Raw genomic sequence first — 458,312 nt, forward strand, 5'->3', positions numbered from 1 at the left:
GATGCAGGGCGCCGCGCTCGGCGGAATATTGGCAGCGATTGTTTACGCCAACGTGCCTGCGGGCGAGGGGCCGCAGCGATTCTGGACGGGCGCGATGATCCTCGGTTTCGCAGCCCAGCCCTTTTTGCTCCTCACTTTCCTTGGCGTGAGAGAGCGGATTGTGCCGTCGCGCGACATTGCCGATATCCGTCCCTTTGGCCAGATCCGTGCCTATGGGATGCTGTTGTCGCAATCGGCGGCGCTGCGCCGCCTGATGGTCGTTATCGTGACTGCGGGGCTCAGCGTGACGATGCTCAGTAAAACCCTGCTTTTCCTGTTCGCCGAACTCGGCCATGCCGAGCTGGGTTATCGCGCCGCCATTGCCCCCTCGCTCGCCTTGCTCGTCAGCATTCCCGCGTGGGTCTGGATCGAGAAGAAATGGGGAAGGGTGCCGACCTTGTGGGTTGCGCTGGCGATGAACGCCTTGGCCCTTGTCATGGCGTGGCTGCTCTATCCCGGGCTTGTCCCCGTCGCGATTTTGTTTGTCGTTGCGATTGTCGCCAGTTGCGGAATGTCGGTCATGTTCTGGTCGCTCGTCCCTGCGGTGATCCAGGACGTCGAGGCAGCGCGCGATGGGGGGTGCGCAGTGCGGATTTACGCGCTGGCGACGACGGCGCGCAAATTGGGTCAGGCGCTCGCGCCGCAGATCATCACCCTTAGCCTGGCGTTCAGTGCCAACCGCTCGGTCATGCCCGCACTCGTCGGATCCGCCGTGTGTGCGCTTGCGGTCGGCCTGTTATACCGCCCCGTGGAACGCACCCCCTCGCTCGGGCAAGCTTCCCTCTAGCGTCCGGCCCATCCTGCGCCGACCCCGAAGTTGGGGCGGCGGTTTTCGCTGGGATCGAGCAGGCGGTCCAGAATGGCGTCGTGCGAGGGCGCGGCGGTCCGAAATTGTTGCAGGGCCTGTCGCATTTGACCGATAACGCCGCGCACATCGTCGAACGGTGCGACATCGACGAGCGGATCGATGGCGGCGGGGCGCAGGCCCATGCCGCAGGCGACATAGAACCAGCTGATGTCGGCAAATAATTCCCGGCGCTTTGACGTGATGCGTCCTGTCGCCTCAAACAACGCCATTTTTTCGCGCAGGCTTTCGGGAAGGGCAAGCGTGCGAACATGGTCCCAAAAGGGTTCGCCATGGCGCCGGTTGGGATAATAATGGAGCAGCAGGAAATCGCGGATATGCGCATATTCTATCTCGACTTCGCGATTATAGGCATCGATCAGGGTCGGATCGAACGAGATGTCGGGAAAATAGTCGAGCAGACGGTTGAGGCCGGTGTGGATCAGATGAATACTAGTTGATTCAAGCGGCTCGAGAAAGCCCGCCGATAGCCCGATCGCCAGACAATTGCCGATCCATGCGCGCTTTCGGTGACCCGCCGTGAAACGCAGAAAGCGCGGCGCGTCGTCCGCGGGTCTGTCGAGTCCTGCCAAAAATTCGTCCGCAGCGGCCTGATCGTCGATGAAATCGCTGCAATAGACCAGCCCGTTCCCGACGCGGCTCTGCAGCGGGATACGCCATTGCCAGCCCGCGGATTTGGCCGTCGATACCGTATAGGGGGCGCGTCCCGGCTGCACCGCGGTGGGTGCGGCAACTGCGCGGTCGCAGGGCAGCCAATGGCGCCAATCGATATAGCCCGACCCCAGGGTTTCTTCGATCAACAGGGCACGAAAGCCCGAGCAATCGATATAGAAATCGGCCGATAGGCTATCGCCATCATCGAAATATATCGCGTCGATGCGGTCATTCGCGCCGCGTTGCGCACGGGTGATTTTACGGTCGAGACGAGCGACGCCTGCCGCTTCGGCATGGTCGCGTAAAAAGGCCGCGACAAGGCCGGCGTCGAAATGGAGCGCATAAGCGACCCCCGCGCCAGGCCATTTGCCATTGGGCGACGGAAAGGCGAACTTATGGTCTTCGGCCAGCGCGGCCGACGGGCATAGATCGGCCAGCCTTTCATCATGGCCCTCCGCAAGATTTTTCCAATAATAATGATGGAAAGGACGTTGGTTGATCGTCATCCCCAAATTGCCGAACGGATGCCAATATTCATGGCCGGGCTCCAACCAGTCGCGAAACCGGATGCCCAGTTTGAAGGTCGCCTGACAGCGGCGGATGAAGTCGACCTCGTCGGCGCCAATGTTACGCAGAAATTCAAAAATTGGCGGAATTGTCGCCTCGCCAACGCCGACAGTCGGAATGCTCGACGATTCGACCAGCGTGATCGCACAGCCGCTGCCGCGCAATATGCTGGCCAGCAACGCTGCCGCAGACCACCCGGCAGTCCCACCGCCAATAATACAGATCGATCGCAACGGCGCGCGCGACGGCGCGGCGCCGTGCGATGGTTTGCGGCCTTCCCCCTCTGCCATCGGCGGACCTCCTTCATGCTTTTCAGGGAGCAGAAAAACGTAGCGGCCCTTCGCGAAAAGGACCGCTACGCGAGGGGGAGAACTGACGTCAGAAGTTGAATTTCACCCCGCCATAGATCCGCCGTGAACCGGATTCGAAGCGGAAGGGCAACTCGGGGAATTGCAAATAGACGCTCGTATCGGCTTTGGTGATGTTGATCGCTTCGGCAAATACTTCGAAATTGTCGGTGAGCTTGTAGCTGATCTGTCCATCGAGCTGGCCGAAGGATTTTTGATAGATGCCGAGCGTGCGCGTTACCGGTCCGTCGGCAAAGCCAAAGTTCCCGACATATTGTTTCGAACGCCAGCTGTACGACGCGCGCGCCGCAAATCCGGAATGTTCGAAATAAACCTGTCCATTGGCCGAATGTTTCGACACGCCCGGCAAGGGCAGATTTTTGCTGAAGTCGGTGGCGAAATCGGTGCTCGTGTCGGAGAACGTATAATTGGCGGTAAAGCCGAGCCCGAAGTCAAAGGCATATTGGCCCGCAAGCTCGAAACCCTTTACGCGGCCGCCCGATCCGTTCGCCGGCTGCGTGACTGGCCCGAGCCGGCCACCAGCCTGGTCGTTGACAAAGACGACGACCGTTTCATTGACAATGAAGCTGTCGATTTCCTTCCAGAACAGCCCCGCCGACACCAGACCCTGGCGGCCGAAATAATGTTCGAACCCAAGGTCGAATTGGTAGGCGCGAAACGGGTCGAGCTCGGCATTGCCGCGGCTGCCATTGGTAAATTTGAACAGATCGTCGGCCGGATCGCGCGTGAACTGGGTGGAAAAGCCCTGGCCGAGCGAAACCAGCGGTTGCCGCGCAACGACCCGCGCCGCCGAGAAGCGGATCTTGTTGCCTTCGCTGATATCGAACACAGCATTCAGGCTCGGAAGAAAGTCCGTATAGGTCCGCGCGACGGTATTGGTGGTAAAATCGCGCAGCACGCCGTTCCAGCTGTCGGTACCCCAATAGCTGGGATCGGCGTTGGCGGGCTGGTTCTGATCGACGGTCAGGCTGGTGTTGACGATGCGAAGCCCGACATTGACGTGGTAAGGATCGTCCAGTCCGCCCAGGTCAGCCATGATATAGCCCGATTTGGTTTCTTCCTTGACCCGATAGGTTTGCAAGGGATCGGCAAAGAAGGTGAATGGCGTGTCGGGATAGAGCGACTGGATCCAATCCAGGGCATTGGTCATCTTTGATCGGTCTGCGACCAATATGGCGTCGCCCGCTATACGGCCGCCGCCCGCAAAATTGGTGATCGTTTCGACCCGCTCAGGGTTGGTGGTGAAGGTTTGATAGGGCGTAATCAACGCTGGCGAATTGCCGAAGCGGCTGCACCCAGCGAACGCCGCGGGCTTGTTCGCTTCTGGCAGATCGCAAATTTTATATCCAATCGCGCCGTCCTGGAAATAGCCATAAGGCGTCCAATTATAAGAAAAGCCTGGAACGCGCTCGCTGGCCGGGATGGCGGTGGCATCCAGTTCACCTTTGCCGCTATAGTCCGCAAGATAGCGCCCCGAGCTGAAATCGACGGTCCGCTGGCCATAACGAAAGCCCGCGCTCAGCGTGATTGTATTCGTGTCACCATTGTCGACATCATAACCAAAGTCGGCGCGGATCGAATGACCCTTTGTGTCCGAACGATCGCCGAACGCCCAATGCGATTTGAAGAATCCATAGGCGGGGTTGGTGAACAGGTCCTGCGGGCTCCCGGGCGCGATCCCAAAGCTCGGGAACTCGCCGTTCTTGTAAGTGAAGTCGAAGGTCGGGGGCGCTGCCGGATTGGCCGTGAACCCCGGCTGCGGACCTGTCGTGCCCGGTCCTCGGACCCCATAGGCGGTGTAGCGGACATCGTTGTTGGCGACTTCGCGGCCCAGTTTCGACGAAGAATAATCGGCCATGACCGATGCCCGGAAATTAACGTCATTGTCCCAATCGAGACCGAATTGAACATTGTCGGATTTTATTTTCGAAACATCGACAAAGGAGATGGCTTCGGCCGACTGCGCGCGGACCGTTCCTTCAATCAGGACGCCGTTTTCATTGATATTGTAATTGCCGACCAAGCCTTGCGATTCACCCTGTCCGAACGGAAATTTCACCGATGCTTCGCGCGTGTCGATCTTTAGATCGGAGTGAAAATATTGGGCGCTGACCTCCAGTTGATCGGTTGCCTGAAAATTGATCCCGAGCGAAGCCCCCCAGCGCCGCCGATATTGATCGCGGTCGGTGATGTAGCGATATTCGGGAGCATAGTAATTGGTCGGAACGGTTGCGGTGTCGCGCCGCCCTGCGGCAAAGGCCCAGTTGCCGCGATTGTCGCCGCCCAAGACATTGACGTGATTGTTGGTCTGTTCATAGCTGAACGATGCGATGATGCCGAGGCGATCGTTGAAATTATAGCCGAGCACCGCGGCACCGGCCGGTTTCCACCCGCCAATCTCGCTTCCCTTGCTCATCTTGAAGTTGCCGCCGATGGTGAGGCCGTCCTGAAGATCAAGGCCGCTGCGGGTCTTCAGATTGACGATGCCGCCGAGACCGCCTTCGAGTAGCGAGGCATTGGGCGATTTAAAGACTTCGATCCCGCCGATCAGCTCGGAAGGAACGCCTTCAAGGCTGTCGTTACGGTTATAGTTGCCCTCGCCGACCTTATAAACCTCCAGGCCGCTGACGAATAATTCGCCGTTCAACAGGGTGACATTCTGGTCGAGGCCGCGGATGCGGACCTTTGACCCCTGACCATTTTCGCGATCGATCTGGATCCCGGGAAGGCGTTGGAGCGATTCCGCGACATTCTGATCGGGGAATTTCCCGATATCTTCGGCCGTCACCGATTCGATAATGAGGTTTGATTCGCGCTTGGCGTTCAGGGCATTTTGCAGGGATGCGCGAAAGCCGGTCACGACGATCTCGTCGCTTGCCGTCTCTTCCGACCCGGATTGTGCAAATGCCGGCGCGCCAGCGGTCCCCAAAGCAAAAATCGACGCTGCGGCAAGCAATGCCGTACGGCCGCGCAAAGTGACGCTGATCATTTCCAAACCCTCCCAAGCCGCATCTTGATGTGCGGGCCACAGATTTCTTTTCTCATGCACGGGCATGCCAATCGGCGAATCGCGTCCTGCGGAATCGTCGACCGAAACCCCGCACGACTTTTCGTTGCATATTTCTGTCAACGTTGTCAAACGATGTTTCTCATCTTACGGTTCGGCGGCGCTTGAGGGGAAACTTCTGTCAAGGTTGTCAGATGCCGCTGAGCAGATATAAGAACCTTTGGGACGGGACATTTATGCCATTTAAAACAATCAAATACGCTATCGGAACAGCAGTGTTTTGCGCCCTTACGCTGCCATTGTCGGCCGGTGCCGACGTGCAATCGCCGGGCGATTCGGTCGCGGTGACTCATCCCGCGCAATGGCCCGAAATTGCTTACCCGCGCGTCGTGACGTCCGACGGCGAAGCGCATGTTCAATCGCTGCTTGCCAAAATGTCGGTCGAACAAAAGGTCGGACAGATTATCCAGGCCGACATCGGCAGCGTGACCCCCGACGACGTGCGAAATTATCATCTGGGATCGGTGCTCAATGGCGGCAATTCGGGACCGGGCGCGAATGATCTTGCGCCCGCCAGCGAATGGCTGGCCCTGGCCGACGCTTTCTACGCCGCGTCGATGCAAGTGCCGCGCGGTCGGCCGGCGATCCCGGTCATGTGGGGCACCGATGCCGTCCATGGTCACAGCAATATCGTCGGAGCGACGCTGTTCCCTCATAATGTCGGTCTCGGCGCCGCGCGCGACCCCGACCTTATCGAGCGCATCGGCCGCGCGACCGCGGCCGAGATTCGCGTCACGGGCCAGGAATGGACCTTCGCCCCGACCGTCACCGTGCCCCAGGATTATCGCTGGGGTCGCGCCTATGAGGGCTATTCGTCCGATCCGGCGCTTGTCGCCTCCTATGTTGGCGCGATGGTGCGCGGGCTGCAGGGTCCGCCCTCGACCAAACCGATTCTTGCGGGCCCCTTTGTCGCCGCCAGCACCAAACATTTCCTTGCCGACGGCGCCACGCTGGATGGGCGCGACCAGGGCGATGCCGACATATCGGAACTAGAACTGCGGTTGATTCACGGCGCGCCCTATATCCCCGCGATGGAAAATGGGGTGGCGACGGTCATGACCAGCTTCTCAAGTTGGAAGGGCGTGAAAATCTCCGGCCACAAGGGGCTGGTTACCGACATATTGAAAGGCCGGATGAATTTCGGGGGTCTCGTCGTCACCGACTGGAACGCCCATGGTCAGGTTGCGGGCTGCTCGAACGCGAGTTGCCCGACGGCGGTCAATGCCGGAATCGACATGCTGATGGCGCCCGACAGCTGGCGCGCGCTCTACGCCAGCACGCTGGCACAGGTGAAGGACGGCACCATCCCGATGTCGCGGCTCGACGATGCTGTTGCTAGGGTTCTGCGCGTCAAGCAGCGACTTGGACTGTTCGAAGCCGGCAAACCGTCGTCGCGCGCGCTTTCGGGGCGATACGAACTTCTCGGTGCGCCCGAGCATCGGGCTGTCGCGCGCGAGGCGGTGCGCAAGTCGCTCGTCATGCTCAAAAACACGGGCGTTCTGCCGCTCCGCCCCACCGCCCATATCCTCGTTGCTGGCGATGGCGCCGACGACATCGCGCGCCAGTCGGGCGGCTGGACGCTGAGCTGGCAGGGCACCGGACTGACCAACGCCCAGTTCCCTGGGGCGACATCGCTTTGGCGCGGTATCGAGCAAGGCGTCGCCCAAGCGGGCGGCAGTGCCGAGCTCGCACCTGACGGAGACTATAAAAAACGTCCTGATGCTGCGATCGTCATTTTCGGCGAAACCCCCTATGCCGAATTTCAGGGCGATATCCCGTCGCTCCAGCTTCGCCCCGAACTGCGGCGTCCCTTTGCGACAATGCGCAAGCTGAAGGCGGCGGGCATACCGGTCGTTGCGGTCATGATTACTGGCCGGCCGCTTTATGTGAACGAGGCACTGAACCAGTCCGACGCCTTCGTCACCGCTTGGCTGCCCGGATCGGAGGGCGCCGGCGTCGCCGATCTGCTTTTCGCCGGAGCCGACAACAAGCCAGCGCACGATTTTCGCGGGCGGCTGCCAACCGCCTGGCCGGCCACCGCGCAGCACGGCGGTGCGACGCTTTTCCCCTTTGGATATGGCCTGACCTATGCCGATGGTCCGCAGCGCTGGACCGACCTGCCCGAGGACAGCCGTGTCGCCGATGAGGGCAATGGTCCCGGGGTCTATTTTGACAAAGGGGTACCAGCCGCATCCTGGTCGCTGACCGTGTCGCAGATCGATCGCGGCGACAATCTGCGCGTCACGACGGTTCCTGCTGTCGGCTTGGGCGGGCGCGCGCAGATAACTGCTGCCGATTATGGCGTGCAGGAAGGCGCGCGGCAATTTGCCATCGCTGCGGGTTCGGAGGGAGCGACGGTCGAAATCGGCACGCTCGGTGCGCTCGATTTATCGCGCGAAACCAACGGCGACGTCGTCCTTCTCGCCACCCTGCGGCTCGACGCGCGGCCTTCTGCTCCGGTTTCGATGTCGATGGGCTGTGACAATGCCGAGTGCGGGCGCCCCATACCGGTTGCCGAATTTTCAACGCTGGCGCCGGGCCAGTGGCAGGTGATGGCCGTGCCGCTGAAATGCTTTGCCGCGGCCGGTGCCGACATGACGCGCATTACGGCGCCATTCCGGCTGGAAACAGCCGGATCGCTGGGATTCAGCCTTGCGCGCGTCGCCTTGGGCAGCGCCGCCGAAGCCGATACCGTCATTCAATGCCCGGTGCGCTGAGCACCGGCTCCCCCCATCACAACAGTTCGCCCACCTGTCCGATGCAGGGCCTGCCGCGTTCGATCTGTCGCCGATACTTTTAATCGTGATCGCGACGCTTTGGTCGCGCGAGCGCGGCCGCTCGACCAGTGCGCGAGCGCTCTCCCCACCCATTGGCAACCATGACGCGTCGCTCCGCGGCACTACGCCGCCGAGACCGGGGTTGGCGCGCATTGGGTGCGTCAACGTGGCATCCAGCTCCGTCGGACGCATACCATCCCGGGCATCCCAGGCCGCCGATTTTAAAATGAACCTAATTCATCTTGACTTTAAATGAATGCAATTCATTATCGGGTCCACGACGGATTCGGAATGAGGTAGGGTGATGCCGAAGATCAGTGCGGTGCAGCGCGTCGAAAGGCGCGACTCCCTTGTCGACGCCGCGAGGCTGGTGTTCATCGAGAAGGGCTTCGAAGCCGCTTCGATAAGCGATATCGCACGCATGGCGGGTGTGTCGGATGGCCTCCTTTACCGCTACTTCGGTTCAAAGCGCGACCTGCTCCTCGCAGTCCTGACCGAGTTCTACGAGCGGGTGATCGTCGACCTGGAGGGGCAAGTCGCCACTTCCGATGGATTCGAGGCGCGGCTGTCGGCACTGGTTCACCGTCACGTCGAGGTTTTTGTCGGCGACGTCGATCTCTGCCGCTTGTTCATTGCCGAGGTTCGGAACTTCGACGAATATGTGGGATCGCAGGCGCACGAGCTTAATCGCCGCTACACTGCGATCCTTATGCGCATTCTCGCAGAGGGTGTCGCCGAAGAGAAGGTTTCTCCCGCCATCGACGGCCGGATCGTTCGTGACATGTTGTATGGCGGGATCGAGCATCTCGCCTGGCGGCACATCGCGGCGGGCCATCCGCTCGACGTTGATCATATTTCGACGCAGATTTCGGGCCTGCTTCTCGGCGGGCTTCAGGCGATGGCACGCGCGTGAGTATCGCCGCGCTCGGCCCGGTGCTCGTTGCCAATCGTGGAGAGATTGCGCTGCGCATCCTGCGCACCGTTCGCGACCTCGGCCTGAAGGGCGCGGCCGTCTATCACGCGGTCGATCGCGAAACACCGGCGGTGCGCGCCGCCGACATCGCGATCGAGATCGAAGGCGAAACGCCCGTCGCTGCCTATCTGGACGGCGCGCAGATTGTCGAGAAGGCGAGGGCGGCGGGGATCGGCGCGATCCATCCCGGCTATGGCTTTCTGTCCGAGAATGCAGGTTTTGCGCGGGCGGTCGCCGAAGCAGATATGGTCTTCGTGGGCCCGACTCCCGACGCAATTGAGCTGATGGGCGACAAGGTGCGCGCGCGGCGCTTCGTTGCTCAACGCGGTTTTCCGGTTGCGCCGTCGGCGATCGAGGACGACGAGCCCGCAAGTTTTGCCGAGCGCGCCCGCGCCGTCGATGTGCCACTCCTGATCAAGCCCGCTGCCGGCGGCGGCGGCAAGGGGATGCGGATCGTGCGCGATCTGGCGGTGCTCGACGAGGAGTTGGCGCGCGCGCGGAGCGAGGGTGAGCGCTATTTCGGCGATGGCCGACTCTATGTCGAACGTTATGTCGAGCGCCCGCACCATATCGAAGTGCAGATCCTCGGCGATGCGCATGGCAATGTGGTGCATCTTTTCGAGCGCGAATGCTCGCTTCAGCGGCGCTTCCAGAAGATCGTCGAGGAAAGTCCGTCGCCCAGCCTTTCGCCGGCCCAACGCGCGGAGATTTGCGAGGTAGCGGTGGGAATCGCGCGCGCGGCGGGCTATCAGAACGCGGGTACGGTCGAATTCATCTATGGCGACGGCCGCTTTTACTTCCTTGAGATGAACACGCGTCTGCAGGTTGAACATCCGGTGACAGAAGCGGTCACCGGTCTCGATCTGGTCGCCGAGCAGTTGCGTATCGCCGCCGGTCTCCCGCTGGCCTTTGCCCAAGACGAGGTTGCGCAGCGCGGCCATGCCATCGAGCTGCGGATCTATGCCGAGGATCCATCGCGCGATTTTTCTCCGACGACGGGCACGATCCTCGCCTATCGGCCGCCGGCCGGAGCGCGAACCGACAGCGGCGTCGCGCTCGGCAGCCGCGTCACGACGGCATTCGATCCGATGCTGGCCAAGCTTATCGTCCATGGCCAAGATCGCGCCGAGGCCATCACCAAGGCTCGTTCGGCGCTCGGCGATTTTACGCTCCTTGGTTGTGACACAAACATTGCTTTCCTCGACAGGCTGCTCGGCGATCCCGATGTCGCTACCGGACGGTTGCACACCGGCCTGATCGGCGAAAAGCCGGACTTGGTGTCCGAACCACCTGTCGATGCCGAAAAGCGGATTCGCTTGCTCGGCGTCGCAGCCCGCGCGCTAAAACCCATTCGTGACGCGGCCGAAGCGGTGCCGGCGATGCACGCCGCCATGGGCGGATGGCGGAATTGAGATGGCGCACCGGCTTTTTCTTGAAGGCGAGGCGCATCACGTCTGGCTTACGCGCTGTGCGGGCACCGAGCATTTGCTGCTGGGCGGGGCGGAACATCCGCTCGGCTCCGAGCCTGGCGCTACGATCGCTATCGACGGTGACGAGGTGCACATCCATCTCGACGGTCGCGCCTATCGCATCCGCTACGAACACCCGCTCGACCGTTTCGCCGCCGAAGCGCGCGGCGATGCCGACGACGTGGCCTGTGCGCCGATGCCTGGCGTCGTCGTTGCACTGTACGTCGCGGCGGGCGACGCGGTCGGCGAGGGTGATGCGCTGATGGTGATCGAGAGCATGAAGCTCGAAACCGTCATCCGCGCGGTGCGCGACGGCGTGGTCGAGCGCGTCCACTATGACGTTGGTCGCAGCTTTGATCGCGACGCACCGTTGGTGACGCTCGCTGTGCGGGAGGATTGATCGGTGCAACGGATTGCAAGCCGGATCGACAGCGGCGCGCCCGACCATCGCGCCAACGCCGCCTATCACCGCGGGCTGGCCCGGGAGCTTCGCGAACGCCAGCGGGCGGCGCGCTACGACCGCCCGGCGCGCGACCTGGGCCGGATTGCGGCGCAGGGGAAGCTGTTCGTGCGCGACCGGCTCGAAGCGCTGCTCGATCCCGGAACGCCCTTTCTTGAACTTTCGACGCTGGCGGCGAACCAGGCCTATGGCGGCGACGTTCCGGCGGCGGGGCAGGTTTCGGGAATCGGCATCGTCGCGGGGCGCGAGGTGATCATTCATGCCGACGATGGTTCGGTGAAAGGTGGGGCGTGGTACCCGCTGTCGGTCAAGAAAATCGTCCGCACGCTCGACATCGCGATCGAGAACCGCCTGCCCGTCATTCACCTGTGCGACAGCGCGGGTGCCTTCCTGCCGCTTCAGGCGCAGCTTTTCGCCGATCGGCATCATGCTGGCCGCATCTTCCGCAACCAGTCGATCCTGTCGAAAATGGGCATCCCCCAGGTAGCCGTCGTCCTGGGTCATTGCACCGCGGGAGGCGCCTATGTCCCGGCGTTGTCGGATTATAACGTCATCGTTCGCGGCACGGGGGCGATCTTCCTCGGCGGCCCGCCGCTGGTTAAGGCGGCGACCGGCGAGGAAGTAACCGCCGACGAGCTCGGCGGATGCGACATGCACACCGGCGTGTCGGGGACCGCCGACTATCCGGCGAACAGCGAGCCTCATGCGATCGCGATCGCGCGCGACATCGTCGCGCGCTGGCAGCGTGCGCCGAAGGCCGCCGTGGATCACATCGATCCCGAACCCCCGCATCTTGACCCCGAAGAAATCTACGGCATCCTCCCCAGAGACACGCGCACCCGCTTCGATATTCGCGAAATCATCGCGCGGATCGTCGACGGCAGCCGCTTCCACGAATATCAGCCAGCCTATGGCAATACGCTCGTTTGCGGTTTTGCGCGCATCTGGGGCTATCAGGTCGGCATCATCGCGAACAACGGCGTGCTGTTCAACGACAGCTCGCTGAAGGGCGCGCATTTCATCCATCTGTGCGACCAGAATCGGACGCCGCTGGTCTTCCTCCAGAACATCACAGGATTCATGGTCGGCCGCGAATATGAGCGGCGCGGCATAACCAAGGATGGGGCCAAGCTGATCATGGCAGTTTCGAACGCCAGCGTTCCGAAATTCACGATCAACTGCAACGGTGCCTTTGGAGCGGGCGTCTATGGCATGGCGGGCCGCGCCTTTGATTCGCGATTCAGCTTTTCCTGGCCGCAGAGCCAGATGTCGGTGATGGGTGCCGAGCAGGCGGCCAATGTGCTTACCGACCTAAAACTAAAGCAGATCGCGCGCGACGGCCGCACCCCGGACGCCAAGGAAATCGAAGCAATCCGCGCACCGATCCTCGAAAATTACGAGCGCGAACAGAGTGCCTATTACGCGACCTCGGAGCTGTGGGACGACGGGATCATTGATCCGCTCGATACGCGCAATGCGCTCGGCATCGCAATCTCCGCCGCGCTCGGTGCGCCGATCGACGCGCCGCGCCACGGCGTGCCGAGACTGTGATGGCCGGGGGAGACCGGCCGATGCTCCGCCTCGAACGCGCCGGCAGCGTCGCGACGATATGGCTGGACAATCCGGCGCGCCACAATGCGCTCGATCTGCGCGGCGCCGCCGAACTCGACCGGCTGACGGCGCTTTGCGACGATCCGGCGATCGACATCATTGTCCTGCGCGCGCGCGGTACCTTTTGCGTCGGCGGTGACATCAATGAATTCCATGCCGAGCGCGAGCGGATCGAAGCGCATATCCTGGGCATCACCGAGCATTTTCATCGCGCGATTCTCCGCCTCGCGACCGGCCGCGCAACGTCGGTCGCGGTGGTCGAGGGGATGGCGGCAGGCGGCGGTTTCGCGCTCGCGCTCGCGTGCGACATCATGATCGCCTCGACCGCGGCGCGCTTCGTCACCGCCTGGTCCGACCTCGGCTTTTCGCCCGATGGCGGCGCAAGCCATTTCCTGACGCGGCGGCTCGGCGCGGCGCGCGCCTTCGACCTGCTGGTGCTCGACCGTCCGATCGACGCGCAGCAAGCGTTCGACCTCGGGATCGCGACGCGCCTCGCGGCGCCCGACGCTATCGACGATGCCGTGAGACAATTGGTTGGCGAAGTCGGCCGCAAGGCCGCCGACAGCCGCGCTGCAATCAAGGCGCTGGTCGCGGCCGCCGCCACGGCGCCGCTGGCCGACCAGCTGGAGGCGGAGCGCCGCTCGATCGCCGGCCTCGCCGCGACGCTGGCGGCGCGGAAGCGCGTCGAGGATTTTCTGAACCGGCGCCGCGCGCCGCTCGGCAGCTAGAGGGAGATCGATCATGGGCCTTGCCGCCCTGCTTCGTCGCAACGCGCAGACGCGCGCAGATCATCCGGCGTTCGTGTTCGGCGCGCGCCGGACCAGCTGGGGAACACTGCTCGACCGGGCAAGGCGTCTCGCCGCCGTATTCAGCGATCAGGGCGTGCGTCCCGGCGACCGGATCGCGCTGCTGATGGCGACCTCCGATCGCTATTTCGAGGCGATTCATGCCGTCGTCTGGGCGGGCGCGATCGCGGTACCGATGAACATCCGCCTGACGCCCGCTGAACTCGTCGACAATCTGGCGGATAGCGCGCCGGCGCTGCTCGTCTGAGAGCCTGCGCTCCGGGGGCTCGCCGATGCCATGCTTGCCGGTTCGCAGCGGTCGGTCCCGCTCGTCGAAATCGGGCAGACGCGCTTTCATGTTTAAGATACCAGTGTCGGCGACTCTCCTATCTGAGTCCTTTTTCGCGACCAGAGCTAAACTTAAAAAGCCGCCGTGGGTTGATCTTGCATTTCTTCGCCGAGATCGAGGTCGATCAGGTATCGGGCCCCGAAAGAGCAGGCCGCTAGCCAATTTGCTCCGCGTAGCACGTTCGACGAAATGTTAGACAAGACATTTGACGGAGGCCAGGCTTGGTCGCCAAGGAAGTCATGATGAGACCGTTTCGCGGCACCATGCACATATTTCTTTCGCGGCGTCGATGGATGCGAGCGATCCGAGAACCGCGCCAGTTAATAAGCTTGGGACGGTTTGTCACGGTTGCCTGCGCCGCATTGGCCGTTTGGCTCGATCCCACTCGTCCGGCGCAAGGCCAAAATGTCGTAGCTCTCATTCTTACCGCCTATTTGGGGATATCATTCTTGGCGGTTTTATCGGCGTTGAGCGAGCGGCTGGACGGGCGCATGCTTACGCTTCTTCATGGTCTTGATCTGACCGTACTGGGATTGCTTGCCTATTTCAGCGAAGAGCTCGACAGCCCTTTTTTCGTCTTCTTTACTTTCACGATCATGACGTCCGCGCTTCTTTGGAAGATGCGGGGCGTCTTGATAACCGCGATAGCCCTGCAAGCGATTTTGTTGCTGGTAGGCTGGCCAGATCTCAAAGACGGTGAGTCCGAACTGAACATCCTGATTATCCGGTCCTGCTACGCATGGGTGGCGGCCGCGCTGCTGGGCTATTTCGCGACCTACCGTGAAACAATGCGAAGCAAGATGACGAAGCTTGCCAGTTGGCAGCCAGCAGCGCTTCCAGCGGGCGAGAATTCAACTCTGTCCGCATCGCTTTCCTGTGCGCTGGAGGTGCTAGAATCCAGCGCCGTGCTGATCGTCTGGCGGTTGCCTGCGGCGCGCACCGCGAAGGCGATCCTCTGCGACGCGAGCAATTGCCGCACGCTCGATCATATTCCCGGGGAATATGCTTTGGTATCCGTGCCGCAAGGGGCGCCGGCGATCATTGATCGAAATGCCGCGGAAGGCGCGCTAATCCAGAACCTCGTCCTTCGCTTCTTTCCCAAGCCAGACGTTGCGCCGCTACTCGACTGGAATTTTGCTGCGGTAGAGCGCTTCCACGGCCGAAACCGCGAAGGCGCGGTTATCATTCTTGACCCCGATGCGACGGACGAGATCGGCCCCCTGATGGGTTTGGTAACCGCGCGCGTCGAAGAACAGCTCGATCAGATTGCGTGGGCGCAGGAACAGGCTGATGCCGCGATGCTGAAGGAACGGGCCGCCTTTGCCCGCGATCTGCATGACAGCGTTCTGCAAGATCTTACGGCGGCCGCGCTGCACCTGAAAGTGGCGTCGACCTCCGGCGAGTCAGATCTGCGACAATCGATCCAGACCGCTTCCACAATCTTGTTCCGTCAGCAGCGTGCGATACGCCGCTTTGTTGAGATGTCGCGGGTATCGGACCTCGCGGCAGCTCAGCCATTCCACCATCGCCTGCTCCCCACCGCAATGATCCTGGAGCGGCAATGGGGGTGCCGGGTTGAGCTGGACGTGTCACCGCCAACAATGGCCGTCGCCGATGAACTGATGACCGAAATTTGTCACATGCTATCCGAGGCCGTTTCGAATGCCGTCCGTCACGGCAATGCGGAGCGAATCGTGGTTGCGATCTCCGAAGACGCGCAGGGCCTGCGAGTGTCGATCAGCGACGACGGAAATGCCTGCATCGATGGGCCGGTGACGCAGGTTAAGCCCCCGCGCTCGCTTGACGACCGGGTGCGTGAATTGGGCGGCACGGTGAGCTGTTTAAACTCGCCTGACGGTTTTACGATCTCCTCCGTTTTGCCGATCGTGAGTTGAACGATGCCCACGATAACCCTGGCTGACGATCACCGTATCTTGCTCGAACCCATGCGGGTTCTCATCGAGCGCGATACCGATCTTCGCGTCGTCAGCATGGTCGCGAACGGCACGGACGCGATGGCGGCGATAGAGCGTCTGCGGCCCGATATTGCACTGCTCGATCTTGCGATGCCCGCGCCCGGCGGGCTTCAGATCTTGCGGTCTTTGCACCGCAGTTCGAACGACCAAGTTAAAACCAAGATCGTTTTTTTGACGGCTTCGATAAGCCAGGCCGAGGTGGCGCAGGCGGTGACCCTGGGTGTCGCCGGAATCATGCTCAAGGAATCGGTGCCCGAGGAACTGATCCAATGTTTGTCGGCGGTGCTACGCGGCGAACGCTGGCTACCAAGTCAGCTCGTGGGGAGCGAGTTATCGGCGACGATGGACCGCTACGCGCGGGCCAGGCTGGATCTGACAGCGCGCGAACGCGAGATCGCGCAAGGGGTTGCCGGTGGTTTGTCGAATCGCCGCATCGCCGATCAACTGGGTATCTCGGAAGGAACCGTGAAGATTCATCTCCATAATATTTTCGGAAAGCTGCAGATTCAAAGCCGGTCGCAACTCGCCTTTTGTGTCAGCGCCGACGTCGAGGCGGCAGCTCGGATCAGTTGATCTCAACTTCTCTAAAAGAGCATAGGCCCGACCCAAGGTCGGTCCGGCGGCGTCAGGCGCCAATCAACCGTTTTGCGTGTTTCGGAACAATGCGGCGAACCCCTTCGACGATTAATATCGACAATAACAATCCGGCGATCATGGTCGCGAGAATCGCTGCGGCGAGGACCCACCATCGCTGGTCCGCGGAAACCCACGAACCGATCAGCCGCGCAATTGGCCGCAGGAGTGGGCCATGGACAAAATAAATACCAAATGAAGCGACCGCCAGATATTCAGAAATCGAACGGATCCGCGGCGATATGCCACGGCGCACCCATTGCCGAAACCAGATCAACACAAGCGCCGATGCCGCAAGTCGCTGTATATAAAAAACACTCTCGCGCAGCGAAACCACCCCCCACATATCGATCTGACGCGCGAACATCCAGCCGAGCAACAGGCTCGCGCCGAGCAGGGTCAAAAGCAATGCCGACACATGTTTCGACAGAAGATCAATTTTCTTCTCAGTATCCGTGCCGATCCACATTCCCGCCGTATAACTTCCTAAAAAATAAAGAAAAATCTGTGGCGTTAGCATCGTACCGGTTCGCGTGGCAATGATCGGAAGAATGATTATGACCGCCAGAATCCAGCGCATTTCCGGTCGGTTCTGAAGCGCCCACAATATGGGGCTAATCAAATAAAGAACGAGGATCACAGGGATATACCACATGGTGTTCCAGGCATCGCCGAACGCGATATTGCGGCAAAACTCGACGACCAAGCCGGGCAGGTCAGCATCGCTGCCGGTCTTGAGTCGCTCTACTGTCCAAAACAATGTGGTGAGCACAAGGGTGATGACCGTATAGGGCAAGCCTATTTTGGCGAGACGACCCTGCATGAAAACGCGATGATCACGCCGCCAAAACAAATGTCCGTAAAGAACTCCGGAGATCACTGCGAAATATATTGTCGAGTCGTGGGCGATGATATGGAGCAGTGCGTACGCCGCCGACCCTTCCGCGTCCAAGCTTGGCAAGCCGCGCAAAAGCAGGGCGTTACCCCCATGGATCAACACGACCTGAAGGATGGCAAATGCTCTAAACGGGTCGAGATAATCGATATGTTCAAGCGGCTTGGAAACATATGCCGCTTTTGCGCGGCTCATCGTTCGATAACCTTGCCTTGCCGCTTGAGGTAGTCCGGCATTTCGTTCGGACGCATCGTCGATGGGGGAACCTGGCAGCAGTAGGTTGGATCGTGGCTCCGCGGATCGCGCAAGGGGCCGACATTCACTGCGAGCAGCAAGCTGGTGGCAACGGCCGCTGCGGCGACATGGGCCCGCGAATCGGCAATTCCGGGAGCAGCCGCCAGCACTAAAGCAAGAATCCACTGAGGACTGTAAAGGAGCGCCTCGTCGGGATTGAAATAGAGGTAGAACAGCGCCAGCACGCTGGCAACGCAAAGCGTTGCAATCGAAACACCGCGCATCGCACTGCTGAATGCGCGGTACAGCCCCCCGACCAAGACCGTAATGGTCGCCAACAAGGCGATGAATCGAAGCGGATGGGCCATCAGCGTGACCAGATCGCTCAGCAAATATCGGCACTGCAGCCAGTCCAGCGGCCCAACCCAGCTGAATATCAAAACGCTGACTGCGTAATCCGCAAGGATTTTCGGATCAGTGAAGTTCGTCCAATTGGCGTATCGGTTCAGATAGTTAACTTGCCAGTGCGATCCCTGCGCTCCTTCCGCAACCAGTGCCGGAAGGATACTGAGCGATATTGCAAGAGCTGCCGGAACGAACAATTGTATAAATTTTTCGCTATGCGGGCGGTTTCGCAAATAGCGCATGACAAAGGCATAGTAGACGACCACGAATATCGCGGCTGGAGCATTTGCGAGAGCGGGCATGGCCGCGGTCGCTCCGGCAGCAATAGCCGCTCGAAGCGGCCACCGACGAGCCAAGGGCGCTATTTCACCAAAGAGCAGACATGCCAAAGCGATGCAGGCCATGGTGACGCCATAGGTTTCGGCGATGCCCGACAGCGTTGCGGTGCCGAACGAAGCGAAGACAAACATCGTCAGTATGGTCGCAGCAGGCGTGTCGCCGAAATGCCGCCGGAGCAGCGCAAAGATCAGGAGGGCTGCCGAGCCCTGGATCACCGCCAATGCAAACAGCCCGGCGACCAGCGGTTCGACACCCATGGTGGTCAACGGTTTCGCAATAGCGGCGATCGCAACGACCGCCGCGGCATGTTTATGCACCCGAAAAGCCAGATAGCTGCCTTTGCCCAAGGCATTGAAATAGGTGACCGTATCGGCACCAAAAATGCAGTTGTTCACCTCGACATGAGCGTAAGTGAAATGCATCTGGCCGAAAGAAGCGACGGCGATAGCCACAAATAAAGCCAACGCGATAGCTCGATCACGCGTCGCGGGAAATCGGGCAAGCCGAATGATCCGGCGTGTCAGGGCGCCGAAGAAAAGTGTCTCGTTCCAGTTGGATATATGCCTGCCTAGCATATGGAGAACGGGATTATCGGAGGCGCGGGACAATATATCTGCGTTGAAAAATACGGAGCCGGCCCATCGTTAGGCACCAAATCCGTCGCGCCAGGCCGCTTGAAAGGCTCGAGAATTCTAAAGCGAGGCAGCATCATTGGTCCGGACGATGCCGTCATCGTGTCCACGGATAATAAGCGGCGTCGCGAGCGGCGCCAGCTGCCAAGTCGTAGCTGTCTTCGAATACGTCAAAATGCTCGACCAACGTCGCCCCCCTGCTCATGCAGGAGGGTTTATCTTAGGGCCCGGCGCGCGAACATTTATCGCCGATATACTTCAAATGGAGGAGGGGCGCGCTACCCCGTTTGCGCGGCTCCCTCAGGTGAAACTACACATAAAAAGGAGGCTCCTCTCGATCAATTCAGAGGTAGCGTCCTATCTATGCTGCGCGGAATTCGCGGAGGCTTTCGATATCTCCGCTACAAAGAATGGGCATGGCCTTGCGCAACTGTTCTTCGGGCCAATCCCACCAACGTAGCTCAAGGAGAAACGCGATTACGTCGTCCTCAAAGCGTTGCCTGATCACACTGGCGGGGTTGCCGCCCACGATGGCGTAGGGGGCGACGTCGCGTGTTACGACCGCCCGGGTTCCGATAACTGCACCGTCGCCTATCGTGATGCCGGGCATGACGATCGCTTCCGAACCGATCCAGACGTCGTTACCGATGACCGTGTCGCCCGCTGCACGATAGCCATTGAGGGCGCCTTCGAATGCCGCCACCTCCGGCATCCAGAAGAAGGGAAAGGTACTGATCCAGTCGTTGCGATGTCCCTGATTGCACGCCATGATGAAGGCGGCGCCTGAACCGATAGAGCAGAAGCTGCCGACGATCAGCTTGTCCGCACCCTCGTCCGGCAGGATGAAGCGGGCGCAGTCATCAAAGCTGTGGCCGTGGTAATAGCCCGAGTAATAGCTGAAGCGCCCCACCCGGATATTCGGATGGCTAACTTGCTTGTCGAGCGTGATGCCCTTGAAAGGGCTTTCAAAATAATTGGTCATGAAATCAGTCCATAAGAGGCCAATGCTGCGCACCGGCAGCCTGGAGGCCATACGTCATCTGCCGGTGCTGCCAGATTGGCACACCGTCGATTTTCCTCGCGCATCAAGCGCGGGAATCGGTCAGATGGTACAGTGCGCGGACTTCATGCCGCGTTGGTAACGGGTTTCACACGTCGCCGCAACGGCGCGAGGGTGCGCGGGCCCGAAACTCAAGGAACCGTGAAGGTGACCAGCAGGGTGTCGCGGTAATAGCCGGCGGCTCGGGCCTCTGTGCTGCGCGGGACCTCGACACGAATTGGCACGTTATGCTCCTGACCATCTTCGCGAAATGGCATGGCGATGACTCCGCCCGCCGCCGGGTCCACCGGTACCCCGGCGACATCCAATTGATAGGGTATGCCCGGCGCGCCGTGGGCATGGGCCAGCCGGCCCCCATTTTCGGACCGAAAGCTTACATTGACGTCGGCATTACTGCGTACCGCGAAATCGACTTCGCGTTCGACGCCATCGCTCAGTTCGCCAAGATCGATACTGGTGTCGCGAACACCCGGCCCAAAATCCGGCGACCGTATCTCAAGCCCCGAGGGAACGCGCGTCGCGATCATGATCGGGGCTTCCGCCTGAAGAACATCACTGCCTTCCTCGGCCGCGAAAAGGCGCAGTAGTGCCTGCCCCTGGTAAGAACCGCTGCGAACGAACTGGCCGGCCGGGATCGCGACAAGAAGGGGAACGACCTGCACGCCGGTGCCGGCCTGAAACTGACCCTCAATGCGCGATGTCTGGGTGCCGAAATAATCCGGGCTCAAAAGCGACGGCCCGTTTGTGCTCGCTACGATGTCATAATCGAGGCGGCTCGAGCCGCTCGTCAGCTGGGGAGTGACACTTCCCGAAGCCGGGCTGCCGGTCAGCGCGAAACGGCAGGCCGCGCCGACGTGCCGGATTTCGATATTTGCGGTTTCATAGCTCTCTCCGCCGGCAAAAACCTCATAGCCGCGGCCAAGTGGGCCAAGCCAGTCGACGGAGGGTCCGACGACAAGTTCGAGCCGGCACGGGCCGCCTGCGGGATCGACATCTTCCTGCGCGGCCGCCGGCATCGCCGGGCAAACGAGCAACAGCGAGCATCCCAACGCCTGGATCTTGCTAATCATCGCCATTCTCCTTGGCTGGTGAAGGTACATCGATTTCGAGTTTCAGCGGCGCGCTCAGCCGGAAAAGACCGTCGGCGTCGTCGGGCACGTCAATGCGCGCGGCGACGCGGGTTCCGCCGACGTCGAGATCGAGCTTGTAGCCGCGGCCCGCTTCGACGCCCTCGACGAAAAAGCGTCCCGTCTCATTCGTGAAGAGCTTCACGCCTGCGCCAGCAGCAGAGCCGTCCGCACCGAGCGGAACGGCTTCGCCCGCCGCGTAGGAAATCGGGTCGCCGTCGCGATCGGCAAGATTGCCGACGATCGAGACATTATTCTCGCTGCCGATCTTGATGTAATAACCTGCGCGGTGGCCGGGCGAGAGAAGGAAGACCTGACCGCCGAGCGAATTGCCCGCGGGTGCGTCGGGCGCATCGACCTGGATGCCACGGTTAAAGTAAGGTGCAAGAGTGCTCACGACCGCTGGGCCGAGCGTGCCGCTTCGCGCGGTATATTCGACGTCGGAGGAGCCAAAGCCCGCGCGGGGCTCCACCATGATCTGGTGTCCCCCCGCGGCCTTGTCGGGATCGAATATGGCGAAGCCGTTGCTGACCGGGCGGCTGAGCGCGAAATGTCCGTCGGCCATCACCAAAGCGGTGCCGAACGTGAACTCGCTTCGCAGGTCGCGGCTGTCCTTGTCGGTGAAATAATTGCGCGCGATCTGTTCGAACGACGTCTCGAAACGGTTATCGAGATAGGCGATGCGACCGGACAGCCGGTCGGCCCCATCGCGCCGCTCGATCCCGGCGCTCGTGCTGACCGACCCGATGCCGCTGGTCCCCGTTCGCGAATAATAAAGCCGCGCGTTGCTGTCGTTGCTGTCGAAACTTGCGGTCACCGACGATCGGCCGAATGGGATTGTCAGGCCGATATTGAAGCCGGGACCCCGGCCTTCGGTGCTACGTCGATATTCCACGCTTGCCGAAGCATTGCCGAAGCGAAATTGATGCGTGTAGTTCAGGCCGGCGGCATAGCCGTCGCCGACGCCGCGATATCTCTCAAAGGAACCATAAGCCTGGACACGGCCGCGAGTGCTGACGCGCATACCCGCGCGCAGGCGCACCTGGGCCGAGATGAGATCGCCGCCCAGCACGGCATTGAGCGATCGATATTCCGCTCCGGTGAGGAGCAGCATGCCGTCGACCGTGAGGTCACGACCGGGGTCGGTGTCGCGCCAGCGATATTGAACGCTCGCCCGTCCGCTCGCGGGCTTGGGGTTGTGGACATCGGCAGCGGCATTGATGGCAAAGGTTCCGATGCCCGTTGCCCAGAGGATCTCGCCGCCAAGGTTCGAAAAGCTCTTGTCGCCCTCCCAGTTGATCCCGAGCGTGAGTGACTTGCTCACACCGTAGCGCAGATAGCCCGTGCCATTGTAATTGCCGGTGTCGTAGCGGCGAACGCCATTTTCGTCGCGGAACGGTACGCCGACATTGATGGCGAAATCGAGCAGCCCGGGATTCAGAAGATCGATGTCGTAGAATGCGGGAAAAGAGAGGCGTTCCGTCTCTCCGCTGTCATAGGTGATGATAAGTTCAATGTCGTTTGCGGCGGACGACACGAGGGGGAAGTCACGCAGTTTGTAGCGGCCGCTCGAGAGGGTGAAGGTGCGCGACGGAACGCCGTTGATCAACACCTCGACGCGGGCAGGGCGTTCGAGCTGAAACTCCTGCTCGGACGTCGGCCGGATATTGAGATAGGGGTTGATCGAATATTTTCGGTACATCGACGCGCCGGCGATGCGCGGTGCGAGCTGGAACGGACGGCGCCCGATCGTCAGGTCCCCAAGTTCATAGCGGATGAGCGACGCCCGGTCGTCGTAGATGAGGCGGACATCGCCGCGGCGAAGCGCGCGCGCGTTGCGGTCATCATAACGCAGTTCCGCCTCGGCAATTAGCCCGTGGACATTGACGGCCATGTTGATGTCGGCGGCGGTCCGATAAAGGCCTTCGCGCGAACCGGGCGCATCCTCGATATAGGTCATGCCCATGCGGGCGGACACATAGGCAGAGAAGGCGGCTTGCGGGACCCGCTCGAGTTCCGCACGCTTGCGCATCGAGCGAATGAAGAGATCGGACACATCGCGCATTCGCGCAGGGATGCGTATCATGAGGACCAGGCGAGCCTCATCGAACACGACGTCCATGCCGAAAGCGCGAAGTTCGGCAAAGGTCACATCATCGCGGCCCTTGCCGCTCGCTGCCACCTGTTCTTCCAGACCGGGGATCAGGGCGGGAGCGAGCGTATCGGTCACGAAGCGTGCGCTGACACTTCCTTCGCCGTTGCCAGCCGGCTTGATCGTGAAATCGCCGACATAGATATTCTCGATCTGGACCGCATAGTCACCCGCGCTGATTGCGGGCCGCGAGCTGCCAAATACCTGTTTGAAAATATCATCGGCCGATGCGCCGTCAGCCAGCTCCCCGGACTCCGGCATCGGCCCGGTGACGGTGCCGGGCTCGCCCGCGTCGGCAGGGGCGAGCGGAGCGCTCGGGGCCTGCGCCGACGCCACCCCGTCGGCGAGCCAGAGGAACGCCGCGAGCGACGTGCACAGGAGCAGACGGGATTTCGATGCGCGAAGCATGGCGGAGCGCCCGGCTCGTCAATCAATTATCGAAGGATAGTATATTCGGTCTTCATCGTGCCCGAAACGGGACCCTTGGCAAGACTTTCGGGCCAGGCAACGCGCAGCTTCCGCTCGCCGCCGGCAAGAATGTTGAGATTCTGAAGCTCGGCGGCCGCGACGTTGGTGATCACCGTCTCGGCGCCGCCAGCCGCGGGGCGGAGCGTAATGACGGGCTTGTTGAGGAGCGCGCGTGCATTGCCGTCATTCCTGAAAGTGAGTTCGAGCCAGGTCACGCCCTTCTCGTCGGTCACGGGCGCGGCGCTCGCGAGCACCGCCGACGGGGCGCTGCCCGGGGGCACGACATAAAGCGCCGCTTCATATTTATAGGTGAGGTTGAGCTTCGCGTTGACGTCGCCATTCTTCTGCGACTTGAAGTTGATTGGCAGCTGGGTCGTGACGATACGGAAAGCCAATTCGCGCTGCGGGTTGGCATCGCCGATCCAGCGAACCTTGAACGCTTGGCTCGATCCGGGCTGGATCACCATCTGCGGCGGCGAAATGATGAGATCGTCATTCTCGGCGGTCAGTTTGTCGCTGCCGTCGGGCAATTGTTCGCGCCGGAAGGCTTTGACCTCGATCGCGATGGGCACCTTGTGCGAATTGGTGATGGTCATCTGCTGGGCGGCCCCTGCACCGCTTGGTGCAAGCTGCACGACGATCGGCTTCAGATCATAGGCCTGAAGCAATTGCGGCACGGCCGCAGCAACGAGCGCGGTCCCGACGAGACCTCCGAGCAGATATTTGTTCACGGTAAAATCCTCCCCGCGTCCGCCATAAGGTAGCGGGCGGAATATGGAAAGGGCCGGAGGATGCAGCGCATCTTCCGGCCCCCCCTTCAAAGCAGAAGCTTAGAGTTGCGCTGCCAGCGTGATGGTCAGCGTGTCTTCATAGTCGCCGGCGACAGCGAATTCGCCCGCGTTGTCGAAGCTCAGGTCGAGGTTGCCGTGACGGACGCCGCCGTTGGTCAGGATGTTCTGCCAATCGGTGTTGGTCACGATCGTCTTCGGCGTGTTGTGCATCGTTGCCGAGTTGGTCGTGGTCGCACCGAAGCCCAGGAAGCTGGCTTCGACGTCATAGTCGATGTTGACGGCGCCGTTGCTGGTGACGTTCTTCATGCCGCCGTTGGCCGAGGTCAGCGAAACCTTGTAGGGCGAGTTGCACGAATAGGCGATCACGAGCGCGCCCTGGTTGCCCTGGTTGAGCATGTCGACGTTATACGAGCCCGAACCTTCGGGGATCAGTTCGCAGTTGCTGGCAACCGAACCGCTCAGCGCGATCGCATAGGTTTCCGTATCGGGAGTGACCTGCGCGGCTGCCGGAACGGCGGCGAGAGCGAAGGGCAGTGCTGCGAGAATAAGTGCCTTTTTCATTGGGTAATCCTTTCCAGACTTAAACTAGGTTAGGCGAAGGAGAGGCCCGGCCGATCGACCAGACGACACCAACGGGGCATGTTCTTGTTCTTGAAAAGGACGCCCCCCGCGTTGCCTCTCGGATAAGGAAATTACGAGAGCCGACGGGGAGAGCCCATCACGCTCAAGGCGCAATTTGAATTCTTGCGGGATGCTGGGCGACGCAGCGGGATCGGGCTCGCACGCCTATGAAGATTTTTATCTTCATAAGTTGTTAAGGGTGACTCTTAAGAGTCGCTTGCTCATTTCAGGGCGGAAGAGACGTCGTTCAAGTCGCGGGGGCGGGGATGCTATGGCGCAGAATTTCCGAAGATTCTCTTTCCAAGCCATGTTTGTTGATGGCTAGGAGCGCAGGGCGCGCTGTCCCGATTCGAGGCAGTTTGGTTAATTTCGTGCGGCTAAGTTTGTAATTTTCCTAAGCTTATGTAATTAAACGTTCAGAGAATCACCGCTACCGGGGAGGTTGGCGGGCTACTCGCCTCAGGGTCGCAATGGGGAAGATTGCCGCATACTGCGGTGGTGGGGGAGGTATTTTGCGGGCTCTAAACCTTTGTTGCCGCGTCCTTCCTAGGTTGGACTAAGGCAAGATGACACATTTTGCATTCTCGGTTCTTGTATTGTGCAGGGAGACGCTCCTTCGCGAGGCTATTACGGATGCCTTATCCGCTGCAGCCGGAGCGACGGTTGCTGGGAGTATGTATCTTTCGGCGAACCTTCCGGACGAACTCAACATCAATCCCGATATCGTCGTATATGTCGACACGAGCGGCGATCAGCGGAATCTCGAGCGCGATGTCGCGAACGCACATCTTCTGAAATCCGCGCGCTGGATTGTTCTTAGCGATCAAAGCAGCGGAGCGCTCGTCGCGCGTCTGCGCGAACTGCGCGCCGGAATTTCTTTCGCGCCGCTTAGCGTGACGCGCCAGGCGCTCGCGCATCTGGTCGCGCTCACGGCGTGCGGACATGACGTCAGACTGGACGATTTCCGCGAGGCCGCCCCGTCGCAGGAACGGCTCCAGATCATGAGCGCGGGTCTCACGCCCTCCCAGTGGCGACTTCTTCACCATCTGGCGCTCGGCCTCTCCAACAAGGAGATTGCGCGCAAGGAGACGGCGACGGTCAATGCGATAAAGGTCCGCGTCCGGACGCTTCTTGCGCGCCTCAATGTCGCAAATCGTACGCAGGCCGCCGTAATGGTTGCGAAAGCTGGATTGTTCGAACAAGAGCACCCGCGCCGCACCAATGTCGTGGAACTTCGCAGACCGGCAGCCGAGCCCAGGATAGCGGTCAGCCTCTAGGGGCGTGCCGCACAGCCAACGAAGGGCCGAATGAACGAATGCACGGTGCGCAGCGCGGGCTAACATCTGCTGCGCCGAAGAATCATCGACTTTAGCGAGACCGGCGATCCGTTCGGGCGAGACGTTGCGCGCGGCCACGAGTTTCCCTCGAACGCCGCATAGGCGGCCGCGTCGGCTGGCTCGCGATACCATGCTTCGAAGGCGCCGCGATATGTTTATACCGAAGGGCGATCAGTCACCTTTCGGTTCGGGTGCGCCAATTCGGCTTCGGCGGGCCAATGGCCTTGCGGATTTTCGCGGACGATTTCGGTCAGCAGCGCCTTTGCGCCCGCCTCGTCGCCGGCGAAGCGGCGCTCCATGGCGATTGCGAATTTTATCGTGCTGTCGCGTACGTCCTCAATGTCTGCGGGATCGAGGCGGCCCTGCATGATCTGGACCGCCTGATAATAGACGTCATTCTCGATGAGCTTCAGCCCGGGTTCGATCGCGTCGATCGCCGCGCGCGCCTTGGCGTGCTCGCCCATCTTGCGATAGGCGAGATAAGTCCAGTAGGCGGTGGGCACGCGCATGTCGTCGCGCGCGAAATCGGCCGCCAGTTCGAGCGCCCTGGCCATGCCCGCGACGACGGTCGGATAGTCGCCGGTCGCGAAGCTGGTCTGCGCATGATAATAGACGATGTTGCCGCGATAGGTGCTGATCGTCAGCCCGATCGGGTTGGGCATGCCGTCGGGCTCGAAGCTGTCGGGGATATCGCCCATCAGCGCGAGCGCCTTCTCATAATCGGCGAGGGCTTCGGCGAATCGCCGCGCGCGGGTCAGGTCGCGCGCGCGAAAGCGATAGAGTTTGTAGCTGTTCGGGAATTTCTCGATCCCCGCGCTGAAGGCATCGACCGCGTCGCAAATGCGCCCTGCATAATCGAGGCGGCGGCCATACCAGATATGACTGTCCTCGCGGTCGGGTGCGATGCGCAGTGCGGCGGCGGCGATTTCGATGTCCTCGTCGAGCTTCTTTTGCGTTGCTGCGGGATATTCGGGGATCGTCAGCGGTGTGCCGATCAGGCTGGTCGCGCAATTCCCCGCGTCGGCGCCAGGGACATTTTCATTCGCCGACGCGGGGAGCGCCGCCAGTAACGAGGCGAGGATGAGGCCCGCAGCGCAAGCCGTGCGGCGAGTGCTCATCCGATCACCTCCTGATAGATGCGGCGGAGGTTGGTTCCCATGATCTTTTCGACCGTGGCTTCGGGATAGCCGAGCTTGCGCACGCCATCCCACACGACTTCCATGCGGCGCGGGCCGTTGAGTTCGTTGATGAACAAGGGCCAGTCGGCCTCGTTGAAATTGGCGCCCTCTTCGGCTTTCAACTCGGCGATATAGGCGTCGGTCATTTCGACGACGCGGTGGTCGCGGTCGCTGCCGATCGCGACATGGTCGGCGCCCATCACATTGACCGCATGGGCGATGTGGCGGAAATATTCGGGCAGGGCATCGTCGCGCTTGGTCGTTAGGAACGGCCGCATCTGGCATATGCCCGCAACACCGCCGCGGTCGGCGAGCAGGCGCAAGTTCGCGTCGGTGGTGTTTCGGACATTGCTGTGCACCGCCATGCACGCCGTGTGCGAGACGATCACGGGCACCTTCGACGCGGCGATCGTATCGGCCATCGTCTGCATATTCGCGTGCGACAGGTCGATCAGCATCCGCTGTTCGTTCATCCGGCCGACGAGGTCGCGCCCGAAGTGCGTCAGCCCGTTCGAACCCAGTTCCTTGCACCCGGCACCGGCCCAATTCTGGTCATTATAGGTGATCTGTGCCGAGGTGACCCCGAGCTTGCGGAACAGGTCGACATTGTCGAGATCGCGGCCGAACTGGGTGCTGTTCTGGAAAAGATAGAAAAGCGCAAGCTGGCCGTTCTTGCGTGCGACATCGATGTCGCTGGTCTTCGTCGCCTTCAGGAACAGTTCGGGATGTTTTGCGATATGGGCGTCGTGGTCGAGTACCGCTTGCACCGCTTCTTCATACGCTTGCCCCTCGTAAACCTTGGGGTCGCACAGCGTGATCGTGATGGCGTCGAGCCCGCTGGCCCGCATCTGGCCGATCAGCGCGGCGTCATATTCGAAGCGCACCTCGCCCATCGCGTCGAAGGTGAGCGGTCGTGCCGCCCTGCGCGCCGCAGCGGCGGGCGCAACCGTCATCGCGGCGGTCAAGGCTGCCCCCGACAGGATGAATTTCCGTCTGTCCATAGCTCCATCCTCTCCCCATTCTTATTGGAAAGAATTTAGCTGATAGGAAAATTATTGCAAGAAAATAGATGACGCCGAAAAAGCGAGGGTTAGCCGGTGTTGACCCACAGAACGACGGCGTCTTCCTCGCTCGTCGAATAAGCGGCGTGCTGCATACTGCTGTTGATATAGATGCTGTCGCCGACGCCCAGGATGGCCGGTTCATAATGTTCAGTCTGAAAGCAGATCTCGCCTTCGAGGACGTAGAGAAACTCCTCTCCGCTGTGCTGCGACCAGCTCTTGAAATCCTCCAGGCTGCGCGCCTTGATCGTGGTGACGAAGGGCAGGATTTTCTTGTTCTTGAGTTCGGCGGCGATCAGGCGGTGCCGATAGACTTCGGTTTCCATCAGGCGCCCCGCGCCCGCCATCGTCACGCTGCGCCGTCCGGCCGCGTCGTGCGAGGCGTTGCCTGCGAACAATTCGGTGATATCGATGTCAAAGCCGGCCGCAAGTTTCTGCACGACGTCGAATGTCGGCGACATCTGGTCATTTTCGATCTTCGACAGGGTCGAGGCGGCAAGGCCGGTCAGCCGCCCCGCATCCTCAAGCGTCATGCCGCGTTCGCGGCGGAGCAAGCGCAGTCGCTCGCCAAGATGGAACCCTTCGGACCGCGGACGCTTGGCTGTGCGCATGGCACCCAGGATTTCCGGCGCGTCTCCATGGCTGGGCGGCATATATGTCCATTCCTTGTCTGTTGCGAGCGTTTCAGTCACTGTCGATCAGGAACCGTGAAAGACTAGCCGTCGCGGCCGATCGGATGCCGCCACCATAAAACAGAAATTTCCGATAGGCTACGGAATTGGCATATAAGCTATGCCAATTCCGTACATGCCCACCGGAAATTGTAATGCCGTCCTGATTGGTATTGATCAGAACTTATACTTAGCATTCAAATAATAGAAGCCGCCGGCGACCCCGAATACGCTGTGATTGTCGTAGATGAGGCCGCTGCGCGCCAGCCCGGGGCCGCGGCCCGGGGGGAAGATGTTGAACAGGTTGCGCGCGCCGATGCTGAGATCGACGTCCTGAATGCCCGAATAGGTCACCTCGGCGTCGAACAAGGTCACCGCCTTGCGCGGCAGGAAGGACGCGCCGTCGCGGCGGCGCCATGCGCCATAATGAACGGCGCGGGCCATGAAGCCGAAGTCGCCGACCTTGGTCGTGGCCGAGAAATTTCCGCGCCAGCGCGGCGTGCCGCGTTCGAATTCGACGACGATCGACGGACCAAATCCCGGCGGCGGGGCGCCGCGCAGATGCTGTTCATTATAGTTCACCGCGAGGCTGAAATCGGTCGAGGCATTGTCCGACCAGCTGTGGCGATAGGTGCTGACGAGATCGAAACCGCGAACGCGCGTGTCCATTTCATTCTGGAAATAGCGCACCTGTTCGATGTCGGCGCCGTTGGGGAAGCCGATCGCTGCCAGCGCGGCCCGCTCGGCCGCGGTGGTGTTGCGCGACGGCGTGAGCAACAAGCGGTCGTCGACGTCGATCTGGTAAAAATCAAGCGTCGCGAGGAAGCCGTCGAGGCCGGTGAAGACGACGCCCGCCGACATGTTGAACGAGGTTTCGGGTTTCAGCGACTGCGATCCGAACACCTGCGCCGCGGGCGAGCCCGGGACGAGCACGGCATCGAGAATGAAGCCGCCCATGCCGTCGAGCTGCGACGTGAGGCTGGTTCCGAAAACCTGGCCGGCAGCGGGTGCGCGGAAGCCCGTGCTGACCGAACCGCGCAGCGCGAAGGCGTCGCTCAGCTCGAAGCGCGTTGCCGCCTTGTAGCTGAAATTGTTGCCGAACTGGTCATAGTCTTCGTAACGCGCGGCGGCCGACAGGTTCCACCACGGCGTGATGTCGGCATCGACTTCGGCGAAGACTGCATAGCTGTTCGAATCGAAGGCGCCGGCAAATTCGGGCGAAAAGCCCTGAAAGCCGTTCGACCCGGCGGGCAGATCCTGAAGCGGCCCGGTGAGGTAGCTAGCGACATCGCCTTCGCCGATGACATAGGTTTCCTTGCGATGGCTGGCGCCAGCAAAGACGAGAATGTCGTCGTTCAGTTCATAAGCGACTTCGGCGTCGAACTGGATCTCGCGCTGGGTCAGCGATCCAGGCTTGAACGAAGTCGGCGAATCGACGCCCATCGAGGCGTTGATCGTGCCGGTGATCGTATAGTCGACGGTGTTGGTGCCGTAGCGCGCCGACAGGTCCCAAGTCAGCGGCCCCGCCTGGTCGCGCAGGCCGACGAGGGCACTGAAATCTTCCAGATGACCGCGGAACTCGGGGGTGAAACCGCCGGGATAGATCTCGGTCAGGTCGAACTCCTCGGGATGGGCCGGGGACAGGTCGAACGCCGAATTGGCATAGGTGCTGTGGCCGTTGAGTCCGCCCGCGGCAAAGGGCTGGCGCAGACCGAAGGTGACCGCGCTCTTGCCCGTCATATAATTGCCGAAGCTGTAGAGTTCGAGCTCTTCGCCGATTTCGATGCCGGCGTTCCACACCGATTTGAACGCCATATAGCGCGGGTCGAGATTGCCCTCGGGATGTTCGGGAACCCCCTGAACCCCCATTTCGCGTAGCGCGGCGGCGCCGGCGTGCGAGGCCTTTTTCGCGTACGCCTTCGCCTGATCGGTATATTGCGCGGCGAGGTTAAAATAGGCGTTGTCGCCGACCGGAACCGCGATGTGCCCCTGAATGTCATAGGTGCGGCCGCCGGTGCTGTAATATTCGCCGACCTGGCCGGTGATCGAGCCGCCGCTGCGCGCCTTTTTCAGTTCCATGTTGATCACGCCGGCGATCGCGTCCGAACCATATTGCGCCGACGCGCCGTCGCGCAGCACTTCGACGCTCGACAGCGCGATCGGCGGGATCACGTTGAAATCCTGGCCCTGCGAACCCGATGTTGTCGCATGGCCGGTGCCGATCTGCACGATCGCGGCGCGGTGGCGGCGCTTGCCGTTCATCAGCAGCAGGACGTGGTCGGCGGGCGAGCCGCGCAGCGTCACCGGGCGCACGAACGACGAACCGTCGTTGCCCTGAAGGCGCTGGGCATTGAAAGCGGGGACCAGCGTGCGCAGCGCGTCGTTGACGTCGGCATAGCCGGTGGTGCTGATCTGTTCGGGCGAGATCACGTCGATCGCGACCGAGCTGTCGGTGATCGAGCGGTCCTTGCGCCGCGAGCCGATGACGACGATGTCGTTGCCGCCCGCGTCCGATTCCGCACCGTCCGCTTCCGGCGGTGCCGACTGGGCGTGCGCCATCGGCGTGATCGTCAGCGCAAGCGCCGACGACAACAAGAGATGTGATACGAACTTCGACATTATTCCCTCCTTTTGGACCCGTTTCCCCACCGGAAATTCGTTGATTTCCGATCCATGCCTGCATTTCTAAAAATTTTCCTATCATAAAAATTATTGCTCTTCTAGCAAAAACTTCCTATGCGAAGGGAAGGCCCCGCACCGGCGGCCTTGGGCTACGCGCCGACGGGGAGAATTTGCTTGGGCGGCATCGCGACATGGACAGGGCTGGCGGTTGCAGCATCGCTATCGGGTGCGGCTGCCGCGCTTCCTGCCGGAGCTCAAGGCGAAGAGGGCCTGCTGATCTATGCCGGTTCGGTGATCGCCGTGCCCGGCGAGGCACCGCTGGGTCCAAGCACGATCGTCGTCAGGGACGGGCAGATCGCCGAAATCGCGGCGGGATATGTCGATCGCGCCGGAATGCGCGCCGTCGATCTGAAGCATCGTACGCTGCTGCCCGGCCTGATCGACACGCATGTCCATTTCAGCTTCACGCCCGACACAAAGCTGTGGTCGGCGGCGATCGACACGCCGGAAGATGTGGCGCTCCTCGCCTTTTCCAATGCGAAAAAGACGCTGGAGGCCGGCTTCACGACGGTGCGCGACGTCGGGTCGGACGGTTATTCGATCCACGCGCTGCGCGATGCGGTCAATGAAGGCGTTGTCGTCGGCCCGCGCATCTTTTTGTCGGGGACGTCGCTGTCGATCGTCGGTGGCCATGGCGACATGTCGGGCCTCAACCGCAAGGCGACCGAGGCGCTTTATCCTTATGACTATACGGGCGCCTGCACGGGCGGCGCCGAGTGCGCGCTGCGCGTCCGCGAGGCGGCGAAATATGGCGCCGACCTGATCAAGATTACCTCGACCGGCGGCATCATGTCGCAGCAGGCGAGGGGCCTTGGCCAGCACCTGACCGACGAGGAGCTGACCGCGATCGTCACCACGGCGCACAGCCTGGGGCTGAAGGTTGCGGCGCATGCGCATGGCGGAGCGGGCGTGACCGCGTCGGTGCGCGCGGGCGTCGATTCGATCGAGCATGGCACCTGGCTCGACGAAGCGACGGCGCGGCAGATGGCGGAGCGGGGCACCTGGCTGGTGCCGACGCTCGGCCTGCTCGATGGCCGGAAGGAGGCCGACGCCAGCCCCGAAGTACGGGCCAAGATGGCGGAGGCGCGGGCCGTCGCGGGCCGGAACATCCGGCTTGCGGTGCGGCACAAGGTCAGGATCGCTTTCGGCACCGACGCGGGGGTTTCGCCCCACGGCCAGAACGCCCGGCAATTTCGCCTGATGGTCGAGCAGGGGCCGATGACGCCCGCGGCGGCGCTCCGTTCGGCGACGGTCGATGCCGCCGCGCTGCTGGGCCAGTCCGACCGCATCGGCACGATTGCGGCCGGGAAACGCGCCGACCTGATCGCGGTCGACGGCGACCCCTATCGCGACGTGACGCTATTGGAGCGCGTCGCCACCGTCATCAAAGACGGGCGGGTCATCGTCCATGACGACAGCCGGCGCCCGTGACTATCCATCGCCATTCGATTCTCTCCCTTTCAACGGACAATGAAATGAACGCTCTCGAAAAAATGACATCCGTGCAGCCACGTGATTCCGCATCGGCGGGTCTGGCCAGCACCGTGGCCGATATTTTCGCCGGGCTCGGCCTGTCGCTCGACGGGCGCCGGGGATCGGACCTCGCCATATTCTCGCCGATCGACGGGTCGCAGCTGGCGACGCTGCGCACCGACAAGGCGGCGGACATGGATGCGATGGTGGCGAACGCCCGCACCGCCTTTGCCGCGTGGAAGGCCGTACCGGCGCCGCATCGCGGCGAACTCGTCCGGCGCTTTGGCCAGCTCGTGCGCGACCATAAGGAGTCGCTGTCGCAGCTGCTGTCGATCGAGAATGGCAAGATCCTGACCGAAGCGCGCGGCGAGGTGCAGGAGGTCATCGACATCTGCGAATATGCGGTCGGCCTTTCGCGCCAGCTTTTCGGCCTGACCATCGCGTCGGAACGCGCCGAACACCGGCTGACCGAATATTGGCACCCGCTGGGCGTGCTGGGGCTGATTTCGGCGTTCAATTTCCCGGCCGCGGTCTGGGCCTGGGGCACGACCGTCGCGCTTGTCTGCGGCGACAGCGCGATCTGGAAGCCGTCGGAAAAGACGCCGCTGACCGCGCTCGCCTTTGCCGGGCTGCTGCAGCAGGTCGCCGCCGACTATGAGCTGGCGCCGGGCCACCTCGTCCAGGTCGCGGTCGGCGACGCGGCTTGCGGCGGTATGCTGGCCGATCATCCCGACGTCGCGATCCTCAGCGCAACTGGCAGCGTCCGCATGGGGCAGGACGTCGGCGTGCGCGTGCAGCGCCGCTTCGGCCGCGCGGTGCTGGAGCTGGGCGGCAATAACGCCGCGATCGTTACGCCCAGCGCCGACATCGGGCTCGCGTTGCGCGGCACCGTCTTTGCCGCGACCGGCACCTGCGGCCAGCGTTGCACGACGCTGCGCCGTCTGATCGCGCATGACGATATTCGCGGCGATTTCGTCAAGCGGCTGGTCGCGGTGGTCGGCGGCCTTCGCATCGGCAGCCCGCTCGACGAGGCGACGCATGTCGGCCCGCTGATCGACAAGGCCGCGTTCGACGCGATGCAGCGCGCGCTGGAACAGGCGCGACGCGACGGCGGCACCGTCCATGGCGGCGAACGGATCGAGATGCCGGGCGCGCCCGACGCCTATTATGTCCGCCCCGCGATCGTCGAAATGCCGGCACAGACCGCCATCGTCCGCGAGGAAACCTTTGCCCCGATTCTTTATGTCCTGCCGTACAGCGACTTCGACGAGGCGATCGCGCTGCAGAACGGCGTGCCGCAAGGGCTGTCGTCGTGCGTCTTTACGAGCGACGTGCGCGAGGCGGAGAAATTCCAGTCGGCGCAGGGCAGCGACTGCGGGATCGTCAACGTCAATATCGGCACCAGCGGCGCTGAAATCGGCGGCGCGTTCGGCGGTGAAAAGGTCACCGGCGGCGGGCGGGTGTCGGGGTCCGACAGCTGGAAGAATTACATGCGCCGCGTTACCGCGACGGTGAATTATTCGACATCGCTTCCGCTCGCGCAGGGCGTGAAGTTCGACATCGACGTGGATTGAGACAACAGATTTGTTCGGAGAGATGAAATGAACGCCAAATATCTGAAATATATCGCCTCGGCCGCCTTGCTCGCGGTCGCGACGCCGATGCCGGCGGCGCTCGCACAGGAAGGCAGCTTCCAGGGCACCTCGCTGCTCGGCCAGCCGATGTATACGGCGCCCTCGCGCACCGCGAATGTCGCGGCGACCGAAACGCTCGAGCGTGCGGCGCGCGATGCCAAGGCGGCGTTCGAGGCGAATATGACCGTCGACAGCGCGACCTGGTACGGCCGCATCCTTTTCTATCAGGGTTATACGAAGGAATCGGCGGCGGTTTACGATCAGGCGCTCAAACGATTTCCCAATTCAGGCAAGCTGCTCCGCCACCGCGCGCACCGCCATTTCTCGCTGCGCGAGTTCGACAAGTCGATCGAGCTGGGACTGAAGGCCGCGAAGCTATACGAAAACCAGCCGCTCGAGCGCGAAAAGCCGGGCCCGGACTATTTCCCGGGCGATCCCGATGTCGTGCAATATTATCTCTATTACCATCTCGGCCAGGCCTATTTCGCCAAGCATGATTTCGACAATGCCGCCAAATGGTTCGGCAAGTCGGCCGAAGCCGCTGCCTTCACCCACGACGTCGAGGCGCGGACGGCGAACACCTATTGGGAATATCTTTCGCTCGCGCGCGCCGGCAATCTTCGCGAGGCGCAGGCGTTGCTCAACGATTATGACCTGTCGCTGTTCGAAGTGCATCCGAAAGGCGGATCGGACACTTATTTCGACGGCATCCAGCTGTTCAAGGGCAACCGCGCGGCCGACAGCTTCTTCAGCGACAAGGACTCGGGTCGCGCCTTTGCCACGGCCGACGGGGTAGCGGCGTCGACGGCATACAGCCTCGCAAACTATTATATCCTGCGCGGCGAGCCCGAGAAGGCGAAACCCTGGCTCCAACGCTCGATCAACGTCGACAGCTGGAGCTTCTTTGCCCGGATCCAGGCCGAAGCCGACTGGCTGCTGCTGTTTCCGAACGAAAAGCCGTGATGAAACACGTCGGGGCCATCGCCAGGTTCGAAGATCGGGATACAGAAGGAGGAAGATAAACCCCGAATCCTTTTACCTTTCCAATCAGCTTCTTCGAAACTCCGGGAAAGCTCGTGATTACAACGGCGAACCGAGCATTTTCATGAGTTCGTCGCTGTGCTCTCCCAAGGTGGGGGCCGGGCGCGATATGGGCAGGCGTGGGCCATCGATCCGGAAGACGGGCGCGGGGGTGCAGTGGCTTCCGACATAGCGGCGTTCGATCCGCGTCCAGGCTCCGGTTTGCTCCAGATGACGCTCGACCGGCAGATTTTCGGCCCGGTTGATCGGGGCGGCCGGAATTCCCGAAGCCTGGAGGGCATCGGCCGCCTCCGCAGCCGTCATCGATGCGATGGCCACGCAGAGGGCGGACTCGATCTCATCGCCGTGCACGTTCCGGTCCGCAATGCTGGACCACTCGGCGATCCACTGCGGTTTGCGCAGCCACCGGGCGAGCGCGGCCCATTGAACGCTATCCCGGGCGACGATTGCCACATGACCATCACTCGCTGCGACCACGCAGCGCGGCGCATGGTGTATCGAACGGCTGCCGAGGCGCTGCGGGGGGCCTTCCGTCTGGGCGCGAACGATGGCGTCAGCGCCGAGCTGAAACAGACACTCAACCTGTCCAAGGTCGAACCAGGCGCCGCCAAGCCTGCTCCTGCCATGGAGGCCGGCAAGCGCGGCGATCGCGCCGTAAATGCCCGCGACCGGGTCTCCCAGTGCGGTGTGTTGCAGGACCGGTGGCCAGTCGGCCTGGCCGTTGACGTGGGGCATGCCGGAGGCGTGCTCCACCGTGGAGCCGTAAGCGCGGAAGAAGCTCCATGGTCCGGACGCACCGAACGCACCCATCGACACCATGACAAGACCGGAACGGAGGCCGAGCAGACGATCGGGGTCGAGGCCGAGCTTGTTCATCACTCCGGGTGCGTAATTTTCGATCACGATGTCCGACCGGCTGACAAGGGTTTCGGCAACCTCACGTCCGCGTCGGTCGGTCAGGTCGAGGCAAATATCCTTCTTGTTCCGGTTCATGATCAGAAATGCCGGCATGAGCTCATATTTGGGTGGATCGGATTCGCCCGGCGGTTCCCAGCCGCGCCACCAGTCGTAATGGGTGTCCGACTCCACCTTGATGACGTCGGCTCCGAGATCTGCGAGCAGCCGGGTGCACATCGGTCCCGCCCATCCCATCGAGAAGTCGGCAACGCGCACGCCTTCGAGCGGGCTGGCTGGCGGGCTTTCGGGCGGCTGCTCGTCGCGGGGCTTCCCGTCCACGAAAATGCGGAATGGTAATCGGGGGGCAACTATGCCCGGGGCGCCCGGCAGGGGAATGAAACTTTCCCGCTCGCGCCAGTGTGGCGTCTCCAGAAGTTCACGATGATCGGGGACGGGCGCCAGCGGAACCCGGCGGCGCTGGCCCTCGATCAACCAATATTCGGAAGTTTCGCGGATCAGGATTGCGGCGAGCGCGGTGTCGAGGGCTTCGGCGTTTGCGACGCGCGCGAGCGATGTCGCGAAGCGGGGATCCTCCGCCCATTCCGGGTGTCCAACCATCTCGGCAAGCGCGGACCATTGGGCGGGCGTGAGCGCGGTTACGCCGATCCATCCGTCGCTCGTTGGATAGACGGTGGTCGGGTGGTTGGTCGCGAAGCGGTTTATCCCGGTTCGGCCGGGCGCAGCCGCACCCGCTTCCGCGAGGGGCGGCGAGGGTTCGGTGAAGCACATGGCAGCTTCGAAAATATTGACGTCGACGCGTCTGGTTTGGCCGCCTCGCTTGCGCCCCCAAAGCGCGGCGAGCGCTCCCACGACGAGGGTGGCGCCCGCAGTGATCTGCGGTCCGAAGCCCTGGGGCAGCATCGGCGGGCCGTCGGACGCCCCGAAGGACGCCGCGATGCCGATCAAACCCTGGATCAGGGCATCGTCGCCCTGCCAGTCCCGATAGGGTCCTTCATGACCGAACCATGTGATGCCGAGGCGAAGCGCGTCAACGCCCCGCTCCGCCAAGGACCTGTCTACCGATCCGACTGTTTCTGGCGACTGTCCGACGAGAACCGCACGATGCGAGGGGGGATAGTCCGCCAGACGGGTCAGCCCTTCGTCGAACGTCCCGATGAACGATTTGCCTTCGTCGAGCCAGAGATCCACGGCGTCGGCCTGGAGCGGTACTGCACTGCGCACCCGCAATATCTGTGCGCCGAGGACGGACAAAATCCGGCCGCAGTAACGCGCCGCGGCGTCATCCGACTTTTCGAGCACCGCAATCCCGGCAAGAGGTCCGCCTTCGGCGCTGATGTGCAATTTCATCGACTTGCCTCTCCATCGATCATGTCCCGTTCGTGCCCGAGACAAGAGTGCATTCGTTTTGCTTTATGATAACGTGTTACCAGATGGAGGCAAGATCGCCATGGATTCGCAGGGGTGACGGACCGGATTTCGACTGGAAAATCCCGCGGAGATCACGATTGTCGATAATAATATAGCTTAAAAACAATAGTTTAATTCGGGGTTCTTTGACTGGAAGCCTGTCCGTCGGAAAGCCTGTTGACACTCGGTCCGGATCAACGATAACCAGTGGTATCGCGTTACCAAGGCGATTTGACGGACATGCCAAGCCGACAGGTTTCTTGGACGCGTAAAAAGATAATCAGCAGCGACCAGCCATAGGGAGGCGCTGTGACATAAAGAGGAGAGGGCATGTTCAAGAGGCTCCTGTTGTCGTCCGCGGTGTTGCCGCTGACACTGTTTCACGTCGCCCATGCAGCGGCTCAGGAAACCGCCCCGCCTGAAAGCGCCGATGAGGAGGCAAGCCGTCAAGGCTTCACCGACATCATCGTTACCGCGCGGCGAGTGGAGGAGAATCTGCAACGCGTGCCGACCTCTGTCACCGCAGTAAGCGGAGATATGCTGCGCACGGAAAGCGTGATCGCAGTCAAGGATCTGCCGAAGCTCGCGCCATCGCTTAGCGTCGTGTCCTATTTCAACGACATGAATGCCCGCTTCTCGGTGCGCGGCCTGTCCGCTGGCGTCACCACCTATTTCGCCGAGGCTCCATGCTGCGGCGGTATCGCAAGCGCGCCGTTCCTGGACATTGCATCGGTCCAGGTGCTGAATGGACCGCAGGGTACATTGTTCGGACGGTCGAGCGCGGCTGGCGCCGTGCTGATCACTCCGCAAAAGCCCGAATTCAACGACTGGGGCGGCCTGGTCGACATGACGGTCGGCACTTATGGTCGGGCTCAGTTCACCGGGGTCGTCAACATTCCCGTGGTCGACGATCGTCTCGCCGTCCGCCTTGCCGTAAACGCCAATCGCGTCGGCGGTTACACCAAGCAGTTCGGCACGAGCAAGCGTGTCGATGATGTTAACAACCAGCAGTATCGCCTCGGCATCGCGTTCAAGTCCGGGGGGCTCGAGAACACGCTTTTCGCGTCCTATGAAAATATCGATCAGTCTGCGACGGGTTCGGTCCTTGCCGGTTACAAGCCGACCCATCCCAACCTGAGCCCCGCGTTTCTTGCGGTGCTCGAAGCCGAAACGGCTCGTCTGGAACAGGGCGGAAAGAAGGCCGCGCGCATTACGGCTCCGCCCTATGACGGGCAGGCGCAGTTGACGCAGATGAAGCATGCCAGCGTCGTCAACAACACGCAGATCGAGGTGATCGATTCTGGTGCGACACGCGTTCGCCTCAAGAACATCTTTTCGTTCGACTCCTTCACCTCGAACAGCGCCGGATCCTATGACGGGGTCGGCGGCATCTTGCAGGAAGGGGCATTCGCTTCGGCGAACTACAGCAATTTCGGTTCGAACAACCAGGTCGGGACGAGGCTGACCGCCAAGCTCGGTCCCGCGCTCCACACCTATACCAACGAGCTTCAGCTACAGGCTGAACTGTGGGACGGCTTGCTCAAGGCCAATATAGGCGGCTTCTATCAGCACCAGCGGGCGCCCCAGAACCTGGAAGGCACCACCAACGTCTACAAGCTGTATAGCAATCCCAATGGCTATTTGAACGCGGTAGGCTTCATCAAGCGTTCGGTAGCAAAGGAAAAGGCGGTTTTCGGCCAGGCCACGCTCGATCTTTCCTATGCCGGTATCGAGGGGCTCAGCATCACCGGCGGTTATCGCTACAGCTGGTCCGATTCCGAACTGACGACGATCGCGCCGGTCCGCAATCCGGTTACCGGTCGCTTCGAACCGGGGACGAACGAGACGAACTCGGCCACGAAGAGCAAGGGCTATAACTACACGCTTTCGATCCAGCAGCAGTTCACGCCCGACATCATGGCCTATGCTTCGGCGACGCGCGCCTATGTACCCGGCGGCGTGAATGCGATCAGCCCGCCTCCCGGCGCCAATCTCCCGGGTTACAAGCCCGTTTATGATGCCGCGACAGTGAACACCCAGGAAATCGGCCTCAAGACCCAATTTTATCTGGGCGACGTGGCGGTCCGGCTCAACACCGCAGCCTATAACACCGACTACAAGAATATCGCCCAGACGTTGCTCGGCCTCGTCAATGGCGTATCGTATCGCTACCTCGCCAATATCGCGGCAATCCAGCTGCGCGGTGTCGAAGCCGCGGGTACAGTGGTATTCAATCCGAGCTTCAGCGTAAACTTCGGCTATTCCTACAATCATGCGAAGTACAAGACATGGACGGGCGTTGATCCGTACAATATTGCGCGTCCGGGCGATGCCATTTGCGTACCTGAATCCCCGGCGGGCGTCTGCTTCCTCGATCTCAGCAATAACCCTTTGCCTTACATGCCGAAGCATTCGGGGAATGTGACGCTCCAGTACACGGCGCCGCTCGGTGACGACGTCGGCGAACTCGGGCTGTCGGCATCGTTCTTTACGCAAAGCCGGGTCTATTATGTCGCGGCTGCAGCGCGCGATCTCCAGCTTTATCCGGGCGGTCTCGATGCCATTTCGCAAGCTCCCTACAGCACCATCAATTTGCGGGCGGAACTGCGCGACGTGGCGGGATCGGGCTGGAATGGCGCGGTCTTCGTGAACAACCTGACCGACAAGCTTTATGCGACGGGCAAGGTCGCGCAGCTTCATACGCTCGGTTTCGCGGCGGCAAACTATGCGCCGCCGCGGATGTTCGGGCTTCAGGTCTGGAAGAAATTCTAGGACGCAAACGCCAGGGAGGCGCAAATATGGCAACGCAACCAATCCGCCAGGAAGTGGACGGTATCTCGCCGGAATTGAGCGCGCGGCTCGACGAACTGAAATTGTGGGACAATGTGCGCGACCTGGTCGAGGATGGCTATACGATCATCCAGGACCCCGCTGCGCACGCAATCACCGACGAATTGCGCGAGGCGATCCTGCGGCTTTCGCAGACATCGGAAGGGGAAAACAGAGGGCGGCGCGCGGGTTTGTTGCTCGGCCGCGATCCGGTCTTCGCAAAAGCGGTCACCGTCCCGCGGCTGCTGGCGCTCGCGGAATTCCTGCTCGGCCGCGGTATGCTGCTGAGCCAGCTCCTCGGAACGATACGGGGACCGGGCGGAGGCAGTCTTGGGCTGCACGCCGACAATAGCTGGTTTCCCGAGCCGTTTCCCGCATGGGAAATCATGTGCACCGCCTGCTGGGTCACCGACGAGTTTACCGAAGAGCATGGCGCAACGATGATCATACCGGGGACGCACAAGCAAAAGCGTCACCCCCCGAAAGACGTCCGCAAGTCGCTGGAGGGTGCGCAGGCGATCGTTGCACCGAAGGGATCGATCTGCCTGTGGGACGGATCGGTGTGGCACGGCAATTACGCCCGCAAGACGCCCGGTGAGCGGGTCGTGCTTCATACCACCTACACGCGGCTCGGCATGCAACCGATCGATGATTATAGCCACTTCGGCGATGAATGGTTGGAACAGAACTCCTCCGAACTGCGCGGCCTTCTCGGCCGCGACCTTTTCTTCCATTCGACCACCGAAACCAGCGGGCAGACGGACCAGGAAAAATTGCGCCATACCTACCGTATGGTCCACGGTCCGCAGGGATATTGACCGGCAACGCCGCACAGGAGACGACATGAGCGATATCTGGACGGGCAGCGCTATTCCGGTCGCGGAGGCTTGCGTGACGGGACCGCTGCTCGAACGCTATGCGCGCGAAACCCCCGACAAGGTCTTCGCTCTCTTTGAGGATGGGAGCAACTGGACTTACGCGGAAACGCTCGCGATCGTTCAGAAAATGGCCGGCGGTCTCCGTTCGCTCGGCGTCGCTCAGGGCGACTATGTCAATGTGTGGTTGCCGAATGGCCGGGAAACGATCGCGGTCTGGCTGGCGATCAACTGGCTCGGCGCGATCTATGTTCCGATCAATCTGGCCTACCGCGGGAATATTCTCGAACATGTCGTCGCGAACGGACGGGCGCGACTGATGATCGCGCAGTCGGACCTTGCCGAACGGCTGCGCACGATCGACCACGCATGTCTGACCGACATCGTCACGCTGGGCGATACGCCCGAAGCGATGGGCAATATCCGCTTCCATACGTGGGAGAGTCTCGACGGGGCGCAAGTCGCGGAGCCGGCCAGGGTCATGCCCTGGGACGTGCAGATGGTGATCTACACATCGGGGACGACCGGCCCGTCGAAGGGCGTCCTCGTCACCTATTGCCACAGCTATACGTCGGTCAGCGCCGCGTTCGGATATGTCGGTCCCGACGATCGCTATCTCGTCGCCTTGCCGCTGTTCCATATTTCGGGAACCGGGGGCGTGCTCCTCGCACTCTACAACGGCGCATCCTTTGCGCTGATCTCGCAATTTTCGACCTCCAATTTCTGGCGCGTCGTGCGCGAGACGGGGACCACTTGCCTTGTCCTTCTCGGGGTGATGGCCGCCTTCCTCGCCAAGGAGCCGCCGCGGGACGACGATCGCGATCATCCGCTGCGATCCGTCATGATGGTTCCCTACACCGAGGATGCCGCCATTTTCGAAAGCCGGTTCGGCTGCGAGGTGCGAACCTGCTTCAACATGACCGAGATATCGACCCCGCTGGTGGCCGAGCCCGGCGGCAATTTCCCGGTATCGAGCTGCGGCACGGTCCGCGCCGGGGTGGAAGCGCGGCTCGTCGATGCCCATGACGTCGACGTCGCCGACGGCGAGATCGGCGAGCTCATTTTGCGTTGCGATCGTCCCTGGTCGATGACGACCGGCTATCTCAACAATCCCGAAGCCACCGCGGCCGCGTGGCGTAACGGGTGGTTCCATACCGGCGATGCGTTCCGACGGGACGAGGCGGGGAATTATTTCTTCGTCGACCGGATCAAGGATGCGATCCGTCGCCGCGGCGAAAATATCTCGTCCTTCGAGGTCGAGAGTGACGTCTGCTCGCATGTGTCGATCCGTGAGGCCGCGGCGATCGGCGTGCCAAGCCCCTTCGGCGAGGAGGAGGTGATGGTCGTCGTTGCGCCCGCGCCGGGTGAGAAGGTCGATCCGAAAAAGCTCATCGAATTTCTGGAGCCGCGCATGGCCGGCTTCATGCTGCCGCGTTATATTCGCACGATGGACAATCTGCCCAAGACACCAACGCAGAAGGTGCAGAAGCATCTTCTGCGCGCAGAGGGGATCACGGCCGACACGTTCGACCGGCTCGCCTGATCGTAGCGCAGGTGATGGGGCGCCCCGACGGCGCTCCAGCCGGCATCACCAGCTATCGATGAACGGGCGCTTCTTCTTGCCCGCCCGGATGGGGGCAGGAATGCTTTCAAGACCTGCGACGATGTGCGCCCGCGTTTCGGCGGGATCGATCACTTCGTCAAAGTCGAATCCCATCGCAGTGTTGATAGCCTTGCCATTCTCATAGGATTCCGCGACGCGCTGTTCATACCAGCGCTGTCGCTCGTCGAGATCGGCGATGGCTTCCATCTCTTTGCGGTAACCCAGCTTGACGGCGCCCTCCAGCCCCATGCCGCCGAATTCGCCTGTCGGCCAGGAGAGCGTAAAGAAGGGGGCCTGGCTGTGGCCGCCCACCATCGCCATCACACCGAGGCCATAGCCTTTGCGCAGGACAATCGAGAAGAGCGGCACCGTCAGGTTCGGACCGGTGATGAACATTCGGCAGCAATGTCGGATCAGCCCCGTCTTTTCGGCTTCCGGGCCCACCATGTTGCCCGGCGTGTCGGCAAGGACGACAATCGGGATGTCGAACGCGTCGCAAAGCTGCATGAAGCGCGAACATTTGTCCGCGGCATCGGCATCGACCGCTCCCCCCAGATAGGCCGAATTGTTCGCGATGACGCCGACCGCGCGGCCCTCGATCCGGGCCAGCGCGGTGATCGCGGCTCGGCCGAATGCTTCGCGAAGCTCCAGCACCGATCCCGTATCGCACAATGTCTCGATGATCCGGCGGACATCGTAGGCGCGCAGGCGGTTTTCGGGGACCATGCCGCGCAAAAGCCGTTGGTCGGCCACATCCCATGCGGGCAGGCGCCCCTGAAAGTAGGAAAGATATTTCTGCGCAATGCGCACGGCGTCGGCTTCATCCTCTGCCAGGATGTCGATGACCCCGCCCGCCGCCTGCACCTCGGCGGGCCCGACTTCCTCCGGCGTGTAGACGCCGAGGCCGCCGCCTTCGATCAGCGCCGGGCCGCCGACGCCCATCGTCGTGTCTCTCGTCGCGATCACGACGTCGCAGCATCCCAGCAACACGGCGGCGCCGGCGAAACAGCGACCATTTGCAATCGCAATCTGGGGAACGAGCGCACTCAGACGGCCTTGCAGAGCAAAGGCGCGCGTATTGAATATGCCGCCGCCGGCAGGCCGGTCGGTGTCGCCCGGACGCCCCCCGCCGCTTTCGGCAAACAGGATGACGGGCAGGCGCCAGCGCTCGGCCAATTCCAGCATCCGGTCCGTTTTTTCGTGATTTTTCAAGCCCTGCGTTCCAGCCTGAACGGTATAGTCATAGGACATCACGACGCAGCGCGACGCATCGGCGCCGAATATGTCGCCGTTCACGCGCCCGATCCCGGTGACCATGCCATCGGCCGGCGTCGTGCGAATGAGATGATCGACCGGATGGCGCAGTCGCTGGCCCGCGATGACCAGCGAGCCATATTCGATGAAGCTGCCGTCGTCGACGATATCGTCGACATTTTCCCGGGCCGTGCGATATCCGCGGGCACGCCGCTTGGCGACGGCATCCGGACGTGCGGCATCGAGCGTCAACGCGCGGCGTGCCTGCAATTCGGCAAGATCGGCGCGAATATGGTCGGGGTCGAAGTCGGCGCTGGTCTCGATCGCCGACAGGCCCACATCGGCTTCCTCGAAGAACAGGATCGGATCGCCCTCCGAGATCACGGCGCCTACATCGCTCGGTGACAGCCGGACATAACCTGCGGTCGGTGCGGTGATGACATGTTCGAGCTTCATCGCTTCCATGATCGCGACGGGCTGTCCTGCTGCGACCGCTTGATCCGTCTCCGCCAACAATGCGATCAGCGAGCCGGTCATCGGTGCCGCGATCGCAATCGTTCCGGCCGGCGCCGCCATCGCGCGATCGGGTGATTGCGCGTCGTCGGCGGTGCTGGGCGACGGCTCGGACCTCAACTGGGCAGCACGTTCGAGAAGGACGCTGAGATTGCGCTCGATGAAAAGCGTGTCGAATGCGCCGCGCGCGATCTCGGGATGCTGCAGCAATGCACGCAGAAAGGGGAGGTTGGTGTCGATGCCTTCGATGGCAAACTCACCGAGCGCGCGATCGGCCAGACGGGCCGCGTTCGCGAAACCGCCGGTCGGCGCGGTCGCGATGACCTTGGCGAGCAGGCTGTCGAAGCGGGGGTTGGGCTGATATCCCTGGCTTGCGCAGTCGTCGACGCGCACCCCGGGGCCGGCCGGCACTTCGTAACGGCGGATGCGACCACCGGACGGCCGCGGCATTCCGTCCGCAGCGATCGTTTCTGCATTCACGCGCGCCTGAATGGCGATGCCGCGCGGGGCAGGGATGCAATCCTGCCGAAGATCGAGATCTTTCAGCGATGCTCCGCTTGCCAGCGCCAACTGGATGTCGACAAGGTCGAGCCCCGTCACGGCTTCGGTCACCGTATGCTCGACCTGCAGCCGCGCATTCGCCTCGATGAAGTAAAAGCTGCCGGTATCGAGATCGACGAGAAACTCCACCGTCCCGACGCCGCGATAATCCACCGCCTTGCCGATCGCGACAGCGGCATCGAACAGTCGGTGCCGCAGCGCGGTATCCAGACCATGTGCGGGAGCAATTTCGACGATTTTCTGCCGCTGGCGTTGCAAGCTGCATTCGCGGTCCCACAGATGGACGATCTCGCCCGTGCCGTCGCCGATGATCTGAACCTCGACGTGACGCGCCCGGCCGACGAGCTTTTCGCAATAGACGGCGTCCGACTTAAATCCGGCGAGCGCTTCCGAACTGCAGCGCTGATGCGCGTCGGCAACAGCCTCGCGATCGGTGACCGGCCGCATTCCGCGACCGCCCCCGCCGGCCACTGCCTTGATCATCATCGCGCCGTGGCGATCGAAAAAAGCGAGGGCCTGTTCGACGTTGACCGGGCCTTCGCTTCCGGGCGGAACGGGGACACTGGCCGCCAGCGCAATCGCGCGTGCCCTGGCCTTGTCGCCCAGCGCCGCCAGCGTCGCTGCGGCAGGGCCGACGAAAACCAGACCGGCCTCTTCGCAGTGCCGGGCAAATTCGGCGGTTTCGCTCAGAAAGCCGTACCCTGGATGGATGGCATCACAGCCCGCCTCGCATGCTGCGCCGACGATGGCCCCGACATTGAGATAGGCGGCGGGGCCACTGCCCGGCAGGGCGATCGCCTCGTCGGTCCTCCGAATGTGCAAGGCGTCGCCGTCGTCGGCGGAATAGATGCCGACAGACCGGATTTCGCGAACGGCGGCGGCGCGAGCGACGCGAATGGCGATCTCGCCGCGATTGGCGATCAACAATTTCTGCATGATCTATGCCGCCGTTTCGTGTGCGATACGATCGTGCAGCTGGCGCAAGACCGCCATCACCGGCTTCGACGCCTTATGGTTTCCGACGTGGATCGTCATGCGGCCCTCGGCAATCATGGCGCGCCGGTGATCATCGATGGCGTCCAGCATCTCTTTCGTCGCCCCGTCATAGATCAGCATCGCCCCGGGCAGCGCCGCCGCTTGCTCGGCAACCAGCGCAAAATCGGCGTCGGGGTTCGGTGCATCGCCGAACCGGACGTCTCCCCCTTCGATCTCAGCAGCCCAGAATCCGGTTCCGCCATCGGGCGGAACGGACGTGAAAGTCTCCGACAGCGAGAAATGATGACCTGCCAGGCGATCGGCGTTCTCGGTCACCAGTTGCACGAGCAGTTCCTTGATACGTTCGATCCACTGCGGGCTGGCAAAAATCATCGTCATTCTTTCGATTCCAGTTCGTGCAGGATGCGGGCATGCTTGTCGCGGTCGAGGTCGTAGAACCACATGATCGACATCGCGATTGTGGTGAAAACGAGCATCATCGGGCCATATAGAAGTGCCAGATGGACGGTGGCTTCGCGCGGAACGGCTTCGACCGCGACACCTTGCGGGAAGCGGATCAGGTCGAGCGCTATCCCGGCCAGCGCGCCGCCAATTCCCAGCGACGCCTTGCGCGTGAACGCGCTGACGCCGAACAGAAAGCCCTCGCTCCGGCTCTTGAACCGCAGCTCATAGGCATCGGCGATATCCGCGAGCATGGCGCCGGCGATCACCATTGCCGGGCCGCCGGCAAGCGACGCGAAGAAAGCTGCCGCGGCCAGCAGGGCGGTCAGGGCTTCTGCGCTATCGGGAGGCGTGAGTATGCCCGCTTCTCGCAGACCTATCGGCGCCACGTTGAGCGCGACGGACAACACCACCGACGCGACATAGGCCGTGCGTTTGTCGAACCGGTCGGCAAGCGCGCGCGCGAAAAGCGACCCCAGCATGAAACCCAATGCCGCGCCCAGAAATACCCATTGGATGCCCCATGTGGGCAGCTTCCAGTAGAAGGTGTTGACGTGCACCGCGAGCGCTGCCTGGACGCCCCCTAGAACATAGGAAATCAGGATCGCGACGAAAAAGATCGCGAAGGTCCGGAGCCGGAACGCGTTGACGAGGTTGCTCAGCATGGGTTCGTGGACCTGCCCCCGGCCTTGCGACTGCATCCGGGAATAATATTGCAGCGCACGGCTCTGCGTCGTAGCGGCGGACGCCAGGATCGCAATCAGCGCAATCGCGCCGCAGGTCAGCGCGAGCGGGGGATAGGCGGCGGCGTTCAACTGTCCCTGCGGATATTCTGGGGTCGCGTGAAAAAATATGCTGAAAGCAATTCCGAGGACGAGCAACCGCCCCGCGAAGGCGAAGATATTTCTGTAGCCCGAGACCGAAATCCGTTCTTTGAAGTCCGTCGAAAGCTCGGCGCCGAGGGCCATATGGGGGATGAAGTAAAAGGACTGCATCAGCCGGCAGAAGGCGGTGAAACCGAGCAACCAGAAAAACGTCCCCCATTGCCCGAGGCCGGCAGGCGGATCGAAGAGCATGTAGAGCGCGAAAGCGAGCGGTATGGGAGCGAGATAGAGATAGGGATGCCTGCGACCCAGCCGCGTGTTCGTTCGGTCGGACAACTGCCCGATCAGCGGGTCGGAAATACCGTCGAAAAGCAACGCGATCAGAAGCGCGAGGCCGACGAGCGAGCCTTGTAGCCCGATGACCTGGACATAATAGAAAAAGAGGAAGGTCTCGAGCGTCGCCGTCTTTACGCCCTCGGCCATTTCGCCGAGGCCATATCCCAATTTGGTGCCGATCGAGAGACGCGCCTTGCTCCTGGTCTCGGCAAGGGCGTCTTCGAGGACGGGCGAAGGCGCATAGGTGACCGCCGGGGGATGTCCCGGAACTGCTTCCCTCATCCTTCTCTCCGTTCTCACGGCGTATAGCGACGCTCGCGAATCTCATTGGTAATGTGTTACCAATGAGATGCCACTGCGGAACCTGCTAGTCAATGTCGTGGGTTGCAGGCTGTGAGACACGCGATATAGCGGCGTTGCTATGACGAATGTCGAAGACGCGACGGGGCGGGGCGGCCATATGTCCGGGAAGGCTGCGACCTTGCTGCAGGCGGCGCAGGCAATTGTTCGCGAGACGGGCAATTTCGATCTTCCGATGCGGATGCTCGCGGCGCGGGCGCAGGTCAGTTTGCGCACGCCCTATGAGCTGTTCGGGTCAAAGAACGGGATCATCCGCGCGTTGCTTGTTTCGGAACAGGATGAGTTTCGGGAGATCGTCAGAAATTATCGCTCGATCGACCGGCTCGAGATGTTTTTCGACCGGACGCTGCTCGGCATGGATTTTTACGCGCGCGAGCAGCCCTTCTACAGGGCTTTGTTTCGGGCGACGCAGGCCTTCTCGGGCGGGGATGAAACCGAACCCGCCCGCGAGATGCTGCTTGTCTACGCGAACATGGTCCGCCGGGCGATCGATGAGGGCTTCTTGCGCGACGATCTCAACATAATGAACATCGCCGAGACGCTCACCGATCTGTTCGCGGCGAACCTGCGCAACTGGGCATCGAGCGATTTCGACATCTGGCTCGCCGGACAGAAAATCTGCTTCGGATTCTCGCTCGCGCTCGCCGGCGTGGCCGCGCCGCAGTGGGTGGAGCGGCTGCACCGGAGCGCCCGGAATTACGACAAGGCTATCCAGGACTATCTCGAAGGTGGCGAAATCGCTGTCAGGTAATTCCGCGCTTTTGCCAGAATTCCGATCCGTGAACCTGGTCATAGGTTTTTCGGAGCAACTCCCGGTCATTCTGTTTGAACGTCGGACTGCGACCCAGAAAGACTTCGCGGCCCAATAGCCGGGGCAGTTCGGGGTCCTTGCCGTCGAACCACGCCTCGCCCAAATGGTCGTAATTCTCGATCGGCTGCATGCCGATGCGCGTGTAGGTCATGTGAAGCACGACGCGTTCTCCGGGGATCTGGCGGGGATAATTGCCGTGCCAGACCGACCCGTCCCACAGGCATATCGCACCCTTGGACGCGACTATCGGCCGCGCGCCTTCCGGTTTCGCGCGCTCGTCGGGCGAGGGATGGCGCTTCAGCTTGTGCGAACCGGGCACGACCAGGGTCGCACCGGTTTCCTCGGTAAACTCGTCCGTGACCAAACAGGCCGTGCACATGATCTCCCATTCCGGGAAGGGAGCGGGAAACCAGCTATTGTCGGCATGCAGACCGAGAGAACCCTTCCCCTGCCGACGCCGAGAGCCGGATAATTGCGAAAAGAGCGCGCCTCGCCCGAGAAGATATTCGACCATCGTCAAAAGCTTGGGTGCTGATATCGCATCGGCGAAAATCGGATCTTCGCCCAATATGGTGAACCGCGTTGGCGCTTTTTCTTCGTCGCCTGCTGGCACGACACGAATGATGGCTTCTCGAACTTCGTCGACAATGCGGTCGGTCCGCTCATCATGGAAAACCGTGTAACCCCAGCGATCGAGCTCGGCGACATTTTCCTCAAGCCCTTGTTCGCGAATGCGATCTTGCAGTTGCTGCATATCCCTTTATCTCCTCTAATCGATAAGGTAACACGTTACCGATGGGATGCAATCTAAACCTTACGGCGAAGTCCGAAGCAGGCGAAAAACCTGATCGCAAAGCAGCAACTCGGAATAGGCATCGGCCAATCGCCAATCGGCGCCGGTCTCGTCGTTTCTCACGCCATATATCCAGAATATAATCCAAGCTCGCATCGGCTCCAGCTATTTCGCCGACTTCACGAGCGCGCTTGCAGGCGCGGAGGTGACGACCCGATCCGCGAGAAAACTGCGCTATTATGCCGATACGAATTTCACGGCGCGCCGCCTCGACCCGCCAGGCAGCAAGCCCCGAAATTCATAAAAGTGAGAAGTGGCTCCCCGGGTAGGATTCGAACCTACGACCGATCGATTAACAGTCGATTGCTCTACCGCTGAGCTACCGAGGAACACGCCGCCGATGCGGGCAAGGCGGCCCCTTTGCCGCCAACCGGGACAATTATCAAGGGGGTTTTGCCGTATTTCGTGTCACTCAGACGATAAATTGTTCCATCGCGATGCGTTCGTCCAACCCCTGGTCGGGGTCGAACAGCAAGGTCAGCGGCCGACTGCGATCGGTGGTGACTAGGACAGTCTTCACGTCGCGGATTTCGCGCTGGTCCGCGACCGCGCTGACAGGGCGTTTGGCCGCCTCGCGGACGTTGAAGCGGATGCTCGTCGATTCGGGGACGAGCGCGCCGCGCCAGCGCCGCGGGCGAAACGGGCTGATCGGGGTGAGCGCCAGCATCGCCGAATCGAGCGGCAGGATCGGGCCGTTCGCGCTGAGGTTGTACGCGGTCGATCCGGCGGGCGTCGATACGAGCACGCCGTCGCAGGCCAGTTCCTCCAGCATCGTCCGCTCGTTGATCATCACCTCCAGCTTCGCGGCTTGACGCGTCTCGCGCAGCAGCGAAATCTCGTTGATCGCGGGCAGGATATGGCGCTCGCCGCTGACCGTGGTGATGTCGCCCGCCAGCGGGTGAATCAGATAGGGGCGCGCCGCGGCGATGCGGTCGAGCAGACCCTCGACGCGAAATTCGTTCATCAGAAAGCCGATCGTGCCGCGGTTCATCCCGAACACGGGCAGGCTGCGGCGCTGGTCGAGCAGCTGGTGGAGCATGTGCAGCAGAAATCCGTCGCCGCCGAGCGCGATCAGCAGATCGGCCTCGCCAATGTCGACAAAGTCGTAGAGCGGGCGCAGTTCGGCTTCGGCCTCCATGGCCGCGGGCGCGTTCGATGCGACGAGCGCGATCTTGCGAAACATGTGGTCCGGTTCCCCCTCGCGGTTCGGCGTATCAGCCGCCCGTTGCACTCATATGGCGTGCGACCGCCGGCCTGGATTCGCGTTCAATCTGAAAGTCGTGCGCGCGGGGTTTGCCAGCGAGCGCACGGTCGATCAACCCGTCGACGTTGCCGCCCTCGCGCAGCGCAGTGCGCAGATCGACATGATCGTCCTGGCCGAGGCACATATAGACGCGTCCCTCGACGGTCAGGCGGATGCGGTTGCACGTCGCGCAGAAATTGTCGCTGAGCGGGGTGATGAGGCCCAGCGTGACGGGGCTGTCCTCGACCGCGAAATAGCGGGCCGGACCGCCGGTGCGCTTGTCGATGGGGTAGATGGCGTGCGCGGCGCGCAGCGGGGCGATGAACTGGTGCAACGGGATATAATGATCGCTGCGATCCTCCTCGACCTCGCCGAGCGGCATCGTTTCGATGAGCGTGAGGTCGCAGCCATTGTTGGCGCACCAGCCGAGCATCGGCAGCAGCTGATCCTCGTTCAGCCCGGCGAGCGCGACCATGTTGATCTTGACCGCGAGCCCGGCTTGCTGGGCGGCGGCGATGCCGGCGAGCGCCACGGCAAGGTCGCCAACGCGTGTGATGTGGCGAAAAGCGTCGGGATCGAGCGTATCGAGGCTGACATTGATGCGCCGCACCCCTGCCGCCGCGAGCATCGGCGCATGGTCGGCGAGGCGCATCGCGTTGGTGGTGAGCGTCAGCTCGTCGAGGCCATTGCCGATTAGCGCGCCGAGCCGCATCGCCAGCGTGTCGATTCCGCGCCGCACCAGCGGCTCGCCGCCGGTCAGGCGGATGCGGTGGACGCCGCGCGCGACGAATCGCTCGGCGAGCTCGGCCATTTCCTCGATGCTGAGCACCGCCGATTTGGGCAGGAACTGCATATCCTCGGCCATGCAATAGCGGCAGCGCAGATCACAGCGATCGGTCACCGACAGCCGTAAATAGCTGATCCGGCGGCCATGACCGTCGATCAGCGGCGCCGCCGCAGCGGCAGGTTGGGGCGATGTAGCAGCCACGCGCGCCTTGTGATGCAAAAGGCAAGCGTTTGGCAAGCAAAGCCTGTTAAAGGGGCCAACATGAATCGCCTGTCCGAAACCCTTGCCGCCTGCGCCCGGAAAATCGAAGCCCAGCACCTCCAGCATGACTGCGACGCAGGGGTCCTGCTGGTCCAGATCGACCAGATGGCGCGCATCAACAACAGCGCGGGGACCGCGGCAGGCGATGCTGTGCTCGACGAAATCGGAAGGCGGCTCGAAAATTTTGCCAGCGACGAGTTCGGGCCGGGGTCGGGCGTCGAGCGGCTCGACGGGCCGCGCTTCCTGATCGTCCCCGCGACGCCGCTTGCGCTGGGCGCGCTTCGTGCGCAGGAACGCGCGCTGCACGTCGCGCTTGCCGAGCCGATCGTCGGTGATCCGAACGGCCGCCTGTCGATCCGCATTGCCGCCGCGCTGATCGTGCGCGACGAGCCGGTTGCCGACCAGCTGTTGCAGGCGTGCGACCAGCTCGCACGGCCGGCGTCGGCGCGCGACGGAGTGATGGTCCATGCGGCGCTGTCGCGCAACGAGGTCGTGATCCATTACCAGCCGCAATATGACGTCGCGACCGGCGCGATGACGGGGGTCGAGGCGCTGCTGCGCTGGCAGCATCCCGAACTCGGCCTGCTCGGTGCGGGCCCGTTGGTCACCGCGGCGCGGGCGGCGCGGCTCGAGTGCGAACTGACCGAACATGCGCACCGCGTCGCACTTGCCGAAATGGCGCGCTGGCCGCGGCAGCTCGATCGGCTGCGCGTATCGCTCAATATCACCGCCGCCGATCTGGGGGACCCCGAATTCGCTGCGCGGTTCGCGGCGATGGCCAAGGATGCGAAGGTCGATCCCGATCGCTTGACGCTGGAACTCACCGAACAGGCGATGCTGAGCGACCCCGCGAGCGCCGCCGAACAGCTGGCGCAGCTTCGCGCGCTCGGCGCGGCGATCGCGATCGACGATTTCGGCACCGGCTATTCCAGCCTGTCGCTGCTCGCGCGGCTGCCGATCGATTATCTCAAGATTGACAGCGGCTTTACCCGCACGATCGACGGCAGCGACCGCGACCGCATCGTCGTGCGCGCGATCGTCGATCTGGCGCGCGCGCTGGGGCTGCTCGTCGTCGCCGAGGGGATCGAGAATGAGCGCCAGTTGGCGCGGCTGTCCGAAATCGGCGTGGCGACGTGGCAGGGGTTCCTGAAATCGGGGCCGGTGCCGGGGGATCAGTTGGTCGGGCTGATGGAATAGGCTTCGTCATTGCGAGGAGCGTAGCGACAAAGCAATCTCCAGCTATCGGCTTGGCGCGAACCCATAGCTGGAGATTACTTCGCTCCGCTCGCAATGACGATCCCGCTATGCCGCCTGCCGCGCCAATTTCCCCAATCCTTTTGACAGCTGCAAAGCGCCATTCAACCGCGCCCCCGTGCTGCCCCAGTCGCCGCTGACCGATAGCTTGTTGTCGGGCCGCAGCCGCGCGCGGCCTTTCAACCGTTCGACATAGGCGATCAGGCCGGGGACGTTGGCGAACTCGTCGCCGTGGAAGCTGACGAGCGCGCCTTTGGTCCCGACGTCGAGCTTGGCGATGCCCGCGAGTTTCGCGTTCGCCTTGATCTCCATCAGCTGCACGAGGTTCGCGGTTTCGGGCGGCAGCGGGCCGAAACGGTCGATCATCTCGGCGGCAAAGGCGTCGAGCGCGGCGCGGTCCTCGGCATCATTCAGGCGGCGGTAAAGCGCCATGCGGAGCGGCAGGTCGGGGACATAGTCTTCAGGGATAAGGATCGGCGCGTCGACGGTGATCGTCGGCGACAGGGCTTCACGCGGCGGCAGCTTGCCCGCACCTTCGGCCTTGGCCATCAGGATCGCCTCTTCCAGCATCGATTGATAGAGTTCGAACCCGACCTCGCGAATATGTCCCGACTGCTCGTCGCCGACGAGATTGCCCGCGCCGCGAATGTCGAGGTCATGGCTCGCGAGCTGGAAGCCCGCACCCAGGGTGTCGAGGTCGCCGAGCAGCTTGAGCCGCTTTTCGGCGGTGTCGGTGATCGCGCCCTGTTCGGGCGTAGTGAGATACGCATAAGCGCGGGTCTTCGACCGCCCGACGCGGCCGCGCAGCTGATAGAGCTGGGCGAGGCCGAAGCGGTCGGCGCGGTGGATGATCAGCGTGTTGGCGCTGGGGATGTCGAGGCCCGATTCGACGATCGTCGTGGAGACGAGCACGTCATATTTGCGGTCGTAAAAGGCGCCCATCCGCTCCTCGACTTCGGTCGGCGTCATCTGGCCGTGCGCGACGACATATTTCACTTCGGGAACGCGGGTGCGTAGATATTCCTCGATGTCGGGTAGGTCCTTGATTCGCGGGGTAACGAAGAAGCTCTGCCCGCCGCGATCATGCTCGCGCAGCAATGCCTCGCGGATCACGACGGGATCCCAGGGCGCGACATAGGTGCGCACGGCGAGGCGATCGACCGGGGGGGTCTGGATCACGCTGAGCTCGCGCAGCCCCGACATCGCCATTTGCAAGGTGCGCGGGATCGGTGTCGCGGTGAGGGTGAGGACGTGGACGTCGGCCTTTAATTGCTTCAGCCGTTCCTTGTGGACGACCCCGAAACGTTGTTCTTCATCGACGATGACGAGGCCGAGATTCTTGAACTCGACCGATTTGGCGATCACTGCGTGCGTGCCAACGACGATGTCGATCTGTCCGCTCGCCAGCCCGTCGCGCGTTCGCTGCGCCTCGGCGGCGGGGACGAGGCGTGAGAGGCGGCCGATCTGGATCGGGAAGCCCTTGAAGCGTTCGGTAAAGTTGGTGAAATGCTGGCGCGCGAGCAAGGTGGTCGGCACGACGACCGCGACCTGCACCCCCGCCATCGCCGCGACAAAGGCGGCGCGCAGCGCGACCTCGGTCTTGCCGAAACCGACGTCGCCGCACACCAGCCGGTCCATCGGGCGGCCCGACGCCATGTCGGCGAGCACGTCGCCGATCGCGCGGTCCTGATCGTCGGTTTCCTGATAGGGGAAGCGGTCGGCGAAGGCCGGATAAGCTGCGTCGGCGGCGAGCAATTCGCCCGAGCGAAGCGCGCGCTGTGCCGCGGTCGCGAGAAGCTCGCCCGCGATCTCGCGGATGCGTTCCTTCATCCGCGCCTTGCGCCGCTGCCACGCCTCGCCGCCCAATTTGTCGAGCGCGACGCCGTCGCTCTCGCCGCCATAGCGCGAGAGGACATCGAGATTCTCGACGGGAACGTAGAGCTTGTCGCCGCCCGCGTAGGTCAGCGCGACGCAGTCGTGCGGGCTGTTCCCTACGGGGATCGAGGTCAGGCCTTCGTAACGCCCGATGCCATGGTCGAGATGGACCACCAAATCGCCGACGCTGAGCGTCGCAAGCTCGGCGAGGAAGGCGTCGGCGCTCTTGCGGCGCTTCTGCCGCCGGACGAGGCGTTCGCCCAATATGTCCTGTTCGGTGAGCAAGCTGATCGCGTCGGAGGCGAAGCCGTGGTCGAGGGGGAGGACGACCATTGCCACCGTGCCCGGTCCCGCCACACCCTTATTCCCGTTCGTGTCGAGCGAAGTCGAGACACCCGTCGGGGTAGCGCTTTCCTGCGGGGTGTCTCGACTTCGCTCGACACGAACGGAACTTGAACCCAGCGCCTCTTGCCACGTATCAACCTGCACCAGCGAGGTCACGCCATGATCGCGGAGCAGCCCGGACAGGCGTTCGCGCGCGCCGCCCGAATAGCTGGCGATGATCGTCTTGCGTCCCTTGCGGCGCTCGTCCGACAGATGGTCGGCGACCTTGTGATAGACGTTGAGGTCGACGGCACGTTCGGGGGTGAAATCGCGCGCGGCAAAGGTTTCGAGATCGACGACCGTTGCCGATGGCGGGACGTCGAACGGCGTGACGACATGGATCGGGCGGTCCGACGTGGCGGAGCCCCACTCGGCCTCGGTCAGGTACAGTGCGTCGGGCGCGAGCGGGCGGTAGCTGCCCGGCGATTCGCGTTCGGCGGCGACGCGGTTCGCATGATAGTCGGCGATCGCAGCGAAGCGCGTCTCGGCGGTCGCGTCGGTGCGGTGGCCGCGCAGCACCGGCGTTGCGGGGTCGACATGGTCGAACAAAGTCGCCAGTCGTTCCTCGAACAGCGGCAACCAATGGTCCATGCCCGCCTGGCGCCGCCCGTCGCTGACCGCCTGATACAGCGGATCGCCGGTTGCCTGCGCCCCGAACAATTCGCGATAGGCCGAGCGAAACCGCTTGATCGTCGCCTCGTCGAGCAGCGTTTCGGACGCGGGGAGCAGCTGCAAGGCCTTGGCGGGGCCAAGACTGCGCTGGTCGGCGGGGTCAAAGCGGCGGATGCTTTCGATTTCGTCGCCGAAAAAATCGACGCGCAGCCCGGTCTCCTCGCCCGCGGGAAACAGGTCGAGCAGGCCGCCGCGCACCGCAAATTCGCCCTGATCGGCAACGGTATCGACCCGGCTGAAGCCGTTGGCGACGAGCAATTCGGCGAGCGCGTCGCGGTCGATCCGCTGGCCGGGCGCCAGCGTTGTCGCGAGCTGGCGGATGCGGAAAGGGGTCAGCGTGCGCTGGGTGATCGCGGCGACGGTGGTCAGGATCAGCTCGCCGCGCTTGGGCGCCGCTTGCAAGGCCGAGAGCGTCGCGAGCCGGTCGGCACTAACGCGCATCGACGGGCCCGCGCGATCATAAGGAAGGCAGTCCCACGCCGGAAAGCGATGGATGGTGAGGTCGGGGGCAAAGAAAGGCGCGGCGTCGGCAATCGCCTGCATCGCGGCGTCGTCGGTCGCGACATAGACCAGCCTCTTGTCGCTCGCGCGCGCGAGATCGGCGAGCAGCAGCGGCAGGAAGCCGTCGGCGGCGCGCGCCAGCGTCAGCGGCGTCGCTGCCGATCCGATGGCGGCGAAGATGTCGGCGGCGGGGATGGTCATGGCAGCGGAATATAGTCCAGCCGGCGCATCGCCGCGATCAGCTCGGGCTTGTCGAGATGCGCGGGCGGTGCGGCGGTGCCGAGCGCCCATGCCATGATGTCGACGTCATCCTCCTCGACCACCAGCTCGAACCATGCGAGTTCGGTTTCGCCCCATGCAGGCGAATAGCGGTCGAAAAAGCCGCCGATCATATAATCGGCCTCGCGCGTGCCGCGGTGCCAGGCGCGGAATTTCAGGCGTTTGAGGCGGTCGGTCATCTATTTCTCTTTCCCTTCTCCCTTGACGGGAGAAGGACACGAAGCCTTGGCGCGAAGCGCCTAGGCGAAGTTGGATGAGGGTGAGCGCTCGCATGGCGAGCGCGCGCTTGCTTTGCAAGCGCATACCCCTCACCGCTGCGACTAACGAGCAAGCTCGTAAGTCTCGCTGCCCTCTCCCGCAAGGGGAGAGGGGAGGTGCAAGTTGGCAAAGCTCGCGCTAAACACCGATCACCGATGCGACCCGAAATCCTCAATCCACTCTTTGCTGCGCTCACCGACCTGAAAGGCGTGGGACCGCAGCTGGCGAAGCCGCTGACGCGGCTGGGGCTGGAGCGCGTCGTCGATGTGCTGTTCCATCTGCCGACGGGGCTCATCTCGCGAATCCCCGTCGATCGGCTCGATCAGGCGCAGGCCGGGCAGACGATCATCGTCGATCTGACCGCGCAGGATTATCGCCCCGGCCGTTCGCCGCGCGCGCCGTTCGGCGTCGAGGCGTTCGACAGCGCGGGCGACCATGTGCGGCTTGTCTATTTCGGGCGGACATCGGGGCTGGCGCGCAAGCTGTTCCCGCTGGGCGAGACGCGCCGCGTGTCGGGACGGCTCGACCTGTATGGCGAGATGCGCCAGATCGTCCATCCCGACCATGTGGCCGAACCCGGCGACGAAGGCGGGATTGCCGAGCATGAGCCCGTCTATCCGCTGACCGAAGGGCTGACCAACGCGCGGCTGTCGCAGCTTGCCGCGATCGCGCTCGAGCGGCGGCCCGAGCTGGCCGAGTGGATCGATGCGCCGCTGCTCGCCAGCCGCAACTGGCCCGCCTGGCGCGAGGCGATCGCGCGCGCGCACGCCAGTCCACGCGACGAGGCGGCGCGCGACCGGCTCGCCTATGACGAGATATTTGCAAACCAGGTGGCGTTGATGCTGATCCGGCAGGGGCTGCGCAACCGAAAGGGGCGGGCGATCGTGGGCGACGGCCGCCTGACCGATGCACTGCGGCTGCCGTTCGGGCTGACGGGGGCGCAGGAGCGCGTGGGGCGCGAGATTGCGGGCGACATGGCGCAGGACACGCCGATGCTGCGGATGCTGCAGGGCGACGTCGGATCGGGCAAGACGCTGGTGGCGCTGCGCGCGATGCTGACCGCGGTCGAGGCGGGGACGCAGGCGGCGCTCCTCGCGCCGACCGAAATCCTTGCGCGCCAGCATTTTGCGACCTTGCAGGCGATGCTCGCCGGCCTGCCGGTGAACCTCGCCATATTGACCGGGCGCGACAAGGGGCGGGTGCGCGAATCGACGCTGATGGGCCTCGCCGACGGCAGCATCGACATATTGATCGGCACCCACGCGATCTTTCAGCAGGCGGTGACCTATAAGGATCTCGCGCTCGTCGTCGTCGACGAACAGCATCGCTTCGGCGTCGCACAGCGGCTGATGCTCACCCAGAAAGCAGCGCGACCGCCACACCTCCTCGTGATGACCGCAACACCGATTCCGCGCACGCTGCTGCTCGCCAACCATGGCGAGATGGACGTGTCGCGGATCGACGAGATGCCGCCTGGGCGCACGCCGGTCGACACCCGCGTCGTCTCGGTCGAACGGCTGGACGAGGTGGTCGCCTCGCTCGAACGCCATCTTGCGACGGGTGCGCAGGCCTATTGGGTATGCCCGCTTGTTGCCGAGAGCGAGGCGAGCGAGCTGGCCGCGGCAGAGGCGCGCGCGGCGCTCCTCGCCGAGCGGCTGGGTGCGACGCGCGTCGGGCTCGTCCACGGGCGGATGAAAGGACCCGACAAGGATGACGTCATGGCGCGCTTCCAGGCGGGGGAAATCGGCGTGCTCGTCGCGACGACGGTGATCGAGGTCGGCGTCGATGTTCCCGCCGCCAGCCTGATGGTCGTCGAACATGCCGAGCATTTCGGGCTTGCCCAGCTGCATCAGCTGCGCGGCCGCGTCGGGCGCGGGTCGGCGAAATCGGTCTGCCTGCTGCTACGCTCGCAAAATCTTTCCGAGACCGCGCGCGAGCGACTGGCGCTGATGCGCGAGACGAACGATGGGTTCGTGATTGCGGAAAAGGATCTGGAACTGCGCGGCGGCGGCGAGCTGTTGGGTCTCAAGCAGTCGGGCGAGGCCGATTATCGGCTTGCGACCCCCGAGCAATTGGTCCGCCTTCTCCCCGTCGCGCATGACGATGCGCGGTTGTTCGTCGAACGCGACGGCGGGATGGAAGGCGCGCGCGGCGAGGCGGTACGGCACTGCCTCTATCTGTTCGAGCGCGATGCGGCGGTGCCGCTGCTCAGGAGCGGTTAGTTTACGTCGCCGCGCGCGCCCATCGCGCGGATCATCGGCAGATAATCTTCGACCGTGATCGATTTTTCGAACTGCACGCCGGTCTTGCCGCCGAGCGACCAGACCACTTTTGCCGCGGCGCGACCAATGATCGGCATCCGGAACACGACGAGATCGCCGGGTTCCAAACCGCGTTCGAAGCGCATCAGCAGACCGTCGGCGCTGATGTTGACGCAGGTGCACATTTCCTGCCGTCCGTCGGGCATGACGAAGGGCAGACGGCAATAGACGTCGCTACGCGGTGCAATCCGCTGGTCGAGACCGACATAATGGGCCTTGCTCGTGTCAATCTTGCGCATTTTCGTGGACCTTGTTGATTTGGGCATGACGATCCACCGGAATGCTGAAAAAGTGGTAAACGCTGTTTTGCGCTTTACCGGGTTACGAGGCCATGTTTTTTGGCGCCGAGGCTGATCGGAACGTCGCCGTCGGTCGGCGTGATGCGATAGGCGGGGTCGCGAACAACGCTGCCGCCGACCTTGACCGCGCCCTCGTCGAGCTTGCGGCGCGCTTCCTTGTTCGAGGCCGCAAAGCCGAGTTCGCGCAAGGCGTCGACGATGCCAATCCCTTCGGCGGACGCCGTCACATGAGGAAGGTCGCCGCCAATCTGGCCTTTTTCAAAGGTTTGCGCGGCGGTCTCGGAAGCGGTCTTCGCCGCATCGACGCCGCGGCACATCGCGGTCGCCTCGTTCGCGAGGATCTTCTTCGCCTCATTGATCTCGGCGCCTTCGAGCGCTTCGAGCCGTGCGATCTCGGCGAGCGGCAGGTCGGTGAAGAGCTTCAGGAACCGCCCGACGTCGCGGTCGTCGCAGTTGCGCCAATATTGCCAATAGTCAAAATGGGACAGTTGTTCGGGATTAAGCCAGACCGCGCCGGCGGCCGTTTTGCCCATTTTGGCGCCCGCGGCGGTGGTGAGCAGCGGAGTCGTGAGGCCATAAAGCTCGGCGCCGTCCATGCGGCGGCCCAGCTCCATGCCGTTGACGATATTGCCCCACTGGTCCGACCCGCCCATCTGGAGGCGCACGCCCATTTCGCGCGACAGATGGCGGAAATCATAGCCCTGGAGGATCATGTAATTGAACTCGAGGAAGGTCATCGGCTGTTCGCGTTCGAGCCGCAGCTTGACCGAATCGAAGGTCATCATGCGGTTGATCGTGAAATGCGTGCCGACTTCCTGGAGCAGCTCGATATAGCCGAGCTTGCCGAGCCAGTCCTGATTGTCGACCATCAACGCGTCGGTCGGCCCGTCGCCGAACGTCAGGAACTGCTGAAAGATGCTGAAGATCGACGCGATGTTGCTCGCGATCGTCTCGTCCGACAGCATCTTGCGGCTCTCGTCGCGTCCCGTGGGATCGCCGATCCGCGTCGTCCCGCCGCCCATCAGCACGATCGGCTTGTGCCCCGTCTGTTGCAGGCGGCGCAGCATCATGATCTGGACGAGGCTGCCGACGTGCAGGCTGGGCGCGGTTGCGTCGAAACCGATATATCCGGGGACGACCTGCCCGGCGGCGAGCGCATCAAGCCCTTCCGCGTCGGTCATCTGATGGATATAGCCTCGCTCGTCGAGAAGGCGCAGCAGGTCGGATTTATAGTTGGTCATAGCGCGCGGGCGCTTAGCATGGGGCCTGCAACAAAGAAACAACCCTGACCCGTTTGCCCTGAGCTTGTCGAAGGGCCGTTCTTCCTTCAACACACGCGCATGAGTTTCTGGGCCTATATGCTGCATTGCCGAGGCGGGGCTTTCTACACCGGCCATACGGATAATCTGGCTTATCGGGTGGCGCAGCACGAGGCGGGCGCTATTCGGGGCTTTACCTCGGATAAGCTCCCCGTAACCCTGGTGTGGAGTCAGGAGTTCGGAACGCGTATCGAAGCTCTCGAAGCCGAACGACGAATTAAGGGGTGGAGCCGCGCCAAAAAAATGGCATTGATCCGCGGCGATTGGGACAGCATTTCCAGCTTGGCAAAAGGAAAGAACGGTCCTTCGACAGGCTCAGGACGAACGGAGAGGGACTGAATGTCGGCTCATTCCAGCGAACGACGTCAACTCGTCTGTCACCCCGGCACGCCCGCGCGGGCCGTGCGGTCGGTTGCGGTCGAGGTCAGCCTGTCGTTCGACGATGGCTTTGCGCTGCGTTTCCTGATCGACGGGGCGATCGCCGATCTGGTGCTGCCCGACGGCGAGGGCGAGCTGGTCATCGCCGACAGCGCGACCGATGGCCTGTGGGAAAGCACCTGTTTCGAGGCCTTCCTGACCGAAGAGGCGCAGACCGACTATACCGAATTCAACTATGCGCCCGATGGGCGCTGGGCCTGTTACCAGTTCGACGATTATCGCTCGCTCCTGCGGTCCGACGATCTGGCGCCGTGGGAAATCGTGGCCGAGCGCGGCGAGCAAAACTATGCGCTGCGCGTCGAACCCGGCATCTTTCCCGATGTCGGCGCCAAGCTCGGCCTGTCCGCGGTGATCGAGGAACTCGACGGCACCAAAAGCTATTGGGCGCTTGCGCATCCGCCGGGGCAGCCCGATTTCCATCATCCCGATTGCTTTGCCCTGACGCTTGAGGCACGCGGTCGGGCATGACCATTTCCTTCGGTATCGACCGCCTGCTCGCCGACCCGGCGCTCCTGAAAACGCTCGAAGGCAGGCGCGTCGCGCTGCTCGCGCATCCTGCATCGGTCACCGCCGCTCTCACGCACAGCCTCGACGCGCTCGTTGCCGCCGGCGTGAATGTCAGCGCGGTGTTCGGACCGCAGCACGGGGTGCGCGGCGACCTTCAGGATAATATGATGGAATCGCCCGATTTCACCGATCCGGTGTATGGGGTTCCGTGTTTCAGTCTTTATGGCGACGTGCGCCGTCCGACCGGCCAGTCGATGCACACCTTCGACGTGATGCTGGTCGATTTGCAGGACCTCGGCTGCCGCATCTACACCTATGTCACGACGCTGCTCTACGTGCTCGAGGCTGCGGCGGAGCATGGCAAGGCGGTGTGGGTGCTCGACCGGCCCAATCCCGCGGGCCGCCCCGTCGAAGGCACGCGCCTGCGCCCAGGTTGGGAAAGCTTCGTCGGCGCGGGGCCGATGGTGATGCGCCACGGGCTGACGATGGGCGAGATGGGGCATTGGTTTATCCGCCACTTCGGTCTCGACGTCGATTACCGCGTGATCGAGATGGAAGGCTGGGAGCCGGGCGGCCCCGGCTTCGGCTGGCCAACGACCCGCGTGTGGATCAACCCCAGCCCCAATGCCGCGAACGTCAACATGGCGCGCGCCTATGCCGGGACGGTGATGGTCGAGGGTGCGACCCTCAGCGAGGGCAGGGGGACGACGCGCCCGCTCGAACTCTTCGGCGCGTCCGACATCGACGCCAAGGCGGTGATCGCTGAAATGTACCGCCTCGCGCCCGAATGGCTTGGCGGATGCAAGCTGCGCGACATCTGGTTCCAGCCGACCTTTCACAAACATGTCGGCCAGCTCAATAACGGCGTCCATATCCATGCCGAGGGTGCGTGGTACGATCATAGCGCGTTCCGCCCCTGGCGCGTGCAGGCGCTGGGCTTCAAGGCGATCCGCTCGCTTTACCCCGACTATCCAATCTGGCGCGGGCTCGATTTCAAATATGAATATACCGACGATGTGCTGGCGATCGATGTCATCAACGGCGGGCCGGGCTTGCGCGAGTGGGTCGACGATGCGGGCACCGTTGCGGGCGACCTGGATGCCTTGGCGCTGCCTGACGAGGCGGGATGGCGCGAGGAAGTGGAAGAGCTTTTGCTTTATCGCTAGACGATTTTCACGAATATCAAATCCGTTCGTGCTGAGCTTGTCGAAGCACCGTTCTTCTTTGACGCTGAAGGAAAGAACGGCCCTTCGACAAGCTCAGGGCGAACGGGAACAGGAGAGAGCGTTGTGATGCACCGGCGGCAATTCATGGGGACTGTGGCGCTGACCGGACTCGCAGTAACAGGATCGGTATCGGTGCTGGCCGCCGACACCGCGGAGCTCCCCAACCTCGCCGCCGCCGCGATTCCGATCAGCGCCGCCGAGCGTATGGCGCGCATTGCCAAGGCCACAGAATTGATGGCCGCGAACGACATCGGCGCGCTGCTGATCGAGCCGGGCTCGAGCCTCATTTATTTCACCGGGGTGCACTGGTCGCGGAGCGAGCGGCTGACGGCCGCGGTGCTGACACGCGAGGGCGAGGTCGCGGTCGTCACGCCCTTCTTTGAGGAACCCTCGGTGCGCGAAAGCCTGGGTATCGAGGCCGAGGTGCTGACGTGGAACGAGGATGAGGACCCGCTCGCTGCGGTTGCCGCATGGCTTGGCAAGCGCGGTCTGGCGAAGGGCAAGATCGGCGTCGAGGAAACGGTGCGGTACTTCGCGGTCGACTGGCTGGAGAAAGCCATGCCCGCCGCCACTGTCGTCAATGGTGCCCCCATCGTGCGCGGCTGCCGGATGCACAAGTCTCCGGCCGAAATCGCGCTGATGCAGGTCGCGAACGACATCACGATCGCCGCCTATCGCCACACCGCGCCGCGGATCGAGGCCGGTATGACGCCCGCCGAGATCGGCGCGATCATGCGCGCCGCGACCGTGGCGCTTGGCGGCAACAGCGAGTTTGAGCTGATCCTGCTCGGCGAGGCGAGCGCCTATCCGCACGGGTCGGGCAAGCCGCAGGCGGTGAAGGCGGGCGAAGTGGTGCTGATGGACTGCGGCGCCTCGGTCCACGGCTATCAGTCCGATATTTCGCGCAGCTTCGTTTACGGCAAGGCCAGCCCGCGCCAGCGGCAAGTATGGGACCAGATGCGCAAGGGGCAGGACGTCGCCTTTGCCGCGGCAAAGCTTGGCACGCCCGCGGGCAAGGTCGACGATGCCGTGCGCGCCTATTATGAAAGCCTCGGCTGGGGGCCGGGATACAAGCTGCCCGGTACCTCGCATCGCACCGGCCACGGCATCGGTCTCGACGGGCACGAGCCGGTCAATCTGGTGCGCGGCGAGACGGCGAAGCTGGCGCCCGGCATGTGCTTCTCGAACGAGCCGGGCATCTATATCCCGGGCGAATTCGGCATCCGGCTCGAAGATTGTTTTTATATGACCGACAGCGGCCCAAAGTGGTTCAGCGAGCCACCGCCGTCGATTGCCGACCCGTTCGGCTAATCCGGCGCCTTCGGTCGCTGTATGCCCGGCCGGGCTCAGACGTGCACGGCGACCCACGCGATCAGCAGCGCCGCGGGCAGTAGCAGCGCTTGCGCGAGGATCGTGCCCGCGAGCCGGCTGAGCGAGATGAAAGTAATCGCGCGGCGGAAATCACCCTCGTCGACCTTCCCCTCGACCGCGTCGTCGGTCATCACCGAAAGTTGCGGGTCGATGAAGGCGAAAAGCAGGATCGTCGCAAAACCGTTGATGAGCGCCGAAAGCTGCGACGCGGTGACGCGGAATTCGGGGGCGAGATAACCGGCATAGAGCGACGCGACGACGCCGACGGCGAGCAGCGACTGCGCAAGGCAGTTGGCGATCAACACGCCCCAGCCGATCCCCTTGGGCATGTGCCAGCCCTTGAGATGCGCGAGGCTGGGGAATTTAAGCGACTGGCGCAGCGTACGCAGCCCGGCGGGGCTAACCGCCTTGAGCGCCAGCCGGGTCGTCGAGCGATTGTCCTGATACCAGCCGATTGCCGCGGCGAACATGCGCTGCCCCGTCGGTACCAGCAATATGCCGACGAGCGTCGCGACGCTCGCCGCGGCCAGCACGAGCTGCATGTCGATGAACAGCGACGCGCCGCTGCCGTCGTGGATGCGCGTCTCGATCCGCTTGGCAAGGAAAGGCCCCAGAAAGCTGTTCGACGTGCGCGAGAAGAGCACGAGAATGTTGAATAGCGCGAACGACATCGCGATGCGCCGGGTGCGAACGCCGGCGATGCGGGCGGCATAGGCGAGCGCGCCGATCAGGTTGATGAAACCAGTGAGCAACAGGATGGTGACGAGGGGGAGGTCGATCATTCGGGGCCTAGCGGAGCTTCTGAAATCCGTTCGTGTCGAGCGAAGTCGAGACACCTCGATGCCGCGCGCTACCGATGGGTGTCTCGACTACGCTCGACACGAACGGGATTAGGGCATCGGTTCAAGATTGCTATCAAAGAAATCGTCATCCCGGCCTTCGCCGGGATGACGGATGGCGGACATCAATGCTTTCGCGTCAGCTCGCGCATCGCGTCGTCGAGGCCAGCGAGGGTAAGCGGATACATGCGATCGTTCATCAGCTGTTTGATGAGCTTCACCGACTGGGTGTAGCCCCAATGCGCCTCGGGCACCGGGTTCAGCCACACCGCGGCGGGATAGACATGGGTGATCCGCTGGAGCCAGACCGCGCCCGATTCTTCGTTGAAATGTTCAACACTGCCGCCCGGATGGGTGATTTCATAGGCGCTCATCGATGCGTCGCCGACGAAGATCACTTTGTAATCATGGCCATATTTGTGGAGGATATCCCACATCTGATGGCGCTCTGACCAGCGGCGCTTGTTGTCCTTCCACACGCCTTCGTACGGGCAATTGTGGAAATAGAAGAACTCGAGATTCTTGAATTCGCTCGTCGCGGCGCTGAACAATTCCTCGCATAGCTTGATGAACGGGTCCATCGACCCGCCGACGTCGAGGAAGAGCAGCAGCTTGACCGCGTTGCGCCGCTCGGGGCGCATCTTGATGTCGAGCCAGCCCTGGCGCGCAGTGCCGTCGATCGTGCCCGGAATGTCGAGTTCGTCGGCCGCGCCCTCGCGCGCGAATTTGCGCAGGCGGCGGAGCGCGATCTTGATGTTGCGGGTGCCGAGTTCCTTGGTGTTGTCGAGATTCTGGAACTCGCGCTTTTCCCAGACTTTCAGCGCGCGCTTGTGCTTGCTTTCGCCGCCGATCCGCACACCCTCGGGATTATAGCCCGAATTGCCGAAGGGCGAGGTGCCGCCGGTGCCGATCCACTTGCTGCCGCCCTCATGGCGCTTTTGCTGTTCCTCGAGCCGCTCTTTCAGCGTCTCCATGATCTTGTCCCAGTCGCCGAGCGATTCGATCGCCGCCATTTCCTCGGGCGTCAGGAATTTCTCGGCGACGGCTTTCAGCCAGTCGGCGGGGACGTCGACCGGGTTCTGGCCGTAATCGGAGATGATGCCCTTGAAGACCTTGTTGAACACCTGGTCAAAGCGGTCGAGCAGGCCTTCGTCCTTCACGTAAATCGCGCGGGAGAGGTAATAGAATTGCTCGGGGCTGCGGTCGATCACCTCGCGGTCGAGTGCCTCCAGCAGCATCAGATGCTCTTTCAGGCTGGCGGGAATACCCGCGGCGCGAAGCTCGTCGAGAAAACCGAAAAACATGGGGAAGGGGTAACCCGTCGAGGCGGCGGGCGCAATCACTTTACGTTTACGGAAAGGGAGGGGTGAGGCGATGGAATTGTTGCCATTGATCCTCCCTGTGGCGAAGCCATGGGGAGGGGGACCGCCGCGAAGCGGTGGTGGAGGGGCGGCGACGTTAGCGCCATTGCCCCTCCGTCAGCGCTCGGCGCTGCCACCTCCCCATCGCTGCGCGAGAGGGAGGTTCAATGGCAACTCTCCACTTCACGCGGCCCCCCCGCTTTGAAATTGCCACCTACAGCAGGAAATCGCCGACCAGCGTCGTAACGCACGTCCCCGTCAGTTCGACCATGTTGCCGTCGATGCGGCAGCCGACGTGGCCGCCGCGCGCGCTCGCCTGATAGGCGGCAAAGGCATCGCGGCCCAGTCGCGCGGTCCAATAGGGGGTGAGGACGCTGTGCGCCGATCCGGTGACGGGATCTTCGTCGATCCCGGCGCCGGGCGCAAAGGCGCGGCTGACGACATCGGCGCCCGACGGGTCGCCCGCGCCCGGCGCGGTGGCGATATACAGGGTGTCGCCGCCTTTGCTCAACGCGCGCAGGTCGGGCGTCAGCGCGCGGACGCTCGCCGCGTCGGGATAGACAATCAGCGCATAACCGCCCTCGTGCCTTAGCGTTTCGACCGGATCGCCCCCCAGCGTGCGGACGACGTCTGGCATCGCGTGGGGCACAGGGGGATAGGCGGGCAGCGCCATCCGGTAGCCTTCGTCCTCGCCGTTGCGGGCGACGCGCAAGATTCCCGCCTTGCGCGTGCGAAAGCGCATGTCGCCGCGCCACTGCGCCGCCGACAGCAGCACATGCCCGCTCGCCAGCGTCGCATGGCCGCAGAGCGCAACCTCGACCGTCGGGGTGAACCAGCGCAGTTCATAATCGGCCTCGCCGCTCTCGTCGGGGACCAGAAAGGCCGTTTCGGCGAGGTTGTTTTCCGCCGCAATGGCTTGCAGCGTCGCATCGTCGAGCCATTCGTCGAGCGGCATCACCGCCGCGGGATTGCCCGTGAAGGGCCGGTCGGCAAAGGCATCGACCTGGCTGATCGGAAGACGGCGTGCAGCGCTCACGGGAACAGATATCCTTTCGTCCAGCCGTCGCCTGCGCGCTCGAACAAAGTGCGTTCGTGCAGCCTATGGGCGCGGTCCTGCCAGAATTCGATGCGTTCGGGTGTCACGCGCCAGCCCGACCAGCGCGGCGGCCGCGGCACGTCCTGCCCCTCAAAACGCGCCTGCATCTCCGCAAAGCGTGCCTCGAAGGTCGCGCGGCTGTCGAGCGGGCGCGACTGGTCGCTCGCCCAGGCGCCGAGCTGGCTGTCGCGGCTGCGCGTCGCGAAATAGGCGTCGGCGGTGGCGTCGTCGACCGGTGCGACACCGCCCTCGATCCGGATCTGGCGGCGCAGCGATTTCCAGTGGAACAGCAGCGCGACATGCGGGTTCGCCGCGAGCTCGCCGCCCTTGCGGCTGTCGAGGTTGGTGTAAAAGACGAAACCGTCCGGCCCATGGCCTTTCAGCAGCACCATGCGCAGCGAAGGGTGCCCGTCGGGTGTGGCCGTTGCGAGCGCCATGGCGTTGGAATCATTTGGCTCGCTGATACGCGCTTCGGTGAACCAGCTGTCGAACAGGGCCAGGGGATCGTCGCTCATGCGCGCGGTCATAATGCGCTTGATGCGCGTGGTCGAGCGACATGTGTGGAACTTGATCGTGCCCACCCCCATTCCCACATCGCCGCGCAATGGGCCTTCACGGCCAGTCATTAATCAGGCTACAGGAGCAAAATGGCCGATCCCTATTCCACCCTGGGTGTTGCGAAGAGCGCGAGCGAAGCGGAGATCAAGTCCGCCTACCGTAAACTCGCCAAGGAACTTCACCCCGACAAGAACAAGGACAATCCGAAGGCGTCGGAACGCTTTTCCGACGTCACAAAGGCTTATGACCTGCTTTCGGACAAGACCAAGCGTGCGCAATTCGACCGCGGCGAGATCGACGCCGAGGGCAATCCGGCCATGCCGTTCGGCTATGGCGGCGGGGGCGGCTTTCGCGGCGATCAGCGCACCGGCCCCGGCGGTTTCAGCGGTTTCGGCAACGAAAGCGCCGATTTCGGCGATATTTTCGAAGGCCTGTTCGGCGGTCGCGGCGCTGGCGGCGGGCCGTTCGGTGGCTTCGGCGGGCGCAGCGCCCCGCCGCCGAAGGGGGCCAATGTCTCCTATCGATTGCTCGTATCTTTCGCGGATGCAGCGACGCAGGCGCCGCAGCGGATCACGCTGTCCGACGGCAGCACGATCGATCTCAAACTGCCTGCCGGGGTCGAAACCGGAACGCAGATGCGCCTTGCCGGAAAGGGGCAGCCGGGACCGGGCGGCAATGGCGACGGCATTGTGACGATCGCGATCAAGGATCACCCCTTTTTTGTCCGCGACGGCGCGAATATCCGGCTCGACTTGCCGGTGACGCTCGCCGAGGCAGTGAAGGGTGCAAAAGTTAAAGTGCCGACCGTCGACGGCCCGGTGATGCTGTCGATCCCCGCCGGCTCCTCGTCGGGCAAGGTCATGCGCCTCAAGGGCAAGGGCTTCAGCCAGAAAAGCGGTGGCCGCGGGGATCAGCTCGTCCGGCTGATGGTCGATCTGCCGACCGACGATGCGGCGCTGGTGAAATTGCTGAGCGAGTGGAACGATCCGCGCGAAGTGCGGGCGGATCTCGGCGTGTGATGCGTGGTTGAATCGCGCTCTGAAGAAAATGGACGCGTTGCCGCGCTGGAGCGCGAGGTGGCCGACGAGGTCGGCAAGGAATTTCTGGCCGAGGGGCATTCGCCCGAATCGCCCGAGGCGCGCGCCGAACAGGCCAAGCGGGTGCATCTGCGCGCGCGGGCACAGGGCGTCATCGAGCGCGGACGCGAACAGCTCGGCCCCGGCACGCGCGCTTATCAGGTCGTGCGCCGCGTTGTCGTCGGCACCTATACCGACGGCTTTATCCACGCGGGCAATCTTGCCTATCTCGCGCTGATCGCGCTCTTTCCCTTTTTCATCCTGCTCGCCGCGGCGCTGTCGCTGCTCGGCGGCAGCGTCGGCGGCGAACGCGCGGTCGAAGCCGTATTCTCGACGATGCCGCCGACCGTTGCCAAGGCGCTTTCGGGGCCGATCCGCGAGGTGATGAGCGCACGGACGGGCATCTTCCTCTGGCTCGGCGCGCTCGTCGCGCTGTGGACCGTGGGCAGCCTTATCGAAACGGTGCGCGACATCTTGCGGCGCGCCTATGGCACGCATTTCAGCAAGGGGTTTTTCCATTATCGCCTGCTGTCGATCGGCATCATCACCGGTGCCGTCGTGCTGATGCTCCTGTCCTTCTCGATGCAGGTGCTGATCGTCGGGGTCGAACAATTCGTCACCCGCTTTCTGCCCGAACGATATCAGGATTGGGGCGTCGTGCTGATTTCACGCGCCGTGTCGGGCCTCGGGCTGTTCGTTGCGATCTATCTGTTGTTCTACAGCCTGACGCCGTCGAAATACCGGCGGCTCAAGCAGTGCCCGAAATGGCCCGGCGCGCTGTTCACGACCCTGTGGTGGATTGGCGTCACGCTTGCGTTGCCGCCCTTGCTCGCCGGCCTGCTCAGCTATGACGCGACCTATGGCAGCCTCGCCGGGGTGATGGTCGCGCTGTTCTTTTTCTACCTCGTCGGATTGGGTATGGTAATGGGTGCCGAACTCAACGCCGCGCTCGTCGAGGTTGAGCATTTGGGCCACGACGCTATTGGGCGCGTGGACGACGTGACAGTCGAAGATAAATAAGGCCGGAGAAAACGGAAATGACGGGTCTGATGAAGGGCAAACGCGGGCTGATCATGGGGCTTGCGAACGACAAGTCGCTCGCCTGGGGCATTGCGAAGGCCCTGCACGCGCATGGGGCCGAACTCGCGATCTCCTATCAGGGCGACGTGATGTTGAAGCGCGTCAAGCCGCTCGCCGACGAACTGGGCTGCGATTTCCTGATCGATTGCGACGTATCCGACATGGGCAATCTCGACGCCGCATTCGCCGCGCTCGCGGCGCGCTGGCCGACGATCGACTTTGTTGTCCACGCGATCGGCTATACCAACAAGGAAGCGCTGCGCGGCCATTATGCCGACGTGACGCTCGACGATTTCCTGATGACGATGAACATCAGCGTCTACAGCTTCACCGCGGTCGCGAAGCGCGCGGCGGCGATGATGACGCCGTTCGACCCCGAAACGGGCAAGGGCGGCGGCTCGCTGCTCACGCTCAGCTATTATGGCGCCGAAAAGGTCATCCCGCACTACAACGTCATGGGCGTCGCCAAGTCGGCGCTCGAAACCAGCGTCAAATATCTCGCCAACGATTATGGCCCGCAGGGGGTGCGTGTGAACGCGATCTCGGCGGGGCCGATCAAGACGCTTGCGGCCTCCGGCATCGGCGACTTCCGCCTCATCCTCAAATGGAACGAATTTAACGCCCCGCTGCGCCGCAACGTCACGATCGACGACGTAGGCGGGTCGGCGCTTTATCTGCTCAGCGATCTGGCGAGCGGGGTGACGGGCGAGACGCACCATGTCGACGCGGGGTACCACACCATCGGCATGAAACAGGAAGACGCGCCGGACATCGCGCTTGCATGACGATATAGTCTGCCCCGCCCGCGCGGAGCACGCTGACGCGATCGATGCCATAATTCGTGCCGCCTTTGTCGGTACCGAATTCGGCTACCAAGGCGAGGCAGAACTAGTCCGCGCTCTCGAGGCAGATGGCGACGCTCTTGTATCGATCGTCACCTATCGGGAAGGACAGATTTTAGGGCATCTTTTATTCAGCCGGATGGATGTCGAGGCAGACGGACGGCTGCTTTCGGCAGCAGCGCTCGGCCCCGTTTCGGTCCTGCCTGAATTTCAGGGGCAGGGCATAGGAACGGGATTGATCCGCATCGGCATCATGATCCTGCAGGAAATGGACGTCGCGATGAGCTTCGTCCTCGGCCACGAAACCTATTACCCGCGCTTCGGCTATTCACCCGAACTTGCTGCACGCTTCGTTTCGCCCTTTTCAGGCCCGCATTTCATGGCGATGATGCTGGACAGCGCCGCCGAATGGCCGCAAGGCGGCCGGGCGGACTATGCACCAGCATTCAACGGGTTGGGGTAAGCAATGAGTTTCAACAGCTTCGGGCGCGTTCTTCGCTTCACGACGTGGGGGGAAAGCCACGGCCCCGCGCTTGGCGCGGTCGTCGATGGCTGCCCGCCGCGGCTGTCGCTGTCCGAAGCCGACATCCAGCCCTTCCTCGACAAGCGCCGCCCTGGCCAGTCGCGCCACACGACGCAGCGGCAGGAACCCGATCAGGTGCGCATCCTGTCGGGGGTTTTCGAGGGCAAGACGACGGGCACGCCGATCAGCCTGATGATCGAGAATGTCGACCAGCGATCGAAGGATTATGGCGAAATCGCGCAGGCCTATCGTCCCGGTCACGCCGATTATGCCTATGACGCCAAATATGGCATCCGCGATTATCGCGGCGGCGGCCGGTCGAGCGCGCGCGAGACCGCGGCGCGCGTTGCCGCGGGCGGCGTCGCGCGGCTGGTGATCCCCGAGGTTCAAATCCACGCCTGGGTCGCCGAAATTGGCGGTGACGCGATCGATCCCGCAAATTTCGATCTCGAGGAAATCGGCCGGAATGCCTTTTTCTGCCCCGATCCTGCCGCGGCGCGGCGCTGGGAAGGCCTGATGGACGCCGCGCGCAAGGCGGGCAGTTCGCTCGGCGCGGTGATCGAATGCGCCGCGAGCGGCGTTCCCGCGGGTTGGGGTGCCCCCATCTATGCCAAGCTCGACAGCGATCTCGCCGCCGCGATGATGGGCATCAACGCGGTGAAGGGGGTTGAGATCGGTGCCGGCTTCAATGCGGCTCGGCTTCGCGGCGAGGAGAATGCCGACCCGATGCGGCCCGCCACCGACGGCAGCAACCGCCCCGATTTCCTGTCGAACAATGCCGGCGGCATCGCGGGCGGTATTTCGACCGGCCAACCCGTCGTCGTACGCGTCGCGTTCAAGCCGACCAGTTCGATCCTGACCCCCGTCCCGACGGTGAACAAGGCGGGCGACGCGACCGACATCGTCACCAAGGGCCGCCACGACCCCTGCGTCGGTATCCGCGGCGCGCCGGTGGTCGAGGCAATGATGGCGCTCGTGCTCGCCGATCATAAATTGCTCCATCGCGCGCAGAACGGCTGATATGATCGACGCGATACGGACGTTTATCGAAACCCATCAGGCCGTTCTGTCGCTGATCATCCTCGCCGCGATGTTCGTCGGCTTCCTGATGGAGCGGTTGCCTGCGACGGTCATCGCGATCCTTGGCGCCTGTACCTATCTTGCGCTCGGCATCCTCGATGCAAAGGGCATGTATTCAGTCTTTTCCAATTCGGCGCCGATCGTCATCGGTGCAATGTTCGTTCTGTCGGGCGCGCTGATCCGTACCGGCGTCATCCAGCGCGTCGCCGATGCGATCATGAAACGCGCGGAAAAGCATCCGCGCCTTGCGATCGTCGAGGTGCTCGTCGGCGCGCTCTTCGCCTCGGCCTTCCTCAACAACACGCCAGTCGTCGTTGTGCTGTTGCCGATCATGATGAAGCTGGCCGAGGTGACGGGGGTCAGCGCTAAAAAACTGCTGATGCCCCTGTCGATCGCCGCTGTGCTCGGCGGGACCCTGACTTTGATCGGTACGTCGACCAATCTCGTGGTCGACGGTATTGTCCGGCAAGCGGGCATGGAGCGTTTCGGCATTTTCGAAATCACGCCCATCGGCCTCGTCACCGCTGCGTCGGGCATGATCGGCCTCGCGCTGATGTGGTGGCTGCTGCCGTCGGACAAGCCGGTCAGGGGACCGGCGGGCACGCACGACGCGCATAAATATCTGACCGAGCTGGTGCTCGGCGACAATGACGATCTGGTCGGAATGACGACAGAGGCGTTTCGCGACCTGCCGCGTTCGGGCCGCATCGTCGGCGTACGACGCGGTTCCGCGGTGGTTCACGGCGGCGATCTCGAACATTGGACGCTTGCCGCGGGCGACCGTGTGATCCTGCGGGTCGACGGCGCGACGCTGATGACCTGGCGCGAGCAGGGGCGCTTTGGCCTTGGCATTGGCAGTGGCGAGCCCGCCGAGGGCGATATGGTCGTCGAAACGATGATTGCGTCGAACCACCCGGCGATCGGCCAGCGGCTGATCGATATTCCGTTCCTGCAAAAGATCCGCGCGCGCATCATCGGGCTCGACCGCCCGGCGCACGAACCCGGCCCCGACCTCGCCAGCGTCCGTATCCGTCCTGCCGACCGCCTACTGGTCGCAGGCGGCCCGCGCGAGGTCGAGGCGCTTCGCGACAATCCGCACCTGATCGGCGCCGACCTTGCCAAGGTACGCGCCTTTCGCCGGGGCAAGGCGTGGATCGCAATCCTCTGCATGGTCGCGGTCGTCACGCTCGCGGCGTTCGATATCATGTCGATCGGCGTCGCGGCGATCATCGCGATCGGGGTGATCCTCGTGACACGCTGCATCGACAGCGAGGAGGCGTGGGGAACGATCGACGGCGACGTTCTGATCCTCATTTTCGCAATGCTCGCAGTCGGCCTCGCGCTCGAACAGAGCGGCGCCGTCGCAATGATGGTCGGCTGGGTTGAACCGTCGCTCGTGGGTCAGCCGGCATGGGTGCTGATTTTCGGTATCTATTTCTTCGCGCTCATTCTCTCCGAACTGCTCAGCAATAATGCGGTCGCGGCGCTGATGACGCCGGTGACGCTGGCCATCGCGTCCGAGCTTGGCGTCGATCCGCGTCCGCTTGTGATCGCGCTGATGATCGGCGCGTCGGCGTGCTTCGCGACGCCGATCGGTTATCAGACGAACACGATCGTTTATGCAGCGGGCGATTACCGCTTTATCGATTTCGTTAAGATCGGCGTTCCGCTCAATATCATCACCGGCGTATCGACCTGCTTTGCGATCGTCTTCTTTATGACCTGATGCCGCGGCGATTGCCCGCGGCGCATCACCCTGTTACCTCCGCCCGCATAACGATCCGCCCCGCGCGGAACAGGGAGTGATTTATGGGCCATCGCCTGACTTTATATATTCTGATCGGGATGATCCTCGGCGTCATCACCGGCTATCTCGTGCGGGTCTATGTCCCCGCCGACAGCGAAGCCTTCACCTATTGGCTGCGCAGCTTCAGCACGCTTTCGACGATCTTCCTCAACCTGATCAAACTCGTCGTCGCGCCGCTGATCCTCGGGACGCTTGTCGCGGGCATTGCGCATATGGGCGACAGCTCGGCGCTCGGCCGCATCGGCACGCGTGCGATCGCCTGGTTCATTATTGCCAGCCTCATTTCGATCAGCCTCGGGCTGATCATGGTCAATTTCTTTGAACCTGGCGCCGGGCTCAACCTCACCGTCGGCGCGCATTCGATCGCCGAGGTCGGCGAGGTCAAGAAACTCGACCTGTTCGAGTTCATCGAGCACGTCTTCCCGAAGAATATCTTTCAGGCGATGGCGGACAACAACGTCCTCCAGATCCTCGTTTTCGCGCTGTTCGCGGGCGTCGGCCTGACGGCGATCGGCGAAAAGGGCAAGCCGCTGGTTCGCGGGGCCGAGGCACTTGCCGAACTGATGCTCCAGATCACCGGCTATGTGATGCGCCTCGCGCCGATCGCGGTGTTCGGCGCGCTCGCTGGGGTCGTGGCGAAATATGGTCTTGGCATCCTCGGCACTTATGCGGAGCTCGTCACCGAATTCTATCTCTCGCTCGTCGTGCTGTGGGTCATCCTGCTCGGTGCGGGCGCGATCTTCCTCGGTCGCCGGATTTTCTCGCTGGTCCGCTATATCCGCCAGCCGCTGCTGATCGCATTCTCGACCGCCTCGTCGGAGGCCGCGATGCCCAAGCTGTTCGAACAGCTCGACCGCTTCGGCGTGCCGCGCCGCATCTCGGGCTTCGTGCTCCCCTTGGGCTACAGCTTCAACCTCGATGGTTCGATGATGTACGCAAGCTTCGCGACGCTCTTCATCGCTCAGGCTTACGGGATCGAGCTTTCGCTCACGCAGCAGATACTGATCCTGCTGACCCTGATGGTGTCGTCGAAGGGCATCGCCGCGGTGCCCCGCGCCAGCCTGGTGGTGATCACCGCGACGCTCGCGATGTTCGATCTTCCGATCGAGGGTGTCGCGCTGATTTTCGCGATCGACCAGTTCCTCGACATGGGCCGCACCGCAACCAATGTCGTCGGCAATGCGGTCGCGACGTCGGTCATCACGAAGTGGGAAGGCATGCTGGAAGTGCCCGAGCCCGCCGACGCCGAACGACCGCACGCGCCATCGCATACGCCGCATCATGGAACCCGCGGGCTCGATATTCGTGATAGTGATGACTCAGGGGAGAATAAGCCAGCGGCCGACAACGCGTAACACATGCGCTTCGGGCCGCCCACATCGCGGCGAGCAAGGAGCTCAACATGGCCGAAACGGCGGCAATCGATCGGGCGGCGCGCGATGAAGCGCGCGCCCGGCGGCTGCGCTGGCGGATGCTTGCCGGCTTTCTCGCGGGCCTCGTCATCGGACTTGGCGTCCACTATGGCGCGCCGGGCGCGGCGTGGGTCGAAACCGTCACCACCTATGTGACGGGGCCGCTGGGGCAGATATTCCTGCGCCTGCTCTTCATGCTCGTGATCCCGCTGCTCGTATCGGCGCTGATCGTCGGCGTCGCCGAAATGGGCGAGATGCACGCGCTGAAGGCCGTCGGCGGGCGCACGCTCGTCTATACGGTCGCGGTGTCGGCGATCTCGGTTGTCATCAGCCTCGCCGTCGTCAACCTGCTTCGTCCGGGCGGAGGCGTCGATCCTGCGCTCGCGCGTTCGTTGATGGCGGAGGGTGCAGCGGGGGCGCAGGCGATCGCCGACCGCGCGGGCGAGGCGAAGACCGGTATGGAGGCGGTCGTCGCGATCGTCCCCGACAATCTCTTCGCCGCGATGGGCCAGAATGATGTGCTCGCGGTCATGTTCTTCGCGCTCTTCTTCGGCATCGGGCTCATGCTCGTGCGTACGCCGCGCACCGAGACGCTCAAGACCGCGATCGAGGGGGTGTTCGAGGTCATGATGAAGCTCATCGGGCTTGTCATCCAATTCGCACCGATCGCCGTCTTCTGTTTCATGTTCAACCTCGGCGCGCAGTTCGGGCTCGATCTGATCGTGCGCCTGTCGGCCTTTGTCGGGGTCGTGCTGCTCGCGCTCGGGCTTCAGATGTTCGTCGTCTTCCCGATCCTGCTCAAGACATTGGCGGGGAAATCGCCGATCGCCTTTTTCCGCGAGACGCAGGAAGCGGCGGTCATGGCGTTCTCGACCGCTTCGTCGAACGCGACCCTGCCGACCGCGCTGCGCGTTGCGCGCGACCGGTTGCACCTGCCCGACCGGGTGGCGCGTTTTGTGCTCACCATCGGCGCGACCGCGAACCAGAACGGCACCGCGATGTTCGAAGGCGTGACGGTGATATTCCTCGCGCAGTTTTTCGGCATCGACCTGACGTTGCAGCAGCAGATCATGGTGATGGCCGTGTGCATCCTCGGCGGCATCGGGACGGCGGGCGTACCGGCAGGATCGCTGCCGGTGATTGCACTCATCCTCGCGATGGTCGGCGTCCCGCCGGCGGGCATCGGACTGGTGCTCGGCGTCGACCGTTTCCTCGACATGTGCCGTACCACGCTGAACGTTATCGGCGACCTTGTGGCTGCGACGGTCGTGTCGGCGGGCATCGATGACCGGGCGGGGAAGCCGGCCGCGGCCTAAGCGATATCTATCTTTCCCGAACTCCCGCCCGGTCGACCCGGCCCGGCCGTTCGCGCGCGGGCCGCGTTGCCGGAGGGCGGGCTGCGGGCGGCGGCGCCGGGCGCGCAGCGGGACGCGGCGCTGGCGAAGCGGCGGGCGCAGGCCGGCCCACCGGTGCGGCAGCGGGCGGCGCGGCGGGCCGTTGCCACTGCGGACGCTGCCGGGGCGGCGAAGCGGCGTCACCGCCGCGCCGCGGTCGGGAACGGATCTCGCCCGGATTCGCAGAGGGCAGGGGGCGGATTGCGCCAGGGGTGCCGGTTGCGCCTTCGACGGCGCGGCGCGGGCGGGTCCCGCGCGGGCCATCATCATTGCGATCGGTGCGATTCCAGCCCGGACGGCCGTCGCCGTGCCCGCGATCGTCGTCACGATCACGGTGCCAGCCGGGGCGGTCAGGTCTCCCGTCGCCGCGCTTGCCATGATATTTCCACCAAGCCCGGCGGCCGCCCCAATAGTTCAGATATTGGCCGTTCAGCGGGTATCGGTTGCGATAGCTGTCGAACATCCACAGACCGTGGCCGGGATAATAATAATTGTCGTACCAGCCGCCGCCGAAGCCGATCTGGACGAACCCGCTACCATAATCCGACGCATCGTAGCAGTCATAGCCATAGCCATCGGCATAGGCATAGCCGTCATAATTGTACCAGCCGTCGCCATAGCGCGCGGCGCAGTCGCCGCGTGAGGCATAGCTGGCGCCGTAGACACCAGCATCGTAGCAGCCGCTGAGCATCGTCGTCGCGAGGGCGCCGAACGCAATGGCAAGGGGGCGCGTAAAACGCTTTAGCATGTTTTGGTCCTTTGACCGTCGAACAGGTTGCGACCCCTGACAGAAGCTTGCGCGAGTCGAGTTGAATTTGCGGTGAATGGTGATCGTCGCCCTGCGAAGCCTTACTTGCACCATTGTCAGTAGTGCGATACCCATCGGCACAACGACAGTATGGATGAGGATTCGACCCGATGAATGCGCCGACGCAGATCCACCCCGCCAGCAGTGCATGGTCCGCCGAACGCTTTGGCCCCGATACGCGGCACTGGCTGCCGCGCAATCCTGACAGCGCGATCGACCATATTCCGGGCGAGGACGGGATGCCCGTCATCGGCAACACGCTCGAACAGCTGCGCGACTATCCTGCCTTTGCGCGTCGCATGGTCGCCAAATATGGCCGCGTCTATCGCAACAACAGCTTCGGCGGGCGCAGCGTCGCGCTTTATGGGCCCGAGGCGAACGAGCTGGTCATGTTCGACCGCGACAAGATTTTCTCGTCCGAACAGGGTTGGGGTCCGGTGCTCAATCTCCTCTTCCCGCGCGGGTTGATGCTGATGGATTTCGAAAAGCATCGTGCCGACCGCAAACTCTTGTCGGTCGCGTTCAAGCCCGAACCGATGCGCCATTATGCCGAAGCGCTCAACGAGGGGATCAAACATCGGATCGCCAACTGGAGCGGCAAGAGTTTCAAATTTTATCCCGCGATCAAGGAACTGACGCTCGACCTCGCCGCAACCAGCTTCCTCGGCATCCCCTGGGGCCCCGAGGCCGACAAAGTCAACAAGGCGTTCGTGGACATGGTTCAGGCGTCGATCGGCATCGTGCGCCGTCCGCTGCCCTTCACCGCGATGGGGCGCGGCGCCAAGGGTCGCGCCTTCCTCGTCGATTATTTTGGCCGCATGGTCCCCGAACGCCGCGAGGGCACGGGCGAGGACATGTTCAGCCAGATCTGCCGCACCCGCGACGACAATGGCAATTATATGCCGGTCGACGCCATCGTCGATCATATGAATTTCCTGATGATGGCGGCGCACGACACGATCACCAGTTCGATCACCACGCTCGTCTGGGAACTCGCGCGCCATCCCGAATGGCAGGACAAACTCCGCGAGGAAATGCTGCGCGTCGCGCCAGCGGGTGAGGGGGTCGGGCACAACAGCCTCGGCGAGCTCGAACTCACCGAATGGGCGTTCAAGGAAGCGCTGCGGCTGGTGCCCCCGGTGCCGAGCTTCCCGCGCCGCGCGCTCAAGGATTTCGAATTCGGCGGTTATCATATTCCCGCGGGCACTTCGGTCGGGGTCAGCCCTGCCTTCACGCATATGATGGAGGAACATTGGCCCGAACCGGAGAAGTTCGACCCGATGCGTTTCTCGCCCGAAGTCGCGCGCGAACGGCATAAATATGCATGGGTGCCCTTCGGCGGCGGCGCGCACATGTGCCTGGGACTGCACTTTGCATATATGCAGGCGAAGATCTTTTTCCATCATGTCGTCACGACGCACCGGATCACCGTCGCCCCCGGCTATGCGCCCGAATGGCAGATGTTGCCGATCCCACGGCCGAAGGACGGGCTGATGGTAACGTTCGAGCCGCTGTAGCGGTCGGTGCCCGAAAAATCCTCCCTGTCGCGAAGCGATGGGGAGGGGGACCGCGCCCGTAGGGCGTGGTGGAGGGGCCGCGACGCGGCGTTATCGCCCCTCCGTCAGCGGCTTGCGCCGCTGCCACCTCCCCATGGCTTCGCCACAGGGAGGATTCTTGCCTCCGCTTCGGCCGCTAGCCGCAAAGCGCTTTTCACCGGCGGCAATTTGCTGCACGGACAAATGGAAAATGAAGTCTCTTCGCCCCTATCTCCTGTGGTTCGCCGCCGCGCTCCTGATCACTATTGGCGCCATTCTCGGTATGCAATGGGTGCGCGATCATCCCGAACATCTACCCGGCGCGCGCTTCGAACTCGCGCATTTGCAGGGGTGGGCGACGCATCGCAAGCTGGTCGCGCTTGCCGCCGACGATGCCACCTGCTTCGCCGCTTTCGACCGCTCGGGCGCTGGCTATCTCCGGCGGCCGGTGGTGGGCGAGGGGGTGTGCCGCGCCAGCCAGCGGATGATCCTGACCGGCAACAGCCTGGTCCCGACGATGCGCCCCGCTCGCGCCGCGCCCGGATGCGCCGTCACCGCGGCGATGGCGCTGTGGACGCGCGACGTCGTGCAGCCGGCGGCCGAGCGATATTTCGGGCAAGCCGTCGTCGAGCTGGAAAATCTCGGCAGCTACAACTGCCGCAAGATTGCCGATGGCGAAACACAGAGCCAGCATTCGACCGCCAATGCGATCGACATCTCGGCCTTTATCCTTGCCGACGGCACGCGGATCGCGCTCATCAACGACTGGGAACCCGGCGACCGGCGCAGCGAGTTTCTGCACGCGGTGCGCGACGGGTCGTGCGGCCTGTTCTCGACGGTCTTGTCACCCGACTATAATGCTGCGCACGCCGATCATTTCCACTTCGACATGGCGGCGCGAACCGCGGGCTGGACCGTCTGCCGCTGATTAGACGGTAAAGCTCTCGCCGCAGCCGCACGCGCCCTTGGCGTTCGGGTTATTGAACACGAAGCCCGCGGCGAAATCATCCTCGACCCAGTCCATTGTGCTGCCAATCAGATAGAGCACCGATGCGCCGTCGATGTAGAAGGTGCCGCCGGGCGTTTCGATCTTCTCGTCGAATTTTTCTTCCTCGGTCACATAATCGACCGAATAGGCGAGCCCCGAACAGCCACGGCGCGGCGTCGATAGCTTGACGCCGATCGCGCCTTCGGGCGCGGCCGCCATCAGCGCGGCGATGCGCGCTTCGGCATTGGGGGTCAGCGTCACCGCGGCGGGGCGGGTTTTCAACGTCGTCATCTCACACTCCTTTCCCTCTCCCCTTGCGGGAGAGGGATGTGAAGACTTGCGAGCTTGCTCGCTAGTCGAAGCTGGGTGAGGGGTATGCGGTCGGAGACCGCGCGAGCCTGCGGCTCGCAGACCCCTCATCCAACTGCGCCCAGTCACTTCGTGACAAGGCTTCGTATCCTTCTCCCGCAAGGGGAGAAGGAGGCTATTATAGCATCCCCAACTCCAGCCGCGCCTCGTCGCTCATATTCTGCGGCGACCACGGCGGATCCCATACCAGATTGACCTCGGCATCGCCGACCCCCGGCACCGCGCCGACGCGCAGCTCGACCTCGGCGGGCATCGATTCGGCGACGGGGCAGTGCGGCGTCGTCAGCGTCATCGTCACCATCACATGCCCCTCGTCGATCTCGACATTGTAGATCAGGCCAAGGTCATAGATGTTCACCGGAATTTCGGGGTCGTAAATATCCTTGAGCGCGGCGATCACCGCTTCATACAGGTCGCCGCCGACCGCCGCCGGATCGGTCGCCGCGGGCTTGGCGGCGAGGAAGCCTTCCAGATAGTCGCGCTTGCGTTCCAGCTTCTCGGGTGCGCTTTCGGCATCGTCGACGCGCGCCTTGGGCGGCGCCTCGACGCTCGTCACCTCTTCGACCTTGATACTGCCGTTGTCGCTCATCCGAAAATCCTCTCGACTCGGGCGAGGCCGTCGATCAGCGCTGCCACATCGTCGTCATTGCTGTACAAACCGAAACTCGCGCGCGCGGTCGCTGGCACGCCCAGATGCTCCATCAGCGGCTGCGCGCAATGGTGCCCGGCGCGGATCGCGACCCCGCTTTCGTCCAAGATAGTGCCGATGTCGTGCGGATGAACCCCCGCCATCGCAAAGCTGACGATTCCAGCACTGTTTTCAGGACCATAGAGTGTGACGCTGTTGCGCAACGCCAGCGCCTCGCGCAAGCTGCCGACCAGCGCGCATTCGTGCGCATGGATCGCCGCAACCCCGATCGCCTCGACATAATCGACCGCCGCCGCCAGCCCCAGCGCCTCAATGATCGCCGGGGTTCCCGCCTCGAAGCGGGTAGGGGCGGGGGCGTAAGTAGTTTTGGCGAAGGTCACGCGGTCGATCATCGACCCGCCGCCCTGCCACGGCGGCAGCGCATCGAGCTTCTCGCTCCACAGCACGCCGACGCCGGTCGGCCCGTAAAGCTTGTGCCCCGAAAAGACGTAATAGTCGCAGCCAAGCGCGGCGACATCGACGGGCAGCCGCGGCACCGCCTGGCACCCGTCGACCAGCAACTCGGCGCCCACCCTGTGCGCCAGCTCCGCCGCGCGCGTGACATCGAGCGGACTGCCCAGAACGTTCGAGACATGCGCAAAGGCGACCATCGTGTGTTCGCTCGTCAGCAGCTTTTCGGCCGCGTCGAGGTCGATGCAGCCATCCGCCGTGAGCGGGCAGACATCGACCTGCCACCCCGCAAGCTGCCACGGCACGATATTGCTGTGATGTTCGAGCGTGGACAGCAGCACGCGGCCCTTCTTCGGGTGCGAATAAGCGACAAGATTGATCGCCTCGGTCGCGCCGCGCACGAACGCGATCTGATCGTCCTTCGCGCCGATAAACGCCGCGATTCGCCGCCGCGCCGCTTCGTAAGCGAGCGTCATATCGGCGGAGCGTGCATAGACGCCACGGTGAACGGTCGCATAGTCGCGGCCCATCGCGGCCACGGTGGCGTCGATCACGGCCTGCGGCTTCTGCGCGGTGGCGGCGGTGTCGAGATAGTGCCAGCCGGGCGTGAGGCCCGGGAACTGATCCCTGATCCCGTTTGTGTCGAGCGTAGTCGAGACACGTTGGCGCCCGACTTCACGTCCCTCGACTTCGCTCGGGACGAACGGAGAAGTGAGGCCGCTCACACCAATTCCCCCAGCTTAGCGAGCGCCAGTTCCTGCAACCGCGCCTCATCCTCGGCGCCGTCGAACACGCCTGCAACGAATGCCTGCAACATCAGCTTCTTCGCCTCGCCGGGCGGCAGCCCGCGCGACTGGAGGTAATAAAGCCCCATGGGATCGAGCTCGCCGATCGCGCAGCCGTGCGCGCATTTCACATCGTCGGCGAAGATTTCGAGTTCGGGCTTGGCGTTGGCGGTCGCGCTGCGATTGAGCAGCATCGCCTTCACATCCTGCTCACTGTCGGTCTGTTGCGCATCGCGCGCGACGGCGACCTTGCCGAGATAGGTGCCGGTGGCGGTGCCGCCGAGCACCGATCGCACGACCTGCCGCGAGGTCGCGCCGGGTTCGGCGTGGGTGACCGTGGTAACGATCTCCAGATTCTGCTCGCCCCCGCCGATCTGCGCCGCGCCGAGCGTGAAGGCGGCGCCTTCGTGGAGCGTCACTGCGAGTTCGATACGGCCATAGGCGCCGCCGATGTTGAGGATGTGCAGCGATGCGGTCGCGCCTTTGCCGATGCTCATTTCGATCTGATGGATCGCCCCCGCATCCTGGACGATCGCGCGCGCGAACTGGCCGCCCGCGGGCACGATGATGCTCTCGGGCGCGGGCAGGGGCCATGCCGCGGCGACGGCGTCGATGTCGGAATAACGCCAGGCTTCGTCGCGCCGCGAGGGGAGGGGGGTCATGCGATCCTCCCCTTTTCGTCACCCCGGACTTGATCCGGGGTCCCGCTTCCTTCGCCGCCGGAAAAGCGGGATGCCGGAGCAAGTCCGGCATGATGAGGAAAGGGAAGGCGTGCGGGAATGATCACGCCGCGATCTCCGCATAGCCATGCGCTTCCAGCTCACGCGCCAGCTCGGGCCCGCCCGATTTCACGATTCGCCCCCCGGCCAGCACATGGACGAAATCGGGCTGCACATAGTCGAGCAGCCGCTGATAGTGGGTGATCAGCAGCACCGCCTTGTCGGGGCGCCGCATGATCGCATTGATCCCGTCGCCGACGGTGCGCAGCGCATCGATGTCGAGGCCGCTGTCGGTCTCGTCGAGAATCGCGAGCTTGGGACCCAGGATACCCATCTGCACCATCTCGTTGCGCTTCTTCTCGCCGCCCGAAAAGCCGACGTTCACCGGGCGCTTCAGCATATCCATGTCCATCTTGAGCAGCGCAGCCTTCTCGCGCGCCAGCTTCAGGAATTCGCCGCCCGACAGCGGTTCCTGCCCGCGCGCCTTGCGCTGCGCGTTCAATGCCTCGCGAAGGAACTGGACGTTCGACACGCCGGGGATTTCGACCGGATACTGGAAACCGAGGAACAGGCCCGCGGCGGCGCGCTCGTGCGGGTCCATCTCGAGCAGATCCTGTCCTTCAAAAGTCACCGATCCCTCGGTCACCTCATACCCCGGCCGCCCGCCGAGCACATAGGACAAAGTCGACTTGCCCGCGCCATTCGGCCCCATGATCGCATGGATTTCGCCCGCATTGATGCTGAGCGACAGGCCTTTCAGGATCGGCTTGTCCGCGACGGTGGCGTGGAGGTTTTCAATTTTGAGCATTGTTGTTTCCCGTGATCTGTGCCGTCGCTGCTTTGAGCGTTGTTATCAGTTTCGCCCGCTGCTCTGGGCTTGCAGCTGACCTGTACGCGAAAATGACTCCGCCCATTTCTCGGCTTTCTTCCCGCAACCGTTCGCGATTTTTGTCGTCGCCGTAGCGCACCTGTTTCGCCAACAGAGCGTCCATCCCACGATCGGCTGCAAGACGTTGCATCTTACATGCGGTTTGTGACTGTTCCAGCGCGGCAATTGCCGCGCTACCAACCGACGTTCCGAAGTCAGAATGCCTACTGAAATGTTGCCAATGGCACGTCCAGTAATCACGATATATGGTCGCTAATGCCTCCCGATCCTGCGCGAATAGGTTTTGCTCAGGCGGTCCGGAATAGACGCCCGCCTTGCAGTCATATTGTGGCGTATCGACGCATTCGAATACGGACGGCTCAAGCGTTGCGCCCAACAAAAGCACTGAAAATACAAAGCTCACCCCACGCTCCCCTCGAGCGAAATTCCCAGCAGCTTCTGCGCCTCGACCGCAAATTCCATCGGCAGCTGTTGCAGCACTTCCTTCGCGAACCCATTCACGATCAACGCGACCGCCTCTTCCTGCCCCAGCCCGCGCTGCATCGCGTAGAAGAGCTGGTCGTCGCTGATCTTGCTCGTCGTCGCTTCATGCTCGACGGTCGCGGTCGGATTGCGGACCTCGATGTACGGCACCGTGTGCGCGCCGCATGTGCTGCCCAAAAGCAAGGAATCGCACTGGGTGAAGTTGCGCACCCCCTCGGCATTCGGCGCGACGCGGACGATGCCGCGATAGGTGTTGTTCGACTTGCCCGCGCTGATCCCCTTGCTGACGATGGTCGATCGCGTGCGCTTGCCATTGTGGATCATCTTGGTGCCGGTGTCGGCCTGCTGGTAATTGTTGGTGACCGCGACCGAATAAAATTCGCCGACGCTATCGTCGCCGTTGAGCACGCAGCTTGGATATTTCCATGTGATCGCACTGCCGGTCTCGACCTGCGTCCACGACACTTTCGATCGCGCACCCTGGCAGAGCGCGCGCTTGGTCACGAAATTATAGATGCCGCCAAGGCCCTCGGCATTGCCGGGGTACCAGTTTTGGACGGTCGAATATTTGATCTCGGCATCGTCCAATGCGACCAGTTCGACGACCGCGGCGTGCAGCTGGTTTTCGTCGCGCATCGGCGCCGTGCAGCCCTCGAGGTAGCTGATGTAAGCGCCCTTGTCGGCGACGATCAACGTCCGCTCGAACTGCCCCGTATTCTCGGCATTGATGCGGAAATAGGTGCTGAGCTCCATCGGGCAGCGCACGCCCTCGGGCACATAGACGAACGTCCCGTCGCTGAAGACCGCGCAGTTTAGGCACGCGAAATAATTGTCGTGCATCGGCACGACCTTGCCGAGCCACTTTTTCACCAGCTCGGGATATTCGCGGATCGCCTCGCTGATCGACAGGAAGATCACGCCCGCGCGCTTCAGTTCCTCGCGGAAGGTCGTCGCGACGCTGACGCTGTCGAACACCGCATCGACCGCGACCTTGCGCGCGCCCTCGACGCCGGCGAGCACCTTCTGCTCCTCGATCGGGATACCGAGCTTCTTGTAGACCTCGAGAATCTCGGGATCGACCTCGTCGAGGCTCGAAAGCTTCGGCTTCGGCCGCGGCGCCGCGTAATAGTACGCGTCCTGGTAATCGATCGGCGGCACGTTGAGCTTCGCCCAGTCGGGCGTCTCCATCGTCTGCCAATGGCGAAACGCCTTCAGCCGCCAGTCGAGCATCCATTCGGGCTCGTTCTTCTTCGCGCTGATGAAGCGGACCGTATCCTCGGTCAGTCCCTTGGGCGCGAAGTCGGTCTCGATCGCCGAGGACCAGCCATGCTCGTAATCGGCGACCTTCGCGGCGGCGTCGTGCGCCGCCTGATCCTTGATGCGCGTGTCGGTGTTGTCGGTCATATACCTAACTCGTCGCCCCCGCGAAGGCGGGGGCCGTTGAATGATTGGGGCCTGCGCCGTCGTGCAAATCGACCGTGCCCCTTGCGGGGGTAACGGCAAGGCTCGCCAAACTGATCTCGGCCAGCGCCCCGCGGACCGCGCCGTTCACGACGCCCCAGTGCGGCTGCACCTTGCAGCTCCCTTCGAGCGCGCAATCGTGGCGGCCGTCCTCGACGCAGCTGGTCAGCGCGATCGGCCCTTCGACCGCCTCGATGATGTCGGCGACACTGATCGCCGCCGCGGGCCGCGCAAGCCGTACGCCGCCGCCACTGCCGCGCGACGCGACGAGCAAACCGGCGCGCGCCAGGCTGCTCACCAGCTTCTGCGCGGTCGGCCCGGGAATACCCGTCTGTTCGGCCAGCATAGCCGCGTGAATCGGCACCGATCCGCACTGGCGCGCGGCGGCGCTCATCAGCACCACGGCATAATCGGCAAGGTTCGACAGGCGCATCATCTTTTCCGTCGCAATTGCGAGCGATTCTTAACTGGAGTAAATTACTCCACTTATATAGACGAGCGGTTTGCGCGGTGCAAGCAAGCCGTGATTTGGCGGGGTAAAGATGCGGACGGCGTCGGCTGGCGGGATGACGGAACGGCTGAGGGCGGATTTAGACCGGACGTTGCCGTCGCCCCCGCGAAGGCGGGGTCCGCGGTCCGTTTACACAGCGACGCAGGAGAAGGTCGACGGCGGCCCCCCGCCTTCGCGGGGGCGACGGTCAATTGGGACGCTCACCACCCCGGAGCGGATATTCAAAAAAACGCTGTCCTACACGCACCGACTGTGCCAGCCTTCATCCAGCTCTTTCAATATGTCGACAAACGCGATCGCCGCCTCTCGGATGTGCGTGCGCGAGAGGCGTGCGCGCATGGCGGACAGGCAAGGTCAACCGGTGCCTGCGCAAGGCTGACCTTTACTGACTTTTGGACGGATTGCGCCGACGGCGCACCACCAAGCATCGCGCGATACGCAAAAAAAGGCACCCATCCGGCCGGGGCCAAATGAGTGCCAAGATGAAGGTCTCAAGTCCTCGCAAGGAGGGTGAGCTCTTCTGGGTCGCACGGGCCGATTATGCCGGGCGGTCGATTCGCGATTGTATGGAAACGCCAAATCGACCGGACGCGCAATTTTTGTTGGTTAACGGCCGATTATGTCTCGGATACGATCGGGGCGACCTTGCCGGCCAGCTGCTTGCGGCCCTTGGTCGTCGCCTGCGTGTACAGCGTCGGATTGCCGAGCTGTCCCGGCGTCGCGCCGGCAAAGCGCTTGATCTCGCGGATCAGGTGCGACTGATCGTAAAAGGCGTCGCCCAACTGCGCCAATTCCAGTCCCTCGCCGCGCGCAAGCGCCGACGCTGCGCGCACTGCGCGATATTTGCGCGCGAGCATTCGCGGCGACAGGCCGTAATAATATTTGGTCATCCGCTCCACCGACCGGATCGACATGCCCGTTGCCTCGACCAGCGCGGGAACCTGCGGCGATGGCGTCGCAGTGAGCCATTCGTCGACGGTGCGGATGAACCACATCGGCGCCGCCTCGCCGCGCGTCAGCACTTCGCGTGCGAAATTATTGCCGACGACCAGCCGCTCTTCGTCGCTTGCCGCCCGTTCGAGCGCCGCCGCGACATCGTCGATCCACGGGCCGAACAGGTCGGCGGCGTCGATCGCGCGATCGGTCAGCTTGTGGGCATCGTCGCCCATCAGCGCGGCCCAGCCGGCCGGCAACATGCCGAAACCGAACATCGCCGTCGGGCAGTTGGCGATGGCGCGCACGCGGCCGCTGGTCGGGCCGACGATATTGGCGCGGCACGCGGGCGAGCGACTGCCATCGGCAAAGATATATTCGCCGTCGGGAACGCTCATGAAACGAAATTGCGGACGGTCGGCGCGCTCATATTCGTCGAATCGCGGCATGTTGAGCCGCGCGACATAGAAACTCGACACCATGTCCGCCAGATCGGGATCGGGCGGAAAATAATAGAGTTCGAACGGCGTGCTGCCGTCCACGCCCGCTGGCGAGGAAGAAGTTTGCGACATGACAGACCCAGACCCCGACGGCCTTTCCCCCGGCCGTCTCTTTATCTGAGTCAAATCATTTGCTCTTCCGCTCCGTGCGTCAAGCGGCAATTGCCAATTTTGTTAACCTCGCTCTTCCGCGATCCAGGCATCGACGCGCCGTTCGAGGATGTCGAGCGGCACCGGACCCGATTCGAGCACGACATCGTGGAAGCGGCGGAAATCGAAACGTTCGCCGAGCGCCGTTTGCGCTCGCCCGCGCAACTCCATGATCTTGAGCTTGCCGATCAGATAGGCGGTCGCCTGGCCCGGATAGACGATATAGCGTTCGATCGCCTTTTCGATGTCGCCGTCGGGGTTGGGCGTGTTGTCCTTCAGATATTGCATCGCCTGCTCACGGCTCCAGCGCTTGTCGTGGATGCCGGTGTCGACGACAAGGCGGCACGCGCGCCAAAGCTCCATCCCCAGCCGTCCGAAATCGCTGTAGGGGTCGGTATAAAAGCCCATGTCCTTCGCGAGCTCCTCGCTATACAGACCCCAGCCCTCGGTATAGGCGGTGACGCCGCCGAAGCGGCGGAAGGGCGGCAGGCCGGTCAGTTCGGTCTGCACCGCGCGCTGGAGGTGGTGGCCCGGCACGCCCTCATGATAAGCGAGCGCCTCCAGCTCGGTCTTCGACATGTCGCGCAGGTCATAGAGGTTGACATAATAAGTCCCCGGCCGCGACCCGTCGGGCGAGGGCGACTGGTAAAAGGCCTTGCCCGCCGATTTTTCGCGGAATGCCTCGACAGCCTTCACCTGCAACGCCGCCTTCGGCAGCGTGTTGAAAAAGGCGGGAAGGCGCGCTTCCATGGTTTTCACATATTTGTCGACATCGGCCAGATACGCCTCGCGCGAGGTGTGGAAATATTGCGGGCTGGTGCGCAGGTGGGCGAAAAACTCCTGCAAGCTGCCCTTGAAGCCGACCTTCGCCATGATCGTCCGCATCTCGCCGTGAATTCGCGCGACTTCGGCAAGGCCAAGGTCGTGGATCTGGGCCGCGGTCATGTCGGTCGTCGTATAATTGGCGAGCAGCGCTTCATAATAGGCCTTGCCGTCGGGCAGGCGCCACACGCCGTCGGCGGTCGGCGCGCTCGCCTGCTGGCGCTTCATCTCCGCGAGCAGGCGGCCATAGGCCGGGGCCGCGCTTTCGGCCCATGCCGTCTTCGCCGCCGCGATCAGCCGCGCCTTTTCGCTGTCGCTGGCGTCGAGCTTGCCGACCTTGGCGCTGATGTCCTCGATCACTGCATTGTCGGGGCGAAGCAGGTTGTCGATGTCGGAGATCAGATAGGCATAAACCCATTTCGGCGGCTGGATACCGCGCGCCGCGCGTTCGGCCGATTGCGCCGACAGCGCGTCGAGCAGGGGGCCGATCCCGCGGATGCGCGCAACATAGGCGTCGGCTTCGGCGACATTGGCGACGCGGTGGATATTGATGAGGAAAGCCGGCAGCTGGCTCTGCGCGCCATTCATCTGATCGAAGATATAGCCGTGGTTACGGTAAGGGAACAGCCGTTCGGCGCGCGCCGCCGACGCGTTGAACAGCTCGAACGACAGCGCATCGTCGGCGGAGAGCGCCGCGGGATCAAAACTGCTGCGCATCGCCGCCGCAGTCGCCTGCTGCAATTTATGGCTCGCGACCGCGGCCTCGTCGCTGACGTCGTTCCAGCGGCCATAGTCGGCATCGCGGATGCCGCGATACGCTTTGCCCTGCGGGCTGAGCGACAGCTGCGCGGCGTCGTAATTTTCAAAGAATTGGGCGAGGTTGGCGCCGGCCGGGACAGCTTCGGCAGTCACAGGCGGCGCGGCGGTTGCGGGCGCATCCAGCACCGCGACCGGCGCACATCCTGCGACGGCAAGCAGGGCAACGCCGGCGGACAGGCAAGCAAGGGTGCGAAGGTGCGACACGATTTTCTCCCGGTTTATGCGGATATGGCGGGGGGCTTGCCATAGCGCCGCCGCGCGCGCAATGGCGGGCCATGTCGCTTTTTGCTTCGCTGACCGACGCCGCCTACGCGCTCGCCCGCCCGCTCGTTCACGCCACCGATGGCGAGGCGGCGCATAATCTGACGCTCGCCGCGCTCCAGCCGCTGCCGCGCGCGCGTCATGCGCTGACCAGCCCGGCGCTGGCGACCGAGCTTGCCGGACTGCGTTTCCCCAATCCGGTAGGGCTGGCCCCCGGGTTCGACAAGGATGCGCGCGTCGCCCATGCGATACCGCATTTCGGCTTCGGCTTTGTGGAGGTCGGCACGCTCACCCCGCTGCCGCAGGACGGCAACTCGCGGCCGCGGCTGTTCCGGCTGGTCGAGGATCGCGCGATTATCAACCGCATGGGCTTCAATAATGGCGGCCAGGCGGCGGCGGCCGAACGCATCATCTGCCTGCGCGGCCACGGCCTGCCGGTGCCGCTCGGCATCAATATCGGGGCGAACAAGGACAGCGCCGACCGCATCGCCGACTATGCCAAAGGCACCACTGCGATGGCGCCGCTCGCCGATTATCTGACCGTCAATATCAGCTCGCCGAACACGCCGGGGCTGCGCGCGTTGCAGGACCGGGGCGCGCTCGAAGCGCTGCTCGACGGTGTCGCGGCGGCGCAGCCCACGAACGCCGCCAAACCCGTGTTCCTGAAGGTCGCGCCCGACCTCGAACCCGCCGACATCGACGACATTGTGGCGGTCGCGCTCGACAAGGGGCTCGCAGCAGTGATCGTGTCGAACACGACCATCACGCGGCCGACGCTGGCATCGCGCCATGCCGACGAAGCGGGCGGCCTGTCGGGCGCGCCGCTGGCCGAACTCGCGCTCCAGCGCGTCCGCGATTTCCGTAGCGCAAGCGGCGGCAAGCTGCCGCTGATCGCCGCAGGCGGCATCGCTTCGGCAAGCGAGGCGTGGGAACGCATCCGTGCCGGGGCCAGTCTGATCCAGCTCTATTCAGCGATGGTTTACGAAGGGCCGGGCCTTGCGGGCCGCATCGCGCGGGGGCTGGAGACGCTGGTTGCGCGCGATGGATTCGCGCGGGTTAGCGATGCGGTGGGAGTGGACAAGTAAATCCTCCCTGTGGCCGAAGGCCATGGGGAGGGGGACCGCGCCCGCAGGGCGTGGTGGAGGGGCCGCGACGGTAGCGCCAAAGCCCCTCCGTCAGCGCTTCGCGCTGCCACCCCCCAATGGCTTCGCCACAGGGAGGACGGGTTACACTTGCACTCGCCTCAAGCCCGCGCCAATGTCGCGCCTATGCTGAACCGTCTTCTCGCGCTCGTCGCATTCGTCGCCCTCGCTTGTCCCACCCTCGCTGCCGCGCAAGGCGTCACCTCCTCCGCCGATCCGCGCGCGACCGAGGCGGGGCGCGCGATTCTGCATCAGGGCGGCAGCGCCGCCGACGCCGCTGTCGCGATGGTTGCGGTGCTGACGCTGGTCGAACCGCAGTCGAGCGGTATCGGTGGCGGCGGCTTCATGCTCCATCACAGCGCGAGCGACGGCAGCATATCGACGATCGATGGGCGCGAAAAGGCGCCGGCGTCGGCGAAACCCGATCGCTTTCTTGGCGCCGACGGCAAGCCCCGCGACTATTCGGACGCCATTCCTGGCGGGCTGTCGGTTGGCGTGCCCGGAAATATGCGCCTGATGGAAATGGCGCACAAGAAATGGGGCAAACTGGAATGGGCGGCATTGTTTCAGCCCGCGATCAAACTGGCCGAGGATGGTTTTGAGGTTACGCCGGTCCTCCACAACTGGTTGACGCGGTTCGAGTCCGTCTGGAAGGATTTTCCCGATGCGCGCGCGATCTATTATGTCGACGGCAAGCCTGCGCCGGTCGGCACGCGAATCCGGAATCCGGCCTATGCCGCGCTGCTCCGCGAAATCGCCGCGCGCGGGCCCGATGCCTTTTACAGCGGCGCGAATGCGCGCGCGATAAGCGATGCGGTGGCAAGGTCGGCGCGCAATCCCGCGACGCTGACGCCGAGGGATATCGCATCCTATCAGGCAAAGGAACGCCCTGCGGTCTGCACGACCTATCGCATTTACAAGGTTTGCGGCATGGGACCGCCCTCGTCGGGGGCGACCACGGTTTTTGGCATCCTGGGGATGCTCGAAGGCTGGGATATGAAGGCGATGGGCAAGGACAATCCGATGAGCTGGCACTTGCTCGCGGAAGCAATGCAGTTGTCCTACGCCGATCGCGCCGCCTATCTGGGCGATGGTGATTTCGTCGATGTGCCGGTCGCGGGCCTGCTCGACAAAAACTATCTCGCCGAACGCCGTGACCTGATCTCGCCCTATGGCGCCGCGGGACGCTACGAACCCGGCACCCCGCCCGGTGCGAAGCCACGCGCCGCCGCGCCGCCGGTCGCCGAACAGGGGACGACGCATTTCGTCGCGTCCGACGCCGCGGGTAATCTCGTCTCGATGACCTCCACCATTGAAAGCATCTTCGGCAGTCACCTGATCGCCAATGGCTATTTCCTCAATAACGAGCTCACCGATTTCGATCTCGCGCCGACGCAGGACGGCGTGCCCACGGCAAACCGCGTCCAGGCGGGCAAGCGGCCGCTGTCGTCGATGTCGCCAACGATCGTCTATGGCCCCGACGGCAAGGTCGTGCTCGCGGTCGGCTCGGCGGGGGGCAAGCGGATCATCATGCATGTGACGAAGACGCTGATCGGTGTGCTCGACTGGGGGCTCGACGCGAAGGAAGCGATCGCGCTCCCCAACCTCTTTTTCGGCCGCGAGGGTGTGTTGATCGAGAATAACGAAGCGGGGAAAGCGATCGCCGCAAAAATGCAGCCCTTCGGTTACAGCTTCACCCCCACCGACCTCGGCTCGAAACTCAATGCGATCGAACGCACGGCGGAGGGAATGCGCGGCGCCGCCGATCCGCGTGGCCCCGGTAGCTCGGCGGTCGATGGTGCGCCGCCGCAGGGGTGAATGCGCTGATCTTTCTATCTCGTCATTGCTAGGGCCGAAGGCCCGTGGCAATCCAGAGCGGGCAAGGCCGCGCTGAATTTAATTGATAGATCAGAACAGAAAAAGCTTCCCCGGGAGAGAGAGGTAGAATGAAGCTGGAAAACCCCCATCTCGACCATTTTCCCAGCCTGGTCGCGATGTTCTTCGATCGCGCGGCGCGGGGCGGCGACGATCCCTTTCTATGGCGCAAGGCCGACCGCGCCTGGCAGGCGCTCAGCTGGCGCGAGGTCGCCGAGCAGGTTTCCGCGCTCGCGCACAATCTGCGCGAGCTCGGGCTGAAAGAGGGCGACCGGGTGGTGCTGGTGAGCGAAAACCGCCCCGAATGGTGCATCGCCGACCTCGGCATCATGGCGGCAGGGTGCATCACCGTTCCGACTTATACGACCAACACCGAACGCGACCATCAGCACATCCTCGACAACAGCGGGGCCAAGGCGGTGATCGTCTCGACCGCCAAGCTCGCGCGCGCGTTGATGCCCGCGGTGATGCGCTCCGACGCGCATATCGTCGTCAGCATGGAAAGCCTGCGTGTCGGGCAACAGGGCGATGTGTCGGTTCACGACTGGGCGCCGCTCGTGACGGGTGGCGCGGCGTGGGTCGAGGAAACCAAGGCGCGCGGGCTGGGTGTCAAACGCGAGGATACCGCGTGCCTCATCTATACCAGCGGCACCGGCGGCGCGCCGCGTGGGGTGATGCAGCACCATGGCGCGATCTTGCATAACGCCGCGGGCGCCGCCGAAATCCTGGTCACTGATTTCGGGATCGGCGACGAGGAGGTGTTCCTGTCGTTCCTGCCGCTCAGCCACGCTTACGAACATTCGGGCGGACAATTTCTGCCCATCATGGTCGGCGCGCAAATCTATTACAGCGAGGGGCTCGAAAAGCTCGTCTCGAATATCGAGGAGACGCGCCCGACGATCATGGTCGTCGTCCCGCGGCTGTTCGAGGTGATCCGCGCGCGGATGATCAAGGCGGTCGAAAAACAGGGCAAGCTGGCGAACTGGATGCTGAACCAGGCGCTGCGCGTCGGCGAAAAGGATTATGAGCGCCGCATGGGCCTGCTCGACCGGCCGGTCGACCTGATCCTCGACAGATTGTTCCGGCCCAAGATCGGCAAGCGGTTCGGCGGACGCATGAAGGCGCTGGTGTCGGGCGGCGCGCCGCTCAATCCCGAAATCGGCGTCTTTTTCCACTCGATCGGGCTGACGCTTTTGCAGGGCTATGGCCAGACCGAGGCCGGGCCGGTGATCAGCTGCAATCGCCCGCGCGCGGGCATCAAGATGGACACCGTCGGCCCGCCACTGATGAATACCGAGGTGCGCATCGCCGACGATGGCGAAATCCTCGTGCGCGGCGAACTGGTGATGAAGGGGTATTGGCGCAATGCAGCCGAGACTGAGCGCGTGCTCGTCGACGATTGGCTCCATACCGGCGACATCGGCCATATCGACGAGGCGGGCCGCATCGTCATCACCGACCGGAAGAAGGATCTGATCGTCAACGACAAGGGCGACAATGTCTCGCCGCAGCGCGTCGAAGGGATGCTGACGTTGCAACCCGAAATCCTGCAGGCGATGGTCTATGGCGACAAGCGCCCGCATCTTGTCGGCATCCTCGTGCCCGATCCCGAATGGGCGGCCGAATGGGCCGAAGCCGAAGGGCTGCCGAAAGAAATGCCGCTGCTGCGTGAGCATGAAAAATTCCGTGCTGCGATCCGCGCCGCGGTCGACCGCGTCAACGGCCAGCTTTCGGTGATCGAAAAGGTGCGCAAGTTCGACTTCGCCGACGAAGCCTTCACGATCGAGAATGAACAGATGACGCCGTCGATGAAGATCCGCCGTCATGTATTGCGCGAAATTTACGCCGACAAGATTGCGGCGCTTTATAAAGGATAGCTTATTCCCGTTCGTGTCGAGCCCTTCGACTGCCCTGGCAGGCGCTCAAGATAAACTTCGACCTTTGGTCGAAGTCGAGACACCCGTCGGGACAGCGCAGGATCGAGGGGCATCTCGACTTCGCTCGATGCGAACGGATATGATTGGTAACTAAACTCATATGGCAGGCGGGGTGCGACCCGAAGAGATCGGCGCAAACCGGTCCCCGCCTGCGACTGAACCCTTGGGTTCAGCCTTCGTCCCCCGCCGGTTTGCGATAGGGAACGAACTCGCCAAAAACACAGGTCGGGCCGCGAATGCCGCTCGACCGATCGACCAGATGGAAGAAATCGCCGGCGCAGGTCGACGATCCGAACTGGCGTACGACCATGATATCGCTGTCGCGCGCCAGGCCCGGACAGCTGGCTTTCAGGTCGTTGCGGTAGACCAGATTGCCGCTCGCGCGATACAAGAGGATGCTGTCCGACACGCGGATGGTGCTGTTGCTGCGATAATTGGGCAGGCATTGGAGCGGGGCGCCCGGAACCTTGCCAGCAAGCTGTTTGTCGAGCCGCTCGGCCTGTTTCGGGGTGAGCGCGGCGGCGCCAGGCTCGCCCGATCCCGCGGGGGCGCAGCCCGCAGCCAGTGGCATCGCGGCGATCGCCAGCACGACCGCAATCGGGGTCAGCTTGGCCATGAAGATGCTCCTTGTGGCGAGCCAGAACAGGCGCGACCGATGAATCCGTGCTGAAGCCTGTTCACCATCACGCCGCATCCTTCAGCGCGCGGATACGCGCCAGTTCGGCGGCGTCGGGCGCGCGGAAAAAGGGGTTGGTTGCGCGTTCGGCGCCGATGCTCGTCGGCACCGTCGCTTCGCCCGCGGCGCGCGCCGCCTCGACTGCGGTGAGCCGGTTCGTCAACGCCTCGTTGTCCGGATCGACCGTTACCGCGAAGCGCGCGTTCGACAGCGTATATTCGTGCGCGCAATAAACGCGCGTTGCATCGTCGAGCGCCCGGAGCTTTTGCATATTGGCGAACATCTGCTCGGCGGTCCCTTCGAACAGGCGGCCGCATCCCATCGCGAACATCGTGTCGCCAACAAAGATCGCGGCATCGTCCGCAAAATGATAGGCGATATGACCCGCGGTGTGCGCGGGGACGTCCCAAACCTCTGCGACATGATCGCCCAGCCGCACCGTATCGCCGCCCGTCACCCGGACGTCGAGCGTCGGGATGCGTTCATATTCGGCAGCAGGGCCAGTGATCGTGCAGCCGGTGGCTTCCTTGATCGCGGCGTTGCCGCCGGTGTGGTCGGGATGCCAGTGGGTGTTCCAGATGTCGGTAATCGTCCAGCCGCGCGCCTTCGCCGCGTCGAGCACCGGATCGGCAACCGCCGGATCGACGACCATCGTCGCGCCGCTGGCAGGGTCATGGACCAGCCAGACGTAATTATCGCTGAGGACCGGAATACGGACGATGTCGAGCGCAGCCACCTTGTCTCCTTTCCAGCTCTCGCATCCCCATGACGGAGTGGATGCGAGCGGACCTTGGTGCGTCACTCTGCCACAGCTGCCGCGGAAAGTCTCGCTCCCCTCAGCGCCGTATTTTACCAGCTTCCTGTGTTCGGCATCGACGCCCAGGGTTCCTGCGGCGGCAGATGGCCCTCCTGGAGCAGCTCGACCGAAATCCCGTCGGGCGAGCGCACGAACGCCATATGGCCGTCGCGGGGCGGACGGTTGATCGTCACCCCCGCGTCCATCAGCCGCTGGCACGTCGCGTAAATATCGTCGACCCGGTAGGCGAGGTGGCCGAAATTGCGGCCAGCGGTATAGGTTTCGGGGGCGCTGCCATCGGCGGGCGGCCAGTTATAGGTCAGCTCGACCTCGGCGATGCCCGCTTGTCCGGGGGCGGCGAGGAAAATGAGCGTGAAGCGCCCGGCCTCGTTATCGAAACGGCGCACTTCCTCCAGCCCGATCAGCTTGAAGAATGCGACGGTGGCGTCGGGGTCCGACACGCGGATCATGGTGTGAAGATATTTGGTCATGCGCCTATATTAGGCGCGAAGCGGCCGACCTTCAAATGCTTCGAACAAAGATATGAATTCATCGGGCACCGGCGCCGTCGCGCCTTGCGCTTCCTCGACATGGACGTTGACGATCGTGCCTGCGGCGCGAAGCTCGTCTTTGTCCTTGCCGTGCAGCTCGAACAGGAAAGTCATCGAACTCTTGCCCACGCGCGCTGCGCGCACGCAAATGTCGATTTCTTCGTCCAGCAGGATCGGCGCCTTGTAATCAACTTCGGCGCGCGCGACGTGGAATTCGGGGCTGTCGCGCAGCGGCCAGCGGTCATAAACCCCCGCCGCGCGCCAATATTCGGTGATGCCAAGGTCGAAATATTCGAGGTAACGGCTGTTGAACACGACGGCTTGCGCATCGATCTCGGCATAGCGGACGCGCTTGGTGACGTGAAATTTGAAATCGCTGCGGGCCATGTCTGTCCTCTAACTGTTGGTGAGCCGCGCCACCGTATCGATCAGCAGCGCGATGTCGGTGTCGCGCGACAGGCGATGATCGCCGCCCTTGACGAGCGTGATCTGCACATCGTCGCTAGCGAGCGCCGCCGCCAGGCGCAGGCTGATGTCGGGCGGCACGTCGCCATCATCCTGCCCGTGCAGCAGCCGCACCGGGCAGGCGAGGGGGATTTCGGCATCGAGCAGGCGGTTCGCTTCACCCGACTGGAAAAAGCCGCGCGTCGTGACATAGGGCTGATCGCTATAGGGCGTCTCTTCGATCAGCGCGCCCTCGGCAAGGATGATCGCCTTTTCGCTGTCGGTGAAACCCCAGTCGGTGAAGTCGGGCGCTGCCGCAATACCGACCAACCCCGCGATGCGGCCCGGCCCGTCGCGCTGGACGATCGCCAGCGCGGTCAGCAGCATCATCCATCCGCCCATCGACGATCCGACGAGGATGACGGGTCCGTCGACCTTCGCATCGATCAGGTCGAGCACATCGCCGCGCCAGTCGAGCAAGGTCTGGTCGGCGAACAGCCCGTCCGACAGTCCGCACCCCGCATAATCGAGCAGCAGGCACGCGCGCCCTTCGACGGCGGCCCAATCGAACAGCGCGGTCGCCTTGCCCCCCGCCATGTCGGACATATAGCCCGACAGAAAGACGATCGTCGGACCTGTGCCGGGCGTATGGCGATAGGCGAGCCGCGGGCGGCCCGTGCGGTCGAGATAATGAGTGGCGGAGGGTTCGGACAAAAGGGCCTCCTACTCCCGTTCGCGTCGAGCGAAGTCGGGACACACCGAAGGCGTGAATGACCGACGAGCATCCGGACTTCGCTTGATGCGAACGGAATGATGGGTAGCCCTCGGGGCAGTCACGCCGCTCAGATCACCCAATCGACGGTGCTCATCTGCATGGTCGCCTGTCCCTTGGCACGGCGCTGTTCGACCATGATCTTGTTGAGCCGCTGGATCGTGTCGCTGCCGGTCGTGATGCACCATCCCGGCACCACCGCGTGGACCAGCGCACACAACCCGCCCCAGATCATCGTCACCCCGAAGCGCGAGGCGACGAAGAAATGCTCGACATAATTTTCATCGACGCTTTTCGGATGATCGACGAACAGGCGATTGAACATGGTGGCGACCCCTTGCTGCGGCTCGGTGCCGCCCTAGCGGCCATGCGGACCGGTCGCAAGGGCTGGCTAGCTGTGTAGCGTCGCCCGCCGCGATGTCGCGCCAGGCAGTTCGACAGATGCGCCGACGCCAGCGCAATAGCGCCCGCCGAGGGGAGGCACATGGGAGGGGCCTTCCGACAGTAGGCGCCGATTTCGCAATAATACCTTGTATCATTGCAGAGCCTGTCGCCAATCGGCCCCTTGCCGCTCCCGGCGCATACTGGCAAAGGGGCGCGGCAATTTTGCCCTGAAAGGCCGTTTTTTCGATGTCCGAGATGATCCGCGTCACCCTTCCCGATGGCTCTGCCCGTGAAGTCGCGCGCGGGACTACTCCGGCCGAGATCGCCGCCGCCATCGGCCTCGGCCTCGCCAAGGCCGCACTCGCCGCCAAGGTGGACGGCGAGCTGCGCGACATCATGCGCCCGCTGGAGGAAGACACGACCCTGTCGCTGGTGACAAGCCGCGACGAGGCCGACGCGCTCGAACTTGTGCGCCACGACTATGCGCATGTGTTGGCCGAAGCGGTGCAGAACCTGTTTCCGGGGACGCAAATCACCTTCGGCCCGTCGACGAACGACGGTTTCTATTACGATTTCGCGCCGACCGCCGAGCATGGCCCGTTTCGCGACGACGAGCTGCCGCTGATCGAGGAGGAGATGCGCCGGATCATCGCCGCCGACCTTCCCCTGACGAGGGAAGTGTGGGAACGCGACCAGTTGATCGCCAAATGGCAGGCTGATGGCGAGACGTTCAAGGCCGAGTGGGCGCATGAGCTGCCCGAGGGCGAGGAGCTGACCGTTTACCGTTCGGGTGACGGCTGGATGGATATGTGCCGCGGGCCGCACTTGGCCTCGACCGGCAAGCTCGACCCGGCAGCGTTCAAACTCACGCGCGTCTCGGGCGCCTATTGGCGCGGCGACCAGAAAAATGCGCAGCTTTCGCGCATCTATGGCACCGGCTGGCTGAACAAGAAGCAGCTGGCCGACCATCTCGTGCGGCTGGAGGAAGCCGCGAAGCGCGACCACCGCCGGCTGGGGCAGGACATGGACCTGTTCCACCTGCAACAGGAAGCGCATGGGTCGGTCTTCTGGCACCCCAACGGCTTTGTCGTCTGGCGCGAGCTCGAGGCCTATATGCGCCGCGCGATCGACGCCGCGGGCTATCGCGAGGTCAAGACGCCGCAGGTGATGGACGCGCGCCAGTGGGAACAGTCGGGCCATTGGGGCAAATATCGCGAAAATATGTTCGTCATCCCCGACGAGGTGCCGAACACCGAGGATGAAGGCCCGATCGTTTCCGACGCTGCCGAATGGATGGCGCTGAAGCCGATGAATTGCCCGGCGCATGTGCTGATTTTCCGTCAGGGCATGAAAAGCTATCGCGATCTGCCGCTGCGCCTCTACGAAAATGGCTGCTGCCACCGCAACGAACCGCATGGCGCGCTGCACGGCCTGATGCGCGTGCGCCAGTTCACGCAGGACGATGCGCATATCTTTTGCCGCGAGGATCAGATCGTCGAGGAAGTCCGCAATTTCTGCGCGCTCGCCGACCGCATCTACAAGGATTTCGGTTTCACCTATGCGATCAAGCTCGCGCTGCGTCCCGAAAAGCGTTTCGGAACCGAAGAGATGTGGGACAAGTCCGAGGACGAGCTGCGCAACGCGGTGATCGAGGCGGGGCTGGCGACCGAGAAATATGGCTGGGAAGAACTGCCCGGCGAAGGCGCCTTTTACGCCCCCAAGCTCGAATGGCATCTGACCGACGCGATCGGCCGGACGTGGCAGGTCGGCACGATCCAGTCCGACCGCGTGCTCCCCGACCGGCTCGATGCCTCCTACATTGGCGAAGATGGCGATCGGCATCGCCCGGTGATGCTCCACCGTGCGATTTTCGGCAGCTACGAACGCTTCATCGGCATTTTGATCGAGCATTTCGCGGGCCGTTTTCCGACGTGGCTCGCGCCGGTGCAGGCGGTCGTCGCGACGATCGTCAGCGACGCCGACGATTATGCGAAGGATGCGGTCGCCCAGCTCACCGCCGCGGGCATCCGCACCGAGAGCGATCTGCGCAACGAAAAGATCAACTACAAGGTGCGCGAACACAGCCTCGCCAAAGTCCCCCACTTGCTCGTCGTCGGCAAACGCGAGGCCGAGGAAGGCACGGTCGCGATCCGCACGCTCGGCCAGGATGGTCAGCGCATCATGCCGCTCGCCGAAGCGATCGCGATGTTGAAGTCCGAAGCCACCCCACCGGATCTTAGGGATTGATCGTGAAGCCGCGGCGCTGGTTGCGGTGGCTGGCGCTTCTCGCGTTGCTTGGGGTCGCGCTACTTGCGCGGGGCTATTGGAACGCGACGCGCGATCCTCTCGTGCGCACGGCGACGGTCGGTGTGGAGGCGTGGCCTGACGCGCAGCCGCCGCTCCGCATTCTGCTGCTCTCCGACACGCATGTCGCCGGGCCGGACATGCCGCCCGAACGGCTGGCGGGCATTATGGCCGCACTCAACCGGCTGCGGCCTGATCTCGTGCTGGTGGCAGGCGACTTGGTCAGCGAAAAGCTGCTCGCCACGCGGATATACACGCCGCGCGATGTTGTTGCTCCGCTGGCCAAACTGCGCGCGCCGCTCGGCGTCGTCGTGGCGCCGGGCAACCATGATCATTGGTACGCTCCCGACGCCCTTCGCAGCGAACTTGAGCGACTGGGCGTGCGGGTGCTCCAGAATGAGGCCGTCAGGCGCGGTCCGCTGGTCATTGGCGGCATCGACGACGATTATTCGGGCCATGATGATGTACCGAAAACGCTGGCTGCGATGGATGCGCTGGGGCCCGGCGTGCCGCTGGTCCTCTCGCACAGCCCCGATGTCATACCCGCCATCCACCGCCCGGTCGCGGCGGTCCTTTCCGGGCACACCCATTGCGGCCAGATTCGCTTTCCGTTCGTAGGAGCGATTACCTATATTTCGCGCTACGGCGATCGTTTCGCGTGTGGTGACATCCGCGACGGTCGTCATAGGATCTTCGTGGGCGCGGGGCTGGGTACGAGCATTCTTCCGCTGCGCTTCCTCACGCCGCCCGACGTATGGCTTGTCACGCTCGGGCCGAAGTGAGCAGTTCCGAATCCTCTGGCCTTATGGGCATCGGCCGCCACGCGGCGGACGAGCGGCTGCCGCGGCATCGTCATGCCGAGGGGTATATAGCAGTCGTAATTGGCGGCGGATATGAGGAGGCCGGCGACGAGGGGCGCTTCGAAGCACGGCCGGGCATGGTGGTCGTCCACCGCGCCTGGACCGCGCATCTCGACCGCTTCGGCGCGCACGGAGCCGAGGTGCTGAACCTTCCAGCCGTGCAGGGGCTCGCACCGGGCGTCGGCGCGATCGACGATCCTGACACGGCAGCTCGTCTCGCCGAGCGCGACCCGGCGGCGGCGGCGTCCTTTGTCGCCGAGCGGTTCCGCGCGGGCGCGGCGCGGCACGCCGACTGGCCCGACCTGCTCGCTGCCGCTTTGCGTACCGATCCCGATCTGGCGATCACGCCGTGGGCGCGCGACGTCGGCCTCGACCCCGCATCGGTCAGCCGCGGTTTCGCGCGTGCCTATGGCACCAGCCCCAAGCGCTTCCGACTCGAAGCGCGGACGCGCCGCGCCCTTTCCGCTTTGTCCGGCTGGCGCGGCACGCTCGCCGATCTCGCGGCGGACCAAGGTTTTGCCGATCAGGCGCATCTCGCCCGCGCGGTCGCCGCGATGACCGGATTGCCGCCCATCCGGCTGCGGGCAAAGTCCGTCCAAGCCAGCGGGGTGCCGCGCGGCTAGACATGCGGTCATGCACCGCCGACACCTCCTCACCGCCGCGCTCGCGGCCCCCGCCCTTTCGTTTCTGCCCGCGATCCCCGCCATTGCGCAGCAGCGCCCGCCGATGCGCACCCGATGGAAAGTTCGCGCCTCCGAAGGCTTCGACGCGCTGGCCTTTCTCGGCCCGCTGGCGGACGGCGAGCTTTACCTTCCCTATTACAAGGCCGATGCCGACGTCTTCGCCACCCAGCTGCCTGCCGCCGCGCGCGCCGAGATCGCGGCGCTTTGGAAAGAGGCCGAGCGTGCGCAGTTTGGACTGCTCGGCCCGAACCTCTCGGTGCTCTTCTCGAATGGCAATGATGGCGATCTCGCGGCGCTGATCGCAGGGGCCGCCGACCCGGAGGCGCGATTGCTGCCCGCTTACCGCGCCAGCCCCTATTGGGGCGAGGACGACTGGCGCTGGTTCGTGGACGTGGCGCCGCGGCTTCGCGCCGTGTTTGAGGCGATGCAGACGGCGGGCTTTGCCGCGTTTCGCGAACGCCGGATCGGCGATATCGGCGCGCGCATCGCCGAACTGACGCGCGCTCTTGGCGACTATGACGTGATCCGCTGGCACGAAAAGCTCATGGGGCGCGGATTCGACCCGCAGATCGAGGTCGTGCTGCTGCAATTCTGCAAACCGCACGGGATCAAGGTCCAGGGACAGACGTTCCTGCAAGCGACCGACTGGGGCGTGCCGATCACCGTGCGCAACGCGGCGCACGAGATGCTGCACCCGCCGATCCCGATGGATGGGCCCGCGGCAACCGCGGCGCTGGCGCTGCTTGCGAAGGATCCGCTGATCCCCCGCATCGTCGCCGACCATGATCCCAAATGGGGCTATACGACGCTCGAAGGGATGCTGAACGAGGATATGGCGCAGGCGCTCGACCAACTCATTAGCGAGGCTTTGGGTGTCGCGCGAAATCCCGCCGACCGCTGGCGCAAGGCGGACGACGGCATCCATGTGCTCGCGGGCGCGATCTACGGAATGTTGCGGCAGGACCGTTGGGGGGAAACCGGCGGCTCGATCGAGGCGTGGCTTGCCGATGCCGTGCGGGCGGGACGGTTCGATCCGCCGCGGCTCCATGCGATCGCCGCGCAAGTGCTCGAACGGCCAGTGAACGCGCTCTGGCCGCTCAGCTGAGGGGCTAGCCGGGTCCCGTCAGCTGCGGTATCGGCCGCGCGATGACCAGCTTGTCCAACCTTGTCGGCCTTGCGCCGCTGACGCTTGCCGGCGCCGCCCTGATGACCTTTGGCGCGGCCTATGTCCGCGGGCTCACCGGGTTCGGCATGGCGATCATCCTCGTGCCTTTGCTCGGGCTCATCATGCCGCCGGGGGAGGCAGTGGTGATGGGCATCCTGCTCCAGTTGCTGATCGGTCCGGTCGGGTTGCGGGTCATCGTCGCCGACGCCGACCGCGCGACCGCCTGGCCGATCGGATTGCTCGCGATGGCGCTGACCCCGCTCGGCATGGTCGCGCTCGACCATACGCCCGCCGACCTCGCGCGCCTGCTCATCACGCTCGCCGCAGTTGCCGCCTTCGTCGCTGTGCTGCTTCCGAAACAGGCGGAGGGGCATCGGCCCGGAAAGCTCGCAGTCGCGGGCACGGGCATCCTGTCAGGCATCCTCACCGGCTTTGCCGCGATGCCCGGCCCGCCGGTCGTGCCCTTCTACCTGCGCCGCCGCGTCGAGCCAAATGTCGCACGCGCGTCGATGCTGATGATCTTTTTCATGACCGCCATCGCCGGAACGCTCGCGGCGCTCTGGCTGGGCATCGCCAGCTGGCGGCTGCTCGTCGTCGCGCTGGTCCTCTTTGCGCCAATGTGGCTCGGCAACCGTATCGGCGCACGTCATTTCGGCCGCGTACCGCCGCATATCTGGCAGGCGATGGTCGCGGTCGTGCTGGGGGTTGCGGCGGTGTCGGCGGTGGTGCGGCTTTTGAACTGACCCTATTTCCCGTTCGCATCGAGCGAAGTCGAGATGCCCCACGGTGTCTCGAGTTCGCTCGACACGAGCGACAAAATGACCGTCACAGACTCCGCAGCGCCTGGGCGGGTTTCGCCGACAGCAAGGGCCAGCTTCCGGCGATCCCGATCAGGAAGGACAAACCGGCGCCGCCGATCAGCGTCGCACCGACGATCAGCGGGTCGGGGGCGAAAGTGAATTCGAACAGGCTGACGACGACATAGCGCGCCGCGATCAGCCCCAGCCCCAGTGCGAGCAGCGCCAGCACCGCCGCGAGCACCGCATATTCCATCGCCTGCGCGCCCAAAATCTGCCCGCGCGTCGCGCCGAGCAGCTTCAGGATCACGCTGTCATAGACGCGCCGTTCGCGGCTTGCCGCGATCGCACCGATCAGCACCGCGATGCCGGCGAGGATCGCGATGCTTGCCGCGGCGGCGATCGCCTGGCTCATCTGGGTGAGGAGCAAGGTCACCTGGCTCACGACATCGCGCACCGCGATCAGCGATGCCGAGGGGAAGGTGCGCGGAATGCTGCGCGCCAGCTCTTCCTCGGCAGGCCCCCCTACGGCAACCGTCGCGACCATATTGTGCGGCGCGGCGTCGAACGTGCCGGGCGAAAAGACGAGCACATAGTTCAGCCCGAAATTGTCCCAATTGACGGTGCGGAACGACGCGACTTTCGCCTGCACCTCGACCCCCAGCACATTGACCGACAGCGTATCGCCAAGCTTCAGGCCGAGCGTGTCCGCCACCTCCTGCTCGACGCTGACCAGCGGCGGTCCCGCATAGTCGGCCGCCCACCAGCTGCCGCCGACCAGCTCGCTGCCGTTCGGCAAACTGGGGCTGTAGGTCAGCCCGCGATCACCGCGCAGCACCCATGCTCCCTCGGGCAGTTCGGCGAGTTCATCGACGCGCTGCCCTCTGAATTCGGTGATGCTGCCGCGCAGCGCGGGGATCATGTTGATCTCGGCCTGCGCATCGGCGGCAGTCACAAGGGAGCGGAAACGCGCGGCGTCGCTGCGAGGGACATCGAGCACGAAGAAACTCGGCGCGCGTTGCGGCACGGTGCGGGTGATTTCGGCGGTGATGCTCGTCTGGATCGCCGCGAGCGTCACGAACAACGTAAGGCCGAGGCCGAGCGCGACCACCAGCGCGCCGGTCGCGGCGCCGGGGCGGTGCAGGTTCGCGAGCGCGAGGCGGAGAAGCGGGAGGCGCGGGCGCGGCAGGCGGCTTGCAATGCGGCGCACCAGCCAGCCGAGCGCAACGAGGATAAGCAGCAGGCCGACCGCGGCACCGACGAAACCCAGCGCGAACAGCGGCTCGCGCGCGGTGCCGACCGCCAGCGCGACGATCGCGACAAAGGATACGGCAACAGCGATCAGCGCGGACCGGTCGATCCGCGCCGCGCGGTCGACCGTGGCGCGGTACAGCCCCGCCGCGGGTACATGCTTCGTCGCCGCGAGCGGCGGCAGCGCAAAGGCGATGGCGATCAGCAGGCCATAGGCGGCACTAACCGCGAGTGGCAGCGGATAGAGCGCGAACCCCGGCCGCACCGGCAGCACGTCGCCCGCGATCCAGCCGATCGCGGCGGGCGCAAGCGCGCCGACCGCTAGCCCCGCGACGATCGAAATCGCCGCCACGGCCAAAATCTGCAACCCATAGATGCGCAGCACGGTCGCGCTGTCGGCGCCAAGCACCTTCAGCGTCGCCAGCCCGGGCCGCTTGCCCGCCAGATAGCTTGCGACGCCATTGCCGACGCCGATCCCTGCAATCACCAGCGCTGCGAGGCCGACGAGCGACAGGAATTGTCCCATACGCTCGATAAAGCGCCGCGTGCCGGGCGCGCCGTTGCTGCGGTCGGTGATGTCCCATCCCGCATCCGGAAATTCATCGGTCAGCGCCTTGCCGACCGCTTCGGGACTGGCGCCCGCGGGGAGGCGCAGACGATATTTGCTCTCATAAAGGCTGCCCGGCTGGATCAGCTGCGTCGCGGGCAGGTCGGCAAGCCCGATGATCGCAACGGGGCCCAGGGTGAAGCCTTCGCCCAGCCGGTCGGGTTCTTCTGCGATGATGCCGTCGATGCGGAAGGATTTGTCGCCGAATTTAACTAGGCCACCAACCTTGAGGTCGAGGCGCGAGGCCATATCCTTGCCGATCCAGATGGCGCCGGGCGGCGGTGGGCCTTTACGCGCGCCGCTTTCCAGCCGCAGCTGCCCATACAGCGCATAGGCGCCATCGACTGCCTTCAGTTCGGACAGCAGCGCATCGCCGTCGGGGTCGTTCGCCATCGCGCGCATCCGCACGGTGGCGGAAGGCGTGCCGACGCGGCGAAAGGCGGCCATTTCCTCGGGCGTGGCTTCGCGCTGCGGAATGCCAAATTCGATGTCGCCGCCCAGGATCGTCTGCCCGCGCACCTCCAGCTCCGACGTGATCCCGCGCGTCAGACTGCCGATCGCCGCAAGCGTCGCAACGCCGAGGAACAGGCAGACCGCGAGTAGCCGCAGCCCGCGGATACGCGCAGCAAGGTCGCGGCGCGCGATCCGCCAGAGCGAGGCGAGGGGGAGCATCAAATCCTCTCTGCCGCGAAGCGGTGGGGGAGTCGCAGACGGCGCGCAGCGCCAGCGGGACCCTCCGCGAAGCGGATGGCGGAGGGGTCGCGACGTCGGCGCCATTGCCCCTCCGTCAGCGGCTCCGCCGCTACCACCTCCCCACGGCTTCGCCGCAGGGAGGATCGGCCCGCGAGTCCGCTCACGCCCGTTCCTCGATCCGGCCATCATGCATCACCACCACGCGGTCGCAATGCTCGGCCAGTTCGGGGTCGTGGGTGATGATCAGCAAGGTCGCGCCCAGCGCCGCGCGGCGCGCGAAGATCAGCTCGATAATCGCATGACCCGTCGCGGTGTCGAGATTGCCCGTCGGTTCGTCGGCAAAGATGATCGCCGGGCTGCTCGCCATCGCGCGCGCGATCGCGACGCGCTGCTGCTCGCCGCCGGACAATTGCGCGGGATAGTGCGTCAGTCGGTGCCCAAGCCCGACTGCTTCGAGTTCGGCGGCCGCGCGGCCGAACGGATCGGCGATGCCCGCCAGCTCCAGCGGCACCGCGACATTTTCGAGCGCGGTCATCGTCGGCAACAGGTGAAAGGCCTGAAGCACGATGCCGATGCGGCCGCGCCGCGCGCGCGCCAGATCATCCTCGTCCATCGCTGCGAAATCGAGCCCCGCGACGTTGATCGACCCGCCGTTCGCGCGTTCGAGCCCCGCAAGCACCGCCATCAGCGAGCTTTTCCCCGACCCCGACGGACCCAGCAGCGCGACCGAGGTGCCCGCCGCGACCTCCAGATCGACCCCGCGCAAAATTTCGACAGGGGCCTTGTCGCTCCCCAAGGTCAGCGTCACATTATGAGCGGCGATCGCGAGATCTGGCGCCAGATCCGGCGATTGTCGTGCGGTGTCGGGCAAGGAGAGAACCCTTTGGAAATGAAAACGGCCGGATGGCCTTCTGCCCTGATATATGGTTGCGTCATCGCGCTTTGCCAACCGCTTGCCGCCTGCGGCTCGGCGGAGGCGCCACCGGCGTCGACGAACGGCGGAAAGCAAGCGGAGGAAACCGCCGCGATTCCCGCCGACGCTCCGCTCGTCATCGCGTTCGGCGACAGCCTCTACGCGGGGTATCAGCTGGGACCGAAAGAGGGACTGGCGCCGCAACTGCAGGCCGCGCTCGCCGCCGACGGCTTTATCGCGCGCGTCCAGAATGCGGGCGTGTCGGGCGACACCAGCGCCGCCGGGCGCCAGCGGCTGACTTACGTGCTCGACAATGCGAAGGTAAAACCCGCGCTCGTCGTGCTGGGGCTCGGCGGCAACGACATGCTGCGCGGTATCGGGCCTGACCAGACGCGCGCCAATCTCGACGCGATGCTCGCCGAACTTCAGAAGCGCGACATCCCCGTGCTGCTCACCGGCATGATGGCGGCGCCGAACCTCGGCAGCGACTATGCGGACAATTTCAATCCGATCTTTCCCGATCTCGCCGCAAAATATGACGCGAGCTTCTACCCCTTCATCCTCGACAATGTCATCACCGACAAGTCGCTGATGCTGGGCGACAATCTCCATCCCAATGCGAAGGGGGTCAAAGTCGTGGCCGAAGGGCTGGCGCCGCTCGTCGAACAAGCGCTGCCGGACGCGGAATAAATCCTCCCTGTCGCGCAGCGATGGGGAGGGGGACCGCTCGCGAAGCGAGTGGTGGAGGGGCAACAACGGCCGTGTCTTGGCCCCTCCGTCAGCGCTTCGCGCTGCCACCTCCCCATCGCTGCGCGACAGCGAGGATCAGTACCTCAACTCCCCCGCGGCCCGAACAATATGATCGCCGCGCCACCCAAACACACCGCCGCGCCGATCAAATCCCAGCGGTCGGGCTTCGCGCCCTCGACCGCCCACAGCCATAGCAAAGCCGCGGCGATATAAACCCCGCCATAGGCGGCATAGGTGCGCCCCGCATAATCGGCCTCGACCAGCGTGAGCAGGTACGCGAACAGCGCGAGCGAAGCGATCCCCGGCACCACCCACCACGCCGACTTGTCCATCCGAAGCCACGCCCAGAAGGCGAAGCAGCCCGCGATCTCCGCCAGCGCCGCACCGATATATGCAAAAGCCGTCATGCGCGGCACCGTGCCCCGCTGCTGCGCAAATGAAAAGGGGCGACCAATCGGCCGCCCCTTCCTGTTTCATCGCTGACCGAAGGATCAGAAAGCGAAGCCGACGCCGACGACGAAGGTGTCGAAGTCGCCGAAATTCTCGATGAACTGGTGGCGGTATTCGCCCTTGGCGTACAGGTTCTGGCCCAGCTTGTGCTGGTAACCGGCACCGACATAGGGATCGTCGATGTCGCCGAAAGTATAGCCGCCGGTGGCGTAGAGCTTGCCGTTGGCGCCGATCTTGGCACCGGCGCGCGCGCCGGCCGAGAACTGGACGTTCGCGCCATCGACGAGCACCTTGTCGCCCGCGATTTCGGCGCCGAGGAAGGTCGTGCTGCCGAGGTCGAAGTCATAACCGACGGCAACGCCAGCCGTGGCTTCTTCCTGACCGTTACCGGTGATCAGGCCGCCGCGAACTTCCACGCGGCCTTCGCCGCCGGGGGCCGCAAGGGCGGGGGTGGCGACAACGGCCGAGAGGAGAGCGGCTGCAACTGCGAATTTTTTCATTTTTCGTTCCTTCGTTCAAATCAGGACCACGCCCTTTGGGTCGCGGCCCGGCCCCTAAATGGGGTTCGCGGCTGTCGCTGCAATGAACGGATCGTTCAGATTATGACAATTTTCTTACCTGTGTTATTTTTACCACACGGTATAGAATAGCTATGCGATCGCGGCGACGCGAAAATGGCGGAAAAGCTGATAATATTTGAGGTCCTCGTCATCCCGGCGAAGGCCGGGATCTCGCCATCGCGTCCTGATGCACCGGCGAGATTCCGGCCTTCGCCGGAATGACGGCAGGGTATGGGGCTATCCCAGCGCGGCCTGCTTTTCCTCGGCAATCCGGTCGAGTTCGGCGCGCGTCGGCTTGATTGCCGCGCTCTTCAGCTGCCCGCACGCCGCCATGATGTCGCGCCCGCGCGGCGTGCGGATCGGCGCCGAGATGCCCGCCTTGAAAATCAGGTTGCTGAACGCGCGGACGCGATCGGGCGTCGAACATTCATACGGGGCGCCCGGCCACGGGTTGAAGGGGATCAGGTTGACCTTCGCGGGCAGCTTATACTGCTTGATCAGGCGGACGAGTTCGCGGGCATCGTTGTCGCTGTCATTCTTGTCCTTCAGCATCACATATTCGAAGGTGATGCGCCGCGCATTGTTCGCGCCCGGATAGTCGGCGCACGCCTGCAGCAGTTCCTCGATGCCATATTTGCGGTTCAGCGGCACGATCTCGTCGCGGATTTCCTTGTTAACCGCGTGCAGTGAAACCGCCAGATTGACCCCGATTTCTTCGCCCGCGCGCGCCATCATCGGCACCACGCCGCTCGTCGACAGGGTGATGCGCCGCTTGGACAAAGCGAGTCCGTCGCCGTCCATGACGATCTTCAGCGCGCCCTTGACCTCGTCAAAATTATACAGCGGCTCGCCCATGCCCATCATCACGATGTTGGTGAGCATTCGCCCGTCGGCGGTGTAATGGCCGACCGCATCGTCGTCGGCGTCCTCGTCCTCGGGGTCGGCGCCAAAGCCCGCCATCGTTCCCTTTGGCCATTCGCCGAGCGCGTCGCGCGCCAGCAGCACCTGCCCGACGATCTCGCCCGCGCCCAGGTTGCGCACCAGCCGCATCGTCCCGGTGTGGCAGAAACGGCAATTGAGCGTGCAGCCGACCTGACTCGATACACACAGCGTTCCCCGGTCGGCGTCGGGGATGAACACCATCTCATATTCCTGACCGTCGGCGGCGGCGAGCAGCCATTTGCGCGTGCCGTCGCTCGACACCTGCGCCTCGCGCACCGTCGGGCGGCCGATGATGAAACGGTCGGTCAGCCACGGGCGCATCGTCTTGGCGATGTCGGTCATCGCCTCGAAATCGGTGACGCCGCGGTGATAGATCCAGTGCCAGATCTGTTTGGCGCGCAGCTTCGCCGCCTTGGCGTCCAGCCCCGCCTCGACCAGCACGCCCCCAATGGCATCGCGCGTCAGCCCGACCAGGTCGATGCGATTGCCGCCGCGCAGGGGAACGGTGCCCGTCGTGACGGGGTCGATATGGCCGGGAATCTGCATGATGCGGCGCGATATAGTGGGGAAGGGGGAAAAGCGCAATTGCGCGCGACAATCCTCCCCTGTCGCGCAGCGATGGGGAGGATCGTAGCCGCAAAGTCGGGATGCGACCGAATCTAACCGTCGCCCCCGCGAAGGCGGGGGCCGCCGTCGGTTTGCACGGCGACGCAGGGAAAGGTCGATGGAGGCCCCCGCCTTCGCGGGGGCGACGGTTTATTGGAAGCGCAACTCACCGCCCCAAAACCGCCCCATCACTCGCTGACAGGATAAGGCCCCGCATTGCACGCTACATAGCAAACCGGGACCGCGATCGTGCCCGGATCGCGGTCCCGGTGCTGACGAACCGTGCAACTTCGGTTCGCGGTCAGTTGCCGATCGAGCTGACCTGGATGGCTTGGTCGCGCATGGCGCCGGCGATCGCGACTTGGGCCTGCGCCGACGCCATGGCGCGCGTGTCGCGGCGGCACTGGCGGACATTATTCTTGCCTTCGATGTCGTATCCGGGCGCATCGCCGCATACCTCGACGACAGCGCGCCAGATACGGCGATCGAGCGTTCTGGCGCCCGCCTCGGTGCGCAGGTCGATGTCGCGGTGGGCCACCGCAACGCTGACTTTGGCAGGGACGCGTTCGGCCGATACGGGCTGAACGACAAGCGCGGCAGCGGTAGCGGCGAGGATCATAAGCTTTTGCATCTTCTGTCTCCATCGGCCGGCTAGGGAGGGGAGTAAGCCGGTGAGATTCTATATATCGCACTGCACAATGGTCATGGAGCAACGATGTTGCGCGACCATTCTGCAAAATTGCAGAATGAGGCTGGCGCGATTATGACGCACAAGGCGCCATGTACGATTGGAACGACCTCAAGGCTTTTCTGGCCGTCGCCGAAACGGGCAGCACGCTTGCCGCTGCGCAGGCAATGCGCGTCAGCCAGACGACCGTCGCGCGGCGCATCGCCGCACTCGAAGCGGCGACGGGTGTTACGCTCTTCGAACGGAGGCAGGCGGGCTATGCGCTCACGCCGGTGGGTGAGGCGATGCTGGCGAGCGCCGCGGCGGTGCGCGATGCCGCCGCCCGTTTTGGCGAAGCCGCGGGTGCGCGCTCGCGTGATACGGGCGGCACGGTCAGCCTGACGGTGATGGAAATCATCGCGGTGACGATCCTGCCGCCGATCCTGCGCGATTTGCGCGCCGAACATCCGGGGATCCATATCCAGCTCGACACCTCTGACGAACCGCGCGACCTGGCCGCCGGCGCCGCCGACATCGCGATCCGCAGCAGCAAGCAGCCCGCGGGCGCCGGCCTCGTCGGCCGCCGCATCGCCGACAATCCGTGGACCGTCTATTGCAGCCGCGACTATGCCGACCGCAACGGCGTGCCGCGCAGCCGCGAGCAGCTGGCGATGCACCCTTTCATCGGCGGCGGCGGCGGCGTGTGGGAACCCTATCAGGCCTGGCTGCGGCAGTACGGGCTCGAGGCATCGGTGGTCATGCAATATGATACAGCGACCGGGCTGCTTTCGGGAGTGCGCGCGGGGATGGGCCTTACCGTCCTGCCCGCCTATCTCGCCGACCGCGAACCCGACCTCATCCGCTGCATCCCGCCCAAGAGCGACGACACGACGGGGCTGTGGCTGCTCACGCACGAACGTCTGCGCCATGTCCCGCGCGTGCGGCTGGTGCTCGATTTTCTGGCAAAGGAATTAACGAAGCTCGGCCGGGAGTAGCGTGGCTAGAAATCGCTGTCCTACTTGGGCCGCCCGCCATAGGCTGATCGCATGGCGCACGGCTCCACATGGTTGCAGCAAGGCTTACGGGCGATGCCGGCAGGCCTTCGCGCGCGCGATTCCAGAGTGAAGTTGCGCAGTTTTCTCCCGTTTCGTGAAAGCGCCTTTCTCTCTTACCTCGTCACCCCGGATTTGATCCGGGGTCCAACTTCCTCCGGTGCGTCGCATGGATCCCGGATCAAGCCTGTCCTGAGCATGTCGGCGGGTCCGGGATGACGAAGATTTGCGAATTGCGAGTGAAGTTCGGCAGAAATCCGCCATACCTCAAAAGCCGTTTACCGCAGCTTCGCGCACCCCAGCGCCGCCGCGTCGATCGCCGTCGCAGCGCCGCGCAGGCGATAGGTGTCGGCGATCGCGCCGCCCGTCTCGGCGCGGCTTTCGACGCTCATGCTCGGCGCCGATCGCATCGCGGCGACGATGGCGGCGTCCATCCGCGCGTCGCTCGCCCAACCATGGACACCCTTTCCGGTCAGGATGAAGCGGCGGCTGCCGATCGTCAGGCGCAAATCGCGGTCCGCCGTGCGCGCCTTCGACAAGCGGACATAGAATTGGCCGCGGATGCGCGATTTTGGCCAATAACCGACGCTGGCATAGGCCTTGACCTGCGGCCGGCCGATCGTCGCCGCGGGCGCGGCAATCGCATAGCAGCGCGGGCGCGCGGCATCGCGAAAGGCGCCCCAGCCGTCGAAAATGCCGAGCGCGGTCGGCACCGCAGCGGCGAGCGCCGCGGCGGGCATCGCCGCCAGCATCAACAGGGGAAGGGGCCAGCGCCGCATCGCGCCTCGTTCGCGCGATTGCCGCCGCTTTGCAAGCATGGCTTGCACGGCGCGCCGCGTGCGTTAAGGAAGGTGGACATTTTCAGGGGCCAGAATCGGGGCACGAATCGCCTCCGATGCTCTGTCTCTTCAGGGGCTTCTCCCGCAGAATATACAGGATGGCGGATTAAGAATGAAAGCGACGATCGAACGCGCAGTCTTGTTGAAAAGCCTCGGCCACGTCCAGTCGGTGGTCGAACGGCGCAATACGATTCCGATCCTGTCGAACGTCCTTATCGAAGCCGACGTGTCGGGGCAGCTTAAGCTGATGGCGACCGACCTCGACCTGCAGGTCGTCGAAACGATCGCGGCCAAGGTCGAAACCGCCGGTACCACCACCGTATCGGCGCACACGCTCTTCGAAATCGCCCGCAAGCTTCCCGAGGGGTCGGAAGTCAGCCTCGCTGCGGCCGAGGGCAAGATGCAGGTCAAGGCGGGCCGCTCGAACTTTAACCTGCCGACCCTGCCGCGCGACGATTTCCCGGTGATTGCCGAGGGCGAGCTGCCGACCAATTTCGAACTGCCGGTCGCCGAACTCATCCAGATCATCGACAAGACGCGCTTCGCGATTTCGACCGAGGAAACGCGCTATTATCTGAACGGCATCTTCCTGCATGTTGCCGAGGATGCGACGGGTCCGGTGCTCAAGGCCGCGGCGACTGATGGCCATCGCCTCGCACGCTATACGGTAACGCGCCCCGACGGCGCCGCCGGAATGCCCGACGTGATCGTTCCGCGCAAATGCGTCGGCGAAATCCGCAAGCTGCTCGACGAGGCCGAGGGCAATGTCGAGATCAGCCTGTCGGCGAGCAAGATCCGGTTCCAGCTCGGCCACGCCGTGCTGACCTCGAAGCTGATCGACGGCACCTTCCCCGACTATAGCCGCGTCATCCCGACGGCGAACGACAAGCTGCTGAAGGTCGATCCGAAAAGCCTGTTCCAGGGCGTCGACCGCGTCTCGACGATCGCCAGCGAAAAGACGCGCGCGGTCAAGGTCGGGCTCGACAAGGACCGCATCACGCTCAGCGTCACCAGCCCCGAAAACGGCACCGCGGCCGAAGAACTCGCCGCGGGTTACGACAGCGACGCGATGGAGATCGGCTTCAACGCCCGCTATCTCAGCGACATTTTGGGCCAGGTCGACGGCGACAGCGTCGAACTCCACCTGGCCGACGCCAATGCACCGACCTTGATCCGTGAGAGCGAAAAGAGTCCGGCACTCTATGTGCTGATGCCGATGCGGGTGTAAAGACCGTCGCCCCCGCGAAGGCGGGGGCCGCTGGGTATGTAGCGCAAGGCCGAAGCCGGCCCCCGCCTTCGCGGGGGCGACGGTAAGTTCACCCTGCCTTCGCTACCCGCCAGATCACCCCGCCGGTGTCGTCGGCGATCAGCGCGCTACCATCCTTGGCGACCTTGACGTCGGCCGGGCGGCCGCGGGTGGTCTTGCCGTCCTTGGCCAGGAACTGGTCGAGTAGTGTGATCGGCAGAGCGTTAAGCGGCTTGCCGTTCGCCCCGAACTTGACGAACACAACGTCATAGCCGGCGGCGGGGTCACGGTTCCACGATCCGTGCCGGGCAATCAGCGCCCCGTTCGTCCAGCGGTCGCCAAGGTCGAGGCCTGCGGTGAAGGTGAACCCTAGCGGCGCGGTGTGGGCGCCCAGCCCATATTCGGGCCGCTTGACATATTGGCGCCGATCCTCGGCCTCGGGCTCGACCCGCGGGTCGATGAAGCCGCCCCAATAATACCAGGGCCAGCCGTAAAAATCGCCCTCGTCAACATCGGTCAGATAGTCGGGGACCAGATCGCTGCCCAGCATGTCACGCTCGTTGACGACGGTCCACAGCCGGTCGCTGCCCGGATAGAAAGCCAGCCCGACGGGGTTGCGGATGCCCGCGGCAAAGGTGCGGATATATTTATTCTCGGGCCGAACCTCGAGCACGCTGGCGCGGCGGAACTCGCGGTTCATGCCCGATTCGCCGATGTTGGAATCGGCGCCGACACCGATGTAAAGCCAGCCGTTCGGGGCCGCGACCAGGCTCTTCGTCCAGTGTCGATTGGTGCCCTTGGCGGGCAGATCGACGATCTTGACCGGGTTGCCGCTCATCTTCGTCGCACCCTCGACATAGGGAAAGGCGAGCAGCGCATCGGTGTTCGCGACGTAAAGCGTGTCCCCGACCAGCGCCATGCCGTAGGGCGAATTGAGGCCGGTGATGTAGGCGGTCTTGACCTCGGCCTTGCCGTCGCCGTCGGCGTCGCGGAGTAGGGTGATGCGGTTCGCCGACGGTTTGCGGCCAGCGCCCGCCTTGCCCATCAGCTTTTTCATCACCGCGCCCTCGACGCCGCCGTCCTTGCGCGGCGGGCTCTGCGCTTCGGCGGCCAGCACATCGCCATTCGGCAGGACGAGAATATTGCGCGGATGGTCGAGCCCTTCGGCAAAACGCTGGACGGTCAGGCCCTGCGCGGCCCGCGGCGCCTGCCCGGCTGGCCAGCTCGTCGCTTCGGGCACGTTGATCGTCGGGAATGTCTCGGTGCGCTGCGACGCCATCACCGGCACCCGGCCACTGAGTTCGGCGGTCGAGAAACGCGCCACATCGGGCCGCGACATGACGTAAAGCGTGACGCCGCCGACGATGAGGAGCAGCAGAAGGGCGAGGCCGACATATTTCAGGATCTTGCGCATATCCCCTGTCTACACGGGCAGAGCGCGGCGGCAAAGGGGCGAAACGCACGCCGGATCATTGCGCACGGTTAACGCCGCTGGATTTGGAATTAACCTTACCGGATCGTTCATTACGGTTGGGAACGGCGCGGTTAACGGCAGGGCTTAAGGCGAGGGTTCAAGTTACGGACCAGGAAGTCGATGCACCTGCCAGCCCCTTTTCTTGCCGACCGGGCCGCGGTCGAGGATGCCCATGCGCTCATCAGCCTGCACGGCGAAGAAGCCGGCTTTGCGGCGGCTGCGCGCGCCGAACAATATCGCGTCCTCGGCAATCACATCCATTTCGCTCGCTGGCGGCAGATCGAGCGGCTAATTACTTATTTGTCGGTCGAAGACATCCTCGACACGGTTCACTGAACCTAAATCCGTAGGCCCGCCGTTTCGGGCAATCCGGCCATGATATTGAGGTTCTGGACGCAGGCGCCGCTGGCGCCCTTGCCCAGATTGTCGAGCCGTGCGACGAGCCGCGCCTGGCTGGCGTCGGCATTGGCAAAGACGAGCAATTCGATCCGGTCATCGCCGGCGTCGGACGCGCGGAGCAGCATTTCGCCGTCGACGGGCGCGTCGCCCATGACGACGATGGAGCTTGCGCTGTAAAAGTCGGCGAGCGCGGCACGGAGCGTGTCGGGCGCAGCGGCGCCGGGCATCGCGCCAAGCGGTAACGGCACTTCGACCACCATCCCGCGATGCGCCGGAATCACCGCGGGCGAAAAGAGCGGGGCGATCGACAGGGCGCAGCGTGCCTGCATCTCGGGGACATGCTTATGGCCGAGCGCGAGCGCATAGCCGCGCCAGGCGATGTCGCGGTCGCCCTCGAACCGTTCGATCAGCGCCTTGCCGCCACCCGAATAGCCGCTGACCGCGTGACAGATATAGGGCCAGTCGGCGGGCAGGAAACCAGCCTTTACCAACGGAGCGACGAGCGCGATGAAGCCGGTCGAATAGCAGCCGGGGTTCGACACCCGCGGCGCCGACGCCACCGCATCGTGGCCGACAACTTCGGGGAAGCCATAGGTCCAGCCCGGAGCGACACGATGCGCCGTCGAGGCATCGATCACGCGGGTGCGGTCATTGTCGATCATCGCGACCGCTTCGCGCGCCGCATCGTCGGGCAGGCAGAGGATAACAAAATCGGCGTCGTTAAGCGCTTCGCGCCGCGCGGCGCTATCCTTGCGACGCGCTTCGTCGAGCGCGATCAGCGTAAATTCGCTTCGACCGGCGAGCCGCTCGGCGATTTCCAGGCCCGTGGTTCCCGCGGCACCATCGATAAATATGCTGTGTGTCATGTCTGGCGCAGCCGCTTTGCGCCGCTGAGCGGAACGTCATGCCCCTCAGCCCTGGTCCGAGCCAACAGATCGGCGAGCGGTTCGGCGCGTACGCCCTTCCAGTGTTGGCTGGCATGAACGATCGTTACCTCGTCGGCCATGATCCCGACATGGCCGGGAAAAAAGACGAGATCGCCCCGCGCCAACTGGGCGGGATCGACATCCTTGTCGGCGCCGAGCGCCGCAAGTTGCAGGTCGGTGTCGCGCGGCAGCTGGATTCCCGCCGCCGCCCAGACAAGCTGGACCAGCCCCGAACAGTCGATCCCCTTCGTGGTACGCCCGCCCCATACATAAGGCGTGCCGATCATCTCCTCGGCCAGCCCCGCCGGGTCGCGCTCGGTCGCGCCGATCTCGGTGAGGGCGGCGAGCGGCAGATAGCCGTGCGCGGTCGCCAGCCATTCGCCCTCGGCCTCGCCCATCACCAGCGCGCCGCGCGGCAGCACACCGGGGCCGCCGCTCGCGGCATCGGGCGCGCTGTGGAGCATGGCTTCGGTCATCTGCACACGGTGTGTCGGCGCGATAGGCGCGCCGAGCGCCTCGGCGGCGAGATAGCCGACATAATGGTCGGCAAGGCAATAGCCCCATGCCCAGCCGCCGGTCAGGTCGAGCAGGGCAAAGCCTTCGCCAAACAGCAATTCGCTCGTCTGTTCGGCGCCCAGCGACGGCGACGCGCGCAGCGCCGCGGCGGGCAGCAAGCCGCTCCGCATCATCGGCGCTGCATAATGCGGGGCGAAATAGGTGCCGGCGACCGCGATGTCAGCCAGGTCGGGGCGGATCGCGACGATCCGCGGATCGAACGCCTGCGACGTCCCCGTCAGGCCAAAGCGGTCGCGGCCCGCGCCGACGGTGCCAGGGCGTCCCATCCGCACGCGGCTCGCCGCCATATTGTCACCGCTCTCTGCTGTCACGTGCCGTCCTGTTGAATCCGAAGGTCCGCAGGGCGCGGACAATCGCGGGCCATTAGACTAGCAGAAGTGGCTTTATCAAGTCTTGCCGCGGCGGTTGTAGCGCGTCTGCAGCATCGCCCACGCGGCGCGCAGCCCCAGCGCCGCGCCGCCCTTTGGTCGGCCGGGTTTCGCCGAAGGCCGCCAGGCGAAGGTGTCGATATGCGCCCATGCCGTCCCGTTGGGAACGAAACGCTTCAGGAACAGGGCCGCGGTAATCGCTCCTGCGAAGGGCGAGCTGCCCGCATTGCCCAGGTCGGCGATGTCGGTTTCGAGGAGGTCGGCATAGCCGTCCCACAGCGGCATCCGCCACAGCGGATCGTCGCGTTCGATGCCGCCCGCCAACATCGCCTCCGCCAGCGCATCGTCATTCGCGAACAGCGGCGGCAGGTCGGGGCCGAGCGCTACGCGCGCCGCACCCGTCAGCGTCGCGAAATCGACGATCAGTTCGGGTTCCGACTCCACTGCCTTTGCCAGCGCATCGCCCAGCACCAGCCGCCCCTCGGCGTCGGTGTTGCCGATTTCGACGGTCAGGCCTTTCCGGCTTTTCAGCACGTCGCCGGGGCGAAAGGCGTCGGATGAAATTGCGTTTTCCGCCGCCGCGACGAGGCAGTGCAGCTGCACGGGCAGACCTCTTGCCATCACCAGTTCGGCCAGCGCCAGCACATGCGCGGCGCCGCCCATATCCTTTTTCATCAGCCGCATTCCCGCCGCGGGCTTGATGTCGAGCCCGCCGCTGTCGAAGCTGATCCCCTTGCCGACGAGCGCGATGCGCGGGTGATCCTCCTTGCCCCACTCGATCTCGATCAGCCGCGGCGCGTGGTGCTTGGCGGCGGCACGCCCGACCGCATGGATCATCGGATAGCCCTGTTCGAGCGCTTCGCCCTTGGTGACGGTCAGCTTGCCGCCATGCGCCTTGGCGATGCGTTCGGCGGCCTTTTCGATCGCTGCCGGGCCCATGTCGGCGGCGGGCGTGTTGACGAGGTCGCGCACGAGCGCGACCGCACGCGCCTCGGCGACCATCGGGGCGATCGCGGCCACGTCCGTCGTGAGCAGGACGCGCGGCCCCTTTGCAGTCGCTTTCGATTTATAGGTGTCGAAGCGATATTGCGCGCTCATCCACCCGAACATCGCCTTGCCGGGTTGCCGGCCCTCGACGCGATAGCGGCCTTCGGGCAGGATCTGGCCCAGCTTGGCGAGGCACCACGCCGACAGGCTTTCGACATCAGCCACCGTCGTGACGACCGACCATTTGTCGGGATCGTCGCCGGGCAGGATGGCGTGGACATAGGCATCGGGCTTGAAACCGACCGCGGTCAAATGCGCGCGTTCGCGCGCGCTGCGCCCCTTCAGCCATTCGTCATAGCCCATTTTGTTGACGAGATGGATCGGGCGGGCCTCCTGCCCCTTGTCGGGCTGGATCAGGTCGGAATAGTCGGTCATGCGCGCCGTGCTAGGCCGCTCGGGATATTTTGTCGATTCCCGGCGTTATGCTGATATGACGATCGAAAGACCCTGGCGAAACGCCGTTCCCTTGGTTGCCGGTGCGTTGCTGCTGGCGGGCTGTTCCGAAGACAAGCCGACGCAGGCCGAAAAGGCGGCGGCTGCCGCCGTTCCCGGTGCGCCGCCGGAGGCTGCGGCCGACGAAGCGTCCAAAAATGCACCGGCATCGAACGTCAGCGAAAGCAGTGACCTGATCGAGTTCACCTATAGCTATCCGGCCGAGGCCGCGCGCATTCCCGAACTGGCAAAGGCGCTCGATAGCGATCGTGCCGCGAAGCGCGCGGCGCTGGTTGCGGCGGCGGACCGCGACAAGGCCGCAGCCGAAAAGAACGACTATCCCTATCGCCCGCACAGCCATCGCCAGACCTGGCAGCGCGTCACCGACACGCCGCGCTTCCTCAGCCTGTCGGCCGAAATCGATACCTATTCGGGCGGCGCACACGGGATGGAGGTCTTCGATACGCTGCTCTGGGACCGCAATCGGCGCAAGCGGATGAACCCGCTCGACCTGTTCGAAAGCAGCGCCGCCTTCGACGCTGCGGTCCGCAATTCGTTTTGCGCGGCGATCAAGCGCGCGAAGGCGGCAAAGGGCATCACAGCGGACGAGGCACCCGACAGCCCCTTTGCCAAATGCCCGCCGGCATCGGCGCAAACGGTGTGGATCGGTTCGTCCGACGGGCGCTATCTCGACCGGCTGACGATCGCGATCGCCCCTTATGAAGTCGGCCCCTATGCCGAGGGCAGCTACCGGATCAACGTGCCGATGACCGGCGCGGTCGCGCGCGTCGTCAAGGACCAATTCGCGCGCGACGTCCTGCCCATAAACTAAGGTTCATCAAGCAAGGAAAATAACATGGCGAAACGCCCGAAGGCCGGCAAGGTCGGCGAAAGCGAGAAGGAAAAGAAGGGCAAAAGCAGCGCCGCGGCCAAGCTGCGCCGCGAAGTCGGGTCGGCGAAGACGATCAAGACGCCGCCGTCCGACCGCGAAGCCGATCTCGACCGCGCGCCCAAGTGGGAGCCGCGCTATCCGGGGTCGGGGCGCCTTGATGGCAAGGTCGCGATTGTGACCGGCGGCGACAGCGGGATCGGCCGGGCCGTCTGCGCCCTGTTTGCACGCGAGGGCGCGGACATTGCGATCGTCTATCTGAAGAATAAGGCGGATGCCGCGGAGACGGCGGCAATCGTCGAGCGCGAGGGGCGCCGCGCGATCACGATCAAGGCCGATGTGGGCAAGGTCAAGGCGGGCGAGACAATCGTTACGCAGACGGTCAAGGCGTTCGGCCGCCTCGACATCCTCGTCAACAATGCGGGCGAACAGCATCCGGCCGAAGATATTCGCGACATCAGCTCCGCGCAGCTCGAACGCACCTTCGCCACCAATATTTTCGGCATGTTCTATCTGGTGCAGGCGGCCTTGCCGCATCTCGGCAAGGGCGCGGCGATCGTCAATTGCACCAGCGTCACCATGTATCAGGGCGCGCGCGGCCTGCTCGACTATAGCGCGACCAAGGGCGCGATTACGGCCTTTACGCGGTCGCTCAGTGAAAATCTGGTCGAAAAGGGGATCCGGGTAAATGCGGTCGCGCCGGGGCCGATCTGGACGCCGCTCAACCCGCGCGGCGGCGCTCCGGCTAAAAAGGTCGCAAGTTTCGGCGAATCGACGCCGATGAAACGGCCGGGCGAACCCAATGAGGTTGCCCCTTGCTTCCTGTTCCTGGCCTGCGACGACAGCAGCTATATGTCGGGCCAGGTGTTGCATCCCAACGGCGGCACGATCGTTAATGGCTAGCGGGGCGGCAAAGGAGCGTTAATGGCTAGCGGGGCGGCAAAGGAGACAGACCATGCCTGCCAAATCCAAAGCTCAGCAGAAAGCCGCCGGCGCCGCACTCAGCGCCAAGCGCGGTGAGACGCCCAAGTCGAAGCTCAAAGGCGCATCGAAAGAGATGGCCAAAGGCATGAGCGAGAAACAGCTTGAGGACTTCGCTAAAGGCTCGACCAAGGGCAAGCCCGAGCGCGTCGAGTGATGCTTATTCGGCCGCTTCCAGTTCGCTTGACGCCGGTTCCGCCCTCGTCTTGGCATCGGTGAAGGTCAGTACGCCGTCGTCGATTGCGCCGGTGCGCATATCGATCCGGTCCTGCACATAATTCTGGCTGAGCCGCCACGGCATTGATGTCGTACTTTTGGGCATGATATGGAGCGACCGCTGGATATAGCCCGACGAGAAGTCGAAGACATTTTCTTCCTCGAGGCTCGACGGATCGGCGAGTACTGGCGTGGCAACGACCGTGTTCGTCGCCTTCATATGGTTGAGCACGCGGCAGACATATTCGGACACGATGTCGGCGCGAAGCGTCCAGCTGGCGTTGAGATAACCGAACACCGCCGAAAAATTCGGGACGTTCGAGAACATGCACGCTTTGTAATAATAATGCTCGTGCCACTCGACGCGCTCGCCATCGACGCGCACCGGGATTTTGCCCGCCACGGCCAGCTTAAGTCCGGTTGCGGTGATGATAATGTCGGCGTCCAGATGCTTGCCCGACTTCAGCTGGATTCCGGTCGCGTCGAACCGCTCGATATGATCGGTGACGACCGACGCCTTGCCCGCTTTCATCGCCTCGAAGAAATCGGCGTCGGGGACGAGACAGAGACGTTGGTCCCACGGATTGTAGGGCGGCGTGAAAGCCTCCGCATCATAATGATCGCCCAAGGTAGCCTTCAGCTTCCTCGTCAGGAAATCCTTGACCTTCTCGGGCTTCTCGCGCGCGCGGCGGAAGGCGACGTCCTGCAGGCGGACATTCTTGTACCGCGTTATTTTGTAGGCCAGTTTTTCAGGCAGGATCTTGCGCAGGAAGTTGGCAAAGCCGTCCTTCGCCGGGCGGATGAAATACCAGGTGGGAGTGCGTTGCAGCATCGTGACATGCGCCGCTTCGGGCATCGAGGGGACGATGGTGACCGCGGTTGCACCCGATCCGATCACGACGACCTGCTTGCCACGGTAGTCGAGATCTTTCGGCCAGAATTGCGGGTGGACGATCTGACCTTTAAAATCCTCGCGGCCCGCGAAATTCGCGTCGAACGGCTCGTCATAATCATAATAGCCGGCACCGAGATACAGCCAGCGCGCGGTCGTCGTCGAGGTTCGGCCCTCGCTGTCTTCCATCGTCACCGTCCAGCGCGCGGCGGCGCTGTCCCAATCGGCGCCGACGACCTTGCGGTGGAAGCGGATGCGTTCGCGGATGTGACGTTCATCGACGATGCGATTGAGATAATCGAGGATCGCGGGGCCATCGGCGATCGACTTTTCATGCTTCCACGGTTCGAAGATAAAGCCCAGCGTGTGCATGTCGCTGTCCGAGCGGATGCCGGGGTATCGGAACAGATCCCACGTGCCGCCCAGCTGCGCGCGGCGCTCGACCAGAGCGAAGCTGCGGTCAGGGCAGTGCATCTGAAGATGGACCGCCATGCCGATGCCCGAAATGCCCGCGCCGACGATCACCACATCCTGATCCACGGGGCTCGCCGTGTTCGCCATCATGTCATCTCCCAGTCGTCTTGTGCGCGCAGATTACGCACCACGTTGCATTTTGCAATCGAATTGGCGTTTACCGAAAGCACGGCGGGTGGATGCGGCTATGCTTGTGACTGTCACAAAAATGTCATAGGCGCGACACCCGTTTGTCAACTTTGGCCGGCCGGCCATGCCAACCTTTGGAAAGGATAGCCAAATGCGTCAGATCGCCGTCCTTCCCTATCGATTCGGCGGCCCGGCGCAGGACGGGCCGACTGAAATCCTGCTGATCACCTCGCGCGAAACGAAACGCTGGGTGATACCAAAAGGCAATCCGCTGACCGGAATGGAGCGCCACGCTGCCGCGGCGGTCGAGGCCGAAGAGGAGGCGGGCGTGATCGGCGCGGTGTGCCCGACGCCGATCGGCAGCTATGAATATCGCAAGCGCCGCGCGAATGGCGCGTCGATCATGTATAACGTCGAAGTCTTCCCGCTCGCGGTTACGAACGAACTCGCCGAGTGGAAGGAAATGGACGAGCGCGAGCGCCGATGGTTCGCCTTTCACGATGCCGCGGCGGCGGTCGACGAGACCGATCTGCAGGCGCTGATCCGCTCGTTCGGCGACGGCGGCTTCCGGGCCGTTGCGCAGCCGCGCGGGGCGGTGCTGAATAATGATGAGAAGACAGGGGTAAGCCGGATGTTCGCATGGTTTCAGCGTCTGCTGCCGCGGCAGGGCAATTTTTTCGAATTGTTCGAAAGCCACGCGGCGACGCTGGTCGCAGGCGCGAACGCGCTGTCGCGCATGTTGCAGGGCGGCGACGGCATGGCCGACCATGTGCGCGAGATTATCGAGCGCGAGCATGACGCCGACGCGATCACGCGTGAGGTGCTTCAGACCGTCCGCCGGACCTTCCTGACTCCCTTCGACCGCAGCGCGATCACCGACCTGATCGCCTCGATGGACGATGCGATCGACGAGATGCAGAAAACCGCGGGTGCGGTCGACCTGTACGACGTTACCGAGTTCGAACCCGAGATGCGCGATATTGGGGGTATCATCGTCGATGCCGCGCGCCTGACCGCGGAAGCGCTGCCGTTGCTCCGCAACATCGGCGCCAACGGTCCGCGGCTCCATGAACTCACCGAAAGGCTGGTCCGGATGGAGGGTCATGCCGACGAAATCCACGCATCGGGGCTGAAACGGCTGTTCCGCGAACATGGCGAGGCGAATCCGACGCGCTTCCTGATCGCGCGCGAGCTGTTCCGTCACCTCGAGCGCGTCACTGACAGTTTCGAGGATGTCGCGAACGAAATCGACGGTCTGGTCATCGACCACGCCTAGGCGGGGGCGCCCTTCATGCACGAACTCGCTTTCCCGCTCCTCGTTGGCCTGATCATCCTCGCGCTGGCGTTCGATTTCCTGAATGGACTGCACGACGCGGCGAACAGCATCGCGACGGTTGTCGCGACGCGGTTGCTGCGCCCGGTGCAGGCCGTGATGTTCGCGGCCTTTTTCAACTTCGCGGCCTATTTCCTGAGCCTCGCCTTTCCGGCGCTGCACAAGGTTGCCGAAACGATCGGGGCGGGTTTGATCGACAAGGATCTCGTGACGCCCGCGGTTGTGTTCGGCGCGCTGGTGGGCGCAATGTTCTGGAATGTCGTGACCTGGCTGAAAGGCATCCCGTCCTCGTCGAGTCATGCGCTGGTCGGCGGCATCGTCGGTGCAGGCGTCGCCCATGCCGGGTTCGAGGGGATTCAGTGGAGCGGGCTCAACAAGACCGTGATTGCGATCTTTCTGTCGCCGATGCTCGGCATGTTCCTTGCGATGCTGGTCATGCTCGCGAGCAGCTGGGCGCTGCACCGCGCGACAGCCAAATTCGCCGAATCGACCTTTCGGACCCTGCATCTCTTTTCGTCGGCCGCCTATTCGCTGAGCCACGGACTCAACGATGCGCAAAAGACGATGGGGATCATCGCGGTGCTGCTTTACTCCACCGGCTATCTGTCGGGCGAGTTCCATGTGCCGCACTGGGTCGCATTTTCCTGTTATATCGCGATCGCGCTCGGCACGCTGTCGGGCGGGTGGAAGATTATCGAGACGATGGGCGGGCGCATCACCAAATTGTCGCACCATCAGGGCTTTGCCGCCTCGACCGGCGGGTCGATCATGGTGTTCACCGCCAGCCTGCTCGGCATCCCCGTATCGACCACGCACACGATTACCGGCAGCATCATCGGCGCCGGTGTCGCGCGGCGGACGAGCGCGGTACGCTGGGGCGTCGCGGGCAATGTCATCGCGGCGTGGTTCATCACCATTCCCGCCAGCGCGGCGGTGGCGGCGCTGTTCTATGCGCTGACGCGGCTGTTCTAAGGTTGGTATGGCCGCGGCGAAAGCGGCGGAAATCCGCCTAACTTCACTCGCAAATCGCGTTTTGCATTGCTGTCCAGCAGGTCCGGGATGACGAAGGGAAAGAAAGTCTGATTCTCGGAAAGTCGCAGAAAACTGCGTAACTTTACTCGCAAATCGCTGTTCAGGGGCGCGGGCGATGACCATCCCGCAAGGCTATAGGTGCCAAATAATGTAGGACAGCGATTTCTGTTATCAGCTTATGCCCACGATCGGGCTTGCTTCCTTCTCGGGCACCAGTATCTTTCTAAAATGGTAAGTAGGCCTAAAAAGGAAGTCGAGCGAGAATGGGCGGAACTGGCTGCGACGCTCACCGCCAATTCTCTAGCCCGAGATAGCTTCCTAGCTGTTGCCCATACGGCGCTCTTTGCCGCGTCTATCGCATTCCTTTCGGACATCGTGGGAAGCAGACCCCCGATCGCAATTTGGCTCATTATCATTGCATGGGCGTCGGCCGTCATCGGACTTCTATCATTGACCATCAGCTATGTTTCTGCGGACAAAGCAATTCGCACTCGGTTTGAACAAATTCACGATCTTGAGCCCTTTCAGTCGAGTATAACCGATCGATTAAACCTCATCGCGACGATCACGTTTGCTGTGAGCCTTATCTTGACGTTCTTCTTTTCTTCTATTAATGTTCTTCGCATGAACGAGCCGAAAACCCCGCCTAGTTACGAGCAACGCGGCGTTGCGCCGGCACCGAGAATGCCCTCTAATACTGGCAATGGTGGAGGTGCAGGTGTTCCTCCTGCGCCACGAATGCCGCCGCCATCCCCGTCACCCGCGCCTGCGCCGTCTCCGACACCCAAAGGTTGACTTAGTTTTCGTCGCCAGCTGATCGTTGGCTCTAGACGACGGCCCCGAACAGGTCGTGCTCGTCGGCATCCTCGACGACGACGTCGACAATGTCGCCCGCCTTCAGCGTCGCCGCGACGTCGCGGAGGTAGACATGGCCGTCGATTTCGGGTGCGTCGGCCTGTGAGCGTCCGGTGGCACCGATGCTGCCGTCGTCGTCAGCCTCGCCGACGTCGTCGATGATTGCCGGTATCGTGCGGCCGATCTTGGCTTCGAGTTTCGCGGCGCTGATCGCGGCGGTTTTTGCCATGATGCGCTGATAGCGTTCTTCCTTCACCTCATCAGGCACGGGGTCGGGCAGGGCGTTCGCCTGTGCGCCCGCGACGGGTTCGAAGCGAAAGGCGCCGACGCGATCGAGCTGCGCTTCGTCGAGCCAGTCGAGAAGATATTGGAAATCCGCCTCGGTCTCGCCGGGAAAACCGACGACAAAGCTGGAGCGTATCGCGATGTCGGGGGCGATTTCGCGCCACGCCTTCAGCCGTTCGAGCACCTTCGCCTCGTTGGCGGGGCGCTTCATGCGCTTGAGGACGCTGGGGCTGGCGTGCTGGAAGGGGATGTCGAGGTAAGGCGTCAGCAGCCCTTCAGCCATCAGCGGGATCACCGCATCGACGTGTGGGTAGGGATAGACATAGTGGAGGCGCACCCACGGCGCGCGGCCTTCGCTGGTGCGAAGCTGGCCGAGTTCGCGGGCGAGGTCGGTCATATGCGCACGCACTTCGCGGCCGTGCCACTGGCGCGGATCGTGGCGGATGTCGACGCCATAAGCCGAAGTGTCCTGGCTGATGACGAGCAGTTCCTTGGTTCCCGCGGCGACAAGCTTTTCGGCCTCGCGCAGTACCGCGTCGATGCGGCGGCTAACGAGTTTGCCGCGCAGGTCGGGAATGATGCAGAAAGAGCAGCTGTGGTTGCAGCCTTCGCTGATCTTCAGATAGCTATAGTGGCGCGGAGTGAGCTTTAGACCACCTTCGGGCACCAAGTCGATGAAGGGGCCCTGCGTCGGCGGTGCGGCGTCGTGGACGGCATCGACGACCTGTTCATATTGGTGCGCGCCGGTTACCGCGAGGACGTTCGGGAAGCGCGCGCGGATGACGTCGGCTTCGTTGCCCATGCAGCCGGTGACGATGACGCGTCCGTTTTCGGCCATCGCTTCGCCGATCGCCTCAAGGCTTTCTTCCTTCGCCGAGTCGAGAAAGCCGCAGGTGTTGACGAGCACCACATCGGCGCCGGCATAGTCGGGCGAGAGGCCATAGCCGTCGGCGCGCAGCTTGGTCAGAATCCGTTCGCTGTCGACCAGTGCCTTTGGGCAGCCGAGCGAAACCATGCCGACCTTCGGCTGGGTGGGGAGCGTTTTGACTGTCATGATTGGCGGCGCGCATAGTCGATTTCGCGCCGCTTGTCACGCCCGGCGAGACGGGCCATGCTGCGTGCCGGTAGGGGAGAGCAAAATGGCAAATCTGAGTTGGATCGCAATCATCGCCGCAGCGGCGGCGGGCTTTGTCGTCGGCGGCATCTGGTACGGGCCGCTGTTCGGAAAGGCCTGGATGAAGGAACATGACTGCACCGACGAGGAACTGAAGCAGGGCAATTTCGTGCTGATTTACGGCGCGACCTTTGTGCTCAGCATCGTGTCGGCGGTGTTTCTGGGGCATCTGCTCGCGCATTTCGGCGAGATGAGCATCAGATCGACGATGATGATTTCGGTTGGAGTCGCGCTGGGCTTTGTCGTCCCGGCAATCGGCACCAACCATCTGTTCAGCCGTGCCAGTGTCAAATTGTTCGCTATCGACGCGGGTTATTGGCTGCTTTTCTATGCCGCGATGGGGGCAGTGTTCGTCTTTCTGGGGTGATGGTCAGGCGGCGGGCGCTGCCGCCTCGACCTCTTCACAGCGGACAACCTCGACGATGGCGTCGCCGCGTTCGAGTCGCTGCGCTTCAGGTTCCCAAAAGCCATAGGGCGTGCCGGCGCGATAGACGCGCAGCCCGCGCCCGCCGCTGGCAAGCTGATCGAGGCTGCGCCCGACTTCTTCGGCGGTGACCGGCCGTTCGCGCAATTGCACCCGCCCGCCGATGCTGGCGAGGTCGGCCATATATTCGGCGACATGCGCGCCCTGCGCCGAGCCGGCGAGCAGCAAGCCGGTAAAGCTGACGGGGTTGATGACATTATTTGCGCCCGCCTGCCGCGCGAGCAGTTCATTGTCCTGCGCGCGGATGACGACGCTGATCGGCACCTTGGGGGCAAGGTGACGCACGGTGAGGACGATGAGGATCGAGGTATCGTCGCGGCCTGCCGACACGAGTACCGACTGCGCCTCTGCCACGCGCACGTCGACGAGCGTGTCGTCGTTCGACGCGTCGCCGGCGAGCACATTGCATCCCGCGGCCTCGGCCGCGCTGATGCGCGCGGGCGACTGGTCGATGACGACGATGCACGACGGATCGGTGCCGCGCTGGATCAGTTCGTGAACCGCCTCGGCGCCGCTGACGCCATAGCCGAGCACGACGATATGATTGGTGAGCCTGGACTGGATGCGGGCCATACGCCATTTTTCCCATGTGCGCTTGATGACGAAATTATAGGCGGTGCCGACGAAGATGAAGAGCACCGCGATGCGGATCGGCGTCACGATCACCGCCTCGATCAGCCGCGACCGATCCGAAATCGGCGCAATGTCGCCGAACCCCGTCGTGGTGACCGAAATCATCGTGAAATAGACCACGTCGAGGAAACTGATGTGGCCGTCGTGATGGTCGATCAGGCCGTCGCGATCGATCCAGTGGACGAGAATCACGACGCCGATCAGCGCGAAGGCAACGCCGAGCCGCGTGACAACATCGGCCCAGATCGGCCATTTGCTCGCGCGTTTGAGCAGGTTGACGCTGCCCTGGATATGCAGCCGGGGATTGGTCCTTTTGCTCATTGCCGCCCTTGTGCCAAAGCCGCGAGGTCGTGACTAGCGGGTGATTGCAATCGATCCTCCCTGCGGCGAAGCCGTGGGGAGGGGGGACCGTCCGCGTGGTGGATGGTGGAGGGGCCGCGCCAATGCCCCTCCGTCAGCGCTTCGCGCTGCCACCTCCCCATCGCTGCGCGACAGGGAGGATTTCTTTAGCCAGCGTAAGCGGCGCGCAGAGCGGCGAGCGAGGGGTCGTGGGTCAGGTCGAGCTGGAGCGGGGTGACCGAGATGAAGCGGTCGTCGATCGCCTCGAGATCGCTGTCGTGGCCGAGGCTGTGTTCGATGCCGTGGAGGCCGAACCAGTAATAGCGATACCCGCGCGGGTCGGTGCCCTCGACGATCGAGCCGCGACCATAGTCGTGGAAGCCCTGGCGCGTCACCCGGATTCCCTGCACCTCGGCGGCGGGGATCGCGGGAAAGTTGATGTTGATCAGCGTGCGCGGCGCCATGTCCATCGTCATCAGCGGGGCGAGCACCTTGGCGCCCCATTGCTCGGCCGCCTCGAACGGAACGCTGTCGCCCATGCCTTCGCGCGCGTAGACCTGGCTGAGCGCGATCGAGCGGATGCCCGCGAGCGCGCCCTCGATCGCTGCCGAGACGGTGCCCGAATAGGTGATATCGTCGCCGAGGTTGGCGCCGCGGTTGACACCCGAAAGGATGAGGTCGGGCTTTTCGGGCATCAGCTTGCCGATCGCCATCATCACCGAATCGGTCGGCGTCCCGCTGCACGACCAGCGCCGTTCGCCATGCTGGCGGATGCGCACGGGACGCGAGAGGGTGAGCGAATGGCCGGCGCCCGATTGCTCCTCGGCGGGGGCGCAGACCCAGATGTCGTCGCTGAGCTGGCGCGCGATCGCTTCGAGCACCGCCATGCCGGGAGCGTGATAGCCGTCGTCGTTGGTGAGGAGGATGCGCATTTGATGTCCCGTTCAGCGTCATTGCGAGGAGCGCAGCGACGAAGCAATCTCCAGCTATTGGGATGCGCTTGGTCGAAGGCTGGAGATTGCTTCGCTGCGCTCGCAATGACGGTCAGGACGTCAGCCGGGTGATCCCGCCCATGTACGGCAGCAGCGCCGCCGGAATATCGACGCTGCCGTCGGCCTGTTGGTAATTTTCGAGGATCGCCACCAGCGTGCGCCCGACCGCGAGACCCGATCCGTTCAGCGTGTGGACGAACTCATTACCCTTGGCGCCGTCGCGCCGGAAGCGCGTGTTCATGCGGCGTGCCTGGAAATCGCCGCAGTTGGAGCAGCTCGAAATCTCGCGATAGGCATTCTGACCGGGCAGCCAGACTTCGAGGTCATAGGTCTTGCGCGCGGCGAAGCCCATGTCACCCGCGCAGAGCAGCATCTTGCGATAGGGAAGTTCGAGCGCCTCGAGGATGGATTCGGCGGCGCGCGTCTTGCGTTCGAGCTCGGCATCGCTGTCTTCGGGGCGGGTGACCGACACCAGTTCGACCTTCCAGAATTGATGCTGGCGGATATAGCCGCGCGTATCACGCCCCGCCGACCCGGCTTCGGAGCGGAAACAGGGGGTGAGCGCGGTCATGCGGATCGGCAGATCGGCCTCGGGCAAAATCTCCTCGCGCACGGCGTTGGTGAGGCTCATTTCGGAGGTCGAGATGAGCCACATGCCGTCGGTCGTCCGGAACAGGTCTTCGCTGAATTTGGGAAGCTGCGTCGTGCCGAAAGCGGCATCATCGCGGACCAGCAGCGGCGTCGCGCATTCGCGGTAGCCCGCCTCGATCGTCTGCTTGTCGAGCATGAACTGGCCGAGCGCGCGTTCGAGCCGCGCCATCGGACCTTTGAGGAAGGCGAAGCGCGCGCCCGACATCTTCGCCGCCGTTTCAAAATCGAGGCCGAGCGCAGGGGCGAAGTCGGCGTGTTCCTGCGGGGTGAAATCGAAGCTGCGCGGCGTGCCCCAGCGCGAAATTTCCACATTGCCCGCTTCATCTTCGCCATCGGGCACATCGTCGGCGGGGAGGTTTGGAAGCGCGGCCAGCATGGCTTCGAGCGCTGCCTGCTGGTCGCGCTCTTCCTGCTCCTGTCCGACGAGCTGGAACTTGAGCCCAGTGACCTCGTCTTTCAGCTTCTCGGCGCCATCCTTGTCCCCCCGCGCCATAGCTTGCCCGATCAGCTTCGATGCTTCGTTGCGGCGTGCAAGCATTGTCTGCGTGTCAGTTTTGAGCGCGCGGAGCGCGGCGTCGGCGGCCAGGATTTCGGCGGACTGCGGCGCGAGGCCGCGGCGTGCGAGACCGGCGTCAAAGGCTGGCGCGTTGTCGCGGATGAAGCGGATGTCGTGCATGGGCGCGCTATGGCGCCGCCGGGCAAGGCGTGCAAGCCTGTCCGTGCCAGATCCTCCCTGTCGCGTAGCGATGGGGAGGGGGACCGCGCCCGCAGGGCGTGGTGGAGGGGCCGCGACGTGGGCGTTATTGCCCCTCCGTCAGCGCTTCGCGCTGCCACCTCCCCATGGCTTCGCCACAGGGAGGATTTTTCGTGCGCGTGTAAAAAAGGGCCGCCCCGAAAGGCGGCCCTCAGTTCGGTGGTCGGGGTTGGCCCCCTGACCGCCAGTGGATTCGCGTCAAGCCGCGTCGGCGTCGGCGGTCAGACCAGCATCGTTGCGGTTCGCCGCGCGGCGGCGCGCAACGAGCGCGGCGGCCGCAGCGCCGAACAGCAGCAGCATCGGCGGCGCGGGAACGGGGGTGGGGTCGCCCGACGAGCTGCTGGTGCTGCCGCCCGAGCTCGACGAGGAGGACGACGACGAGCTGCTGCTCGACGAAGAGGATGAACTGGTGCTGCCAGTCGAGCCCCAGCTGCTGCTGCCGCCGGTCGCGCCCGATGACGTTGCGCCGCTCGAGGTGCTGCTGCTCGACGACGAGGACGAGGAGGAGCTGCTGCTCGACGAGGAACTGCCCGATGCGCCCGAGCTGCCGTGCGACGACGAGCCGCCCCAGCTCGAGCTGCCGTGCGATGATGATCCGCCCTTCGACGAACTTCCGCCCGACGAGGAGGAACTCGATGAAGAGGAGGAGGAAGAGCTCGACGAGGACGAACTCGACGAAGAAGAGCTGCCGCCCGTCGACGTGGACGTCGAGCCGCCCGAGGTCGAAGTAGAACCACCGGAGGTTGAGGTCGAGCCGCCCGAAGTTGAGGTGGAACTGCCGCCCGTGGACGTCGAGCTCCCGCCGGTCGATGTCGAGCTGCCCCCGGTCGAGGTCGAGCTTCCCCCCGTAGAGGTCGAGCCGCCCGAGGTCGAGGTGCTGCCACCCGTCGATGTCGAGGTAATCACGATGCTGCCGCTGCTGCCGCCCGAGCTGCCGCCGAAGAAGCCGCCGAAGAAACCACCGCCGAAGCCGCCGCCAAAGCCGCCGCCGACGACGGTGACGCCGCCGCCGCTACCGCCGCCGCCTTCCCAACCCGACTGCGGGAAGGGGGCATAGGGGATCGGGGGCAGCGGGATCGTCTGCGTCACGACCTGCGTCTGCGGGGTCGCGGTGCGGATCACTTTCCTGGTGGTCACAACGCGGCGCACCCGCTTGACTGGCTTGCGCGCGGCGTGGCGCTTGCGCACCACCTTCTTTGGAGCGCAGGGCGCACATTTGACCGTTTGCGCGCGCGCCGAGGGGACATCGGCGACCTGCATCGCGCCACTGCCGATAATCGCGCCGCCGCAGGTGCAGGCGCAAAGTTTGGCGAGGGCCATTCGGACAGACATAGATATTTCTCTCTTTCCCGTTGCAGGTACGAAGCGCCAACAGCCCGGCACCCCCATCACCTTTCGCTAAAGGCAGAAAGGCCAAAGCTTTATGAATGCGGCAATTGCGTTAACCCCGTTTGCCTGTCCGACAGTGGGAATTGACGTGTGAAATCAACCGAAAACGACATGTCTGTGTCAAAATGAAACGAAACTGACAGAAATTCTGTCCAATTGGTTAAGCTTCGGACCTAAATATCAGAAGCGTACGGGCAGGCCGCGCCCAGATGCGTGTGTCGGGAATCGTCGCCAGTTCATCGCCGCTTCACCCCATATCGCTATCGGCGGCTTCGGCGCTTGTATCGTCGCAAGCGGCTGGGTATAGGCGCGCCACTCCCCGAGCCGCTTTGCGGCGCGCCGGTGACAGGAAAGGACGCGAGAGCCCCTCATGCCGACCAAGATTGCCGATGTTGGCGCAGACGCGCTCCGCGAAGCCAAATCCAATCTCGATTCGGACTATGTCCCGAGCGACAACGAAGAGTTTATGAATGAGCGGCAGCAGGAATATTTCCGCGGCCTGCTCGTTGCCTGGAAAAAATCGATCCTGTCCGAATCCGAATCGACGCTGGCGCATCTGCAGGACGGGCCGCTGCGCGAACCCGACCTCGCCGACCGCGCATCGAGCGAGACCGACTGGGCGATCGAGCTTCGCACCCGCGACCGCCAGCGCAAGCTGATCGCCAAGATCGACGCCGCGATCCGCCGGATCGACGAGGGCGAATATGGCTATTGCGCGGTAACCGGCGAGCCGATTTCGCTCGCGCGGCTCCAGGCGCGACCGATCGCGACGATGACGCTGGAGGCGCAGGAGCGCCACGAGCGTAACGAACGGATTTCGCGCGAAGATTGATCGCGCGCGTCCGCGCACGCCATTTACGTTTCGGCAACCGCGCCCCCCTAGATTCCGTGCCGCAACGACACGAAAATGGGGCGCGCAAAATGGATTCGCAACGGCCGACAACATTGGACGAGGAGGTCGCGGCGCTGTCGCGCGGCGCCGATCGCGACAGCCTGTTCATGCAGGCCGAACTGACGCTGACCGGCCGGTCCGAGCGCGTCATGGTGCGCGTGCGCAACCTGTCGCCCGGCGGAATGCTCGCCGAAGCGAAGCTGGCGGTGGAGCCGGGCGCGGCGGTCGAAGTCGCACTGCGCAACGTCGGCGCGGTCGCGGGGCGGGTGATCTGGGTGGGCGAGGGCAAGTTCGGTATCGCGTTCGACCGGCGGGTCGATCCGCAGGCGGTGCGGCGCCAGGTGGTGTCGGGATCCGATCTGCCGCCGCATCTGCGGCGCACGGGGCCGGTCGGCAGCCCCCTCTACCGCCGGAGCTGATGCGTCCCCTTGAGGAGCGGCATCAGCCGGCGATAGCGCTGGCGATCATCCGATCGCGAGCATCTCTTCCTTGAGTTTCAGTTTCCGCTTTTTGAGCTGTGCGAGCACGCCCGTATCAGGGGCCGGGCGGCGCTCTTCCTTCGCAATTTTCACATCGAGGTCCGCGTGCCGGGACTTCAGGGTGGAAAGGTGCGACGTGCTCATAGGCATTCTCCTTTTCGACTCGATGGGCAGGTCCGAGTAAATCATGAATCGACCGCAATGTCGTGACGATTCGGTCAGCCGGTCCCCGTTGCGGACCAATGGTGAACGTGGCAGGGATGGTGCGTGAGCCCCGAAGAAATCCACCAACGCCTCGAACTGCTCCGTATCGAGCACCGCGACCTCGACGCGGCGATCATCGCGCTCGGCAGCGCGGCAGTCGCCGACCAGTTGCAGCTCGCGCGGCTGAAGAAACGCAAGCTCAAGCTGCGCGACGAAATCGCCTGGTGCGAGGATCAGCTGCTCCCCGACATCATCGCCTGACCCCTGAATCAAAGCGGGACAGCCGCGGTTTCAGATTTTATGGTTACCGCCATTGCCCGATGCGCGCCTTGCGTGGCATCTCTCCGCCCATGGTCGGTGAACGGGCGGACATGATGGCGCAGGGCAGATCCGTGCAGCGGGCGCAGGTTGAAAATCTGTATGTCGAGGCGATGCTGCTCGCCGACGAGGCGCATGCGGCCTTTGCCGCCGAGCGCGAGCTCGGCATGGCGAGAGGGGGCGTGCTCAACGGCGACGCGCCGGCGCAGATCGCGCTGGCGTGCGAATCGCTCAAGACGACGACGCGCCTGATGCATATCATCGCCTGGCTGCTCCACCGCCGCGCGATGCTTGCGGGTGATCCGGGGGCGGGCGCGAACGACAGCGCAGCGCGCATCGGCGAGCCGGTGGCGGTCGACTGGGACTTGTGCGCAGCGTTCGACGAACCGCTCCGCCGGATCATCGCGGCGAGCGAGCGGTTGTTCGAACGGATCGCGCTGCTGGAAGCCGGATGGGACGCGCCTGCGGTGGCGCCGGTGCAGCAAATGCTGGCCAGGCTCGAAGCGCGGCTTTGAGGTTGGGGTAGTCGTAAGGGGGCGATAGCGGACGTAAACTCCTCCCTGTCGCGCAGCGATGGGGAGGTGGCAGCGCGAAGCGCTGACGGAGGGGCTTTAGAGCAACCGTTGCCGCCCCTCCACCACGCCCTTCGGGCGCGGTCCCCCTCCCCATGGCTTCGCCACAGGGAGGATTTAATGGCCGCGCCCTCCGCCAATCCGCTACCCGTGCCGCACACCTACCCCAGCCACTCCACCCAAGCGCCATGCGCATGGGCATGGGCCAGTTTGCGCGGCGCGGGGGCGGCCGGCCAGTGGCGCACGACGAGTTCGTGGTGGTGGACGGTGCGGTTTGCCTCAAGCGCGATCCAGGCGAGCGGGCGGTCGGCGGTGGCGTGCGCACCCGCCGCCTCCATCGCGGCGGTGACGCGCGCCTGCTGGTCGGTGGGGACATATTGCCAGACGATCGAGTGCATCAGCACGCGCGTCGTTCCCGCCGCCTGCGGCCTTGCCAGCTCGGCCTCTACGAAATCGGCGGCATTGGCGCGGATGAGGTTGGGTTTTTCCACGTGCGCGGCGGCAATCGCGGCTTCCATGCGCGCGAAGCGGACGGCATGTTCGGGCCAGATATAGGCTTGCAGACGTAGCGCCTGCGCGGGATCGGTCAGATCAACCGGCGCAACGTCGCAGCCCTTGAGACCGGCGAAAGCGACCCTGTGCATCGGCGGATGGTGGCCGCGCCAATCGGGGGCGAAGGCCATCGCGCCGGGCTGCGGGCCGACATGGACGCCGCCGAGGTCGTAATGATAGCGGTCGATCATCAGGTTGATCCCCGCGCTCGACCCGATTTCGAGGCAGTCGAAATGCGGCGACAGCCCCTGTTCGGCGAGCCAGAGCATCGCCGCGATGAAGTTTGACGAACGCCCCGCCTCGTTCGTTTGCGGCGGGCCGTCGAGCCAGGGGAGCAGCGCCGCCTCGTGGCGCGCGACGACGCCCGCAACGATCGCAGCGTCGTTGATGTCCTCGGCATCGGCGTAAATGGGGGAGAGTTCGTGCGCGGTTTCGGACAGGTGCAGCGCGTGAAAGCCGCCCGCGGCGCGCAGCGGCAGCGCATCGGCGAGCGGCGGGCCTGACCAGTCGGCAATGGTGCGCGCAAAATCGCTGGCGGGGCGATCGAGCAGGCTGGCAATTGCGGCGACGACGCGCGCGGTAACGGGCGCATCGTTGGCGCGGCAATAGGCGACCTGATTGGCGAAGGCGGTGCGCACCGCCTCGCGCCCGGTTTCCGCCATGTCGACAAACTGATAGCGCTCGCTCATTGCCCTTTCTCCCGCCGCCGCTTATGGGCTGGCGCGCTTATGCCCGAACCGATCATCTTTGCCATCCCCAAGGGACGCATCCTCGACGAGGCGCTGCCGCTGCTCGCGCGCGTCGGGATCGAGCCGGCGGCGGATTTCTTTGACAAGAAGAGCCGCGCGCTGGTGTTCGGGACGAACCAGCCGCATATCTCGCTGATCCGCGTGCGCGCGTTCGACGTCGCGACCTTTGTCGCGCATGGCGCCGCGCAGCTGGGCATCGTCGGGTCCGACGTCATCGACGAGTTCGATTACAGCGAGCTGTATGCCCCCGTCGACCTGGGCATCGGCCACTGCCGCCTGTCGCTCGCGGGTCCGGAAGGCAGCGCGCCGCCGGGGCTGGGCGAAAGCCATATTCGCGTCGCGACCAAATATCCCGCGACGACGCGCCGCTGGTTCGCGGCGCAGGGCATCCAGGCCGAGTGCATCAAGCTGAATGGCGCGATGGAGATTGCGCCGAAGCTGAGGCTGGCCTCGCACATTGTCGATCTGGTTTCGACGGGGCGGACGCTGGTCGAAAATGCGCTCGCCGAACAGAAGATCATCAGCGAGGTATCGGCGCGGCTGATCGTCAATCGCGCGGCGTTCAAGCTCAATTCGGCCGAGGTGCCGGCGCTCGTCGAGCGCTTCCGTCAGGCGGTGGGCGATGCGGCGGCTTGATGCCTCCGACCCCGGCTTTGCGGCCGCGTTCGACGCGCTGGTGAACGACCGGCGCGAGAGCGCATCCGACGTGTCGGTGGACGTCGCCGCGATCATCGCGCGGGTGAAGGCGGAGGGCGACGCCGCGCTCGCCGATTATACCGCGAAGTTCGACCGCTTCGACCTTGATGCGCGCGGGTGGAGCATCTTAAAGGAGGATTGCGCGGCGGCTTATGCGGCGCTGGCGCCCGAGCTGCGCGATGCGTTGAACCTCGCGGCGGAGCGCATCCGCGCGTATCACGCCGCGCAATTGCCCGAAGATCGCGACTATCTCGATGCGACGGGGGCGCGGCTGGGTGCGCGCTGGAACGCGGTCGATGCGGCGGGGGTCTATGTCCCCGGCGGACGCGCGGCCTATCCTTCGTCGGTGCTGATGAACATCCTGCCCGCGAAGGTCGCGGGGGTCGCGCGCATCGTGATGGTAACGCCGACGCCCGATGGTCAGGTCAACCCGGTCGTGATGGCTGCGGCGCATATCGGCGGCGTCGATGAAATCTGGCGCGTCGGCGGGGCGCAGGCGATCGCGGCGCTTGCTTATGGCACGACCCGCATTGCGCCGGTCGATGTCGTGACCGGCCCCGGCAATGCGTGGGTCGCCGAGGCGAAGCGCCAGCTTTACGGTGTGGTCGGCATCGACATGGTCGCGGGGCCGAGCGAGATCGTCGTGGTTGCCGACAACAAGAATGCGCCGCACGTCATTGCCGCCGACCTATTGAGCCAGGCGGAACATGACCCGACGAGCCAGTCGATCCTGTTCACCGACGATGCGGAGTTTGCCGATGCGGTTGCCGCGGCGGTCGCGGAGGTCATCCCGACGCTGAGCACCGCGGCGACGATGCAGGCGAGCTGGGCGGACAATGGCGCGGTGATCGTGGTGCCGGCGCTGGCCGATGCGATCCCGCTGTGCGACCGGCTGGCGCCCGAACATCTTGAGCTTGCGGTCGATGCGGCCGAGGCCGACGCGCTGTTCGCGCGGGTGAGGCACGCCGGATCGGTTTTTCTCGGCCGCCAGACTCCCGAAGCGATCGGCGATTATGTCGCCGGGCCGAACCATGTCCTTCCGACCGGGCGCCGCGCGCGCTTTTCGAGCGGGCTGTCGGTGACCGACTTCATGAAGCGCACCAGCTTCTTGGCGCTCGACGCGGCGAGCCTTGCCGCCATCGGTCCGGCCGCGGTCGCGCTTGCCGGTGCCGAAGGGCTTCCCGCCCATGCGCTCAGCGTCCAGAATCGATTGAAAAACAGCCGCCATTGAACCCCAAAGTTCTTCATTCCGGCGAAGACCGGAATCTCGATCTCGCGTAATGACGCGCCGATGAGATCCCGGCCTTCGCCGGGATGACGAGTTGAGTTAGAAGCAGACGCCATGAACAAACGTACCCAGTCCCGCTCCGCCGCCCGCCTTGCTGCCGTGCAGGCGCTCTATCAGCACGAGATGGAGGCGACGCCGGTCGCGCAGCTGATTCACGAATTTCACCAGCACCGCATCGGCGCGATCATCGAGGACGCCGAATATGCCGAGGCCGACGTCCCCTTCTTTGACGACATTGTGAAGGGCGTGCTGGCGCGCCGCGACGAGATCGATGCGGCGATCGTCGCGCGGCTCGCCAGCGGCTGGACGATGGAGCGGCTGGACCGGACGATGAAGGCGATCCTGCGCGCGGGCACCTATGAGCTGATCGCGCGCGGCGATGTGCCGGTCGGCGCGGTGGTCAGCGAATATGTCGATGTCGCCAAGGCGTTTTTCGATGGCCGCGAAGCCGGCTTTGCCAACGGGCTGCTCGACGCGATCGGTAAGGATGCGCGCCGCAACGCATAGAAACCGTTCGTGTCGAGCGAAGTCGAGACACGCCGAAGCCCAGCGCGTCCCAGGCGTGTCTCGACTTCGCTCGACACGAACGGAATTTGGGCACATTGCTTTGGGCGAGAGGATCGCGCATGACCGAAGCCGATTTCATCGCCCGCCTGCGCGCCGTCGCAACCGATCCCGCAGCGCGCGGGCTGGCTGACGATGCGGCGGTTTGGGAGGGGCTCGTGCTCACCCACGACATGATCGTCGAGGGCGTGCATTTCCTGCCCGACGACCGGCCGCAGGATGTCGCATGGAAGCTCATTGCGGTGAACCTCTCCGACTTGGCGGCGAAGGGCGCGGCGCCGTTGGGGGTGCTCGTTGGATATAGTCTGGGCGACGCCGAATGGGACGCAGCCTTTGTCGAGGGGCTCGATGTGGCTTTGCGCCGCTTCGGGATCATGCTGCTCGGCGGCGATACGGTGCGCGCGCCTGCGGGGGCGCCGCGCAGTTTTGGACTCACGGCGATTGGACGGGCGCCTGATGGCGGCGCACCTACGCGCGGCGGAGCGCGGCCCGGAGACCAGATATGGGTGACGGGGACGATCGGCAATGCCGGGCTGGGGCTGGCGATGCGGCTGGGGCAGGTCGAACCGAACGAAACCTGTCTTGCGGCCTATGTCCGGCCGCAGCCGCAGCTGACCTTTGGGCAGGCGGTGGCGCCGCATGTTCATGCAATGATGGACGTGTCCGACGGGCTGCTGATCGACGCGCAGCGAATGGCGGCGGCGAGCGGGTGCGAGCTGGGTATCATGCTGGATGCAATCCCCCTGTCGGCGGCGCTGCTCGCGGCGCGGCCCGACGTGCTCGACACGCGGCTGGCCGCGGCGACGGCGGGCGATGACTATCAGCTGCTGTTCGCAGCCGACCCTGCCGCGGCGGACGCGATCCGTGAAATCGCCGCGGGGCTGAATGTCGCGGTCACGGCGATCGGCCATGCGGGGGTGGGCGAGGGGATCGTGCTGACGCACCGCGCGCAGCGCGTCGCTGTACCCGAACGAACCGGATTCATGCACTGACGGCAAGCCTTTGACGCGATGACGATTGCGGGCTTGCCCTTGGCTGTCTTTCTTCCCATAACTCGCCGGTCTAATTTGGGGCGGTCGCATCAGGGGAAGAGCGAACCGGCATCAATAAGTCGGACGTGCTCGACTGTTACTCCATGCGTCGCCCTTCTCTTGGGGAAGGAAGCAACACGCATGAATCCGGTTTTGATCGCGATAGCGTGCGGCCTGTTGGCCGTGCTCTATGGATTCATTACCTCGCGGCAGGTGCTCAGCGCATCGGCGGGTAACGAAAAGATGCAGGAAATCGCCGGCGCCATTCAGGAAGGCGCCAAGGCCTATCTGGGCCGCCAATATCGCACCATCGCCATCGTCGGCGTCGTCGTCGCCATTCTGGTTGGGCTGTTCCTTGGCCCGATCTCGGCGACGGGCTTTGTGATTGGCGCCGTGCTGTCGGGCGTTGCGGGCTATATCGGCATGAACATCTCCGTGAAGGCAAACGTCCGCACCGCGGCGGCAGCACAGACGGGATTGCAGGCGGGCCTGACCATGGCGTTCCGCGCCGGCGCGATCACCGGGATGCTGGTGGCGGGGCTTGCCTTGCTCGCGATCTCGGTCTTCTTCTGGTATCTTATCGGTCCCGGCGGCTTTTCGGTCGGCGGCGATGATCGCACCGTCGTCGATGCGCTTGTCGCGCTGGCCTTCGGCGCGTCGCTGATCTCGATCTTCGCGCGTCTGGGCGGCGGCATCTTTACCAAGGCCGCCGACGTCGGTGCCGATCTGGTCGGCAAGGTCGAGGCCGGAATCCCCGAGGATGATCCGCGCAATCCCGCGGTGATCGCCGATAATGTCGGCGACAATGTCGGCGACTGCGCCGGCATGGCCGCCGACCTTTTCGAAACCTATGTCGTCACCGTCGGCGCCACGATGGTGCTGATCGCGCTGCTGCTGAAAGGCGCGGGCGACATGCTGCTGCCGTTGATGACGCTGCCGCTGCTGATGGGCGGCGTTTGCATCATCACCTCGATCCTCGGTACCTATTTCGTGCGTCTCGGCAGCGGGACCAACGTCATGGGCGCGATGTACAAGGGCTTCCTCGTCACCGCGATCCTCTCGATCCCGGCGATCTGGTTCTCGACCCAATATGCGCTGGGCGACATGAATGCGGAGATTGCGGGCACCGGCTTCAACGGCCGCGCGCTATTCTATTGTTCGCTCCTCGGCCTGGTCATCACCGGGCTGATCATCTGGATTACCGAATATTATACCGGCACCAATTATCGCCCGGTGCGCAGCATCGCCAAGGCATCGGAAACGGGCCATGGCACCAACGTCATTCAAGGCCTTGCTATCAGCCTTGAATCGACCGCGCTGCCGACGCTGGTGATCTGCGCAGGAATCATCATCGCCTATCTGCTGGCGGGCATCATCGGCATCGCCTTCGGCGCGACCGCGATGCTTGCGCTTGCAGGCATGGTTGTGGCGCTCGATGCTTATGGACCGGTGACCGACAACGCCGGTGGTATTGCCGAAATGGCGGGGCTCGACGACAGCGTTCGCGAAAAGACCGACCTGCTCGACGCCGTGGGCAACACGACCAAGGCGGTGACCAAAGGCTATGCGATCGGCTCGGCAGGTCTGGCGGCGCTGGTGCTGTTCGGCACCTATACCGCCGACATCACCGAATATTCGGCGGCGCTCGGCCTTGATGCGCCGCTGACCTTCTCGCTGTCGTCGCCCTATGTCATCGTCGGGCTGCTGCTCGGCGCGCTTTTGCCCTATCTCTTCGGGGCGATGGGCATGACCGCGGTGGGCCGCGCGGCGGGCGACGTGGTGAAGGATGTTCGCGACCAGTTCGCGAATAACAAGGGCATCATGGACGGCACCAGCCGCCCCGACTATGCCCGCACGGTCGACCTGGTAACGAAGGCGGCGATCAAGGAAATGATCGTTCCGTCGCTGCTGCCGGTGCTTGCGCCGATCGTCGTCTATTTCGTCATCCTGTGGGTCGCGGGTACGGCCGCGGCGCTCGAGGCGCTCGGCGCGCTGCTGCTCGGCGTGATCGTCGGCGGGCTGTTCGTCGCCATCTCGATGACTTCGGGCGGCGGTGCTTGGGATAACGCCAAGAAATATATCGAGGACGGCAACCACGGCGGCAAGGGCAGCGAAGCCCATAAGGCCGCGGTGACCGGTGATACCGTGGGCGATCCGTACAAGGATACCGCAGGACCGGCGGTCAACCCGATGATCAAGATCACCAATATTGTGGCGATCCTGCTCCTCGCGGCGCTGGCGCACGGCGCGGCGTAAGCCGTACCGCACCTCAGGGTGAACAAGGGCCCCGCCGGAGCGGTCCGGCGGGGCCTTTTGTTTGTCGGGGCGGCTTTGCAGATTGCGTGGGCGCCGACGCCGCTCTAACCTTTGCCGTGACGTATCAGGTGGAGGATGGCGAGTGAGCGAAGGCAGCGCGGCGAGCGAAATCTATATCGGCCTGGGCGGCGGCGGGGCGCCCGACGGGCCGCGGCAATCGCTGGTGCTGAAGCGTGCCAACCGCCATGGGCTGATCGCCGGGGCGACGGGCACGGGCAAGACGGTGACATTGCAGGGACTCGCCGAAGGCTTTTCGGCGGTGGGCGTGCCCGTCTTTGTCGCTGACGTGAAAGGCGACCTTGCCGGCATGGCGATGGCGGGCAGCCCGACCGCGAAGGTCCACGAGCCTTTTTCGAAACGCGCCGCGGAAATCGGCGACACCGACTGGGCCTATCGCGACAATCCGGTGATCTTCTGGGATTTGTTCGGCGAACAGGGGCATCCGGTGCGCACGACGATCTCCGAAATGGGGCCGCTGTTACTCGCGCGGCTGATGGGGCTCAATGAGACGCAGGAAGGGGTGCTCGCAATTGCGTTCAGGGTGGCCGACGAACAGAATATGCTGTTGCTCGACCTGGGCGATTTGCAGGCGATGCTCGTCTGGTGCGCTGAAAATGCCGACGAGCTGACCGCCAAATATGGCAATGTCACCAAGGCGAGCGTCGGAGCGATCCAGCGGCAGTTGCTGACGCTCGAAAGCCAGGGCGGCGATCACTTCTTTGGCGAACCCGCGCTCGAAATCAACGACATGATCCGCACCGACGAGAATGGCCGCGGCTATGTCAACATCCTTGCCGCCGACAAGTTGATGGCGAGCCCCAAGCTTTATGCGACCTTCCTGTTGTGGCTTTTGAGCGAGATGTTCGAGACGCTGCCCGAGGTTGGCGATCCCGACAAGCCGAAGCTCGTCTTCTTCTTCGACGAGGCTCACCTGCTGTTCGACGACGCGCCGCTCGCGCTGACCGAAAAGATCGAACAGGTCGTGCGCCTGATCCGCTCGAAAGGTGTCGGCGTCTATTTTGTGACGCAGAACCCGATCGATATTCCCGAGGTGGTTGCGGGCCAGCTGGGCAATCGCGTGCAGCACGCGCTGCGCGCCTTTACCCCGCGCGATCAGAAAGCGGTGAAGGCCGCCGCCGACACCTTTCGCCCCAATCCCAAGGTCGATGTGGCGCGCGAGATCACCGAGTTGAAGGTCGGCGAAGCCTTGGTGTCGCTGTTGATGCCCGACGGCGCGCCATCGCCGGTCGAGCGCACGCTGATCAAGCCGCCCTGTTCGCGTGCGGGGCCGCTCGATGCCAAGGAGCGCGCGATCATCCGGTCGATCTCTCCCGTCGACGGCAAATATGACACGGCGGTGGACCGCGAAAGCGCCGAGGAGTTGCTCGCCGCCAAGGCCGAGCAGGCGCAGGCCGCCGCAATCGAGGCGAAGGCGCAGGAAGAGGCCGACAAGGCAGCGGCGATCGCGGCAAAGGAAGAAGCGAAGCGCAAGGCCGCCGAGGAGCGCGAGCGCATCCGGCTGGAGCGGGTCGCAGCGCGCGAGGCGGCGAAACCGAGCATGGCGGAAAAGATGGTGCAATCAGCGGCTCGGTCGGCGGCGACGAGCCTGGGCCGCCAGGTCGCAGGCAAGTTCGGCGGCCAGTTGATGCGCGGGATTTTGGGCAGCCTGTTCAAATAGGTTGTCGACTCCGCGCGCGAATCGCGGCAGCTTGGGTTGCATGACAAAACCTATATTGCCTGGAGAGGTAGCCGCCGCGGTCGTCAATCCCGCCGCCTATGGGGCGTGGGATCCGCTTCACCAACAACTCGCGTGGGCGCGCGCGAACATGCCGCTGGGGGTGGCAGAGAATCCCAACCACGATCCCTTCTGGCTCGTGACGCGCCACGCCGACATCATGGCGATCAGCCGCGATCCGCAGCGCTTTGCGAACGGCATAAGGCCGACCGTGCTGACCGACCGCGCGGGCGAGGCGCTGGCGCGCGCGGCAACGCCGGGGGGCGACGGCCATCTGGTGCGCTCGCTCGTCCAGATGGATGCCCCCGATCATATGAAATACCGCCTGCTAACCCAGAGCTGGTTCATGCCGAAGAATTTGAAGACGATCGAGGATCGCATCCGACAGATCGCCCGCGACACCGTCGAGCACATGCTCGAGACCGGCGGATCGTGCGATTTCGCGCGCGACGTTGCGGCGCATTATCCGCTGCGCGTCATTATGGACATTTTGGGGGTGCCGCCCGAGGACGAGCCGCGAATGCTGATGCTGACGCAGCAATTGTTCGGGCCGACCGACCCCGAGCTTAACCGTAGCAGGGAGGCGATCACCAGTTCCGAACAGGCGATCGCGATGCTGCACTATGTCATTGCCGACTTCGAGGCCTATTTCAGCGCGCTGACCGCCGACCGCCGGGCCAATCCGCGCGAGGATATTGCGACGGTGATCGCCAATGCAATGGTCGGGGGCGAACAGATCCCCGACCGCGAACTCGCGGGGTATTATATGATCATCGCGACCGCGGGGCACGACACGACGAGCGCGTCGACCGCGGGAGCGATCATGGAACTGGCGCGCAACCCGGCGCTGTTCGAGCGGTTCCGCGATGCGGCGAGCGACAAGGCGGGGCTGATCGAAGAGGCGATCCGCTGGACCACGCCGGTGCAGCATTTCATGCGCAGCGCGCGCGAGGATGTCGAGGTCGGCGGACAGACGATTCGCGTGGGCGACTGGCTGATGCTGAACTATGTGTCCGCGAACCGTGACGAGGCGGTGTTCGCCGATCCCTTCGCGTTCGATCCGGATCGGGAGAAAAACCAGCAGATCGCTTTTGGTTTCGGCGCGCATGTCTGCCTGGGGCAGCATCTGGCCCGGCTGGAGATGCGAATTTTGATGGAGGAGCTGTTGCCGCGCCTGACCAGCCTTGAGCTGGCGGGGGAACCGGCGCGCGTTGAATCGGTGTTCGTCGGGGGGCTGAAGCGGTTGCCGATCCGGTTTAAGGCGGCGTAGCGGCGCTTCAGAAGGGTTCGGTCGAATAGCTCCAGTCAGAAAATTCCCGTTCGCATCGAGCGAAGTCGAGATGCCCCTCGACCTTGCGCCACGCTGAGGGGTGTCTCGACTTCGCTCGACACAAACGGAGAGGGGGTGCGGTCTGACATCACGCCTACGCTAGCCCCGCTTACGGAATCCGCTTCGTCGGATAGGGCGTGCCATCCTTATGGAAATAGCCGTCGGGCGTGAAGATCATGTCGATGTCCGAATAGGCGCCGCCGGTGTCATATTTCTTGCCCCCGCCGATTGCGACGAAGACGCAGTCGGCATCGGATTCATTGATGAGGTGGTGGCCGTTGGTGCTGCCCTTGGGCCAGACCGCGATATCCCCCGCGCGCATGAAATGGCGGCCGTCATCCTCGATCAGCACAGCTTCGCCCGAAATCATCACCAGCATCTCATCCTCGCCATCGTGCCAGTGGCGCTGCGACGACCAGGCACCGGGCTTGAGCACGACGTGGCTCGCCGCGAAATCGCTGAGGCCCGTGGGCGGCGCGAGGCGGCGGTACCAGCGGCCCTGCACGGGTGCGTCGTAGGGCGCGGGATAGCCGGTGACGTTGGTTTGCGGGATGGCGTCGAGATCGAGTTTGGGCATGGCGGTCCTCCGTCAGCCTTCTTGCCGTTAGTATCGAACGAAGTCGAGATGCGTGCGCGACGACGCGTCTCGACTTCGCTCAACACGAACGGGTAAGGGGACGGTATGACCCACAGCATCGACCCCATCGAGCTAGCCAAAGCGCTGATCGCTGCCCCCTCCGTCACCCCCGCCAAGGGCGCGGTGTTCGATGTGATCGAGGCGGCGCTCGTTCCGCTCGGTTTCACGGTCGAGCGCTTTATCGACGGGATCGAACCCGACGGGCCGGTCGAAAACCTGCTCGCGGTGCGCCGCGGGAGCGGGCCAAAGCATTTCGGCTTTGCGGGGCATCTCGACGTCGTGCCGCCGGGGGTGGGATGGACGGGCGACGCTTTCGCGCCCGAGGTGCGCGGCGAGCTGCTTTACGGCCGCGGTGCGGTCGACATGAAGGGAGCAATCGCCGCGTTTGTAGCGGCCGCGGCTGCTACCCCGGTCGATGCGGGGACGATCAGCCTGATCATCACCGGCGACGAGGAAGGCCCGGCGATTTTCGGTACGCGCGCGCTGATGGAGCATATGGATGCGCGCGAGATCAGGCCCGACATGATCGTCGTCGGCGAGCCGACATCGGTGAACCGGCTGGGCGACATGGTGAAGATCGGGCGGCGCGGGTCGGTCAATATCTGGATCGACGTGCCGGGGACGCAGGGGCATGTCGCTTACCCGCACCTGGCCGACAATCCGATTCCCAAGCTGGTGAAGATTTTGGCGGCGATCGATGCGGTGGCGCTCGATACGGGGAACGACTGGTTCCAGCCGTCGAACATCGAGTTTACCGACATCGAGGTCGGCAATGGGGCGACCAACGTCATCCCCGCTTCGGCGCGCGCGCGCATGTCGATCCGCTTCAACGACCAGCACCGGGGTGCCGATCTGGTGGCGATGATCGAGCGCATCGCGCACGAGGTCGAGCCCGCGGCGAAGGTGCTCGGCAAGATTTCGGGTGAGGCGTTTCTGACCCCGCCGGGCGAATTATCCGAACTGGTCGCCGAGGCCATTCATGCGGAAACCGATTTGGTCGCGGAGATGTCGACGACGGGCGGCACCTCGGATGCCCGCTTCCTGCACGCGATGTGTCCGGTGGTCGAATTCGGGCTGATCAACGCGACGATGCACAAGCTCGACGAGGCGGTCGCGGTGGCCGATTTGCACAAGCTGACCGCGATTTACCGCGGGATATTGATGCGTGTCTTCGTTTAATCCTCGCGGCTGCGCCGAAGGATGACGTAGACCGCGCCCCCGCCGCCGTGACTGACATGCGCAGGGCGGAGCGCAACGATCTGGTCGGCGTGCGGCGAAAAGGCGAGCCAGTCGGGGAGTGCGGCGCGGATTGCGCCGCGCGGGCGGGGCAGTCCGTGCATCTGCGGCAGGCGGTCGGCGCCGGGGCGGAGGCGCCCGGCGACGACGAGCAGTACGCGCGCGCCGCGGAGCAGCGCGCGGTCGATGGCGTCATCGAGCAGTGCTTGCGCCGAAGCGAGCGTGTGACCGTGAAGGTCGATGCTGATGTCGGGGCGAACGAGCCCCTTCCGCAGACGGCGGTCCCAATGCCCGTCGAGCGTCGCTGCGCTGTGGGTGCGGCGTGGCGGTGGAAGCGGCGCGGGACTGCGCGGCGGCGCAGCGGCGCGCGGCGCGGCACTGCTCGGTGTGGACAGGGGCGGGCAGACCGTCGGCGGCGCGGTGGGAGCGAGCGGCGAGGGCGGCTTCGGCAGCGGCGTCACCGTCGCTGCGATCTTTTTCCACAGCGCGTCTTCATCGGGAGCGAGGCGCCGCGGCATCGCTCGGTCAGTCCGCGGGAAGCATGCGCGCGATGCTGGCGCGCGGCAGCAGCAGCAGCGCTGATCCGCGCGCAGCCATGCCGCCGGCGATCGCGCGCGCTTCTTCGCCCGCGCCCCAAAAGCTGTCGAATCGGTTGGCGCCCTTGATCGCGCCGCCGGTATCCTGTGCAATCCACAGCCCGTTAGGTTCGGCGCGGTCGAGTGAGAGGAAGACCGGCGCGCCGAGTGGCACATATTGGGGATCGGCAGCGACGCTGACGCGGCCGGTCACCGGCACGCCGAGCGCGCCGAGCGGGCCGGGGCCGGTGAGTTCGCGAAAAAAGACCCAGCTGGGATTTTCATTCATGACTGCTGCGCCGCGCACCGGGTCGGCGCGCAGATAATCGAGGATGCCCTGCATCGATGCCTGCCCGCGCTGCAATTCGCCACGGTCGAGCAGCAGTTTGCCGATGCCGACATAGCCACGGCCGTTCTGCGTATCATAGCCGATGCGCATGATTCCGCCGTCCGGGAGGCGGAGGCGGCCCGAGCCCTGCACCTGAAGGAAGAAAAATTCGGCGGCATCGGCGGCCCACGCCAGTTCGAGCCCGCGTCCTTCGAGCGCGCCCGATTCGATCGCGGTGCGGTCGTAATAGCGCACGAAGTTCGATCCATCGACGCGGCCGCGGATCTTGCGGCCTTTCAGATCGTCGGCGAACTGGCCGAGGTCGACTTCGACAAGATCGGCGGGGCGGCGATAGATGGGGACGTCATAGCCGGGCTGTTTGGTACGCGACGCCGCGATTTCGGGCTCGTAATAGCCGGTGACGAAGGCGGCGCCGGTGCCGACCTGCACTGTGCCGAAATAGCGCGCGAAGAAAGTCGCGGCATCGCTGTCGACCCAACTGGCAGCAGCGGTGCAGCTTTCGGTCCAGTCGGCATTTTGGGTGAGGCCGCTGGCGTCGGCGCGGTGCTGAACCGAGGGGCAGCTGATGCGAAAGGCGGCGAGCGCGGCCGCGGCCTGTTCGGCCGAAATACCGAGCGTCGCAAAATCGGGGCCGGCGATCACGCCGCTGGTGGCCGCCGTGGCCGCGTCGGCGGGAACCGCCGCGGCGGCAAGCGGCGGTCGCGGCGTGGCGGGAATTGGTTGGGCGACGGCCCCGACTCGTTCGGAGGGCCGCGGAATATAGGGGCGCGGCTGGCCCAGCGACTGCGAGGGTGCGGGCTTCGACACCGCCGGGCGGGCGGTGCCAGCCGTATCGGGAATGACGGAGGCGCAGCCCGACAGGAGCGGAAAGGCGGCGAGCAACGCGAGCCCGAAAAGACGTGCGCGCGGCGCCCCCACGCTGCGGATCATGGGGTCAGGCCGATTCAGCTTCGTCGAGCAGCCAGTTGGGATCGTTGCTGCCGATCTGGCGGCGGAAGGTCCAGAGGTCATCGGTCGCCGTCGCGTCGCTCATCGACCCGGCGATCAGCTTGCCATCGGCATCGCGCGTGATCGCGCTGATGTCCGCATGATAGCGAACGGTGATGCGCGCCTCGCCGCGGTTCAGTTCAACCGCGGTGATCTTGGCCGAATCGATGCCGATCAGGCGATTCTCGAGCGTTTCGCCGCGCGCCTCGCGCGCTTCGATCGCTTCGACGAAGGCTTCATAGCTGTCATCGTCGCAAAGGTCGCGGAGCGTATCGCGGTCGCCCTTCCAATAGGCCTCGAGGATCATGCGATAAGCCGCCTCGGCGCCTTCCATGAAGCGGCCGGCGTCGAAATTGCGATCGCTGGCGAGCAGCTGGCGGAGTCCGGCTTCGGCGGCGGGTTCATAGACGAGGCCCGCCGTATCGGCGGCCGAAGCGGTGAGCGCGGGCGCGTCGCCGTCTTCGAGGCGGATCGCCGCGGGGGCAGCGCGGTCGTCGCGGCGCGGCAACACCGGCTCCTGTTCATGGCCCGTGCGTTTTCCGAGCACCGAATAAAGCCGCATCCCGAGGAAGGCGGCGATCATGGCGAGCAGGACGATCGAAAAAGCAGTCACGGGCAAGGGTCCAATGCGGGCAATGGCAACATATCCGCCGATACATAGGCGATCCGCGGCCAGGTTTCAAATGGCCATGGTCGCTAGCACGGGGCGCGTCAACGATTTCAGCGGCGCAAACCCCCCGCGTGGCGCCCCATTGTGCTCGCCGTCCGCCGCTGCTAAGCGCCGCGGCAACCGTCCGCCGCGGTTCCGACACGGCCCGCGGCGCCGACATAACGTTCCTTTTTCCAGCGAAAGCATCCTATCATGGCCGACGAGACGAGCGCCGACATCAATAACCCCGCCCTGCAACCCAACGGCGAAGACACGAGCCCGGCAATCGGCCTGATTTCGCAGTATGTGAAGGATTTGTCGTTCGAAAATCCGAACGCGCCCGCCGTCTATCAATGGCAGAGCGCGCCGCAGGTCGACGTCCAGTTCAATATTGCCGCCGACAGTGTCGGCGACAATCTGTACGAGGTCATGTTGAAGATCGACGTGACGTCGAAGACCGAGAATGGCACGAGCTTTGTGATCGAATTGAAATATGCCGGCCTGTTCGGCGTGCGCAACGTGCCCGACGACCAGCTCCAGCCCTTTTTCCTGGCAGAAGCGCCGCGCATCCTCTTCCCCTTTGCCCGCCGCGTCGTTGCCGATGCGGTGCAGGATGGCGGCTTCCCGCCGCTGCTGCTCGAACCGATCGATTTCCACGGCCTGTTCATGCAGCAGGTCCAGGCGCAGGGCGAGGGTCAGGGCGAGATCCCGGCGCCGGTCGGCGAAGCTTAAACTCGGTCTTGGGGGCGGGCTGACATCATGAGCAGCCTTGTCAAAAGCGTCGGGACGATCGGCGGGCTGACGCTGGTCAGCCGCATTTTCGGCTTTGCGCGCGATATGCTGCTCAGCCGCATATTGGGTGCGGGCGGCGTTGCCGACGCATGGCAGCTGGCCTTTCAGCTACCCAATATCTTTCGCCGCCTGTTTGCCGAGGGCGCCTTTGCCGCCGCCTTCGTCCCGCTATTCAACCAGCGGATGACGAAGGATGGCGAGGCGGGTGAAGCGCGTGCTTTCGCCGAAGCGGTGCTGGCGGTCCTGATCCCGATCTTGATCATCTTTTCGGCGCTGCTGCTGATCGTCATGCCGTGGGTGATGGGGCTGTTCGCGAGCGACGCGCTGGAAGCCGACGCCGCGCAGTTCGGCCTTGCGGTGACGATGGCGCGCATCGCCTTTCCGTACTTGGCCTTCATGAGCATCGCGACGCTGTTCGCGGCGATTCTCAATAGCCTGTCGCGCTTTGCTGCGGCGGCGGCGGCGCCGATACTGCTCAACATCTGCCTGATCGCGGCGCTGCTGCTCGGGCTGTTCACCGGCGACGGCAGCGAGGACGCCAAGGCTGCGACCGGACTGTATCTGGCGATCGCGGTGTCGCTGTCGGGGCTGTGCCAGCTTGGCTGGCTTTATTATTGGGTGCGCAAATCCGGGTTTCGTCCGGCGCTGCGTCGTCCGCGATTGACCGCGGGGGTGCGCGAGATGGGGGTGCTGATCCTGCCGGCGGTGTTCGGCGCCGGGGTCTGTCAGATAAGCCGCTTCGTCGATCTGTTCTTCATCGCGATGCTGCCCGACAAGAGCATTACCTATCTGGCCATGGCCGACCGGCTCAACCAGTTGCCGCTCGGCATCATCGGCATCGCGCTTGGCACCGCTATCCTGCCCGCGCTGTCGCGCTTTGTCGCGCAGGAGGACCGCGACGGCGCCTTTCGCCTGCAAAGCAACGCGGTCGAGCTGTCGATGCTGCTGACCGTGCCTGCCGCGGTGGCGCTGTTCGTCGCCGGACCGGCGATCACCAGCGCCTTTTATGTCGGCGGCGCGTATAGCGCGGCCGACGGGCTGGCGACGGGGGCAGTCGTCGGGGGGCTGGTCGTCGGCCTGCCCGCCTATGTGCTGGTCAAGGTGCTCGTCCCCAATTTCTTCGCACGCAAGGACACGCGCACACCGGTGTGGACCGCGGCGGTATCGCTGCTCATCAATATCGGGCTCAACCTGCTGCTGATCCCGCCGCTCGGCATCGTCGGGCTGGCGCTGGCGGGGTCGATCGCCGCCTGGTGCAACGTCGCGATGCTCTATACGATCCTGCACCGAAAAGGGCTGTTCCACCTGACCGGGCAGGTCGCAGGCCGGATCGCGCGTATCGCGCTCGCCGCTGCGGCGATGGCGGCGGCGCTGCATGTCACCATTCCGCTGGCGGGCGATGCCTTTACCGGCGGCGTATTCGAACGGATCGCCGCGCTCGGTGCCATCGTTGCGGTGGGGGCGGTGATATTCTTTGGTTGCGCCTTGCTTTTTGGCGTGGTCAATCGCGACACCGTTGGCCAGCTGCGCCGACGGCAATTGTAAACAGCAGACGGGATTATCGACATGCGGACGCTATCGGGCATTCAGCCCACCGGAAACTTGCACCTTGGCAATTATCTGGGCGCGATCCGCAACTGGGTGCGGGTGCAGGACGAGATGGAGGGTGAGAAGCTCTATTTCCTCGCCGACCTGCACGCGATTACCGTTCACAACGAGCCTGCCGATTTGACCGCGAACACGCGCGAGATGGCGGCGGCGCTGCTCGCCGCGGGCATCGACCCGGCGAAATCCATCCTGTTCAATCAAGCGCGCGTTCCGGCGCACGCCGAACTTGCCTGGTTGCTGTTTTGCACGGCGCGTATCGGCTGGCTCAATCGCATGACGCAGTTCAAGGAAAAGTCGGGCAAGAACCGTGAGGGCGCGAGCGTAGGGTTGTTTGCCTATCCGGTGCTGCAGGCGGCCGACGTGCTGCTTTACCAGACGACGCACGTGCCCGTCGGCGACGACCAGAAACAGCATCTGGAGCTGGCGCGCGACATCGCGACCAAGTTCAATCTCGATACGGGGACTGAGACGTTCATCTTGCCCGAACCGACGATCCCGGCAGCGGCCGCGCGGATCATGAGCCTGCGCGACGGGACGACGAAAATGTCGAAATCTGACCCGAGCGATATGAGCCGCATCAATCTGGTCGACGATGCCGACACGATCATGGCGAAGATCCGCAAGGCAAAGACCGACGCTGAACCCCTGCCATCGGAAGCGAAGGGACTGGAGGGGCGCGCCGAGGCGAAGAACCTTGTGTCCATCTATGCCGCGATGGCCGACGAAAGCGTCGATCAGGTACTAGCACGATTTGCGGGGCAGGGTTTCGGCGCGTTCAAGCCGGCGCTCGGCGAGCTGCTCGTCGAGACGCTGAGCCCGATCGCCGCGCGCATGACCGAGCTGAAGGCCGACCCGGCGGCGATCGACGCCGCGTTGGAATCGGGGGCGGCGCGGGCTTCGGCGCTGGCGAAACCGACGCTCGAGGCCGCTTATGCGGCGCTCGGACTTTGCCGCTAAACCGCCGCGCGGCTTGCGGATCGGCGGCAGCTCCCCATATTCTTAGGGAACGAAGGTGCGACGAACCGGGTTCAACCAAGGTTAAGTCGCGTCGGCATAGTCTATGCTATGAAGGCGCAGATAGAACGCGCACCGAATCATGGAGCCAGGACGATGAGCAAGATGAACTTCCGGCGATTGGGCCTTGCCGCCTTGACGGGCGCGGCGCTCGCGCTGGCGGGCTGCGCCACGCCGTTCAAGGCCGATGTGGCGCGCTTTCAGTCGCAGCTTCCCGCGCCGCAGGGGCAAAGCTTCGTTGTCGAGGCGAGCAACCCCGCGCTGCAGGGGGGCATCGAGTTTGGCCAATATGCCAATATCGTCGCGGGCGAACTTACGCGCTATGGCTATCGTCCGGCGGCGAACGGTGAAAAGGCCGATATGGTCGTCCGCATGGACTATGGCGTCGACAAGGGCCGTGAGCGCGTGGTGTCGAGCCCCGGTTTCGCCGACCCATGGTACGGCGGCTATTACGGCCGTGGTTTCTACACCCCGGTGATCGTCACCGGACCAAGCGGGCGGCGCTATGTCTACGGCTATCGCGACCCCTTCCTGTGGGGCGGTTTCGGCCCGAGCTGGGGGTATAACGATGTCAGCAGCTACACCGTCTACACCAGCGGCCTGACGCTTCAGATCAATCGCGCGTCGGACGGCGCTCGCCTGTTCGAAGGGCGGGCCGAAGCGCAGTCGCGCGACAATAATCTTCAGACGATCGTCCCCAATCTGGTCGAGGCGATGTTTACCGATTTCCCCGGAAATTCGGGCGAACGGGTACGCATCACCGTGGCGCCGCCCGAAAAGAACTGATTTCCAACCCATATCTTCCAAGGCCCGCCTTTCCGATGAAAGGCGGGCTTTTTCGTGGTGCGAAACAGACTGGCTGGAAAGCAGGATCATCAATCGTTAAGCGGCGTCGGCTACGGTCGCCAAAAGCGGAAGATCCCAGCATTGAAGCCGACTCATCCTTTGCCCGTTCACCACAGCTGGCCGCTTTATGAGCGCGCTCGCTTTTTCGAGCTGGGACAATTGCATGAGGCGGACACGCTCGATCCGATCCCCGATGTCGTCGATGTCGCGGCGCGCTTGGCACGTGCGCGCGTCCAAGTCGGCGAGTGGGAATGCGACCTGGCCGACAATGATCGACTCCGCTGGTCGGACGAGGTTCGCGATATTTTCGGAATCCCGCACGGCGCAGTCGTCCGCCGCGAAGAGGCGGTGGCGCTCTATGCCGAAGCGTCGCGCGCGGCGATGGAGAAGCTGCGCGCCTATGCGATCCGCCACAAGCGCGGCTTCACGATCGACGTCGAAATCTGCCCCGCGCGGGCGCCGCGGCGCTGGATGCGGTTGATCGCGGCGCCGGTGTGCGAGGATGATCGGGTGGTCCGGCTGCAGGGGCTGAAATTCCTCGTTCCCGGATCGGACGATCGCGGATTTTAAACCATTTTCACAACCGAGCCTGAGAAACCACCGTTCTGGCAGTATTGCCCCCGGGCTTCGTTGACGCGCCCGCGCCTTTTACGCAGTCGAATTTGCGACAGTCGTTGCGGGCGCCGAAGAGTCGGTCGCGGCTGATCTTCCACCCATTCGAAGGCTTTTGCCCCGTATATGAAGTTTTTTGACCGCTTTGCGTCGGCCGCGCACAATATGGCCATCGATCTGGGGACCGTGAACACCGTTGTCTATGTTCGGGACCGGGGCATTGTGCTCAACGAACCGTCGGTGGTCGCGCTTGAAACGCGCGATGGCGTGCGCCGGGTGAAAGTCGTCGGCGACGAAGCCAAGCTGATGATGGGCAAGACTCCGAGCAATATCGAGGCGATCCGTCCCTTGCGCGACGGGGTGATCGCCGACATCGACGTCGCCGAACAGATGCTGAAACATTTTATGGACAAGGCGCAGGGCGGCGCGAGCCGCTTTGCGCAGCGCGCTCATGTCGTCATCTGTGTGCCGAGCGGCTCGACGATGGTCGAGCGCCGCGCGATCCGCGATGCCGCGAGCAATGCCGGCGCGGCGTCGGTGCAGCTGATCGAGGAATCGCTGGCCGCTGCCATCGGCGCAGGATTGCAGGTCGAAGAACCGCGGGGCGCGATGGTCGTCGACATCGGCGGTGGCACGACCGAGGTCGCGGTACTGTCGCTGAGCGGCATAGCCTATAGCAATTCGGCGCGCGTGGGCGGCGACAAGATGGACGAGATGATTTCATCTTTCATTCGCCGCAAGCATAATCTGATGGTCGGCGAGATGACCGCCGAGCGCGTCAAACTGACGATTGGCTGCGCGACGCCGCCGGACGGGGACGGCATGGCCATGGGCGTCAAGGGGCGCGACCTGGTGACCGGCCGCCCTGCCGAGGTGCAGGTGACCGAAGCCGAGATCGCGGAGGCGCTGGCCGAACCTGTCGGCCAGATCGTGAGCGCGGTGCGCGCGGCGCTGGAACAGACGCCGCCCGAATTGTCGGCCGACATCATCGACGAGGGGATCACGCTGACCGGCGGCGGCGCGCTGCTGCGCCGGATGGACGCGGCGATCGCGCGCGCCACCGGACTGCCGGTGGTGGTCGCCGATGACGCACTGATCTGCGTCGCGATGGGCGCGGGGCGAGCGTTCGAGGACCGCACCTATCACGGGGTGCTGATCGCGGCGTGAGATTGCCGTGGTGAGGTGGTGGGTGCTCACTCGTGTTCGGTCATACCGGGCTGAGGGGGCGATCCGATCGGCTCAGGAGGCACCCGAGCATTCCAAAGGTCAGGAAAGGTCAGCCCTGTGCGGCCGCCGATTTCGCCGCTTCGGTCGGAGATGCGCGCCGAGCTGCTGCGCATGCGCACCGGCGGGGCAGCGATCGTTTTTGTCCACATATTGAAAGAGCTGATGCGAAGGCTGACACAGTCGGATCATGTAGGACAGCGTTTTTTTTTGGGGGGGGTGGATGACTGCTTTGGGGTGGGGATCGGACGTTTCAATAAACCGTCGCCCCCGCAAAGGCGGGGGCCGCAATCGGCCTTTTCCTGCGCCGCTGCGTAAACCGACAGCGGCCCCCGCCTGCGCGGGGGCGACGGCTAGTTTCGGCCGCCTCCATACTTTTTCAGCTACGATCCTCCCTGTCGCGCAGCGATGGGGAGGTGGCAGCGCGAAGCGCTGACGGAGGGGCTTTGGCGCTACCGTCGCGGCCCCTCCACCACGCCCTTCGGGCGCGGTCCCGCTCCCCACCGCTTCGCGGCAGGGAGGATATTATGTCCGCTTTCGGGCGCTGGCAGTCCTTATGGGCGCAGGCGTCAGGCGTAGGCGTCTATCGCCGCGAGGTGGGGTGCCTTTTCCGCATCGCTGAGGAAAGCGCCGGTGAAGCTGTTATGCGCGAGGGCGACGAGATCGCCCCGCGACAGGTCGAGCGCGTCGGCGACGGCCTGGTAATTGGCGTTCACATAGCCGCCGAAATAGCTGGGGTCATCGCTGTTGACGGTGGCACGAAGCCCTGCGTCGAGCATGGTTTTTAAGGGATGGTCCGCGACATCGTCGACGACGCAGAGCTTGAGGTTCGAGAGCGGGCAGACGGTGAGCGTCATGCCCGAGGCCGCGAGGCGGGCGACGAGCGCGGGGTCTTCGAGGCTGCGGTTGCCATGGTCGATACGGTCGACCTTCAAGAGGTCGAGCGCTTCGCGGACATATTCGGGCGGCCCTTCCTCGCCGGCATGGGCGACGAGCTTCAGCCCGAGCGCGCGGGCGCGCGCGAAAACGCGCTCGAACTTGGTGGGCGGGTGGCCGAGTTCGGATGAGTCGAGGCCGACGCCCGCGATGCGACCCAGGAAGGGCAGCGCTTCGTCGAGCGTCGCCTCGGCCTCGGCCTCACTGAGATGGCGGAGGAAGCAGAGGATGAGCTTGGAGGTCATCCCGTACCGCGCCTCTGCATCGTCCAGCGCGCGGGTGATGCCGGCGATGACGGTTTCAAAGGCGACGCCGCGCGCCGTGTGGCCCTGCGGGTCGAAGAAGATTTCGATGTGGCGGACAGTGTCGGCGTTTGCGCGGGCGCAATAGGCGGCGGTGAGGTCGTAAAAATCCTGCTCGGTCTGGAGGACGCCCATGCCCTGATAATAGATGTCGAGGAAGTCCTGAAGGTTCGAGAAGGCGTAAGCCGCGCGCACATCCTCAACGCTCGCGAAGGGGATGGCGACGCCGTTGCGCTGCGCGAGTTCGAACATCAACTCGGGTTCGAGCGAGCCTTCGATGTGAAGGTGCAGTTCGGCCTTGGGCAGACCGGCGATGAAGGCGGCGCGCTCTTCGCGCGAGGCGAAGCCGTCAGGCACCCGGCACCTCCGCTTCGCCGAGGATGATCGCCGCTTCGGGTTTGTGTCGTCGGATCTCGTCGACCGTCAGCCCGTCGATCTCGTGCGGGAAAATCAACCACTGGTCGGTTTCGTGGACGAAGAAATCGGGGCGGAGGTCGGTGACGTTGCGGCGCGGCTTGAACCAGACGGTCGCGATACGAATGTCACGTGGCATATTGTGGCGGCAGCGCGCCTGTAATTCGGCGAGGAAAGCGCGGATGCTGCGGCCCGAATCGAAGACGTCATCGATGATGAGCAGGCGGTCGTCGGGGCTGAGCGTGTCGATCAGATAGCCGAGCGCGAAGACGCGGACGCGCGTGTCCTGATCGTCGATGCCGCGGTAGGAGGAGGTGCGGATCGCGATATGGTCGCAGGACTGGCCGTGATAATCGAGCAGTTCCTGCACCGCGATCCCCACCGGCGCACCGCCGCGCCAGATGCCGACGAGATGCGTCGGTTTGAACCCGCTGTCGATCACCTGCATCCCCAGCCGCAGCGAATCGGCGAGCAGTTCGTTCGCGCTGATGAAGATCTTGTCGTCGCTCATCGCACCGGAATTAATCCGATGCGGCGGCGCGCGTCCAGCCTTTCCGGTATTTTTCGAACCAGGCGAGGATCGCGGCGGCCTTGGCGGCCGATTGCGACGGGCGCGCGGCGATGCTGCCGTGGCTGGCGCCGGGCACCTTGACGAGCGCAGTCGGCACGCCGCGGAGGCGAAGCGCGGTGTAATATTGTTCGGATTCGCTGACCGGGGTGCGATAATCCTCGCCGCCCACGACGACGAGCGTCGGGGTTTCGACATTGCCGACGAGCGACAGCGGCGAGCGCGACCAGTAGAGTTCGGGTTTTTCCCACGGCTGCGCGCCGAGCCAGTAGGGGCCGAAGAAGGCGGGGCCGTCGGCGGTCAGCGCCTGCGTCTGCCAGTTGATGACGGGTTTCTGCGTCGCCGCGGCCTTGAAGCGATTGGTCTTCCCCACGATCCAGCTGGTGAGCACGCCGCCGCCCGACCCGCCGGTGACGAACAAGGCGTCGGGATCGGCGATGCCGAGCGCGATCGCCTGATCGACGATCGAGATGAGGTCGAAATAATCATTGCCCGGATAGGCCTTGTCGATCTGCTGCGCGAAGGCCTCGCCATAGCTGGTCGAGCCGCGCGGGTTCGGCGACAGCACCGCATAGCCCGCGGCGGCATAGAGTTGATTGTCGGTCGAAAAATGCGGGCCATAGGCGGTGAAGGGCCCGCCATGGATTTCGAGGATCAGCGGCACGCGCTGCCCCTCGACATAGCCGGGCGGCAGGGTCAGCCAACCCTCGATCGGCAGGCCGTCGTGGCTGGACGCCACGGTGATCTTGCGCACCTGCCCCAGCGATTTGACTTCGCGCAAGGACCGGTTGAGGTCGGTCAGCATCCGCGCCTCGCCGCCGCCGCGCGCGAGCTGCACCTCGGCGGGGCGCGTCGCGGTGCCGCCGGTGAAGGCGATGGCGCCATTGTCGGCGACGGTGAAGCTGCCGCCGGTATAGGGCCGGTCGAGCCCGCCGCCCGACAACCCCTTCGCCACGTCGCGCACCGACCCGTCGAGGCCCATGCGCGCCACCTTCGTCTCGCCATGATCGTCATACTGGACATAGAGGCTGCGGCTGTCGGCGCCCCACTGCACGGCATCGACGCTGTAGTCCCAGTTGGCGGCGATGCGGCGGCGCCCCGACCCGTCGCGGTTCATCACATAGAGCTCGGTCTGTTCATAGGCGCGCAGCGCGTCGTCGAAACCGAGATAGGCAATCAGCCGGCCGTCGGGCGACACCAGGGGATTGGCGTCGGGGCCGTTGCGGTCGGTGAGCGTAGTGATCGCGCCGCTGGCCACATCAAGCGCGTGGATTTCGCTTTCCTGCGCGTCGGTTTCCCAATCGGCCTGACGGTTGGCGCTGAAATAGAGCGTGCGGCCGTCGCGCGACCAGCTCAAGGGGCCACCGTCGTGATACGGGCCAAAGGTCAACTGACGCGGCGCGCCGCCGGTCGCGGGGATGAGAAAGATTTTTTCGAAGCCCGGTTCGATATAGCCCTGTCCGTCGGCGCGGTAGGTGAGGAGGGTGCGGACGTCGAGCGGTTCGGCCCATGTCGCGCCCTCGGGCTTGTTCGCGGGCGCGCTGCCGAGCTTTGCGCCCTCATCCTTCACCAGCATGGTGTAGGCGATCGAGCGGCCGTCGGGCGCCCAGGTCAGGCTGGACGGGCTGGTCGGCAGGCCGGTCAGCCGCACCGCTTCGCCGCCGTCCATCCAGCGCACCCACAGCTGCACGCTGCCGCCCGCGGCCGACACATAGGCGAGGCGCGCGCCGTCGGGCGACCAGCGCGGCGAAAAGGCCGGGCCGTCCTGTCCCGCAAGCGGCGTTTCACGCCCCGTCGCGGTGTCGATCAGCCAGATCGAGCTGACCGCGCGGTCGGTCATGATGTCGTTCGCGCGGCGGACATAGGCGATGTGGCGGCCGTCGGGGCTGATCTGCGGATCCGCGGCGATCGCGAGGTCGAACAGGTCGGCGCCGGTGAAGCGGCGTTCGGGGCCGGTGCGCGCGCTGCCGATTGCGGCGGCGGGCATGGGGGCGGGGGTGGCGGCAGGGGTTTCGGATGCGTTTTCGGCTGGTGGCTGCGCGGGCGCCTGTTCCTGCTGCGCCCAGAGCGGCTGGGCGGTGAAGGCGACAAGGGCGGTTCCAAACAAAGCCAGTTTGCGCATCAACTTTTTCCCTTTTTGCGGCGCCGCTTCCTGCCTGTCAGCAAGCGGCGGTCGGTTCCATCTCGATCCTCCCTGTCGCGAAGCGATGGGGAGGTGGCAGCCCGCAGGGCTGACGGAGGGGCATTGGCGCTACCGTCGCCGCCCCTCCACCATCGCTTCGCGGCGGTCCCGCTGGCGCTGCGCGCCGTCTGCGACTCCCCCATGGCCTGCGGCCACAGGGAGGATCGTGCGCGCGTCGCGGCGCTTTGCCAATCCGGTGTCGAGTCCCCTTGTCGCTCCCTGTTTTCCGAAGTGCAGGGTCTGGACATTCGGGGGCGGGCGGTCAACTAATTGATGCATCAAGGGTTTGGACTGTGTGGGCCGATATTTGAATCGCCCTCTCCTTCAGGGGAGGGCAGCGAGACTTGCCAGCTTGCTGGCTTAGTCGCAGCGGGTGGGGGCCATCGGCCTTGCGCAAGGCCGATGGCCCCCACCCCAACCCCTCCCCTGAAGGGGAGGGGCTAAAAGGGGAGCGGATGGGATATGGACATGGATTTTTCGCGGCTTCAGGCGTCGAGCAAGATCGGTGATGACTGGGTCTATCCGCAGCCGCCGTGCCTGAATTTCGGGTGGCTGGAGGTCGACCGCGATCCCGCGCACCGCATTTATTGGGAGGAATATGGCAATCCGGCGGGTGAGCCGGTGATGTTCCTGCACGGCGGCCCCGGCGGCGCGTGCGCGCCGGTGATGGCGCGCTTTTTCGATCCGAAGCGATACCGCGTCATCCTGTTCGACCAGCGCGGGTGCGGCAAGAGCGAGCCCAATGTCGCCTCGGCCGGCCCGGCGGACGCGCTGGCGAAAAACACCACCGCCGACCTGATCGGCGACATCGAGAAATTGCGCGATCATCTGGAGATTGCGGGGCCGATGCATGTGTTTGGCGGCAGCTGGGGCAGCACGCTGGCGATGGCATATGCCATCCAGCACCCCGCTCATTGCGCCAGCCTGATCCTGCGCGGCATCTTTTTGGGCGCGGCGGAGGATTTGCTCTATCTGTATCAGGGCAATGCCGCGACGTGGGGGGACGACCCGTTCGGGTTGACCGCGCCTGGCGCCTATATCAAATATCCCGACGAATGGGCGGCGCTGCTCTCGGTGCTATCGCCCGACGAGCGGCGCGACGTCATGGCGTCGTACAAGGCGATTTTCGATATGGTGCCGAGCAATGCGGCGGAGAAGGAGCGGCAGCTGAACGCCGCGCTGACCTGGTCCCTGTGGGAAGGGGTGATTTCGAACATGATCCCCGAGACGGCCGACACGGGCAAGTTCGGCGAGGCCGATTTCGCGCTGTGCTTCGCGCAGATCGAGGCGCATTATTTCGCGAACGACCTGTTCCTGCCCGCGGGGCATTTTTTCGACCATATCGACATATTGGCGTCGATCCCCATCCACATCGTCCACGGCCGCTTCGACGAAGTATGCCCGTTGACCCAGGCATCGCGGCTGGTCGCCGCGCTGCGCGCCGCGGGGGCGGAGCCGGTGTCCTATTTCGTGACCAACGCGGGGCACAGCGCGATGGAGCGCGAGAATGCGCTGGCGCTGACCGCGGTGATGGATGGATTGGGGAGGATTGGGTGACGGAGGGTCGCTGCTTGGATTTTGAACCGATGTGGCTGAACTCTACACCAGCCCAGAGCAAGCACTCTACACCAGCCCAGAGCACGCCCCGATCGCAGACATCAATCGGCGCTCACGGGTACGTCCGCAACGTCGGACCCTGCGTCATACGCCCAAACAAAAATATCATGTCGCGCGGAACCGGATAAGGGGCACCGGGGTATTTCCAGCGAGCTTCAAAACGATAAGTGTTTGAGTGCTTTCCACCGGGCCGCGCTTTCGCGCGGCCCGGACTATTTCCAAATTATCCTGGCCCTTTGATCGCCGTCGTCAGGCGCCGGTATCGCCCGGAACGAGCGCTGCGATGATAGCGTCGCAGAAGGCGGGAAGATCGTCGGGGCAGCGGCTTGTGATGATATTGCCGTCGACGACCACTTCCTCATCGACCACCTCGGCGCCCGCATTAGCGACGTCGGTCCGGATCGATTTGTAGCTCGTCATCTTCTTGCCCTTGGCGAGACCGGCTTCGACGAGCAGCCACGGTGCATGGCAGATCGCCGCGACGGGTTTTCCGGCGCTGGCAAAGGACTTGATCAGCGCGATCGCCTTGTCATCGATGCGCAGCAGGTCGGGGTTGATCTGCCCGCCCGGAAGGACGAGCGCATCATAATCTTCGGACTTGGCATCGGCGATCAGCAGATCGACTTCGATTTCGTCGCCCCAGTCATCCTCGGCCCAGCCGGTGATGTCGCCAGCCTTGAGCGAGGCGATGTCTATCTCGGCGCCGGCATCCTGAAGCCGCTCGAGGGGGACTTCGAGTTCGGATTGCTCGAAGCCGTCAGTCGCCATGATGAGGATGCGGCGCGTGTCGAGGGGATTGGTCATTTGATTGTCTCCTTTGAGTCCCTAAGACAATGCGCGGCGGCAGGAGATGTTGCGGGATCGGGGCAGCAAGGTGACCTTTGCTTTGAACTATACTGAAATTCGAATGGCTGAAATTGGTGACAATCGCCTGGAAGCGGACAGTCTCCAATCGTTGAGAGTTTCGGACGCCGATAGGCGTCGGAAAGTCTTCGATGCCCGAACCGCGGGGGTCATAGGCTGAGAGCTATGGGGAAAGCGGTTTTGAGCGTGGCCTGGGGCTGACGGATGCTGCCCAAAATCGGACGCATCTGAGATCGGACCGTCTGGATTTAGATTGCAAAAGCGGACGCCGAAAAGCGGACGGACCGGTTTTGATAGAGCGACGTCTGCTTTTGGGCAGCATCGGCGCGAGCGCGTCCGCTTCCAGGTGCGGGTCCGCCCTGGATCGTGTCTGCGCCAGGCCGTGCCGGGTCACGGCGCCTGTATCCCGGATGAGAGTACGGACGGTGGCGGCGCGCGAGGCTGATAGCGGCGCTCGAAGACCTCGATGATGATCATCGTACCGCCGCAGCACGGACAGGTCGGTCGGGGCTCTGCATCGTCGGTCGGTTCCTCGGTCGGTGGAGGTGCGACATCGAGCAGGCGGCGGGCCCGTTCGAGATGATCCTTGCGCCTGGCGCTGGCGAGGAGGCCATAGTGGCGGATGCGGTGGAACCCGCGCGGCAGGGCGTGGAGAAGAAAGCGGCGGATGAACTCGTCGGCGGCGAGGGTCATGACCTGCTGCCGTCCGGCGCCGGCCTTGCGGTAGTCCTTGTAGCGGAAGGTGACCCCGGCTTCGTCGAACCGGAGGAGGCGGCTGTTCGATATCGCAACGCGGTGGGTGTAGCGCGCGAGGTAAGCGAGCACGGCCTCGGGCCCGGCGAACGGGGCCTTGGCATAAACGACCCAGCGCTTTTTGCGGACCGGCGAGAGGTGCCGCAGGAATGCGCGTCGTTCGGCGAGATGCGTGAGGCTGCCAAAGAAGGCGAGCTTGCCGGCATCGTGCAGCGCGCGAAGGCGGGTCAGGAACAGCCGGCGGAACAGGGCGCCGAGCACGCGGACCGGCAGCAGGAAGGCCGGGCGTGCCGATATCCAGCGTGTCCCATCGCGCGAGATGCCGCCGCCGGGCACGATCATGTGGATGTGCGGATGATGGGTCAGCGCCGAGCCCCAGGTGTGGAGGACGGCGGTGATGCCGATCCGGGCGCCGAGGTGCCTGGGGTCGGCGGCGATGGTCAGCATCGTGTCGGCCGCGGCCTTGAACAGCAGGTCATAGACGAGCGCCTTGTTGTGGAAGGCGATCGCGGCGACCTCGGCAGGGAGGGTGAACACGACGTGGAAATAGCCGACCGGGAGCAGGTCGGCCTCGCGGGCCTCGAGCCAGGTGCGTGCAGCAGCGCCCTGGCACCTCGGGCAATGCCGGTTGCGGCAGCTGTTGTACGCGATCCGCCAGTTCCCGCAGTCGGTGCAGGCCTCGACGTGGCCACCTAGGGCGGCGGTGCGGCAATGCTCGATCGCCGACATGATCTTGAGCTGGTGCAGGCTCAGATGCCCGGCATGGGCGGCGCGATACGCGGGCCCTGCGGCCCGGAAGATGTCGGCGACCTCGAGTGAGGCGCGCATCGGCCTCAGCCGTCAGCCGCCTCCTCGCTCGGCGATGCGAGCGCGAGCCTGTCGAGCGGGCTGATGATCGACCGCACCGTCTTGGTCGCAACCTGGGTATAGAAGGCGGTGGTGTTTAGCTTGGCATGACCGAGCAATGCCTGGATGACGCGGATATCGACACCGTCCTCGAGCAGGTGGGTGGCGAAGCTGTGGCGGAGCGTATGCGGTCCGACGCGCTTGTCGATGTCGGCCGCCTCCGCGGCCTCGACAACGACACGGTAGAGCTGGCGGGTGCTGATCGGCGCCGCGGCGCTCTGTCCGGGAAAGAGCCAGCCGTCGGGAACGAGGATGCCCTGCTGCCGCCCCGCGCGCCACCAGTCGCGCAGCAGCAGGAGCAGCCCTTCGGGCAGCATGGCGTTGCGGTAGCGGCCGCCTTTGCCGCGCTCGATCCGCAGCAGCATCCGCTTGCTGTCGATATCGCTGACCTTCAGCGCCGACACCTCGGCGACGCGCAGCCCCGCGCCGTACGCCACCGACAGCGCCGCCTGGTGCTTGAGCGAGCGGGTCGCATCGAGCAGCCGCTTCACCTCGGCCATGGTCAGAACGACGGGGATCTTGCGAACCTGCCTGGTGCGGATCAGCTTACGCGCGAGATCGGGGCGGTCGAGGGTATGCGTGAAGAAGAACCTCAGCGCACCCACGATGCTGTTCATCGTCGGTGCGGGGACGCCCGCCTGTTGCTGCTCGATCTGGAACTGCCGGACATCCTCGGCGCTCGCGGTGTGGGGCGAGCGTCCGAGCCAGGTCGCGAACCGTCCGACATCGCGAAGATAGTTACGCTGCGTCTCCTTCGAGAAGCGGCGCATGGTCATGTCGTCGATCAGGCGCTGGCGCAGCGGGCTGATCGGGCCAATCTGGATAAGCTCGTCCATCGTTCGACTCCTCAGGTAAAGGAGCCGAAAGGGTCTGCCTGCGGCAGCCCGCGTTCAATCAGGTGCGGCGCTCGCTGGGCCGCTTTACATCGAGGCTAGCACCAATCCGCGGAGCGGTTCGTGCAGCGGCCAATATCGTCTAAAATATGCCAAACAGCCGCTCGACAAAAACCATATAGGTTAAAAAATCTTGACATCGCCACGCTGATATGGCACAAGTGTCGCATCATGAAGAATTGCGAGTCGGGCCGGCGCGCTCCCCAGTGGCGGGAGGGTGTTCCGGCCCGATTGCTTTTGGAGGCGATGGGCGATGGATGAGGAGATCGGGCCGCAGCATAATGGGCCGTTGCAGCGCAAGCAGGTCAAGGCGAATGGATGGACCAAGGCGCGCCGCGCGGCTTTTCTGACGGAGCTGGCGATGTCGTGCAACGTGCGGCGCGCCCATGTGGCGGCCGAGATGGCGGCAGGCAGCGCGTACCGGCTGCGGCGGCGCGATCCGCTGTTTGCGAAACAATGGCAGGAGGCGCTCGAACTGGGTTACGAGCGGCTGGAGCTGGCACTCGTCCGGCGCGCGCTGGAGGCGGTCGACGAACTGGTGCTCGACGAGGGCAGCGAGCCCGTCGAGAAGATGTCGGTTACGCAAGCGATTACGCTGCTCCGCCAGCACCGCGCGAGCGTCGAACGCGGCAGCGCCAGCGGGCGCCGGTCGCAGCCGCGCGAGGTTGCGACGCAGGAAGAAACCGATGCGGTGTTGATCAAGCGGATCAACATGGTGCTGCGCCAGCGGGCGCTGCGCGCCGAGCGAAGCGGCACCGCCGCGTCGGTCGCGCCGGGCCGTAACGACGATGCATCCAGCGCGCCGGAGGGCGCATGACGATGCGCAGCGTCGCGCCCGACGCGACCGACGCGGTGTCGCGGCGGACAAGAACCGATGAAATCTGGGGCGCGCTGGAAAAGATGAAGGCGCCCGATCGGCTGTCGGTGCTGCGCGCACTGAGCGCTGCGCAGAAGCGCGAATTTGCGCGTCGCTGGTACGGGTTCGAGAATGACGGCCAGCGCGAGCCGCAGGGCGACTGGCGAATCTGGCTGATCCAGGCGGGACGCGGGTTCGGCAAGACGCGCGCGGGCGCCGAATGGGTGAGCGAGGTCGCGCGGACGATCCCCGGCGCGCGGATCGCGCTGGTCGCGGCGACGATGGCCGACGGGCAGCGCGTGATGATCGAGGGGCCGAGCGGGCTGATCGCGGTGGCGCGCGACCATGAGCCGGTGCGCTGGGTGCGCGAGCGCCGCGAGCTGCATTTTGCAAACGGGGCGGTGGCCATGCTGTATTCGGCGGAAGCGGGCGAAGAATTGCGCGGGCCCGAGCATCATGTGGCGTGGTGCGACGAACTGGCGAAATGGCGACGCGGCGAGGCGGCGTGGGACAATCTGATAATGGGGCTGCGGCTCGGCGAGCGGCCGCGCGCCGTGGTGACGACGACGCCGCGTCCCAATGCGGTGATGCGGCGGATCAAGGCGGCGCCGGGAATCGTCGAAACCTTTGGCCGGACGCGCGACAACCCGCACCTGCCCGACGATTTCGTCGTCGCGATGATCGCAAGTTATGGCGGGACGCGGCTGGGGCGGCAGGAGCTGGACGGCGAATTGCTGGAGGATGTCGAGGGCGCGCTGTGGACGCGCGCGCTGATCGAGCGGTGCCGCGTCGATGTGGAGAGCGTGGGCAAATATGTGCGCGTGGTGATCGGCGTCGATCCGCCGGCGACGGCGGGGGGCGATGCGTGCGGGATCATCGTCGCCGCCGAGCTGCGCGACGGGCGGCTGGCGGTGGTCGAGGATGCGAGCGTGGAGCGCCCGCCGCCGGGCGTGTGGGCGCAGGCGGTGGCCGCCGCGGCGGCGCGCTGGGGCGCCGAGCGTGTGGTCGCCGAAAGCAATATGGGCGGCGAGATGGTCGAGGCGGTGCTGCGCCAGGCCGACATGACGCTGCCCGTCGTTCCGGTGCGCGCGAGCGCGGGCAAGGTGCGGCGCGCGGAGCCGGTCGCGCTCGCCTATGAGCGCGGGCAGGTGGTCCATGCGGGGGTCTTCGCCGAGCTGGAGGACCAGCTGTGCGGGCTCCAGATCGGCGGGGGTTATGCGGGGCCTGGGCGGTCGCCGGATCGCGCGGATGCCTGCGTTTGGGCGCTGGCGGCGCTGCGCGCGGGGATGCGCAAGGGGCGCGGGCCGGGGGTGCGGGTGGTTTGAAATATAGGAACAATCTAGCCTGTCTGTCGTTTTTCAGACGTGGTTCATCGAATGCCACGTAGGCATTTTGTCAACTTTTGGTTGATATAACACTTGGAACGGTCCATTTGACCCTCGTGGATTCGTGAAGCCCAGCTTCAGTTTCACGTTTAAGGAGAAAACATTGCGCAAGCTTCGTCAAGCGACTTCGCGCGGAATTTCAGCGGTTTCGCGTGCGATTCAGCAGCAGCCGGACTATTGCTCGGAAGTGTCGGACGAATATGTCACGGCCCTCCAGAATCAGGTCAACAAGAGCAAGCCGAAGGGCTTTAAGCTGACTCCGATTTCGGAGCCGGGGTGGTAACATACAGCTTTTTTCCGTTTTCTACCGCTCCAGCTCCATATGACATCGTGTGGAGCAATTTTCCGACAGTTGAAGATCCAAAAATGCCCGCACCGAAGCCACGACCGGCTTTGGTGCGACAGGCGTTTCAAGATCAGGACGGCAATCCGTGGGTCAAAGTTGTCTATGGCACCTCGAAAGATCCATACCGTGGTGGCCCCGCCGATTTTTCGATTGTCACGCTTTCTGAAATGCAAGTGTGCGGCCTCAAGCAGGCGACGAGATTCCGATTGGATCGAGAACTCGAGCTTCCATGGTCGCGAGAGTTTTTCGAATGTTTGGCCGACAAGCCAACACCAATTATAGGGCATATGCCTGCCTATGAAGTGCGAAAGCTGCAAATTCAGATTGCGCACCTTCAGAATCTGATAGCCCGCCTCCAAGAGGCGGCCGCCTCGGAAGAGGACGACGAACGGTAGGTTATTGCTGACGCTGCTGTGACGCGATCCTCCTCGAGGAACAGCGAAGGAGATCATCATGAACTGGTTTGGCCGGAAGGCTGCGCAGGGGGCTGCGCGGCCCGCGTTGTCGCGGGTGTATGGGACATATGGGGCGATGGGGTCGGCGCCGGCGCCGCTGTCGTGGGAAGCGCAGGTGCGCGAAGGGTATCTGGCGAATGCGATCGTGCAGCGATCGGTGCGGCTGGTGGCCGAGGCGGCGGCGAGTGCGCCGCTGGAGGCGAGCGATCCGGCGTTGCTGGCGCTCGTCGCGGGGCCTTCGGGCGGGCAGGGGTTGCTCGAGACGCTGGCGGCGCAGATGCTGCTGCACGGTAATGGCTATGTGCAGATTTTGACCGATGGCGCGGGGGCGCCGGCGGAGCTGTTTGCGCTGCGGCCCGAGCGGGTGACGGTCGAGGCGGATGGCCGCGGGTGGCCAGTGGCCTATCGCTACAAGGCGGGCGGGTCGGCGGCGGTGCTGCCGGCCGAGGACGGTGCGGGGCGGACCGCGGTGGTGCATGTCAAGGCGCTGCACCCGCTCGACGATCATTATGGCGCGGGGTGCCTGGGCGCAGCGGCGGGCGCGATTGCGGCGCATAATGCGGCGGCGAAGTGGAACGCGGCGCTGCTAGAGAATGCGGCGCGGCCGTCGGGGGCGCTGGTCCACGATCCGGGCGACAAGGGGATGCCGCTGTCGGCCGAGCAGGTCGACCGGCTGCGCGAGGAGCTGGCGGAAAGTTTTTCGGGGGGCGCGAATGCCGGGCGGCCGTTGCTGCTGGAAGGCGGGCTCAAGTGGCAGGCGCTGTCGCTGTCGCCCGCGGAGATGGATTTCCTGGCGCTGAAGGATTCGAGCGCGCGCGAGATTGCGATGACGTTCGGGGTGCCGCCGATGCTGCTGGGGCTGCCGGGGGACGCGACCTATGCCAATTATCGCGAGGCAAACCGCGCGCTGTGGCGGCTGACGGTGCTGCCTTTGTGCGCGAAGATTTTGGGAGCGATCGCGCAGGGGTTGAGCGGATGGTTCGAGGGCGCGGAACTGCGCGTCGACCTCAACAAGCTGCCCGCGCTGGCCGAGGACCGGATGGCGCTGTGGCGCGAGGTTTCGGCGGCGGACTGGCTGAGTGCGGAGGAAAAGAAGGCGTTGCTGGGGGTGGTGTAGCGTTCGCGGGCGACGACCCACCCCACCCAGCTTCGCCTAGGCAGCAAGCTGCCAAGGCTGCGCAACCCTCCCCCCTCCCAGGGGGAGGGTTTTTTGTGAGGATAGCGACATGGATGAAGATGAGGCGCTGGCGCGGTTGATCGCGCTGGCGGGGACGAGCGCGCCCGACGCAGCGTTGCTGCGCGCGGTGGTCGAGGAGGCGAGCGAGCTGGGGGCGCGGCGGGCGCTGGCGCGGCTGGGGCTGGCCGATGCGGCGGCGCGCGACGATGTGGCGGACCTGCGGCAGTTGCTGGGCGCGTGGCGCGACGCGAAGACGAGCGCGTGGAAGGCGGCGGTCGACTGGGCGGTGCGCGGGGTACTGGCGCTGCTGGTCGTCGGGCTTGCGGTGAAGCTGGGGCTGCCGGGGTTGCTGCGGTGAGCGGGGCGTCGGCGTTGGATAAAGGTTCACGCGGGGGCGCGGAGACGCGGAGAAAAGCTTTCCCCTCTCCGTTCGTCCTGAGCTTGTCGAAGGACCGTTTTTCCTTTGGCGTGGCAGAAGAAAAGGACGGCCCTTCGACAAGCTCAGGGCGAGCGGGGAAAGAAGATCTCCGCGTCTCCGCGCCTCCGCGTGAACCCCAGTCCATCCGTTTCGCCGGTTACGCTGCCGTGTTCGACCGCGTCGATCGGGGCGGGGACATTGTGCGGGCGGGGGCGTTTGCGGCGAGTTTGAGCGCGGGTCGGGCTGTGCCTTTGCTGTGGCAGCATCGGCCGGGTGCCGTTGTCGGCGTAATCGAGGCTTTGGCGGAGGACCGGCGCGGGCTGCGGGTTGTGGCGCGCCTGACGCATCCGACGGCGGCGGGGCTGGTTGCGCGCGGGGCGCTGACGGGGCTGAGCTTTGGGTATCGGGTGACTGCGGCGCGCGGTGCGTGTCCGCGCGAGCTGGTGGCGCTGGATCTGGCCGAGGTGAGTTTGGTGGCGGTGCCGATGCAGCCGCTGGCGCGGGTGATTGCGGTGGAGGGTGGATCGATCCTCCCTGCGCTGAAGGCGTAGGGAGGTGGCAGCCCGCAGGGCTGACGGAGGGGCTTTGGCGCGAGCGTTGCGGCCCCTCCACCATCCGCTTCGCGGACGGTCCCCCTCCCCATGGCTTCGCCACAGGGAGGATTTTTTTTGGTCGAAGGAGTGACGGGCATGGAAGTGGATATGGAAGTGAAGGCCGATGCGCTGGATGGCGCGTTCGATGCGGTGCTGGCGGCGGAAGCGGTCGACGATCTGAAGGCGTCGGTGGCGGCGCTGAAGGCGCAGGTCGATGCGCAGGCGGTCGCGGCGGCGCGCTTGCCGCTCGACGGGGCGAAGGCGGCCGATCCGGCGCGTGACGCCTTTGTCGAGCGATACCTGCGGCGCGGGATCGATGCGGGCGTCGAGATGAAGAGCCTGTCGGGGGCTACGGGCGGCGAGGGCGGCTTTGCGGTGCCGCGCGAGATCGACGGCAGCATTGCCGCGACGCTGAAGGCACTGTCGCCGATCCGCAGCATCGCGACAGTCGTGCAAACGGGGACGAGCGGGTATCGCAAGCTGATCGCGACGGGCGCGATGGGGGCGGGCTGGGTCGGCGAGACCGCGGCGCGGCCCGAAACGGCAACGCGCAGCTTTGCCGAAATTGCGCCGCCGTCGGGCGAGCTTTACGCCAATCCGGCGGCGAGCCAGGCGATGCTGGACGATGCGATGTTCAACGTCGAGGACTGGCTGGCGGAGCAGCTGGGCCGCGAGTTTGCCGTCGCCGAGGGCAGCGCGTTCGTAAACGGCAATGGCACGAACCGTCCCAAGGGGTTCCTGACCTATGCCACAACGAACGAGACCGACAGCGTGCGGGCGTTCGGAACGCTTCAGCATCTGGCGACCGGAACCGCCGGCGCCTTTCCGGCATCGAACCCGCAGGACAGGCTGGTCGAGCTGGTCCATTCGCTGAAGGCGCCATACCGGCAGGGCGCGGTGTGGGTGATGAATTCCGATACGCTGGCGCGCATCCGCAAGTTCAAGACCACCGACGGCGCGTTCATCTGGCAACCGGGGATGGTCGAGGGACAGGCAGCGACGCTGCTGGGTTATCCGGTGGTCGAGGCCGAGGATATGCCCGATGTCGCGGCGAACAGCCTGTCGATCGCGTTCGGCAATTTCCGCGCGGGTTACCTGATCGCCGACCGCGGCGAGACGCGCATCCTGCGTGATCCGTTCAGCAACAAGCCCTTTGTGCATTTTTATGCAACCAAAAGGGTGGGCGGCGCGATCATCGATTCGCAGGCAATCAAGCTGATGAAATTCGCCGCCAGCTGACCACAGGCAGCGCAGGCGTGCGAGGGCGCCCGGCCCCGTCCAACCCTTTCGGGGCGGGCCGGGCGCCGACCGCCGGTGGTCATCGGCGCGCGCCGAAACGCAATGGCTGTCGCCTGCTTTTCGGTGCTCACCGCCAGTATCGGGCAACGAGCCCGCCGGCCCCGCCTTGCGGGCGCGGGCTGCTCGTCATGTGGCCGCTGCGGCGGCGTGGATCGAATTTGGACCCTGATGAAAGGGCGAGACGATGACGTTGGTGGTGAAGGATCCGGGCACGCGGATCGATTTCGAGTTCGACTGGGCGGCCGCCTATCCGGGTGGGCAGGCCGTGGTTGCGAGCGAATGGGCGGTCGATCCGGTCGAGGAGGGCGGGGTGACCGTCGTCGGCGCGACGCACGACCTGATGAAAGTGACCGTCACACTGGCGGGCGGGGTGGCGGGGCATGTCTATCGCGTCACCAACCGCGTGACGATGAGCGACGGGCAGATCGACGAACGGTCGATGACGATGCGGGTGGAGGAGCGATGATGGCCGAAAGTATTTCGCCGGGCGACGCGCCGGTAAGTTTGAACGAAGCGCGCGGCTGGTTGCGGCTGGGCGCGACGGTCGACGATGCGGTCGTCGCGGGATTGGTCCGCGCCGCAACCAACATCTGCGAGGCGTTTATCGGCCAGTGGCTGATCGTTCGCGCGGCCGAGGAGCGATTGCCGATCGGCGCGGGGACGCTCCGGCTGAACGCGCGGCCGGTGGTCGGGATCGACGGCGTGGCGCTGATCGCGCCGGACGGCGGAGAGATGCCGCTGGGGGATGGCGAGTATCGCGTGACGGTCAGCCGCGACGGCAGCACGCGTATCACGGTCGAACGGGCGGGTGACGCCGAGCGGCTGCGCGTCGCCTATCGTGCGGGGGTCGCCGATGGGGCGAACGGCATTCCCGAAGCGATACGCCAGGGAATCGTGCGGATGACGCAGCATCTGCACGATGCGCGCGACGGGGCGGGTGCGGCGCCGCCGGCGGCCATCGCCGCGCTGTGGCAACCATGGCGGCGGCTGACGCTGGGGAGCGGGCAGTGAGGAGCGCCGAGGGGGCGGTGCGCACCCGCGCACTCGACCTGTTAGCGCGCGACGATGCGCTGGCGGGAATCGTCCATGGCGTTTTCGACGGCACGCCGCCGCGCGCGAGCGCGCCCTATGTGATGGTGGGCGGCGCCGAGGGGCGCGACTGGGGCACGAAGGATCGCGCGGGGCGCGAGGTGCAGCTGACGCTGGTGTTGGTGGGGGTAGGCGAGGCGGGGGGAGACGGCGCCGCCCGCGGCATCGAGCGCGTAGTTACGGCGATGCGCGGGGCAGCGGGCGCCTGGACGATCGTCGGTGCGCGGACGATCCGCACGCGCTTTACCTTTGCCCGCGAGGGCGGTTGGCGGCACGAGATGATCGTGCGATGCCGGTGTCTTTTGGTCTGACGTTCAGCGGGCGCGGTCAGTCGCCGGGCATCGTGTTGGTCGACTTATAGTCGGTGAACTTCTCGGTGAAGTTCGCGTGATAATCCTCGATCTGCATGTCGGCGTCCTCGGCCGCGACCTTTTCGGAATCGCCGGAGGCGCGGCCCAGCGCGATCACCGCCTTGCGAAAGGCATCGCGTTCGGCCGTACAGTTCGCTTTCAGCGTCATGACATATTCCGCCTCTTCGACCTTGGTTTCCAGGGACTTTTTCATGTCCTTGCGGAGGCATTCGGTGAAGGCGACGCGCGTCCGATCGACCGTCGCCGAGGGCGATTGAAGCATGGCGGCCAGAACCAGTGTCGTAATCAGCATCCCGCGACTCCCCATTTCGCATGATTATTTTCAAGGAGATTAGACGATGACGATCGAAAATGGGAGCGCTTTTCTGCTCAAGGTCGGCGATGGCGGCGCTCCGCCCACCTATCGAACCGTGGCGGGATTGCGGACGACGCAATTGTCGGTGAACGGCGAAGGGGTGAACGTCACAACGAAGGATTCGGGCGGGTGGCGCGAACTGTTGTCGGGCGCCGGGGTGCGATCGGTGTCGGTGAGCGCCGCGGGCATCTTTACCGGGTCGGATGCCGAGGTGCGATTGCGCGGGCACGCGCTGGCGGGAACGATCGACCATTATGAGCTGAGCTTCGAAAGCGGCGAGCGGATGCGCGGGCGGTTTCTGGTGACGCGGCTCGACTATGCCGGCGATTATAATGGCGAGCGCAATTACACGCTGAACCTGGAATCGAGCGGCGCGGTGGTGAGCCTGTGAGCGCGCGAGCGAATAGGCTGCGCGGCGAGGCGGAGCTGCGGATTGGCGAGCGGATGTTCGTGCTGCGCCCGAGTTTTGGGGCGCTGGTCGCGGCGGAGGGCGAGCTGGGGCCGCTGTTTGCATTGGTCGAGCGCGCGGCGGACGGGCGTCTGGCGCTGGGCGAACTGGCGGCGCTGTTCTGGCATTGCGTGCATGACCGGCCGGCGGCGCTGACGCGCGAGGATGTCGGCGAGGCGGTCGTGGCGCAGGGGCTGGCGGCGATGACCCCGGCGCTGCGCGTTCTGCTGGGGCAGATATTGCAGGGGCGGTGAGGGGCTATCCTCCCTGTCGCGAAGCGATGGGGAGGTGGCAGCGCGAAGCGCTGACGGAGGGGCCAAGACACGGCCGTTGTTGCCCCTCCACCACTCGCTTCGCGAGCGGTCCCCCTCCCCATCGCTGCGCGACAGGGAGGATCGGTATGACGCAATCTTGCTTAGGGGACGTCGTGACCCCGCTGCTTGGCCTGATGGCGCGCGTCGCGGGGTGGCGGCCTGACGATTTCTGGGCGGCCACGCCCGCTGATGTGTGCGCGGTGCTGGCGGGCTGGATCGAGAGCAGCGGCGATGCAGGGTTCGACCGCGTGGCGCTGAGCGTAATGATGGAGCAATTTCCCGATGGATGAGATCGACGAGATGGTCGTCGCGGTGCGCGCCGACACCGGGGCGTTCCGGCGCGATATTGCCGCACTGCGCGAGGAGATGCGCGGTCCGCTGGTGCAGGGCGCCGAGGAGGCGGGGGATGCAATCGCGCGGGCGCTGTCGCGTGCGATCACGACCGGCAAGCTCGGGTTCGAAGATCTGAAGCGGCTGGCGATGGCGGTGATGGCGGACATTGCGCGTGCGGCGGTGGCGGGCGGGTTAGGGGCGCTGGGTGGCGGCGGCAGTGGCGGGCTGCTGTCGCTTGGATCGTCGATCGCAATGGCGCTTTTCGGCGCGCCGGGTCGCGCGACGGGCGGGCCGGTGAGCGCGGGGCGCGCCTATCGCGTCGGTGAGCGCGGGCCCGAACTGTTCGTGCCGACCGCGAGCGGGCGGATCGAGGCGGCGGGCGGGGCGGCGCGAAGTATCGCAATCACGGTGAATGTGCAGGGGCAGGCGGGGAGCGATCCGCAGCGGCTGGGACAGACGGGACGGCAGCTGGCGCGCGCGGTACGCCGTGCGGTGGCGGCGGGAGAGGAGTGATGGGCTGGGCCCTGGTGGCGGCCGGTGAGCCGCATCATCGCAAGGGGTGGATCAAGCGGTTCGACCCGCGATTCTGGACGGTCGATTTTGCGCGGCCGATGATGGCAAGCGTCGTGAGCGCGGCGCCGCGAACGCTGCGCGTCGAGGCGGTCTTTTACCGCAAGCAGGACCTGGCGGGGCTGATCTGGGAGAGCGTGGATCGGTGGGATCATCCGTTGCTGGCGTATGAGACGCGGCGCGATTTCCGCCATGTGCAGCTTAAGTTCCGGTGGCGGTCGGGCGGGGTCAAACGGCTCGACGCGCTGCATGGGCCCACGCTGACGATCGAGGGGCGCGATGCGGCGGGGAACCCGCGCGCCTGGTATGTGCGGCTGTGGAATTATGCGCAAGGGTCCGCAGAGGATGCCGTCGTCCGCCTCGATTTCGACGATCTCGACGGCGGGTTCCTGCTTCCCGGCGAGGCCGATCCGGTGTGGGCGGGCGACATCGACCGGATGTTCATCTCGCTGGTACCGCCGACTTATGACGGCGGCGAGGGAGTGCTGGCGGCGCCCGCCGAGGGATGGGCCGAGATGGCCGACATCGTTTGCACGGGGTCGGGATCGGTGCTGGCGATCGGCGATGCGGTGCTGCCCGAAACGGCGCTGGGCATGACCAATGGTTATGACGATTGCTATCATCTGACGCCCGCGCGAGTGGTGCGGCAGATCGTGCAGCTCGGCTATCGCGGCGATGTCGTCCATTATGTCGGGATGAGCCATTATATGCGGCTCGAGGCGCTGGGCGGCGGTTTTTACGTCAGCCTGGCGGGCGGCGTGCTCAACCGGCCGACCGCCGCATGGCACCGCGCGCTGGCCGATGCATGCGCCGCGGCGGGGCTGGGGCTGATCTGGTCGCTGTCGTATGAAGTGTTCGACGCCTATTGCTGGAACGACTGGAAACAGAGGGGGGCCGACGGCGCGCCGGCGTTGACCGGATGGGTGCCGCCATCGACGTTGCTGGCACCCGCCAATGCGGGGGCGATGGGATATTTGCAGCTGGTCGCGCGGGCGTTTGTCGCGATCGGGCGCGAGGCCGGGCTGGCGCCGAAATTCCAGGTTGGCGAGCCGTGGTGGTGGGTCAATCCGGGCGGCAAGATCTGCGCCTATGATGCGGCGACGAGTGCAGCGCTGGGCGGGGCGAGCGTGGCGATCGCCGATGCGCGCGGGCCGCTCGATGCGGCGCAGCGGGCGATGCTCGATGCGCTGGGGGCGCTGCTCGCGACCTCGACCGCGGCGCTGGTCGCGGCGGCGCGGGACGAGGCGGGAGCGGCGGGACTGGAATCGCTGCTGCTGGTGTTCCTGCCGACGGTGCTCGATCCGACAGCGCCCGACTTGCGGCGGGCGAATGTGCCGCTGGGGTGGGCAAAGCCCGCGTTCGATGTCCTGCAGCTGGAAGATTATGACTGGGTGACCGCGGAGCGCGGCGCCGAGACGGCACCGGCGCGCGCGGCGATGGTGCAGCGGCTGGGCTATCCGGTTCACGAACACCATTATTTTTCGGGCTTTGTGTTGAATGCGGAGGATCGCGGCAAGTGGCGAGCAATTGCCGATGCCGCCGATGCCGCGCGGCAGGCGGGAGTGGCGCGAACGTTCATCTGGGCGCTGCCGCAGGTGGCGCGCGACGGCTTTGTGGCTTTTGACGGGGAGGACAGGGTGCAGGCGTTCGATGCAGTGGATTTCCCGATCGCGATCGGGCGCGAAGCGATGGCGCTGACCGAATTTTCGACGCAGATCGTCAGTTCGCCGTCGGGGCATGAGCAGCGCGCGAGCGAATGGGCCGAGGCGCGGATGCGCTACGACGCGGGGCCGGGGATCCGGTCCGAGGCCGATGTGCGCGCGCTGACGGAATTTTTCCGCGCGCGGCGCGGGGCGGCGCGCGCGTTCCGCTTTCGCGACCCGTTCGACAGTAGTTCGGCCGAGGGCGACGGGCTGCCGACGGCGATGGATCAGTGGCTGGGGACGGGCGACGGCGTGCGGCGGCAGTTTGCGCTGGTGAAGCGCTATGGCGCAGGCGACGCCGAAGCGGTGCGTCCGATCCGCCTGCCGGTGGCGGGGAGCGTGCGCGTGTCGGTGGGCGGCATCGAGACGGCGGCGTTTCTGGTGACGGGCGAGGGCGAAGTGCTGCTCGACACGGCGCCCGCGGTGGGCGCCGCGGTGCGCGCGGGGTTCCGCTTCGACGTGCCGGTGCGCTTTGCCGACGACCGGCTGGAGGTAAGCCGCGCGACCTTCCTTGCGGGCGAACTGGCGAGCGTGACGCTGGTCGAGGTGCGTGCGCCATGGTGACGCCGATCGGTCTGAGCGCCGCGCCCGGCTGGTTGCGCGCGGAACTGGTAACGCTCGCCTGGTGCTGGCGGCTGTCGCGGCGCGACGGCGTGACGATCGGACTGACCTCGCACGACTGCGATCTGATCATCGGCGGGCTGCCCTATCGTGCGGCGCCGGGGATGAAGCCGTCGGCGATCGAAACGCGCGACAGTCTGGACGCGGCGACGATGGACATCGAGGGCGCGATTGCGAGCGACGCGATTGCGGCGCGCGATCTGGACGCCGGACGATGGGACGGGGCGGAACTGGAGTTGTTCCTGACCGACTGGACCGCGCCCGATGCGGTACCGGTTACCGTTGCACGCGGATCGCTGGGGGCGATCGAGCGGCGCGGCGCCGCCTTTTCCGCCGAGCTTAAGGGCGTGACGCAGTTGCTCGATCGGCCGGTGTGCCCGGCGACGTCACCGTCGTGCCGGGCGATGCTGGGGGACCCTGCGTGCCGGGTCGATCTGGCGCCGCGCACGCATGTTCGGCGGGTCGTTTCGGTTGCAGGGCGCGTGGTGACGCTCGACGCCGCCGCGCCGCACATGGCGTTCGGCGAACTGATGTGGATGGAGGGCGCCAATTGCGGGCTCGCGAGCCCTGTGATCGCGACTGAGGGCGCCGGGCTGCATCTGGCCGAAGCACCGGCCTTTGCACCGGATGGGCCGGTGCGCGTGCGGTTGATCGAGGGATGCGACAAGCAGCTGGCGACCTGCCGCGACCGCTTTGCCAATGCCGTGAATTTCCGCGGCGAGGCGCATCTGCCGGGGAACGACCTGCTGACGCGTTACCCGGGTGGGTGAGGCGCGGGTCGATCTTTTGGGCGTGCGCGCTTTTGCGGCGGCGCGGGCGATGGTCGGGACGCGGTTCCGCTTTCAGGGGTGCGATCCGGCGACGGGGCTCGATTGCGTCGGGCTGGTCTGGGCAGCTTATGCCGCGGCGGGGCGGCGGCTGGTGCGGCCGGAGAGCTATCCGCTGCGCGGCTGGGCGGGCGAGCGCGTCGAGGCGGCGTTGAGTGGGGCGGGCCTTGTTGCCGTCGCGGATGCGCGGGTGGGCGATGTGGCCCTGTTCGCGCTCGCGGCCGGACAGCTTCATCTGGGGCTGATCGGCGAGCGGAGTTTCGTTCATGCCCATGCGGGGTTGCGGCGGGTGGTGGAGACGCCGCTTGCCGGGGCGCCGGGTGGCATGGTGCGGTGGCGACTGACGGGTTGCCCACCCCGCTGCGACTAAGCGAGCAAGCTCGCAAGTCTCGCTGCCCCTCCCGCAAGCGGGAGGGGATTATGGCTTATTTCAGGAGCGTTGGAATGGCGACTTTGGTGCTGACGGTGGCCGGTGGTCTGATCGGCGGGCCGGTGGGCGCGGCGTTGGGGGCGGCGTTGGGGCAGCAGGTCGATGCGGCGATCCTGGCGCCCAAGGGGCGCGAGGGGCCGCGGCTCGCCGATTTGAAGGTCCAGGCGTCGACCTATGGCCAGCAAATACCGCAATTGTTCGGGACGATGCGCGTCGCGGGCAGCGTCATCTGGGCGACCGACCTGATCGAGCGGCGCGAGAAGCATGGCGGCGGCAAGGGCCAGCCTTCGACGACCGAATATAGCTATTCGGTGTCGCTGGCGATCGCGCTGTCGTCGCGGCCAATCCGCGCGATCCGGCGGATCTGGGCCGACGGCAATCTGCTCCGCGGGTCGAGCGGGACGTTCAACGAGCGTTGCACCTTTCGCTGGTACGATGGCAGCGAGGACCAAGCGGTCGATCCGCTGATCGCATCGGCACTTGGGACCGCGTCGACGAGCGGTTTTCGCGGGCTGGCCTATACGGTTTTCGAGGATCTGGAGATCGGTGGCTTCGGGAACCGTATCCCGTCGTTGACCTTCGAAGTCGACGCCGATGCGGGGAACATCGACGCGGGGCTGGTGGGCGGACGATTGCTCGACGATGCGGCGCCGTGCGTGGGCGACTGGAGCTTTCTGGGCTATGCGGCGTCGGGCGACCGCGCGCGCGACGCGCTGGCGCCCTTGTTCGAGGCCGACGGCGTCCGGCTTTGCAGCGGGCCCGGCGGGTGGCGTCTTGCAACTCCGGCGCGGGCGGGCGAAGCCGTGGCGCTTGCCGATTTTCGTGAGGCGCGGCGGCGCGACGCCGGCGCCGCCGATAACGAGCGGCGGCGGGCGCCGCTGTCATCGCTGCCCGGCAGGATCAGGCTGCGCCACTATGAGCCGGACCGCGATTATCAACTGGGACAGCAAATGAGCCAGGTCGCCGGTGGCGGGGTGCGCGAGGAGCGGATCGACCTGCCCGCCGCGCTACCCGCCGCGTCGGCGCGCGCGCTGGCAGGGCGACTGGCGGGTGCGGCGGCGGACGGGCGGGAGACGGTCGTTTTGCGCGCCGACCTTGCGGCGGCGGCGTTGACCGTAGGGCAGGTGGTGACGCTGGAGGACGGCAGCGGCTGGCGTTTGAGCGAACGCGCGATCCGCGGGGACGACATCTGGCTGGAACTGAAGCGATATCAGCCGCTTCCCGCGAATGACGTGCCAGCCGATCCGGGCGTTCCGGTCGGTGCGCCCGACTGGCCCGATGCAATCGGGACCGTTCATGTTCTCGATCTTCCCAATCTGGCCAGTCCAGCCGCGTCGGCGCCGCATGTCCTGATCGCGGGCGCGGGAAGCAACGATGGCTGGCGGGGCGCCGATTGCTGGTTCGTGCCTGGACCCGGCGCCGAGCCCATCGCAATCGGAACGGCACGCCCGGCGGCGGCGCTGGGGCATTTGGCCGCACCACTGGCCGCGGGACGCGCAAGCCTATTCGATTTGGCGAATGCGGTGCTCGTCGAACTGGTCAATCCGGCGATGACGCTGGAATCGGTGAGCGATGCCGCACTGCTGGGCGGGGCGAACCGGGTGATGCTGGGCGGCGAATTGCTGCAATTCGGGCGCGCCGAGATCGTTTCGGCGGGCGTCTGGCGCCTGTCGCGCTTGTTGCGCGGGCGCGCAGGGACCGACGCGGCGACGATCCATGCCGCGGGCGAACCCTTCGTCCTGCTCGATGACCCGGCGGCGCTGATGCTGCCCGAAACGCTTGCAGGCTGGGCCGAAAACGGCGCCGCGACGCTGCAATGGGTGCCGCGCGGCGGCACGACGCTGACCGGGATCGCGGTGCCCGCGGCGGGCCGGGCGCTGCGGCCGCTGGCGCCAGTTCATGGGCGCGTCCGTCCCGACGGGGCGGGCGGGGTGATCGCAACGTGGATCAGATGCAGCCGTATCGACGCCGGTTGGCGCGACCATGTCGACGTGCCGCTCGGCGAAGGCCGCGAGGCGTGGCGTGCGGCGCTCTCGCCCGCCGTACCGGGCATCGGACCGTGGGATCTGGCGTCGCCGACGTTGGTCATCGCTGCCGGCGAACTCGCTGCCCTGCCGCCCGGTTTGGTGCTGGAAATTCGGCAGGTTGGCGATTTCTCCCTGTCGCCGCCGCTGTTCATACCCTTGACGTAAAAGGATAAAGTCATGACCGATACGATCGCCACGCCGCGCCTTGGCCTGCCGCTGCTCGCCGTCGCGCAGGCGCAAAAGGAGGTGACGCACAATGAGGCGCTGATCGTGCTCGACGCGCTGGTCCATGCCGCCGTCGAAGCAGGGCCGATCGCCGCGCCACCGATGGCGCCCGCCGAGGGCCAGTGCTGGATTGTCGGCTCGGTGGCGACCGGCGGATGGGCGGGGCAAGATGGAACGATCGCGCTATGGACGGCAGGCGGCTGGCGCTTTGTGGATCCGCGCGAAGGTATGCAGGTGATCCGGCTGGCCGATCGAGCTCGCATTCGCTATGAAGGCGGCGCATGGATCGAGCCCGATAGCATCGCCACGCCGAGTGGGGGTGCGGTGATCGACGTCGAGGCCCGCGCCGCAATCGCCGCGCTGATGCTGGCCATCGAAGCGCAGGGCCTTATGATTTCAGGCTGAATTTGCGTGGTTTGGATCAGCAAGTGCGACTTTTTGGCAACATATTCACGATTTGTTATCTTGCACGGAACCAAAGCGGCGAGTAGGACGTCTGGCGAGACGTATATCTCAAATTGAAAGGGGAATTATTATGAGGAAGCTTGCCGTCGCTGTGGCGTTGGCCTCCACCACCCTGGCGTCGCCTGCTCTGGCGCGCGACGACTCCTGGTACGTCGGTGTTGGCGCGGGTGTCATGATCATCGAGGACATCGATCTCGACATTGCCGGTACCAATAATGCCGGTAGCCTCGACCATCGTACGGGTTACGATTTCGAAGGCACCGTCGGCTATGACTTTGGCGCGTTCCGCGCGGAAGTTGAAGTCGGTTTTCGTGAAGCCGACATCAAGTCGGGCCGTTTCTCGGCTCCGGGCATTCCCTCGACCGCCGGCGGCGCCGGTTCGTTCGTCGGTTCGACCGCTCTGAACGGCGATTCGAACGCGCTGAGCTTCATGGTCAACGGTCTGCTCGACTTTGGTGACGATGACGGCTTGCAGGGCTTTATCGGCGGTGGCGCCGGTGTGGCTCGTGTGTCGGTCGAACCCGTCTTCGCTGGCCCGTTCCTCGACGATTCGGACACGGGTTTTGCATGGCAGGCGATCGCGGGCATCCGCGCTCCGCTCAGCAGCAACTGGGACGTGGGCCTGAAGTATCGCTTCTTCAACGCCAACAGTGTTGATCTCGTCGATCAGGCTGGCCGCGACGTTTCGACGCGCTTCCGGTCGCACTCGATCCTCGGCACGCTGACGTACAACTTCGGTGGCGCACCGGAGCCGGTGGCACCCCCGCCGCCCCCGCCGCCCCCGCCGCCTCCGCCGCCCCCGCCGCCTCCGCCGCCGCCGCCGGTCGTGGAATGCGCACCTGGGCCGTACATCGTGTATTTCGACTGGGATCAGTCGAACATCACGCCGGAAGCAGCGTCGACGCTCGACAATGCGATCAGCGCCTACAACCGTGGTTGCACGGGTACGCAGGTCATGCTCGCCGGTCACGCCGACCGTTCGGGTTCGGCCACGTACAACGTCGGTCTGTCGGAACGCCGCAACGCCGCAGTTCGCAGCTATCTGACCGCTCGCGGTATCTCGGATGGTTCGATCAGCGCGCAGGCGTTCGGCGAAACTCGTCCGGCAGTTGCGACCGCCGACGGTGTCCGCAACGACCAGAACCGTCGTGTGGAAATCACTTACGGTCCGAACTCGGGCATGTAAGACCGGTTTCCATCCCCGACGGGGACTGGAAGAAAAAGGAGGGCGGTACCGAAAGGTGCCGCCCTTTCTTTATGCTTGTTGCTCGGTTGCTCTTCGTTCGCGAAATTGGGCCTTGTCATTACGATACAATGTTATATCGTTACATTAGATGCCATATTGGTGGTGTCATTGGACGGGACTGCCCGATCATCGGGTGCGAGGCCCCGATCAAACGGGAGAGAGACGATGCGCCGACGCCGCAGCATTTTCCGCACCAGCCCTAACGCTAGCCCGATTATCAACACGACGCCGCTGATCGACGTGATGCTGGTGATGCTGGTGATGTTCGTCATCACCATCCCGCCGCCGACGCACAGCGTTGACGTGGACTTGCCGGGTATCGAGCCCGGACCGGCAGAAATCCGCAAGGAGAACCGCATCAGTATCGATACGGCCGACGTGATCCGCTGGAACGGCGATGCGGTCGATCTCGCGCAGCTAGGTCAACTCGTCAAGTCAGCCTCCGATCGTGCCGAGCCCGCGACGCTGCTGTTCGAACCCGACGCGCGCGCACGCTATCTGCGCGTCGATCAGGCGATTGGGTCGATCCGCCGCAACGGCGGCAAGGCGATCGCCTTTCCGGGCATCGACCGCTATCGCGACCTGATCTGACGGCGCAGCGCGCTCAGGCTGTCGGCGCAGTGCCGGGCCGGAGATAGGCCATCATATAGCCGACATAGTCGGGTTTGCCGAGCGGCACGCCCATATGCCGCAAGATGGCATAGGCGGCGACGAGGTGGAAATAGAATTGCGGCTGCGCCCAGTCGCGAACATAGGTAAGGGCGGTCATGTCGAACACCATGCCGTTGGGCAGGTCGAAGCTGACCGGCCGCCCCGGATCGCTGTCAACGACCGCGCGATCGACCGTGCCCAGCCACGCCAGCGCATCGGCGATCTTCGCCTGGAGGCCCGCAAAATCGGCGACATCTTCTGTGAAACTCGGTGCGCCGGCAACGCCGAGACGCGTCGCGGGCTGAACCGCCTGCATACAGGTAAATTGGATCTGCGCCGAAAGCGGGAACATGTCGGGCGCAAGGCGCGAAACCAGCAGTTGCTGTTCGCCGACGCCATTGTCCGCACCCCAGGCGAGCGCCTTGTCGAGCTGGGCGGAGAGGGCGTTCAATCCGTTCACATAGGCCGGCACGGTCAAGTCGTAGAGCATCGTCGATCCTTCGGGGCTGGGGGAGGCTATCATTTTACGCGCGATCACACCGTGACGTGATTGTCCTGAAACTGGAGGCGCGCGAGGCGGGCGTACAGGCCGTCGGCGGCGACGAGGTCGTCATGGCGTCCTTCTTCGACGATCCGTCCTTCATCCATCACGATGATGCGATCGGCAGCGCGGACCGTGGCGAGGCGGTGCGCGATGACGACGGTCGTGCGATCGTGCATCAACGCTTCGAGCGCGTCCTGCACGAGCTTTTCGGATTCGGCGTCGAGTGCGGACGTCGCTTCGTCAAGCAGCAGCAGCGGGGCGCGGCGCAACAGCGCGCGCGCGATCGCGACGCGCTGGCGCTGGCCACCGGAGAGCCGCGCGCCACCCTCGCCCATATAAGTGTCGAGCCCGTCGGGTAGCTTGCGCAGAAACTCCTCCGCGTTGGCGGCGCGGGCGGCGGCCCAGAGATCGTCGTCGCTCGCGGCCCAGTTGCCGTAACGCAGATTGTCGCGCGCCGAGGCTGCAAAGATCACCGTTTCCTGCGGCACCATCGCGATCCGTGCGCGAATATCGGCGGGATCGGCGTCGACGAGCGGCACGCCGTCGAGCAGAACTTGCCCTGCCTGCGGATCGTAAAAACGCTCGGCGAGCTGGAAAAGCGTCGATTTTCCTGCGCCCGAGGGGCCGACGATGGCGACGGTTTCGCGCGGGCGGATCGCGAGATTGAAATCGTGGAGCGCGGGGGCATCGGGACGCGTCGGATAGCGAAATTCGACGCCGCGGAATTCCAGTGTGCCGAGAGGCGGCTCGGGGAACGGGCTAGGGTTTACAGGCGGCGCGATGGTCGCCTCGGCATTCAGAAGCTCGCTCAGGCGCTCGGCGGCGCCCGCAGCGCGGAGCAGATCGCCATAGACTTCGGTCAGCGCGCCGAATGCGCCCGCGACGAGGCCGCCGGTGAGCACAAAGGCGGCGATCGTGCCGCCGGTGATCGTGCCCGCCGCTACGCCTTCGGCGCCATACCAGAGCAGCGTGGTGATCGCGCCGAACAGCAGGCCGATGACCGTCGCGGTTATGATCGCGCGCAGGCGGATGCGGCGCTTGGCGGTCGCGAAATTTGCCTCGACGGCGGTGGCGAAGCGCGCGGCTTCGCGTTCCTCTTGCCCGAACGCCTGAACGATCTTCATCGCGCCCATCTGTTCGGCTGTAGTCGCGCCGATGTCGGCCACGCGATCCTGGCTGGTCCGCGAGACCTTCTGGAGCCGCCGGCCGAGGAGCACGATCGGCAGGATGATGACCGGAATCCCGAGCAAAATGCCCGCGGTGAGCTTTGGCGACAGACTGAACAGGTAGAGGATGCCGCCGATCCCCATCACCATATTGCGCAGCGCGACCGACACGGTGGTGCCGACGACCTGTTCGATGATCGCGGTGTCCGCGGTCATGCGCGAGGCGATTTCGGACGGGCGGTTTTCCTCGAAAAATCCCGGGGCGAGGCGCAGCAGGTTCTGCTGCACCGCCGCGCGGATGTCGGCGACGGTGCGCTCGCCCAGCCAGCTGACGAAATAGAAGCGCAGCGCCGTCGCAAAGGCCAGCGCCACGACGATGGCATAGAACAGCCGGAAATGCGGCGCGACGTCGCCGCCGCCGGCGATGAAGCCGCTGTCGATCATCTCCTTGAATTGCCAGGGGATCGCAAGCGTCGCGAGCGCGGCAACTCCCAGCGCGAACGCAGCGATCACGAGTTGCAACGGGTAGCGGCTGGCATAATGCCACACCATGCGCAGACTGCCGAGCTTGCGGCTGGGTTCGGCTTTCGCGGTGGAACGATCGGATTGGCTGGCCATCCTCCCGCCCCTAGCAGTCGTGCGAAGCGCGCTCAACGCTGCAGAATGCCGCCTTGGCTTCAAAAGCTGTGAAGCACCTCGAAATGATGCATTGCACAATGGACCTGATGGCCTAGACTGTTCGCCCAGGAGGTGCCGCGAGAGCGCCCCAACGGACGCAAGGACATTTCGATTGATGCTGTATCACGCTTTTGACATGCAGAAGAACTGGCTGGCGGGCGCCAGCGCGCTGGCGACCGCGGGCGCGCAGGTGATGCAGCATCCGGCCAATCCGCTAGGCTATTTCAGCGGCAGCCCGATGTTTGCCTCGGCGCTGGAGGTTTTCGCCCATGCGGCAGCGCCGCGCGGCAAGCCGGGGTTCGAACTATACGAAACGATCGTCGACGGAGAGACGGTGCGCGTGACCGAGGCGGTCGAAGCGCGGCGACCCTTTGGCCAGCTGAAGCATTTCAAGCACAAGGGCACGAAAGACGCGCCCAAGCTGTTGATCGTCGCGCCGATGTCAGGACACTATGCGACGCTGCTGCGCGGCACGGTCGAGCGGATGTTGCCGGGTCACGACGTCTGGATCACCGACTGGCGCGATGCGCGCAATGTGCCATTGGAAGCGGGCAAGTTCGACCTCGACGATTATATCGATTATCTGATCGGATGGCTCGAGCATATTGGTCCGGGCGCGCACATGCTGGCGGTGTGTCAGCCGTCGGTGCCGAGCCTGGCCGCCGCGGCGATCATGGCGGCGAACAAGCACACGTGCCGCCCCAGAACGCTGACGATGATGGGCGGGCCGATCGACACGCGCAAGGCGCCGACGGCGGTCAACGAACATGCGACGACGCGCCCCTATGCCTGGTTCCAGGAAAATGTCATCGCGACCGTGCCCGCCTATTATCCGGGCGCCGGACGCCGCGTTTATCCGGGCTTTCTCCAGCTCGCCGGTTTCATGTCGATGAACCTCGGCAATCACATGATGAGCCATTGGGAGATGTTCAAACATCTGGTCGACGGCGACGGCGAGAGCGCGGACAAGACGAAGGAATTCTACGACGAATATCGCGCGGTGTGCGACATGACCGCCGAATTTTACTTGCAGACCGTCGATGCCGTGTTCCAGCGCCACCTGCTGCCGAAGGGCGAGTTCGAGCATCGGGGAGAAACGGTCGACATTGGGGCGATCGAAGATATTGCAATCCTGGCGATCGAAGGCGAGCGCGACGATATTTCGGGGATCGGTCAGACAAAGGCCGCCCTGACGCTGGCAAAAGCACTGCCCGCGGAGCGGAAGAAATATCTGATGGCCAAAGGCGTCGGCCATTATGGTATTTTCAATGGCCGCAAATGGCGCGACGAGATCGCGCCAGTCGTCGAGGCGTGGATTCGCGCGCACGGGGGTTAATGGGTTGACCGGGCGTTATTCGGACGCTCGGAGCGGCGTATGTTGGAGCAGCGAGCGATAAATCTGCACCATCGCCAAATCCGTTTGTGCTGAGCTTGTCGAAGCACCGTCCTTCTTCTTGCGCCGCCCAAAGAAAGAACGGCCTTTCGACAAGCTCAGGGCAAACGGTTCATATTTGTGGCTCGTCGCTCTAATCGGCGCTGCTAATTCGGCACAAACGCCAGAATGGTCCGATTAATCACGCGATGCCTAGCGTTTTCGGCCGAGATGCCCCGGCAGGTTCGTGGCACGCGTCAGGCCTGGCCGCCAGGTGTCGACTTTCGGCGGCGGAATAATCTGGAAATCCAGGCGGCTGTCGGCGGCGATAATCTGATCGTCGTGTGCCGCGCGCAGGCGAACGGTTTCAATCTCGCGATCGGTCTGGATGCCGAAGCGCGTTCCCGCAACCCAACGCACCGTTCCCAGCATCGGTTCGTGCCCGGGCATGAACACCGTCATCCGCTCGCCAATTTGCAGCATATGGGGCCCTTGCCCGCCGATCCCGGTGAGCGAGACGTTGCGCAGCGTGACGTCGAAGCGCCCGAGCCGCTGACAGCCGAGCGCCGCCTTGACCAGCCGCGACTGACGCGGTTGGCGCTTCTCCTCCGGCGTCGGGGAGGCAGGGGTGGCCTCGGAATCAGGCATGCGCGACTCAGTATTTGCCGCCGGCCTCTTGGCGCGCGGACGGTCTATCTTCTTGGTCGCGGGTCAATATAAACGGAGAAGGTAAATTTTAATATATCTTCTTGAATAATTCGCGCGATTTATTTGGCTTGGCCCTCCGGTGATATGGGTGGCCCTGTCGGTTCAATAGGCAAGCGCGCAGCCGTCGGCGCGCATCTCGCTTGCTGCGGCATAGACACGCGTATCGCCATCCAGGCGGTGTTCCACGCATTGATAGCGTCCGAAGCCGCCATCGGGTTCGCCCAGCGTCCAACCGATTTCGGCGAGCTGCCGCCGGCTTGCCTCGGGCACGCCGCTTTCGAGCCGTAAGAGACCGTTGGCGCCAAGGCCCGCCGCATCCTCGCCCATCGTTTCGGACGATCCCTCGTGATGCCAGCGCGGCGAATCCCCGGCCGACTGGATTTCGAGCCCATAATCGACACGATTGATGACGATCTGTGCCTGGCCCTGCGGCTGCATGTCGCCGCCCATGACGCCAAAGCTCATCCACGGCACATTGCCGCGCGCCGCAAAGCCCGGGATGATCGTCTGGAACGGCCGCTTGCCGGGCGCATAGATGTTCGGATGCCCGTCCTGCAGACTGAACAATTGCCCGCGATCCTGGAACATGAAGCCAAGCCCGTCGGCGACCAGCCCTGACCCCATGCCGCGGAAGTTCGACTGGATCATCGACACCATCATTCCGTCCTGGTCGGCGCAGCTGAAATAGGTGGTGTCGCCGCGGCTCGGCGCCTGCCCCGGATAGACGGGAGACAGTAGGCGGTCGGGGCGGATCAGCTTTGCGCGCGTCGCAGCATAATCCTTTGAAATCAGCCACTCGACCGGCACCTTGGCAAAGTGCGGATCGGCATAATAGCGCGCGCGATCCTCATAAGCGAGGCGCTTCGCCTCCGCCTGCAGATGGATCGACAGTGCCGACTGGAAGCCCGCGTCTTTCAGGTCGAAATGTTCGAGAATGTTGAGCATCTGCAAGGTCGCGATGCCCTGCGTATTGGCACCCAGCGCATAGACGTCGGTGCCGCGGTAGGCGGTCTTGTGTGGTTCGACCCATTCGGACCGGTGCGCGGCAAGGTCCTCGTAGCGGAGCCAGCCGCCGATCCGTTTGAAATAGGCGTCGATCGTCTGCGCGATTTCGCCTTCGTAAAAGGCGTCGCGCCCGCCGTCGGCAATCAGGCGGAAAGTACGTGCGAGGTCGGGGTTGCGAAAGACCTGTCCCGCCGTGGGCCCTTTGCCGTCGTTGACGCCCCAGGTTCGCATCGCATTGTCGATTTCTTCGATCCCGCGGCCGGGCTGCCGGAAACCGGCGAGGCTGCGGCGAATGTAATAGGCGATCATGTCGGGGACGGGCGCTCCGGCCTCGGCATGGGCGATGACGGGTTCGAACAGCTCCTTCCACGGCAGCTTGCCGTAGCGTTGGTGCATCGTCCACCAGCCGTCGACTGCACCCGGCACCGACACGCTGATCGCGCCATAGGCGGGCAATGTGCCGCCCCTGGCGCGGCTGCGCACCGTCGCGAGATCGAGCCCGCGCGGGCTTTTGCCCGACCCGGCCAGTCCCGCGAGCTTTTTCGTTTTGGGATCCCAGATCATCGCATAGACGTCGCCGCCGATGCCGTTCGCGGTGGGCTCGAGCAGGCCCAGACACGCATTGATCGCGATCGCCGCATCGACCGCCGATCCGCCGCGCTTCAATATGTCGATTCCGGCCTGCGTAGCGAGGGGGTGCGCGGTGCCCGCCGCGCCGCTGAGCCCATAAACGGCGGTGCGCGATGCGAAGCTCGCACCGACCGGGCGGTCGCCGCCCTGCACGTCGGGCCGCACGAAGCGGTCGGCACCGGTTTCCCACACGGGGGGTATCGAAGCCTTCGTCGTTGGCGCGGCAGGCGCTGCAGCGGGCTTCGTGCCTTCCGCGCGGCTTGCGGCGGGTAACAGCGCGGCGGCGGGGACGGCGGCAAGAAGGGTGCGGCGGTGCATAGGCTGAGATCCCCGTGAGAAAGGGGCCACTTTTGCGGGATGCGCGCGCGTTGGCAAGGTGGGATTCAAATCCTTGGGCACCGCGTGAGCGCCCTGTCACGACAAAAGAGCCCGCCGCGTGCCGTGGCACGGGCGGGCTCCTTGTCAGCGGTTCAGGGTCAGCGGTTCAGCACGTCAGCCCAAGCCCGAGAATTTGATATTCTGCACCCGGCCGTAGCGGATGTCGCAGGTGAACTTGCCGCGGTCGTAAGACCCACCGCGACCCCAGCGGCCGCCATAGCCGTCGCGGACGACGACGCGGCCCTTGACTTTATAACCGTCGCGCTTGCGATCGATGTCCGTCACCTCGGTAACGTCGGTGCGGCCATAACGGCGGCTTCCGCGTTCGACGGCGTTAACGCACTGGCTCACTGCGCTGCGGCTGTTGCCGTAGCGGTTGTAGTCATAGCCATATCCGTAGCGCGGATCGTCATAACGGCCGCGATAGCGATCGTCGTACCGGTCATTGCCCGACGACAGGATCGCCGCGAGGCCGCCGAGCACGACGGCACCGGCGATGATCTCACCCGCGCTGATCCCGTCATTGTCGTCGTAACGGTCGCGCGCCATCGCGGGGGTCGCGCTCATCACCATCGCGCCGGCGGTGGCCGCACCAATTGCGGCCTTGGTCAGATTGGCCTTGATAGCCATGGTCGGTCTCCTCAAACTAGCGCAGGCGGCGTCTTGCGGCCTGTTGAGGAGGGTTTAGCGATTCGGCTGTGACGCGGTGCTGAACCCGGCGCTTATCTGGCGTTCATTCTTGGTTTGGCTGGCGTTCATCTTGAGGGGGGAGCGCCGGACGGCAAAAGGCCCGCCATCGGCAGATGACGGGCCCTGAACCAGCATAGGTGACCAGACTTGGCGGGTAGTTCAGCAGACGCAGCGCGGCGCCGGCTTGGGTTTCGGCTTCCACTTTTTCTTGGGCGCATGGCGTTTGCGCACGGGCAGATTTTCATAATAGGTGTGCGTCGTCGTTTCGACCGTTTCGGTTACCACCGGCGCGCCTTGAATGATCGTCGTAACGACGACACCGGGCGTGTACCAGCCGTAACCATAGCCATAGCCGTGATGATAAGTCGTGGCGTAACCGCCCTGATGATAGCCGTCATGAGCGGCGCCGCGGCTCGCCCACCATTGTTCGCACTTCTTCTTGTCCTCGGCGCTGCCGATCGCGCTGCCCGCGAGTGCGCCGAGTCCGCCGCCGATCACCGTGCCTTCGGTCCGGTTGCCGCTTCCGGCGATGCGGTTGCCGGCGATGCCCCCCACGACAGCACCGGCAACCGCGCCGCCCACTGTGCCCCCCCGGCCACAGCGGCGTTCCATTTCGGATTCATAGCGCGCGTCATATCCGCCCTGATGCCACGAATAATTATAGGGCGGCGGCGGATAGGGTGCGCCATGGCCCTCGACCGTGCCTTCATAGCGGCCCTCGTACCGGCGGCCGTCGGGCGTCTCATAGGTGCCGTCCCAGGTGCCGGTCCAGCGCCCCTCGGCATCGTAACCGCTGACGCGGCGATATTCGGATTCGCTGGGAACGCGGTCGGGATAGCCGGTGTAGACGCGGACGTCGGGATCGGCGGGCACGCCATAATCGAGCGTCGGCTGCTCGGCGCCGGCGCGCCCCGCCAGCAGCAACGATCCCGCGGCCAGACCCAATAACAACACCGTGCGCATGCCAAACTCCCTGTTCCCCGGCGCGAACCGATTGGTTAACAATTTGTTAGCAAAAATGGCGCGGATTCGCGAATCGGTTAACTATAAGTGTAGCGTCCCGATTTGGGGCAGATACGGAGGAGGGCGATCGGCGGGGATTGCGAACCGCCGCCCCTTAAACCCCGTTCGTGTCGAGCGAGGTAGAGACACGCATAGGCGCGCCTTTACGGTGTCTCGACTTCGCTCGACACGAACGGAACAAGAAGGGCGGCCGCTGACCACCCCAAAGCCGTCAATGCCTCACGCCAGCGCGGCCGCAATCCGCGCGACCAGCGCCTCGGCGCCCGCCTGATCGGCGGCGGTGAAACGCGCGGGCCGGGGGCTGTCGAGGTCGAGTACGGCGATCAGCCGGCCGTTCGCGATCACCGGCACGACTAGTTCGCTGCGGCTGTCGGCATCGCACGCGATATGGCCGGGAAAGGCGTGGACGTCGTCGATGCGCTGCGTTGCGCGCAGCCGCGCCGCGGCGCCGCACACGCCCTTGTCCAGCGGAATGCGGATGCACGCCGCCTTGCCCTGAAACGGGCCGAGCACCAGTTCCTGTCCGTCGAAGCGATAGAAACCCGCCCAGTTAAGGTCGGGGATCGCTTGCCAGATGAGCGCCGCGACATTCGCCATGTTTGCGATTCCGTCGGGCTCACCCGCCACGATCGCCGCCGCGGCGTCACCCGCTTCGGCCCACAGCTCGGCAGGTTCGGTCGCGGCAAAGGAGAGGGCATAGCTCATCCTATTCGACGTCCAGCCCGGTCCATTTGGCAGCGAAGGCATATTTGTCGGCCGCCTCGGCGATGATCTTGTCGGTGGGCTTGCCGCTGCCGTGCCCTGCGCGCGTTTCGATGCGGATGAGGTGCGGCTTGCTACCTGCCTTCGCGTGCTGAAGCGCCGCGGTATATTTGAAGCTGTGCCCTGGCACGACGCGGTCGTCGGTGTCGGCGGTCGTCACCAGTACCGCCGGATACGACATGTCGCCACGGATATTGTGATAGGGCGAATAGGCGAGCAGGTTGCGGAAATCGGCCTCCTTCGACGGATAGCCATAATCGTCGACCCAATAGCGTCCGGCGGTGAAGCGGTCGAAACGCAGCATGTCCATCACGCCGACCGCGGGCAGCGCCGCGGCGAACAGGTCGGGGCGCTGGTTGGTCACCGCGCCGACGAGCAGCCCGCCGTTCGATCCGCCCTCGATCGCGAGTTGGCCCTTGCCGGCGATCCCTTCGGCGATCAGATATTCGCCCGCGGCGATGAAATCGTCGAAGACATTCTGCTTCTTGTCGAGGCGGCCGGCGTCGTGCCACGCCTTGCCATATTCGCCGCCGCCACGCAGATTGGCGATCGCCAGCACGCCGCCCTTGTCGACCCACGCGAGCCGCGTCGGCGAAAAGGCAGGGGTCATCGAGACGTTGAACCCGCCATAGCCATAGAGCAGCGTCGGCGAACCCTTGCTGCGGTCGAGGCCCTTTTTCATCACGACGAACATCGGCACTTCGGTGCCGTCCTTCGATTTATAGAAACGCTGTTCGACGCTGAAGTCGGCGGGGTTAAAGGTCAGCCTGGGTTCGGCAAAAATCTCGCTTTTCCCGGTCTGCGTGTCGAAGCGATAGATGGTCGTCGGCCGCGCATAGCTGGAAAAGGCATAGAAGGTTTCGGGGTCGCTGGATTTCCCGCCGAAGCCCGACGCCGCGCCGATATCGGCGAGGTTGATGTTGGCGATCGGCTTGCCGTCGAGCGCGACCATCCGCGCCTCCGACTTCGCATCGCCAAGATAGGACAGGATGATGCGGTCGCCGACGCGCGAGGCACCGACCAGCGTGGCCGGATTTTCGCCGACAAGTTCGGTGAGCTTTTCGGGCTTCGCAATGTCGAACGAAACCAGACGCGCGCGCGGCGCGCCTTTGTTGGTCAGGAAGGTGAAGCGCGTGCCCGCGTTGGTCACATATTCCCAGTTGTTCGCATAATCATCGACAAGGACGATCGGTTTCGCGCCCGGCTTGCCGAGCGGGTGCAGCGTCAGGCCAAAGCGTTCGTCGGTTCCCTCGGACGAGACGACGAGCAGATATTGGCCGTCGTCGGTGACGACCGCGCTGTTGTTGAGCTTGGGCTTGTCGGGGGTCGCGTGGATCAGCACATCCTCGCTCTGCGGCGTGCCGAGCCGGTGGAAGTAGACCGCGTGATTTTCATTGAGCGACTGAAAGGCCTCGCCCTCCTCGGGTTCGGGAAAGCGCGAATAGAAAAAGCCGCTGCCGTCCTTGGCCCAGGCAAGCGACGAAAATTTCACCCAGCGCACCTCGTCGGGCAGATCCTGCCCCGTCGCGACGTCCTTGACGCGCACGATGCGCCAGTCGGTGCCGCCGTCCTGCACCGAATAGAGGAGGTGCTTGCCATCGTCCGACGGTTCCCATTCGGCGAGCGCGGTCGCGCCGTCCTTGGCCCACAGGTTCGGGTCGATCAGCACGCGGCCCTCGCCCTTCAACCCTTCGCGGACATAGAGCACCGACTGCGGCTGAAGCCCGTCGTTGCGGCTGTAGAAATAGCGCGTCCCGGCCTTCGTCGGCAGGCCGAAGCGTTCATAATTGTAAAGCTCGGTCATCCGCGCCTTGAACGCTTCGCGGCCGGGCAGGGTGTCGAGATAGGCGTCGGTCACCCTGTTCTGCGCGGCAACCCAGGCGGCGACCTTTGGATTGACGCGGACGTCATCCTCCAGCCAGCGATAGGGATCGGCGACATCGACGCCGAACTGCGGATCGACCGTGTCGCCGCGCGCCGTGTCGGGATAGGCGAGCGCGGGAGCGGGCGCGGATGCGGCCGCAGCCTCGGCTGCCTGTGCCGCGGCAGGCGTCATGGCAAGAGCGACCAGCGCGAGCGGGGCGGACAGGCGTTTGGCAGGCATGGCAAGGCGATCCTCATGTGTCTGAAGTAATTATCGTGCGTCGATATGTAAGGATGGAAAAGGGTGGGGCAAGCGGATTTGATGCGCTAATGGACAGGCGACGTCCGCACCGACCAATAGACGATGGTGAGCAGCGCGGCCCACAGCAGCAGGATGAAGATCATGCCCGCGCGGCTCGACGGCCGCTCGCTCGCCGCTTCGGCCGCCGCGTGGAGTTCGGCCCACAACGGCGCGGCGATCAGCCGCCGCACCGCGAGCAGGCCCAGCGGCACAATGATCAGATCGTCGAGCCAGCCGAGAACCGGGATGAAATCGGGAATCAGGTCGATCGGCGAGAGCGCATAGGCGGCGACCGCGACCGCCAGCAGGCGCGCGAACCACGGCACGCGCGGATCGCGCGCGGCGAGCCAGGCGGCGTGCGCCTCGACCGCGAGGCGGCGGCCGAGGTCGCCGATGCGTTCGGAAAGGGATTTGCCCGAAAGACGTTTGCCGCTCATTGCTTCCTTCATTAACGTCCTGCCATGGCTATCCAACTGAAAAGCGCGCGCGTCGAACGCTGGCCCGTCGCGGGCTCGTTCGTCATCAGCCGCGGGGCGACCGATCATGTCGATGTCGTCGTCGCCGAGATCGAAGATGACGGCGCGATCGGGCGCGGCGAGGGGACGCCAGTCTATTATCTCGGCGAGGATGCCGCATCATGCCGCGACCAGATATTGCTCGCCGCGGGCCATGTCGCCGACATGGCCGCGGCCGAGGCGCGCGCCGCGGTGCAGGAAATCATGGCGCCGGGCGCGGCGCGCAACGCACTCGATTGCGCGCTCTGGGATCTGGAGGCGCGGCAGCGCGGCCTGAGGCTGTGGCAGCTTGCGAGCTGCGACGGCGCGCCGACCGCGCGGACGACCGCCTTCACCATCTCGCTCGGCAGTCCGGGCGCGATGGCCGAACAGGCGGCGACGGCGGAGGCCGACGGCTATCACCTGCTCAAGATCAAGCTGACGGGCGAGGACGACCGGCTGCGCGTCGCCGGGGTGCGCAAGGGCGCGCCGAATGCGCGGCTGATCGTCGATGCCAACGAAAGCTGGGGGCAGGTCGATCTGTTGGAAGAGGCCGAGGCGCTCGCCGACATGGGGGTCGAAATGATCGAACAGCCGGTGCCGGTCGGTGCCGACGCGCTGCTAGATCCCGTCTATGCGTCGATCCCGTTCGTTGCCGATGAAAGCTGTCAGACCGCGGCCGACATTGCGCGGATCGGTGCCTTTTACGACGGCGTGAATATCAAGCTCGACAAGGCGGGCGGGCTGACCGAGGCGCTGCGCATCGCCGACGCCGCCGACGCTGCTGGGATGGCGATCATGGTCGGGTGCATGTTGTCGACCAGCCTGGCGATCGCGCCGGCGTTTGTGCTGGCACAGCGCGCGCGCTGGGTCGACCTCGACGGTCCTGCGCTACTGGAGCGTGACCGCGAGGGCGGGTTCGAATATCGCGAGGGGCGGATCGGGCCGCCGGTGGGCTGATAATCCTCCCTGTCGCGAAGCGATGGGGAGGGGGACCGCCGCCGCAGGCGGTGGTGGAGGGGCCACAGCGTTGGCGCAAAAGCCCCTCCGTCAGCGCTTCGCGCTGCCACCTCCCCATCGCTGCGCGACAGGGAGGATTCAGGGCTAGAGCGCCACTTCGGCGTGCTTGCCGAGATCGCCTTCCTTCATCGTGATTCCGGTCGCGAGCTTGAACAGGCCCTTGATGCCGGGATCGGCGGTCCAGATTTCGGCGTCGTCCAGGTCGAAGCGCAGCAGCAACAGCTTGGGATCGTCCTTGCCGCCCTCATACCAGGCGGCGACGCCGTTGCTCCAGAGCTTGTCGAGCACCGCGCGATCAGTTTCTGGGCGCAGCGTCCCCGAAATGCACGCGAAGAGATCGTGACCCTTAGAGGCGAATTGCGCCATCGCCGGACCGCCACCTGCGAGACGATTGTCGGTTGAGGTGAAGAACCAGAAGGCGCTGTTCGCATCCTGGTCGAGCTGCGCGTTCATCGGGATATGATGCGCGCGTTCGCCGGTGGCACCGACCATCACATAGGGGCTGTCGGCCAATGCTTTCCAGAATTGCGTCTTGATGTCGTTGCTCATCGAATGGCTCCTTTTCGGGCCCCCCCCCCGATGATCGAACAACGCGGCAGCGCGCTCGACGTTGCCCGGCTTAGCGCGGGCGCGGCTCGGCATAGCTGACGACTTCATATTCGATGCCGTCGGGATCGAAGAAATAGAAGCGGCGGCCGGGCTCGTAGTCGTCGTGGTTGAAGGGGGTGAGGCCGACCGCTTTCACGCGCATTTCGATCGTGTCGAGATCATCGACCTGCACGCCGACATGGTTCAGCGGCGCGCCTTCGGGGTAACGGGCGCCCTCATGTTCGCCGTCGGGGCCGGCGTAGAGCGCGACATAGGCCGTATCGCCGCCGAGGTGGATCGTGCGCCCGCCGTCGCGCGCGGGACCGCGCCAGCGCTCGTGCCAGCCGAAGATCGCCGACAAGATGCCGGCGGTGCGGTCGGGATCGCTGACGGTGAGATTTACATGCTCGATAAAGGCGTGCGTCACGGAAGAACTCCTGATTCGGGTTGACGCCGCGGCTTATGAAAGCTCAAGTCGAGTTTAGATCAAGAGGAAATGACGATCCTTCGCTGGGCCGTCATTGCGAGCGAAGCGACGCAATCTCCAGCCATCGGCCCGGCGCACACCGATGTCCGGAGATCGCCGCTTCGTTTCGCTCCTCGCAATGACAGGAGTTGATGCCATGCACCGCACCGACCTGATCGCGATCGGCGAACTGGCCGCACGCACGGGCGTCGCGGTGTCGGCAATCCGCTTTTACGAGGCGAAAGGCCTGATCGAGGCGCTACGTACGCGCGGCGGCCAGCGCCGCTTCCTGCGCGCCGACATCCGCCGCGTGTCGTTCATCCTGATCGCCCAGCAAATGGGGCTGAGCCTTGAGGAGATCGGTGCCGAGCTGGCGCGGCTGCCCGCGGGACGCACGCCCAACGGCGCCGACTGGACCCGCATCAGCACCGGGCTGCGTGAGCGCATCGACGCACAGATCGCGGCGCTGACGCGCACGCGCGGGCTGCTCGACCAGTGCATCGGCTGCGGCTGCCTGTCGCTGAAGAAATGCGGGCTGTACAATGCGCAGGACAAGGCGGCGCAGCGCGGCGCCGGGCCGCGCTATGTGCTGGGCGACCGGGCGGGGGAGATTGCCGAGGTCGTGTGAAAAGGGTGGCTGCTTTGGGGTGGTGAGCGGACGTTGCCTCAGAACGTCGCCCCCGCGAAGGCGGGGGCCGCAGTAGGCCTTGTCCTGCGTCGCTGCATAAACCGACGGCGGCCCCCGCCTTCGCGGGGGCGACGACTGGTTTCGGTCGAAATCAGACCGTGCGATTTACGATCCTCCCTGTGGCGAAGCCATGGGGAGGTGACAGTGCGAAGCGCTGACGGAGGGGCTTTGGCGCAACCGTCGCGGCCCCTCCACCACGCCCTTCGGGCGCGGTCCCCCTCCCCATGGCCTTCGGCCACAGGGAGGATATTACGTCCGCTCTCGGTCGTTTCCCGCCATTCGTCATCCCGGACTTGATCCGGGATCCATGACGACGGGGCCGCTATAGATCCCGGATCAAGTCCGGGATGACGATGAACGAGGGGGGACGCCATCGGCCGACCCGGCGTTCCCAATTCTCCCTCAGGCGCCGCTCAGCTTCTCAATCTCCGGCGCTCCCGCCAGACACGGGCCAAGCTTGGCGCCCAGCGTACGGAAATGATCCGATGCGCGGTGCGCTTCAACTGCCGCTTCGTCGTCATAGCATTCGAGCACCTTATAGACGCCCGCCGCTTCGGTGCGAAACAGCTTGTAAAAGCTGTTGCCCGCCTCGTTGGCGTTCACCGCGGCGGCGAGTTCGGAAAAGACGCTCTCGAACGCGTCTTCCTTGCCCGGTTGGACGCGTAGCGTGGCGATAATGCCGATGGCGCTCATGCTGTTTCCTCCCAAAAAAGGGCCGGTCTCGAAGGACCGGCCCCGCTGGATCGTCAGAAGACTTCGAACAGCCCCGCAGCGCCTTGACCGCCGCCGATGCACATCGTCACGACGGCATATTTCACGCCGCGGCGCTTGCCTTCGATCAGCGCGTGGCCGACACAGCGTGCGCCGGTCATGCCGAACGGGTGGCCGATCGAGATCGAGCCGCCGTTGACGTTGAGCAGCTCGTCGGGGATGCCGAGTTTGTCGCGGCAATAGAGCACCTGCACGGCAAAGGCTTCGTTGAGCTCCCACAGGCCGATGTCGTCCATCTTCAATTCGAAGCGCTCAAGCAGCTTGGGAATCGCGAACACGGGTCCGATGCCCATTTCGTCGGGCTCGGTGCCCGCGACCGCCATGCCGACATAGCGGCCAAGCGGGGTCAGGCCGCGCTTTTCGGCGACCTTGGCTTCCATCACGACGCACGCCGACGACCCGTCGGCAAGCTGGCTTGCGTTGCCCGCGGTGATCGTGTGGCCTTCGCCCATCACCGGCTTCAGGCTGGCGAGCCCTTCGAGCGTGGTGTCGGGCCGGTTGCACTCGTCCTTGTCGGCAACGACGTCCTTGAAGCTGACTTCCTTGGTTTCCTTGTCCATCACCGCCATCGTCGCCTTGCACGCGACGATCTCGTCGTCATATTTGCCCGCGGCCTGCGCCGCGGCGGTGCGCTGCTGCGACTGGAGCGAATATTCGTCCTGCGCTTCGCGGCTGATGTTGTAGCGCTTGGCGACGACCTCGGCAGTGCCGATCATCGGCATATAGGTGTCCTTGTGCATCGCGATCAGCTCGTCGTCGGTTTCGATAAACACCTTGCCGCTGCCGCTGACCTTCGAGATGCTTTCGATGCCGCCCGCGACGCAAATGTCCTGGCGGTCGACGATGATCTGTTTCGCCGCAGTCGCGATCGTCATCAGGCCCGACGAGCATTGGCGGTCGATCGACATGCCGGGGACGGTGACGGGCAGGCCGGAACGCAGCGCGATCAGCCGCGCGACGTTCATCGTCTGCGATCCCTGCTGCATCGCCGCGCCGAACAGGACATCGTCGATCTCGCCGCCCTCCAGGCCCGCGCGCTCGACCGCGGCCTTGACCGAGAAGGAGCCCAGCGTCGGGGCGAGGGTGTTGTTGAACGACCCGCGACCCGCCTTGGTCAGCGGGGTGCGGGCGGTGGAAACGATAACGGCGTCACGCATGGTAGAATTCCTCTTCGATGATTTTGGCTGAATCTTTGCCGGGGAGGGCTAAGCTCAAACGAAAAACTGGCTGATCCATTCGGCGATCAGCGCGGGCTTTTCCTCGCCCTCGATCTCGATCGTCACTTCGTTGGTCTGCTGCCACTGGCCGGGGCGCTTTTCTTCAAGCTCGAGCAGTTTGATATGGCTGCGCACGCGCTTGCCCGAGCGGACGGGGGCAAGGAAGCGGACCTTGTTGCCGCCGTAGTTGACGCCCATTTTGACGCCCTCGATCTTCGGCCCGTCGGTGCGCGCGCCGAGCATCGGGATCAGCGACAGCGTCAGGAAGCCGTGCGCGATCGTGCCGCCAAACGGCGTAAGCTTCGCCTTTTCCTCGTCGATATGGATGAACTGATGGTCGCCCGTCGCGTCGGCGAACTTGTTGATCATGTCCTGATCGACCAGTACCCATTCCGATGTGCCCAGATGTTCACCGACCTTGGTCTGCAATTCCTGCGGCGTGATGGCGGTCATAATCATCCCCTCTATGCTGGTTCGGGGCGCGTTCTAGGCCTCTCTTGCCGCGTTGCACAAGGGCCAAGGGCTTTGGCTACGACGCCGTAGCGTCAGCTCTTTGCAGGCTTTGCCGCCTCGGTTGCTGCGGGATCGGCATAGGGCAGAATCATCGTGCCGTCGGGCGCCGCGGTAAAGGTCGTCTGGGTCGGATAGGCAAATTCATATCCCGCTTCGGCCATCGCCTCGAACACGCGAATGCCCACCTCGGTTCGCGCGGCGGTGACAACGTCGAAATCTTCGCTGTACACGTCGAACAACAGTTCGAAATCGAGGCTCGAAGGACCGAAAGTGACGAAGCTCGACCGGATAAATTCGTGTCCCGCCGCGCGCACCTGCTCCTCCAGCAGCGCGGGCAGATCGCGCAGCATCGCCGGACTGGTCTGATAGATGACGCCGATCGCAAAAATCACCCGCCGGCGCTGAAGATGCGCGAAGTTCGTGATCTCCTTCGCCAGCAAATTGGTATTGGACACAACAAGCAACTCGCCGTTGATCGAGCGCAGCCGCGTACTCTTCAGCCCGATGCGTTCGACCGTCGCGGTGCTGGTGTCATATTTGATCGTTTCGCCGACGCGGAACGGGCGGTCGAAGATGATCGACAGCGACGCAAACAGGTCCGAAAAAATGCCCTGCGCAGCAAGGCCGATGGCGATGCCGCCGATGCCGAGACCCGCGACCAGCCCGGTGACATTGACCCCCATATTGTCGAGGATGACAATCGCCGCGATCGCGAACAGCGCGACGCTGATCAGCAGGCGTATGATCCCCATCGCATTCGACAGCGTCTCGTTATGTCCGTCCGACGCGCGCCGCTGGATCAGCCCCAGGATCACCTCGCGCGCCCAGATCGCGACCTGCAGCACGACGGCGACCGTGAAGACGAGCTGGATGATCTGCATGATGGCGACGGGCGGCTGCGCATAGCCCGCGACCAGCCGCACCGCGACGATCGCCAGCACGAACGACTTGGTCTTGTGGATCACGCGCCCGACGATGTGGGTCAGGGTAAAATCGCCCGGCGTCGCCTGCGCGCGTTTCAACGCAAAGCCGCGAAGCATCGACAGGAAGAAATAGATGGCAAGGCCCGCCGCAACCGCGATGCCGATCTGCAGCCAATGACTGTTCACCCACGCGACGCTGCTGTCCCACCAGGCACGTAGGTCGGCGATCGGATTGGCCGCCGCGGCGGCGGGGCGGGTGGTTTCAGTCTTGGTAGCGGCAGTAGCCGTCGTCGCGGCGGCAAGGATGGCGAAGGTCAAATCGTCCTCGTTGGTCTGAATCAGGCGGAACGGAGCAGCGCCGCGGCATCGGGCGCCCGCTCCAGATAGGTCAAAAATCCGCGCTCGTACCGCGAAAGATATTTGACGGTGCGCGGAAGGGGCCCCACCGTCGCGGCAAAGTCGCCGCGGGCTTGCGCCGCGTCGATCATCGCGGGATGGACATAGGATTTGCGCGCGATCGCGGGCGTGTTGCCCAGCCGCTCGGCGACATGTTCGACCATGGCTTTCAGCGTCGGCGGCTCGGGCGCGTCGTATAAGAAGGCAAAAGCCTCTACGCTGGCGGTCCAGGTGCGGAAATGCTTGGCGCTGAATTCGTCGCCCATCGCTTCGCGGATATAGGCGTTGACGTCGTCCGATCCGACCGCGCAAACGCCGCCTTCATCCCGATACTGGAACAGATGTTGCCCCGGCAGGTCCTGAAGGCGCCGGATAAGCGTAGTGATATTGCGGTCGCTGATCGCAACCTCGCGCTGCGCCCCGCCTTTGGCGCGATAGCTGAGGCGCAGCGTCTGGCCGGTCAGCTTCGCGTGGCGCCGGCGCAAGGTGGTCGCGCCAAAGCTTTTGTTCGCGGCAACATATTGCTCGTTGCCGACGCGTAGCGCCGCGAGGTCAAGCAGGCGAACCACCGCGCCGACGACGCGCTCCTGACACAGGCTGCGCCGCGCAAGGTCGCTTTCGAGCCGCGCGCGGAGCAGCGGCAGCGAGTGGCCAAAGGCGGCGCAGCGATCATATTTGTCCGCCTCGCGCGCCATGCGGAATTCGGGATGATAGCGATATTGCTTGCGCCCGCGCGCGTCATAACCGGTTGCCAGAATATGCCCGTTGGCGGCGGGGCAGTACCAGGCATCCTCATAGGCCGGAGGGAGGGCGATCGCGTTGAGCCGCGCGATTTCATTGCGATCGCGTATGATCTTGCCTTGCGGATCGCGGTATCGCCAACCCTCTCCAACACGCTCGCGGGTGATGCCGGGCAGGCCGTCGTCGACATGAATCAGGCGGGGCGAGGACATGCATCCTTAGCGCGCGGTCGCCGCAATGGTTCCGCGTCAGATCGCCCCCGGCAGCCTGTGCCGCGGCGGAACCTGCGCCGGGCGCGCCATCAGCGGCCGCCATCCCGCCTCCTGCTCGCGGCGGCGGCAATAGGTCGATAGCCCGATTTCGAGCGCGAGCATCATGTAGATGAACGGCTGGAACGCGATGCCGACGAACAGCGACCCGACCATATAGACGATATGCCCGTGCTGGAGCGCGGTTGCGAGCGGGGCGATCCATTGTTCCTCGGCGCGGCGGGTCTTGAGGTAACGGCGGCGCAGCTGCTCCATGCGGACGACGCCGATCGCATGGAGGAGCAGCCAGAGCCCGACGCCCGGATAGCCCTGTTCGCCCAGCATCTCGAAATAGCTGGAGTGATAGGCGCGCGAATGTTCTTCATACACGGTCGCCTGCGCATTTTGCGGCGCATCGGGATCGTAGCCGCTCGCCGCCTTTTCGACGCGGACACTGTTCTGGATATAGGCTTCGAAGCCGCCGCCGAAGGGGTTTTCCTTGGTATATTCCCATGTCCATTGCCACACGGCGACGCGCGTCGAGGCCGACTGGTCGGCGCGGTGATCGCGGATCGTTTCCATGCGTTCAGTAAAGCTTTGCGGCAGAAACGGGATCGCGGCGACCGCGAGCAGCCCGGCGCCCGCGAGATAGAGAAAGCGGTGCTTGACCGCGCGCAGCGACAACACTGCCAGCACCGCGAGGCAGACCAGCCCGGTTCGCGCCTGCGTCCCCACGGGCAGCAACATGCACGCGAAACAGAGCGCGAAGGCGAAGAGCGAGACGCGCCAGTCGGGCGGAAAGATCGTCCCGTGGCGCCGGTACCAGAGGATCAGCGGGATGATCGCGATACCGACGGTCGACATGATCGACCCTTCGTACAGCCCGTAATTTTCGTTGAGCAGCAGCTGGAGCGTCCCGTAACCGCCGCCGCCCGCCGCGGTCTTGATCCCGCCCGCGATCGCAATCGACGCTGCCGAGAGCAGCATGATTAGCGCGAGCGCCTCGATCCGCAGCTTGGTGCGCAAGGTGAGTGGGAGGAAAATCGCCCAGAGCAGCGCCTTCCATACCCAGCTCCATTTGTCCGCCGCCTCGACCGGGAAATCGGCCTGGATCGTCGTCATCCAGCAATAGAGGAGGATCAGCACGAGCACGGTCTGCCGCCCCGACCATCGTGTATCGCGCTTGTCGTCGGCGACGAGCCAGCCGGCAATCGCAAGGCCGAAGACGATCAGCGAAACGGGGATCGAATTGATGAGGAAATAGCTCAGTCGCTGCGGCGCGACGATGTCGATGTAGCAGAAACAGAGGATGAAGAGGAACGGCTTGCGAAAACCGACCCCGATGAAGGCGAACAAAAAGGCGACGAGGACCAGGTCACGCATCGGCCGGCGTATCCTCGGCGGCGCGTTCGGCATCGCGGCGCTGCTGCCACAGCATCCGCGGGCTCACCTCGCGGTCGAGATCGTCGCGGTAAAGCAGGCGCCACAGCGCGATCGCCATGAGCAAATGCGTCAGGCCAATGGAGAAATTGTCGACCATATGGGACGGCGCCTAGGCTATCGGGGTTGACGCCGCGTTAAGCCTTGTCTGTCAAAGCCCCGCACGATGACCCGCATATTGCATGTTCTGGACCATAGCCTGCCGACGCACAGCGGCTATACCTTTCGCACCCGCGCCTTGATGAAGGCACAGGTCGCCAAGGGGTGGGAGGTTGCCGGAGTGACTGGCCTGCGACATCCCGAAGCCGGGCCGGATGGCGAAACTGTCGACGGGCTGACCTTCTATCGCACGCCGCCGATCGCGTCCGCGCCATCGCCGCTGCGCGAATGGCGCGAAATCGGCGCGCTAGCCAAGCGCGTCGAAGCACTGGCCCGCGACTGGAAACCCGATGTTCTCCACGCGCATTCGCCGGTGCTGGACGGGCTCGCAGCGCTGCGCGTCGGTAAGCGGCTCGGCATTCCGGTGATATATGAAATCCGCGCTTTCTGGGAGGATGCAGCGGTCGGCAACGGCACGGGACGCGAAGGAAGCCTGCGGTACCGGCTGACAAAAGCGGTCGAAACGCACGCGGTCAGATCGGCCGACGCGGTTGCAGTGATTTGCGAAGGGTTGCGCGGCGACCTGATCGCGCGGGGGATCGATCCGGCCAAGATCACCGTGTCGCCCAACGGCGTCGACCTCGAGCTGTTCGGCGACCCGCCACCGCGCGACGATGCGCTCGCGTCCGCGTTGGGGTTCGCGGCGGGCGACGCGGTGATCGGCTATATCGGCAGCTTTTACGACTATGAGGGAATCGACGATCTGATCGCCGCGATGCCTGCGCTCGTCGCAGCGCAGCCGAAGGCGCGGCTGCTTCTGGTCGGCGGCGGGCCGATGGAGGCGGCGCTCAAGGCGCAGGCGGCGGCGTCGCTGGCGTCGGCGCAGATCCATTTCGTTGGCCGCGTACCGCACGGCGAGGTCGAACGCTATTACTCGCTGATCGACATCCTCGCCTATCCGCGCAAGAAGATGCGGCTGACCGACCTTGTCACCCCGCTGAAACCGCTCGAGGCGATGGCGCAGGGCAAGCTGGTGGCGGCGTCCGACGTCGGCGGCCACCGCGAACTGATCGAGGACGGCGCGACGGGCACCCTGTTCGCGCCCGACGATCCAGCGGCGATTGCGGCGGCGCTTGCCAAGCTGCTCGAAAACAGGAACATATGGCCCGAACGGCGGCGGACGGCGCGTATTTTTGTCGAAAGCCATCGTAACTGGTCATCAAACATTTTACGTTACGAGCCGGTTTACCAGCGGCTGCTGCGCGGCAGCTGACGCCAAGGATTTGGGACGATATGGACGATGCGAGCGAGAACGGGGTGAAAAGCATGGCGAGCGCGCTGCTGCGCGCGCTTCAGCCTGCGATCCCGGCGGTGATCGGCGCCGCGGCGCTGACCTTCCTTTTCGCCGCGCTGATGCCGTTTTCCTGGGTCAGCGCGATCAGCTGGAACCTTTATCTCGACCGCTTGTCGGACCTGTTCGTGCCGCCGATCGGCAATGGCGGGCGCCTCGCGCTCGCCTTTGGCATGGCTGCGGTTGCGGCATTGATCGCGGGCTTCATTGCCCTGCTGATGGCGAGGCCCGACGCGGTCGGCCTGTCATCGCTGCGCAATCCGTTCCGCCGCGAGGCCGAGGTCAGCGACGATGACGAGCCGGTGTTCACGCGCCGCCGCATCGACCTGCACCCCGATGATTCGCTGCGCCCGCCGATCCGCGCGGCGCGCGACCTGCCCGCGGGCGGCCTCGACGCATTCGACGCACCCCTTTTCAAGCCCGTCGACGATGCCGCGACAGGAGACGTCGCCGACAGCGCGCCAGAGGGCGAACTGATCCTGGCCGATCTTGCGACCGACGAGGATCTTGGCGCCGATGCGCCCTGGCTCCAGCCGGCCGAAATGACCGTTCCGCCGCGCGCGTCCGACCCCGCCGACAAATCGCTCGCCGCAATGGTCGCGCGGTTCGAAGCCGGCCTCGCGCTACGCCGACAGGCTGCCGGGCGCCCGGACGCCGATGCGCCCCATCACGAGCCTGAGGTCGACTTCGCGCTCGAAGCGGCGCTTGGTACCTTGCAGCGGATGACGCGGCAATCGGTCGGCTAGCGCGGCGTGCATTGATCTGACCAATCGTCCCGTTGGTGTCGAGCGAAGTCGAGACACCCATCGATCTTGCGCCGCGCCGATGGGTGTCTCGACTTCGCTCGACACGAACGGAATTGAGGTGTTGCCGACCTTAATCCTCGACGGTCAATATCTCGATCCGCAGCGTGTGCGGATCGCTCCCGCATTCCACCACGACATCGGCGACGATATGGCCGGGCAGCCGCCATTCGATCGCGCCTAGCCGCGCCTGTAGCGCGCGGCGTACCGGCTCGGCTTCGCCCACCGCCATGGCGCAGGGAAAGATATGGCGCGCGCCGACAAAGTTCGCGCTGGCCCACGGGCGGAAGGTCGAGGCGCCGGCGGCAAGGCCGGGCGGCAATTCGCCGGTCAGCAGGAAGCGCAACCGGCGGTGCGGGCATCCGGGGCGCGGGGGGCGGGCAGGGGACCAGCGCATCATGCACCGGCTCGTGTGCCGGCCCGCTCGGCGCGCCATTTGTTCATGAAATGTTCTACACGCGCTTTCAATCGCGTGCCCGGTTCGCGCCCGCCGCGCAGGTCACTGACGAGCCGCGGGTCGCGCACCGCGGCACGGCCGAAGACCGTCGGTGGCATCGCCGATTCCTTCAGGAAAGCTTCGATCCGTTGCAACAGGCTGCGCTCCATATTGTCCTCCTGATAGCCCTAAAGAAACCGGGTGAGTCGCCCGATAGGATATTTCCTATCTGATGCTCGATTTCCTACTTGTCTAGGAAAAATCCGCTTGCTAGAAAGAAAAGAGGAAGGACCAGACCGAAGCGCCCATGATCGACCCCGTTCCAGACCCGCGCGCCGCGCTCGACCGGCTATTGTCCGAAAAGGGTATCGATTATGCGCGGCTATCGCAGGTAATCGGGCGCAATCCCGCCTATATCCAGCAATATATCAAGCGCGGCTCGCCGCGGCGCCTGGCCGAGCAGGATCGCGCGCGCATCGCCGCCTATCTGGGGGTTTCCGAAGCGATGCTCGGCGGCCCCGTGCCACGCGTTGCCACCCCGGCGCGAAGCCGCGGGCCGGGAATGATTCTGGTGCCCAAGCTCGCGATCGGGGCGTCGGCCGGCGCGGGCGCCAGCGTCGATGGCGAGCCGGTCGAGGGCGAGGTCGCGTTCGATCCCAAATGGTTGCGCGACCTTGGCGCCGATCCGCGCGCGCTCAGCATCATTCGCGTCGAGGGCGATTCGATGGCGCCGACGCTCGACGACGGCGACGACATATTGGTCGATGGCGGCGATGCGGCGGCGCGGCTGCGCGACGGCATTTACGTGCTGCGCATGGACGATGTGCTGATGGTCAAGCGGATTGCGCGCGCGCCTGGGCCGGGGCGCGTATCGGTGATCAGCGACAATCCGCATTATCGCAGCTGGGATGATCTACCTTTGTCGGCGATCCGGCTCGTCGGGCGCGTCGTCTGGACCGGACGGCGGGTTCGGTAGCGGCGACGTGGGGTGAACCCTCCATTCCCGTTCGTGTCGAGCGAAGTCGAGACGCGCTTGGGGAGCGCCAACCTTCGGGGTGTCTCGACTACGCTCGACACGAACGGAATTTGAGGAATGGCTGAGAGCTTCAGCCACCTTCAAATCAATAGGGCGCCGCCATCAAAGCCTCGATTTCATGGTCGAGCACTTCGGCGCGGCGACATTGGTCCTCGTCGCCGTCCCGGCATTTTTCGGCCGCCTTGTCGCGTTGGCGCGACAGCTTGCCCATCTGTTCCTCGCGCTTGCGCAGTTCGCGGCCGCGGTTGCGATCGGCTTCGTCCTGGCTCGTCGTCGACCAGTCGGCGACCTGGCCGACCGCCTTCACCGGCGCGGTGACGACCGTTTTCACGGCGCTCACGCAGCCTGCGAGCAGGGGTGCGGCGATCAGGGGTAAAATCAAAGCGCGCATCGTCTCTCTCCTCGCAGCAAGCGGTCATCGCATAACCGGCGCGAGCTGAACAGCATATTGCGACGGGGCGGCGTGGTCTGGGGCCGGGATGCCACATCACTGAAATAAATGGTTAAACTCATGCTTACCGCAGCCGCGTCGTACGCGCTCAGACCCACCGTACGGAGCCTCGCGAGGCGCGCAGGCGCTCGGTCAATTGTCGGCGGGGCTTTCGGGAGCGGCGCTGTCGCTAGACCAGCGTGCGCGCCACTTCGTCGAATCGGTCGCCGCCGCCTGATTTTGCGGCATTTCGCGCGGGCTTGCCCGGCTGTGCTGTGCTGATAGGATGACACCGCGCCGGAGGCGTCTGAGGCCGCCGGCGGGGAGGAGGGTCATCATGACGAATATCCAAAAGGGTTTGGCCGAATTCATCGGCACATTCTGGCTCGTGTTTGGCGGTTGCGGCAGCGCGTTGCTGGCGGCGGGGTTCCCCGACGTCGGGATCGGCCTGCTCGGCGTGTCGCTCGCTTTTGGTTTGACGGTGGTCACCATGGCCTATGCGATCGGCCATATTTCCGGGTGCCACCTCAACCCCGCGGTCACCGTCGGCCTGTGGGCAGGCGGCCGGTTCGAGGCGCGCGACATTCCGCTCTATGTTATTGCGCAGCTGCTCGGCGCGATCGTCGCGGCCTTCCTGCTCTTCTACATCGCCAGCGGCAGTCCGACCTATGACCTTGCAACCAACGGCTTGGCAGCCAATGGCTTTGGCGAAGGATCGCCGGGTGGTTTCGACATCTGGTCGGCGTTGCTGATCGAAATCGTGCTGACGGCCTTTTTCCTGTGGATCATCATGGGGTCGACCGACGGCCGCGCGCCCGCGGGTTTTGCGCCGATCGCGATCGGCCTCGCGCTGACGCTCATCCACCTCATCTCGATCCCGGTGACCAACACGTCGGTCAATCCGGCGCGCAGCACCGGCCCGGCGCTCGTCGTCGGCGGGCTTGCGATCCAGCAGCTCTGGCTGTTCTGGGTCGCGCCGATCGTCGGCGGGATTATCGGCGGCGTGCTGTACAAGACGCTGGGCGCCGACACGTTTCCGAAACCCAATATCGCGGGCGAATGAAGACTCGGCCGGCGGAGGCGTCCTGCCTCCGCCGGCCCTATTTCAGCAGGTCGATGGCGAAGGCGCGGACCTCTTCGGCCATGTCGGGGCGTTCAAGCGCGACGGCCAGATTGGCCTGGATATAGCCCGCCTTCGATCCGCAGTCATAGCGCGCGCCGTCGAAGGTCACGGCATGAAACGGCTGCGTACCGATCATCGTCGCCATCGCGTCGGTCAGTTGGATTTCGCCGCCCGCGCCTTTTCCCTGATTTTCCAGCACGCGCATGACCTCGGGCTGGAGGATGTAGCGGCCCGAAATAATGAGGTTCGACGGCGCTTCGGCAACCGGCGGCTTTTCGACCAGCCCCTTCACCTCGGTCAGCGCGCCTTCGCGCGCGCCGGGCGCAATCACGCCATAGCTCGACACCTGTTCGTGCGGCACTTCAAGGACGGAGATCAGGTTGCCGCCGACGCGGGCATAGGCATCGACCATCTGCTTCATGCAGCCGGGCGATCCGTGCATGAACTCGTCGGGCAGGAAAATGGCGAAGGGCTCGTCGCCGACGATATCGCGCGCGCACCAGATCGCGTGGCCCAGCCCCATCGGCTCCTGCTGGCGAACATAGGCGCAATTGCCGGGGCCGAGCCGCGTCGGCGCCAGCACCGACAGATCCTTGCCGCGTTCGGACATCGTCTTTTCGAGCTCGAAGGCAATGTCGAAATGGTCCTCGATCGCGCTCTTGCCGCGGCCGGTGACAAAGATCATCTGCTCGATCCCTGCCTCGCGCGCTTCATCGACCGCATATTGGATCAGCGGCCGGTCGACGACGGGCAGCATCTCCTTCGGGATCGCCTTGGTCGCGGGCAGGAAGCGGGTGCCGAGACCGGCGACGGGAAAAACGGCTTTGCGGATCGGTTTCATGGCGCCGGGCTTAGCGGGGAACGCGGCGGAGGAAAAGGGGCCGGCGGACGTGGCGCCGCGCCCGCTGGTCGGAGACGATGAAAATTGAAGTCATGCGGCCATAAGGCAACAGCCGACGCGGGCGACCCCTTAGCTGCGAAGGCGCTCCGCAAACCCCTTGCGCAGCTTGGCAAGCTTGGGGGGAATAACCGCCATGCAATAGGAGTTTCGCTGCCCTTCGCCCTCCCAATAGGCCTGATGATAATCCTCTGCGGGATACCATTCGGACGCCGCCTCGATCGTCGTGACGATCGGCGCGGGCCAGTCGGGCGCGGCGCGTTCGATGCCCGCGCGCGCGGCGTCGGCCTGCGCGTCGTTCAGTGGGAAGATCGCGCTGCGATATTGGGTGCCGATGTCGTTGCCCTGGCGGTTGAGCTGCGTCGGATCGTGCGTCGCAAAAAAGACGTCGAGCAGGTCGTCATAGCCGATGACCGCGGGATCGAACGTAATGCGGATCGCCTCGGCATGGCCCGTATCGCCGCCGCACACCTGCTTGTAGGTCGGATTGGTGACGGTGCCGCCGATATAGCCGCTCTCGACGCGCTCGACGCCCGCGAGCGACTGGAACACGGCTTCGGTGCACCAGAAGCAGCCTCCGGCAAAAATGGCGGTGTCGTGGGTCATGGTGTCGGTCCTTGTGGGGGAGAATGGGATGACGCCGAAATAGGACGAGCGCGCGTTTATTCCAAGGGCGGCGGTGCATCGACCAGCGGCGGACGCAGCGGCTGGCCCGCCGCGACCGCGGAGGCGATCGTCGCGGCCTCAGCCTCCAGCGTCTCCACGCGCTCGCGCCAACCCGGGTGCGTGCCTGCCTGGAACAGCGGGCGGCCCTTGCGCTGGCCGAACCTGCTCCAGAAGCGCGCCGCGGCGCCGGGGTCGTAACCGGCGCCCGCGAGCAGCCACACCGACAGCCGGTCGGCCTCGACCTCGGTCTGACGGAACAGCCGCGCGCTGCGCCCGAATTGCTTGCCCAACCCGCGATCGACCCCCGCCGCGTCGAGCCGCTCGCGGTGGCGGAGGATATTGTGGGCGAGTTCATGCGCAATCGCCGCGGCGAGCTCAGCATCGTCGGGGGCGAATTCGGCGAGGCCCTGATTGACGAGCACGAGCCGACCGTCGGCCACCGCGCCGGGCTTGTCCTGGGCCTCCACACGAAAATCGCTGGCGCAGCCGGGGAGGGGCGTTACGCGGACGATCCGGCCCGCGCCGATTTGCAGATCGATCGGTGTGTCGCCGGGCCGACTGGCGAGCAGCGTCTCGATGGCGGTAATGCGGGCGAAGGGGTGCTCGCCCTTGCCATCGGGGACGGAGGCGCCGTCAATGGCCGCAACGGGTTCGCCCACGCGCATCCCGGCATCGGCCGCGGGCGACGCGGGTGCCATCGCGGCGATGAAGGCATGGCCTGCATCGCTCGCACCATAAACCGCGAGCGCCTCGGCACGCCGGTCACCATCGTACAGGCGCGGGTCGCCCCATATCCACCCGAACTGCGGCTGCTGGACAGGACACCAGGCGCCATTGGCGGTCGTCAGGCGAAAGCCGATGGCGGCGACGCGCGCCTCGGTCGCGGCAAGCGCGGCATAGGGCGAGGGCGCGGCGTTCGGCGCGGCCGATGCCAGCGGCGCCGCGAGCAAGGTGAGCGCGGCAAGGATCGGTCGGATGCGGGCTGCCATGCCAATCGCTTATCAAGCCGCATCTGTCGCGACCATGAATTTCCCGTGTCGCCCGGCCGCGGCGACCTCTTGCCTATCGAACGGCAACCGACGATAGGGCGGCCATGACCGACTCTTCTGCGCTTTCCCCGTCGTCTGCCGCCGCCACGCCGCGCCCCGGCGCGCTGGCTCGCTGGTTGTGGCTCGTCGCGCTGTTGGTGATCGTCGTCGTTGGGGTTGGGGGTATCACCCGCCTGACCGAATCGGGGCTTTCGATTACCGAATGGCGCCCCGTGTCGGGTGTCTTGCCGCCGCTCAACGAGGCCGACTGGGCCAAGGAGTTCGAGAAATACAAGCAGATCCCCGAATATAGTGAGATCAACCTCGGCATGACGCTGGCGGGGTTCAAGGCGATCTTTTTTTGGGAATGGCTGCACCGGATTTTAGGCCGCCTCGTCGGTATGGCGCTGGTCGTGCCGCTGATATGGTTCGCGTGGCGCCGCGTCATCCCGGCCGGATATGGCCCGCGGCTGTTCGCGCTGACCGCGCTCGTCGGATTGCAGGGCGCGCTCGGCTGGTGGATGGTCGCATCGGGGCTCGAATATCGGACCGACGTCAGCCATTACCGGCTTGCGGCGCATCTGCTGACCGCGCTGTTCCTGCTCGCCGGGCTGGTATGGACCGCGCGCGACCTGGGGGCGCTTGCGCGCGATCCGGCGGCAAGGCCCGCGCGGCTCACCGGCACGGCGATGGGCGTCATCGCGATCCTCTTCGTGCAATTGCTGCTCGGCGCGTGGGTCGCGGGGCTCAACGCGGGCTATGTTTCGAACAGCTGGCCCCTGATGAACGATCATTTCGTGCCCGCCGGGATCGACTGGAGCGGCGGCGCGTGGCTCGCGCTGACCAACGATCCGTTCCTCATCCATTTCCTCCACCGTTGGTGGTCGTGGGTTGCTGCCGGCGCGCTGCTGCTGCTTGCCCGCACATTGGCGCGGCGCGGCGCGCGCGGTGAAGCGCGCGCGCTCGTCGGCGTTGTCGCGGTGCAGATGCTTCTCGGTATCTGGACCGTCGTCTCCGGCGTATCGATGTGGATCGCGGTGATGCACCAGGTCGTTGGGGCGATCCTTGTCGCGATCGCCGCGGCGGCACTGCACCGGTTGGGCCGCCGCGCAGCATGATCCCGGGCGCGGGTCTTGGCGCGCTGCTGCTGCTCGCGGCTCCGGCGTCACCTGCCGCCGCGGCTGGCGGGGCTCCTGCGGCCCGCATAGCCGAAATTGCCTTCGCACCGCCGGTGGGCCAGCCGATGCATTACCGCGTGACGACGCGCCGGATCGGCCGCGAGGGGTCGCTGATCGATTTTGCGATCACCTATGACCTCAAATGGGAGCGCGCGGGGCGGGGTTACCGGCTTGATGCGGTGCTCCGGCGCATCGAATCGGACGCGCCGCCCGCCGTCACCCGCGCGCTAACGATGATGCTCGATCCGCTGGTCGGCGCAGACGTAGCCTATATGGTCGCGGCTGACGGCAACCGGATCGACATGATCGACCCCGATCGCCTGTGGGAGCGCGTGCTGGCGCGGGTCGAGGCGGCAGGCGCCGAGGGTGAGCGCGCCCAGGCGCAGCAACTTGCCGCGATGATCGCCGCGCTGCCGGCGGCCGACCGCGACCAGCTCGCCAGCGCCGATATTCGCACGCTGCTTGCGCCTGCCAATGGCGAAATCCCGGCCGCCACTGGCGCGGACGTGTCGATCCGGCAGGACGGCGCAATACGGACGGTCGCAAAGTCGGCGCGCACATCGATGACGGTCGGCGGCGTGGAGCGTGCGCTCGTCATCGACGATCTATGGACGATCGACACCGCAACCGGCCTTGTCGTGCGCGAACGGCAGCAGAGCTGGCTTATCGATGCGGATGGTGGCGGGCGGACGCTCGTCGAGGAGCGCATTCGCGCGCTCGAACCGGGGCTGTGATCGTATAGGGTATCATAATACCCGTCAGCAAAGCCGCACGATACTTGACTTTACGCGCATCCGGCGTCATTGGCCCGCGTCGAAGCGCCGCGGTGTCCGTTCGGGACAGGCGGCGCGGTTTGTTTCGGAGCAGGCCGGTATCACGCCGGGCGCTCCAGTCCATATCTGTCAAGGAGCGTGCCATGAAGGCGCTGACCAAGACGACCGTTTCGGCGAACGCCGCCACGGTCGAAAAGAAATGGGTGCTGATCGACGCCGAGGGTCTCGTTGTGGGCCGCGTCGCGTCGATCATCGCCAACATCCTGCGCGGCAAGCACAAGCCGTCGTTCACCCCGCACGTCGATTGCGGTGACAATGTCATCGTCATCAATGCGGAGAAGGTGGCGTTCACCGGCAACAAGCTGCAGGACAAGCGCTATTACAAGCACACCGGCTATGCCGGCGGCATCAAGGAAACCAGCCCTGCGAAGATCCTCGAAGGCCGTTTCCCCGAGCGCGTGCTCGAAAAGGCCGTCGAACGCATGATCCCGCGCGGCCCGCTCGGCCGTCAGCAGATGCGCAACCTGCGCATTTTCGCTGGCAGCGAACATCCGCACGAAGGGCAGAACCCCGAAGTGATCGACGTCGCGTCGATGAACCGCAAGAACAAGGTGGGTGCATAATGGCTGACGAACAGACCATGACCGATCTCAAGGATCTTGGCGGCGCCGTCGAAGGCACCGTCGCTCCGGCAACCCCGACCGCGCCTCTGCGCGAAAAGATCGTCGATAAGCAGGGCCGCGCCTATGCGACCGGCCGCCGCAAGGACGCCGTCGCCCGCGTGTGGGTCAAGCCCGGCACGGGCAAGATCACCGTCAACGGCCGCGACCAGGAAGTCTATTTCGCGCGCCCGACGCTGCGCCTCGTCATCAACCAGCCGTTCGGCCTGACCGATCGCGTTGGCCAGTATGATGTGATCGCAACCGTCAAGGGCGGCGGCCTGTCGGGCCAGGCGGGCGCCGTGCTGCACGGCATCGCGCAGGCGCTGACCCGTTTCGAACCGGCGCTGCGCAGCCCGGTCAAGGCGGCCGGCTTCCTGACGCGAGACAGTCGCGCGGTCGAACGTAAGAAGTACGGCAAGGCCAAGGCCCGCCGCAGCTTCCAGTTCTCGAAGCGCTAAAAGCTTTTTCCACCGACGGGTGGAGAAGAGAAGGGCGGTCCGGCAACGGGCCGCCCTTTTTCGTGGAACCGCGCGCTCAGGACGTGCGGCCCGCCTTCATCTGCTGCGCATAGCCCGCCTGAACCATCGCGCTCATCCGGTCGAACAGCGCGTCGGGGTCGCTGCGGCGCAGGTCGGCAATCGCCGCCTCGGCGCCCTCGGCGACGACGATCTCGCGCTTGCCTGCGTCGACCGCCGCGAGCATCTGCGCCGCCGCATCGTCCGGCGACAGGCCGTTGTCGATCGCGGCGTCGCTCGTCCCGCGCACGCTGCCGTCGGCGTTCAGCGCGTTGCGGCTGACGTTGGTGCGCACCGATCCCGGCGCGACGACGAGCACCTTCAGCCCCAGATGCTCATTCTCGGCGCGCACGGCGTCGTGATAGCCGATCAACCCGTGCTTCGCCGCCGAATAGGCGCTGCGCAGCGGCACGCCAGCGATCCCCGCAACGCTCGAAATGGCGATGATCTGCCCGCCGCCCGCGTCGATCATGCGCGGCAGCAATTGCTGCGTCAGCGCGATCGGGGCGAGCAGGTCGACGCCGATGATCTGCTGATAGACCGAAAAGTCGGTCTCGACCGCCAGGCTGCGCTGCGAAATTCCGGCGTTGTTCACCAGCCCGTCGATCCGTCCCTGCCAGTCCCACGCCTGCCGGACGATCGCGGGCAGCGCGGCATAGTCGGTCGCCTCGAACGGCAGGATCATCGTGCCGGGGCCGCAATCCTTCGCCACCGCCTCCAGTGCGGCGATATTGCGCCCCGACAGGATCAGCTTTGCGCCGCGTGCCGCAAGCGCGCGCGCCAGCGCGGCGCCGATGCCCGACGAGGCGCCCGTGACCCACCAGATTTGATCTTTCATATCCGCTCCCTATCTTGATTTTCGTTTCAAGGTGAAACGGGTACGACGGCTCGTCAAGCCGCCGATCGGCGCATTTCCGTGCAGGGGTGGCAATTTTGTTGCGACTCTGTTATAATTAATATCAACGCGCCGACATTGTGCCTCTTCCCGCCGCCGGGCTGGGGCATGTTTGGCGTTTCCGATGGAGCCCATCCCTTGTCACTCTGACTGGCTAGCGCCGCCCTGACAGCCCTCGTCCCCCTCCCGCCGAGGGCCGGATATACCGTTGTTTACGCGCTTTCCCGTCCCGGACAAGGCCAATGAAAGGAATTTGAATGTCCGCAAGCACGCTCGTCTTCGAAGTCGGTGACTATGTTGTTTATCCGAAACATGGCGTGGGGCGCGTCATCGAACTGCAGAAATCCGAAATCGCCGGAATGCAGCTCGAACTTTATGTCCTGCGCTTCGAAAAGGAAAAAATGACCCTGCGCGTCCCGACCAACAAGGCCGAAGGCGTGGGGATGCGCAAATTGTCGTCGGACAAGACGCTGAAGGAAGCGCTCCAGGTGCTGACCACCAAGCCGAAGGTCAAGCGCACCATGTGGTCGCGCCGCGCGCAGGAATATGAAGCGAAGATCAATTCGGGCGACCTCGTGTCGATCGCCGAGGTGACCCGCGACCTGTTCCGCGCCGACGACCAGCCCGAGCAGAGCTATTCGGAACGCCAGATATTCGAAGCGGCGTCGAGCCGTCTCGCGCGCGAACTCGCCGCGATGGAGGAAAGCGACGAAAAGACCGCGCAGGCAAAGATCTTGCAGATCCTCAACGAACATGCGCCGCTGTATTACGCCGAAAAGGTGTAAGGGCACGGGATAGCGATAAAGGAAAGGGGCGGTCCGAAAGGGCCGTCCTTTTTCTTTGCCCCTCTCCCCTTGGGGGAGAGGGCAGCGAGACTTGCGAGCTTGCTCGCTAGTCGCAGCGGGTGAGGGTCCGGCAACGCCGCACACCCTCACCCAGCTTCAGCTAGGCAGCAAGCTGCCAAGCTTTCGCATCCCTCTCCCCAAGGGGAGAGGGAATCACGGATACACCGCCTCCACAAAATACAACCCGTCGGGCGGCGCGTTCAGCCCCAGCGCCTGCCGGTCCGCCGCCTCCAGCGCCGCCTTCAAATCGCGCGCCGACCATTTGCCGTGGCCGACAAGCGCGAGCGATCCGACCATCGAGCGCACCTGATGGTGCAGAAAGCTGCGCGCCGCGGCCTCGATGATGATCTCCTCGCCGTGGCGGCTGACCGTCAGCTTGTCGAGCGTCTTGACCGGGCTTTGCGACTGGCAATGCGCCGAGCGAAAGGTTGTGAAATCATGGAGGCCAATCAGCTGTTGCGCCGCCGCGTGCATCGCATCGGCGTCGAGCGGCCGGGCGACCTGCCACGCCAGCCCCTTGTCCCACGTCAGCGGCGCGCGGCGGTTGACGATGCGATATTCGTATGACCGGCCGATGCAGGCAAAGCGCGCGTGCCAGTCGTCCACCACCACCGCGCACCCGATGATAGCGATCGGCGCAGGGCGGAGCTGCGCGTTCAATGCCTCGGTCAGCTTGAACGGCGTCAGCGGCTTGGCGATGTCGACGTGCGCGCGCATCGCGATCGCATGGACGCCGGCGTCGGTACGCCCGGCGCTGAGCACCTGCACCTCTTCGGCGGTGAAACGGTGAATCGCTTCCTCGATCGCCTGCTGCACGCTCGGCCCGTGCGCCTGCCGCTGCCAGCCCATATAGGGGCGACCGTCATATTCGATGGTGAGCGCGAAGCGGGTCATGGGCGCACCCCATTTTCGTCACCCCGGACTTGATCCGGGGTCCATGACTTCGGCGCTGCTATGGACCCCGGATCAAGTCCGGGGTGACGACGTAGGAGAGCGATCGTCATGCCAGCCGCGACCCCGCCATAATCGCCCGCCCGCGCAGCAATTCCCCGGCTTCCATCGCGGGCTTCCCCGCACGCTGGATGCGCGTCACGCGGATCGCGCCGGGATTGCACGCGATCGTCAGCGCATCGTCGATCGTCACGCCGGGAGGCGCGCCCGCCACGGTATCGGCCGGATGCACGACCTCGGCCGCGAGCACCTTGTACCGCTCACCCTCCAGCTCGAAAAAGGCGCCGGGCGCCGGATTGAACGCGCGAATCTGCCGCTCGACCTGCACCGCGCTGGTCAGAAAATCGAGCCGCGCCTCGCTCTTGTCGATCTTGGCCGCGTAAGTGACGCCCTCTTCGGGCTGCGGCGTCGGCGGAAAGGCGTGAAGCTCGCTCAACACGCGCCGCATCATCAGCGCCCCCATTTCGGCCAGCTCGTGCGTCAGCACGCCCGCGCTCTTGCGCGCGACCGGCGTCGTTTCGATCAGCCGCATCGCGCCGGTGTCGAGCCCCGCATCCATCTGCATGATCGTCACGCCCGTTTCGGTATCGCCCGCCAGGATCGCGCGCTGCACCGGCGCCGCGCCGCGCCAGCGCGGCAGGATCGATCCATGGACGTTGAGGCACCCCTCGCGCGGCGCGTCGAGCGCCGCCTGCGGCAGGATCAGGCCATAGGCGGCGACCACCGCGACATCGAGGTCGAGCGCCGCAAATTCCGCCTGCGCTTCCTCGGTTTTCAGGCTGCGCGGCGTTCGGACGGAAAGGCCATGCTCCTCGGCCCAGACCTGCACCGGGCTTTTCTGCAATTTCTTGCCACGCTGCGCGGGGCGGGGGGGCTGGGTATAGACGCACGCGATGTCATGCCCCGCCGCGTGAAGCGCGGCGAGCGTCGGCACCGCAAAGGGCGGCGTTCCCATGAAGGCGATGCGCATGGGTGCGGGCTTTGGCGGAGGTGGGCGTAGAGTTCAACCCTCTCCCATTTAGGGAGAGGGCAGCGAGACTTGCCAGCTTGCTGGCTTAGTCGCAGCGGGTGAGGGGATGTGCGCTATCGATAGGGACGAACCCCTCACCCAGCTTCGCCTAGGCAGCAAGCTGCCAAGGCTACGCAACCCTCTCCCTCAAGGGGAGAGGGGATTGGGGATATTGCGCGCGTCCCCGTCGCCTACTACCACCCCGCCATGGCCTCCACCGAAATCGAAGCCCTCGTCCAGCAACTCGCCCGGCTCCCTGGCCTCGGCCCGCGGTCGGCGCGGCGCGCGGTGCTGCACCTGATGAAGAAGCGCGAAAGCGCGTTCGCACCGCTGCTCGCGGCGCTCCAGACGGTGTCCGAACGCCTCGTCACCTGCACCATCTGCGGCAATATCGACACGCACGACCCCTGCGCGATCTGCGCCGACCCGCGCCGCGATGCGCGCAGCCTGTGCGTCGTCGAGGAGGTGTCCGACCTCTGGGCGCTCGATAAGTCGCGGCTGTTCCCCGGCAAATATCATGTCCTCGGCGGGCGGCTATCGGCGCTGGAGGGAGTGCGGCCGCAGGATCTCAGCATCGACGCCCTCGTCGCGCGCGTCGCCGCGGGCGGCATCGACGAGGTCGTGCTCGCGATGAACGCCACGCTGGAGGGCCAGACGACCGCCCATTATCTGGCCGAGCGGCTGGAGGGCTATCCGGTACGGCTGACCCAGCTCGCGCATGGTTTGCCGGTGGGGGGCGAGCTGGACTATCTCGATGAAGGGACGCTGGCGCAGGCCTTAAGAGCGCGGCGGCCGGTGAGCTAATTCAGCTCGGTTGGCTCACCCCGTTCCCGCCATTCCATCATCGCATTGACCAGTGTGATTGTGGGATAGCGAGTAATATCGTCCTCCGACGCCCCATTCATCAGCTCACGTTCGAAATACCATTCCTGAAACGCTACATATTTACCGACGATTGCAGATAGACCGATGTTGGGCGAACCAGCGTGATCGATTAGCCAGCCGCGCACTGCTCGCATGGCTTCCCTGAAATTTCCGCTATGGGCCTCTATGTCCCATCCCGCGATATCTGACAGGGCTTTCTGGTAGTCGTATCGGCGTTCTTCCAAAATCAGGATTGATTTGGTTGTCAATGAACCAGTGCCAAAACGCTGTGCGCCATGATCCATGCCAAGCTCAAACGGCATGTTCATCCGAGCAAACTCTTCGACCGCGCTCGATCGGCATCGGCTAAGATCGTGGATTCCGTACTTTGATGAAGCAATGATTTCGCGGATACGGTCGATCCGAGTCGCGGCGCCATCTGCATTTTCGGGGGCAATCCGGGGATGCCGATCGAGATAAATGACGCAGAATGCGATAGCTTGTAACAGTGGTGCATAATCCTCATCAAATGGGCAGTTGATGAAGACTGATGTCTCGAAGCTAGCGGCCAAGTTCAACCCTTGGGAGGGTGCGGGTCGTTGCCATAAGAATTGCGTTCGCGAATACGACCATCCTGCCCGTGGATGTAAAGTTCGGTACGCTGATTGATGGCAATGCGTCGCGCCTCGCTGACGGCGGCCGCCTGCGTTGGATGCGTGCTCGTCACGCGTGATGAACCGGCCTTTCGAACCGCCCATCCATTGCCATTCGGCACAACATGCTGACCTTGCTTAGACACGATACAACTCCTCACTAGCGAGATAGGATATGCGACGCGACTACGCCAGATTAAATCTGTCCAATTCGGCTAGACATCCCACCCCCTTGACCCCGCGCCCCGCCGACCATACCTGCACCCCATGGCCATCCTACCCATCATAGAGACCCCGGACCCCCGGCTGCGCGTCATTTCCAAGCCCGTCGAGACCTTCGATGCCGAGCTGAAGCAGCTTGTCGCCGATATGTTCGAAACGATGTACGACGCCCCCGGCATCGGCCTCGCCGCGATCCAGGTCGGGGTGCCGAAGCGCATCCTGGTGATCGACCTGCAGGAAGCCGATCCCGAAGACCCCGAGGGCAAGAAGGTGATCCGCGAACCGCGCGTCTTCATCAATCCCGTCTTTTCGGACGAGAGCGAGGAGCATAGCGTCTATCAGGAGGGCTGCCTGTCGGTCCCCGAACAATATGCCGATGTGACGCGCCCCGCCGAGGTTACCGTCGACTGGCAGGACGAGGACGGCAAGCATCATCGGGAACGCATGACCGGCCTGATGGCAACGTGCATCCAGCACGAGCACGACCATCTGGAGGGCATTTTGTTCATCGATCATCTGTCGCGGCTGAAGCGCGAGATGGTGCTGAAAAAATTGGCAAAGCTGCGCAAGGCGGCGTGATTGCTCTCCCCTCTCCCCTTGCGGGAGAGGGCGGCGAGACTTGCCAGCTTGCTGGCTAGTCGCAGCGGGTGAGGGGGCTGGCGCACTTGTGCGCCAAGAGACCCTGTCCCCCGATCTCTATGTCGCAAATTCTTGTGCGGCGCAGACGCGCCGCGGCACCCACCCCAGTATCCCCTCCCGTAAAGGGAGGGGAGGATGGCTACTCCGCCGCCTTCGCCACCGCCACCATCGCGGGACGCAGCAGGCGGTCCTTCATCATATAGCCCGCCTGCATTTCCTGCACGATCGTGCCGGGCGCCTGGTCGCTCGGGATTTCGAGCATCGCCTGATGCTGATTGGGGTCGAGCGGCAGGCCGATCGCCGCGATGCGCGTGATGCCGTTGCGTTCGAACACGCCGAGCAGTTCGCGCTCGGTCGCTTCGAGTCCGGTGATCAGCGGCTTGATCGCCTCATCGGCGCGCTGTTCGTCGCTGAGCGCGGCGAGCGCGCGGCCCAGATTGTCGGCCACCGACAGGATATCGCGCGCAAATTTCGTCGCGGCATAGGCGTGCGCGTCGGCGACCTCCTTTTCGGCGCGGCGGCGGACGTTCTGCGTCTCGGCGCGCGCATAGAGCAGGTCCTGCTGCACCGCGGCGAGCTGTTCGGCGAGCTTCGCGGCTTCGTCCTGCGGTTCGGTCGCGGGCGTTTCGGTTGCGGCGTCGTCGGTCTGGCCGTCGTCGACCGGCGTGTCATTTTCCATATTCGTCATAAACCTATCGTATCAGTCTGGAGAGTGATTGTGCGGTGAAATCCACCATGGGAACGATGCGGGCATAGTTCAAGCGCGTCGGGCCGATCACGCCCACCACGCCGACGACGCGCCCGTCCGATCCGCGATAGGGCGCGGCGATAACCGACGAGCCCGACAGCGAAAAGAGCTTGTTTTCCGAACCGATGAAAATGCGCGTCGCGCTGCCCTCGCGCGCGCTGTCGAGCAGCTGGGCAATATCCTGTTTCGTCTCGAGTTCATCGAGCAATTGCCGCACGCGGTCGAGGTCGCCGACCGCGCTGTCGTCGAGCAAATTCGCCTGCCCGCGGACGATCAGCACCGGCCGGTCGGCGCCGTCGGACGACCAGATGGCAAGCCCGCGCGACACCAGATCCTGCGCGGCGCGGTCGATCGCGATGCGCTCGGCCTCGATCTCGCGGCGCACGCGCGCCATCGCTTCGGTCAGCGTCAGGCCCGACAGCGTCGCCGAGATGAAATTGCCCGCCTCGACCAGCGCCGAGGGGTCGAGCCCGGCGGGCACATCGATCACGCGATTCTCGACCGCGCCGTCGCCTGCGACCAGCACGACGAGCGCTTGGCGATCCGACATCGGCACGAAGGCGATCTGCTTCAACACGCGCTCATGCTTGGGCACCAGCACCAGCCCCGCGCACGCCGACAGGCCCGACAGCGCGGCGGTTGCCTGCGCCAGCGCGCTTTCGATCGGCCCGCCTTCGGACAGGCTCGCCTCGATCTGCGCGCGGTCCTCGGCGCTCGGCTCGGCCACCTGCATCATCCCGTCGACGAACAGGCGCAGGCCCTGTTCGGTCGGCAGCCGCCCGGCGCTGGTGTGCGGGCTGGCGAGCAGGCCGAACTCCTCCAGATCCTGCATAACGTTGCGGATCGACGCGGGCGACAGGTTGAGCGCCGCGAGCTTGGACAAGGTGCGCGACCCCACCGGCTGCCCCGTTTCCAGATAGGCGTCGACGACCAGCCGGAACACGTCGCGCGCGCGCGTTGTGAGTTCGGTGATCGGGGGCGTTGTCATAATGGGGAATTTAGGGGGCCGCGCACCGGGTTGCAACCAAGCCGTCGCCCCCGCGAGGGCGGGGGGGCGCCAGCGGTCTGGCCTGCGTCGCTGCACAAGCCGACAGCGGCCCCCGCCTTCGCGGGGCCGACGATACTATATTTGACAGGCGGAATGGGGCCGCTAGCCTCTCCGTCAGGGAAGCTGCACGGGGAGACACCATGACGACACGCCCGCTGGATCAAGACGATCCGCTCGACGATTTCGATCATCGCGACATCACCCTGCTCGGCCGCAAACAGCGCGTCTATACGCTCGGCCGCGGCCCCGCGGTCATCGTAATGACGGAAATGCCCGGGATCAGCCCGCACGTTGCGCGCTTCGCCCGCTGGGTCGCCGATGCCGGCTTCACCGTCTATATGCCGCACATCTTTGGCAAGGACGGCGCCGTGCCGCGGATGCCGGGCGCTTTGTTCACGATCCTCGGCGGTTGCGTCAGCCGCCAGTTCCGCGCCTTTCAGGCCAACGAAAGCTCGCCCGCGACGCAGTGGCTGCGTGCGCTCGCGGCCAAGGCGCATCAGGAGTGCGGCGGTCCGGGCGTCGGCGCGATCGGCATGTGCTTTACGGGCAATTTCGCGCTGTCGATGATGCTCGAACCCGCGGTGATCGCGCCGGTGCTCGCGCAGCCGTCGCTGCCGCTCAATGACCCGGCGGGGATGCATATCGCGCCCGATGAGCTGGCCGAGGTCAAGGCGCGGATGGACGCGGAGGATCTGACCGTGCTCGCCTATCGGTTCGAGGGCGACAAATATTGCCGCGCGGCGCGCTTTGCGGCCTATCAAGACGCGCTCGGCGATCGCTTCATCGGCCGCGTCCTGCCCGACAGCGCCGCCAATCCCGACAGCCCGATGAAAAATCCGCACAGCGTCGTCACCATCCACCTGATCGACGAGGCGGGCCAGCCGACGGTGCAGGCGCGCGACGAAATCCTCGATTTCTTCAAGATGCGGTTGAGCGATTGACGGCGGCGGCCTAAGGGCGGCGGCAATCATCGTCGAAAGGATAATCCATGCGCCCCTCCGGCCGCGCGCCCGATCAAATGCGTCCCATCGCCATCGAAACCAATTTCACCATCCATGCCGAGGGCAGTGTGCTGGTCAGCTTTGGCCATACCAAGGTGCTGGTCACCGCCAGCGTCGAAGAGAAAGTGCCGCCCTTCCTGCGCGGCAAGGGGCAGGGCTGGGTGACCGCTGAATATGGGATGCTGCCCCGCGCCACCCACACGCGCGGCAGCCGCGAAGCGGCAAAAGGAAAGCAGTCGGGGCGGACGCAGGAAATCCAGCGGCTGATCGGCCGTAGCTTGCGCGCCGTCGTCGATATGCAAAAGCTCGGCGAGCGGCAGATCGTCATCGACTGCGACGTGATCCAGGCCGACGGCGGCACGCGCACCGCGTCGATTTCGGGCGCCTGGGTTGCGCTGCGGCTCGCGGTCGACAAGCTGATCGAGGCGAAGCAGCTGACCGACGACCCGATCGTCGACAGCGTCGCGGCGATCTCGTGCGGCATTTACAACGGCACGCCCGTCCTCGACCTCGATTATGACGAGGATTCGGTGGCGGAGGCCGACGGCAATTTCGTGCTGACCGGCAAGGGCCAGATCGTCGAGGTGCAGGCGAGCGCCGAGGGCGCGACCTACGACGAAGAAGGCCTCCTCCGCCTCCTCCGCCTCGCACGCATCGGCTGCGGCGAGATTTTCGCGGCGCAGGCAAAGGCGGCGGGCAGGTAACTTCCCTCGTCACCCCGGACTTGATCCGGGGTCCACGCGGCGCTGAGGACATGGATGCTGACTTATCGAAAACTCGCCCCCGGCCGACTGGTGATCGCCAGCCACAATGCGGGCAAGGTGCGCGAAATTCGCGCGCTGCTCGAACCCTATGGCATCGATCCGGTGTCGGCGGGCGACCTCGGCCTGCCCGAGCCTGAGGAGACGGGGACGACATTCCGTGAAAATGCGCTGCTGAAGGCGCACGCCAGCGCGTCGGCTTCGGGGCTTCCCGCGCTTGCCGACGACAGCGGTCTCTGCGTCGATGCGCTCGGCGGGCGGCCGGGCGTTTATACCGCCGACTGGGCCGAGCGGCAGGCGTTCGAGGGACCGCCGGGCCGCGACTGGTATCTGGCGATGGGCAAGGTCGAGGGGCTGCTCGCCGAACAGGGGCCGGACGTCGACCGCAGCGCGCGCTTCGTCTGCACGCTGGCGCTGGCCTGGCCCGACGGTCATGCTGAAGTGTTCGAGGGCACGGCCGAGGGCCGCCTGACCTGGCCACCGCGCGGCACGATGGGCTTCGGTTATGACCCCGTTTTCGTGCCAACGGGCGAATCGCTGACCTTTGCCGAAATCGACCCGGCCGAAAAACATGCGATCAGCCACCGGGCGGATGCGTTCGCCAAACTGACTGCTGCCGTTTTTTGAGTGCAGAAATTATACCCGGATAATATTGACAGATATATTACCCGGATGTAATGGGGCCCCATGAGCCAGCAGAATCGAACAGTCACCGCCTTTCTCGGCGACACGCAGCTCGCATCGGGAACGCCCGAGGCGGTTACCCGCACGATCGAGGATCGCTATCCCGCCGACATTGGCGCGGTGCTGGTCTTCGACGACGCGACCGGACTGTTGAGCGATCTCGATTATTGGACCGCCGCCGCAGAGACGCCCGCGCCCACGGCCGGCCGCCCGCGTCTGGGTGTCAAGGCGCGGGAAGTGACATTGCTGCCGCGGCACTGGGACTGGCTGTCGGCGCAGCCGGGCGGCGCGTCGGCGGCCCTGCGCCGGCTGGTGGAGGCCGCGAGCAAGGACGGTCCGAGCGCCAAGCAGCGCCGCGATGCCGCCTATCATTTCATGAGCCATGCGTGCGGGAACCGGCCGGGTTATGAAGAGGCACTGCGCGCGCTCTACCGCGACGACGATGCGGCGTTCGCCGAACGGATTGCCGATTGGCCCGGCGATGTCCGCCGCTACATCATGCAGTTCTTGACCCGCTAGCTGACATTCGCGGCATAAGGGCTATATGGCGCCCCTATGCCCGAACCGCTCGCCCTCTATGTCCACTGGCCGTTTTGCGTCAGCAAATGCCCCTATTGCGACTTCAACAGCCATGTTCGCGAGGCAGTCGATCAGGACGCGTGGCGCGCGGCCCTGCTCGCGGATTTGCGGCACGAGGCGGCGTTGCTGTCCGAATGCCGCGTCGCGTCGATCTTTTTCGGCGGCGGGACGCCCAGCCTGATGCCGCCCGCAACGGTCGCCGCGGTGATCGCCGAGGCGGCGGCGCTGTGGGGGCTGACCGACGATTGCGAGATCACGCTCGAGGCGAACCCCAATTCGGTCGAAGTCGCCGCCTTCGCCGATCTGGCCGCCGCCGGGGTCAACCGCGTGTCGATCGGCGTTCAGAGCTTCGATGCGCAAATACTTGAATTTCTGGGCCGCGCGCACAGCGGCGACGAAGCGCGGCGCGCGATTGCGGCGGCGCAAACCTGCTTCGATCGGGTGAGTTTCGACCTCATCTATGCGCGGCCGGGGCAGACGCTCGCGGCGTGGGAGCAGGAACTGTCGGACGCGCTCGCCTTCGGCACCGGGCATCTCTCGCTCTATCAGCTGACGATCGAGCCGGGCACGCGCTTTGCCACGCTCGCGGCAAAGGGCGAGCTGGTGATCCCCGACGGCGATGCCGCGGCCGACCTGTTCGACGCGACGCAGGAGCTGACGCGCGCCGCGGGTCTGCCGCGCTATGAAGTGTCGAACCATGCGCGCATCGGACAGGAGAGCCGCCACAACCTCGCCTACTGGCGCTACGCCGATTATGCCGGGGTTGGTCCCGGCGCGCATGGGCGGCGGTTGGGACAGGCGACCGAGCGCCACAAAAAGCCCGAAAATTTCATCGCCGCGGTGGACCGCAACGGCCACGGGCTCAAGGTCGAGAGCGACCTGCCCGCGCACGAGCGCGCGACCGAGGCGATGCTGATGGGGCTGCGCCTCACCGAAGGCGTCGATCTGGCGCGCATCGAGGCGCGAAGCGGGCTGAGCCGCGCGGCGTTCGTCGATGCCGGCGCGGTCGCGCGGCTGGCGGGGCAGGGGTTGATGGCCGCGGACGGCGACCGGCTGCGCGTGACCGACGCGGGAATCTTGCTGCTCGACTCGATCCTTTCCGAAGTGGTCAAAACTCGGTAATCTCACCGTTCGTCCCGAGCGAAGTCGAGGGACGCGCGGCATGGCGCCAACGTGTCTCGACTTCGCTCGACACGAACGGATTTGAAGGGCTGTTCTTGGCTTCAGACATCATCCGCGACTGGGACGCCCATCTGGCGCATGAAAAGCGCCGGTCGGACCACACGCGCCGCGCCTATATCGCGACCGCGGAGCGCTTCTGCGCCTTCCTCTCGCGCCATCGCGGCGGCGCGGTCGACGCGGCGATGCTGAAGGCGCTGACCCCTAATGACCTGCGCGCCTATCTCGCCGATCGCCGCGCCGAGGGGCTGGGCAATGCGTCGGCGGCGCGCGAACTCAGCGCGCTGCGCACCTTCCTGCGCTTCGTCGGCGGATCAAACGCCAGCGTCCCGCAGATGCGCGGCCCGCGCGTCAAAAAGGGTCTGCCGCGCCCGGTTTCGCCCGCCGAGGCGATGCAACTCGCGCAGGATGTCGAGGACAATGCGCGCGAGGGCTGGGTCGGCGCGCGCGACTTTGCGTTGCTGCTGCTGCTCTATGGCGCGGGCCTGCGCATCGGTGAGGCGCTGGCGCTGACCGGCGCTGCGCTGCCGCTCGGCGATACGCTGCGCGTCACCGGCAAGCGCGCAAAGACGCGCATCGTCCCGGTCCTGCCCGCGGTGGCAAAGGCGGTGGCGCGCTATGTCGCCGCGTGCCCCTATCCGATCGCAAAGGAAACGCCGCTGTTCCTCGGCGCGCGCGGCGGCCCGCTCCAGCCCGGCGTCGTGCGCGCGAGCGTGCGGTCGGCGCGGCGCGCGCTGGGGCTGCCCGAACGCACAACCCCCCACGCGCTGCGCCACAGCTTCGCAACGCACCTGCTCGCGGGCGGCGCCGACCTGCGCAGCCTGCAGGAACTGCTCGGCCACGCAAGCCTCGCCTCGACGCAAGTATATACGGCGGTCGATGCGGCGCACCTGCTCGACATTTACCGGAACGCGCATCCGCGGGCGGGGTGACGGGTCGATGCGGGTGTCTGGAATGGGGTGGTGAGCTGCCGTTCAAATTGACCGTCGCCCCCGCGGAGGCGGGGGCCGCCGTCGGCCTTTTCCCGCGTCGCTGCGTAAACCGACAGCGGCCCCCGCCTTCGCGGGGGCGACGGCAACTACCCGTCGATTCCAGACCTTGCGATTTACGATCCTCCCTGTCGCGCAGCGATGGGGAGGTGGCAGCGCGAAGCGCTGACGGAGGGGCTTTGGCGCTGACGTCGGGGCCCCTCCACCACGCCCTTCGGGCGCGGTCCCCCTCCCCATGGCCTTTGGCCACAGGGAGGATATTACGTCCGCAATCGGTCGCTTCCCGCCACTCGTCATCCCGGACTTGATCCGGGATCCACGACGACGGCGCGGCAATGGATCCCGAATCAAGTCCGGGATGACGATGAGAGGAATATCCGGCTTCCGCCGCTGCCCCGACCCCGCGTCTCAGACGCTCTTCCCCGAATCCAGCGCATATCCCGCCGACCGCACCGTGCGGATGATGTCGCTCGTCCCCGGCAGGTTGATCGCCTTGCGCAGCCGCCGGATATGCACGTCGACCGTGCGCAATTCGATGTCGCTGTCCTGGCCCCATACGCTGTCGAGCAGTTGCCCGCGCGAAAAGACGCGGCCGGGATGCTCCATGAAATGGCGCAGCAGGCGGAATTCGGTCGGCCCCATCGCGACGATCTGCCCCGCGCGCACCACCTTGTGCGCAACCGAGTCGAGCTCGATGTCGGCATAGCTCAGCATCTCGCCCGCCAGCGCGGGGCGCAGGCGGCGGAGCACCGCCTGCACGCGCGCGACCAGCTCGCGCGGGCTGAACGGCTTGGTGACATAATCGTCGGCGCCGGTTTCCAGCCCGCGGATGCGGTCCTCTTCCTCGCCGCGCGCGGTGAGCATGATGATCGGCACATTTGCCGATTTCGGGTTGCGGCGCAGGCGCCGGCACACCTCGATGCCGGGCAGGCTTTCGATCATCCAGTCGAGCAGGACGATGTCGGGGACGCGCTCCTCGACGAGCACCAGCGCCTGTTCGCCGTCGGGCGTTTGCCGGACCGAAAAGCCTTCGCGTGCGAAATGCCAGACGATGAGCTCGGCGATCGCCTCGTCATCCTCGATCAGTAGCAGGTCGGGCTGCGGCATCAGCCTTGCTCCTGCTCCGCGGCGCCATCTTCGGGCTGTTCGCCGCGCTCGCGCTCCTCCATCCGTTCGCCGGTCACGACATAATGGACCATCTCGGCGATGTTCGTCGCATGGTCGCCCATGCGCTCGAGGTTCTTGGCGACGAACAGCAAATGCGCGCTTTCCGAAATATATTTCGGATTTTCCATCATGAAGGTGACGAGGGTGCGGAAGATGCTGTTGTAGAAATCGTCGACATTCTTGTCGCGCACCGTCACCCGCACCGCGAGCTCGGCGTCGCGCGCCGCAAAGCTGTCGAGCGCGTCGTGGATCAGTTCGGCGACGATGTTCGACATCGACATCAGCACCGGGATCGCCTCGATCGAACGCGTCTGGTCCATCAGCGCGACGCGCTTGGCGATATTCTTGGCATAATCGCCGATGCGTTCGACGACCGAAACGATCTTCAGCGCCGCGATCATCTCGCGCAGATCGTCGGCCATCGGCGCGCGCAGTGCGATCGTCTGGACCGCCAGCTGCTCGACCTCGGCCTCGAGCGCGTCGATCTTCTTGTCGTCGCGCACGACCTGCGCCGCCAGGTCGAGGTCGCCTTGCTTGAGCGCGGTCATCGCCTGGAGCAGCGCCTGTTCGGCGCGGCCGCCCATCTCGCTGATCAGCCCGCGCAGGCGGTTGAGGTCTTCGTCGAAGGCCTTGACCGTATGATCGTTCGTTAGTGCCATCGTTCGTTCCTTTGGGGTCAATTTCTATCCCGTTCGCGTCGAGCGAAGTCGAGACGCCCCTCGGTCCTGCACCGCGTCTCGACTACGCTCGACGCGAACGGGGAAGGGGAGGCTCGCGTCAACCATAGCGACCCGTGATATAATCCTTGGTGCGTTCCTGCTTCGGGTTGGTGAAAATGTCGGTGGTCTTGCCATATTCGACCAGCGTCCCGAGGTGGAAAAAGGCGGTGCGCTGCGACACGCGGGCCGCCTGCTGCATATTGTGCGTGACGATCACGATCGCATATTTGCCGCGCAGTTCGTGGATCAGTTCCTCGATCTTCGCGGTCGCGATCGGGTCGAGCGCCGAGCAGGGCTCGTCCATCAAAATGACTTCGGGGTCGACCGCGATCGCGCGCGCGATGCACAGGCGCTGCTGCTGCCCCCCCGACAAGGCGGTGCCGCTTTCATTGAGGCGGTCCTTGACCTCGTCCCACAGGCCCGCACGCACCAGCGCGCGCTCGACGACGACGTCGAGGTCGGCCTTCGACGGCGCCAGCCCGTGGATGCGCGGGCCATAGCCGACATTGTCATAGATCGACTTGGGAAAGGGGTTCGGTTTCTGGAACACCATGCCGACGCGCGCGCGAAGCTGCACCACGTCCATCGACGGCGCGTAGATGTCTTCGCCGTCGAGTTCGATCCGCCCCGTCACCTTCGCGCTCGCGACCGTGTCGTTCATGCGATTGAGCGAGCGCAGGAAGGTCGACTTGCCGCAGCCCGACGGGCCGATGAAGGCGGTGACCAGGTCGGTGCCGACGTCGATCGATACGTCGTTGATCGCTTGTTTCTCGCCATAGAAGACGTTGACGCCCTGTGCCCGCATCTTGGGATCGGCGATTGTGAGATCGTCTTGGGTCATATTCACCAGCGTTTTTCGAATTTGTTGCGAAGATAGATCGCAAAGGCGTTCATCGACAGCAGGACAATCAGCAGCACGATGATCGCGGCGGAGGTTTTCTCGACAAAGCCCCGGTCGACTTCGTCGGACCAGAGGAAGATCTGCATCGGCAGCACGGTCGACGGCGAACAGATGCCGCCCGGCACGTCGCCGATGAACGCGCGCATCCCGATCAGCAGCAGCGGCGCGGTCTCGCCCAGCGCGCGCGCCATGCCGATGATCGTGCCGGTCAGGATGCCGGGGAGGGCAAGCGGCAGGACATGGTGGAACACCACCTGCACCGGGCTGGCGCCGACGCCCAGCGCCGCGTCGCGGATCGACGGCGGCACCGACTTGATCGCGTTGCGGCTGGCGATCACGATCACCGGCATCGTCATCAGCGCGAGCGTCAAGCCCCCGACGAGCGGGCTCGCTTGACAGATGCCGAACCAGTTGATGAACACCGCGAGCGCGAGCAGGCCGAAGATGATCGACGGCACCGCGGCCAGATTGTTGATCGACACTTCAATCAGGTCGGTCCAGCGGTTCTTCGGCGCATATTCCTCGAGATACAGCGCCGCGAGCACCCCCGTCGGGAACGCGATCAGAAAGGCGATGAAGATCGTCAGCACCGATCCCTTGAGCGCGCCCCAGATGCCCGCGACCGCGGGATCGGTCGCGTCGGCGTTCTTGAAGAACGGCCAGTGGATGCCGGTCGACAGCTTGCCGTCCTTTTCCAGCGCATCGACCCGTGCGCCGAGCTCGCCGCGCGCGCCTTCCTTCGCCATGATGTCGACCGCCGACGCGGCGGGCAGTTCGAACACCGTCCGCCCGTTCAGCAGCTCGGGGTCGTCCTTGATCGCGCTGCGCACTTCCTTCCAGGCATTTTCGGAAATCAGCGCCGATCCGCCGTCGCCCAGTGCCTCGTCGGCGGCAAAGGCGACGATGTCGGCCAGCCCCCCGTTCGCGATCAGCTGGTCGGCGTCGGGATCGTCGAGCCGCGATGCATCGACCGTCAGCGGCGTGGCCTTGAAATCGATCGGCACCGCGACATGCGTATAGGTGAAGCCGCGCGCGCCGTTGCCGATCATCACGAACAGCAGGAACGCCAGGAACGCGCCCGACAACAGCACCGCCGCCAGCCCGATCAGCTGGAACCGGCGCTCGGCGGCATAGCGGCCCGCGATGCGTTTCTGCATCGCCGCGGCTTTCCAGTCGGTCGGTGTGGTGTCCCTATTCATAAGCTTCGCGATACTTTTTCACGATCCGCAGTGCGGCGATGTTGAGCAGCAAGGTGACGATGAACAGCACCAGCCCCAGCGCAAAGGCGGCGAGCGTCTTGGCGCTGTCGAATTCCTGGTCGCCGGTCAGCAGTTTCACGATCTGCGCGGTTACTGTGGTGACGCTGGCAAAGGGGTTCGCGGTCATGTTCGCCGACAGGCCCGCCGCCATCACGACGATCATCGTCTCGCCGATCGCGCGGCTGACCGCGAGCAAGATACCGCCCATCACGCCGGGCAGCGCGGCGGGGATCAGCACCTGGCGGATCGTCTCGTTCGGCGTCGCGCCCAGCGCCAGCGACCCGTCGCGCATCGCCTGCGGCACCGCATTGATGCTGTCGTCGGCCATCGACGATACGAAGGGGATGATCATCACCCCCATCACGATCCCCGCCGCCAGCGCGCTTTCGGTCGATGCGTTCGGCACCCCGATCATCACCGCAAATTCGCGCAGCGCCGGCGCCACCGTCAGCGCCGCGAAATAGCCGTAGACGACCGTCGGCACCCCCGCGAGGATCTCCAGGATCGGCTTGACCCAGCGGCGCACCGCGGGCGCGGCATATTGGGTCAGATACACCGCGGTCATCATGCCAATGGGAATGGCGACGATCATCGCGATGATCGCCCCGATCAGCACCGTGCCCCAGAACAGCGGGATGCCGCCGAAGGTACCCGGCTGCGGCGCGCCGCTCTGCGGGGCCCAGGTCGTGCCGAACAGCAATTCGGCGGGCGAGACGAGGCGGAAGAAACGGATCGATTCGAACAATAGCGACAGCACGATGCCGAACGTCGTCAGGATCGCGACGAGCGACGCGAGCAGCAGCACGAGCATGACGATCCGCTCGACCCGCGTTCGCGCGCGGAAATCGGGGCGGATGCGCGTGAAGGCATACAGCCCGCCCGCCAGCGCCAGCGCCAGCATCGCCGCAATCCCGATCCATGCATATTGGCGGGACGCGTCGGCATAGGGTTTCACCAGCGGCGCCGCGGCGGGCAGGCGCACGTCGGCGGCGCGCCCCTGCGCGACATTGCGCGCATCGGACAGGATCGCCCCGCGCTCGAACCCGAAACTCGGCAGGCCCTGCGCGGCTTCGCTCGCCAGCACCTGATTGGTGATCAGCGCGGGCGACACCGACGACCAGACGGCGAGGAAGATCGCCGCGGGCGCGAACAGCCACAGCGCGACATACCAGCCATGATATTGCGGCCGCGAATGCAGCTTCGCCCCCGCGCGCCCCGCAAGCAGGTTCGACCGCGCGCGCCCGGCCAGCCAGCCGATCAGCGCAAGGCCCGCAATCAAAAGCAAAAGGGCGGCGGCGTTGAAGGTCACTTATGTCCTCGGTTCTGGTGCCAACTTACAATCCGTTCGCCCTGAGCTTGTCGAAGGGCCGTTCTTGTCTTGAAGAAAGAAAGGACAGTGCTTCGACAAGCTCAGCACGAACGGATGATGGGTATGGCGAACGGCAGTAGGCGGGTCAAAAAACCGGTGACCGGCACAGGCCGCAACCCGCCCCGGCCGCCTGCATGAGCAACCTTACTTCAGCTCGGCTCCATCCAGCGGCGTCATCGCACTGCCCGCCGCGCGCGCCTTGTCCGCAACATCCTTCGGCGACACGATCAGCCCCTTGGCGTTCAGATACCCGCCATCGGCCGCACCCTTCAGGAACTCCGCAACGAATTCGGCCAGCCCGGGGACGACGCCAACATGCGCCTTCTTCACATAGATGAACAGCGGACGCGAACCGGGATAGCTGCCGTCGGCGATCGCCGCGTACGTCGGCGCGACGCCCTGCACCGGCACCGCCTTGATCTTGTCCTTGTTCGCATCGAGATAGGAAAAGCCAAAGATGCCGAGGCTGGTCGGGTTCTTGTCGAGCTTCGAGATGATCAGGTTATCATTCTCGCCCTGCTCGACATAGAAGGGCGCACCGCGCAGCGTGGTGCACACCGCTTCATGCTGGTCCTTGTCGCTGTCCTTCAGCGCCTTCATTTCCGCGTTCGCGTCGCACCCGCGGCCCAGGATCAGCTCCTTGAACGCGTCGTACGTGCCGCTGGTCGACGGCGGGCCGAATACCGAGATCGCGACCGCGGGCAGCGCGGGGTTGACGTCTTTCCACGTCTTCGCGGTGTTCGGCTTGCCATAGGGGTTGGCGGCGAGCGCCTTATAGACATCTTCCTCGGTCAGCTGAAAGCCGGGGCCGCGCTGCGCCTCGCCCAGCGCGATGCCGTCGATGCCGATCTGGATTTCGACGATGTCCTTCACGCCATTGGCCTGACAGGTGTCGAATTCTTTTTTCTTGATGCGGCGCGATGCGTTCGCGATGTCGGGCGTGTCGCCGCCGACGCCGGCGCAGAAACGCTCGAAACCGCCGCCGGTGCCGGTCGAATCGATCTTCGGCGTTTTGTTGCCCGTCGCTTCGGCGAATTGTTCGCCGACCGCGGTGGCAAAGGGATAGACGGTGGAGGAGCCGACCGCGCTGATATAATCGCGCGCGCCGCCACCCGAAGACGCCTGATCCTGGCACGCGGAAAGCGCCAGCGCGCACGTCGCGGCGCCAGCGACGCCAAGCATCTTGGGAGCGAATGTCTTGAACATGAAAAAGTCCTGTCGGGGGTCGTTACCGAACCAAGCCGCCACCCCCGCGACGACTCGCTGAGCGCCCAATGGGGGTTTTGTGTGACGTGTTTGTGACAGAGAGTGTCATGGAAGTGTCATTTTGCGCGCCTTTGACCAAGAAAGTGCGCTTCCTTTTTTACTTCATGAAAACCAAAATAGCGGATAACGTTGTCACAGGCAAAAATTGGGAACATCACCTTGGAAAACAACGCCTCAGTTTACTCCTATTCAATAAGCGGCTTTCGTTCGTTAGAGGATTTTGAAATTCAAATCGGGCAGGGTTTGAATGTTCTCTTAGGCGCAAACGGATCAGGAAAGACAAATTTCATTGACTTCATTGACTTCATAACCGTTCTAATAAACTCGGGTTGCTCAAATGCTGTTTCTTCGTCCGGTGGTGTGGCTCGGGTATTTAGCCAGGAGGCGCTGAAGAGGAAGATACCAAGGGTTAAGGCTAAAATATGTGCAATTGCAGATATGGAGCCACATTTAATTGTAAATACCTCTAGAACAAAGTTCAAATTTGAGTACGAAGTTGATATTAGATACAGTAAGTTTCATACAGCTATTTATATCGCTAATGAAAAAATAAAATTCAAAAACCTTCATAAAGAAGGAAGTGTTGAAGATATTGATTCAACCGTTGGTTCAATCGAAATTCACAGAAAAAGCCCACTTTCTAGCGACGATATAAGGTGGACCTACGGGCGATATTTGACAAGTAATTCGTTTCGTAATCCGCTTCGGTATTTGCACTCTCATAGAATTCCGCCGAAAGATCGGAGAGAGAAAAGGTCGACGAAGCAGCTTCGGCCCGATTTGCTAGCTGTTTGCCCTTCGTCGGAGCCCGATGAAAGCATTCTTTCCAATAGGTCTCCTTTTCCCGCGCTGGACGCCGTCCGTGGAGCGCTGACTAGGAATAGGTCATTCAATCTCAATCCTCATCGAGCTCGATCTCCTGACGACATTTCGACGATTCCGCGAATTGCCCACGATGGGAGCGGCTTGTCCGCGACAATTTATCATATGCAGCAGTTGAGTCGGACCGACAAGCCGGCGGGGCGTCGAGGGCTACAGCGAGATTCCCTGGAAACGGTGGTTTCGTGGACGCAATTGGTCATACCAGATCTTCAATCGATCTCTGCGTTGGCCGATCCTCATTCGGGGAAATATATCGCTTATCTTCATGTTGGCGAAGGCGCAAAGGCACTCAAAATTCCGCTGCAAAGTGTCAGTGATGGAATGTTGAAGTGGCTTGCTTTCGTTTCTTTAATCGTTTCTAGGCCGGGTGAATTTACTTTCGAAGAGCCCGAAAACTTTCTTCACCCCAAGATGCAGCAGTTTTTCGTTGAGATACTGAGGGAGAGTCTAGTCGATGGGGGCGGGTCCGCCTCGGCCATTGTTTCAACTCATAGCGAAACGATTATAAATCAATGTAAGCCGGAGGAGCTTATTCTATTCTCTTTTGATGATTCAGTAACTAAATGCAAAAGAATAGATAACGTAAATTCGGTTTTGGATGAAATTAACAGGACCGGATTTGGGCTGGGGCATTATTACATCATGAATGTTCTTCATTAATATGATAGGTTTTATCGAGGGAGCGATGGAAAGGCAGTTCGTTAACGCGAACTTCAAGTACATTCGTGTCATCCCCTTAGATAACGGGGTGACTTGGTCGATAGAGCAGATTTGTAATAAAATATCGACAACTTATAGAGCGCTGAACTTGAACTGCGTCGTGATCGTCTGGCTAGATCGTGAAGGTCGTGATGAGACGGCCGAGCAAATTAGAGAGCAGATATATCAGGCTCTTATAAATTTAGGTGCCGAGCCGCAAAATATTCGCATTATGGTATGTGATCGAATGACCGAAAATGTGATCTTGGCAGATGAGCAGGTAATTTCAGATCTGTTCCAATTAGAGGCCTACGAGTATGCTCATGAAGGTAAAAATGGAAAGCATATTCTGAAAGAATTTTATAAAAGTCATAACATTAACTATAAGGAAATGAAGGAAGGGGTAGCTCTTCTAAAAAGGATAAGACTTGATAGAGCATCCCAAAAAAGCGCATCCGTTGCTCGATTCCGCGCCGATTGGAATGGCGACTGTTGGTGGTTTGCATGATTATTATCACGGTCGGCATTGCGTTCACTCCCCGAGCATCGCGAGCGCATGATCGCGCTCGGCGCCGAGCATAGCGCGCGGTCGCGTTCCGAGCCGGGGTGTCTGGCGCATAATTGCCATATCGATGTCGAAAACCCCGACCGGCTGATGTTCGTCGAGGAGTGGGAGAGCGTCGATGCGGTGCGCGCGCCGTCATCCCGGACGTGATCCGGGATTGCGCTGCCCGCGTCGCGTGCCTTCGTGGCCGACACGCGCGCGCTTTCGCCCGAACCGCCGGTGATCGGCATCTATGCGGCGGAGGATGTGACGGCGATGCTGATGGCGTAATCTCCCCTCCCGCAAGCGGGAGGGGCAGTGAGACTTGCGAGCTTGCTCGCTAGTCGCAGCGGGGTGGGCATGATTGCGCCGTTGCTGCCCACCCCCAGCCCCTCCCGCTTGCGGGAGGGGAGAAAAATCGCTGTCCTACATGACGCCGCTGTGCCAGCCTTTGATCCGGCTCTTTCGCATCATGGATATAACGCTCGTCGCCCCGCTGTGGACGCGGCTCGCCCGGCTGTCTTTTCCCGCGCCACGGGGGAGCACGGCAGGACAGCGCGCAGGGCTGACCTTTACTGACCTTTGGACGCAGCCCGCGCGCTTCGCCGGCGTCCGCCACCGTCCGCGCGCTCTCCGCAAGCCCCTGATTTCCCGCGCATGAAGGTGACAAGTTTGACAAGTTAAGCGCGCGGTCGGCACCACCTCAATTCCGTTCGTGTCGAGCGAAGTCGAGACACCCGTCGACCTTGTGCCACGCCGATGGGTGTCTCGACTTCGCTCGACACGAACGGGACGATGACTCAGATTAAATGCACGCCGTTTTAGCGCTGGCTCACCGGCACATAGGGGCGGTGCGCGGGGCCGGTGTAGAGCTGGCGCGGGCGGCCGATCTTCTGTGCGGGGTCGGAGATCATCTCGTTCCACTGCGCAACCCAGCCGACGGTGCGGGCCAGCGCGAACAGCGCGGTGAACATCGTCGTCGGGAACCCGATGGCCGACAGGATCACGCCCGAATAGAAATCGACATTGGGGAACAGCTTTTTCTCGACGAAATAATCGTCGTTCAGCGCCATTTCCTCCAGTTGCAGCGCGACCTCGAAAACCGGGTCGTTCACCTTCAGCGCGTCGAACACTTCGCGCACCGTTTTCTGCATCACCGTCGCGCGCGGGTCGTAATTCTTGTACACGCGGTGGCCGAAACCCATCAGGCGGAACGGGTCGTCCTTGTCCTTGGCGCGCGCGATATATTCGGGGATGCGTTCGGGGCGGCCGATCTCGCGCAGCATATTGAGCGCGGCCTCGTTCGCGCCGCCGTGCGCCGGGCCCCACAGGCAGGCGATGCCCGCGGCGATGCACGCAAAGGGATTGGCGCCCGACGAACCCGCCAGGCGGACGGTCGAGGTCGACGCATTCTGCTCATGGTCGGCGTGGAGGATGAAGATACGGTCGAGCGCGCGCTCGACGGCGGGCACGACCTCATATTCCTCGGCCGGGACGCCGAAGGTCATGCGCAGGAAATTGCCCGTGTAGCTGAGCTTGTTGTCGGGGTAGATGAACGGCTGGCCCACCGAATATTTATACGCCATCGCTGCGATCGTCGGCATCTTGGCGATCAGCCGGTGGCTGGCGATCATCCGCTGGTGCGGGTCCTGAATGTCGGTCGAGTCGTGGTAGAAGGCGCTGAGCGCACCGACGACGCCGCACATGATCGCCATCGGGTGCGCGTCGCGGCGGAACCCGCGGTAAAAGGTTGCGAGCTGTTCGTGCAGCATCGTGTGGCGGGTGATCGTATGGTCGAACGTCTTGAGCTCGTCGGCGTTCGGCAGCTCGCCGTTGAGCAGGAGGTAGCACACCTCCATGAACGACGAATGTTCAGCGAGGTCGCCGATCGCATAGCCGCGGTGCAGCAGCACGCCTTCGTCGCCGTCGATATAGGTCAGCTTCGATTCGCAGCTCGCGGTCGAGGTGAAGCCGGGGTCGTAGGTGAAGGCGCCCGTCTGGGCATAGAATTTGCGGATGTCGACCACATCGGGGCCGACGGTGCCCGACAGGACAGGGCTGTCGACGGTCTTGTCGCCGAGCGTGATTTTCGCGGTGTCGGTCATAGTTGATTCCCTGTTCTGACGGCGGGGAGAATGTTGCGGCTACGCCCCTGCCGGATAATGTTGCGCTGCGTCAAGTCGCGCCAGGCTGACATCGCGGCCCAGCAGCAGCAGCACGTCGAAAATTCCGGGCGAAACCGTCCGCCCGGTCAGCGCGGCGCGCAGCGGCTGCGCCAGCTTGCCCAGCCCCAGCTCGGCGGCTTCGGCCTCGGCGCGCACCGCTGCCTCCAGCGCCTCGGTCGTCCACTCGCCGAGTCCGCGAAGGCGCGCCGTCACCGCGGCGAGCAGGCCTGCGGGGGCGGCGGCCAGCACTTCGGCCGCCTTTTCGTCGACCGGCGTCGGGTCGGGGGCAAAGAGGAAGGTCGCGCCCTCGGCGATCTCGTCCAGCGTCTTGGCCCGCGGCTTCAGCGCCGCCATGGCACGGGCGAGGAGGTCGCGGTCGCCATCGTCAAGCGGGCGCCCGACCAGCGTCTCGACCCGCGGCGCGACAAGACCGGCAAGGCGGACATCGTCGGCTTCGCGGAGATAATGGCCGTTCAGATTCTCCAGCTTCTTGAAATCGAAGCGCGAGGGCGACCGGCCGACATGGTCGAGGTCGAACCACTCGACGGCCTGCGCCCGGCTGATGATCTCGTCATCGCCATGCCCCCAGCCGAGGCGGAGCAGGTAATTGTTCACCGCTTCCGGGAGGTATCCCATCTCGTCGCGGTAGGCATCGACGCCAAGCGCGCCGTGCCGCTTCGACAGCTTCGCCCCGTCGGCGCCGTGGATCAGCGGGACATGGGCATAGACCGGCTCGCGCCAGCCCATCGCCCGGATCAGCGCGAGCTGGCGGAAGGCGTTGTTGAGGTGATCGTCGCCGCGGATCACATGGGTGACGCCCATGTCGTTATCGTCGACGACGACGCTCAGCATATAGGTCGGCGTGCCGTCGCTGCGCAGCAGGATGAAATCGTCGAGTTCGGCGTTCTGCACCGTGACCTCGCCCTGCACCTTGTCGGCAATCGTCACCGCGCCATCCTGCGGCGCGCGCAGGCGCAGGACGTGCGGCGCCGCGGGATCGCCGTCGTCGCGGTCGCGCCAGGGGCTGCGGACGCGGAAGGGTTGGCGCTTTTCCTGCGCCTCAGCGCGCATCGCGGCAAGCTCGTCCTGCGTCAGGTAACAGCGATAGGCCGCGCCCTTGGCGAGCAATTCGTGCGCGACCTCGGCATGGCGCGGCGCGCGGGCGAACTGGAACACCGTCTCGCCGTCCCAGTCGAGCTCCAGCCAGCGCATCCCGTCGAGGATCGCGTCGATCGCCGCGTCGGTCGACCGCGCGCGGTCGGTATCCTCGATCCGCAGCAGGAATTTGCCGCCGTGATGCCGCGCGAACAGCCAGTTGAACAGCGCGGTGCGCGCGCCGCCGATGTGGAGATAGCCGGTCGGCGAGGGGGCGAAGCGCGTCACGACGTCGGCGCCGGTCGCCTCGGGCGTCGCTTCTGCCACTTTGGTTGGGTTTTCGGTTGCCACCACGGCCTCTTTCACTCATTTTGCCGCCCGGTTGGGCGGGATCGGGGGTGCCCCTAGCATGGCGACAAGTCCGCTTCAAACGCCCATTGCGCCCCGCCGCGCCGTGGGACCGGCGCGCCTCGCCGCGGCGCTCGAAGCGCGGTTGGAGGCGGAGCGCGAGCGTATCGGCCTGTGGCTTCCCGTCGCATTGGGAGCGGGCATCGCCGCATGGTTCGCGCTGCCGGCACAGGCGCACTGGATCGGCCTTTTACTTCTGCTCGGCGCGGGGGTGCTCGGTGGGCTGCTGATCGGCTGGCGCAGCCGCACCGGGCGTGTCGTCGCTGCCGGGTGCGGCGTGATGGCGGTCGGGATGCTGCTGATCTGGGGCCGCGCGCTGTGGGTCGCCGCGCCGGTGCTCGCGCAGCCGGTCGTCACCGAATTTTCCGCCATCGTCGAACGCGTCGAGCCGCGCCCCGCCAAGGGACAGGTGCGCATCCTTGCCCGGCCCCGGGCGCGCGCCGACCTGCCGCCGCGCATTCGCCTGACCCTGCGCACCGAACAGGCGGGCGATCTGGCCGCGGGCGAGGCGATCGGGGTGCGCGCGCGGCTGATGCCGCCGCCGACTGCCAGCCTGCCCGGCGGCTATGACTTTGCGCAGCGCGCATGGTTCGACGGCATCGGCGCCGTCGGCACAGTGCTCGGCGATGTCGCGCGCGCGCCGGAACGCGGGGACGCCAAACCCCCGCTGCGAACCCGGCTCAGCGCCCATATCCACGCGCAGATCGACGGATCAGCGGGCGGCATCGCGGCGGCGCTGGTGACGGGCGACCGCGGCGCAATATCCGAGGCTGACGAAGAGGCAATGCGGCGGAGCGGGCTCGCGCACCTGCTGTCGATCAGCGGGCTGCACGTCACCGCGGTCGTCGGTTTCGCGATGCTGCTGACGATGCGGCTGCTGGCGCTGAGCCCGCGGCTCGCGCTTGCAGGGCTTGTCCTGCCGCTCGCCGCGGCGGCGGGGGCGCTGGCGGGCGGGGGCTATACCTGGCTCGCCGGGGCGGAAGTGCCGACCTTGCGTTCGTTCATTGCCGCGCTGCTCGTGCTCGTCGCCTTCCTGATGGGGCGCGAGGCGCTGACCCTCCGGCTCGTCGCGGCGGGCGCGTTGCTCGTGCTCGTCTGGCGGCCCGAGGCGCTGGCGGGGCCGAGTTTCCAGCTGAGCTTTGCCGCGGTGACCGCGATCGTTGCACTCCACGAAAGCCGAACGATGCAGGCGTTCCTCGCGCGCCGCGAGGAATTGTGGCTGTTGCGTCTTGTGCGAGGCGTCGCTGGCTTGCTGCTTACGGGCCTGGTCGTCGAGGTCGCGCTTGCGCCGATCGCGCTGTTCCATTTTCACAAAGCGGGGCTGTACGGCGCGCTCGCCAATGTCGTCGCGATCCCGCTTACGACCTTTGTCGTCATGCCGGCCGAGGCGCTGGCGCTGCTGTTCGACAGCGTCGCGCTCGGCGCGCCCTTCTGGTGGGTCTCCGAGCAGGCGCTGCGGCTGCTGATCGCGCTTGCGCACACCGTCGCAAACGAACCCGGCGCGGTGACGACGCTGCCCAGCTTTCCGCCATGGGGCTTTGGTTTGGCGCTATTCGGTGGGCTCTGGATCCTGCTCTGGCAAACAGGCTGGCGCCGATGGGGGATGTTCCCGCTCGCGGCGGGCGCCGTCGTGCTGCTCGCGCAGCCGCGTCCCGACCTGCTCGTCACCGGCGACGGGCGGCACATCGCTGCGGCCCTGCCCGACGGCACCTATGCACTGCTTCGCGACCGCGCCGGCGACTATGTCCGCGACAGCATGGCCGAAGCGGCAGGAATCGACGCGCCGCTGGGCACGCTCGCCGATCTCGATCATGTCGAGTGCAACCGCGATTTCTGCCGCTGGGTTCAAGGCGAGGGCGCGGCGCGACGCGTAATCCTCGCGTCACGCGGAGGCGACCGGGTGGAGGGGGCGGACATGGCCGCGGCGTGCGCCGCCGCCGATGTCGTGATCAGCGACCGCTGGCTGCCGCGCGAATGTGTCGCCCGCTGGATGACGATCGAGCGCGACAGCCTGACCGAAACGGGAGGGCTCGCGCTCTATCTTGGCGAAAGGCCCAAAGCGGTTGCTGCGTTACGATCCGGCGCCGAGCATCCGTGGCGCCGCCCGCAGCAGGTCAGTGGTAACGACGAAGCAATCCCGACAAACGCCCTTGCACAATGACGCGCTCGGCGGGGTAGCGCTGCGGTTCATAGGCGCTGTTTGCCGGATCAAGCCGGATCATCGTGCCTTCGCGGCGGAAATATTTGAGCGTTGCGTCTTGTCCGTCGACCAGCGCGACGACGATGTCGCCTTCGCGCGCCGTGCTCGCTTTCTGGATCAGCGCATAATCGCCGTCGAAAATCCCCGCCTCGACCATCGAGTCGCCCGACACCTCGAGTGCATAATGTTCGCCCGCGCCAAGCAGCGCGGCGGGAACGGCGAGATTGTTATGATCCTCGAACGCTTCGATCGGAACACCCGCGGCGATCTTTCCATGCAGCGGAACCTCGATGATGTCGTTCGCTGCGATCGGTTTAAGCGCGGGAGGCGCCTTGCGAAGCGGGACGATGGTGTCGCGGTTGTTGCTTCCGGACCTCGCGGCTTCGGGCAGCTTCAGCACCTCCAGCGCGCGCGCGCGGTTGGGCAAGCGCCGGAGGAAACCCCGTTCTTCCAAGGCACTTATCAACCGGTGGATGCCCGACTTCGACTTGAGACCCAGCGCCTCCTTCATCTCCTCGAACGATGGCGAGATGCCGCTCGCATCGAGGCGCTGCTGGATGAAGTGGAGCAGTTCATGCTGCTTCGCGGTCAACATCGGTCATTCTCCATGAAGGCCTGAAGCCTCAGGCCGGACATAGCAGGAACGATAGTGGAACAAAGCGGAACTTGTCAAGCGATCGCGATATAACCCGCGACATCGCCCGCGGCCTGCGCCGGCGCGTCGATGTCGCGGATCAGCAATGCATTGGCCGCGGCAAGGGGGAGCGTGCGGCCGCTGTCCTGCCCTACGAGTGGAGTGATCTGCCCGCGTTCGATCCGAGCGCGCAGATAGTCGCGGCGTGGTCCCCCCGCGTCCAGCGGTGTGGCGAGCGGGGCGCGCTGCACCGCTGGTAACGGCGCGCGCGCGCCGGCGAGGTGGCGGACAAGCGGGAGGAGGAACAGCGTCGCGGTGACAAAGGCCGACGAGGGATTACCTGGCAGGCCGAGCAGGATCGCCTCGCCCAGCATTCCGGCGATCAGCGGCTTGCCGGGCTTCATCGCGATCTTCCAGAAATCCAGCCGACCGCCCGCGTCGTCGAGCGCATCGCGAACATGATCATGATCGCCGACCGACGCCCCCCCGACCGTAACGATGATGTCGTGATGCCGCGCCAGCTCGCTGAGCACCCTCGCAAGTGTCGTGCGGTCGTCGCGGACGTGGAGCGGCTGCACGGGTGCGGCGACCTCGCCCGCAAGCATCGCGGCAAGCATCACGCCGTTGCTGTCGGGGATCTGGCCGGGGCCGAGGATGCGGCCGGGCGCGACCAACTCGTCGCCGGTGGTGAGGATTGCGACGCGCGGACGGATGCCGACGGTAAGCGCAGCCGCGCCGCTCATCGCCGCGGTCGCAATGGCGCCGGGCGTCAAGCGTGATCCTGCCCTAAGCAGCGCGTCGCCTGCCGCGAAATCGGCAGCACGTACGCGGATGTGGCGCCCTCGGCTGCGCGGCCCGTCGCCCGTCAGGATCAGCCGGTCGCCGTCGCGCGCGACATCTTCCTGCACGATCACCGTATCGGCGCCGGGCGGGACGGTCGCGCCAGTGAAGATGCGCAGTGCCTCGCCGACGCCGACCGCGCTGTCGGGCGCCGCCCCCGCTGCCACCTCGCCCGTCACCGTCCAAGGGCCGGGCAGGTCGTCGAAGCGGATTGCATAACCATCCATCGCCGACAGCGCCGCGGCAGGCTGGTCGCGCTGCGCCACGACATCGGCGGCGAGATAGCGGCTATGCGCGTCGGCAAGCGCGACCGTCTCCCTGGCGAGCGGCGCGCGCAGCTCCAGCAGACGCGCCTGCGCCTCCTCGACGGGAAGCAAGGCGCTCATTCGGCGCGCCAGTCGCCCGAGCGGCCGCCGCTCTTTTCGAGAAGGCGGATGTCGCCGATCACCATCGCGCGGTCGAGCGCCTTGGCCATGTCGTAGAGGGTGAGCAGCGCGACCGAAGCGGCGGTCAGTGCCTCCATCTCGACCCCCGTCGGCCCGCTGGTCGCGGCGGTCGCCGTCACCGCAATTCCATCTACCTGCCACGCAAAATCGACGGTCACGCTGGTGAGCGCGAGCGGGTGGCAGAGCGGAATGAGGTCGGCGGTGCGCTTGGCGGCCATGATGCCCGCGATGCGCGCGGTCGACAGCACATCGCCCTTGGGCGCGTTACCGGTGCGGATCGCGTCGAGCGCCGCCGTAGTCATGGTGATGCGCCCGCCAGCAACGGCGTGACGCTGCGTTGCGGGTTTGGCGCCGATATCGACCATATGCGCCGAGCCGCTGTCGTCGAGGTGAGTCGGTTTGATTGTCATGCAATGGAGCGAAGCAAGGCGGGGCGCGAAAGGCAAGGGCGATGGGGAACGTGGGGCTGCAGACGGGCGATACGATGTCCGGAAGCGACCAGAAGCGGGCATAAAATCCTCCCTGTCGCGCAGCGATGGGGAGGGGGACCGCGCCCGAAGGGCGTGGTGGAGGGGCGACAAACCACCCCTAAAACGACATCCGCCCTTTCGGCTAACGCAACAGCCCCCTCTCCCGTTGCGGCTTGCCAGCCGCCGCGATCCTCGCCAGATTGGTTTTGAAACGAAACCAAGGGAGCGGAGCCGATGATCGGCGATTTCGAGCAGCAGCGGGTGACACTTTCGACCGGAGTCGAACTCGACGTCGTCGATATGGGGCCGAAGGACGCACCCGTGCTGATCTTCCTCCACGGCTTTCCCGAATCGCATCGCACCTGGCGTCATCAACTGCCGCATTTTTCGCGTCGGTTTCGCTGCATCGCGCCCGATCAGCGCGGCTACCGTGGGTCGTCGAAGCCGCAGGAGGTCGACGCCTATACCCCCGACAAGCTGATCGCCGACATCTTCGCGCTCGCCGATGCGCTGGGCGTCGACAAATTCACGATCGTCGGGCACGACTGGGGCGGCGCGATCGCGTGGGGCGTGGCGCTGGGCGGTCAGCCGGGCGGGCTGCATCCGGGGTGGGCAGGGCGTGTCACGCGTGCGGTGATCGCCAATGCGCCGCACCCCGCAATCTTTCAGCGTCTGCTCGCCACCAACACTGAACAGCGCGCCGCAAGCCAATATATCCGCACCTTTCGCGACCCCGCGAGCGATGCGATCATCGCCGAGCACGGCCTTGCGGGCCTGCTCGCTCACGCCTTTGCAGGAAAAGTGCCGAGCGGCGGGCTGCAACCCGCCGATGAGATCAAGCGCCTGCTTAAGGATTGGGAGGATCGCGACGCCTGCCGCGCGATGGTCAACTGGTATCGCGCCTCGCCACTCGTAGTTCCCCCGATGGACGAACCCTATGCCGAGCCGCCCGCGGTGTCGTTCCCGAAGCTCAATATTCCGACGCTGGTGATTTGGGCGCTCGACGATGTCGCGTTGCCGCCGTGCAACCTTGACGGACTGGCAGAGCTGGTCCCCGGCGTCACCATCGTCAAAGTGCCGGATTGCGGGCATTTTGTGCCGTGGGATGCGCCCGATGCGGTCAACGCGGCGATGGATGCGTTTCTGGCCGGGGATTGACCCGGCCTTTGCGGGCGTCGCTCGCTTTCAGCCTAGTTTTCGGGCGTGAACAGGCAGCCGCTCGCGCCAGCATAGCGCGCGCCGCGCGACGCGAGCAGCGGGACGTTGCCGATGACTGTCTTGGTTTCGGGGTCTTCGCTCAGCGACACCATTTCCATCCCCGGTTCGAAATCGCTCTGGCAGCTTTCGAGGCTGCGTCCCTGAACATAGCGGCACGAGCAGCCGATGCGCGCCGCATAGGCCGCGCCCAGTTCGGCCTGCGCCTTGAACGCAGGGAATTTCCAGATCGCAAACCCCGCGAGCAAAACGCCGACGATCAGCGCCCACGGCAGGCAGCCACCCCAGCGGCTCGGCGTCTTGCGCGTCGGAGCCGGGGCGGGCGAGGGTGCCGGCGCGGGCGGCGGTGTCGCGCCCGTTGATGGGCCGGTGGGGTTGGTGCTATTCATCCGCCCATGATGATGAAAATACGGCTGCTGGCAAGTGTCGCCCTCGCGATGCTCGGCGCCTGGTCGCTGACGCAGGCGGCGGGGCAGGGCAGCCTCGCGCCCGCATCGCCGGGGCCCAAGTTCGGACTGTCGATCGACGATGTTGCCCCGGCGAATGGACCGTCCGCGCTCCCCGCCTTGCCCGCGGCGATTCGCGCGCGCGCCGACGCGCTGTTCACCGATGCCGAGGCGGCGGGGCAGACGCGCGCGCTGCTGGTGCTGCAAGACGGCGAGCTGATTTACGAGCGCTATGCCGCGGGATTCGGCCCCAATACCAAGCTCATCAGCTGGTCGATGGCCAAAAGCATCACCGCGGTACTCACCGGCTTTCTTGTCGCCGACGGGCAATTGTCGCTCGACGGGCCAGCCCCCGTTGCGGCGTGGCAACGAAGTGGTGATCCGCGCGGCTCGATCACGCTCCGTCACCTGCTCCACATGTCGTCGGGGCTCGAGCACGTCGAAAATGGCGATCCCGTGTGGGACGGCGATACCGTCGCGATGCTGTTCGGCGGCGGTGCAGGCGACATAGCGGGTTTTGCCGAGGCCAAGCCCGCGGCGGCGCAGCCCGGTGAAGTTTTCAACTATAGCTCGGCGACCAGCGTCATCCTGGCAGACATCATCGCCGACACGCTAACCCCGTCGGAAAGCCCCGAGGCGCGGCGCGATGCGATGCGCGACTTTATTGCCGGGCGGCTTGTCGAACCGCTCGGCATGTCCAGCCTGACGCCCGAATTCGACGCAACGGGCACGATGATCGGCGGGTCGATCATGCACGCGACCGCCCGCGACTATGCCCGCTTCGGCGAGTTTCTGCGCAACAGGGGGGTGGTGGGCGGCCAGCGGCTGCTTCCTGAAAGCTGGATGCGCTTCATGCTGACGCCGTCGGCGAACGATGCGGGCTACGGCGGACATATCTGGCTCAACCGCCGCCGCCCCCCGGGCGCGGAGCCCGCGCTCTGGCCCGATCGCGGCCCTAACGACCTGTTCGCGTGCATCGGGCATCAGGGGCAGTATATCATCGTCTCGCCGTCGCAGCGCGTGACGATCGTACGTCTTGGCGTCACCACGGACGACCAGTTCCCCGCGCTGCGCCAGCGTCTGGCGGATTTGACCGCGGCGCTTTGAGAGTGTTTGGGCGGGGCGGCTGGAAGCGACCGATAGTTGCCGTCGCCCCCGCGAAGGCGGGGGCCGCTGTCGGTTTACGCAGCGACGCGGGAAAAGGCCGACGGCGGCCCCCGCCTTCGCGGGGGCGACGGGCAATTTGAACGTCAGCTTCCCACCCCAAAGGGGACCTCAACCTCCAAGCAGCGCCTTCGTGGCCGCCGTGACGTCGCTTCGGCGCATCAGGCTCTCGCCGACGAGGAAGCTTTTTACACCGCTGGCGGCGAGGCGCGCGCAGTCGGTGTGGGTGGCAATGCCGCTTTCGCCGACGATCAATGTGCCCGCCGGGACAAGTTTGGCCAACCGTTCGGTGACGCCAAGGTCGGTTTCGAAGGTGCGAAGGTCGCGGTTGTTGACGCCGATCAGGCGCGATCGGAGCTGGGTGAGCGCGCGGTCCAGTTCGGCTTCGTCATGGACTTCGACCAGCACATCCATGCTGCGTTCGAGCGCCGCGGCCTCAATCTCACGCATCGCGCCGTCGTCCAGCGCGGCGACAATGATGAGGATCGCGTCGGCGCCGATCGACCGCGCCTCGGCGACCTGCCACGGGTCGATCATGAAATCCTTGCGCAGCACGGGTAGCGGGCAGGCGTTGCGCGCGGCGATCAGATAATCCTCATGCCCCTGAAAATAGGGCGCATCGGTGAGCACCGAGAGGCAGGCCGCGCCGCCCGCGGCATAGGCGCGGGCATGGTCGGCGGGATTGAAATCCTGGCGAATCAATCCTTTGGATGGCGACGCTTTCTTGATTTCGGCGATCAGCGCGTAGCCGCCCGCGTCGATCTTTGCCTGTAGCGCGGCGGCGAAGCCGCGCACCGGCCCGGCGTCCACCGTATCGAGGTCGGTAAGCGAACGCCGCGCGCGGCGTTCGGCGACTTCGGCAGCCTTGGTCTCAAGGATCTGGGTGAGTTTGTTCATTTATACGCGATCCAGCAGTTGAGCAGCGCGTTGGCCAGTCCCTTGTCGATCGCTTCGGCGGCTTCCTCGACCCCGTCGATCATGTTGTCGACCGCGCCCGCGACGATCAGCGCCTCGGCGGCATTGTAGAGCACGGCATCGCGATAAGCGCCCGTTTCGCCTTCGAGCAGGCGGCGCAGCGCGCGCGCGTTGAACGCGGCATCGCCGCCGCGGATTTCGGCGAGCGAGCGCGTCGGCAGCCCGGCGTCGGCCGCGCTGCTGCGCTGCATCCGCACGCCTTCGGCCGTGACGACCGCGACCTCGTTACCGCCCGCGAGCGACAGTTCGTCAAGGCCCTCGTCGCCCGAAATCACGCGCGAATGATCGGTGCCGAGCCGGTGCAGCGCCTCGGCATAGACGGCGACATAGGCGGGGCGCGCGATGCCGACGAGCTGGCGCGTCACCCGCGCCGGGTTGGCGAGCGGCCCCATCAGATTGAAGATCGTCCGCCGCCCGATCGCCTTGCGGATCGGCATGATACGCTTCATCGCCGGGTGCCGTGTGCCTGCGAAGAGGAAACAGATGCCGAGGTCGGCGAGCTGTTCCTCGGCCTGGCGGTCCGCGCGCTCCATGTCGAGACCGAGTGCCTCCAGCGTATCGGCGGCACCCGATTTCGACGACGCTGCGCGATTACCGTGCTTTGCGACCGGAACTTCGCACGCCGCGACGACGATCGACACCGCGGTCGAGACATTCAATGTGTGATGGCCGTCGCCGCCCGTGCCGCATACGTCGATCGCGCCCGCTGGCGCCTCGATGGGGATCAGCCGATCGCGCATCGCCTGTGCCGCGGCAGCGATTTCGACCATCGTTTCGCCGCGTTCGGCGAGCGCGACCAGAAAGTCGGCGACCTGCTCGTCGCTCGCGCCGCCGTCGAGCATCGTCGCAAAGGCTTCGGCGGCCTCGTCATGATCGAGCAGCGCCGACGGATCGGGAAACGGCCCGAACCGGCTCATGCTGCTTGCCGCTCGCGAACGGGTAGCCCGGCGATCTGGAGGAAGTTGGCGAGCATCGCATGGCCATGTTCGGTCGCGATGCTTTCGGGGTGAAACTGGACGCCGTGGATCGGCAGATCGGCGTGGCGGAAACCCATCACCGCGCCGTCGTCGCTCGTTGCGTTGATGATCAGGCAGTCCGGAATATCGACGACCTCAAGGCTGTGATAGCGCGTCGCCTGAAAGGGCGAGGGGAGCCCCGCGTAAAGTCCGCTGCCGTCGTGGCAGACGGGCGAGGTTTTGCCGTGCATCAGGTGGCCCCGCTGCACCGTGCCGCCGAAATGCTGGCCGATCGCCTGATGACCAAGGCACACGCCGAGCAGCGGGCGCGCCGCATCGGCGCAGGCGGCGACAAGGTCGAGGCTGATACCCGCTTCATTGGGGGTGCAGGGGCCGGGCGAGATCAGCATCGCCTCGGCGCCCGTCGCGAGCGCCGCGGATGCGGAGAGCGCATCGTTGCGCTCGACGCGCACGTCGGCGCCCAGCTCGATCAGATAGTGAACGAGGTTGAAAGTGAAGCTGTCATAATTGTCGATGACCAGGATCATGCGCGCGCCCTAACCATTTTGCGGCGACGGGGGAAGCGCGGAGGGGGAAAATCCCGGCATCAGTTTCTATCCGCTTCCGCGGACGCGGGCGCAGCCAACGGCGCCGCGGCAGGCGGCACGGGCGACGGCTTGCCTTCATAGGCGGCAAGGCGGCGCAGCGCGTCGGCGCGGACATTCGCCCAGAACAGGGTGATGTCATAGACATGATAATTGTTGCCGGGCAGCACATAGCCCGCGACGACATAATCCTTCGCGACGTCAGCATCGCCGATCATCAGAAAGCCGCGCGTGTCGTCGCATGTTGCTCCGATCCGCCCGGCGATCAGCGCGCCCGACTTGAACCCTTCGGTGGGTTTCAGCGTGCCGATATTGGCCTCGGCCGGCGCGGCTGTATCGGGAATACCGGTCAGCGGATTGGTGCAGAGCATCCGCGTGTTCGCGCGCGGGCGACCGTCGAAACCGATCGTGCCGTCATAGGCATCGGTGACCATCACGGGGTCGGCGGGATCGGCGAACGTGGCCCAGCTGACGATGCACCCCTTTTGATCAGGGGTCTGGCACGCCGGAAGGCCGAGCGCGGCGATGTCGGTGTCGAGGCTGACCGGCCAGCCGATGACATAGGCCGCGACGATGCGCTTCGCGAGCGGGGTGCCTGCAATCTTGGTGCGGAGCAGGGTGGTCAGGTGGAGCGCGCCCTGGCTGTGGCCCGCGAGGATGATCGGCTTGTCCTTTGGTTGTGCGGCGAGGAAGGCGTCGAACGCTTCCTCGACGTCGCGATACGCCGAATCGATCGCCTTGCCCGCGGTCACGCGGTCGGTCGCGAGGAAGGCGCCCAGCGTCGCCTGCCGATAGCGCGGCGCCCAGATCTCGCCGGCGTCGGCGAAAGCGCTCGCCATGCCCTGCACGAACAGGTTGGCGCGGTGGTCCGAATCGCGGTCGCTGAGCGGCGCGTTCCAGCTCGATCGGCTGTAATAGCTCGTTGGGTGGACAAAGAAGACCGCGGCGTCGCCCTTGGGGAAGGGGGCTTCCTCGGAAGTTTCGGCGGCCTGCGCGCGTGCGATCAGCGGCTGGGCGGCTTTGTTTTCGGGCGCATCGCCCGGCGTTTCGCTCCCGTCGGCGGCGGGACGCCACGCCGCGGGATTTTTCTCCATTCCCGGCCGCGCGAACCACATCGCGGGATCGTCATAGGCGTTCGGCGCGACCGCGGCCTGCGGCGTGAACTCGGCGCTGGGGACAAAGGCGGTGCGTGCGATCCAGCCGGGGAAAAGTTGATACACAACCCCCGCGCCCAGCAGGAGGAGAATGATCGCGGCAATGAAATAGAGAAATTTGCGGGCCAAAGGGGGCTCCATGGGAGGGGGAGAGGAATCCGTAACTTCATTATCCGTTCGCATCGAGCGAAGTCGAGATGCCCGTCGGGCTGGGTTCGACGCCGACGGGTGTCTCGACTTCGCTCGACACGAACGGCAACGGGTTCGGTTCCTGTCAATCGTGCGCAGCTTTGACTTGCCGCGGGGTGCGAAACAAGCCCAGATGTGGGTCATGACCGACGCAGCTGCAACCGGCGCCGCCGCCGATTCGCCCTCGATCCAGCCGCGCCCATCTGCGCGCCTCGACGACAGCGACCCGCCATGGCCGCTGCGTCCGTGGATCATGGCGGCGATCTGCGCGACGGCAGGGCTGATCTTCTACTTGCTCGTCGATCATCGTTATCAAGACGCTCTGGCGCCATGGCGCAGCGCGCTCGCCGCGGCGGTCGCGGTGGCGACACTGGTGTTCGCGCTGGGCGTTGAACTCCGCCGCTGGCACTGGGCGCTCGGCTTTGCGCTGCTGTGGGGTGCAATTCTGGGACTGATCGCGTGGCAGACCGCGGCGTATAATCTGCAGGGCAATCCTGTCGAATGGCCCTTCTGGTCAGGGATGCTCGCGGTACTCGTCGCGACGCCCCTGTTCCAGACGCGCCGCGACGTCGCGCCCGACTGGCGCTTCTGGAAACTTTGGCAAATGCCGTACGAGCGGCTGCACGGCCATGCGTGGACTGACGCGGTGATCGGTGCAGCGAGCCTGGCGTTCGTGGGGATTACCTTCCTGCTCATCGTGCTGATCGGTCAGATGTTCAAGCTGATCGGGATCAACCTGATCTTCGATCTTTTGAACGACGAATGGTTCGGGTGGATGCTCGCGGGCGCGGCCTTCGGCGGCGCTGTCGGCTTGCTGCGCGAGCGCGACAAGCTCGTCGCCACGCTTCAGCGGCTGGTCATGATCGTGCTCGCGGTGCTGGCGCCGGTGCTGGCGGTCGCGCTCGTGCTGTTCCTGCTCTCGCTCGCGGGAACGGGGCTCCAGAAGCTGTGGGATTCGGGCTTTTCGACCGCGGCGCTTATGCTCGCGGCGGCGGCGTTCGCGGTGCTGCTCGCCAATGCCGTGATCGGCAACGGCCGCGACGACCGGGTGAACAACCCGGCGCTGCGCTGGGCGGCGCCGGTCCTTGCCGTCGCGGTGCTGCCGCTTGCGGTCATTGCTGTCTATTCGATGGGGCTGCGGATCGGCCAATATGGCTGGACGCCCGAGCGCATATGGGGCGCCATCGCGGCGGTGATTGCACTCGCTTACGGTAGCGGCGGCCTGTGGGCGGTGGTGCGGGGGCGTCGCCATTTCGACAACTGGCTGCGGCCGTTGCAGCAGGTTCTGGCGATCGGGCTGATGTTGTTCGCGCTCTTCCTCGCGCTGCCGATCGTCGATTTCGGGGCGATTTCGACGCGCGACCAGCTTGCGCGGCTCAAATCAGGGGCAGTGTCTGCCGAACAGTTCGACTGGGCGGCGATGGCCTTCGATTTTGGACCGAGCGGGCGCGCGGCGTTGGCGGAGCTGGCACGTTCGCCCGACAAGACGCGCGCCGACGCGGCAAAGGCGGCGCTGGCGGCGAAGAATCGCTGGGATCTGTCGGGGCCGCAGGGGGCGGCGTTGCTCACGCCGCTTGCCGAACGGCTGCGCGTCGTTCCCACCAACCGCCCGTTGCCCGCCGCGGCGCTCGATCGCATCGCTGGCAGCTATATGTGCAGCCGGGCAAAGGCGTGCGCCGCTGTGTGGCTGGCCGATGACCGGGTCGGCGTGCTGGGGCAGAATGAGGTCGGCGAGGCGCTGAGCTTCGACGTGGTGACGCAGGACGAGGCCGGGCGATGGATTGTCGGCGAACCGGCGAAGGCGGCGACGCGCGATCAGCCCAGCCTTGATCTGTCGAAAGCGCGGATCGAGATCGAGACGGTGCGGCAACGCCGGATCACTGTCGACGGCGTGCCGCAATCGGCGGCTTTCGATTAGCCCCGGCTTGAAGCGCACGGGGCAGGGTGCTAGCGGCGCCTCTTCTCCCGCAAAGGCAGGACTCAATGGCAATCGATCAGGCAACAGTGAGGAAAATCGCGTCGCTGGCGCGCATCGCGATCAGCGATGCCGAAGCCGCCGCGATGGAAGGCGAATTGAACGGCATCTTGGGCTGGGTTGAACAGCTTGGCGAGGTGGATGTGACCGGGGTCGAACCGATGACCGCGGTGATCCCAAATACGCTCCGGCTGCGTGACGATATTGTCGATGCCGACCCGCTGACCGGCGGCAACCGCCGTGACGATGTGCTGGCCAACGCGCCGGCGGCGATGCACGGCTTCTTTGGTGTTCCCAAGGTGATCGAATAATGAGCGAGTTGACCAACCTGACCGTCGCGCAGATCCGCGACGGGCACCGCGCGGGCGATTTCAGCGCCGTCGAAGTCGCTGAGGCTTTCAACGCCAATGTCGCGGGCGCGAAGGCACTCAATGCGTTTATCGTCGAGACGCCCGACCATGCGATTGCGGCAGCGAAGGTGGCCGACGCCGACCGCGCGGCGGGGACGCTCAAGCCGCTGTCGGGCGTGCCGATCGGAATGAAGGATCTGTTCTGCACCAATGGCGTGCAGACGACCGCGGCGAGCCATATGCTCGAAGGGTTCGTGCCGCGCTATGAATCGACGGTTTCGCAGAAATTGTGGGACGCGGGCGCGGGGATGCTGGGCAAGCTGAACCTCGACCAGTTCGCGATGGGGTCGTCGAACGAGACGAGCTATTTCGGCAATGTGATTTCGCCGTGGCGGCGCAAGGATGGCGGCAATGCCGCGCTCGCGCCAGGCGGTTCGTCGGGCGGCAGCTCGTCGGCGATCGCGGCGCGGCTTTGCCCCGCGGCGACGGGGACCGACACCGGCGGCTCGATCCGCCAGCCCGCCGCCTTCACCGGCATTTCGGGGATCAAGCCGACCTATGGCCGCTGCTCGCGTTGGGGAATCGTTGCCTTTGCAAGTTCGCTCGATCAGGCGGGGCCGATGGCGCGCGACGTGCGTGACTGCGCGATCATGCTCGAGAATATGGCGGGCTTCGATCCGAAGGATGCGACGAGCCTTGACCTGCCCGTGCCCAATTGGGAAGCGGCTTTGTCGAGCGATCTTAAGGGCAAGACGGTCGGGATTCCCAAAGAATATCGCCTGGAGGGCATCGATCCCGAGATCGACGCGATGTGGGATGCGGGCATCGCGATGCTGAAGGATGCGGGGGCCGCGGTCGTCGAGATCAGCCTGCCGCACACGAAGTACGCGTTGCCCGCTTACTATATCATCGCGCCCGCCGAGGCTTCGTCGAACCTCGCGCGCTATGACGGCGTGCGGTACGGGCTGCGCGACCTGCCCGACGGGGCGGGGTTGCAGGACATGTACGCCGCGACGCGCGCCGACGGTTTCGGGGCAGAGGTCAAGCGCCGCATCATGATCGGCACCTATGTGCTGTCGGCGGGCTTCTACGACGCCTATTATACGCAGGCGCAAAAGGTTCGAACGCTGATCGCGCGCGATTTCGAGCAGGCTTTTGCGTCGTGCGATGTGATCCTCGCGCCGACCGCGCCGTCGGCGGCGTTCGGGCTCGGCGAGAAGATGGCCGATCCGCTGGCGATGTACCTCAACGACGTGTTCGCGGTGCCCGCGAGCCTCGCAGGCCTGCCCGCGATGTCGGTCCCCGCGGCGCTGAACCGCGAAGGACTGCCGCTCGGCTTGCAGATCATCGGCCAGGCGTTCGACGAGCAGGGTGTGCTGAACGCGGGTCTGGCGATCGAGGAACGCGCCGGCTTTACGGCGCGGGCGGAGAAGTGGTGGTAAATTAGCGGTGTGCTCCCGCGAAGGCGGGAGCCCAGAGCGGCCTCGCGCCGCCCCGCACTGGGTCCCCGCCTTCGCGGGGACACATGAAGGAACGGATGATGTCTGATTATCGCATCAAGGGCGAAACCGGCGAGTGGGAGGTCGTGATCGGCCTTGAGGTCCATGCGCAGGTCACCTCCAACGCCAAGCTGTTTTCGGGCGCCGCGACGGCGTTCGGGGCCGAGCCGAACACGCAGGTGTCGCTGGTCGACGCCGCGATGCCGGGGATGCTGCCGGTGCCGAACCGCGAGTGCATCCGCCAGGCCGTGCGCACGGGCATGGCGATCGAGGCGCAGATCAACAAATGGTCGCGGTTCGACCGCAAGAATTATTTCTATGCCGACCTGCCGCAAGGTTACCAGATTTCGCAGCTTTATCATCCGCTTGTCGGCGAAGGTTCGCTGACGATCGCTGCCGATGAAAAGGCTGGGATTGCCACTGACAAGGTGATCGGGATCGAGCGTATCCATGTCGAGCAGGACGCCGGCAAGCTGATGCACGACCAGCATCCGACGATGTCGTACGTCGACCTCAACCGCTCGGGGGTCGCGCTGATGGAGATCGTCTCGCGCCCCGACATGCGCTCGCCCGCCGAAGCCGGCGCCTATGTGCGCAAGCTGCGCTCGATCCTGCGCTATGTCGGCTCGTGCGACGGCAATATGGAAGAAGGCTCGATGCGCGCTGACGTCAACGTGTCGGTCCGCAAGCCTGGCGACGAATTCGGCACGCGCACCGAGACCAAGAACGTCAATTCGGTACGCTTCGTGATGGCGGTGATCGAGGGCGAGGCGAAGCGCCAGGTCGCGCTGATCGAAAGCGGCGGCACCGTGGTGCAGGAAACGCGGCTGTACGACCCCGACCGCAACGAGACGCGCTCGATGCGCTCGAAGGAAGATGCGCATGATTATCGTTACTTCCCCGATCCCGACCTGCTGCCGCTCGAACTCGACGACGCGTTTCTGGCCGAGTGCCGCGAAAGCCTGCCCGAACTGCCCGACGCGAAGCGCGCGCGCTACCTGGCGGCGGGTATCAGCGCCTATAATGCCGATGTTCTGACCGCCGAGGTTGAGGCGGCGCGCTGGTTCGACGCGCTGCTCGACGCGGGGGCAAAGCCGGTGGCCGCGGCGAACTGGGTGACGAGCGAATTATTCGGCGCGCTTAATCGCATGGGCCGCGACATTTCGGACTCGCCGGTTTCGCCCGCGCAGGCGGCCGAGTTGCTCGGCCTCGTTGCCGACGGCACGATTTCGGGAACAATCGCTAAGCAGGTGTTCGAGAAGATGCTCGAAAGCGGTGACGGCGCGGCCGCCATCGTCGATCGCGAAGGGCTGAGGCAGACCAGCGATACCGGCGCGATCGAGGCCGAGATCGCCAAGGTTCTCTCCGCCAACGCCGACAAGGTCGAGCAGTATAAGGGCGGTAAGGAAGCACTGTTCGGCTTCTTCGTCGGCCAGACGATGAAGGCGATGCAGGGCAAGGCCAACCCGCAGGTCGTCAATGAGCTGTTGAAGAAGGCACTGGGCTGAGGTTGCGCGCGATGTTTCGCGCACTGCTGACCTTCTGGCTGCTCCTTGCCTGGGTCACACTCGCGCGCGCCGAGACGGTGGTTTTCACCGACGTCAACGTCGTGCCGATGGACACAGAGCGCGTGATTCCGCGCACGACGGTGATCGTCACCGACGGCGTGATCGCCAGCATCGGGATCAAGGCGAAGCTGCCGGCGGGAACGCCGGTCATCGACGGCAAGGGCGCGTGGCTGATTCCCGGCCTGGCCGACATGCACAATCATGTGACGAGCCGCGATGACCTGTCGCTGCTGCTCGCGAACGGCGTCACGACGATGCTCAACATGGGCGAGGCGACGAACAGCTTTGCCGGGCGCACGCGGATCGCGGTGAACGAGGGCAAGGTGCCGGGCCCGCAAATCTTCACCGCGCTCGCGATCGATGGCAGCCCGCAATATGGGCATCTGGTCATCGCGACGGCGGAGGACGCGCGCGCAATCGTCGGGATTGCGAAGGCCAACGGCTACAGCTTTCTCAAAGTCTATACCAACTTGTCGGCCGAGGCTTTTGCGGCGCTCGCCGACGAAGCCAAGATGCAGGGGATCGGCGTCGTCGGGCATAATGTAAAAGCGGTCGGCCTTGCGAAGCAGCTGGCCGCGGGGCAGGCAATGATCGCGCATGTCGAGGAATTTTTCTACGGCTTCTTCCCAGATCCGCCCGCGGATGACCAGAATGCCCCGCCCGACGAAGCGCGGATCGCCGATGCGATCGCGTTGGTGAAAGCGCACGGCGCATTCGTCACATCCGACCTGTTCACCTATCGCACGATCGCCGCGCAGTTTGGGAAGCCCGAAGTGGTGAAAGCCTATCTCGCGGCACCCGAGGCGCGCTATCTGTCGCCCGCCGACCGGATCGACTGGGCGCAGTCGGGCTATCAGAAAAAAGCGGTCGATCTGTCGCGGCGCGTGGCGTTCGAGGCACGCCTAGTGAAGGCGATGGCCGACGCCGGGGTTTCGCTGATCATCGGCGGCGATGCACCGGCGATCCCGGGACTGGTGCCCGGATTTTCGCTGCATAGCGAGATTGACACGATGCTGGCGGCGGGGCTGACGCCCTGGCAGGCGCTGTCGGCGGCAACGCGCGCGCCGGGCGAGTTCATCGCCAAGACCGTTCCGGGAGCGTCGAAGTTCGGCATCATCGCCCCCGGCTATCGCGCCGACCTGTTGCTCGTCGCCGAAAATCCGCTGGCGAATCCGACGACGCTGCGCGCGCCGCTGGGCGTGATGGCCCGCGGCCGCTGGCACAACGCTGCGGCGTTGGCAGCGATGCTGGGCGACGTCGCGGCGTTGCGCTTGGGGCGATGAATTTAGTTCAAAAGTGGATCAAATTTTTCGGCACGATACACCCTCAGTTTATTTTTTTTCTTGCGGCGTCTGAGGCTTTTTACGATGCATTCACTTGGGGGATAGGGAAGATTGCTTCCCGATTCTGAAATATCCGGGGGGGTTCGGGGATGCTGAATAAATGGCTGACAGCCGCCGTTCTGACGGTTTCATTTCTTATTGCGCTGCCAATAGCGTATGGGCAAGAAAAAGGCGCTGTGCGCGAGGGCTTTTCGGCGGAAACGCTGAAGGGAAAAAAGATACTGCTATTTCGCCCATCGGTTTGGGTGGGGGAACAATCGACCGGGGGAATCGGCGAACCCAACGCCGACTGGACCGCGCAGGCACGTGAGTTTCTGAACGCCGAACTGGCACGGCGTCAGGTCGAATTCACCAACGAATTGATCGTCGAGCCCGATCTGGTCGGCGAAGACGCGAAACTGTTTTCCGAGCATCGCGCCCTGTTCAATTCGGTCGCCAATTCGGTAGTGAATTATCAGTTCTTTCCGGGAAACAGGCTTCCGACCCGTAAGAACAAGGCCTTTGACTGGACACTTGGCGAAGGGACCAAGGCGATTGCCGAGCGTACCGGCGCACAATACGGTCTGTTTGTCCGAACCGAGGATCAATATGGCTCGTTCGGCCGAAAGATGTTCCAGGTTCTTGCTATTGGTTTGGTCGGCGCAGGCGTGAGTTCGGGGAAGCATGTTGGCTATGCCGGGCTTGTCGATCTGCAGAGCGGCGAGTTAGTGTGGCTGAACGCTGACGAACGGATGGGCGGCGACGTTCGGACCGAAGAGGGCATGCAAAAACGTGTCGGCCAATTGCTGGAGGATTTTCCGGGCCTGAAGCCGGTCGTGACGGCCGCCAAATGACGGTCCGGGCGATACTGGCGGCGTGGCTGCTGACGGCGGGACTTGGCCCAGCATCCGCGAAAAATGCGCAGTTCGAACGGCCGACTTATGCCGGCGCCTATGAGCCACAGGGTGTCGATGAGCGCGGCCTTTGGATGCAAGTTGACGAGTTCGAGCGGTCCTTTCGCGACTCTCCTCTGGTCATCCGCGACGAACGGCTCACGAAATATGTAAAGAGCGTCTTGTGCAAGGCGGTGGGGGGTGACCGCTGCGATGCCACGCGCATCTACGTCGTGCAGGACAAGCTTTTCAACGCCGGCATGTACCCCAACGGCTTCATGGTCGTGAACACGGGGTTGCTCGCACGCGTCTATTCCGAGGCGGAATTGGCTACGATACTCGGGCATGAGTTCGCGCATTTTGAACTGCGACACAGCCTCAACGGTTTCAAGGAACAACGAAAGGGCAGCGATGCGATGGCGTGGCTGGGCCTCGTCGGAGCGGCCGCGACGCAAGGCGCGTCTTTTGCCCAGACGGGAATCCTGTTTGGATTTTTCGGTTTCAAGCGGGCACAGGAGACCGAGGCGGATATTCTTTCTACAGAATATATTCGCGCTTCCGCCTATCCACTTCGAGCGTCGGTCGTGTGGAAGCGGTTGATGGAGGAAGAGACCGCGCTGCGCGAAGAGCGTAAGCAGCGCAGGATCAAGCGGCAAAACCCGGGACCGATCGATACGCACCCCACCGATCTGCAGCGTTTCACCTATTTTGCGGCGATCGAGAGCGAGCCCGGGGCGCTGGAGGGCGACGACGGGGCTGCGGCCTATCGCGAAGAGACGACGCGGGTTTTGCCGGCGCTGTTCGATAGCCTGGTCAAAGGCAATGAATTTGCGGCCGTCGACTATGTCATTCAGAGCCGGGCTCAGGCGCTTGGCTGGGACGGCTTGCTGCTCCATGCCCGCGGCGAACTCTACCGTTTGCGTGGCAATCCGCGCGACTTAGTAACGGCGCGGCAGTTCTACGAACAGGCAATCGCGACAGGTTCGGCGCCAGCCGAGGCGTGGCGCGGCGCCGGTCTGACGGCAATTCGCGGTGGTGATAGCGTAGCCGGCAAGGCGGCGCTGCAGGAATATCTGGTTCGAATGCCGAAGGCGTCAGACGCCACGGCGATGCAAATGCTGTTGGAGAATTGATATGGCTATCTATCGTTGTTCGATGATTTTTGCGGCCGCTGTGGTCGCAGCCTGGAGCCCGTCGGCAAAAGCGGGCTGGAAGCTGATGAGCGCGAAACAAACTGTCCAAGTCGACAGTCTTAAAGTGACGCCCGAACGCGACTGGAACCAAGGTGGCCGACCGGGCCAGCAGGGGCGGGTGTGGACTCAGGACGGTACTGGCCTCAACGCCCTCGAGTTTTTCTCGGCCATTCCGAACGGCGGGTCGCTGTACAAGGAACGCGACAAAAAGAATAACCCGATGCCTAAGTTTGACAGCAACCTGTTGCTGCCCGAACTCGCCGATTTTTTCGAACGCAGTTTTCGAGCGGCGAACCAATTGTCCGATTTTTCGATCGTGGAATCGGCACCGACCGATATCGGCGGAAGAAAAGGACTATTGGTCCGTTATCGGTACACCATGCCAAACGACGAACTTACGCGCTTGGGCGAGGCACGCCTAGCCGTGGTAGACGGCAAGCTGTTCGTCGCGAACTATTACGCGCCGCAGCTTCATTATTTCGAAGCCGGCCTGCCCGAAGCGCAAGCAATGATGCAGAGCGCACGATTCTGACGTGAACTGAAGAGTCGGTTCAGCGCGGCGCCCATCAAATCTGCTGCGGCGGCACTTCGTCCGGCCCGCGGCCGGGTTCGTCGATGTCGCCGCCACCCGGGCGGCCAGGTATTTCGGCGGGTTGCCCCGCGGGGTCCTCCAGCGGGGTCGGCTGGACCGGCTGTTCGGGCGGCGATTGCGGTTCGATCGTGTCGGGCTTGGGCTTGGGAAGCGGGTCGGGGCCGTTGGTCATGTCACTCTCCTTGGCTTCATCAACGAACGGGCACTATACACGTTCCGGCCGCGGATTTTGGGGCGGTGTGCCCTTGCCCTTGGCGGCGCGTCTGCTATAGCCCCGCGCGGCCCGCACGGGCGTGCGCGGCAGCGCATGATTTCGCGCACCCGGCCGAAAGCTCATGCGCGGGCGTGGCGGAATTGGTAGACGCGCTGGTTTTAGGTACCAGTATCGCAAGATGTGGGGGTTCGAGTCCCTTCGCCCGCACCACCCCCGTGAGCTGCAAGCCGGGACAAGGGGAACGCCGCCATTTGGTCGGGGTTCGGACAAGAGATTTTGAGCAAGGATAAGACCAAGGCAATGAAGACCGTCGAAACGCTGAACGAAGGCCTGAAGCGCGAATATCGCGTCACCATCACCGCCAAGGATATCGACGCACGCGTCGATGAGGAGGTGAAGAGCATCGCCCCGACCGTCCGTATGCCCGGTTTCCGCCCTGGCAAGGTGCCACCGAACCTCATTCGCAAGATGCACGGTGCCGCGCTGTCGGCCGACGCGCTCAACAAGGCGATTGACCAGGGCGTCAAGGACCTGATGGCAAAGGAAAAGCTGCGCCCGGCGCTTCAGCCCGCGGTGACGCTGGCCGATGGGTATGAAGCTGGCAAGGATGCCGAACTGACCGTTGCGCTGGAAGTGCTGCCTGAAATCGCCGCGCCGTCGATCGACGGGCTGAAGCTCGAGCGGCTGACCGTTCCCGCCGACGACAAGGCGGTGATGGCGAAGATCGAAGAATTCGCCGCGCAGATGAAGCGTTTCGAGGAAGCGCCGAAGACGAAGAAGGCCGCGGCGGGCGACCAGGTCATCATCGACTTCGCCGGCAGCGTCGACGGCACGCCCTTCGACGGCGGCACGGGCGAGGACATGGCGGTCGAAATCGGTTCGGGCCAGCTGATCCCCGGTTTCGAGGACCAGCTCGTCGGCGTCAAGGCGGGCGACGAAAAGGTGCTGAAGGTCACCTTCCCCGACGAATATCCGGTCGAGACTCTGAAGGGCAAGCCCGCCGAATTCGCCGTCACGGTGAAGGAAGTGAAGGTTCCGGCCGCGTCGAAGATCGACGACGAGTTCGCCAAGACGCTCGGCCTCGAAAGCCTCGACAAGCTGAAAGAGCTGATGAAGGATCAGGTCGAGCAGGAACTGAACGGCCTGACGCGCACCTATATGAAGCGCAAGCTGCTTGACCAGCTCGCTGCGAGCCACGACTTCGACGTGCCGCCGACGATGGTCGAGGCCGAATTCAACCAGATCTGGCAGCAGCTCGAGCATGAAGCGAGCCATGAGGAAGATCCCGAAGCCGCGAAGGCCGAGCTGGAGAGCGATCGCGAGGAATATCGCGCCATCGCCGTTCGCCGCGTCCGCCTGGGTCTGCTCCTCTCCGAAATCGGTCAGGCACATGGCGTGCAGGTCTCGCAGCAGGAGATGCAGCGCCTGATCATGCAGGCGGCGCAGCAGTATCGCCCCGAGGATCGCCAGCGGTTCGTCGAATATGTCCAGCAGGACGCGCTCGCCGCTGCGCAGCTCCGCGCCCCGCTCTATGAAGACAAGGTCGTCGACTTCCTGTTCGAAAAGGCGGAAATCACCGACCGCGAAACGACCCGCGAGGAGCTTGAGGCCGCGATCGAGGCCGACGACGACAACGGCCATGTCCACGGTCCGGGCTGCGGTCACGATCATGACGAAAAGCCGGCCAAAAAGGCGGCCGCGAAAAAGCCCGCCGCCAAGAAGGAAGCGGTGAAGGAAGAGGCCAAAGCCGAGGAAGCTCCTGCCAAGAAGGCGCCGGCCAAGAAGGTCGAGGCCAAAGCTGAGGACAAGCCGGCGGCGAAGAAGGCTGCTCCGGCAAAAGCTGCGGCCGGGAAGGCTGAGCCCGCCAAAAAGGCTCCGGCCAAGAAGGCCGCAGCGAAGAAATAAGCCCCTCGCTTCGCAAGAGACAAAAAAAGGCCGGGTGGACGATCCTCCGCTCGGCCTTTTTATTCGCATCGCCGGCCTCGGTTTAACCGCGGCGTGATGTCCTTTCTCACCCGGCGCGATGTCGATGCAGTTCGGCCACGCCCATGTCGGCGATTTTGACGAGCTCCGCCGCGGTGGCTCCGTCACGGGCCTGTACCGACATGCCTTGGATCAGTGCGCCCAAAAAGCGCGCAAGCGCTTCCACATCGGTATCGGCTCGCAGCGCGCCATCATCAACGCCGCGTTGCAATCGATCTCGAAACGCGGACAGCGTAGCGCCACGAAGCTGGGTCGTCGTTGCCGCAACCGGATCATTGTCCGACCCGCAATTCAGGAGAGCGGTCGAGATCATGCACCCGCGCGGCTGGTCGGATCGACAGAATTCCCGCGCTGAATCTCGAAGAATGCGGGTAAAGCCCGCTATGACATCGGCATCTTGCAGCGCTGCCGCGGTGGCCGCGCCAATCCATTGCTGATACCAGTGCAAGGTTTCCCCATATAACACTGCCTTGGAACGGAAAGCGGCGTAGAGGCTTTGCGGCGTGATACCCATAGCCGCCGTCAGTGTTGCGATTGACGTTCCTTCATAGCCATGCTGCCAGAACGTCCGCGCCGCGGTTTCCAGCGCGCGGTCGCGATCGAACGCGCGGGGGCGGCCGCGCGTTCGAGGCCCAGCTGGTTCATTATTTATCACAGTGATCACTCTGGAAATTGTGCTTTCCTCGATATAAGGAGCGATCATTCCTTATATCGGAGATGCGAAGCAATGCCCAACGCTTTTCTTTCCTTCGTTTCGTCAGCACTTGCCGCTGCCACCCCCGTCGTTCCGGCGCCGGACACCCAATTGGCGCATCGTCTGGATCTGGTGATCGAACGCTCGATCGCGGAAAAGAAGATCGTCGGAGCCGTGGTGCTTGTGGCCCGCGACGGCAGAGTCATCTATCGTCGCGCGGCCGGGTGGGCCGATCGGGAAGCAAGGCGGCCGATGCGTGAGGACGCGATTTTTCGTCTGGCTTCGGTTTCGAAACCGATCGTATCGGCAACCCTGATGCGGCTTGTCGAGGAGAAGCGCGTCAGTCTGGACGACAAGGTGACCAAATGGCTGCCCGACTTCAAACCCAAACTGGCGGACGGTCAAGCGCCTGACATCACGCTGCGACATTTGCTGACCCACACCTCTGGGCTGAGCTATCGATTCCTCGAGCCGAAGCACAGCGATTATCATCGATGGAACGTGTCCGACGGATTTGATCAGACTGGGCTGGACATGAAGGAGGCGCTGTACCGCCTCGGCAAGACAAGACTGGCCTTTCCCCCCGGGAAGGGCTGGCGATACTCGCTGGGAACCGACGTCATCGGCGCGGTGATCGAAAAGGCGACGGGTCAAAATTTGCCGAGCGCGGTTAAAACGAGGGTGACCGGACCGCTTAGGATGAACGATACCGGCTTTACCGTCCGCGATCTCTCGCGATTGGCTGTTGCTTACGCCGACGGGCAGCCTGAGCCGGTGCGCATGGCCGATGGCATGACGATTCCGATGGGCGAGGGGTCAGTCCGCTTTGCGCCGGGTCGGACCTTCGATTCCATTTCCTATCCGTCTGGCGGCGCGGGCATGGTTGGGACCGCGGACGATGTCATGCGCTTTTTGGAAAATATACGCCGCGGCGGAGGGACTATCCTGTCACCTGTCACGGTGACAGCTATGATGCGCGATCAAGTCGGCCCACAGGCACAGACGCAAGGCGAAGGCTGGGGCTTTGGTTATGGCTGGGCAGTGCTTGTCGATCCATCGGGAACCGGCACGCCGCAATCGCCTGGTACAATCCAGTGGGGCGGCGCCTACGGCCATAGCTGGTTTGTCGATCCCGCGCAGAAACTGACCGTCGTCGCTTTGACTAACACGGCACTGGAAGGAATGTCGGGTGCCTTTCCCGCGGCCGTTCGCGACGCGGTTTATGGCCGTCGCTCCGGATACGGCGCGAGCGAGGTTCCGGCAACAGCGGGTCAGATCACATCCATATTATAACAGTGCCAGCTGAAGATCGCGGCGGCGCCGCGGTGCGGGCGCCAAGTTTCGGCGAGTTCGCGCGCCTGCTTCTCGCTCGGCCGCCCGCCCAGTTGCAATATACGGCCGACGGCTTCCTGCACGGCAAGGTCGCCCGCGGGCCAGATGTCGGGGCGGCCTTCGGCAAAGAGCAGGTAGATTTCGGCCGACCAGCGCCCGATGCCTTTGACCTTGGTGAGCAGGGCGATCGCTTCTTCGTCGTCGGCGGGTAGCGCGTCGAACGTGAGTTCGCCGTCGAGTATCAGCTGCGCGAGGCTTTTGGCATAGCCTTGCTTCTGCCCTGACAGGCCGCACGCGCGGAGCGTGTCGAAATCGGCGGCGGCGATCACCTCGGCGGGACAGCCCGCGCCGAATTCAGCCTCCAGCTTGTTCCAGATCGATGTGGCCGCGGCGACGCTGACCTGCTGGCCGACGATGGTGCGCAGCAACGTCGTGTAGCCGCGGTCGCGGATGCGCGGTTCGGGATAGCCGGCGTTGCCGAGCGCGCGCGCGAAATTGGCATCCCTCGCCGCCAGCGCGTCAATTCCCGCGTTCAACTGCTGCTGGCTCAGGCCCATCGCATATTCTCCTTTTGTTCCGAAGGTCGCTGATAGCAACGCTTGATTTGGCAGGCAACGCGCGACATAGCGCCTGCGACAAGAAATCTATGGGGACGAGCATGGCCAAGCTGATTGTGGTGACGCGCGACGGCACCGAACATGAGATCCAAGGCGACACCAGCCTGACGGTGATGGAAAATATCCGCGACGCCGGGTTCGACGAACTGCTCGCGCTGTGTGGCGGCTGCTGTTCGTGCGCAACGTGCCACGTCCATGTCGAGGCGGGCGACAGGGACGCGATGCCGGCGATGAGCGAGGATGAGAACGACCTGCTCGATTCGACCACCGACCGCGACGAGACGTCGCGCCTGTCGTGCCAGATCCCGTTCAGCGACGCGCTCGACGGACTGAAGGTGCGGATCGCCGCGGAGGATTGACTATATTTCCTTCGTCATTGCGAGCGTAGCGAAGCAATCCAGGGCGGTGTACGCAGGCGCTGGATTGCCGCGTCGCCCCCGATCAAGTCCGGGGCTCCTCGCAATGACGATGGTTTAAAGTCTCAGCCTGCCGTCGCCACCGCGTAGAGCGCGATCGCGGCGGCGTTCGAGATATTGAGGCTCTCCATCCGCGGCGAGATGGGGAGTTTGGCGAGCACGTCGCAATGTTCCATCACATTGTGGCGCATCCCGTCGCCCTCGGAACCGAGCACCAGCGCGACCTTGCTGCCGTCGAGCGTTTCGCCCAGCGTCGTTTCGGTATCGCCCATCAGCCCGATGCGCCAATATTGCGCCTCGGCGATTTCCTCCAGCGCGCGCGACAGGTTGACGACGCGCACCCACGGCACGGTTTCGAGCGCGCCCGACGCCGAACGCGCGATGACGCCGCTTTCGGGCGGGCTGTGGCGGTCCTGCGTAATGATCGCCGCCGCGTCGAATGCCGCGGCCGAGCGCAGCACGGCGCCGATATTATGCGGGTCCGTGACCTGGTCGAGGATGACGAGCGGGCGCTTGCTTTCCGCATCGACCTCTTCCTGCAACAAATCGCCGAGATAGGTGCTCTCGAGCGGATCGACCTCGATCACCAGCCCCTGATGCGGCGCGTCGCGCGCGACGAGTCGCGCAAGGTCGGCGACGTCGGCGTAGCTGATGGGGACCACCGGCGGCAGGTCGAGCTGGCCGAGCGCTTCGCGCGTGCCCCAGATGCGCTTGACGGTACGGTCGGGGTTGGCGAGCGCGGCAACGACGGCGTGACGGCCCCAAAACCGGACAGCCTGTCCGCGCTGGTTTCCGCCCGTCGGGCGGCGATGGCGGGAAAATTGTCTCATGGCCGCGCCTTTCCCATGACTGCCATTGACAGGCAAGCCTCGTTTCGCCATTGCGCCACTTCCCAACGCGGACCCCATGGACAGGTGGCCGAGTGGTTAAAGGCAGCAGACTGTAAATCTGCCCGGGTTTCCGTACGCTGGTTCGAATCCAGCCCTGTCCACCACCCTCTGGTCCGAGGGCATCTCCTAAAATCGCTAGAAACCGCAGAAAACCTAGGTTATTATCCCTCGGTCGCTCCTCTACATCCCATGTCGTATCACTGCAGCGCAGTGAAAACTGTGGGGGGAATGTGGGGGTAAATTTTTGGACCCCTAAGAATCGGGCTTCCGAGTGTGGGGGTAAAAAAACGGGTTAACCCTATGAAAAAGCTTACGGCTTTGGCGATCAAGGCAGCATTGGCGAATCCTGGCACCTATCAGGACGGCGACGGCCTGTTTCTGAAGGTCGATAAGCGCGGCGGGGCTTATTGGCTATTGCGTCTGCAGCGCGATGGTAAGCGGCAAGACATTGGCTTGGGCAGCGCCAAATTGCTTCCGCTCTTGGAGGCTCGCCAGAAAGCCAACGAGCTCCGCAAGGCGGTCAAGATCGACCGGCGCGATGTGCTGGCCGAGAGGAAGAGTGAAGCTGCTGCGAAGGTGACATTCCGCGAAGCGGCTCGCCAATATCACAAAGAGAATGCGGCCGGATGGAAAAGTGCCATCTATGCGCGCCAATGGCTTGCCAGCCTCGAAAGCCACGCCTTTCCGAAATTGGGCGATGTTCCGACCGGCGGAATCACCGCAGCGGATATCATCGAGGTATTGATGCCGATCTGGCAGGAGATTCCCGAAACGGCCCGACAGGTACGCAACCGAATCTGCGTTGTTCTGGACTATGCTCACGCCAAAGGCTGGCGCTCCAACGAAGCCCCGTCTGGAAATGGCAGCTTGAAAGCGGGACGTGGATTGCCTCGCCAAGTGAAGTCGCGCGAGAATCGCAAGGCCATGCCCTACAGCACGCTGCCCGCTTTCCTCGCAGCTTTGCGGCGAAAGCCAGCATTTGGAAGGTTGGCGCTCGAACTGCTTATTCTGACCGGCGTACGCAGCCAGGAGGTCCGGCTCGCGACGTGGGACGAGTTTGATTTTGATGAGCGGCTGTGGACGATACCCGGTGACCATATGAAGCGGGGCAACGCCCATGTTGTTCCGCTCTCCGACGCGGCGTTGGCTGTGGTGGCGAGAGCAAAAGCCTTCCGGCGTTCTGATGTCGATGTGGTTTTCCCGGGAGCGGCCGGCAAGCCAATGTCCGATATGACGCTGCTCAAGGTGCTGCGCGACATGAAGGAGCCGTTCCACGTCCACGGTTTTCGGTCCACCTTCACCGACTGGGCCGCCAATGAGGGCTTTGCCGACGCCGTGGTGGAGGCCGCGCTGGCGCACAAGACGCCCGACGCAGTGCAGGCCGCCTATCGGCGTACAACCTATCTAGGCACACCGGATCAGCCCGGCGCCCGCGTCAAATTGATGGAGGCGTGGGGGAGCTACTGTGCTGGGGATGCTCCCGAAACGGAATAGTATCGTCCTGCCGGGGAAAAACGAGCGCGGCCGCAAATGAGCGCACACTGGCGGCGGCAGGAGCCGCCAGAGGTCGCGCACCTGCACGGTTGGCCGCGCAGCGCTCTTGTCTCGCTTCTTGGCGCCGCGGGCGCGCGGCTCTTGCGGCGGGCAAGCAGCGCGTGGCGCTGCTCCGGGCACGGCGTTGCCGCACCCGGCCCTCCACCGGCCCGCGCACGCCGCGGCGCCTGCGGCTGCGACAAGGGCGCGTTTATTGTCCGATGGTGACGCCGCGCTGATCGCGCGGCGGCGCTGTGGTGGTCGGCCGCGGACAGCGTGGCAGTCGGCGCACGGCTGTGGGACCGCTCGGCCGGTGCGCAAGCCGCCGCTGCGCGTCGGCTCCTACACTTCGTTACGGCCCTCTCGGGTGCGTCCCGTCCTTTGGCGCGGTCCCGTCGCCTTTCCTCGCCGCCCGCCCCGCCGTCCGGGGCCGGGTGTGGTGGAAGGAAAGGAAGAAAGTCATGAAGCTCGATTTTATCGATGTGGACCATCTGTCGATTGCGGCGACCAACATGCGCGGGAAGGGCAAAGACCCCGATGTGTCCGACCTGCTCCCCAGCGTTCGCGCGCGCGGGGTGCTGGTTCCGCTGCTTGTTCGTCCGAACCGTGCCGAAGGGCATTATGAGATCGTTGCGGGCCGTCGTCGCTATACCGCCATCAACGCCGTGGCGCGCGAAGGTGGAGCGGTGAAGCCGATCCCCTGCGCGATCCTCGACGAGGGTGATGACGCCGATGCGCTCGAAGCGTCGATGCTGGAAAATCTCGCCCGCGTTCAGCCCGACGAGGTCAGCCAGTGGGAGGCGTTCGTTGCCTTAGTGAAGGCGGGCCGGTCGGTCCACGAGGTCGCCGACAGTTTCGGGTTCGAGCCGCGCACGGTGAAGCGCATTCTTGCGCTGGGTAACCTGCTCCCCCGCATCCGCACCCTCTATCGGCGCGGCGAGATCGATGCGGGCACGGTGCGGCACCTGACGCTCGCATCGAAAAGCCAGCAGAAGGCGTGGCTTGCCTTGCTGGACGACGAGAGCGCCTATTGCCCGACCGGCCATCAGCTCAAAGCATGGCTGTTCGGTGGCAATGCCATCGCAGTAAAACTCGCGCTGTTCGATGTTGCCGAGGCGAAGCTTGCCATCGTCTCGGACCTGTTCGGCGAGGACAGCTATTTTGCCGACAGCGATGCGTTCTGGTGGGCGCAGATAGCGGCCATCGAAGCGCGCAAGGCCGAGTATCTCGAAGCGGGATGGTCCGACGTCGTTATCATGGAACGCGGCGACTGGTTCCGGTCGTGGGACTTTGTTCGTGCGGGCAAGCGCAAGGGCGGCCGTATCTATGTCGAGGTGCGCGACAGCGGCGAGGTCAGCTTCCACGAAGGCTATGTCACCACCAAGGAAGCCAAGCGGCTTTCGAGCGGCGGCAGTGGTAGTGACGGCTGTGCGGTCACCGACAAGCCGAGCCGTCCCGAAGTATCGGGTCCGCTCAATGCCTATATCGATCTCCATCGCCATGCAGCGGTGCGCGCCGATCTGGCGAGCCACGGCGCCGTCGCACTCCGGGCGATGCTTGCGCATGTCATCGCGGGCGCCGACCTGTGGCGCGTCGATACCGAAAGCCAGCGGGCACCCAAGGAAGATATCGCCGAGAGCGTCGAAACCTCCTCTGCCGAAACTGCCTTCGACGAGAGGCGCCGCGCAGTGCTCGCAGTGTTGGGGTTCGACGAAGATACCCCGACCGTCACGGGAAGGCCGCTTCACCGGCCCCCTTTTGCGCCCTTGTTCGCGCGGCTGCTCGAACTTCCCGATCCGGTGGTTCTGGAGATCGTGGCGATCGTCATGGGCGAGACCTTGGCGGCGGGCAGCGAGGCGGTCGAGATGATCGGCGTTCACCTTGGCACCGATATGCGCCAGCACTGGCAAGCCGACGCGGCCTTCCTCGACCAGCTGCGCGACCGCGAAGTGCTGCTCGCCATCACCGGCGAGGTTGCGGACGCCGAGGTGGCGGCAGCGAACGCGGGTGAGAAGGCCAAGGCGCTTAAAACGATCATCGCCCATAGCCTTGCGGGCACCAATGGCCGCACCAAGACCGGACCGTGGGCTCCGCGGTGGATGGCCTTTCCGCCGACCGCTTACACGGCGCGTGGCGGGGTCGGCAGCGTGAAGGCGGCGGGGCGCGTGGCGTTCGAACTGTCCGCGAGCGCCGATGCCGATGCTACCGAACAGGGCGGCGCGGCCGATGACGACGAGACGCCGCTCGCGGCATGACGACAGGGCGGGCGGCTTCGGTCGCCCGCCCATCTTTCGGGTCACGAAATGACGCGCCGTCCCAGGGGGCCGGCGCGGCGTCATTCGTTTCGGGCGCGCCGCCGCCGCAAGCGGCGACGGCGCGCGAATGTGCAAAAATGGAGAAACTGGGGCGGTGCGAACTTTTCCCCTCCCACCGCCCCGACGATCATCGCGTTGATGATGCATCGACCCGCTATCGACAGCTGGACCGGGGTCGCATACGCTCCGGCTGCGCTGGCAGGTGCTGTCATTTTTAGCCCGGCGGACCGGTTTGAACAGCCGGAATCTGCGCGTTTGCGGGATTGCTCCATATCGCGACAGCTGGGTCTCCAATTCTTTACGGATGCTGGGCGGGAGCTGGTCTCGGCATCGGATTCCCGGCCCATGCGGGAGGGGTGGCATCGTCGCTCGTCCCGTTCGCGGCGGATCGATCTGGTCGTTGCGCGGCGCGAGGCCTTTGATGGCTTTCTTCGCTCAAATTTCAATGATCGATCGTTAAACCGAATTACTGGCCCGTCATCTCGCTCCGCAGCAGAACCATCCCGGCGACGGGCGATGTGACCTGTCCCGGCGCGGCGCCCCGCGAAAGTGCGGCGGCGCGATTATTTCCCCGCGTGCTGCGCACGCTCCTCGCGGGCCGCTGCGCTTTAAATAATCGCGCCGCCGCACTCCTCCGCTTCGCTGCGGCCCTTCGGGTTCGCGGGCGCCTTATGCGCCGGGCCTTGGGTCCGCCCATGCCGCAGGGATGGTCCCGCGGCACAGTGAAGGAGACGACCAATGGCAGCTATCGGCTTTGTGAACGGCACCATCGAAAAAGGTTTCGTGGGCCAGCTGAAAACCCTCTCGATCCGCGCAGCGATCGAAATCCGCACCAATCGTTCGAAGAACGGCGACGTCCAGCCCGACTACCGGGTCTATTCCGAAGGCGTCGAGATCGGTGCCGGCTGGGTCCGCATCTGCGAGGCTTCGGGCAAGCCCTTCGTGTCGCTGACGCTTGCCGCTCCCGAGTTCGGGCCGCGCCGGATCTACGCCAACCTCGGCCGCGCCGCCGGCCAGGACAGCGACGACGCCTATGCGATCATCTGGAACCCCGACAACTGAGCTGGGTTTCCGCCCCGCGCCGCGGTCTGCGGCGCGGGGCCTTCGTCTGTTTCGATCAGGCGTCCTCGCGCTCGAGATCGGCCACGGTGAAGGTCATCGGGTTGCGGAGCCAGACATCGACTTCGGACGCGCGCCAGCCGCAGCAGCGCTCGGCGAGCTTGCGCTGCGGCGGGAAGGTTCCGGCTACGATCTTACGGTAGAGCGTAGCGCGGCTGAGGCCGGTGCGGCTGAGGACGGCGGGGAGGCGAAGAAAGCGGTCGGAACGGATGTCGTCGATCATGGTCATATCCTTCATCGGCTGGTGTCAAATGAGGGCTCGATGGAAAGAATGGTCTATCCTGGTCTGTCGTCAACCCGTTGGGATTCCTCACTTTCTGACGCAGATTGCACCATTGTTGTTTGTTGTTGTTCGTTGTTGTCAAACGTCGTTAAACGTCATCCGGGGCAGGCATAATAATTTTGCCGGTGATGCGCTTTTCAGTCTCACACCTGGTGGTTGAGACCGTCTGAGAAGGTCGCGCCCCAATTGCCGCGCCGTGACCGGCGCGGGCGTCATCCGATTCGGTAAGGCGGGGGCGCGCGCCTGGCGCGCATGGGGTCGCCGCTACGCGGCGGCGCTTAATGTTCCGGCACGGCGGGGGCGGAGGCGGACGTCACTCGCCTCTAGCCCCGCCCGGTCGGGCCGCAACCCGCGGTTCGCGGGTTCTCCACTCCGTTCCGATCCTTCAGATGCAGCCCGCCCGATCATGCGGGTCTGCCGGCTCCTTCGCGCCGCCCCCCTCCGCCCCCTTCCGGGCCGGGGTGCGGTGGTTTGAAGGAGAAAGGATATGAACAGGATCGGTGCAGCGATGCGGTTCAGGAAACCGCGCGCTATTTCGAGCCTCGACGCCGCGGAGATCGAACGCCGGTTGGCGATTGCACTCGGCAAGATGACCGCGCGGCAGGCCGACATTTTCGTGGGCGTCCGCTTCGACGAAACGCCCTACGAGGAACTTGCGGCGCGCCACGGCATCAGTGTCGATCAGGTCACTGCCGACTTTGCCCGCGCGCTGCGCATGTGGTCGCGCTGCCTCCATGCGCGCTTTCCATCGCTGGTCTGGCCATGGCTATAATTTGGGTTCGACCGGATGGCGCTTGCCATTCGGTCGAACGGCTTTCTAAGGTTAGGTCCGACATGCGAAGCGACATCGATCATCTTCCACCGCACAAGCAGCGCGAGCTTGAACGCGTCGTGCAGATCATCTTCGAGGAGTTCGAGGATGCGCTGGCGCTCGCGACGCAGGGCTGGAAGAAGAAAGGCCGTATCGCCAAGATCATTCTCTATGGCAGTTATGCGCGCGGCGGCTGGGTCGATGAACCGCACACGGCGAAAGGTTATCAGTCGGACTATGATCTGCTCATCATCGTCAGCGACAAGCGGCTCACCGACCGCATTGAATATTGGGCAAAGCTCGACGACCGGCTGATCCGCGAATTTGGGGTCACCAAGACGCTGCGCACGCCGGTCAACTTCATTGTTCACAGTCTCGACGAGGTGAACGCGGGGCTCAGCCACGGGCGCTATTTCTTCATCGACGTCGCGCGCGACGGCATTGCGCTATATCAGGACCATGACAGCGAGCTTGCCGAACCCAAGCCGATGACGCCGCACGCCGCGCTCGACATGGCGCGCGAGTATTTTGACGAGTGGTTTCCAGCGGCGCGCGGCCGCTTGGACACCGCTCAATATGTTCGGGGACAAGGCCGTATAAAAGAAGCCGCTTTCGATACTCATCAGGCGGCCGAGTTTCTCTATCACTGCGTCCTTCTCGTGTGCCGCTTCTACACGCCGCACGTCCACAACCTTGGCTTTCTTCGGACGCAAGCCGAGCAGATCGATCCCCGCCTGATCGACGCTTGGCCGCGCGAAGATCGCAAAGACCGGTCGCGCTTCGAGAAGCTCAAGGACGCCTATGTCAAAGCGCGTTACTCGAAACATTACAAGATCACCGAGGAAGAGCTCGCGTGGCTCGGCGAGCGCGTCGAGCAGCTTGCCGCTATCGTCGAAACCATTTGCAACGAACGCATCGCCGAACTGGAAAACACCGCACGCGACGCGGGATAGGGAAGGACATCCATGGAAGATAGTGAAATGCTGGTCACGCTGACCGCCGATATTGTCGCGGCGCACGTCAGCAACAACAGCGTCGCCATATCGGACATCCCGCTCGTCATCCGTTCTGTGCACGAAGCGCTCGCCAGTCTTGCGTCCGGCGCAGAACCCGAACCCGAACCGCAGCAGCCCGCCGTGTCGGTCCGGTCGTCGGTAAAACCCGACTATATCGTCTGTCTCGAAGACGGCAAAAAGCTCAAGACGATGCGCCGCTATCTGATGACCCAGTTCGGCATGACGCCCGACGAGTATCGCGCGAAGTGGAATTTGCCGAAGGACTATCCGATGACCGCGCCCAACTACACGGAGACGCGCCGCGCGCTGGCCAAGCAGATCGGGCTTGGCACCAAGGGACGCGGCGGCGGGCGAAAGCCCGCTGCGCGCGTGAAGGCGAAGACCAAACAGGGCTGAGGAATTGACCGGCAGCAGGGTGCGATTCATGGCGCTGAAATTTGCGAAGGCAGCGTTGCTGTCAGCCCTTGTCGCGGCCTGTTCGCCAGAAGCCGAGCGCGACAAACGTCCGGATGTTGAGGCAGGCGCGGTCAACGTCGGCGCCGATGTGTCGTCGTCCACGCAGCGCGATGCGGCAGCCACGGAGGGCGAGGCGCGGCTCGATTGAACGGCGCGTCGAGACCATCGGCAGCGAGTGTCGCGGCTCCGATTGTTGCGGTGCGCAGTTGGAGCAATTTTTTGTCGGCAACATGCTGGACAGAATCAGCGCCCGGTCGCTACCGGCGCGGCATGGGTATCACCGCGACAATCATGAACACGGCCACCGGCCAGCCGATCCAGAAAATGAGCTTCGGGCGCATGCCCAAGCCCTGGGCAAGCTTTACTCTTGAAAGCGGCGAGCTGGTCACCGCCGAACGCATCGACATCGGTAAACCTGCGCCGGGCAAGTTCACCGCGCCGATCTCCATCTGGGTGACGGTCAAACCGCGCGGATAAGCGCTGGTGCAACGGCAGGGCGCCAGCGACGGTTCGCGCGCGCTACTCAACCTTGCCAGTGTCGAACGCGCGTTTGCCGCGACGACGCCATAATGACAGCTGCCGTTCGCGCGCCTCGCCGCGCAGCGTCGCGGCCGCTTCGACCAGCAGCCCGAAGATGACGGCGCGGTCGTCGCCGGTCAGCTCGACCAAGTCGGCCTTCGCGACAAGCCCGCCGAGTTCAATCAGCTGGCGCGTGCGCTCGCGGCGCTTCACCTGCCACGTCCGCGTGTCATGCCGCGCCTGCTGCGCCTGAAGGCGATTGCGCGCTTGCATCGCTCGCCGAAGCGCCGCCCGTGTCACGGCCAGCGCCTTTGCGAGCGCGGGCATCTTCGCCGCGAAAGAAGGCCGCGCCGCTCTTGCGCCATGCCTCCTTTCGCGCCGCGTCTGCGCTGACAACTTCGAGCAGTGCGCCCGCAAGCTGTTCGATAGCTAGGGCATCAGCGCCGGTCGCGATGACCAGCTCGCCAAGCTGGCCTTGTTTCTTCGTCTTGAGCACCTTCGCCTTGTCGGTCAGCGCCTGGAGTTCGGCGTCGAAATCTCTCGGTTTGCGCATCGTCTGTCCTTCCGTTTGAGGGGGTCGGACGATCCAGCTATGCCGAGTCTCACGCGTGCACAAGCAGCTGAAATCTCTTGCGACTTTGTGATCCCGAGCGCGATGAAATCGTGTGAGGGCGCGCTTATACGTCGTGCCGACGTGCTCGTTTTGCTGTAAATGGATTGCCCTCATGGCGATCTATCATTTCTCGGCAAAAGTCATTTCCCGCGCTGTCGGCAGCAGCGCGGTGGCGGCCGCGGCCTATCGCTCGGCCGACCGGCTGCACGACGAGCGCCTCGGCCGTGCCCATGACTTCTCGAACAAGGCGGGCGTCGTCCATAGCGACGTGCTGTTGCCCGAAGGCGCTCCCGAACGCTGGCAGGATCGCGAAAAGCTCTGGAATGATGTCGAGGCGTCGGAGATCCGCAAGGACGCGCAGCTCGCGCGCGAAATCGAGTTCGCAATCCCGCGCGAGATGACCGAGGAACAGGGCATCGCGCTCGCGCGCGACTTCGTGGCGCGCGAGTTCGTCGACCGCGGCATGGTCGCCGATCTCAACGTGCATTGGGACATCGGCGCCGACGGGCTGGCGCGACCGCACGCGCATGTCATGCTGACGATGCGCGAGATCAAGATTGGTGAGGACGGAAGCGCCGAGTTCGGCGCCAAGGTGCGCGACTGGAACCGCACCGAGCTGTTGACGCATTGGCGCGAAGCCTGGGCCGATCATGTCAATGAACGCCTGGCATCGCTCGACATCGACGCACGCGTCGATCATCGCACCCTAGAAGCGCAGGGGATCGACCTTGAACCCCAGCACAAGATTGGTCCCGCCGCATCGCGGATGGTCAAGCAGGGGTTAGAGGTCGACCGCGCCGAAGAGCATCTCGATATCGCGCGGCGCAACGGTGAGAAGCTCCTCGCCAATCCATCGATCGCGCTCGACGCGATCACCCACCGTCAGGCGACGTTCACGACCCGCGACCTTGCCATGTTCGTGCACCGGCATAGCGACGGCAAGGAGCAGTTCGATGCGGTGATGGCGGCGGTGAAGGCATCGCCCGAGCTGGTCGCGCTGGGCAAGGATGGGCGCGGCGACGACCGGTTCACCTCGCGCGCGATGATCGAGACCGAGAAGCGGCTCGAACGCGCGACCGCGATGCTTGACGCGCGCCGCAATCACGGTGTTGCCGAGCGCCATCGCCAGCTCGCGCTCGCGCTTGCCGCCAAGCGCGGGTTAGACCTGTCGGTCGAGCAGCGCGGCGCGCTCGAGCATGTCACCAGCGCACGCGGCATCAGCAATGTCATCGGCTATGCCGGGACGGGCAAGAGTGCGATGCTCGGCGTCGCGCGCGAGGCGTGGGAGGCGGCGGGCTATCGGGTGCAGGGCGCGGCGCTCTCGGGCATTGCTGCCGAAGGCCTAGAGCAGGGCTCGGGCATCGGCTCGCGCACGCTCGCGAGCCTCGAACATCAATGGGCCAACGATCGCGACCGGCTGACCCAAAAGCATATCCTCGTGATCGACGAGGCCGGGATGGTCGGCACGCGTCAGCTCGACCGTGTCGTGTCCGAAGCGGAGCGGCAAGGCGCAAAGGTCGTCCTCGTTGGCGATCCAGAGCAGTTGCAAGCCATCGAAGCAGGTGCAGCTTTCCGTGCTGCTGCGGAACGGCACGGTGCCATCGAAATTACGGCCATCCGTCGCCAGCAGGAGGACTGGCAGCGCGAGGCAACGCGCGAACTCGCCACCGGAAAAGTCGGCGAGGCGATCGGACGTTATGCCGAAGCTGGGCATGTTCATACCGCCGACACCCGCGAGGCGGCGCGCGCCGAGCTGGTCGATGCCTGGGACCGCGATCGTCAGCAGCATCCCGATGCCAGCCGGGTCATCCTCACGCATACCAATGACGAGGTGCGGGCGCTCAACGATGCCGCACGCGAACGGATGCGCGAAAGCGGGGCGCTCGGTCCCGACACCGAGATCTATACCGATCGCGGCAAGCGGGCATTTGCATCAGGCGACCGCATGATGTTCCTCAAGAACGAGCGCGGCATGGGCGTGAAGAATGGTTCGCTCGGCACCGTCCAGAACGCGAACCAGTTCCGCATGGCGGTGATGCTCGACGACGGGCGGTGCGTCGCGTTCGACCTTAAGGACTATGCCCATATCGATCATGGCTATGCCGCGACCATTCACAAAGCCCAGGGTATGACCGTCGATCGGGTGCAGTTGCTCGCGACGCCGGGGGTAGACAGCCACTCGACTTACGTCGCGCTGTCCAGGCACCGCGAGCGCGTCGAACTATATTATGGACGCGACGATTTTGCGAGCCAAAACAAGCTTGTACGCGCTGTGTCGCGCGAACGCGTCAAGGATATGGCGAGCGATTACCCAGCGGCGCCGACAACGCAACGCGCAACGCCGAGGCGCAGTATCTTCGACGGCGTGAAGTTGACGCGTCCGATCGATCTGGACGCGACCGGCAAAGCGCCGACGCGGCCGACACCCACGGGCGAACCTGTCATCGAGCCCGCGAAGCATATGGTGTCGTCGACACCTGAGCTTGATCCGCACGACGCGAAGCTCGGCGCCGCAGTCGCACGTCACGCCAAGATCGTGAATACCCTGCTCTACCTTCGGTCGGTCGGCGAGCCGCGCACGGGCGAGCAAGCCGCGGAACTGACTCGCAGCCGTGCTGCGCTCGACGAGCGCATCCCGAACGGCGCGCTCCACCTGGAATCTGCGTTCGCGGCCGATCGGCAGTTGATCGCAGAAGCCGCCAACGGGAAGACACAGAACGCCATCCGCGCGATGCAGTTGGAAGCCGAGTTGGCGAAGAACCCAACCATGCGCGCCGACCGCTTCGTCGAGCGCTGGCAGGCGCTCGACCGGCAGCGGCGCCAGCTCATCCGGAACTACGAAGACAATAAGGCAAACAAGGTCGCTGATCGCATGATCGGCTTGGCTAAAGGCCTCGAACGCGATCCGCAGGTCGAGAGCATTCTCAGAAACCGGAAGGCTGCGCTGAATCTGCCAAATGTTCTCAAGAAGAGCGTCGGACAGAGCCTAGCTGACATGGTCGGCACTGGGCGCAGCCGGGGGATCGGGATAGGGATGTGAAATGTCGGCTTCGCGCCCGAGGTCAGCCGTTTAAGCCTGGTCCCGGGTGTTCTCGAAAGCGGACGTCAGCCCGCAGCGAGATATTTTGGAGCATTCTCTTGGCAATGCGCCCGAACGCGAGCGAGCCAGCTGTCGAACCAGACCCATGTGTTCTTGTAGTCACCCGCTTTGCCAAAACCGTTGATGGGATTTTTAGCGTCCAGCTCTTTCCACAGTGATGTATGAGCCGTTTGGTTGAATCGCTCGTACCCTTCAGCGCGCATCGCGTCGATTATTTGCCTCGCCGTGTAGCGCGATTTGTCGACCTCTTTGAGCAAGACCGCGTTGATCGCCTTGGCCTCTTCTGAATCGGGCTTGATGAACTCAATGGCCGTGTCCGCCTTGCTCGCTTTCGCGCCAAGCTTTGGAACAAATGCAACACGGTAAGAGAAGGCTGGATCCTTCAATTCACCGTCACTCATCTTCGCGTGAAAGGCGTCCATGGTCGACGCGACCGTAGTTGGAAGAGCTGACTGCTTTTTGAGGCCCGCTACCTGTGCCGCATCAAATGTCGCGAATTGGAGTGCAATCGGCAACCGGCGCTCAAGTCCGAATTGGGCACCAAACCATGCACGAATGGCCTCGTTAAAATTAATGCAGCAAGCTTGCATCAACGGGCCGAGCGCATTGTCTATTCGATCCGTGGACCGATGCTCAATTTCGTGCCGGATCTCTAACAGTAGTGCGAGGTTCTGTTTCGCGCCCTTGCTCAATGGCAATTTGTCGTTCTTCAAGCACTTGCCGAGTTCCCAATACGATTCCGCACCGCTCGCCAGAATTTTCGGCACACCATTGGCTTTGTGGCGGTAGTCGATACCTTCGCGCTTGAACCAAGCGTGGCAAAGGTAGGTCCAGCCAATCATTGCCGTCGTGATAAATATCTCGGCACGAAACTGGAGGCCAGCTGAATTGAAATTGTGGACTGCTGCGATCATCGCCTCGCGCGACTTAACAAGTAGCTCGTCCCCACGGAGACTCAGTCCCGTTTCACCATCGACGTCGGGCCAACAGCTCAGATACTCTTCCAGTTGATCGGCGCTTGCGGATTTAACAGCCTTATGCCTCTTTTCCGAGCGTATCTCGGAAATCAGCCGGTGATTAATCGAGCGAGTTGGTCTCGTGAAGTAGGCGAGAACGTCTTGATCATTGTACTTTTTGGTAGCGAGCATCGCTTTGACTAATGCGACTTCCCATCGCTCAAGATTATGACCTCGTTTTCGACTTGGCATGGACTTAGTACCTCGATCCTGGGCCGAATGCGGATGGGCGGCAACACCTATCAGAAAATTGGAGACAGTTTGATTTGTAATTCGAGGAATTCGGTGCTCTCTTTCTGCCACGGATACGAAGAACGGGGCTTCTAGAGGCGCGTTGGGGGCAAAGATGCAGTTGTCGTTGGATGATCTCTACCGAATGACGGCACACATTTATCAGGACGCCAATCTTGGTCGTAGCAGGGAGGCTACGCTCCTGCATTTCGTCGAGGTCTGCGGCATGCTGACGTTGATCGATCGAAAGAAGAAGCGAGACAAGTTCGACGTTCCGGGCGCTCTTTGCAAAGCGTTGGGCTGGTACTTCCCGTTACTCGCGAAAATGGGTGTCGAAAGCGTCGAGCAATTGCTGTTCGCCAAATATCCCGGCGTATGCCCCTACTGTCGAAAGTCGCCCCATGCTGAGCAAGATTGCAAACTCGTGCGAGGGACCGAGGAGGTTCTTTCTCACGAGAAGGTTAGGGAGCTTACGAGCGAGAATTGGGATTCAAGGCCTAAGGACCTCAATGAATGGCAAGCTATGTTCGGCCGTATTTACCCTCGATCGTATAACGCTGCTGCCGGATTTAGCACGATCGCTTTGCTTGAGGAGGTCGGCGAGCTTGCGGAAGCAGTGCGCGTTTTCGACAGATACCCTCACTACTTTTATGGCGAGGCGGCGGACGTATTTTCATACATCATGGGCTTAGCCAACGAGTATTCGTTGGCCTTGAGTGAACGCGATGAGGCCTTCGATTTTCAGGTAGAATATCTTGCTCGATATCCTGGGCTTTGCATTGCGTGCGGCGCCAAGATTTGCATTTGCCCTACGGTTCCTCAGGCCACCGTAGGGCGGATGGCTAAGGAGATGCCCCTCAGCGTCGGAGCAATCCAAAACGCCGAGGAGTTTGAGAAGAGCGGTCGGGATGTGGCTAACAGAGTTCTGGAAAGTGTCGGTCGAGTAACTGGGATCGACACCTACCTCCCGTTTGATCGCGGTGAGATGAATGCAGGCCTAACGCAATTGGCGTTCCGGCTGGCCAATGCGCTCGGAGACAATAAGGAAACTGCCGATCAGTTGTTCGAATTGGCTATCAGGCTCGGCAATGAGAAGCGTCAAAGTGGGACGGAGGCGCATCGCCTTACGGTGGACGTGCTCGACTTGTTGAAAGAAGCGTGGCTAAAGGCGGATCCTGAAATCCAAGCGGCTATTGAGCTTGAGCAGCCGGAACTTCGGCCCCTGACACATATCCTCGATACCAATATTCTTGTTGTGACGGCCAACCCTCGCGGAAGGGACGATCGGGCTCTACGGCTGGATCGTGAGATCAGTGCGATTCAAGAACGCGTGTTGATGGGCAATGAGCGCGATCGCATCAATATTTCCACCCTCGTAGCAACCACCGTCGACAGTTTACGACATCGATTGCTTTCGAACAGTTTTGATGTGGTGCACTTTGCCGGACACGCCAATGCTGAAGGGATTGAACTCGAAGGTGAGGACGGTGCCCACACACTGGAGTTTGGCGCGCTGATGAAGATGCTCGAGGTTCAGAAAAGCCTTAAGTGCGTGATATTGAATGCTTGTAGCGCAATGCAAGGGTTAGATAAGGCTACTGGGCCGCTCATAATCGGCATGGTCGACGAAATCGACGACGACGAAGCGATCGTATTCGCAAAGGGTTTCTACGACGCGCTTGCATCTGGGCGAAGCCCCGAAGAAGCATTAGGGATAGCGGAGACCGCCCTTGAGTCTATGGGCATGGACCGTCACATCGTGGCGCGCATATCCGGTACCCGCTCGGCCGAGCGCGCCGAGAGTTAATTCAGGATTTGGACATATAATGAGACAGTTTGGCGTGAAGCATTGGACCAATGAATCGGTTCGTCGTTTCTCGCCAAATGCCGATCCGGTCGAAGCGATCATAAAGATGGCGCGCGCTGTCGTATTGCGCGCACGGGACGAAGGATGGCAGGGGCCCCCGTTTAACCCAATTGCGCTCGCCAAAGTGCTACGAATTCCAGTTGAGGCCAGCGCGGCGGTTCCGGATGCACGGACCATCGTCGATGAGCGTGGCACTCGCATCGAATATAATCCGCAGCAGCGTCGAGCTCGCGCTCGATTTTCCATCGCCCACGAAATTGTGCACACGTTTTTTCCCGATCACGGTGAAGCGGTGCGGCATCGGGGAGGCGACAAGACGATCTCCGACGATTGGCAGTTAGAGTTACTTTGCAATATTGGCGCGGCCGAAATGGTCATGCCGATCGGCAGCCTTCCAAAGCTGACTGAAGTGCCGTCACTTGAGACATTGTTAGCGGACCGGATGAAGTTTGACGTGTCGGTCGAGGCGTATCTCATTCGGATCGTCAGTGTCACCGCGGAGCCAGTGACGATGTTCATCGCGTCGGCCCATGCATCCGGAGACACTTACGACTACCGAATAGATTATACTGCCCCATCTGAGACCGCTCCGCTTCGAGATCTTAGGGAGCAGATTGTCCCAGCAACTAGCGTAGTGCGACAATGCACTGCAATCGGAGCTTCGGCGCGGGGCGTTGAAGGTTGGTGGCAAAATGGCGAGGCGCTGATCGAGTGTGTCGGTATCCCCGGTTACCCAGGCACAGCATTACCGCGGGTGGCTGGCCTAATTCGTCACAATGAGCGGCGGCTGTCCGATTTTATGCACTTCATCCATGGCGACATTCTGTCGCCTCGGGAAATCCCGCCAATTATCGTGTGCCAGCTTGTAAACGATCGAGCCGTTCGTTGGGGCGGTGGTGTAGCGCGGCAGATGGCTCGCAGACATCCTAACGCGGAAGCCGAGTTTGGCGAATGGATCAAAACTGTTCCCCGCGCGGCAAGACTAGGAGAGGTGCACTTCGCGCGTACGAAAGGCGAGGTGATCCTTGCGAGTTTGGTAGCACAAGAGGGGTACGGGCAGGGCGCAAGCCGGATACGATATCATGCGTTGAATGATTGTCTGCGCCGTGTCGCAGAGTACGCCAAGCGACACGACTGCTCCGTACACATGCCTCGTATCGGTACCGGAGGAGCTGGTGCGGATTGGGAGGTTGTGGAGTCAATAATTAGACAGAATTTTGAGGGATTGCAGAAGGGGGTATGGATTTACGATCTCCCACCTAGGCAGACCCAGCAAGACATGGGTTTCTAAGAATGAATCCACGCCCTCGGTTGCAGATAGTGCTGCTTTCAGGGCGCATTGGGGCTGGCAAGACGCAACTCGCGCAGGCGTTGGTGGCGCGTCACGACGCGATCTTGATCAAAACGCGCCAACTAATTCTTCAAGCCTCTCCGCGGACCAAGGACCAAAGACTGGAACTGCAGAAAGCCGGCGAGAGATTGGATCGCTCGACTGGTGGGCGTTGGGTAGGAAATGCGCTTGTTTCGCTCATAGAAGAGCGGGGATCAGAGGCTGGGCTGTCCACAGGGCTTTTCGTGCTCGACGCTGTAAGAATTGCGGGACAGATTGAGGCCATTCGTGCCGTATTTGGCAGTTCCGTTGTCCACCACATTCATTTGACGGCCTCAGACGGCACTCTAGCCCGCCGATATTCAGAACGCACTGCCGCGTCAGATGCAGGGGTTAGCTTCGATCAAGCGGCGGCGAACGCTACGGAGCGCCATGTCGAAGCCCTGAAGCAGGTTGCCGACACGGTGGTAAACACCGATTACTGCACAATTGAGGGGGTTTTCGTCCGGGCCACTGCGCTTCTCGGATTGTATCCGCGATCGGTTGATCCCCTCGTCGATGTGCTCGTCGGCGGTCAGTATGGAAGCGAAGGCAAAGGCAACATAGTCGGACATATCGCCCCTGAATATGATATCTTCGTTCGGGTCGGTGGTCCAAACGCGGGGCACAAAGTGTATGCGGAGCCGAAGCCTGAAGCATACTTCCACCTGCCGTCGGGATCGGAGAGGGCGCCTAATGCCCAACTTATACTCGGACCCGGCGCTGTAATCTATCCACCGAAGCTGCTCACTGAAATCACTACCCATAAAATACCGTTCGACCGGCTCATCATTGATGAGCAGGCGATGATCATCGAAGATCGCGATCGAGACATCGAAGTAGCGAAATTGTCGAGCATGGGGTCTACCGCGCAAGGCGTCGGATCTGCCTCGGCGCGGAAAATAATGGGAAGGGGAGGGAAGGAGGATCCTGTCGTGCGCCTAGCGAAGGATGTTCCGGAGCTTAGACCATATATCAGGGAAAGCCAAAGGACACTCGAGCTGGCGTATTGTCGCGGTCAAAGGATTTTGTTGGAGGGCACCCAAGGTACGAGCCTTAGTTTGCATCACGGCCCCTACCCACATGTCACCTCCCGCGACACGACTGTCGCAGGCTGTTTGGCCGATGCGGGTATCGCGCCTCTCCGTGTCCGAAAAGTCGTCGTTGTGTTTCGAACCTATCCTATACGTGTTGGAGGGCCGTCTGGAGATCTCAGCGGCGGAGAAATCTCATACGAGATCCTTTCCGACCGGTCCGGTATTCCGATTGAAGAGCTCAGAACAAACGAGGTGACTACCACCACATTGCGACAGCGGCGCCTTGGTGAATTCGACTGGGCTCAGCTCCATCGCTCATGCCTGTTGAACAGTCCAACCGATATCGCGTTGACCTTCGTAGATTACCTTTCGGTGATGAATCGCCAGGCTTTTCGATTTGAACAGCTAACGGAAGAAACCCTGCGGTTCATCGAAGAGGTTGAGCGAGTGGCAGGGCAACCGGTGACAATGATATCTACGAAGTTTGACTGGCGGAATGTGATTGATAGGAGATCTTGGTGACGGACGAAGAGCTCGGTGAGCTGCTAAAAGATTGCCCGGCGTTGTTTCACATGGCGATGAGGGACAGTTGGCCGCTGATTCAGAAGCACGGGCTTCTTCCGACAAATCGCCTTCTCGAACTTTTTGATGTGGATCAGGAGACGCGCGCTGAACTCACCACTAAGCGGCGACCAGCGAGCTTTCCTATCGCGCACCCCAACGTTGGGTCCGCAACGATCCGCGATCAGATCCCGCTATACGACCACCACCTCGCTAAGTGCCTTCAAGGCGGCCTTAGCCCGATTGATTGGCATGCAAAGCTGAACGAGCGCGTATTTTTCTGGCTGACGGAAAAGCGTCTGCAAACGTTATTGTGCGCGGGCGCGTACCGGAAACAACAGCACGTCGTTCTCAAGATTAATACAGCGATGCTGGTTAATGATCATCGTGACCAAATTGAGTTGGCCCCGATGAACACGGGTTGCACCATGCCGTTCGCACATCCGCGCGGCCCGGAGACATTCCTTCCGATTGATCAGTATCCGTATTCAAACTGGCGAAAAAAGGGGCGGTCGCGTCGTGAGGCAGTGGTCGAATTGACGGTAATTGGCGGGGTCCCGAATATAGCCGACTATGTGGAGGAGGTTACAATTCGGAAATGCGGCGAGGATCCAGTGCCCGTGGAAACCTAGGCCTGCTGACCTCGTAATCTATTCCGCCGAGGCGCTGAAATCGTGAACTAGTTGTGTACGCAAAGCGCTAACCGATTTAGCTAGATCGAGAATGTTCTCGACCAACGCATTCTGACTCTCCTCTGTCATTATGTCGGTTTCAAACCTGACTTCCGAGCCTTCTTTTACCCTGGCCGACTGCACAACTGGGCCATCGAATTTCAGGGCATCGAAAAGATACTGCGAGTGCGCAATACGATTTCTGGTCGATCGTTCGCGATGCAATCTATCGCGAGTTGATGCTGCGAGGTCGTCCCATTCGGGGCGGGATTGAGCGCGCACAAGTCTCTCATTTTTCAGCATCTCTTGGCTGAGGGCTTCTACCTTATGGAAATTCGACATTGCGGCGAGCCGCTTTTGACTGCCGGTCCAATTCTCATGCCCCCAAAGCATCAATAAGGCTTGATCGATTAGTCCCTCGATGAATTGGAAGGCGATAAAATACTTCCCGATTGTTATGAAGAGGCGGTCTTCCATCATATTCCTCAATGCCCGAATGTGACAAAGCTATCACAGGCGCGTGCGACTTTCAGGCCAGCAGCTCGCGCGTCAACATGTCCTCGCTCGGCAACGCGGAACGGGCAAGGCAGGCCGACAGGCACAGGATAAGCAAGTCCCATGCATCGACCCAATCGCGATGATTGAGCTTACCGCCATTACCATGCGCGGCTCGCGAACGCCGTCCATAGCTGCGCTTCGCTTCCTCATAGGTTTTGAGGCGATCGCTCCGCACTGGCGCGCAAAGCTGGCTCACCAGCAGACCGAGTCGAAACGACACTTCAGTCGAGACATTGGGGAACAGCGCCTCGATCCCTTGCCAGATATGTAGCAGCGATGAGGATAGGTCCGGAATGGCCGGCGCCGTCTGCAACGCGAGCCGGGCGGCCTTGAGCGGCTGATGCGCCGCTTCCAGTGCGGTCCAGCGCTCTGCGGCATCGACAGCATCGGCGAACGCCTCCGCCGTAACCGTTCGCTCCGCCCCCACCGTAATCGACTGGAATGTCGGCTCGTGCAGCCAGCCTTCGATTTTGCCGTCCGCCGACACGAACCCGCTCTGCAGTTCGGGCGGCAGCTTGGTGCGCATCGTCACGGAATCGCGATAGTTGATACCGCTGTAGTCGCGCAAAGTGTGCGTCATTCCGACCGGCATAACGAACGGCGACACCCATTTCAGGTACAGCATCACCTGCAGGACGCGAACGCGATCCTGTGCGTTTGCGAAATCCGACGCATCCTTGATCTCGATTTCGAGGTGGCACGCGTTCAGGAACACGTCGAGCAGATGCCAGGAAAATTGCAGTTTGTGCGACGCCCCGAGCGTCGCGAAATCGAAAGTGGACGTTTCCCATTCGCGCTGGCGCAGTACGGCCCGCGCCGTCTCGACGGTCCGTGGCAGATCCCCGGGAGAAAGCGCGAGGCACGGGAAGAAATAGCTCGGCATCAGTCGTGAACGCTGGCGATGCTAGGGGCCAGCGACACGCTGGCCGCTCGCTCATCCAGCTCCTTTGCGCTCGGCACCCGGCCAAGTTCCACGCATTTGCGTAGCAGGGTGAGCAGTACATCGCCCGCCAGTTCATATCCCTGTTGCAGAATTTCTGGTTTCGCGATGCTGCCATGTACGGCGCGCGAGCGCACGTCATAGCCTTTCTTGACGCGCTCGAAGTAAAGCGCCTTCTCCGCAGGGGTGCCGTCAAGCAAGATGGACGCGTGTAGTGCGATGCGCCGCCGCAGCTCGGAATCGACATCGAGCAGCCCCTCGATGCCCGACCAGAGCAGCATGATCTTGGCATCGTCGTCAAAAAGATAGTGCGCGTTACCGTAGCATCGCACAGCTTTCTGGAAACGGTTCTCATTGAGCAGGCCATGAAACGCATCGAAATGCACGGTGGCCCAGCTGAGGTCATTATCACCGGCAGGTGCGACGCTTGGTAAGCGATGGATCACGAGGTTGCGATTTGCGAGCGTGAATCGCGTGCCATGATTGGCTGCGCAATAGAGAGGCATCACCGGACGCCGACAAGCCAACGCAAGCAGATGGAAAATCCAGAGCGCGTTCCACGCCTTCTCTGGTAGGGTTTGGCCACCGTTATCGTCGATAATTCGCAGGGAAAAATCAGCGAGCGGTTCCATCGACATGACATTCAGCGTCTCGCGAAGTTCGCCAACTGTCCGGCTACCGAATGAGCTGTCGTTGGTTGGCGCTTGGCCCGACACGATTATGCCGGGCGCTATCTCACGCTCGGCCTCAATCGTAATGCCGTGCCCGACCAAATTTACGAAACCTGCAGTGCCGACGTCCATCCTTACCTTTCCGAAACAAGGGCGCGCGCAGCGATACGCAACCGAACAGCAACTGCGAGCGAGGGCGACGGGACCGAATGCCCTAATGATCCTCTCGCTCACTTCCTTCCGACAGGCAATATGGCCCGGCTTCTTTGGTCGGATGGGCCGACATGCCAAAGAATAGATGTTGCTTGGCGCGATGCCGCCGGCCGCCCACGTGACCAGACACGAAACCGACTAACCTGGAAACAAATAAGCCATCAATCGTCTGCGATGGAACGGCGCCCTGCTCTTTTCGCGTAGATTGCCAGTGAGCCCGTTGGCGTTTTCAGGTTGTCGCGGCTTGGTAAAAGCGAATGTCCGCTTACTCTGATTGCCGCCCAAAAGCCGCCTGTCTCAAATCGGCCAATCAAGTCCGGTCGGCGAATCAGCATTTCGATCTCTGGCGGCTAGCTTGGGAGGAGTGCGAATCTAGAGGTAATTGTCAGCGATCGCGAACTATGATCTTCCACAAGCTCGAAGACCACTGCGGGAGGGGGCTATGGTTTGGTTCAGATTATTTCTTGGGGCGTGCCTGCTGTCGATCCTCGTCTACACCGGCGTCACGATCCATGCGCACGGAAGGAATCTGCTGCCGATATTCTTCGGTGACATGGCTGCCATGGCTTGGCCTGGCCAGTTCAATTTTGACTTTTTCACTTTCCTTCTGCTTTCGGGGCTTTGGACCGCCTGGCGAAACGGCTTCACCCTTGGCGGCCTTGCGCTCGGGCTCATCGCAGTATTCGGCGGAATGCTATTTCTATCGATCTATCTGATTATTCTTAGCTATCGTCATAAGGAGAATATCAGCGAGATGATGCTGGGAGCCGAGCGCGTGCGCAGGCTAGCTGCGAGGTAACGTCCGCCTTCGCATGGAGCGGCTCCAATTGCGGACTGACCGCTACCGGCCAGAGTTGGCGGTTTCGGCCGTTGGCGGGACAACGCTTCCGATGGCCAAAAAAACAGGGGGGAAGCGGATGTCAATTAGACTTGTATAGAGCTGCCGATCTTCCCGTCTCCACCGCCGCGGCCAAATGGGGCGACCGTTCCGCCGCAAACGCGGCATGGCACAAGCAGCCGAACGACGGTGATCCTGCCCGATCTCACGTGTCTGGACGTCTCCGGTCCTCGCGTCAGACGACCCGCCCTGGTCAGCACGCTACAGCCTCGAGCCTAGAGGTAACGAAGCGACAGGCGGTCCATTTCTGCCTCCAGAGTGAGATATGTCCATGCCCCATGAACCTCGGAGCATTGAATAAGTGCACTTTTAGGTGCGACAAGCCACTGAAATCGGTTCCGCCATCGCAACTGTTGATCGGAGTCGGGCCAGGGGCCTTGGCAAATGGCACCGATGCGCGAGAGGTGTTGCTCAACCATCGCCCAGTCGACACCGGGCCAAAGGCCATGAAACCGAGTGAGATTCCGGCGCGGGCGAAACGCGAGATACTCCACATCGATCCCGGACATCAGTAGCCCGACGTTCACGAACTCCCCACGCTCCATTGAAGGGACGACGCGTACAGTCGCATATTCATACTCCAGAGCCTCTGCATCCATCATAGAGTCCTGTAGGCCGATCTGACATCGTCGCAAAAGGTCTGCGCGCGGAGCGACCGCTCCTGAAGATAGTTTGCGTACCACAGCCGCCAACTGTCGGCATCATGGTTCGCCTTCAGACTTTCCGGCATCCATTCTTCGGGCAAACCGGCCGTCACCTCCATACAAAGCTGCGCATCGATCCGGGCGCGACAAAAAGCATCTGCTTCGTCGAACTGCGTCGCTTCGCGTAGCAGAATGTGGTCCTTGACGAATTCCGCCCCGCGATCAACTTCGGCGCAGGCCTTATCCTTCCACCCATGATGGAAGAAGAATGCCGCGCCATGATCGATGAGCCAGATATCGCCGTGCCAGCTGAGCAAATTCGCATTACGCCATGTCCGATCCACATTGCTTGTGAACGCATCCAGCCACAATATTCGCGATGCGGATGTAGGGTCGATACGGTCGGCATGAGGATCGAACGTAGCGGCTCCCTCGAGATATTGCAGAGCGAAATTCGTTCCGACGCTTCGCTCGAGCAACTCTTTAATGTCGGGATCGCGTTCGGTCCTGCTCAACGCGCGGGGCACATCGATATGTGCGCAATGGGGGATGTTGAGATCGAGCGCGCGCGCAAGGCCGGCTACGATATGCTCGGCAACCAGCGCCGCGGCGCCTTGCGCAGCACCGCGAAATTTTGTGATCCAAACTGTTTGCGCGTCATCTTCAACGAGAGCAGGCAATGAGCCCCCCTCACGCATCGGTGCGATGTAGCGGGCGGCGCTGACCTGCCTCGCCGAATAATTCATTCCGTCCAGCGGCACTTTAAATTCCTATCATGTTTCTGCATGTCGCTAGCGCCGATACGCCAACCCCAAAATCCCTAGGATTCTTTCTCGAAATATCCGGCGAGGATTTGCTTTGCCTGGTCGCACCGGCGGTGGGCAGGGGTCCGACGCTCATTTTTAGAGGCGCACGGATGCGTGTCGAAACAGGCGCCAGGGAGCGTAGCTCCGCGCCGCCAATATCCGATCCGTTCCAGCATGCGAACGTTTTCAAGTGTGGCGGATCAACCGCGAGCACGACACATATGCGTTGCGCCGCCACACGTAGAAAGGCGCGGCCAGCATCTACGACTTGTCGTCAAGATGCTGTGGGCAGACTTTGGAGCCGGAAGGGGCGTCGAAGGGAGGCTGAGAATCGCGATTGGTCGAGCTTTCATCGGGAATAGGTGTTTTCAAATGGTGTAGTGTATGCAAATATATATTGGTATGTTTATATCTGTCAATTCGGAGTCATCATGAGCCGCAAAAGGGAGTTGAAACGCGCCTATCGTGAGCGCCAACGTCATCTCGGACTTGTTGAAATCAGCTGTGCGGAGTGCGGCAGGCTTTGGCTCGATCTCAGCATGACGCCGGAGACCTACAAAAACGGGCTTCTCTTCAAGCTGCAAGCTGGCCTTCATCCAAATCCCCGCATGAGCGCCTGCTTTGCGGCGCATCAAGACGCCTTGACGGTTGTAATCCGTGAGCAGTTACCATTTGAGGATAGCAGCCTGAGTGAAGTGCAGGCGATAATCGAGGATGAGCTGCGCCTGCGCGCGACACCCGGCACTGAAATTCTGGTGCGGCTACCTCGCTTTTAAACGCGGTTTCAGCCGGGTTGCCGGGCCTACTCGTTCGCAACGCACAACCCGCGGATCGCTTGTACTAATATCGCGGGGCGATTTGGCCCAGTCCAAACTCGGCGATTCCGACATGTTCTGATCAATCGGGGACGGCGGCGCCGATGGGGTGCCGCTCGGCCCGCACCGTAGGTGCCGCCACGATATCGGCAACATCACTTGACGTGAAATACAGATACTATAATGTATATGAAATCGATTCTGTATGAAAGTCGGATTGGGATGATGCTGGCCTGTTCCGGACGCCGCTACCTCTTCTGCGGCGGCAAAGCTAGCAAATGGGCAGCGGAGGGATGGATTTGAACGATGTAACGGTAAGCTCGACGGCACGTCCGATCGTCGGTTATCTCAAAGTATCGAAGGAGGGGGAACCCTATCTTTGCGGGACGCGCTGTGAGAGCTGCGGCGAGATATTTCTCGGGCCCCGTCGCGCTTGCGGCAGGTGCGGGGGGCAGGACTTCGCCGAAACGCGCCTTGCCCCTCGGGGCCGCCTCTACAATTACACTGTCGTTCATCGCAGCTTTCCTGGCGTGCCAACGCCGTTCGTCTCCGCGATCGTCGAACTTGACGGCGGCGGCGTGATCAAGGGCACGCTCGAAGGTGTCCCGCCCCGCCATGATGCGGTGCATTTCGATATGCCAGTTCGGCTGGTCTTCAAGGAAATCGCTGCCGCCGGAGCCGACGAGGAGCCGTTCCTCGGCTTTTCATTCCAGCCTCTCTGACACGGCCGACCAGCCAGAAGGAAGAATCATGACAGACGTATATGTCGTTGGAACGGATATGATCCGGTTCGGCCGCTTTCCAACCCGAACCGTGCCCGATCTCGGGGCCGAAGCAGCGCTTCTGGCGCTTGCCGATGCCGGGCTGGGTATCAAGTCGGTGCAGGCGGTCTATTGCGGCAGTTTCGGCGAAGCCGGGTCAATGATCGGCCAGCGCGTGCTTCGAGAAATTGGCCAAATCGCAGTGCCTGTCGTGAATTGCTCCAATGCCTGCGCGACAGGAGCTACGGCGTTTCGCGAAGCGTGGATGGCGATCAAAGCCGGTGCGTATGATATCGTGCTTGCGCTCGGGGTCGAGCAGATGGGCAAAGGCATGCTGGTCTCACCGGGAGCTGGCCCCATACCTACCGAAGGGCTCCTCGGCTCCGATACGCTCCCTTCGCTTTTTGCGCACGTCGGCATGGAGCATTCAAGAAAATACGGTACGACCTTCGAACAATTTGCGAAGGTGTCGGTCAAAAACCACCATCATTCGACGATGAATCCCAAGGCGATGTATCAGATCGAGACCCCGCTTGAGGATGTGATGGGCGCCGAGATGATTTCCTATCCGAACACAAAGCTCATGTGTTCGGTCAATGTCGACGGTTCGGCGGCCGCGGTGCTGTGTTCGGACAAGAAGGCGCGCGAGCTCGGACTGATGAATAGGGCCGTCCGTGTTCGCGCCTCCGCCCTGTCAAGCGATCCCTACGGTTCGCGCAACGCGGCTATGCCTGATTTTAATGCGGTAACCCGAATTGCCGCTGACAACGCCTATGACGGTGCAGGCCTGGGCCCCGAGGCGATCGATTTGGTCGAGCTTCACGACTGCTTCGCAACCGCAGAGATCGTCCATTACGAGAATCTGCGACTGTGCGGCGACGGGGAAGGGGGCCGTATGATCGATGAAGGCACCACAATGCTTGGAGGCCGGATTCCCGTCAATGTCTCGGGCGGACTCCTTTCAAAGGGGCACCCTCTGGGCGCCACCGGCATTGCTAACATCTGCGAGATCGCGGCGCATCTGCGCGGTGAAGCCGGACGACGTCAAGTCGAGGGTGCCCGCATCGGAATGACGCATGTCGCGGGGCACGTCGTCGACATGGGCTCGGCGTGCGCCGTGCACATCCTTGAGAAAGTCTGATTCATGCTCGCCGACGACATGTGCGACAATTTCCCCGGCGCAGACTGCAGTCTCGTATGAAACGGGTGGAAATGCGTCACTACACCGAGCTTCCGCAGTCGAACACTCCGCCCGCAGCGGGCGGCATCTCTTACCTTGCGTCCGACGTCCTCGGCATCGAGGCGTGCGCGATGACGGTGATGAAGTTGCCGGCCCATGCCGAGGCGTCCCCCCAAGCCTTGCAGTGTGACGGACTGATTCCCGAAGTGTTCGTGGTGGTCGGGGGAAGCGGCTACCTTGCGACCGACACCGAAAGGCTCCCGCTTCGCCAAGGTATGATCGCCCGGGTCTCGGGGTCCCCTTGCATCGTTCGCGCGGAGGCGGAAGGCATGACGCTCATTCTTCTCGCGCCGCGGCCTTAAGAGCCGCTACGCGAGCCGGGCCGCGTGAGGAACTGGAATTCAAATACAATACCGCATTGTAATCCAGATATGAATATGATTTAAGGGGCGGCACCGGTGGATGGGTGTTCGCCGAGGCCGTGGAAAGCGGACATCGTGCTCGAAGGAGATTCCCCTTGAAATTCGTCACTTATCTAGATGGTGAAGACGGCCCAAAGCTTGGCGCGCTGGTCGAAGGTCTCGGAAGCATCCTGGACCTTCAGAGCGCATACCGTCGAGTGACTGGCGACAGCTTGCCGGCCTTCGCCTCGCTCCAGGCTCTCATCGAGGCCGGCGAAGAGGGGCTTTCCGCGGCCCATGCGGCATTGCTCGATCCCGATGAAAGAGATTTGAGTCCTGCGGGTCGTCCGGGGCAGCTCCTGGCCCCGCTTCCACAGCCGCAGCAAATTCGAGACTGCCTCTGCTTTGAGGCCCATCTCATCGGCGCGGCCGACAGTGGTGCCAAGGCGCTTGGAATGAGCGAGGCCGAGGCGGAAGAGCGCAAGCAAGTGATGCTCGCGAACATGCGGGCCCGGCCTTACTGGTATAAAGCAAACCGCTTTTCGGTTTCGGGGCATGAAAGCATTGTGACGTGGCCCGGCGACTCCAACTTCTGGGACTATGAGCTGGAATTGGGTGCCGTCATTGGGAAACGGTGCCGGAGTGTTACGCCGGCCGAAGTTCCGGAGTATATCTTCGGCTTCACCATCTTCAACGACTTCACGGCGCGCGACCTTCAGGGTCCGGAGATGCAAATGGGCTTCGGGGTGTCGCGTTCGAAGGACTTCGACGGCGGCAACGGGTTGGGGCCATGCGTGGTGACCATTGATGAGTTTGATTTCCGGAACGCGCGCATGATCGCTCGCGTGAACGGCGAAGTGCGCTGCGACAATAACAGCAACACGATGACGACAAGTTTTGAGGAACTCATCTCCTATATATCGCAAGGCGAGACGATTCATCCCGGCGAAATCATCCTTTCGGGAACCGTCGGCGGCGGCTGCGGCATGGAATTCGGCAAGTTCCTCGCCTCCGGAGATGTTGTCGAACTCGAAGTCGCAGGCATAGGAACGCTGAAGCACACTGTGGTTGCCCGCCCGCCGAGCGGGCCGGAAGGGGGCAGTCTCGCGCAATTGAACAACGACGTCCGGGCAGTGTAACATGGACCTGCGGACGCAGCTTCGCCGGTCGGCCGGCTATTTCTCGGAAAGACTAGCGGTCGTTCATGATGATCGGCGCGTTACATTTCAGGAAGCTTGGTCCCGGGGGTTGCGCCTCGCAAATGCGCTGATCGCCATGGGGCTGCGGCCGGGTGATCGCATCGCGACCCTCGAGGACAATTCGATCGAAGCTGCAGATATCTTCCTCGCGGCCGCTGCCGGAAATTTCGTGCGGGTGCCGCTTTATGCGCGCAATCGCTACGAGACCCATCGGCACATGATGGCCAGCACCGAATGCAAATTAGCTCTTGTGAGCGAACGCTATCATGGGGAAGTCAGCGGCCTGGACGCTCAGCTTCCCTGTCTTGAACAGATTATCGTGCGTGGTCCGGATTATGAATCATGGTTGGCGGGATTTGGGGACGAAGATCCTGACCCACCCGTCTCTCCGGAAGATTATTGCGTGATCCGACATACGGGCGGGACGACGGGACTGCCGAAGGGCGTGGGCTATCGACATCGGACATGGCTATCTGCAGGGCGGGGCTTCTATCAATGCGCACCGCCTCTTCGGGTAGGCGACGGTGTCTTGCACATCGGCCCGTTGGCCCACGGCTCCGGCTATATGTTCTCGCCTGCGTGGGCCGCCGGCGCGCGCAACGTGATGATGAGCAGCTTTGAGCCAAAAGCGCTTCTCGACATACTTGAGGCGGAAGAGATCGCCTATGTATTTCTGGCTCCGACGATCCTGAGCGCAATTGTCAATTGCGCGAGCGTCAGGCATCGCTCCTTTCCGCATCTTAAGATGATCCTCAGCACCTCTGCGCCGGTGTCCGATCGCACGGCGCTGCTGGCGCGCGAACTGTTCGGACCTGACGTATTATATCAAGGCTATGGGCAAACCGAAGCGCTGCCGATCGCTATGATGGGGCCCGCCGACTGGTTTGGCGACATTCCAGGTTCCACGCCGATGCGCGCCTGCGGGCGGGTTTTGGACGATGTCGATATCGAAATCCGCGATGACGCGGGGCGACTGCAACCGCCGAATCAGCCTGGCGAAATCTGGGTCAGGATCGAGAACCGGCAGATGGAGGGCTTTTGGAACGATCCGGCCGAAAGTGCTCGCCGCCTGAGCAACGGTTGGGTGCGCACCGGTGACATCGGAAAAATAGATCAGAACGGGTTCCTGTATCTGCTTGATCGAAGCAACGATGTCATCATCTCCGGCGGCTTTAATATCTATCCTGCAGAGCTTGAGAATGTCATCGCGGAACATCCCCACGTCAGAGCCGTGGCGGTGGTGGGAGTCCCGCATGAGAAATGGGGCGAAACGCCCCTGGCGATCGTGGTCATAGACCCCGGCGCCCCCGTTGATGCAGCTGACATCGTTGCGCTGGTCTCGCAGCGCCTAGGATCGATGAAGAAGCCTTCGGAAGTCATTTTTAGAACGGAAGCTCTCCCGGTAAGCAACGTCGGCAAGGTTATGCGTGCGCAGCTTCGAAAACCTTTTTGGGAAGGCCGATCGCAACGCATTTCAGGATCCTGATGATGCCGTCGCCAGTCCATTCGCCAAAGTTCCGGTCGACGGCAAGGCCTTCGACGGCGACACGTGGCGTTCCAACCGTGAGGAACACATAATGCAGAAGGCAGCAAACTGGCTCTTTTCAAGCGTGCTTCTCCTTATGGGTTGCGGCTTGCTCGGGCTGGGCGCATGGTTGTTGGCCTTGGGCGGCTCCCCCTATTACGTCCTTGCGGGAGCCGCGATATTCGCTTCCGCGATCCTTGTCTTTCGCCGTAACCCTGCAGCTCTATGTGTCTACGGCGCCTTTCTCGTCGTGACGTTGCTTTGGGCGATTTGGGAAGCGGGATTGGACGGCTGGGCGCTCGCGCCCCGTCTCGCGATGCCCACGGTGCTTGGCCTTTGGATGCTTACCCCATGGTTGCGCCGCCATATCGGGCGCCCTTCCCATTTTACCGGGCAAAAACTGCTTTTCGGTTCCGTCGCGCTCTGCCTGGTAACGGGTGTCATATCGATATTTGCGCTTGATCGCATCGCGGAGCCCGCCGGCTTTGAAGCCGCGGTTGTCTCCCCCGGCTCGCCCGGGGCAGACTGGACGGCCTATGGAGGTGACAGCACTGGCCGGAAATATTCGGCGCTTGCGCAGATTACGCCGGCCAATGTCTCCAGCCTCAAAGAGGCATGGACATATCATGTGGGGCCAGCGCCCAAGGGGGTTGCCGCTCGGCTCGAGGTGACGCCCATCAAAATCGGTCCCCGCCTGTATCTTTGCACAGGCTATAATGACGTCGTTGCGCTTGAACCTGATACGGGCAGGGAGTTGTGGCGCTTCCGCGCGCAGCTCGATCCTCAGCGCGTTTATGGCGGCGTCTGTCGCGGCGTTACCTACCACCGCATCGAAGGCGTTGACGGTCCGTGCTCCGAGCGCATTTTCACGGCAACGATGGACGGGCGGCTCATCGCGCTCGACGCCACCACCGGCCAGCCTTGTCACGCATTCGGCAAAGGCGGCTCGGTCGATCTGTTGGTTGGCATGGGAAAAGTGTCGGGCGGCTATTACGCCGTTACCTCCCCTCCCCATGTAGCGGGCGGCCGCGTGGTCGTCGGAGGCCGCATTCTCGATGGCCAGCATGTTCGCGAACCACCCGGTGCAGTTCGCGCTTACGACGCGGTGACCGGAAAATTCTCCTGGGCCTTTGACCCGGGTCGACCCGATGAGCACGACATGCCGGCCCCTGGCGAAACCTATTCGCTGGGAACGCCGAACAGCTGGGGTCCTCTCAGCTCTGACGATGCTTTGGGACTGGTCTATATTCCGACCGGCAACGCTACCCCGGACTATTATGGCGGTCACCGTTCGGCGCTCGACGACAAATATTCGAGCGCAGTCATCGCGCTCGATGTGACGTCGGGGGCTGCACGGTGGGTGTTTCAAACGACGCATCACGACGTCTGGGACTATGACAATGGAGCACAGCCTACGCTGGTCGATCTGCCGACCGGAGAACCCGCTTTGCTTCAGGCCACGAAGCGCGGCGAAATCTTTCTACTCGACCGCCGGACTGGTAAGCCTCTCGCGGCAGTAACAGAGCGCCGCGCCCCGGGCGGCGCCGTCCCTGGGGAGCGCCTTGCGCCGACGCAGCCCTATTCGACGGGATTGCCTTCGCTCGCGGGCGCTCCGCCGACCGAAAAGCGGATGTGGGGTTTGACGCCTCTCGATCAGGCAGTTTGTCGTATCCGCTTTCGGCAGGCGCGGTTCGACGGGTCGTTGACCCCGGTTGGGGTCGACCGGCCAACCATCGTCTGGCCCGGATATCTTGGCGGTGTGAATTGGGGCGGAATCTCGGTCGATCCCGAACGGCAGATCATTATCATCAACACCAATCATGTCTCCAATTACAATCGGCTCATGACACGCGCCGAGGGCGACCGGCGCGGTCTCAAGCCTTTTGCCGTCGGGAGCAAGGCGCAGGCTCATGGTGCCGTTGCTCAGGCGGGGACGCCCTATGCCGCCGATGTAACAGCCTTTTTGTCGCCTTTGATGGTACCGTGCGAACAGCCGCCTTACGGTATGCTCACCGCAGTCGATCTCAGAACCAGGCGCATTCTGTGGTCGCGGCGGCCAGGAACCGCGCGCGACAGCGGTCCCTTTGGTATAGCGACGATGCTCCCAATTCCGCTCGGTACTCCCAATTTGGGCGGAACGATGACGACGCGGTCAGGGCTGGTCTTCATGGCCGCGACCCAGGAGAAATATTTGCGCGCCTATGATATCCGCACCGGCCGGGAGCTCTGGAAAGCGCGTTTGCCGGCGGGAGGGCATGCAGTTCCTGCGACCTATCGTTCCCAAACGAGCGGGCGGCAATTCGTCGTGATCGCGGCCGGAGGCCATCCTGGCATGATGTCGGGGGAGAGCGACGCGATCGTGGCCTATGCGCTCACGCGTCCGTCCCGTGGGCGTGAGCCTCGTGATCGCCAACGTGGCCAGGGGGAAAAAGGGCAATGACCGCCGGGTTCGACATTGTACAACCCGCGGCGGAACGGCTGCTGGCGCGCGCTGAGTGGCAGGGCGGCTGGCGAACCCTTGTTGCTGCGGGGTTCGGCGTCGGCGTGACCTATCCGTTGCTGCTGATGACGGCAGGCCTGTTTGTTCTCCCGATGGAGGCCGACCTGGGCTGGTCGCGGAGCGAGCTTAGCCTGGGTCCCATCGCTGCTCTCGTCGCCGGCGCTCTCAATCCCTTGGCCGGCTGGATCATTGCGCGCTTCGGCGCCCGCCGGACCGCGCTCGCCGGCGTTGCCCTGCTTGGCATCGCTTACCTCGCGCTCGCTCTCGCTCCGGGGGAGCGCGCCTATATTTACGGTTTCGTCGTTTTTGCCGCGGCATCTGGCACGCTCACGAACCCGATAGCCTATTCCCGCGGCGTGACCTCATGGTTCCGGCTGCGTCTCGGCACAGCCCTCGGGTTGATGATGAGCGGCGTGTCTTTAGCAGGGTTGGTGCTCATCTTGCCGATCTCATGGGTGATTGCCCACCATGGCTGGCGAGCTGGCTATGGGGCATTGAGCCTTATAGCGCTGAGCGCCGTTCCTATCCTGTTCTTGTGGTTCCGCGAGCGCCCGTCGGGCAGAAGCGCCAGCTCGGCGTCGCCGCTGCTTCTCTTGCCCGATATGGGCTTGCCGCCTGCCAAGGCGCTTCGGTCGCGCCAATTCTGGCTCTTGGTGGCGGCGCTCTGCTGTGCCGCATGGCCGGTGGGAGGCTTTCTCAGTCAGCTCGTTCCCATCCTCGCGAGCCGCGGCATCGGGCCGATGGAGGCCGCATGGCTGGCATCTTGCTTTGCCTTGGCGATCGGCGCCGGCCGCATCGGCGCGGGCTTCCTGCTGGATCGGCTGCCGCCTTCTTGGGTGACGGCAGCATTCCTCGGGTTGCCCGCGGTAGGCGCGCTTCTCCTGGGCAGACCCACGCTGACAGACGCCGGACTGTGGCTTCCCTTCCTCGCCGTCTGCCTCATCGGTTTTGCCCAAGGCGCCGAGGGAGACTTTGCTTCCTTCTACACCGTCCGTATGTTCGGTGTGCAAAGCTACCCCATTCTCTTCGGTATTCAGGCGGCCTTGATTTCGATCAGTCTGGCGGTCGGTGGCTGGTCGTTCGCTCATGTCTACGACCTCCAGCATGATTATCAGCTCGCTGCCCGAGCCGGCGCCGCAATGTTCCTTATGTCGGCCTTTCTCATTCTCTGTGTGAAGCTCCCCCGGCTCAGCCCCCAGCAGGGGCCCTAATCCAAGGGCCGGGGAGCCGCGGCCCGATCGAAGGCGCCAATCTGGCGATCGCCTGGCACCCCTCCGTCCCACCACTCGCACATCGCGGCGATGCAGCTGGGATGCAGACTGCGAAATACGCCGTTGCGGTGCGCGGCGAGGACCAAACCACCGCAGCGACCAGGTGCGGCAACATAACGGATTGAACTGATGACCCTTGTCATGCCCCGTCCGGACCCATTGACGCTAGCCCGTCGCTGCGAGATCGCAGCCGCTCTGCGCGCGATCGTGCCGGGGGATGGCGTTATTGACGACGGCGACGGCCTCCGACCCTATGAATCGGACGGTTTGACGGCTTACCGCCAACCCCCGCTTCTGGTCGTCTTGCCCGAGACGACCGCACAGGTTTCTTCCGTGCTGGCGTGGTGCCACCGTCATGACGTGAAGGTAGTTGCGCGGGGGGCGGGGACCTCCTTGTCGGGAGGAGCGCTTCCGCTCGCGGATGCCGTTTTGCTGGGTCTCTCAAAGCTGAACCGGATATTGGACATCGACTATGACGATCGCCTCGTTGTCGCGCAGCCCGGGGTGACCAATCTGGCGGTGACCGAGGCCGTCGAGGGCCGCGGCTTCTATTATGCTCCCGACCCGTCCAGCCAAATTGCCTGTTCGATCGGAGGCAATGTCGCCGAGAATTCTGGTGGCGTGCATTGTCTGAAATATGGCTTGACTACGAACAACCTACTCGGGTGCGAAATCGTGCTGGTCAGCGGCGAGGTGATCCGTATCGGAGGGCGCCAACTCGATCCGCCAGGCCTCGACCTGCTGGGAATTATCGTGGGATCCGAGGGCCTGCTCGGGGTCGTGACCGAAGTCACGGTGCGCATTCTTCCGAAGCCCGAAACGGCTCGCGCCTTGCTAATCGGCTTTGCCAGTATCGACGCTGCTGCTCAATGTGTCGCGGATACGATGGCGGCAGGAATCATTCCTGCCGGGATGGAGATGATGGACCGCCCCGCCATTCATGCCGCCGAAGCCTTCGTCAAAGCAGGCTATCCGTTGAATGTTGAAGCGCTGCTCATCGTCGAACTCGACGGGCCCTTGGTCGAATGCGACCATCTTGTCGAAATGGTTGAACGCATTGCGCGAAACGCCGGCGCAATCTCGCTGCGCGCTTCCGTCGACGAGTCCGAACGCATCGCGTTCTGGGCTGGGCGGAAGGCTGCATTTCCCGCCGTCGGCCGCCTCGCCCCCGACTATTACTGCATGGACGGGACTATTCCGCGGCGCCAACTGCCCTATGTGCTGGATCAGCTGAACATATTCTCCCAACATTATGAATTGCCTGTCGCCAACGTCTTCCATGCAGGCGACGGGAATCTTCATCCTCTCATCCTCTATGATGCCAACAAGCGCGGCGAACTCGAGAAAGCCGAAGCCTTTGGCGAGGATATTTTGCGGCTGTGCGTCCAGGTCGGTGGGGTGCTGACGGGTGAGCACGGGGTAGGCGTGGAGAAGCGCGACCTGATGCCTGAAATGTTTTCCGAGGCGGACTTGAACCAGCAGCAGCGCTTGAAATGCGCCTTCGATCCCAAATCACTTTTGAACCCGGGCAAGGTCTTCCCGAAGCTGCATCGCTGTGCCGAACTCGGCCGCATGCATGTGCATCACGGACAAACTAGCCATCCCGAACTCCCGCGCTTTTGACGATGCACCCCCATTTTTATCCCTCATGTGAGCGCGAGATCATCGAGATCGTTTCGAGCGCGCTCGGCGACGGCGACCGACTTGCGATCGTCGGAGGCGGAACCAAGTGGCAGATCGGCCGCTCCGTGGATTGCCCGCTGATCAGCCTTGGCCGTCTGACCGGCGTTGTGGATTATGATCCGGCCGAGCTGGTATTGACGGCCCGTCCCGGAACGCCGCTCACGGAAATCGAGGCGCTGATCGCGGGCGAGCGACAAATGCTCGCTTTCGAGCCTTACGACCACGCGCCTATTTTTGGTGGCGCCCTGGGCACGGCAACGATCGGCGGCATTTTTGCCGCGGCTGTCGCCGGCTCGCGCCGCCTGACTGCGGGGCGAGCCAGGGATCATCTTCTGGGTGTGCGCGCGATCTCGGGACGGGCCGACCTGTTCGTTTCCGGCGCAAAGGTCGTCAAGAACGTGACAGGCTTCGATTTGCCCAAGTTGCTTGCGGGCAGTTGGGGCCGCCTCGGCATCATCACCGAACTTACCATGAAATTGCTTCCGCGCCCCGAAACCACGGCGACCTGCATGGTGATGGGCCTCGATCCTTCGGCTGCCATTAGGGCAATGGCGAAGGCGATGGGAAGCCAGGCCGATGTTGCCTGCGCAGCTTATCGGCCGTCATCCGACTGGCAGACGGCGATCTGCGCGCTTCGGGTCGAAGGCTTCGCCCCTTCGGTAGAATCTCGATGCGGAAAACTCCAAGCGCTCCTTGCGGGTCATGGTGAAATTGTCCGTGCCGGCCAAGGCGAGGCGGACGCCTTTTGGAGCGAATTGCGCAGCTTGGCTTCGCTTAGCGCCACGAACCCGTTGTGGTGCGTGAACCTCCCTCCCAGCAGCGCGCCCGCCTTTCTAAATGACGTGGCGGCGGAGCGCGATCAGTATCTGATGGACTGGGCTGGTGGCTTGATCTGGTTGGCGACACCGGATTCAGCGGGGCGCGTACGCGCCGCCGCCGAGCGTCGGGGAGGGCATGCGATGCTAATCCGTGCCGACGCTGTCACCCGTCGCGACATAGCCGCTTTTCCTTCGCAGCCCCCAGCGCTCGCAGCGCTCGAAGAGCGCGTGCGCCGGGCTTTCGACCCGAACTCCATTTTCGAGACGGGGCGTTTTTGATGCGAACCGACTTTTCTCCCGATCAGCTCGCTGATCCGGCGATGGCTTCGTCTGAGGCGGCGATACGCAAATGCGTCCATTGCGGCTTCTGTACCGCCACATGCCCGACCTACGTCCTGCTCGGCGATGAGCTCGATAGCCCGCGTGGCCGCATCTACATGATCAAGGACATGCTGGAGAAGGAGCGCCGGCCGAGCCCGACGATCGTCAAACATGTCGACCGTTGCCTGTCTTGTCTCTCTTGCGCGACGACATGCCCCTCAGGCGTGAACTACATGCATCTCGTCGATCATGCTCGTGCCTACATCCACGAGCATTATGCACGACCTTTGCATGAACGTGCCTTGCGGCGCGCTCTGGCCTGGGTGCTGCCTTATCCTGGCCGGTTCCGACTGGCGCTTCGCGCCGCTGCCATCGGACGACCGCTGCAGCGGCTTCTCGCAAGTATCGGCGCATTGAAACCGCTCGCTGCGATGATCAAGCTTGCCCCGCGCAACATCGCGCCTGGGGCCGTCGCTATATCCACGAGCGTGTCTGGCGCTCGCGGGCGCGTCGCCTTGCTTAAAGGATGCGCCGAGCCGGTGCTGCGTCCCAGCTTTCGAGCGGCGGCTGTCAGGCTGATCAATCGGGCGCGCTTCGATGTGGTATTCGCCGAGGGCGAGGGGTGTTGCGGCGCGCTGGTGCACCATATGGGACGGGAGGCTGATGGTCTCGCCGCAGCGCGGCGCAATGTAGATGCATGGTCGCACGAAATAGAGACCCGAGGTCTTTCGGCCATCGTCACGACCGCTTCGGGCTGCGGCGCGATGATCAAAAATTACGGCTTCATTCTGCAGAACGAGCCCGACTACGCCGATAAGGCGAAACGGGTGTCAGCTCTCGTCAAGGATATCACCGAATTTCTTGTCGATGCGGATTTGCCGCCGGGGAACGGACGCGGCCTCGCCGTGGCCTATCAATCCGCCTGCTCGCTTCAGCACGGCCAACGTGTGACTGCGGCTCCGGTCCGGCTGCTGGCTGCCGCCGGATACGATGTCAGACTTCCAACCGAAGCCCATTTATGCTGCGGGTCGGCCGGCACCTATAATATTCTGCAGCCCGACATCGCGGAACAGCTGGGAGACCGCAAAGCGGCGCGTCTTGTCGAGCTTCAGCCCGACGTCGTAGCCACCGGGAACATCGGCTGCGCGATGCAAATCGGCTCGCGCGTCGACTTGCCCGTCGTCCACACTGTTGAGTTGCTCGACTGGGCGACCGGGGGCCCCAAGCCTGACGGCCTCGGCGATCATCAAAAAAAAGGAACAGTCTGTGAGTGAAAGGATCACGCTCGACAGGGCGAACGCGATCATTGCCGGGTCGTTCGCCAAGGCGCTCGACCTGAGATTAAGGCCGCTTACTGTCGCCGTTCTGGATGCGGGCGGCCATCTTATAGCACTTCAGCGTCAAGACGGCTCCTCGACGCTACGGGCTCAAATCGCCGTCGGGAAAGCCGCTGGCGCCTTGGCGCTGGGCATGTCGAGCCGTAAGCTCGGCGAAATGGCAAGCGAGAGGCCATCATTTGTCGCGTCCCTGAGCGCGCTGTCGACACAGGGCATCGTTCCCGCGGCAGGAGGGGTGATCGTTATCGGGCAAAATGGGGCACCCATCGGCGCGGTGGGTGCAACGGGCGACACATCGGACAACGATGAGCTGTGCGTCCTTGCAGGAATCGCGGAAGCCGGCGCCGAGGCGCAGAAATGCGGGCGCACCTAGAGTTCAAGGCTATGGGTTTATTCTGAAAATGGAGGAAAATTGCGATGGTTGACAAGCATGACAACATGGGCCTCGGAGGACGCACCTGATGCCCTACTATTCCCTCGACGAAAGATCACCCGTCATAGCGGACGGCGCGTGGATCGCGCCGAGTGCTGACCTCATAGGCGAGGTGCGATTGCAGGCCGATGCGAGCGTCTGGTTCGGGGCGACGATCCGCGCCGACAACACGGCGATAACCCTAGGCGCGCGGAGCAATGTTCAGGAAGGCGCAACGCTGCACTCCGATCCGGGTGCGCCGCTGACCATCGGTGAGGGCGTGACGATCGGTCATCGGGCTATCTGTCACGGGTGCACGATCGGGAACAATGTCCTGATTGGAATGGGCGCCATCGTGCTCAACCACGCCGTCATCGGCGACAACTGCCTTGTCGGCGCGGGCGCCTTGATTACCGAAGGCAAGATTTTCCCCGCCGGCAGCCTGATCGTGGGCTCGCCTGCAAAAGCGGTCCGCGAGCTCTCGTTGGAGCTGATTGCGTCGCTACGAGCCTCGGCTGATGATTATGTAGCGAAAGCGCGGTCCTATGCGCGGGGCCTGGATGTGGCTCAGAGCTCATCAGCTGACTGACGATCGCGGGCGAGACGCAAGGCCGACCTGCCAAACCAAGGCACGATTGCCGCCAATCACCCGCGCTGGCGCAGAGTCAGCCGATGACGCCGCGGACGAGAATTAGCGGGTGGACCGCGGGGCAGGCTTCACAACTCGCTTCGGCGTCTCGGAGGACGGAATCGTCTTGTGCGCTGGCGAAGTGTCCGTGTCCCCTCGGCCGGTGCGCGCCTGGCGCGCCGGCCCCTCGGTGGGGGATACCCACTTTCCCTTGACCCCGCTAGGCTCTCGCCACGACCGGAGCAGAATGTCGACGGCGTCGATCACCATCTCCTGCGTGACATCCTGGGGATAAAGCAGGCGCTGGATAAACAACCCGTCGTCGAGCGCATGGAGGATCAGGCCGAGCAGCTCGGCTGGCGCCGAAAGCTCGCTGTCGGCGTCCCGGGCTTCCGCGGCAATCCCCGCCGCCAGCGTCGACCAGACATCGCGTTCGCGATCGGCCAGAAGATGTCGGACGTCCGGGTTGCGCAGCGCATATAAGACCATCTCCCCGCGCAACGTGAACCAGCCAGCGAGATTTTCTTCGCGCCGCTTGTGCCAGGCCGTCAGTCCCTCGCGAAAATTTTCCAGGTCGATGCTTGGGGCGGTCTGGCGCCGTTTCAGGAGTTCGATGACCACGGCATGCTTATCGTCATAATTGCTGTAGAAAGCGCCTCGCGTGAACCCTGCCCGCTCGGCAATTTGTTCGACCGAGGTGCCGTTGACGCCTTTCTCCATGAATAGCTCCGTGGCGGCCTCGAGGAGAAGCGTGCGGGTTTGCTCGCGGCTTTCTTCGCGGGTGAGGCGTTTGCGCCGGGGACGGGTGCCAGGGTCGGTGGGTGTCATTTCAGGCCAGCTCATCGGGGACGTAATCTGCGCGGTAATCGAATCGATTATAGGCGAACCGCCGGCGATTTGCACCGCCTGTCTGGGAGCCTCAGCAGGATGTCGCGAAGGCAGCGCCGCGTCTTCGCAGCGCGGCCCTCGCTCGGCCGACTAGCGCCAATTGCTGTAATCGCCGGGTGTCCGCCTGCGCTAACCGGCCGTTGACAGCCACAAGCCTTCAGATTAGAAGATGAATCGAAATACATAATAGTATCACTAATGTTGTTTCGGTCAGTTTGCCGGGTCAGTGAAAAGTGGGCGACCCGCAGGGTGCAGGGAGCCGATGCCCAACGCGCGGCGGTGCCACCAGGGTCGAGCGCCCGCGTGTCGTGCTTCCGCTAGCGCTCACTCCTGTCTTGCTGTCCGACGATTCAGTCAGAAGGAGCCATATTGTGCCAGACGAGATTAACCGGCGTCTCATCCTGAAATCCCGGCCAGAGGGTCCCGTCGGGCCACAGCATTTCTCGCTGGAAGAAGGCCCGGTTCCGGAAATCGGGCCTGGCGAAGCGCTCGTTCGTGTCGTCTGGCTCGGGATGGATCCTACTCAGCGCACATGGCTCAACGCCGACCGGACCTATGTCGACCCCGTCGAGGTTGGCGCGACCATGCGCGGCAGCGGAGTGGGCCGGGTCGTGCGGTCAGAGACCTCGACCCTTACAGTAGGCGACTGGGTGTTCGGATCCCCAGGGTGGCAGGATTATGTCGTGGCGCGCGAGGATGACGGGCCCTTCGGTCTGCACAAGGTGCCCCCCGGTATCGATCCGAAGGCCATGCTCAGCGTGTTCGGCTCCAACGGCCTGACTGCCTATTTCGGGATGGCAGAAGTCGGCAGACCGGAACCGGGGCAAACCGTGTTCGTCTCGGGCGCAGCCGGCGGCGTCGGGTCGGTGGCAGGCCAATGGGCCAGGCACTTGGGCTGCCGCGTTATTGGCTCCGCTGGCGGACCAGTCAAAAAGAGTTGGGTGGAAGACGTCGCGTTGTTCGACGCCTGCATCGACTATAAGACCGAAGATGTCGCCGCCCGCCTGCGCGAACTCGCGCCCGACGGCGTCGATGTCGTGTTCGACAACGTCGGCGGCGAAATCCTCGAAGCTGCGCTCGACAACTTGGCGCACCGCGCCAGGATCGTCGTCTGCGGGGCGATTTCGTCGGGCTATCGCAATAACGCATATGGAGCGACGCCGCGGAATTACATGCAGCTGGGATTCAAGCGCGCGCGGATGGAGGGGTTCATCTTTCTCGATTATCTCGCTCGCGCGCCCGAAGCCTTTGGACAGTTAGCGCCCTTGGTCGCAGACGGCAGGCTGCGCTACGAGGAAACTGTGGTCGATGGCCTCGCGAACGCGCCGACGGCGCTTCAGGGCCTGTTCGACGGCGCGAACCTTGGCAAGCAAATCGTCAGGATAGAGGACGCGTCAGGCGCGCTTTGAAGCTCGGGCGATCGCGGCAATGTGTCCGCCAGGAACGACCGGAGCGCCTACGGCATCGCGCACCGGCATAGGGAGAAAAACATGCAGATCGGATTCATCGGTTTGGGAAACATGGGCGGCGCCATGGCGGAAGTGCTGACGCGTTCCGGACGAACCGTCGTCGCGTTCGACCTTGCGTCCGAGGCGATCAAACGCGCGGTTTCAGCCGGATGCATCCCCGCCCGATCGGTCGCCGAGGCGGTCAAAGGAGCGGATGCCGTAATAACTATGCTGCCCGCCGGCGCGCAGGCGCGCGCCGTCTACAGCCGGGAGGTGTTCCCGAACGTCCCGGCAGGAACGCTTCTGGTCGACTGCTCGACCATCGACGTCGAGAGCGCCCGGGCGCTGGCAGGCGAGGCGCAGGCAAAGGATTTGCGCTTCGCCGACGCGCCCGTATCCGGCGGCGTCATCGCCGCCGCTGCGGGAAGCCTTGCCTTCATGATTGGATGCCGGGAGGAAGATTTTGCCGAGATCGCGCGGCTGGTCGAGCCGCTTGCACGAGCCGTCATTCGAGCGGGTGATCCGGGCGCCGGGCAAGCGGCTAAGATCTGCAACAACATGGTTCTCGGGGTGTCGATGATCGGGGTTTGCGAGGCCTTTGCCTTAGCCGAGCGACTTGGCCTGGATGGCCGTTTATTCTTCGACATCGCCTCGCAGTCGACGGCCCAATGTTGGAGTCTCACGAGTCACTGTCCGTGGCCGGGCCCGGTGCCCCATGCGCCCTCTAACCGCGGATATGAAGCCGGCTTCAGCGCGGCCATGATGCTTAAGGACCTCAAACTCGCTCAGGAAGCGGCAGCGATCTCCGGCTCGGCGGCACCGATTGGTGCAGCGGCCGAGGGCCTCTACGCCTTGTTTGGAACACTCGGAGGCGGAGACAAGGATTTCTCCGCGATCATCGAGCTGTTTCGGGGGAGAGCGCCCGCGGCCTACGCAGCCGCGGTGCAGTAATACCCGGTAACATTAGGGGTTTGACCGGGTCGGTGTCGAAAGAGGCGCAACCCGCGGAAGGCGAATATCCATGTTGACCTTGTCCAGCCTCCTGCTGAAATCGATCGCCCGGCACGGCCTGCGCCCGGCATTATATTGCGACGGCACAAGCATGTCTTATGCCGAGCTGGATTTAAGATCGTCTCGCCTCGCCGCCTTTCTGAGCTCTGCGGGAATCGGGCAGGGCGACGCCGTCGGGCTGCACCTGCGCAGCAGCTGCGAATTCGTCATTGCGGACTTGGCGATCCTGAAGCTCGGCGCTGTAAAAGTGCCCCTGAACGAACTGATGAGCCCGGCCGAACTGCGCTACTGCATCAACCATTCCAAAATGCGGGCTCTCATATCGCATGGGTCGCTTCCATCGCCTGAAAGTCCCGCAGGCGGGGAAGCAGAGATTCTGCAACTTCGGATCGAGGTGTTGGACGGGGGTCAACCGACGCCCGGCGCTGTTCCGTGGCAACGAGCGCTCGAACATGACGCGGACGCGTTCGAGTCAAACGCCACCGCTGCTGACGATACGGCGATGATTATCTACACCGGCGGCACGACCGGGGCACCGAAGGGGGTGCGGCACCTGCAGGGACGCCTAGCCGTCAACCTTTTCGCGCATCTGGTCTGCGGCGACATTCGCCGGGACGAAGTCATGTTGCTGGCGACACCTCTCTCGCACGCGGCAGGGTTTCAGATCCAGGCGTGCCTTTTGCAAGGCGGCCTCGTCGTGCTTGCTTCTAGATTCGAGCCGCGCGCGTTTCTCGACCTCGCGCGGAGGCATGAAGCGACCTGGACCTTTGCCGTCCCCACGATGATCTACCGCCTCCTCGACGCGCTAGGCCCGGACGAGAAGGGACCACAATCGTTCCGAACGATCGTCTATGGGGCTGCGCCTATGGCGAGTGATCGTCTTCGCTCGGCTCTCGACAGATTCGGGCCCGTCCTTCTGCAAATCTACGGGCAGACCGAATGCCCGAACTTCATCACCGTCCTCTCGCGGCACGACCACCTTCAAGAGGGCCGACTTGGCTCGTGCGGGAGACCGGTGCCTTTTGTGGATGTCGAGATCCGCGAAGGCGGAACCGTCTGTGCGCCAGGAACCGTTGGCGAGCTTTGTGTCCGCTCGCCCTATCTCCTGGCCGAGTATTTCGAGAATCCGCACGCGACGGCCGAAGCGATCGTAGACGGTTGGCTCCATACAGCCGACCTCGCTTATCAGGACGAGGCAGGCTATATATTTCTGGTCGATCGCAAGAAGGACATGATCATCTCCGGCGGTCTCAACATCTATTCGGTCGAGGTGGAGGCCGCTCTTCGCGCCCACCCCGCCGTGGCGGACGTCGGGGTCGTCGGCCTACACGACGAAGACTGGGGCGAGCGCGTGGTAGCCGTCGTCGTCGCGCGGCAATCTGTCGATGAAGCAGAACTGCGCGCCTTCGCGCGCGAGCGCCTCTCAGGCTACAAGGCTCCGAAACAGATCGTCTTCACCGCCGAGCTTCCATTGACCAAGTACGGCAAGACCGACAAGGTGTCGTTGCGTGCCCTCGCTGGTCGACGAGGAACGGGCGCCGCGTAATTGCAGTCCGCTGATGGATCAGCCCCAAAATAGGGACATTCGTCCGGAATAGGTGAAACCCGCAAGGTTCGAGCGGCGCGTATCCTCCAAGCCTTTTGCTGCTGCAGGTGCGCTCGTAGAGAACAGGAACGGATTTCGCACGTGAACCCACTGGGATATCTCTGCCGCTCGACGGGGCCGTGCAGTGGTCGGCCGTTCCGCCTGCTGTCATAAGGGCACGGCATCCTGGCGGCCGGGGCCGCCGCGATTCATTCCGCAAAACGGGAGGCTTTTGAACGGCGCGAGCGGGCTGCCAGCATCGTCAGTGGCCACCGCCGTCGGTTTGTTCGCAAGGCTTGCCGCGAAGGTCGCTGCCGGGGTCTGCATCCTCTGGTGGCTTTCCAGCATTTTATTATCAGTCCGGAACCCGTCCGGAACTGGATCGCGCAAAACCGTTACGGCGCAAAGAACCGGCCTGGCGCCGTTACGCTCGCACTCCACCAACAGGCGATATCAAAGACATATGTGATTCTTAATGCTATTGCATATTCAAACACAGAACCGTATCTGTATTTGTACGGTGCTAGACGCCGAGTCGGAGAGGGAGGGCTCTATGAAGAGTCAAAACAGATTGTGGGGCCGCGCGAGCTTGCTCTGCGGTACATTCGTAGCGAGCGCGATTTATGGGCCCGTCGCGGCGGCGCAGGCGCCGCCGGAAGACAAGATGCAAGGCATCAACGAGATCGTCGTGACCGCCCAAAAGCGCGAGCAGTCCGCCAACGATGTACCGATGTCGATCAACGCGTTTTCGGGCGATCAGCTGGACGAGCAGGGTATCGCGACCGTTGAGGATCTAACTAAGCTGGTCCCCGGTTTTAACTTTACCCGGACAAAGTTCGACAATCCCGTCTATCGCATTCGAGGGATCGGCTATCTGGAGACCTCGGTGGGTGCTCCACCTGCCGTTGCGCTCTATACCGATGAAACGCCCCTTCCTTATCCGGTCATGGGCAAGGGTGCGCTGCTTGACGTCGAGCGCGTCGAAGTTCTGAAGGGACCGCAGGGCACCCTTTATGGACAGAATTCGACCGGCGGCCTGGTAAACTTCATCGCCGCCAAGCCGACCGATAGCTTCGAGGGCGGATTGCGGGTCGGATACGCACGCTTCGGTGAGCTCACCCTGGACGGTTTTGCCAGCGCCCCGCTGTCGGATGATCTCGGCGTCCGGGTCGCGCTCAAGACTGTCCGCGGCGGCGCATGGCAGCGCAGCATCACTCGCGACGACGAGCTGGGGGACCGCGACCTTACCATCGGGCGGATACTGCTGAACTATGAGCCTACTGATCGGCTTCGTATCCTGCTCAACGTGAATGGCTGGATCGACCGGTCCGATACGCAGGCGGCCCAGCTCGTGTCGATCGCGATCGCGACGGCATCGGCGCCGTTGGCAGTTCGCAATCGCATTCTGGCGCAGCCCATCGTGACCGATGACCCGCGCGCAGCGGACTGGGATCCGACCGTGTCTTTCCAGTCGAACCAACGCTTTGGGCAGATCGCCGGCCGCGTCGAATTCGATATTTCGGACGATGTCACCCTGACATCAATCACCTCCTATAGCCATTTTAAACAGCGCGATAACCGTGACCTCGACGGCACGGCCGGCCAGAACCTGCTGCTCGTTCAACGAACCAGCATCCGCTCCTTCTATCAGGAATTGCGTATCGCGGGTGCAATGGGCGATCGTTTCAACTGGATCGTCGGCGCCAACTACGCCAAGGACCGCCCGTTCGAGGACGCGACGATTCGTTTTGCCGACGCCAGCGTTGCCTATACCTTTGCGGCCTTCGCTCCGGGCGCCCCGCCGTTCAGCGGTGCACTGTCGCGGGGCAATCAGCGGGTTCGAACCGCGGCGGCGTTCGTGGGCGCCGAATATGCCCTTTTCGATACCTTGTCGCTCCAGGCCTCGGCTCGCTACACTTCGTCCCGCAATCATTTTGATGGCTGTACCCGCGATCTCGATGGTTCGGGCGTTCCGGGCTTCGACGGTCTGGTGCGGCGGATCAAGGGCGACGGGAACTTCATCCCGTCCACGCCCAGAGGATGTCTGACGCGCGGGCTGGACCTCAATCCGGCGCAGGAGAGCGCGGACCTGAATGAGGACAATGTGTCGTGGCGGGTGGGTGCTACCTGGCAGCCGACCAAGGATGTCCTTGTCTATATCAACGGCAGCCGGGGCTACAAGGCCGGAAGCTTTTCAAATCTGACGGCTTCGACGATCACCCAATATCTGCCTGCGCGCCAGGAGTCGGTACTTGCTTACGAGCTTGGGACCAAGCTGACCTTTCTCGATGGGAGACTTCAGGCGAACGCTGCGGCCTTTTACTACGATTATTCCAATAAGCAGACCCTGGCAGGCCTGGCCGATCCGCTCGGCGTTTTTCCGCCTTTGCCGACCCTTATCAATGTGCCGAAAAGCCGGGTTGCCGGCGTGGAACTCGACTTGAACTGGAATCCCGCGCCGGGGCTTCGCTTGCACGCCGGCGGATCCTACCTCGACTCCAAGATTCTCCGGGACTTTACGATTTTCAACGGCCGCACCACCATCTTTAACTGGAAAGGCTCCGAGTTCTCCGACACGCCCAAATGGTATCTCGACTTGGGCGCTGACTATGAATGGAGCATCGGGGGGGCGTTGAAAGCCAACGTCGGAGCCGACTATGGGTTCAAATCCAGCTCCGCCTCGGTGTTTAATGCCACCCTGACATCTGCGCGGAATCCGCGCTTTTCCCAGGCCGGTGCGCGCATTGGCGTCGGGCGCGAGGATGGCGGCTGGAACATGAGTGCCTGGGTCCGCAACCTGTTCGATACGCGATACTGGACCTCGTCCTTCACACAGGGCGATACAACTACGCGCTACATGGAGCGTCCCCGGACCTATGGTCTGACGTTGTCGCTCGGATTTTAATGACGCGGGCAAAACTTGCCAACTCTGAGCCGGGTTGGTGGACTAAGGGTGCGCGCATCGTCGCTGGAGGAACACCCAGCGACGCGTGCAAGATAGGGAGAAGGCGACATGTTCGCGGGTAAAATCTGGAAATTGAACGCCACGGACATCGCGGCTGCCGTGAAACGTGGCGACATATCGGCCATTGAGGCTGTCGATGCGCATTTAGAGCGCATCGCGTCGGTCAATCCGAAGGTCAATGCCGCGACACAGGTGATGGCGCAATCCGCCCGGGCCGCTGCGTCCCAGGTCGACGCAGATCGGAAAGCCGGCAAACCGCTCGGCGCGCTCGCCGGTGTCCCGTTCACGGTGAAGGAGTCGCTCGATGTTGCGGGCGCCGCGACAACCCTCGGCGTGCCGGCCCTCAAGAACGCGATCGCAGCGGAAGACGCGATCGTGGTGGAGCGCTTGCGCAGGGCTGGCGCCATTCCGATCGCGCACACAAATCTGCCCGATTTGAGCCTGCGATTTCACACGTCCAGCCAGCTTTACGGCGCGACGATCAACCCTTGGGACAGCGGACGCTCTCCAGGCGGCTCGAGCGGCGGCGATGGCGTCGCCGTCGGCACGGGCATGGCGCCGATCGCTCTGGGTACCGACGCAGGCGGTTCGGTACGCTTGCCCGCGGCTTTCGCTGGCGTAACCGCGCTTAAACCCGGCTTTGGCCGTTTGCCCTCGCTCAGAGGGCCGAGTGTCACGCTGGCGACCCAGCTCTTTCCCGTGGACGGGCCGCTTGCACGGTCCGTTGGCGATCTGCGCGCGGTCTTCCCGCTGCTTGCCGGGCCCGACACGCGTGATCCGCGAGTGGCTGATGTCGAGCTTTGGCCGCCGGTTCCCAAACAGCCGATGCGGGTTGGACTGGTGGTCGATCCGGACGGGCAGGGCGTGGACCCGGCTGTCAAGGCAGCGGTCGAGCAGGCGGCCAAGGCTCTCGCGAGCGCTGGCTATGAGGTGGAGCCAGTGGAACTTCCTCATGCGGCCGAAGCGCTCGATCTTTATGGTCGCATGATCCTGACCGAGTTCAATCTCATCTGGCCCCGGCTCAGCGCTCTGCTCCAACCCAACGGGCAACGATACATCAAGCTGTTCATGGACGAGCGCAAACCGGCAACTCTCGAGGAATATGTCGGATTCACCGCCCGCCGGTTCAGCATCATGCAGGAATGGGCCGAACTGTTCGACCGCTTCCCGGTTATTCTCGGACCCAATTTCACCGAGCAGGCCGTGGAGCCGGACTTTGATGTGAAGACCCCCGAATCTTTTCGCTTCGTACAAAAGGGCATGCGGCTCGACAGCATCACCTCCTTCATGGGGGTTCCCTCGGTCGCGGTGCCGGCCGGCATCACGCAAGGTCTGCCGCAGAGTGTCCAGGTAATCGGACGCCCCTACCGCGAGGACCTTTGCCTGCTTGTCGCCGAAACGTTGGAAAAGCACTTCGGGCGCATCACGCCCATCGATCCGAGAGGCAAATGATGGGCGCGGCCCTTCCCATCGATCGCCGCAAGTTCTTGGCCGGCGGCGCCGCGGCAGGGATGATTACGCTGTCGCCGCTATCCGCGCGTGAGGCCGTTACGAGCCAATGGGCCGACATCGGCGGTCACAAGCTGCACTATGTTGCCGCGGGCAGCGGCCCGTTGGTGATCCTTATCCATGGCTGGGCGGACACGCACCGGACGTGGGAGCGGCAGCTTCCGGTGTTGGCAGCGGCCGGCTTCCGAGCTGTCGCCGTCGACTTACCCGGCTGCGGCCTTAGCAGCGCGGGCTCCGTATCACCGCTCGATCCCCCGGCATTAATTGCGGCGCTGATCGGATCGACGGGCTATTCAGAGGCTGCGGTAATCGGGCACAACCTGGGCGGCGAGATTGCACGTGAGCTTGCCCTGCGATATTCAGACCAGGTCAGCAAGCTTGCTCTGATCGGCTCCGTTCCAGTAGCCTGGGCAGGCGACGACGCGTTTCTCGCGCATGTTCGGAGCGAAAGCTTCGCTGCGAAGGCGAATGCCGACTCGGCCTGGGGCGTCGCCTTCTTTCAGCATCACCTCGACACGGTCCATGATCGGGCGGACGTGATTTCCCGGTCCCTGCGCCCAGGCGAGGTTAGTGCCATGCCACACCGAAACGTCGGTGCGCATGCGCAGCACTGCTACCAATCCTATGGCCGGACCGGCTTTGCTTCGCTTCGCCTGATGGCGTCCCGCGTCGCAGATGGTTCAGAAGCCAAGGTCGCTGCTTTGCCTCAGCCAGTCATGGTGATGCTGGGAGAATTCTGCCCGCTGAATATATTTTCTCACCCGGGCGCGGTGGGGGAGGATGCTCCGCGCCTTGACAGCTGGCATGTCGTTGCCGGTGCCAATCATTACGTTCATCGCCAGAAACCCGGCCCCGTGAATCAAGCGATTGTTGGATTTCTCCGCTCGTGAAATGCGTCCCGCGTCCGTGGGGCGTCAGCCATTGTCGCCGGGCGCGAGAACGAGGCGTGTGAGCCTTGCTCATCGCGAATGGTATCTCGCGGGACCGGGCGCCAAGTGGTGCGCGACATCGCCATCCTAGCGCGGCCCCTCTCCGTCACACTTCTCTGGTGACGTGCCGATGCAGTAATCGACAACAAGCTGTGCGTCGCAGCCCGAGGCTCTATTACGATCCGCAGCCCGCCGCTCGGGCGGCACGTGCCAAAACCATTCAGGATCCTGCGCAGTCCAGCTGGCGTGATTTCGTTGGTGCTATGGAGTGGATATTGCGGAACGTCTTCGTATAGCCGATACGATCAGACCGTAAACTTCCATCCGATGATAAGTGACCTTACATGACCCGCATTTCCGAGCAAAAGTCACCACGGCGCAAACGATTGACCCGCGAGGAAAGTCGCGAACAAACGCGGTCACTCATTTTGGAGGCTGCGACCGAGCTCTTTATGGAGCGAGGCGTAAGCGGGACCTCGGTTGAGCAAATTGCTGAGCGCGCCGGTTTCACGCGGGGCGCATTTTACAGCAATTACGAAGACAAGCACGCGCTCGTTGTGGAGTTGCTGAAACGCCGCCAAGCAGCCCCAAGTGTCAATTTGAACAATTTCCGCGATGAGCTAGGCGCATGGCACCGACGCCGCGAGGAAAATTTGGCCGGTTGGTTCACGTTGAGGGTCGAACTTATTCTTTACGCGCTGCGCAACCCGGAAGTTCGCGAGCTTCTAGCCGGTCGGGAGCGCGACGTGTGGTCCACCCTCTCGCGCGGCATCGAGAGCGAGATCACGAATGCCGGCAAGCCATTGGCCGGCCAGGCAAGGTTGCTGGGTCTGATATTGCATGCCCTCGATGACGGCCTCTTCATTCAACGACTGCTCCGCCCTGAGGATGTGACGGAGAAAGATATAGGGGCGGCCGTGGAGACATTGCTGCGCTCGTGGGGCATTGCCCCGGAAAACGAGGCGCAGGCGAAACCGCTCGACGAAAATGCGCGCTCCGAAATCAGAAAATCGCCCTCTGCGAAACCGACTGCGGCGGTGAAAAAGAGGGCCTAGTCGGCGCCGCCCGTTCACCGCAGCCGGGCAACCGCGAGACAGTTGATAGACAAACAGGGAGTGATCTGGCGCGATACCCAGCGCGCGACGCAAAAGCTTCCTTCGCTTTTGACGCGCCGCAGGCAATCCGTTTCAACATCGAACAGGGCGGTGGACTTCCTTCTGCCCGGGCCCGTTCGGCGGTGTTGCTTGATCACCTGCCGAGCCGCAATCTCGCTAAACACGCCTGCCGATAAGGTCGACAGTTCCGGTGCGATGCGCATCGGTCACGGGATTCGACGCTGTCGATCCCGACGAGATCAACGGCTGGGAGAATGACATCGGCTTTCCGCTCGCCTTTAATGGCCAGCTTTCCTACCACCGGGCGCTTACCGGATGGGCGCATCATCTTGGCGCGTGTCTTGTGCGACCGCATCGGAATCGGGCTCCGTGCGGTTTCGGAGGCGTTCGTTCTTCAGAAACCCGCGCATATTCCTAACCAGCGACCTCTTTTCGCTCGCGATCCTTAGATTGACTGCCCGATAGGGGTGTCCGGCTGCGCCTCTAACACGACTGCGAAGAGGCTAACGGGAACAACAATCTTCGTCTCGTGCCGGAGCAGCGAGAAACCGCTGCGTGGCGGCGTAAAGGTCGTCCTTGCCGCGTTCCAGGTGCATGAGATGCGTGGCCCGCGGAACTTTGACCATTTCCACGCGCTCGGCGTTTGTGAGCTGATCTCTCAGCCATTTCATGTCGGGATCCGGGCTCGTTGTGTCCCATTCTCCGCGGATAATCATTGTTTGCGCGCGAATATCTTGGGGAGAATAGGGAAGTCTCCCTCCCCAGGCCGCCTCGATGTCAGCCGAAGGTCCCCCGGGGACCTTGACGGCGTATGGCGCGCGGGTTCTGCTTTCCGGATCGGAATTAAGATAGGCACCGCCCAAGCCGGGAAATATTTCTCGAGCAGAACCCCCGGTTCGCCCAGAGGGACGGCCCGGACAAAACGCGCATGCTGCTGGGCTACGGTTACCAACTCCCAGGCCGGTGCCGTCTCCGCTGGCGATCCGTTTCTTACCCCGATTGGTCCGAAAAGTACGAGCCTGCGAACCAGGCCGGGGTGCTTGCCCGCGAAGAGTCCGGCGGGAATAGTTCCCCAGGAGTGAGCGATGATGTCGACCGAACGGGCTCCTGTAGAACGGATGATGAAGCGTACAGCCCGCTCTATTTGCGCTGCCGCTTCCGGCGCACGGCCAAGGGGTTTCCCGGACTGTGTGACGTCCGACATTTCTTTCGTCAGGCGGGATCTCGCTGCTTGCGGAGAAGATGAGGAATTTGCGTCGAAATTATCGCAGCGCTTGCAAACACCATCGCGGTACAGGCCACGATAACCAGCGTCAGGCTGTGGGGCGCAAGTGTCTCGCCCGCGATGGTCGGGATAACGGCGACGCCGGCGAACTGCGCCGTTGAGCTATAGGCATATGCTCTTTTCTCGGGATCGAGATGCACCAACACGCCCGTGAAGGCGGGAGCACCCAGAGCGAAAAACAGTCCGAATGAAAAGGCCAGATATTCTGAGCTGGGCGCCTGCAGCCAGGCAGTGCTCGTCCCGCCAAGGGCAAGGATGATCGCCAATAGCCGAAGCCAGGACAAACGGCCGTCCGCGATAAACGTACCAGCGACCGACCCGAATATTTGCCCGAGAAGCGCAAGACTGAGGAGGTGCGCGCCGTCGCTGTGCGAAACACCTTGGCCGTGCATCCACAGCTCGAGATAGGCCCATGCGCCCCCGGCACCGCCGATGCAGAGGAAGGCCGCCACAAGGCCCAGCAATCCACGACCGGCGGGGAGACCCTGAATTGTCCCACTGTCGGCGTGGAGCGCGGAGAAACGGGCCGGAAAAAAGGGAATGATCGCAATCGTGATAATTCCCATCAAGGCTAGCGCCAACTGGATTTGGGCCCCATCCGAGCCAGGCGCATAGATGGCGAACCACCGCATGACGGCAAACTGGGTTATCGACTGCCCGAACAGATAGATGCCGGCCCAAGCGCCAATTCGGTTCGTGCGCGCAATCGCGCTGGCTGCGACCCCCACGAGGAGGCCGGCACCCGAACCCGCAATGGTGCGAAACAGGAAAAGAAGTTCGGTATCACCCGGTTTGGCGACGAGCAGGTTGCCGCAGCACAACAGGAACACGCCGACCAGCGCGATCGGCCTTACGCCGGGTTTGCGAAGCATCAGTACGCCCGCGCCGCTTCCGAGGGTGATCGCGAGCAATTCAATGGCTCCGAGCAGACCAAGGCGCTGCGCTGAAATCGTCCCCTCGGAGACATAGGCCGAGTAAAGCAAGGGCATAAGTCCCATCACCACCAGCGCGAGCGTACCGGCTGCGACGCAGGCTGCCACCCGCGCGATTGCTATCGGGGGCGGCGCGCCCATGGTTTCATCGGCCATCTGGCTGAGGCTTTCTTTCTCGTGCGGCCGCGTTGCCGTCCAACTCGCTCGGGAGCCCGTGCGGTGGAACGTTGCGATTACCGATCCACCCGCCAGAGAGCCGAAGCGAATCAGCTTTCATTATTCCTAATGGTAGGTAAATAAGCTGGCTTCCGCAATCGTCGGAATCGTCGCCCTTTATGCGGGCATCGGCGGGGTTTTCGTCGGTACGGGGAGGGTGCAGCAGAAACTCTACCGCTCAGCGGGCAGCCTGTGGCTATAGATGTCTCGCGCGGCGGTGTGTTCGCCGAATTGGACGGAGATCGGTTCGCCAGCTTGCTCCGCGCGGCATCAGGGCTAATTTCGGTCACCATGCTTTCACAGGTCGAGTGGAAGATTACGACGCGGCGGAACAGGCCGCTGGCGCGGCGCTTGCGCACCGTGTCCAGTTGGCGATCGCTCTTGCGGCGGCAAGATGGCGCCGCTCACCCTACCACGCGTCGAACGGCGCCGGCGGGACACCCAAGCCAGCGACGCGCGCAGTCCGGCCGCCGGAAGTCGCGCTGTCCTCCCGCTACCAGCCGCTCAGTTCGAATGTCCTCGAGACGCGCCGTCGTTGAGCGCGCTGGGGACAAGCGATCGTTCGATTGCCGAAAGCGCGGCGGGATTCTCGATGGTCGCCGGCATCGCGCATCGTTGACCATTCGCAAGCCCGCGGATTGCGGCGCGCAGGATCTTGCCCGATCGCGTCTTCGGCAGGGCGTCGACGATATGGACTTGCTTCAAAGCGGCGACGGGTCCCAATTCTCCGCGAACCAATGCGATGATCTCTTCTTCCAGCGTCGCGCTGCTTTCCACGACATCCGCCTTCGTGACGGCGAATGCCACGGGAACCATGCCTTTCAGCGCATCGTCGGCGCCGATCACGGCACATTCGGCAATCGCCGGGTGGCAGGCGACAATCTGTTCGATCTGACCGGTCGAAAGACGGTGACCGGCGACATTAATGATATCGTCGGTGCGGCCCATGACATGAACGAAACCATTGCCGTCGATATGACCCGCGTCACCCGTTTCATAGTAGCCCGGAAAGGTGTCGAAGGAACGAGCGAACCCGCCCTCGTTGTTCCAGAGGCTGGTGTAGCTTCCAGGCGGCAGCGGGGCAGCGATAACCAGATGTCCGCTCTCGGCATCGGCGACGGGCTCGCCATTGTCATTCAAAACGGCAAACCGGAATCCCGGCACCGGGAAGCCGGCGCTCCCCGGCAGCCTCCGCTGATCACCAAGCCCGATGCAGGTTGCAGCGGCCGGCCAGCCGAGTTCGGTTTGCCACCAATGATCGATCACTGGTCTTCCCAGCTGCTCTTCCGCCCATCGAATGGTATCGGGATCGGCCCGTTCGCCCGCCAGGAACAGGGCCCTTAGCCGCCCCATTCCATGTTCCCGAACAAGCACCCCGTCCGGATCCTCTCTGCGTATTGCGCGGATAGCCGTCGGTGCGGTGAAAAACACATCGACATCGTTCCGCGAGATCGTCCGCCAGAAGGTCCCTGCATCGGGCGTTCCTACCGGCTTCCCTTCGAACAGGACGGTCGCGCATCCCGCGAGCAACGGACCGTAGACAATATAGCTGTGGCCGACCACCCAGCCCACGTCGGACGCCGCCCAGAAGGTTTCGCCAGCTTGCATGCCATAAATATTTTTCATGCTCCAGGCGAGCGCAACGGCATGTCCGCCGTTTTGCCGAACAACCCCCTTGGGTACGCCCGTCGTTCCGGAAGTGTAGAGGATGTAAAGGGGATCGGTGGCCTGGACCGGAACGCACGGCGCCGGCTTCGCCGCGGCATGGCAGGTCGCCCAGTCGAGATCCCGGCCGCCGGTCATCGCTGCGGGCAATTGTTCGCGCTGCAGCACAACGACATGATCGACCGGGTGCACCGCGCGGTCGAGTGCCTGGTCGACAAGCGGCTTGTAGGGAATGATGCGCTCGCCTTCGATGCCGCAGGAGGCCGTAAGCAGCAGTTTGGGTTTCGCATCGTCCACGCGTTTTGCGAGTTCGACCGCCGCGAAGCCGCCGAATACGACCGAATGCACCGCACCGATCCTGGCGCAGGCAAGCATCGCGAACAAGGTCTCGGGGATCATCGGCATATAGATGACGACCCGGTCCCCTTTTCCGACGCCGAGCGCCGAGATCATGCCGGCAGTCCGCTCGACGGCGGCCAGCAATTCGTCATAGTCGATGCGTCTGCGGCTAGCCGTGACGGGGCTTTCATAGATGACCGCGGTATCGGCGCCGCGGCCCGAGAGGACATGGCGATCCACGGCATTGTGGCACGTGTTCAGCCAGCCGTCCTCGAACCAGCCGCGTCCTTCGCTCCAGCCCGTGGTCGGAGGCTGGTGCCAATCAATTGCCTGCGCAGCGTGGAGCCAGAACCTGTCAGGATTTTCCAGGCTCTGACGATAGGTTTCGCTATAAACAGACCTCATCAATCTCACGCTGCCTACGGATTTTTTTACGATCAGTTCGCCGCTGCGGTCCGGTTGTCGATCACTGCCATGAAATCCGAGAAAGAGGAACGGCCAGTCGTCACACCGGCGTCGAGCTATGCCTTGGCGCGCAGTTTCCCGTCGGGATGCACGCGAGGTTTCGCGCCGGCGGGCGACGCCGCACGCGCGCCTTCGAGGTCGCGGAGCCACAGCTGTCCGCAAGCCGCGTCGATGTCGGAGCCCTGCGTGTCACGAACGACCACCGGAATTCCGGCCTGAGCGATACGATGCCGGAAGAGGCTCAATGTGCGATCATCGGTGCGCCTGAGTTTGACGCCGTCTACCGGGTTCCATCGCATCAGGTTGATCCGCGCCGGCTTGTCGGCAAACATCGACACGAGCCGCTGGGCATCGGCGACGCTGTCGTTGATGCCCGGGAGGATCAGATAGACGAAGGTTGCGGTGCGATTGTGGCGTTCGGCCCAGGATAGCGCACGCGCCACGACCTCGCGTATATCGTGCTTGCGCGCGCCGGGGATGAGCCGGTCGCGCACCGCCTGGGTCGTTGCGTGCAACGAGATAGTGAGATTGATTCCCAGATGTTCTTCGCGCAGCTGCTTTAGCGCCTTCGGAATTCCGATTGTGGAGATCGTGATGCCGGTCGTCGGAAAATCTATGCCGCGTCGATCGCGCAATATGCGAATGGCACCCAGGACATTGTCATAATTGTTCAGCGGCTCGCCGATTCCCATGAAGACAATCCGGTTTACCTTCGGCCCGAGCTGCACGACCTGTTCGACGATTTCCGCCGAGGTAAGATTGCGCTTGAGGCCTGCTTGTCCCGACGCGCAGAATTGGCACGAGAAAGCGCAACCGACTTGGGAGGAGACGCAGGCCGTGTGGCCGTCCCGGCGGCGGATCAGCACGGTCTCGACAGCATAACCATCGTCGAGACCAAACAAATATTTCTCGGACTGCCCCCCGCGCGACCGGTTGAGGCGGGACAGCATACGCGGTGCCAGATCGTGCGTTTCCGCCCAGCGCGAGAGTTTAGTCGGCAGGTCCTGATGCGTCGAAAAAAGATCGCGATAGGTGAGCCCCGGCGGAGGCAGAAGGGCATCGAACTGGGAAGAGCTGAGGCCGAGCACGGGGTTTCGCCGGGCGGCGCGCGGGGCCCGCTCTGGCAGGCTGATAGGAAACGACATAGGTTGAACTCGCGACGGAATAGCGGCCTCGCTGCCACGAGTTATATATAACCGACATGTCGTTCAATTACAAGACTATCTAAGCTTAATGCGGGAATTCGTGGCCCGGATAAAGCGTTTGGAGCATCAGCTTCGCGCGGTATGTCATGAAATCGGTTAGGCTTCCCTCTCGGCTGACCATCCACTGCATATATGCACCCTGGATGACTGCCTGGATGAGACCGGAACGTTCCGCCGCGTCGCCATCTGCCTCCGGGAGGCTTGCCTCAATCGCTTGACGGACCAACTCATTGCGTTCGTTCGCCAGGCTGCGAAGCAATGGATCGATGATGTCGCCCCAGAAAACTAAGAGATACGCCTCGTTGCCTGTAGCTTCGTCCATGCCCGAGATGAGTTCGCGCAATAGGGTCCACAAAGGTACGAGGCCGCGTTCGCAGCGGATGCTGGCGAAATAGTCCCGCACCTCCTGCGTCATCGCCTCCATCACATGGCGGTGAAGCGTCGTTTTATCATGGAAACGCTGGATGAGCGCGGGACGCGACATGCCCACTGCCTTTGCGACATCAGAGAGCGTAAAATTTACTGCACCTTCGCGCACCAGTACAGCACGCGCGGCGGTCAGGATCTCTTTGTCGCTATGAAGCTTCGGGCGGGGCATGATTCACTCGGCTGAGGGAGAGGGGGCCATAGGCGGGGAGAGCTCTAGAAGCAATGAGGGCACTTGCGCATCGCCGATCGGAGCTTGGTCAGCACTCGCAAAGAGTTCGCTCTGGCGCATAGGCGTTGATTTCCACTAACGTCCGCCGGAAGCGCAGCACGGCTTCCGGCGGACGGCTTTCCTCCCCAGGAAAGGTCGGGGCTGCGGGTTTCACAACAGCGATTTTCTAGAACTCTGAGACCGCATAGCATCGCCTCCGGCGTCATCGTGCAAATGGCTATGAATAATTATACCAGCCTTTTCCGCTCTTCTCGCCATAGTTCCCCTGGGCATAGCGCGCGACCAGCGCGGGGCGGGGCAGGTCGGCGGGATCGCCTGAGGCGCGAAATGCTTCCATGTCCATCAGATAGGCGAGGTCGAGGCCGGTCAGATCGTTAAGCCTGAACGGTCCCATCGGGTGTCCGGCGCCGAATACGCAAGCCTTGTCGATGTCCTCGAAGCTGGCAACGCCCATTTCATGCAGCCATTCGGCCTCTTTCAGGATGGCTTTGAAAATGCGGTTGAGCAGGAAGCCCGCCACCTCCTTCTTTACATGGACCGGCTCCTTGCCCAGCTTTCGGCACAATTGCATGGAGAGGTGCGCGGTCGCATCCGAGGCGTGCGGGCCTTGCACGACTTCTACCAGCTTCATGACCAGGGCCGGGTTGAAGAAGTGCAAATTGAGGACCTTGTCGGGACGCTTTGTCGCGTCGGCAAAGCGCGAAGCGACGATCATCGAGGAGTTCGAGGCAAGAATGGCATGCGGCGGCGCCAGCGCATCCAGTTGCGCGAATATGGCGCGCTTGGCATCGATCTGCTCGATCACGGCCTCGATGACATAATCGGCGTTGCCGACAGCTTTGCCGAGATCTTCGGTAAAGCCGATATTCGCTCGGACCGTCTGTGCCTGCTCGGCGGTCAGCCGGCCTTTTGCGACGCGCTCGGGCAGATAGCGATCCACAAATGCATCGGCCTTAGACAGCATGTCGGGGCTGATGTCGGTACACGATACCTTGAAACCACAAATCGCGGCATGCAGCGCGATCTGGTGGCCCATATTGCCGGCGCCGATGACGGCAATGGTTTTTACGTCTTCGATATACATGATTTGCTCCTTAGGGGCGCTGTGGGGCCAGTCCCTCGGGCGGGCGTTTCCTGTTCTCATTTCACGTCGCCGCGCGGCCGCCGGCGAGGCCCGCTTTCCAGTCGCGGCGGATTTTCTTGGCGAGGCTCCATTTGTGGACTTCGGTGGGTCCGTCATAGATGCGGAAGGCGCGAACCTCGCGGAATACCTGTTCGACGATTGTCTTGTCGGTGACGCCAGTGCCGCCCATGACCTGAACGCAGCGGTCGGCGATGCGCATCAGCGCCTCCGACACCGCAACCTTCGCCATCGAGCTTTCGACGGTGCCGAGCGACCCCGTGTCGAGCACGCCAGCGCACCAGTCGATCATCAGCTCGGCCTGTTTGAGGTCGATCATATTCTCGGCGAGCATGAAGCCGACGCCTTCATGCTCGATCAGCACCTTGCCGAAGGCCTCACGGCGGTTGGCATAGTCGGTGGCAATCTCATGCGCGCGAATGCACGCGCCGAGCCAGCGCATGCAGTGCGACAGGCGGGCAGGCGAGAGGCGGACCTGCGCATAACGGAAGCCCTCGCCGGCCTGTCCGAGCATCTGGTCGGCGGGGACGCGCAGATTGTCGATCGTGATCGTCGCATGGCCGCCGGGCATCGAGCTGTCGATCGTGTTCGGGACATCGTCGATACGGATCGCCGGGTCGGGCAGGTCGACAAGGAACATGCACGCGCCCTCCTCCGCCTTTGCCATGACGATGCCCACGCGCGCGCCCTGCGCACCGGTGATAAGCGTCTTGCGGCCGTTGATGACCCAATGATTGCCGTCGGGACGGCAGACCGTTTTCATCATCGACGGGTCGGATCCCGCACCGCCCTCGTCCGCGGGCTCGGTCATGAAGAAGGCCGAGCGGACACGGCCTTCGACCAACGGTTTCAGAAAGCGCTCCTGAAGCTCCGGACTCGCTTCCTTGCCGAGCAGATACATATTGCCTTCATCGGGCGCCATCGTGTTGCAGGCGAGCGGGCCGAGCGGCGACAAGCCGCTTTTGATGAGCACAACCGCCGTCTCGCGCTGATTAAGGTGGCTGCCGTCATTCAGGACATGCGGCGTCAGCACGCCCGCAGCGCGCGCATGTTCGCGCATCTCCATCACCAGCTCGTCGGTCGGCGCACCATGATGATCGCGCCGCGGGTCTTTCTCATAGGGAATGACGGTTTCGCGCACGAAAGCCTCGACGCGCTTTGCAATATCCTCGGCCCGGCCGCCCGTCTTGCCCACCCTTGCCTCCCTATGCACGCTCGCAGTCGATCATCATGAACGGGTCAAGCCCGAAGCGATGTTCTTGGAGTCCGCTGCTTTTTCGTCGGAGGCCCGATAGCTTCGATTGACAGCCTTAGCAATAAATAATACCTACCAGTCAGTCAAATACTACGATGGTGCTGGATGCAATACGATTATATCAAAGTTGAACGCGACGCCGCGATCATGGTCCTGACGATTGCGCGCCCCGAAGTGCTGAATGCGATCCATCCAAGAGTGAGCCGAGAGATCGGCGCAGCCTTTGAAGCGTTCGAGGGCGACCCTTCGCAGCATGTCGCCATCATTACCGGCGCAGGCGACAGGGCGTTTTCTGCGGGCAATGACCTCAAATATCAGTCGAGCAATGGCGAAGACGACGGCCCGCGCGTGGCATTCGGTGGCATTACCGATCGCCCGGATTTCAAAAAACCCGTCATAGCCGCAGTCAACGGCCTTGCGTTCGGCGGTGGTTTCGAGATCGCACTCGCTTGCGACATCATTGTCGCAGCCGAGCATGCGACGTTTGCACTTCCCGAACCACGCGTCGGCCTGGCGGCCGTGGGTGGCGGCCTCTTGAGGCTGCCGCGCGCGATCGGGCTCAATCGTGCCATGGAGATCATCTTGACGTCGCGCCACGTCGGCGCGGAAGAGGGTCGGCAATTGGGGTTCGTCAATCACGTCGTACCGACCGGCGGCGCGCTTGACGCGGCCAAGGAGCTTGCACGGGCCATCGCGGGCAATAGCCAATATGCCGTCCGCGCCGCGCGAAGCATCGCCCGCGCCAACTTCCATAAGCCGTTGCCGCAGGCAATGAAAGATCAGTGGGAAGACGCGGAGTTTAAGGCGATGCTGGCGTCGCCGGACGTTGTCGAAGGCCCGCGCGCATTTGCAGAAAAGCGCGCGCCGCGCTGGGCAAATGTCGAATGACTGCGCGGTATGCGGTGTGAGGACCGATTGCGCCGGCGCTTCGGCGCGGCTAGACGAAATAGGTATATTCAAGTTGGTGAGACATTCGAAGGCTCATCCGTGAAGAGAACAGGGCATCTGCATAATGTCGATCGAGAAACTGAAGCATAAGAAGAACGCCCAAGCGTTGTGGCCGCGGACCGAGAGGCGGCGCGCCACGCAATATGACAAGAAGAAAGAGGCCATTCTTCAAACGTCAGCCATGCTCTTCAAGACCAATGGCTATGATCAGGTTTCGATCAACGACGTCGCGGACTATCTGAAGATCACCAAGCCGACGATCTATTATTATCTCGGCAACAAGGATCTGATCCTGCTCGAAATCAAACGTCTGGTCCAAACCGAGACCCTCCGGGTGCTGCGAGAAGCCAAAGCCATGGAGTGCTCGGGCTATGAGAAATTGCAGTTTCTCATTCCGGAATATGTCAAGATTCTCGCGACGGACTTCGGCGGCTGTTTCGTTCGAACCATGCATGTTCGGATGGCCAAAGAGAGCCAGGAAGAGGTGGTTAGCCGCTCGGTCGAAGGCAACCGGATCATGAACGACATTATCGTCGATGGGCAGAACGACGGATCGCTCGAAGTCGAACAGCCGGCTGTTACCACGTTGACGCTGCTTGGAGCGCTGAACTGGACCGCTTATTGGTACGAGCCGGGCCGGAGCATGTCTCTGGAGGAACTCGGGCGCAGCCAGGCAAATATCTTGCTCAACGGGATTGCGGGCAAGGCGCGCTGAGCCGATCGTCAAGTCATATCCATAATTGTCATATGCGGGAAAGCTCCCGCAACTTTGGTTATACCAGAATGCGCGGATGTCGGCGCGACGCGTCCTCGGCTAAGGGGGCAGTGGTTCGTTCGGCCAAGCAGATTGAGGAAGCCCGCGGCGCCGCCGCGAACTTCCAGCAACATCCGCCGATCGGTAATCAGTAATCGACCTTCAGGCGGACACCGACCGTGCGGGGGCGGGCGTAATAGACGCGGTCGCCGGGTTCGAAGGCGGGCGTACCGGCCTTGATGTCGAGCAGCTTGACACTGTTGGTCAGATTGTTGGCAAAGACGCCGAGCGTCCAATTGTCCGCGACATAGTTGACCGCCAGGTTGACGTTGTGACGCGCGGGAACCTTGCGATATCCGGGATCGGCCGGGCTGAAACGCGTGTGCGTGGCGCTGCGGTACGAATAATCGGCGACCATCGTCACTTCCGCCGTCGGCGTGGGAATCGTGAATTCCGCTGAGGTGCTGACAATATATTTGTTCGAATAGGGTGTCTGATCGCCTTTGTTCGCGCCGAAATTGTTGGTGCCGCCATTGAACTCGGCGTCATTGTAGGACGCGTTCATCGACAGATAGAGCTGGTCGCCGACCTGCATCCCCGTCTCCAGCTCGACGCCGCGGCTGCGGATTTTTCCGCCATTGTCGATATAGCTATAGGCGCAGGACGGCAGACGAACGGTGCTCTGGATGTTCGACCAGTCGATATAATAGGCGCTCACGTTGAGCGTGCCCCTGCCGTTCAGGATTTTGTTCTTGGACCCGATCGCATAATTCCAAAGCCGGTCGGGCCCGAACTGCATCGGCGCGGACGAAAGGCCGAGGTTCGCAAGGTCGGTCCCGCAGATCGAGGCGGGGACGGGGAAGTTCACGCCGCCATAGCGGAAGCCTTTCGACGCCTCCACGAACAGCATATTGTCGTCGGTCGCATGGAAGGTCACGGCGGCGCGGGGGTTGAATCCGTCAGCCTTCGCCTTGCCGATGTCGCCGAGAACGATATTCGGGTCCTGCCCGAGCAACCCGCCCTGATCGACCGCGAACTTGTTCGTGAAAGTGAAATAGCGCAGGCCGGCGGTCACCTCGAGTGCCGGCGTAATGGCGTAAGAAACTTCGCCGAATACCGCGAACTGCTCGTCCCGCAGGCGATAGTCATAATAGCCATAGCTGTCGGGCACGCGCGCATCGCCGAGGGTGACCGAGTCATAGGGAAAGCCGAGGATGTCCGACAAGGCAGCGTCGAAGCCGGGCGCGATCACCTCCTGCTGGAAATTGCGCCTGTTGTTCTCGTAAAACGCGCCAAGCGTCCAGGAAAGAGGACCGTCGGCTTTCGACGACAGCCGGATTTCCTGCGCGAAGTTGCGGAGTTCGTTGGAGATCGCCGACTCCGTCTGAAGCGGCGGCTGGAGCGTTCCCGCGAATATCGAGAGGAGATAGCCGGTCAAGAGATCGGCCGCCGTGTCGTGGCTTACCGAGCGATCGACGTAGGAAGTGGACGTCGTCAGTTTTGCGAAGCCGACGTCGAATTCGTTGGTCAGATTGTAGATGAGCAAATCATCTTTGCCGCCATCGGGTCCCAGGAACCGGCTTTCATAATCCTGCCAGTCCGAATAGCCGAGCACCGCGCCATCGAGCTTCAAGTGCGAGTAGATGACGCTCGCGTCGACCGTCACAGCTTCCGATGGCTGCCAGCGCAGCGCCGCGCGCGCCTGGGTCACGGTCTCGTCGTTGATATTCTTAAGGCCGAGAACCGGATTGTCCATAAAACCCTGATTATAACCTTGATAGGCGGTGACGCGCAGGGCGAGCTTGTCGTCGACCAAGGGCACGTTGATCATGCCGCGCAGCGAATAATTGGCGCCGCCCTCGTCGGTGGTGGACAATATGCCTTCGGTGCTGCCCAGCGTTTCGCGAAGATCGGGCTTTTGCGTGATGTAGCGGATGGTACCCGACATCGAGCTCGCACCGTATAACGTACCCTGCGGGCCGCGAATGAACTCGACGCGCTCGAGATCGTAAATTTTGAGGTCGGGGTTCTGACCCTGGAGCGAGATCGGCGTATCGTCGAGATAGACCGAGACGAGCGACCGGTCGAGGACGTTCGATGCGTCGACGACCTGTCCGGCAGTGATGCCGCGAACGATGATATTGTTGCTGCCCGGACCGTTCTCCTGGAGCGCGAGCGAAGGAAGCGTGCGCGCCAGATCCCCCATGCCGCTTAGCCCGCGGGCTTCGAAATCCTCGGACGTCACGACCGAAATGGCCATCGGCACATCCTGGATGCTCTGCTCGCCGCGCCGGGCTGCGGTCACAACGATTTCATTGTTGCCTGTTCCGGCGGTGGCCTCGTCCTTTGCGTCCTGAGCATGAACGGACATCGGCAGAAGCGCGGCGAGAGCGCAGCTCGCAAAAACCGAGGCGCGCACGCCCGCTTGATGGCTTTTCATAATTTCCTCCCCATTTTTATAATGTCTACTGGTAGGTAAATTATGATCGCGCGATGTGACGGAGTCAAGGGTAGGGCAACTTTTGCTAATTATCGGCAGAAAATAAGGGGTTTATAAAATATTTGACATGCGGCGGCATCATTATATTCTACCTTACGGTAAATATATAGATTGAGGATATCCGGTCTGCGCCGGCACAGGGAGGCGACATGTCGAGTGCCAAGGATGGCTATAAATTGCCGAGGTTCACCATCGGCTTGCTGGTGTGTATTTACACCTTTTGCTACATTGACCGACAGATCATCAATATCCTCGCCGAGCCCATCAAGAACGACCTCAGCCTGTCCGACAGCCAGCTCGGCTTGATGACGGGCATCGCCTTTGCGATCTTCTATTCGACCATGGGCATCCCCGTGGCGCGGCTGGCCGAGAAACATCACCGCGGCTATATCATCGCTGCGTCGGTGGCGCTTTGGAGCATGTTCACCATTGCCTGCGGCTTCGCAAAATCCTTCGGCTGGATGCTGCTCGCACGCGTCGGCGTCGCCATCGGCGAAGCCGGATGCACGCCGGCGTCCAATTCGCTGATCATCGATTATACGCCGCCGGAGAAGCGCGCGCGGGCGATCTCCTGGTATATGCTCGGCGTCCCGCTTGGCCTGCTTATTGGCATGGCATCGGGAGGGGCGCTGGCCGATCTATATGGTTGGCGGACGGCGTTCGTCGTCGCGGGTCTTCCGGGGTTCCTGCTTGCCATTCTGGCGATCGTCAGCATCAAGGACCCGCGCCGTGGCCGGACGTTTACGGCAAACGATGACGCACCCGCCGACGTCGCCGCGCCGATTGCCCTGATCGACACGCTGAGGACACTCGCGCGCAACCGTCCCTTTGTCCTTGTCGCCGTCGGCGGCGCGACGGCATCCTTCATGGCGAACGGGCAGGTCGCATTCCTGGCGGCCTTTCTCCTTCGCGTTCATGGACCGGGCCTCGAGACGATGTACGATGTCGGTCCGATCACCGTCGTCGGCCTGACGCTGGGCCTTGTTGGCGGAATTTTCGGCGGCATCGGAATGCTGGCCGGGGGATGGCTCGGCGACAGGTTCGGCGGCCGCAATTTCGAAGGATATATGACGGTATGTGCGCTCGCTGCCGCGCTTGCCATCCCGTTCTTCGTTCTGGCGCTGCTTGCACCAAGCTGGGGATGGGCGGTGGCCGCGCTTATCCCCGCATCGGTGCTGGGTTCGGTCTGGGGCGGTCCGGTGTTCGCGCTCATTCCCAGCATCGTCGCGCCGAACATGCGCGCGACGGCGGTCGCCGTGGGCCTTTTCGGCATCAATCTGATCGGTCATGGCGCCGGGCCGCTCTTCACGGGGCTGCTCAGCGATTATTTCGCGACGACGCACGGGCCGAGCGAAGGGCTTCGCCTCGCGCTTGTCGTGTCCACCCTGGTGGGACTGGCGGCGATCCCATTTTATCTGATGGCCCGCTCCGAACTAAAGCGGGCGACGGCTGCCGGCTGATCCGGAAAGAACGGGCTCTGCCTTACGCCGCGTCGGCGCGAGGCAGAGCCCGGGGATTATTCGCGAATGAGCCGAACCAATTCGATACCGGGCGGGGGCAGGGCCCCCTCGATCGAGACAATCGACCCCGAGCGGATTTCGGTCGGCAATTCGGTCATGTTTCCGGCGTCGCTGATCCGGAACCGCTCGATGCGATAGGAGCCGGGTTCGAGGTTGCGCACCGAAAGCGAATAGCCTCCATTGTCGGCGTAGCTGAGCTCGCGGCGCGGAAGCAGCGTGATCTTCCCGCCCGCGATATTGTCGGGCATGCTGATCACGTCGCCATCGGGCCGCGGCACCAGATAGGCCTCGGGAATCTGGAAATTGCTGATCAGGATCTGCGTTAGCCTTCCATCTTCGGACGTGCCAGCGACTGCCGCAAATCCCTTGTCGTCGGCCCCGGTAAGGGCCAGGCGCAAGGGGGTATCCTTGAGCTTTCCGAGCGCGATGAAGGCGCTGCCGACTTCGTTCGGGCTCGCGCCGTCGGCGCCGAAGGGCGAATAGCCGTTGTAATAAAGCGAACGCTCGATCGGCGAATCCTGCATGTAGAGCACCGACGAGGTCATGAACGCGGCGCGGCCCGCCGCGCTGACCAGATCGGCTTCGGTCAGCATGATGCCGCCATTCCATTCGTCGAGAAAAAGCTTGGCATCGGTCAGACCGCGCTCGTCGAGCAGGCGACGCAGTTCGGCTGCGATAACATTGAAACCAATGGGGTCGTAGGAATCGATCCCATACCAATGCCAAGAGAAGAAATCCAAGGGCAGCTTGTTGCGGCTGACATAATCCATGAAGCCTTCGCGGAAAGGCTGGACATCGTTGGACACCGAAATTGCGGGACCGCCCACTTCGAGCGTCGGATCGACCGATTTTACGGCCTTAGCGATGGCAGCATAGAGTTCGTAGAATTGCTCGGGGGTACCGGACCAGAAGCCGAGATCGAAATCGTAATCGGGCTCGTTCCAGAGCTCCCAATAGCGAATGTTGTGATGGAAGCCGTTTGCCCATCCGCAATTATAATGCATCACAAGATGCTTTACGATCGCGGCATATTTTTCGGGATCGGGCGGCGAGGAATCCGCCCGGATCGTACGGCCGATCCGATAGATGACGTCTGCTCCGATATCGACGATCGACTGGACGAGGTCGTCGGTCGGTCCGAAATTATAGCTCGCCGGATCTTCGGGATCGGCAGACATGTCGGGGAAGACGACCGCGCTATTCAGCGTCGACAGATCGAGCGCCGTGCCGTCCGCCAGCGGCATTTCTCCGACATAGCGGCCATCGATGTCGCCGGCTCCGGGCATATCGTGGGTGCGAACGATGTCGATGCGGGCCATCTTATAGCCTTCCGACACGTCCACGCCCGTGTAGCACAGGAAGGGCGCCCAGGTGTCGAAGAAGCTGGTGGGCTCCATCGCGGTTTTGATGGGCGGGCGCGGCGCACCGCTGACGCCCTGCAGCGATCTAAGGAGGCCGAGTGGCCGGGAAGAATCGACGTCCAGCTTCCGCAAGGACAGGGGGGCAGCGCTACTCATCTATTTATTCTCCAATCATGCCGTGACGGACGCCCTCGAGGGTCAGGTCCGCCGAACTCTCATTCGATATTTTCATTCCGGGCTATCCGCGTACCGATCGCGCGGTGGGCCGGGTCGCGGCTCCCGACATCAGGCCTACCGCGATAGCCGCGATGACATCGCCGGCGATGAAAATCTGAAAGGCCAGATCATAGCTTCCCATATGGTCCCGCGACATGCCGGCGACTTGAATCGCACCCAAGGCTAGCGGCAGCGACAGCCAGAACATCAGGCCGAGCGTGAAGCCGAAGGAAGCGGAGCCAAAACGGGCGCCGATCAATATATGCCAGGCAGGATATACGCCGCCGATGGCCGCGCCGCACAGGGCACATGCCGCCAAGAGCGCTCCCCAGCCGGGCTCGCCGATGAGGACGATCAAGAACCCGATGTTAATGAGGCAAACGATGGCAAACAGTTGGCGCTTATCGACCAGGTCCGCAATCCATCCCACGACCAGCTTTCCGCAGATCGCCGAGCCGGTCAGGACGGACATCAGCGCCGCGGCTTCCCCGGCTGAGAAGCCCCGATCGATAGCGTAGGGGATCAGGGAAATAAGCAGGGCCTGGTCGCTGCCGAGAAGTAGCCCGGCGCCGATCGCGAGCAGCCAGAAGTCCTTCGTCTTAAGGAGAGTGAGTAGTTGATCCTTGCTGCCGCGCGGTGCCGCCTCCTCTTCGACGGCAGGCGAGGAAGCCCCGTCGACAAATTGCCCGACATCGGCCGGACGGTCGCGAACGAGGAGCAGGGTGAGCAGGATGATGGTCGCTGGAACAAGCGCGCCCTGGATCATCAGCGCCGTCCGCCACCCATAGGCTTCGAGATTATGCGCGATGAAAGGCACGACCAGAAAGCCGCCGGCAGAGGTGGCCACCGCCATGATGCCGAGGACGCGCCCGCGCAGGCGGAAGAACCAGCGCGACGCCACGGCGACGGTTCCGAGCGATCCGCATGTCACCGCGCCAAAGGAAATCAGGAAGAATATGGCGAGCGCAAAAACCGTGACGGTGTCGCTGAGCGCGATGATCCACAGCCCGATCCCGATCGCAACGCCACCGAGGCAAAACAAATGCCGCGATGACGAGCGATCGATAAGCCGGCCGACGATTGGACCCCATGCTGTCATCCCGACGAGGAGAAGCATGAGGCCGTAATTGACCATGGTTCGCGACAGGCCATATTCCTGCTCGATCGGGGTCACGAACAGTCCATATCCGTAAGTGGTGCTGCCGATCGCTATGAGCGTCAGGAGAAAGCCCGCCGCGGCGACGCGCCAGCCCTTGTAGGCGGCCACGTCCTTCCATGCTTGCGCCGGCATCACTTGTCCCCGCTCCAGATGAAGGTCGACTGCGAGTGGGCGGGCAAGGCGGCGGGCAACGTGCGGCCATTCCACGCGATATGGATCGTTTGCTTCTCCGCCGCCTTGTTCATCGCTTGGGCCACCAGTTTCCCGTCGGGCCGTTCGAAAACCAGAAACTCGACATCCGGTACCTCTCCTTCACTTTTGAGACGCACCGATCCAGGGCGCACGAACTTGGAAAAATGCCCGAGCGCATAATAGGCGCCGGTATAGGTTACCGTCTTTTTGTCGCGGTCGATATGGACCAGCGCCTGCTGGCGATTGACCGGAAGAAAGTTATGCGGCCCGGATACAAGCACGGGGCCGCCGCGCTGGTCCAGGACCGCGTTGGCGAACGACCAGGCCGACGCGCCCGCGGCAAGGTCCGAGAAAATCTGTCGGCCCCAGAATCTGCTCGTCGCAAGACTCAACCGGGGCAAATCGATCGATCGGCACTTCCAGCCATATTCGAGCGGTATCATATTGTCGCATTCGCCGGTTTCCGACATCCAAAGCGGCTTGTCCGGATAGGTCTTGTGGAGCCCGATGACGTTGTGCGCGCCGGCTTCGGGCGTATTTTGTCCGTCGAAGCCGGCGTCATAGCCGTGATAGGTCAAGCCATAGGCCGCGTTCAACAGCGTGGAATTCTCGAAGATCTGGGGATAGGCAACGGCGGCGATGCTGCGCAGCGTCGCGTCGCCGAGCATCAGGCGGGTCGCCAGTCCGGAATTCTTCAGATCGGGCGCAAAATGCGTCGAGACCAGGTTCGCATATTCCGAATAGCTGATCTTCGTATAATTGCCCGGTTCATTGAACGGGCTGATATATTCGATATCTATGCCTTTCTTTCGATAGGCTTCGAGATATTTGATCAGATATTTGGAAGCCGTTGCATAGTGGTGGGGATGGATCATCAGCTTGGTGTTGGTCGACAGGTCGATCAGCATCCAGTCCGGGGGGTAATACATGCTCGCGAGCGTCACGAATGCGCCATGCCCCTTCGCGCGCTTGATGAAGGTGGCGACGCCATTCTCCCCAAGGTCGCGGTCGACCGCGAAGCCATCGAGCGCGACATCGCCAGCCTTGTCCTGGTAGCTGAAATAGTCACCCGCCGACGACATCGGCGAAGCGCCGATCGGCGTGGTCATCGCCGACATGCCGATGCCTTTGTCCTCGCTGAACAAGGCGGCGAATACCTCCTCCTGCTTGTCCGCTGACAAGGCGTTGATGCTCATCAGTCCGGCCTCGCTGAAACCCGCACCGAAGCCGATGATCGGATGACCATCTTCGGCCGGACCCACGCTGATCATGTTGCGCGTATCGCGCCGGGGTGTCTCGAACCGCAGTCCCTTTCCCGGCTCCAGCCGCGCGCCTGCATCGGACGTGGTGAACACTTCGACAGATTGGGCGAAGACGGCGGACGGGGCGGCAGTGGACATGGCCAGGCAAATCAATGCGGCGTGCAGCGGCCGAGGCCAGCAAAGGCTGTGCGACATAAGCGTGCGCTCCTTGAAGAACGGAATTACAATGAGGCGGCGGCGGCGACTGGCGCCCGGTTGCCGCGCGGCGCTATTATTTTGTCGCACCGGCCTTCTCCCACACATAGCTGGAGATCGAGCGCGCCGGCAGGTCGAGCCGCAGCGTGCGTCCGTTCCAAGCGAGCGACGATGTTCGCGGCTCGAAGCTGCTGTTCATGACCTGCGCCACCAATTTTCCGTCGGGCCGCTTGAAGGCGAGCACGCGAATATCGGCGGCTTTGCCCGTGGTCGTCACTCGCACCGAGCCGGGACGGACGAACTTGGCGAAGTGACCGAGATAATAGAAGACGCCGGGATAGAGGATTTCGTCATGGTCGCGGTTGACATGGACAACCGCCTGCTGCCGGTTGATCGGCGGATAGGAGTGGAGAGGGGATGGCAGCGAGGGGCCGCCTGCCTGGTCAAGGAGCAGGTTCCAGTAGGTCCATGCCGAGGCGCCTGCCTCGAGCTCCGAAAAGATCTGCTGGCCCCAGAAATCGCCATCGTCGAAGCCATAGACGGGCAGTTGCCGGATCCAGCTGCGGTGAAGCGGATCGGTCGGCCAGCCGCCGTCGTGGTAACAGGCCTCCGACATCCAGAGATGGACGTTCGGAAAATCCTTGTGGAGCTGCGCGATACCGGCAACGGCCTCGGAATCGTCGCGATTTTCGACATGCGCATAGTCGTAATTATGGTAAGTGAGGCCCGTGATATATTTGGCGACCGCGGGATCCTTCAGGATGGGCGGATAGGCCGCGCTCGCCAGCCTCCGCTGCGACGCATCGGCGAACTGGATTTTTGTGTCGAAGCCGCTTTTCTCAAGATCGGGCCCCAAGTGGTCGCGAATGAAATTGCCGATCTCGAGAAAGCTGATTTTCGTATAGTTGCCAGGTTCGTTGAATGGGCTGAGATAATCGATGTCGATGCCGATCTTTCGATAGGCTTCGAGATATTTGAGAAGATATTTCGAGACATAGGGATAGTTTTTGGGCGGCAGCTGGTTCATCGGCGTCATCTGCATCGACGTCAGCAGCCAGTTGGGCGGATAGTCCATGCGCGCAGCGAGCGTGAAATCCCCATATTTACGCGCCCGCTGGATGAAGGTCGCGGTTCCCGTGGGACGCAGGTCGCGCTCGATCGAGAAATGGTCGAAATTAAAGTCGCCGGGCGTGTCGGCATAGGTGAAATAAGGGCCAGCCGCCTGCATGTCGGTGGCGTGAATATAGGTAATCATGGCAGAAAAGCCGACGCCCTCATTCGGGTCGAACATCATGCGCATGACCTCTTCCTGTTTGCCCGGCGAGAGATCGTTGATCGCGATCATCCCGGCCTCCTGGAACGAGGCGCCGAAGCCGATGATGGTCTGGTCCGTGGTTTTTTCGTCGATGGCGAAGTCCGCCTTCGCTGCGCGATCGGCCGTAAACGACACGGCGGGCTGTACTTTCAGCCGGTCACCGCGAATGGCGCTGACCGTCAGTTTCGCTTCTTGTGCTAACGCGGATTGGGGCATTGCCAGCAAACCGGCGATAGCGGCCAGTAGCAGGCCCTTCGATTTGGACGATCGCATTCTCATGGTGCTCTCCCGATTTTTTCTTGTTCGTTTGCCGATTGCCGGTGGGTATTCAGCTGGCCTTGGGCCGCGAAGCGTCGCCAACCGCGCCATAGGCGGCCCACCCCCCATCGACCGGCAGCGTGACGCCGGTGATGAACGAGGCCCAAGGCGATGCGAGGAAGACGACGGCGCGGGCGATCTCTTCGGGTTCGCCTGAGCGGCCAAGCGGCATCCGCCGAACATTCATATCGATAAATTCCTGCGGCATCTGATCTGTCATCGGCGTCACGACGAAACCGGGCGCCACCGCATTGACTCGGATATTGTGCCTGGCGAATTCGGTCGCCAGCGTCTTGGTCAACATGACGATCGCCGCTTTCGAGACGCCATAGCCATTCGAGGCGGGAAACCCCGCGAGGCCGGTGATCGACGAAAGATTGACGATGGCCCCGCGTTTGGCCGGGATCATGACGCGCGCCGCGGCGCGGGCCATCAGGTAGCAGCCCTTCAGATTGACGTCGATGACGCGCTGCCAGCTGTCCACATCCTGCTTGACGGTGGCGGCAAAGGCCTCTGCGATCGCGGCGTTGTTGACCAATATATCGAGCGATCCAAGGCGCTGGGTCGCTTCTTGCACGATCGCCTCGGCCGAGGCTTCGGCGCTGACGTCGCCGGCGACGGCGATCGCTCCATCGCCGATAAGCTCGGCCGCCGATTCAGCCCGGGATTGGTCGAGATCGTTGATAGCAACGTGCGCGCCGCACCGGGCGAAGGCCTCTGCCATGGCAAAACCCAGCCCCCCGGCGCTGCCGGTGACCAGAACCGACCGGCCCGTTAAATCGAGCTTGGGAAAGTCGCTGCCTTCGATGTGTGTTTCCATCTCCACTCTCCACTATAAATCGCAGCCGCCTGGATTGGGCGACGCACGGCAAGCCACATAGGCGCGGATCGTTTCGGCCTGATCGGGCGTGATACGACCGCCGAAACCGATCATTCCGGAATCGGTCAGCGCGCCTTCGATGACGATCTTCTTCCAGAGGTTCGCATCTCCCAGCGCGTTCGACCGGCGCAGGTCAGGGACCACGCCCGCCGACATCGCCGCCATTCCATGGCAGGCGCCGCAGGTCGTGGTGAACAGCGCCCGGCCTTCGGCGATGCGCTTGCGGCTCCAGACCAGCGGGACCGTCTTGAGGGGCGGGATCGTGGCGGTGACCGGCGGCAGTTTCGCTTTGCCGTCGAGCGTGAAGGCCAGGACCCGGCCCGCGATTCGCGGTCGCGGGCCGTCGAACTCGGGAAAGGACAGGGGAAGTGCGCCGCCGTTGCCCGCGACGATCACGATATATTGGCGTCCGTCCACACGGTAGCTGATCGGGCCCGGCAGCAGCGGAACCTGTGCATCGAACTGCCACAGCGGCTTGCCATTGGCGGCATCGAACGCCTGAAAGCTCCCATCTGCAAGCCCCTGAAAGACAAGGCCGCCGTCGGTAGCGAGGACGCCGCCATTCCAAGCCCGCTTGTGCGGCACACGCCAGGCGGCCCGCTGCTTAACCGGATCCCACGCCACCAGCTCGCCCCGCATCATATTCATGAAGGCGGCGATGTCCTTCTTGCTTGTCGGCGGCTTGTAGTCGCCCGACGCCAGACCGAGGTTGAGCCGCCCCTCTTCGAATTTGAAACTGTCCGCCGACTTGTAGAAATAGGGAATTTGCTGGGCCGGAATGTAAACGAGCCCGGTTTTCGGACTGAAGGCCATGGGATGCCAATTGTGCGCGCCGGCGCCGCCCACGGTCGCCAGAAAGGGCTCGTCGCGGAACCGTGCGGCCGGGTTTTCGACGGGCCGTCCGCTGACGGGATCGATGCGGTCGGCCCAGTTCAGCGGAACGAATTTCTCGGCCGAGATCAGCGCGCCATTCGTTCGGTCGATGACGTAGAAAAAGCCGTTCTTCGGCGCGTGCAGAATGACCTTGCGGGTGCGCCCGCCGATCTTGAGATCGGTCAGCGTCATTTGCTGGGTCGCGGTGAAATCCCAGGTCTCGCCCGGTGTCTCCTGATAGTGCCACAGATATTTTCCGGTGTCGGGATCGAGCGCGACGATCGACGACAGGAACAAGTTGTCGCCCTTGTCCTCCGAGCGGAAGCGGCGGTTCCAGGGTGAGCCGTTTCCGACACCGATGTAGAGGCGGTTGAGTTCGCTGTCGTAAACGATCGAATCCCAAACCGTGCCGCCCCCGCCGGCGCGCCAATAGGCGTCGCCGGACCAGGTGGACCGCGCGAGCTTTTCGAGCACCGCGTCGGACGCGGCGTGGTCCTGCGCGCCGGGTTTGCCGGGCACGGTGTAGAAGCGCCATGCCAGCTTGCCGGTCCCGGCGTCATAGGCGGAAACATATCCGCGGACGCCGAACTCGGCCCCGCCGTTGCCGATGAAGACCTTGCCGCGCGCGACGCGCGGCGCACCGGTGATCGTATAGGCCTTGGTCTGATCGACCGTGACGATGCTCCAGAGCAGCTTGCCGCTTTTTGCGTCGAGCGCGACCAGCCTGCCGTCGAGCGTTGCCGAATAGATTTTGCCATTGTCATAGGCGGCGCCGCGGTTGACGACATCGCAGCAGCTGCGCGCACCATATTTGCCCGGCACTTGCGGATCATAGGACCAGAGCTCTTTGCCCGTCGCCGCATCGAGCGCGAGGACCTTGCTCCAAGCCGTGGTCACGTACATCACGCCGTCGACGACCAAGGGCGTGGATTCCTGACCGCGATCGGTGTCGAGATCGTGCGACCAGGCCAGCTTCAGCCGGGACACCGTGTCGCGGTTGATGTCGGCCAGCGGCGAGAAACGCGTTTCCTGGCTGTCGCGGCCATGCTGACGCCAGTCGTCAGCGCTGCCCTCGCCGGCATCGCCGCTTCCGCAGGCCGCCAGCAGCAGGGCAGGCAGCATCGACAGGCGGCGCATCTCAGGCGCTCGCCGCATTGAAGGGGATGTCCTTGTCGACGCGAATATCCGCCGGCAAGCCTAGGACACGTTCCGAAATAATGTTGCGCAGGATCTCGTCGGTTCCGCCGGCGATCCGGTAGGCCGCGCCCCAATACCAGCCGCGTTCGATGTCTTGCCATTCATGTCCGAGGGTACCGCGATCGAACACCCCTTCGATACCCATCATGTCCATCGCGAGGTAGGCCGAGCGCTGCCCCTGATTGGCGATGATCGGTTTGAGGACTGCCTGCTCGGCACCGGGGACCTCGCCCCGCGTCAACGCGGTCTGGCCGCGATAGGCAATGAGCCTGGCGCCAAAATTATTGAGCCAGCATTGGGCCAGCCTTTCCCGCACCCGCCCGTCCTTGATCGCGGGGGTCGCTCCGACGCGAGTCCGTTTCGCGATCTCCACCAACAGGCGGGAGTCGATGAACTCCAGATCGGTGCCTGCGGCGCCGCGCTCGAGACCCAGCGTCGTCATGGCCACCGCCCAGCCGGTTCCCGGGGCACCGACCCGGTACCCGTCGCCGATCCGGACGTCGTTCAGAAAGACCTCGTTGAAGTCGCTTTCGCCCGAAATCTGGCGGATCGGCCGCACCTCGACGCCGGGCGCCTTCATGTCGACGATGAACATGGTGAGGCCGGCATGCTTGGGGACGGACGGATCGGTCCGGCATAATATCAGGCCGAAGTCCGAATAATGCGCGCCCGTCGTCCAGACCTTCTGGCCGTTCAACACCCAATCGTTGCCGTCGCGGACGGCACTCGTTCGCACGGCGGCGAGGTCAGACCCGCAAGCTGGCTCGGAAAAGAGCTGGCACCAGATTTCATCGCCGCGCAGCGCCGCGGCGATGAAGCGCTCGCGCTGCTCGTCGGATCCGCGATGCATCACCGTGCCGACGCACAGGAAGATGCCGATGCCGAAGAAATGCAGCGAGTCCGAAGCGAATTTCGCTTCCTCCTGATTGTAGATGAGCTGCTCGATTTCGGTTCCGCCATAACCGCCGAAAGCGCGCGGCCAAGTCAGCGCGGAGAAGCGGTTCGCGGCCTTGGCGCGCTGGAACGTCCGCGCCCGGGCGAGACGCTGCGCCTCGCTCAGGTCAGCGACCGGCGAATCTTTCCGCAGCGGGAGCTGGCCCTCGAGCCAGCTGCGAACGGACTGGCGGAATTCTGCCTCCTTCGGTTGATCCTCCAAGTTCACTCGTCGCTCCCTGCCCTATATTCCGTCTTGTCACGTTATACCTACCGGTATATAGGATATGCAACGACGTCAAGGCTATGACGGATTGCGATTGCAGGTGAGAGATGCTGATTTCAGGAATGTTGCGGAGAGCCGCTCATGGTTTTCCGGGCAAGCTGGCGCTGCGCGATAACGGCGCGAGCCTGACCTGGGGTGAGCTGGAAACGCGCGTGTCGCGGATCGCAGGCGGGCTCAATGGGCTCGGGCTAAAGCGCGGCGACCGTGTCGCGGTCCTCGACCAGAATGGCATGGCGTTTCACGATGCCTATCTCGCCTTGCCCTGGGCCGGGATGGTCATGGTGTGCATCAATATCCGCTGGTCGACGAGCGAAATTGCCGACGCGATCAACGACAGCGGGGCCCGGGCTCTGCTCGTCGGCCCCTCATTTCTCGACCTAGCCCCGGCGATCCAGGCGTCCTGCCCCGCGCTCGAATTGCTCATCGCGACCGAGGACGGGAAAGGCCATGCGAGCTGGGCCGCGCTCGCGCGCGAGCCCGGTCGCGTTCCCGCCGCGGATGCCGGGCCAGACGCTCTGGCCTACATCCTGTTCACCGGCGGAACGACCGGGCGTTCGAAAGGCGTGCAGATATCGCACCTCGCCTTCTTTTCGGCCGCGCTGATGCGCCTTCATACCGGCGACTTTACGCATGACTCGGTCGTCGGCCTCAGCCTGCCGCTCTTTCACGTGTCGGGCGCTGCTTTTGTCGGCGCCAATCTCGCCGCCGCGTCGCAACTGGAGCTCTTGCCCTCGTTCGAGCCGGTGACGGCGATGGAATCGGTCGAACGGGCCGCGGTGACCCATGTCGGCTGGGTGCCGACGATGTTGTCTATGGTGCTCAATCATCGCGACTTGGCGGCGCATGATCTGACCAGCCTGCGCCGCGTTTTCTACGGCGCGTCGCCCATGGCGCCATCGTTGCTGCGCCAGGCGATGGACAGCCTGCCATCTGCCCGCTTCGTGCAATATTATGGCATGACCGAGACTTGCGCGGGCGGCACCTGGCTCGGCGCACAGGATCATGATCCGGGAGAGGTGGAACGGCTCGGTTCGATCGGCCGGACGGTTCCCGGCATGGAACTCGAAATTCGCCGGATGGACGAGACCCATGATGTTGCCGCCATCGATGAAGCGGGAGAGGTCTGGATGCGCGGACCGATGGTCACGAGCGGATATTGGCAGCGCCCCGATGCAACGCGCGAGGCGCTGACGGCCGATGGCTGGCTTCGCACGGGCGACGTGGGTCGGCGCGACGCGCATGGCTTCGTGTATCTGGTCGACCGGTTGAAGGACATGATCATTACCGGCGGCGAGAATGTCTATTCCACCGAGGTCGAGAATGTCATCTCGGCGATGCCCGCCGTGCTGGAATGCGCGGTCGTCGGCCTGCCCGACGAGCAGTGGGGCGAGGTGGTTTGCGCGCATATCCATCTTCGCGATGCGGCGGAGGTCTCCGAAAAGGCGATACAGGATCATTGCCGTCAATTTCTGGGCGGCTACAAGATCCCGAGGCGGATTTTCTTCTCCGAGGCGCCGTTGCCCAAAACGCCGGCCGGGAAGATATTGAAGACCGAACTCCGCCGGAACGGCGACGCGGCGGCCATCGCTTCGGCAGAAGCGCAATAGCCATGGAGATCGCATTCAACCCAGAGCAGATCCAGCTTTCGGACTCCCTGCGGCGGTTTCTGGACCGGAGCTATGGTCCCGATCACCGCCGTTCGATCAGCGCCGGCCAGGCAGGCTGGAGCGAAGGCATCTGGCGCGAATTTGCAGGACGGCTCGGAATATTGGCGATCCTCGATGATCGCGAGCGGGCGCTGCGCGAGCGATATGCGAGCCTGGCAGCCGTCATGCACCGCTTCGGACGGGCGCTGGTTGTCGAACCCTTTCTCGAGACAGTGGTGCTCGGAGGCGGCATCGCGCGGCGCTCGAAAACCGGCTTGATCGCGTCTCTCCCGGAGCGGATCTCGGCTGGCGACTGCCGGCTGGTCCTGGCGGATATCGACCCGCTTGCGGAGCGCCCAGGCGAAACAACCGCGGCGACCGCGCAGCGCGCAGCGGGCGGGTGGGTGCTGCGCGGACGCAAGGCGGCGGTCGCCTGGGGGCCCGCGGCAACGCATCTGATCGTGTCGGCGGTGAGCGACGAAGGGCCTTCGCTGTTCCTTGTGCCGGCCGAGCATCCGCAGCTCGGCCGCCACGACTTCGAAACGGTCGATGCGCGGTGGGCGTCGGACGTCGTCTTGTCGGATCTAACGCTGCCGCATGATGCGCTGATCGGCTCGGCCGGCGGTGCGGCGGCACTGGCCGGGCCAGCGGTACAGGATGCGATTTTCGCCATATGCGCCGAGGCTGCCGGCGTCCTCGAAGTGATGACAGAGACCACCATTCACCATCTTCGCCATCGGCGGCAGTTCGGCAGCGCGCTCGCCGACTTTCAGGTTCTTCGCCACCGCGTCGCCGAGATGCACATGCACCTGGAATCGCTCTGGTCGATGATCTGGTTCATGGTCCAGCATATGGACGGCGAGGGGGACGCGCGCTCTGCCGCCATGTCCGCCGGCAAGGTGGTCGCGGGCAAGGCTTGCCGGTTCATTGGTCAGAACGCGATCCAGCTGCATGGCGCGATCGGCCTGACCGAGGATTACAGCCTCGGCGCCTATTTCAAACGATCGACGGTGATCGAGCGGCAGTTCGGGACGACCGGGCAGCATCTTCGCCACTTCCGCGATCATTCGATGTCGCAGTCGGTCTAGCTTGGGGAAAGAGCAATGGAATTCGATTTTTCCGAAGAACAGGAACAGTTTCGCGACCAGTTGCGCCGCGCGCTTGCGCGTCCCGAACTGGGGAAGGACGCGGCGCGTTCGGTGCTGAACGGCGAGGCAGCCCATAGTGCGGCATCATGGCAGCTCCTGGCCGATATCGGTGTACCCGCGATCATGATCGATGAAGAGCATGGCGGCCTCGGCCTCGGCCCCCTCGAACTTTGCGTCGCGGCGGAGGAAATCGGGCGCTCGCTGGCGCCCGTTCCGTTCCTGTCCTCGACCGTGATCCTCGCCGAGGCAATCCGCTGTTTCGGTTCGAAGGAACAGCGCCGCAAATGGCTCCCCGGCCTGGCGGACGGAAGCGTGATCGGGAGCTGGGCCATGCATGAAGAGGGAGGCGGCGCGTTCGAATTCTCATGCACCACCAGGATTGCCGACGGGAAGCTCACCGGGCGCAAGCGACCGGTTCTCGACGCGGGGATTGCCAGTCTCCTGCTCGTCGGCGCCACCAATGCGGACGGCGAATTTGTCCTCGCCGTCGCCGAAGGGGACGATCCCGACCTGCACGTCGAGCCGGTGGGAACAGTCGATCCCTCACGACCGTGTGGCGCGCTGTCCTTCTCCGGCGCTGCCGCGGAAATCCTGCCGGGCGGGGGGCTTGCCGGGTGGCGCGACCTGCTGCGGCAGGCGGCGATCCTGTCGGCCTTCAGCCAGCTCGGCATGGCCGACAGCGCGCTTGCCATGGCGCGGGCCTATGTGCTCGAGCGCCATGCCTTCGGCCGGAAAATCGGTTCCTATCAAGCGATCAAGCACAAGCTGGCGGATATCTATGCGCGCAACGAGCTGGCGCGGGCGCATTGCTATTATGGTGCCTGGGCACTCCACACGGGCGCGCGGGAATTGCGGCTTGCGGCCGCGGGTGCGCGCTGCTCCGCAACCGATGCTGCAACCTTCGCGGCGCAGGAGAATATGCAAGTCCATGGCGGGATCAGCTTCACCTGGGAGGCCGATTGCCACCTCTATTACCGGCGCGCGCGACAGGATGCGTTGCTGCTCGGGCCGGTCCAGGAGTGGCAGGATCTCCTCGTGGACGAACTCGCCACCTAGGAGAACCGCTGCGCCTGCTCGCGGCGGCCGGCCGCGGGGGTGGTCCGAAGAATCCTGCACGTCGGACCGGGTCGCTGTCGCATCAATTCAGGCGGGAGGGGAGAGCCCGGTCCTGTGACCTTGACCGGATTATTCGGCGGCTGCCCCCATATCGGCCCACCAAGGGAAATAGCCGGGGAGATTGGCGGATACCCGGTCGGGAAACTCCGCCGCCCGAACTTCGAGAAAGCTGTTCACGCCTTCGCGCGCGTCCTTCGAGGCGCCGCGGCTCTGCAGCAGCGCGCTTTCGACGCGGTGCGCTATGCGTGGATCGGGCTCTGCCATATTTTTCCACATCATCTGGCGGGTGAGCGCAACGGAGACAGGGGCCGATCGGGCCGCAATCGCCTCGGCGAGAGCAAAAGCGGCGGGTAGCAGATCTTCCTTCGCATGCACCGAGCGGACCAGCCCGTGCCGATGCGCTTCCTCCGCCAGAAATAATTCACCGCCAAGCGACCATTCCAGCGCGGTAGAGATGCCGACGAGCCGCGGCAGGAACCAGCTCGAGCAGCTTTCCGGGACGATGCCGCGCCGCGTGAAGACGAAGCCGAAGCGAGCAGTCTCGCTGGCCAGCCTGAAATCCATCGGCAGGCAAAGCGATGCGCCAAGACCCACCGCCGGCCCGTTGATCGCGGCGATCACGGGTTTCAGGCTGTCGTAGACTCGAAGCGCGATTTCGCCGCCCGCATCGGGAACCACATCGCCCGGCGCACACACGTCGGCGACGTCGAAAATGTCATCATTCTCCAGATCGGCGCCGGCACAGAAGGCCGATCCGGCGCCGGTCACGATCACCGCCCGGACTGCATCGTCGCTATCGGTGACGTCGAATGCGCGCAGCAGCTCGTCCTTCATCGCCGGCACATAGGCGTTCAGCCGATGCGGCCGGTTGAGGGTTATCGTTGCGACTGCCCCGACGACGTCCAATTCTATCGTGTCGAACTTCACTGCATTCATCCCGATAGAGCCTTGCTATTTACCTTATGGTAGGTAAAAGAACTGAGTCGGCCGCGCAAGCCATTTGTCGGCGGAAACCGGGGCGACCGACGGCGGCCAGCTGTTTTTGGAGAGACGAGATGATTGCAATCATTGCCGCTGTGCGCGTGAAAACGGATCGACTCGCGGACTTCGAGCGCGACTTTCTCCAGTTCGCCGCCGACGTCAGGGCGAATGAGAACGGCAATCTCCTGTTTCAGCTGTGCGGCGACCCGAAGCGCCCGGGCGCGTATAAGATAATGGAGCTCTACGACAGCGAGGATGCCCTGAAAGCGCATAGCGCGAGCGCGCACGCCGCCCGCTGGTCGCCGGTCATTGCCGCGCTGCTCGACGGCGCCCCTGAAATCCAGAAGTTGAATGTGATCGGATGACTGCAGGCGCTTGATCGCGCTGCATCGATCCCGGAGGTTCGAAATGTCTTACACTATCCCGCAGCTGCTTGAAGGCAGGAAAGCCGTTGTCACGGGTGCCGCGCACGGGATCGGCCTCGCCATTGCCAACGGGTTCGCGATGGCCGGGGCGACAGTGCTCATTGCCGATATCGACGAGCCGGCGGCCGAAGCGGCGGCGAGGTCGATCGTTGCGGCAGGCGGCTCCGCGATCGCCGCATTGTTCGACGCCGCGGCGGATGCTTCCTCGGCGTCGCTCGCCGCGACCGCCGAAGCCCGGATGGGCGGGTGCGATATTCTGGTGAACAATGCCGGGATTTATCGCGGCGGTTCGGTCGATTCCGTGACCATCGACGATTTTCAGTCGCTGCTCGACGTCAATCTCACCGGATACCTGCGAACGACGCAGGTCTTGTTGCCGTTGCTCCGCGCCGCAGGCGGCGAGGCGCGGATCGTGAACATGGCCTCGATCATGGGCGTGAGGGCAGGGGCCGACTCCATCGCCTATTCGGTGGCTAAGGCCGGCATCGTCAATCTGACCCGAGCGCTCGCCAGCGATCTCGGGCCGGAAGACATCCTCGTCAACGCCATTGGCCCGGGGTTCATCGATACGCGGATGGCGGTTCTACCCGATGAGGCGGGGCATGAACATGAGACCGACTGGTTTCAGGACATCTATATCAAATATGGCCGCATACCGCTGCGTCGGCCTGGCGTGCCGGACGATGTCGTCGGGCCTGCCCTGTTCCTCGCATCCAGCCAGTGCCGCTACGTGACCGGGCAGATGCTGCTCGTCGACGGCGGCCTGTCTTCCACATTCTGACGGCAATGCCGGACCTGACAGGGAGCGGAAGATGACCAGCATCTCTACTGTTGCGAAAATTCGACACATCGCGGTCGTGCCGCTGCATGGCGAAAGCCCGAAGAACGGATGGGCCAGCGAGATCAAGCCCACCGACTCGATCCATGCCCTGATCTCCGTGCACACCGACATCGGTGTGATCGGCCTCGGGAGTGTCTTCACCGACGGCCGCCTGGTGCAAGCCGCCGTCGACGTATTAAAGCCCTTGTGGGAGGGCGAAAATGCGATGGAGCCCGAACGCGTTTCGGAAAAGCTGCACCAGAACAGCTTCTGGACCGGCCGGGGCGGCACGCTCACGCATGCGATCAGCGGCATCGACATCGCGATGTGGGATATATTGGGCAAGGTTACCGGCCAACCGGTCGGCCGCCTCCTCGGCGGTTATTACCGCACGAAGGTTCAGCCCTATTGCTCGCTCTTGATCGAGAGCCCCGAACAGATCGCCGAGCGCATCCGGGAATTTCGCGGCAAGGGGTTCCGGGCGTTCAAGATTGGCTGGGGCCCGATCGGCCGCGCCAACGATCCGGGTCTCGACGAGGCGATCGTCGGCGCGGCGCGCGAGGCCGCCGGGCCGGAGTCGAGGCTCCTGGTCGACGCGGGGGCGAGCGACGCCTTTTGGCCTCACGGACTGAAATGGGCGCTGCGAACCGCCGAAATGCTCGCCGGCCATGACGTCGAATGGTTGGAGGAGCCGTTGCCGCCCGATGCGCTGGAGGATTTTATCGTCCTCCGGCGGCAAAGCCCGGTGCCCATCGCGGGAGGCGAGGTTCTGACGCGCAGACAAAGCTTCCTGCCCTGGATCGAGCGCGGCGCCCTAGATGTCGTGCAACCCGATGTCACAAAGGTCGGCGGGATCAGCGAGCAGCGCCGGATCGCCTGGGCGGCGTGGGATCGTGGGATCAAATATGTCGGGCATGGCTGGAACACGGCGTTGGGCCTTGCCGCAGATATGCAGCTGGCCGCGGCGAACCCTTCCACCGACCTTGTCGAGTTCATCGGCGGCAGTGCCTATATCGACGGCATATTGGCGGAGCCCTTCATTCTCGACGCGGACGGGTTGCTGACCATTCCGCAAACGCCCGGGCTTTCGGTCACATTGGACCCGGACAAACTCAGGCGCCTCTCGACCGACCCGGGTGCCCTTTTCGGGATGCCGGCAGCCACAGGTGATTCATGATCGACGAACGACCCTTGCAAGCCATTTCGCTGGACGATAAATATTCACCCGACGCGCCAAGTTTTCAGATATCGGGCGTGCAGGCCCTCGTGCGCCTGCTGATCGAGCAGGCGCGCCGCGACCGGTCGGCGGGTCTCCGGACCGCTGGTTATGTCAGCGGATACCGCGGTTCGCCGCTGGGTACCGTCGACAGCGAAATGCGCTCGGCAAGCCGCTATCTCGACGAGGCCAACGTCCGGTTCGAATTCGGCGTGAACGAGGATCTGGCGGCAACGGCGATTATCGGAACGCAGCAGATCGACGTCCTGGGGGACAAGACGGTCGATGGCGTTTTCTCGCTCTGGTACGGCAAGGGGCCGGGTGTCGACCGGTCGGGCGATGCGTTCAGGCACGGAAACCGATATGGCACGTCGGAACATGGCGGCGTCTTGCTTGCCTTTGGCGACGATCATCCGGGAAAATCCTCGACGGTCGCCAACCAGAGCGAGCATGCGCTCGCGGCGATCCAGATTCCGATCCTCTACCCCGCGACCATTGCGGAGATCGTCCAGTTCGGGCTGCACGGATGGGCGCTCTCCCGATATTCGGGCCTCTGGACCGCGCTCAAGATCATCAATGAGACCGCCGACGCGTCGGCCATCATCAAGCGCGACGACCTCGCCATTGCCGATATGGGGCCGACCGAAGAGCTCTCCCTTCCCGAAGGCGGCATCCATTACACCGGCCGCTTTTCGCCGCAGCGGGACGAAGAAATCGTCACGCGCTACCGGCTGCCGCGGGTCCATGAATTCGCCCGCGCCAACGGCCTGAACCGCATCGTGATTAACCCGGCAAAACCACGGCTGTGCATCGTGGCCGCGGGGAAATCCTATCTCGATGTCCGGCAAGCGCTCAAGATCCTCGGCGTCGAGGAGGAAGCAGTCGAGTTGCTGGGCATTCGGCTCTTGAAAGTCGGCATGATTTGGCCGCTTGAACCCCGGATCATGATCGAGGCGGCCGCGGGTTGCGAGGAAATCCTTGTCATCGAAGAAAAGCGGTCGATCCTCGAGGAGCAGATCGCCCAGATCTTGTACAACGCCGGCCAGCGTCCGCGGCTGGTTGGAAAACAAGACGAGAAGGGTTCGCCGTTGCTGCATTCCGATGCGCAGGTGGAGCCGGGCGACGTCGCGCGCGTCATTGCGCAGCGCCTTGCCGCGTTGGGCGAGGCGGCATTCGAAGCGAGGGCACTGGATATGCAGGCTGCCGCGCAAACCGAGCCGGTGCTGCATCCGGGCACCTCCAGCCGCGTCCCTTATTTCTGTTCGGGCTGTCCTCACAACAGCTCGACCAAGGTGCCCGAAGGCAGCATCGCCCTCTCAGGGATCGGCTGCCATTCGATGGCCATGTGGATGAAACGCGAAACCGATCTCGCCCCTGTCCAGATGGGCGCCGAAGGCGCGAACTGGATCGGGGCCTCGCCCTTCGTGCGCCGCAAGCATGTGTTCCAGAACCTTGGCGACGGCACCTATTCGCACTCGGGCCTGCTCGCCATTCGCGCCGCGGCGGTCAGCAAGACCCCCATCACATACAAAATATTGTTCAACGACGCAGTTGCCATGACGGGCGGCCAGTCGGTCGAAGGCGAATTGTCGATCGGACAGGTGGCGCGGCAGGTGCTGAGCGAAGGCGTCTTGCGGTGCGTCGTGGTCAGCGACAACCCCGAAGCGGCCATGCAGCAGCTGACGGGGTTGCCCGTATCGGTCCATCATCGTTCGAAGCTCGACGAAGTTCAGGACGAGCTGCGCGCGATCGACGGCACGACCGTGCTCATCTTCGAGCAGGTTTGTGCGGCCGAGAAAAGGCGGCGGCGCAAGCGCAATCTGATGCCCGATCCCGACCGGCGCATCTTCATCAACGAAGCGGTTTGCGAGGGCTGCGGCGACTGTTCGAAGAAATCCAACTGCGTCAGCGTGCTGCCCAAGGAGACCGCGCTTGGCCGCAAGCGCGAAATCGACCAGTCAAGCTGCAACAAGGATTTTAGCTGCGTCGAGGGTTTCTGCCCGTCCTTCGTCAGTATTTCGGGAGGGGCCCTGCGCAAGCGCGACTGGCCCAGCCTGACCCAGAGCCTCTCGGGCGAAATGCCGGAGCCGGAACGGCTGGCTCGTCAGCAGGACTATTCGATCCTGATCACCGGGATCGGTGGCACCGGCGTCATTACCATCGCGGCAATTCTCGCGATGGCAGCGAATATCGAGGGCCGCGGTGCGACCACCTATAATATGACGGGGTTGGCGCAAAAAGGCGGATCCGTGTACAGTCACGTCCGTTTCAGTGCCGCCGCGCGCGAGGAGGCGCCGGTCAAGATCGGGCGGCACGATGCCGACCTCATCATCGGCTGCGATCTTGTCGTCACGGGCGGAAAGGATGCCCTGGCAACGATCGCGCCGGCGCGGACCTATGTCGTCCTCAATAGCCATCTCGTTCCTACGGCAGGCTTCCAGGCCGAGAGGGATTTCGATTTCGGCGCCGACGCGCTCATGCGCAATATCGCCGCCGCCGCCGGCGAAGAGCGCATTTTTGCGTTCGACGCGCATGCGCTCGCCACGATGCTGTTCAGCGACAGCATCGCCGCCAATATGCTCATGGTCGGCGCTGCCTATCAGCGCGGCCGGCTCCCCGTCGGGGCCGATGCGATCGAGAATGCGATCCGGCTGAACCGGGTTTCGGTCGACCTCAATATCGCGGCGTTCCGGATCGGCCGGGCGGCGGTCGCGCGCCCGGCGGACCTTGCCGAGAAGCTGCAAATTATCAGCCCGCCGAAAGCGCCCATTCCAGAGGGTTTCGACGACATCCTCGCGCATCGGCAGGGCCTGCTGCGCGCGTATCAGAACCAGGCCTATGCGGATCGCTACGCCGCGATCGTCAACCGGCTGCGCGAGCGGGAGCAGGCGGTCGTGCCCGGACGAAGCGAACTGTCGGTTGCGGCAGCGAAGAATCTCTACAAGCTCATGGCCTATAAGGATGAGTATGAAGTCGCGCGGCTGTATCGCTCGCCAGAGTTCAAGCGGTCGGTCGAGCAGATATTTGCCGGCAACTACAAGATGAGCTTTCATCTTGCCCCGCCCATTGCCGCCTTTGGCAAAGAAGGGGAGGCGCCGCGCAAGCGGCAGTTCGGGCCGTGGATCTACTCGCTGTTCGGGCTGCTCGCCAAATTAAAGTTCCTGCGCGGAACCGGCTTCGATCCGTTCGGCTATAGCGCCGAAAGACGCCAGGAGCGGCTTTGGATCGAACGTTATGGCGAGGATCTCGGCCTGATCGGACGCAAGCTCAGCGCCAGAAATTATATGGCGGCAATCGCCCTCGCAAAGGTGCCTGAACAGATCCGCGGCTACGGCCCGGTGAAGCTTCGCGCCCTTCGAGCTGCCGAAATCGAGCGCGAGACGCTCCTGCCCGGGTTGGGGTGATCCGGGGAGCGCAGGACCGACGCGGCTGGGGGCCGCGTCCGTCCGATCCGGCCGTCACCGGAGGCAGGCAGGTCCGCTTCCTGGAGGGCGCAACCAGGCCCTCAAGCGCCGGCGCCTAGAGCGTCCGGGCAATGACAAGCTTCATGATCTCGCTGGTTCCCGCGTAGATCCGTGACGCGCGCGCGTCCTTCCAGAGGCGTGCGATGGGATATTCGCTCATATATCCATAGCCGCCGTAGAGCTGCAGGCACTCGTCGATAACGACCCCCTGCATTTCGGAAGTCCAATATTTGGCGATGGCGGCTTGATCATTACTGAGCCTGCCTTCCGCATGCGCTTCGATCAGTTGGTCGATGAATAGCCGGCCGACCATGACCTTGCTCTTGCATTCGGCCAGTTTGAACTGCGTATTCTGAAACTCGAAGATGGGCTTGCCAAAGGCTTGCCGCTGCTTGGTGTAGTCGATCGTCAGCGCGAGCGCGCGCTCGGCATTGACCACCGATGCCACTGCGACCGCGAGGCGCTCCCACGGCAGTTGCTGCATCAGCTGGGCGAGGCCATGACCGGGCGTCCCGCCCAGCAAGTTCGCCTGGGGCACGAGGACGGCGTCGAAAAACAGTTCGGATGTGTCCTGGCCATGCTGGCCGATCTTGTCGAGATTACGGCCGCGCTCGAAACCTTCGGCATCCTCGGTTTCGACCGCGAACAGCGAAACAGCGTCCTTTCCGCCATCGATCTCGCACTTGGCGACGACGAGGATCAACTCCGCATTCTGGCCGTTGGTTATGAACGTCTTTTGCCCCGACAGGCGAAATCCCCCGTCGACCCGCACGGCGCGCGTGCGAATGCCTTGCAGATCGGATCCCGCATGCGGCTCGGTCATCGCGATGGCCCCGATCAGTTCGCCCGTGGCGAGCCGGGGTAGCCACCGCATCCTTTGCTCCTCGGTGCCATATCGCAAGATATAGTGAGCGACGATGAGCGAGCTGACCATCACCCCGGCGGCGAAATCGCCGACGTCATTGCCATATAATTCTTCGATCACGGCAATTTCGTGAAGATCGTTTCCGCCGCCGCCGCCATAGCATTCGGGAACCGACGCGCAGAGCAGGCCGGCGCGGCCCGCTTCCTGCCATGTCGCGCGGTCGACCTTGCCCGCTTCGGTCCAGCCATCCGCGCGCGGGGCGAATTCCTTGCGGACGAGCTTGCCGATTTGGTCGCGCATCATCTGAAGCTCGTCGTCGACCCATGGGGAACGATACATGCCGCTCACGTCCTGCTCTTGAAATAGATCGGGTCGACGATCGCGCCGTGAACTTGCATGTTATGGCTATGCCCGAGCTGGTGAAGCGCAAAGGACACGTCCATGGCGTTGCGACGACCCTGGTGATCCTGCGCGACGTTCACCGATTCCTTGGCCAGCTTGAGCGCGAAGCCCGGAGCGGCCGCGATCTTGCGGGCAAGCGCCATGGTGAATTCCGAAAGTTCGCCCCGCGGGACGACATGGTTCACTCCGCCAAGGCGCCGTGCGTCCTCGGCGCTGAGGAAGTCGGCCGTGAAAAGCATCTCCTTTGCTTTTCGTACGCCGACTTCCCAGGGATGATTGAAGAATTCCGCGCCGGTCATTCCCATGAGCAGCGTGTTATCCTGAAACTGGGCATCGTCCGCGGCGATGACGATGTCGCATGGCCAGACCAGCATGAGGCCACCCGATATGACCTTGCCCTGCACCTCGGCGATGGTCACCTTCGGAATGTTCCGCCAGCGCTCCGAGAAACCGAGGTAGATCTCCTTCTCGATCCCCATGCGCGATTCCGCACCAGGCTTACCATAGCCGCCCCAGCTTCCCGTGCTCGAGCGGTTCTCGAGGCGGTGAAGCTGGTCCTCGAACTGTTCGGCGAGATCGTGTCCCGAGGAGAAATGCGGGCCGTTTGCCGCCAGGATGATCACCTTGATGCTGTCATCGCGGGCGCCGATGTCGAACGCCTCGTTCAACTCGCACAGCATTTGCGTGTTTTGCGCGTTCCGGCTTTTGGGCCGATCGAGGATGATGCGCATGATCCCGGGTTCGGGCATCTCTGTCGCAATCGTTTCGAAATCAGTCATTGCAGTTCCAGTCTGTGGTTTGATTGCGGTTCATGCCCCCTGGAACGCTGCCGGACGGCGTTCGAGAAAAGCGGTGATGCCTTCGACGAAATCCTCCGTCTTGCTGGCGTCGCGCTGCGCTTCGCGTTCACGGCGCAGCTGGGTTTCCCAGCCGGAGTCGAGACTGTCCCAAACCAGGCGGCGGATCAGTCCTTGTGAGGCGGGTCCGCTCGCGAGGCGCTGGCACAGGTCCATCGCTTCGATCATCAGGAGGTCGGGGGCGACGCACTGGTTCACGAGGCCCCATTGTTCCGCCTTCGCCGCTGGCAGGCGGTCACCCAGCAGGAACAATTCCATGGCCCGAACGCGCGTGATGTCCCTCGGAATCATGTAGCTGGCGCCGCCATCAGGGACCAGTCCAATATGACGGAAGGCCTCGATGAAGACCGCGTCCGTCGAGGCAATGACGAGGTCGCCGATCAATGCCAGCGAACAGCCGACACCCGCGGCCGCACCGTTCACGGCGGTGACAAAGGGGATCGGCAAGTTCCTGATCTCGGTCATCAGCGGATTGAAAAGGCTTTCGAGGTCGCTGCCCACATCGGGCCGGCCGTCCGCGTCCAGCGGTCCGAGCGGGTTGCCCTTGATCATCTTCGCGCCCGAGCAGAAGCCGCGACCGGCACCGGTGAGAAGGCATACACGCGCTTTGATCGCCCCGAGCCTGATCTGGCGGATCGCGGCCAGAAGTTCGCGCGCGATTTTCGGGCTTGCCGCATTCATGCAGTCGGGATCGTTCAGCGTCAGCACGACGATGTCGCCCACCTGCTCGATCGTCACAAGTTTATCGCTTGCCATTCCGCTTGTCCTTCCCTTATATTCTACCTACCGGTATGACTATACTATATCGGAGGTGGCGGGTCTGATCAAGCCGTTGCCGACAGACCGACCGGCCATTGTTTAGCTCTGTCCGGACGGTAGTTCTTGTGGGTTTCGGCGTCATCTTCTCCGATGCGGGGAATGACACAATATGCCGAAGGGTAGGTATAGGAAGGACGGGACGGAAGCTTGCGTCCCGTCGAACGAGCGCCGACGGCAAGGCGCCGGCGCAAGGGGAGAGCGTTTTGATCGGTGAGACGACATCTGACGGGGCGGGGAGCGATACGACGGCGTTTCTGAGCCGCTATGTCGCGAACTTTTCGTTCGACACGCTGGACGAGGCCGCGCTCAGGATCGCCAAGCATTGCCTGCTGGACTGGTTCGGCGTGACGCTTGCCGCGCGGCATGAGCCGATTGCCGCACTTCTCGTCGCGGACGCCGACGACGCGGGCGGCCGGGAGCAGGCGACGCTCGTCGGCCAGGGGCGCCGCGTCTCGCTGCGGTACGCCGCCCTGATCAACGGCGCGGCGGCGCATGTCCTCGATTATGATGATGTCAGTTTCGACATGCAGGGGCACCCGAGCGCTCCGGTCGCGCCGGTCGCCGTGGCGCTGGCCGAATATCTGCGGCTACCCGGCCGCGCCTTGATCGAATGTTTCGCCGCCGGCTTCGAGGCCGCCTGCCGCGTCGGCGTGCTGATGGGAAGCAGCCATTACCGGCACGGCTGGCACACCACCGCGACCTTCGGCGTCTTCGGGGCCGCGGCTGCGGCTGCGCGATGCCTCGGTCTTGACGAAGCGCGCACGGCCCAAGCCTTCGGCATCGCCGGCTGTCATGCCGCGGGTCTCAAATCGGCATTCGGGACGATGGCCAAGTCGCTGCAGGTGGGGCATGCTGCGGCGGACGGTCTGTGGGCGGCCCGGCTGGCGGAGCGCGGCGTGACCGCCCCCACGGATATCTTCGACGTAGCGCAGGGTTTCGCCGCGACCCAATCCATCAGCATCGATCGCGACGCCGCCCGAGCCGAGCCGCCGGGAGGGTTCTACCTGCGCCGCAACATGTTCAAATATCATTCCGCCTGTTATCTCACCCATTCCTCGATCGAGGCGGTGCGCGAATTGCACCGCAAATATCCGATCGATCCGGCTCAGATCGCCGCGGTCGAGATCGTGGTCGATCAGGATCATCTGAGCGTCTGCAACATCGAGGCACCCGTGACGGGGCTCGAAATGAAGTTTTCGCTTCGCGCTATGGTCGCGCTCGCGCTGCTCAAGCGCGATACCGCCGGGGAAGCCAGTTTCACGGCCCAATCGGCGCGCGATCCCATGCTTGTCGCGATGCGCGACAAGATCCGTGTGACGGCCCGGCCGAGCTGGGGCAGCTCGGAAAGCGATGTCATCCTTTGCATGGCCGACGGACGCATGTTGAGCGGCCGCTATGATGTCGGCGTCCCCGCGATCGATCTCGCGCACCAGGAGACGCGCCTGCTCGCCAAATTTCACTCGCTGGCGAGCCCCGTCATCGGAGAGGGGGGAGCCGCCGAGCTCGCCGGCCTCTGCCTGGATCTCGAACATGTCGTCGACGTCAGCGAACTTGCGAGACTCGCCGCCGCCAGGGAGGTTGCGCATGTCTGACGATTTTCGTGAACGTGCCCTGTTGTGGCCGAAAGGAAACTTTTGGGAGGATTTTGACGAGGGGCGTATGTTCGAGCACCGGCTCGGGCGGACAGTCTCCGACAGCGACAACACGCTCTTCACGGTTCTGACTCTCCATTATAACCCGCTCTACCTCGACGCGGCCGCCTGCGCCGCGGCCGGCCATGGCGGCCGGATCGTCAATCCGCTGCTGGTCTTCAACATCGTCTTCGGCCTCTCGGTCGAAGCCCTGAGCGAAGGGGGCGGACCCTTTCTGGGCGTCGACGAGCTCTCCTATCACGCGCCGGTCTACGTCGGGGAGACCCTCTATGCCCGCAGCACTGTCCTCGGTCGCCGCCTTTCGGCGTCGAACAAGGATTACGCGATCGCCACCTGGCGCACCGAGGGGCGCAATCAGGACGGCGCGCCGGTCATTGCCTTTACGCGGACGAACCTCGTTCGCCGCCGCCCCGAGCAGGATGAACTATGACCAGCCCAACCACCTATCTCACCGAAGAGCGCCTGATGATTCAGGAACTCGCGCGCCAGTTCGCCATGAACGAAGTGCTGCCGCTCGCCAATCGCCTCGACCCCGAGCAGGGCGACATTCCCCAGTCGCTTCGTGACCAGATGGCCGACCTCGGCTTCTTCGGCATCCTCATTCCGGAGGAATATGGCGGGCTGGGTCTTGGCTGCTTCGAATATTGCCTCGTGACCGAGGAATTGTCGCGCGCGTGGATGAGCGTCGGCTCGCTGATCGCGCGCGGCAACGGCCTGCTCGGCGCCGAGCTCATGGCTGAGGAAAAGCGGCGCGACCTGCTTCCGCGAATTGCCAAGGGCGAGCTGCTGGGTTCCTTTGCCATGTCGGAGCCCGATGCCGGGTCGGACGCGGCGAACATCAGTTGCCGGGCGCGCCGCGACGGAGGCGAATGGGTTATCAACGGCAATAAATATTGGTGCACCTTCGCCGACGGCGCCGACTATATTTGCGTCGTCGCGCGCACGGAGGTCGACGTCGATTCCCAGCGCCGACACAAGGGGCTCAGCGTCTTCATGATCCCCAAGCCGCGCGGCGAATTGCCGTCCGGCGTCAAGGGGAGCCCCATCCCGAAGATCGGCTATTTCGGATGGAAGACCTGGGAGCTGGCGTTCGACGAATGCCGGGTACCGGCAGAGGCCATGATCGGCGAGGAGGGCAAGGCCTTCTATCTCTTCTCCAACATGTTGGAGAAGGCCCGCGCGCACACCGCGGCGCGCGCTATCGGCGTCGCCCGCGCCGCTTTGGAAGATGCGATGGCCTACGCCCGGCAGCGGGTGCAGTTCGGCCGCCCGATCGCCGAGTTCCAGGCCATTCGCTTCAAGATCGCGACGATGGCGACCGAGATCGAGGCCGCGCGGCAGCTGCTTTATCATGTGTGCGACAAGATCGACACGGGCGTCCGCTGCGACACCGAGGCATCGATGGTTAAATATTATGCATCCGAAATCGCGGAGCGCGTGACGAGCGAAGGCATGCAGATTCTCGGTGGCGCAGGCTATACCAAGCTTCATGCGATGGAGCGGCACTGGCGCGACGCGCGGCTTACTAAGATTTTCGAAGGAACGTCGGAGATCCAGCAGCGCATCATTTCCGATAATCTGCTCGGGAAAATCCCGTCATGAGCACCCGGGTGCCATCGGACAGCTGGTTCGACGATTTTCGGGTCGGCGACATCTTCAAACATGCGCGCGGAAAAACCGTTACCGAGATGGACAATGTCCTGATCACCAATCTCGTCATCAACACTGCCGAAGGCCATTATAACGAGCACAAGCAAAGCCAGATGCCGGTCGCGGAGCATTTGCGCCACCGGGTCGTGTTCGGCGGCATCACGGTCGCGATGATCGTCGGTCTTGCTGCCCAGGACACGACCGCGCGTGCGATCGCCGAACTCGGGATGGACAAGATCAGGCTGCGCCAGCCGGTTCTGCACGGCGATACGCTCTATGCCTATTCCGAAGTCCTGGAAAAGACCGAGCGGGACGACAGTTCGGGCGAGGTCCGCTTCCGCCATTGGGGCGTGAACCAGCATGATGCCGTCGTGTTCGAGGGCGAACGCACCCTCCTTCTGTCGCGGCAGCCGGCAGCGCGATGATCGCGCCCGCCGAAAATCCCGGCGCGCTGAGCGGGGTCAAGGTTCTCGACCTGACGTTGATGCTGGCCGGTCCCTTCTGCACGATGTTGCTGGCAGACCAGGGCGCCGATGTCATCAAGATCGAGCCGCCGGGCGGCGACCAGACCCGTTTGAGCGGCCCCTTTGCGCGCGGCGATACGCTCCGGTCCTACGGCGGCTATTTTGCCAGCATCAACCGCAACAAGCGCAGCATTGTCCTCGATCTCAAGACAGGGGCGGGCCGCGAGATATTCCTGCGCCTCGTGCGCGACGCCGATGTGCTGATCGAAAATTTCCGGACCGGCGTGATGGACAGGCTCGGTGTTGGCTATGACCGGCTGAGGGAAATCAATCCCAAACTTGTCTATGGCTGTCTCCGAGGCTTCGGCGATCCGCGGTCGGGCGAAAGCCCGTACAACAAATGGCCCGCCTATGATGTGGTGGCGCAGGCCATGGGCGGCATCATGGGGGTGACCGGACCCGACGCCGCCACGCCGATGAAGGTCGGACCAGGGATCGGCGACACGATTCCGGCGATGCTTCTGTCGAACGGCGTCCTAGGGGCGTTGCTGCACGCCGAGCGGACCGGGGAGGGGCAGTTCGTCGATATCGCGATGTACGACGCGATGGTCGCGGTGTGCGAGCGAATTATCTACCAGCACAGCTATGACGGAACGGTGCCTGTGCCCGAGGGAAATGGTCACCCGTTTCTCTGTCCCTTCGGCCTATTTCCGGCAAAGGACGGCTGGGTCGCGATTGCCTGTCCGACGGAGCAGTTCTGGGCCATCTTGGTCGAGGCGATGGGCGCGCCGCATATCGCCGCCGATGAACGCTACGCCAGCAATGCGGCCCGGGCCGGGCTGAACGACGAGGTCGTCGCGCTGATTTCGGACTGGACGCGCGCCCGGACCAAACAGCAACTCGCCGACGCCATTGGCGGCAAGGTTCCCTTTGGTCCGGTCAATAATGTTGCCGAGATTTTTGCGGATCCGCACATCGCCGCACGCGGGATGCTCGCCGAAGTCGAACACCCCGGATCGGATCAGCCTGTGGTCATCGCGAACACCCCGCTGCGGTTTTCGGTCACGCAGGGCGGGGTTCGCATGCGCGCGCCGACGCTCGGCGAGCATCGCGACGATATTCTGGAGGAACTGGGAATGGGCGGCAGCGAGATCATCGCGGCGCGCGACGCCGGCGCCTTTGGCGAGCCCTGAAGACAAGCAAGGAACAAAGAGATGACGAACAAACCCGAACGCCTCCGCCGCGTCCAGCTCGCGGTGCCGGGGAACAGCGAGAAATTTATCGCCAAGGCGGCGGCCAGCGATGCCGACCATGTCTTTCTCGATCTCGAAGATGCGGTCGCCCCGAGCGCCAAGGTGGCCGCCCGCAGCACGGTCGCGGCGGGGTTGAACGAACTTGACTGGGGGACAAAGACCCGGTGCGTGCGGATCAACGACCTCCAGACGCCCTATGCCTATGAAGATATCATCACGCTCATGGAACTGGCCGGCGAGCGTCTCGACACGATCATGATTCCGAAGGTGAAGACGGCTGCCGATGTGCAATGGGTCGATATATTGCTGACGCAGATCGAGGCGAAGCTGGGCCTCGATCGCCGGGTCGGCCTCGAGGTGCTGATCGAAGAGGTCGAGGGCATGATGAATGTCAACCAGATCGCGGCGTCGACGCCGCGGCTCGAATGCCTGATCCTCGGCGGCGGCGATTATTCGGCGTCGCAGGGCATCGACACCAGCGTGGCGTTTCAGACGCGCGATTATCCCGGCGACATCTGGCACCATGCGCGCTTTCGTCTGACCATCGCGGCGCGGGCCAACAAGCTGGACGCGGTCGACGGGCCCTATGCCAACCTCGCCGATTTCGATGGATATCGCGACGAATGCTGGCGGGCGGCCTGTCTCGGCATGACCGGGAAGTGGGCGGTGCATCCGTCGCAGATTGCGCATGCGAAGGAGATTTTCAGCCCGACGGCGGACGAGGTGGCTTATGCCCGCCGGCTCATCGCGGCCTATGAAGACGCCCAGCGGCGCGGCGAGGGAGCGGTCGAGTTCGAGGGCGTCATGATCGACGTCGGCTCGGTCCGGATCCTCAACCTGGTGCTGGACAAGGCGCGGCGGATGGGCCTGTAACGCGGCCGCGCCGCAAGACTGCCGCACCCGTTCCGGGCGCGCTACGAGATGGAAAGAAGAGATGATGACAGACGCGACGCTTGCCGATTTCGGCCGGAAGTTGAGAGAAGCCTATGCCGGAGGCGCGATCGAGCCGTCGCAGCCCGGAAGCGGGCCCGCCGATGTTGGGCAGGCCTATGCGGTGCAATTCGCCAATGCGCTGTGGTGGCAGGCAGAAGGGCGCAGGATCGCCGGCCGCAAAAATGCCCTGACGGTCGAGGCGGGACAGCGGGCGTTCGGCACCGACCAGCCCTGCTTCGGTTCGCTCTTCGACGATCGGCAGCTGGCCAGCGGCAGCACGCTCGATCCGGCCTGCACCATCGCGCCGAGAGTCGAAGGCGAGGTTGCGCTCGTGCTGGCCCGGGACGTCGACGCACCGCTTTTGACGCTCGAGGATGCGGCAGAAGCCGTGGCGCGTGTTCATGCGGCGATCGAGATCGTCGATTCGCGCATCCGGAATTGGCAGCCTTCCTTGCTCGATCTTATCGCCGATAACAGCTGTGCCTCGCATTTCATCCTGTCGGAAGAATCGGCGCCGGTCGAGGGAACCGACCTCCTTGACTGCGCAATGATCCTGCGGATCAATGGTGCGGTCGCCTCGTCGGGCACCGGAGCAGCAGCGCTCGGGCATCCGCTGCGTTCGCTGATGTGGTTGTCGGCCGAATGTGCGCGGCGGGGCGAATCTTTGCGCACCGGTGAGGTGATCCTGACCGGGACGCTGGGTCCCGCGATACCGATCACGGCGGGGGACAAGGTCGACGTCACGATCGAAGGGATCGGCGCCTGCGATTTCCGTTTCGCGCAATCGGCCTAGATCGCCCCGAGGGGCAAAAAGAGGGCGCCCCTTCTGCGAGGCGGCCGCAGCCGCTCGCGGGCAGGATCATCGTTTCACAGCGATCAGGAACAGCTCGAGGGCGGTGTCTTCCGACGGATTGGCAATCCCGTGCGGAACCCCGTTGGGGGTGAAGACGTGGTCGCCCGGGACAACGCGGAAGCGTTCGTCAGCCACTTCCATCATCCCCTCTCCGGCAAGGATGAAGTAGAATTCGTCAAAGGATCCGGCCTTCTTGTCTCCGAGGCGGTGCGTGTGGACGCCCTCGCTCGCCTGCGGCGGAATGGAATAATGCAGCAGGATGTTCGGCTCCGTGCTGCCTTCGAAATGGAAATATTTGATCGTCACCGTCCCGACTCCGCCATTGGTATTGGGAAGGGGAATCGCGCCGTCCGAGACACGCTCGATCAAATGGGTGGGGCCGGAGTTTTTCAGCGCGGCGGCATGCGCGCGCTGAAAAATTGCGGGGACCGCCGCGCCCGCGGCGGCGGTCGTGACTAAAGCCCGGCGGGACATGATTCGACCCAGGAGATTCAGTGCTTTGCTTTCATCTTCCATGTGCCTGACCTTCGATTGAGCGGCCAATTCCACACGAACCATTCCGCCAAATCAGGTCCGCACGCCGCCGCCGGGATTGTTGACATCCTATTTACCGGTCGGTATAACAACTTTCGAGCAGTCGGACAAGAACGCTGCCATTTGGACCAACGGATATTGTGGTTCGGGACCATGGAGGGGAGTTTCAGATGATGATTTCACGACGCCAGAAGGGCCGGTTCGCGGCCTTGTCGGCGACCGCATTGTGCCTTTCGATGCTCCCGGCGGCGCCGGCCTTTGCCCAGGACAGCAAGCCCGCGGCGGCCGAAGCCGACGATGGCACGATCATTGTCACCGCGCTGCGCCGCAATACCGCCTTGGTGGAAGCACCGGCCTCGATTACTGCCATCGACGCCGACTCCCTGCGCGATCAACAGATCACGGACCTGTCGAGCCTTGGCCAGAAGGTGCCCGGCCTCACGTTCAGCGAACAGATCGGCGTGTCGCAGGCATCGATACGCGGGATCGCGCTCACGTCAACGTCGGGCGGTCTCGAAACGCCGGTGGCGATGTTCTACGATGGCGTGTATCTCCCCGCTGCCGCTCCGCTCAAAGTCCTGTTCATGGATGTGGGCAGCGTCGAAGTCCTGCGCGGGCCGCAGGGGACGCTGTACGGACGCAACGCGACCGGTGGCGCGCTGAACTTCAGGTCGGCCAAGGTCGAAGACGAACTGACCGGAACGGTCGACGCGTCATACGCCAACTATGACACCTATCAGCTGCGGGGATCCGTGAGCGGACCACTGCTCGACAGCGTCGTGGGCTTCCGCATCTCCGGCCTCGCCGGCGGGCGCGGGAAGGGATGGGCGAAGGACCTTGGGACCGGCGAGCGCCTCGGCGAATATCGCGAGAAGGGCGTCCGCGGCGCGCTCGCTATCAACCCGACCGCTGGGGTCGAACTCGACCTTTCGGGCGTCTACTACAAGCGCAATCAGAATGTGACCGAGATTTCGGCACCCCGCCTGCCGGTCGGGCAGCGTGCGATCGACGAGAATCAAGCCGTTTTCGGCCCCGATGATATCTACTCGACGACCGTGTTGTCGCTCGACCCGCGTCGGGTGCGCTACAATTCCGCTGGACGGTCGATCCAAGAAAGTCGCGGCGTTGTCCTCGGCGCGAAGGTCGACGTCGCAGAAGGTCACGCACTCAGTTCAAAGACGTCCTATTTTCGCGTCGAGAATGATCTTCGGGGTACTGACTGCGATGCGACGCAGATCGAGACCTGCACAGGCGATAGCATCGACGACTCGAAGGTGTTCCAGCAGGAATTCAACCTGACCGGCGATGTCGGCAAGCTCGGCTATGTTCTGGGGGCTTATTACGGGCGCGAGCGGCAATATTGGCAGCGCGACTATGTGTTCTCGAATAGTCAGCAAGGCGCCGTCGTCGTCAGCGGTTCGCCCTTTCCCAACGGAACGACGACGATCAACCACCGCGACCAGCTCACCAAATCCTATGCGGTCTATGGCGATCTCACCTATAATGCGACCGAAGCGTTGCAATTGTTCGGCGGTGCCCGCTGGGCCAAGGACAAGCGCGATGCGGACTTCGAATTCGCGTTCGTGCTGCCCGGAAATCCCCCGGCCGTCATTGGGGTCTGCGAAGGATTTTCGTCGCCGACCGGAAGCGGCTCCGACAAATGGAGCAAGACGACCTTCAAGGCGGGCGCGAAATATGAACTCGGCCGCGGCAATGTCTATGGTCAGTTCCAGCAGGGTTTCAAGGCGGGCGGCTTCAATCCCGCGTCATGCGGCCAATCCTTCGAGCAGGAAACGGTCAACGCCTACGAGATCGGCTACAAGGTCAATTCGCTGATCGACGGTGTCGATCTTCGTCTCTCGGCCTTCCACTATGACTATAGCCAGATGCAGGTCTACGTCATTCTTCCGTCCGTTTTCCCCCTGCCGGTGATCACCAACGCCGATTCTGCCGTGGTCGACGGCCTCGAAGCCGAGGTCAACTGGCGCGTGAGCCCTCGCTTCAAGCTCGACCTCAATATGGGGTGGATTCCGCGGGCCAAATATAATGCCGAATTTCTGAACACAGATCCGTTCACCGATGCGGTCGTCGATCTCAACGGCAACCGGTTGCCGATGTCGGCAAAGCTGACGCTTGGGGCCGGTGCGGAAATAAATTTTCCGGTGGGCAACGCGGACGAACTCACGGTCCGCGGCGAAATCTATTACAACAGCGGGGTGCATTTCACGGCATTCAACACGGCCGATACCGCGGAGAACGGTTATATGCTCGGCAACCTGTTTGCGACCTATAAGCCCAATCACGGCAATTGGTCGGTGCGCGCATTCGTGCGCAACATTACCGACGAAAAATATTTCGTCGGTTCGACGGACTCCAATATCCTCTTCAATACCCTTGGCTCTTCATCGGAGCCACGGTCATATGGTGTTGGCGTCAACATGACATTTTGACGGCTGCAAGGGGTTGCTCGGCAGAATAGTTCGCACCCGCGATCCCAAAGTGACAATGAAATAGGAAGCTCGGAATGATCAATAACACCAAGTCACGAATTGTCGCCTTTACGCGGTGGCGGGGCGCGGTCGGGGGTCTCGCCCTGCTCGCGGCCGGTGTAATCGGTTCGCCCGTCTGGGCCGAGCCGACGGCGGAAGTGATCGTCAGTTCGTCCGAAGGCGACCGTCTTTCAAGGAAGGCCGACCTCCCGTTCGTGGCTGACACGGCTGGCGACGCGCCGGTCTTCACCGTCGATGATTCCAAGCCGCTGCAGAAAATTCTCGGCTTTGGTGCCAGCTTCCAGGAAGCGGGCATGATCCTGCTGTCGGATCTCAAGCCGGCCGAGCAGGAGGCCGTGCTTCAATCGGTGTTCGATCCCGAGAAAGGCGCCGGGTTCTCGGCCATGGTCACCTATATGGGTTCGACCGATCTTATGTCGGCCGGGCCCTATTACACCTATGCCGACAAGGAGGGCGATGTCGCGCTTGACAGTTTTACGATCGAGCGCGACCTCAAGCCCTTCGGTCTCGCCACCTATATCAAGCGCGCGCAGAAATATGGCCGCTTCGCCTTGCACTCGCGGCTCGACTATCCGCCGAACTGGATGATGCTCGATCAACGGTTCGAGAAGGGCATGATTCTCGATCCGCATTATTACGAACCGCTGTCGCGCTATTATCTGAAATATATCCAGGCCTATCGGGAGCAGGGGATCGATATCACCCATCTCAGCCTGTTCAACGAACCGGGGTTCTACACCAAGATCAGCTATTCTGAGATCGGTGACATCATCCGCAACCATGTCGGCCCACTGTTCAGGAAAGAAGGCATCACGACGAAGCTGCAGATTGCCGATGCTCCTTTTCGCTACTGGGCACACAAGGTGTACCCTGTGCTTCTCGATAACCCGGAGACCCGCCAATATATCTCGGGCATGACCTATCATTCCTACGACTATCTTTGGGGCCCGGAAGCCAAGCTGGACGGACTGCGCAAGATCGCCGACTTGCACGCCCGCTATCCCGACATCGAAATCTGGATGACCGAGCATTGCTATCACCGCGATTCGATCATGGCGGCCAAGCTGGGAGACATGGAAATACCGCGCCTCGATTTCGAAGACGGAGATTTCTGGGGTCACGAAATCGCGAACGAACTCGAAGCCGGTGCGTCGGCATGGAGCTATTTCAACCTGATCCTCGACGAGGAAGGCGGCCCGGAGTTCGTGTCACCGGTGCATCAGTATAAGGATAATAATGTCCAGCAACCGGTCATCGTGATCAACCGGAAAGAAAAAAAGGCTCATTATACGGGTCTGTATTATTATCTCTCGCACTTCGCCAAATATGTGCGGCCCGGCTCGGTGCGGCTAACCACCACGGGTAGCGCGCAGGGGCTGCGCGTCCTGTCGTTCAAGCGGCCCGACGGCAAGATCGTCGTCCAGGTGATGAACAGCCGCGCCGAAAAGGCGAAGGTCAACGTCGCCTGGGGCGGGGAACTTCTTCCTGTCGAAGCACCGGCCATTTCGATCAGCACGATTATCTGGCCGGCCGACGGCGCTTCGACAGGATCCTGAGATGGCAGTGCTGCCGGCCGGTGACTTGCTTCGCTACCATGCCGAGCGAAAGCCGGAGAATAGTATTGCAGCGTCGTTCGCCGATGGTGACGTTACCTGGTGGGAGCTCGAACGGCGCGCCAACCGCCGCGCGCGCTTCCTGGCGGATCGCGGCGTGGGGGAAGGCGATTGGGTCACCATGGTGCTGCCCAATGATATCCGCTTCTTCGAATATAGTTTTGCCCTGTGGAAGCTCGGCGCGACGCCCAATGTCATCTCCCCGCGCCTGGCGGCGCAGGAGCGCGCGGACATCATCGCGCTCGCCGACCCGCGTCTGGTTGTGACCGTCGAGCAGGGCGAGGGAGACTCCCGAACCCTTAGCTATCTGGAATCGGCGGACGATTATGACGATCGTCCGCTGCCCGCCAAGGTCAGCAAATATTGGAAAATCCTGGGCAGCGGCGGATCGACGGGGCGCCCCAAGTTGATCGTCGATCATCGCAAAGCGGAATATGATCCCCAGCAGACGATGCTCAGCATGCCGGCCGACGGCGTCGTAATGGCTCCCGGGCCGCTCTATCATAACGCCCCTTTCGGCAGCATGCACGGCGGGTTGTTCGTCGGCGCCCATATCGTGGGAATGCCGCGTTTCGATCCCGAGGAAATGTTGCGGCTCATCGCCGCTCACGGCGTGCAGTGGATCAGCATCGTCCCCACGATGATGCACCGGATCTGGGGGCTCTCGCCCGAGGTGCGGGCGCAATATGACCTCAGCAGCCTGCAAGCCGTGTGGCATTCGGCGGCCGCGATCGCGCCTTGGCTGAAGCAGGCTTGGATCGACTGGCTGGGCGCCGAGCGCATCTTCGAGATGTATGGCGGCACCGAAGGTCTGGGCGCCACGATGATCACCGGCAGCGAATGGCTCGCCAAGCCGGGCTCGGTGGGGCGCGCGCATTATGGTGGCCTGCAGATCCTTCGTGCGGATGGAACCGTGGCCGCCCCGGGCGAGATCGGCGAGATTTATTTCTCGTCGCCGGCGCCGGGCGAGCGGACCTATCATTATGTCGGTGCCGAGCCTCAGCGCAGCGAGAACGGGTTGGACTCGCTTGGCGACCTCGGATGGGTCGATGACGACGGCTATCTTTTCATCGCCGATCGCCGAGCCGACCTGATCGTTCGCGGCGGCGTGAACGTCTACCCGCTCGAGATAGAGAATGTGCTCGATGCGCATCCCGACATCGTCTGCGCCATCGCGGTCGGTCTGCCCGATGACGAGTTCGGCAGCCGCGTTCATGCCATCGTCGAAACGCGCGCAGGCGCAAAGGTCGAGGCGATCGCGCTAGTGGAGTTCGCGAAGGATAGGCTCGCGAGCTACAAGGTCCCGGAATCGATCGAACTGACGAGCACGCCGCTGCGCGATGATTCCGGAAAGGCGCGCCGCATGGCGCTCCGCCAGGAACGCATCGACATGCTGGGCAAGGGTGAAGCCTTCTCCTCGTGGGAGCGGCGTCCCCTGACCGGGGCGGTGCCGGCCCTGACGCATCCATAGACCAAATATCGTCAACCTTCGGACAGAAAACAGGTGCATGATGTCAACGGATCAGCAGTGGAAAAACATTCTTCTCGAACATCCCGCCGATCACGTCGCGCGGATCATCCTCAACCGTCCCGACACGCGCAATGCGCAGGACGCGACGCTGCTGTACGAGTTGAACGAGGCGTTCGACCGCGTCGCGCAGGATGATGATGTGAAGGTGGTCATCCTCGCGGCCAATGGTCCGCATTTTTCGTCGGGCCACGATCTGCGTCAGCGGCCCGAAGCGCAGCTCAAGGTCCTCGCCGAGCGAGACACGGTCGGGACCTGGTGCGGTTTCGGATGCGCGGGCGCGGAATCGCGCATGGCGATCGAAAAGGAGCTCTATATCGGCTTTTCCGAACGGTGGCGGAATATGCCCAAGCCGACGATCGCAGAAGTCCAGGGCAAGGTAGTAGCCGGCGGCCTTATGTTGATGTGGCCGTGCGACATCATCGTCGCCGAAACCGGCGCGCGCTTCCAGGACAATACGCTGAAGATGGGCGTGAACGGCGTCGAGTTCTTCAATCATCCGTGGGAGTTCGGCATTCGCAAGGCGAAGGAAATGCTCTTCACCGGCGATTGGGTCACCGCCGAGGAAGCGAAGGGCTATGGCATGGTCAATCATGTCGTCCCTCCCGAAGAGCTGGCCGAGTTCACGCTCGCGATGGCGAAAAAGATCGCCGAGAAGCCGCTGTTCGCGCTGAAGCTCGCGAAAGAGTCGGTGAACGCGGCCCAGGATCATCAAGGCCGGGTCAATGCGATGCAGGTGTCCTTTGCCTATCATCAGCTATGCCACAGCCATAATATGAACCTTTTCGACATGCCTGCGGATCCGGGCTTTCTGTTAACCAATGCGGTGGATATTCCGCTCGACGCGCTGCCCGAGAAAGCGCGCAAGGCGCTCGAAGCGAGGATGGGCTGAACTCGTGTCGGCGCGAGCAACAGCATGAACCCGTGGGACGCAAAATTCCTTGCGGCAGACGCGCTCGCGGCCGACGATAGGCCGCATCTTCTCCAGACGCCGCAAGGGGCCTTGCTCGGGATCACGCGGCGACACGGTGACCGCCGGATCGGCGTGTTCAAGGCGATCCCCTATGCCGCGCCGCCAACCGGCGCGGCGCGGTGGCGGCCGCCGGCGCCCGCGGCGCCTTGGCCGGGCGTGCGTGCAGCGCTCCACTATCCTCCAGACTGCATCCAGCCGCCGGCGATGATGCCGGCCGACGCCTTATGGTATCAAGGCCCGTTGCTGCCAGAGAGCGAGGACTGTCTCTATCTCAATGTCTGGACGCCGGCTGACGAAGAAACCGCCGGGGACACGGGGCGCCGGCCCGTCATCGTCTGGATCCACGGCGGTTCCTTCGTCAGCGGTTCGGGATCGCATCATCTCTACGACGGGTGCGCGCTGGCGGCGAAAGATGTGGTCGTGGTTACGATCAATTACCGGCTCGGGATATTGGGGCTCTTCGCGCATCCCGAACTCACCGCGGAATCGCCGCATGGATCCTCGGGCAATTATGCCGTCGCCGACATCATCCAGGCCTTGCGGTGGGTCCGCGAGAATATCGCGAGCTTCGGCGGCGATCCCGACTGCGTCACTCTGGCAGGCGAGTCCTCGGGAGCATTCCTCGTCAGCCTGGTCATGGGCTCACCGCTTTCGAAAGGGCTGATCCACCGTGCGATCGGTCAGAGCGGCGGCATGTTCTACCGCACTCGCCGCCTGCGCGGCGCGCCCGGTGGCCGCCCCGGCGCCGAGGAATTGGGGGCAGCTTTTGCGTCGGCGGTCGGTGCCAGGTCTCTGGCGGACCTGCGCGCCATTCCCGCCCGCGATCTCGTCAACAAGGCCTTCGAACATATCGCGCACCTCGACGGCGCCGGCTTCTTGATGGCTGTCGACGGGTGGATCCTGCCCGACTTCAACCCCGATATATTCGACCGGGGAGAGCAGGCGGACATACCGGTCCTCGCCGGATTCAATACCGACGAATGCAACAGCATGGCAAATTTTGGTCAGGTTCCGCTCATCGCGCCCGATGCCGCGGCATACCGCGCGCAGCTGGCGACAACCTATGGCGAGCTCGCCGACACGGTGGCGGCCGTCTATCCCGACAGCGACCCGCTGCGCTCGACGTTAAAGGCGTTTGACTATGCTCTGTTCGGTTATGCAGCGGAGCAATGGTGCCACTCGATGCGTCACGTCTCGTCGCACGCCTATCTTTATCATTTTGGCCACCGCGCGCCCGGTGCGGAGACCAGGCTTCCGGCGCCGCCCGATCGCGAGGCGGACCTGGGCGCATTCCACTCTGCCGAGATCGGCTACGCTTTCGGCCACATCGACGACGGGGCCTGTTACGCGCCGAATATTCCTTTCGGACCGATCGGCGAAAAGGAGCGGGCGATGTCGGAGCTGATGTCGGACTTCTGGACGTCTTTTGCGCGCGACGGCGTTCCCAGTTCGCCGCGCGGTCCCGAATGGAAATCCTATAGCGACGCGGGCCGCGACTATATGCAGTTCGGCGACGGACGTGCCACCGCCAGCACGCATTTGATGCCGGGCGCGCGCGAACTCCAGCAGTCCATCGCGAACGCAGCCTGGGAGCGGGAGATCGGCTGGACCGGCGGCAATCCCGACCTCGTCTAGCCAGCGTTCTGCGAGCCGCAGGGATTTATGCGGCCTATATTGACTACCTACCGGTAGGATGTATAAATCTACCGGTAGATCTTCGAAAAGGAAATTTTGTGGGAAGTCTGGACAACAAAATCGCTCTGGTGGTCGGTGCCGGCTCGCTGGGCGACGGGATCAGCAACGGGAACGCTTGTGCGCTCTCGTTCGCGCGCGCCGGCGCGGCCGTCGTCTGCGCCGATCGCTTTCTCGACCGTGCCGAGGCGACCGCGAAGCTGATCACCGACGAGGGTGGCCGCGCTGTCGCCGTGCAGGCCGACGCCACCGTCGAAGCGGATGTCCAGGCTGCCGTTGACCGGGCCGTTTCCGAATATGGCCGCCTCGATATCATTCAGAATAATGTCGGCGTCGGCGGAAGCTGGGGGCTGCCCGACGAGATCGCATTCGACGACTGGAATCGCGAGATCGCGCAGAATTTAACGAGCGCCTATCTGGGAATTCGCTGCGCCGCGCCGGTGATGCGGGCGCAGGGCGGAGGCGTCATTCTCAACGTGTCGTCGCTGTTCGCGGTTCGCTTTGTCCGCCGTCCCAATACCGGCTACACCGCCGGCAAGGCGGCCGTCGAGGCCATGACCCGCGTGTGTGCCATGGCGTATGGCCGCGATAATATCCGCGTGAACTGCCTGCGCATCGGCTTCGTCGAGACGGCATCGCTCCATCATGGTCTGGCGTCCCGGACAGCCGACGCCGAGGAGAAGGAAAAGGCTCTCAACAGCACGCGCCGCAAGGTTCCGCTGAACGGCCAGCATGGCGAACCCTTCGATACCGGCGGGGCGGCGGTGTTTCTTGCCTCGGACGCGGCGAAGCATATCACGGGGGCGATCCTCAACATCGACGGCGGCCTCGAAGTCGCGGCGATCTAGTGAAGCTTTGAGAGGGGCGATCGTGGAACTGACAGCACAATGCGTATGGGAAGCCCGAACCGAACTCGGCGAGGGTGCGATCTGGGTCGGGGCCGAGCGCGCCCTCTATTATGTTGACGGCCTCGGCGGCAGGATCCTGCGTTATGACGAGCGGGAAGGCGGCCGCACCGTCTTCCAGTACGACGGCACGATCGGTTTCATTGCGCGGCGGGCCGAAGGTGGTCTGATCGCGGGTATCGACAATCGTCTTTGCGCCGTGGATATCGCGACGGGCGAGGTGAAGGAAATTGCCTTCCCCGAACCCGATCTTCCGGAAAGCCGCTTCAATGACGCAAAGGTCGACATGCGCGGCCGCTTGTGGGCCGGGACGCTCGACCGGGAGTGCAGGGCCGATGTCGGCGCGCTTTATCGCCTCGACCCCGACCACAGCCTCCACAAGATGGACAGCGGCTATTTTTGTACCAATGGCCCGGCTTTCTCGCCCGACGGCAAGATCCTCTACCATACCGATTCCCTCAAGCGGACGATCTATCAGTTCGACCTCGATACCGTCTCGGGCGCCCTTGGCGAGCGGCGGGTGTTCGTCGTGCTACGCGACGATCAGGGCATGCCCGACGGAATGACGGTCGATGCGTCCGGGCGGGTGTGGGTCGCCCAGTTTGGCGGGGCCGGCGTGACCGCCTACAATCCCGATGGGTCGGTCTATGCCACCGTGTCGGTTCCGTCCCCCAATGTCACGACTTGCGCCTTCGGCGGCGATGATGGTTCGACGCTGTTTATCGCGACGTCGCTCGTCTCGATGACCGAGGAACAGAAAGCGCACTATCCGCTCGCGGGCGGCCTGTTCGCCGTGGCGGGACTTGCCGGAGGGCTACCTGCCTTCGATTTCCAGGGCTGAGCGGCGGCCACTCGCATGTCCGACCTTCTATCCGCCGACCTCGTGCAGTTCAGGGACGATGTGCGCGCCTTTTTTCGCGATGAGTTCCCGTCCTCGCTGATTGCGAAAGCGCAGCAAGGGCAAAGCCTGACCAAGGCCGATTATGTGCAGCTCGAGCAGGCTCTTGCCCGGCGCGGCTGGCTGGCCGCAAACTGGCCTAAGGCCCATGGCGGTACTGGCTGGTCGGCGATCGAGCGGTTTATATTCGAGGAAGAAATGGAGCGGGCCGGGGCGCCGGAGCTCCTGCCGATGGGACTTCTCTACGTCGCGCCGGTGATATTTACCTTCGGCAGCGAAGCGCAGAAGGCTCGCTGGCTTCCCGACATCCTCAGCTCCCGGACCTTTTGGGCGCAGGGCTATTCGGAACCGGAAGCTGGGTCGGACTTGACCGCCCTGTCGACGCGGGCGGTGCGGGACGGCGACGCCTATTTCGTCACCGGGACTAAGATCTGGACGAGCCATGCGTCGCATGCCGACTGGATATTCTGCCTTGTGCGAACGTCAGATGAGGGCAGGAAATCTCACGGGATAAGCTTTCTGTGCATCGACCTGGCGACGGCGGGCATCGAGGTGCGGCCGATATCGTCGATTGACGGGGGCAGCCATCTGCACAGCGTCCATTTCGACAATGTGCGAGTGCCGGCAGAGAATCTGATCGGAGAGGAAGGCCAGGGCTGGACCTATGCCAAATATCTGCTCCAGCATGAGCGAACATCCTATGCGCATGTTGCCGGGAAGCAGCAGAAGCTTCAGCGGTTGAAACATTGGCTGGCCGAAGGAGCCGGCGGCAACGATCCGGTGTTGACGCACCGCGTCGCCGAACTGGAGATCGACCTTCTCGCGCTCGAATATATGGCGCTGCGCGCGCTGTTACCGCTCGAGAGCGGGGCTGCGCCCGGCCTGCAAAGCTCGGTGATCAAGGTGCGCGCGACCGAATTGGCGCAGGATATAAGCGAGCTCTATCTCGACGCGGCGGGGGCGTTCGGCATCCCTTTCATTACCGACCGCAACGCCGCGGACTGGGCCGCGCCCTTTGCCGGCTATCCGCCGTTCGCGCTTCGGGCGGCGAGCGACTATTTCTTCGATCGGGCGCAGACGATTTATGGCGGCAGCACCGAGATACAAAAGACCATCATCGCCAAGTTTTTATTCTAGGAGCCATGTATGAGCCGTATGAGCAAGCGCTGGGTTGTCGCGGGACGGCCGATCGGCCGTCCGCTGCAGGAAAGCGACTTCCGTTTCGAGGAGGCGCCGCTTCCGGCGCTCGCCGAGGGACAGGTCGTGGTTCGCGTCTGCTATCTGGGCTTCGAACCCGCCATCAAGGGCTGGATGGAAAGCAAGGGCAAACGCGCCATTTCCGAGATCGGCGAACCGATATTTTCCTTCGGCGTCGGCGAAGTCGTGGAATCCAACTCGCCGCGGCTCCAGCCCGGCGACTTCGTGGTCGGACCGATGCGCTGGCAGGATTATCTGATCGCTCCAGGGCACACGCTCGAGAAGATCGACCGGGACGAATGGTTGACCGCGCACCTTGGGGTCGCGGGAATTTCCGGCTTCACCGCCTATTTCGGTCTCGAGAAGATCGGCCGTCCCTTTCCCGGCGATCTTGCTGTCGTCACCAGCGCAGCAGGCGCCGTGGGCGCTGCCGCCTGCCAGATATTGAAGCTGGCTGGCTGTCGGGTCATCGGCGTCGCCGGCGGACCTGAAAAATGTGGCTGGCTGGTGGGCGAGCTCGGGATCGATGCGGCGATCGACTATAAGACGGAGGATGTCGGGGAGGCGCTTGACCGTCTTGCGCCGGAGGGTGTCGATCTGATGTTCGACAATGTCGGCGGCGACCAGCTCAATCAGGTCCTTGGCAGGCTGGCCTATGGTGGCCGCGTCGTTTTATGCGGAGGAATTTCCCGCTATGAAAGCGCTTCGCCGACCGGGCCCGCCAATTATTTCAGTCTGGTTCCTCAACATGGAACCATGTCGGGCTTCATCGCGGGGACCTATGCGGCGGAATTCCCGGTCGCTCGTGCCCGCCTGTTGCGTTGGTTGCGCGAAGGCAGAATACACTCGAAAATCGATGTCACCGTAGGTTTGGAAAACGGTCCCGAAGCGTTGATGCGCATTTTCGTCGGCGCCAATTTCGGCAAGCAGGCACTCGAAGTTGCGAAGCCGTAGGTCAGATCTGGACGCGCGTCGCGGTTAGTCGGCACCAGAAAATACCGTCGTCCACATGTCGGGGCAACATCTGGTGGCCAGCACCCTGCTCAATGATCCCGGCAAATAGCCGTATGATGCGATTGAGCGGGCACAAAGGGCAAGCGCTTTTGGCAGCGCCGGAACTCCCGTCCACGAGTCCGAGCGGTGTGGTGGTTATTGAAGACCTTGGATGGCGGCAATTGCGCGGCCGACGCTAGACATGAAAATCGGATAGAGCTGTTCCGCTGAAAGCTTTTATCTCCGAATTGGCATTGACACGAACAGTGATGCGGATGCCTCCACCGAAATGGAGCGGCCTGCTCTGGCCAAATGAGATGGGAGAATTTGCAGGTGGAATTTTCTGCCTTAGATTGGCCTTACCTGGACCGAACATCGCTTGCGCAAAAGCAGACCCGGCCTATTTTTTGTAAATCGAACAAGCGTTAGATCGGCATAAATGTGGGGGTGAGTGTGGGGGTAGGAATTGTCATTCAAGATAAAAATAGTTTTATTTCAACACATAACATATAAGTTCGATACAAGCCCTGCCACCACCCTCTGGGCGGCGATCGGCCACTGGCGGTCGGGAGTATTGTCCGAAGCGCCCTGCTGGAGGGCAGTGATTGGCTATCGTTGATCATGACGCCAGAGGGTTTCCGTGCCACATAGCGCTGACTGCATTGCATCCGGCGTTCGTGTGAGTAATTCGAATTACGGTACACAGCCATATGTCACTTTATGTGGCGAATATAATCAAGTCATTCCGTTCACGGCGCTTTCATGACGTGCATTCCATGCGCGGCCCTTTTGGGCGAGCCAAGTGCGTTGATGTAGAGACACTAAGGTGTTGGAAATAACTTTTGGATAAACACGGCACCGCCCGGGGGCGCCGTGGATGAATAAGTTATGATCGACACGCCTGCTAAGGAAGAACAATGGCGCCGCCTATATCTGGGCGTGCGCGGCAAGTTCCTTCTCGCTCTGACGATCGCGATAGCCTGGACGGCGCTTAGTGTGTGGTTATCGCAGCGTTGGCTGGTTGACCTTGCCCAAGTCACCAATTGGCCGTTCGCCCTGATTGCGATCATCTTCATTGCCTATGTTCCGGGCTTTATGAATGCCTTTCTGATCGCAACCCTGTCGCTCGATCGCCGGCCGACGGCGCATGTGTCACCAAAGCGGGAGATGCCGGGCGTGACCGTTCTTGTCGCAGCCTACAATGAAGCGGCGGGTATCCGCGATACGCTGACGAGCCTCTCACGACAGGATTATCAGGGACCGTTCGAGGTCTTCATTCTCAATGACGGATCATCCGATGACACCGCGAAGATCGTTCGCGAGTATCTGGCGTCACTCACGCTACCGGCCACAGCAAAATTCACCTTGCATGATTTTCAGGTAAACCGCGGAAAATCGGCCGTTCTGAACGACGGTCTGAAAGCTGCTTCACATGATCTGGTTGTGACGATTGACGGCGACTGCTGGGTTCGGACCAATGCCCTGACGCAGATTGTCAGCCGCTATCTGTCGGATCCCGACAATACGGTGGCCGTCGCCGGCGCCGTAATGGTTCGCAACTCGCGAGCGAACTTGCTGACCCGAGCGCAGGAGTGGGACTATTTTCACGGCATCGCGTCGGTCAAGCGTATGCAGGGCATGTACCACGGAACCCTCGTCGCGCAGGGCGCCTTCTCGCTGTACCGGCGCGACGCCCTCGAAGAAGTTGGCGGCTGGCCCGAGTGCGTCGGCGAGGACATCGTCGTCTCCTGGGCTCTGCTCGAACGCGACTACCGCATCGGTTATGCCGACAGCGCGCTGGCCTTTACCAATGTGCCCGAGCGCATCCGGCAGTTCGCGCTGCAGCGTAAACGCTGGTCGCGCGGCCTTATGGAGGCTTTCAAGGCGCATTGGCGGCTGCTCTTCAAACGCCGCATGGCGACGCTGTTCATCTGGTGGAACGTCGCCTTCCTGCCGTTGGATCTCGTCTACAGTTTTATCTTCATTCCCGGCATCGTGCTCGCCTGTTTCGGCTATTTCTATATTGCCGGGCCGTTGACACTGGCGGTGTTGCCCTTGGCGGCGCTCTGGAACGTCGTGATCTTTCGCATCCAGCGCGACGTGTATCGCAACGAGAACCTGATCGTGCGGCGAAACCCGATGGGATTCCTGTTCTATGCGCTGGTCTATAGCCTGCTGATGCAGCCGGTTTGTGTGTGGGGTTATATCGCCGAGATCATCGGCATGAAGAAAAATTGGGATACGAAATGAAGTACACCGCCATCACGCTCTTTGCCGCGCTCGGCAGTCTGTCGGCAGCTCCGGCCGTTGCACAAGATGACGAAGCCGCGTCGTCGCCGCGAAGCGCCGTCGGCGTTGACATCTTCGCGTCGACCGATGCCGACCACACGGATGTCATTCGCGCGGGCATCAATCTTGATCCCGTTTACAAGGGTCCCGATGACTATCTTGGCGTACGGGTCGAGAAGGCTTGGTATCGTCCCCTGGGTCTTGAGACAGCCGAAAGAGAACGGGTGTTTCTGCGATATGCCAACGGCTCTGCCGACTGGAAATGGAACGCGCAGATCGGCACCGACGGCGATACCATAATCGGTTCCGCGGCGATCCACGACGAGGCAAAGTACCGCAAGGAGGTCTTCATCGAGCGCGATATCGTCGAAACACCGCGCGGCGTGAGGGACGGTATCTATTATACCTTTTTGGGCGCGGCCCTCGATCTTCCCATCGACGATCGAAACAGCTTTACTGTGATGGCGGGAGCACAGGAATTTACGGGCAAGAATGTCCGCCTCCATGCCCGAGCGAATTATGTCCATGTTCTCAAGTCCGAATGGGGCCTGAGTGCGCAGCTTCGGACGCGTTATTTCCACAGCACCCAGCCGCGCGAATATGACTATTATTCACCGCGCTGGTACGTGCAGGCGCTGCCTGTTCTTCAGCTTCGCCGATATAGTGGCGGCTGGCGCTATATGGTGGCAGGCGGGGTTGGGGCACAGCGGGATGCCGTCAGCGACTGGCGGGCTTCCTATTATGCCGCTGCCGAAGTCACTAGCCCGGCAGTCGGCAGTAACTGGCATTTCAAGGCTGCGGCGCTCTATAATAACATTCCGCAGAACACCGGCGCTTATGACTATGGACAGCTGACCGTCGGGATCACGAGAACTTTTTAGTCATGACAGACTGTGTGGTGGCGACTCTTGCGCTGCCTGCCGCTTGAGCGGCTGCTGAAGCAAGCCATCGTAAGCGGCCGGAGATCCGCAATTCGAAGGAAACGTGATTGCGGCTTAGACGCAAGAAAGGTCCGCTTCTTTTGGTTTCGTCCCCAAACGCTTCCGGTCCGCAAACGGGCATTTGCGCGGCATAATGTCGGGCCTGCTGCCGGTTTGATGGAGGTGCGTGTGGTACGTTCGACAAAAATGGCGCGCCCGAAATAGGTGGACGTATAGTGATTTGTTTTCGATCCTCGTGCGATATGGCGGGCTACCCTCGTGGATGTCGGCGAGGCACTAGACCGTCTTGCTCCGGCGGGTGTAGACCTGATGTTCGACAATGTCGGCGGCGAGCAGCTCAATCAGGTCCTTGGTAGGCTCGCCTATGGCGGCCGCGTGGTTTTATGCGGAGGAATCTCCCGCTATGAAAGCGCTTCGCCGACCGGGCCCGCGAATTATTTCAGCCTGATTCCGCAACATGGCACCATGTCGGGCTTCATCGCGGGGACCTACGCGGCGGAGTTCCCGATCGCCCGAGCCCGCCTGTTGCGTTGGTTGCGCGAGGGCAAAATAAGCTCGAAAATCGATGTCACTGTGGGCTTGGAAAATGGGCCCGAGGCGTTGATGCGCATTTTCGTCGGCGCCAATTTCGGCAAGCAGGTACTCGAAGTCGCTAAGCCTTAAACGGCACCAAAAATACCGTCTTGCCGATATCGCGCAACATCCGGATGAGGATCGTTCGAGTAACCACATCCGCGCCAGAACGTCGGCGACCGGCGGTTGCCGACCGCCGAGCAATCGCATTGGTTTCCAGTCAGGGTCGGTTTGCCGATGCTCCGTTCAAGCGGCCGGGATTGTGCGTGTCGAGCACCATCGGGCTGATGTCGAGTTTTTGGTCCAGTCGAGGAAAGACGCGCCGAGCGTTATTTTCGAAAATATCCTGTTTCTGATGCGGGGTCAGCGACGAATTTTCGATATAGCGGCGCGTGTCATCGAAATAGCGTCCGGTCTGGCTGTCGACGCCACGAACCGCGCCGATCATTTCCGATCCGAACAGGATGTTGGCCGTGTCCACAACCTCGCCCAGCAGGTTGATCCCGGGCTGGTGATAGACGCAGGTGTCGAAGAAGATATTTTTCATGAGGTGCGACGACAGGCTCGGCTTTCCGAGCATGTCGGCCAGACCTCGGTACCGTCCCCAATGATAGGGAACGGCGCCGCCGCCGTGCGGGATGATAAGCCGCAACGAAGGGAAGTCGGCAAACAGATCGCCCTCGAGAAGCTGCATGAAGGCGATCGTGTCGGCGGCGATATAATAGGCGCCCGTTGCATGCATTGCCGGATTGCAGCTGCCCGACACATGCACCATCGCCGGGACGTCGAGCTCGCACAGTTTCTCGTAGAGCGGATACCAGAAACGGTCGGTGAGCGGCGGATGGTCGAACGCGCCGCCGCCCGGATCCGGATTGAGATTGCAGCCGACGAAGCCGAGTTCGGTGACGCAGCGTTCTAATTCGGAAATTGCTTCGCCCAGCCCGGCGCCCGGCGCCTGCGGCAGCATGCACACTCCCGTAAAGCGGTGCGGGAAAAGGTCGCAAACCCGCGCAATCAGTTCGTTGCTGCGCGCGGCCCAGTCTCTGCTTGTTCCGATGTCGCCGAGATGCGGCGCCATCGTCGAAGCGCGCGGGCTGAACAGCGTCATATCGATACCGCGTTCTTCGATCAGGCGGAGCTGGTTTCGCTCGATCGAATTGCGGATCTCGTCATCCGAAATCGTCGGATAAGGTGGCGCAGCGCTTCCTTCGGCCGCGGCGGCAAGCTGTGCGCGGCGCCAGATGTCATGGGCGTCGGGGGCGGTCGTGTAATGACCGTGGCAGTCGATGATCAGCGTCATGACAGAGCCTGTCTGACCTCGGACGTCAAAAAGCGGTCCTGTAGTTCGCTCGACAGGATTCCCGGTTTCTGAAGACTGCGATGGACCGCCGCAGCCGCCCGCACCATTTCGGTGGGAAGGCCGAGCGAGCCGAGCATCAGCGCGACCTCGTCGAGTTCGGCGGCGCGGCGTTCGCCATGAACGACGACCCTCTCCAGATTATAGCCGATTCGCGCGACCCACTCGGATCCGAGCGCGGTCAGCACCTCCTCGACGACATTGATGCGATCCGCGGCAAGCAGGCATTGGACCGTCAACGCTTCGATGCCCTTGATCACGATCGAGCGAAGCATCTTGATCGCCGAGGCGTCGCCGACTTGCGCGCCGACCGTGCGGACCTGTTGAAAGCCGAGCTGAGACAGAATTTCGCGCCCGCGCTCGGCCTCGGGGCCGGCCGCGAGCAGGGGAGTCGAAAGCCTGCTTCCGCGCACCGGCGCCATGACGGCGACGTCGATATAGTGGCTGCCCACCGCATCGATCGCCTCGGCTGCCTCGCGCTTGGTGGCGGGTGCGACCGAGTTGAAGTCCAGATAATATCGTCCCGCGCCGATCACCTCACTCGCCGCCTGCGCCGCGCGGACCGCTTGATCGGCCGTCACGACGCTTATCACGACATCGGTGTCTTTCAGCAATTCGGAAAGACCGCGAGCCGCGGCTACCCCGTCGCTCCGGCATCGCGCCTGCACGTCGGCGGCCTGTGCCGGATCGTCGAACTTGATATCGAATGCTTGTGCAGAGCCTGCCCAGCCCGCGGCACCCGCGAAAGCGGCGCCGGCCTCTCCATATCCGATGAATGCTGTTTTCAACATCCGCCCGGATTAGCGCAGGGACCGATGGCCTTGCGAATTCAATGACGACGGCAGCTATAGGATATTACGAATCGATCGTCTCGACCTGCTGCTCCAGAAGGTCGATGAAGGCGCGCTGGAGCTTGGTCGGATTCCACTCGGCACGGCAGGTCATGCCGATCGATCGGCGAATGCTCAGGCGGGCATCTATATGGGCAAGACGGCCGGCGTCGAGCTCCAGATTCACCTGGTTGCGCGACAAAAGCGTCAGGAAATTACCGTCCATCAGCAATTGCCGGATGATGATGACCGAGCCGCATTCGATTGGAACCGTCGGGATCGGCTGTCCGGCGTCGATGAACCATTGCTCCCAGCTTGTCCGCAAGGGGGCATGGGTTCCAGGCATGACCCAAGGATAGCGCGCGAGGTCCTCGATCGACGCTGAACGCCCGGTGAGCGGATGGTCGGCGCTTGCGATGACGATCGGCTCATCGACGAACAGCGGCTTTTCGATGAGGTCGGGGCCGGCCGAACCGCCTCGCAGCGCGCCGATGATGAGGCTGAGTTCGCCGTCGCGCAGCGGGCCGATGAGTTCGGTATGCGACCCCTCCATCACTACGAAGCGGACGTGGGGATGGATTTCGTGATATTTTGCCATGACGCGCGGCAGGACCAGCGCCCGCGCCAGCGGCATGGCGCCGAGCGCGATATGCCCCGTTTCCTGTCCGCCGAGCGTCGCGATTTCGTCGAGGCCCGCATCCAGTTCGGCGCGCGCCAGCGAAAAGCGCCGCGCGACTTCGCGCCCCTTCGACGTCAGACCAAGGCCGCGACCCCGGCGTTCGACGAGCGCAAAGCCATAAGCGAGCGACAGATCCGAAACCGACCGGTGAAGCGAGGCCTGGCTGACGCCGCTGGCGGCGGCTGCGGCAGTGTAGCTTCCGGTCCGCGCAAGATAATTAAAAGCGCGCATTTGCGTGCTAGTCACGCGCCGGTTGTTGACCAGCTTCAGCGCCGTTTCGATTCGATCGGACAGGATGATGGCGGACGCGCGGGGTTCCATCCCGTTGGCGCGGCGATCGAAGAGCGGCGTGCCGATCGCGGCTTCGAGCCGGGCGATCCCTTGCGTGATGGCGGGCTGCGTGAGGTGGATATCGAGCGCCGCTGCGCTGATGCTGCCGAGGCGGACGATCGAATGGAGCGCGCGGAGGTGGCGCAGGTTAAGCTGCAAGGAATCCATGCTTCTCCCGATTCGTAAAATATTATATCTCGGGCCTACTTCTCACTTGCGCGTTCCGGCGACAAGCCCTTCCCTGTAGTGGTTGAGGGAGAGCAAAAGCTATGGCCGGAATAGTCGTTCGCGACATAGGGCGTGTCGATGGCAACGTCGTTGCCGCTTTGGGGAGGGCTGGCGTCTCCACCGTTCATGAAGCGCAGGGGCGCACAGGATTGCTCGAACCTTATATGCGGCCGTTGTTTCGGGGTGCCCGCATCGCCGGGTCGGCAGTCACCGTTTCAGTGCCCCCCGGCGACAATTGGATGCTGCATGTCGCGATCGAGCAGATGGCAGCCGGCGACATCCTCGTCGTCGCGCCGACCAGCCCCTGCAGCGATGGCTATTTCGGCGAGCTGCTTGCCGTTTCGGCCCGCGCCCGTGGCTGCGTGGGTTTGGTGATCGAGGCCGGAGTGCGCGACGTGCGCGAGCTCACCGACATGGGCTTTCCCGTGTGGTCGCGTGCCGTATCGGCGCAGGGCACGGTCAAGGCGACCCTTGGTTCGGTCAATGTCCCGCTGGTTTGTGCGGGGGCATCGATCGCGGCGGGCGACATTGTCGTGGCTGACGATGATGGGGTCTGCATCGTCGCGGCCGGACAAGCCGCAGAGGTTGCCGCGGCAGCGGCGAAGCGCATCGAACGCGAAGAGGAAAAGCGCGCGCGTCTCGCCGCCGGCGAGCTCGGACTTGATATCTATGCCATGCGGGATGAACTTGCGGCGCGCGGTCTGCGCTATGTTTGACGCCGCGCGATGCATGTGGATGCGCGGAGGCACGTCAAAGGGGGGCTTTTTCCTGGCATCGGACCTGCCGTCCGATACCGCTTCGCGCAATGCATGGCTGGCGCGCGCGATGGGGTCGCCGGATTCCGCGCAGGCGGACGGCATGGGCGGCGGGCATCCGCTCACCTCCAAAGTGGCGATCATCTCGACGAGCGCACGATCCGATGCCGACCTCGATTATTATTTTTTGCAAGTTGTACCGGAGACCGGGCAGGTCGCCGACGATCAGAATTGCGGCAACATGCTGGCGGGGGTTCTGCCCTTCGCGATCGAGCGAGGGTTGCTCGATGCGGCCGATGGGATCACCGAGGCGCGGGTGCTGCAGGTCAATACGGGGACGGTCGCGGCGCTTCGTGTCGCGACCCCCGGCGGCCGGTTGCAATACGGTGCGGCGATGGATCCAAAGAGCGGGATCGAGGTCGAGATCGAGTTTCGCGGCATCGCGGGCAGCAAATGCGGAGAGCTTTTGCCTACAGGCAAGCCCGTCGAGGCGATCGCCGGGATCGACTGCACGCTGATCGACAACGGGATGCCCTGCATCATCGTCGCGGCCGCCGCGTTCGGCGTGACCGGTTACGAAGATCCCGCCGACCTCGAAGCGAATGCCGGATTACGAAAGCGGATCGAAAATATCCGGCTTGAGGCGGGACCGCGGATGGGGCTTGGCGATGTCACCGAAAAGCCGGTCCCCAAGATAATGCTTGTGGCGCCGGCGCGCGAGGGGGGAGCGCTTTGCGTGCGCAGTTTCATTCCCCACCGCGCGCACCGGTCGGTTGGCGTGCTCGCGGCGGTGACCGTGGCGACAGCCGCGATTCTTCCCGACAGCGTGGCAACTCGGCTCGCCCGGGGCGGCGGCGGCCCGCGGCGGCGATTGGGGATCGAACATCCCTCGGGCACGATGGATTGCATTCTCAGCCTCGATGCGGACGGGAACGTGGCAAGCGCAGGGCTGGTCCGATCGGCGCGCAAGCTGATGGACGGCATAGTGTTCGGCTGACGGCCAACAAGGATAATCATTCGAAGAGGAAAAGGGAATGAGAGCATTATTGTCGACTGAAACCGGAGGGGCCGAGACGCTTCGGATCGGCGAGCTTTCGGCGCCGATCGCGGCGCCCGGCCAGATACTCGTTGATGTTCACGCGTGCGCGATCAACTATCCGGACACCTTGCTGATCGTCGATCAATATCAGATGCGGCCCCAGCGACCTTTTGCCCCGGGCGGAGAAGTGGCGGGCGTGGTCAGTGCGGTTGGCGCCGAGGTCGAAGGCTTCAGCATCGGCGATCGCGTCTTCGGGGCCCCCGGGGTGGGCGGCCTGGCGGAGCAGGTCACGATCGATGCGGCGAACAGCTATCATCTGCCGGCCGACAAGGATTTCGTTTCGGGTTCGGCGTTGTTGCTGACCTATGGCACCAGCATCCATGCGCTGGTCGATCGCGGCCGGCTGAAAGCCGGCGAGACGTTGCTCATTCTGGGGGCAGCGGGCGGGGTCGGCCTGGCGGCGGTCGAAATCGGCAAGGCGCTGGGCGCGCGCGTGATCGGTGCCGTCTCAAGTTGGGAAAAGGCCGATCTGGTCCGCGCGGCCGGGGCCGACGATGTCATCATCTATCCGCACCAGCCACTCGACAGGGAGGCGTCAAAGGCGCTCGCGGACCAATTCAAGGCCGCGGTCGGCGCCGCCGGCGCCGACGTCGTCTATGATGCGGTCGGCGGCGATTATTGCGAGCCCGCGCTCCGATCGATTGCTTGGGAGGGGCGCTATCTGGTCGTCGGCTTTCCTGCCGGCATCCCGCGCCTGCCACTGAACCTCACGCTGCTCAAGAGCTGCGACGTCTGCGGCGTCTTCTGGGGAGCCTTTGCCGGACGGAGCCCGCAGCGGAACCGGACCAACATCGAACAGCTGCTCGCATGGTGGCGCGATGGCAAGATCGCGCCGCGCGTCACCGCCACTTTTCCGCTCGACCGTGGCGGAGAGGCGATCCAGGCGCTCGCGGACCGGAAGGCCACCGGCAAGCTTGTCGTTAAATTAAAATGATGGCGCAATGCCGTCTGGGACGCGGATTAGCCGAGCAAAATCACCGCAATGATCGCCTGTGAACCCTCATTGAATTTCAATAATCTTATATCGGTGCCTTAAACGGAATGGTGGCCGATATTGACTTCATGGCAGAATTTAAGGGAAATTTGCTTCCAAGGAAAAAGGGAGAGACGAGATGTCGATTGAGGAAGATTCGATTAATTTGACACGTGTCGGACCGGGGACGGTCATGGGCGAGTTCATGCGTCAATATTGGATTCCTTGCGCCATGTCGTCCGAGCTCGAGGCCGATGGCGACCCCATGCGTCTGCCGCTCATGGGCGAAAAGCTCCTCGCCTTCCGCGACAGCAACGGCAAGGTCGGCATCATGGACCACCGCTGTCCGCACCGCTGCGCCTCGCTTTTTCTGGGCCGGAATGAGGAAGGCGGACTTCGCTGCGTCTACCACGGCTGGAAGTTCGACGCCGAGGGCAAGTGCATCGACATGCCGAGCGTTCCCGATGGCGAGAATGTACGACAGAAGATCCATTCGAAGGCGTATAAGGTCCATGAGCGCAACGGACTGATCTGGGTCTATATGGGCAAGGATCAGGACAATCCGCCGCCGCTTCCCGATATCGAGGTAACGCTGCTTCCCGAAGAGGAACTCAGCATCCACTTCGTCTATCGCGACTGCAACTGGCTGCAGGCGCTCGAGGGCGACATCGACACCGCGCATTTCGGCTTCCTGCACGCGGGAACGGTGAACGCGGAAGATTTGCCGGAGGATCATATCTATTATCCCACGGTCATTGATCGCGCGCCCAAATATGAGGTCAACGACACGCCGTGGGGCACGAGCTATGGCGCCTATCGCAAGCTGCCGAACGGCGAGATGTACTGGCGCACGGCGAACTTCATGTTTCCCTTCTGGACCCAGAATCCGGCCGGCATCTTCGAAAAAGCCGTGCACGCACGCGCCTGGGTGCCGATCGACGATGAACGCATGATGTTCATCAACGTCTATTGGAAGGAGGCGCTCAAGCGTGAAGCGCGGCCGAAGAAGAATGGCGAATTCCTCGACGAGGGCTATCGCCTCACCAATAATTATATTCCGAACACGACCGACTGGTACGGCCGCTGGCGCCTGCGCGAAGTGGAATCGAACGACTGGATGATCGATCGCGACGCGCAGCGGTCGGGGGTGAACTATACGGGCATGGAGAATATCCATCTTCAGGATCACGCCATCACGGAATCGATGGGAGCAATCACCGATCACGCCTTCGAACATCTGACGCAGGCCGACCTTATGATCGCGCGAACCCGCCGGCGCATCCTGCGTGCGGCGCTTGCCTATCGGGACAATAGAACGCCGCCTCCGGGGACCGAAGATCCCGAGGTGTTCCTCCAGTCGCGCGGGGGCTTTTTCACCGCCGACGTCGAGAAGTCCTGGCAGGACGCCTATGAGGAAAACATGAAAACGGTCCTGCGGCCGGCAGCCAAGGCGCTCGCCGACTGACGACGATACCGGCGCCGCTTCGTCGGCGCCGGACATTTCCGGAAAAGCTTTGGCTCGGCAGGCTTTGCTTGCGCGAACGGGACGGTTTTGTCCGACTGAACGACACAATGGCAAGATAGCCATCATGGGGAGAGTGACATGTTGAACAGGAAGATGCCGGGCCGAACCCTCAGGTTCGCCGTGTCGACGATGACCTTGGCTTGGGCGGTGTTCGCCACCGGCGCGAATGCCCAGGAGGCTGTCGACCCGCCGCCGCCCGTATCCATCGAAGACGACGGTGCGGCGGTTGCCGACACCGATATCATCGTCACCGGATCGCGGACGATCACCGATGGCGCGAACGCGCCGACCCCGGTGACGGTTGTGTCGAGCGAGCAGCTTACGACGGCCACGCCGGGCAATCTCGCCGAAGCCGTCGGGCAGCTTCCCGCCTTTCGCGGCTCCACCAAGGCTTCGAGCGCCGGATCGGCGGGTACGACTCTCGGCGCCGCCGCCAACTTGCTGTCGCTACGTGCTCTGTCGCCATTTCGTACCCTGATCCTTCTCGACGGCCGCCGCATCGTGCCGACGCAAATGACGGGGGCCGTCGATGCCAACATGATCCCGCAGGGGCTGTTGAAGCGTGTCGACGTCGTAACCGGCGGCGCATCGGCGGCCTACGGGTCCGACGCGGTGGCCGGCGCGGTCAATTTCGTCCTCGATACACGCTATACCGGGCTGAAGCTCAATCTGCAGGGCGGTCTGTCGTCACGCGGGGACGCGGGGAATATGAAAGCCAGCGTAACGGCGGGCACGAGTTTTGCTGATGGCCGCGGCCATGTGCTCTTCTCGGCCGACTATTTCGACCAGAACGGAATTAACCTCGACTATAATGGCCGCAAATGGGCCGAAGCTGGGTGGGGCGTGATCGGATCGAGCCTGACTTCGCCCGAACTTATCGTTGCCCCCAATGTGCGCGACGCAACGTCGACCGCGGGGGGCGTGATAACCGCGTGTCAGCCGGCTGGCGTGACCTGTCCGATAGCCCGGACGCAATTTCTTCCGGACGGTTCGCTTGTGCCCTATACGCAAGGGGTCAATGTTTCGTCTTCGACGATGAGCGGAGGCGATGGCTCGATCCGGCGCGCCAATCTGATCGCGGGCTATCGCCTCAAGAGTTTCTTCGGACGGGTGAGCTACGACGTCGCCGACGGCCACACGGTGTTTGTGGAGGGCGGATACAACCATCTCAGGGCTCATTATTTCGGGTTTAACTCGGGGCAGTTTCTGGGATCGCCCGAAACCATCTTCGCCGACAATCCCTATCTGTCACAGTCGCTGCGCGACACGATGGCGGCGAATGGCATCCAGTCGTTTTCGATGAACCGCAGCAACTTCGACTTCGGCGATATGGAATTCACCAACAATACACGAACCCGCCGCTTCGTCGCCGGTATCGACGGTGATTTGGGCGGCGGCTGGAAATATTCGCTCTACGGATCCTACGGTCGTTCGACCTTCGATCTGCTGACGTCGAACAATCCGCACATCGAGAACCTCTATAATGCGATCGATGCCGTCTTCGATCCGGCGACCGACCGTATCGTATGCCGGTCGACGCTGCTCGGCCTGCCGATCGGTCAGGGGTGCGTCCCGATCAACACCTTCGGCGATGGGGCCCCGTCGGCGGAAGCCCTCAATTATGTGCTGCGGACCACATACCTCAACTATGACATCGACCAGCTGGTCGTTGCGGGTACGGTCCGCGGTTCGCTCTTCACGCTGCCGGCGGGTGATGTGAATATCGCGATGGGGCTCGAATATCGCCGCGAAACCGCTGAACAGACAAGCGGTCCGGACAATGATGTCATCCGCACCGGCGCCGGGATCAGGGGCTATCCCGCTGCCCAGCGCAACCAGCCTGGCGCCTATTTCTCGAGCCCGGCGGCCGGCTACAGCGGCGACTTCAGCGTTCGCGAAGGCTTCGTCGAGATTGCGGCGCCGATCCTGCGGGATACGCCGTTCTTCCAGTCGCTCGATATCAATGGCGCGATCCGCTACGCCGACTACAGCTCGGTCGGGGGTGTCGTCACGTGGAAAGCTGGCGCGATCTGGGCGCCCGTGGAGGACATCAAGTTTCGTGTTACCCGGTCGCGCGACATCCGCGCGCCGAGCATCCAGGAGCGCTTCCAACCGCAGACGCCGGTCATCGGCCAGCCCGTGAATGACCCCCTGAACGGCGGCGCGCGCGTGACCGTGACTCAGGTCAATCAGGGCAACCTCGCGCTTTCGGAAGAGAAGGCGGACTCGCTCACGCTTGGTGTCGTCTTCCGTCCGCGCTTCCTGCCGGGCCTGACCGCCTCGATCGACTATTTCAACATCAAGGTGAAGGACGTTATCGCCGCACCGACGCGCGAAGCGGTGCTCGCCGCCTGCGGAACCAGTTGTCCGCAGGTCATACGCAATCCCGACGGCTCGCTGAATTCGATCATCACGCTCCAGTCCAACCTTGCGCGTCTCCGGACGAAGGGCGAGGATTATGAGCTTGGCTATACGACCGACATGTCGGGCATCGGGCTGAACGGGCGTCTCAATCTGAGGCTCCTTGCAACCCATACGAGGACGCTCAACATCGTGCAGAACGGTGCCGTGCTCGAGCGCGTCGGCGATCTCAACGTCGTCACGTCGCAGAGCATTCCCGGCGTCGCCAAATGGAGCGGCCAGTTCAGCGCTGAATATCGCAGCGGACGGTTCAAGCTCTTCATCCAGGAGCGCTATATCGGTCCGGGGCATCTCGACCGCAGCCAACGTTACGTCGTGACGCAGGACACCTCGATCCCGGCGCGTTTCTATACCGATGTGACCGTCGGATATACGCCGCCGACATTGGGTGGGCGGATGGAATTCTATTTCACCGTGAACAATCTGTTCGACAAGGATCCGCCGATTGCGCCGAACGGGGCGACGATTCAGCCGCGGGCCTCAAACGGCATGCTCTACGACTTCATCGGACGTGCATACACGGGCGGCGTGAAGTTCACCTTCTGACGCCCGCCCTGGCGTGGTCCACCGGCACTCCTCTCGTGTCTCTCCCCGTCGCGGGACCACGCCCGAATTTCAAAGAAAAAGGATAGCTTGCAATGACTTCTCCCGTTCGCACCGAGCGCAATGACGACGTTCTGGTGATAATCTCCGACAACCCGCCGGTGAACGCACTCGGCGCGGCGGTGCGCCAGGGTCTCTCCGCAGGGCTCGACGAAGCTTTGGCCGAGGACGCGATCAAGGCCGTCGTTATCCGCTGCGACGGGCGGACCTTCTTCGCCGGCGCCGATATCACGGAGTTCGGGAAAGCTCCGCAGCAACCTAGCCTGCTTGACGTCATCGAACGCATCGAGGCGTTCGAAAAGCCGGTCGTGGCCGCCATTCACGGCACGGCACTCGGCGGCGGCTGCGAGATTGCGCTGGGTTGCCATTACCGGGTTGCGGCCCGTTCGGCGAAAGTCGGGACGCCCGAGGTTAAGCTGGGACTGTTGCCAGGGGGCGGCGGCACCCAGCGCCTGCCGCGTATCGCCGGAGTGGCTCTGGCGCTTGAAATGACCGCCAAGGGCGATCCCATTTCGGCATTACGCGCGCAGGAAGCCGGGTTGGTCGACAAAGTCGTCGATGATGCCTCGCTGGCCGACGAGGCGGTAGCCTTCGCGCGGCAGATCGCCGATGTGCGCCCGTTGCCCCGGGCAAGCGAGCGCAGCGCCGCGCCCGACCCTGAGGCCGTGGAGGCTTTTGTTCGCGCCAACGGCCGGCGTTTCAAAGGCTTTGATGCGCCTGCCGCCAATATCGCCTGCGTCGTCAAGGCGACCGAGACAAGCTTTGCCGACGGCCTGGCGTTTGAGCGCGCCGAATTTGTGAAGCTGCTGAACGGCACCCAGTCGGCGGCGCAGCGGCATATGTTTTTCGCCGAACGACAGGCGGCGAAGATCGACGACCTGCCTGCCGACACGCCGCTGCGCAAGGTCGAACGCGTCGGAATTCTTGGCGCCGGAACGATGGGCGGCGGGATCGCGATGAATTTTCTGACGCGCGGCATTCCGGTGACGATCGTTGACACAAGCCAGGAAGCACTCGACCGCGGCATCGGGGTTATCCGGGGGAACTATGATCGCTCCGTGAAAAGCGGACGGTTCACGGCCGATCAAGTCGATGCGATCATGGCTCGGCTCACGCCGTCCCTCACAATGGAAGATTTCGCGCAGAGTGATCTGGTGATCGAGGCGGTCTATGAAAATCTCGATCTGAAGAAGCAGATTTTTGCCGATCTTGGCAAGATTGCCAAGAAGGGGGCTATCCTTGCGACCAATACCAGCTTCCTCGACGTCGATGCGATCGCCGAGGCCAGCGGGCGGCCTGCGGACGTAGTTGGCATGCACTTCTTTTCGCCCGCGAACGTCATGCGCCTGCTCGAAGTCGTGCGCGGCGCGAAGACGGCGCCCGACGTGCTGGCGACGGTGATGGCGCTCGGCAAGACAATCGGGAAGGTGCCCGTCGTCTCGCGCGTGTGCTTCGGATTTATCGGCAATCGCATCATGGCGCAGCGCAGCGCGCCCTGCACCGAAATGTTGCTCGACGGCGCATCGCCCGAGCAAATCGACAAGGTGTTCACCGAGGATATGGGGCTCGCCATGGGCCCCTATCAGATGAGCGACATGGCGGGCGTCGATGTGGGCTGGCATCGCGATCCGGACCGCATCGAGACGATCCGCGATGCGCTGTGCGCCGAGGGGCGGCTTGGCCAAAAGGCCAAGGCCGGATTCTACGACTATGACGATCAGCGCAATCGCACGCCCAGCGCGAAGACTGCGGAGATCATTGACGCCTTCCGCGCCAAGGCGGGGCGGGCCAAGCGCGAGGTCAGCGACGAGGAAATCCTCGAGCGCGCCATTTATCCGATGATCAACGAAGGCGCGAAAATCCTTGCCGAGGGCGTCGCACAGCGCTCGTCGGACATCGATGTCGTCTGGGTCACCGGCTATGGCTGGCCGATCTACACGGGCGGGCCGATGTTCTGGGCGAACACGCACGGTTTGGACCGCATCGTCGCCGGGCTAGAGCGGCACGGTGTGGAGGTAGCGCCGCTGCTGCGCGAAAAGGCGCAATCGGGCGGCATCTTCGCTTGAGGTTGTAGCGGTCGGGTCCCGTGTTACGTTTCGTCGCGCGGGATCGCACTGCTTACCGGAGTGGCATCGAATGACAGTTTGGACTTTCCCCGACATCTGGGAATCGGTGTGCGCCGCCATCCCCGACGCACCCGCCGTCATTCAGGGCGAGCGGGTCGTCAGCTATGGCGATTTTGACCGCGCGGCCGATGCGCTGGCGCGCCACCTCGTCGGGGCGGGGCTGTCGCACCAGTCGAAGGTCGCAGCCTACAGTTTCAACAGCGCCGAATATCTGCTGACCTATTTCGCAGCATTCAAGGCGGGTCTGGTCCCGTTCAATGTCAATTATCGCTATGGCCGCGACGAGATCGCCGGGCTGCTCGACAATGGCGATGCCGAGGCGGTGGTCTTCGAAACCGGCTTTACGGACCTGCTGGCCGACGTTCGGGACAGCCTGCCGTCGGTGAAGACCTGGGTCGCGATCCCGCGCAACAGCGATCCCGTCCCGTCATGGGCGGTCAGTCTCGACGATCTGGTGGCGCAAGACAGCGGCGAGCGGCCGTATCGCGCACCGTGGGGCCGCCGCGGGACCGACATCATGCTGCTGTTCACCGGCGGCACCACGGGAGTGCCCAAGGGCGTGATGTGGCAACAGGCCGACGTCATCGGCCGCTTCGGCTATGGTGCGAACGCTCTGGCTGGCTTGCCACCGATGCAGTCGCCCGCGGATGCGGGGCCGCGCGCCGCGCAGGCGGCGAAGCGGCCGAGGTCGCTGATCGCGTGCCCCTTGATGCACGGAACGGGCCTGATCTCGTCGCTCGCCGTCCTTGGCGCCGGCGGGACGCTGGTGCTGTTGCCGCCGGGCAGCTTCGATGCGTCCCGGTTGTGGGACGCGGCGGCGCAGCATAAGGTACACCGGATCGCCATCGTCGGACAGGCTTTCGCGCAGCCGATGCTCGATGCGCTCGAGGCGGAGCCATCGCGCTGGGCGCTGGGCGCGCTGGAATCGATCGGGTCGTCGGGCACGATCTGGAGCCGGGAGAACAAGCAGGGGCTGCTGCGCCATCTGCCGAATATTGCGCTTACCGACAGTTTTTCTTCCTCCGAGGCCTTTGGCATGGCGCAGTCGACGACCACCCGCGATGCCGAGGTGAGCACGGCGAGCTTCGCGCTGACGCCCGATTGCGCGGTGTTCACCGAGGATGGACGCCGCGTCGAGCCAGGCTCCGACGAAACCGGGCGGATTGCGATCGGCGGCTTTATCCCGCTCGGCTATTACAAGGATCCCAAGAAGTCGGCCGAAACCTTCCCGACGATCGAGGGGCGGCGCTGGTCGATGCCCGGCGATTGGGCGCGCGTCGCTGCCGACGGGTCGATCCTGCTGTTGGGGCGCGGATCGCAATGCATCAACACCGGCGGCGAAAAGGTCTTTCCCGAAGAAGTGGAAGAGGCGCTCAAGCTGTTTGACGGCGTTGCCGATGCTGCGGTCACCAGCGTTCCCGACCCGCGGTTCGGCGAACGCATCGTCGCGCTGGTCGCGCGGCGGCCGGATGCCGATCCGGGTGAGGATGCCATGCGCGACCATGTTCGCGGCAAACTGGCCGCCTACAAGGCGCCGCGACATTTCAAGCTTATCGACGCGATCCCCCGCATGGCGAACGGGAAGATCGATTACGCGCAGGTCAAAGACATCGCCATGACTTCATTTGCATAGGGACAAGCATCACGTGACGATCCGAAACAAGGCCTATATCGCGGGCGCATGGGAGCATCCGCTCCGCATCATTCCCGACCTCTCCACTCCCGAATTGCATGCAACCTGCGCTGCGGGGGCGCTTGCCGATGCCGGACTGTCACACAGCGATGTTGACGGGTATTTTTGTGCGGGTGATGCACCGGGCAACGGCGCCACCAACATGGTCGATTATCTGGGGCTGAGGGTCAAACATCTCGATTCCACCGAAACCGGCGGCTCCTCGTACATTATCCATGTTGCCCATGCGGCCGCCGCGATCGCCGCAGGGAAATGTTCCGTCGCGCTGATCACCCTGGCAGGACGGCCGAAGTCGGAGCGGTTCAACGCATTTCGTGGCGGCGGTCCCGACGAACAGTTCGAATGGTGGACCGGGTACAGCACGTCGAATGCCTATGGCATGTGCGCCGCGCGCCACATGCACGAATATGGCACGACGTCGCAGCAGCTCGCCTGGATCAAGGTCGCTGCATCCCATCATGCTCAGCATAATCCGAACGCCATGCTTCGCGATGTCGTGACGGTGGAGGATGTCGTCAATTCGCCGATGATCGCCGATCCGCTGCACCGGCTCGACTGCTGCGTCGTGTCCGATGGCGGGGGCGCGCTCGTCGTCGTGTCGCCGGAGATCGCCAAGTCGCTGTCGCGCCCGCTAGTCGCCGTGCGCGGTGCGGGCGAAGCGGTGCAGGGGCATGGCGGCGGCCGCGGGCTCGATCTGACCGTCACCGCGACGTCGCAGTCCGCGCCGCGTGCCTTTGCCGAGGCCGGGGTGGCGCCGGCCGACATCAAATATGCGTCGATCTATGACAGCTTCACCATCACCGTGCTGTTGCAGCTCGAGGACATGGGTTTTTGCGCCAAGGGCGAGGGCGGCCGGTTCGTTGCCGACGGCAATCTGATCGCTGGCACGGGACGATTGCCGTTCAACACCGACGGCGGCGGCCTGTGCAACAACCACCCAACCAATCGCGGCGGCATCACCAAGGTAATCGAAGCCGTGCGGCAATTGCGCGGCGAGGCGAATGCCGCGGTGCAGGTGCCCGACTGTGATCTCGCCGCCGTCAACGGCATCGGCGGCATTCTGGGCCTGCGGCACGCCGCGGCCACCCTTGTTCTGGAGCGTCAATGATGACCGCTGTTTCCTCCCGCCCGCTGCCCGCGCCGCAGCCCAATGTCGAAACCCAGCCCTTTTGGGACGCCGCTGCCGAAGGCCGGCTGACGATCAAGCGCTGCAGATCGTGCAACGAACCGCATTATCCGCCGCGCGGCCGCTGCCCCTTCTGCTTTTCGGACGCCACCGCCTGGGAAGACAGCAAGGGTAAGGGGACGATCTATAGCTTCTCGACCATGCGGCGCGGTCCCAACACGCCCTATGTCCTTGCCTATGTAACGCTGGACGAAGGTCCTGCGGTCATGACGAACATCGTCGACTGCGATCCCGACACGCTGGCCATCGGCGATCGTGTCGAAGTGGTTTTTACGCCCACCGAAGGCGGCCCCCCGGTGCCGTTCTTCAAACCGGCCGCGCGCTGATCCGGCGCCCCAAGATATGAACGGAGAATAAGATGGAATTCGCACTGAGTGAGCGGCAGACGCATTGGCAGAACCGCGTCCGCGCGCATATCGAGGCGCATGTTCGGCCGCGCGATCCCGATTATCACGCGCAGCAAGCCGCAGGCGAACGGTGGAAGGTCCTGCCTGTCGTCGAGGAGGAAAAGGCGCGGGCAAAGGCCGCCGGCATCTGGAACCTGTTCATGCCGCCGCATTCGGGCGCAGAGCCCGTCGATAGCAGTTTCAAATTCGAAGGGCCGCAGCTTACCAATCTGGAATATGCGCTTTGCGCCGAGGAGATGGGGCGCATCGAATGGGCATCGGAAGTGTTCAACTGCAGCGCGCCCGATACCGGCAACATGGAAGTCCTGCAGCGGTATGGCACACGGGACCACAAGGAAGAATGGCTGCGGCCGTTGATGGAAGGCCGGATCCGGTCGGCGTTCCTAATGACCGAGCCCGCCGTTGCCTCCTCCGACGCGACGAACATTGAAACGCGCATCCGCCGCGATGGCGATCATTATGTCATCTCCGGCCGGAAATGGTGGTCCTCGGGCGCCGGCGATCCGCGATGCAAGGTTGCGATCGTCATGGGCAAGAGCGACCCCGACGCTCCCCGCCACGCGCAGCAATCGATGATCCTCGTTCCCATGGACGCGCCGGGAGTCGAGATCGTCCGCATGCTGCCGGTTTTCGGCTATGACGACGCCCCGCACGGCCATGCGGAAATCCGGCTCAACGACGTGCGGGTTCCGGCGGAGAATCTGCTGCTGGGCGAAGGTCGGGGTTTCGAAATCGCACAGGGCCGGCTGGGGCCGGGCCGTATCCACCATTGTATGCGTACGCTGGGCGTCGCCGAAGAGGCGCTGACCAAGATGGCCCGCCGCCTGAAGCAGCGCGTCGCCTTCGGCAAGACATTGTCGCAGCAGTCGGTGTGGGAACAGCGCCTGGGCGAAGCCCGCACGGCGATCGAAATGACACGGCTCCTTTGCCTGAAAGCCGCCGACATGATGGACCAGGCGGGCAACAAATCTGCGCAGGCCGAGATCGCGATGATCAAGGTTGCGGGGCCGCGCATCGCGCTGTCGATCATCGATGATGCGATCCAGGCGCATGGCGGCGCCGGCATCTGTGAGGATTTCGGCCTTGCGCGCGCCTATGCGCAAATTCGCACCCTGCGCCTTGCCGATGGGCCTGACGAAGTTCACAACCGGGCGATTGCCCGGCTGGAACTTGGAAAGGTCGATGCTTGAGATATGGGACCCCGAGGCTGGGTCAGAGAATGACGTGTGGGTCGGCGACATGATGGCTGGCGAGAAGGATGGCGTCATGACGCTACGCCTGACCGCTATTCATTATGGCGCACACGAAATGAATATCTATGAACTGCGCCATCCGGAAGGGAAGCCGTTGGCGCCGTTCACGGCGGGATCGCACGTCGACGTCCACCTTTTGGACGCCATGGTCCGGCAATATTCGCTGATGAACGACCCTGCCGAGCAGCATCGCTACCTGCTCGGCATCAAGCTTGATCGGCAAGGGCGGGGCGGGTCGGCGCATATCCACGGCAAGCTTCGCGTCGGCGACCTGATCCGGATCGGGGCGCCGCGAAACAATTTCGCTCTGGAAGAAGGCGGCGCGCCGGTCATCCTCATCGGCGGCGGGATCGGCATCACGCCGATGATCGCGATGGCGCATCGCGCCCGCACGATCGGCCTCGACCTGCAATTTCATCAGGTCGTCCGGACGCGCGAAGACCTGCTCAATCTGGATCAATGGCTGGCAGGCGCCGGAGCCATCGCCGACATCCACATTGATGCCGAGCAAGGCGGACGGCTGTTCGACCTGCGCGCGGTATTCCAGCGGGCACCATCCGGCGCTCATGTCTATTGCTGCGGCCCCGCGCCCATGCTCGACGCGTTCACCAGGGCGGCCGAAGATTTCGGTTGGCCGGCCAACCAGGTGCATATCGAGCATTTCTCGGCGGCGCCGATCGCGCCGTCCGACAAGGCGTTCGACCTGTTGCTCGCCAAATCCGGCAGAAGCTTCTGCGTCCAGAAGGGCGAAACAATCGTCGAGGTTCTTCGCGAAGCGGGAATCGACGTCGAGGTATCGTGCGAGCAGGGAATTTGCGGCGCCTGCGAGACGCGGATCGTTTCGGGCATCGCCGATCACAAGGACATGATCCTGTCCGATGCGGAAAAGGCGGCCGGGCAAACGATGATGATCTGCTGTTCGGGTGCGCTCAGCGATACGCTGATACTCGATCTTTAGAAGGGATGAACCGATGAGCCGCCGCGCCATATATATCGACGGATTTGCGCACGGCGCGCAGCCGATTCCGGCGGCGAGCCGTAAAGGTCCGCTCGTCGTGACCGGCGGCGTTCACGGGATCGATCGCGCAACCGGGGCGCTTGCCGAGGGGCTGGACGCCCAGGTTGCGGCGATGTTCGACAATCTGTCGGCAATTCTCGTGGCCGCCGGCGGGTCGATGGACGATCTGGTCAAGCTTACGGTCAAGGTCCGGTCGAATGACGCGCGTGAGGTTGTCAACCGGACATGGGTCGCCTGTTTCCCCGATCCGGCGGTGCGGCCCGCACGCCATACGCTTTTGGTCGACACGCTGCCCGGCGCGATGCTGGTGCAGTGCGAGGGCATCGCATTCGTCGAGGGCTGACGCCTCAGGTGCCGGGTATCACCAGAATCGGGCCGTCGGGGGTAGTGCCCGACAGCCGCACCAGCTTGAGCGCGGCGGCCGCGCCGGACAGGGCGGGGTCGTGTCGTTGCTCGACCTCGGGCGTGCGGTCGAAGATCGCTCGTCTTGCGACCGGTTCCTCGATGATCGATCCCTTTGCCTCGGCAGTCAGCGTGGTTCGCGAGGCGCTGTCGCGATAGAGGAACGAGATGGGCTGGCCCGCGCGAATGGCCTCGGCCAGCCCGCCGGTCGGATTACGCAGCCACAGGATCAATGTGTCGCCCCCGCGCGTCTGGACGGTGCCCCGCAGCGAGAGCGACACGCGGCCATCGTCGAGCGCATAGCCAACGGTCATGGGCTTTTGGTCGATAAGCGCGTGGTCGATGCAGCGCCGGACGTAGGCGGGCATTTCGGGCACGGCCTCTGGCGGCTTCGGGAACGCGAAGCTCTCGGCAATCGTGGTGATTTTCGCCTCGCCGTCGAAGTCGATGGTGAGGCGATAGTTTTCGGGCACGGCGCCCTTGCCGGGAAAGCGACCGCGGATCACGATCTGATTCGCCGTGTCGCCTTCACCCATCTCCCACAGGCCGCCGCCGAGCGCGGGTGTCAGCGCCCATTGGCCGACGAGCCGTTCGAACACCGCCTCGCGGCCGTTCGCCTCCCCCCGATTCCAGCGAAAGATGGGCTGTTCGCCAAGATATGAGGCGGCGGCCCGGGCCGCGCTATATTCGCCCGTACGGATGGCTGCGAGGACCGCCTCGGCCCCGGCGTACATGGTCAGGTTAGCCATCAGTTCTTCATCTCCCGGTTAAGATGCAGGCTGGATCGCCAGAACAAAAAGGCGGGGATCGGGGCGAGAGCCACCGCGATATACAGGACCCAGCGGACCGACTCGACGCCAGCGATTGGACGAAGCGCATCGGACAGCATGCCAAAGAAAAGCGGGCCAAGTCCGAGGCCGATAAGATTCATGACGAACAGGAAAATGGCGGTCGCGACACCGCGCGATTGCGGTCGGACCAGGCCCTGTACGCATGTGAAGGTGGGCCCGTAAGCGAGGCCGCTCGAAATTGTGGCGAGCGTGAGCAGGACGGCCGCAAGGCGCCAGTCGCCCGTATAATAGGCGCCGAGCGACAGCGGCATGGCGAGCAAGCCGCCCAGCGCCGGGCCGGTCAGGATATGGCGCGGGTTCCGCGTTCCATAGTGGGTCGCCAGCCATCCTCCGAGCCAGGCTCCGAACGCTGCGCCGATGCCGACGACCAAGCCCAGGACTGGGCCCGCGACGCCTGGCGTCAGACCGTGCGAGCGCATGAAGAAAATCGCCTGCCAGACATTCTTGCCGTAGCTGAGGAACGACCCCAGCGCCATCGCGGCGACAAGAAAGAGGAAAGCGCGCGACGCCAGAATCTCGTTCAGCACGTCTCTCATCGACGGTTGCGGCGTCGTAACGGGCGGAAGCAGGCCAAACTTCCGGGGGTCGCGGATAGCAATATAGGAAATGAGGCCGATAACTATACCGGGCAGGCCCAGTGATATGAGGGTCGCGCGCCACCCGAACAGTTCCGCAAGCCCGCCGCCCAGCCCCAGACCGAGTAGGGTGCCGATCGGCAGACCGAGTCCGTAAAGGGCAAGGGCAGAGGCCCGCTGCTCCTTGGGGTAGAGGTCGCTGATGAGAGAATGGGCAGCAGGCGTGCAGCCCGCCTCGCCGACACCGACGCCGATGCGGGCCATCAGAAGCTGGCCGTAGCTTTGCGCCATGCCGCACAGCGCGGTCATCCCGGACCAGAACGCAAGGCACACCGCGATCAGGCTTGACCGGTTCGTGGTCGGCCGATCGGCGTAACGCGCGATCGGGATGCCAAGGACGGTATAAAAAAGTGCGAAAGCAAGGCCGGTGAGCAGGCCGATTTCGGTGTCCGACAATCCAAGGTCGTGCTTGATCGGCTCGGCAAGAATATTGAGGACCTGCCGGTCGAGAAAATTCAAAGTCGAGATAATCATCAGCAGCCATAATGTGCCGCTTCTATATATCGAACTGCGGGGGTTTCCGCTGCCGACGGCTTGCTCGACCGGTGTTGCCTGCGACGTCATGGTCTTGTCTCTCCCTTGGAGAACGACCTAACATTCCCCCTTGGCGGCGCACTATAACTTGTGGACCCGTGATATAAGTAATTGCTGTCTCTTGGTTGACGTGCCGCAAAGCCCACCGCAATAGGTCGGCCAACAATATCGAAAGCCCTAGTCGGAACAAAGGGAGAGGTCATGGCCAAGATCGTATATGCCGCAGGAACAGCGCATTCGCCCATGCTGACCCTCGATCCCAAACATTGGGTTGAACGGGCGAAGGCCGATTACGCCAGCACGGCGCTCAATCTCTCCGACGGACGCATGCTCGATTATCCGCAGCTCCTCGAGCTGTCGGGCGGAAAATATCAAAGCGAGATCGAAATCGATCGGCTGACCGAAAAGGCAGATGCGTGTTCCGCGGCGCTCGACCGGCTGGCCGCGGACCTGGAGGCTGCGGCGGTGGACGTCGTGGTCATCGTCGGCGACGACCAGGATGAATTGTTCGGGATGGAGAATCTGCCGGCCATCGCCATATTCCATGGCGAGGAACTGGTGATGCATTCCTCCCCCGAAGACGGGCTACCCGAATGGCGCGTGACCGCGCGAAAAGGGTATGCGATGGACGACTATCATATCTTCCCCGGTAAGCAGGACCTTGCACTGGCGATGATCCGGGGGCTTCTGGATCGTGATGTCGACATCGGGAGCTCGGCGCGCGTCAGCGACCCGGCGCGCGCCGGCTTCGGCCACGCCTATGGCTTCGTGATCCGGCGGCTCTTTGGCGATCGGCAGATTCCCGTGGTGCCGATCCTGCTCAATACCTATTTCCCGCCAAATGTCCTCAGCGCCGCGCGCTGCTTCGATATCGGTCGTCATGTCCGTGCGTCGATCGAGGCGTGGGAGCCCGATTTGCGGGTTGCTATCATCGCATCGGGAGGGCTTAGCCACTTCGTCGTCGACGAGGACCTCGACCAGCGCGTGCTGAAAGCGATCCAGGTCGGCGATGCCGAAGCGCTTCGGTCGATTCCGCGGGAAGCCTTGCTGTCGGGGTCGTCGGAGATACTGAACTGGATCCTGGCCATCGGGGCGCTCGCGGGGCGTCCGTCGAGCTGGACAGAATATGTTCCACTCTATCGCACCCCGGCGGGCACCGGCGTCGGCGCGGCCTTTGCCTCTTGGCGGCTTGAAGAGGCGTGACCGGCGCGGACTACATCGTAAAAGCCCCTGCGGGGGATTTGCGCGGCGTGCGGGTCCCGGGGGCGATCGAGTTTCGCGCCGTTCCCTATGCCGCGCCGCCTACAGGCGAAAACCGCTGGAGACCGCCGACAAGTGCACCGCGGTGGTCCGGGATCCGCGATGCGACCAGCTTCGGTCCCGACGCCATGCAACGCGCTTCGCCCCTGCAGGCGCATTCGCGGGCGGCCGGTTCGGCGGAAGATTGCCTGTATCTCAACGTCGCGGTTCCCGAAGGCGGCGGCGAACATCTTCCCGTGATGGTTTGGTTTCACGGCGGGTCGTTCATGTTCGGAAGCGCATCCGATCGCCGGACCGATCCGGCGGTCTTCGCGCGTGATGGCGTCATCTGCATATCGGTCGGATTTCGCCTCGGGATTTTCGGGTTTCTCGCCCACCCCGATCTCGCTTCTGAATCGGAACATGGAAGCGCGGGAAATTACTCACTGCTCGACCAGATCGCCGCGCTGCGCTGGATAAGGGACAATATCGCCGCATTCGGGGGCAATCCCGACCGCATCACAATATTCGGTGTTTCGTCGGGTGGCGCAGCGGCCGCTCTTCTCCTTGTTTCTCCGCTCGCCAAGGGGCTGTTCAACCAGGCGATCCTTCAAAGCGCAGGCGCTTTCCGGCCATTAGCGGGGCTCGATCAGGCCGTCCTTGCGGGCGTTCGGCTCGGCGGGATTGCTGATTTGCGCGGTCGGTCTTCCGAGGAGATTCTGGCGCTGGAAACGAAGCTTGTCCCGGCCCAGCGCAGCCTGACCGCGGCGCGCATCCTGAGGCCGATCCGTGATGGCTGGATCATCCCGGCCGATGAGCATGTCGCTTTTTCCAACGGGCAGGTAGCGTCGGTGCCGACAATCGTCGGGAGCAACGCCGACGAGGGCAGTCGGCTCGTCGCCGACTGGAAGATCGACGATCGAAGGGATTGGGCCGCCATTATCGATGCGGATTTCGGCGCCGCGGCCGACGAGGCGAAGCAGCTCTATCCGGCTGCAGGCGACGTTCAGTCGCGCCAAGCCATTGCCGCTCTGTTCGGCGATACGCAGTTCCAGCTCGGCGCGCGCGAACTGGCTCGACGGCTCGGCGAGTATCAGCGCAGAACCTATCGATATCTGTTCAGCAAAAGGCGAGCAGGGGCACCGGACGGCCCGCATCACGGCGGTGAGATTCCTTATGTTTTTGGTCATCTGGACCGCCCGCCCGCCGGTGCGGCCACGGTGGCACCTGACATTCGCGACGTTCAACTGGCGAAATCGATCCGGCATGCGTGGGTACGGTTTGCGGCAGCAGGGTTGCCTGGCGACATGGACGGCATTGCCTGGCCGGAAGCCGCAAGCGGATCATTTCTGGAATTCGGAAACGAGACGAATGTGCGCTCTGAATGGCGAGAACGGCATCTCGACTTTCTGAGCGCTTTTCTGGGCATAGGGGCAAATCGATGAGCATATCGGTTTACGGTGATCCGCCAGCCGCTGCTTTCTACGCAGTCAGGCCATGGGAGAGACAGTATCCTTCGAACTGGGATATCCCGCCGCGAGAATTTTCGACGATGCTCGCCTGGCTGAAGGCGACGGTTGCCGAACGCGCCGACAGGCCGGGAGTATTTTATTTCGATGCGGTGATCAGTTGGGCAGATCTCGACGATATGAGCGATGCCCTTGCGGCCTGGATGACCGACCGGGGGGTGGCATTCGGCGATCGCATCGCGATCGTCCTGCAGAATGTCCCGGGCTTTGCCATCGCCGTCTTTGCGGCGTGGAAACTCGGAGCAATCCCCGTGCCCAGCAATCCGCTCTATCGAGGTCCCGAGCTCGCGCGGATATTTTCCGACTGCACGCCAAAGATCGTACTTGGCGATCCCGCGCAGTTTGCCCATATCCGAAGCGGCCTGGACGAGGCAGCGGCGGATGCCGAAATCGTTTTGACGGCTGCAGAGGATTACCGGGGAGACACGCTGCCGTCCGGCGAGGGATACCAATCGCTGACCGACATTCTGGACGCCAATCGCTCGCGCAAGGTCGAACTTGCCGAGCTGTCCGAAGATGATCTGGGTCTCATCATGTACACGTCGGGAACGACGGGAACGCCGCGGGGTGCGATGATCCGGCATCGGAGCATCGTGTCGAACGCCCTGATGTATCGCAACCTGACTTCGGTGACCGCGGACAGCCGGATTCTCGCCGCGGCGCCGCTATTTCACATCACCGGCTATGTGTGCCATCTGGGCGCCGCGGTGGTTTCGGGGGCGTCGCTGATCCTGCCGTTCCGGATGCAGGCTGATGTGATCCTTCCGATCATTCGCCAGCATCGTCCGACGAACATCACCGCGGCGATCACGGCCTATAACGCACTGATGAACGCGCCGGGGGTCACCGCCGAGGATTTCAGATCCTTCGACGCCGTGACGACGGGCGGCGCTCCGGTGCCGCCGGCGCTCCATGCCGAGGTGAATGACCGTCTCGGCGTGTCGCTGCACATCGGATATGGCATGACCGAGACGACGGCGCCCACCGTCTTCACCCCCTTCGGCGTGCCGATCCCCGCCGACGGCGATCGGGGCGTCCTGTCGATCGGTATACCGATCCCAGGGGTCGAGATATTGATCTGCGACGATGATGGTAACATCCTCCCCCCGGGAGCCGAGGGCGAGCTTTGGATGCGGGGCCCGCAGATCATGGCTGGCTACTGGCGGCGCGAGGCTGAAACGGCAGCGGTCCTTACCGACGACGGCTGGCTGAAGTCGGGCGATATTGCGATTATGAACGCGGACGGTTGGATATTCCTGGTCGACCGTAAAAAGGACGTGATTATCGCCTCCGGCTTCAAGGTCTGGCCCACCGAGGTCGAAGATGTGCTCTATTCGCATCCTGCCGTTCGCGAGGCAGCGGTTATCGGCGTGCCGGACGCCTATCGCGGCGAAACGGTGAAAGCGGTTGTTTCGCTCAAGCCCGGCGCGACTGCCACCGAAGATGAATTGCGCGATTTCTGTAGGGATCGGCTGACCGGCTACAAACAGCCACGCATGTTCGAAATTCTCGACGATTTGCCAAAGACGGTGACTGGAAAGATTCACAAGGTCGCGCTTCGGGAGGCTCATTCGCCGCCCACCGCCGCCCGAATTTGACGGGCGCGGTGGAAATCCAACGCTGTAAAGATTTGTGCGGAGCAAGCGTCGTTGAACAGACCTTCACCTCGTGATCGCGTAGCGGCGCTTTTCAGCTTTCGGCGGCGCTGATGAATGCGGCGACCTCGCGTCCGATGGTATGCGGATGATCCTCCTGCAGATAATGGGCCCCGGCGCCGAGCTGCACGACGCGGCAATTCTGCAGTCCCGCGGCAAAACTCTCCGCAAAGGCTGGCGATACGAGCGCGCCGGGGTCGCCGGCAAACAGCAGCTTGGGGTAATGCGATGCCGCAAGATCGGCATGAGCCTGCTCCAGCATCGCCGCCACATCGGCCGGCTCGCCTGCGATTGGCAGCTCGTTGGGAAGCCGCCAGATCGGCTTGCGCGTGTTGGCGTCCACGAACGGCGCGCGATAGACGTTCATTTGCTCCTCGCTGAGTTCGCGCTTTATCGACCCCGGCAACACACGCTCGATGAAGGCATTATGCGTGATAATGGCGTCCTCGCCCGCACCCGGCGTACGGAACATGCGAAAGGTCTGGCGCGCCCCGTCCGACTGGTGAAATGCGTCCCAGTCGGGAAACGGCCGAATGAATTCCATGAACGCGAGGCCGCGGATCATTTCCGGGCGACGCGAAGCGAGATGGAAGGCGAGCGCAGTGCCCCAGTCCTGGGCGACAATATAGGCGGAATCGATGCCGGCGGCCTCAAGGAAGGCATCGAGGTAGCGGACATGATCGATGAACCGGTACTCGATGTCGGGTTTACCCGACTGTCCGAAGCCGATGAGATCGGGCGCGATGCAACGCGCGACCGGTGCCACATGCGGAAGAATGTCGCGCCAGATATAGGACGATGTCGGGTTGCCGTGCAGGAACAGCGCGACGGGCGCCTCGCGCGACCCTTGCTCCCGGTAAGCCATGCGGGAATCGAGTACGGCGAGGGTGGGAAGTTTTTCATCGGCAAACGTCATGGAGTCCTCGTCATATTGTAGATTTTAAGGGGTTATGGACAGGCTTTTGCAAAAACGGATCGTTTCAGGCCCCCCGATCGCGGCGCGGGGTGGTCGCCGCCGCGCGCCGCTTAACGCTTCAGGCTCGCCATTGCCAAACCGGCGGACATTACCGCCGCGCCGCCCGCGCGCTGGCACCACTTCCTGACGCCTTCGCGTCGGATCAATCCCGAGGCGGTGGATGCCGTCAAGGCATAGAGTGTGTCGGTCGTCGCTGCGATCACGGTGAATGTCGCGGCAAGGAGCGCGGCCTGGGGCAGATAGGGCTGGTCGGGCCGAATGAACTGAGAGGCGAAAGCCACGAAGAACAGGATGGTCTTCGGGTGAAAAGTCCCGACGGCGATATTCGTCATGAATGCCGCGCGCGGCGTAATCGGACGTGATGCGGAGCGTTCTCCGCCATCGCCGCTGCTTCTTAAGATGGCGATGAGGCCGATCACGATCAGGTAAAGCGCTCCGGCCCATTTTAGAATCGCGAAGGCGGTGGCCGACGCCCCCAGAACCGCGCCCGCGCCGGCAAGCGAAACCGAAATCGCAAGCGCGTTCCCAACCGCCATTCCCGCAACCGAAGCAAGGGCGGTGGCACGGCCCGAGCTGAACGCGAAGCCGATAATGCTCGCCACCCCGGGGCCGGGGATCAGCGCCATCACCAACGAAGCGGCCGCCAAGCTAAGCCAGAGATGCAGGTCCATGTCGAGCCTTTCGGATCAGCGAATAGTCTATAGCACACGCCGGAAATCTCTCGGCCTTTTCGCGCGCCGCTGCACTGATCAATGCGGCGAACGGTCGAACCAAGCGGCTGAACATCACTGGCCTTTTCGTGCGTTATCGCCATTATAACGCGCAAGCGTCCAGGCGTAAGCGACCTGTACGAGCGGATTGGCAGGAGACACGAGGAGGTGACGGGTTGGCAGTTCGCCCGCGAATGGTGCGCGGCCTGGAACGCGCACGATCTCGATCGGGTCCTCGCGCTGTTCCATGATGACGTCGTGTTTTCCTCGCCGCTGGCGGCGGCGATGCTTCCCGACACAGCTGGCCGTATCGACGGCAAGGCAGCGCTTCGAAACTATTGGGCCGAGGGGCTTCGGCGCATTCCAGATCTGCACTTCACCATCGACGCCGTTTTCGAGGGCGTCGGAACACTGGTCATCCAGTATCGCAACCAGAAAGGCGCCCTCGTTTCCGAGGTTCTGGTGCGCGAGCAGGGCAGGGTGCGATGGGGTGCGGGATGCTATATTTCCGATCACGGCGGCCCGCAGATCAAGGCGCCGGGCGATGGTGCGGCTTGACCCATCCGGCCGCCGTCGGAGCGGCACAACGCCGGGCCAAGCTACCCGGACCCGATATCGAAATCGACGCAAGGCGGAGCGTTTTCGGCGGTGATTAATTGGCTTCAATCGTCGTCCCAGATGCAATCTTCCAGCAAAATTTATTAAAGGACACACAATGTCATATGCTCGCTATGCTCGAATGACTTTTCAAAACATGCTCGGAACGCTCGATCGCCTTGTCGACAAGGCAATCGAGGCAGGCATGACCGACGACGTGCTGGCCGAAAAGCTTACCGAGGATATGTTCCCGCTAGAACTGCAGTTCCGGGTCGCGCTCAATCAGGTGCTTCTCGCGCTCAACCAGGTTGGGGGGAAAGCTGTTCCGCTGGAAGAAGACTCATATCGCTCGCTCGCCGAGATTCGTCAGCGGATTGCCGAGGTCCGCTCGCAACTGGACGCGGCGGATGAAGCCGAATGGGCCGATGCCGCGGCCGTCGTCGACCTGACGCTACCCAATGGCGTGCGTTTCGTAATGTCGTCGGAAGAGGACATCCGCGACTGGATCATGCCGAACTTTTATTTTCATGTGACGATGGCCTATGCGCTGCTCCGCAACGCCGGTTTGGCGATCGGCAAGATGGATTTCATCCCGCATATGAAGCATTACAAGGTGGCGGCCGGATAAAGAGCCGCCGCCATTGCACATGACCGCGGGCCTTGGCGCCGCGCCTCTTTAGGTGCGGCGGCGAAGCGCCCGTTCGGTGACAGGCGTTGCGACCAAGGCGCCGCTAAGGCGTGATCCGGTACACATGATAGGTCCACTCGTGGGGGAATGCGTCGTCGAACCGGCCGTTCGCCGCCGTCAGAGTCCGGTTTTCGAACATCACCTCGACATTTCGGTAGTGCGCGATCTCCGGCGGCAGGGTGAAGGTGAAAGGCTGGGTAGTGAGGGGCGCGGGCGCGGGGCCGATCATCGCAAAGACATAGACGGCGCCGCCCTGAACCTTCAGCATCGTGTCCAGCGCGGCGTTGAACTGCCATTCATAGGATTGGGTATTCAGCACCGGCGCAAGCGTTTTGATCCGCCCGTTGATTTCGGCAAGCCGGGCGTTGGTTGCGGGCGAACAGCCATCGATGATCGCGTCGTTGGTTACGCACGCGCCGCCGAAATTATGCTTGAAATAGATGATGCCGCGCGCCTCGTTGATCAACGAACTCATGACGGCGCCCGCCATCTGGTCGGGCGTGATCGTTCGCCCCTGTCCGTTGAAGGGATGGCCGATCTCGACGAAGGCATAAATGGGCTGGCGCCCGACGTTGAAGGCGTCGAGGTCGCGCATCCGCTGCATCGTGACGCCATAGTTTGACGCGCGGCGGCATTCCGCGTCGGTCAGATTGCGAAGGCCGGTATATTCGCTGATCGGACCCGTGCCCGGAATGCGGACGGGCCCCTGCGCGTGGAGGCACACATCCAGGTCGGTGTACCAATATATGTCGGCCGAAAAGGCGCTGGTATAATCGTCGACGAACCGCCGTGCCTGCTCGTCGCTCTGCCAGAACATCACGCCCTTGCCGAAATTGGAGAACATCAGGCGGCCGTCGAACGCGGGCAGGCTGTTGAGCGCAGTCTGCATGATCGTATAGCCGCACGACGCATTCGCCGGCGAACATATCGGGCCCTGTCCCGGATAATTTCCTGTCCAGGCTGCGTCGCCGGCGCCGCCCCACATATCCGCCTCGTCGGGAAGGAGCCAGCCGACGGTCTCCGACGACAGGTTCGGACTGTCATGATGGCCGTGGATCGCATGAATGCCGTTCGACCGGAAAAGCGGCAGCGACGACGGATGTTCGATCTCGAAAGTCGCGTTGAAGCCCAGCGATTTATACGTGTCGATGTCCGATTGCTGGTTGGCGCGCATGTACCACGCCCCGACCGGGAAAAATCCGGGGTCAGTCCAGCCTGCGGCAGCAGCCTTGGGAAAAGCCGCATAATAGTCAGGGCCCCCCTCCCATCCGACCCGCGGCAGGTTGAGCTGGGTGATCGGGGGCGGCGTGGGCGTCGGCGTCGGGGTGGGCGACGGTGCCGGCGTGGGGGCCGGCGCCGGAGGATCTTGCGTATCTCCTCCGCAACCGCTGGTTATCGTCGCCAGCAACAGCGTCAGGGCTAGCGAAACTTTGTTCATGCCGCGATCCCCTCATCGATCCGGCCACAAGCTGGCGGACGGGGATGGCGGCACTGCTGAACCGGAATTATGGGTGTGTTCGACCGATGAAAGGGCCCTGCGGGCGCAACGCCGATCTAACCAACCCAAAGCCTCCAGATCTTGCCAACCCCGTCCGCGCAGCGGTGCGACCCATGCACGGCGCCTATCATAACAGAGCATGATGCCCCTATGATGACCCCCTCGTTCCAAAAGGTAACATAATGTTTCAACAGCAAAATTTGACTAGCCGGGGATGCGCTCGACATAGAGGATATTGGTAATTCGTCCGCCCTCGACCTGATAGACGGTCAGTTCGTCGGCGGTGCCGCCGTTTGCCAGTCCGGTGACGCGGTCGCGGACCATGACCTTGTCGCCGAGCCGGATGAGGGCAACGATTTCGACATGGAGGTCGGGGTTGGCGGCAAAGGATTTTTCATATGTGCGCCGGTTGTGCTCGACCCCCTCCGACGTCATCTGGCCGGGGAAGCGAAACTTCCGGATGGCGGGGTCATAAAGTCCGAGGAAACGGTCGATGTCGCCGGCATTGGCGGCGTCTGTATAGGCGCGGACGACGGCCTCGGGATCGGTTGGTGGGGCGGAGGGCGCTTCAGCACTTGCCGGGCTGGCGACGGCGAGCAGGGCGGCACAGGACAGGATTCGGAAGAACATGGAATTTCCTTTGTTGCGGAGAGATAGGTGAGGGGAGCGCGATCAAGTCGCGGACGCGATCGCCTTGAAAAAAGTGTAGCAGAAGGTGCCGTCGGGCTCGGCCGCCCGGTGCAAGGCGCGGATGCCCGCGTCGAAGCGGTCCGCCTCGACAAGGCCGGCGTCGACGGCAGGCTCGCGCACCCCTGCGATCATCGCGGCGAAGGTCCGGCGCGTGAACAGGTCGGACATGTCCGACCGTGCGCCGTCGGCATAGACCAATCGCGGCGAAACTTCGGCTGCCGCGAACCCTGCTTCGATCAGTAACGGATAGAGGCGGCGGCCGATGTTCGGGTCACCGCCCGCAGCGCGCTGAAGCTTCACCAGCGCCTCAACCGCGGCGTGAGCGGCGTCGCTGTCAGGGTGGAGACAGGTCGTTCCGTGGTCACCTTCGACAACCGTGATTGTCCCGCCCTCGCGCAAAAGGGAACGCAAGAGACGCAGCGCCGCAAGCGGCTCTGCCAGATGTTCGAGGACGAAGCAGACGAAGATATGATCGAACGACGCGCGGGCAAAGGGCAGGTCGAAGATGTCGGCCGCGATAAACCGAACGTCCTCCAGCCCCGCTGCCGCGGCGCGCGCTTTGGCCGCCGCCAGCGACGTTTCGGATATATCGACCGCCGTCAGGTCGATGCCGGGGCTCGACTGTGCGAGCCGCACCGTCTGCGCACCGACCCCGCAGCCCACTTCGAGGACGCGGCTGCCCGGCGGATAGACGGTGTCGGCGTGGAGCAGCGAGGCTAGCGCCGACGCCTGATCCTCCAGCCGCGCGCTTTCGCCGGTCTCATAGCCGTGCACATAATCGCGAACCTGATGCTCCATATGACCTCCTGGTGATTGACCGGAAGTCGGATGGCGCAATCGCCCGGCCGGGTCTTGAACGAAATTGCGGTGGGGTCAGCGCCGGGCGGCGGTATAGGCGCCGGGTGTCAGGCCAAAGCGGCGCGCGAAGGCGCGCGTCATATGGCTCTGGTCGGCGAAGCCGGCCGCAGCGGCGGCGTCGGCCAGCGCTGCGCCCTCAACGATCAGGTGGCGTGCGGTCTCCACCCGCCGTTGCACGAGATACGCATGCGGCGTCAGACCGACCGACCGGGCGAAGGATCGCAGCAACTGGAACCGGCCGAGACCCGACGCCGCCGCAAGATCGGCCAGCGTGACCGGCGCCGCCGGATCTTCATCGATCATCGCCCGCGCGATCGCGATCCCGGGCGTTCCGCGATCGGCGTGGCGGTGCTGTCCGCCGAGCGCTGCGACGGTCGCAAGCAATAATTCTTCGTGCCGCATCGCACCTTGGGCGACAACCGCGGTATCGAAGAGTCGCCTCGCGAGGTTCGCCGCACGGGGATCGCGCAGCACCGGGTGGTCGAGTTCGAAGCTGCCGGATCGGGCCGGCCAGATGTCTTCGGCCGCCCGGTTCACGACCGCGGGATCGAAGTAAAGGATTCGCCAGCTGCGCCCGTCGTCGCCGACGGGCGCGCCATCATGGACCTCGCCCGGATTGACGGTGATGACATCGCCGGGTCCAGCCTCCATTTGCCCGCGGCCACTGAGTGACATCTGGCCGCCGCTTTCGATCACCCCGATGCCGAACTGCTCGTGCATGTGCCGGGCGAACGCGCGCCGCGATCGCGCGACCACCGCGTGCGTGCCCGGTGTCTGGCATTTCAGAAGCTCAAAGTCAGCCGATCGCATCGCGCCACTGTGCCACCGCGATGCCCCCCGACGCAACGGCCTATCGCCAAGCCTTCTAGCGGACCAAAGTATGCCGCGATCAGCCCTCGCTACAGGGCCGATCCCGAACCGCTGAAGCAAACCGCTCTTCGCGCGTCAGTCGATCGAGCCATTATTTGGAAGCGTATCCGCGGGCTCTGCGGCTTCGGTAAACGTGGTGCCACTGCCGGGATCGTGGCACCGCCGCGGATAGCTGAGCATCGCGGGATTGCCGCGCGCCAGGCATTCTTCGAAGTTGCGCGGCGGTTTGGCGTCGAGCGCGCAGCCTGCGACCGACAATAGCAACAGGGCCGCCGCGCCGATCGTCGAGATGTTTTGCGCATGTTTCGGGCGAGCGGTCATTCGAAGCCCAGCGGCAGTTCGGTTGTCGCCTTGATCTCGGACAGTGCAACGGTCGAGTTGATTTCCTGGACGCCGGGCAGCTTGCTCAGCTGATCGAAGAAAAACCGTTCATAGGCATCGATGTCGCGCGCGACGATGCGCAGCATGAAATCGGTTGTGCCCATCAGCACATAGGCATCGAGAACCTCGGGAAAGCCCTGGATCGTGGCGCTGAACTCGTCGAGGTTGGCGCGGCCGTGGGCGTTGAGCTTTACCTGCGCAAAGACATGCGCGTTGAGCCCGACCTTGCGGCGATCGACGATCGCGACGCGCTTCCGGATGAAACCCTCGCGCTCGAGCCGGTCGATGCGGCGCCAGCAGGGCGACACGGACAGGCCGACGCGCTCGGCGATTTCGGCCGTCGTCTGATTCGCGTCGCGTTGCAATTCGCGGAGAATCTTTATCTCAAATGGATCAAGGTCGGTCATTGATTTCGCATATCAGTCAATGAACGAAAATTCTATCCTCTAGATCTGTCACTCAATGAAATTGCGATCAAGAACGCCCCGCCGGGTGGTGCAATAAGCACCGCGCCATTCAAGGAGAGTTTTCATGGTCGTCCGTCTTGCCCGCCTGGCCCCGCCGCTCGAATGCGTGCGCCTCTATGATCTCGAAGCCGGCCTCGACGGATTCATCGCGATTCACTCGACCGCGCTTGGGCCGGGGGCGGGTGGCTGTCGCCTGTGGTCTTACCCCGACGCCAGCCACGCGCTCGCCGACGCGGTGCGGCTCGCCGAGGGGATGAGCTACAAGAACGCGCTTGCCGGACTGCCGCTCGGCGGCGCGAAGGCGGTGCTGCGGCGGCCCGAGGGTGAATGGGACCGCGTGGCGCTGTTCCGTGCCTTCGGCCGCGCGGTCGAGGAACTGGGCGGGATTTACGTCACTGCCGAAGACGTCGGGACGAATGTCGAGGACATGCAGGAAGTCGCGCAAACGTCGCGCCACGTCGCCGGCCTGCCCTCGACCGAGGGGCGTGCGGGCGGAGATCCGTCACCATGGACTGCCAAGGGCGTGTTCGATGCGATGGCGGTCGCGGCCGAGTTTGCGCTGGGCCGGGGGCTCGACGGCCTGACCGTCGCGGTGCAGGGCACGGGCAATGTCGGCGCCGACCTGTGTCGCCGTCTGGCCGATGCCGGTGCGCGGCTGATGATCGCCGATGTCAATCCGGTACGCCGCGACCGTTTGAAAGCCGTGCTAGGCGCAGAAGTTGTCGACGTGTCCGAAATCGCCACAGTGGAAGCCGACATCTTCGCGCCCTGTGCGCTCGGCGGCGTACTCGACCGTCACACGGTCGCGGGCATGAAGGCAAAGCTCGTCTGCGGCGCGGCGAACAACCAGCTTGCCAGCCCCGACGTTGCCGCGCTGCTGCTCGATCGCGGGATCGTCTATGCGCCCGACTATGTCGTCAACGCGGGCGGCATCATCAACGTGTCGGCGGAATATCTGGGCGAGGACGTCCGCGACGTCGAACTGCGCGTCGCCGAAATCGGCCCGCGGGTCGGCGCGCTGCTCGAACGCGCGGCGCGGGAACGGCGCTCGCCCGCGTTCGTCGCCGACGAAATGGCCGAAGAAGTGATCGCGGGCGCGCAGCGTGCGGCCGCCTGATGCACCGCTTTGAAATCGACGCGATTCCCGACGCACAATCGCTGCCGCGCGTCGTCAATTTTTTCGCGCAGCGCGCGCTGATCCCGGCCGCAACGACGATGCGCCTGTTGCCGACGCATATGCGCATCGAGATTGTCGTCGCCGGGCTGAACGCTGCGCAGGCTGCCGTTATCGCCGCCAAGCTGGACGAGGGGGTGGCGGTTTTGCGATCCGATGTCGCCGCCGTCGATCTGCCGCTCCGTCTCGCCGGCTGACCGTTTTCAACTTTTTCTTTCGCAAGAAGGAGGCGAGGGCGACTTGCCCTGCGACGCCGCGCATGCAACGGCCGCGCTGACGAAGTGCGGGAGAAAAGCGCAATGCAGTTCGACGTGGTGATCGTTGGTGCCGGGCATGGCGGGGCCCAGGTGGCGGTGGCGCTGCGCACCCAGAAGTTCGACGGCAGCATCGCGATTATCGGCGACGAACCCGAGCTTCCCTACGAACGCCCGCCGCTGTCGAAGGAATATTTCGCAGGCGAGAAGGAGTTCGAGCGCATCCTGCTGCGCCCCGCCAAATATTGGGACGAGCGCGAGGTGACGATGCTGCTCGGCCAGCGCGTCGTTTCGGTCGATCCTGCCGCGCACAGCGTCTCCACCGCCGCGGGGCAGGCAATCGGATATGGCAAGCTCGTCTGGGCAACCGGCGGCAGCCCGCGGATGCTCCCCATCGCGGGCGGCGACCTGCCCGGCGTGCAGGGCGTGCGAACGCGCGCCGACGCCGATGCGATGAAGGCGGCGTCGCTGACTGCCGATCAGATCGTTGTCATCGGCGGCGGCTATATCGGGCTCGAGGCGGCCGCGGTGCTCCGCAAGGCGGGCAAGAAAGTCGTGTTGCTGGAGGCGCTTGACCGCGTGCTGGCGCGCGTCGCAGGGACCGAGCTCTCGCGCTTTTTCGAAAAGGAGCATCGCGATCATGGCGTCGATCTGCGCCTCGGCGTGTGCGTCGACGCGATCGAAGGCGACACCCGCGTCACCGGGGTGCGGCTGGCGGACGGCGAAGTGATCCCCGCCGACCTCGTCATCGTCGGCATAGGCATCGTGCCGGCGGTCGAACCGTTGATCGCCGCGGGCGCGGCGGACGGCAACGGTGTGCTCGTCGATCGTTTCTGCAAAACGAGCCTGCCCGACATCTTTGCGATCGGCGACTGCGCCGCGCACGCGAATGATTTTGCCGAAGGCGCGGTAATCCGCCTTGAATCGGTGCAGAACGCCAATGATCAGGCGAATGTCGTCGCCAAGCACATCGTCGGCGACGAAGTGCCGTATCAGGCGATCCCGTGGTTCTGGTCGAACCAATATGATCTGAAGCTCCAGACAGCGGGCCTTTCGACTGGGCACGATCAGGCGGTGCTGCGCGGCGATCCCGCCAGCCGAAGCTTTTCGGTCGTCTATCTCAAGGCGGGGAAGGTCATCGCCATCGATTGCGTCAATGCGACGAAGGATTATGTGCAGGGCCGGATGATCGTCACCGCCGGGCTTCGCGCGACGCCCGAGCAGCTTGCCGATACTGAAACGCCGCTGAAGGCGCTGCTCCCCGGCTAAGCGTCCAACGACGGCGCGTCGCCCAGCGCTTTCTTGAGCGTCGTCTTGATGTTGCGGAGCAGGCGGCGCAGCGCAATAATGACCACCACCGCAGCGACCGCAAGCAGGACCGCGATAACGATCGCGAGCGGCGGAAACGCAATTGCGAGCGCGAGCAGACCGCCGGTCGCGACATCTTCCCCCGTCGATACCACCGCGTTGCTGACGGGTTCGGGGCTGACATTGACGACCGCGCGCGTCGTCGCCTTCGCGCCATGGCTCAGTAGCGCGCCCCCGCCGCCGAGCAGGAAGGCGACCACCTGCCACGCCGGGTCCGACGTATCGACGAGCGCCAGCGCGAGCAGTGCGCCGCCCAGCGGACGGATAACGCTGTGGACCGCGTCCCACACCGAATCGACCCAGGCGACTTTGTCAGCCAGGAATTCGGCGATCGTGCCGACCGCAGCAACGCCGAGCACCCACGGGTTTGCGAGCACCTGGAGCGCCGCCAGATGTTCGGGGAGCGGCAACCAGCCGAAATGCATCGCCACTCCGGTCGCCAATATGGTGAGGTAAAGCCGCCAGCCGGCGAGCAGACTCAGGCTGCCTGCGACCCCTAAAATCTCGACGATTCCCAATGGCCTGCTCCCCGCCTAACCGTTTGGCACCGGACGGCATCTTGCACCCTCGCACGCGCGCCCGCAATGGCGGGATGACAAGGCCGAGCGGCGGGGTTATCGCCAAAGTCATGAGCGATGACATTATGCCATCCGTGCCCGAGGCGCGCCTGCCCGATGGCGCCATTCCCGCCGCGACGCTGGTCATCATGCGGCCGTCGGACAGCGGCGGCGCCGACGAGATATTGATGGTCAAGCGGTCGGCGAACATGGCTTTCGCTGCCGGTGCAGTCGTCTTTCCCGGTGGCCGGGTCGATCCCGACGATCACGAAGTTGCGCGCCGCCACGCGCCGGATATTGATCCCGCGGACGGGGCCGCACGCGTTGCAGCGCTGCGCGAAACGCTGGAGGAAACCGGGCTGGCGGTCGGGTGGCCCGGCCTTGTCGAACGCGACGTCGCCGACGTGCGGCGTGCATTGCTGGGCGGAACGCTGCTGTCGGACATATTGGCGACGCGCGACGAGCGAATCGCATTGGAATCGCTCGTTCCTTTCGCGCGATGGTGTCCCAATTTCAAAGAGGCACGAACCTTCGACACGCGCTTTTATGCCGTCGCCGCGCCGCCGCACAGCCACGAACTCACCGTCGAAGAGGCCGAGCACAGCCATATTTTCTGGGCGAGCGCCGCGGCGACGCTGGCGATGGCCGACCGCGGCGAGGCATCAGTGATATTTCCAACGCGCCGGAATCTGGAGCGCCTCGCACAAGTGCCGGACTTCCCCGGTTTTTCTGCGCATTCGCGCGACTATCCGGTCGAACTCATTACGCCATGGATCGAAGATCGCAATGGCCGCTCGCACCTCTGCATCCCCCCGCATCTCGGCTATCCCGTGACCAGCGAGCCGTTCGACAGGGTGCGGCGTGGATGATCGACCCGAAAACAATCTATCGCTTATTTAGAATTTACTAAGATTTCAGGATGTAGGGCAAAACGTCGTTGCAATTGCTGAAGCCTGTGCTTAGAAAGGCCGGGCAGAAGCAGACCGGGGAAGTGCCGCGGTGTGATTCGACAATAGTATCCAGTGGACGGAGAAAAAGATGAACCTGCTTAAGAAAGCTGCGATCTCCCTCGCAGCCACCTCGATGATTGCGGCGCCTGTCGCGGCATCGGCTGCTCCGGCGGCACGCGCTGCTTCGGCGGTTGACGGTCAGAGCGAACTCGAAGGCAGCACGAGCTGGATCATCGCGGTCCTCGCTCTCGCAGCTGTCATCGGCGGCATCATCATCGCGTCGGACAACGACGACGATGAACCGACCAGCCCGTAAGATCGGCTGATCGCTAAAGATACCAAAGGGCTCCGAGCATCGCTCGGGGCCCTTTGTGCATTCGCGGATAATCGTTCGCGGCGGTAGGCGTCATTGCGAGCGCAGCGAAGTAATCCCCAGCTTTCGCTGCGTTAGTACGGTGGCTGCAGATTGCTTCGTCGCTCCGCTCCTCGCAATGACGATGCGAAGCCGGCGGGCTCAAACCCACTTCGTGGGCGGACTTTAGAACGTCGCCGATTCTGGCTGAAATGTGATTCCTGCCTACCGGTCATCCCGGCCTTCGCCCCGATGACGAGATAAAAATGCAGCGTCTCGGCCAATCGGTCCTGTCCCAGATCGGCAAGCCTTAAATATGAACCGTTCGCCCTGAGCTTGTCGAAGGGCCGTTCTTTCTTTTGGCGCCGCAGCGAAAAGGTTTGACGCGTTTGCCTAAAGGTCGATGCGGCGGATCGCGCGCGACCGGCTCAGCGGAACCGCCGTCCGCGCCTTTTCGACCGCGGCGGCCTCGATCGGTACGATCGTCAGCGCATAACCCTTCTCGTTCGCTTCATCCGTCCGTGCGGCATCGGCCAAGACCGCGCCCCAAGGATCGACCGCGAGACTGTGGCCGTAGGTCGCGCGGCCGTCGGCGTGCTGGCCGCACTGCGCCGCGGCGACGATATGGCATCCCGTTTCGATCGCGCGCGCGCGCAGCAGAACGTGCCAATGCGCCTCGCCCGTCGGAACGGTGAAGGCAGCGGGGACCGCGATCAGCGTCGCGCCCCTGTCAACCAGCGCGCGATAGAGTTCGGGAAAGCGCAGATCGTAACAGATGCTGAGCCCCAGCGTCCCGAGCGGAGTCTCGACGACGCTCAAGGCGTCGCCTCCGGCGTAGGCCGCCGATTCCTGCCAGTTCTCTCCCGATGGCAACTGCACGTCAAACATATGAATCTTGTCGTACCGCGCACGGATGCTGCCGTCGGCGGCGATGACATGGCTGCGGTTGACGCGCCGTTCGCCATCGTCGGCCAGCAGCGGCATCGAGCCCGTGTGCAGCCATAAGCCGTGACGTTGCGCCATCTCCTGCAGCTGCTGCGGCCACGGGCTTTGTGCTTCGGCCGCGATGTGCGTAGCCGACCGCGCGCGATCGCGGTCGAGCAAAAGCGACATTTCGGGCAGGAAGACCATCGCCGCGCCATGTGCGGCCGCTTCGGCCATCGCGCGGTCGATCACCGCCAGATTTGCCGCGGGATCGATACCGCTGGTCATTTGAACCAGCGCGGCGAGCGGGGCAGGGGGCGGATCTTCGGTCAAGCCGGTCATGGGCCCTGGCTAATCCCTCGCTTCGCTGCCGACAAGCGACAGTTCAGTGGCCAGCAAGGTTCGAAGGCGATAAGATGGAGAAATGTCCTTGCTCTCCGCGCGCCAGCCGCTTCATTTTGCCCGTTCCCTGCTCACCGGTGCCGTCGCTGCGCTGCTGCTGACGCCGCTCACCGCGAGCGGACAAGCGGGGACACCGGTCGATGCGCAGGGCCAGGCGAAGAACAGCGACTGGCTTTATGTCGGCAGCGATATTCCGCGCGATACCGCGTGGCAGTTCGGCGTCCTCCCTAATGGCGTGCGTTATGCGGTGCGCAATAATGGCGTGCCTCCGGGGCAGGTATCGATCCGCGTGCGAATGGATGTCGGCTCGATGTTCGAAACCGAGGAAGAACGCGGCTACGCGCATTTGCTCGAACATCTGACCTTCCGCGGGTCCGAACATATTCCCGACGGCGAGGCGAAGCGCATCTGGCAACGTTTCGGCGTAACCTTCGGCAGCGACTCCAATGCTCAGACGACGCCGACGCAGACGGTCTACCAACTCGACCTGCCCAGCGTGACGCCCGCGAACCTCGACGAAAGCATGAAGTTGCTCGCCGGTATGGTGCGCGAACCGCGAATCTCGGAACTGGCGGTTGCGGCCGAACGCGGCGTTGTGACGGCCGAGCTGCGCGAATCCGACGGGCCGCAGAAACGCATCGCCGACGCAACCAATGCGCATCTATTCGCCCGGCAACTGCTCGGCGACCGCTCGCCGATCGGCACCACAGCCTCGCTCGGCAAGGCGAGCGCGACGTCGGTCGGCGCCTTTCATACACGCTGGTATCGGCCGGAACGCGCCGTGGTCGTAATCGTAGGCGATGGCGATCCCGCGACGTTTGCGCAGCTCATCGCCAAATATTATGGCGACTGGAAAGCCGAGGGCCCCAATCCCGCCGATCCCGACTTTGGCAAGCCCGATCCAAAGGCGCCAGCCGCGCGCGAGATTGTCGAACCGAACCAGCCGCTCGCGCTGACGCTCGCCATGGTTCGGCCGTGGAAAAAGCGCATCGACACGGTCGAAAATACGCGGCGGCTGTACCTGGAATTTATCGCCCAAGCGCTCGTCAACCGCCGGCTCGAAAACCGCGCGCGCGCGGGCGGCAGCTATCTCGTCGCGACCGTCGAACAGCAATATGTCAGCCGCAGCGCCGACGTCACGGCGACGTCGATCGTTCCCCTGAGCGACTGGAAGGCCGCGCTCGCCGATGTGCGCGGCGTGATCGCCGACGCCGTGAGCAAGCCGCCGTCGCAGGCGGACATCGACCGCGAAGCGAACGAGATCGAGGCTTTTCTGGTGAAAGAGCTGGAAAATGCGCGCAACGAACCCGGCGCACGGCTCGCCGACGACATGGTGCGCGCGGTTGACATCCACGAGGTCGTGACCAGCCCGCAGGGACAGGTCGATATGTTCAAGGCGATCCGCGCTTCGGCCACGCCGCAGGTGATGATGGAGATCAGCCGCGCCATCTTCTCTGCACCGGTCACGCGCGTCGTGCTGACGACGCCAACGTCGGCGGGTGGAAACGCGGCGGTGCTCGCCGCGCTCAAGGCGCCGGTCGCCGCGCGCGACGAGCGGCTCGCGGCGGTCGACGCCGATTTCAAGCAGCTGCCTTCGCTCGGCAAGCCCGGCACGATCGTCGCGGCGGCGCCGCTGCCGGGGCTGCGTGCCGAGCGGATCGAGCTGTCGAACGGTGTTACCGCGCTCGTCTCGAACAACAAGGTTGAACCGGGCAAGGTGCGCGTCAATCTGCGTTTCGGCACCGGGAACCGCAGTGTCGCGGCCGATGCGCCGAACCTCTTGTGGACCGGTGACTATGCGCTCGTCGCGAGCGGCATCGGTCCGTGGGGACAGAATGCGATCGACCAGCTGACCAATGGGCGGCAGATCCAGATGAATTTCGCGATCGACGACGACGCCTTCGAGCTTTCGGCCGAAAGTCGCCCCACCGATCTTGCGGACCAGCTCCGGCTGATGGCGGCCAAACTTGCGCTGCCGCGCTGGGACGCGGCGCCCGTCGAGCGGCTGCGGATCGGCTATCTGACGGGATATGAGCTCAACGATGCGACCCCCAATGCAGTGCTCGACCGCCATCTGCGCGGCTGGCTGACGGGCAATGACGCGCGCTGGGCGGCGCCCGACAAGGCGGCGATTGAGGCGTTGACGCCCGCGGCTTTCCGCGCCTTCTGGGAACCGCGGCTTGCCAGCGGGCCAGTCGAGGTGCAGATTTTCGGCGACCTTGAATCGGTCGATTACCGGAAAATCCTGACCGAAACGCTGGGCGCCCTCCCACCGCGCACGACGCTCGCGCCCCCCGGCGGCCAGCGTGTCGATTTTGCGCGTCCGTCGCCCGAACCCGAAATCGCCTATCATCGCGGCGAGCGCGGTCAGGCGGCGGCGATGACCGCCTGGCCGACCGGCGGGGGCCTTGCAAATCCGCGCGACGCGCGCGCGCTCGACGTGTTGGCAGCGATCTTCAACGACCGCCTGTTCGATCGACTACGTGCGGAACAGGGCGCCAGCTACGGCCCCGTCGTCGACAGCCACTGGCCCACGGGCTTCGACAGCGGCGGCTACCTGCTCGTCGGCAGCTTGCTCGCGCCAAAGGACATCGACCGCTTTTACGGCATCGCGCGGGACATCGCCGCCGACCTTGTCGCGCAGCCGGTGAGCGCCGACGAGCTGGCGCGCAATGCTGGCCCGATCCGCGAACAGGTCGCGCGCGCATCGACGGGCAACGTCTATTGGATGTTCCTGCTCGAAGGGGCGACACGCGATCCGCGCGTCACCGCGGCCGCGCTCTCGATCCAGGACGACATCTCGACCGTGACCGCGGCCGATGTGCAGCGGCTCGCTCGCCAATATCTGACGCCCGATCGCCAATGGTCGCTGGCGATTCTGCCCAATGGCATGACGCTGGCCGATGCGTCGGCACTGAACAGCGCGCCGGTGTCGGTGGTGGGGGGACGCTAAGACCGCGTGTGTCGTAAAGTCAGCTTGCGTCGCCGCCTGGCGTCCGCACGATCGATCGCAGTTTGCGAATGCGCGGCTCTTGTTCCAGCTTGCCCTTGGTCTTGATGTCGTGGCGCATCCGGGCCCGAACGTCGTGGATCGACGCGATGACCGGCCCCATTGCGACGCCCAGATCGATCAGCACGGCTTCGGCAAGTTGCAGCGAGCTTTCGAGGGTTTCGGGCACCGCGTCGCTCGCGCCTGCCTGATAGAGTGCGGCGGCGTGGTCGGCGTCGCGCGCGCGGCTGATGATCGGCAGATCGGGGAATTTCTTTCGCAGCTGCTTGGTCATCCGCAGCTGCTGGACCGGATCGTCCATCGTCAGCACGATCGCCCGGGCATTTTCGATCCCCAGCTTGTCGAGACTGCCCGGTCGCGCCACGTCAGCAAAATGTACAAGGAAGCCGTCGCGCCGCGCGGACGCCACAGTGTCGATGTCGGCATCGACCGCGACGTAAGGCCGGCCGTGTTCGCGCAGCAGTTCGGCGACGGTATGGCCGACACGTCCGAAACCAACAATGATAGTCCGGTCTTCGGGCGTTTCTTCCTCTTGAGCGTCGCCGCTGCGCATCTCGATTCGCCGTGCCATATCGTGGCCGACCCGCGCGAGCAGCGGGGTGATCGTCAGACCGATCGCCGTGACGAGCTGCCAGAATTCGGCGGTGTCGCTGCTGATGAGCTGTGCCTGCAGCGCTGTGGCCAGTACGATCAAGGTGGTTTCGGACGGGCTGGCCATCAGCAGACCAACCTCGGCAGCGGTGCCGCGACGCGCGAACCCCGAAAAGCGCAGCAGTGCAGCGGTGACGATCGCCTTGATCACGATCACGCCGACGACCGCCAGGATCAGTTCGGGCCATTGATCGGCGATCTTTCGCAGGTTCAGCCCCATACCGACGCTGATCAGGAAGACGCCGAGTGCGAGGCCCTTGAACGGCGCGGTGATCGCTTCGACCTCGCCATGATATTCGGTTTCTGCGATCATCAGGCCCGCCAGCAGAGCGCCGACGATCGGCGACAGGCCCACCGCTGCCGTTGCCAACGCCGCGACGATCACCACCAGCAGGCTGGCAGCGAGGAAGAGTTCGGGATCTTTGGCGCGCGCGGCCTGAGCGAAGATGCGCGGAAGCAGGAACCAGCCGCCGATTGCCAGCGCCGCGATTACTGCGGCGCCCTGCCACAGCGTCGCGATCATCAATTCTGTGCTGTCGCCGGCCGGGTTCGGCGCAAAGGCGCCAAGGATGAAGATGATCGGCACGATCGCCAGATCTTCGAACAGCAGCATCGAAAAGGACGCGCGACCCACTGCCGACTTGGTACCGGCGATCGGCAGCACCAGCGCCGTCGATGACAGCGCCAGCGCGATGCCGAGGCCGAAAGCGGCAGGCGTCGCATAATCGGTGAACAGCATCAACGCGCCGCCAAGGATCGCACCGCCGAACAGCAGTTCGGCGGCACCAATGCCGAACACCAGTTTCCTCAACTGCCACAGGCGGCGGAACGACAGCTCGAGCCCTATCGAGAAAAGCAGCAGAATGATACCAAATTCGGCGAACAGGGCAATGTCCCCGGTCGATCCGATCGTGACGTGTCGCAGCCACGGATAGTCAGCGGCAAGGGCGCCCAGCCCCGATGGCCCCACGAGCATCCCCACGAGGATGAAGCCGATGACCGGTGGCAGGCGAAAGCGTGCGAAGGCGGGGATCACAATGCCCGCCGCGCCGAGCACCACCAGCGCGTTGCCGATGGCCGAGGTTTCTGTTTCCGATACCATAAGGGCCGACCTTATGCAGGCCGGCCCCGATTGGCTAGATGGCTATCTCAAGTAAATCGCTTACTTAAGCACCCATCTTCTGATCCAGATTTTCGACGATAGCCTCGAAAAAGCCCTCAGTGGTCAGCCAATTCTGATCGGGCCCGATCAGCAGCGCCAAATCCTTCGTCATCTTGCCGCTTTCGACCGTCGCGACGCAGACCTTTTCCAGATCGTCAGCGAATTTGACCAGCGCCGCATTGTCGTCGAGTTTGCCGCGATGCTTCAGCCCTCCGGTCCAGGCAAAGATCGAAGCGATCGGATTGGTCGACGTCGCCTTGCCCTGCTGATGCATACGGTAATGGCGCGTGACGGTGCCGTGCGCGGCTTCGGATTCGACCGTCTGGCCGTCGGGGGTCATCAGCACGCTGGTCATCAGCCCAAGCGAGCCGAAGCCCTGCGCCACCGTGTCCGATTGAACGTCGCCGTCGTAATTCTTGCACGCCCAGACGAATTTGCCCGACCATTTGAGCGCCGAGGCAACCATGTCGTCGATAAGGCGGTGTTCGTAGACGATGCCAAGCGCGTCGAATTGCGTCTTGAATTCTGCCTGGAACACTTCTTCAAAGATGTCCTTGAAGCGGCCGTCATAGGCTTTGAGAATCGTGTTCTTCGTCGACAGATACACGGGCCATTCGCGCGCGAGGCCGTAATTCAGGCTGGCGCGCGCGAAGTCGCGGATCGAATCGTCGAGGTTGTACATGCCCATCGCGACGCCTGACGAGGGGAACTGGAACACCTCCTCGTCGATCAGCGTGCCGTCCTCGCCTTCGAATACAAGGCGCAGCTTGCCGGGGCCGGGGACGCGGAAGTCGGTCGCCTTATACTGATCACCGAATGCGTGGCGGCCGACGACGATCGGGTCGGTCCAGCCGGGGACGAGGCGGGGCACATTCTTCATCACGATCGGCTCGCGAAACACGACGCCGCCCAGAATGTTGCGGATCGTGCCATTCGGCGACTTCCACATCTTCTTGAGGCCGAACTCCTCGACGCGGGCTTCGTCGGGGGTGATCGTCGCGCATTTGACGCCGACGCCATATTTCTTGATCGCGTTCGCCGCCTCGACAGTGATCTTGTCGTCGGTACGGTCGCGTTCCTCGATGCCGAGGTCGTAATAATGGAGGTCGATGTCGAGATAGGGCAGGATCAGTCGTTCGCGGATCCATTGCCAGATGATCCGGGTCATTTCGTCGCCGTCGAGTTCGACGACCGGGTTGGCTACCTTGATCTTGCCCATGCGCTTCAGCCTTTATCCTTGGGGAGTCGGAGTTGCAGCGGGCCTTAGGCAAAGCAGGGCGATTGATCAACCGCCGCAACGCACGCAGGGTATGGCGGCTGTAAGCAACGATGTCGGTGCCTTATCCATTGTCACTACGGACGCTCCCCCCTAGAAGAACGGCCATGTCGAACATCATATCCTCGAACCGGCCCGGCGGCGGCATCAAATGGCAATGGCCCTCGATCCATCCCGAGGGCCGTAAGTTCCTGCTGATCGCCGGCATCGTAACCCTTTGCTTCTGGCTATTGGGATGGGAAATCCTTGGCTGGCTTATGCTCGGTGTGACGATCTGGATCGGAACTTTTTTCCGCGATCCGGTTCGCGTGACGCCGGTGGGCGGCGAGATGATTGTCGCGCCCGCTGACGGTTTGGTCACCCAGATCGCCGAAGTTCCGCCACCGCCCGAAATTGCCGGGCCCGACGGGCTGGGAAGCGCGCCGATGTTGCGGGTTTCGATTTTCATGAGTGTCTTTGACGTACACATTAACCGCACGCCGGTTGCGGGTACGCTGCGCAAACTCGTCTATATTCCCGGCAAGTTCGTGAACGCCGACCTCGACAAGGCCAGCGAAGAGAATGAGCGCCAGCATTTCGTCGTCGAGCGCGCCGACGGGGTGCGCATTGGCTTTACCCAGATTGCGGGCCTCGTCGCGCGGCGCATCATGCCGTTCGTGTCGACAGGAAGTGAACTCGCGACGGGACAGCGCGTCGGCCTGATCCGTTTTGGCAGCCGCGTCGATGTCTATCTGCCCGCGGGCACCACGCCGCAGGTGCTGCTCGGCCAGCGCACGCTGGCGGGCGAGACGATCGTTGCGCGGATCGGCACCGCCGGGACGATCGAAGGCGTCGGGCAATAAGGTGGCGGACGCGGACCAGTCTCCCGCCCACACCGCCGGGCGCCGCATCGGCGGGCTCAGCCTGCGCGCTTTTGCGCCGAACGCAATCACCGCCCTCGCGCTCTGTTTCGGCCTGACCGGCGTTCGTTTTGCAATCGGCGAGGAATGGGAAAAGGCGCTTGCCGCGGTCATCTTTGCCGGGGTGCTCGACGGCATGGACGGACGCATCGCGCGGCTGCTGCGCGCGCAGAGCAAATTTGGTGCCGAACTGGATTCGTTGTCGGACGTGATCGCGTTCGGTGTTGCGCCGGCGATGATCCTGTTTCTCTGGTCGCTGGAAGAAGCGCCGAAATTCGGCTGGACCGCCGCGCTCGCGCTTGCGGTGTGCTGCGCGCTGCGTCTCGCACGCTTCAATTCGAGGATGGATGCAGATTTTCAGCCGCATAAATCGGCCGGATTCAATACGGGCATTCCGGCGCCGGCCGGGGCGGGATTGGCTTTTGTCCCGGTTTATCTGTGGCTCGTCACCGGCGACGATCTGTTCCGCCAATGGTTTTTCGTGATGCCGTGGGCTCTCGCGATCGCGATGCTGATGATCTCGGCGCTCCCGACCTATAGTTGGGCGTCGATCCGTTTGCGTCGATCATGGCGCCTTTTCGCGCTGGCCGGCGTGGGATTGCTTGGCACCGCGCTGGTGACGGCGCCGTGGCTCACACTGCTTGCGATTTCCGCAATCTATGCAGCGACGCTTCCGTTCGGCCTCGCCAGCTACGCGAAGGTCAGGCGGCGCGGCTGACGACCAGCTGCGCCTGAAGCGAGGGACCAGCAGCGCGCAGGACAGGACGCCGTCCATCCGCGCGGCGCAGCGTCATCCGCCGCGGCGGCGGTCCGGCCCGGGTGGAGGCCGCGTCGGGGAAGGCGCCTTCGCCCAGCAGCGCCGACAGGATCGCATTCTCGTTATTTCGGAGCATCGCGAGAATGACCGTTACGCCCAGCCCGGCGGCGAGGGCGAAGAGGAGAGCAGCTGCGACCTGAACCATGACCTTGTCCTTTCGGCTTCTCTGAAACCCGCGTTTCAGCGACTATTTCTTCGAAGCTTTGTTCCATGTTCCTGTTTTGTTCTCAATTGATTTGCGACGAACGGAGTCGCTTTTTCGGCAAGTGGAACAGCGCGCCGGGCCTCGCCGACGAAGAAATCAGGCGCAAACCGCTTGCTTTTGGCGGCGGCGCCCGCTAACGGCCCGCGCATTCCACATGGAAGGCGCACATAAACCGGTGCCGGGATCCGTCGCTTGCGACCCCCGGTTCTTGCTTTCCAGAGGACCAACCGGAAGGAGAAAGACCATGGCGGCACCCGTCGTCACGATGCAGAATCTTATCGAGGCTGGAGCCCACTTCGGCCACCAGACCCACCGCTGGAACCCGCGCATGAAGCCGTATATCTTCGGCGCGCGCAACGGCATCCACATCCTCGACCTGTCGCAGACCGTACCGCTCTTTGCGCGCGCGCTGGACTTCATCGCTTCGACCTCGGCCGCCGGCGGCAAGGTGCTTTTCGTCGGCACCAAGCGCCAGGCGCAGGGCCCGATCGCCGATGCGGCCCGCGCTTCGGGTCAGCATTTCGTCAATCACCGCTGGCTGGGCGGCATGCTCACCAACTGGAAGACGATTTCGAACTCGATCAAGCGTCTCAAGACGCTTGAGGAACAGCTTTCGGGCGACACCTCGGGCCTCACCAAGAAGGAAGTGCTCAACCGCACCCGCGAACGCGACAAGCTCGAAATGAGCCTTGGCGGCATCCGCGACATGGGTGGCATTCCGGACGTGATGTTCGTGATCGACGCGAACAAGGAAGAGCTGGCGATCAAGGAAGCCAATGTTCTTGGTATCCCCGTCGTCGCGATTCTCGATTCGAACGTCTCGCCTGACGGCATCGCCTTCCCGGTTCCCGCGAACGACGACGCCGCGCGCGCCATTCGTCTTTACTGCGATGCGGTTGCCCAGGCGGCAACGCGGGGCGGCCAGCAGGCCCGCGCCGATCGTGGCGAAGATCTGGGCGCGGCGGTCGAACCTGTTGCCGAACCGGCGCTGGTCGAAGAAGCCGCTCCGGTAACCGAAGACGAACAGGTTCCCGCCGAAGCGGCAGCCGAAACCGAACGTCAGAGCGACGCATAAGCGCGTCTGAATGACGGGGCGGCGCGGCATCGATCCGGCGCCGTCCCTGTCATCCTTTTGACTTATCCCGCCGCCATGCGCGCGGCGGATCGCAGGCCACCCAGCGCCTGCCCCTTATGAAAGGAATATCCGATGGCTGAAATCACGGCCGCCCTCGTCAAGGAACTGCGCGATCGCACCGGCGCAGGCATGATGGACTGTAAAAAGGCGCTCGCCGAAAACAACGGCGATATCGAAGCGTCGATCGACTGGCTGCGCACCAAGGGCCTTGCCGCCGCCGCCAAGAAGGCGGGCCGCGTCGCCGCCGAAGGCCTGGTCGGTTTCGCAGCCGACGGCACCAAGGGCGCGCTCGTCGAAGTGAACAGCGAAACCGATTTCGTCGGCAAGAATGAGCAGTTCCAGGCGTTCGTCCGCGACGTGACGCAGGTCGCACTCGCCGAAGGCATCACCGACATCGACGCGCTCGGCGCCGCAGCCTATCCGACCGGCGGCACTGTTGCCGAACAATTGACCAGCAATATCGCGACGATCGGCGAAAACCAGTCGCTGCGCCGCGCCGCCGTGCTGACGGTGAACTCTGGCGCCGTGACCGGCTATGTCCACAATGCGGTCGCACCCGGCATGGGCAAGATCGGCGTGCTCGTCGCGCTCGAATCGAGCGCCGGTGCCGATGTGCTCGAACCGCTCGGCAAGCAGCTGGCGATGCACGTTGCCGCCGCAAACCCGCTGGCGCTGAACGGCGACGACCTCGACGCCGACCTGGTAGCGCGCGAACGCGCGATCGCCGAGGAAAAGGCCGCCCAGTCGGGCAAGCCCGCCGACATCGTCGCCAAGATGGTCGACGGGTCGATCGCCAAGTTCCGCAAGGAAAACGCGCTCTTGTCGCAGCTGTTCGTGATGGACGGCAAGACCCCGGTCGCCGAAGTCGTCGCTGCTGCCGGCAAGGATGTCGGCGCAGCCATCACGCTCAAGGGCTTCGTCCGCTTCCAGCTCGGTGAAGGTATCGAGAAGGAAGAAAGCGATTTCGCGGCGGAAGTCGCGGCTGCCGCTGGCGTCTAAAAGAGAAGATACGGATTGCCGCGCCGGTCGCGGCAGTCCGCTTGGCAATGGCGCGTGCCCGCTCTAGGGTGCGCGCCATTCGCTTATATCGAGTTTGCAAGAGGTTCCCCGATCATGGCATTGCCCGGCCTGAAACGCATATTGCTGAAACTGTCCGGCGAGGCGCTGATGGGCTCCAGCGCGTTCGGCATCGACCCCGAAACGGTGGCGAGCATGGCGGCCGAGGTGAAGGCCGCGAAGGATCGCGGGCTGGAAATCTGCCTCGTCATCGGCGGCGGCAATATCTTTCGCGGCATGGCGGGCGCTGCCAAGGGCATGGACCGCGCGCAGGCCGATTATATGGGCATGCTCGCGACGGTGATGAACGCGCTCGCGATGCAGAATGCGCTCGAGCAGCTTGGCGTCGAGACGCGCGTCCAGTCGGCTATCGAGATGGACAAGGTGTGCGAACCGGTGATCCGCCGCCGCGCCGAGCGCCATATGGAAAAGGGCCGCGTGGTGATCTTTGCCGCAGGGGTCGGCGCGCCTTATTTCACCACCGACAGCGGCGCTGCGCTGCGTGCGGCCGAGATGAAGTGTGACGCGCTGCTGAAGGGTACCAGCGTCGATGGCGTCTACAACGCCGATCCCAAGCAGGATCACAGCGCGGTGCGCTATGATCGGCTGAGTTATGACCGCGTGCTCGCGGACAATCTGAAGGTCATGGACGCGAGCGCGGTTGCACTGTGCCGCGACAATCATATCCCGATCGTGGTGTTCAACATTCGCGAACCCGGCAATCTGGCGCGCGTGCTGGCGGGCGAGGGTGTCTCGACCGTCGTCGGCGACGCGGCATGATGGATTTTATGATGCAAACTTTGGTTTTCCATACCCCGTTCGCGTCGAGCGAAGTCGAGACGCCCATAAGGCGCGTGCTACCCATGGGCATCTCGACTTCGCTCGATGCGAACGGGTGTGGGGAATAGAGAGGAAAAGACAGATGGCGAAATATGACAAGGCCGACCTTGAACGCCGGATGCACGGCGCGGTCGAATCGCTGAAGAGCGACCTTGCGGGGCTGCGCACCGGCCGCGCGCACACCGCGCTGCTCGATCCCGTGACGGTCGAGGTGTATGGCAGCCACATGCCGCTCAACCAAGTCGCATCGGTGAGCGCCCCCGAACCGCGGATGCTGTCGGTGCAGGTGTGGGACAAGTCGAACGTTGGCCCGGTCGACAAGGCGATCCGTTCGGCGGGGCTGGGCCTCAACCCGATCGTCGATGGCCAGATGCTGCGCCTGCCGATCCCCGAAATGACGCAGGAACGCCGCAAGGAATTGTCGAAGCTCGCCGGTCAATATGCCGAAAAAGCGCGCGTTGCGGTCCGCAACGTCCGCCGCGACGGGATGGACAATCTGAAGGCAGACGAGAACAAGAAGGAAATCAGCGAGGACGAGCGCAAGCGCGCCGAGACCGAGGTGCAGAAACTGACCGACGCCACGATCGCCGAAATCGATGCCGCGGCGAGCGCGAAGGAAAAGGAAATCCTGGGCTAGTGCTTTTGGACATCATCCTCTCTTCCGTTCGTGTCGAGCGAAGTCGAGACACGCTGCGTTCGCGCTCGGCCTCGCGTGTCTCGACTTCGCTCGACACGAACGGGGTTTGAGGTTGTTGTGACGACAGCGAACCACGGCGCGCGCCACGTCGCCATTATCATGGACGGCAACGGCCGCTGGGCGAAAAAACGGCTGCTGCCGCGCGTCGCCGGGCACAAGGCGGGGGTCGAGGCGGTGCGGACGATCGTGCGCGCGGCAGGCGATCTGGGGCTGGAGGCGATGACGCTTTATGCCTTCAGTTCGGAAAACTGGAAACGGCCCGAGGAAGAGGTCAATGACCTGATGGGGCTGATGAAGCGCTTCATCCTCTCGGACCTCGACGAATTTGCCGCCAATGACGTAAAATTGAAGGTGATCGGCAACTGGCGCGCGCTCGCACCCGATGTCGTAGCGCTGATCGACGATGCGCTCGACCGGACGTCGGGCAACAGGCGCACGACGCTGGCCGTCGCGCTTAACTATGGCGCGCAGGACGAACTGGTGCGCGCGGCGAATGCTGCCGCGGCACTGGGCGAAATCACCGCCGAGACAATCGAGGCGAACCTCGATACCGCCGACATGCCGCCGCTCGACCTGCTCATCCGCACATCGGGCGAGGTGCGGCTGTCGAATTTCCTGCTGTGGCAGTCGGCCTATGCCGAGCTGTATTTCACCGACAAGCTGTGGCCGGACTTCACACCGGCTGACCTCAAGGCGGCGCTCGATCAATTTGCACGGCGCGATCGCCGTTACGGGGGGCTTTAAGGCATGGCGGCAGCGATGAAATCGGACCTTTGGGTGCGGGTCGGATCGGCGATCATATTGTTTGCGATCGCGGGGACTGCGCTATGGTTCGGCGGCATTGCGTTCGGGCTGCTGCTGCTCGTCGGCGGTGCGCTGGTCCTTGTCGAATGGCTGGCACTGGTGCGCGCGATGGCAATCGGTGGCGGGACAAAAGCGGCGCTGATGATCCTCGGCCCGGTGCTTATCCTCGGCGCGGCCGCGGGCCTTTGGTTCGTTCGCGACCAGCTCGGCATGACCGCGGCGCTCTGGGTCTTCGGGATGGTCTGGGCGACGGACATCGGCGCTTATTTCGCCGGACGGTCCTTCGGCGGTGCGCGCCTCGCGCCGACGATCAGTCCGTCGAAAACCTGGTCGGGTCTGTTCGGCGGCATGGTCGCGGCGTTGATCGCCAGCGCGACGATCGGCGACCGCGCGGGGATCGTCGGGGTGCCGCTGTGGATCGGCCTGTTCATGGGGTTGCTCGCACAGCTGGGCGACCTTGGCCAAAGCTGGATGAAGCGCCGCGCGGGGGTGAAGGATTCGGGCAAGCTAATCCCCGGCCACGGCGGCCTGTTCGACCGCGTCGACGGTTTGCTGCCCGTGGCGCTGCTGATCGGTGCACTGGCGTTCGCGGGCCAGATTACGGTGCGCGGCTGAGATGACGCGCTGCCTCTCCCTTTTTGGCGCCACGGGGTCGGTCGGGCAGTCGACGCTCGACCTCGTCCGCCGCGATGGCGAGGCGTGGCGCGTCGGGGTGCTGACGGCCAATTGCGACGTCAAGGAACTGGCGCGGCTCGCGATCGAATTTCGCCCCGATGTCGCGGTGGTCGCCGATGAGACCTGTCACGACGATCTCAAGGCCGCCCTGGCGGGGTCGGGGATCGAATCCGCGGCAGGGGCCGATGCGCTCGTCGAAGCGGCCGAGCGGCCCACCGACCTTGTCATGGCGGCGATCGTCGGCACCGCGGGGCTGGCGCCGACCATGGCGGCGCTGGCGGCGGGGCACGATGTCGCGCTCGCCAACAAGGAAGCGCTGGTGTCGGCGGGCGAGCTGATGACCGCAGCGGCGAAGGCGTCGGGCGCGACGATTCTGCCGGTCGACAGCGAGCATAATGCGATCTTCCAATGCCTCGCGGGCGGGCGGATCGATCAGGTGCGGCGGATTATCCTGACCGCGAGCGGCGGGCCGTTCCGCACGATGAGCGCCGAGGATATGGCCGCAGTTACCCCTGCGCAGGCGGTCGCGCATCCCAATTGGTCGATGGGTGCCAAGATCAGCGTCGATTCGGCAACGATGATGAACAAGGGCCTCGAACTGATTGAGGCGCATCATCTTTTCCCCGTCGGGCTCGACCGCATCGAGATCCTCGTGCATCCGCAATCGGTGATCCACAGCCTCGTTGAATATATAGACTGCTCGACATTGGCGCAGCTCGGCTCGCCCGACATGCGCATCCCGATTGCGTCGGCGCTGGCGTGGCCGCAGCGAATGGCGACGCCGTGCGCGCCGCTCGACCTCGCGGCCATCGCGCGGCTCGATTTCGAAACGCCCGACGAGGAGCGCTTTCCCGCGACGGCGCTCTGCCGCGCGGCGATCGCTGCGGGCGGCGCGCGCCCCGCGCAGCTCAACGCCGCGAACGAGGTGGCGGTCGCTGCCTTCCTCGCAGGCCGCATATCCTTCCCGGCGATCGTCGATACGGTACGCCGGGTGATCGATGCGGAAGCGCCAGCGGTGCCTGCATCGCTTCAGGACATATTCAGCGTCGATGTCGCATCGCGCGCGGCTGCGCTGCGCTTTGTGGAACAACATGAACATGCTTGAAACCCCGGGCTTCGGCTTCACCATTCTTGCGTTTCTGCTCGTCCTCGGCCCGCTCGTGTTCGTCCACGAATATGGTCATTATATCGTCGGGCGTTGGTGCGGGGTGAAAGCGGATACGTTTTCGATCGGGTTCGGGCGCAAGATCATCGGCTGGACCGACAAGCGCGGCACCGAATGGAAGATCGGCTGGCTGCCGCTGGGCGGTTATGTCCAGTTCGCGGGCGACCGCGACGCCGTCAGCCAGCCCGATGCCGAGTGGCAGACCTTGCCCGCCGAAGAACGATCGCACACCTTTCCCGCGCAGCCGGTGTGGAAACGCGCCTTGATCGTCGCCGCGGGGCCGGTCACCAATTTCCTGTTCGCGATCCTGATCCTCGCGGGCTTCGCGTGGGTCGGCGGCAAGGTCGTGACCCCGCCGGTCGCGGGCGCGATCGAGGTGGGATCGGCCGCAGACGCCGCCGGATTGCGCGCGGGCGACCGGATCGTGTCGATCGACGGCCGGACGATCGCGACCTTTGCCGACATTCCGATGGCGGTCGCGCACCGCCCCGGCGAGGTGATGCAGCTGCGCGTGCGGCGCGAAGGGAGCGAGCGGACGGTGGCGCTCGCGCCCCGGCTGGTTACCGAGAAGGATCCGTTCGGCAAGGAATATGAACGCGCGATCATCGGCCTGGCGCCGCAGGCGCCGCAGCTCGAACCGGTGTCGATCCTCGAAGCGCCCGCTGTCGGGCTGCACCAGACCTGGCAGATCGTTCGCCAGACCGGGGAGGTGCTGGCGCAGTTTCTTACCGGCCGCCGCTCGATCAAGGATATGAACGGCCCGGTCAAGATTGCCGAGATTTCGGGGCAGGCCGCGACGCTGGGGATCGCGTCGCTCATATTCTTCATCGCGCTCATTTCCATCAATCTGGGGTTCATCAACCTGTTGCCATTGCCCATGCTCGATGGCGGTCATTTGCTTTTTTATGCCTATGAAGCGATCCGGCGGCGGCCGGCGCCGCTTCGCGTGCAGGAATGGGCGTTCCGCTTCGGCTTTGCAGCGGTCGTGACGCTGATGCTGGTCGTGACTTTCAACGATTTGGGCTCTTTGGGGCTGTGGGACGGGATCGCGCGCTTGATTGGCTAGCGAGTCTGGGGCAGGGAGTGCGCGCAAGCCCGCGGTCAGGCGGGTTTGTCGTTTTTGAGTATTTTTCGGGATGAACGGCGTGGCTTCACACAAAATCTTGGGCCGGACACAGCTTTCGGCGGCTCTTCTGGCCGGTACCATGCTTGCGACGCCGCTGATGGCGCAGGATGTCGCGCCGCCAACGGTCCCGGCACCGACCGTTCCCGCGCCCGCGGCCGAAGCGACTCCGGCCGCGACGACGATCCAGTCGATCACCGTCACCGGCAACCAGCGGCTCGAGGCGCAGACGATTCTCTCCTATCTGCGGCTGCGGGTCGGTCAGACCTATGACCGCGCGGTGCTCGACCAGGCGCTGAAGGATCTTGCCGCGACCGAGTTGTTCAAGGATTTCCAGATCACCGACAACAACGGCGCGCTGCAGATCGAGGTGACCGAAAACCCGGTGATCAACCGCGTGATTCTGGAGGGGAACAAGCGGCTGAAGGAAGACAAGATCCGGCCCGAGATCAAGCTGGCGCCGCGGCAGATCTTCACGCGTTCCAAGGTTCGCGCTGACGTCGCGCGCATCATCGAGCTGTACAAGCGGCAGGGCCGCTTTGCCGCGACGGTCGAGCCCAAGATGGTCTCGCTCGACCAGAACCGCGTCGACGTGGTGTTCGAAATTAACGAAGGGCCGAAGTCGAAGGTCCGCCAGATCAACATCATCGGCAACGAACAGTTCAGCGATGGCGATCTCAAGGACGAGATGGCGACCAAGGAAACGGGTCTGCTGACGATCCTGTCGTCGAATACAAGCTATGACCCAGACCGCCTCGCCTATGACCAGCAGAAGCTGCGGCTGTTCTACCTGACCAACGGCTATGCCGATTTCAGGGTGATTTCGGCGGTGGCGGAGCTGACGAGCAACAAGCAGGACTTCATCATCACCTATGTCGTCGAGGAGGGCGAGCGCTACAAGTTCGGCGACATCAATGTCGAAAGCGAGCTGCGCGATTTCCAGCCGGAAATGCTGAAGCGCCTGCTGCCGATGAAGACCGGCGACTGGTACGACGCCAAGCAGGTCGAGGATACGGTCGAAAGCCTGAGCGAGACCGCGGGCCTGTTCGGCTATGCCTTTGCTGACATCAACCCCGAGTTCCGCCGCAATCCCGAAGACCGGACGATGGCGATCACTTTCAACGTCGCCGAAAGCCCGCGCACCTATGTCGAGCGCATCGACGTCAACGGAAACACGCTGACCCATGACAAGGTGGTGCGCCGCGAGTTCCGCCTGAACGAAGGCGACGCATTCAACAGCTTCGGCGTCAAGCGCACCGAGAACCGCATCAACAGCCTCGGTTATTTCCAGGAAAATCTGGAGATCGAGCGAAAGGAAGGCAGCGCGCCCGATCGCATCATTCTGGAGACCAATGTCGAGGAAAAACCGACGGGCGAACTGTCGCTGTCGGCGGGTTTCTCGTCGATCGAAAATTTCCTTCTCCAGGGGTCGATCCGCCAGCGCAATTTCCGCGGCCTCGGCCAGCAGTTGCAGGCGTCGGTCAATTATTCGAGCTATTCGAAATCGATCGAGCTCGGCTTCACCGAGCCCTATCTGTTCGACCGCAACATCTCGGTCGGCGGCAGCGTCTATCGCCGCGACCTCAATTCGTTCAACTTCATCGACAATGATCGCCGCACGACCTTCGAGCAGGTGACGACCGGCTTCCAGCTCAACGCCGGCGTGCCGCTTACCGAATTCCTGTCTTTCTTCGGCCGTTACAGCCTCAACTTCGACGATGTGACACTCGACCGGTCGCTTTATTATTTCGGGGACGAATGCGACCCGCTCGTCGCCGGCCGCTATCTCTGCGACGCGATCGGCAAGCGCACCACCTCCCTTGTCGGCTTCACCCTTGCTTACGACGACCGTGACAACCGGATCCGTCCGACGCGCGGCCAGTCGGCGTCGATCAGCCAGGATTTTGCAGGCCTTGGCGGCAGCGTCAAATATGTCCGCACGCGCGTCGCAGCGTCGAAGCACTTCAACCTCGGTAGCCGGTTCATCCTCAATATCTCGGCCGAGGGCGGCTATATCTATCCGTTCGGCGACGCCCCGACACCAACCAGTGACAAGGTCCGCCTGGTCGACCGGTTCCAGCTGGGCGAGCCGCAGATGCGCGGTTTCGACATTCGCGGCATCGGCCCGCGCGTGATCCGCTATTCGGTGGACTATGATCCGGCCAATCCGGTGATCGATACCAGCAACGACAATCGCGGGCAGATCGACGACGCGCTTGGCGGGCGTGCCTATTATCAGGGACGGATCGAGGTCGACATTCCGCTCGGCACCGGTGCCAAGGAGCTCGGCCTGCGGCCGTCGATCTTCCTTGATGTCGGGTCGGTGTTCAGCGTGAGACGCCCGACGCTGACAACGCTTAACGATTTCAGGGAAACCGATCCGAATGCGCCCGGTTTCGGTCTTTATAAATTCCTGTGTCGTAATGCGACCACGGGCGAAAGCCAGTTCGCCAACGAAACCACGACGACATCAAACGGCGTGACCACGGGCACCGGGCAATATACGACCTGTCCCAGCGGCTTTTCGGCGCTCGCACCGTTCGAGGAACGCTTCTTTGGCGATAGCTGGATGCCGCGCGTCGCGATCGGCGCCGGGGTCAACTGGAACTCGCCTTTCGGTCCCTTCCGGATCGATTTCGCTTACGCCCTTCGCAAAGAAGAGGGCGATGATACCAAACGCTTCTCATTCAACGTAGGAACCCAATTCTGATGAAAAAACTTCTCGCCGCTTCCGCGCTGGCGATCGCCACGCTGTCGGTCTCGCCCATCCTGTCGGCTCCCGCCATCGCGCAGGCGAAGGGCGTCGCTGTTGCCGACGTGCGCGTCGCCGCCGCGCGGTCGAACGCATTCCGCACTGCCTCGCAGCAGATCGAAACGACCTACAAGGCGCAGATCGACCAGCAGCAGTCGCGTGGCCAGACGCTGCAGGCCGAAATCAACGTGCTGATCGCGAAATATAACGAAGAAGCGCGCAAATCGCCGCAGAACCAGGCCGCGCTCCAGGCCGCCGCCAAGGCGGTCCAGGACAAGCGCCAGGCAGCGCAGCAGGAACTGGGTCAGATCAGCGCGCCGATCGACCTCGCCATCGCCTATGTCGAGGACCAGATCAGCGTCCGCATGAACGAGGCGATCAAGGCGGCGATGACCGCGCGAAAGGTCGACCTGCTGCTCAATCCCGATGCCGTCCTTGCGCGCGAAAACAATGTCGACATTACCGACGCGGTGGTCGCCGAAATCAACCGCATTCTGCCGAGCGTATCGACCGCGGTCCCGGCCGGCTATCAGCCCGGCCAGCTCGTCCAGCAGCGCAATCAGCAGCTGATCGACGCCGCGCGCGCTGCACAGCCGGGCGCGACGCCCGCCGCTCCGGCGCCGACCGGTACCGCGCCGACGACCCGCTAAGCCCGATGACGGCCGGGGAGGACAGCGCAAGCGAGGCCATGGGTCCGGCGGACATTCGCCGGATTCTGGGGCTGCTGCCGCATCGTTATCCGATGCTGCTCGTCGACCGGGTGGTTTCGATGGTCAGGGACCAGTCGATCTACGCGGTCAAGGCGGTGACAATGAACGAGCCCTTTTTTCAGGGCCATTTCCCCGGCCGGCCGATCATGCCCGGCGTCCTCATCGTCGAGGCGCTGGCGCAGGCGGGCGGCGTGCTTGCGATCGAATCGCTCGGTCTGGCCGGAAGCGGCAAACTCGTCTATTTCATGGGCATCGACGGCGTGAAGTTCCGGAAACCGGTCGAACCCGGCCATCTCCTCGGCCTTCACGTCACCATCCTTCAGGCGAAGCGGAATATCTGCAAGTTCGAAGGCCGCGCGCTGCTGGACGGGCAGCTGGCGACCGAATGCCAGTTCACCGCAATGATCGCCGATCCGCCGGCGGACTGATCCTTTCCTTCATCCCGGCCTTCGCCAGGATGACGATGTTGGGGCGGGTGTTGCATTTCCGGCCATTGCCCAGTAAGGGCGCCGCTTCGCGTCCCCGGACGCACCGACTCAAGCTGCTGGTCGGAAACCAGCGGCGCAGGAGCCAAGAGACATGAAAAAAGACATTCACCCCGACTATCACATGATCACGGTCAAGATGACCGATGGCACCGAATATCAGACGCGCTCGACCTGGGGCAGCGAAGGCGACGTGATGACGCTCGAAATCGACCCGACCGCCCACCCGGCATGGACCGGCGGTCAGGGCCGTATGCTCGATGCGGGCGGCCAGGTTGCCAAGTTCAACAAGCGTTTCGGCGGGCTTACCCTCAAGCGTTGAGGCTTATGATCCTCCCCATCGCTTCGCGACAGGGAGGATGGCCCTACTCCAAAACCTTCGCAAGCGCGCTTTGCCAGCCGGCAAGGCGCGTTTTGCGTTTGGCCGCATCCAGCGCGGGTGTGAAGCGCGTCGCAGTGCCGCGCATCGCCTGCGCCGCGCTCGCGAGATCGGGATAAAGCCCCGCGCCCGTTGCGGCGAGCATTGCTGCGCCCAGCGCGGTGCTCTCCACGAAATCGGGCCGCTCGACGGTCAGGTCTAGCATGTCGGCGAGATCCTGCGCCATCCAGTCGTTCGCCGCCATGCCGCCGTCGATGCGCAGTTCGGCCCAATCGACACCGTCCGCGGCGAACGCGGATTTCAGGTCATGCGCCTGATAGGCCTGCGCCTCCAGCGCCGCGCGCGCGACGTGAGCCCTGGTGCTCGCAAAACTCAGGCCGGAGAGCGCCCCGAGCGCATCGGGCCGCCAGTGCGGCGCGCCCAGCCCGGTGAGGGCAGGGACCAGATACACACCGCCATTGTCCGCAACCGACCGCGCCAGCCCCTCGCTCTCGCCCGCATTGGCGAGCAGGCCGAGCCCATCGCGCAGCCATTTGATGAGACTGCCCGCAACGAACACCGATCCTTCGAGCGCATAGGAGCGCACATCGCCCTCCTGCACCAGCACCGTCGCGAGCAGGCGATTCGATGAGTGCGGCCGCGCGGTCCCGCTCGCCGACAGGACGAAGGCGCCAGTGCCGAAGGTCGCCTTGGTCTGTCCGGGCGCGTGGCACGCCTGTCCGATCGTCGCCGCCTGCTGATCGCCTGCCATGCCGCAAATCGGGATCGAACCACCGAACAGCTCGGGGTCGGTCGTCCCGACGCTGGTCGTGCATCCTGTGATTTCGGGGAGCAGTGCCAAGGGGACGCCCAGCAGGTCGCACAGCCCCGCGTCCCAACCGCCCGCTCCATTGATGTCCATGAGTGACGTGCGCGACGCATTGGTCGCATCGCTGACATGCACCCCGCGGGTCAGGCGATAGACCAGATAGGATTCGATCGTCCCCACCGCGAGCCGCTCGCCCGCTTCGCGCAGTTGCGGCCAGTGCTTCAGCGCCCAGCCGATCTTGCTCCCCGAAAAATACGGGTCGAGGAGCAGCCCGGATTTCGCCTGCACGGCGGCTTCGTGTCCGGCCTCTTTCAGTTCGGCGCAGTCAGCGGCGGTGCGCCGGTCCTGCCACACGATTGCGGGCGCCAGCGGTTCGCCGGTCGTGCGGTCCCAAAACACCACGGTTTCACGCTGGTTGGTAATCCCGATCGCTGCGATCCGGTCCGCGCCCCCGGCTTTATCGATCATCGCGCGGGTGCAGGCGAGCGTGGCTTGCCAAATTTCGGCAGCGTCATGTTCGACCAGCCCGGGGGCAGGGTAATGCTGGCGAATTTCGCGCTGCGCGCTCCCCAGTGGCGTCCCGTCGGCGGCGAACAGCATCGTACGGGTCGAGGTCGTGCCCTCGTCGATAACGATGATCTTCTCTGGCATACGCGCCCTCTTCTCCGTTCGCCCTGAGCTTGTCGAAGGGCCGTTCTTCCTGCGTCGCACGGCAAATAGCAGGGCGGTGCTTTGACAAGCTCAGCACGAACGGGTGGCGGGAGCAATCCTATGCGGCGCAATTATCTTGCAATATCGCGTAACCCATGCCATATGATTGTGCAGCGCAGCATGGCGGGTCGTCCCGCCGCAACCACCGGCAGCGTGATTTTCCCGCCCGAGACAGGCGCGGGACGAGCCGGACTAGCGCTTTGTCCCCAGAGGCACCCTTTCACGCGGGTCGTTTCGAACCCGCGGCCCGTGCGCCGTCCGTTCGCAAGCGAACGGATGTGCCTGCGCGTCGCTCTTTGTGAGTAATTTATGACGACTTTCAACGACTTTGGCCTGCACGCTGACATCAATCGCGCGCTTGCCGCCAAGGATTATACCGTCCCGACCCCGATCCAGACGCAGGCGATTCCGCCGCTGATGAAGGGCCGCGACCTGTGCGGTATCGCGCAGACCGGAACCGGCAAGACCGCCGGCTTCTCGCTGCCGTCGATCCATCACCTTCTGACCTATCCGCACCGCCCGACCCCGCGCGGTTGCCGGATGCTCGTGCTTGCGCCGACACGGGAACTCGCCGCGCAGATCGCGCAGAGCTGCCGCGACTATGGCCGCTTCACCAAGCTCAGCGTGTCGACCGTCTTCGGCGGCGTGCCGATCAACAAGCAGATCCGCGACCTTGCGCAGGGCGTCGACATCCTTGTCGCCACGCCGGGCCGCCTGCTCGACCTCATTGACCAGCGCGCGCTGCGCCTCGACGATGTCGAAATCTTCGTTCTCGACGAAGCCGACCAGATGATGGACATGGGCTTCATCCATTCGCTGCGCCGCATCGCCAAGCTGCTGCCGTCGCGCCGCCAGAACCTCTTCTTCTCGGCGACGATGCCCAAGGAAATCGCGCACCTGGCCGAACAGTTCCTTGAGGATCCGGTGACCGTGTCGGTTACCCCGGCAGCAACGACGGTCGAAAAGATCCGCCAGTTTTCGACCTTCGTCGAACAGAAGGAAAAGCAGGCGCTGCTCCACGCGGTGATCGCCAGCGAGGACATCGACCGCGCGCTGATCTTCACCCGCACCAAGCATGGCGCCGACCGCGTCGTGCGCCATCTGGCCGGCGCGAAGATCAAGGCGATGGCGATCCATGGCAACAAGAGTCAGTCGCAGCGCACCCACGCGCTGCAGGCGTTCCGATCGGGCGAGATCAAACTGCTTGTCGCGACCGACATCGCCGCGCGCGGCATCGACGTGTCGGGCGTCAGCCATGTGATCAACTTCGAGATTCCGAACGTACCCGAACAATATGTCCACCGTATCGGCCGCACCGCGCGCGCCGGCGCCGAGGGCAAGGCGATCAGCTTCATCGCACCTGACGAGCGGCCGTACATGCGCGATATCGAGCGCGTGACGCGCAGCAAGTCCGAACCGATGCCGCTGCCCGAAAATTTCAACGAGATGGTGCGCAACCTGCCGAAGCCGGTCCAGCCGCCGCGCGACACCGGCAGCCAGGGCCGCAACCCGCAGCGCCAGCGTGAGGAAGCGATGCGCGGCCGCGGTCCGGGCAAGCCGGGCGGCGATCGCGGCCCGCGTCGAGACGGCGCGGCCGGCGAAGGCGCCGAAGGTCAGCGCAAGCGCCGCTTCCGTCCGCGCAACAAGAGCGTCGGCGCACACAAGGGTGCAGTGAAGCGTGTCGGTTGATTTAAACCGTCATTGCGATGAGCGGAGCGACGCAGCAATTCCATGCGATCGGCCGTAGGTTGGGCTGATGGCTGGAGGCTGCTTCGCTCCGGGCGCAATGACGCGCTGAAACTATTGACGCCAAGCGGGCACCTATTACCCTTGGAACCATATGGGGTGCAAAGGGCAGGGGATGACAGGCGTGGACACGGAACGACTCATGGATCGCGCCAGAACCAACGCAAGGTCATCCGCGCCTCCTCGCTCGGCACCGTGCTTTCCGCGTCATCTTCGCGAAGGAAATTGTCAATGACGCGTTGCTGGATGCCGGTCGGCGCATTGCTTCTGGCGGCGCTGTCGCCCGCCGTATCGGCACAAGAGGGCGAAAAATTCGACTGCGTTATCGCTGCCGTCCCTGCCGACAAGAAAGAAATGCTGGGCGCCGTGATGGGCGGCGCGGGGGATCAGGCAACGCAGGAGGCGCTGTTCAAGGAGCTCGCCACCATCACCGATGGCTGCGTCGCGCGCTTTGGCATTACGGACGAACAAAAGGGTCATTATTTCGATTACAGCCTTGCGCGGATTTCGCGCGAATGGCTGGCGGTCGATATCGCGACATTTAACCTTGCACCCGGCGTCGTCGACCGCGCGCTCGATTTCGGGCCCGCAGGAGTGAACCCCGACCTGTCGAGCGACATGAGCGAGGAGCAGATCATGAAGATCGTCCAGGCTTATGTCGAGGCAGGCGTCGACATCGAAAAGGTCGATACGGCGGTCTGGGAAAAGGTCGGCGCCTACGCCGCCGCAACGTCGATCTACTGGAACAAGCGCAAGCTGCTTCCGTTCTGAAGATTGATCGGAACCCGATGCTAGTCTCGTCATTGCGAGCAGCGAAGCGACGCGGCAATCCAGAATATTGCAAGCCGCCCTGGATTGCCTCGCTTTGCTCGCAATGACGCGCCTGCTTTAAGCCTGGCGGTCAGAAGCTCGCACGCGCCGTCAAACGGATATCGCGGCCCGCCAGCGGCACATAATCCTTGGTGAAGCTCGCGTGGCGCCGCGCCTCGACGTCGAAGATATTGTTCGCGGCGAGGCTGAGCGTCAGGTTGCGGCTGTCGGGCAGCGGGCGCCAGCTGATCGACGCATTGACCAGCGTAAAGCCCTTGGTCGGCGTCTCGAACGGCGCGATGCGCGTCTGGCCGTCGCTCCATTCGACTTCGGCGCGCGCGTCGATCCGATCGCCCTGCGCTTCGAGCCCGCCGAGTATACGCAGCGGCGGGATGCGCGGAGCGTGCTGGTCGAGCCCGCCCTTGATCTTCGCGCGCGTCATGTCGGCTGTCGCATCGGCGACGATGTTGAATCCGCCGATCTGCGCGAGCCGCGCGCTCGCCTCGGCCTCGAAACCCCAGACGCGAGCGTCGCGCTGGAAATATTGGAAGACAGGAAGTTCATCCTCTTCGGCGCCGGTCGCGTTCGAATAGATGAAATTGTCGAACCAGTTCGAATAGGCGGCGACGCTGAGGTTGAAGCCGTCGGTCTTGAACTTGAAAGACGCCTCCGCGCCCCAGCTCGCTTCGCGCTTCAGATTGGGATCGCCCACCTCGAACGATTGGGTCGCGATATGGGGGCCGTTCGAAAAAAGCTCCTCGGCCGACGGTGCGCGCACCGCGCGCGCGACCGAGACGCCGAATTTGACGCCGTCAGCGACTTCGTAATTGGCGCCAAGCGCGCCCGAGAAGGTGTCGAAATTACGCTCGATGCCGAGCGTCGGCGCGCGGACATTGGTGCTTTCAAAGCGTACTGCGGCCTCGAGACCCAGCGGGCCCGCCTGAAACTCCTGTAGGGTGAACAGCGCGAACTGGTCAGTCAGGTTACGCGGCACGAACGCTTCGGCGCCGATCGCATTGAAATCGCGGTGGCTGTATTGCACACCGCTGGCGCCGCGCCAGCCGCCACGGTCGTTCTGGGCCAGCTCAAGCCGCCCTTCGATGCCCTGATTGGTGAAGACGGTGCCAACCTCGTCGCCCTCGAACTCAGTATGTTCATAGTCGGCGTAGCCGGCCCGGATGCGCAGCTTGTCGAAGAAGCCGTCGCCCATTTCGACCTCGCCGCGAAGGTCGGCGCGCCATTGGGTTAGGCCGATGGTTACCGGACTTTCACCATGGTCGTCGCCTTCGTCTTCCTCGCCCTCTTCATGGTGATGCCCGGTGCCGGGACGCGAGGGGACGCCGTAATTGCTGTCATAATAGCTCACAGAAAGGCCAAGCTGGCCGCCGTCGTTGATGAGCGACAGGCCGCCCGCGGCGGTCCAGGTCTCGCTGGCAGTGTTGGCGACCTTGCCGCGCGAACCCGCCTGTTCGGTGAGTTCGGCGGCTTCGTCGGCATGGCCTTCTTCTGCTTCTTCGGCGGCGAGGTCGAGCAGTTCGGCGCGCAGTCCGGGCGCATAGACAAAGCCGCCGCTGCGCACATCGTCGGTTTTGCGCCAGCTGCCATCGAAATGCGCGACGAGCTGGGATGAAAGCGCGATGTCGATCGAGCCCCCCACATTGCGATCGTCGGCGGCGGTCGCATAGCCGCCGATCGCGTCGATGTGGACATGGTCTTCGGGCACCTTGCGCGGGATCCGGCGGTCGAACAGGTTGACCGCGCCGCCGATCGCCTGGCTGCCGAACAGCAGCACGGCGGGGCCGCGCAGGATTTCGATCCGCTCGACGGTGAGCGGATCGATCGTCACCGCATGGTCGGCCGACGTATTCGATACGTCGATCGAGCCGATCCCGTCGGTCAGCACACGCACGCGCTCGCCGGAAAAGCCGCGCAGCACGGGGCGCGAGGCGCCGGGCGTGAAACTCGTTGCCGACACGCCTGCCTGCCGCGTCAGGCTGTCGCCGATCTGGCCGCGGATGTCGCGCGCCAGCTCGTCGCCTTCGAGAACCGAAACATTGCCCAGGATATCGAGGCTGCGGACATAGGGGGCGGTCACAATGATCGGTTCGCCGGTGTGGACATCGTCGTCGCTGCCCGCGGTGCGATCCTGCGCGAAGGCGGGCGCCGAAAGGATGAGGGCGAGGGTGAAACCGGCGGAAGAGAGCAAGCGCATGGAACGGGAGAATCCTGATTGATGGGGGCAATGACATGTGCCAGTAATGATATACTGTCACAATGACAAGCCCGTTTGACCCGGCGATCGGTCGTTGGTCGGCCTCGACTGTCCCTTCGTCGACAAACTCCCGTCATCGGCGAGGCAAGCGAAGCTGTCTTGCAGCGTCCGGAGCGGCGCCCTAGATCAACGGACATGACCATTGCCAAAACCAGCCTGGACCTGATCGGCAATACGCCGCTCGTCCTGCTCAAGGGCCCCAGCGAAGCGACCGGCTGCGAAATCTGGGGCAAATGCGAATTTGCCAATCCCGGCGGATCGGTGAAGGATCGCGCCGCGCTCTATATCGTTCGCGATGCCGAAGCGAATGGCAGCCTGGCGCCCGGCGGCACGATCGTGGAAGGGACGGCGGGCAATACGGGTATTGGGCTGGCGCTCGTCGGCAATGCGCTCGGCTATAAGACAATCATCGTCATGCCGGACAATCAGAGCGCCGAGAAGATGGCGACGATCCGGGCACTGGGCGCCGAACTGGTGCTCGTGCCGCCGGCGCCCTTTGCCAACCCCGGCCATTTCGTCCACACCTCGCGCCGCATCGCCGAGGAAACCGACAATGCGATCTGGGCCAACCAGTTCGACAATATCGCCAACCGCAAGGCGCATGTGTGCGGCACCGCCGAGGAAATCTGGGAGCAGATGGAGGGGCGGATCGACGGCTTCACCTGTGCTGCAGGCACCGGCGGGACGATCGCCGGGACGGGGCTGGGGTTGAAAGCCAGGGATCCCGACATCACCGTCGCGCTGACCGATCCGCACGGCGCAGGCCTCTACAATTATTACCAGTGCGGCGAGCTGAAGGCCGAAGGATCGAGCGTCGCCGAAGGGATCGGGCAAAACCGCATCACGGCGAACCTCGACGGTGCACCGATCGATACGCAGTTCCGGATTTCGGACGCAGAAGGCCTCGCTGTCGTGCGCCGGCTGCTCGATGAGGAGGGGTTGTGCCTTGGCCTCTCGTCGGGGATCAATGTCGCGGGCGCGATGGCGCTGGCGCGGCAACTGGGGCCGGGGAAGCGCATCGCAACCATCTTGTGCGACAGCGGATTTCGCTATCTCTCGACGCTGTACAACCCCGAATGGCTGGCAGCCAAGGGACTGGCAGAGGCAGCGGCATGAGCGTACGCATCGACAAGAATAGCCCGTCGCCGCTTGGACAGCCGCCCGCGGCGCCGCCCGAACCGCCGGCGCACGATACGATGCGCCGTCTGCAGATCGGCATCGCCGGGGTGCTGACCGTGCTTCTGCTCGTCGGTATGGCGGGACTGATCGGCGATCGCGCGCGCGAGCAGGTTGAACGCGCCGACGCAGTGAGCAGCGAAATCAAAACGCCGGGTACCGATAAGGCCGGCGGCGCACCGCTCGAAGAACTGGGCGTGCAGCCCGTGTCGCCGTCGTCGAAGGACGAGAATGCCGACACGTCGGTCAAGGTGCCGCAGGCGGTGGCGCCGGCGGCGACGGTCCCCGACCTCGAGCCCGATCCCGAACTCGAACGCGCGCGCCAGTCGGCGCCGTGACGGCGGCGATGCGCAGGCCTTGGCTGCGCGCCGTCTTGACGGCGGCCTTGATCGCCGCGCTCGCGTGGACCGTCGGCGGTCAGGCGCTGCTCAGCCGGATCGATCCGGCGCTCGCGGTCCCGCTGCTCGCGCTGCCGATGGCGGCCCTCGGCTGGTGGCAGCGCGGTGAAGCGCCGCGCATCCGGCTTCATACGGCAGTGCTTGCCTTGGCGTTGCTTGCCACCGCGCAGGCCCTGCTCGGCCTGATCCTCGCGGGATCGGCGTCGCCGTTTCAATTGGGGCTCGTGCTTTTGCTAGGAGGTGTTGCGGCGCTCGCAGGCGACGCACTGGCGCAATGGCGCGCGCCGGTTCGTCCCCTGCGATGGCTGGCAGCGCTCGCGTTGCTGGCCGGTTGGTTTGCGGCGGGCCATGCGTTGCTGGCGGCGCTGTATCGGCCGAGTGCCGCGCCCGTCGCCGCACCGGTCGCCACGATGCTGACCGGCCTGCCGCTGCGCTGGTCGGGCGGGGACGATCTGGCGGCGATGATCGCCGAGGGCGTGCGGGACGATCCGGCGCTCGCGCGGCTTGCGGCGCTCGGGCCCGTGTCGCTCGTCGACAGCCTTGTCGATCACGCACCGCCTCCGGGGGGTGCGGTGCTGCTTGCGCACCCGCGCGCGCTCGCGCCGCAGGAACTGGTCGCGATCGACGCCTTTGTGCGCGGCGGCGGGCGGGCGGTCATTCTGGCCGATGCGCTGTCGGGCTGGCCGCCGCGCCACCCGCTCGGCGATCCGCGTAATCCACCGGTGACGAGCCTGCTTACCCCGCTGCTCGATCACTGGGGCATCGTGCTGAGCGCGGCGCCGGTGGAGCAGGGCGCGGCCGTCGCGGCCGATGTCGAGGGGCAGCGGCTTCGCCTGTCGAGCGCCGGGCGTTTTGACCGGCTTCCGTCCGCTTGCCGGGCGTTCGCCCAGGACCATGTCGCCTATTGCCGGATCGGCATAGGTGAGGTCTGGCTTGTCGGCGACGCCGACCTGCTGTTCGCGCCGCTGTGGCGCCCGCTCTTTCCCGGCGCCGAACATTTGCGACAGGCCGATACGATGGAGTGGCTCGCGGCGCGGCTCTGGCCCGGCGCCGGGCAGGCGATGCTGCGTCCGCTCTGGATCCGTTCGCGCGCGGCCTGAGTCGCGTTTTGCCCCAATCTACCCCGATCACACTCGATCCCGCGGCGCATTGTGGCGCCGCAGGGCCCAGGTGTGCCGGATTCCGAGGGCATTTTGCGGCAAATTGGGGCTAGAATCCCTATTTCACCCTAAATTACCCCTTTTCACCCCGATCTATAGTTGATACTCAGAATGACGGAGAGGGGCATTCTCCACCCGCACCGAATCAGCCTGAATCCTGCGATTCCGGAGGCGGGGAAGTTTTGCCCGGTGGCGCAAAGCGGGGGGCAGAGCGATGGCGATTGTGACGCCCGGCCAATATGCGGGCACCAACTTCGCCGCGATCGATGGCAAGGGGCGCATCGCGGTCCCTTCGCAGTTCCGCAACAATGTGCCCCTCACTGCGGACGGCCAGCGCGTGCTTTGGGTCGGGTTTCATGAGAAGCTCCCGTGCCTCGTCGCTTATGGCCAGGATCAGTATGACCGGCTGAACGGCGAGATCGAGCGCGATCGCGAAACCGCGCGGCTGCGGAACATTGATTTTGACGAAGACGGCGAGTTCAAGAAGCGGTTCAGCTATACCGAGCCTTATACGCTCGATGACAGCGGTCGTTTTCTGCCCAGCTTCATCCACCGCGACCGCGTCGGCGATACCGGCGCGACGGCATTTGTGGGATCGGGCCGCCGGCTTGAAATCTGGTGGCTGCCGACTTTGGCCGAATGTGCCGAGGCCGACCCGGTGCTCCAGCGGCTCGCCGCCTCGTGGGATGCCACTAAAGGGAAGGGGCGGAAATGACCGATCTTTCCCACGATCCGCGTCATGATCCCGTCCTTCGCGATGAAGTCATGGCTGCGCTCGCCATTGCCCCGGGCGAGCGACATGTCGATGCAACCTTCGGTGCGGGTGGCTATACCCGCGCAATGCTCGCCGCGGGCGCCGAGGTCGTTGCCTGCGACCGCGATCCGGATGCGATCGCGGGTGGGCAAGAGCTGGCCGAAGAAGCGGATGGCAAGCTGACGCTGATCCACGGCCGCTTCGGCGAGATCGACCGGCTGCTCGCCGAGCGCGGGATCGAAGCGGTCGATGGCATCACCTTCGACATCGGCGTGTCGTCGATGCAGCTCGACCAGGGCGAGCGCGGCTTTTCCTTTCAGAAGGACGGTCCGCTCGACATGCGTATGGCGCAGGAGGGGGAAAGCGCCGCCGACTGGCTCAATCGCGCCGACGAAACCGAGATTGCCGACGTACTGTTTCACTATGGCGACGAACGCCAGTCGCGCCGCGTCGCGCGCGCGATCGTCGCGGCGCGCCCGCTGACGCGCACCGGCGAACTGGCGACCGCGATCCGCAAGGCGCTGCGCCATCCGCCCGGCGCGCCGAAAGACCCGGCAACGAAGAGCTTTCAGGCGATCCGCATCCACATCAACCGCGAACTCGACGAGTTGATCGCGGGCTTGGCCGCCGCGGAGCGCCTGTTGCGCCCCGGCGGTCGGCTCGCGGTCGTCAGCTTTCACAGCACCGAGGACCGGATCGTGAAGAATTTTCTGCGCGAACGCAGCGGCAGCGATGCCGCGGGTTCGCGCCACCGTCCCGCGCCGGCCGCGCCGGCGCGGGCCGCAACCTTTGAAACCCCGGCGCGAAAGGTGCGGCCGGGCAAGGCCGAGGAAGCGCGCAACCCGCGCGCCCGTTCGGCAACGCTGCGCAGCGCCGTTCGAACGGCGGCTCCCGCATGGCCGGAAAATTCGATGAAGGAGGCAATGTCATGCTGATGGCGGCCCGCAAGCTCCAGGGGATCGGCCTAGTCCTGCTCGTGCTTCTCTTTGCAATGATGCTCTATCCGGTGTCGCTCAAGGTGGCGGCGACGCGCAGCGAATTGACGCGCGTCGAGCGCGAGATCGACCGCGCGCGCGACAATATCCGCTATCTTGAATCCGAGCTCGCGGTGCGTGCATCGATGCGCCAGCTCGAACAGTGGAATGCCGAGGCGTTCGGATATTCGGCGCCCGACGCCGGGCAATATCTGGCGAGCGAGCGCCAGCTTGCTTCGCTCGACCGCCTGCCGCGCGCGCGCGGTGCGAACGAGGTCGCGCCGGTGCTGATGGCGATGGTCTCTCCCGTCGCGGTGCCCGCCGCGCCGAAGGCCAGCCCGGTTGCCGACAAACCCGCGGTCGCGGCGGCCAAGCCCGTCGTGCTGGCGCAGGCCGACAGCGGCGTGCGCAGCGATGCGCTGCCACGGATGGCGCCGACGCGCCGGCGCGAGCAATTGAAGATGATCGAAGACCAGTTGCTCGCCGAATCGACACTCGCCGACCTGAAGCGCGAAGCGGCGATCGAAGCCGCGGGAGGCAAGCCCGCGCGATGAACACGCTGGTCGTCCGTCCGACCCGGGTGCGTACCGCTGGGGTGCGGCAGCAGATTTTGCTGACCGCGCAGCAGCGTTTGATGATTCTCATGCTGCTGTTCGCGGCGGCCTTTTTCCTCGTGTCGATGCGGCTGGTCTATTTTGCGCTGTTCGACACCGGTTCGGGAAACCGTACGGCGGGCGCCTTCATTCCCGCACGCGCCGACATCGTCGACCGCAACGGCGTACCGCTGGCACGCACGATCGACGGCTATTCGATCCGCGTCGTGCCGTCGAAACTGCTCAACGACCGGGCCTATTTGGCGGGTGAGCTGCACCGGATTTTCCCCGATATGTCGCGCGCCGAGCTGCTCGCCAAGCTGACAGGACCGCGCCCGACCTATATCCGCCGCCGTGCGCTTCCCGACCAAGTGGCGGCGGTGAATGCGATCGGCGATGTCGGGTTCGATTTCCCGCGCGAGAAGGAACGGCTGTATCCACAGCTCACCCTTGCGGCGCATGTGCTCGGCTTCACCAATGCCGAGGGGCATGGCGTCACCGGGGTCGAGGGCGCGTTCGACCAGCGGTTGATCGACAAGGCGACACGCGGCGAACCGCTGGCACTGTCGATCGACGCGCGCGTGCAGGGCGTGCTCGAAAGCGAACTCAGCGCAGCGGTCGCCAATCTGGAGGCGATCGGCGGCGCGGGCGTTATCCTGGATGTCCACACCGGCGAGGTCGCGGCGATGACGTCGCTGCCGACCTTTAATCCCAATAAGCTCACCGGCAGCGACCCGACGACGCGGCGCAATGCCGTGACCTATAATCTTTACGAGCTGGGTTCGACCTTCAAGCCGCTGTCGATCGGCGCCGCGATCGACAATGGCACGGTGACGAGCATGGCGCGTCGTTACGACGCGTCGGCGCCGCTGCCGATCGCGGGCTTCCGCATTCGCGACAGTCATCCGGGGCGCTGGTATAATGTGCCTGAAACGCTGATCGAAAGTTCGAACATCGCGACCGCGCGGATCGCCGATGAGTTGGGCCGCGAGCCGCTGGAAAAGCTGTTCCGCGACCTCAATTTCGACAAGCGTCCGGGCATCGAGCTGAAAGAGCGTGCCTTTCCGCTATGGCCGAAAAACTGGGGCCGGGTGACGACGATGACGACCAGCTATGGTCACGGCATCGCGGTGACGCCGCTGCACCTTGCCAGCGCCTATGCCGCGCTGGTCAACGGCGGTCTCTATCGCCCGGCGACCTTGCTGAAGCTTGGCGACAAGGCGCCGCCGCAGGGGCGCCGCGTGTTCAAGGCTGCGACCAGCGCGCGGATGCGCCAACTGCTCCGCCTGATCGTCTCCGACGGTACGGGCAAACAGGCCGATGCGCCGGGGTTCCGCGTCGGCGGCAAGACCGGGTCGGCTGAAAAGCCGGGCGCCGGCGGCTATCGCCGTCACTCGCTCGTCTCGACCTTCTCCGCCGTCTTCCCGATGGACAATCCGCGCTATGTCGTGATCGTGATGATCGACGAGCCGAAGGGCAACGCCTATAGTTCGGGGCAGCGCACCGCAGGCTGGACCGCAGCGCCGGTGGTGCGCAAGGTCGTGACGCGCGCGGGGCCGATGCTGGGGGTCTTCCCCGATCAGAGCCGTGATGTCGATGTGTCCGAACTCACCCCGTTGCTGCGGAGAAACGAGGAGGCGCCCTGATGCGTCTCGCCGCGCTGCTGGACGATGCCGATTGGACGGGCGCCGACCCCGTTGTCACCGGGCTGGCCATCGATCATCGCAAAGTGGCACCCGGAACGGTCTTCGGCGCCTTTGTCGGCGAAAAATTCAACGGTGAGGATTTCATTCCCGCGGCGATCGAGGCAGGCGCGGTCGCGGTTGTCGCGCGGCCGGAGGTGAAGGTCGCGGGCGCGGTCCATGTCGCCGACGCCAATCCGCGCCGTGCTTTCGCCCATATCGCCGCGCGTTTCTTTCACCGCTTTCCCCCGACCTGCGTTGCGGTGACGGGGACGAACGGCAAGACCTCGACGGTCGAAATGACGCGCCAGTTGTGGCGCATGGCGGGCTTTAACGCTGCGTCGATCGGCACGCTGGGCATCACGACGTCGATCGACAGCGCGTCGACAGGACTTACCACGCCCGACATCGTGACGTTCCTCAGCAACATGTCGGGGCTTGCCGCCGAAGGCGTCACCCACGCCGCGTTCGAGGCGTCGAGTCACGGGCTCGACCAGTATCGCACCGAAGGGCTGCCGGTGAAGGCGGCGGCTTTCACCAACCTGAGCCACGATCATCTCGACTATCATGGGACGATGGAGGTCTATCTCGCCGCCAAGATGCGGCTGTTTTCCGAGGTCGTCGCCACAGACGGCGCGGCGGTCATATGGGCCGACGATGACTATTCGGCGGCGGCCGTAGAGGCGGCGCGCGCTCGCGGTGTCCGTGTGCTGACGGTCGGGCAGGCGGGCGAGGCGCTGCGCCTCGTGTCGCGTGCGCCGACGCAGCTTGGCCAGTCGCTCGTCATCGCGGCGGGCGATGTCACGCACCAGGTCACGCTACCGCTGATCGGCGCCTATCAGGCGGCAAACGCGCTCGTTGCCGCAGGGCTGGTCATCGCGACGGGCGGTGATGTCGCGATGACGCTCGCCAATCTCGCGCGGCTTCAGCCGGTGCGCGGGCGGCTGGAGCGCGCGGCGATCACGCGCGCGGGTGCGCCGATCTATGTCGATTATGCGCATACGCCTGATGCCATTGAGGCGGCGCTCGACGCGCTACGTCCCCACGCCACCGGTCGGTTGATCCTCGTCTTTGGCGCCGGCGGCGACCGCGATCAGGCGAAGCGGCCGGAGATGGGGCGGATCGCCGCCGCAAAAGCCGATGCGCTCATCATCACCGACGACAATCCGCGCGGTGAAGACCCCGCGGTTATCCGCGACGCGATTGCCGCCGCGGCACCCGGCGCGCAGGTTATTGGCGATCGCCGCGCCGCGATCGCAGCCGCGATTGCGGAAGCGCACGCCGACGACATCATCTGCATCGCGGGCAAGGGGCACGAGCAGGGGCAAATCGTCGGGCGCGGCGATGCGGCGCGTATCATTCCGTTCGACGACGTGACCGTTGCGCGCGAGGAGGCGGCATGACCCCGCTGTGGACCGCACGCGCCATCGCCCAGGCAACGGGCGGCACCGCCAGCGCCGACTTCACCGTGAACGGCGTCGCTTTCGATTCGCGCGAGGTCACGAAGGGCGACCTTTTCATCGCGATGAAGGGCGAGACGGCCGACGGGCACAGCTTCATCGACAAGGCGACCGCCGCGGGCGCCGCGGGCATCGTCTGCGAAACCACCATCGACTTCCCCCATGTTCGTGTCGTCGACAGCGCGGCCGCGCTGAACGCGCTGGGCGTCGCGTCGCGGGCGCGCAGCCACGGCCGTATCATCGGCGTCACCGGATCGGCCGGCAAGACGGGGACGAAGGAGGCGCTGTTCGCTGCGCTCGACCGCTTCCGCCCCGGCAAGGCGCATCGTTCGGTCAAAAGCTATAACAACCATGTCGGCGTACCGCTCAGCCTCGCGCGGATGCCGTCGACCGTCGATTTCGGCATCTTCGAAATGGGGATGAACCATGCGGGCGAGCTCGCCGCGCTGACGCGCATGGTGCGCCCGCACGTCGCCATCGTCACCACCATCGCCCCTGCACACATGGAATTTTTCGGGAGCGAAGAGGCGATTGCCGACGCGAAGGGCGAGATTTTCGAGGGGCTGGAGCCAGGCGGCACCGCGATCGTCCCCTTCGACAGCCCGCATTATGCGCGCCTGCACGCCAAGGCCGAGCAACATGCCGCGCATATCGTCAGCTTCGGGCTGAACGAGGGCGCCGATGTGCGCGCAGTCGATTGGCTGCCCGACGGGCGGGGCGGCTCGCTCGTCACTGCGCAGGTGCAGGATGCGCTCCTTTGTTTTTCCATTGCGCAGGCGGGGGCGCATTGGGTCGCCAATTCGCTCGCGGTACTGGCGGCGGTGAAGGCGGTCGGCGGCGACCTGCCGGCGGCGGGGCTGGCCTTTGCCGAGATGCCGGGTCTGACCGGGCGCGGCGCGCGCCACCGGATCGCGGTGCCCGGCGGGCATATTCTGGTCATCGACGAAAGCTATAACGCCAACCCCGCTTCGATGGCGGCGACGATCGGCCAGCTCGCAAGCGAATCCGCCGACCGCAAGGTGGCGATTCTGGGCGCGATGAAGGAGCTGGGCGCGGGCGGCGAGGCCTATCATGCGGACCTCGCGGTTCCGCTCGTCGCAGCAGGCGTGCAATTCGCCCTGCTTGTCGGCGAAGAGATGGCGCCGCTCGCCAAAGCGCTTGAGGGCCACATCGATTTCGCGCATGTGCCCGCGCACCCGGCCGCGGTAGGGCGGCTGCGGGACATGATCCGGCCCGGCGACGCGGTGCTGGTCAAGGGATCGAACAGCGTCGGCCTGTCGCATGTCGTGACGGCGCTGATGAGCGGGGACTATTGATGTTATATTGGCTGGCGGAGTGGCTTGGCTTTCCGGGGGCGCTCAACCTTATTCGCTATCTGAGCTTTCGCTCGGGCGCCGCGGTTGCGACGGCTTTGATCCTTGGCCTCTGGATCGGGCCGCGCTTCATCCTGATGCTGCGGATGCGGCAGGGGAAGGGACAGCCGATCCGCGACGACGGGCCGCAAAGCCACCTCGCCAAAAAGGGCACGCCGACGATGGGCGGGCTGATGATCCTCATTTCGCTGATGATCTCGGCGTTGCTGTGGATGGACCTGTCCAACCGTTTCGTCTGGGCGTGCCTGTTCGTCACCGCCGGGTTCGCGGTCGTCGGCTTCCTCGACGACTATGACAAAGTGACCAAGGCCAGCCACCGCGGCATTCCAGGACGCGTGCGGCTGCTCGTTGAATTCCTCATCGCCGGGGTTGCCGTGCTGCTGATCGTATCGCGCACCGGCACCGACCTCTATCTGCCCTTTTTCAGCGGCATCGTAATTCCGCTCGGACCCTTTTATTATGCCTTTGCGATGGTGCTGATCGTCGGGTTCGGCAATGCGGTGAACCTGACCGACGGGCTCGACGGGCTCGCGACCTTTCCGGTGATCATCGCCAGCCTGACCTTCCTCGTCATCGTCTATCTGTCGGGTAACGTAAAGTTCGCCGAATATCTGGGTATCCCGCACGTCTCGGGCGCGGGCGAGCTGGCCGTCTTTGCGGCGGCGATCATCGGCGCCTGTCTGGCGTTCCTGTGGTTCAACGCGCCGCCCGCGGCGGTGTTCATGGGCGATACGGGCAGCCTGGCGCTGGGCGGCGCGCTGGCGACGATCGCGGTGACGGCGCAGCACGAACTGGTGCTGGTGCTGGTCGGCGGGCTGTTCGTGGTCGAAGCACTGTCGGTGATCATCCAGGTCTTCTGGTACAAGCGCACGGGCAAGCGCGTGTTCCGCATGGCGCCGATCCATCATCATTTCGAGCAGCTGGGCTGGCCCGAAT

General features: G+C 63.7%; 419 protein-coding genes, 3 tRNA genes and 1 pseudogene (2 of these 423 cut by a window edge). 245 read left to right on the forward strand and 178 right to left on the reverse strand.

The genetic code is table 11. The features are described from left to right. Window positions 1-826 carry the 3' portion of an MFS transporter gene (locus VSX77_RS10735; protein ID WP_338424598.1) on the forward strand. 437 nt of this gene lie to the left of the window's left edge, so 826 of the gene's 1,263 nt are visible here — the last part of the coding sequence; its start codon lies beyond the left edge, outside the window; it ends in the stop codon at window positions 824-826. Here the strand turns inward: VSX77_RS10735 and VSX77_RS10740 are convergent. Both VSX77_RS10740 and VSX77_RS10745 read right to left on the reverse strand, forming a co-directional pair. Further along, complete coding sequence (locus VSX77_RS10740; protein WP_338424599.1) at window positions 823-2,415, reverse strand: tryptophan halogenase family protein; 1,593 nt, start codon at window positions 2,413-2,415, stop codon at window positions 823-825. The genes VSX77_RS10735 and VSX77_RS10740 overlap by 4 nt on opposite strands. 88 nt (window positions 2,416-2,503) lie before the next feature. Then, window positions 2,504-5,482: a TonB-dependent receptor gene (locus VSX77_RS10745; RefSeq protein ID WP_338424600.1), complete on the reverse strand. Its 2,979-nt coding sequence runs from the start codon at window positions 5,480-5,482 to the stop codon at window positions 2,504-2,506. Window positions 5,483-5,775: 293 nt separating this feature from the next. Between VSX77_RS10745 and VSX77_RS10750 the strand changes: the two genes are divergently transcribed. The 9 genes from VSX77_RS10750 (at window position 5,776) to VSX77_RS10790 (ending at window position 16,533) form a co-directional block, all read left to right on the forward strand. Beyond that, a complete protein-coding gene (locus VSX77_RS10750; protein WP_338424601.1) occupies window positions 5,776-8,277 on the forward strand; it encodes a glycoside hydrolase family 3 protein in 2,502 nt (833 codons plus the stop codon). A gap of 364 nt (window positions 8,278-8,641) precedes the next feature. Further along, the gene (locus VSX77_RS10755; protein ID WP_338424602.1) at window positions 8,642-9,250 is read left to right on the forward strand and encodes a TetR/AcrR family transcriptional regulator; all 609 of its coding nucleotides are present in this window, start codon (window positions 8,642-8,644) and stop codon (window positions 9,248-9,250) included. Next, window positions 9,247-10,722, forward strand: a complete 1,476-nt coding sequence (locus VSX77_RS10760; protein ID WP_338424603.1) for an acetyl-CoA carboxylase biotin carboxylase subunit — start codon at window positions 9,247-9,249, stop codon at window positions 10,720-10,722. Before VSX77_RS10755 ends, VSX77_RS10760 begins: the two co-directional genes overlap by 4 nt. Window position 10,723: 1 nt before the next feature. Continuing rightward, entirely contained in the window at window positions 10,724-11,179 is a 456-nt protein-coding gene (locus tag VSX77_RS10765) for an acetyl-CoA carboxylase biotin carboxyl carrier protein subunit (RefSeq protein WP_338424604.1), read from the forward strand. Window positions 11,180-11,182: 3 nt separating this feature from the next. After that, on the forward strand, window positions 11,183-12,790 hold the full coding sequence (locus VSX77_RS10770) for an acyl-CoA carboxylase subunit beta (protein WP_338424605.1): 1,608 nt from the start codon (window positions 11,183-11,185) through the stop codon (window positions 12,788-12,790). A 20-nt stretch (window positions 12,791-12,810) separates the two neighbouring features. Then, window positions 12,811-13,578, forward strand: a complete 768-nt coding sequence (locus VSX77_RS10775) for an enoyl-CoA hydratase/isomerase family protein (protein ID WP_338424606.1) — start codon at window positions 12,811-12,813, stop codon at window positions 13,576-13,578. 13 nt (window positions 13,579-13,591) lie between these two features. Continuing rightward, the gene (locus VSX77_RS10780; RefSeq protein WP_338424607.1) at window positions 13,592-13,903 is read left to right on the forward strand and encodes an AMP-binding protein; all 312 of its coding nucleotides are present in this window, start codon (window positions 13,592-13,594) and stop codon (window positions 13,901-13,903) included. A gap of 302 nt (window positions 13,904-14,205) precedes the next feature. Further along, window positions 14,206-15,879: a sensor histidine kinase gene (locus VSX77_RS10785; protein WP_338424608.1), complete on the forward strand. Its 1,674-nt coding sequence runs from the start codon at window positions 14,206-14,208 to the stop codon at window positions 15,877-15,879. Window positions 15,880-15,882: 3 nt separating this feature from the next. Then, window positions 15,883-16,533, forward strand: a complete 651-nt coding sequence (locus tag VSX77_RS10790; protein ID WP_338424609.1) for a response regulator transcription factor — start codon at window positions 15,883-15,885, stop codon at window positions 16,531-16,533. Window positions 16,534-16,585: 52 nt separating this feature from the next. Here VSX77_RS10790 and VSX77_RS10795 read toward each other — a convergent pair whose 3' ends face one another. The 7 genes from VSX77_RS10795 to VSX77_RS10825 all read right to left on the reverse strand — a co-directional run bounded on the left by VSX77_RS10795 (window position 16,586) and on the right by VSX77_RS10825 (window position 25,257). Beyond that, window positions 16,586-17,683, reverse strand: coding sequence for an acyltransferase (locus VSX77_RS10795; protein ID WP_338424610.1), 1,098 nt, complete (start codon window positions 17,681-17,683; stop codon window positions 16,586-16,588). Then, entirely contained in the window at window positions 17,680-18,918 is a 1,239-nt protein-coding gene (locus tag VSX77_RS10800) for a hypothetical protein (protein WP_338424611.1), read from the reverse strand. Before VSX77_RS10800 ends, VSX77_RS10795 begins: the two co-directional genes overlap by 4 nt. Before the next feature lie 541 nt (window positions 18,919-19,459). Next, a complete protein-coding gene (catB, locus tag VSX77_RS10805; protein WP_338424612.1) occupies window positions 19,460-20,080 on the reverse strand; it encodes a type B chloramphenicol O-acetyltransferase in 621 nt (206 codons plus the stop codon). 209 nt (window positions 20,081-20,289) lie between these two features. Next, the gene (locus tag VSX77_RS10810; protein ID WP_338424613.1) at window positions 20,290-21,258 is read right to left on the reverse strand and encodes a hypothetical protein; all 969 of its coding nucleotides are present in this window, start codon (window positions 21,256-21,258) and stop codon (window positions 20,290-20,292) included. Further along, window positions 21,221-23,845 carry a hypothetical protein gene (locus tag VSX77_RS10815; protein ID WP_338424614.1) on the reverse strand — a complete coding sequence of 875 codons (2,625 nt, stop codon included), beginning with the start codon at window positions 23,843-23,845 and terminating at the stop codon, window positions 21,221-21,223. The genes VSX77_RS10810 and VSX77_RS10815 overlap by 38 nt, the downstream gene beginning before the upstream one ends. A 26-nt stretch (window positions 23,846-23,871) precedes the next feature. Next, window positions 23,872-24,636 (reverse strand): fimbria/pilus periplasmic chaperone, encoded by a 765-nt coding sequence (locus VSX77_RS10820; RefSeq protein ID WP_338424615.1) that lies wholly within the window; start codon window positions 24,634-24,636, stop codon window positions 23,872-23,874. Between the two features lie 99 nt (window positions 24,637-24,735). Beyond that, on the reverse strand, window positions 24,736-25,257 hold the full coding sequence (locus VSX77_RS10825) for a hypothetical protein (protein WP_338424616.1): 522 nt from the start codon (window positions 25,255-25,257) through the stop codon (window positions 24,736-24,738). A 626-nt stretch (window positions 25,258-25,883) separates the two neighbouring features. Here VSX77_RS10825 and VSX77_RS10830 point away from each other — a divergent pair. Beyond that, on the forward strand, window positions 25,884-26,594 hold the full coding sequence (locus VSX77_RS10830; protein WP_338424617.1) for a response regulator transcription factor: 711 nt from the start codon (window positions 25,884-25,886) through the stop codon (window positions 26,592-26,594). 215 nt (window positions 26,595-26,809) lie between these two features. Here VSX77_RS10830 and VSX77_RS10835 read toward each other — a convergent pair whose 3' ends face one another. From VSX77_RS10835 to VSX77_RS10850, 4 genes are all read right to left on the reverse strand, one after another. Then, window positions 26,810-27,772: a tetratricopeptide repeat protein gene (locus VSX77_RS10835; protein ID WP_338424618.1), complete on the reverse strand. Its 963-nt coding sequence runs from the start codon at window positions 27,770-27,772 to the stop codon at window positions 26,810-26,812. Next, window positions 27,769-28,833 (reverse strand): dipeptidase, encoded by a 1,065-nt coding sequence (locus tag VSX77_RS10840; RefSeq protein ID WP_338424619.1) that lies wholly within the window; start codon window positions 28,831-28,833, stop codon window positions 27,769-27,771. Before VSX77_RS10840 ends, VSX77_RS10835 begins: the two co-directional genes overlap by 4 nt. A gap of 89 nt (window positions 28,834-28,922) precedes the next feature. Then, window positions 28,923-29,546, reverse strand: a complete 624-nt coding sequence (locus tag VSX77_RS10845; RefSeq protein ID WP_338424620.1) for a helix-turn-helix domain-containing protein — start codon at window positions 29,544-29,546, stop codon at window positions 28,923-28,925. A gap of 195 nt (window positions 29,547-29,741) precedes the next feature. Continuing rightward, window positions 29,742-32,183, reverse strand: a complete 2,442-nt coding sequence (locus VSX77_RS10850) for a TonB-dependent receptor plug domain-containing protein (protein WP_338424621.1) — start codon at window positions 32,181-32,183, stop codon at window positions 29,742-29,744. Between the two features lie 177 nt (window positions 32,184-32,360). Here VSX77_RS10850 and VSX77_RS10855 point away from each other — a divergent pair, with 177 nt between their 5' ends. The 3 genes from VSX77_RS10855 (at window position 32,361) to VSX77_RS10865 (ending at window position 36,316) form a co-directional block, all read left to right on the forward strand. After that, window positions 32,361-33,677, forward strand: a complete 1,317-nt coding sequence (locus VSX77_RS10855; protein ID WP_338424622.1) for a metal-dependent hydrolase family protein — start codon at window positions 32,361-32,363, stop codon at window positions 33,675-33,677. A 113-nt stretch (window positions 33,678-33,790) separates the two neighbouring features. Further along, window positions 33,791-35,293, forward strand: coding sequence for an aldehyde dehydrogenase family protein (locus VSX77_RS10860; protein WP_338424623.1), 1,503 nt, complete (start codon window positions 33,791-33,793; stop codon window positions 35,291-35,293). A 27-nt stretch (window positions 35,294-35,320) separates the two neighbouring features. After that, window positions 35,321-36,316, forward strand: a complete 996-nt coding sequence (locus VSX77_RS10865; RefSeq protein WP_338424624.1) for a tetratricopeptide repeat protein — start codon at window positions 35,321-35,323, stop codon at window positions 36,314-36,316. Between the two features lie 117 nt (window positions 36,317-36,433). Here the strand turns inward: VSX77_RS10865 and VSX77_RS10870 are convergent, their stop codons facing one another. Beyond that, window positions 36,434-38,659, reverse strand: a complete 2,226-nt coding sequence (locus tag VSX77_RS10870; RefSeq protein WP_338424625.1) for a CaiB/BaiF CoA-transferase family protein — start codon at window positions 38,657-38,659, stop codon at window positions 36,434-36,436. Window positions 38,660-39,049: 390 nt separating this feature from the next. On the opposite strand from VSX77_RS10870, the gene VSX77_RS10875 reads away from it, so the two are divergent. From VSX77_RS10875 to VSX77_RS10885, 3 genes are read left to right on the forward strand one after another with little or no spacing between them, the layout of a single operon-like run. Continuing rightward, window positions 39,050-41,491 carry a TonB-dependent receptor gene (locus VSX77_RS10875; protein WP_338424626.1) on the forward strand — a complete coding sequence of 814 codons (2,442 nt, stop codon included), beginning with the start codon at window positions 39,050-39,052 and terminating at the stop codon, window positions 41,489-41,491. Window positions 41,492-41,517: 26 nt separating this feature from the next. After that, window positions 41,518-42,366, forward strand: a complete 849-nt coding sequence (locus VSX77_RS10880) for a phytanoyl-CoA dioxygenase family protein (protein ID WP_338424627.1) — start codon at window positions 41,518-41,520, stop codon at window positions 42,364-42,366. A gap of 25 nt (window positions 42,367-42,391) precedes the next feature. Further along, on the forward strand, window positions 42,392-43,966 hold the full coding sequence (locus VSX77_RS10885; RefSeq protein WP_338424628.1) for an AMP-binding protein: 1,575 nt from the start codon (window positions 42,392-42,394) through the stop codon (window positions 43,964-43,966). A gap of 45 nt (window positions 43,967-44,011) precedes the next feature. On the opposite strand, the gene VSX77_RS10890 is transcribed toward VSX77_RS10885, so the two are convergent. Genes VSX77_RS10890 through VSX77_RS10900 form a run of 3 tightly spaced genes read right to left on the reverse strand, consistent with a single transcriptional unit; the run spans window position 44,012 to window position 49,233 of the window. Further along, entirely contained in the window at window positions 44,012-47,290 is a 3,279-nt protein-coding gene (locus tag VSX77_RS10890) for a carboxyl transferase domain-containing protein (protein ID WP_338424629.1), read from the reverse strand. Between the two features lie 3 nt (window positions 47,291-47,293). After that, window positions 47,294-47,728 (reverse strand): hypothetical protein, encoded by a 435-nt coding sequence (locus VSX77_RS10895; RefSeq protein ID WP_338424630.1) that lies wholly within the window; start codon window positions 47,726-47,728, stop codon window positions 47,294-47,296. After that, window positions 47,725-49,233 (reverse strand): MFS transporter, encoded by a 1,509-nt coding sequence (locus VSX77_RS10900; protein ID WP_338424631.1) that lies wholly within the window; start codon window positions 49,231-49,233, stop codon window positions 47,725-47,727. The genes VSX77_RS10895 and VSX77_RS10900 overlap by 4 nt, the downstream gene beginning before the upstream one ends. A gap of 139 nt (window positions 49,234-49,372) precedes the next feature. On the opposite strand from VSX77_RS10900, the gene VSX77_RS10905 reads away from it, so the two are divergent. After that, a complete protein-coding gene (locus VSX77_RS10905; protein ID WP_338424632.1) occupies window positions 49,373-50,062 on the forward strand; it encodes a TetR/AcrR family transcriptional regulator in 690 nt (229 codons plus the stop codon). Here VSX77_RS10905 and VSX77_RS10910 read toward each other — a convergent pair. The 4 genes from VSX77_RS10910 to moaA all read right to left on the reverse strand — a co-directional run bounded on the left by VSX77_RS10910 (window position 50,055) and on the right by moaA (window position 53,206). Further along, a complete protein-coding gene (locus VSX77_RS10910) occupies window positions 50,055-50,876 on the reverse strand; it encodes a phytanoyl-CoA dioxygenase family protein (protein ID WP_338424633.1) in 822 nt (273 codons plus the stop codon). The two genes, VSX77_RS10905 and VSX77_RS10910, sit on opposite strands and share 8 nt — an antisense overlap. A gap of 353 nt (window positions 50,877-51,229) precedes the next feature. After that, a tRNA-Asn gene (locus VSX77_RS10915) sits at window positions 51,230-51,304 on the reverse strand. Window positions 51,305-51,387: 83 nt separating this feature from the next. Further along, window positions 51,388-52,158, reverse strand: a complete 771-nt coding sequence (locus VSX77_RS10920) for an NAD kinase (RefSeq protein ID WP_338424634.1) — start codon at window positions 52,156-52,158, stop codon at window positions 51,388-51,390. Between the two features lie 31 nt (window positions 52,159-52,189). Then, on the reverse strand, window positions 52,190-53,206 hold the full coding sequence (gene moaA / locus VSX77_RS10925; RefSeq protein WP_338424635.1) for a GTP 3',8-cyclase MoaA: 1,017 nt from the start codon (window positions 53,204-53,206) through the stop codon (window positions 52,190-52,192). A 60-nt stretch (window positions 53,207-53,266) separates the two neighbouring features. On the opposite strand from moaA, the gene VSX77_RS10930 reads away from it, so the two are divergent. After that, window positions 53,267-54,463 (forward strand): GGDEF domain-containing phosphodiesterase, encoded by a 1,197-nt coding sequence (locus VSX77_RS10930; RefSeq protein ID WP_338424636.1) that lies wholly within the window; start codon window positions 53,267-53,269, stop codon window positions 54,461-54,463. A 105-nt stretch (window positions 54,464-54,568) separates the two neighbouring features. Here VSX77_RS10930 and mfd read toward each other — a convergent pair whose 3' ends face one another. Continuing rightward, a complete protein-coding gene (gene mfd / locus VSX77_RS10935) occupies window positions 54,569-58,153 on the reverse strand; it encodes a transcription-repair coupling factor (RefSeq protein ID WP_338424637.1) in 3,585 nt (1,194 codons plus the stop codon). Further along, window positions 58,150-58,410 (reverse strand): succinate dehydrogenase assembly factor 2, encoded by a 261-nt coding sequence (locus tag VSX77_RS10940; protein WP_338424638.1) that lies wholly within the window; start codon window positions 58,408-58,410, stop codon window positions 58,150-58,152. Before VSX77_RS10940 ends, mfd begins: the two co-directional genes overlap by 4 nt. A 234-nt stretch (window positions 58,411-58,644) precedes the next feature. Between VSX77_RS10940 and recG the strand changes: the two genes are divergently transcribed. Next, a complete protein-coding gene (gene recG, locus VSX77_RS10945; RefSeq protein ID WP_338424639.1) occupies window positions 58,645-60,711 on the forward strand; it encodes an ATP-dependent DNA helicase RecG in 2,067 nt (688 codons plus the stop codon). Here the strand turns inward: recG and VSX77_RS10950 are convergent. Together VSX77_RS10950 and tyrS are read right to left on the reverse strand one after the other, a co-directional pair. Then, on the reverse strand, window positions 60,708-61,049 hold the full coding sequence (locus VSX77_RS10950) for a PilZ domain-containing protein (RefSeq protein WP_338424640.1): 342 nt from the start codon (window positions 61,047-61,049) through the stop codon (window positions 60,708-60,710). The genes recG and VSX77_RS10950 overlap by 4 nt on opposite strands. Before the next feature lie 74 nt (window positions 61,050-61,123). Beyond that, window positions 61,124-62,350, reverse strand: a complete 1,227-nt coding sequence (gene tyrS / locus VSX77_RS10955) for a tyrosine--tRNA ligase (protein ID WP_338424641.1) — start codon at window positions 62,348-62,350, stop codon at window positions 61,124-61,126. Window positions 62,351-62,449: 99 nt separating this feature from the next. Here tyrS and VSX77_RS10960 point away from each other — a divergent pair, with 99 nt between their 5' ends. The 4 genes from VSX77_RS10960 (at window position 62,450) to VSX77_RS10975 (ending at window position 65,910) form a co-directional block, all read left to right on the forward strand. Then, window positions 62,450-62,767, forward strand: a complete 318-nt coding sequence (locus VSX77_RS10960) for a GIY-YIG nuclease family protein (protein WP_338424642.1) — start codon at window positions 62,450-62,452, stop codon at window positions 62,765-62,767. Further along, complete coding sequence (locus VSX77_RS10965) at window positions 62,768-63,334, forward strand: DOMON-like domain-containing protein (protein ID WP_338424643.1); 567 nt, start codon at window positions 62,768-62,770, stop codon at window positions 63,332-63,334. Between the two features lie 2 nt (window positions 63,335-63,336). Further along, the gene (locus VSX77_RS10970) at window positions 63,337-64,539 is read left to right on the forward strand and encodes an exo-beta-N-acetylmuramidase NamZ family protein (protein ID WP_338427258.1); all 1,203 of its coding nucleotides are present in this window, start codon (window positions 63,337-63,339) and stop codon (window positions 64,537-64,539) included. A gap of 126 nt (window positions 64,540-64,665) precedes the next feature. Further along, window positions 64,666-65,910, forward strand: a complete 1,245-nt coding sequence (locus VSX77_RS10975; RefSeq protein WP_338424644.1) for a M24 family metallopeptidase — start codon at window positions 64,666-64,668, stop codon at window positions 65,908-65,910. Window positions 65,911-65,945: 35 nt separating this feature from the next. On the opposite strand, the gene VSX77_RS10980 is transcribed toward VSX77_RS10975, so the two are convergent. From VSX77_RS10980 to pdxH, 4 genes are all read right to left on the reverse strand, one after another. Continuing rightward, on the reverse strand, window positions 65,946-66,752 hold the full coding sequence (locus VSX77_RS10980) for a lipid II flippase Amj family protein (protein ID WP_338424645.1): 807 nt from the start codon (window positions 66,750-66,752) through the stop codon (window positions 65,946-65,948). Window positions 66,753-66,934: 182 nt separating this feature from the next. Next, window positions 66,935-68,113, reverse strand: a complete 1,179-nt coding sequence (locus VSX77_RS10985; protein ID WP_338424646.1) for a vWA domain-containing protein — start codon at window positions 68,111-68,113, stop codon at window positions 66,935-66,937. Window positions 68,114-68,384: 271 nt separating this feature from the next. Beyond that, window positions 68,385-69,206, reverse strand: coding sequence for a PhzF family phenazine biosynthesis protein (locus VSX77_RS10990; RefSeq protein ID WP_338424647.1), 822 nt, complete (start codon window positions 69,204-69,206; stop codon window positions 68,385-68,387). Continuing rightward, complete coding sequence (gene pdxH, locus VSX77_RS10995; RefSeq protein WP_338424648.1) at window positions 69,203-69,781, reverse strand: pyridoxamine 5'-phosphate oxidase; 579 nt, start codon at window positions 69,779-69,781, stop codon at window positions 69,203-69,205. Before pdxH ends, VSX77_RS10990 begins: the two co-directional genes overlap by 4 nt. Before the next feature lie 132 nt (window positions 69,782-69,913). On the opposite strand from pdxH, the gene VSX77_RS11000 reads away from it, so the two are divergent. From VSX77_RS11000 to VSX77_RS11035, 8 genes are all read left to right on the forward strand, one after another. Continuing rightward, entirely contained in the window at window positions 69,914-70,843 is a 930-nt protein-coding gene (locus VSX77_RS11000) for a J domain-containing protein (protein ID WP_338424649.1), read from the forward strand. Between the two features lie 57 nt (window positions 70,844-70,900). Beyond that, window positions 70,901-71,920 (forward strand): YihY/virulence factor BrkB family protein, encoded by a 1,020-nt coding sequence (locus VSX77_RS11005; RefSeq protein WP_338424650.1) that lies wholly within the window; start codon window positions 70,901-70,903, stop codon window positions 71,918-71,920. A 17-nt stretch (window positions 71,921-71,937) separates the two neighbouring features. Next, window positions 71,938-72,765, forward strand: coding sequence for an enoyl-ACP reductase FabI (gene fabI / locus VSX77_RS11010; protein WP_338424651.1), 828 nt, complete (start codon window positions 71,938-71,940; stop codon window positions 72,763-72,765). Continuing rightward, window positions 72,758-73,285 (forward strand): GNAT family N-acetyltransferase, encoded by a 528-nt coding sequence (locus VSX77_RS11015; RefSeq protein WP_338424652.1) that lies wholly within the window; start codon window positions 72,758-72,760, stop codon window positions 73,283-73,285. Before fabI ends, VSX77_RS11015 begins: the two co-directional genes overlap by 8 nt. A gap of 3 nt (window positions 73,286-73,288) precedes the next feature. Next, window positions 73,289-74,365: a chorismate synthase gene (aroC, locus tag VSX77_RS11020; RefSeq protein WP_338424653.1), complete on the forward strand. Its 1,077-nt coding sequence runs from the start codon at window positions 73,289-73,291 to the stop codon at window positions 74,363-74,365. A 1-nt stretch (window position 74,366) separates the two neighbouring features. After that, complete coding sequence (locus VSX77_RS11025) at window positions 74,367-76,151, forward strand: SLC13 family permease (RefSeq protein ID WP_338424654.1); 1,785 nt, start codon at window positions 74,367-74,369, stop codon at window positions 76,149-76,151. Between the two features lie 83 nt (window positions 76,152-76,234). Continuing rightward, a complete protein-coding gene (locus VSX77_RS11030) occupies window positions 76,235-77,587 on the forward strand; it encodes a dicarboxylate/amino acid:cation symporter (RefSeq protein ID WP_338424655.1) in 1,353 nt (450 codons plus the stop codon). A gap of 47 nt (window positions 77,588-77,634) precedes the next feature. Beyond that, entirely contained in the window at window positions 77,635-78,960 is a 1,326-nt protein-coding gene (locus tag VSX77_RS11035; protein ID WP_338424656.1) for a dicarboxylate/amino acid:cation symporter, read from the forward strand. A gap of 7 nt (window positions 78,961-78,967) precedes the next feature. Here VSX77_RS11035 and VSX77_RS11040 read toward each other — a convergent pair whose 3' ends face one another. Further along, window positions 78,968-79,786: a hypothetical protein gene (locus VSX77_RS11040; RefSeq protein ID WP_338424657.1), complete on the reverse strand. Its 819-nt coding sequence runs from the start codon at window positions 79,784-79,786 to the stop codon at window positions 78,968-78,970. A gap of 170 nt (window positions 79,787-79,956) precedes the next feature. Here VSX77_RS11040 and VSX77_RS11045 point away from each other — a divergent pair, with 170 nt between their 5' ends. Then, the gene (locus VSX77_RS11045; RefSeq protein WP_338424658.1) at window positions 79,957-81,363 is read left to right on the forward strand and encodes a cytochrome P450; all 1,407 of its coding nucleotides are present in this window, start codon (window positions 79,957-79,959) and stop codon (window positions 81,361-81,363) included. A gap of 229 nt (window positions 81,364-81,592) precedes the next feature. Beyond that, window positions 81,593-82,309 (forward strand): extensin family protein, encoded by a 717-nt coding sequence (locus VSX77_RS11050; protein WP_338424659.1) that lies wholly within the window; start codon window positions 81,593-81,595, stop codon window positions 82,307-82,309. On the opposite strand, the gene VSX77_RS11055 is transcribed toward VSX77_RS11050, so the two are convergent. The 10 genes from VSX77_RS11055 to VSX77_RS11100 form a co-directional block, all read right to left on the reverse strand. After that, window positions 82,310-82,660 carry a HesB/IscA family protein gene (locus tag VSX77_RS11055; protein WP_338424660.1) on the reverse strand — a complete coding sequence of 117 codons (351 nt, stop codon included), beginning with the start codon at window positions 82,658-82,660 and terminating at the stop codon, window positions 82,310-82,312. A gap of 196 nt (window positions 82,661-82,856) precedes the next feature. Continuing rightward, window positions 82,857-83,327, reverse strand: a complete 471-nt coding sequence (locus VSX77_RS11060) for an SUF system Fe-S cluster assembly protein (protein WP_338424661.1) — start codon at window positions 83,325-83,327, stop codon at window positions 82,857-82,859. Further along, window positions 83,324-84,469, reverse strand: coding sequence for an aminotransferase class V-fold PLP-dependent enzyme (locus tag VSX77_RS11065; protein ID WP_338427259.1), 1,146 nt, complete (start codon window positions 84,467-84,469; stop codon window positions 83,324-83,326). The genes VSX77_RS11060 and VSX77_RS11065 overlap by 4 nt, the downstream gene beginning before the upstream one ends. An 89-nt stretch (window positions 84,470-84,558) precedes the next feature. Further along, window positions 84,559-85,284 (reverse strand): SufD family Fe-S cluster assembly protein, encoded by a 726-nt coding sequence (locus VSX77_RS11070; protein WP_338424662.1) that lies wholly within the window; start codon window positions 85,282-85,284, stop codon window positions 84,559-84,561. Window positions 85,285-85,405: 121 nt separating this feature from the next. After that, a complete protein-coding gene (gene sufC, locus VSX77_RS11075) occupies window positions 85,406-86,149 on the reverse strand; it encodes a Fe-S cluster assembly ATPase SufC (RefSeq protein WP_338424663.1) in 744 nt (247 codons plus the stop codon). Continuing rightward, window positions 86,136-86,633 carry a hypothetical protein gene (locus VSX77_RS11080; protein ID WP_338424664.1) on the reverse strand — a complete coding sequence of 166 codons (498 nt, stop codon included), beginning with the start codon at window positions 86,631-86,633 and terminating at the stop codon, window positions 86,136-86,138. The genes sufC and VSX77_RS11080 overlap by 14 nt, the downstream gene beginning before the upstream one ends. After that, window positions 86,630-88,117, reverse strand: a complete 1,488-nt coding sequence (sufB, locus tag VSX77_RS11085) for a Fe-S cluster assembly protein SufB (RefSeq protein ID WP_338424665.1) — start codon at window positions 88,115-88,117, stop codon at window positions 86,630-86,632. Before sufB ends, VSX77_RS11080 begins: the two co-directional genes overlap by 4 nt. Window positions 88,118-88,121: 4 nt before the next feature. Further along, the gene (locus VSX77_RS11090) at window positions 88,122-88,607 is read right to left on the reverse strand and encodes an SUF system Fe-S cluster assembly regulator (protein WP_338424666.1); all 486 of its coding nucleotides are present in this window, start codon (window positions 88,605-88,607) and stop codon (window positions 88,122-88,124) included. A gap of 695 nt (window positions 88,608-89,302) precedes the next feature. Then, window positions 89,303-90,190, reverse strand: coding sequence for an AraC family transcriptional regulator (locus tag VSX77_RS11095; protein WP_338424667.1), 888 nt, complete (start codon window positions 90,188-90,190; stop codon window positions 89,303-89,305). 102 nt (window positions 90,191-90,292) lie between these two features. Further along, the gene (locus tag VSX77_RS11100; protein WP_338424668.1) at window positions 90,293-92,113 is read right to left on the reverse strand and encodes a DUF885 domain-containing protein; all 1,821 of its coding nucleotides are present in this window, start codon (window positions 92,111-92,113) and stop codon (window positions 90,293-90,295) included. 71 nt (window positions 92,114-92,184) lie between these two features. On the opposite strand from VSX77_RS11100, the gene VSX77_RS11105 reads away from it, so the two are divergent. The 3 genes from VSX77_RS11105 to VSX77_RS11115 all read left to right on the forward strand — a co-directional run bounded on the left by VSX77_RS11105 (window position 92,185) and on the right by VSX77_RS11115 (window position 97,064). Further along, window positions 92,185-93,255, forward strand: coding sequence for a quinone-dependent dihydroorotate dehydrogenase (locus tag VSX77_RS11105; RefSeq protein ID WP_338424669.1), 1,071 nt, complete (start codon window positions 92,185-92,187; stop codon window positions 93,253-93,255). Window positions 93,256-93,438: 183 nt separating this feature from the next. Further along, window positions 93,439-95,130: a gamma-glutamyltransferase gene (gene ggt, locus VSX77_RS11110; RefSeq protein WP_338424670.1), complete on the forward strand. Its 1,692-nt coding sequence runs from the start codon at window positions 93,439-93,441 to the stop codon at window positions 95,128-95,130. 128 nt (window positions 95,131-95,258) lie between these two features. Beyond that, window positions 95,259-97,064, forward strand: coding sequence for an AMP-dependent synthetase/ligase (locus tag VSX77_RS11115; protein ID WP_338424671.1), 1,806 nt, complete (start codon window positions 95,259-95,261; stop codon window positions 97,062-97,064). A gap of 229 nt (window positions 97,065-97,293) precedes the next feature. Here VSX77_RS11115 and VSX77_RS11120 read toward each other — a convergent pair whose 3' ends face one another. The 6 genes from VSX77_RS11120 to VSX77_RS11145 all read right to left on the reverse strand — a co-directional run bounded on the left by VSX77_RS11120 (window position 97,294) and on the right by VSX77_RS11145 (window position 100,688). Then, window positions 97,294-97,740, reverse strand: a complete 447-nt coding sequence (locus VSX77_RS11120) for a hypothetical protein (protein ID WP_338424672.1) — start codon at window positions 97,738-97,740, stop codon at window positions 97,294-97,296. Between the two features lie 67 nt (window positions 97,741-97,807). Continuing rightward, on the reverse strand, window positions 97,808-98,536 hold the full coding sequence (gene gloB, locus VSX77_RS11125; protein ID WP_338424673.1) for a hydroxyacylglutathione hydrolase: 729 nt from the start codon (window positions 98,534-98,536) through the stop codon (window positions 97,808-97,810). Between the two features lie 113 nt (window positions 98,537-98,649). Further along, on the reverse strand, window positions 98,650-99,087 hold the full coding sequence (locus VSX77_RS11130) for a VOC family protein (RefSeq protein ID WP_338424674.1): 438 nt from the start codon (window positions 99,085-99,087) through the stop codon (window positions 98,650-98,652). Window positions 99,088-99,096: 9 nt separating this feature from the next. After that, window positions 99,097-99,534: an acyl-CoA thioesterase gene (locus tag VSX77_RS11135; RefSeq protein WP_338424675.1), complete on the reverse strand. Its 438-nt coding sequence runs from the start codon at window positions 99,532-99,534 to the stop codon at window positions 99,097-99,099. Between the two features lie 9 nt (window positions 99,535-99,543). Then, window positions 99,544-100,305, reverse strand: coding sequence for an alpha/beta fold hydrolase (locus tag VSX77_RS11140; RefSeq protein ID WP_338424676.1), 762 nt, complete (start codon window positions 100,303-100,305; stop codon window positions 99,544-99,546). Window positions 100,306-100,433: 128 nt separating this feature from the next. Beyond that, on the reverse strand, window positions 100,434-100,688 hold the full coding sequence (locus VSX77_RS11145; protein WP_338424677.1) for a DUF6356 family protein: 255 nt from the start codon (window positions 100,686-100,688) through the stop codon (window positions 100,434-100,436). Window positions 100,689-100,993: 305 nt separating this feature from the next. Between VSX77_RS11145 and thrS the strand changes: the two genes are divergently transcribed. Genes thrS through VSX77_RS11170 form a run of 5 tightly spaced genes read left to right on the forward strand, consistent with a single transcriptional unit; the run spans window position 100,994 to window position 106,502 of the window. Beyond that, a complete protein-coding gene (thrS, locus tag VSX77_RS11150; protein ID WP_338424678.1) occupies window positions 100,994-102,994 on the forward strand; it encodes a threonine--tRNA ligase in 2,001 nt (666 codons plus the stop codon). A 2-nt stretch (window positions 102,995-102,996) separates the two neighbouring features. After that, window positions 102,997-103,833 (forward strand): metallophosphoesterase, encoded by an 837-nt coding sequence (locus VSX77_RS11155; protein WP_338424679.1) that lies wholly within the window; start codon window positions 102,997-102,999, stop codon window positions 103,831-103,833. Beyond that, window positions 103,830-104,534, forward strand: a complete 705-nt coding sequence (locus tag VSX77_RS11160) for a helix-turn-helix domain-containing protein (protein WP_338424680.1) — start codon at window positions 103,830-103,832, stop codon at window positions 104,532-104,534. Before VSX77_RS11155 ends, VSX77_RS11160 begins: the two co-directional genes overlap by 4 nt. Window positions 104,535-104,544: 10 nt before the next feature. Then, window positions 104,545-105,699, forward strand: a complete 1,155-nt coding sequence (locus VSX77_RS11165) for a hypothetical protein (RefSeq protein WP_338424681.1) — start codon at window positions 104,545-104,547, stop codon at window positions 105,697-105,699. A gap of 41 nt (window positions 105,700-105,740) precedes the next feature. Further along, window positions 105,741-106,502: a sulfite exporter TauE/SafE family protein gene (locus VSX77_RS11170; protein WP_338424682.1), complete on the forward strand. Its 762-nt coding sequence runs from the start codon at window positions 105,741-105,743 to the stop codon at window positions 106,500-106,502. Window positions 106,503-106,584: 82 nt separating this feature from the next. On the opposite strand, the gene VSX77_RS11175 is transcribed toward VSX77_RS11170, so the two are convergent. Continuing rightward, a complete protein-coding gene (locus VSX77_RS11175) occupies window positions 106,585-109,086 on the reverse strand; it encodes an ABC transporter permease (protein WP_338424683.1) in 2,502 nt (833 codons plus the stop codon). 181 nt (window positions 109,087-109,267) lie between these two features. After that, window positions 109,268-109,978 carry an ABC transporter ATP-binding protein gene (locus VSX77_RS11180; RefSeq protein WP_338424684.1) on the reverse strand — a complete coding sequence of 237 codons (711 nt, stop codon included), beginning with the start codon at window positions 109,976-109,978 and terminating at the stop codon, window positions 109,268-109,270. Between the two features lie 18 nt (window positions 109,979-109,996). Between VSX77_RS11180 and VSX77_RS11185 the strand changes: the two genes are divergently transcribed. Continuing rightward, window positions 109,997-110,710 (forward strand): arylesterase, encoded by a 714-nt coding sequence (locus VSX77_RS11185; protein ID WP_338427260.1) that lies wholly within the window; start codon window positions 109,997-109,999, stop codon window positions 110,708-110,710. 143 nt (window positions 110,711-110,853) lie between these two features. Here VSX77_RS11185 and VSX77_RS11190 read toward each other — a convergent pair whose 3' ends face one another. The 4 genes from VSX77_RS11190 to VSX77_RS11205 all read right to left on the reverse strand — a co-directional run bounded on the left by VSX77_RS11190 (window position 110,854) and on the right by VSX77_RS11205 (window position 113,959). Beyond that, window positions 110,854-111,177: a YnfA family protein gene (locus tag VSX77_RS11190; RefSeq protein ID WP_338424685.1), complete on the reverse strand. Its 324-nt coding sequence runs from the start codon at window positions 111,175-111,177 to the stop codon at window positions 110,854-110,856. 84 nt (window positions 111,178-111,261) lie between these two features. Then, complete coding sequence (locus tag VSX77_RS11195) at window positions 111,262-111,720, reverse strand: outer membrane protein (RefSeq protein ID WP_338424686.1); 459 nt, start codon at window positions 111,718-111,720, stop codon at window positions 111,262-111,264. Between the two features lie 297 nt (window positions 111,721-112,017). Further along, window positions 112,018-113,268, reverse strand: coding sequence for a 23S rRNA (adenine(2503)-C(2))-methyltransferase RlmN (gene rlmN / locus VSX77_RS11200; protein ID WP_338424687.1), 1,251 nt, complete (start codon window positions 113,266-113,268; stop codon window positions 112,018-112,020). A gap of 361 nt (window positions 113,269-113,629) precedes the next feature. Then, entirely contained in the window at window positions 113,630-113,959 is a 330-nt protein-coding gene (locus tag VSX77_RS11205) for a UrcA family protein (RefSeq protein ID WP_338424688.1), read from the reverse strand. A gap of 149 nt (window positions 113,960-114,108) precedes the next feature. Between VSX77_RS11205 and VSX77_RS11210 the strand changes: the two genes are divergently transcribed. Beyond that, a complete protein-coding gene (locus VSX77_RS11210) occupies window positions 114,109-114,990 on the forward strand; it encodes a LysR family transcriptional regulator (RefSeq protein ID WP_338424689.1) in 882 nt (293 codons plus the stop codon). A gap of 335 nt (window positions 114,991-115,325) precedes the next feature. Here VSX77_RS11210 and VSX77_RS11215 read toward each other — a convergent pair whose 3' ends face one another. Then, the gene (locus VSX77_RS11215; protein ID WP_338424690.1) at window positions 115,326-115,826 is read right to left on the reverse strand and encodes a hypothetical protein; all 501 of its coding nucleotides are present in this window, start codon (window positions 115,824-115,826) and stop codon (window positions 115,326-115,328) included. A 172-nt stretch (window positions 115,827-115,998) separates the two neighbouring features. Here VSX77_RS11215 and dnaN point away from each other — a divergent pair, with 172 nt between their 5' ends. Beyond that, window positions 115,999-117,114: a DNA polymerase III subunit beta gene (dnaN, locus tag VSX77_RS11220; RefSeq protein WP_338424691.1), complete on the forward strand. Its 1,116-nt coding sequence runs from the start codon at window positions 115,999-116,001 to the stop codon at window positions 117,112-117,114. Between the two features lie 88 nt (window positions 117,115-117,202). Here dnaN and VSX77_RS11225 read toward each other — a convergent pair whose 3' ends face one another. After that, window positions 117,203-118,546 carry a PQQ-dependent sugar dehydrogenase gene (locus VSX77_RS11225; RefSeq protein WP_338424692.1) on the reverse strand — a complete coding sequence of 448 codons (1,344 nt, stop codon included), beginning with the start codon at window positions 118,544-118,546 and terminating at the stop codon, window positions 117,203-117,205. Window positions 118,547-118,726: 180 nt separating this feature from the next. On the opposite strand from VSX77_RS11225, the gene VSX77_RS11230 reads away from it, so the two are divergent. After that, window positions 118,727-118,942 (forward strand): hypothetical protein, encoded by a 216-nt coding sequence (locus VSX77_RS11230; RefSeq protein ID WP_338424693.1) that lies wholly within the window; start codon window positions 118,727-118,729, stop codon window positions 118,940-118,942. 2 nt (window positions 118,943-118,944) lie between these two features. Here the strand turns inward: VSX77_RS11230 and argC are convergent, their stop codons facing one another. The 3 genes from argC to VSX77_RS11245 all read right to left on the reverse strand — a co-directional run bounded on the left by argC (window position 118,945) and on the right by VSX77_RS11245 (window position 122,297). After that, window positions 118,945-119,871, reverse strand: a complete 927-nt coding sequence (gene argC / locus VSX77_RS11235) for an N-acetyl-gamma-glutamyl-phosphate reductase (RefSeq protein WP_338424694.1) — start codon at window positions 119,869-119,871, stop codon at window positions 118,945-118,947. Next, entirely contained in the window at window positions 119,868-120,818 is a 951-nt protein-coding gene (locus tag VSX77_RS11240; protein ID WP_338424695.1) for a C40 family peptidase, read from the reverse strand. Before VSX77_RS11240 ends, argC begins: the two co-directional genes overlap by 4 nt. 75 nt (window positions 120,819-120,893) lie before the next feature. After that, the gene (locus VSX77_RS11245; RefSeq protein WP_338424696.1) at window positions 120,894-122,297 is read right to left on the reverse strand and encodes a leucyl aminopeptidase family protein; all 1,404 of its coding nucleotides are present in this window, start codon (window positions 122,295-122,297) and stop codon (window positions 120,894-120,896) included. 55 nt (window positions 122,298-122,352) lie between these two features. On the opposite strand from VSX77_RS11245, the gene VSX77_RS11250 reads away from it, so the two are divergent. Genes VSX77_RS11250 through VSX77_RS11260 form a run of 3 tightly spaced genes read left to right on the forward strand, consistent with a single transcriptional unit; the run spans window position 122,353 to window position 124,381 of the window. Beyond that, complete coding sequence (locus VSX77_RS11250; RefSeq protein WP_338424697.1) at window positions 122,353-123,186, forward strand: DUF4163 domain-containing protein; 834 nt, start codon at window positions 122,353-122,355, stop codon at window positions 123,184-123,186. Between the two features lie 24 nt (window positions 123,187-123,210). Then, entirely contained in the window at window positions 123,211-124,146 is a 936-nt protein-coding gene (locus VSX77_RS11255; RefSeq protein WP_338424698.1) for an SDR family oxidoreductase, read from the forward strand. Between the two features lie 52 nt (window positions 124,147-124,198). Beyond that, a complete protein-coding gene (locus VSX77_RS11260) occupies window positions 124,199-124,381 on the forward strand; it encodes a DUF3008 family protein (RefSeq protein ID WP_338424699.1) in 183 nt (60 codons plus the stop codon). Window positions 124,382-124,384: 3 nt separating this feature from the next. Here the strand turns inward: VSX77_RS11260 and VSX77_RS11265 are convergent, their stop codons facing one another. After that, window positions 124,385-125,896: a flavin-containing monooxygenase gene (locus VSX77_RS11265; protein WP_338424700.1), complete on the reverse strand. Its 1,512-nt coding sequence runs from the start codon at window positions 125,894-125,896 to the stop codon at window positions 124,385-124,387. 190 nt (window positions 125,897-126,086) lie between these two features. On the opposite strand from VSX77_RS11265, the gene VSX77_RS11270 reads away from it, so the two are divergent. Both VSX77_RS11270 and VSX77_RS11275 read left to right on the forward strand, forming a co-directional pair. Next, window positions 126,087-127,211, forward strand: coding sequence for a DUF47 family protein (locus VSX77_RS11270; RefSeq protein WP_338424702.1), 1,125 nt, complete (start codon window positions 126,087-126,089; stop codon window positions 127,209-127,211). 15 nt (window positions 127,212-127,226) lie between these two features. Beyond that, entirely contained in the window at window positions 127,227-128,240 is a 1,014-nt protein-coding gene (locus tag VSX77_RS11275; protein WP_338424703.1) for an inorganic phosphate transporter, read from the forward strand. An 886-nt stretch (window positions 128,241-129,126) separates the two neighbouring features. Here VSX77_RS11275 and rimO read toward each other — a convergent pair. Then, window positions 129,127-130,494, reverse strand: coding sequence for a 30S ribosomal protein S12 methylthiotransferase RimO (gene rimO, locus VSX77_RS11280; RefSeq protein WP_338424704.1), 1,368 nt, complete (start codon window positions 130,492-130,494; stop codon window positions 129,127-129,129). Between the two features lie 85 nt (window positions 130,495-130,579). Between rimO and VSX77_RS11285 the strand changes: the two genes are divergently transcribed. After that, window positions 130,580-130,981, forward strand: coding sequence for a DUF1761 domain-containing protein (locus VSX77_RS11285; RefSeq protein WP_338424705.1), 402 nt, complete (start codon window positions 130,580-130,582; stop codon window positions 130,979-130,981). 3 nt (window positions 130,982-130,984) lie between these two features. Here VSX77_RS11285 and VSX77_RS11290 read toward each other — a convergent pair whose 3' ends face one another. The 3 genes from VSX77_RS11290 to serS form a co-directional block, all read right to left on the reverse strand. After that, window positions 130,985-132,052, reverse strand: coding sequence for a potassium channel family protein (locus tag VSX77_RS11290; RefSeq protein ID WP_338424706.1), 1,068 nt, complete (start codon window positions 132,050-132,052; stop codon window positions 130,985-130,987). 185 nt (window positions 132,053-132,237) lie between these two features. Next, window positions 132,238-133,002 carry a 5'/3'-nucleotidase SurE gene (gene surE / locus VSX77_RS11295; protein WP_338424707.1) on the reverse strand — a complete coding sequence of 255 codons (765 nt, stop codon included), beginning with the start codon at window positions 133,000-133,002 and terminating at the stop codon, window positions 132,238-132,240. Window positions 133,003-133,114: 112 nt separating this feature from the next. Further along, on the reverse strand, window positions 133,115-134,389 hold the full coding sequence (serS, locus tag VSX77_RS11300; protein ID WP_338424708.1) for a serine--tRNA ligase: 1,275 nt from the start codon (window positions 134,387-134,389) through the stop codon (window positions 133,115-133,117). A 265-nt stretch (window positions 134,390-134,654) separates the two neighbouring features. Here serS and VSX77_RS11305 point away from each other — a divergent pair, with 265 nt between their 5' ends. From VSX77_RS11305 to VSX77_RS11315, 3 genes are all read left to right on the forward strand, one after another. After that, window positions 134,655-135,524, forward strand: a complete 870-nt coding sequence (locus tag VSX77_RS11305) for a hypothetical protein (RefSeq protein WP_338424709.1) — start codon at window positions 134,655-134,657, stop codon at window positions 135,522-135,524. A gap of 702 nt (window positions 135,525-136,226) precedes the next feature. Beyond that, on the forward strand, window positions 136,227-136,688 hold the full coding sequence (gene dksA, locus VSX77_RS11310) for an RNA polymerase-binding protein DksA (RefSeq protein WP_338424710.1): 462 nt from the start codon (window positions 136,227-136,229) through the stop codon (window positions 136,686-136,688). A gap of 89 nt (window positions 136,689-136,777) precedes the next feature. Beyond that, window positions 136,778-137,167: a PilZ domain-containing protein gene (locus VSX77_RS11315; RefSeq protein WP_338424711.1), complete on the forward strand. Its 390-nt coding sequence runs from the start codon at window positions 136,778-136,780 to the stop codon at window positions 137,165-137,167. A gap of 45 nt (window positions 137,168-137,212) precedes the next feature. Here VSX77_RS11315 and VSX77_RS11320 read toward each other — a convergent pair whose 3' ends face one another. Then, window positions 137,213-137,371: a DUF465 domain-containing protein gene (locus VSX77_RS11320; protein ID WP_338424712.1), complete on the reverse strand. Its 159-nt coding sequence runs from the start codon at window positions 137,369-137,371 to the stop codon at window positions 137,213-137,215. A gap of 123 nt (window positions 137,372-137,494) precedes the next feature. Here VSX77_RS11320 and VSX77_RS11325 point away from each other — a divergent pair, with 123 nt between their 5' ends. Next, window positions 137,495-137,692 carry a YdcH family protein gene (locus VSX77_RS11325; protein ID WP_338424713.1) on the forward strand — a complete coding sequence of 66 codons (198 nt, stop codon included), beginning with the start codon at window positions 137,495-137,497 and terminating at the stop codon, window positions 137,690-137,692. Window positions 137,693-137,805: 113 nt separating this feature from the next. Continuing rightward, the gene (locus VSX77_RS11330) at window positions 137,806-138,264 is read left to right on the forward strand and encodes a DUF1465 family protein (protein ID WP_338424714.1); all 459 of its coding nucleotides are present in this window, start codon (window positions 137,806-137,808) and stop codon (window positions 138,262-138,264) included. Between the two features lie 218 nt (window positions 138,265-138,482). Here the strand turns inward: VSX77_RS11330 and VSX77_RS11335 are convergent, their stop codons facing one another. Continuing rightward, window positions 138,483-139,562, reverse strand: coding sequence for a DUF2332 domain-containing protein (locus tag VSX77_RS11335; protein WP_338424715.1), 1,080 nt, complete (start codon window positions 139,560-139,562; stop codon window positions 138,483-138,485). Window positions 139,563-139,601: 39 nt separating this feature from the next. On the opposite strand from VSX77_RS11335, the gene hisG reads away from it, so the two are divergent. From hisG to VSX77_RS11370, 7 genes are all read left to right on the forward strand, one after another. Then, entirely contained in the window at window positions 139,602-140,258 is a 657-nt protein-coding gene (gene hisG / locus VSX77_RS11340; RefSeq protein WP_338424716.1) for an ATP phosphoribosyltransferase, read from the forward strand. Next, window positions 140,245-141,549: a histidinol dehydrogenase gene (hisD, locus tag VSX77_RS11345; protein ID WP_338424717.1), complete on the forward strand. Its 1,305-nt coding sequence runs from the start codon at window positions 140,245-140,247 to the stop codon at window positions 141,547-141,549. Before hisG ends, hisD begins: the two co-directional genes overlap by 14 nt. Before the next feature lie 111 nt (window positions 141,550-141,660). After that, window positions 141,661-142,113 (forward strand): transcription antitermination factor NusB, encoded by a 453-nt coding sequence (nusB, locus tag VSX77_RS11350; protein ID WP_338424718.1) that lies wholly within the window; start codon window positions 141,661-141,663, stop codon window positions 142,111-142,113. A gap of 119 nt (window positions 142,114-142,232) precedes the next feature. Then, window positions 142,233-143,162, forward strand: a complete 930-nt coding sequence (gene thiL / locus VSX77_RS11355; RefSeq protein WP_338424719.1) for a thiamine-phosphate kinase — start codon at window positions 142,233-142,235, stop codon at window positions 143,160-143,162. A 180-nt stretch (window positions 143,163-143,342) separates the two neighbouring features. Beyond that, window positions 143,343-145,457, forward strand: coding sequence for a sodium-translocating pyrophosphatase (locus VSX77_RS11360; RefSeq protein ID WP_338424720.1), 2,115 nt, complete (start codon window positions 143,343-143,345; stop codon window positions 145,455-145,457). Between the two features lie 142 nt (window positions 145,458-145,599). Next, complete coding sequence (locus VSX77_RS11365; protein ID WP_422397218.1) at window positions 145,600-147,195, forward strand: helicase HerA-like domain-containing protein; 1,596 nt, start codon at window positions 145,600-145,602, stop codon at window positions 147,193-147,195. A gap of 40 nt (window positions 147,196-147,235) precedes the next feature. Continuing rightward, the gene (locus VSX77_RS11370; protein ID WP_338424721.1) at window positions 147,236-148,522 is read left to right on the forward strand and encodes a cytochrome P450; all 1,287 of its coding nucleotides are present in this window, start codon (window positions 147,236-147,238) and stop codon (window positions 148,520-148,522) included. A 169-nt stretch (window positions 148,523-148,691) separates the two neighbouring features. Here VSX77_RS11370 and VSX77_RS11375 read toward each other — a convergent pair whose 3' ends face one another. Then, window positions 148,692-149,159, reverse strand: coding sequence for a cupin domain-containing protein (locus tag VSX77_RS11375; RefSeq protein ID WP_338424722.1), 468 nt, complete (start codon window positions 149,157-149,159; stop codon window positions 148,692-148,694). A 105-nt stretch (window positions 149,160-149,264) separates the two neighbouring features. Here VSX77_RS11375 and dapE point away from each other — a divergent pair, with 105 nt between their 5' ends. Then, on the forward strand, window positions 149,265-150,398 hold the full coding sequence (gene dapE / locus VSX77_RS11380; RefSeq protein WP_338424723.1) for a succinyl-diaminopimelate desuccinylase: 1,134 nt from the start codon (window positions 149,265-149,267) through the stop codon (window positions 150,396-150,398). Here the strand turns inward: dapE and VSX77_RS11385 are convergent. From VSX77_RS11385 to VSX77_RS11395, 3 genes are read right to left on the reverse strand one after another with little or no spacing between them, the layout of a single operon-like run. Next, window positions 150,395-150,973, reverse strand: coding sequence for a Smr/MutS family protein (locus VSX77_RS11385; protein WP_338424724.1), 579 nt, complete (start codon window positions 150,971-150,973; stop codon window positions 150,395-150,397). The two genes, dapE and VSX77_RS11385, sit on opposite strands and share 4 nt — an antisense overlap. Window positions 150,974-150,980: 7 nt before the next feature. Continuing rightward, window positions 150,981-152,309: a murein transglycosylase A gene (locus VSX77_RS11390; protein WP_338424725.1), complete on the reverse strand. Its 1,329-nt coding sequence runs from the start codon at window positions 152,307-152,309 to the stop codon at window positions 150,981-150,983. Between the two features lie 4 nt (window positions 152,310-152,313). Next, window positions 152,314-152,979, reverse strand: a complete 666-nt coding sequence (locus VSX77_RS11395; protein ID WP_338424726.1) for a Tim44/TimA family putative adaptor protein — start codon at window positions 152,977-152,979, stop codon at window positions 152,314-152,316. Window positions 152,980-153,228: 249 nt separating this feature from the next. Here VSX77_RS11395 and secB point away from each other — a divergent pair, with 249 nt between their 5' ends. From secB to VSX77_RS11425, 6 genes are all read left to right on the forward strand, one after another. Then, window positions 153,229-153,747: a protein-export chaperone SecB gene (secB, locus tag VSX77_RS11400; protein ID WP_338424727.1), complete on the forward strand. Its 519-nt coding sequence runs from the start codon at window positions 153,229-153,231 to the stop codon at window positions 153,745-153,747. 27 nt (window positions 153,748-153,774) lie between these two features. Next, entirely contained in the window at window positions 153,775-155,352 is a 1,578-nt protein-coding gene (gene murJ, locus VSX77_RS11405) for a murein biosynthesis integral membrane protein MurJ (protein ID WP_338424728.1), read from the forward strand. 21 nt (window positions 155,353-155,373) lie between these two features. Continuing rightward, on the forward strand, window positions 155,374-156,372 hold the full coding sequence (gene trpS / locus VSX77_RS11410; protein ID WP_338424729.1) for a tryptophan--tRNA ligase: 999 nt from the start codon (window positions 155,374-155,376) through the stop codon (window positions 156,370-156,372). Window positions 156,373-156,525: 153 nt separating this feature from the next. After that, entirely contained in the window at window positions 156,526-157,215 is a 690-nt protein-coding gene (locus VSX77_RS11415; protein ID WP_338424730.1) for a DUF4136 domain-containing protein, read from the forward strand. 141 nt (window positions 157,216-157,356) lie between these two features. Next, on the forward strand, window positions 157,357-157,845 hold the full coding sequence (locus tag VSX77_RS11420; protein ID WP_338424731.1) for a hypothetical protein: 489 nt from the start codon (window positions 157,357-157,359) through the stop codon (window positions 157,843-157,845). A 168-nt stretch (window positions 157,846-158,013) separates the two neighbouring features. Further along, complete coding sequence (locus VSX77_RS11425; protein WP_338424732.1) at window positions 158,014-159,054, forward strand: rod shape-determining protein; 1,041 nt, start codon at window positions 158,014-158,016, stop codon at window positions 159,052-159,054. Window positions 159,055-159,680: 626 nt separating this feature from the next. Here the strand turns inward: VSX77_RS11425 and VSX77_RS11430 are convergent. Genes VSX77_RS11430 through VSX77_RS11440 form a run of 3 tightly spaced genes read right to left on the reverse strand, consistent with a single transcriptional unit; the run spans window position 159,681 to window position 163,453 of the window. Then, the gene (locus VSX77_RS11430; protein WP_338424733.1) at window positions 159,681-160,706 is read right to left on the reverse strand and encodes an adenosine deaminase; all 1,026 of its coding nucleotides are present in this window, start codon (window positions 160,704-160,706) and stop codon (window positions 159,681-159,683) included. Continuing rightward, complete coding sequence (locus VSX77_RS11435) at window positions 160,699-161,274, reverse strand: phosphoribosyltransferase (protein WP_338424734.1); 576 nt, start codon at window positions 161,272-161,274, stop codon at window positions 160,699-160,701. The genes VSX77_RS11430 and VSX77_RS11435 overlap by 8 nt, the downstream gene beginning before the upstream one ends. Before the next feature lie 10 nt (window positions 161,275-161,284). Beyond that, window positions 161,285-163,453: a S9 family peptidase gene (locus VSX77_RS11440; protein ID WP_338424735.1), complete on the reverse strand. Its 2,169-nt coding sequence runs from the start codon at window positions 163,451-163,453 to the stop codon at window positions 161,285-161,287. A 528-nt stretch (window positions 163,454-163,981) separates the two neighbouring features. On the opposite strand from VSX77_RS11440, the gene pip reads away from it, so the two are divergent. Then, on the forward strand, window positions 163,982-165,070 hold the full coding sequence (gene pip / locus VSX77_RS11445; RefSeq protein ID WP_338424736.1) for a prolyl aminopeptidase: 1,089 nt from the start codon (window positions 163,982-163,984) through the stop codon (window positions 165,068-165,070). 309 nt (window positions 165,071-165,379) lie between these two features. On the opposite strand, the gene VSX77_RS11450 is transcribed toward pip, so the two are convergent. The 3 genes from VSX77_RS11450 to VSX77_RS11460 form a co-directional block, all read right to left on the reverse strand. Beyond that, on the reverse strand, window positions 165,380-165,934 hold the full coding sequence (locus tag VSX77_RS11450; protein ID WP_338424737.1) for a type 1 glutamine amidotransferase domain-containing protein: 555 nt from the start codon (window positions 165,932-165,934) through the stop codon (window positions 165,380-165,382). Between the two features lie 450 nt (window positions 165,935-166,384). Continuing rightward, entirely contained in the window at window positions 166,385-167,575 is a 1,191-nt protein-coding gene (locus VSX77_RS11455; RefSeq protein WP_338424738.1) for an IS91 family transposase, read from the reverse strand. A 5-nt stretch (window positions 167,576-167,580) separates the two neighbouring features. Then, window positions 167,581-168,489 carry a tyrosine-type recombinase/integrase gene (locus VSX77_RS11460; RefSeq protein ID WP_338424739.1) on the reverse strand — a complete coding sequence of 303 codons (909 nt, stop codon included), beginning with the start codon at window positions 168,487-168,489 and terminating at the stop codon, window positions 167,581-167,583. A 310-nt stretch (window positions 168,490-168,799) separates the two neighbouring features. Between VSX77_RS11460 and VSX77_RS11465 the strand changes: the two genes are divergently transcribed. The 10 genes from VSX77_RS11465 (at window position 168,800) to gp17 (ending at window position 176,475) form a co-directional block, all read left to right on the forward strand. Next, complete coding sequence (locus VSX77_RS11465; RefSeq protein WP_338424740.1) at window positions 168,800-169,363, forward strand: hypothetical protein; 564 nt, start codon at window positions 168,800-168,802, stop codon at window positions 169,361-169,363. An 83-nt stretch (window positions 169,364-169,446) separates the two neighbouring features. Beyond that, on the forward strand, window positions 169,447-170,727 hold the full coding sequence (locus VSX77_RS11470) for a DNA-packaging protein (protein ID WP_338427262.1): 1,281 nt from the start codon (window positions 169,447-169,449) through the stop codon (window positions 170,725-170,727). A 426-nt stretch (window positions 170,728-171,153) separates the two neighbouring features. Next, a complete protein-coding gene (locus VSX77_RS11475) occupies window positions 171,154-171,528 on the forward strand; it encodes a hypothetical protein (protein WP_338424741.1) in 375 nt (124 codons plus the stop codon). Window positions 171,529-171,586: 58 nt separating this feature from the next. After that, complete coding sequence (locus VSX77_RS11480) at window positions 171,587-172,705, forward strand: phage portal protein (protein WP_338424742.1); 1,119 nt, start codon at window positions 171,587-171,589, stop codon at window positions 172,703-172,705. 109 nt (window positions 172,706-172,814) lie between these two features. Beyond that, the gene (locus VSX77_RS11485) at window positions 172,815-173,123 is read left to right on the forward strand and encodes a DUF6127 family protein (protein ID WP_338424743.1); all 309 of its coding nucleotides are present in this window, start codon (window positions 172,815-172,817) and stop codon (window positions 173,121-173,123) included. Window positions 173,124-173,326: 203 nt separating this feature from the next. Beyond that, entirely contained in the window at window positions 173,327-173,734 is a 408-nt protein-coding gene (locus VSX77_RS11490) for an HK97 family phage prohead protease (RefSeq protein ID WP_338427263.1), read from the forward strand. A gap of 138 nt (window positions 173,735-173,872) precedes the next feature. Then, window positions 173,873-175,015, forward strand: a complete 1,143-nt coding sequence (locus VSX77_RS11495; RefSeq protein WP_338424744.1) for a phage major capsid protein — start codon at window positions 173,873-173,875, stop codon at window positions 175,013-175,015. Window positions 175,016-175,259: 244 nt separating this feature from the next. Further along, window positions 175,260-175,541 carry a hypothetical protein gene (locus tag VSX77_RS11500; RefSeq protein WP_338424745.1) on the forward strand — a complete coding sequence of 94 codons (282 nt, stop codon included), beginning with the start codon at window positions 175,260-175,262 and terminating at the stop codon, window positions 175,539-175,541. Then, window positions 175,541-176,086, forward strand: coding sequence for a head-tail connector protein (locus tag VSX77_RS11505; RefSeq protein ID WP_338424746.1), 546 nt, complete (start codon window positions 175,541-175,543; stop codon window positions 176,084-176,086). Before VSX77_RS11500 ends, VSX77_RS11505 begins: the two co-directional genes overlap by 1 nt. After that, entirely contained in the window at window positions 176,083-176,475 is a 393-nt protein-coding gene (gp17, locus tag VSX77_RS11510) for a tail completion protein gp17 (RefSeq protein WP_338424747.1), read from the forward strand. The genes VSX77_RS11505 and gp17 overlap by 4 nt, the downstream gene beginning before the upstream one ends. Window positions 176,476-176,491: 16 nt before the next feature. Here gp17 and VSX77_RS11515 read toward each other — a convergent pair whose 3' ends face one another. Next, entirely contained in the window at window positions 176,492-176,827 is a 336-nt protein-coding gene (locus VSX77_RS11515; protein WP_338424748.1) for a hypothetical protein, read from the reverse strand. A gap of 46 nt (window positions 176,828-176,873) precedes the next feature. On the opposite strand from VSX77_RS11515, the gene VSX77_RS11520 reads away from it, so the two are divergent. The 11 genes from VSX77_RS11520 to VSX77_RS11570 all read left to right on the forward strand — a co-directional run bounded on the left by VSX77_RS11520 (window position 176,874) and on the right by VSX77_RS11570 (window position 186,690). Continuing rightward, a complete protein-coding gene (locus VSX77_RS11520) occupies window positions 176,874-177,281 on the forward strand; it encodes a phage tail protein (RefSeq protein ID WP_338424749.1) in 408 nt (135 codons plus the stop codon). Continuing rightward, window positions 177,278-177,592, forward strand: a complete 315-nt coding sequence (locus VSX77_RS11525) for a gene transfer agent family protein (protein ID WP_338424750.1) — start codon at window positions 177,278-177,280, stop codon at window positions 177,590-177,592. The genes VSX77_RS11520 and VSX77_RS11525 overlap by 4 nt, the downstream gene beginning before the upstream one ends. A gap of 173 nt (window positions 177,593-177,765) precedes the next feature. Next, window positions 177,766-177,942, forward strand: coding sequence for a phage tail assembly chaperone (locus VSX77_RS11530; RefSeq protein ID WP_338424751.1), 177 nt, complete (start codon window positions 177,766-177,768; stop codon window positions 177,940-177,942). Then, window positions 177,935-178,498 carry a tail tape measure protein gene (locus VSX77_RS11535; RefSeq protein WP_338424752.1) on the forward strand — a complete coding sequence of 188 codons (564 nt, stop codon included), beginning with the start codon at window positions 177,935-177,937 and terminating at the stop codon, window positions 178,496-178,498. Before VSX77_RS11530 ends, VSX77_RS11535 begins: the two co-directional genes overlap by 8 nt. After that, window positions 178,498-180,822, forward strand: a complete 2,325-nt coding sequence (locus VSX77_RS11540; RefSeq protein WP_338424753.1) for a DUF2460 domain-containing protein — start codon at window positions 178,498-178,500, stop codon at window positions 180,820-180,822. Before VSX77_RS11535 ends, VSX77_RS11540 begins: the two co-directional genes overlap by 1 nt. Continuing rightward, window positions 180,816-181,649 (forward strand): DUF2163 domain-containing protein, encoded by an 834-nt coding sequence (locus VSX77_RS11545; protein WP_338424754.1) that lies wholly within the window; start codon window positions 180,816-180,818, stop codon window positions 181,647-181,649. Before VSX77_RS11540 ends, VSX77_RS11545 begins: the two co-directional genes overlap by 7 nt. Further along, window positions 181,642-182,076: an NlpC/P60 family protein gene (locus VSX77_RS11550; RefSeq protein WP_338424755.1), complete on the forward strand. Its 435-nt coding sequence runs from the start codon at window positions 181,642-181,644 to the stop codon at window positions 182,074-182,076. Before VSX77_RS11545 ends, VSX77_RS11550 begins: the two co-directional genes overlap by 8 nt. A 74-nt stretch (window positions 182,077-182,150) precedes the next feature. Beyond that, window positions 182,151-184,328 (forward strand): phage tail protein, encoded by a 2,178-nt coding sequence (locus VSX77_RS11555; protein ID WP_338424756.1) that lies wholly within the window; start codon window positions 182,151-182,153, stop codon window positions 184,326-184,328. A 12-nt stretch (window positions 184,329-184,340) separates the two neighbouring features. Next, window positions 184,341-184,793: a DUF2793 domain-containing protein gene (locus VSX77_RS11560; protein ID WP_338424757.1), complete on the forward strand. Its 453-nt coding sequence runs from the start codon at window positions 184,341-184,343 to the stop codon at window positions 184,791-184,793. A gap of 130 nt (window positions 184,794-184,923) precedes the next feature. Next, window positions 184,924-186,039 carry an OmpA family protein gene (locus VSX77_RS11565; RefSeq protein WP_338424758.1) on the forward strand — a complete coding sequence of 372 codons (1,116 nt, stop codon included), beginning with the start codon at window positions 184,924-184,926 and terminating at the stop codon, window positions 186,037-186,039. A gap of 225 nt (window positions 186,040-186,264) precedes the next feature. Further along, on the forward strand, window positions 186,265-186,690 hold the full coding sequence (locus tag VSX77_RS11570; protein WP_338424759.1) for an ExbD/TolR family protein: 426 nt from the start codon (window positions 186,265-186,267) through the stop codon (window positions 186,688-186,690). 13 nt (window positions 186,691-186,703) lie between these two features. Here the strand turns inward: VSX77_RS11570 and VSX77_RS11575 are convergent, their stop codons facing one another. Both VSX77_RS11575 and VSX77_RS11580 read right to left on the reverse strand, forming a co-directional pair. Beyond that, complete coding sequence (locus VSX77_RS11575) at window positions 186,704-187,240, reverse strand: DUF1993 domain-containing protein (RefSeq protein ID WP_338424760.1); 537 nt, start codon at window positions 187,238-187,240, stop codon at window positions 186,704-186,706. Between the two features lie 44 nt (window positions 187,241-187,284). Continuing rightward, the gene (locus VSX77_RS11580; RefSeq protein WP_338424761.1) at window positions 187,285-189,078 is read right to left on the reverse strand and encodes an ABC transporter transmembrane domain-containing protein; all 1,794 of its coding nucleotides are present in this window, start codon (window positions 189,076-189,078) and stop codon (window positions 187,285-187,287) included. A 175-nt stretch (window positions 189,079-189,253) separates the two neighbouring features. Here VSX77_RS11580 and VSX77_RS11585 point away from each other — a divergent pair, with 175 nt between their 5' ends. Further along, window positions 189,254-190,474 (forward strand): polyhydroxyalkanoate depolymerase, encoded by a 1,221-nt coding sequence (locus VSX77_RS11585; protein ID WP_338427264.1) that lies wholly within the window; start codon window positions 189,254-189,256, stop codon window positions 190,472-190,474. A 249-nt stretch (window positions 190,475-190,723) separates the two neighbouring features. Here the strand turns inward: VSX77_RS11585 and VSX77_RS11590 are convergent, their stop codons facing one another. The 7 genes from VSX77_RS11590 to VSX77_RS11620 form a co-directional block, all read right to left on the reverse strand. Next, window positions 190,724-191,158 carry a PilZ domain-containing protein gene (locus VSX77_RS11590; RefSeq protein WP_338424762.1) on the reverse strand — a complete coding sequence of 145 codons (435 nt, stop codon included), beginning with the start codon at window positions 191,156-191,158 and terminating at the stop codon, window positions 190,724-190,726. Between the two features lie 162 nt (window positions 191,159-191,320). Continuing rightward, complete coding sequence (locus VSX77_RS11595) at window positions 191,321-193,171, reverse strand: gamma-glutamyltransferase family protein (protein ID WP_338424763.1); 1,851 nt, start codon at window positions 193,169-193,171, stop codon at window positions 191,321-191,323. A 174-nt stretch (window positions 193,172-193,345) separates the two neighbouring features. After that, window positions 193,346-193,861, reverse strand: a complete 516-nt coding sequence (locus VSX77_RS11600) for a hypothetical protein (protein WP_338424764.1) — start codon at window positions 193,859-193,861, stop codon at window positions 193,346-193,348. Window positions 193,862-194,080: 219 nt separating this feature from the next. Then, entirely contained in the window at window positions 194,081-194,884 is an 804-nt protein-coding gene (locus VSX77_RS11605) for a glycine zipper 2TM domain-containing protein (RefSeq protein ID WP_338424765.1), read from the reverse strand. A 279-nt stretch (window positions 194,885-195,163) separates the two neighbouring features. Then, complete coding sequence (locus VSX77_RS11610; protein ID WP_338424766.1) at window positions 195,164-195,649, reverse strand: GAF domain-containing protein; 486 nt, start codon at window positions 195,647-195,649, stop codon at window positions 195,164-195,166. A 1-nt stretch (window position 195,650) separates the two neighbouring features. Continuing rightward, entirely contained in the window at window positions 195,651-197,810 is a 2,160-nt protein-coding gene (locus VSX77_RS11615; protein ID WP_338424767.1) for a prolyl oligopeptidase family serine peptidase, read from the reverse strand. 86 nt (window positions 197,811-197,896) lie between these two features. Further along, a complete protein-coding gene (locus VSX77_RS11620; protein ID WP_338424768.1) occupies window positions 197,897-198,307 on the reverse strand; it encodes a YkvA family protein in 411 nt (136 codons plus the stop codon). 24 nt (window positions 198,308-198,331) lie between these two features. Between VSX77_RS11620 and VSX77_RS11625 the strand changes: the two genes are divergently transcribed. Continuing rightward, window positions 198,332-199,324, forward strand: a complete 993-nt coding sequence (locus VSX77_RS11625; protein WP_338424769.1) for a dipeptide epimerase — start codon at window positions 198,332-198,334, stop codon at window positions 199,322-199,324. 144 nt (window positions 199,325-199,468) lie between these two features. Here the strand turns inward: VSX77_RS11625 and VSX77_RS11630 are convergent, their stop codons facing one another. Continuing rightward, window positions 199,469-199,933: a pyridoxamine 5'-phosphate oxidase family protein gene (locus VSX77_RS11630; RefSeq protein ID WP_338424770.1), complete on the reverse strand. Its 465-nt coding sequence runs from the start codon at window positions 199,931-199,933 to the stop codon at window positions 199,469-199,471. Between the two features lie 70 nt (window positions 199,934-200,003). Next, window positions 200,004-200,399 (reverse strand): VOC family protein, encoded by a 396-nt coding sequence (locus VSX77_RS11635; protein ID WP_338424771.1) that lies wholly within the window; start codon window positions 200,397-200,399, stop codon window positions 200,004-200,006. 196 nt (window positions 200,400-200,595) lie between these two features. On the opposite strand from VSX77_RS11635, the gene soxR reads away from it, so the two are divergent. Further along, window positions 200,596-201,066 carry a redox-sensitive transcriptional activator SoxR gene (gene soxR / locus VSX77_RS11640; protein WP_338424772.1) on the forward strand — a complete coding sequence of 157 codons (471 nt, stop codon included), beginning with the start codon at window positions 200,596-200,598 and terminating at the stop codon, window positions 201,064-201,066. A 462-nt stretch (window positions 201,067-201,528) separates the two neighbouring features. Here soxR and VSX77_RS11645 read toward each other — a convergent pair whose 3' ends face one another. From VSX77_RS11645 to VSX77_RS11675, 7 genes are all read right to left on the reverse strand, one after another. Beyond that, window positions 201,529-201,819 carry a putative quinol monooxygenase gene (locus tag VSX77_RS11645; protein WP_338424773.1) on the reverse strand — a complete coding sequence of 97 codons (291 nt, stop codon included), beginning with the start codon at window positions 201,817-201,819 and terminating at the stop codon, window positions 201,529-201,531. Between the two features lie 53 nt (window positions 201,820-201,872). After that, window positions 201,873-203,054 carry an acetyl-CoA C-acyltransferase gene (locus VSX77_RS11650; protein WP_338424774.1) on the reverse strand — a complete coding sequence of 394 codons (1,182 nt, stop codon included), beginning with the start codon at window positions 203,052-203,054 and terminating at the stop codon, window positions 201,873-201,875. A gap of 54 nt (window positions 203,055-203,108) precedes the next feature. Beyond that, window positions 203,109-203,567 (reverse strand): MaoC family dehydratase, encoded by a 459-nt coding sequence (locus VSX77_RS11655; RefSeq protein ID WP_338424775.1) that lies wholly within the window; start codon window positions 203,565-203,567, stop codon window positions 203,109-203,111. A gap of 92 nt (window positions 203,568-203,659) precedes the next feature. Next, window positions 203,660-204,868: a mechanosensitive ion channel family protein gene (locus VSX77_RS11660; protein WP_422397219.1), complete on the reverse strand. Its 1,209-nt coding sequence runs from the start codon at window positions 204,866-204,868 to the stop codon at window positions 203,660-203,662. Window positions 204,869-204,888: 20 nt separating this feature from the next. Continuing rightward, window positions 204,889-205,899, reverse strand: coding sequence for a DNA topoisomerase IB (locus VSX77_RS11665; protein ID WP_338424776.1), 1,011 nt, complete (start codon window positions 205,897-205,899; stop codon window positions 204,889-204,891). Between the two features lie 36 nt (window positions 205,900-205,935). Continuing rightward, window positions 205,936-207,318 (reverse strand): putative O-glycosylation ligase, exosortase A system-associated, encoded by a 1,383-nt coding sequence (locus VSX77_RS11670; RefSeq protein ID WP_338424777.1) that lies wholly within the window; start codon window positions 207,316-207,318, stop codon window positions 205,936-205,938. Further along, entirely contained in the window at window positions 207,311-207,475 is a 165-nt protein-coding gene (locus VSX77_RS11675; protein WP_338424778.1) for a hypothetical protein, read from the reverse strand. The genes VSX77_RS11670 and VSX77_RS11675 overlap by 8 nt, the downstream gene beginning before the upstream one ends. Window positions 207,476-207,541: 66 nt before the next feature. Between VSX77_RS11675 and VSX77_RS11680 the strand changes: the two genes are divergently transcribed. Then, window positions 207,542-208,747, forward strand: coding sequence for a TIGR04063 family PEP-CTERM/XrtA system glycosyltransferase (locus VSX77_RS11680; RefSeq protein ID WP_338424779.1), 1,206 nt, complete (start codon window positions 207,542-207,544; stop codon window positions 208,745-208,747). A gap of 20 nt (window positions 208,748-208,767) precedes the next feature. Then, on the forward strand, window positions 208,768-209,571 hold the full coding sequence (locus tag VSX77_RS11685; RefSeq protein ID WP_338424780.1) for a hypothetical protein: 804 nt from the start codon (window positions 208,768-208,770) through the stop codon (window positions 209,569-209,571). 130 nt (window positions 209,572-209,701) lie between these two features. On the opposite strand, the gene VSX77_RS11690 is transcribed toward VSX77_RS11685, so the two are convergent. Beyond that, window positions 209,702-210,028 carry a hypothetical protein gene (locus VSX77_RS11690; protein WP_338424781.1) on the reverse strand — a complete coding sequence of 109 codons (327 nt, stop codon included), beginning with the start codon at window positions 210,026-210,028 and terminating at the stop codon, window positions 209,702-209,704. Continuing rightward, entirely contained in the window at window positions 210,025-210,234 is a 210-nt protein-coding gene (locus tag VSX77_RS11695; RefSeq protein ID WP_338424782.1) for a hypothetical protein, read from the reverse strand. The genes VSX77_RS11690 and VSX77_RS11695 overlap by 4 nt, the downstream gene beginning before the upstream one ends. A gap of 137 nt (window positions 210,235-210,371) precedes the next feature. Here VSX77_RS11695 and VSX77_RS11700 point away from each other — a divergent pair, with 137 nt between their 5' ends. Beyond that, a complete protein-coding gene (locus VSX77_RS11700; RefSeq protein WP_338424783.1) occupies window positions 210,372-211,040 on the forward strand; it encodes a S24 family peptidase in 669 nt (222 codons plus the stop codon). A 145-nt stretch (window positions 211,041-211,185) separates the two neighbouring features. On the opposite strand, the gene VSX77_RS11705 is transcribed toward VSX77_RS11700, so the two are convergent. Together VSX77_RS11705 and VSX77_RS11710 are read right to left on the reverse strand one after the other, a co-directional pair. Continuing rightward, the gene (locus tag VSX77_RS11705; RefSeq protein WP_338424784.1) at window positions 211,186-211,491 is read right to left on the reverse strand and encodes a hypothetical protein; all 306 of its coding nucleotides are present in this window, start codon (window positions 211,489-211,491) and stop codon (window positions 211,186-211,188) included. Window positions 211,492-211,683: 192 nt separating this feature from the next. Beyond that, the gene (locus tag VSX77_RS11710) at window positions 211,684-211,869 is read right to left on the reverse strand and encodes a hypothetical protein (protein ID WP_338424785.1); all 186 of its coding nucleotides are present in this window, start codon (window positions 211,867-211,869) and stop codon (window positions 211,684-211,686) included. Here VSX77_RS11710 and aqpZ point away from each other — a divergent pair. Next, window positions 211,868-212,593, forward strand: coding sequence for an aquaporin Z (aqpZ, locus tag VSX77_RS11715; RefSeq protein ID WP_338424786.1), 726 nt, complete (start codon window positions 211,868-211,870; stop codon window positions 212,591-212,593). The two genes, VSX77_RS11710 and aqpZ, sit on opposite strands and share 2 nt — an antisense overlap. A gap of 37 nt (window positions 212,594-212,630) precedes the next feature. Here the strand turns inward: aqpZ and galU are convergent, their stop codons facing one another. From galU to VSX77_RS11730, 3 genes are all read right to left on the reverse strand, one after another. After that, entirely contained in the window at window positions 212,631-213,494 is an 864-nt protein-coding gene (gene galU / locus VSX77_RS11720) for a UTP--glucose-1-phosphate uridylyltransferase GalU (RefSeq protein WP_338424787.1), read from the reverse strand. Between the two features lie 129 nt (window positions 213,495-213,623). Further along, window positions 213,624-214,157, reverse strand: a complete 534-nt coding sequence (gene msrA, locus VSX77_RS11725) for a peptide-methionine (S)-S-oxide reductase MsrA (RefSeq protein ID WP_338424788.1) — start codon at window positions 214,155-214,157, stop codon at window positions 213,624-213,626. 56 nt (window positions 214,158-214,213) lie between these two features. Continuing rightward, window positions 214,214-215,206: a M48 family metallopeptidase gene (locus VSX77_RS11730; RefSeq protein WP_338424789.1), complete on the reverse strand. Its 993-nt coding sequence runs from the start codon at window positions 215,204-215,206 to the stop codon at window positions 214,214-214,216. A gap of 104 nt (window positions 215,207-215,310) precedes the next feature. Here VSX77_RS11730 and VSX77_RS11735 point away from each other — a divergent pair, with 104 nt between their 5' ends. The 4 genes from VSX77_RS11735 to rpsI all read left to right on the forward strand — a co-directional run bounded on the left by VSX77_RS11735 (window position 215,311) and on the right by rpsI (window position 218,316). Then, a complete protein-coding gene (locus VSX77_RS11735; RefSeq protein WP_338424790.1) occupies window positions 215,311-216,363 on the forward strand; it encodes a COX15/CtaA family protein in 1,053 nt (350 codons plus the stop codon). Further along, a complete protein-coding gene (locus VSX77_RS11740; protein WP_338424791.1) occupies window positions 216,360-217,157 on the forward strand; it encodes a hypothetical protein in 798 nt (265 codons plus the stop codon). The genes VSX77_RS11735 and VSX77_RS11740 overlap by 4 nt, the downstream gene beginning before the upstream one ends. Window positions 217,158-217,339: 182 nt before the next feature. Then, a complete protein-coding gene (gene rplM, locus VSX77_RS11745; protein WP_184648470.1) occupies window positions 217,340-217,819 on the forward strand; it encodes a 50S ribosomal protein L13 in 480 nt (159 codons plus the stop codon). Next, complete coding sequence (rpsI, locus tag VSX77_RS11750; protein WP_338424792.1) at window positions 217,819-218,316, forward strand: 30S ribosomal protein S9; 498 nt, start codon at window positions 217,819-217,821, stop codon at window positions 218,314-218,316. Before rplM ends, rpsI begins: the two co-directional genes overlap by 1 nt. 76 nt (window positions 218,317-218,392) lie before the next feature. Here rpsI and VSX77_RS11755 read toward each other — a convergent pair whose 3' ends face one another. Next, window positions 218,393-219,211, reverse strand: coding sequence for an SDR family NAD(P)-dependent oxidoreductase (locus VSX77_RS11755; protein WP_338424793.1), 819 nt, complete (start codon window positions 219,209-219,211; stop codon window positions 218,393-218,395). Between the two features lie 314 nt (window positions 219,212-219,525). Between VSX77_RS11755 and VSX77_RS11760 the strand changes: the two genes are divergently transcribed. Next, complete coding sequence (locus tag VSX77_RS11760; RefSeq protein WP_011540562.1) at window positions 219,526-220,053, forward strand: CarD family transcriptional regulator; 528 nt, start codon at window positions 219,526-219,528, stop codon at window positions 220,051-220,053. 213 nt (window positions 220,054-220,266) lie between these two features. On the opposite strand, the gene truA is transcribed toward VSX77_RS11760, so the two are convergent. Then, window positions 220,267-221,007, reverse strand: coding sequence for a tRNA pseudouridine(38-40) synthase TruA (gene truA / locus VSX77_RS11765; protein WP_338424794.1), 741 nt, complete (start codon window positions 221,005-221,007; stop codon window positions 220,267-220,269). Between the two features lie 106 nt (window positions 221,008-221,113). Beyond that, window positions 221,114-222,034 (reverse strand): methionyl-tRNA formyltransferase, encoded by a 921-nt coding sequence (fmt, locus tag VSX77_RS11770; protein ID WP_338424795.1) that lies wholly within the window; start codon window positions 222,032-222,034, stop codon window positions 221,114-221,116. Between the two features lie 246 nt (window positions 222,035-222,280). Here fmt and recR point away from each other — a divergent pair, with 246 nt between their 5' ends. Continuing rightward, the gene (gene recR / locus VSX77_RS11775) at window positions 222,281-222,877 is read left to right on the forward strand and encodes a recombination mediator RecR (protein WP_338424796.1); all 597 of its coding nucleotides are present in this window, start codon (window positions 222,281-222,283) and stop codon (window positions 222,875-222,877) included. Here recR and VSX77_RS11780 read toward each other — a convergent pair. After that, a complete protein-coding gene (locus VSX77_RS11780; protein ID WP_338424797.1) occupies window positions 222,874-223,509 on the reverse strand; it encodes a hypothetical protein in 636 nt (211 codons plus the stop codon). The genes recR and VSX77_RS11780 overlap by 4 nt on opposite strands. A gap of 2 nt (window positions 223,510-223,511) precedes the next feature. Continuing rightward, window positions 223,512-223,736: a DUF2188 domain-containing protein gene (locus tag VSX77_RS11785; RefSeq protein ID WP_338424798.1), complete on the reverse strand. Its 225-nt coding sequence runs from the start codon at window positions 223,734-223,736 to the stop codon at window positions 223,512-223,514. A gap of 121 nt (window positions 223,737-223,857) precedes the next feature. Here VSX77_RS11785 and def point away from each other — a divergent pair, with 121 nt between their 5' ends. Then, a complete protein-coding gene (def, locus tag VSX77_RS11790; protein WP_338424799.1) occupies window positions 223,858-224,391 on the forward strand; it encodes a peptide deformylase in 534 nt (177 codons plus the stop codon). 199 nt (window positions 224,392-224,590) lie between these two features. On the opposite strand, the gene grpE is transcribed toward def, so the two are convergent. Then, window positions 224,591-225,139 carry a nucleotide exchange factor GrpE gene (grpE, locus tag VSX77_RS11795; RefSeq protein WP_338424800.1) on the reverse strand — a complete coding sequence of 183 codons (549 nt, stop codon included), beginning with the start codon at window positions 225,137-225,139 and terminating at the stop codon, window positions 224,591-224,593. Window positions 225,140-225,143: 4 nt separating this feature from the next. Further along, window positions 225,144-226,187 (reverse strand): heat-inducible transcriptional repressor HrcA, encoded by a 1,044-nt coding sequence (gene hrcA / locus VSX77_RS11800; protein WP_338424801.1) that lies wholly within the window; start codon window positions 226,185-226,187, stop codon window positions 225,144-225,146. 200 nt (window positions 226,188-226,387) lie between these two features. Here hrcA and VSX77_RS11805 point away from each other — a divergent pair, with 200 nt between their 5' ends. From VSX77_RS11805 to VSX77_RS11830, 6 genes are all read left to right on the forward strand, one after another. After that, complete coding sequence (locus tag VSX77_RS11805) at window positions 226,388-227,188, forward strand: dienelactone hydrolase family protein (protein ID WP_338424802.1); 801 nt, start codon at window positions 226,388-226,390, stop codon at window positions 227,186-227,188. 47 nt (window positions 227,189-227,235) lie between these two features. Beyond that, complete coding sequence (gene rph / locus VSX77_RS11810) at window positions 227,236-227,952, forward strand: ribonuclease PH (protein ID WP_338424803.1); 717 nt, start codon at window positions 227,236-227,238, stop codon at window positions 227,950-227,952. Between the two features lie 54 nt (window positions 227,953-228,006). Beyond that, window positions 228,007-228,636 carry an RdgB/HAM1 family non-canonical purine NTP pyrophosphatase gene (gene rdgB / locus VSX77_RS11815; protein ID WP_338424804.1) on the forward strand — a complete coding sequence of 210 codons (630 nt, stop codon included), beginning with the start codon at window positions 228,007-228,009 and terminating at the stop codon, window positions 228,634-228,636. Window positions 228,637-228,696: 60 nt separating this feature from the next. Continuing rightward, window positions 228,697-229,212 (forward strand): DUF2239 family protein, encoded by a 516-nt coding sequence (locus VSX77_RS11820; protein ID WP_338424805.1) that lies wholly within the window; start codon window positions 228,697-228,699, stop codon window positions 229,210-229,212. A 36-nt stretch (window positions 229,213-229,248) separates the two neighbouring features. Continuing rightward, window positions 229,249-230,394 carry a radical SAM family heme chaperone HemW gene (hemW, locus tag VSX77_RS11825; RefSeq protein WP_338424806.1) on the forward strand — a complete coding sequence of 382 codons (1,146 nt, stop codon included), beginning with the start codon at window positions 229,249-229,251 and terminating at the stop codon, window positions 230,392-230,394. 95 nt (window positions 230,395-230,489) lie between these two features. Then, the gene (locus VSX77_RS11830) at window positions 230,490-231,383 is read left to right on the forward strand and encodes a tyrosine recombinase XerC (RefSeq protein ID WP_338424807.1); all 894 of its coding nucleotides are present in this window, start codon (window positions 230,490-230,492) and stop codon (window positions 231,381-231,383) included. A 465-nt stretch (window positions 231,384-231,848) separates the two neighbouring features. Here VSX77_RS11830 and phoB read toward each other — a convergent pair whose 3' ends face one another. From phoB to VSX77_RS11860, 6 genes are all read right to left on the reverse strand, one after another. After that, window positions 231,849-232,547: a phosphate regulon transcriptional regulator PhoB gene (gene phoB, locus VSX77_RS11835; RefSeq protein ID WP_338424808.1), complete on the reverse strand. Its 699-nt coding sequence runs from the start codon at window positions 232,545-232,547 to the stop codon at window positions 231,849-231,851. Next, on the reverse strand, window positions 232,547-233,266 hold the full coding sequence (gene phoU / locus VSX77_RS11840) for a phosphate signaling complex protein PhoU (protein WP_338424809.1): 720 nt from the start codon (window positions 233,264-233,266) through the stop codon (window positions 232,547-232,549). Before phoU ends, phoB begins: the two co-directional genes overlap by 1 nt. A gap of 118 nt (window positions 233,267-233,384) precedes the next feature. After that, entirely contained in the window at window positions 233,385-234,167 is a 783-nt protein-coding gene (gene pstB / locus VSX77_RS11845; RefSeq protein ID WP_338424810.1) for a phosphate ABC transporter ATP-binding protein PstB, read from the reverse strand. A 2-nt stretch (window positions 234,168-234,169) separates the two neighbouring features. Next, the gene (gene pstA, locus VSX77_RS11850; RefSeq protein WP_338424811.1) at window positions 234,170-235,426 is read right to left on the reverse strand and encodes a phosphate ABC transporter permease PstA; all 1,257 of its coding nucleotides are present in this window, start codon (window positions 235,424-235,426) and stop codon (window positions 234,170-234,172) included. Continuing rightward, a complete protein-coding gene (gene pstC, locus VSX77_RS11855) occupies window positions 235,419-236,795 on the reverse strand; it encodes a phosphate ABC transporter permease subunit PstC (RefSeq protein ID WP_338424812.1) in 1,377 nt (458 codons plus the stop codon). The genes pstA and pstC overlap by 8 nt, the downstream gene beginning before the upstream one ends. A gap of 204 nt (window positions 236,796-236,999) precedes the next feature. Continuing rightward, window positions 237,000-238,061, reverse strand: coding sequence for a substrate-binding domain-containing protein (locus VSX77_RS11860; protein WP_338424813.1), 1,062 nt, complete (start codon window positions 238,059-238,061; stop codon window positions 237,000-237,002). Window positions 238,062-238,250: 189 nt separating this feature from the next. On the opposite strand from VSX77_RS11860, the gene VSX77_RS11865 reads away from it, so the two are divergent. The 3 genes from VSX77_RS11865 to VSX77_RS11875 are packed head-to-tail and all read left to right on the forward strand — an operon-like array spanning window position 238,251 to window position 240,417. Next, entirely contained in the window at window positions 238,251-239,663 is a 1,413-nt protein-coding gene (locus VSX77_RS11865) for an AAA family ATPase (RefSeq protein WP_338424814.1), read from the forward strand. A gap of 25 nt (window positions 239,664-239,688) precedes the next feature. Continuing rightward, window positions 239,689-240,210, forward strand: coding sequence for a hypothetical protein (locus VSX77_RS11870; protein ID WP_338424815.1), 522 nt, complete (start codon window positions 239,689-239,691; stop codon window positions 240,208-240,210). A gap of 48 nt (window positions 240,211-240,258) precedes the next feature. Then, complete coding sequence (locus VSX77_RS11875; RefSeq protein WP_338424816.1) at window positions 240,259-240,417, forward strand: putative quinol monooxygenase; 159 nt, start codon at window positions 240,259-240,261, stop codon at window positions 240,415-240,417. 650 nt (window positions 240,418-241,067) lie between these two features. Here VSX77_RS11875 and VSX77_RS11880 read toward each other — a convergent pair. Together VSX77_RS11880 and gltX are read right to left on the reverse strand one after the other, a co-directional pair. Further along, window positions 241,068-242,351 (reverse strand): citrate synthase, encoded by a 1,284-nt coding sequence (locus VSX77_RS11880; protein WP_338424817.1) that lies wholly within the window; start codon window positions 242,349-242,351, stop codon window positions 241,068-241,070. 39 nt (window positions 242,352-242,390) lie between these two features. After that, window positions 242,391-243,857, reverse strand: coding sequence for a glutamate--tRNA ligase (gene gltX / locus VSX77_RS11885; protein WP_338424818.1), 1,467 nt, complete (start codon window positions 243,855-243,857; stop codon window positions 242,391-242,393). 58 nt (window positions 243,858-243,915) lie between these two features. Between gltX and VSX77_RS11890 the strand changes: the two genes are divergently transcribed. Beyond that, on the forward strand, window positions 243,916-246,075 hold the full coding sequence (locus tag VSX77_RS11890) for a ComEC/Rec2 family competence protein (RefSeq protein ID WP_338424819.1): 2,160 nt from the start codon (window positions 243,916-243,918) through the stop codon (window positions 246,073-246,075). On the opposite strand, the gene lexA is transcribed toward VSX77_RS11890, so the two are convergent. The 3 genes from lexA to moaC all read right to left on the reverse strand — a co-directional run bounded on the left by lexA (window position 246,029) and on the right by moaC (window position 248,444). Further along, a complete protein-coding gene (gene lexA, locus VSX77_RS11895) occupies window positions 246,029-246,709 on the reverse strand; it encodes a transcriptional repressor LexA (protein WP_338424820.1) in 681 nt (226 codons plus the stop codon). The genes VSX77_RS11890 and lexA overlap by 47 nt on opposite strands. Before the next feature lie 74 nt (window positions 246,710-246,783). Continuing rightward, window positions 246,784-247,974 (reverse strand): gephyrin-like molybdotransferase Glp, encoded by a 1,191-nt coding sequence (glp, locus tag VSX77_RS11900; RefSeq protein ID WP_338424821.1) that lies wholly within the window; start codon window positions 247,972-247,974, stop codon window positions 246,784-246,786. Next, entirely contained in the window at window positions 247,971-248,444 is a 474-nt protein-coding gene (gene moaC, locus VSX77_RS11905; RefSeq protein WP_338424822.1) for a cyclic pyranopterin monophosphate synthase MoaC, read from the reverse strand. Before moaC ends, glp begins: the two co-directional genes overlap by 4 nt. Window positions 248,445-248,738: 294 nt before the next feature. Here moaC and VSX77_RS11910 point away from each other — a divergent pair, with 294 nt between their 5' ends. Continuing rightward, window positions 248,739-249,662 carry an alpha/beta fold hydrolase gene (locus VSX77_RS11910; protein ID WP_338424823.1) on the forward strand — a complete coding sequence of 308 codons (924 nt, stop codon included), beginning with the start codon at window positions 248,739-248,741 and terminating at the stop codon, window positions 249,660-249,662. 32 nt (window positions 249,663-249,694) lie between these two features. On the opposite strand, the gene VSX77_RS11915 is transcribed toward VSX77_RS11910, so the two are convergent. Continuing rightward, the gene (locus VSX77_RS11915; protein ID WP_338424824.1) at window positions 249,695-250,108 is read right to left on the reverse strand and encodes a hypothetical protein; all 414 of its coding nucleotides are present in this window, start codon (window positions 250,106-250,108) and stop codon (window positions 249,695-249,697) included. A 6-nt stretch (window positions 250,109-250,114) separates the two neighbouring features. On the opposite strand from VSX77_RS11915, the gene VSX77_RS11920 reads away from it, so the two are divergent. Next, complete coding sequence (locus VSX77_RS11920) at window positions 250,115-251,272, forward strand: serine hydrolase domain-containing protein (protein WP_338424825.1); 1,158 nt, start codon at window positions 250,115-250,117, stop codon at window positions 251,270-251,272. A gap of 168 nt (window positions 251,273-251,440) precedes the next feature. On the opposite strand, the gene trpC is transcribed toward VSX77_RS11920, so the two are convergent. From trpC to VSX77_RS11940, 4 genes are read right to left on the reverse strand one after another with little or no spacing between them, the layout of a single operon-like run. After that, window positions 251,441-252,226: an indole-3-glycerol phosphate synthase TrpC gene (gene trpC, locus VSX77_RS11925; protein ID WP_338424826.1), complete on the reverse strand. Its 786-nt coding sequence runs from the start codon at window positions 252,224-252,226 to the stop codon at window positions 251,441-251,443. Then, window positions 252,223-253,221, reverse strand: a complete 999-nt coding sequence (gene trpD, locus VSX77_RS11930) for an anthranilate phosphoribosyltransferase (RefSeq protein WP_338424827.1) — start codon at window positions 253,219-253,221, stop codon at window positions 252,223-252,225. Before trpD ends, trpC begins: the two co-directional genes overlap by 4 nt. Beyond that, window positions 253,218-253,808 carry an anthranilate synthase component II gene (locus VSX77_RS11935; RefSeq protein WP_338424828.1) on the reverse strand — a complete coding sequence of 197 codons (591 nt, stop codon included), beginning with the start codon at window positions 253,806-253,808 and terminating at the stop codon, window positions 253,218-253,220. Before VSX77_RS11935 ends, trpD begins: the two co-directional genes overlap by 4 nt. 59 nt (window positions 253,809-253,867) lie before the next feature. After that, the gene (locus tag VSX77_RS11940; RefSeq protein ID WP_338424829.1) at window positions 253,868-255,148 is read right to left on the reverse strand and encodes a DUF3089 domain-containing protein; all 1,281 of its coding nucleotides are present in this window, start codon (window positions 255,146-255,148) and stop codon (window positions 253,868-253,870) included. 202 nt (window positions 255,149-255,350) lie between these two features. Between VSX77_RS11940 and VSX77_RS11945 the strand changes: the two genes are divergently transcribed. From VSX77_RS11945 to VSX77_RS11980, 8 genes are all read left to right on the forward strand, one after another. After that, window positions 255,351-257,126, forward strand: coding sequence for a DUF4153 domain-containing protein (locus VSX77_RS11945; protein ID WP_338424830.1), 1,776 nt, complete (start codon window positions 255,351-255,353; stop codon window positions 257,124-257,126). 65 nt (window positions 257,127-257,191) lie between these two features. After that, on the forward strand, window positions 257,192-257,494 hold the full coding sequence (gatC, locus tag VSX77_RS11950) for an Asp-tRNA(Asn)/Glu-tRNA(Gln) amidotransferase subunit GatC (RefSeq protein ID WP_293643946.1): 303 nt from the start codon (window positions 257,192-257,194) through the stop codon (window positions 257,492-257,494). Next, on the forward strand, window positions 257,494-258,975 hold the full coding sequence (gatA, locus tag VSX77_RS11955; RefSeq protein ID WP_338424831.1) for an Asp-tRNA(Asn)/Glu-tRNA(Gln) amidotransferase subunit GatA: 1,482 nt from the start codon (window positions 257,494-257,496) through the stop codon (window positions 258,973-258,975). Before gatC ends, gatA begins: the two co-directional genes overlap by 1 nt. A gap of 98 nt (window positions 258,976-259,073) precedes the next feature. Then, complete coding sequence (gene gatB / locus VSX77_RS11960) at window positions 259,074-260,540, forward strand: Asp-tRNA(Asn)/Glu-tRNA(Gln) amidotransferase subunit GatB (protein ID WP_338424832.1); 1,467 nt, start codon at window positions 259,074-259,076, stop codon at window positions 260,538-260,540. A gap of 11 nt (window positions 260,541-260,551) precedes the next feature. Continuing rightward, complete coding sequence (locus VSX77_RS11965; protein ID WP_338424833.1) at window positions 260,552-261,883, forward strand: amidohydrolase family protein; 1,332 nt, start codon at window positions 260,552-260,554, stop codon at window positions 261,881-261,883. Between the two features lie 149 nt (window positions 261,884-262,032). Continuing rightward, window positions 262,033-262,776, forward strand: coding sequence for a hypothetical protein (locus VSX77_RS11970; protein ID WP_338424834.1), 744 nt, complete (start codon window positions 262,033-262,035; stop codon window positions 262,774-262,776). After that, window positions 262,773-263,948, forward strand: coding sequence for a M48 family metallopeptidase (locus tag VSX77_RS11975; protein ID WP_338424835.1), 1,176 nt, complete (start codon window positions 262,773-262,775; stop codon window positions 263,946-263,948). The genes VSX77_RS11970 and VSX77_RS11975 overlap by 4 nt, the downstream gene beginning before the upstream one ends. A gap of 1 nt (window position 263,949) precedes the next feature. Beyond that, the gene (locus VSX77_RS11980; protein ID WP_338424836.1) at window positions 263,950-264,540 is read left to right on the forward strand and encodes a hypothetical protein; all 591 of its coding nucleotides are present in this window, start codon (window positions 263,950-263,952) and stop codon (window positions 264,538-264,540) included. 34 nt (window positions 264,541-264,574) lie between these two features. Here VSX77_RS11980 and VSX77_RS11985 read toward each other — a convergent pair whose 3' ends face one another. Then, window positions 264,575-264,772: a hypothetical protein gene (locus tag VSX77_RS11985; protein WP_338424837.1), complete on the reverse strand. Its 198-nt coding sequence runs from the start codon at window positions 264,770-264,772 to the stop codon at window positions 264,575-264,577. Window positions 264,773-264,939: 167 nt separating this feature from the next. On the opposite strand from VSX77_RS11985, the gene VSX77_RS11990 reads away from it, so the two are divergent. After that, window positions 264,940-265,024, forward strand: a tRNA-Leu gene (locus tag VSX77_RS11990). 90 nt (window positions 265,025-265,114) lie between these two features. Further along, entirely contained in the window at window positions 265,115-266,719 is a 1,605-nt protein-coding gene (gene tig / locus VSX77_RS11995; RefSeq protein WP_338424838.1) for a trigger factor, read from the forward strand. Between the two features lie 106 nt (window positions 266,720-266,825). Here the strand turns inward: tig and VSX77_RS12000 are convergent, their stop codons facing one another. Further along, window positions 266,826-267,500 (reverse strand): TetR/AcrR family transcriptional regulator, encoded by a 675-nt coding sequence (locus VSX77_RS12000; protein ID WP_338424839.1) that lies wholly within the window; start codon window positions 267,498-267,500, stop codon window positions 266,826-266,828. A 24-nt stretch (window positions 267,501-267,524) separates the two neighbouring features. Between VSX77_RS12000 and VSX77_RS12005 the strand changes: the two genes are divergently transcribed. Continuing rightward, window positions 267,525-268,784 (forward strand): serine hydrolase domain-containing protein, encoded by a 1,260-nt coding sequence (locus VSX77_RS12005; RefSeq protein WP_338424840.1) that lies wholly within the window; start codon window positions 267,525-267,527, stop codon window positions 268,782-268,784. On the opposite strand, the gene VSX77_RS12010 is transcribed toward VSX77_RS12005, so the two are convergent. Beyond that, window positions 268,763-269,380, reverse strand: a complete 618-nt coding sequence (locus tag VSX77_RS12010; RefSeq protein ID WP_338424841.1) for a DNA-3-methyladenine glycosylase family protein — start codon at window positions 269,378-269,380, stop codon at window positions 268,763-268,765. The two genes, VSX77_RS12005 and VSX77_RS12010, sit on opposite strands and share 22 nt — an antisense overlap. A gap of 101 nt (window positions 269,381-269,481) precedes the next feature. Between VSX77_RS12010 and VSX77_RS12015 the strand changes: the two genes are divergently transcribed. After that, entirely contained in the window at window positions 269,482-269,799 is a 318-nt protein-coding gene (locus VSX77_RS12015; protein ID WP_338424842.1) for a 2Fe-2S iron-sulfur cluster-binding protein, read from the forward strand. Between the two features lie 122 nt (window positions 269,800-269,921). Here the strand turns inward: VSX77_RS12015 and rlmB are convergent, their stop codons facing one another. After that, the gene (gene rlmB, locus VSX77_RS12020) at window positions 269,922-270,686 is read right to left on the reverse strand and encodes a 23S rRNA (guanosine(2251)-2'-O)-methyltransferase RlmB (protein WP_338424843.1); all 765 of its coding nucleotides are present in this window, start codon (window positions 270,684-270,686) and stop codon (window positions 269,922-269,924) included. A 78-nt stretch (window positions 270,687-270,764) separates the two neighbouring features. On the opposite strand from rlmB, the gene VSX77_RS12025 reads away from it, so the two are divergent. From VSX77_RS12025 to VSX77_RS12040, 4 genes are all read left to right on the forward strand, one after another. Next, window positions 270,765-270,850: transfer RNA gene (locus VSX77_RS12025), tRNA-Tyr, on the forward strand. 196 nt (window positions 270,851-271,046) lie between these two features. Then, on the forward strand, window positions 271,047-272,240 hold the full coding sequence (locus VSX77_RS12030) for a tyrosine-type recombinase/integrase (RefSeq protein WP_338424844.1): 1,194 nt from the start codon (window positions 271,047-271,049) through the stop codon (window positions 272,238-272,240). A 500-nt stretch (window positions 272,241-272,740) separates the two neighbouring features. After that, window positions 272,741-274,534 carry a ParB/RepB/Spo0J family partition protein gene (locus VSX77_RS12035; protein ID WP_338424845.1) on the forward strand — a complete coding sequence of 598 codons (1,794 nt, stop codon included), beginning with the start codon at window positions 272,741-272,743 and terminating at the stop codon, window positions 274,532-274,534. 798 nt (window positions 274,535-275,332) lie between these two features. Next, window positions 275,333-275,656 carry a DUF736 domain-containing protein gene (locus tag VSX77_RS12040; RefSeq protein ID WP_338424846.1) on the forward strand — a complete coding sequence of 108 codons (324 nt, stop codon included), beginning with the start codon at window positions 275,333-275,335 and terminating at the stop codon, window positions 275,654-275,656. Window positions 275,657-275,711: 55 nt separating this feature from the next. On the opposite strand, the gene VSX77_RS12045 is transcribed toward VSX77_RS12040, so the two are convergent. Beyond that, window positions 275,712-275,936 (reverse strand): helix-turn-helix transcriptional regulator, encoded by a 225-nt coding sequence (locus VSX77_RS12045; protein ID WP_338424847.1) that lies wholly within the window; start codon window positions 275,934-275,936, stop codon window positions 275,712-275,714. Between the two features lie 547 nt (window positions 275,937-276,483). On the opposite strand from VSX77_RS12045, the gene VSX77_RS12050 reads away from it, so the two are divergent. The 5 genes from VSX77_RS12050 (at window position 276,484) to VSX77_RS12070 (ending at window position 278,756) form a co-directional block, all read left to right on the forward strand. Next, window positions 276,484-276,768 carry a sigma factor-like helix-turn-helix DNA-binding protein gene (locus VSX77_RS12050; protein WP_338424848.1) on the forward strand — a complete coding sequence of 95 codons (285 nt, stop codon included), beginning with the start codon at window positions 276,484-276,486 and terminating at the stop codon, window positions 276,766-276,768. A 62-nt stretch (window positions 276,769-276,830) separates the two neighbouring features. Beyond that, a complete protein-coding gene (locus VSX77_RS12055) occupies window positions 276,831-277,760 on the forward strand; it encodes a HEPN domain-containing protein (protein WP_338424849.1) in 930 nt (309 codons plus the stop codon). Window positions 277,761-277,772: 12 nt separating this feature from the next. Beyond that, window positions 277,773-278,219 (forward strand): MucR family transcriptional regulator, encoded by a 447-nt coding sequence (locus tag VSX77_RS12060; RefSeq protein WP_338424850.1) that lies wholly within the window; start codon window positions 277,773-277,775, stop codon window positions 278,217-278,219. A 28-nt stretch (window positions 278,220-278,247) separates the two neighbouring features. After that, window positions 278,248-278,427, forward strand: coding sequence for a hypothetical protein (locus VSX77_RS12065; protein WP_338424851.1), 180 nt, complete (start codon window positions 278,248-278,250; stop codon window positions 278,425-278,427). A gap of 122 nt (window positions 278,428-278,549) precedes the next feature. Continuing rightward, window positions 278,550-278,756, forward strand: coding sequence for a hypothetical protein (locus tag VSX77_RS12070; RefSeq protein ID WP_338424852.1), 207 nt, complete (start codon window positions 278,550-278,552; stop codon window positions 278,754-278,756). 42 nt (window positions 278,757-278,798) lie between these two features. Here the strand turns inward: VSX77_RS12070 and VSX77_RS12075 are convergent, their stop codons facing one another. Next, window positions 278,799-279,011 carry a conjugal transfer protein TraD gene (locus VSX77_RS12075; RefSeq protein WP_338424853.1) on the reverse strand — a complete coding sequence of 71 codons (213 nt, stop codon included), beginning with the start codon at window positions 279,009-279,011 and terminating at the stop codon, window positions 278,799-278,801. A gap of 16 nt (window positions 279,012-279,027) precedes the next feature. Then, complete coding sequence (locus VSX77_RS12080; protein WP_338424854.1) at window positions 279,028-279,351, reverse strand: conjugal transfer protein TraD; 324 nt, start codon at window positions 279,349-279,351, stop codon at window positions 279,028-279,030. Window positions 279,352-279,523: 172 nt separating this feature from the next. On the opposite strand from VSX77_RS12080, the gene traA reads away from it, so the two are divergent. Beyond that, window positions 279,524-282,451: a Ti-type conjugative transfer relaxase TraA gene (gene traA / locus VSX77_RS12085; RefSeq protein WP_338424855.1), complete on the forward strand. Its 2,928-nt coding sequence runs from the start codon at window positions 279,524-279,526 to the stop codon at window positions 282,449-282,451. A gap of 65 nt (window positions 282,452-282,516) precedes the next feature. Here the strand turns inward: traA and VSX77_RS12090 are convergent, their stop codons facing one another. Beyond that, window positions 282,517-283,659, reverse strand: coding sequence for a DUF3644 domain-containing protein (locus VSX77_RS12090; protein ID WP_338424856.1), 1,143 nt, complete (start codon window positions 283,657-283,659; stop codon window positions 282,517-282,519). Between the two features lie 226 nt (window positions 283,660-283,885). Here VSX77_RS12090 and VSX77_RS12095 point away from each other — a divergent pair, with 226 nt between their 5' ends. The 4 genes from VSX77_RS12095 to VSX77_RS12110 are packed head-to-tail and all read left to right on the forward strand — an operon-like array spanning window position 283,886 to window position 289,224. Continuing rightward, a complete protein-coding gene (locus tag VSX77_RS12095; protein WP_338424857.1) occupies window positions 283,886-285,565 on the forward strand; it encodes a CHAT domain-containing protein in 1,680 nt (559 codons plus the stop codon). Between the two features lie 34 nt (window positions 285,566-285,599). Beyond that, window positions 285,600-286,916 carry a macro domain-containing protein gene (locus tag VSX77_RS12100; RefSeq protein ID WP_338424858.1) on the forward strand — a complete coding sequence of 439 codons (1,317 nt, stop codon included), beginning with the start codon at window positions 285,600-285,602 and terminating at the stop codon, window positions 286,914-286,916. A gap of 2 nt (window positions 286,917-286,918) precedes the next feature. Then, complete coding sequence (locus VSX77_RS12105; protein ID WP_338424859.1) at window positions 286,919-288,553, forward strand: adenylosuccinate synthetase; 1,635 nt, start codon at window positions 286,919-286,921, stop codon at window positions 288,551-288,553. After that, window positions 288,550-289,224, forward strand: a complete 675-nt coding sequence (locus tag VSX77_RS12110; protein WP_338424860.1) for a DUF7002 family protein — start codon at window positions 288,550-288,552, stop codon at window positions 289,222-289,224. The genes VSX77_RS12105 and VSX77_RS12110 overlap by 4 nt, the downstream gene beginning before the upstream one ends. An 18-nt stretch (window positions 289,225-289,242) precedes the next feature. Here VSX77_RS12110 and VSX77_RS12115 read toward each other — a convergent pair whose 3' ends face one another. From VSX77_RS12115 to VSX77_RS12125, 3 genes are read right to left on the reverse strand one after another with little or no spacing between them, the layout of a single operon-like run. Beyond that, complete coding sequence (locus tag VSX77_RS12115; RefSeq protein WP_338424861.1) at window positions 289,243-289,740, reverse strand: hypothetical protein; 498 nt, start codon at window positions 289,738-289,740, stop codon at window positions 289,243-289,245. 52 nt (window positions 289,741-289,792) lie between these two features. Continuing rightward, window positions 289,793-290,704 (reverse strand): hypothetical protein, encoded by a 912-nt coding sequence (locus tag VSX77_RS12120; RefSeq protein WP_338424862.1) that lies wholly within the window; start codon window positions 290,702-290,704, stop codon window positions 289,793-289,795. Next, a complete protein-coding gene (locus VSX77_RS12125) occupies window positions 290,704-291,564 on the reverse strand; it encodes a hypothetical protein (protein WP_338424863.1) in 861 nt (286 codons plus the stop codon). The genes VSX77_RS12120 and VSX77_RS12125 overlap by 1 nt, the downstream gene beginning before the upstream one ends. Before the next feature lie 523 nt (window positions 291,565-292,087). Between VSX77_RS12125 and VSX77_RS12130 the strand changes: the two genes are divergently transcribed. Next, window positions 292,088-292,444 (forward strand): hypothetical protein, encoded by a 357-nt coding sequence (locus tag VSX77_RS12130; protein ID WP_338424864.1) that lies wholly within the window; start codon window positions 292,088-292,090, stop codon window positions 292,442-292,444. Window positions 292,445-292,758: 314 nt separating this feature from the next. Here the strand turns inward: VSX77_RS12130 and VSX77_RS16455 are convergent, their stop codons facing one another. Together VSX77_RS16455 and VSX77_RS12135 are read right to left on the reverse strand one after the other, a co-directional pair. Then, window positions 292,759-293,145, reverse strand: a complete 387-nt coding sequence (locus VSX77_RS16455; protein WP_422397220.1) for a DUF3037 domain-containing protein — start codon at window positions 293,143-293,145, stop codon at window positions 292,759-292,761. Beyond that, on the reverse strand, window positions 293,142-293,948 hold the full coding sequence (locus VSX77_RS12135; protein ID WP_338424865.1) for a HipA family kinase: 807 nt from the start codon (window positions 293,946-293,948) through the stop codon (window positions 293,142-293,144). The genes VSX77_RS16455 and VSX77_RS12135 overlap by 4 nt, the downstream gene beginning before the upstream one ends. A gap of 476 nt (window positions 293,949-294,424) precedes the next feature. Between VSX77_RS12135 and VSX77_RS12140 the strand changes: the two genes are divergently transcribed. The 13 genes from VSX77_RS12140 (at window position 294,425) to VSX77_RS12200 (ending at window position 308,805) form a co-directional block, all read left to right on the forward strand. After that, window positions 294,425-294,769, forward strand: a complete 345-nt coding sequence (locus tag VSX77_RS12140; RefSeq protein WP_338424866.1) for a hypothetical protein — start codon at window positions 294,425-294,427, stop codon at window positions 294,767-294,769. Between the two features lie 332 nt (window positions 294,770-295,101). Next, the gene (locus tag VSX77_RS12145) at window positions 295,102-295,530 is read left to right on the forward strand and encodes a Zn-ribbon domain-containing OB-fold protein (protein WP_338424867.1); all 429 of its coding nucleotides are present in this window, start codon (window positions 295,102-295,104) and stop codon (window positions 295,528-295,530) included. 28 nt (window positions 295,531-295,558) lie between these two features. Then, window positions 295,559-296,710: a thiolase family protein gene (locus VSX77_RS12150; RefSeq protein ID WP_338424868.1), complete on the forward strand. Its 1,152-nt coding sequence runs from the start codon at window positions 295,559-295,561 to the stop codon at window positions 296,708-296,710. A gap of 71 nt (window positions 296,711-296,781) precedes the next feature. After that, window positions 296,782-297,111 carry a hypothetical protein gene (locus VSX77_RS12155; RefSeq protein ID WP_338424869.1) on the forward strand — a complete coding sequence of 110 codons (330 nt, stop codon included), beginning with the start codon at window positions 296,782-296,784 and terminating at the stop codon, window positions 297,109-297,111. Window positions 297,112-297,266: 155 nt separating this feature from the next. Continuing rightward, a complete protein-coding gene (locus tag VSX77_RS12160) occupies window positions 297,267-298,289 on the forward strand; it encodes a fumarylacetoacetate hydrolase family protein (protein ID WP_338424870.1) in 1,023 nt (340 codons plus the stop codon). Window position 298,290: 1 nt separating this feature from the next. Further along, window positions 298,291-299,835, forward strand: coding sequence for a class I adenylate-forming enzyme family protein (locus VSX77_RS12165; protein WP_338424871.1), 1,545 nt, complete (start codon window positions 298,291-298,293; stop codon window positions 299,833-299,835). Next, complete coding sequence (locus VSX77_RS12170; RefSeq protein ID WP_338424872.1) at window positions 299,777-302,314, forward strand: membrane-bound PQQ-dependent dehydrogenase, glucose/quinate/shikimate family; 2,538 nt, start codon at window positions 299,777-299,779, stop codon at window positions 302,312-302,314. The genes VSX77_RS12165 and VSX77_RS12170 overlap by 59 nt, the downstream gene beginning before the upstream one ends. Then, window positions 302,311-303,585 (forward strand): MFS transporter, encoded by a 1,275-nt coding sequence (locus tag VSX77_RS12175; protein WP_338424873.1) that lies wholly within the window; start codon window positions 302,311-302,313, stop codon window positions 303,583-303,585. The genes VSX77_RS12170 and VSX77_RS12175 overlap by 4 nt, the downstream gene beginning before the upstream one ends. Before the next feature lie 189 nt (window positions 303,586-303,774). Further along, on the forward strand, window positions 303,775-305,268 hold the full coding sequence (locus VSX77_RS12180; protein WP_338424874.1) for an FAD-linked oxidase C-terminal domain-containing protein: 1,494 nt from the start codon (window positions 303,775-303,777) through the stop codon (window positions 305,266-305,268). 2 nt (window positions 305,269-305,270) lie between these two features. Continuing rightward, window positions 305,271-306,425, forward strand: a complete 1,155-nt coding sequence (locus VSX77_RS12185; RefSeq protein WP_338424875.1) for an FAD-binding protein — start codon at window positions 305,271-305,273, stop codon at window positions 306,423-306,425. Then, window positions 306,425-307,741 carry a glycolate oxidase subunit GlcF gene (glcF, locus tag VSX77_RS12190; protein WP_338424876.1) on the forward strand — a complete coding sequence of 439 codons (1,317 nt, stop codon included), beginning with the start codon at window positions 306,425-306,427 and terminating at the stop codon, window positions 307,739-307,741. The genes VSX77_RS12185 and glcF overlap by 1 nt, the downstream gene beginning before the upstream one ends. After that, window positions 307,734-308,177: a GlcG/HbpS family heme-binding protein gene (locus VSX77_RS12195; RefSeq protein ID WP_338424877.1), complete on the forward strand. Its 444-nt coding sequence runs from the start codon at window positions 307,734-307,736 to the stop codon at window positions 308,175-308,177. The genes glcF and VSX77_RS12195 overlap by 8 nt, the downstream gene beginning before the upstream one ends. Before the next feature lie 88 nt (window positions 308,178-308,265). Then, the gene (locus VSX77_RS12200) at window positions 308,266-308,805 is read left to right on the forward strand and encodes a gamma carbonic anhydrase family protein (RefSeq protein ID WP_338424878.1); all 540 of its coding nucleotides are present in this window, start codon (window positions 308,266-308,268) and stop codon (window positions 308,803-308,805) included. Between the two features lie 102 nt (window positions 308,806-308,907). Here the strand turns inward: VSX77_RS12200 and VSX77_RS12205 are convergent, their stop codons facing one another. Then, a complete protein-coding gene (locus tag VSX77_RS12205) occupies window positions 308,908-309,672 on the reverse strand; it encodes a TetR/AcrR family transcriptional regulator (RefSeq protein ID WP_338424879.1) in 765 nt (254 codons plus the stop codon). Between the two features lie 395 nt (window positions 309,673-310,067). On the opposite strand from VSX77_RS12205, the gene VSX77_RS12210 reads away from it, so the two are divergent. The 8 genes from VSX77_RS12210 to VSX77_RS16460 all read left to right on the forward strand — a co-directional run bounded on the left by VSX77_RS12210 (window position 310,068) and on the right by VSX77_RS16460 (window position 320,712). Then, window positions 310,068-311,141, forward strand: coding sequence for an NADP-dependent oxidoreductase (locus tag VSX77_RS12210; RefSeq protein WP_338424880.1), 1,074 nt, complete (start codon window positions 310,068-310,070; stop codon window positions 311,139-311,141). A 21-nt stretch (window positions 311,142-311,162) separates the two neighbouring features. Next, complete coding sequence (mmsB, locus tag VSX77_RS12215; protein WP_422397221.1) at window positions 311,163-312,131, forward strand: 3-hydroxyisobutyrate dehydrogenase; 969 nt, start codon at window positions 311,163-311,165, stop codon at window positions 312,129-312,131. A gap of 70 nt (window positions 312,132-312,201) precedes the next feature. Then, on the forward strand, window positions 312,202-313,737 hold the full coding sequence (locus tag VSX77_RS12220) for a class I adenylate-forming enzyme family protein (RefSeq protein WP_338424882.1): 1,536 nt from the start codon (window positions 312,202-312,204) through the stop codon (window positions 313,735-313,737). Between the two features lie 592 nt (window positions 313,738-314,329). Continuing rightward, a complete protein-coding gene (locus VSX77_RS12225; protein WP_338424883.1) occupies window positions 314,330-316,681 on the forward strand; it encodes a TonB-dependent receptor in 2,352 nt (783 codons plus the stop codon). A 108-nt stretch (window positions 316,682-316,789) separates the two neighbouring features. Further along, window positions 316,790-318,193 carry an amidase gene (locus tag VSX77_RS12230; RefSeq protein WP_338424884.1) on the forward strand — a complete coding sequence of 468 codons (1,404 nt, stop codon included), beginning with the start codon at window positions 316,790-316,792 and terminating at the stop codon, window positions 318,191-318,193. Further along, complete coding sequence (locus tag VSX77_RS12235) at window positions 318,193-319,140, forward strand: alpha/beta fold hydrolase (RefSeq protein ID WP_338424885.1); 948 nt, start codon at window positions 318,193-318,195, stop codon at window positions 319,138-319,140. Before VSX77_RS12230 ends, VSX77_RS12235 begins: the two co-directional genes overlap by 1 nt. A gap of 383 nt (window positions 319,141-319,523) precedes the next feature. After that, window positions 319,524-320,234: a TetR/AcrR family transcriptional regulator gene (locus VSX77_RS12240; protein WP_338424886.1), complete on the forward strand. Its 711-nt coding sequence runs from the start codon at window positions 319,524-319,526 to the stop codon at window positions 320,232-320,234. Window positions 320,235-320,484: 250 nt separating this feature from the next. Beyond that, window positions 320,485-320,712 carry an endo alpha-1,4 polygalactosaminidase gene (locus VSX77_RS16460; RefSeq protein ID WP_422397222.1) on the forward strand — a complete coding sequence of 76 codons (228 nt, stop codon included), beginning with the start codon at window positions 320,485-320,487 and terminating at the stop codon, window positions 320,710-320,712. A gap of 294 nt (window positions 320,713-321,006) precedes the next feature. Here VSX77_RS16460 and VSX77_RS16465 read toward each other — a convergent pair whose 3' ends face one another. The 7 genes from VSX77_RS16465 to VSX77_RS12270 form a co-directional block, all read right to left on the reverse strand. After that, window positions 321,007-321,498 carry an alpha/beta fold hydrolase gene (locus VSX77_RS16465; RefSeq protein ID WP_422397223.1) on the reverse strand — a complete coding sequence of 164 codons (492 nt, stop codon included), beginning with the start codon at window positions 321,496-321,498 and terminating at the stop codon, window positions 321,007-321,009. Between the two features lie 8 nt (window positions 321,499-321,506). Then, window positions 321,507-322,667, reverse strand: a complete 1,161-nt coding sequence (locus tag VSX77_RS12245) for a hypothetical protein (protein ID WP_338424887.1) — start codon at window positions 322,665-322,667, stop codon at window positions 321,507-321,509. Between the two features lie 564 nt (window positions 322,668-323,231). Next, window positions 323,232-325,136 (reverse strand): AMP-binding protein, encoded by a 1,905-nt coding sequence (locus VSX77_RS12250; protein WP_338427266.1) that lies wholly within the window; start codon window positions 325,134-325,136, stop codon window positions 323,232-323,234. Between the two features lie 116 nt (window positions 325,137-325,252). Next, window positions 325,253-326,284, reverse strand: a complete 1,032-nt coding sequence (gene rlmN / locus VSX77_RS12255; RefSeq protein ID WP_338424888.1) for a 23S rRNA (adenine(2503)-C(2))-methyltransferase RlmN — start codon at window positions 326,282-326,284, stop codon at window positions 325,253-325,255. A gap of 142 nt (window positions 326,285-326,426) precedes the next feature. After that, window positions 326,427-326,999, reverse strand: a complete 573-nt coding sequence (locus tag VSX77_RS12260) for a TetR/AcrR family transcriptional regulator (protein WP_338424890.1) — start codon at window positions 326,997-326,999, stop codon at window positions 326,427-326,429. A gap of 277 nt (window positions 327,000-327,276) precedes the next feature. Then, complete coding sequence (locus tag VSX77_RS12265; protein WP_422397317.1) at window positions 327,277-328,143, reverse strand: 3-hydroxyacyl-CoA dehydrogenase family protein; 867 nt, start codon at window positions 328,141-328,143, stop codon at window positions 327,277-327,279. 61 nt (window positions 328,144-328,204) lie between these two features. Next, window positions 328,205-329,395 (reverse strand): acyl-CoA dehydrogenase family protein, encoded by a 1,191-nt coding sequence (locus VSX77_RS12270; protein WP_338424892.1) that lies wholly within the window; start codon window positions 329,393-329,395, stop codon window positions 328,205-328,207. Window positions 329,396-329,560: 165 nt separating this feature from the next. Between VSX77_RS12270 and VSX77_RS12275 the strand changes: the two genes are divergently transcribed. Together VSX77_RS12275 and VSX77_RS12280 are read left to right on the forward strand one after the other, a co-directional pair. Continuing rightward, window positions 329,561-330,343, forward strand: a complete 783-nt coding sequence (locus tag VSX77_RS12275) for an enoyl-CoA hydratase-related protein (protein WP_338424893.1) — start codon at window positions 329,561-329,563, stop codon at window positions 330,341-330,343. A 124-nt stretch (window positions 330,344-330,467) separates the two neighbouring features. Continuing rightward, the gene (locus tag VSX77_RS12280; RefSeq protein ID WP_338424894.1) at window positions 330,468-331,118 is read left to right on the forward strand and encodes a TetR/AcrR family transcriptional regulator; all 651 of its coding nucleotides are present in this window, start codon (window positions 330,468-330,470) and stop codon (window positions 331,116-331,118) included. 187 nt (window positions 331,119-331,305) lie between these two features. On the opposite strand, the gene VSX77_RS12285 is transcribed toward VSX77_RS12280, so the two are convergent. After that, complete coding sequence (locus VSX77_RS12285; protein ID WP_338424895.1) at window positions 331,306-333,597, reverse strand: TonB-dependent receptor; 2,292 nt, start codon at window positions 333,595-333,597, stop codon at window positions 331,306-331,308. Between the two features lie 209 nt (window positions 333,598-333,806). Between VSX77_RS12285 and VSX77_RS12290 the strand changes: the two genes are divergently transcribed. Beyond that, entirely contained in the window at window positions 333,807-335,117 is a 1,311-nt protein-coding gene (locus VSX77_RS12290; RefSeq protein WP_338424896.1) for a spinster family MFS transporter, read from the forward strand. A gap of 56 nt (window positions 335,118-335,173) precedes the next feature. Here VSX77_RS12290 and VSX77_RS12295 read toward each other — a convergent pair whose 3' ends face one another. The 8 genes and pseudogenes from VSX77_RS12295 to VSX77_RS16470 form a co-directional block, all read right to left on the reverse strand. After that, entirely contained in the window at window positions 335,174-336,694 is a 1,521-nt protein-coding gene (locus tag VSX77_RS12295; RefSeq protein ID WP_338424897.1) for a GH39 family glycosyl hydrolase, read from the reverse strand. Between the two features lie 82 nt (window positions 336,695-336,776). After that, the gene (locus VSX77_RS12300) at window positions 336,777-338,045 is read right to left on the reverse strand and encodes an MFS transporter (protein WP_338424898.1); all 1,269 of its coding nucleotides are present in this window, start codon (window positions 338,043-338,045) and stop codon (window positions 336,777-336,779) included. After that, window positions 338,045-339,505: a glycoside hydrolase family 30 protein gene (locus VSX77_RS12305; protein WP_338424899.1), complete on the reverse strand. Its 1,461-nt coding sequence runs from the start codon at window positions 339,503-339,505 to the stop codon at window positions 338,045-338,047. The genes VSX77_RS12300 and VSX77_RS12305 overlap by 1 nt, the downstream gene beginning before the upstream one ends. A 133-nt stretch (window positions 339,506-339,638) precedes the next feature. Continuing rightward, complete coding sequence (locus VSX77_RS12310; protein WP_338424900.1) at window positions 339,639-341,156, reverse strand: glycoside hydrolase family 30 protein; 1,518 nt, start codon at window positions 341,154-341,156, stop codon at window positions 339,639-339,641. Between the two features lie 49 nt (window positions 341,157-341,205). Beyond that, on the reverse strand, window positions 341,206-342,015 hold the full coding sequence (locus tag VSX77_RS12315) for an SDR family NAD(P)-dependent oxidoreductase (RefSeq protein WP_338424901.1): 810 nt from the start codon (window positions 342,013-342,015) through the stop codon (window positions 341,206-341,208). 12 nt (window positions 342,016-342,027) lie between these two features. After that, a complete protein-coding gene (locus tag VSX77_RS12320) occupies window positions 342,028-344,103 on the reverse strand; it encodes a PQQ-dependent dehydrogenase, methanol/ethanol family (RefSeq protein ID WP_338424902.1) in 2,076 nt (691 codons plus the stop codon). Continuing rightward, window positions 344,087-344,995 (reverse strand): acyl-CoA dehydrogenase family protein, encoded by a 909-nt coding sequence (locus tag VSX77_RS12325; protein ID WP_338424903.1) that lies wholly within the window; start codon window positions 344,993-344,995, stop codon window positions 344,087-344,089. Before VSX77_RS12325 ends, VSX77_RS12320 begins: the two co-directional genes overlap by 17 nt. Then, window positions 344,996-345,307: pseudogene (locus VSX77_RS16470) on the reverse strand (hypothetical protein); the annotation flags it as partial. 104 nt (window positions 345,308-345,411) lie between these two features. On the opposite strand from VSX77_RS16470, the gene VSX77_RS12335 reads away from it, so the two are divergent. The 3 genes from VSX77_RS12335 to VSX77_RS12345 are packed head-to-tail and all read left to right on the forward strand — an operon-like array spanning window position 345,412 to window position 349,214. After that, the gene (locus VSX77_RS12335; RefSeq protein WP_338424905.1) at window positions 345,412-346,971 is read left to right on the forward strand and encodes a class I adenylate-forming enzyme family protein; all 1,560 of its coding nucleotides are present in this window, start codon (window positions 345,412-345,414) and stop codon (window positions 346,969-346,971) included. A 2-nt stretch (window positions 346,972-346,973) separates the two neighbouring features. Beyond that, entirely contained in the window at window positions 346,974-348,098 is a 1,125-nt protein-coding gene (locus VSX77_RS12340; protein WP_338424906.1) for an acyl-CoA dehydrogenase family protein, read from the forward strand. Between the two features lie 15 nt (window positions 348,099-348,113). Then, complete coding sequence (locus VSX77_RS12345; protein WP_338424907.1) at window positions 348,114-349,214, forward strand: acyl-CoA dehydrogenase family protein; 1,101 nt, start codon at window positions 348,114-348,116, stop codon at window positions 349,212-349,214. 129 nt (window positions 349,215-349,343) lie between these two features. On the opposite strand, the gene VSX77_RS12350 is transcribed toward VSX77_RS12345, so the two are convergent. Next, a complete protein-coding gene (locus tag VSX77_RS12350; RefSeq protein ID WP_338424908.1) occupies window positions 349,344-350,210 on the reverse strand; it encodes an enoyl-CoA hydratase-related protein in 867 nt (288 codons plus the stop codon). Window positions 350,211-350,329: 119 nt separating this feature from the next. On the opposite strand from VSX77_RS12350, the gene VSX77_RS12355 reads away from it, so the two are divergent. From VSX77_RS12355 to VSX77_RS12370, 4 genes are read left to right on the forward strand one after another with little or no spacing between them, the layout of a single operon-like run. Next, a complete protein-coding gene (locus VSX77_RS12355) occupies window positions 350,330-350,620 on the forward strand; it encodes a putative quinol monooxygenase (protein WP_338424909.1) in 291 nt (96 codons plus the stop codon). Window positions 350,621-350,630: 10 nt separating this feature from the next. After that, on the forward strand, window positions 350,631-351,461 hold the full coding sequence (locus tag VSX77_RS12360; RefSeq protein WP_338424910.1) for an SDR family NAD(P)-dependent oxidoreductase: 831 nt from the start codon (window positions 350,631-350,633) through the stop codon (window positions 351,459-351,461). 31 nt (window positions 351,462-351,492) lie between these two features. Next, on the forward strand, window positions 351,493-352,677 hold the full coding sequence (locus tag VSX77_RS12365) for a mandelate racemase/muconate lactonizing enzyme family protein (protein WP_338424911.1): 1,185 nt from the start codon (window positions 351,493-351,495) through the stop codon (window positions 352,675-352,677). After that, the gene (locus VSX77_RS12370) at window positions 352,674-356,120 is read left to right on the forward strand and encodes an indolepyruvate ferredoxin oxidoreductase family protein (protein ID WP_338424912.1); all 3,447 of its coding nucleotides are present in this window, start codon (window positions 352,674-352,676) and stop codon (window positions 356,118-356,120) included. Before VSX77_RS12365 ends, VSX77_RS12370 begins: the two co-directional genes overlap by 4 nt. Before the next feature lie 115 nt (window positions 356,121-356,235). Here VSX77_RS12370 and VSX77_RS12375 read toward each other — a convergent pair whose 3' ends face one another. Genes VSX77_RS12375 through VSX77_RS12385 form a run of 3 tightly spaced genes read right to left on the reverse strand, consistent with a single transcriptional unit; the run spans window position 356,236 to window position 359,042 of the window. Beyond that, the gene (locus VSX77_RS12375) at window positions 356,236-357,384 is read right to left on the reverse strand and encodes an acyl-CoA dehydrogenase family protein (protein WP_338424913.1); all 1,149 of its coding nucleotides are present in this window, start codon (window positions 357,382-357,384) and stop codon (window positions 356,236-356,238) included. Between the two features lie 5 nt (window positions 357,385-357,389). Continuing rightward, entirely contained in the window at window positions 357,390-358,226 is an 837-nt protein-coding gene (locus tag VSX77_RS12380) for an enoyl-CoA hydratase (RefSeq protein ID WP_422397224.1), read from the reverse strand. A gap of 30 nt (window positions 358,227-358,256) precedes the next feature. Next, a complete protein-coding gene (locus tag VSX77_RS12385; protein WP_338424915.1) occupies window positions 358,257-359,042 on the reverse strand; it encodes an enoyl-CoA hydratase-related protein in 786 nt (261 codons plus the stop codon). Between the two features lie 284 nt (window positions 359,043-359,326). Between VSX77_RS12385 and VSX77_RS12390 the strand changes: the two genes are divergently transcribed. From VSX77_RS12390 to VSX77_RS12420, 7 genes are all read left to right on the forward strand, one after another. Continuing rightward, on the forward strand, window positions 359,327-360,715 hold the full coding sequence (locus tag VSX77_RS12390) for an MmgE/PrpD family protein (protein ID WP_338424916.1): 1,389 nt from the start codon (window positions 359,327-359,329) through the stop codon (window positions 360,713-360,715). After that, window positions 360,708-361,205 carry a MaoC family dehydratase gene (locus tag VSX77_RS12395; protein ID WP_338424917.1) on the forward strand — a complete coding sequence of 166 codons (498 nt, stop codon included), beginning with the start codon at window positions 360,708-360,710 and terminating at the stop codon, window positions 361,203-361,205. Before VSX77_RS12390 ends, VSX77_RS12395 begins: the two co-directional genes overlap by 8 nt. Then, entirely contained in the window at window positions 361,202-362,377 is a 1,176-nt protein-coding gene (locus VSX77_RS12400; protein ID WP_338424918.1) for an acyl-CoA dehydrogenase family protein, read from the forward strand. The genes VSX77_RS12395 and VSX77_RS12400 overlap by 4 nt, the downstream gene beginning before the upstream one ends. Then, complete coding sequence (locus tag VSX77_RS12405) at window positions 362,374-362,850, forward strand: MaoC family dehydratase (protein WP_338424919.1); 477 nt, start codon at window positions 362,374-362,376, stop codon at window positions 362,848-362,850. Before VSX77_RS12400 ends, VSX77_RS12405 begins: the two co-directional genes overlap by 4 nt. Beyond that, window positions 362,847-364,082, forward strand: coding sequence for a CaiB/BaiF CoA transferase family protein (locus tag VSX77_RS12410; protein WP_338424920.1), 1,236 nt, complete (start codon window positions 362,847-362,849; stop codon window positions 364,080-364,082). Before VSX77_RS12405 ends, VSX77_RS12410 begins: the two co-directional genes overlap by 4 nt. A 21-nt stretch (window positions 364,083-364,103) precedes the next feature. Further along, the gene (locus tag VSX77_RS12415) at window positions 364,104-365,015 is read left to right on the forward strand and encodes an HpcH/HpaI aldolase/citrate lyase family protein (RefSeq protein ID WP_338424921.1); all 912 of its coding nucleotides are present in this window, start codon (window positions 364,104-364,106) and stop codon (window positions 365,013-365,015) included. A 64-nt stretch (window positions 365,016-365,079) separates the two neighbouring features. Beyond that, window positions 365,080-365,868: a 2-keto-4-pentenoate hydratase gene (locus tag VSX77_RS12420; RefSeq protein ID WP_338424922.1), complete on the forward strand. Its 789-nt coding sequence runs from the start codon at window positions 365,080-365,082 to the stop codon at window positions 365,866-365,868. A 66-nt stretch (window positions 365,869-365,934) separates the two neighbouring features. Here VSX77_RS12420 and VSX77_RS12425 read toward each other — a convergent pair whose 3' ends face one another. Further along, window positions 365,935-366,444: a cupin domain-containing protein gene (locus tag VSX77_RS12425; protein WP_338424923.1), complete on the reverse strand. Its 510-nt coding sequence runs from the start codon at window positions 366,442-366,444 to the stop codon at window positions 365,935-365,937. Between the two features lie 188 nt (window positions 366,445-366,632). Here VSX77_RS12425 and VSX77_RS12430 point away from each other — a divergent pair, with 188 nt between their 5' ends. The 12 genes from VSX77_RS12430 to VSX77_RS12485 all read left to right on the forward strand — a co-directional run bounded on the left by VSX77_RS12430 (window position 366,633) and on the right by VSX77_RS12485 (window position 382,664). Next, window positions 366,633-368,912 (forward strand): TonB-dependent receptor, encoded by a 2,280-nt coding sequence (locus tag VSX77_RS12430; RefSeq protein ID WP_338424924.1) that lies wholly within the window; start codon window positions 366,633-366,635, stop codon window positions 368,910-368,912. Window positions 368,913-368,986: 74 nt separating this feature from the next. Continuing rightward, a complete protein-coding gene (locus VSX77_RS12435) occupies window positions 368,987-370,528 on the forward strand; it encodes a glycoside hydrolase family 30 protein (RefSeq protein ID WP_338424925.1) in 1,542 nt (513 codons plus the stop codon). Between the two features lies 1 nt (window position 370,529). Beyond that, on the forward strand, window positions 370,530-372,056 hold the full coding sequence (locus tag VSX77_RS12440; RefSeq protein WP_338424926.1) for an AMP-binding protein: 1,527 nt from the start codon (window positions 370,530-370,532) through the stop codon (window positions 372,054-372,056). Window positions 372,057-372,096: 40 nt separating this feature from the next. Continuing rightward, on the forward strand, window positions 372,097-373,005 hold the full coding sequence (locus tag VSX77_RS12445) for an enoyl-CoA hydratase (protein WP_338424927.1): 909 nt from the start codon (window positions 372,097-372,099) through the stop codon (window positions 373,003-373,005). Window positions 373,006-373,029: 24 nt separating this feature from the next. After that, the gene (locus VSX77_RS12450; protein WP_338424928.1) at window positions 373,030-374,721 is read left to right on the forward strand and encodes a carboxylesterase/lipase family protein; all 1,692 of its coding nucleotides are present in this window, start codon (window positions 373,030-373,032) and stop codon (window positions 374,719-374,721) included. Window positions 374,722-374,819: 98 nt separating this feature from the next. After that, window positions 374,820-375,626 (forward strand): SDR family NAD(P)-dependent oxidoreductase, encoded by an 807-nt coding sequence (locus tag VSX77_RS12455; protein WP_338424929.1) that lies wholly within the window; start codon window positions 374,820-374,822, stop codon window positions 375,624-375,626. Between the two features lie 22 nt (window positions 375,627-375,648). After that, entirely contained in the window at window positions 375,649-376,524 is an 876-nt protein-coding gene (locus tag VSX77_RS12460) for an SMP-30/gluconolactonase/LRE family protein (protein WP_338424930.1), read from the forward strand. 15 nt (window positions 376,525-376,539) lie between these two features. Continuing rightward, window positions 376,540-377,718, forward strand: a complete 1,179-nt coding sequence (locus VSX77_RS12465) for an acyl-CoA dehydrogenase family protein (RefSeq protein ID WP_338424931.1) — start codon at window positions 376,540-376,542, stop codon at window positions 377,716-377,718. Window positions 377,719-377,736: 18 nt separating this feature from the next. Next, window positions 377,737-378,732, forward strand: coding sequence for an NADP-dependent oxidoreductase (locus VSX77_RS12470; protein WP_338427267.1), 996 nt, complete (start codon window positions 377,737-377,739; stop codon window positions 378,730-378,732). Between the two features lie 927 nt (window positions 378,733-379,659). Then, a complete protein-coding gene (locus tag VSX77_RS12475; protein ID WP_338424932.1) occupies window positions 379,660-381,021 on the forward strand; it encodes a glycosyltransferase in 1,362 nt (453 codons plus the stop codon). Further along, window positions 381,018-381,941, forward strand: a complete 924-nt coding sequence (locus VSX77_RS12480; RefSeq protein ID WP_338424933.1) for a hypothetical protein — start codon at window positions 381,018-381,020, stop codon at window positions 381,939-381,941. The genes VSX77_RS12475 and VSX77_RS12480 overlap by 4 nt, the downstream gene beginning before the upstream one ends. A gap of 318 nt (window positions 381,942-382,259) precedes the next feature. Then, window positions 382,260-382,664: a zinc-binding dehydrogenase gene (locus VSX77_RS12485; protein WP_422397225.1), complete on the forward strand. Its 405-nt coding sequence runs from the start codon at window positions 382,260-382,262 to the stop codon at window positions 382,662-382,664. 130 nt (window positions 382,665-382,794) lie between these two features. Here VSX77_RS12485 and VSX77_RS12490 read toward each other — a convergent pair whose 3' ends face one another. The 3 genes from VSX77_RS12490 to VSX77_RS12500 form a co-directional block, all read right to left on the reverse strand. Continuing rightward, a complete protein-coding gene (locus tag VSX77_RS12490) occupies window positions 382,795-383,874 on the reverse strand; it encodes an amidohydrolase family protein (RefSeq protein ID WP_338424935.1) in 1,080 nt (359 codons plus the stop codon). Beyond that, window positions 383,871-384,722 (reverse strand): NAD(P)-dependent oxidoreductase, encoded by an 852-nt coding sequence (locus VSX77_RS12495; protein ID WP_338424936.1) that lies wholly within the window; start codon window positions 384,720-384,722, stop codon window positions 383,871-383,873. Before VSX77_RS12495 ends, VSX77_RS12490 begins: the two co-directional genes overlap by 4 nt. Window positions 384,723-384,786: 64 nt before the next feature. Next, the gene (locus tag VSX77_RS12500) at window positions 384,787-385,938 is read right to left on the reverse strand and encodes a LysR family transcriptional regulator (RefSeq protein WP_338424937.1); all 1,152 of its coding nucleotides are present in this window, start codon (window positions 385,936-385,938) and stop codon (window positions 384,787-384,789) included. 101 nt (window positions 385,939-386,039) lie between these two features. Here VSX77_RS12500 and VSX77_RS12505 point away from each other — a divergent pair, with 101 nt between their 5' ends. The 12 genes from VSX77_RS12505 (at window position 386,040) to VSX77_RS12560 (ending at window position 401,400) form a co-directional block, all read left to right on the forward strand. Further along, window positions 386,040-386,714: a 4-carboxy-4-hydroxy-2-oxoadipate aldolase/oxaloacetate decarboxylase gene (locus VSX77_RS12505; protein ID WP_338424938.1), complete on the forward strand. Its 675-nt coding sequence runs from the start codon at window positions 386,040-386,042 to the stop codon at window positions 386,712-386,714. A 13-nt stretch (window positions 386,715-386,727) separates the two neighbouring features. Then, window positions 386,728-387,750, forward strand: a complete 1,023-nt coding sequence (locus VSX77_RS12510; protein ID WP_422397226.1) for a 4-oxalomesaconate tautomerase — start codon at window positions 386,728-386,730, stop codon at window positions 387,748-387,750. A gap of 37 nt (window positions 387,751-387,787) precedes the next feature. Further along, window positions 387,788-388,786, forward strand: coding sequence for an NADPH:quinone oxidoreductase family protein (locus tag VSX77_RS12515; protein WP_338424940.1), 999 nt, complete (start codon window positions 387,788-387,790; stop codon window positions 388,784-388,786). A 244-nt stretch (window positions 388,787-389,030) separates the two neighbouring features. Continuing rightward, window positions 389,031-390,290, forward strand: a complete 1,260-nt coding sequence (locus VSX77_RS12520; protein ID WP_422397227.1) for a Rieske 2Fe-2S domain-containing protein — start codon at window positions 389,031-389,033, stop codon at window positions 390,288-390,290. A 138-nt stretch (window positions 390,291-390,428) separates the two neighbouring features. Then, on the forward strand, window positions 390,429-393,317 hold the full coding sequence (locus VSX77_RS12525) for a TonB-dependent receptor plug domain-containing protein (protein WP_338424942.1): 2,889 nt from the start codon (window positions 390,429-390,431) through the stop codon (window positions 393,315-393,317). Window positions 393,318-393,409: 92 nt separating this feature from the next. After that, complete coding sequence (locus tag VSX77_RS12530) at window positions 393,410-395,440, forward strand: 3-hydroxyacyl-CoA dehydrogenase NAD-binding domain-containing protein (protein ID WP_338424943.1); 2,031 nt, start codon at window positions 393,410-393,412, stop codon at window positions 395,438-395,440. Between the two features lie 70 nt (window positions 395,441-395,510). Continuing rightward, entirely contained in the window at window positions 395,511-397,133 is a 1,623-nt protein-coding gene (locus VSX77_RS12535) for an AMP-binding protein (RefSeq protein WP_338424944.1), read from the forward strand. Between the two features lie 13 nt (window positions 397,134-397,146). Then, window positions 397,147-398,301 carry a thiolase domain-containing protein gene (locus VSX77_RS12540; RefSeq protein ID WP_338424945.1) on the forward strand — a complete coding sequence of 385 codons (1,155 nt, stop codon included), beginning with the start codon at window positions 397,147-397,149 and terminating at the stop codon, window positions 398,299-398,301. Further along, window positions 398,301-398,705 carry a Zn-ribbon domain-containing OB-fold protein gene (locus VSX77_RS12545; protein WP_338424946.1) on the forward strand — a complete coding sequence of 135 codons (405 nt, stop codon included), beginning with the start codon at window positions 398,301-398,303 and terminating at the stop codon, window positions 398,703-398,705. Before VSX77_RS12540 ends, VSX77_RS12545 begins: the two co-directional genes overlap by 1 nt. 32 nt (window positions 398,706-398,737) lie before the next feature. Further along, window positions 398,738-399,976, forward strand: coding sequence for an acyl-CoA dehydrogenase family protein (locus VSX77_RS12550; RefSeq protein ID WP_338424947.1), 1,239 nt, complete (start codon window positions 398,738-398,740; stop codon window positions 399,974-399,976). Next, window positions 399,969-400,997, forward strand: a complete 1,029-nt coding sequence (locus VSX77_RS12555; RefSeq protein ID WP_338424948.1) for a PDR/VanB family oxidoreductase — start codon at window positions 399,969-399,971, stop codon at window positions 400,995-400,997. Before VSX77_RS12550 ends, VSX77_RS12555 begins: the two co-directional genes overlap by 8 nt. A gap of 13 nt (window positions 400,998-401,010) precedes the next feature. Then, complete coding sequence (locus tag VSX77_RS12560) at window positions 401,011-401,400, forward strand: RidA family protein (RefSeq protein WP_338424949.1); 390 nt, start codon at window positions 401,011-401,013, stop codon at window positions 401,398-401,400. A 4-nt stretch (window positions 401,401-401,404) separates the two neighbouring features. Here the strand turns inward: VSX77_RS12560 and VSX77_RS12565 are convergent, their stop codons facing one another. Both VSX77_RS12565 and VSX77_RS12570 read right to left on the reverse strand, forming a co-directional pair. Next, a complete protein-coding gene (locus VSX77_RS12565; protein ID WP_338424950.1) occupies window positions 401,405-402,208 on the reverse strand; it encodes a hypothetical protein in 804 nt (267 codons plus the stop codon). After that, the gene (locus VSX77_RS12570) at window positions 402,208-403,509 is read right to left on the reverse strand and encodes a spinster family MFS transporter (RefSeq protein WP_338424951.1); all 1,302 of its coding nucleotides are present in this window, start codon (window positions 403,507-403,509) and stop codon (window positions 402,208-402,210) included. Before VSX77_RS12570 ends, VSX77_RS12565 begins: the two co-directional genes overlap by 1 nt. A 171-nt stretch (window positions 403,510-403,680) precedes the next feature. Between VSX77_RS12570 and VSX77_RS12575 the strand changes: the two genes are divergently transcribed. From VSX77_RS12575 to VSX77_RS12585, 3 genes are all read left to right on the forward strand, one after another. Next, window positions 403,681-404,682, forward strand: coding sequence for an extradiol ring-cleavage dioxygenase (locus VSX77_RS12575; protein ID WP_338424952.1), 1,002 nt, complete (start codon window positions 403,681-403,683; stop codon window positions 404,680-404,682). Beyond that, window positions 404,679-406,163: a carboxylesterase/lipase family protein gene (locus VSX77_RS12580; protein ID WP_338424953.1), complete on the forward strand. Its 1,485-nt coding sequence runs from the start codon at window positions 404,679-404,681 to the stop codon at window positions 406,161-406,163. The genes VSX77_RS12575 and VSX77_RS12580 overlap by 4 nt, the downstream gene beginning before the upstream one ends. A 107-nt stretch (window positions 406,164-406,270) precedes the next feature. Beyond that, complete coding sequence (locus VSX77_RS12585) at window positions 406,271-407,845, forward strand: class I adenylate-forming enzyme family protein (RefSeq protein ID WP_338424954.1); 1,575 nt, start codon at window positions 406,271-406,273, stop codon at window positions 407,843-407,845. Window positions 407,846-407,936: 91 nt separating this feature from the next. Here the strand turns inward: VSX77_RS12585 and VSX77_RS12590 are convergent, their stop codons facing one another. Both VSX77_RS12590 and VSX77_RS12595 read right to left on the reverse strand, forming a co-directional pair. Next, the gene (locus VSX77_RS12590) at window positions 407,937-408,818 is read right to left on the reverse strand and encodes a haloalkane dehalogenase (RefSeq protein ID WP_338424955.1); all 882 of its coding nucleotides are present in this window, start codon (window positions 408,816-408,818) and stop codon (window positions 407,937-407,939) included. Between the two features lie 110 nt (window positions 408,819-408,928). After that, entirely contained in the window at window positions 408,929-409,549 is a 621-nt protein-coding gene (locus VSX77_RS12595) for a LysE family translocator (RefSeq protein WP_338424956.1), read from the reverse strand. 207 nt (window positions 409,550-409,756) lie between these two features. On the opposite strand from VSX77_RS12595, the gene VSX77_RS12600 reads away from it, so the two are divergent. Together VSX77_RS12600 and VSX77_RS12605 are read left to right on the forward strand one after the other, a co-directional pair. After that, entirely contained in the window at window positions 409,757-410,146 is a 390-nt protein-coding gene (locus VSX77_RS12600) for a nuclear transport factor 2 family protein (protein ID WP_338424957.1), read from the forward strand. A gap of 181 nt (window positions 410,147-410,327) precedes the next feature. After that, window positions 410,328-410,813 (forward strand): DUF1993 family protein, encoded by a 486-nt coding sequence (locus tag VSX77_RS12605; protein WP_338424958.1) that lies wholly within the window; start codon window positions 410,328-410,330, stop codon window positions 410,811-410,813. A gap of 103 nt (window positions 410,814-410,916) precedes the next feature. On the opposite strand, the gene VSX77_RS12610 is transcribed toward VSX77_RS12605, so the two are convergent. The 6 genes from VSX77_RS12610 to VSX77_RS12635 form a co-directional block, all read right to left on the reverse strand. Further along, window positions 410,917-412,311 (reverse strand): hypothetical protein, encoded by a 1,395-nt coding sequence (locus VSX77_RS12610; RefSeq protein ID WP_338424959.1) that lies wholly within the window; start codon window positions 412,309-412,311, stop codon window positions 410,917-410,919. Window positions 412,312-412,575: 264 nt separating this feature from the next. Beyond that, window positions 412,576-413,001: a nuclear transport factor 2 family protein gene (locus tag VSX77_RS12615; protein WP_338424960.1), complete on the reverse strand. Its 426-nt coding sequence runs from the start codon at window positions 412,999-413,001 to the stop codon at window positions 412,576-412,578. Between the two features lie 42 nt (window positions 413,002-413,043). Then, on the reverse strand, window positions 413,044-413,859 hold the full coding sequence (locus VSX77_RS12620; RefSeq protein WP_338424961.1) for a methyltransferase domain-containing protein: 816 nt from the start codon (window positions 413,857-413,859) through the stop codon (window positions 413,044-413,046). Between the two features lie 75 nt (window positions 413,860-413,934). Beyond that, window positions 413,935-414,729 carry an AraC family transcriptional regulator gene (locus VSX77_RS12625; RefSeq protein WP_338424963.1) on the reverse strand — a complete coding sequence of 265 codons (795 nt, stop codon included), beginning with the start codon at window positions 414,727-414,729 and terminating at the stop codon, window positions 413,935-413,937. A gap of 135 nt (window positions 414,730-414,864) precedes the next feature. Further along, window positions 414,865-415,110: a hypothetical protein gene (locus VSX77_RS12630; protein WP_338424964.1), complete on the reverse strand. Its 246-nt coding sequence runs from the start codon at window positions 415,108-415,110 to the stop codon at window positions 414,865-414,867. Beyond that, on the reverse strand, window positions 415,107-415,577 hold the full coding sequence (locus tag VSX77_RS12635) for an Lrp/AsnC family transcriptional regulator (RefSeq protein ID WP_338424965.1): 471 nt from the start codon (window positions 415,575-415,577) through the stop codon (window positions 415,107-415,109). Before VSX77_RS12635 ends, VSX77_RS12630 begins: the two co-directional genes overlap by 4 nt. A gap of 124 nt (window positions 415,578-415,701) precedes the next feature. On the opposite strand from VSX77_RS12635, the gene VSX77_RS12640 reads away from it, so the two are divergent. From VSX77_RS12640 to VSX77_RS12650, 3 genes are all read left to right on the forward strand, one after another. Continuing rightward, window positions 415,702-416,754, forward strand: coding sequence for a Leu/Phe/Val dehydrogenase (locus tag VSX77_RS12640; protein WP_338424966.1), 1,053 nt, complete (start codon window positions 415,702-415,704; stop codon window positions 416,752-416,754). Beyond that, window positions 416,754-417,008, forward strand: coding sequence for a hypothetical protein (locus VSX77_RS12645; protein WP_338424967.1), 255 nt, complete (start codon window positions 416,754-416,756; stop codon window positions 417,006-417,008). The genes VSX77_RS12640 and VSX77_RS12645 overlap by 1 nt, the downstream gene beginning before the upstream one ends. A gap of 102 nt (window positions 417,009-417,110) precedes the next feature. After that, window positions 417,111-418,334, forward strand: a complete 1,224-nt coding sequence (locus tag VSX77_RS12650) for an NAD(P)/FAD-dependent oxidoreductase (RefSeq protein ID WP_338424968.1) — start codon at window positions 417,111-417,113, stop codon at window positions 418,332-418,334. Here the strand turns inward: VSX77_RS12650 and VSX77_RS12655 are convergent. Further along, window positions 418,331-418,951, reverse strand: coding sequence for a DUF4126 domain-containing protein (locus VSX77_RS12655; RefSeq protein WP_338424969.1), 621 nt, complete (start codon window positions 418,949-418,951; stop codon window positions 418,331-418,333). The two genes, VSX77_RS12650 and VSX77_RS12655, sit on opposite strands and share 4 nt — an antisense overlap. Window positions 418,952-419,061: 110 nt before the next feature. On the opposite strand from VSX77_RS12655, the gene VSX77_RS12660 reads away from it, so the two are divergent. Both VSX77_RS12660 and VSX77_RS12665 read left to right on the forward strand, forming a co-directional pair. Next, complete coding sequence (locus VSX77_RS12660; protein WP_338424970.1) at window positions 419,062-419,859, forward strand: NUDIX hydrolase; 798 nt, start codon at window positions 419,062-419,064, stop codon at window positions 419,857-419,859. A 169-nt stretch (window positions 419,860-420,028) separates the two neighbouring features. After that, on the forward strand, window positions 420,029-420,256 hold the full coding sequence (locus VSX77_RS12665; protein WP_041384001.1) for a hypothetical protein: 228 nt from the start codon (window positions 420,029-420,031) through the stop codon (window positions 420,254-420,256). 429 nt (window positions 420,257-420,685) lie between these two features. Here the strand turns inward: VSX77_RS12665 and VSX77_RS12670 are convergent, their stop codons facing one another. Further along, window positions 420,686-421,558 (reverse strand): carbon-nitrogen hydrolase family protein, encoded by an 873-nt coding sequence (locus VSX77_RS12670; RefSeq protein WP_338424971.1) that lies wholly within the window; start codon window positions 421,556-421,558, stop codon window positions 420,686-420,688. Window positions 421,559-421,640: 82 nt separating this feature from the next. On the opposite strand from VSX77_RS12670, the gene VSX77_RS12675 reads away from it, so the two are divergent. Then, window positions 421,641-424,571, forward strand: a complete 2,931-nt coding sequence (locus VSX77_RS12675; RefSeq protein ID WP_338424972.1) for a M16 family metallopeptidase — start codon at window positions 421,641-421,643, stop codon at window positions 424,569-424,571. 19 nt (window positions 424,572-424,590) lie between these two features. On the opposite strand, the gene VSX77_RS12680 is transcribed toward VSX77_RS12675, so the two are convergent. Both VSX77_RS12680 and VSX77_RS12685 read right to left on the reverse strand, forming a co-directional pair. Then, a complete protein-coding gene (locus tag VSX77_RS12680; protein WP_338424973.1) occupies window positions 424,591-426,381 on the reverse strand; it encodes a cation:proton antiporter in 1,791 nt (596 codons plus the stop codon). Window positions 426,382-426,445: 64 nt separating this feature from the next. Further along, window positions 426,446-427,660 carry an NADP-dependent isocitrate dehydrogenase gene (locus tag VSX77_RS12685; protein WP_338424974.1) on the reverse strand — a complete coding sequence of 405 codons (1,215 nt, stop codon included), beginning with the start codon at window positions 427,658-427,660 and terminating at the stop codon, window positions 426,446-426,448. 164 nt (window positions 427,661-427,824) lie between these two features. On the opposite strand from VSX77_RS12685, the gene VSX77_RS12690 reads away from it, so the two are divergent. Both VSX77_RS12690 and VSX77_RS12695 read left to right on the forward strand, forming a co-directional pair. Next, a complete protein-coding gene (locus VSX77_RS12690; protein WP_338424975.1) occupies window positions 427,825-428,559 on the forward strand; it encodes a phosphatidylserine decarboxylase in 735 nt (244 codons plus the stop codon). A 1-nt stretch (window position 428,560) separates the two neighbouring features. Next, window positions 428,561-429,334 carry a CDP-alcohol phosphatidyltransferase family protein gene (locus VSX77_RS12695; RefSeq protein ID WP_338424976.1) on the forward strand — a complete coding sequence of 258 codons (774 nt, stop codon included), beginning with the start codon at window positions 428,561-428,563 and terminating at the stop codon, window positions 429,332-429,334. On the opposite strand, the gene VSX77_RS12700 is transcribed toward VSX77_RS12695, so the two are convergent. Then, entirely contained in the window at window positions 429,318-429,578 is a 261-nt protein-coding gene (locus VSX77_RS12700) for a hypothetical protein (protein WP_338424977.1), read from the reverse strand. The two genes, VSX77_RS12695 and VSX77_RS12700, sit on opposite strands and share 17 nt — an antisense overlap. Before the next feature lie 304 nt (window positions 429,579-429,882). Here VSX77_RS12700 and rpsB point away from each other — a divergent pair, with 304 nt between their 5' ends. The 12 genes from rpsB (at window position 429,883) to rpmE (ending at window position 441,402) form a co-directional block, all read left to right on the forward strand. Next, complete coding sequence (gene rpsB / locus VSX77_RS12705) at window positions 429,883-430,713, forward strand: 30S ribosomal protein S2 (RefSeq protein ID WP_338424978.1); 831 nt, start codon at window positions 429,883-429,885, stop codon at window positions 430,711-430,713. Window positions 430,714-430,845: 132 nt separating this feature from the next. Then, a complete protein-coding gene (gene tsf, locus VSX77_RS12710) occupies window positions 430,846-431,772 on the forward strand; it encodes a translation elongation factor Ts (protein WP_338424979.1) in 927 nt (308 codons plus the stop codon). 114 nt (window positions 431,773-431,886) lie between these two features. Then, entirely contained in the window at window positions 431,887-432,609 is a 723-nt protein-coding gene (gene pyrH / locus VSX77_RS12715) for a UMP kinase (protein WP_338424980.1), read from the forward strand. 142 nt (window positions 432,610-432,751) lie between these two features. Then, window positions 432,752-433,306, forward strand: coding sequence for a ribosome recycling factor (gene frr, locus VSX77_RS12720; RefSeq protein WP_338424981.1), 555 nt, complete (start codon window positions 432,752-432,754; stop codon window positions 433,304-433,306). A 117-nt stretch (window positions 433,307-433,423) separates the two neighbouring features. After that, window positions 433,424-434,110 carry a polyprenyl diphosphate synthase gene (gene uppS / locus VSX77_RS12725; RefSeq protein ID WP_338424982.1) on the forward strand — a complete coding sequence of 229 codons (687 nt, stop codon included), beginning with the start codon at window positions 433,424-433,426 and terminating at the stop codon, window positions 434,108-434,110. A gap of 15 nt (window positions 434,111-434,125) precedes the next feature. After that, entirely contained in the window at window positions 434,126-434,785 is a 660-nt protein-coding gene (locus VSX77_RS12730; RefSeq protein WP_338424983.1) for a phosphatidate cytidylyltransferase, read from the forward strand. A gap of 1 nt (window position 434,786) precedes the next feature. Further along, entirely contained in the window at window positions 434,787-435,950 is a 1,164-nt protein-coding gene (locus tag VSX77_RS12735; protein ID WP_338424984.1) for a 1-deoxy-D-xylulose-5-phosphate reductoisomerase, read from the forward strand. After that, a complete protein-coding gene (gene rseP, locus VSX77_RS12740; protein ID WP_338427268.1) occupies window positions 435,943-437,076 on the forward strand; it encodes an RIP metalloprotease RseP in 1,134 nt (377 codons plus the stop codon). Before VSX77_RS12735 ends, rseP begins: the two co-directional genes overlap by 8 nt. A 70-nt stretch (window positions 437,077-437,146) precedes the next feature. Further along, window positions 437,147-439,843 carry an outer membrane protein assembly factor BamA gene (bamA, locus tag VSX77_RS12745; RefSeq protein WP_338424985.1) on the forward strand — a complete coding sequence of 899 codons (2,697 nt, stop codon included), beginning with the start codon at window positions 437,147-437,149 and terminating at the stop codon, window positions 439,841-439,843. Then, window positions 439,843-440,535: an OmpH family outer membrane protein gene (locus VSX77_RS12750; RefSeq protein ID WP_338424986.1), complete on the forward strand. Its 693-nt coding sequence runs from the start codon at window positions 439,843-439,845 to the stop codon at window positions 440,533-440,535. The genes bamA and VSX77_RS12750 overlap by 1 nt, the downstream gene beginning before the upstream one ends. A gap of 5 nt (window positions 440,536-440,540) precedes the next feature. Next, a complete protein-coding gene (gene fabZ / locus VSX77_RS12755; protein WP_338424987.1) occupies window positions 440,541-441,023 on the forward strand; it encodes a 3-hydroxyacyl-ACP dehydratase FabZ in 483 nt (160 codons plus the stop codon). Between the two features lie 151 nt (window positions 441,024-441,174). After that, window positions 441,175-441,402, forward strand: coding sequence for a 50S ribosomal protein L31 (rpmE, locus tag VSX77_RS12760; RefSeq protein WP_095383345.1), 228 nt, complete (start codon window positions 441,175-441,177; stop codon window positions 441,400-441,402). A gap of 43 nt (window positions 441,403-441,445) precedes the next feature. Here the strand turns inward: rpmE and VSX77_RS12765 are convergent, their stop codons facing one another. Further along, window positions 441,446-442,918, reverse strand: a complete 1,473-nt coding sequence (locus VSX77_RS12765; protein WP_338424988.1) for a glycerol kinase — start codon at window positions 442,916-442,918, stop codon at window positions 441,446-441,448. Between the two features lie 369 nt (window positions 442,919-443,287). On the opposite strand from VSX77_RS12765, the gene VSX77_RS12770 reads away from it, so the two are divergent. Together VSX77_RS12770 and VSX77_RS12775 are read left to right on the forward strand one after the other, a co-directional pair. Next, complete coding sequence (locus tag VSX77_RS12770) at window positions 443,288-444,667, forward strand: DEAD/DEAH box helicase (protein ID WP_338424989.1); 1,380 nt, start codon at window positions 443,288-443,290, stop codon at window positions 444,665-444,667. Window positions 444,668-444,955: 288 nt separating this feature from the next. Then, window positions 444,956-445,495 (forward strand): hypothetical protein, encoded by a 540-nt coding sequence (locus VSX77_RS12775; RefSeq protein WP_338424990.1) that lies wholly within the window; start codon window positions 444,956-444,958, stop codon window positions 445,493-445,495. A gap of 130 nt (window positions 445,496-445,625) precedes the next feature. Here VSX77_RS12775 and VSX77_RS12780 read toward each other — a convergent pair whose 3' ends face one another. After that, window positions 445,626-447,746: a TonB-dependent receptor gene (locus VSX77_RS12780; protein WP_338424991.1), complete on the reverse strand. Its 2,121-nt coding sequence runs from the start codon at window positions 447,744-447,746 to the stop codon at window positions 445,626-445,628. Between the two features lie 195 nt (window positions 447,747-447,941). On the opposite strand from VSX77_RS12780, the gene VSX77_RS12785 reads away from it, so the two are divergent. The 10 genes from VSX77_RS12785 to mraY all read left to right on the forward strand — a co-directional run. Continuing rightward, entirely contained in the window at window positions 447,942-448,922 is a 981-nt protein-coding gene (locus VSX77_RS12785) for a cysteine synthase A (protein ID WP_338424992.1), read from the forward strand. Beyond that, window positions 448,919-449,320, forward strand: a complete 402-nt coding sequence (locus VSX77_RS12790) for a hypothetical protein (RefSeq protein ID WP_338424993.1) — start codon at window positions 448,919-448,921, stop codon at window positions 449,318-449,320. Before VSX77_RS12785 ends, VSX77_RS12790 begins: the two co-directional genes overlap by 4 nt. Before the next feature lie 35 nt (window positions 449,321-449,355). Next, window positions 449,356-450,480, forward strand: coding sequence for a Gldg family protein (locus VSX77_RS12795; RefSeq protein ID WP_338424994.1), 1,125 nt, complete (start codon window positions 449,356-449,358; stop codon window positions 450,478-450,480). A 274-nt stretch (window positions 450,481-450,754) separates the two neighbouring features. Beyond that, a complete protein-coding gene (locus VSX77_RS12800) occupies window positions 450,755-451,255 on the forward strand; it encodes a division/cell wall cluster transcriptional repressor MraZ (RefSeq protein ID WP_338424995.1) in 501 nt (166 codons plus the stop codon). Continuing rightward, window positions 451,252-452,229 carry a 16S rRNA (cytosine(1402)-N(4))-methyltransferase RsmH gene (gene rsmH, locus VSX77_RS12805; RefSeq protein ID WP_338424996.1) on the forward strand — a complete coding sequence of 326 codons (978 nt, stop codon included), beginning with the start codon at window positions 451,252-451,254 and terminating at the stop codon, window positions 452,227-452,229. The genes VSX77_RS12800 and rsmH overlap by 4 nt, the downstream gene beginning before the upstream one ends. After that, window positions 452,223-452,822, forward strand: a complete 600-nt coding sequence (locus VSX77_RS12810; RefSeq protein WP_338424997.1) for a hypothetical protein — start codon at window positions 452,223-452,225, stop codon at window positions 452,820-452,822. Before rsmH ends, VSX77_RS12810 begins: the two co-directional genes overlap by 7 nt. Continuing rightward, window positions 452,819-454,507 (forward strand): peptidoglycan D,D-transpeptidase FtsI family protein, encoded by a 1,689-nt coding sequence (locus VSX77_RS12815; RefSeq protein WP_338424998.1) that lies wholly within the window; start codon window positions 452,819-452,821, stop codon window positions 454,505-454,507. Before VSX77_RS12810 ends, VSX77_RS12815 begins: the two co-directional genes overlap by 4 nt. After that, entirely contained in the window at window positions 454,507-455,946 is a 1,440-nt protein-coding gene (locus VSX77_RS12820) for a UDP-N-acetylmuramoyl-L-alanyl-D-glutamate--2,6-diaminopimelate ligase (protein ID WP_338424999.1), read from the forward strand. The genes VSX77_RS12815 and VSX77_RS12820 overlap by 1 nt, the downstream gene beginning before the upstream one ends. Next, window positions 455,943-457,319 (forward strand): UDP-N-acetylmuramoyl-tripeptide--D-alanyl-D-alanine ligase, encoded by a 1,377-nt coding sequence (locus tag VSX77_RS12825; protein ID WP_338425000.1) that lies wholly within the window; start codon window positions 455,943-455,945, stop codon window positions 457,317-457,319. Before VSX77_RS12820 ends, VSX77_RS12825 begins: the two co-directional genes overlap by 4 nt. Then, window positions 457,319-458,312: the 5' portion of a phospho-N-acetylmuramoyl-pentapeptide-transferase gene (mraY, locus tag VSX77_RS12830; RefSeq protein WP_338425001.1), read on the forward strand. The gene runs 77 nt beyond the window's last position; only the first 994 of its 1,071 coding nucleotides appear in the window; the start codon lies at window positions 457,319-457,321; its stop codon lies off the right edge, out of view. The genes VSX77_RS12825 and mraY overlap by 1 nt, the downstream gene beginning before the upstream one ends.

The sequence above is a fragment of the Sphingopyxis sp. TUF1 genome, from assembly GCF_036687315.1.
Lineage (GTDB): Bacteria > Pseudomonadota > Alphaproteobacteria > Sphingomonadales > Sphingomonadaceae > Sphingopyxis > Sphingopyxis kveilinensis.

Bases quoted from the DNA above. Each gene is read 5' to 3' on its own strand.
- VSX77_RS10740 (WP_338424599.1), bottom strand. From the start codon at position 2,415: ATGGCAGAGGGGGAAGGCCGCAAACCATCGCACGGCGCCGCGCCGTCG.
- VSX77_RS10745 (WP_338424600.1), bottom strand. From the start codon at position 5,482: ATGATCAGCGTCACTTTGCGCGGCCGTACGGCATTGCTTGCCGCAGCG.
- VSX77_RS10755 (WP_338424602.1), top strand. From the start codon at position 8,642: ATGCCGAAGATCAGTGCGGTGCAGCGCGTCGAAAGGCGCGACTCCCTT.
- VSX77_RS10765 (WP_338424604.1), top strand. From the start codon at position 10,724: ATGGCGCACCGGCTTTTTCTTGAAGGCGAGGCGCATCACGTCTGGCTT.
- VSX77_RS10775 (WP_338424606.1), top strand. From the start codon at position 12,811: ATGCTCCGCCTCGAACGCGCCGGCAGCGTCGCGACGATATGGCTGGAC.
- VSX77_RS10780 (WP_338424607.1), top strand. From the start codon at position 13,592: ATGGGCCTTGCCGCCCTGCTTCGTCGCAACGCGCAGACGCGCGCAGAT.
- VSX77_RS10790 (WP_338424609.1), top strand. From the start codon at position 15,883: ATGCCCACGATAACCCTGGCTGACGATCACCGTATCTTGCTCGAACCC.
- VSX77_RS10795 (WP_338424610.1), bottom strand. From the start codon at position 17,683: ATGAGCCGCGCAAAAGCGGCATATGTTTCCAAGCCGCTTGAACATATC.
- catB (WP_338424612.1), bottom strand. From the start codon at position 20,080: ATGACCAATTATTTTGAAAGCCCTTTCAAGGGCATCACGCTCGACAAG.
- VSX77_RS10810 (WP_338424613.1), bottom strand. From the start codon at position 21,258: ATGTACCTTCACCAGCCAAGGAGAATGGCGATGATTAGCAAGATCCAG.
- VSX77_RS10815 (WP_338424614.1), bottom strand. From the start codon at position 23,845: ATGCTTCGCGCATCGAAATCCCGTCTGCTCCTGTGCACGTCGCTCGCG.
- VSX77_RS10825 (WP_338424616.1), bottom strand. From the start codon at position 25,257: ATGAAAAAGGCACTTATTCTCGCAGCACTGCCCTTCGCTCTCGCCGCC.
- VSX77_RS10830 (WP_338424617.1), top strand. From the start codon at position 25,884: ATGACACATTTTGCATTCTCGGTTCTTGTATTGTGCAGGGAGACGCTC.
- VSX77_RS10835 (WP_338424618.1), bottom strand. From the start codon at position 27,772: ATGAGCACTCGCCGCACGGCTTGCGCTGCGGGCCTCATCCTCGCCTCG.
- VSX77_RS10840 (WP_338424619.1), bottom strand. From the start codon at position 28,833: ATGGACAGACGGAAATTCATCCTGTCGGGGGCAGCCTTGACCGCCGCG.
- VSX77_RS10845 (WP_338424620.1), bottom strand. From the start codon at position 29,546: ATGCCGCCCAGCCATGGAGACGCGCCGGAAATCCTGGGTGCCATGCGC.
- VSX77_RS10850 (WP_338424621.1), bottom strand. From the start codon at position 32,183: ATGTCGAAGTTCGTATCACATCTCTTGTTGTCGTCGGCGCTTGCGCTG.
- VSX77_RS10865 (WP_338424624.1), top strand. From the start codon at position 35,321: ATGAACGCCAAATATCTGAAATATATCGCCTCGGCCGCCTTGCTCGCG.
- VSX77_RS10870 (WP_338424625.1), bottom strand. From the start codon at position 38,659: ATGAAATTGCACATCAGCGCCGAAGGCGGACCTCTTGCCGGGATTGCG.
- VSX77_RS10875 (WP_338424626.1), top strand. From the start codon at position 39,050: ATGTTCAAGAGGCTCCTGTTGTCGTCCGCGGTGTTGCCGCTGACACTG.
- VSX77_RS10880 (WP_338424627.1), top strand. From the start codon at position 41,518: ATGGCAACGCAACCAATCCGCCAGGAAGTGGACGGTATCTCGCCGGAA.
- VSX77_RS10885 (WP_338424628.1), top strand. From the start codon at position 42,392: ATGAGCGATATCTGGACGGGCAGCGCTATTCCGGTCGCGGAGGCTTGC.
- VSX77_RS10890 (WP_338424629.1), bottom strand. From the start codon at position 47,290: ATGCAGAAATTGTTGATCGCCAATCGCGGCGAGATCGCCATTCGCGTC.
- VSX77_RS10895 (WP_338424630.1), bottom strand. From the start codon at position 47,728: ATGACGATGATTTTTGCCAGCCCGCAGTGGATCGAACGTATCAAGGAA.
- VSX77_RS10900 (WP_338424631.1), bottom strand. From the start codon at position 49,233: ATGAGGGAAGCAGTTCCGGGACATCCCCCGGCGGTCACCTATGCGCCT.
- VSX77_RS10905 (WP_338424632.1), top strand. From the start codon at position 49,373: ATGACGAATGTCGAAGACGCGACGGGGCGGGGCGGCCATATGTCCGGG.
- VSX77_RS10910 (WP_338424633.1), bottom strand. From the start codon at position 50,876: ATGCAGCAACTGCAAGATCGCATTCGCGAACAAGGGCTTGAGGAAAAT.
- VSX77_RS10920 (WP_338424634.1), bottom strand. From the start codon at position 52,158: ATGTTTCGCAAGATCGCGCTCGTCGCATCGAACGCGCCCGCGGCCATG.
- VSX77_RS10930 (WP_338424636.1), top strand. From the start codon at position 53,267: ATGAATCGCCTGTCCGAAACCCTTGCCGCCTGCGCCCGGAAAATCGAA.
- mfd (WP_338424637.1), bottom strand. From the start codon at position 58,153: ATGACCATCCCCGCCGCCGACATCTTCGCCGCCATCGGATCGGCAGCG.
- VSX77_RS10940 (WP_338424638.1), bottom strand. From the start codon at position 58,410: ATGACCGACCGCCTCAAACGCCTGAAATTCCGCGCCTGGCACCGCGGC.
- recG (WP_338424639.1), top strand. From the start codon at position 58,645: ATGCGACCCGAAATCCTCAATCCACTCTTTGCTGCGCTCACCGACCTG.
- VSX77_RS10950 (WP_338424640.1), bottom strand. From the start codon at position 61,049: ATGCGCAAGATTGACACGAGCAAGGCCCATTATGTCGGTCTCGACCAG.
- tyrS (WP_338424641.1), bottom strand. From the start codon at position 62,350: ATGACCAACTATAAATCCGACCTGCTGCGCCTTCTCGACGAGCGAGGC.
- VSX77_RS10960 (WP_338424642.1), top strand. From the start codon at position 62,450: ATGAGTTTCTGGGCCTATATGCTGCATTGCCGAGGCGGGGCTTTCTAC.
- VSX77_RS10965 (WP_338424643.1), top strand. From the start codon at position 62,768: ATGTCGGCTCATTCCAGCGAACGACGTCAACTCGTCTGTCACCCCGGC.
- VSX77_RS10975 (WP_338424644.1), top strand. From the start codon at position 64,666: ATGCACCGGCGGCAATTCATGGGGACTGTGGCGCTGACCGGACTCGCA.
- VSX77_RS10980 (WP_338424645.1), bottom strand. From the start codon at position 66,752: ATGATCGACCTCCCCCTCGTCACCATCCTGTTGCTCACTGGTTTCATC.
- VSX77_RS10985 (WP_338424646.1), bottom strand. From the start codon at position 68,113: ATGTTTTTCGGTTTTCTCGACGAGCTTCGCGCCGCGGGTATTCCCGCC.
- pdxH (WP_338424648.1), bottom strand. From the start codon at position 69,781: ATGAGCGACGATCCCCTGGCCCTGTTCGACAGCTGGTTCACCGAAGCG.
- VSX77_RS11000 (WP_338424649.1), top strand. From the start codon at position 69,914: ATGGCCGATCCCTATTCCACCCTGGGTGTTGCGAAGAGCGCGAGCGAA.
- fabI (WP_338424651.1), top strand. From the start codon at position 71,938: ATGACGGGTCTGATGAAGGGCAAACGCGGGCTGATCATGGGGCTTGCG.
- aroC (WP_338424653.1), top strand. From the start codon at position 73,289: ATGAGTTTCAACAGCTTCGGGCGCGTTCTTCGCTTCACGACGTGGGGG.
- VSX77_RS11025 (WP_338424654.1), top strand. From the start codon at position 74,367: ATGATCGACGCGATACGGACGTTTATCGAAACCCATCAGGCCGTTCTG.
- VSX77_RS11030 (WP_338424655.1), top strand. From the start codon at position 76,235: ATGGGCCATCGCCTGACTTTATATATTCTGATCGGGATGATCCTCGGC.
- VSX77_RS11035 (WP_338424656.1), top strand. From the start codon at position 77,635: ATGGCCGAAACGGCGGCAATCGATCGGGCGGCGCGCGATGAAGCGCGC.
- VSX77_RS11040 (WP_338424657.1), bottom strand. From the start codon at position 79,786: ATGCTAAAGCGTTTTACGCGCCCCCTTGCCATTGCGTTCGGCGCCCTC.
- VSX77_RS11045 (WP_338424658.1), top strand. From the start codon at position 79,957: ATGAATGCGCCGACGCAGATCCACCCCGCCAGCAGTGCATGGTCCGCC.
- VSX77_RS11050 (WP_338424659.1), top strand. From the start codon at position 81,593: ATGAAGTCTCTTCGCCCCTATCTCCTGTGGTTCGCCGCCGCGCTCCTG.
- VSX77_RS11055 (WP_338424660.1), bottom strand. From the start codon at position 82,660: ATGACGACGTTGAAAACCCGCCCCGCCGCGGTGACGCTGACCCCCAAT.
- VSX77_RS11060 (WP_338424661.1), bottom strand. From the start codon at position 83,327: ATGAGCGACAACGGCAGTATCAAGGTCGAAGAGGTGACGAGCGTCGAG.
- VSX77_RS11070 (WP_338424662.1), bottom strand. From the start codon at position 85,284: ATGACCCCCCTCCCCTCGCGGCGCGACGAAGCCTGGCGTTATTCCGAC.
- sufC (WP_338424663.1), bottom strand. From the start codon at position 86,149: ATGCTCAAAATTGAAAACCTCCACGCCACCGTCGCGGACAAGCCGATC.
- sufB (WP_338424665.1), bottom strand. From the start codon at position 88,117: ATGACCGACAACACCGACACGCGCATCAAGGATCAGGCGGCGCACGAC.
- VSX77_RS11090 (WP_338424666.1), bottom strand. From the start codon at position 88,607: ATGCGCCTGTCGAACCTTGCCGATTATGCCGTGGTGCTGATGAGCGCC.
- VSX77_RS11095 (WP_338424667.1), bottom strand. From the start codon at position 90,190: ATGTCGCAAACTTCTTCCTCGCCAGCGGGCGTGGACGGCAGCACGCCG.
- VSX77_RS11105 (WP_338424669.1), top strand. From the start codon at position 92,185: ATGTCGCTTTTTGCTTCGCTGACCGACGCCGCCTACGCGCTCGCCCGC.
- ggt (WP_338424670.1), top strand. From the start codon at position 93,439: ATGCTGAACCGTCTTCTCGCGCTCGTCGCATTCGTCGCCCTCGCTTGT.
- VSX77_RS11115 (WP_338424671.1), top strand. From the start codon at position 95,259: ATGAAGCTGGAAAACCCCCATCTCGACCATTTTCCCAGCCTGGTCGCG.
- VSX77_RS11120 (WP_338424672.1), bottom strand. From the start codon at position 97,740: ATGGCCAAGCTGACCCCGATTGCGGTCGTGCTGGCGATCGCCGCGATG.
- VSX77_RS11130 (WP_338424674.1), bottom strand. From the start codon at position 99,087: ATGACCAAATATCTTCACACCATGATCCGCGTGTCGGACCCCGACGCC.
- VSX77_RS11135 (WP_338424675.1), bottom strand. From the start codon at position 99,534: ATGGCCCGCAGCGATTTCAAATTTCACGTCACCAAGCGCGTCCGCTAT.
- VSX77_RS11145 (WP_338424677.1), bottom strand. From the start codon at position 100,688: ATGTTCAATCGCCTGTTCGTCGATCATCCGAAAAGCGTCGATGAAAAT.
- thrS (WP_338424678.1), top strand. From the start codon at position 100,994: ATGTCCGAGATGATCCGCGTCACCCTTCCCGATGGCTCTGCCCGTGAA.
- VSX77_RS11165 (WP_338424681.1), top strand. From the start codon at position 104,545: ATGCACCGCCGACACCTCCTCACCGCCGCGCTCGCGGCCCCCGCCCTT.
- VSX77_RS11170 (WP_338424682.1), top strand. From the start codon at position 105,741: ATGACCAGCTTGTCCAACCTTGTCGGCCTTGCGCCGCTGACGCTTGCC.
- VSX77_RS11175 (WP_338424683.1), bottom strand. From the start codon at position 109,086: ATGCTCCCCCTCGCCTCGCTCTGGCGGATCGCGCGCCGCGACCTTGCT.
- VSX77_RS11185 (WP_338427260.1), top strand. From the start codon at position 109,997: ATGAAAACGGCCGGATGGCCTTCTGCCCTGATATATGGTTGCGTCATC.
- VSX77_RS11190 (WP_338424685.1), bottom strand. From the start codon at position 111,177: ATGACGGCTTTTGCATATATCGGTGCGGCGCTGGCGGAGATCGCGGGC.
- VSX77_RS11195 (WP_338424686.1), bottom strand. From the start codon at position 111,720: ATGAAAAAATTCGCAGTTGCAGCCGCTCTCCTCTCGGCCGTTGTCGCC.
- rlmN (WP_338424687.1), bottom strand. From the start codon at position 113,268: ATGCAGATTCCCGGCCATATCGACCCCGTCACGACGGGCACCGTTCCC.
- VSX77_RS11205 (WP_338424688.1), bottom strand. From the start codon at position 113,959: ATGCAAAAGCTTATGATCCTCGCCGCTACCGCTGCCGCGCTTGTCGTT.
- VSX77_RS11210 (WP_338424689.1), top strand. From the start codon at position 114,109: ATGTACGATTGGAACGACCTCAAGGCTTTTCTGGCCGTCGCCGAAACG.
- VSX77_RS11215 (WP_338424690.1), bottom strand. From the start codon at position 115,826: ATGCGGCGCTGGCCCCTTCCCCTGTTGATGCTGGCGGCGATGCCCGCC.
- dnaN (WP_338424691.1), top strand. From the start codon at position 115,999: ATGAAAGCGACGATCGAACGCGCAGTCTTGTTGAAAAGCCTCGGCCAC.
- VSX77_RS11225 (WP_338424692.1), bottom strand. From the start codon at position 118,546: ATGCGCAAGATCCTGAAATATGTCGGCCTCGCCCTTCTGCTGCTCCTC.
- VSX77_RS11230 (WP_338424693.1), top strand. From the start codon at position 118,727: ATGCACCTGCCAGCCCCTTTTCTTGCCGACCGGGCCGCGGTCGAGGAT.
- argC (WP_338424694.1), bottom strand. From the start codon at position 119,871: ATGACACACAGCATATTTATCGATGGTGCCGCGGGAACCACGGGCCTG.
- VSX77_RS11245 (WP_338424696.1), bottom strand. From the start codon at position 122,297: ATGACCGACTATTCCGACCTGATCCAGCCCGACAAGGGGCAGGAGGCC.
- VSX77_RS11250 (WP_338424697.1), top strand. From the start codon at position 122,353: ATGACGATCGAAAGACCCTGGCGAAACGCCGTTCCCTTGGTTGCCGGT.
- VSX77_RS11255 (WP_338424698.1), top strand. From the start codon at position 123,211: ATGGCGAAACGCCCGAAGGCCGGCAAGGTCGGCGAAAGCGAGAAGGAA.
- VSX77_RS11260 (WP_338424699.1), top strand. From the start codon at position 124,199: ATGCCTGCCAAATCCAAAGCTCAGCAGAAAGCCGCCGGCGCCGCACTC.
- VSX77_RS11265 (WP_338424700.1), bottom strand. From the start codon at position 125,896: ATGATGGCGAACACGGCGAGCCCCGTGGATCAGGATGTGGTGATCGTC.
- VSX77_RS11270 (WP_338424702.1), top strand. From the start codon at position 126,087: ATGCGTCAGATCGCCGTCCTTCCCTATCGATTCGGCGGCCCGGCGCAG.
- VSX77_RS11275 (WP_338424703.1), top strand. From the start codon at position 127,227: ATGCACGAACTCGCTTTCCCGCTCCTCGTTGGCCTGATCATCCTCGCG.
- rimO (WP_338424704.1), bottom strand. From the start codon at position 130,494: ATGACAGTCAAAACGCTCCCCACCCAGCCGAAGGTCGGCATGGTTTCG.
- VSX77_RS11285 (WP_338424705.1), top strand. From the start codon at position 130,580: ATGGCAAATCTGAGTTGGATCGCAATCATCGCCGCAGCGGCGGCGGGC.
- VSX77_RS11290 (WP_338424706.1), bottom strand. From the start codon at position 132,052: ATGAGCAAAAGGACCAATCCCCGGCTGCATATCCAGGGCAGCGTCAAC.
- surE (WP_338424707.1), bottom strand. From the start codon at position 133,002: ATGCGCATCCTCCTCACCAACGACGACGGCTATCACGCTCCCGGCATG.
- serS (WP_338424708.1), bottom strand. From the start codon at position 134,389: ATGCACGACATCCGCTTCATCCGCGACAACGCGCCAGCCTTTGACGCC.
- dksA (WP_338424710.1), top strand. From the start codon at position 136,227: ATGCCGACCAAGATTGCCGATGTTGGCGCAGACGCGCTCCGCGAAGCC.
- VSX77_RS11315 (WP_338424711.1), top strand. From the start codon at position 136,778: ATGGATTCGCAACGGCCGACAACATTGGACGAGGAGGTCGCGGCGCTG.
- VSX77_RS11320 (WP_338424712.1), bottom strand. From the start codon at position 137,371: ATGAGCACGTCGCACCTTTCCACCCTGAAGTCCCGGCACGCGGACCTC.
- VSX77_RS11330 (WP_338424714.1), top strand. From the start codon at position 137,806: ATGGCGCAGGGCAGATCCGTGCAGCGGGCGCAGGTTGAAAATCTGTAT.
- VSX77_RS11335 (WP_338424715.1), bottom strand. From the start codon at position 139,562: ATGAGCGAGCGCTATCAGTTTGTCGACATGGCGGAAACCGGGCGCGAG.
- hisG (WP_338424716.1), top strand. From the start codon at position 139,602: ATGCCCGAACCGATCATCTTTGCCATCCCCAAGGGACGCATCCTCGAC.
- hisD (WP_338424717.1), top strand. From the start codon at position 140,245: ATGCGGCGGCTTGATGCCTCCGACCCCGGCTTTGCGGCCGCGTTCGAC.
- nusB (WP_338424718.1), top strand. From the start codon at position 141,661: ATGAACAAACGTACCCAGTCCCGCTCCGCCGCCCGCCTTGCTGCCGTG.
- thiL (WP_338424719.1), top strand. From the start codon at position 142,233: ATGACCGAAGCCGATTTCATCGCCCGCCTGCGCGCCGTCGCAACCGAT.
- VSX77_RS11360 (WP_338424720.1), top strand. From the start codon at position 143,343: ATGAATCCGGTTTTGATCGCGATAGCGTGCGGCCTGTTGGCCGTGCTC.
- VSX77_RS11370 (WP_338424721.1), top strand. From the start codon at position 147,236: ATGACAAAACCTATATTGCCTGGAGAGGTAGCCGCCGCGGTCGTCAAT.
- VSX77_RS11375 (WP_338424722.1), bottom strand. From the start codon at position 149,159: ATGCCCAAACTCGATCTCGACGCCATCCCGCAAACCAACGTCACCGGC.
- dapE (WP_338424723.1), top strand. From the start codon at position 149,265: ATGACCCACAGCATCGACCCCATCGAGCTAGCCAAAGCGCTGATCGCT.
- VSX77_RS11385 (WP_338424724.1), bottom strand. From the start codon at position 150,973: ATGCCGCGGCGCCTCGCTCCCGATGAAGACGCGCTGTGGAAAAAGATC.
- VSX77_RS11390 (WP_338424725.1), bottom strand. From the start codon at position 152,309: ATGATCCGCAGCGTGGGGGCGCCGCGCGCACGTCTTTTCGGGCTCGCG.
- secB (WP_338424727.1), top strand. From the start codon at position 153,229: ATGGCCGACGAGACGAGCGCCGACATCAATAACCCCGCCCTGCAACCC.
- murJ (WP_338424728.1), top strand. From the start codon at position 153,775: ATGAGCAGCCTTGTCAAAAGCGTCGGGACGATCGGCGGGCTGACGCTG.
- trpS (WP_338424729.1), top strand. From the start codon at position 155,374: ATGCGGACGCTATCGGGCATTCAGCCCACCGGAAACTTGCACCTTGGC.
- VSX77_RS11415 (WP_338424730.1), top strand. From the start codon at position 156,526: ATGAGCAAGATGAACTTCCGGCGATTGGGCCTTGCCGCCTTGACGGGC.
- VSX77_RS11425 (WP_338424732.1), top strand. From the start codon at position 158,014: ATGAAGTTTTTTGACCGCTTTGCGTCGGCCGCGCACAATATGGCCATC.
- VSX77_RS11435 (WP_338424734.1), bottom strand. From the start codon at position 161,274: ATGAGCGACGACAAGATCTTCATCAGCGCGAACGAACTGCTCGCCGAT.
- VSX77_RS11440 (WP_338424735.1), bottom strand. From the start codon at position 163,453: ATGCGCAAACTGGCTTTGTTTGGAACCGCCCTTGTCGCCTTCACCGCC.
- pip (WP_338424736.1), top strand. From the start codon at position 163,982: ATGGATTTTTCGCGGCTTCAGGCGTCGAGCAAGATCGGTGATGACTGG.
- VSX77_RS11450 (WP_338424737.1), bottom strand. From the start codon at position 165,934: ATGACCAATCCCCTCGACACGCGCCGCATCCTCATCATGGCGACTGAC.
- VSX77_RS11455 (WP_338424738.1), bottom strand. From the start codon at position 167,575: ATGCGCGCCTCACTCGAGGTCGCCGACATCTTCCGGGCCGCAGGGCCC.
- VSX77_RS11460 (WP_338424739.1), bottom strand. From the start codon at position 168,489: ATGGACGAGCTTATCCAGATTGGCCCGATCAGCCCGCTGCGCCAGCGC.
- VSX77_RS11465 (WP_338424740.1), top strand. From the start codon at position 168,800: ATGGATGAGGAGATCGGGCCGCAGCATAATGGGCCGTTGCAGCGCAAG.
- VSX77_RS11470 (WP_338427262.1), top strand. From the start codon at position 169,447: ATGAAGGCGCCCGATCGGCTGTCGGTGCTGCGCGCACTGAGCGCTGCG.
- VSX77_RS11475 (WP_338424741.1), top strand. From the start codon at position 171,154: ATGCCCGCACCGAAGCCACGACCGGCTTTGGTGCGACAGGCGTTTCAA.
- VSX77_RS11480 (WP_338424742.1), top strand. From the start codon at position 171,587: ATGAACTGGTTTGGCCGGAAGGCTGCGCAGGGGGCTGCGCGGCCCGCG.
- VSX77_RS11485 (WP_338424743.1), top strand. From the start codon at position 172,815: ATGGATGAAGATGAGGCGCTGGCGCGGTTGATCGCGCTGGCGGGGACG.
- VSX77_RS11495 (WP_338424744.1), top strand. From the start codon at position 173,873: ATGGAAGTGGATATGGAAGTGAAGGCCGATGCGCTGGATGGCGCGTTC.
- VSX77_RS11500 (WP_338424745.1), top strand. From the start codon at position 175,260: ATGACGTTGGTGGTGAAGGATCCGGGCACGCGGATCGATTTCGAGTTC.
- VSX77_RS11505 (WP_338424746.1), top strand. From the start codon at position 175,541: ATGGCCGAAAGTATTTCGCCGGGCGACGCGCCGGTAAGTTTGAACGAA.
- VSX77_RS11515 (WP_338424748.1), bottom strand. From the start codon at position 176,827: ATGCTGATTACGACACTGGTTCTGGCCGCCATGCTTCAATCGCCCTCG.
- VSX77_RS11520 (WP_338424749.1), top strand. From the start codon at position 176,874: ATGACGATCGAAAATGGGAGCGCTTTTCTGCTCAAGGTCGGCGATGGC.
- VSX77_RS11535 (WP_338424752.1), top strand. From the start codon at position 177,935: ATGGATGAGATCGACGAGATGGTCGTCGCGGTGCGCGCCGACACCGGG.
- VSX77_RS11540 (WP_338424753.1), top strand. From the start codon at position 178,498: ATGGGCTGGGCCCTGGTGGCGGCCGGTGAGCCGCATCATCGCAAGGGG.
- VSX77_RS11545 (WP_338424754.1), top strand. From the start codon at position 180,816: ATGGTGACGCCGATCGGTCTGAGCGCCGCGCCCGGCTGGTTGCGCGCG.
- VSX77_RS11555 (WP_338424756.1), top strand. From the start codon at position 182,151: ATGGCGACTTTGGTGCTGACGGTGGCCGGTGGTCTGATCGGCGGGCCG.
- VSX77_RS11560 (WP_338424757.1), top strand. From the start codon at position 184,341: ATGACCGATACGATCGCCACGCCGCGCCTTGGCCTGCCGCTGCTCGCC.
- VSX77_RS11565 (WP_338424758.1), top strand. From the start codon at position 184,924: ATGAGGAAGCTTGCCGTCGCTGTGGCGTTGGCCTCCACCACCCTGGCG.
- VSX77_RS11570 (WP_338424759.1), top strand. From the start codon at position 186,265: ATGCGCCGACGCCGCAGCATTTTCCGCACCAGCCCTAACGCTAGCCCG.
- VSX77_RS11575 (WP_338424760.1), bottom strand. From the start codon at position 187,240: ATGCTCTACGACTTGACCGTGCCGGCCTATGTGAACGGATTGAACGCC.
- VSX77_RS11580 (WP_338424761.1), bottom strand. From the start codon at position 189,078: ATGGCCAGCCAATCCGATCGTTCCACCGCGAAAGCCGAACCCAGCCGC.
- VSX77_RS11585 (WP_338427264.1), top strand. From the start codon at position 189,254: ATGCTGTATCACGCTTTTGACATGCAGAAGAACTGGCTGGCGGGCGCC.
- VSX77_RS11590 (WP_338424762.1), bottom strand. From the start codon at position 191,158: ATGCCTGATTCCGAGGCCACCCCTGCCTCCCCGACGCCGGAGGAGAAG.
- VSX77_RS11595 (WP_338424763.1), bottom strand. From the start codon at position 193,171: ATGCACCGCCGCACCCTTCTTGCCGCCGTCCCCGCCGCCGCGCTGTTA.
- VSX77_RS11600 (WP_338424764.1), bottom strand. From the start codon at position 193,861: ATGGCTATCAAGGCCAATCTGACCAAGGCCGCAATTGGTGCGGCCACC.
- VSX77_RS11605 (WP_338424765.1), bottom strand. From the start codon at position 194,884: ATGCGCACGGTGTTGTTATTGGGTCTGGCCGCGGGATCGTTGCTGCTG.
- VSX77_RS11610 (WP_338424766.1), bottom strand. From the start codon at position 195,649: ATGAGCTATGCCCTCTCCTTTGCCGCGACCGAACCTGCCGAGCTGTGG.
- VSX77_RS11615 (WP_338424767.1), bottom strand. From the start codon at position 197,810: ATGCCTGCCAAACGCCTGTCCGCCCCGCTCGCGCTGGTCGCTCTTGCC.
- VSX77_RS11620 (WP_338424768.1), bottom strand. From the start codon at position 198,307: ATGAGCGGCAAACGTCTTTCGGGCAAATCCCTTTCCGAACGCATCGGC.
- VSX77_RS11625 (WP_338424769.1), top strand. From the start codon at position 198,332: ATGGCTATCCAACTGAAAAGCGCGCGCGTCGAACGCTGGCCCGTCGCG.
- VSX77_RS11630 (WP_338424770.1), bottom strand. From the start codon at position 199,933: ATGAGCAACGACATCAAGACGCAATTCTGGAAAGCATTGGCCGACAGC.
- soxR (WP_338424772.1), top strand. From the start codon at position 200,596: ATGCACCGCACCGACCTGATCGCGATCGGCGAACTGGCCGCACGCACG.
- VSX77_RS11645 (WP_338424773.1), bottom strand. From the start codon at position 201,819: ATGAGCGCCATCGGCATTATCGCCACGCTACGCGTCCAACCGGGCAAG.
- VSX77_RS11650 (WP_338424774.1), bottom strand. From the start codon at position 203,054: ATGCGTGACGCCGTTATCGTTTCCACCGCCCGCACCCCGCTGACCAAG.
- VSX77_RS11655 (WP_338424775.1), bottom strand. From the start codon at position 203,567: ATGACCGCCATCACGCCGCAGGAATTGCAGACCAAGGTCGGTGAACAT.
- VSX77_RS11665 (WP_338424776.1), bottom strand. From the start codon at position 205,899: ATGTCCTCGCCCCGCCTGATTCATGTCGACGACGGCCTGCCCGGCATC.
- VSX77_RS11670 (WP_338424777.1), bottom strand. From the start codon at position 207,318: ATGCGTGACCTGGTCCTCGTCGCCTTTTTGTTCGCCTTCATCGGGGTC.
- VSX77_RS11675 (WP_338424778.1), bottom strand. From the start codon at position 207,475: ATGGTCGACAATTTCTCCATTGGCCTGACGCATTTGCTCATGGCGATC.
- VSX77_RS11680 (WP_338424779.1), top strand. From the start codon at position 207,542: ATGACCCGCATATTGCATGTTCTGGACCATAGCCTGCCGACGCACAGC.
- VSX77_RS11685 (WP_338424780.1), top strand. From the start codon at position 208,768: ATGGACGATGCGAGCGAGAACGGGGTGAAAAGCATGGCGAGCGCGCTG.
- VSX77_RS11690 (WP_338424781.1), bottom strand. From the start codon at position 210,028: ATGATGCGCTGGTCCCCTGCCCGCCCCCCGCGCCCCGGATGCCCGCAC.
- VSX77_RS11695 (WP_338424782.1), bottom strand. From the start codon at position 210,234: ATGGAGCGCAGCCTGTTGCAACGGATCGAAGCTTTCCTGAAGGAATCG.
- VSX77_RS11700 (WP_338424783.1), top strand. From the start codon at position 210,372: ATGATCGACCCCGTTCCAGACCCGCGCGCCGCGCTCGACCGGCTATTG.
- VSX77_RS11705 (WP_338424784.1), bottom strand. From the start codon at position 211,491: ATGCGCGCTTTGATTTTACCCCTGATCGCCGCACCCCTGCTCGCAGGC.
- aqpZ (WP_338424786.1), top strand. From the start codon at position 211,868: ATGACGAATATCCAAAAGGGTTTGGCCGAATTCATCGGCACATTCTGG.
- VSX77_RS11710 (WP_338424785.1), bottom strand. From the start codon at position 211,869: ATGATGACCCTCCTCCCCGCCGGCGGCCTCAGACGCCTCCGGCGCGGT.
- galU (WP_338424787.1), bottom strand. From the start codon at position 213,494: ATGAAACCGATCCGCAAAGCCGTTTTTCCCGTCGCCGGTCTCGGCACC.
- msrA (WP_338424788.1), bottom strand. From the start codon at position 214,157: ATGACCCACGACACCGCCATTTTTGCCGGAGGCTGCTTCTGGTGCACC.
- VSX77_RS11730 (WP_338424789.1), bottom strand. From the start codon at position 215,206: ATGGCAGCCCGCATCCGACCGATCCTTGCCGCGCTCACCTTGCTCGCG.
- VSX77_RS11735 (WP_338424790.1), top strand. From the start codon at position 215,311: ATGACCGACTCTTCTGCGCTTTCCCCGTCGTCTGCCGCCGCCACGCCG.
- VSX77_RS11740 (WP_338424791.1), top strand. From the start codon at position 216,360: ATGATCCCGGGCGCGGGTCTTGGCGCGCTGCTGCTGCTCGCGGCTCCG.
- rplM (WP_184648470.1), top strand. From the start codon at position 217,340: ATGAAGGCGCTGACCAAGACGACCGTTTCGGCGAACGCCGCCACGGTC.
- rpsI (WP_338424792.1), top strand. From the start codon at position 217,819: ATGGCTGACGAACAGACCATGACCGATCTCAAGGATCTTGGCGGCGCC.
- VSX77_RS11755 (WP_338424793.1), bottom strand. From the start codon at position 219,211: ATGAAAGATCAAATCTGGTGGGTCACGGGCGCCTCGTCGGGCATCGGC.
- VSX77_RS11760 (WP_011540562.1), top strand. From the start codon at position 219,526: ATGTCCGCAAGCACGCTCGTCTTCGAAGTCGGTGACTATGTTGTTTAT.
- truA (WP_338424794.1), bottom strand. From the start codon at position 221,007: ATGACCCGCTTCGCGCTCACCATCGAATATGACGGTCGCCCCTATATG.
- fmt (WP_338424795.1), bottom strand. From the start codon at position 222,034: ATGCGCATCGCCTTCATGGGAACGCCGCCCTTTGCGGTGCCGACGCTC.
- recR (WP_338424796.1), top strand. From the start codon at position 222,281: ATGGCCTCCACCGAAATCGAAGCCCTCGTCCAGCAACTCGCCCGGCTC.
- def (WP_338424799.1), top strand. From the start codon at position 223,858: ATGGCCATCCTACCCATCATAGAGACCCCGGACCCCCGGCTGCGCGTC.
- grpE (WP_338424800.1), bottom strand. From the start codon at position 225,139: ATGACGAATATGGAAAATGACACGCCGGTCGACGACGGCCAGACCGAC.
- hrcA (WP_338424801.1), bottom strand. From the start codon at position 226,187: ATGACAACGCCCCCGATCACCGAACTCACAACGCGCGCGCGCGACGTG.
- VSX77_RS11805 (WP_338424802.1), top strand. From the start codon at position 226,388: ATGACGACACGCCCGCTGGATCAAGACGATCCGCTCGACGATTTCGAT.
- rph (WP_338424803.1), top strand. From the start codon at position 227,236: ATGCGCCCCTCCGGCCGCGCGCCCGATCAAATGCGTCCCATCGCCATC.
- rdgB (WP_338424804.1), top strand. From the start codon at position 228,007: ATGCTGACTTATCGAAAACTCGCCCCCGGCCGACTGGTGATCGCCAGC.
- VSX77_RS11820 (WP_338424805.1), top strand. From the start codon at position 228,697: ATGAGCCAGCAGAATCGAACAGTCACCGCCTTTCTCGGCGACACGCAG.
- hemW (WP_338424806.1), top strand. From the start codon at position 229,249: ATGCCCGAACCGCTCGCCCTCTATGTCCACTGGCCGTTTTGCGTCAGC.
- phoB (WP_338424808.1), bottom strand. From the start codon at position 232,547: ATGCCGCAGCCCGACCTGCTACTGATCGAGGATGACGAGGCGATCGCC.
- phoU (WP_338424809.1), bottom strand. From the start codon at position 233,266: ATGGCACTAACGAACGATCATACGGTCAAGGCCTTCGACGAAGACCTC.
- pstB (WP_338424810.1), bottom strand. From the start codon at position 234,167: ATGACCCAAGACGATCTCACAATCGCCGATCCCAAGATGCGGGCACAG.
- pstA (WP_338424811.1), bottom strand. From the start codon at position 235,426: ATGAATAGGGACACCACACCGACCGACTGGAAAGCCGCGGCGATGCAG.
- VSX77_RS11860 (WP_338424813.1), bottom strand. From the start codon at position 238,061: ATGTTCAAGACATTCGCTCCCAAGATGCTTGGCGTCGCTGGCGCCGCG.
- VSX77_RS11870 (WP_338424815.1), top strand. From the start codon at position 239,689: ATGGAAAGGCAGTTCGTTAACGCGAACTTCAAGTACATTCGTGTCATC.
- VSX77_RS11875 (WP_338424816.1), top strand. From the start codon at position 240,259: ATGATCGCGCTCGGCGCCGAGCATAGCGCGCGGTCGCGTTCCGAGCCG.
- VSX77_RS11880 (WP_338424817.1), bottom strand. From the start codon at position 242,351: ATGACCGACACCGCGAAAATCACGCTCGGCGACAAGACCGTCGACAGC.
- VSX77_RS11890 (WP_338424819.1), top strand. From the start codon at position 243,916: ATGGCGACAAGTCCGCTTCAAACGCCCATTGCGCCCCGCCGCGCCGTG.
- lexA (WP_338424820.1), bottom strand. From the start codon at position 246,709: ATGTTGACCGCGAAGCAGCATGAACTGCTCCACTTCATCCAGCAGCGC.
- glp (WP_338424821.1), bottom strand. From the start codon at position 247,974: ATGAGCGCCTTGCTTCCCGTCGAGGAGGCGCAGGCGCGTCTGCTGGAG.
- moaC (WP_338424822.1), bottom strand. From the start codon at position 248,444: ATGACAATCAAACCGACTCACCTCGACGACAGCGGCTCGGCGCATATG.
- VSX77_RS11910 (WP_338424823.1), top strand. From the start codon at position 248,739: ATGATCGGCGATTTCGAGCAGCAGCGGGTGACACTTTCGACCGGAGTC.
- VSX77_RS11915 (WP_338424824.1), bottom strand. From the start codon at position 250,108: ATGAATAGCACCAACCCCACCGGCCCATCAACGGGCGCGACACCGCCG.
- VSX77_RS11920 (WP_338424825.1), top strand. From the start codon at position 250,115: ATGATGATGAAAATACGGCTGCTGGCAAGTGTCGCCCTCGCGATGCTC.
- trpC (WP_338424826.1), bottom strand. From the start codon at position 252,226: ATGAACAAACTCACCCAGATCCTTGAGACCAAGGCTGCCGAAGTCGCC.
- trpD (WP_338424827.1), bottom strand. From the start codon at position 253,221: ATGAGCCGGTTCGGGCCGTTTCCCGATCCGTCGGCGCTGCTCGATCAT.
- VSX77_RS11935 (WP_338424828.1), bottom strand. From the start codon at position 253,808: ATGATCCTGGTCATCGACAATTATGACAGCTTCACTTTCAACCTCGTT.
- VSX77_RS11945 (WP_338424830.1), top strand. From the start codon at position 255,351: ATGACCGACGCAGCTGCAACCGGCGCCGCCGCCGATTCGCCCTCGATC.
- gatC (WP_293643946.1), top strand. From the start codon at position 257,192: ATGGCAATCGATCAGGCAACAGTGAGGAAAATCGCGTCGCTGGCGCGC.
- gatA (WP_338424831.1), top strand. From the start codon at position 257,494: ATGAGCGAGTTGACCAACCTGACCGTCGCGCAGATCCGCGACGGGCAC.
- gatB (WP_338424832.1), top strand. From the start codon at position 259,074: ATGTCTGATTATCGCATCAAGGGCGAAACCGGCGAGTGGGAGGTCGTG.
- VSX77_RS11965 (WP_338424833.1), top strand. From the start codon at position 260,552: ATGTTTCGCGCACTGCTGACCTTCTGGCTGCTCCTTGCCTGGGTCACA.
- VSX77_RS11970 (WP_338424834.1), top strand. From the start codon at position 262,033: ATGCTGAATAAATGGCTGACAGCCGCCGTTCTGACGGTTTCATTTCTT.
- VSX77_RS11975 (WP_338424835.1), top strand. From the start codon at position 262,773: ATGACGGTCCGGGCGATACTGGCGGCGTGGCTGCTGACGGCGGGACTT.
- VSX77_RS11980 (WP_338424836.1), top strand. From the start codon at position 263,950: ATGGCTATCTATCGTTGTTCGATGATTTTTGCGGCCGCTGTGGTCGCA.
- VSX77_RS11985 (WP_338424837.1), bottom strand. From the start codon at position 264,772: ATGACCAACGGCCCCGACCCGCTTCCCAAGCCCAAGCCCGACACGATC.
- tig (WP_338424838.1), top strand. From the start codon at position 265,115: ATGAAGACCGTCGAAACGCTGAACGAAGGCCTGAAGCGCGAATATCGC.
- VSX77_RS12000 (WP_338424839.1), bottom strand. From the start codon at position 267,500: ATGATCGCTCCTTATATCGAGGAAAGCACAATTTCCAGAGTGATCACT.
- VSX77_RS12005 (WP_338424840.1), top strand. From the start codon at position 267,525: ATGCCCAACGCTTTTCTTTCCTTCGTTTCGTCAGCACTTGCCGCTGCC.
- VSX77_RS12010 (WP_338424841.1), bottom strand. From the start codon at position 269,380: ATGGGCCTGAGCCAGCAGCAGTTGAACGCGGGAATTGACGCGCTGGCG.
- VSX77_RS12015 (WP_338424842.1), top strand. From the start codon at position 269,482: ATGGCCAAGCTGATTGTGGTGACGCGCGACGGCACCGAACATGAGATC.
- rlmB (WP_338424843.1), bottom strand. From the start codon at position 270,686: ATGAGACAATTTTCCCGCCATCGCCGCCCGACGGGCGGAAACCAGCGC.
- VSX77_RS12030 (WP_338424844.1), top strand. From the start codon at position 271,047: ATGAAAAAGCTTACGGCTTTGGCGATCAAGGCAGCATTGGCGAATCCT.
- VSX77_RS12035 (WP_338424845.1), top strand. From the start codon at position 272,741: ATGAAGCTCGATTTTATCGATGTGGACCATCTGTCGATTGCGGCGACC.
- VSX77_RS12040 (WP_338424846.1), top strand. From the start codon at position 275,333: ATGGCAGCTATCGGCTTTGTGAACGGCACCATCGAAAAAGGTTTCGTG.
- VSX77_RS12045 (WP_338424847.1), bottom strand. From the start codon at position 275,936: ATGATCGACGACATCCGTTCCGACCGCTTTCTTCGCCTCCCCGCCGTC.
- VSX77_RS12050 (WP_338424848.1), top strand. From the start codon at position 276,484: ATGAACAGGATCGGTGCAGCGATGCGGTTCAGGAAACCGCGCGCTATT.
- VSX77_RS12055 (WP_338424849.1), top strand. From the start codon at position 276,831: ATGCGAAGCGACATCGATCATCTTCCACCGCACAAGCAGCGCGAGCTT.
- VSX77_RS12060 (WP_338424850.1), top strand. From the start codon at position 277,773: ATGGAAGATAGTGAAATGCTGGTCACGCTGACCGCCGATATTGTCGCG.
- VSX77_RS12065 (WP_338424851.1), top strand. From the start codon at position 278,248: ATGGCGCTGAAATTTGCGAAGGCAGCGTTGCTGTCAGCCCTTGTCGCG.
- VSX77_RS12070 (WP_338424852.1), top strand. From the start codon at position 278,550: ATGGGTATCACCGCGACAATCATGAACACGGCCACCGGCCAGCCGATC.
- VSX77_RS12080 (WP_338424854.1), bottom strand. From the start codon at position 279,351: ATGCGCAAACCGAGAGATTTCGACGCCGAACTCCAGGCGCTGACCGAC.
- traA (WP_338424855.1), top strand. From the start codon at position 279,524: ATGGCGATCTATCATTTCTCGGCAAAAGTCATTTCCCGCGCTGTCGGC.
- VSX77_RS12090 (WP_338424856.1), bottom strand. From the start codon at position 283,659: ATGCTCGCTACCAAAAAGTACAATGATCAAGACGTTCTCGCCTACTTC.
- VSX77_RS12105 (WP_338424859.1), top strand. From the start codon at position 286,919: ATGAATCCACGCCCTCGGTTGCAGATAGTGCTGCTTTCAGGGCGCATT.
- VSX77_RS12115 (WP_338424861.1), bottom strand. From the start codon at position 289,740: ATGGAAGACCGCCTCTTCATAACAATCGGGAAGTATTTTATCGCCTTC.
- VSX77_RS12120 (WP_338424862.1), bottom strand. From the start codon at position 290,704: ATGCCGAGCTATTTCTTCCCGTGCCTCGCGCTTTCTCCCGGGGATCTG.
- VSX77_RS12125 (WP_338424863.1), bottom strand. From the start codon at position 291,564: ATGGACGTCGGCACTGCAGGTTTCGTAAATTTGGTCGGGCACGGCATT.
- VSX77_RS12130 (WP_338424864.1), top strand. From the start codon at position 292,088: ATGGTTTGGTTCAGATTATTTCTTGGGGCGTGCCTGCTGTCGATCCTC.
- VSX77_RS16455 (WP_422397220.1), bottom strand. From the start codon at position 293,145: ATGATGGATGCAGAGGCTCTGGAGTATGAATATGCGACTGTACGCGTC.
- VSX77_RS12140 (WP_338424866.1), top strand. From the start codon at position 294,425: ATGAGCCGCAAAAGGGAGTTGAAACGCGCCTATCGTGAGCGCCAACGT.
- VSX77_RS12145 (WP_338424867.1), top strand. From the start codon at position 295,102: ATGGATTTGAACGATGTAACGGTAAGCTCGACGGCACGTCCGATCGTC.
- VSX77_RS12150 (WP_338424868.1), top strand. From the start codon at position 295,559: ATGACAGACGTATATGTCGTTGGAACGGATATGATCCGGTTCGGCCGC.
- VSX77_RS12155 (WP_338424869.1), top strand. From the start codon at position 296,782: ATGCGTCACTACACCGAGCTTCCGCAGTCGAACACTCCGCCCGCAGCG.
- VSX77_RS12165 (WP_338424871.1), top strand. From the start codon at position 298,291: ATGGACCTGCGGACGCAGCTTCGCCGGTCGGCCGGCTATTTCTCGGAA.
- VSX77_RS12175 (WP_338424873.1), top strand. From the start codon at position 302,311: ATGACCGCCGGGTTCGACATTGTACAACCCGCGGCGGAACGGCTGCTG.
- VSX77_RS12180 (WP_338424874.1), top strand. From the start codon at position 303,775: ATGACCCTTGTCATGCCCCGTCCGGACCCATTGACGCTAGCCCGTCGC.
- VSX77_RS12185 (WP_338424875.1), top strand. From the start codon at position 305,271: ATGCACCCCCATTTTTATCCCTCATGTGAGCGCGAGATCATCGAGATC.
- glcF (WP_338424876.1), top strand. From the start codon at position 306,425: ATGCGAACCGACTTTTCTCCCGATCAGCTCGCTGATCCGGCGATGGCT.
- VSX77_RS12200 (WP_338424878.1), top strand. From the start codon at position 308,266: ATGCCCTACTATTCCCTCGACGAAAGATCACCCGTCATAGCGGACGGC.
- VSX77_RS12205 (WP_338424879.1), bottom strand. From the start codon at position 309,672: ATGACACCCACCGACCCTGGCACCCGTCCCCGGCGCAAACGCCTCACC.
- VSX77_RS12220 (WP_338424882.1), top strand. From the start codon at position 312,202: ATGTTGACCTTGTCCAGCCTCCTGCTGAAATCGATCGCCCGGCACGGC.
- VSX77_RS12225 (WP_338424883.1), top strand. From the start codon at position 314,330: ATGAAGAGTCAAAACAGATTGTGGGGCCGCGCGAGCTTGCTCTGCGGT.
- VSX77_RS12230 (WP_338424884.1), top strand. From the start codon at position 316,790: ATGTTCGCGGGTAAAATCTGGAAATTGAACGCCACGGACATCGCGGCT.
- VSX77_RS12235 (WP_338424885.1), top strand. From the start codon at position 318,193: ATGGGCGCGGCCCTTCCCATCGATCGCCGCAAGTTCTTGGCCGGCGGC.
- VSX77_RS12240 (WP_338424886.1), top strand. From the start codon at position 319,524: ATGACCCGCATTTCCGAGCAAAAGTCACCACGGCGCAAACGATTGACC.
- VSX77_RS16465 (WP_422397223.1), bottom strand. From the start codon at position 321,498: ATGTCGGACGTCACACAGTCCGGGAAACCCCTTGGCCGTGCGCCGGAA.
- VSX77_RS12245 (WP_338424887.1), bottom strand. From the start codon at position 322,667: ATGGCCGATGAAACCATGGGCGCGCCGCCCCCGATAGCAATCGCGCGG.
- VSX77_RS12250 (WP_338427266.1), bottom strand. From the start codon at position 325,136: ATGAGGTCTGTTTATAGCGAAACCTATCGTCAGAGCCTGGAAAATCCT.
- VSX77_RS12260 (WP_338424890.1), bottom strand. From the start codon at position 326,999: ATGCCCCGCCCGAAGCTTCATAGCGACAAAGAGATCCTGACCGCCGCG.
- VSX77_RS12265 (WP_422397317.1), bottom strand. From the start codon at position 328,143: ATGTATATCGAAGACGTAAAAACCATTGCCGTCATCGGCGCCGGCAAT.
- VSX77_RS12275 (WP_338424893.1), top strand. From the start codon at position 329,561: ATGCAATACGATTATATCAAAGTTGAACGCGACGCCGCGATCATGGTC.
- VSX77_RS12280 (WP_338424894.1), top strand. From the start codon at position 330,468: ATGTCGATCGAGAAACTGAAGCATAAGAAGAACGCCCAAGCGTTGTGG.
- VSX77_RS12285 (WP_338424895.1), bottom strand. From the start codon at position 333,597: ATGAAAAGCCATCAAGCGGGCGTGCGCGCCTCGGTTTTTGCGAGCTGC.
- VSX77_RS12290 (WP_338424896.1), top strand. From the start codon at position 333,807: ATGTCGAGTGCCAAGGATGGCTATAAATTGCCGAGGTTCACCATCGGC.
- VSX77_RS12295 (WP_338424897.1), bottom strand. From the start codon at position 336,694: ATGAGTAGCGCTGCCCCCCTGTCCTTGCGGAAGCTGGACGTCGATTCT.
- VSX77_RS12300 (WP_338424898.1), bottom strand. From the start codon at position 338,045: ATGCCGGCGCAAGCATGGAAGGACGTGGCCGCCTACAAGGGCTGGCGC.
- VSX77_RS12305 (WP_338424899.1), bottom strand. From the start codon at position 339,505: ATGTCCACTGCCGCCCCGTCCGCCGTCTTCGCCCAATCTGTCGAAGTG.
- VSX77_RS12310 (WP_338424900.1), bottom strand. From the start codon at position 341,156: ATGAGAATGCGATCGTCCAAATCGAAGGGCCTGCTACTGGCCGCTATC.
- VSX77_RS12315 (WP_338424901.1), bottom strand. From the start codon at position 342,015: ATGGAAACACACATCGAAGGCAGCGACTTTCCCAAGCTCGATTTAACG.
- VSX77_RS12320 (WP_338424902.1), bottom strand. From the start codon at position 344,103: ATGCGGCGAGCGCCTGAGATGCGCCGCCTGTCGATGCTGCCTGCCCTG.
- VSX77_RS12325 (WP_338424903.1), bottom strand. From the start codon at position 344,995: ATGCATCGCGGATCCGACGAGCAGCGCGAGCGCTTCATCGCCGCGGCG.
- VSX77_RS12335 (WP_338424905.1), top strand. From the start codon at position 345,412: ATGCTGATTTCAGGAATGTTGCGGAGAGCCGCTCATGGTTTTCCGGGC.
- VSX77_RS12340 (WP_338424906.1), top strand. From the start codon at position 346,974: ATGGAGATCGCATTCAACCCAGAGCAGATCCAGCTTTCGGACTCCCTG.
- VSX77_RS12345 (WP_338424907.1), top strand. From the start codon at position 348,114: ATGGAATTCGATTTTTCCGAAGAACAGGAACAGTTTCGCGACCAGTTG.
- VSX77_RS12350 (WP_338424908.1), bottom strand. From the start codon at position 350,210: ATGAATGCAGTGAAGTTCGACACGATAGAATTGGACGTCGTCGGGGCA.
- VSX77_RS12355 (WP_338424909.1), top strand. From the start codon at position 350,330: ATGATTGCAATCATTGCCGCTGTGCGCGTGAAAACGGATCGACTCGCG.
- VSX77_RS12365 (WP_338424911.1), top strand. From the start codon at position 351,493: ATGACCAGCATCTCTACTGTTGCGAAAATTCGACACATCGCGGTCGTG.
- VSX77_RS12370 (WP_338424912.1), top strand. From the start codon at position 352,674: ATGATCGACGAACGACCCTTGCAAGCCATTTCGCTGGACGATAAATAT.
- VSX77_RS12375 (WP_338424913.1), bottom strand. From the start codon at position 357,384: ATGTATCGTTCCCCATGGGTCGACGACGAGCTTCAGATGATGCGCGAC.
- VSX77_RS12380 (WP_422397224.1), bottom strand. From the start codon at position 358,226: ATGACTGATTTCGAAACGATTGCGACAGAGATGCCCGAACCCGGGATC.
- VSX77_RS12395 (WP_338424917.1), top strand. From the start codon at position 360,708: ATGTCTGACGATTTTCGTGAACGTGCCCTGTTGTGGCCGAAAGGAAAC.
- VSX77_RS12400 (WP_338424918.1), top strand. From the start codon at position 361,202: ATGACCAGCCCAACCACCTATCTCACCGAAGAGCGCCTGATGATTCAG.
- VSX77_RS12405 (WP_338424919.1), top strand. From the start codon at position 362,374: ATGAGCACCCGGGTGCCATCGGACAGCTGGTTCGACGATTTTCGGGTC.
- VSX77_RS12410 (WP_338424920.1), top strand. From the start codon at position 362,847: ATGATCGCGCCCGCCGAAAATCCCGGCGCGCTGAGCGGGGTCAAGGTT.
- VSX77_RS12415 (WP_338424921.1), top strand. From the start codon at position 364,104: ATGACGAACAAACCCGAACGCCTCCGCCGCGTCCAGCTCGCGGTGCCG.
- VSX77_RS12420 (WP_338424922.1), top strand. From the start codon at position 365,080: ATGACAGACGCGACGCTTGCCGATTTCGGCCGGAAGTTGAGAGAAGCC.
- VSX77_RS12425 (WP_338424923.1), bottom strand. From the start codon at position 366,444: ATGGAAGATGAAAGCAAAGCACTGAATCTCCTGGGTCGAATCATGTCC.
- VSX77_RS12430 (WP_338424924.1), top strand. From the start codon at position 366,633: ATGATGATTTCACGACGCCAGAAGGGCCGGTTCGCGGCCTTGTCGGCG.
- VSX77_RS12435 (WP_338424925.1), top strand. From the start codon at position 368,987: ATGATCAATAACACCAAGTCACGAATTGTCGCCTTTACGCGGTGGCGG.
- VSX77_RS12440 (WP_338424926.1), top strand. From the start codon at position 370,530: ATGGCAGTGCTGCCGGCCGGTGACTTGCTTCGCTACCATGCCGAGCGA.
- VSX77_RS12445 (WP_338424927.1), top strand. From the start codon at position 372,097: ATGTCAACGGATCAGCAGTGGAAAAACATTCTTCTCGAACATCCCGCC.
- VSX77_RS12450 (WP_338424928.1), top strand. From the start codon at position 373,030: ATGAACCCGTGGGACGCAAAATTCCTTGCGGCAGACGCGCTCGCGGCC.
- VSX77_RS12465 (WP_338424931.1), top strand. From the start codon at position 376,540: ATGTCCGACCTTCTATCCGCCGACCTCGTGCAGTTCAGGGACGATGTG.
- VSX77_RS12470 (WP_338427267.1), top strand. From the start codon at position 377,737: ATGAGCAAGCGCTGGGTTGTCGCGGGACGGCCGATCGGCCGTCCGCTG.
- VSX77_RS12475 (WP_338424932.1), top strand. From the start codon at position 379,660: ATGATCGACACGCCTGCTAAGGAAGAACAATGGCGCCGCCTATATCTG.
- VSX77_RS12480 (WP_338424933.1), top strand. From the start codon at position 381,018: ATGAAGTACACCGCCATCACGCTCTTTGCCGCGCTCGGCAGTCTGTCG.
- VSX77_RS12490 (WP_338424935.1), bottom strand. From the start codon at position 383,874: ATGACGCTGATCATCGACTGCCACGGTCATTACACGACCGCCCCCGAC.
- VSX77_RS12495 (WP_338424936.1), bottom strand. From the start codon at position 384,722: ATGTTGAAAACAGCATTCATCGGATATGGAGAGGCCGGCGCCGCTTTC.
- VSX77_RS12500 (WP_338424937.1), bottom strand. From the start codon at position 385,938: ATGGATTCCTTGCAGCTTAACCTGCGCCACCTCCGCGCGCTCCATTCG.
- VSX77_RS12505 (WP_338424938.1), top strand. From the start codon at position 386,040: ATGGCCGGAATAGTCGTTCGCGACATAGGGCGTGTCGATGGCAACGTC.
- VSX77_RS12510 (WP_422397226.1), top strand. From the start codon at position 386,728: ATGTGGATGCGCGGAGGCACGTCAAAGGGGGGCTTTTTCCTGGCATCG.
- VSX77_RS12515 (WP_338424940.1), top strand. From the start codon at position 387,788: ATGAGAGCATTATTGTCGACTGAAACCGGAGGGGCCGAGACGCTTCGG.
- VSX77_RS12520 (WP_422397227.1), top strand. From the start codon at position 389,031: ATGCGTCAATATTGGATTCCTTGCGCCATGTCGTCCGAGCTCGAGGCC.
- VSX77_RS12525 (WP_338424942.1), top strand. From the start codon at position 390,429: ATGTTGAACAGGAAGATGCCGGGCCGAACCCTCAGGTTCGCCGTGTCG.
- VSX77_RS12530 (WP_338424943.1), top strand. From the start codon at position 393,410: ATGACTTCTCCCGTTCGCACCGAGCGCAATGACGACGTTCTGGTGATA.
- VSX77_RS12535 (WP_338424944.1), top strand. From the start codon at position 395,511: ATGACAGTTTGGACTTTCCCCGACATCTGGGAATCGGTGTGCGCCGCC.
- VSX77_RS12545 (WP_338424946.1), top strand. From the start codon at position 398,301: ATGACCGCTGTTTCCTCCCGCCCGCTGCCCGCGCCGCAGCCCAATGTC.
- VSX77_RS12550 (WP_338424947.1), top strand. From the start codon at position 398,738: ATGGAATTCGCACTGAGTGAGCGGCAGACGCATTGGCAGAACCGCGTC.
- VSX77_RS12555 (WP_338424948.1), top strand. From the start codon at position 399,969: ATGCTTGAGATATGGGACCCCGAGGCTGGGTCAGAGAATGACGTGTGG.
- VSX77_RS12560 (WP_338424949.1), top strand. From the start codon at position 401,011: ATGAGCCGCCGCGCCATATATATCGACGGATTTGCGCACGGCGCGCAG.
- VSX77_RS12565 (WP_338424950.1), bottom strand. From the start codon at position 402,208: ATGGCTAACCTGACCATGTACGCCGGGGCCGAGGCGGTCCTCGCAGCC.
- VSX77_RS12570 (WP_338424951.1), bottom strand. From the start codon at position 403,509: ATGACGTCGCAGGCAACACCGGTCGAGCAAGCCGTCGGCAGCGGAAAC.
- VSX77_RS12575 (WP_338424952.1), top strand. From the start codon at position 403,681: ATGGCCAAGATCGTATATGCCGCAGGAACAGCGCATTCGCCCATGCTG.
- VSX77_RS12585 (WP_338424954.1), top strand. From the start codon at position 406,271: ATGCTCGCCTGGCTGAAGGCGACGGTTGCCGAACGCGCCGACAGGCCG.
- VSX77_RS12590 (WP_338424955.1), bottom strand. From the start codon at position 408,818: ATGACGTTTGCCGATGAAAAACTTCCCACCCTCGCCGTACTCGATTCC.
- VSX77_RS12595 (WP_338424956.1), bottom strand. From the start codon at position 409,549: ATGGACCTGCATCTCTGGCTTAGCTTGGCGGCCGCTTCGTTGGTGATG.
- VSX77_RS12605 (WP_338424958.1), top strand. From the start codon at position 410,328: ATGACTTTTCAAAACATGCTCGGAACGCTCGATCGCCTTGTCGACAAG.
- VSX77_RS12610 (WP_338424959.1), bottom strand. From the start codon at position 412,311: ATGAACAAAGTTTCGCTAGCCCTGACGCTGTTGCTGGCGACGATAACC.
- VSX77_RS12615 (WP_338424960.1), bottom strand. From the start codon at position 413,001: ATGTTCTTCCGAATCCTGTCCTGTGCCGCCCTGCTCGCCGTCGCCAGC.
- VSX77_RS12620 (WP_338424961.1), bottom strand. From the start codon at position 413,859: ATGGAGCATCAGGTTCGCGATTATGTGCACGGCTATGAGACCGGCGAA.
- VSX77_RS12625 (WP_338424963.1), bottom strand. From the start codon at position 414,729: ATGCGATCGGCTGACTTTGAGCTTCTGAAATGCCAGACACCGGGCACG.
- VSX77_RS12630 (WP_338424964.1), bottom strand. From the start codon at position 415,110: ATGACCGCTCGCCCGAAACATGCGCAAAACATCTCGACGATCGGCGCG.
- VSX77_RS12635 (WP_338424965.1), bottom strand. From the start codon at position 415,577: ATGACCGACCTTGATCCATTTGAGATAAAGATTCTCCGCGAATTGCAA.
- VSX77_RS12640 (WP_338424966.1), top strand. From the start codon at position 415,702: ATGGTCGTCCGTCTTGCCCGCCTGGCCCCGCCGCTCGAATGCGTGCGC.
- VSX77_RS12645 (WP_338424967.1), top strand. From the start codon at position 416,754: ATGCACCGCTTTGAAATCGACGCGATTCCCGACGCACAATCGCTGCCG.
- VSX77_RS12650 (WP_338424968.1), top strand. From the start codon at position 417,111: ATGCAGTTCGACGTGGTGATCGTTGGTGCCGGGCATGGCGGGGCCCAG.
- VSX77_RS12660 (WP_338424970.1), top strand. From the start codon at position 419,062: ATGAGCGATGACATTATGCCATCCGTGCCCGAGGCGCGCCTGCCCGAT.
- VSX77_RS12665 (WP_041384001.1), top strand. From the start codon at position 420,029: ATGAACCTGCTTAAGAAAGCTGCGATCTCCCTCGCAGCCACCTCGATG.
- VSX77_RS12670 (WP_338424971.1), bottom strand. From the start codon at position 421,558: ATGACCGGCTTGACCGAAGATCCGCCCCCTGCCCCGCTCGCCGCGCTG.
- VSX77_RS12675 (WP_338424972.1), top strand. From the start codon at position 421,641: ATGTCCTTGCTCTCCGCGCGCCAGCCGCTTCATTTTGCCCGTTCCCTG.
- VSX77_RS12680 (WP_338424973.1), bottom strand. From the start codon at position 426,381: ATGGTATCGGAAACAGAAACCTCGGCCATCGGCAACGCGCTGGTGGTG.
- VSX77_RS12685 (WP_338424974.1), bottom strand. From the start codon at position 427,660: ATGGGCAAGATCAAGGTAGCCAACCCGGTCGTCGAACTCGACGGCGAC.
- VSX77_RS12690 (WP_338424975.1), top strand. From the start codon at position 427,825: ATGTCGAACATCATATCCTCGAACCGGCCCGGCGGCGGCATCAAATGG.
- VSX77_RS12700 (WP_338424977.1), bottom strand. From the start codon at position 429,578: ATGGTTCAGGTCGCAGCTGCTCTCCTCTTCGCCCTCGCCGCCGGGCTG.
- rpsB (WP_338424978.1), top strand. From the start codon at position 429,883: ATGGCGGCACCCGTCGTCACGATGCAGAATCTTATCGAGGCTGGAGCC.
- tsf (WP_338424979.1), top strand. From the start codon at position 430,846: ATGGCTGAAATCACGGCCGCCCTCGTCAAGGAACTGCGCGATCGCACC.
- pyrH (WP_338424980.1), top strand. From the start codon at position 431,887: ATGGCATTGCCCGGCCTGAAACGCATATTGCTGAAACTGTCCGGCGAG.
- frr (WP_338424981.1), top strand. From the start codon at position 432,752: ATGGCGAAATATGACAAGGCCGACCTTGAACGCCGGATGCACGGCGCG.
- VSX77_RS12730 (WP_338424983.1), top strand. From the start codon at position 434,126: ATGAAATCGGACCTTTGGGTGCGGGTCGGATCGGCGATCATATTGTTT.
- VSX77_RS12735 (WP_338424984.1), top strand. From the start codon at position 434,787: ATGACGCGCTGCCTCTCCCTTTTTGGCGCCACGGGGTCGGTCGGGCAG.
- rseP (WP_338427268.1), top strand. From the start codon at position 435,943: ATGCTTGAAACCCCGGGCTTCGGCTTCACCATTCTTGCGTTTCTGCTC.
- bamA (WP_338424985.1), top strand. From the start codon at position 437,147: ATGAACGGCGTGGCTTCACACAAAATCTTGGGCCGGACACAGCTTTCG.
- VSX77_RS12750 (WP_338424986.1), top strand. From the start codon at position 439,843: ATGAAAAAACTTCTCGCCGCTTCCGCGCTGGCGATCGCCACGCTGTCG.
- fabZ (WP_338424987.1), top strand. From the start codon at position 440,541: ATGACGGCCGGGGAGGACAGCGCAAGCGAGGCCATGGGTCCGGCGGAC.
- rpmE (WP_095383345.1), top strand. From the start codon at position 441,175: ATGAAAAAAGACATTCACCCCGACTATCACATGATCACGGTCAAGATG.
- VSX77_RS12765 (WP_338424988.1), bottom strand. From the start codon at position 442,918: ATGCCAGAGAAGATCATCGTTATCGACGAGGGCACGACCTCGACCCGT.
- VSX77_RS12770 (WP_338424989.1), top strand. From the start codon at position 443,288: ATGACGACTTTCAACGACTTTGGCCTGCACGCTGACATCAATCGCGCG.
- VSX77_RS12775 (WP_338424990.1), top strand. From the start codon at position 444,956: ATGACGCGTTGCTGGATGCCGGTCGGCGCATTGCTTCTGGCGGCGCTG.
- VSX77_RS12780 (WP_338424991.1), bottom strand. From the start codon at position 447,746: ATGCGCTTGCTCTCTTCCGCCGGTTTCACCCTCGCCCTCATCCTTTCG.
- VSX77_RS12785 (WP_338424992.1), top strand. From the start codon at position 447,942: ATGACCATTGCCAAAACCAGCCTGGACCTGATCGGCAATACGCCGCTC.
- VSX77_RS12790 (WP_338424993.1), top strand. From the start codon at position 448,919: ATGAGCGTACGCATCGACAAGAATAGCCCGTCGCCGCTTGGACAGCCG.
- VSX77_RS12800 (WP_338424995.1), top strand. From the start codon at position 450,755: ATGGCGATTGTGACGCCCGGCCAATATGCGGGCACCAACTTCGCCGCG.
- rsmH (WP_338424996.1), top strand. From the start codon at position 451,252: ATGACCGATCTTTCCCACGATCCGCGTCATGATCCCGTCCTTCGCGAT.
- VSX77_RS12810 (WP_338424997.1), top strand. From the start codon at position 452,223: ATGCTGATGGCGGCCCGCAAGCTCCAGGGGATCGGCCTAGTCCTGCTC.
- VSX77_RS12815 (WP_338424998.1), top strand. From the start codon at position 452,819: ATGAACACGCTGGTCGTCCGTCCGACCCGGGTGCGTACCGCTGGGGTG.
- VSX77_RS12820 (WP_338424999.1), top strand. From the start codon at position 454,507: ATGCGTCTCGCCGCGCTGCTGGACGATGCCGATTGGACGGGCGCCGAC.
- VSX77_RS12825 (WP_338425000.1), top strand. From the start codon at position 455,943: ATGACCCCGCTGTGGACCGCACGCGCCATCGCCCAGGCAACGGGCGGC.